Raw genomic sequence first — 327,073 nt, forward strand, 5'->3', positions numbered from 1 at the left:
GAGAAGAACTTATTTTCTGGATAGCTCGAATTTTTAGGCGTATTCAGTGGGGCTTATAGGTTTTTTTTGCTTATTTTCGAAAAGTTTCGGATGCTAGTGCCCGATTTTGAAATGTACGTTTATCGGAATGGAAACTTTTCGAAACGATCGCTGCCCAGCTGGATATCGGCAATAGAGGCTGGCCGTAATAGAAACCCTAATCCACCTTCCCAAAAGGCAGTGGCTAACTATCTAAACATTGATGTAACAGGCAATTCAGCCTCGGTGAAACTTGAGTTGATGCGTGGTGGTAAAAAACTATTCACAGACTACCTCCTGCTTTATCGAATTAATGGCGAGTGGAAAATTGTGAGCAAAGCATTTCATAGTCATTAGGCTTTAAGTGCCAGCAATAGTAATAAGCCCTGCAAAGGGCTTTTTTGCTGATTTAATGACTTTTATCAGCAATTTATGCTGAACAACCTAAAATATTGATAGCGTATTCTGCAACCTTTTGTCTATACTTGGGTAAATTTACAGCGTAAACTTGTTATAATATTTATCCTATAGAACATTACTATGAGCAGACATCTTAAAATAAGGGATTTAACCCTCCGCGATGGACAGCAATCGCTTTTTGCTACCCGAATGCAACAGGTTGAGGTTGATAAAGTGCTGCCGCTATTCAAGCAGGCCGGCTTTTATGCCATGGAGGTTTGGGGTGGTGCTGTACCCGACTCTATTATGCGCTTTCTGGGTGAAAATCCTTGGAACAGGTTGGAGTCTATCAAGAAAGAGGTGGGTAACGCATCACTTCTAACTGCTCTGTCGCGAGGGCGTAACCTTTTTGGCTATAGCCCCTACCCCGAAAAGGTGATTGAGGGTTTTAATAGCAATGCCGTTAAGTCGGGTATAAGCATCATGCGTATTTTCGATTGCCTTAATGATACCGAGAATATAAAATCGACAATTAAGTACGTGAAGGAAGCAGGTGGAATGGCCGACTGTGCCGTTTGCTACACCATCGACCCCAAGATGCCAGAGAAGGAGGATCTTCGATCTAAACTTATGATAAAGGATCTCCCCGAGAAAATTTTTGATGTCGATTACTTCGTATCCAAGGCCAAGGAGTTGGAGGCTATGGGCGCCGATATGATCACCATTAAGGATATGGCTGGCTTGGCTTCTCCGCTCGAGACTACCAAAATCATTTCGAGGCTTAAGGAAACCCTAACAATTCCTATCGATTTTCATACCCACTGTACTCCCGGCTATGGGTTAGCCTCAACCTTTATGGCTATTGTAAGCGGTGCCGATATTGTTGACACCAACCTTCTGTTTTTCTCCGGAGGAAGCGCAGGCCCTTCGTATGAACTAGTATATCTCTTCTGTAAAAAGTTGGGAATTACGGTTGATGGTAACGTGGAGATAATTGCACAGCTAAACCGAATGCTTAAGGAGATAAGGGTAAACAGTTTGGCCGAGGTCGATAGCTACAAGCAAATTCCAATAGACTTTGACATTGCTAACGACACCTTGCCCGAATCCGTGGATACACTGTTTGCCGACGCCGTTCGCTTTGCCCAGGAGGGCAATGAGGAGAAACTTCTTGAGGTATGCCACGCCATTGAGCATCACTTCAATTTCCCAGCACCCGACGAGAGGGTTAAGAATGCTGAGATCCCTGGGGGGATGTACACCAATATGCTATCGCAGCTAAAAACCCTAGGGCTCGACCATCTGCTAAACCGAGTACTCGAGGTGGTTCCTGTGGTACGCCTCGATGCGGGCTGTCCACCGCTGGTAACCCCATCGAGCCAAATAGTAGGTGCCCAAGCGGTAAACTGTGTGCTCGATGAGAACGCAGGTAAACCATTTTACTCCAATATTTCCAATCAGTTCTTCAATCTGGTTAAGGGCGAGTATGGACAAACTCCAATAGCCATTGCTCCAGAGTTTCGTAAAAAGATTTGCGGGTTTAGAGAGGAGTCGCCCTACGATTTAAATAAGTATAAGTCGCCAGAAAACCCTGTTCTAAAAGAGTTTGGAAGTGTTAAGTTAGCTAAGGATGAGAAGGAGTATCTGCTGCTAGAGCTCTTCCCTGCGGTGGCAAAGGATTTTCTTTACAAGCAGCGACAGGCCGAGCATGAACTCCGCAGACAAAAGCGTAGGGCTGAAAAAGCCGAGGCTCGTAGTAAGATGAAGTTCAATGGTAAGCTGTTGATTCGCGACCTTACCTTACGCGATGGGCAGCAATCTATGCTGGCCACCCGTATGACAATCGATCAGGTGGAGCGAACTCTTCCGTTTTACAAAATGGCCGGATTCTTCGCCATGGAGGTATGGGGAGGTGCAGTTCCCGACAGCGTTATGCGCTATCTCAACGAGGATCCGTGGTATAGGCTTAGGGTAATAAAGGATTCCATTGGAAGTTCCAGCAAGCTAACGGCCCTGTCGCGTGGACGGAACCTATTCGGTTACGATCCCTATCCCGAAACGGTGATAGAAGGGTTTAACCGCGTTTCGGTGAAGGGTGGCATAGACATTATGCGCATTTTCGATTGCCTTAACGACCTTACCAATATGGCGAGCACTATTCGGTACGTTAAGGAAAATGGTGGGATGGCCGATTGTGCCGTTTGCTACACCGTGAACCCCAAATTCACTGCTAAGCAGAAGGCTATTGCATTTATCAAGCGAAATAAATTGCCCACCGATGTTTTCAGCATCGATTACTTTGTGACCAAAGCAAAGGAGTTGGAAGCTATGGGCGCCGATATGATCACCATTAAAGATATGGCTGGACTAATTACACCCGACGAGTCGGGTGAACTAATCCGCAGGTTGAAGGCGGAAGTGAAGCTGCCCATCGATTTTCATACCCATTGCACTCCTGGTTACGGGTTGGCCTCAACGCTTATGGCCATTGTGAATGGGGTTGATATTGTCGATACATCTATTCTAAACCTTGCCGGAGGGCCAGCAGCACCAGCATTTGAGATTGTGCAGCTGTTTGCCGATAAGTTGGGTCTCGACACTGGGGTTAATCTCGATGCTGTGGTGAAAATTAATGAGGAGTTGAAAACCATACGCAAGGAACTCGTAGAGTTCGATTCGTACAAGCAGTTCCCCATCGATTTTGATATCACTGCCGATGATCTGCCAGCTGATGTTGAAAAGCTATTTGATGATGCCATCGTCTACGCCAAGGCAAACCGAACCGACGAGCTGCTTGAAACCACTCTGGCAATTGAGGCTTGGTTTAACCTTGTGGCTCCCGATAGCCGTGTACGCGATGCCGAAATTCCCGGTGGTATGTACACCAATATGCTAGCTCAGCTTAGGCAGATGAAGATGGACGAGCTGCTACCCAAGGTGCTCGAAACAGTTCCGCTTGTCCGCATCGATGCAGGATGCCCACCGTTGGTTACCCCAACTAGCCAAATTGTAGGTGCTCAAGCGGTGAATTGCGTAGTGTCGCAGAACAAGGGCGAGGATATGTACTCAAATCTTTCCACACAGTTTAAAAATCTTGTAAAGGGGCTTTACGGAAAAACGCCTATATCCATCGATCCTGAATTTAGGGAGAAGATTTGTGGGGTACAGAATGAACGCCCCTTTGACTCGAGCAGCTACAAACCACAGGATAATCCAGTAATCCTTGAGGATTTTGGAGGCATTAAGTTGGCGGCAACCGAAGAGGAGGAGCTGTTGTTGGAGCTGTTCCCCAACGTGGCGCGTAACTTCCTTACCAATCGTAAGGAGACTGAGGTGGCTGAGTTAAAGCGACAAATTGAATTCGAACTTAACGCACACTCGGAGGAGAAGCGTAAGGAGTTTCTCAACCTAAGCGACGAGGAGAAGGCTGCTCGAATTCTGGATGGGCTTATGCATAATAATCTCGATCTATAGTCTATAGTCTTAATAAATTTAGATAGACCCATCCATTTTAGGGTGGGTCTTTTTTTTATTTCGGCTAAACATAAACCTTTTGATATCAGCCAAATCAAAAATAATAATGTAAATTTATTGCGCTAAAAAGAATATATTATTATGAAAAAGGAAAATACAAAAAAAGGCTTCGGTCGTAGAGATTTTTTTAAGATGCTAACCGTGGGAGGTATAGGCGCAGCAATGCTCCCCACCGCATCGCGCTTAGGGTTTGCCAGCACTCCTAAATCATCGGAAAAACCTAAAACTAATGTTGATGAAGCTTTAGCCTATCCTAGAGTGGAAAGTTCAATGCCGGGAAAGTATCCTGCCAAGGTGGTAAAGGTTGTTGACGAAACTTCTTACACCGACAGAAAGGTAAATAAGGATGCTGCCTACAAGATGATAGCCGAAGGGATGGTTGCTCTTACAGGTGCAGCAACTCTCAGCGAGGCGTGGTTGCAATTTGTTCAACCCGGCGAACGAATAGGGTTAAAGCTTAATCCCATCGGCGGTACTCTGCTGTCCACTTCGCATGAGGTGGTTGAGTCCGTTATTGAGCAGTTAAAGGAAGCAGGTATTTCTTTCAACGATATTATTATTTGGGACAGAAGGGAGTTTCAGCTGCATGAAGCTGGTTTTACCCCCGAAAGATACCCGGGCATTAAGATAGCAGGCACCGAGTGTAAAGATGCTGAGGGCTCTTTCTACGATTCTGAAGGCAAGCTCTATAGCGAGTCCCGAATCGATAAGGATTGGTACTATTGGGCCGAGGCCGAGATGGAGTACGATGCCTACACATTGCCATACATGGTGAACTCTGGCGAGTATTCCTACTTCACCAAAATACTTACCCAGGAGGTGGACAAGGTGATCAACATACCAATTCTTAAAAATGCCGGTGCCACGGTAACCCTATGCCTAAAGAATTTGGGCTTTGGGGTTATATCGAACACATCGCGGTTGCATAAGGACTTGTGGAACGAGACCATTGCCCAGGTGTGTGCTTTCCCTCCCGTACGCGATAAGGTTGTGCTAAACATTGCCGATGGAATTCTTGGATGCTACCAGGGTGGCCCAGGAGCCAATCCTCAATTTATCCTGCCCTACCACACCATACTGCTTGGTACAGATGCAGTGGCGGTCGATAGGGTTGGCTACGATATCGTTATTGATAAGCGTATCGAAAAGGGAGTTCAGCAGCAGGATACCGAAGCTGGAAAAACTTTCATGCGGATGGCCAAAGGCTATGGGTTGGGTGAGAGTGAAATTGAAAAAATTGATTTACAAACCTTAAACTTGACTTAGCATGTTAAGACCTTTTATGCTGTGTGCCTTTTTATCTTTTTTTCAGATGTTGACTTCTGCTCAGGATGCAGAAAAGTTAAGGTTAACCAGCAACGATCTTGAGGGAATGGAGGAGACGAGGTTCTCAGTATTCTCCGAAAATTCCTTGTGGGGCTATATCAATGGAGGGGCCGATATCTACCTTGAGTATGGATTTAAAGAGTTGGTAGCCCAAAACCTCGAGTGGCAGTCGGAGCCGTTTAAGGTTGAGGTATATATTATGGATAGCCCAATGGCAGCCTTTGGTATTTTTACCGTTTCACGCTTCTCATGCGAGGCAACGGGTAGGGTGAGTGAGTGGGACTGCGTAAACCCCTATCAGGTTCAAGTGGCGCACGGGAATATCTACTTGTCAATTGTAGCTTATAGCGGCACGGAAAGAAGTATGCAGCTGGCAACTCAAATAGCCAAAATGTTGGTTGAGAAATCTTATGCTAAACCCATAGCACTTCCAGAATTCTTGCTTACCAGTGATGTCAATTTTGTGCTACCCAGTGTTAAGTATATTACCGGACCACTAGCAATACAAAATGCGTATGCTACATTGGAGTTGCCATTTCATGGGCATGAAGGCTACAAGCTGTGGTTAGCGCCATATTCTTATAATGGCAACAAGTACGATATGTTGGTGGCCTACTTTAAGAACAATGCAGAGTGTGATGCCGTAAATCAACAAATTGTTAAGAACGATGGTTTTTATACCATTGTAAGTGGCGAAAAGCTTCTGATTGCGGTTGGTGAAGGTGTCGAAGAGGATAAAGGCCACATTAAGATGCTTAAGGAATTGCAAAGCAAGCTGTAATAAAAAAGGAGGCCCAACCAAAGCCTCCTTTTCCCAAAAACACGAAAAATGTTCAACCAAAAAATGAAAAAACTATGCATTTTCGAAAGTAATTGAAAATGCAAATTGCGTTTGCAAGTTACACCTTTTTTTATAATCAGCCACTTTTTTAAGAAGTAAAAATCTTTTCTCAGTTTTGATTATGGGTAACTAGTGCATAGAATTGCTTATAACCTTTTTAGAGCACAACCGTATTATTACTACATTACAGTATTCCGGAAAGTTTTCCTATTTTTATCTATGGCTAAATTTTACGTAACGTTACTTGCCCTCCTACTTTTGAGTGTCCAATCGGCACTCACAATTGATCTGGGCAGGCAGCCGTATAAAAATTTTACACATCGCGATTATTTGGGGCATCATCAGAACTGGGCTGTTGTTCAGGACAACCGCGGGTTTATTTACGTGGCCAATAATAATGGTGTTCTAGAGTACGATGGAAACAGCTGGAGAGTTATCTCAATCAATGGCTTGGTTACAAGGTGTCTTGATGTTGACGCATTTGGTAGGATTTGGGTTGGCGCGCAGGACAATTTCGGATACCTTACCCCCGATTCATCTGGCACACTCACCTTTCATTCGCTCAAATATTTAGTTGAGGAAACGTGCGCTTCGTTTGGTTTGGTAAGACAGGTATATGCTACTTCGCAAGGCGTGTTCTTTAGTACACATTCATGCATTATAAAAGTGGTAGGGAATGAGGTGTCGATATTTTTCCCTAACACATTATTCCACAGAACATACAGCGTTTTTGATCGAGTTTTCTCGGTGCAACCCGAGGTGGGGCTAACCATGGTTAGAGGCGACACTATGGAGCTTGTGCCTGCCGGGGAGCATTTTGCTAACTCTCGAATTTATGCCATGGTTCCCTACGATGAGAGAAATATTCTGGTTGCAACCCAATCCGAGGGGATGTTTTTGTACGATGTAACCTATATCGACGATCCTCTGAAGCATGATGCATCAAACTTTCTAGTACCCTTCAAAACCACTAACGATAAGTTTTTTGTTGATAATTGGGTGTACTGGGGCGAGGCGCTGGACAATGGTCGATTTGCCTTTGCCACCTACAGGGGAGGTGCTGTAGTAATTGATGCAAAGGGAGAGATTATTCAGCGTATTGGGAAATCCGAAGGTATTCAAGATGAAACGGTGTGGCACTTGGCTGCCGACAATCAGGATAATATTTGGCTTGCGCTCAATAATGGGGTTTCATTCACGGCAGTTAAATCCCCAATTACATCGTGGAACGAAAGTAATGCTCCACAGGGAGTGCTCCAGTCGTTAAAGAGGGTTGGCAACCAACTTTATGCAACCTCAAATGCAGGCGTTTTTATTTTTGATCAAGGTGCCTTTCGTCGGGTTCAAGGTGTTTTGGACCTATCATGGGATATTGTCCCTGTGGTTTCATCCGACGGCAGACAGTCCACTCTGGTTGCAACTGGTAGTGGTGTGTACTCTGTGCAAGGCGATAGAGCTCAGCTAATCGATAATGGTGAAATTCCAACTTTCGCCATATACCAATCGAAGCACAGTAAGGATATTCTTTATCTTGGCCTTTACGATGGCCTTGGGGTAGCAGAGTACAGGCGAGGCCGGTGGGTGTATATTGGTAAGTTTGATGGCGTTACAGGTAGGATATGGAGAGTTGAAGAGGACGTTAAGGGGGATGTTTGGTTTGTACATAGGTATGAGGGTGTTGTGAGGGGTAGGATTGATAACCCTTTAACCCTTAAATTCAATGATTTTGAACTCTACAATAACATTCCTTACAACCCACCTTTTGATGAGGATACGCGTTTAATGAGTTTAGATGAAAAATTGTTGCTCTCTGCACCTACTGGTCTGTACAGTTTCGATGAGTTTGAAAACAACTTTAGACCCGATTCATTGCTCGGGGGCGAGTATGCCGCTGGAGGTAGAGGGGTTAAGCTATTCACCGCCGATAAGTTTGGATACATTTGGTTCGAGACGTACATTAATTCGCACGTGCGGAGTATTACCCGGGCAAAGATATTGGATGATGGAACAGCAATAATTCTATCAGCAGAGCTCAACGAAATCCCTCAGATGTTATTCTCCTCTGTTGATACCGATGACGATGGTATTACCTGGATAGCAGGTTCAGATGGATTATATCGATTCGACCCCTCAGCAAGCATGAGGGGCATTAGAGCACCACGAACATTCATTCGTAAAGTAATTCTGGGCAATAATACTCTGTATGGCGGAGCATTTCCAAAGTTATGCCCCGATGGCTTTTATAGCTGTATCGATGATTTACAAAGTGAAGATCAGATACCCCATATACCCTTTGACTCAAATAGCATCGCGCTCCACTTTTCGTCACCAATGTTTGGGCAAGAGGGGAAGATGCAATACTCGCACATGCTCGAGGGGTTCGATTCCCACTGGTCACCATGGAGTTCCATCGACTATAAGGAGTATACAAATTTGCCTCACGGGCAATATACTTTCAAGGTTAAATCGATGAGTTTGTATGAGGTTGAGAGCCCTGTGGTGTTGTATTCATTTGTTATTGCTCGCCCTTGGTACAAGCATCCTCTGATGTACCTGTTATATATCCTTTTGGTGATTTTAATCGTAGCCATTTCGGTGGGAATTAAAACCAAGATGCTAAAGCTGTCGAATCAACGACTACAGGCACTGGTAGACGAACGAACCCGAGAGATACTTCTGCAGCAGAAAGATATTGTTATGAAGAATGAGGAGCTAATACTTCAGAAGGAAGAGATTGAGTCGCAGCGAGACGAGCTTGATCACCGCAACAAGCAAACTAAAGCAAGCATAGAGTATGCACAAACAATTCAGCAAGCCATACTTCCAACATTAGATTTGTTAAGTTCTTATTTTCATTGCTTCGTATTGTTTAGGCCTAAGGATGTTGTGTCGGGCGATTTTTATTGGTTCACTCAAGTGACCAATCCCGACGGTACACAAAAACAATTTGTTGCAGTTGTTGATTGTACTGGCCACGGAGTGCCTGGTGCTTTTATGAGTATGATTGGTAACAGGATGCTTAGCGAAATTGTGAATGAGCGAAGGATTTATAATCCTGCCACAATTCTGACCACCTTAAGCGATATGCTCAATAAGGTTCTTAAGCAGAATGCGAATGATAGCTTTGATGGAATGGATGTGAGCCTTTGCTCCATTGAGCAAATAACCAAGGAACGTTACCTGGTTACTTTTGCAGGAGCCAATAGGCCGCTAGCCTACCATCGACAAGGGGCGGCTAGCATAAGTGTAATAAGGGGCAACAGGAAGTCAATTGGCGGTATACTACCTAATATCGATGCCTCTTTTGAGAACCACCTAGTTGACTTGGTGGCCGGTGATACCCTTTTCCTTTTCACCGATGGGTTTAGCGATCAGAATAACAAGTTTGGCAAAAAGTTTACAACGCCCAAGTTGTACAGCTTACTAATGGCTTACATCAACGAGCCAATGAGTAGCATTGGCGTTGCCTTGGAGTCTGCGCTTGACGCGCACCGTGGCTCAGTTTCGCAACGTGATGATATTACCGTGGTAGGGTTACGCTTAAAGTAAAGCGTTCTCGATAGTTGGTAAAACCAAAAACGCACAGCTTTTTAGCTGTGCGTTTTTGGTTTTCATCAGGTTATGTTTACGCCTGATACTCTTTCACTATTTCTAACCCACGCTTAATCGCCTCAATATTCATTGGGATTAGGTGATGGTGCCTTTCGGGTAGCGATTTCTCAAGACCCTTTTCAACATTCTCCATCTTTACAATGGGCTTAAGCTTAAGGAAAGCACCCAGAACAATCATGTTGAATGTTTTAGCGCTTTGCATTTTGGTAGCCTCTTCGGCAGCCTCAACCCTGTATATCTTGATGTCCTTGCGCTCAGGATGACGGGTTATCCCATTGGGATCGTAAATAAGTACTCCACCGGGCTTAACCGATTTCTCAAACTTATCGAGCGACTGCTGGTTTAGGATAATGGCAGTGTCGAACTCCTGTAGAATGGGCGAACTAATCCGATTGTCGCTTAGTATCACCGTTACGTTTGCTGTTCCTCCACGCATTTCAGGCCCGTACGAGGGCATCCATGAAACTTCTTGGTCTTGCATAATTCCAGAGTAAGCAAGGATTTTTCCCATCGATAGTACACCTTGTCCTCCAAAACCGGCTATTATTATTTCTTCAGTCATAGTTTCAAAATTTTTAGTTGCTTATTAACCTTTCAAATCGCCTAGAGGATAGTAGGGGAACATATTCTCAACCATCCACTCGTTTGATTTTACGGGGTTGAGTTTCCATCCCGAGCTACAGGTCGAAACCACCTCAACGAACTGAGTTCCTTTCTTTTCCCCAATGTTTTGGAAAGCCTTAAGGATTGCCTTTTTGCATTTGCGCACCGCTGCAGGTGTGTGAACCGCCTGGCGGGTTACGTACTCTGTGCCAGGTATCTGGGCAATAAGCTCGGTTATTCTTAAGGGCTGGCCTGTCATCTTCACATCGCGTCCATAGGGTGAGGTTGAAGTGGGCATCCCCTCAAGGGTTGTGGGAGCCATCTGGCCACCAGTCATACCGTAAATACCATTGTTGATAAATATAACCACGATATTTTCGCCACGGTTGCAGGCGTGAATAATTTCAGCTGTACCAATGGAGGCCAGGTCGCCGTCGCCCTGATAGGTGAAAACGTACTTCTCTGGTTTAAGCCTAGCAATGGCAGTGGCAACGGCAGGTGCTCTGCCGTGAGCGGCCTCGTGCCAATCAACACTTAGGTAGTTGTAGGCTAGCACGGAGCATCCTACAGGCGAAACCGCAATGGTTTGCTCCTGGATGTCCATCTCCTCAATAACCTCGGCAATCAATTTATGAACTACACCATGGCTGCAGCCAGGGCAGTAGTGCATAACCTTGTCGGTTAGTATACTCGACTTTTTGTATACCAGGTTTTCTGGCTTGATAATATCTTTTACGTCCATGACTACTTCGCTTTAATGATTTTTTCTTCAAGTGCAGTAACTACCTCGTTAGGAGTGGGGATCATTCCACCCAAACGGCCGTAGTGTTCAACGGGTACTTTGCCATTTACGGCAAGGCGAACGTCCTCAACCATTTGGCCAGCGCTCATCTCAACAGCAAGGAATCCCTTCACACGGTTTGCCATCTCCTGAATAACCTTGGTGGGGTAGGGGAATAGGGTGATAGGACGAAGTAGTCCAACCTTAATTCCTTTTTCACGAGCAATGGTTACCGCCTTTTGGCTAATTCGGCTCGACGATCCGTAGGCAACGATAATGTAATCAGCGTCGTCGCACTCAATGGCTTCGTAGCGTACCTCATTTTCCTTAATGGTATTGTACTTGGCAATAAGCTTATGGTTAAACTGCTCCTGGCGGCCGCTGTCTAGTTCTAACGATGTGATTACGTTGTAGTCACGATCGGCCGATTTACCTGTAGTTGCCCACGTACCATGCATTTTCTTAATCTCCTCGTCGGTCCAGCGGGGTTTGTAGTCGCTAAGCTTAACCTTCTCCATCATCTGGCCAATAACACCATCGGTCAGGATCATTACGGGGTTGCGGTATTTGAATCCAAGCTCAAACCCAAGCTCAACAAAGTCGTTCATTTCCTGAACCGATGCTGGAGCAAGCACAATTAGGTGATAATCGCCGTGTCCACCCCCTTTTACTGACTGGAAGTAGTCGCTCTGTGCAGGTTGTATAGTACCTAGCCCGGGGCCTCCCCTAACTACGTTTACAACCAAGCAGGGTAGCTCTGCCCCTGCAATGTAGGTTAAACCTTCCTGCTTTAGGCTGATACCGGGGCTCGACGATGAGGTCATAACCTTCTTGCCGCATCCTGCACCACCGTATACCATATTGATTGCTGCCACTTCGCTCTCGGCCTGTAGAACTACCATTCCGGTTTCTTCCCAGGGCTTACGGAGCATTAGGGTCTCCATAACTTCTGACTGAGGGGTAATGGGGTAGCCAAAGTATCCATCGCATCCGCAACGGATAGCTGCCTCGGCAATCACTTCATTCCCTTTCATTAGTCTGTATTCTGCCATCTTAAGAAATATTTTTAGTTATTAACACTGTTAGCAGGCTAGGCTTAGGCTTCAACCTTAACCTTGTAAACCTCAATAACGCTATCGGGACAAACAAGCCCACAATTTGCGCAACCTATGCAAGCATCGGGGTTGGCCATGTATGCATAGTTATATCCTTTCCCGTTTACCTCACGGGCTAGCGCCAGCACGCTGGTGGGACATGCCACAACGCAAAGGTTGCATCCCTTGCATTTCTCCACATCCACCTGAACTGCTCCTTTAATTTTTGCCATATTCTTATTGTGTTTAGGTATGATTACTTATGCGTAATTATGATGATTGTAGCTTTAAAAAGTTTATTCTACGATTATGCCGGGTGGTTCTCGCGAAACATCTTTAGCCTATGCTCCAGGTCGGCAAACTGGCTCTCGTGGGTTTGCGACACGCAAGCCCTTAGCCCCTCTGTGCGCTCGCTGCCGGTTATGGCCAGCGAAATGGCGCTAATGCCATAGTACACTAGCTCTTCAATAAGCTCTTCGCCCGTTAGGCCTGGGTACGAGATGGTGAAGTAAAAACCATCGGCAAGGGGCTTGTCTTCGTCCATATCGTATACAATCTTAAACCCATTATCGGTGAAAAGTTTCTTCATTGTTCGAGCTCTTTCACCATATGTTCGCACGGCCTCCACAAAGTTAAACTCACCATCGTTGGCAGCCTTAAGCATAGCCGCAAGGCCGTACTGGGCCGAGTGCGATGTTCCAGACGATAAGGAGTATACGGCGCCATAAATCATGGCGTAGCCAAACTCGTCGGACGAGAAGAATCGTTTCAAGTCGGGGTACCTGCGGCTAAAAAGTTTGTTGCTGATTACCATGCTTCCTATGCGTTGTCCGGCATAGCTAAATGCCTTAGAACTGGAGATAAGCATGAGCCAGTTGTCGGTGTAGTTGGCCACGGTATCTTGGTATGGTGGTACTCCTGGTTTCGATAGATCCTTGCGGAAATCCATAGCAAAGTATGCCAAATCCTCAATGACAACAGTGTCGTACTGAGTGGCCAATTTACCAATGGTTTCGAGTTCTTTCTCGGTAAAGCAAATCCACGAGGGGTTGTTTGGGTTTGAGTAAAGGATTGTGCTAATGTTGCCCTTTTTAAGGTAACTCTCGAGTTTCTCCTTAAGCTTGTCGCCTCTGTAGTTGTACACATCAAATGTTTCGTGCTTCATCCCAAGCACTTTGAGCTGCTGCTTTTGAACTGGGAATCCGGGATCGATGAATAGGACGGTATCCTTTTGGGCATTGCATCTATTCGCAATAAGGAATGCGGCCATTCCCCCTTGCATCGAACCCACGGTGGGGATGCAGCACTTCTCGTCAACATCAATGTTGATGAAGTTTTTTACAAATCGCGAGATCTCCTTCTTTAGCGCTGGTACTCCGTCAATCATTGGGTATAGCTGGGCAACACCATTGCGAAGCGCTTCAATCTCGGCCTCAACACCTACCTTGGCGGGCTCAAGACCTGGAACGCCCATCTCCATTCTGATGTATTTTTGGCCTGTGGCTTTTTCTATCTCATTTACCAGCTTTACAATCTCTCTTATGGTGGCTTTGCCAACGCTGGGCAGCCCAGACTCCTTAATCTTTTGCTTTACAATCTCGTATGGTATGGGTGTGTTCATTGCCTTTTGTATTTGTTATTCCGTTGTTAATCTTACTATTATGGTTGTGATAAGCCAAAATTATCGTTACGGTTTTCCTGCAATAATTCAAAAGACAATTTTATGAAAGATTTCTATAAATTAAAAGCATTTTAATGCTATTTAATAACAGATTGTTACCTTTTAGGTATATTTAGAATGATTTTAAGGAGAAATGACGGTATTTAGTAACAAATGGTATTTTTTCGGTGGGTCAAAATGGAGTTTAGTACAATGGTTTGACGAAAAAACAAAGGCTATTCATAGTTTGAATAGCCTTTGTTCTGAGGTGTTAAGCAAAAAGCCTTTTTAATTCCTCGGCCCAGCTTGCTATGCGCTGGTCGGTTAGGTCTGGCTCAAAATCTTCGTCAATGGGCAGCCCAATGAACTGATTGTCGATAACTGCCTCCGAATCGGTGAAGTTGTACTGCGAGGTGGGGACTTGTCCAACAATTTTGGCTCCCTTGGCAAGCATTATGTTAGCGATAACGCCCATAGCATCAACAAAGTTTGCTGCGTAGGTCACCGAGTCGCCCAACCCGAAAAGGGCAAAGGTTTTTCCTGCGTAGTTTATTTTCTCAATTTCTGGACGGAAAAGATCCCAGTCCTCCTTGGTGCGATCAGCATCCCATGTCTCTTTGCCAATGGTTGAGCAACCTAGGATAAGGTTTTCGTATTTGTCTAAATCGCTTGCCTTGCTACTTTTAATAGGTATAAGGTCGGCATTGTCTTGGCCAAAGGCCTGCTGAAGCCTTTGGGCTACATTCTCGGTTTTACCTCCTGTGGGGCCGTAAAAAATTCCAACTTTCTTTTTCATATTCAATGTTTTTATGTAGTTCGTTTATTTAGCTTACTTAATCCAGAGCCTTACAAATATACTAAATTTGGGAAGATTAAACATTGGTTTGCTTCAACATTGTGTGCTGGTATGGCTAACCGTCTAGCTCAAAGCGAGCTAGTTTTCTATAGGTCCAGTTCGGAACAATCGAGACAATGACTCCGATACTTCTTGGTGCACCCATTCCCAACGCATACAAATTAGGATGATGAGTATAATTACTGTTCCCAGCAGAAAGAGCTCCGTTGCTGTACGGTTTTTAAACCAGTTTACTAGCGTCTTCATCTATTTGATGTGTTTTAACTACTACCTATTTACTACGTAGTGCCGCTACCGAGAGCAGTACCCCAAGCACAATGCCTAGGAAAGCTGCAAACAGCACCCTAAAATCGGCAGGGAGGAGAAAGGTAACTGTATGGGCAGGTATCCAGAAGAATGGGATGGTTTTTTTGAAAACGAAATCCCACTGCACCCTCCAGTTTAGGCCGGCCATAATTTGTCCCATTTGTATTGGGCGGAACAGCCCAGCTACAGTTCCCCCGTTATTCGCAATGTGCGTGTCGGTAATTTTATGTAGCGTCATCATCACCGGAGCGTAAATAAGGTTAAGCGCCGAGCTGATGCAGAATGCAACAAGCACTTTGCCCATAGTAAAATCCCCATCAAGCAATGCCCTTGCGTTCTCAATACCCATGTAGTTGAGGAACGTCACGGTGCCGCTATTAAATATTATAAACGCCATATTGATGGTTAACCCTAAAAATCCCCAAACAATGGCTCTGGGAATTATGCCAAAACCGGGCTGGTTGTAGTTGCCGGTTCTTATCCGTAGCCCTATCATCTCGCCAAAAGTTGCTAGTATGGCAAACTTTATAAAGCTCATCACCATTCCGTGTGAGGCATTAAAATCGACATACGCATTGTAAACCGATGGGAATATAAAGAAAGGGGCAAGCACTATCGCAACGAGCGCTATTACCAGGATATCCTTTTTGTTCATCTTAGTACATTAAATGAGATCTTTACTACTACTTTTCAATCCTTATTCTTGCATCTACCGCAACCACTCTGTCCTTGCGGCCAAGTAGTGGGTTTAGATCCATCTCGAAAATCTCTGGAGCAATGGTTACCAGCGCCGATACTCGGGTTACGATCTCGGCCAGGTGCTGCTCGTTAACGGGCTCCTGCCCACGAACACCCTGTAAAATCTTGTAACTTTTTAGGCGATGAATTAGGTCGAGCGCCTCGCTCTGGGCAATAGGGGTAATTCCTGCATTTACATCCTTTAGCACCTCGATGAAAATGCCACCAAGCCCGCAAAGCACCATGTGCCCAAACTTATCCTCGCGCTTGGCGCCAACAAATAGTTCAACCCCGCTAAGCATTGGCTGTATAAGGATAGCTGTGGTGTCCTTAATCTTAATCATCCTTTCGAATTCGTTCGCAACAGCCTCGGGGGTTTTAACGTTAAGTACCACGCCACCCACATCGGACTTGTGCACGGGGCCAACCACCTTCATCACCACGGGGTAGCCAAGATCAGACGCAGCTTTTTTTGCATCTTCGGCCGATGTAACCACGGCCTCTCCAGCGCGGGTTATGCCTGCGGCATCGAGAAGCTGCTGTACCTTGTCGGGCATTAGGTAGCCGTTATCTGCACCATCAATAATGCTGCGAATGGTTTTCTCATCAACCTTTGGTGTTTCAATGTTTTCGGGCTGTGGGGCAGGGGTGTGGTATACCTTTGCCAGCGCATTGCCAAATACCACCTCGTCGGGGAAGTTTACCCGCCCCTTGGCAAGGAAATGCTCAATCTCGTCCTTTACGTTGATGATGGAGGGCAGTATGGGGTAGATGGGTTTCTTGCACTCGTTCATCTTCTCATGAAGCAAATCGTACACATCGTAAACGGGGAAAAGCCCAGGGCTGCCAAAGATAACTGCCATGGCATCAACATTGTCGAAATCGTTCTCGCAGGCATCAATTATATGTCCAAGCTGTTCGGCAGTTCCGGTTGCAAGGAAGTCGATGGGGTTGGCAACCGATGAGCCGGGGAATAACTTCTCGAGAAGAGCATCGGCTTTAGGGCCACTTATTGGGGGAACCTCAAGCTTGTTGTTCGATAGGGAGTCGGTGAGCATAACGGCTGGGCCACCAGCGTGAGTTATTATGGCAACCCTTTTCCCGGTGAGCTCGGGGTGCATAAATATGCCAGCTACAGTAGCCAGTTCTTCCCTGCCGTTGCAGCGAACAATACCCGCTTTGCGGAAAAGGGCATCAACAGCCACATCGTTGCTTGCCAATGCTCCTGTATGCGAGCTCGCTGCGCGGCTACCCGCCTCGGAGCCCCCACTCTTGATGGCCGCAATTTTGCACCCTTTGCTAATAAGCGACGAGGCGTGCTTTAGCAGCATTTGGGGTTTGTTAATACTCTCAACGTATAGCAGCTTTATGCGTGAGCTGGTGGCGGGGTCAAAGTTCTCGTCCATATCCTTAAGGATATCCTCAACGCCCATTTGAGCGCTATTGCCCACGCTGTACACCGATGCGAAGGTTAATCCTTTGGGCATACCTGCTTCCATTATGAACACAGCCGTTGCACCCGATCCTGAGATGAAATCGACACCCTTGGGGTCGAGTCTAGGTACTGGCGTGGTGAAAACGCCAGCGTAGTTCGAGTTCATTACGCCAATACAGTTAGGTCCAATTAGGCTCCCATTTACAGAGTTTATTGTGTCTACAATCTCCTGCTCTAGCTTGGCCCCCTCCTCGCTCTCCTCGTGGAATCCAGCCGATAGGATTATGAATGCGCGAGTTTCCTTCTCCTCGGCAAGAGTTTTCACGGTTTGGGGACAGAATTTTGCTGCGATGGCAATGATGGCAAGATCAACGCTAGGTAGGCTCTCCACGTTCTTGTTGCAGGTGATTCCTTGCACCACATCGGCCTTGGGGTTAACCACGTAAAGATTTCCTTTATAGTTATTATCTATAAGGTTTTTTAAAACTTTACCACCTGGTTTCTGGACATCATCCGATCCGCCAATAACCACTATGCTTTTGGGATCTGTAAGCTGCTTGGTAATCATATTGTAATGTATTTTAGCGTTTTATGTTTAGTTGTATTCGGCTTTTTTAATGTGGCTCAAAATCGGGAACAAACTTACGAAAAGTTTTTTCAAGCCTATACCTTCATTATAATGCTATAAAACTTCTTCGTTGGAAATTTGGTGTGAAACTATCGTTGTATATTTGCTGCAAATTTTTACTTATTTTTTAGAGGATGAACGTGATTGAGGGAATTCTGCAAAAGGATGGTTTAGCTCGCCAAGATATTATTCTGCTGCTGCAAGCTAATGCCGATGAAAGGAATAAGCTTTACGCAAAGGCCGCAGAGGTGAAAGAGAAGTATGTTGGCCGCAAGGTTTATTTCCGTGGCCTTATCGAGATGTCGAACATATGCAGTAAGAACTGTTTTTACTGTGGTATAAGGGCGGGGAATTTCAATACTCACCGATATAACCTTTCCGATGATGAGGTGGTTGAGGCGGCAAGATACGCATGGGATAATAAGTATGCTAGCTTGGCAATTCAAACGGGCGAAGTGTCGAACCGGGCTTTTACCGAACGGATATCGAACCTTTTAAATCGCATACATAGCGAGACCAATGGTGAGCTGGGCATAACCCTCTCTATGGGAGAGCAAACCGAGGAAACTTATAAGAAATGGTTCGAGTGTGGTGCATCAAGGTATTTGTTGCGTATCGAGTCGACCAATAGAGATTTGTATGCCAAGCTTCATCCAAACAACAAGGCTCACGATTTCGACAAAAGGGTTGAGTGCCTAAACGCCCTAAAGCGAGTTGGGTATCAGGTGGGAACAGGCGTTATGATTGGGCTACCGTTTCAAACCATCGAAAACCTTGCCGACGATTTGCTGTGGATACAGAAGATGGATATTGATATGGTGGGTATGGGGCCATACATTGAGCACCCCGATACTCCGCTATACAAGTTCAAGGACATGCTGCTGCCTATGGAGGAGCGTTTTAACCTTGCGCTTAAAATGATTGCTATTCTGAGAATACTGATGAAGGACATAAACATTGCAGCGCCCACTGCCCTTCAGGCCATCGATAAGCTGGGCCGCGAGAAGGGTATTAAGGTGGGCGCCAACGTGGTGATGCCCAACATAACCCCAGGGCTATATCGCAACGATTACAAGCTATACGACAATAAGCCATGCGTTGACGATGCCGTTGACGACTGTAAGAATTGCCTCGAAGCGCGTATTCAGCTAACTGGCGATACCATAGGCTATGGCGAACAGGGTAATTCCAAACATTACGCCAATAGGATGAGCAAAGGGTAGTGTTACCCCAGTTCACCGACCTATTTCCCAGTTTTACCGATTTTCTATTCCAAATACATTGTGGGTACGATATCTTTGTTCCGTAAACATTAAAAATTAATAGCTATGGAACGAATTGATCATCAAAAAAATCACTCACCCAATAATGTACGCGTAATTATTGGTATTGTATTCCTTACCCTTGGGGCTTTGCTCTTTGCCGATAGGCTCGATATTATTCCCTTTGCATGGAATAAGTATATTTTCACTTGGCAAAGTTTACTAATTGGCATAGGTCTAATTAGCTTGGCTAAGAATGAGTCTCGTGCCACTGGCATTGTGCTTATTTCCATTGGTGGCTTTTTCTTAACAGCTAAGATATTAGGTTTTCACTATCCCATTAGGTACTTCTTTTGGCCCACAGTATTTGTAGCCTTAGGTTTAATTATGATTTTCCAGAAGGGGGGGCATGTTCGCAACTCGAAGATGGGTTTCAGCAAGGGAACTACCGATATGGATATTATTGATGATGTAGCTATCTTTGGAGGTAGCGAGCAGAAGATCACCTCGAAGAATTTTAAGGGGGGTAAGGTTTCCAATATTTTTGGAGGAAGTACCTTCGATTTATCCGATGCCGAGCTAGCGCCAGGCCGTAATGTGCTCGATATGTTTTGCCTCTTTGGTGGGTCAAAAATTATTGTACCCGCAGGTTGGCGTGTAAAGATTGAAGTAACCGCCATATTTGGTGGGTACAACGATAAGCGCCGTATGCCCCCCAAAACCGACGAGGTGGTTGAGCGTGAGTTGGTTCTCCGAGGTGTTGTGATTTTTGGAGGAGGCGAGATAAAGTCGTACTAAGCATGATTCACCCCATACTAGGAAACAGATTTGGTAAAATTGCCTTTGCAGCATGGTGGATAGTTGTAGCAGCTATCCACTCTGCTGTTTTGTATCTTTTTTATGGTGTCTCGCTGCTAAGTGCTAATATCGATAGCTTTGTATGGGTAGTGTTGTACGCGCTGCTGTCGCTAGGCCTATGGTTTTGGGTTCGCCTCAGCGATATCGAAACGCAAAAGCCTTTTAGCGTTGCCCTTAACCATATAGGGGCTGCCGTTGTAAGTATTCTGCTCATCGTATCGTTGCATCGCTACATGTTAATCTTACTTTTCCCCGACGATAAGGATTACATCGCTTTCCTCGACTCGTCACTTCCGGGCAGGTCAATCGTGGGAATTTTCTTTTACATCCTTATAGCTCTTGTGTACTACCTTATTATTTACATCAGCAATTTTAGGGAAAAGGTAACGCGCGAAGCCGAGCTGCAGGCTCTGGTTAAAGATGCTGAGCTAAGCTGGCTTAAGCTGCAGATAAATCCCCACTTCTTATTCAATAGCTTAAATTCAATTAGCTCGTTAACCATGACCTCACCCGAAAAGGCACAGGATATGATAACAAGGCTGTCGGAGCTGCTGCGGTATTCGCTAAAACAGTCGCCTGGAAGTATGGTGAGCCTTAACGATGAGCTTGCGAATTGTAGGAAGTATTTAGAGATTGAGAAGGTGCGATTTGGTAGCCGGCTGAATTATAATATTGAATGTTGCGACGAGTGTTTTACCTTTCAGGTTCCCAGTATGATACTTCAGCCCCTTTTTGAGAACGCCATTAAGCATAGCGTAGCTCAATCGGCCGACGAGTCAATTGTTAATGCCAGCATTACTCGTAGCGAAGGCTACCTTTTTGTAGAGGTGTCGAACTCGCTACCCGAGCTTCCCACAAGCACTGCTGGAACAGGTGTGGGGCTCGAGAATATTCGTCGAAGGTTAAAACTTATATATGGCACCTCCGAGTTCCTTAAGGTAAGTAAACACTCAAGTCGTTTTGTTGTAGTAATAACTATCCCAGTAAATTAGTGCGATATGCGAGTAGTTATAGTAGAGGATGAGCAGCCAGCAAGAGATCTTTTGATGAAGTATCTCGAGGTGGAAAAAGATGTGGAAGTAGTTGACCAGTGCGCCGATGGTTTCTCGGCTGCAGTAGCAATAAATAGAGAAAAGCCCGATTTGGTGTTGCTCGATATACAGCTGCCCAAGCTAAATGGGTTCGAGATGCTTGAGGTGCTCGACCATTCACCGCTCATTATTTTCACCACGGCTTACGACGAGTACGCCATAAAAGCCTTTGAGCAGAATGCGGTTGATTATCTTTTAAAGCCTTTCTCAAGGGATCGTTTCCAAGCTGCCCTTTGCAAGGCCAGAGAGAAGCTCGCCTCTGTAGGTTACGTTGCAGCCCCTGTAGATTCAATGGCTGAGGATTTATCTGCTTCAATACCCATTGCGCGTATTGTGGTTAAGGATTCAAAGGGAATTCACATTGTTGCATCAAGCGATATCAGGTACTTTGAGGCCCAGGACGACTACGTAATGATTTACAGCCAGGATGGCAGGTTTATGAAGAAGCAAACCATGAAAAGCCTCGAACAGCGGTTGAACCCTAGGCAGTTCGTAAGGGTTCATCGTTCGTATATTGTAAATGTGAACGAGATAGTTAAGATTGAACCCTACGAGAAGGAGTCGTACTTGCTGCATCTAAAGGGAGGCGATAATGTAAAGGCAAGTGCCTCGGGATATCGATTGCTGAAGGAATGCCTGGAGTTTTAGGCTAGGCAGATATTTCACAGCCTCCTCGCTTCTAGGTAGTTTAAACTTTATCGGTTGGGAGTTGTTTTTACCACAAGGTTATTTTGGTGCGTTTCGCTATACCTCAATGATTTTAGCTTTTTTTCACAACCCCTTGTGGAATTTTGATCTAGAGATAAATCGGCGTGGTATTTTTTTTGTAAAAGATTCAAATTACTCTACCTTGGGCAAGTTTTTGTATTTAATACCGAAAGCTATGATGAGGGGTCTTTTAAAGGTGTTTAAATCATTAGTTATTAGTCTGCTTTTGTTAAGCGCTTTGCATTCGCATGCACAATATTTCGGGCGTAACAGGCCAATATATAAAACTTTCAACTTTAAGGTTTACGAGTCGCCAAATTTTGAGATATACCACTACTTCGAGAACGATTCAGTGGTGGAGCGCTTGGCTCAGGCATCGGAGCAATGGTATGCCATGCATGCACAGGTTTTTCGCGATACTATTGCCGATAGAAATCCCATAATATTTTATGCAAATCACCCCGATTTTCAACAGACCACAGCCATTTTTGGTACTGTAGGAGTTGGAACAGGAGGTGTTACCGAGGCGCTTAAGAATAGGGTGGTGATGCCTGTGACCGAAACCTGGGCGCAAACCGATCACGTGCTAGGCCATGAATTGGTGCACGCATTTCAGTTCAATGCAATTCTGTCGCGCGACTCCACAAGTCTTAACTCGCTTAACAATCTACCCCTTTGGATGGTAGAAGGGATGGCCGAGTACCTTTCCATTGGTAGTGTCGATCCGCATACCGCCATGTGGATGCGCGATGCCGTGCTAAACGACGACTTCCCCATGCTGGAGCAAATGTCGCGCGAATCGAAGTATTTTCCTTACCGTTATGGCCATGCATTTTGGGCTTTTGTTGGTCGTACCTTTGGCGATAGCCTTATTGCTCCCATCTTTATGGAAACAGCTAAGCGTGGCTACGACATTGCCCTGAAGCGTTACCTGGGGCTTAACGAAAAGGAGTTCTCGGAAATATGGCGAAGGACTACCATTGAGCACTTCAAGATGACCATGAAGGACACCGTGGACAGCCCTGCTGGCACTAAGATTATTCATGAGGAGAACGCTGGTCATATCAACATATCTCCTGCTATTAGCCCCAATGGTAAGTATGTTGCATTCTACTCAGAGAAAAGCCTGTTCTCAATAGACTTGTTTTTAGCCGAGACCGAGACGGGAAAGATAGTTCACAAACTCTCATCAACAGTGCATCGAAACGAGATTGATGCCTTGAATTTTATTGAGTCGGCAGGGGCTTGGTCGCCCGACAGCAAGCAGTTTGCCTTTGTGGCTTTTAGCAAGGGCCGAAATAGGCTGCTGGTGGTAGATGTTGAGCGACGGCGAATGGTCCGTGAGATTGAAATCCCCAATGTGCCCTCGTTTAACTATCCCGTTTGGTCGCCAAGTGGCGAAAGCATTGTTGTTTCGGGGCTGGTTGATGGTAGAAACGATTTACACGAATATAACCTGAACACAGGAGTAGTTACTCAGCTAACCAACGATATTTGGGCCAATGTGCACCCAAACTGGTCGCCCGATGGGAAAACTATCGTGTTTGTAACCGATAGGCCATCGCAGCAGGATCTATACGCTAAGCGTATGCCCGGTTACTACTTGGCTACCCTCGATTTGGAGACAAAAAATATTACAACCCACCACTTCTTTCCGGGCGCATCTAACTTAAACCCTGTGTTTGCACCCAATGGCGAGGATATCTATTTCCTTTCAAATAGGGACGGATTCCGCAATCTATACACGTACAACCTGAGAACTGGTGAAATTTTTCAGAAAACCAGAATTTTAACCGGAATTTCAGGGATGACCCAACTTGCACCCGCCTTTAGCGTTTCATCAGAGACAGGGCTTATTGCCTACTCATACTACTTTAAAAGTAACTACACAATTTTTACAGCAACGCCCGAGGATTTGTTAAGCATTGAGGTTTTTCCGCTGATGGTCGATCAGAGTGCAGCAACTCTGCCGCCATACAATCGGGCAGTATCGGGCATTATCGATAGGAACATTGCCAAACGAATGGGGCAACCCGAAACACCAATTGACTCTTTTAAAACAGTAGCATATAAGCCAAAGTTTAAGCTCGACTATATTGCCAACTCGGGTGTTGGGGTGTCAACTAGCCAAATGGGAACTGGAATGGCCGGAGGGGTTGAGATGATTTTTAGCGATATTGTGGGCGCTAACCTTTTGCACGTTGGCCTAGCCCTAAATGGTGAGATTTACGACTTTGGAGGACAGTTTACCTACATCAACCAAAAGAACAGGGTCACATGGGGCGCAACCGTGTCGCACATTCCCTACTCGTATGCATACTACGGACGAAGCGCTGGTTGGCTAACCGATGGCGACAACTCCTACTTCCTCGATACCATATCGTTATACCATTACCGGATATTTGAGACCATGATTGGGGGTATGGCCCAGCTACCCGTTTCGCGTACCCGTAGGATTGAGGCTGGTGGATTTCTTAACTGGTACAACTATAGGGTAGATGTACACTCACATCTATATGTCGATGGCTGGTACCAGGGGTACACCCGATATAAGGGCGAAGCCCCCGATGGTTACGCGTTGCAGAGGCTTAATGCTGCATACGTAGTCGATAACTCATCGTTTGGCATTGCCTCGCCTATGGATGGCTCCCGACAGCGATTCCAAATTGATAAGGTGTTTGGGTATGTAGATTACTGGGGTACGCTGGCCGATTTTAGGCAGTACTTTTTCCTCAAACCATTTAGCTTTGCGTTTAAAGGTTATTACTATGGACGCCATGGCAACGATTTGGATAGGATATACCCGTTGTACTTAGGGTACCCATGGATAATTAGGGGGTACGACAACTCAGCATTTAACAATCAGATTTTAAGTGGCTCGTCCATTGCAATGGGCCCCGATAAGCTCATGGGCGACCATTTGGCCACACTTAATTTCGAGATCCGAATGCCATTTACTGGGCCAGAAAGGCTCACTCCAATCAAATCGAAATTTTTGTACTCGGAGCTGGCGCTCTTTGCCGATGCCGGCTTGGCTTGGTTCGATAGAGAAACCGTTCACTTTAAATGGAAACCTGAAAATATCAATGAGCGGATACCCGTGGTGAGCGCAGGTGTTAGCCTTAGGGTAAATCTTTTTGGTATGATGATTTTAGAGCCTTTCTATGCAGTACCCTTCCAGTTAGGTGGGTTTAAGGCTGCAACCTTTGGCTTGAACTTTACTCCGGGATGGTAGGGGGTTAATGCTTAAATTAAATGATACAAAAAAGAGTAGCCAACCGGCTACTCTTTTATTTGTATGCGTTACATGCTTGTTTATAGCTCTTTGTAGTCAATGCAGTCCACAACGTATGCAATCTCTGGAACCTCGTTCCCTTCGTCAATTTCGCAATCGGCTACATGGGCACCCGATACTTTGCGAACAACCCCAACAACCTCAACCTTTTTCCCCTTGAGCGAAGATACAAAGTTGGGCGAATTTTCGGTTCCGTCAATCTTAAGGGTTTTACCCTCTACATTCCCAAATACAGTTAGCCTTTTCCCGCCGTGCATGCACGAGTGGTCAACTGTTGCCTCAAAGCGAACTGTCTGTCCAACAAGTGCCGACGCATCATTTATTAGGGAATCAACCGATACCTCAATTACCTTCTCACTTTGCGTAGAAGAACCACCCCCACACGATGTAGCTGCAGCAAAACCTACTGCAACAGCCAGTAGTAAAATAATCCTTTTCATAGTTTACAAATTTATAGTTATTTAAAAGTAGTAGCTAGTAATGTTGAATGCAGCGAAAAGCAGGCTTGCTAACCCGTTTAGTGTGGCATAAGCAAAGTTTACACTTTTTGCACTGGAGGGTTTTATTATTAGCTGCTGTGTTATTAAAAGTGAAATGAAAGCAATAGCGCCAGCCCAGTAAAAAATACCCGAGTCTAAAATGTATCCAACCTTAAGCACTAGCAGCAAAACGGCAATGTGAAGCACTATGGAAATTACTCTTGATTTTCTCTTGCCAAAAACAGCGGGTACTGTTTTAATTGACTCCTCCTTGTCAAATGCCTCATCCTGAATAGAGTAAAGGATGTCGAATCCGCCAACCCATAGGAATACGATTAAGCTGAAGAGTAACGGTACAACATGCCATTGGCCTGTTACGGCCAGGTAGGCACCAATGGGAGCCAACGACAATCCTAAGCCTAGCACAAAATGACATAGCACGGTGAATCGCTTGGTGTAGCTGTAACCCAGTAGAACTATCAGTACAATGGGCGAGAGGTAAAACACCATCTTGTTAATGAAAAATGTAGTTACAATAAAAAGCAACGCATTAATCATTGAGAAGATGAATGCATCGCGGGGATGTATCTTCCCCGATGGGATCTCTCTGTTCGAATTCCGCGGGTTTCGCTTATCGATAAACCGATCGGTTACCCTGTTGAAGCTTACCGCTGCGTTACGTGCAAAAATCATGCACAGGATCACTTTAACGAACACAACCCAGCTAAAGGTGTGGTCGGTTAGGTATATCGAAAGGAAGAAACCAATAATGGCAAAGGGAAGCGCAAAAATTGTATGGCTAAACTTTACTAGTGAAAGGTAATCCTTAAAGGCAACTTTTTTATGCTTATTCATTTTGTATGGGCAAAGGCCTATTAGGGTTTATGAGATACAAGTACTGGCAAAAATAGCAGAGTTACCCCATATAACCAAAATTTCTTCGGGTTATCAAAGCGTTTTCCTGCATTTTGTCTTTCCTTGTATTGCTATGGAATCCTCATGAACTTATGGGCCTGTAGTGAGACCTGCCACTTGGGGTTTGCCATTGCATAGTCAACAATGGTGGGGATTATGTCGGAGTATACACTCCATTCGGGCTGTAGGTACAGCTTGCATGTCGATTTTACCTTGCGTGCATTTTCCTCGGCCCACTCTATGTCCTTTTTGCTAGAAACGATAACCTTAAGTTCGTCGGCTTTCATGTGTATACCGTTAACAGGTGGTTGCTGTGGCTTTGGCGATAGGCAAATCCAGTCCCACTGTCCGCTAAGGTTGTGAGCACCTGATGTTTCTACGTGGGTCTGAAATCCTTTGTCCTTAAGCGTTTGGCAAAGGTAATCGAGAGGGTAAAGGCTGGGTTCTCCTCCGGTAACCACAACTACTTTAGCAGGGTTCTGCATGGCGTTTGCAACTATCTCTTCAACGGCAATGGGTGGGAATGTTTTGGCATTCCAAGTAAACTTGGCATCGCACCAGCTGCATCCCACATCGCACCCTCCAATTCTAATAAAGTATGCTGCTTTGCCAGTATGGTGGCCTTCGCCCTGTAATGTGTAAAATTCCTCCACTAGAGGAAGGAGTTTGCCGTTCTGCAGTATATTTAAATCAACTTGCACTTTTCAAATAAATTTTAATTCTGGTCGGAACCAAATAGTAATATCCTGTCTCTTTGGGCTGCCGCTTCAGTCCATATGGTTGGCGTAATCTTCCAGTTTCCTGGGTTTTCGGGGGTGATTCGCCCTGTACGTTCTATCCACTTCATGAGGTAATTCCGCATGTCGTGCGAGGAGATGTTTACAATGCGTTTCTGTATCTCATCATTGCTTAGCCCAACGCCATCGGTTAAATGACCTCCTCCGCCGGTTCCTCGGTACGAGTTAATGGCCACTCTGTAGGTATTGCTCAGGTCGAAAAGGCTACCGTCTTCCATTGATATGATTGTTATCCTTTGGCCAACAGGCTTGGTAACATCTACCTCGTAGTTAATACCAGCTGCTGAGTCGAAATTGTAGAAACTCGATTTAAGTAGAGCTCTGTCGTTCTGAAGTATTGGTTTGTTCGACCCATTGGTTCTGAACAGAAGTAGGTGGTCGTCGGCTGAAGCCATTGTGTTGAGCCATAAACCGTAGGAATACTCTAGGTAGTCCTTTACCTCTTGCCCAGTAAGGTTCATTATGTAAAGAAGATTTTCGTAGCTGTATAGTTTAAACAGATCGCGCACAAATACATTGCCTTGCTCAATGGTGGTGTTGAATGATAGTGGTGCCGCAAATGAGATTTGGCTGTTGGATATTCCCAGCTGGGCAGCGTGTATAAGGTTAACAAAGGCCGATGGGCCAAAATACGCATCGCGCGAGGTAACCGGTGCGGTGAAGATACCAATTCGTCTATCAACAAATTCCTCTACGTTACGTGTAAACGCTGAAAAAGTGCTTACAAAGTTTGGGTCGGGCATTAAGCCGTGCATAGGCACTAGCTTGCCGCTGGTCTTTTTGCTTACCACGTTGTCCTCTGCATCGAGCTTTACATTTACCGTAACATCTGCAACTAACCGAGCCCTGGCGCTGGGGTCGACAATTAGCACAGAGTCGCCCTTCACATTGGCCACCTTGGTAACCAGTCTGTCGTGGTCATGCCCCACCATCACTACATCGAAACCTGGAACATGCTGGGCAACTAGTGTCGATGCATTATCATTCATCGGTTTTTCGGGATCACCACCTTCGTAGGTTGCATCGTGCCCCGAGTGGAATACCCCAATAACCAAGTGCGGATTTTCCTTAGTCTGTATAGTGTCCATCCACATGGTAGCTGCCTCAACCATATCGGTAAACTCCATGTTGGCCCACAGGTTTGGCGATAGCCATTTGGTTATGCCCGGTGTGGTTAGCCCCATTATGGCAATCCGGAGTCCACCCTTTTCAATTATGGTGTAGGGTTTAAAGTATGGCTTGCCAGTTCGTGTATCAATAATGTTGGCCGATAGCCATGGGAAGTCAAAGTCGTTAATAAGCTTATCGTAAACCCTGTGACCTGCCTCAATATCGTGGTTGCCTACCGTGGCTGCATCGTAATTCATAAAATTCATTACTTGCGACACCAAATGCTGCCCCGCAGTGTCAACATAGTTTGCATAGTAAACCGTGGGCTGTCCCTGCAAAATATCACCATTATCGAGTAAGATTACGTGCTGCTCATCGTTATCTCTCTGCTTCTTCACGTAGGTGTATACATGGGCTAGGCCGTAATCTATAGCAGTGTTGTTAATGTAATCAAAGGGGAAAAGCACTCCGTGCACATCCGAAGTTTGGATAATCTTTACATTCACTTCCCTTTGTGCCAGTGATGAGAAAGCAATGGTAAGTAGAATAATGCTTTGAAGAATTACTCGATGAATCATAGGTGGAATTTGTTTCAAATATATTTTATAGTTGTTTGATGCTTCACGTTTTGAAAAGCTACATGTGGCAAAGCAAAAAATATGCCGTTGCCTCCATTCCGTTCATGCTCCGCAATGTTAACAATATTTGCTGATATTGGTTTGTTAGCATATGCTAAATAAACGGTGAATATTTGTTAAATTTGTTGATGTTTCAGAATGCTGGGTATGACTAAAGATAGATATAAACAGTTAGTGCAATTTGTTTCTCGATATGTAGATATATCGGAAAGTGAATTTTACGTCATTGTTCCCTTAATTGAGATAGTCTCTCTGCGAAAGGGTGAGGTTTTTATTGCCGAAGGTGAAGTAGCCAGCAGAATAGCCTTTACCAATAGAGGGTACCTTAGGGTGTGCTATAACCATGATGGCGATGAGATTACCCGCGATATCACCCCATTACATTCCTTTGCCACTGCATTGCCCAGCTTTATAACGCAAACCCCTTCGTACGAGATTATTAGCGCCATAACCGATTGCGAACTATTCGTTGTAAGTAAATTCGACTTGGATAATCTTTACGATAATTATCCTAAATGGGAGCGTTTAGGCCGTAGAATTATTGAGGATATGTTTGTTGAGGCACAGCATAGGTTGTACCTATTTATCACCGAAACGGCCGAGGTGCGGTACAAGCAGCTGCTTGAGCAGCACCCCGATATGCTAAGGGAGGTTCCCTTAAAGTACATTGCCGACTTTTTGGGGATTAAAATCCAATCGTTAAGCCGACTGAGGCGAACGCTTGAGTGGTAGCCAGCCTTATGCTAAAGGCTTCCATCCGATTTTTTCAGCAGTACACTCGCACCAACTTTGCAGTATAGGCATTTACGCTTATCGCAGTACTGCGATTTAAGCTGTACCATAGCTTGGCTAAAGAGGGCACTATCGGCAGCTATTACTAGGTTTGCGAATCCTTGCACAGTACTGTTTTTCTCAGCGGGCATTTCGTCAAGTAAACCAAGCGCCTTATCCTTTAATGCTTGGTTTCCCCGTGCATCGCCATAGGCAAACATGAAGGGAACAACCGTGTTGAGCGTAACGGTGGCAATGGCCGATTTTCCTAGCAACTTACTTTTAGCAGCCGATTCTTTGCCGAAAGTGTAATGTGTATGCCAGTAGCTTGAGCATTCTGTTCTTAGCAAATCTGTTAGGTCAGTAATTTTTTCTATCTCGATGCATTTAGAGAAAAGCCCATAGGACTTATGGATTAAGCTGGCGAGCTGAGCAATTCTAATGGTTGGGAATGCCATGGGCCTTAGCCGCATAAATTTCCACAAATGGTGGGGTATGGGGGTTAGCGAATGTGCCTTGCGGAGGTATTCATATTCCTTTTGCAACGATTGGTAGTACGTGTCGTTTAGGTTGTCGGGTTCTTGTAGCATACCCGCCTGACCAAACAGTAGCGCCTCCAAGCTAAGCAAGTTGTTCCTAATCTTTGCCAATATTTTAAGAGGTATCGATTTGGCCAACAGTTCAAAGGGCAAGGCGTTTATTTTTAGCCCAAAGCTGCGCGCCATCGAAATGTAAAAAGCCTCCTCCCAACTTCCGTTAAGTTCGCTTACCCAGTTATTTACCTGCTCCGTTTTTTGCTCGAGCCTTTCGGCTGCCAATGCAGCAAGCCACATTCGTAAAGGTAATTCGCCATAGGAGCTGATGTTTTTGGCACACGGAATCCAACCCTCGTTGGCAACCAAGCGCTGTAACTCCCATTCAAGGTCGTTCGGATAATCAATAGTGGCGGTTTTCACCTTATTCCCTTTGCTGTTGAAAACAGCAACGTCGTTATTGGCCACAATGTGTAGAATTACTGAATCGTAGGCGGCATCGTTTTGATGCCCATGCTTATTCCAATCCGATGCGTTAATATGAATCTCCACATTCCCGGCCCAAAGGGTGTTGCCAATTCTAATTTTTGCGTTAAAAAAATCGGGACCCGAGTCGAAGTTGTGCTCACCGGGCGAAATCACCTCAAGCCTCTCATTATCGCTAAGCAATAGTTGCCGTGGAATGAAGTTAATATGTTTCCAAACGAAATGCAGAATATCCTCAGTCATAGATTTTTATTTCGAAATTATAGAAAAATGCATTGCAGGGAACAATAAGACCCGATAAATTTTAATTTTGCTTCCCTATTCAAGTGTATTCGGGGTGTAGCGCAGTCCGGTTAGCGCGCGTCGTTCGGGACGACGAGGTCGTGAGTTCGAATCTCACCACCCCGACAGAGTTAAACACATATCATTAGTGCCTCTAATCGGGTTGGTTTTTTATCACCTCAACGACTTCGTTATATCTTTTTGCAGCAAAATAATTTTTGTAAGAAATTATTTTCGACCGTTTTTTCAAATCGTTATGTTGTTTTCTGCAGAAATTGAAAATGGCTTGTTTAGTCAAACTCATCCTGGCAGCCTATGGCTAAAAGCTTTGGCTGTGCATATTGACACTTGATTCTTTCGTTCAAATTCTTTATATTTAGGAACTTTGTAAATAGGATTTATGTTTATTTTTTTAAAAAGTTGCATTTAATCTAACCCTAAAAATAGATGTTATGGACAATCCAAAGAAAGGTAAATGCCCGGTGATGCATGGGGCTAATACGGATACCAGTAAATCAGTAATGAGCTGGTGGCCCAATGCGCTTAACCTCGACATCTTACATCAGCACGATAAAAAAACCAATCCTTTTGGAAAAGGTTTTAAGTATCGTAAACGATTTAAGAAGCTAGACCTTGAGGCAGTGAAGGAAGACCTCAAGAAGCTCATGACCGATAGCCAGGACTGGTGGCCTGCCGACTGGGGGCACTACGGTGGCTTAATGATTCGTATGGCTTGGCATAGCGCAGGGACCTACCGAACTGCCGACGGGCGTGGCGGAAGTAATACCGGCAACCAGCGATTTGCTCCGCTCAATAGCTGGCCCGACAACGTGAACCTCGATAAGTCTCGACGCCTGCTTTGGCCAATAAAAAGGAAGTACGGAAATAAGTTGTCGTGGGCCGATCTGTTTATCCTTGCGGGTAATATGGCCTACGAGTCCATGGGGTTCAAAACCTTTGGTTTTGGTGGTGGTCGCGAAGATATTTGGCATCCCGAGAAGGATATATACTGGGGTGGAGAGAAGGAGTGGCTTGAACCTACAAAGAGTAGGTATTCTGATGATAAAGACCGAGAAACTCTTGAAAACCCATTGGCCGCTGTGCAAATGGGGCTTATATATGTTAATCCCGAAGGGGTAGATGGTAATCCTGATCCTTTACGCACTGCGCAGGACGTTCGCATGACCTTTAAGCGAATGGCTATGAACGATGAGGAAACCGTTGCCCTTACCGCCGGAGGCCACACCGTTGGCAAAACCCATGGCAACGGCGACGCGTCCCTTCTTGGGCCCAATCCCGAAAGCGCAGATTTTGAAGAGCAGGGATTTGGATGGAAAAATCCAAAAGGTAAGGGGAATGCCGAGGATACTGTAACCAGCGGGCTTGAGGGCGCATGGACTACCACTCCAGATAGGTGGAATCACACCTATTTTCATCTGCTGCTTAACTACGAGTGGGAGCTCACAAAAAGCCCTGCAGGAGCATGGCAGTGGGAACCTGTAAATCTTAAGGAGGAGGATAAACCCTTCGATGCCCACGTGCCGGGAGTTCGCCGTAACCCCATGATGACCGATGCCGATATGGCCCTGAAGATGGATCCGGAGTACTGAAAAATTTCGGAGCGCTTTTATAAAGACCCTGAATACTTTGCCGAGGTCTTTGCTCGGGCTTGGTTTAAGCTAACCCATCGCGACCTTGGTCCAAAGAGTCGCTACCTAGGTTCCGATGTACCCAAGGAGGATCTGATTTGGCAAGATCCTATTCCTGCTGTAGATTACACTCTTACCAAGGCCGAGATAGAGGATATAAAGAGCAAACTGCTTGGCTGTGGTTTAACTGCCAGTGAGCTAATCAATACAGCATGGGATAGCGCCAGAACCTTTAGAGGTTCCGATTTCAGAGGCGGTGCAAATGGTGCGCGAATTCGCTTGGCGCCTCAAAACGATTGGGTTGGAAATGAGCCCGAACGATTGAAAAAAGTTTTGAAAAAGCTTGAGGAGGTACAGCAATCTCTGGACAAAAAGGTGAGCATTGCTGATCTAATAGTTCTTGGTGGAAGCGCTGCCGTAGAAAAGGCTGCTCATGAAGCAGGCTTTGATATAAAGGTTCCCTTCAGTCCGGGTAGGGGTGATGCCACAGCCAAAATGACCGATGAGGAGTCGTTCGATGTGCTGGAGCCAATCCACGATGGATATCGAAACTGGTTGAAAAAGGATTACGTTGTTCAGCCCGAGGAGTTGATGCTCGACAGAACCCAACTTATGGGCTTAACCGCACCCGAAATGACAGTTCTGGTTGGTGGAATGCGTGTGCTTGGTACTAACTATGGAGGTGCAAAGCATGGCGTATTTACCGATAGGGTAGGGGTGCTTACCAACGATTTCTTTGTGAACCTTACCGATATGAGCTACAAATGGGAGCCGGTTTCCGATAACCTTTACAACATTATCGACCGGAAAACCGGCAAAATCAAGTGGACAGCAACAAGGGTAGATCTGGTTTTTGGCTCAAACTCAGTGCTGCGTTCCTATGCCGAGTTGTATGCGCAGGATGATAACAAGAAGAAGTTTGTGAAAGATTTTGTGAAAGCCTGGGTAAAGGTGATGGATGCCGATAGGTTTGATTTGAAGTAAACGTGAATATCATTGTTGAGCCGAGGCTATTGCTTCGGCTCTTTTTTTAAATTCCAATGCTTGTTTGCTTCCATTTTAGGGGGCGTTCCATATTGTACAAAAATACTAGTAGCAATCTTTCTACACAACAAATTGGGGATGGCCACGAAGTATTACCCTAGCTACATCTACTTATGTTTTGCCCCGGATATTAGGGTGATTAAACCATTATTCCAAGAATGGTCACATCGTCGGTTTGCTCAAAGCGCGATCCGCCAAAGCCTATCCATGTGTCAAAGTTGGCCTCAAGTTCCTCTCCCTGTTTCGGCATAGGGTAATCTGATGTTTGCGACATCAAGCGTTTAAAAGCGCTGTACATATTGAATTTTTTACCCTCGGGGCCTCCAAACTGGTCGGCGTAGCCATCGGAAAAGAGGAAAACCCTATCGCCAGGCTCCAGCGTAATGGTGTGGTTGGTGAAAGGTGCCATTTTAATATGAGCAGCCACGGGCATAAAATCAGGTTTAAACTCTTGGATGTTGGGGTACTCCCTATCCATGGGGATGTGTGGAGTATTATTCCGTGCAACCCATAAAGGGTTGTTTGCACCAGCCCATTTACACTCTTTGGTTTGGGTGTTGATTGCAATAAGGCTCATCTCCATTCCATCGCGGTGCGTGCCGGATTGGTTAGTTTGCTTTAGCGAACTTATCACATGTGTTCTTAGTTCGTTTAAAATGCTTGCAGGATCGATTACATTGTTTTTTACAACAATCTCGTTGAGGAACGAAACCCCAAGCATGCTCATGAGCGCCCCCGGAACGCCATGGCCGGTGCAGTCGGCCACGGTGGCAATAAGCCAGTTGTCTTTTAGTGTGGCCCAGTAAAAGTCGCCCGAAACAACATCCTTGGCCCGATACATAATAAAGTATGAGGTTTCACCCAAACCAGCCTTTTTAAATATGGCGTTAAGGTCTGGTAGTACGGCATTCTGAATAAACTGGGCGTATCGAATGGAGTCGTTTATGTTATCGCGTTGCTTCTCTAGAATGTTTCTGCGTTCTATAGCTATAAGGTATAGCTGTTCAATCTCCTTGCGCTGTGCATCAATCTCGTCTAGCTGTGCCTGTATCTCTTCCTTTTGTTGTAATATTTCCTCGTTCTGAATTGTGAGCCGTTGATTGTCCCTTTTCTTGCGCCGTAGGTATAGGAACAGTAGGATTCCGTAGCCAAGCAGAAGCGCAATTAAAATTGTGGACGAAATGATTGCAATTCTCTGGTTTTCAATTCGTCTTTGAAAAAGTAGGTTTTCCTTCTCTATGTTGTCAATCTGTAGCTGCTTCTTCTCAGCCTCGTATTTCGCAACGGTTTCTGCAATGGCATCTGCTTTATCCTTGCTAAAGATTTCTTTCTGAACCTCGCTGTAGCTGTTGGCGTAATCAAGAGCTTGCTTGTAGTTCCCCAGCTTAGAATAGGCGATGTTTAAGTAGCCAAGGGATTCAAGTTGATATGGGAGTGCGCCAATCGATTTGGCAATACTGTTCGACTCCTTTGCATAATCTACCGCTCGGTTAAGGTACATCCTAGCATTCGCTTTGTTCTCGGGTTTTTCTGCAAGCAAAATGTTTAGGTATGCGATATTCCCATTCACCATGGCCAGCCCATTCTGATCCTTTGTGCTGGTGTAAACCTCAAACGACTTTTGAAAGTATGCTATTGCTTCCTCAAATTCCTCATTGGTGGCGTACACAATGGCAATGTTGTTGTATGCTTGGGCAACACCATTGGGGTCGTTCAGATCCAGCTTAATGTCCAACGAGTTTTTGTAGTACCCAATAGACTTTTCGTTATCCTCCTTATGCCAATAAACAATACCGATATTGTTGTAGGCATACGATATGGCTCGCTTGATGTTATGCAAATCTATGCTGTCGGTTGTTTCGTTTAGTATAACTTTAAGTCTTTCAGCCGATTCCAAGTGAAAATCAAGCGCTTGGTCAAAATCCTCCAACTCCTTATACACACTGCCAATGTTATTGAAGCACTCGGCTACCCCCATGGGGTTGGTTATCTTTTCGTAAAGGCTAAGCGATTTGTAGTAAAACTCAAGCGAAGAGTCAAGGTTACCCATCCGGAAAAAGATGTTGCCTATGTTCATGTAGCATTGGGCAATTTTTACGGAGTCCCTTAGTGAGTTGTACATAGTACAAACCTCTTGTTGTGTCACAAGTGATTCCTCAAAACGACCAAGAAATCTATACGATTGGGCAATTCGATGGAGTCCATCGGCTCGTCGTTGATAAAAAATTACAGTATCCAGTTCCGATGATAGAGCCAACTTCCATCCCTTATTGAAAAGAATTGCTGATGAATCTGGATCTGAGCTAGCTAATGCCTCTCCCATTTCGAACATGATAATTGCTCGCATGGAGTTGGTAGTCGTTTTATCTAGCAACAGCTTTAACGAATCAACATTGGGCTGTGCATAGATGTATATCGACACCAAAAGGAATCCTGCTAAGGCTAAAATGTTTTTTACTCTCTTCAAGGTCTTGCTGTGTTAGTAATGAGCGGTCTGTTAGGAGTTTAATTCGTAATGCAATTCACAAATATAATTTTTTTAGTTGTTTAATTAGGATAATAACCTGTTTATTGATGTGGTTTTTTGTGAACAAGTTGCTCATTATGCTGTTTTTAAAGATGATATAGTTTATATTTGTTCAATTCTTTTGGGTTAAGTTTAAACCGCTTAAGCAGTCTGTTACCAATATCCTTAAACAAATACATTATGAGAAAGTTTATTGCTTTTGCATACCTTCTACTTCCTTTGTTTGCGTTGCCGCAGCAAGTGAAGACGCCAATTCCAGTGACTGAGGTTGCCCACAATGTTTATCGGCTATTTGTTAATAATGCCGTTGCTGTTGTTGCCTTTAAAGGTGACGAAGGATTGCTAATTGTTGATACGGGCTACGAGCGAACAGCTAACGATCTTAAGGAGAAGTTGTCGGAAGTATCAGAAAAACCCTTGCGTTACATAGTGAATACGCATATCCATGGCGACCATACCGGGGGGAATCAGGCTCTTGGCAATGGGGTTGATATCATTTCTCACCAAAATGTTAGAGACTACCTATCGAGGGATAAGGTTCAGGGCGAAAGGTCAATGCCTGCATTGCCAAAGTTTGCTCAACCCAATATCACCTTTACCGACAGGATGGAGTTGGAATTCAATGGTCAGCTAATCCAGCTTATCCATTTACCCTCGGGGCATACAAATGGCGATATCATTCTGTATTTCCCCGAGAGCAATGTGCTAGTTGTGGGTGATTTGCTCTTTGCCAATAACTTCCCCTATGTTGATGTGGGAAATGGAGGGAATCCATTTAAGTATTTTGAGAATGTGGGGTGGATTATCGACAACTTTCCCAATGATGCTGCCGTTGTTGGCGGGCATGGGCCAGTGTTTACCATCGAAGAGTATGGCAATTGGAAATCGAGTTTGGAGAAGACCTTCGATGTGCTTAGGGAGCATAAACTAAATGGGCTAACTGCTGAGCAGATGAAGCAGCAGCGAGTTCTAAAAGAATGGGAATCCTTCGGTAAGTTTTTTATTACCGAGGATCGATGGATAGATACACTTTTCCCTTTCTTGTAAGTTCTACAAGCAGTATTTGATAGCCGCAGCATCCGATGCTGTGGCTATTTTTTTGTATATTGCAGTGAATTGTGCTTTTTACTTGTTGCCCCTAACCTAAACCATAAAACACAGCTGTATGAAATTACCGAAACAAGTTCATGTTGTATTAGGTTCTCTCCTCATCTTTACTGCCCTTGGCTTTTATACCTGTAGCTCAATGGCGAAGATGGAAGAGGATTTAATTGAAGGATTACGCCAAAAAGGATTGGTGGCCGAAGTTATTTCGGCCGAGAATTTTTATAAGGGAGTTGCTCCGGGTATGTTCCATGAGGTTTCAGGTGCTCCCTATAAACCATCCTACAATGAGGAACCCGAAATCCCTGCCCAATGCTGGATTGAAACGGGGTACGGTACGCAGAATGCGTGTAAGTATTGCCATACCGATTATTTGGCCGAGATGAAGCATGGTAATAACTTTCCCATCTCCGACGATCAGGAGACCTACAGCTTTCCATCGGCAAACCTCAATCGGATTCTCTGGCAAAATATTATATACCCCCATAAAATTGAGGAACGCTTGTTGGCCGAGGGGATCGATATTCCCAGTGCCGATGATGTAGCCTATGTAAGGGTCGACAATTGGCAAAGTGCCTTTAACGCTGCACGTGGTAACGGAAGCAATAGTTGGTTAAATATTCATTTGCAAAATCCAAACTTTGTACTCTTCCCTGCGCTAAACCCCAACCATTTGTTTCCCTGCAACCCCCAAAACCCTACCAACTATGGAGCAAATGGCTACATCGATAGTCAAGGGTTTGTAAAGGATGAGAGCGACCGATACACAGGATGGCGTGCAGTGAACTTTTTTCCTTACGCCATATTCACCCCGTTAACAGGCAGCGTGAGTGGTATATACATTAGGCTTTCCGAGGAGTTTATGACCAATGGTGGCGTGTTTGATGTTGAGGTGTACAAGCAGAACCTGAACCTGCTCGAGAAGAATATCAAAAATCAGAAGCTTGACACGAAGAACTACGTGGGCGATGCATCAAAGGTGAAAATTAGCAAAGGATTTTATCCCATTGGAACCGAGTTTGCCCATCCTCTGCATTACGTCGATTTGCTCGCCGATGGCGAGGTGGGTAAAGAGGTGGATGGCGTTTTGGGCGACGGGGCAAAGGTTCAGTTCGAATTCCCCGGAACCCGGTCGAAGCGTGTGAAGGAGATTCGCTACATGTACAAATGGCGCGAGGTGGGTCTCGATGACATCGGTGAGGATGAGGAAGAGGAGGATGAAGGTGAAGGTGATGGTTTTGGCCAGTACATTGGTAAGGAGGGGCAAGGTTGGATCGATAACGAGGCGGGGTGGATATTGGCAGCCTTTATCGAGAATAGGCAAGGTGAGCTTCGTCCGCAAACCACCGAGGAGTTGGCTCAGTGCTTGGGTTGCCACTCAAAAGTGGGTAACACCATCGATGCTGTATGGTCGTTCCAACGCAAGCTGCCTGCTCTTGAGGGATGGGCCGATATGAATTACGGTAAGTATAGCTCCAGCAAACCCAACGAAACCAAGCTGCAGGATTATTTATATCAGGAGACCGGAATGGGCGAGCAGGGGTACTTTTACCACTCGGTTGTAGGTGCCGATTTATACGGGGTAATGCCCGCTGAAATTAGGTTGGAACTTGTAGCGTATGCCCAAACAGTAGATTTGCAGAAGGAGCTAGGAATATCATATGATGTGAATGAGATATTGAACGACGAGGCATTAAAACTAATGGAAAGATCGAAGCGAAAGCCCCTTTTGCTGGCTCGCCAAAAGCTTATGCGGCACTATAGCAAGAGTATGGAGTACCTTGCCTACTCTCAGGCAGATGATAACTACTACATTAAGGGCAATATCTTCTACCCATTGGAGGAAAACATGAAGGCTAATATTCAGGGCTATCGGAAAATTGTGCTCGACCAAAGCTACAATCTGGGCAAGGATGTGTTTGGCAGCGAGGCCGATCATATCCCCTTCACCTTCAGATCCGATGGTACCGTGCTCGACGAGAATAACCAGCTAATTCCTGTGGGCGAGGTTATCTACAGCCGACCCTACAACGCCGATGGCGAGGGCATTACCCCAACGGGTATTGTTGAGGGCGATGTTTACAATGCCGATGGCCAGCAGGTAAAGGATGTTTCCGAGGAGGATAGAATAGCAGGACGACTGCTTTATGGCGGTACGCTCGACAAGTACTACAATCCAATTCTTAGCGGAGTGTCGGTGCGAAAGCGCTAGGGAATTCTCATATTAGTGCCTAATAGCAAAGCCGTCCCAATGCTGGGGCGGCTTTCTTTCGCTATTGCGCTTATTGATGCGTTTTACTTCTTAATCTCTCGTTCAAATTCGCCGATTATTCCGTTTGCACGTCTTTTTGAAACTTTGGTTTCTATTGATTTTTCTGAGGTCCATGTAAAGGTGAATGGTGTACAAGCGTTAATCTCGTAGTCATCATCAGTCATATACCAAGTGTCATTTACATAATATTCGAAGTTTGCCCAACCATCACCAATATACACATCGTAGTAAGTGTATTCTGATCCATCAGCAATGTACTCCTCTCCAAGGTAGTACCCATCATCTGTATGCGTCTCGTCATAAATCCAAACATCGAAGTATAATCCATAACCAGTCTCGTTTTTAACAGTTATGTCTGTATACTGGAAAAGAGCACAGGTTTGAGATGGTGTTACGTAGCTAATGTTATCGCATTGTACAAGGCTTCTTGTGTCAACGAGTTGGAATTCATCGTTTAAACTAGTGAAAGAAGCCCAAATTTTAGCTGTACCTGCCGAAATGGTATATGTAGTATACTCACCAGATTTTAACATTCGGTTTTCTGTGGTCATACCATCGTCTCCAGTCACATCGAACCATAGGTCTGCGTTGGTGTTGTTTGTAACTGTTATGTCACCAGTCTTATTCTTCTCGCACTCCTCCAAGCAAGAAGTGAATGAAAATGCTAGAGCTGCGGTTACAACGAAAATCAGTAGTTTTTTCATAATTAAAATTGTTTAGGTTAGTCGTGTATTGTTAGCTGTAAATGTAAGTAATGCTTATGATATTTGAAACGTATTTGCTGTAGATGTATGCTCTGCTTTACTATTTGTTGACATATATTTATTATTTGAAAAAAAAAGTGAGCATAGAGCAGCTCAAATCATGCTTAGGTATGCTGCCACCCCTAGTGGTTCAACAACAATTATACCTTTTGGCACTACTCTCTCCTTGCACTTGTATGTTTCGTTGTTAATGGTCTGGGTGTAAAATACATATTCGGATATTTTAGAATTATTACAAATAACAGTCGTCTGCTGGCAGGGTGAATAGTTCCTTAGGGGATGGTTCTCCGTATGAGAATCTGCGGTAGCGCTGCCCCAATTCTTTAGTAATGCTTGGCCTATGGATCAAAAATTGAGAAATTTGTTTACCAACAAAAAAAATGACGTTATCTTTATGGCTCAATGATTAGTCTGTGTTGTAACTAGTTTTCTTTTGCAAAGCATTTGTGATTTATGAAGCCAAGGTTATTCTTTTTGCTAAAGGTTAGGGGTCTGGGCACCGATGCCGATTTTGTACAAATACGCAACGAGAACTTCGAGCTAATGGCAAACCTTAGGTGTTCTCCCCCATACGAAAGCCTGTCGAGGTTTTTTAGAAACCCAGATAAATTGGAAAAAGCTGTTGACACCATAAAGCAGCTCGGTTACGGCGAACTCAAAAAAATTGAACTATAATGGCGCTCGACACAATTATCGAATTCAAAAAGGCATCCATCTTTCAGAACGAAAATCTGATACTTGCCGAGGTAAATCTTAAGGTTGAGAAGGGTGAGTTTATTTACCTTATCGGTAAGGTGGGTAGTGGCAAAACAAGCCTTATAAAAACCATTACGGCCGAACTGCCTTTGCGTAAAGGCGAAGGCCGAGTGGTTGGTTACGGTCTGGCCAAGCTGCGCAGTAGCCAAATACCTCACCTTAGGCGTAAGATTGGAATTGTGTTTCAAGATTTTCAGCTGCTAACCGATCGAACCGTGCTCGACAACTTAATCTTTGTACTACGGGCAACGGGTTGGAAAAGCAAAAAGGAGATGAAGCAACGCATCGACGATGTGCTCGAGAAGGTAGGCCTTAAGCATAAGGAGTACAAAATGCCCCATCAGCTATCGGGCGGTGAGCAGCAAAGGGTGGTTATTGCCCGCGCGCTGCTTAACAACCCCGATATCATTCTGGCCGACGAGCCCACGGGCAACCTCGACCCTGAGACCTCCGACGAGATCATGCAGATTCTTTTCGATATTGCTGCATCGGGTAGGGCGGTTATCATGGCTACGCACAACTATAGTTTGCTCAAAAAGTTTCCATCTAAAACGCTCAAGTGCGATAAAACACGGTTGGAAGAAACCGAGCATACAACCGAGATCGATTTTGAAAGCCTGATGGAGGAGTAACTCTACTGCCTAGTAGAGTTCACAGCCGCAGTTCTTGCAAAAATGGGCATCCTTTTGGTGCTCCGACTCCTCGCAGTTGGGGCATATTCGGGTCTGTATTTTATTGCCTCTGCGCTTGGTTATCTCTGCCGACACAATTCCGGTGGGTATGGCAATAATGCTGTAACCCAATAGCATGATAAAGGTTGCTATAAACTTTCCCAAGTCGGTAATTGGCACAATATCGCCATACCCCACGGTGGTAAGGGTAATAACTGCCCAGTAAATGCTTAGCGGAATGCTGTTGAACCCGTTTTCGCTCCCCTCCACAACATACATAATGCTACCCAACAGCAGCACAAGTATTAGTATAAATACCATAAAGATGAAAATCTTACGGAAGCTATTCCGCAGAGCGATTAGTAGCACATTCCCCTCCTGAATAAAGTGGTAAAGCTTAAGAATACGGTAAATCCTAAGTAACCTAAGGGCTCTAATTACAATTAGGGGCTGCACGGCTGGTACTGCTATGGCGATAAAAGTAGGTAGGATGGCCAGCAAATCGACAACACCAAAAAAACTAAATATGTATTTTTGGGGCTTTGGACTGCAAACTATTCGAAGAATATACTCGGCGAGGAATAGGATGGTAAAAACCCACTCAGCTGTGAATAGGGTAGTTCCGTGGGTAAGCCTTACTTCGGGAATGCTCTCAAGCATTACAACCCCAACGCTAATAAGAATTACAACCAGCAGAACCTCATCGAATAGCTTGCCATGGAATGTGTCCGACTTGAATATAATGTCGTACATCTTTTTCTTCCATTCGCTCTGGCCTTTACCCTTCGCCATTGGTTTAATTTTGATCAGTTTTTGAAATTACACAAAAGCACAATCCCCATCTCCCTCGGCAAATGTAGCTCCTTTTTCAATTATGTTCACAACCTTTTGTGATGCATAAAAGTTGCGCTTCTGGCTTTTCGATAGTAGGCCAAGAGGGAAGATGCTACTCAGTGCATATGCAATGGGCTGGTTGAATGTAGTTAGCCTGTTACACCCCATGGCAAGAGCGTGCTTTGCAATTATTTTAGCGAATAATTTCTCTTCATTGATATTGCAAATCACGTATGGTGTAGTTGCAAAGCCATCCCTATTGTTAATCATAATAATTCCAAGTAGTTGGTTTTGCCTGTATACTTTGAGTAGCAGCTGCTCAAACTTTTTTGGCGAGGACGAGAAGTAGTACTTGTCGCCAATCCTATCGGCAAGTGGCGATGATACCAACCACGGATGGCGTAATATCCACTGCAGATCGTTGCCTGATCTTGCAGTTGGGGTAATGGTTAATGTGCTGGTAAAGATATCTCTGACCTCATTGTCGGGATAGGCGAGATACTCAATGCTAATCCCCTTGGTGCGAATTAGTTTTCCAAAAAGAGGGATCGGGTTTAGCAGCTCAAGGATAAAGTCTATTGAATGCCAAATGGGCTTTAGCGCTTTGTAAGTAGGCCCCTTAGCCGGAAGGATCTTGGCCAGGCAGGGCCTTAGGTAGAATCGTCGCCCTTTCAGCGTTTCTAGCAGCTGGAATCTGCTGGTTTTATCGTACACCGCCTTCGACTCCAAAGCGTAGTTAGTGAAAAGTAACTTCTCGCCCCAGTCAGAAAAGGCAGCGTTGAAAAGTGCGGTTGCTATTCCTTTTCTGCGCAGTTTGGGGTTTACCCAGTTGCCACTTAGCCATCCAACCTTTATGGCTTTGCCATTTTTAAAAATTGTATCGGAAAGGATGGTGCGATACCCCACAAGTTCATTATCAATATAGGCAAGGTAAAGTGCAATGTCGTTGTCCGAAGCTCGCGGATTGTTAATGTACGATATAGCCCTGTGGCGGCTAATGGGGATAACCTCCCAGCTTGGGTATTTTGGCGACGAGACCAACGCATTTAGCTCCGATAGCTTTACCCTTTTTATGTCAATCATAGCGGGATACTTACCTTGTGTTTGTTGATAATCCTTTTGGCCAAATAGTAATTCAATTCACCCTTAATAATCTGCCTTGCATTTCTACCAATCACCTCAAGGGGTATTCTGTTGATAAACTTGTGCGTATTTGTAGGTTTGTAGCCCGATGTGCCCATCAGCAGGTCACATATCTTAGGGTTATCCTTTAAAAAATATTTGTAAAATGCAGCGGAAACCCCATCGCTTGAGAATGGGAATGCAAAAATCCTTGGCTGGTTTGGGATATTGTCCTGCACCCACTGCAAGCTGCTCTCCACTTGTTCTATTTGCTCATCAAGCGTTATGTTTGCAAAGTTTGGATGGTCCATGCTGTGTGCCCCTATGGTAAATCCATCGTTGGCCAGCTTTAAGGTTTCCTCCCTGCTGAGGTAGGGCTTACTAACTCTAAGGTACTTTTCAAAATCGACTTTAAGCTCGCTGGTCAGCTTACGCAATAGCTCGCGCTGGGAGTAATCCAAATGGCCAATCCATTGAGCAAATTTTTTCGATGGAATTATTGGCCTATCGAAATAGGGCTTTGCCCCGTCGGGCAGCTCAATCATCGCCCCGTTGCTAAGGATTTTGTCAATTAGTAGGCTTGCCTTGCATCGGTACAGCATATCGTTATTGTCGATAAACGATGGGTTTACGAATACCGTTGCGGGTATTCCTTTGGCCGTTAGTATGGGTGCTGCCACGTGGGCAACCTCGCTAAACCCATCGTCGAAGCTAAGCAAAAGCTTAGGCTTAGCCTTATTCTTTGATGATACGTTTTGAAGATAATCTTTTACATCGGTTGGCTCGAAATGGCGTGCAAGAAAATCAAGATCCTTCTCAAACTGTTCGGGGCTTACGGTTGGGTACAAATGTTTTATGTGTGCTGGCGCATTGTGGCTTATGGTGTGGTAAAAAGCAGCAACAAGCCCAGGCTTTACAATTCGCACCGAAAGGCCAAAGGGTAGGGGTGAGGCTATGGTTTTAATCAGATCTCTGAGCATCACTTGAAGAGTTTCAACATCCAGGGCAACCTGTTGATTGTAATATGGCTGTACTCGCAAGGAGTAGCCCCAAAGCCTTTGTAGAATCGTGCAATGGACTCGATGTTAGAGCCCTCAAAGTCGAGCACAAGGTTTTGCTCAGCATTCTGATGGATGTAGTGATCAACTAGTGCGAACATGGCCCGTTGGGCTTTTCCCTCAGGGGTCGACGATGCCAACAGATAGATAACCTTTCCGTTCGATTTAAGGAATAATGCCCCCGCGCACAGCTCGTTGTGCGAGTTGTATGCGCCAAGCATCTCGCCCACTCCATTGCCAACGGCTTGGGTTACCAGCTGCTTTACCATATTGAAATGCTTGGGATGTAGTTTGGCCGCATTGTGCTTGCGCTTGAGTTCAACGAGTTCTATGGCAGTGATGCTGCGTGCAACAGATATGTTGTATGCAACGGCGCGCGAAACGTTCCGCATGGTGTTTGTGCCATATCGGTTCGATAGGATTGAGTATGGCTCAATTAAATCGAGATGGTGGGTAACCCTGGGTACTACCTTTGCCTTAGGGTAATGGGTTTTGTTGTAGGTGTTAAGGTTTATGGCTATGAACTTGTACCTATCGGGAATTGCGTTCAGAAAGCGGCTAATTAAATCTTGGCTTATGGCAGTGGTTGAAAATAAACCCAGCTGCTGAGTAAAAAAAGGTTGGTATATATAGTTTATGCCATATTTAGTGTTGCAGGGCAAAGGGAAAACCGCTTGGTAATCATCACCAACCAAACCGCACCAATCCTCCGATACAATATCGAGATACCATGAGTACCCATATACCATTCCATTTACCGAGCGGGCAATGCAGCTGTCCCACTTGGTAGTATCAATATCGTCTCGTTTTAAAAAATCAATTTTCAATGTGCTGCTTGTATAACTTAGGTATTACCAATCTGGTTAATCCCGTTTACTATTCTCTCAAAAACATCTTCCCAACCCTTCCACTCGTTTGCCCCCGATAGCGACTCGTTGTGCCAAGTGGTTACAAATGTACCGCCTACCTCACTAACCGTTCTGGCCAGCTTAAGGGTTGTGTCAACCGCTTGGTCGGGATCGAAGGCGCCAAGCAGTGCCCTGTCCATTACCTGAAATGGCACAACTCTCAAAGATAACTCTTTTTCGCTTTTCAAATCGTAAAAGTTAAAGGGCGTGCAGGTGCTAGCCCTAAAGCCTATGGCGTTTGGATACCCCATGGTGTAGTCTTCCTTAATGCCTACTTCAACAAGTGTTCGGTAGGTCTCGGGCAGTGATAGCTTGAGGAAATGCTGACGGCTCTTCAGTATATCTTGCTTACAGCAAGCTGTTAGTAGCGATATCTCCTCGCCTACGCTACTTGCATTGCTGTTGGAGGCATAGGACGGATGCACTCCAATTTCGAACCGGCTGGCAATTTCCTTTAGCAATAGCTGCATAGCTCCTTTTGTTACGTTGATATTTCTGTCGTATCGTGTTCTTTTACCCCCAAGAATGAACCAAACGGCATTCGGATTTAGCCTCAATACTCTAAAAATCTTTTGGTAGGTATCGTAAGGGTCGTAACTGTTAATGCCCAGCATAAACCTTAGCCGATTGGTAAAATCGCAAATCCGACCCTTGCGAATTGAGTTAGCAAGCGCCAGTACATTGTGCCCAATCCCCTTGTGTTTATAGGCGTATGCATTGTCGATATCGATGGTGGGAATAAACTCAAATTTCCGTTTTGCAATTAGAACGTAGGGAAATTTTTCTTCTATTGCCTTGGCCAGTTCACCTACCCAGATATCAACGAGTGGTATGTTTAGGACCCTATGCTTGTGAGCCAAACTGTTGTGCACCTCAAATCGGCCATGAATATCGGTTCCTTCTGTAATGTACTCCTCGTATCGGCTAATTAAAAAAAATGTTGCAGCAAATAAATCGAACGAAACATATTCTGTATCAGAACTTATTAGTTGTTTAGTTAGCGATTCATAGTTCGGAATAGCAAACGATTGTTTAATTATTTTGTTTTCGAAAAGAAGCTTGTGTGGAGTAATGTTGATACAATTACTAGCTTTGTTCTGGCTGTACGATAGTTTGGGACCCATATACTGGTTTAGCTCATCAAGCTGCTGGGTAATAGCTATGCTAAAACCCAGCATATTGCTGAGGATATGGTTAAAGGTGTACTGTATCCTTGGGGTAACTGTTGGTGCGTAAATCAGAAAATCCATACTATAGCCTATAGAGAAAGAGCTAATGTACCCAAAATATATGAAATAATTGTGGCTCATCTTCACATTTGAGTTTTCAAATCTTTCAGCTAAGAGATTAACTCATTATTAGTGTTTAATAAACTTTTATGGCGATGAAAAGAATTAATACTGTAATTACTGGAACGGGTAGCTATATCCCCAATAGGATTGTTAAAAACAGCGATTTTGTAAAGCAAGTTTTCTTTGAGAAAGATCAGACAGCCATTGAGGGAGATAGCGAGCTGATAGTGAATAAGTTTAGGGATATAACCGGTATCTCCGAACGCCGTTGGGCTACCCAAGAGCAAAACACCTCCGATATTGGCGCCATTGCTGCCGAAGAGGCAATAAAGCAGGCAGGGATTGATCGTGAGACTATCGACCAGATAATTGTGGCTCATAATTTTGGCGATGTATTCCCCGATACCATTCAAACCGATGTGTTGCCAAGCCTTGCCTCGCGGATAAAGAATAAGCTTAATATCCAAAATTCGTCATGCATACCCTACGACTTAATCTTCGGATGCCCAGGTTGGATACAAGGGGTAATTCAGGCCGATGCTTACATTAAATCGGGACTGGCCAAACGGTGCTTGGTAATTGGGTGCGATGCGCTGTCGCGGGTTATTGATGTGTACGACCGCGATTCGATGATTTTCTCCGATGGTGCTGGTGCTGCAATAGTTGAGGCAGCTGAGGGCGATGAGCCAACAGGAATACTGTCAACCGCTATGGTTTCGCATACCAACGAGGAGGCCTACTACTTATACCTAGGGCGATCGAATGCTCCCGATAGCAACCCTAGCATTAGGTATATCAAAATGCATGGACGAAAGATTTACGAGTACTCCCTGTCCAACGTGCCAGCGGCTATGAAAGTGGCGTTAGAAAAGTCGGGACTGCCTATTTCCGATGTGAAAAAGGTGCTTATTCATCAGGCCAACGAGAAGATGGACGAGGCCATAGTGCAACGATTTTACAAGCTGCACGGTATTCGCAGGGACGTTTCCCCTGTGATGCCCATGAATATTCACGAGCTCGGCAATAGCTCAGTGGCTACAGTGCCCACGCTTTACGATATGATTCTCAGAGGACAGGTACCCAATCATGCCATTGCCCAAGGAGATGTGCTGGTTTTTGCCTCCGTGGGCGCGGGGATGAATATTAACTCGTTTGTTTACAGGCAATAGTTCTGTTTATAAGGGTTTAAGGTTGCACCAAATCAATATAATGGGTGTCTAATCGTTTGTGCTTTACCAAGAAAAAATCATAATCTCAAGGATAAGTGAATAAATAACCTTACTTTTGCGCCCGTAACCAATATTTTAATCGATATGGACGAGGACCCTTATCCTAGTACAAAGTGTAATTCAAACTAGTCTGTAAGGGTCAAGTGCATCCTTGCAGACCAAAACTGTAAGGAGATTATGACAGAAATAGCAGTAAACTTCCAGGAGCTAATCGAAGAGAAGCAGTGGAAGAGGTTACGGGATGAGATCATCCAGCTAGAACCCTATTTAATTGCCGAAGTTATTGAGGAGCTGTCCGATGAGGATGATATCATCGTGTTTAGGCTTCTGCCCCGCGATTTGGCAAAGGATGCATTCCAGCACTTAAATCATGATAAACAGGAGGAGATAATTGAGGGCCTAGCCCAAAACGTTAGCAAGCTGTCGAGCCTGCTTAACGATTTGGATCCCGATGACCGTACAGCCTTTTTCGAGGAGCTGCCCGGGCAAATCACTATGCGTCTCATCCAGCTGCTGAGGCCCGAAGAGCGAACCGTGGCTACCAAGCTATTGGGTTTCCCCAAGGATAGTATTGGCCGATTGATGACCCCGGAGTACGTGGCGGTTAAGCCTCACTTCACGGTGGAGGAAGCCTTGGATCATATCCGCAGGTACGGCCGCGACTCCGAGACCCTAAACGTGGTTTACGTTGTTGATAACGATTGGCGTTTAATTGACGATATCCGCATTAGGGAAGTACTGCTGGCCACCCCCGATCAAAAGATCGAGGATCTTATGGACAATCGTTTCATGGCACTACATGCATTCGACGACCAGGAAGTGGCCATCAGGGTTTTTCAAGATCAGGATAGGGTAGCACTACCCGTTACTGACAACGATGGGCTACTGCTTGGTATTGTTACCTTCGACGATATGATGGACGTGGCCGAGGAGGAGAACACCGAGGACTTCCACAAGTTCGGTGCATTCCAGGATGCCATTGTAAACCCACTGAAGGCCAAAATCACTTTGCTGTATAAAATGCGGGTATTTTGGCTTACCGCATTGGTGTTTATGAATATTCCTTCGGGAAGCATTATTGAGAGCTTTGAAGCAACCCTTCAGCAGGTCGGTGGGCTTTTACTATTCCTTCCGCTAATTATTGCCAGCGGGGGTAACGCAGGAGCACAATCTGCAACATTAATGATCCGTTCACTGGCAACCGGTGATGTTGAAACCAAGGACTGGTTTTTACTTGTTGGGAAAGAGTTTTTTGTGTCGCTAATGCTAGGTGTTACCATGGCCCTTGGTGTAAGCCTTATCGCCAGTGTGCGTGCACCAGAAATTGTGATGGTGGTAGCCAGCTCCATGACCCTAACAGTTGTTACTGGTAGTATTTTGGGTCTTATGCTGCCCTTTGTTTTCACCAAGCTAAAACTCGACCCTGCCACAGCAAGCGCACCTCTTATTACCTCAATGGCCGACATTGCTGGGGTTTTAATTTATCTTTCCATTGCCACTTGGTATTTTGGACTATAGCTAGTGTTGGCCACACAAATTGATAAACTGCTGAATACCGATATGTACTCAGCAGTTTATTCGTTTCTGCTGGAGCATCGTTGCAGTTGCTTTTCAACTGTAACTTTAAATGTCGCAAATTACTACCTGTCAACCCAAACAAAATTTATATATTTACCCTCAAATATATGCGAACATCATTATTTGAACCATATAAACGCTCCGTATATGAATGCAAAAAATGGAAAAATACTAGTTGTTGACGATAACGAGGATATTCTTTTCGCCTTAAAGCTATTGCTCAAGCCACACGTTGAGCTGGTGCATACTACGGCAAATCCAAACGATATCCCCGATTTGCTAGGCAAAACAGAGTATGATGTAATTCTCCTTGATATGAACTTTACCAAGGATGCCATAAGTGGTCAGGAGGGGTTTAGCTGGCTGGAGCGTATTCTTGGAATTGAGCCATCGGCCATCGTAGTGTTTATAACTGCCTATGGCGATGCCGAAAAGGCTGTGAAAGCAATAAAGGCAGGTGCCACCGATTTTATCCTCAAGCCTTGGCATAACGAGAAGTTGATTGCAACCGTGTCCTCGGCCGTTAAGCTTAAGCAATCGCAAAAGCAAGTTTCCGATTTAAAGGAAAGGCAAAAGGAGATTAGCAATGTTATGGATAGTCCCTTCCATGACTTTATTGGCAAGTCGGAGGCCATGCTCAGCGTGTTCAACACCATTAAAAAGGTGGCAAAAACCGATGCCAATGTTCTTATCCTAGGCGAAAATGGAACAGGGAAAGAGTTGGTGGCTCGAGCCCTTCACCGCGACTCCCCCCGAAGCGAGGAGGTATTTATTAGCGTTGACCTTGGGTCGATTGCCGAAACGCTATTCGAAAGCGAACTCTTTGGCCATGAGCGGGGCGCCTTTACCGATGCCAAGAAGGATAAACCGGGAAGGTTCGAGATTGCCTCGGGAGGCACGCTCTTCCTTGACGAAATTGGAAACCTATCGCTGCCATTACAGGCCAAGCTGCTCACGGTAATTGAGCGCAGGGAGGTTGTGCGCGTTGGGTCAAATAAGCCAAAGTCAACCGATGTTAGGCTGATTTGCGCTACCAACAACAACATACACAGTATGGTTGGCGAGGGTGCTTTTCGTCAGGATTTGCTGTATCGTATCAATACTGTTGAGGTTCACTTGCCACCCCTTAGGGAGAGATACGGTGATATTCCTTTGCTGGCAAACCATTTTCTGTCTGTTTACACCAAAAAGTACAAGAAGAAAATCAAGAATATCTCCGCCGAAGCTATAAAAAAGTTGGAGACCTACGGATGGCCAGGAAATGTTCGCGAGCTGCAGCATGCCATTGAGCGAGCAATCATTATGAGTGACTCTAACGTGCTGCAACCCGACGATTTCTTCCTTTCGAGCCAAAAGTCATCCACCGGTTCGTCAATGGAATTTGAAACCTTCAATCTCGATGAGATTGAACGATTAATAATTACCAAAGTGCTAAAGCAAAGCCAAGGGAATATAACCCAGGCCGCCAATGAGCTTGGTATTACCCGAACATCGCTTTATCGAAGAATGGAGAAGTATGATTTATAAGAAGTTTAGGGTTAATGCCACCATTAGGCTGATCCTCCTCACCGCTACCATTTTTGTCTTCTTTTACACTTGGGTGAATTTTGAATTTTTTATTACTCCTGTGCTCATTGCTGTACTTGCTTTAATGCAAGTGTACGCATTGTACAAGTATGTCGATAAAACCAATCGAGACCTGGCCAGCTTTCTCGAATCCATTCGATTCTCGGAGTTTACCCGCACTTTTCAGGTTGAGGGGATGGGTAGCTCGTTCGACGAGCTTAGCCGTGCGTTTAATGATGTAATTAAAGACTTTCAGACGGTAAGGAGCGAGAAGGAGGAGCACTTTCAGTATTTGCAAAGTATTGTGCAGAACATTGATGTAAGTGTTATAGCGTATCAACGCGACGGAACAGTTGAGATGATTAACAAATCGGCTAAACGTCTTTTTCAAATTACTGGGTTAAAGAACATTAAACAGCTTTATACCATTAGCTCCGAGCTGGTAGATAGGCTCCTCACGCTAAATCCAGGCGAGAACATCCTGGTTAAGGTTCAGCAGGAGGATGATATTTTGCAGCTTGCAATATATGGGACCGAGATTAAAGTGCAGGCTAAGCATATTGTATTGGCTACCATCAAGAACATTCAGAGCGTATTGGAGGAGCAAGAAACCGAAGCCTGGCAAAAGCTAATAAGCGTGCTTACCCATGAGATTATGAACTCAATCACCCCAATTGCTTCGCTGTCATCCACTATCGACTCTATGATTAAGTCCATTAATCAGACCCGAGAGGAGAATCCCAATGCAACCTTCGATGAGGAGACTGTGGGGGAGATACAGCAAGGATTGCAAACCATACACAAGCGAAGCACTGGGCTTATGCATTTTGTAAATACCTACCGCAACTTAACGCGCATTCCCAAGCCTAACTTTCGCATTATTAAGGTTTCTGAACTATTCAGTAGCATTGCGCCACTCCTCGATGAGGAGTTCCGACGTGCAAATATCCACTTTACGTTTGATGTGGATCCCGAAAACATATCCTTCTCAGGTGATGATGAACTGTTAGAACAGGTTATAATTAATCTGCTAAAGAATGCGGTGCATGCACTTGACGGTTGTGCCCAACCCACAATTACCATGAAGGGATTTTTGAACAAGCGAGGAAGGGTAACCATTCAGGTATCCGACAATGGCGAGGGAATATTGCCTGAGGTGCTCGACAAAATTTTCATTCCATTCTTTACCACCAAGCCAAAGGGCTCTGGAATCGGGCTTAGCCTATCGAGACAGATTATGAGGCTTCATGGCGGGAGTATAACAGCTTTCTCGCTACCAGGGCAGGGGTCAACTTTTACACTAACATTTTAGTATGGGTATAAACTACATAGTAAGCATTGTAGGTAAATACTTTTTTGGTATGGTTGGTGTTTCGTCTGTTTCCTCAGCAGCCACTGATTATGGCTATAACTCGCTTGTTGGGTCTGTTAAACTCAACTGGTTGTCGGAGTGTTTTCAAACCTGCTCAATCTCGGCTCCATTGATAACCATTGCTGTGGTAACAGCAACTCTGGTATTTTTTATTGTGGGTTACTACCGAAGGAAGGACAAGCTGAGGATTGTAGAACTTGAGCAAAGGCTCCTACTTTCGCAGATGAATCCTCATTTTATTTTTAACTCGCTCACAGCTATACAAAGCTATATCTTCCGAAACGACCCATACTTGGCTGGGAAGTATTTGGCCAACTTTTCCAAGCTAGTTCGGCTGATTCTAGAAAACTCTAGGGTTCAACATATATCAATTGGTAAGGAGAAGGAGACCATTGAACATTACCTCGATTTGCAGCTCATGCGGTTCGATCATAAGTTTGAGTATACCATTAGCATATCGCCCGATATAAATTTGGAACACCACCTTATTCCGCCAATGCTAGCGCAACCCTTTATTGAGAATGCTATTGAGCACGGTATTATTCACCTTGAGGGTAAGGGGCACATCTGCATCAGGTTTTTATTTGAGGATAGCGGCCTGTTGCTTGAGGTTGAGGATAATGGGGTAGGCATAAAGCACTCTTCCGATATGGGCGATAGCAACAGGGAGAAACACCAGTCGTTAGCCACCCGTATAACGCGAGAAAGACTCAAAAACTTACGGAAAGTTTATGGCAGATTGGTGCGGATGGAGATAGTAAATTTGGCCAAAAGTACCGATGGCGAAGCACAAGGAACCTTGGTTCGGTTCCATATACCGCTAATTGTAAAATAGCGAAGCTATGATAACTGCAGTTATAGTAGATGATGAGGCCTTGGCTCGGGAGTCGTTGCTGAGCATGCTCAAGCTGTTTTGCCCAAACATCGAGGTTGTTGGGCAAGCGCACGATGTGCAATCGGGGGTGAAACTTATAACAGACCTAAGCCCCGATGTAGCCTTTCTCGACATCCAAATGCCCGATGGCTCAGGTTTCGATTTGCTTATGAACTTCAATCGAATCACCTTTAAGTTCGTGTTCATCACTGCATACCAGGAGTACGCCATCAAGGCATTTAAGTTTAGCGCCATCGACTACATTCTTAAACCTGTTGACCCCACCGATTTGATTAATGCCATTGAGAAACTGAGCGAGACCATTCGCGAGGAGGAGACAAACCACAAGTTCCAAACATTTGTCGATAACATTAAGACCAATAAGAATAACCCGCAGAAAATTCTTCTTAAAACCCTTGACGAGCTGGTTGTTGCCGAGGTTGGCAGTATTGTACGATGTGAGTCGCAAAGTAACTATACCATATTCTACTTTACCGATCGCCCCAAGATTATGGTATCGAAAACACTTAAGGATTTTGACGATCTTCTTTCCGACTCAGGCTTCTTTAGGGTACATCAGTCGCACCTTATAAATCTTAATTTTGTTAAAAAATACAATCGTTTTCCCGATAGTCACGTAGTACTAAATAATGATGAACACATTCCGGTGGCCGTAAGGAAACGTGATGTGCTAAAGGAGTTGCTTAAAAATCTGGATAAAAATAGGTTTGTTTTTTGATGCGTGAGTTATTCGTTGGATTTAACCCTAGGCTATGAGAATTAAATTAAATAGAGTTTTACTTGTTGCTTTCGTTGGGCTATGCACCTTCTTCGGTTACTCTGCACCAGTAGCCAACGATGTGGCTGGTTATCAGCAGGAGGTTATTACTTTAATCGATTCACTGAACGATTTGGCCTACAACAATCGTCGCAACAATCCTCGGCTGTCGTTGGAGTATGCCCTAAGGGCATTTCACCTGTGCGATAACGTAGATTACCCCAAGGGATTAGCAGGCGCCCTACACAGTATGGGTACGGCTAAAGTTGTTATGGGCCGGTATGACCAAGGGTTGACAGATCTTATGGAGGCAGTATCCATACGCGAGCAGATTGAAGATTATGTTGGCCTTATGTCGTCGTTAAATAACGTGGGGTACGCCTATTCCGAAATAAAGAATGATACAAGAGCCCTTGAGTTTTACCAAAAGGCCTTGTCGTACAGCAACCACACCAACGAGCCACGTGATGTGGGAATAATTATTAACAATATTGGACACGTAAGCCTAAGGCAGAACGATTTTGAAACAGCTCTGGAGTATTTCTATAGGGCGCTTGAGGTAAACGAGCAATACGCTGACAGCAGGGGAGTCGCGACCACCCTTAGTAACATTGGGCTGGTTTATCATAAAACCGGATCGTATGCCAAAGGGCTAGAGTATCATATGAGGGCCTATGAGCTAGGAAAGGATCAGGACGACAAGTTTGGAATGATAGCAACCCTGAGAAACATTTCCGAGGCCTACTTATTCCAAGGAAGCTATACCGATGCCACAAATTTTGCCCTAAGAAGCATGCTGCTGGCTCAGGAGCTTGGGTCATTAACTGAGGAGAAGAACACCGCAGCTATTCTTGCAAAAATATTTGAGAAAAGAGGACGATACAGAGATGCTGCAAGATATTTCAAGATTGAAAGCGAATTGAAAGACTCCCTATACAGTATTCAACAAACCGAGGCAATAGCCCAAATTCAAGCAGCTTTCGAGGTAGAGGGGCAAATAAAGGAAAATGAGTTTTTAAGAAAAGAGCAATCCATTAATGCTAAGGTGATAAAAACCCAAAAGTGGATGTTGTTCTTCACTGGCGTGTTTTTAGTTGTTGTACTCGTAATGCTGGTTATTATTCTAATGTCGAATAGAAGGGTGAAGTCAGTAAACCACGAACTTATCCAAAAGAATAGTGAGATTGTAACCCAAAAGGAGACTATTCAGCAAAAGGTTCAAGCCCTTGACGAGAAGAACAAAGAGCTCGAGGATATTAACACCATAAAGAACAAGCTCATTTCTGTTATTGCACATGATTTGAAAAATCCATTCAATAGCATTTCTGGCTACTCAGAGCTGCTCATTACCGATTTTGCTGGCTATTCACCCGAGGATGTGGCCACATTTCTGGGGATTATACATGACAATGCCCTAAAGGGCAATATGCTTCTCGATAACTTATTACAGTGGTCAAGGCTACAAACCCGAACAATTCAATACCTTCCTGTGGTGCACAATATGAGCAGGCTGGTTGAGGATGAGCTGTTTTTAATGCAGCATAAGGCCAAAGAGAAGGGGATTGAGATAAAAAACAAAGTGCCCAATGGGCTAGAGGTTTTTGCCGACTCCAATATGATTAAAACCGTTGTCCGTAATCTACTCTCCAACGCGCTTAAGTTTACCCCCAACGGAGGCGTTGTGTCCATCAAGGCAAAAGCTGAGGAGAAGTCGGTGCTGGTTTCTGTAACCGACTCTGGCGAGGGCATTGAACCTCACATAAAGGAGAAACTATTTACCGGCGAGGCTGGGGTAACAACCACCAGCGAGAGCGGCGAAAAAGGTACAGGGCTTGGGCTTATGCTATGTAAAGATTTTGTGCTTAAGCATAAAGGCGAGATTTGGGTAGAGAGCAAGCCGGGCGAAGGGGCTTCATTCTTCTTTCGTTTGCCCAACAAGCCCGCTAGTAGTGGTGATGAAGAGTAAAGGCTAGGCCCTGCTTACTTAATTCCAATTGCTATTTCATTAATCCCTTTCCTTTGCCGAGGAGCCAATGCTCTTTTCCTGTTGCTTTCGCTCAGGCTGTCGGTGTTCCCCGAAAATCCTATTGCAATTGCTGCTACTGGTTTTAAATCATCTGCAATCCCGAGCATTGCTTTAACCAGGTCCCTATCGAAACCGCCCATTGGGTGCGATGCAAGCCCAAGGGCATCGGCCTGAATCATTAGGTTTGCAGTGGCCATGCCTGTATCGTGTAGTGCATAACCATTGGGCTTGCCAGTTTTGGCCAGCACCGTGTTTGCAACGCTAAAAATCAGCATCGAAGCATTTATTGCCCACTCCTTGTTGCCTTCAGCTAGCGTGTTAAGGGCTTTGCTGTATTGCTCCCAGTTGTCTCGGCTAACGTAGTAGAACTGCCATGGCTGCTCGTTGTATGATGAGGCAGCCCATCGGGCAGCCTCAAAAAGCGAGTTAATTTGTTCCTGCGAAAGCAGCTTCGGCTCAAAAGCCAACTCACTTTTTCTGTTCACAATATGTTTTAGCACCTGATTGCTCATTCTGTTAACTTTTTTGTTTATACTATCACAACAAATGTAAGCAAATATTAGTTCACTATGTTTCTTAACATACAGGTTTCTAGGTGTTAAATATTTGAAAATTGGGAAACTTGCCTTATGATTGTGTAAAAATTAGAGTATCTTTGTAAAAGATGTAATTACTTGTATATTAATTTATTAAAATCGAAACAGTTATGATGACAGCAAAAGACTACATGGCCCGTGAGGATAAGTACGGTGCGCACAACTACCACCCGCTACCAGTTGTACTTGAGAAAGGCGAAGGTGTTTTCGTTTGGGATGTTGAAGGGAAGAAGTACTACGATTTCCTTTCGGCTTACTCTGCCGTAAACCAGGGCCATTGCCATCCAAAAATTGTTAACGCAATGGTTGAGCAAGCCAAAACGCTTACCCTAACCTCTAGGGCTTTCTATAATAACGTGTTAGGAGAATACGAAGAGTACATTACCAAGTACTTTGGTTACGACAAGGTTCTTCCTATGAACACAGGTGCCGAAGCCGACGAAACAGCCATTAAGCTCAGCCGTAAGTGGGGTTACCAAAAGAAAGGTGTTAAGGATGGTGAGGCCAAAATTATTGTTTGCGAAAACAACTTCCACGGTCGTACCACTACCATTATCTCTATGAGTACCGATCCCGATGCCAAAGCGGAGTACGGCCCATACACCCCCGGTTTTGTAGTTATTCCTTACAACGATATCCCTGCCCTTGAGAAAGCCTTGGAAGATAAGAGCGTGGTTGCTTTCCTTGTAGAGCCTATTCAGGGCGAGGCTGGAGTATTTGTGCCAGACGAAGGATACCTTACAAAAGTATCGGAGCTGTGTAAGAAAAACAACGTTCTTTTCATTGCCGATGAGGTGCAGACAGGTATTGCTCGTACTGGTAAAATGCTAGCTTGCGATCATGAAAACGTTCGTCCTGATATTCTAATCCTTGGTAAAGCGGTTTCGGGTGGTGTATTCCCTGTATCAGCTGTACTTGCCGACGATGATATCATGCTTTGCATTCAGCCCGGACAGCACGGTTCTACCTTTGGTGGCAACCCTATTGCTGGCAAGGTGGCCATAGCTGCCCTTGAGGTGATTAAGGAGGAGAAACTTGAGGAGAATGCCGAGCGTCTTGGCAAAATCTTCAGAGAAGAATTCCGCAGCATTAAGAGCGATATGATTGAACTTGTTAGGGGTAAAGGTTTGCTAAATGCTGTTGTAATCCGCAACCAGCCTGGCAAAACTGCTTGGGATGTTTGCGTTGCTATGGCAGAGGCAGGCGTATTGGCCAAGCCAACTCATGGTAACATTATCCGCTTTGCACCACCCCTTGTGATAACTGAGGAGCAGTTGCGCGAAGCTATGGATAAGATTAAAGCGGTATTCAAAAAATTTGAATAATTGCTAATTCAAAATCGAAAAAAGTGAGCCGTTGCTATTGTAGTAACGGCTTTCTTTGTAAATTGGCACTATAATTGGTTGGTGTATAAACACTTTAAAACATATTGGTATGGTTAAGATATCCCATTTGATGAGTTTTACGTGCCTCGTAACTATGCTGCTCTTCTCGTCAAGTATAAGCGCTCAAGAAATTATTCATGTGAAAGGGGCAACTGGTGAGGCCGAAATTGTGGGACGAATAAGCGAGGAGGAGGCTCGTAGGCAAGCATTGAACAACGCAAAGGTCGAGGCGCTGCGTCGGGCAGGGGTAGGTGAAAAGATTCAAACCTACGAGAACCTTTTTAGGAGTGAACTTAACAACGACTTCACCGAGTTCTTTAGTACCGACATTCATGCTGAGCTGCAAGGGGCAATACAAAACTACGAGATTGTAAGCCATCGTCGGAAAGTCGACGAGGTTACAAACCTATTTATGGTTGAGGTTACTATAGATGCATCGGTGATATTATACTCAACAAAGCCCGACCCAACTTTTAATGTAAAGGTCGATGGTATAAAAGGAATTTATGACGAAGGAGAATTTATTTCGTTCTCCCTATTCTCAACGCAGGATTGCTACCTGCATATTTTTAGCATAACCGATAACTATACTGGGTTGCTTTATCCTAATAAATTCGAAAAGTTTCAACTTATTAATGCTAATGTTGAAATGAAATTTCCGTTTGGATATTTAGACTACGAAGCGTTTAAAAGCGGCAAAGGAGTCGATACAAATCGAATGGTATTTGTATTTACCAAGGAGCCTGTTCAATTTTTAAACCACACTGGCACGGAGCAACTCACATCATCCGAAACCATTTTTTCATGGATATACAGCATAATGCCCAACGAGAGAGTGGTCGATTATCATGCCTTTACCGTTAGGTAACACCACTGTAGAATAAAAAAACCGCCCCTTAACGAGGCGGTTTTTTTATTGCAATTGAATCTGATTACTGCTCATTGATTGCTGCTTGTGCTGCTGCAAGGCGGGCAATTGGAACGCGGAATGGAGAGCAACTAACGTAGTTCATGCCCACGCGGTGGCAGAACTCAACTGAGCTAGGCTCACCTCCATGCTCACCGCAGATACCGACCTTAAGATCCTTACGGGTTGAGCGGCCACGGTCAACGCCTAGTTTAACCAGCTGGCCAACACCTTCCTGATCAAGTACCTCAAATGGATCGTTCTTTAGAATACCATTCATGGTATAGACTGGTAGGAACTTGCCAGCATCGTCGCGGCTATATCCAAAGGTCATCTGGGTAAGGTCGTTGGTGCCGAAGCTGAAGAACTCTGCCTCCTTGGCAATCTGATCGGCCATTAGGGTTGCACGAGGTATTTCAATCATGGTTCCAACCAAATACTCAACCTTGTCACCCTTCTCCTCAAATACTTTCTCGGCGGTTTTACGGATGATCTGCTCTTGGTTTCTGAACTCCTCAACGGTTCCGATAAGAGGAATCATAATCTCAGGAATGGCAACTACGCCTTTCTTCTTGAGGTTAACAGCAGCCTCTATGATAGCGCGAGCCTGCATCTCGGTAATCTCAGGGTAGGTAATGCCCAAACGGCAACCACGGTGTCCCATCATGGGGTTAAACTCGTGTAGGTCGTCAACGCGGCTCTTTACCTCAGTAGCTGAAATTCCGAGCTCAGCGGCCATATCCTTCTGGTTGGCCTCCTCGTGGGGAACAAACTCATGTAGAGGGGGATCGAGCAAACGCACGGTAACAGGTAGCCCGTCCATAGCCTCGAAAATGCCCTCGAAGTCCTCTCGCTGAATTGGAAGAAGATCTAATAGGGCCTTACGGCGGCCAGCCTCGTCGGTGGCAAGAATCATCTTACGCATAGCCTTAATACGGTCGCCTTCGAAGAACATATGCTCGGTACGGCAAAGGCCAATACCCTTGGCACCAAATTCACGGGCAATCTTGCTATCCTTAGGAGTGTCGGCATTGGTACGTACGCTCATGCGAGTGTATTTCTCGGCCAACTTCATAATATCGGCAAAGTCGCCGCTAAGCTCGGCAGCCATAGTCTTAATTTTACCTTCAAGCACTTGGCCAGTTGATCCGTTTAGCGAAATCCAATCGCCTTCCTTAAATACTTTACCATCGCAGGTCATGGTTTTGGCGCGATAGTCAATCTTTACAGTACCAGCACCCGAAACGCAGCACTTACCCATACCACGGGCAACAACGGCAGCGTGCGAGGTCATACCACCACGAGCGGTTAGGATACCCTTAGCTACGGCCATACCCTTAAGATCCTCTGGTGAGGTCTCAATACGAACAAGGATAGTTTCCTTGCCCTGTGCATGCCACGCCTCAGCATCCTCGGGGAAGAATACTATTTGACCAGTTGCAGCCCCTGGTGATGCGGGTAACCCTTTGGCAAGCACATTTGCTCCTGCAAGGGCAGCCTTATCGAATACTGGGTGAAGCAGCTCATCGAGTTTTTGAGGCTCCTGGCGGAGAACAGCAGTTTTCTCATCAATTACACCCTGGCGAAGCATATCCATGGCAATCTTCACCATTGCGAAACCGGTGCGCTTTCCGTTACGGGTTTGAAGCATCCAGAGTTTTCCATCCTGAATGGTAAACTCGATGTCCTGCATATCCTTGTAATGATCCTCAAGTTTTTGCTGGATGGTATTAAGTTCGTTGTATGCCTCGGGCATGGTTTCCTCAAGCGAGGGGAATTTAGCTTTGCGCTCTTCCTCAGTGATGTTCTGAAGTTTAGCCCAACGCCTTGAGCCCTCGAGAGTAACCTCCTGTGGTGTACGGATACCAGCAACCACATCCTCGCCCTGAGCGTTGATAAGGTACTCGCCATTGAAGATATCCTCGCCGGTAGCAGCATCGCGGGTAAAGGCAACCCCTGTGGCTGAGTTATCGCCCATATTGCCGAATACCATAGCCTGAACGTTCACAGCGGTACCCCAATCGTCGGGGAGTTTGTACATACGACGGTATGCAATGGCGCGGTCGTTGTTCCAGCTGTTGAATACGGCCATTACTGAACCCCATAGCTGCTCCCATGCGCAAGTTGGAAAGTCTTTGCCAGTCTTATCCTTAACCGCCTTTTTGAAACGCTTTACAAGCTCTTTAAGATCTTCGGGTGAGAATTGAGTATCCAGCTCTATACCGCGCTCCTCCTTCATATGGTCGATAATCTCTTCGAAAGGATCATGATCTTCTTTCGATTCGGGCTTCATACCCATTACCACATCGCCAAACATCTGAATAAAGCGACGGTAGCTGTCCCATGCAAAACGAGGGTTGCCGGTTTTGGCTGCTAGTCCTTCTACTACCTCGTCGTTTAGGCCCAGGTTAAGAACAGTGTCCATCATTCCGGGCATCGAGGCGCGTGACCCTGAGCGAACCGACATAAGCAGTGGGTTCTCTTTGCTGCCGAACTTTGTGCCCATGATGCCTTCAATCTTTTTCATGGCTGCTTCAACCTCAGGTTTAAGTAGCTCTATCACTTTATCCTCACCTAGCTGATAGTACTCAGTACACACCTCGGTGGTTATAGTAAAGCCTGGAGGTACTGGAATTCCGATTAGGTTCATTTCTGCTAGGTTGGCTCCTTTCCCGCCAAGCAACTCTTTCATTTTGCCATCACCATCGGCTTCCTTGTTCCCGAAGGTGTAAACACGTTTAGTAATCGACATTGTGATAAATTTTAGTTGTTGATTTATGATGAAATTATTGTTTGTTAAACAATTTTATCTGAGCTTACAAAATTATTAAAAATATTGGAATAGTAATTTGGTGATTATTAGCTAGGAGCTAATTTTTGCGCAAACGATACAGCACCAGTGCTATTGATGTGCTATTTCTTTTTCTGAACCTGCTGTTAAATGGCTTGTGCTGTATGTCTTCTTGTCGAGCAGTGCAAGTGTAAAAGGCTAGCTGTGCATAGGTCAGCTAGCTATTAAAATCTGTTGAATTGATTGTGGGTTTAGGTGAACAGCACGATGTAAAGGGGTAGGAATATTGCGATGAATACACCAATGGATGATTGACTGAAGAAGTTTTTTGCGTAAAGACCAGCTATCACTAGTGTGTCATCGGCAATGCTATACGTAATCGTTCCGCTTGTCATTGAGAAACTGTACTTAAACCTTTCGCCATTCTTCCCCCTCATACCCCACACCGAATTCAGGATGTTCTCCGACTTTAGCTCTGCCGTTGTGTTTTCTAACTCAATCAGAGCTTTTGTACGCCAGCTGTTATAGGTGATACGCCCAACTATTCTATTTATATCATAATCCACAATAAGAGTCGATTGGCTTAAAAAGCCTTTTGTCTTAAATGTGTAACGTTTAGCGTTTATTGTTGCGGTGGCATCATTGGACCACATTTTGCTATGTAAATTACCAATTGGGGTACCCAAGGTGAATAGCTGATAGGTTGAGCTGAAGACTCCCTTTTTCCAGTAGATAGTTTTCATAGTAATTATTTTTGCTAAGCTAAAGTTTAAATAATTTCTCTATTTAGATTGACTTATCAATCAAATGTTTAATGAGTATATGATTTTTGTGTTCGCTTTTGAACGCTGATGTATTGAATGCGAACAGTTATGGTAAGTATGGAGTTGTTTAAGGTAAAGAAAAACAATGAAATAACGATTGTGGTACGATATGTGAAAATGTTCGGTTGTTATGCCTTTATGTTGTTTTTAAAACTATGAGCCATGTTTATAGTAGGATTTTTTGCCGGGTTGTTGTTCTTGCTCATTTTCGATTTGATTGTAGGAGCATACATTAAGTATAGGACAAACAGGGACTATTCCGAAAAATTAGATTTTTAAATTGATATTCAAGAATACTAAAGGGAGTGGTCGCTAATAGTTTTAATATTCTATGCTGTTTATATTTTTTGACGAGTATCTTGAACAATTGGTCTACTTTTGCGTCATAGTGATGTAGATTTATCAAACCCTATGAGTAAGATTTTTTTCAGCCTAGTGTTAGGCATACTTAGTTTCAGCGGCCCAATAGTTGCCTTTGCAGAGATTGATGCCGCCCGACGGTACAGCATAAGTGGATATGTTCGTGATGCAGCCACTGGAGAGGAACTTATTGGAGCAACAATCCTTATAAAGGAGTTAACCCAAGGTTCTACCTCAAATAGCTACGGGTTCTATTCCATTTCGTTAACTCCGGGTACTTACACATTTGTATTTTCTTATCTAGGTTATACAAAGCAGGAGCATATTGTTCACCTGAACCGAAATGTAAGCCTAACCGTTGAGCTGGCAGAGGATCAAACCCAGCTGCAGGAGGTGGTCATATCGCGCGAGAGGCCCAACGCCAATATCACCCGGGGCGAGATGAGCGTGGCAAAGCTCGATATCAAAACCATTCAGCGAATGCCTGCTCTGCTAGGAGAGGTTGATGTTATTAAAGCTATCCAGCTGCTTCCAGGAGTGCAGAGCACATCCGAGGGTGCATCGGGGTTCAGCGTTAGGGGAGGGGCAATGGATCAGAATCTGATTCTCCTCGATGAGGCTACCGTTTACAACGCTTCGCATTTAATGGGGTTCTTCTCGGTATTTAACAACGATGCCATAAGGGATGTGAAATTATATAAGGGCGATATACCCGCATCCAGTGGAGGCCGACTATCATCGCTGCTGGATGTGCGGATGAAGGAGGGTAACTCTAAGGAGTTTGCCGCCGTGGGCGGCATTGGAACCATCTCGAGCCGGTTAACCGTGGAAGGGCCAATCCTTAGCGAGGCAACATCGTTTCTTGTGTCGGGCCGACGAACCTATGCCGATATATTTTTGCCATTTGCAGCCAACGAGAGCGTGAGGGATAACGAACTCTTTTTTTACGACTTGAAGCTAAAGGTTAACCATAGGCTCAACGATAACAATAGGTTCTTCTTGTCGGGTTACTTTGGTCGCGATATATTCCGCAACGACTTTGCAGGATTTGGCTTTGGCAACCAAACCCTAACCGCCCGATGGAATCACCTTTTTAGCCCCAAGCTATTCCTAAACACCTCGCTAATATATACTAGCTACGACTACTACTTGGGTGGTGGCTCGGGTGAAGTGAGTGGCTTCACGTGGTTGTCGGATATGCAGGATTATAGCGCCAAGTTCGACTTTAGCTACTTTTTGGGTAGCAGCAACACCATTCGCTTTGGAGCACAGAGTACATATCACGTTTTAAGTCCGGGTACAGCAAAGGGAGAGGGCGATGAGTCGATTTTTGGAGAGCTGCGTATTCCCAATGGGTACTCACTAGAGCACGGTGTTTATGCGCAGAATGAGCAAACCATTGGCTCCTTAATTTCTCTTAAGTATGGACTCCGGATGTCGGCTTTTCAGAATCTAGGGCCTGCAAAGGTTTTCAACTACAACCAGTTTTTTGAGGCCGAGGATTTTGTAGAGTATGGCGATAACGATTTTTACAATACATACGTCAACCTTGAACCCCGCCTTGGGTTTACCTTTGCTTTCAACGATAGGCAATCGGTAAAAGGGAGCTACTCCCGCACGGTACAGTACATCCAACAGGCATCCAACTCGGCGGCGGGTACTCCGCTCGACATTTGGTTCTCAGCATCACCCAATGTAAAGCCTCAACTTTCGGATCAATGGGCCGTTGGTTACTTTCAAAATTTCTTTAACAATGCTATTGAAACATCGGTTGAGGTGTACTATAAATCGATGAGAAATGTTGTCGATTTTAAGGAGTTTGCCAATTTGTTTCTTAATGAGAAGCTTGAGGGTGAACTTCGTATAGGTACTGCCGAATCCTATGGAGTGGAGGCGTTTGCTCAGTTCAATTTGGGACGATTCAATGGCTGGGTAAGCTACACCTACTCTAGGGCTTTCAGAACAATTGAGGATGTAAATCAAGGTAATCCATACCCGGCTCCCTACGATAAGCCCCACGATGTGTCCATAGTCACCAGCTACGATTTTAATGAGAAGCTAACCATTTCGGCCAATTGGATCTACGCAACGGGTGTTCCTGCAACCTTTCCTGCCGGACGATACGAGATCATGGGTACTGTTATTCCTCTGTACACATCGCGGAACTCATTTAGATACCCCGATTACCATAGGCTCGATTTTGCATTAAGCTATAGACCAAGGGCAAAAACCCAAAGGAAATGGCAGGGCGAGTGGAATCTGTCGGTTTATAATGTGTATAACAGAAAGAATGCGTGGGCAATAAATTTTGTGCAGGATAGGGCTAACCCAAGCGAAACCTATGCCGAGATGACCTACCTGTTCTCTATACTACCAGCCATAACCTATAACTTTAAGTTCTAGACTAGGAGTTACTATGAAAAACACTTCAAACATAATCAGATTATTACTCTTAACCCTTGTTGTTGGATTGAAGTGGAGCTCCTGCACCGAGGTGATAGACATTGAGCTCGATAGCACCTATACTCGGCCAGTAATATTTGGACAGATTACCACCGACACAACGGTTCATAGGGTTACCATAACCTCCACTGGCGACTATTTTAAGAACTCGCCTCCTCAGGGAATCTCTGGTGCAGATGTCGAAATTTTTGATGGTACTACCTACTATCCCCTCAACGAAAGTGAAACAGAGAAAGGGGTTTACCTTACCCAGCCCAATTTTTATGGCGAGGTGGGCAAAACCTACACGTTGCTCGTTAGTAATCTCGATCTGCTGGGCGATGGCGTTTTGACGAGCCATTCGGCTAGTAGCACCATTTTACCTTTGGGCGATGTGGACTCCATTAGGGTTGTATACCGCCAGCTGTGGCAAGGGTGGGAGGTGCAAGGTTTTGCCAAGGATCCTGCTGATACACGAGATTTTTATAAGTTCTTAATATACATCAATAACGAGTTGCAAACCGATTCGCTGAGCAATTACTCATTAGTCGACGATACCTTCTTCAATGGCGAGTATACCAATGGTGTTACCATCACTTTTTTTAGCGATAGAAGGGGGGCGGTGTCCGAAGGCGATACCATTACCGTTGGGTTTTGTGGTATAACCGAGGATTACTTTCGGTTTTTAAGCGAGGCGCAGGAGGCTTCGTGGCGCTCTGCTCCGCTGTTTAGTGGTCCGCCTGCTAATCCACGTACAAACCTTACCAATGGTGCAATTGGTTACTTTGCTGCATACTCCGTTAAAAGGGCAAGCGCATCGGTATTGCCACGGTAATAGCTTTACTTCTACTGCCTATTTCGTAGAAATACAATTAAATAGGGGGTTAATTGGGTAGGTGAGTCGAAAAGTCAATATAAACCAGGCACCGAGCGAATCTCCCTCCTCTCAGGCCATAACCTGCCAGGTAGGCTCTACGAGGGCACCTTCAAATTTTAAAAGGCAAAACTTAAACAGTTCCTAAGCGTTTGCGCTTTTGTGACTTTGCGTTTAATTCAAACACAACTACCACAGATATTGCAGCAGAACTACTACTATAAATACTTGGTCAGAATATCGGCAGTTTTCGATACCGCATTGTTGCATATCTTTGCAAGCAATCCGCTCTCGTTGGCAAGCTGCTTTAGCTCTGGGTTGTTTAAATCTACCTTGGTTAGCTCAAGGCATTGCGTAGCCCCCAGCTCCTTTCTGCACTCATTAACATACTGCCCAACCATTTCGGCCAGCCTATTTTTCGCCTCCAAATCATCGGGTGCGTAGTTTCCGTGGCGTAATCCTAGCACAATGGCGCCAGCATTAATGGCTCCGCAAATGTTTTGGGTTCGGCCAACCCCTCCTCCAAGCCCTGCGGCCATTCTAAAGGCCATTTCTTCCTCTATCCCTGCAATATCGGCAAAGGCAATAAGAATTGCTTGGGCACAGCTGTACCCGTTGTCGAAAAGGGCTAACGCCTTGTTTCTTCTTTCCATATTTTTAATCAGTTTGTACTCAAATTCATCTGTTTTTGTATATTTGGCAGTGTAACCTCTAACCCAACACCCTATGCGATTTCCAAAGTTAAAATTTTCTGGTTACCTATTCGCCTTCCTCGTACTGTTAGTTTTTACCCTTTTCCCCATCCTGGCCATTAAGCTAACCTCACCTCCCCAGCCCCAGAGCATTAATGCGCCTGCCGATGTGTTCTCGGCAGCTAGAGCATTTATTCATATCGAAAAAAATGCCCAATGGCCACATATGGTTGGTAGCCCTGAAAAGGAAGTGGTGTGCAATTACATAGTTGAGGAGTTGGAACGGATTGGCCTTGAGGTAGATGTTCAGTCCACCACAGTTGCCAGCTACGATGGATTCCCGGTTTTTGCAAACGTAACCAATGTTGCAGGTCGTATTAAAGGAACCAACCCTTCGCAAGCGCTACTGGTTGTTGGGCATTACGATACTCAGCCCCATACGCCTGGTGCTGCCGATGATGGCATAGCTATTGGCTCAATGCTTGAGGCTGCAGAGGTAATTAAAAATCACTTCGACCTCGAAAATGATATTGTATTCCTATTTACCGATGCGGAAGAGGTTGGGCTACTGGGTGCCGAGGCCTTTGTGCAGGATCATCCCTGGATGATGGATGTTGGCCTGGTGCTAAATATTGAGGCTAGGGGTAATATGGGGCCTGCACTGGCATTCGAGGTGAGTTCGCAAAACGGATGGATTATTAAGGAGTTTGCCAAGGGAATGGAAAGGCCTTTTGCTGGCTCGATGATGTACGAGGTTTACCAAATGATTCCTAACAACACTGACTTTACAGTGTTTAAGAATGCAGGCTTATCGGGTATTAACGTGGCCATTGTGGATGGATTTGTAAATTACCATAGCGCAACCGATACTCCCGAAAATCTTAACTTGGCAAGTTTGCAGCATATGGGCAGCTACATAATGAGCTTTGCTCATCATTTTGGTAATATCCCCATTGTCCAAACCAAAGCCCCCGACTTGGTGTACTTCAACTTCCTTGGTCATAAAATGCTGTATTTCCCTTCGGCTCTTAATGTATGGATCCTTGTATTCGTCGTTTTGCTATTCCTTTTCTTTCTGATGCTGGGGTTTGCACGAAAGCATATTAGATTTAGCCAGATTTTTTTTAGCCTATTATACTTAATGCTGGTTGCGGGCATTTCGGTTGGTTCGGTATGGGGTGTTAATGAGCTTGTGTTGAAGCTTTACCCTCATTACGCTGCTTTTTATATGAGCAACTTCTACAACGTAAAATACTACTATCTTGCCTACTCCCTAGTTGTGTTGTTTTTCTTCGGGCTGCTCTACCCGTTTTACCTAAAGCGAATTCATATATTCAATTCATTAGCAGCAGTGTTTTTACTGTTTATTCTCCTGTCGGGTGCAATAATTTGGAAGATGCCCACAGCATCGTACTTAACCCTTGTACCACTGCTCTTTGGTTTGTTATCAGCAATCGTACTGCTTTTTGTTGATATCGATAAGGATAAAAGACCCTGGAGTTATCATGTGGTGTTACTTGTTGGGCTGTTGCCTTTAGTTTTTATGATAAGTCCATACATTAGCTTGATATACATTGTGTTTGGCCTAAGCATGCCCTTTGTGGGAGCAGGACTCCTTATTGTGCTTCTGCTCTTTTCGTTGCCACTTCTTGAGTATCCAATGGCACATTTTCGAAGGTTACTACCCATTGGGTTATTCCTTGCAAGTGCAATAGTGCTTATTGTGGCCCATGTAAACTCCAAGCCAACCCCCGAACAACCTTTGCAAAGCAATGTTTTGTATGCAGCGCTCAGCGATACCGAGCAAGCCTACTGGTTCTCGTCGAACTTAAATACGGACGATTGGAATAAACAGTTTTTTTCTGACGATAGCATTGGCGACGCATCGGAGTTTTATCCTTGGAGGACAGGAGCGAGGCTCAAGGCAAAAGCCGAATATTTAGGGTTTGAGAAGCCCAGTATTGAAATGATTTACGATTCGGTGAAAACAGAAACACGAGCCGTTGAGTTTCTTCTCAAGTCGAAGATTAATCCAGTAATTACTGAGCTAATTTTACCCCTATCATCCAGCTTGCTATCTTTCTCGGTTAACGGAAAGGAGTTGACCGATTTGGATGTGCCCTACGTAAAGCGTATCGAGAGCTATCGGTTCCAAATTTTTGCCCCCACCTATGGTGGCGATAGGGTTAGGGTGGAGTACCAAGGTGTCGACTCATTATCGTTTGGTTTAATTGAAGTGGTACATGGAATACCTGATTTTGACAATGTTGAACCTATGCCTCCACATATAATCCCCGATACAGGTTTCGAAAGTATGGTTACTGTGGTTAAAACCACCCAAGTACTGCCAAGTAAATTAGCTAGGTAGGTATTTGTGTGCAACCAATATAGTTCTTTTATATTGGAGGCAATAGGCTTTATCAAAGAACTACGCTGGGTTTGAGGTGATTCGCAAATAGCGATTGTAAATTGAAACATCTACGAAAATTATCCGTTTTGTAACTGTGCATAAAACATCCGGTCGATTTATTTTATTAATAGTTTCAGAGCAATGCGTAATTATCTCATTCTTCTTGTTATCATTTTTGGTTTTTCCTTTTCACTTGTGGGCCAAGCCCAATCTATTCCCGATTCCGTTAATTTAAGCGTTGATACTGTTAGTGTTAGCCGCGATTCGCTTGTTGTGACGGCAGATTCGTTGGCTCTTGCCGTTGATACCATTCCTGAGCCAATTGTTTTTTCACCCGAATCGGCATCGGAATATCTTTCCAATTTGCTTGCCAAGAGTAATCTGTGGAGGGAGGGTGACGATACAATGCGGTTGTCAGTTGAGAGGCTGGTACATCATTTTGTTGAGCCATTCGATAGCGTTAGCAATAGGTTAAAACGATTCCAGTACGACTCGGTTAAGGTATCTAGGGGTAGAGTATACAAAAGCGATACACTGCCTCTTCGTTGGCTTGGGCCAACATCATTTATTGTTGATACCATTGGGCTAGATAAGGATCCGTTTGTAAAGGAAATTACTATTGTAAAGAGGATTAAGGATACCTCATCATACCCTCAAGCCGATTCCGTTGCCTTTATGCTATCCGATATCCAGTCGATGCTTCAGCCTTACGATACCATTGTTAGAACGTATGTTGACACATCGTACTTGGAGGCTAAAAGGGTGAGGATTCATCAACTCACCGATAGGGGGGTAGTCCCTTCAATTATTCAGCCGCGAAGTGGGAAAACCTATCGTTTTTCACCCGACTCATCAACAGTTATACTTACCGAGATTATCCCTGTGTACAAGGCTAACGAGGAGTCGCCGTTTAACATCGTGCCTAGCTTAGGAATGCCAGATTCACTTAGGTATGCTGTGGAAAAACTACTCGCATACACATATCAACGTGACTCGTTTCTTTTGCACATCAACGATTTGGCGGGTCGCAAAACATCGCTTTGGCTTAGCACTGGCAAGGATGATTTAGTTCGCTACTGGGTGAGGAATTCGAAAAATGATTCCATTACAATTTGGATTGGAAACCCATCAAAATCAAATATATCGCTAATCCTAGAGGAGGACGTTAATGTTGAGCGGCTCGAAAGAAAGATGATAGACGATATACCATTTACAACCACACGAGCAAAACGTACGTTAGCCGCGCTAAATCCGCTTAAAGAGATTCCCATTTACTGGAATAGCGATTTCAGCAGCTCCTTCTCTTTAAGCCAAAACTTCCTGTCGCCATACTGGGCTCGAGGGGGTGAAAGTTCGCTTAACAGTATGCTCGATATCAACGGAAAAACAGAGTACAACAACAAGGAGGCTAAAACTCGTTGGACCTCTACTGGTAGGCTCCGGTATGGAACAACTTGGACCGAAGAGCATGGGTTCCGAACCAATACCGATATTGTAGAAATAAACTCACAGTACAATAAGGTAATGCGCGAGAGGCTCGATTTCAGTTCAAGTATCTACGGAAAAACTCAGGTGGCCAAGGGGTTCAACTACCCGAACAATGAGGATATTGTTTCGAAGTTCTTGAATCCTGGCACTTTTACCATTGGTGTGGGTTTTGAGTATAAGCCCGAAAAGAATACTACGGTCAATATTTCCCCTTTATCCTACAGGAATACGTTTGTACTCGATACCGTTACCATCAATCAGGTTAACCATGGTATTGATCCCGACAAGCGGGTGCGCCATGAGATGGGGGGACAGCTGGTGTTCCGTAATAAGTTGAATATTCTCAAGGACATGAGCATTAACAATGCGGTAAGGCTCTTTACCAACTACTTGGATAAGCCCAAGAATGTTGATGTTGACTGGGAATTTAGCCTCGAGAAGCAGATAAGTATGTATTTTAAAATTCGATTAAATCTACACTTCATCTACGACGATGATATCCACTTTACTATTCTTGACAAGGCTGGTGAGCCAATTCTTTTGCCTGACGGGAGTGAGAAGAAAGGCCCTAGGGCACAATTTAATCAGCTCCTGGGCCTTACACTATCATTGAAGATATAATACTATTTCAGTTGGTCCTCTAGGTTGTCGGCCTTATCATTTATTCGTAACGCTTTGTATAGTTCGTAAGCTTTCGATAGCACCGTCCTGTCAGTTGTACCCATATTGTATATCTTGTCGAGCCAAAATGTGGCTGAGTCAAATGCTGCTTTTGACTTTGCCTTTTCCTCCTGTACCCTACTGTTGTTGGTAATTGTCCGAGTGCCCTCTTCGATGTTGACTCCTGTGTTGTAGTGGCAAATGGCAAGGTTTAGAAAAATCATTGGATCATCGGGGCTATGGCTAAGGGCCTGCGTGTAGGTGTTTATTGCCTCTTGGTATTGTTCGTTACGTTGATATACTAGCCCTTTGGTGTAACGAAAAGTTGCGTTTGTTGGATTGCGCGCAATTACCCTATCGAGATTCTTAAGCGCACCATCAATATCGCCTTCATTAAAGAGCAGGTCGGTAAGGAGTAGCACCAAGTCCTCGTGGTCGTTATGCCTTGTCATTCCCTCAACAATAACCTGTTTAGCAGCAAGGGTATCGCCCTTCTCGAGGTTGGCCTCATATAGTAAGTGGGTTGCATTTACGCCGAAATTTTTGTTGTGTAATCGCCTCAGGTGATGAATTGCTCTGTCCCAGTTCCTGTCCTCATAAGCTGCAATGGCGGCATTTTGCACTAAGTTCAGATCGAGTTCAACCGCCAGTATAGGGCTCGATATAACTTTTAGCGCAGCCTCAAACGCTTTAAGAGCATCTTTATACCTTCTGTTTTTAAAATGCAGATCACCAAGTGCTTGGTATTCGTTGGCGAGTAGCACATACTTTGGTGCAATATCCTTCTCAATCTTTCCTCCTTTATCGAGCGATAAGGCTTTCTCGTACGATTCCAGTGCAAAGAAAATCTGATCGGGGTAAAGATTCATCCAGTCGTTATTATTTTTGCTCTTCCCGTCATGGTAGGCAGTTTGGCTAAGCAGTCCACGCATGTACCATGTTCTGGGCCACTTGGCCGATTCTTCATCCTCAATTAGTGCATCTATGGATTCTTTTGCCTCGGTATACTTGGCCGATTCAATTAGATTAGATATGGTGATAAACCTGCTTTTTTGCAAGGGGGTTAGAATGGAACATCCCGACAGTAATACGATAGAGATTAGCAGTAGTCGCTTAAGCATGTTGATGGGTTTTTGGTATAGTGAAATTGTAGATTTTGCAAATTTAATCAGAAAATACATAGTCTGCGTTTAATAGTATAACACGATTTTGTTGCCTATTATATGCCGAATGGAAAAAAAGGTTACAGCATTTATAGCCCATTATAAAAGATTAGCTTATTTGATGACAATCTGCTTAGCACTAGTAAAATTTTCATGGCACAATTGTTGATTGGCACAACTGTGTGTATGTGAGTTGAACACCCCTAATTAATCAATAAAAACTAACTGTCTGAACTATGAAAAAGAGTTTTTTACTGCAGCTAATTGCTGTGTTTGTATTACTTGCGCTTGCATCATGTGGCGATCTGTATAATAATGTTGTTGTAGGCAAAGGTGAGCTTATAGTTGAAACAAGAAACCTTTCTGATTTCAGCATTATTAAGTCGCAGATTGGTGCAAATATAAATATTATCGATAGCGATGAATCAAAAATTGAGATTACTATTCAAGAGAATCTGCTTGAACACCTCAGCACAACTGTAAGTAAAGGAACGCTAACCATTACTTTCGACAACACTAATGTGCAAACCGACAAGGGCATAGTGATAGATATTTACACTTCAACAGTGGATGAGTTTGCGCTAACCGGTGCCGGTGATATTTACTCAGAGTTGCCCATATCCGATATACTGCTAACTGGTGCAGGCACAATAAAATGTGTGGGAGAGGTGAGCAATTTAAAGGCAACCATTTCTGGCGCTGGAACATTTAATTTTTACGATATGCCTGCACAGAATGCAACAATCCGCATAACAGGCACTGGCGATGTAAAGGTTAAGGCAATTGAAACGCTTGACGTAACCATCTCTGGTGTTGGTAATGTTTACTATAAGGGTAACCCAGCTGTTTCAACAACCATTACGGGAGTGGGGAATGTGGTAAACAGCAATTAGTTTTTTTTTGATGTAAAGAATTGTGTTATTATTAAATGTAAGGGGCTGGTTGTTTATCAGCCCCTTACTTGCATTTGATCTATAGCTTTTTGCCCACGTAAAACACGTACCCATAGTATTGCTTATACTTTGAGTATAGCATGGCTTCGCGGCGTTCATTAGCCACCAGCTCTTCGGCCATAGTATTGCCCGAGTGCTTGTCCAAAAAGATTTCTTGTGCGTAAACCTGTTTGTCGTAAAAATTTTCAGTCCAGCAGTTTTCAGGCAGTACAAACGATGCAATGGGAACATACCCCGCTTTTTGCAGCTGTGCCAGCTTGTTCGGGATGGTATCTATCTCAGGGTACGCATCCATCCAAAACTTTTCAATCTCATTGGGTCGGCTATCGGTGAACCACGATGCTTCGGTTACGGCAATGAATCCTCCGGCCTTAATGTACTTGCGCCACTCGTTAAGACCCCGTTCAAACCCAATGTTGTATATGGCCCCCTCGGACCAAATTAGGTCAAACTCCTCTTCGGCGAATGGGAGCTGATCCATTGAGCCAACAATGCCTTTTACCCTCTGGCTAAGCTCGTAGCGCTTGGCGTTCTGGTTAAAAATGTCGATAAATTTCGGAAATATGTCCATCCCAGTGAACTGTCCGGGTGCATGCTGTGCCAAAGTCATTGTTTGTCCGCCAGTACCACAGCCAAGGTCAGCTATTCGAGAATCGTTGGTAAGATTATCAATAAAGCTCAAAGCCTTTAGGGTTGCCTCGGGGCTTCCAGGGCCTTGCCTGTCGAGGGCTGAGAAGTATTCGCAGATTAAGTCGAAGTCGAACTCGTGAATTGATTTATTCTCGTTACTCATGATGTTTAATTTTAGTTGGAAATCCTATGCAAAGTATAGCGCATAGGAATAATTTATTGGTGAGATAATATGATAAAGCCCCCAGCTATTGCCTGCTGGAGGGTAGGAGGGGATAACCGAGGGCGAGTGCCCCGGGTTATTTACATCACCAGATCCGAATTAATCTTAAGCATCCAAAGTTTTTACAGTTACAAATGTACGGTATTTCCTTATTCGATGATTGTCTGTCGACAAAAAAAAATCCAGCATACTTTTTTAATGTAAACCTTTAACCAACTAATGAACCAATCAACCTCTCTCTACCTGTCAACTCCCTCCATCTACCGATAGAACTCTCAATGACCATAATTAATTAAGTTTTAGTTTACGTGCGGCTTATAGTACTATATTTGTAACCAAAATTTAATTAGATGATAACAGGTACCCTTATAAACGTGGCTGCGGTGATAGTTGGTGGAGTGCTTGGCTTGATGTTTCGCTCACGATTACCCGAACGCGTAACCCGAACGTTTTTTCAGGCCATTGGCCTTTTTACCCTATTCCTGGGGTTTTCGATGAGTTTGAAAACCAACAACCCCTTGCTTCTGGTTTTTAGCTTGATATTGGGAGCTTTAGTGGGCTCATTGCTGAGGTTGCAGGATAGAATGGAGAGCCTTGGCAATCAAATTCAAAAGCGGTTGAAACTTAAGGGTGGTCAGTTTAGCGAGGGAATGGTTACCGCCTTTCTGATGTTTTGCATGGGCTCTATGACTATACTGGGTGCCATTGAGGAGGGGCTGGGTAATGAGCCCAAGCTGCTGATGATTAAAAGCCTAATGGATGGCTTCTCATCCATTGCGCTGGTTGCTGCGCTTGGGGTGGGAGTAATCTTTTCGGTAGTTCCACTGCTAGTATACCAAGGGGGGCTAACCCTGCTGGCTGCATGGGTAGGCGAGGCTATGAGTAGCGTGATGATTGATGAGCTAACAGCTACGGGTGGAATTCTGCTCATTGGCTTGGGTATTACCATTTTGGGCATTAAGAAGATAGAGGTGCTGAACCTTATACCAGCCCTAATTTTTATTGTACCTTTGGTATACTTCTTTGGCTGATACTAAATCTTAAGCGATGCAGGAAATTAAAGAGAACCTCGAGAACCTTTTTGCTAGCCATTTTAGATGTAGTCCGCTGTCAATAACCCCGTTACCACAGGGCGGATCTGATAGGCGGTACTTTAGGCTAACTACTGATACCCAAAGCGCCATTGGCGCTTACAATCCCGATGTTGAGGAGAACAGAACTTTTATATACCTAACCCAGCATTTTAGTGGTAAAAACCTACCTGTGCCGCAGCTGTATGGTGTTTCGGAGGATGAGCGTTTTTACCTTTTAAGCGATTTAGGCAACCTCTCACTTTTCGGTTATGTCCTTGAAATCGATTGGGACAAAAACCCTCAATTGGAAGTGCTAAAAAGAACCTTGTCGCTACTCCTACGCTTTCAGGTTGAAGGTGCCGTTGGGCTCAATTTTATAAAATGTTACCCCAAATCGGAGTTCGATTTACAGAGTGTGATGTGGGACTTTAGCTACTTTAAGTATAGCTTCCTTAAACCGTCGGGAGTTCGGTTCAACGAGGCCAGGCTCGACGATGACTTTTTAACATTGGCCAATCTGCTGCTATCGCAGCCATCAAGCTACTTTCATTACCGCGACTTTCAGTCGCGCAACGTGATGCTGGTTGAGAACAAACCGTATTTTATCGATTATCAGGGTGGCCGACGCGGCCCTATGTTGTATGATTTGGCCTCATTTCTTTATCAGGCAAAGGCTAACTTTCCCGAAAGTATTAGAACGGAGATACTATCGTTTTACCTCGATGAGGCAGAAAAGTATATTGAAATTGATAGACAGCAAGCCCAACGCGTATTTCCTGCGTTTGCACTGTTTAGGGTATTGCAAACCCTTGGTGCTTATGGGTTCCGTGGTTTTTTCGAGCGCCGAAGCCACTTCTTGCAAAGCATACCAATGGCAGCTGCCAATCTGACAAATCTTGTAAGTAGAGTTACAGCGTGTGGCCTTGCCATTCCAACCCTAAAGCCTATACTTGAGTCGATTGCAGAAAAATATGGACAGCCCAACGAACAATCCCAACCATTCCATGGTTTAACTGTGGAGGTTAACAGCTTCTCGTACCGAAAGGGTTACCCCTTAGAGCATCCCGAGCATGGTGGAGGGTTTGTGTTCGACTGTAGGGCCTTGCCAAATCCTGGCAGGCTTGCCGAGTACAAGATGCAAACAGGTTCCGATAAACCCGTGATTGATTATCTAGAGCAGCATAAGGAGATTGATACTTTTTTTGATGAGGTTTACATCCTTGTTGCCAACTCCATTAAGGTTTATCAGGATAGAGGTTTTAAGCACCTTTCCGTATCGTTTGGCTGTACGGGCGGGCAGCATCGATCGGTATACATGGCCAATAGGTTGGCCAAAGAGCTGAAGCATATAGCTAACCTTGCAATTAATTTAAACCATAGGGAACAAAATGGATTGTAATGGGAAAAAAAGTTTGCGAGAAGAAGGATAAGATCAAAGGGGCAGAGGAGAAAAAATTTGTTTGCAAAAAGTGTGGCCTTTACTCCAATAAGGAGGGTCGACTTTGCAAACCCAAACAGCATTTATAGGGAGTTTATTATGAAAGCAATGGTGTTGGCAGCAGGATTGGGAACTCGGCTTGGTAAGCTAACCAGCCATAAGCCCAAAGCATTGGTAGAGGTTGCAGGACAACCTTTGCTTGCTCATATCATTGCAAAGCTGGTAAGGTCTGGGTTTACCAATATTACCGTTAATGTTCACCACTTTGCCCAGCAGGTAATAGACTTCTTGAGTCAAAACGATTTTGGCGCGTCAATTAATATCTCCAGCGAAACCGACCAGCTGCTCGATACTGGAGGGGGCATCCTAAAGGCTCAATCTTTCCTCGATGGCCAAGAACCATTCCTAGTGCACAACGTCGATATCATTTCAGATATCGATTTGTCTCAAATTATGAGTAATCATAAGCAAAGTGGCGCACTTGCAACGTTGGCGGTGAGCAGCAGAACCTCTACCCGAAAGTTGCTGTTCGATAGTGCGATGCAGCTGCGTGGATGGAAAAACCTAACATCAGGCGAAGTAATAATACCCAGCAACTCTAATGGTAATCTCAAGGAGTTTGCCTTTTCGGGTATTCACGTGCTAAGCCCGCAAATCTTTAGTGCAATTAATAGCTGCGGTAGATTCTCCATAATCGACACCTACCTTTCACTTTGTGCTGATAAGAATGTTTTGGGCTACGATGTATCGACTAGCCATGTGCTAGATGTAGGTAAGCCCGATAGTATTTCAAGGGCAGCCGATTTTCTTAAGCTAGTCTAAGCTTCACTTATCTTTGTTGGAGTCTTTCTCCGAAGGAGCATTCGTGCTAATTTTCCCTTTCTTGATAATGGGAGGCTTTTTTGACGATAGGTTTATGCTGAACCTCGTTTTACGGATTAAAAAGTAGGTCAATCCCAGGCTAAGTAGTATGGTCGAGAGCCCAAAAATCTCCAATGTACTTCCGTTGGAGAATTCCCAGATTATCACTTTGCGAGCCACTGCAATAATAGCCACAAGCACAACAATCTCAACCTGTATAGCCTCCTTCATGAGGAACGCCTTAACCGTTTCGAGCAGCTCAATACCAATAAGGATTACAAGGAATATGCTGAAAAGCTCCATGAGATTTTCTGCTGAGAGTTGAGTTAAGGGTTCCTGTATAATGTTCTTAACAATGAAGTATATTACATTGAAAGTTGCCAAAAGGAGGATCAACGACATGATGAAAAGTAGTACGATAATTATAACCCTTTGGAGCATTCTTAAATACTTAAAAGTGGGGGTGCTTTCGCATTGGGGTATTCTGTTCATGGCCTTATGGAATTTACTTACTGTTTGACTATCTCATGCTTTATTGATATAAAATTACGTAATTTTTAATAATCAAGGTGTGGTTTGCAAAAACAAGAGGCTTCTTCTATTCGATGTGCAAACAGAATGCTATATTTGCTAAGTTTTAATCAGTTTTTAACAATTTATATCCCCACTATATATGCGTCGTTTGCTTTTACTGTCCGTTTTTGTTGCTTTTATTCAGCCTGCTATTACATTAGGCAACCCTACTAAAATACAAGGCCTTGCCGAGTTGTCAACCCAGGAGGCTCAGCATTGGGTCGACTCGGTGATGAATAGTCTCACCCTAAGGGAGAAGATTGCGCAGCTATTCATGGTGGCCGCTTACTCCAATCGCGATCAGGAGCATATAGATGAGATCGCAAAGTTGGTTAAGGACGAACGTATTGGGGGGTTGTGCTTTTTTCAGGGCGGACCCGTTCGTCAGGTTAACCTCACCAACTACTACCAGGGATTGGCTAAGGTTCCGCTACTAATCTCTATGGATGCTGAGTGGGGCTTAGGAATGCGGCTCGACAGTACAATCTCCTATCCTAGGCAAATGATGCTGGGTGCTATGGACGACAATCGCCTGATATACCACATGGGTGCCGATATTGCCAGGCAGCTAAAGCGCATTGGGGTACACATAAATTTTGCTCCCGTTGTCGATATCAATAATAATCCACAAAACCCAGTAATAAATACCAGGGCCTTTGGCGAGGATCGTGAGGCGGTAACCCTAAAGGGGCTTGCCTACATGCTGGGGCTTCAGGATAACGGAATACTGGCCAGCGCTAAGCACTTCCCCGGTCATGGCGATACCGATACCGACTCGCATTACGATTTGCCCCTGCTCAACCACTCGCGTGAGCGTATCGATTCGCTTGAGGTGTACCCTTTCCGTAAGCTTATACAGAGCGGAGTGGCCAGCGTAATGGTAGGGCATATGGAGATTCCAGCGCTGGAATCAAAATCGAAGCTCGCCTCAAGCCTATCAACAAATGTGGTAACTAATATGCTTACCCACGATTTGCAGTATAATGGGCTAATAATTACCGACGCCGTGAACATGAAGGGGGTAAGCGATTATTACAAGCCTGTGGATCTGAACTATTTGGCCTTGCAGGCTGGTAATGATATTGTTCTTTTTCCCTCGGAGGTTAAGGAGTCAATCTCTAAAATTGAGAAAGAGGTGAAAAGGGGAAGGTTTCCCATCGAGGAGATTGAGCGTAGATGCCGTAAGGTGATTGAGGCCAAGTATAGGGTTGGGTTAGATCGGTTTCGCCCCATTGAAACAGCAAATCTGGTTGAAAAACTCAACCAAACCTCATCGGAACTTATTATAAGGCAAATTGCCGAGCAGGCTATTACCGTTACCAATAACAGGAACGATATAATTCCTCTGAAGGGTTTAGACACCCTCAGCATTGCCTATATTGAGGTTGGCCCTGACAGGGGCAAATCCTTTGCAGAGCAAATGGAACTATACGCACCCTTTACTACCATTTCGGTCGATCCAAACATATCGGAAGATGGTTTGCGAGATATATACTTCTCGCTATCGCCCTATAACCTAGTAATTATTGGGTATCACACCATTAGTTCTAGCCCGCAGCGCGACTTTGGCGTAACTCCCCAAATGGCTCAATTTATTGCCGACGTAAGCAAGAAGAAAAGAACACTGCTGGGCATTTTTGGCTCACCCTATGCGCTGGGGAAGCTAGTTGAGCCTGACGAGACCAATAGCATATTCGTTACCTACGATAATTCTTCAATAACCCAAAGCGTAGCTGCCCAGCTAATTTTTGGTGGGCTTAGCGTTGGAGGTAGGCTACCCGTAACGGCATCGCCAAGCTTTGCATATGGCGACGGGATGGATGCTGGAAAGCAAATAAGGCTAAAGTACTCCATACCCGAGGAGCTTAGCCTAAAGGCTCGTTACTTTTGCAAAATTGATTCCATTGCCCTTGATGCCATTGCACGTGAGGCTGCACCCGGTATGCAGATTTTAGTTGCCCAAAGAGGGACTGTTGTTTACAACAAAACATTCGGGCACCATACCTACAATGATTTGGATTTGCCGGTTACCAACCAATCGGTTTACGATATTGCTTCTGTAACAAAAATTGCTTCAACACTTCCGATGGTGATGGATCTATATTCGAAGGGCAAGTTGGACATAAGCGACACGCTGGGCAAGTATCTGTCTTTACCCGACACTTCTCACTACAGCAGCCTTCTTATTAGCGATATGCTTTTGCATCAGGCGGGTTTGGTTGCTTGGATTCCATTTTACCAGCGCACCCTATCATCGCTTTGGCCTAGGCAAGCAGTGGTGGAGTCAAAATTTTCCGAGAGCTATCCCTATCAACTGTCTCGAAACAGGTTTGTAAGCAGGCAGTCGTTCCCCTCACGAAAGTATTATCGCAATCATTACTCTTATGATTTCCCGCATGAAGTGGGTCGAAACCTTTACGCAGCTGAATCTATGCCCGACAGTATCTACAGCTGGATATTTAGAGCACCTGTGGCTCCAAGAGGGAACTACCGGTATAGTGATTTAGGCATAATGCTCATGTTTAGGGTTGCGGGGAACATAATTGGCGGATCACAGGAGGAGTATTTGTTCAATACTTTTTTCAAGAAGTTGGGCATGCATAATACGCTATACAACCCACTTGCCAAATTGAGCGTCGAAAGGATTGTGCCTACCGAAAACGATGTGGTTTTTCGTAAGCAGCTTGTTTGGGGGCATGTTCACGATCCCGGCGCTGCCATGCTGGGGGGTGTTGCTGGCCATGCTGGCCTGTTCTCCACTGCCAACGATTTGGCCAAGCTTATGCAGATGTACCTAAGTAAAGGGAATTATGGCGGCGAGACCTTTTTGCCCAGTAGCACCATCGACCTGTTTACCACCTGCTTAAATTGCCAAAATGGCGTTCGCCGTGGGTTGGGTTTCGATAAGCCCGAGCCCGATCCCCTGAAATCAACTCACGTAAGCACTAAGGCCACTTCGCTTAGCTTTGGCCATACAGGCTTTACGGGGGCAATGGCTTGGGTTGATCCGGCTTACGATTTGGTGTACATCTTCCTTTCCAATAGAGTTTTTCCCGAGGCCGAAAACTCACGACTGATGAATATGGATGTTCGCACCAAAATACAGGATATTATTTACGATGCCGTAAACGATGAGCTCTTTTAATTGTTATTGATGAAGCGCTAACTATACATAAAAACATACACCAATATGAATGAGCACAAAGATATACTCGTTTCGTTAAGAAACTTGGAGCTCAACGACTATATCCAGCTTAAGGAGGCAATGCAGAAAGCCTACTCCGATATTGGGGGGCTGCATTGGAAAGAGGATCAGATTAAAACGCTGCTCAATTTGTTTCCCCAAGGTCAACTTTGCGTTGAGGTTAATGGGGTGGTAGTGGCCTGTGCCTTATCAATTATTGTCGACTATGCCAAGTTTGGCGATACCCATACCTACGATCAGATTACGGGACACTACACTTTTAGCACCCACAACCCTAAGGGCGATGTGCTATACGGAATAGAGGTGTTTGTTCATCCCGATTACAGAGGGCTTAGGTTAGCCCGCAGGCTGTACGATGGAAGAAAAGATTTATGCGAAAACCTCAACCTTAGGGCAATTATGGCAGGGGGGCGTATGCCTATGTATAAAAAGTATGCCAAAGAGTTAACACCTCGTCAATATCTGAATAAGGTGGAGATTAAAGAGATATACGATCCTGTGCTCACCTTCCAGATGTCTAACGGTTTTCATGTTAAGAAGATACTCAAGAATTACTTGCCGGGCGATACCCAATCGCTCGAGTTTGCCACGCTGCTTCAGTGGCATAACATATACTACGAGAAGGAGGAGAGCCCTATCAAGCAGGCTAAAACAACCGTTCGTCTGGGGCTGGTGCAGTGGCAAATGCGCTCACATCCCAATTTCGAGTCGCTGGTTGAGCAGATAGAGTTTTTTGTTGATGCGGTTAGCGACTACTCATCGGACTTTGTACTTTTCCCAGAGCTGTTCAACGCACCCCTTATGGCCCCATACAACGACATGGGAACAGCCGAGGCCATGCGGGCTCTAGCTAAATATACTGAGCCTTTGCTCGAAAAATTTAAGTCCTTTGCCGTTAGCTATAACATCAATATCATTACAGGTTCAATGCCTCTTATAAACGATAAGGGTAGCCTGCAGAACGTTTCCTATCTGTGCCATCGCAACGGAAATGTTGATGAGTACCGTAAAATTCATATAACTCCTAGCGAGCGAGAGGCTTGGGGGATGGTTGGCGGAGACGATATCAGGGTGTTCGATACCGACTGTGGCAAGATTGGCGTGGTGGTTTGTTACGATGTAGAATTTCCGGAGCTGATCCGGTTACTAGCCGATCAGGGAATGAATATACTGTTTGTGCCATTCCTTACCGATACGCAGAACGGATACATGCGCGTGCGCAACTGCGCTATGGCCCGGGCGGTGGAGAACGAGTGCTACGTTGCCATTGCCGGATGTGTGGGCAACTTGCCCAAGGTAAACAACATGGATATACAGTACGCACAGTCGGCTGTGTTTACCCCATCCGATTTTGCGTTTCCCACCAACAGCATTAAGGCCGAAACCACGCCCAACACCGAGATGACACTAATTGTTGATGTGGACTTAGACTTGCTAAAGGAACTCCATAGCCACGGCAGCGTTCGCATTATGAAGGATAGGCGAAACGATCTTTATGAGCTTAGGTTGAAGAAGGAGTAGATATTCAAAAAAACACCCCAGTTCAACAAGAACTGGGGTGTTTTTTTCTGCTATAAACTCTTTAGCATCTCCTCAATGGCCTTATCCAGCTGAGGATCTTTATTCTCAATCCTATCCTTGAATGTGGTGTTAATATAAATATCGGGGGCAACCCCTTCCAACTCAAGGTTCTTTCCGTCTAGCGTGTAGCAGCCCCAGGCAGGAACCCTAACGAACGAGCCATCCACCAGACCCTTGCCCGATGTGAATATAATCCAGCGGTAGGTTTCGGTGCCAATTAGTTTGCCCAAACCCAGCTGGCGGAAGCCAGCAGCGGTCATCTCGGCATCGCTAAGGCTATGCTCGTTCATCACCAATACCATTGGCTTACCCGATGGCGCAAAGTTTGGCTGTGGCGACAGCTGACCCTCGCGGTATTTCCACTGTAAGTATGGTCGCTGCGAAAGGAACTGCAACACATCGTCGTGTACATTGCCTCCTCGGTTGTACCTTAGGTCGAGCACTAATGCTTCCGCTTTTTCAGCATAGGTGGTCATATCAATTAAAAACTGGTTTAGCGATCCCTGCCCCATATCCTTCATGTGAACATATGCAACACGCCCGTTACTCTTTTGGGCAACGTACTCCTTATTTGCATCAATCCACTCATCGTACAGCAAGTTTGATATCGCTCCCGATAGATGCGTTGGAATTACTACCTTTTGCTCCTTACCCTTGCGCAGCAGGGTGAGCTCAATTTCGGGTTTTCGTGTGGGGAGCGTGAAGTAGAACTCCCTATTCACCTTCTCATCAACTCTTACCCCATCAATGGCTACAATAATATCGCCGGGTTGGAGTGGGGGTTCTGTTATGTCGATGTTTGAGTTCTGTATAATACGCTCTACGCGGTATGGGTTTGCACTGTCGAAAATTGCCCCAATGGCAAGGGTGGTATGCGAATAGAACGATTTTTCCTCATCGCCCCTCGATCGGAATCCCATATGCGATGCGTTTAGCTCACCCAGCATATCGTTTAGCAAGATTCGCAGATTTTCTCGGGTTCTGATATGCGGCAGGAAGCTGGCGTAGTAATCGCGCTTCTTTTTCCAATCGATACCGTGGAACATCTCATCGTAGAAGTTCTCCTGAATAATGGTCCATGTTTCGGCAAACATCTGGTTAAACTCAGCGCGCAGGTTCTTGTTAAAAGCGTGCGATATGTCTATCTTATCAAGCTTGCCACTTTTTAGGTCAGCCTTATGGATGCTACCGTTGGCCAGGATGTAAAAGTCGTTCTTGCCTTGGGCAAGTTGGTAGCCATTGTAGCTAAGCGAAAACTGAGATATCCTTTCGGCCTTGGGACTTTCGAATGGCTTGTAGGTCATTTTCCAAAGGGCGTTTTCGCCCTTGTCGTGGTTCGATTCGAATAGCAGTATAGTCTCATCGCCCGATTTCACTAGCAGTGGGGAGTTCTGCTCGCCACCAGAAACTCTAACCCTTTCCCAACGGTTATGGATATTTGCGAGGTCAATTTTAACAGCAATGGTTGTGTCTTTCTTGGAGTCCTTCTCGAAAAGCTTATCAAACTCATCGGTTTTGAACTCAGCAAAAAACCGGTGAAGCGGTATGCGATATATGCTGCTAGAGTTCATCCCTTTGGGGTAGCTAGTGGAGAATCTGTCGGTGGTGAAGTAGATATACTTACCGTCGGGCGACCACGCTGGTTGCGACTCGCTTACTCCTGTGTTGGTAATGTTTATGGTTTTACCCGAACCTATTTCGTGGATAAAGATATCCTGCTCAAAGGCCTTAAATGCTGTAAAGGATACGTACTTGTCGTCGGGCGAAAAGCGTGGGGTTGAGCTTTGGAAACCCCATATTTCGTCTGATGCAATAGTGCTAACCTTTTTCGATTTAAAATCGAGGATGTTAACATCGTTCCTGCCGCTAAGGTAAACCCCCTGTGTCCGCTTGCTATTGAGGGTCATTTGCCTGTTTGTTTTCTCATCGGAGGTGAGTTGCTCGGCCTTCCCCCTTCCGTTGGCGGCAATGCTAAACCAGTTGGGCCATCCCTTGTGAGTTTGGCTGTATAATAGGGTTTGGTTATCGTCGGCCCAAAATACTTCGAATACACGCTCATTAGCGCCGGTAGGCATTTGCCTTACAAACTTACCCTTGATATCGGACACAAATAGCTGGCCACGCGATACAAAAGCAATCTTTTTGTTATCGGGAGAGATGTCGAAATTTGATATCTTACCCTCCACATTAAAGCTGTTCTCCAGCTCAAGGGTTGAGTTGCTGTAGAGCGATACATTTATCTTGCTGCTAACTTTTGAAGCCACATCGTAAATCCATAGCTGGTAGTCCTTTTCGAACACAACCTTCTCCCCATTGGCACTTACCTGCGGTCTTTTCATTGAAGCATCGAACTGGGTTAGCTGAATCTTATCGCCATTAACCAGCTGGTATAAGTTGTACTCATCGTTGTACTCGTCGGAAACAAAGTACACGTTACCATTCATGTCAATAGTTGGCCACATATCCTTACCCATATACTGGGTGTGCTGCACAAAATTCTTGGTGCTAGGGTTGTACGAGAGGATTTGGGGGCTATGATCGCCCTTGTATTTTTTCCTTTGGGTGAACATGAAGCTCTCCCAGGAGTCGGTAAAGTAGTAATCACTGGTGTTGGGATGCTGTACAGTGTGGTGCGGGTTGTTGAAGTAGTGCTCAAAGAGTTTCTCTGGCGTACCACCAGTAACAGATACACGGTAAGTAGAGTATAAGTTGTATCTATCCGATGAGAAGTAGATCCACTTCGAGTCCCATGACCAGCTGTCGACATGATCGTCGGCATCATGAAATGTTAGCTGGGTAATCTCGCCCCCGTTGGTAGGCATTACGTATACGTTCTGAGCCCCATTTTGGCTGCCTGTAAAGGCTATCCATTGCCCATCGGGCGAGAAGCGCGGCAGGGTTTCCAAGCCGTCCATAGCCGTTAGCCTAAATGCAATTCCTCCCTCGGACGACACTTTCCAGAGGTCGTTCTCGTAGCTGAAAACAACTAACGATCCATCGGGCGACAGGGTTGGTTCCGATATAAAGTAAGGTGGGGTTTTTGCTCCGTACGTAGTGAGCATAAGCAAAAGGTAAGCAGTTGCTACCAGTAGTATCCTTTTCATAAGCATTTTTAAATTTTTATAGTGTGAAATTAGCATAAAATAGTATCTGCTGAAAATAATATTTCAAATTTTATAAATGATGCACGTAGGCATTAGATGCGTTTTTAACCAAAAGTTAAATAAGCGTTTGAATTTGTGTTGAAAAACATCTACCTTTGCCCGGCTTGGACGACATCCAGATTCAATATCTTTGCAATTAAGTTAAACAATAACAATACAGTAGTGTTGTTTGTGTATAAACCAAAATATGTTTAGATGATAAATGTAAAGGACACTTCGAAAATTGCGCTAGTTACTAAGAGCAAGAGTTACAGCTATGGAGAGCTGCTTCAGATGATTGAGAGCTTTGCGCTGCTGTTTAGAGGGAAGGGATACCAAAAGATTGCAATTTATTCGGAGAATCGTGCTGAGTGGATTGCTGCCTTTTATGCTGGCTTACGCAACGAATGCGTTGTGGTACCTATCGATTTTATGGCTTCGCCCGATGATGCAAGCTACATTATAAACGACTGCCAACCCGAGATGCTGTTTACCAGTCCTTCGCTTAAAAGCCAGGTCGAGGAGATTATGAAAAGGGTTGAGAAGAGTCCACAGCTTCATATCTTTGGCGAAGACTCACTGGACGAGGTACATACTGCAATAGAGTGGGAGAAGCCCCATGATATTGAGAAAACAGCTGTAATTATATACACCTCGGGAACCACGGGAAGCCCCAAGGGTGTTATGCTTTCGTATAAGAATATTATCGCTAACCTCGATGGTGTTTCCAAGAAGGTTGAAATTTACAGGCACGACAGACAGGTTCTAATGCTTCTGCCACTTCACCATGTTTTTCCTTTGGCAGGATCGATGATGGCTCCCTTGTATGTTGGAGGAACCATTGTGATGTCGCCCTCTATGCAGTCGGCCGATTTGTTGGAAACCCTAAAGAACAATCAGGTGGCCATAATGATTGGTGTACCTCGTTTGTATGAGATTATCTATAAGGGAATTAAGTCGAAAATTGATGCTACGCTAATTGGCCGAATTTTTTACCGAATAGTAAAGCTGTCGGGAAGTCGTAAGCTGGCTCACAAAATTTTCAAAAAGGTACACGTTAACTTTGGTGGACACCTGCAATTCCTTGTAAGCGGTGGAGCCGCTTTGCCCAAGCATGTGGGTACCATGTTCCAAACGCTTGGGTTTGATGTGCTGGAAGGTTTTGGTATGACCGAGGCTGCACCTATGATTACTTTTACCCGTCCGGGTAAGGTGCGTATTGGCTCTCCGGGGCAAGCGCTTCCAGGTGTTGAGGTTGAGATTCGCGATGGTGAGATTGTTGCCAGAGGCCACAACGTGATGCAGGGCTACTACAACCGACCTGAGGAGACTGCCGATGTGCTTAAGGATGGATGGCTTTATACCGGTGACCTTGGGCGTCTCGACAGGGATGGATACCTATTCATAACAGGGCGTAAAAAGGATATCATCATACTTTCCAGTGGCAAAAATATTAACCCTGTTGAACTCGAGATATCGTTCGAGAAGAGTTTCGATGTGGTGAAAGAAGCCGGAGTTTTTCTGCACAACAATCATCTGCACATAGCTATTCTTCCTAATCTGGAGTTGCTTGCTGAGATGGGAGTACAGGATGTGAATGCATACTTTAAGAGTGAGGTTATCCCAGTTTTCAACGGAAAGCTATCGCCATACAAGCGAATTTTAAAGTTTGCCATTGTAGGCAATGAGTTACCCCGGACCCGTTTGGGCAAAATTCAACGCTTTAAGCTAGCCGATCATGCCATGAAATCGCAGGATAAGAAGGCAACAGCAGAGTCTTACGAAGCTACAGAATACTACAATGCTGTTAAGGGCTATATTGAATCGCAGATTGATTACGATATTCAGCCAAGCCATCACGTGGAGCTGGATCTTGGGCTCGATTCGTTGAATAAAATGGGGCTGATTGATTACATAGAGCGGAGCTTTGGTGTAAAGATGGATGAGAAGAAGCTAATTAGCTTCCCAACGCTAAGCCATATGGCTGACTATATTAAGGAGAAGAAACAATGGTTTAAGGATGGAACCCATAGCTGGGCCGAAACGCTAAAGGAGAAGGTAGATGTGAAGTTGCCCAAGTCATGGCCAACCCACAACATCTTTAAGAGCTTGGCCAAGTACATGTTCAAGGTTTACTTCCGCTTCCACGGCGAAGGGGTCGAGAATATCCCCGAAGGCCCGTGCATCATCACCCCCAACCACCAAAGTTTTATCGATGGGCTATTCGTAGCAGCATTCCTAAAACGTAAGGTGTTTAGGGAGACCTATTTCTACGCTAAAAAGAAACATGTTAAGAATGCATTCCTTCGTTTCTTGGCTCGAACCAATAATGTTATTGTGGTTGATATGGAAGGCAACATCAAGGAGTCTATTCATCAGATGGCTGCTGCGCTTAAGGAGGGACGTAAGGTGATTATCTTCCCCGAGGGAACGCGATCGAAAACGGGTGAACTGGGTGAGTTTAAAAAAACCTTTGCTATCCTTAGCACGGAGCTTAACGTTCCGGTTGTACCTGTAGCCATTGAGGGCGCCGATAAGGCACTGCCTGTGGGAGCAAAAATCCCTCGCCCATGGAAACGTGTAAACGTAACTTTCCTTGAGCCAATTCAACCCCAAGGCCATACTGCCGAAACACTAGTTGATGGCGTGTATGGGAAGATAGAAAAGGCACTTACAGGCCAAGCTAGCTAGATTTATAACAATATCTTGAATGGGAGAGGGGTGCCTCTCCCATTTTTTTTTGCATTCCCAACATGTTTAGGTTCCAATAAGGACGAATCCTGCCCAGTCAATTGGTAGATATCCCTTGCCAATGCAATCTAACTTTGCAAGGCGGAGAGCATCTGCATAAGAATTACCATTGAGCAAATGCTCGTAAAAGGCAATCATTAAATCTTTGGTTCTCTCATCATGCACCTTCCAGAGTGATGCGATTACATTGGGAACGCCTGCAAAAATAAAGCCTCTGGGCAGCGCCATGATACCCTCGCCTTCGGCTATGGTTCCTGTACCAGTATTGCATGCGCTAAGCACGGCAAGGTTCGCGTTTAGCTTTAGGTTTTGAAGCTTCGCAAGGCTTAGGAAGCCCTCCTCATAAAAGGTTTTATTGATATTGTGGTGCTGATTTGGGTAAAGGAATAGGCCTGAACGTTCTGGATTGTTCTTGTTTGTTAGGCCATGCGTTGCTAAATGCAAAATATCGAAATTGCCGAGCTGGTGCTCCACGTTTTTTTCAGTGGCTTGCTCACCAACAATAGATACCGAAACCGTATTGTGCTGTTTGTACAGCTCGTTTATCCTGTCTACCTCCTCTTTTGATGCGTATAGCGGAGGGAGTGGGATGGATCCCCGGTAATCGGATGCGAGCTGGGTGGTTTCCCATATATTATCCATTGTAAAGGGTGCCACGGTAAGTAGCGAAGGCGTTGTCAACTCCTGTGCATTGAGCTTGGAACGGTACCAAAGCGACGAGGAGTAGCTATAGGTAACTGTGTGGGTTTCTATAATCATCTTGCTTGATGATGGTGGTTTAAGCCATTCGAATGGTATTTGAACTAGCTCGTTGCTTGGTATTACAACTAAGCTATTTAGCTCATCAATCTCGGCCATGATGGAGTGGCAAAAAAGTACTTCTCCAAGACCAGATGTGCTCCCACCCGTCTTTACCTCATAAATCTCCCTGCTAATCATTTTGTTAAGTTCTTCAACCCTCTTTTGCCCAACCCTTAGGCTATTGTTAGTGATGAAAATCCAACTCAGGGTTGAGTCGCTATGGCAAAACTCTATCAGGCCCTGTTGGGGATTGAGTAAACTTTGCAGTTCTGCAACTGTTGGAATACTTATTGACTGTAGGTTTGTATCTAGCTTACGGCTAACCCTATGCTTGGTTATTAGCGATTCAATAAGGCTGAAGTTCAACGCTTTATTTAGCGAGTCCCTTTCGTTGCTGCTAAGGTTCTTGTTGGTTAGCTGAGTTTTAACCCTATTTACCTCGCTAACTGTATGCAAAAGTTCTGAAAACTGATGCGAGTTGCTCTCTAGCTGTCCCTGCAAAATGTTTTTACCCAAGTTGTTGTTTAGCTGAATGGCTTTGGACGAAAAAAATAGTTGAGCCACCAGCTCCTGGTCGGTACTGGGGTTGTAATTATTTAGAAGATAGGAGAGCGATTGGTTTACAAAGCGATTATATTCTGCAATTATGCTCGAAATCTCAAGACCAAACACTTCGTTCTGAACAATCCTTTTGTACAGCTCATTCTTTTTGAATACAATGTCAGAGATTAGCCCTTTATACAATGCTTTATTCTCCACCTTATCGAGCTTTAAATAGATTGTGTTGAGGATTTTGAAAAACTCAAGCTGTACGTTGGGGTCTAGCGAGTCGCTTAGCGATGGTAAGGCATGGTTACCAACCTGGTTGTGCTTGTCAAATTGTGCATTGATAATATCCACAGCCTGCGAGAACTGGTTTTGCCTGAGGTGTATTAGGGCTTGATTCCTACTAATACGTTCCTGAAAGAAATCGGCTGCCTTATGGTTTTCAAGGATATCAATCACTCTTTGTGCCGAGTCGGGTGCAATATTTATGGCCGCTTCTACCAGAGTGATATAGGCCAAACCCCTGTTGTAGTCAGACATGGGTTGGCTACTCGCCACATCTTTGGCAATATGGTAGTGATGCCAAAAGGCAACCGTGTCGTTCAAATCGGAATAGGCTTGCGCCAGCAGCGAGTGCGACGATGATTTCAGGTTCCACATGGGGTACTGGAGCGTATCAAGGCATTGGGTGGTTCTCAGGTTGTACTCAATCGATTTTTCAATATCCTTAATGTTCCAGTAGTATCTATTCCCCAGCATATAGTTGAAAAAGCTGGTGTATACAAGGGTTGGGATATTTCTTGGCGCTTTATTAAGTAACGAGAGGTCATTCTGTAAAACCTCAATAACTGTTTGTTCAAGGTCAATGCCATCGGTATTGCTTATTAGGCTCATATCGGCCACGGCAAGGCTCATGAGGTCGTTGTTGTGTAAAGCGGTATTTCTTGCTTGGTAAAGCATTTCAATAGCCTCATCGGTTTTACCCCTGCGGTTTAAGAACAGGCCATAGTCAACCAGCGTGTTGGTCATGGGTTCACCATCAACCCCAAGCGAATCGAGAATTGCAAGTTGTGACGCTAGCATTTCCTCTTCGCCTCTTGAGGTATGATTGGAGCGTGTAAACAATCCGCGCAGCAGTCGTAATGATACGGCGTACTCAATATCAATGGTGTCGGAATGAGCGGCAAAGGCTTGCATTGCATTGTACAAGTCAGAGTACCCCTCGCTGAATTGGTTGCCAAATTTGTAAAAATTCGACACCTCATTCTTTAGGAAGAGGAATTGCCGCAGGTCTCCTTGGTTTTGAGCCTGTATAGCTAGGCTGTCGATTTGTACTAGCGCTTCGCTAATATCTCTGTTGATGTTATACTTTTTCACAATCTCGATGTATGAGTTGTAGTATGAGTATGAGCGAAGTTCTCTGTCGACAGAGTAAAAAGGGCCGTATTGTGCGTAGGAAATAAAATTTATGGAAATGAATAGTAGCAGAAGGCTGAGCGTGGTAAGTAATGATCTCATAAGGAATATGTTTAAAAAGTTGCTTAGTTCTTGTTTGATAGTTGCTCAATATAGTGTTTATTTTTAAACCCATATAGGTTTAGCTGTTTACTCATAGGCATTATCACTTGTGTTCTCGATATCTTTTGCTGTTATCCTAAATTCTTGCTCTAGCTATCGGCCTATAAGTATAAAGCTAGCCCAGTCCGTGGGCAGAAAACCGTTGCTTATGCACTCCAGCTTGGCAAGTTGCAGCGCCTCGGCATAGGACATTCCGCTAAGTAGGTGCTGGTAAAACGCTACCATAAGCTGCTTAGTTTTCTCATCGTGCACCTTCCAAAGCGAGGCAATTACATTGGGAACGCCAGCGTACATAAATCCACGGGGTAAGGCCATTACGCCTTCGCCTTGCACCTTCTGACCAACGCTGGTTTGGCACGCGCTCAGCACAACAAGGTTTGCCTGGGTATTCAAATTGTATATTTCGTTTAGGTGAAGCGCATCGATGCTCTTTTCGCTTGAAAAGTAAATTCCTGAATTTCGAAAATTATGAATATCGGCAAAGCCGTGCGAGGCAATGTGAATGATATCGAAGTCGGCTATTTGCATAGCAAATTCCGATTTGCTAACCTTGTCAAAATTAACCAGCATTTGCCCCTCAGCCTTTGTGCCGAATAATTTACCCAGCATTAGCACTTCTTGTTTAGCCATGGGGAGCAGAGCCATTTGCTTAACATTATCCCTGTCGTTGGCATTGCTTTGGGTTGTTATGCTGATATTATCCGCAATGGCAGGGTTGCCGTTCAACGTTGAAAAATCTGGGGCAAAGGCAGCAAAACTTAGCCTATTCGCATCAGTAGCTTTGGAATGGCTCCTCGCCCATAGGCTAAGGGAATAATGGTAGCTGGTGGCCAACTTGCTACAAATGGTGTTGCCTGTATTATCAATAGGTAAACTCTCCAAGGGAATATCGGAGAAAAGTGGATCGGGAATTACAACAATCCTCTTCTTTGCTGAAAGAGGTTGCTCTATGTCTGCAAAGAGCAGTTTGTAAAGCGTCGTACCGTAAAGCCTATAGCCATCCAAGTCGCCTGTTTTTAGGCTTCTAAAATAAGCTGCAAATGCATCCACTTGTTGAGCGCTTAGCTGGGTTGTTGTATGCTCAATTGTATTGCTATCGATATAGAAGCGAATTAGCCTTCGGCTTTGCTTATCAATCCCAGTTACTATGTCCTCGCTGTCGTCGTTGTAGCTGTCGATATGATAAAATATTATTGCCATATCATTGGATATTTGGCCTTGAAGCGAGTCGAGATTTAGCTCAGGTATAATTGGGTTAAGCCTCTGCGGTGTTGTATTTATCTTAGGCTTAGCGTTCAGTACTGTGTTGGCTAGTTGTAGCTTTAGCGATAGGCTCTGATTGTGTAAATTATTGTATTCTGTGCTTACATTGTCTCCTATCTCTTGCAGCTTTAGGTCAATCTCCTCTATCTGGTTTCGTAGAGCAACTTCAGCAGAGTCCTCTACCTCGCTATGGCTATACCGAGAGCTGAGCAGGTACTTTAGGTAGTTTGCGTTGGCCTTCTCGCTATACATAACAGCTTGCCGTACTGTTTTATCATCTTGTTTGTGTTTGTTTTTCTCAAGGTTAAAGTAAATTCCGTAAGAGGCAATGGCCTTGGCTCGTCGTGAATTTTCTATACCCGATTGCTCGCCCAGGGCTTTATCGTTTATAATATCAATTAGTTTAAGCGCGTAGCTACAGTGGTTTATTCCATGGGTTAGGAGGGAGGTATCCTGAGCTTGCTGATATAGCCTTTTGTAAGCTTCAATTTTTGCGGCCAACGATCGGTAGTATCGAATAATGTACGAATCGCGAGGTGTTGGTGGTATATCGTGCAGATCAAAATCCTTGCCCCTGTGCTCGTACCCTAGCCGTTTTTGTGCAATGCCAAGTGCACTGTCGGGCTTGTTCCACTGAAGGTAGAGCCTGGCAAGTTCACCGTAAAGCGTAAACTCATGGGGGAATCGTCCTTTCCACCCGCTTTTCCCTGCACTATACACTTCGTTAAAGCATTGGCTGGCCTTGTCGTAGATTTTCATATTCCGGTAAAGCCTCCCAAGGTATAGGTTTGCAGTAATATATTCGAGTGATGTGGTGCCAAAAACCTCCGAGGTTATCTGCTTGGCATTTAGAAAGTAGGGGAGGGCCTTATCGTATTCATTGAAGTTCCTATACAAATCGCCCAGCGCAAAGTTTAGCCCATAAACCTTTGCTTGCGACATGCTGTTTGCCATGGCGTACTCTTCGGCCAATTTGCCATAGCGGGTTGCTTTGTCGTAATCTCTCTGGAAAGCATAGTACTGCTGCGAAAGCTTCATGAGCGTTGTGTAGTAGGTAAAATCTTGCCGTGCACCCGATTTCTCGAATGCCTTTGCAGCCGCCTCGAACAGCTCAACCTTTAGGTATAGCTGCGTTTTGTCGAGCCGTTCGGCTTGGATAAAGTAGAGAATTGCCTTGGCGTAATCCGACGATTGATTTTGTAAGATGCTTGTGGCTCTGGTAATGTTCGTGTTGGCCTTATCGGAATTCATCATCTTTGAGTGGAGTTGCCAAAGGGTGAAGTAGGTCATGGCCAGCACCTCAGGGTATGTACCGGACTCTTCGAGCAGCTTGGTGGCTTCGATAAAAAAAGACTCACTCATCTGGTAATCGTTTACCAGAGTGTACACCCTTGCCGTTAGTAGGTAGTTCTCAATCAATTCTATGCTTTGCAACGGATCAACCCTACCGCTCACCCTTTCCCTTGCTTGCTGGAGGGTTTCCAATGCTTCTTGAGGCCTGCTGTTCTCGCCCTGAAGCTGCGCTTTAAAACTGCTAATAAAGAGGTAGTGTTCCCATTGCTCCTCGTTGCGGTATTTATCCATAGCTACATCCGATTGTGCAATAGCTGTTGCCAGATGCTCCGAGGCGTAGCTCTTGCGTGCGCTTTGCCAGAACACACAATTGGTTGGTATAGATCGGTAGTGCACAAAACGATCGGGATACTGGGCCAGCGAGATGTTAATAGATGATGTTGCCAGGCAAAAGGCAGCTAGAAGTTTGAAAAGCCAGGCTTTTAAATACAGACGCATTGTTGCAGTTTTTAGTGCTATTTGGATATTGTAGGAGTCTCTTTGTCAGGGCGTATAAGCCTTGTGCCCGGAGTTCATGCTATCCTAAAAAATACTTTTTTTATCAAAATTATGTGACTTTTACGAATCCGTTTGGGGTTTACCTCGTACTACAATATAGGATTGTTGAAAATACCCATTAGTTTAATAGAAATTTGAATGATTGTGATTTTGATGCACAACGTAATAATGGCATAGCATTTGAAACCCAAACATTTCTATGGCAAATCTAAGGTTTGAACTGAAATTATAACCAACACATAAAGTTTTGTTTTCACTTTTGGATAAAATGCCCTATTATTTACACCAACAATCGGTTTCACTTGATATATAAATTCGCCAGCCAGGAAAAAATCTGTAAAAAAAAGGCAAATTTGTATCAAATATCTTTTCAATTATGAGGATACATAGCAACAATAGTATTGAGGCCATATCAATGGAAACAATTGTTGATATTGCCGGCAAGGTGGTATCAAAATATGTTTTTCGTTCGGTTATTCCCCATCGCGAGAAGGAAGATGTTGTGATGTCGATGGTGGAAAAGTTTATTCGAAGCCGATCGAAGATTGAAAGTTCGTTTGAGGGAAAAGCCAAGGCCACTACCTACATTGTTGCAATATTAAATAGAATGTGTTGCGAGGTGATTAGGAAAGAGAGCAGGCACTGGTACTCCATTGATGAGGAGGAGCTGTTTAAAAGTGAATCGAACCAGAGTACCCTTCCCATTGAGGCTGAGAAAAGTTACGCCATATCTAACGAAGTGAACCGTTTGAATACTGCTTTGTTGTTTTTTAATGAGGATTTGGCCAAGCTAAAGGTGTTTCTTAGGTGTTTGTTCGATTTGCCCTACAACCCAGAGGAAATTGCCGAGTATGCAGGTAGTAAGGCGCAGCAGGTGACCGTTTTACTAGATGTTGCCGATCAAGGATCAAAGGGCGATAAGTTTGAAGTTCTGTCAAAGGTTGTTAACTTTGTGGAGGGAAAGAACGTGAAGGGTGATGCCGTTCGGATGTGGCTTAACAAGCAAATTGATGCGATTTTGAATAGACTCAATAGGAATGGGATATCAAATCACAACAAAGAATCGTTAGCTATTCTGATGGAACTTCAGCAAGCCAAAAATTAGGACACCCTCAACTGCTTCAACCAAAAAATGTAAGATTTAAGTATCCGACAATTATGTCAATAGACAATCATTTGAGTGAAGAGCAAATTGCTCAATGTGCAGATGCTATTATTGGTGGTAGTTATGGTGAACTCGATTCGCAGCTTCGAAATCATTTGACCATTTGCGACGATTGTGCCGCTGAGGTGCTCAGCGTTACCGATATTGCAATCGACTTTAAGGCTGATGCTGCTCGTGGTCGGTTGGTGAGGTTTAAGCCATGGATTGTGGCTGCATCGGGGGTGGCCGCAGTGGGAGTAATTTTTCTGCTTGCCACAAGTATACTAAACCAACCTCAGGTGTATACCGAACCCGCTAGCCCAAGGGCTAGCTTGCCATTGGCTGAGCAGGTTGATACACCTATTGACACAGCAGGGCAAACTATTGACAAAGTGGTGATAGCTGCTGCTGAACCCAAGGCTAAGGTCAAGTCGGAAAAGAGCCACAATACGAAAGAAGAACAAAACATACCCAAAGAGCAATCAGCTTCTATTGCTGGCGGTGGAGCATATGTGCCAGATCAAACCCTTGAAATCCTTTTCGAAAACTTTACCCAAGCATATAGGGGAGAGGATGTGGTTATTAATACTAGGGGTGTGGTGAATGTGCCAGGTAGCGACTCACTCGTTTGGAGCAACCCCAGCAAGGAGGAACTTTACGTTGAGTTTTTCGACAATACAGGTAACCGTTTTCTTACCCTAACCGAGCGATCGTCGGGGGTTAAGCTACCCGAGTTAAGCAATGGGTTATACTACTGGAAACTTATAAACCAAGATTTTGATTTGCTGTTTGTTGGTAAAATTGTGGTTGAGTAAAACGGAGTTTAACCAATTAGCTATAGCACAAGGCAGCGTTAGGCGTTGCCTTTTTTTTATCCCCGAATAGTTATTAGTACACCAGCCGCGCTGCGGTATATTCAAAAATCTAACATCTCTTTAAATTTGAATGTCTTTCAAGAAAACTAAATGGTTTAAGTTTACAGCTGGATGTATATGTTGACGTTGCATCATATGTTAGATGAAAGAAAAGGATTCGCTAATGACAACCGGAGCGAAGCGTAGCTCAGCGTTAGCTAAATTTGGGTTTGTGCTTTGCACTTTGGTTATATTCATTCGATGGGGAGTTGCCTTTAGCCAAAATTAATGATGCCATAGGTCGGCATCAATTTGTTTAGAATCGTTGGCTTTGGATTATTCTCCTTCAGGATGTGTTGCGATGGGTAATTCTTTGCAAGTGCACACCCCCTACAAAACGATCCGCGATAACCTGGCAAGGCCATTCGACTCCTTATGGTGGAAAAGGTAGGGCCAGCTGTTGAGGTAAATAACGTTGAAGTTAGTCCATCCGGTGGACCAGGTAGTTTTGTATAGCGTTACAAGCTGCGTCATGTCTTCATTTGCTTGCAGTAACATAATTTCGCCACTCATGGCGCTGTAAAGCAGTAGGTATGCCATCTCATTAAAGGTAAAGATGGTGGACGATGTCCATTCGGTTGTAGTTTCGTATGTCAGCCTCAGGGTTGATTCGAATGGGTTGCTGCTTGCTGTATTATGCTTAACGCATTCCATAACAATGCTTTTTTTTGCAGTGGAGTGTTTTAGCACGTATATATACTCTTGACTTTGTGCAAATTCAATATGATCCCACTGCGGCTCAATGGTATGGCTAGTTGGTGTATCATCAATTAGGGCCGTTTGTGGGTGTATTCTGTTGAGTAAAACTTCACCCGTTGTGCCGATGTACCTAAAGAGGTATGGCTCCAAGTTAAGGTGCACTACGCTCGTTGTCGACCATTGGGTATTGTCAAATGTATTATTTATTGATATCTGATTTTTACTTGCAATATCCAGAATGTTTAGGGTGGTTTTTACCTCTCCGGTTTGCGAGTTGGCCAGCAGGTATAAAGGGCTACCCTGCGATGTTCTGATGGTGCTAAAAAAATTCCAGCTATTTCCTATTGAGAGGCTAGCCAGTGGCTTGTTGCCATACGACATCCTCCAGAATGCTGCCTTGCCTGTGTGCGTGTCGTAGCAGAACATATGGGGCTCGTTGCCAATTACGTAGGCGTAAGCAATGTCGAATCCCTTGTTAAGGGTAAGGTTTACTTTTGGGGTTTCGAAACCCGCTAGCTGAGCAAAGCTTAAGCTGTGAGCAATGGCCACAATGCAAAGGGCAAAAATCAATCTCATCTGATCCCATTTATCATTTAGTTATTAGTTGATAATTTGGGTAGAGATTGAAATATAAATGTACAAGTAAAATGGACTAGCTGGTTAGAATTTTGAACTATTCCTTCCCCGACATGCTGTATGCTTGCTGGCTATTGCTGGCGATATGCTCTTGTATTCTGTCCAGCTCTTCCTGTGCCCTCTCAAATGACGGATACTCTCCAAGGGTAATGCTATTGTCCGAGAAAAAGGCATTGCCAGCAAAGTGGCCAAATACGAAGCATCGTTTCTCTCCAATTGATTTTGAAATGGAGAATTTAATTACTTTAACCAATTCACGCTTATCCTGTGTTCTTATCCACATAGCAATTGTTTTTTGCAAAAATATATAACCTTGGAGTGCTTGTATTATGATAATTGGCATAAGCCAAAAAAAAAGATGGACTACCCCAAAGCAGCCCATCTTTAATGTCTATATCATTAGTTTCTAGCGACGTCCTCCCTTAATGGTTCCTTGCGCTTCATTCTTGGTTTGGCGCTGTGATGGGCGGCTTACAGCGTTTCCCTTTACAGAGTCATCCACGGTAAACTCCATCGCTGCACCACCATAAAAGGATAAGGTTTTGCCATCGTTTCTAATTTCTCCAGGGGTATAAATATCGGGCATATAAATATACTTCCCATTCTGGTATGTAATCTCGATTTTTCGATCGAAATTAGTTTCGGTAGGATGTCCTGGAGGCACATCGGAATTGTAGTTGGTTCCCACAATGCGAACGGTTATTCTGTTTCCGCTTATACCCTCAACCGTAGCAGTTCCTTCGGCGCGGGACACCATTGTGGTGGCGTTGTACTTAAAATTTTTATTGTTGATAAAGAAATCTGGGGTTCTGCTAACAGGCTGGGGGATAAATGCCTTTTTGGTGTCGGTGTCAATAAGGTACCACTCCATCCAGGCGCCGTTGTGATCGTCCCAAATATGCACGTTGGATCTATTGCTGCTGCTACGGCCTGCTAGGCAGATGGCTTTTCCGCTATTCTTATCGAAAATCTTGAATCGGCCATTGCCTAAATGGTGAAATAAGAATCGCTGGTGATCTTTACCGTTCCGGTCCCATGTTTTAACGCTGGTTCCATTACCCTTGCCTGCTCCTTGGATATCGATTCTGGACCTGGATGTGTTTCCTATTTGAATCTCGTAATATCCTTCGGGCGATGACCTGTGAAGAGTAAAAGTGCGGTCGTGTCCCTGATCAAGGTCGAATACCTGAATGTTGGAGCCTTTTTGTATCTCATCTGGATAGCCAGGAACATCCCAGTAGCCGCCATTATTCTTGCCGAAGTTCATGGCCGACTGAATGTAATACTTTTTGCCCGTTGGCATTTCGGTTGGGGTTTGGGCTTTAAGACATTGTGCGCCAAATAGCAGTAAAAGGCAGATGGTTAAAGAAGTACGTTTCATATGCATATGATTTAAGTTAGTTTATAGAACTTTTTAAATTATTAGTTGATGTTTTTTGAAGAATTGAAAGAGATAATTAGCTTTATTTTCGTTCAACCTGCAAATAAGGTGCACCCAACCTTTAGTGGGCTGAGGCACCGATAAACTCTTCGATTATTTGTAAGAATGATTATCTCATTTGACTGAGAAGTTAAAGGCTATTGAAGCACCCTTTACAGTTCTACCAACCGAATTGTATTGCCCTCCTGTTTCAGTGCCAAGAATTTTTGCTTCTTCTTGCTCCAAGCTGGTGCTCCAAAATTTCCGTCAACCGCTTTCCCGTCAATAATCAGTTCCCACTTCTCGTGCATTACGTTATTCTCCGGAATATACCCCATGAAATTTCTAGGGGTTTGGTTTGCTATTAGTGCAGACCTGTTTCCATCGCATGAGAGGCTAAAGCTTGCAATGTTTGTAAACGGCTCGGTGTATAATGGCTGGTTGTTTTTAAGAATTGTAATCCTTGTTACAGCCCTGTTGCCATTAAGGGGTTCCCTCCTAATTACGTAAATATCACTTTCTGTTGTTCTGTATATCTCATGCCAGATTGATGTTTGAGAATCGTAATCGAAATCCAAAACCTTATCGCCCATAATGAAACGGGTCTTTTTATCGTTTGCAGACCTTCTACCTGTGGTTATATCAACAATAGGCTTGGAGCTAACCTCGCAAAACTCTACTCTTCTTGGGCTATGCTCGGTGTAACCTACAGCATCAAATACTTTTCCGTTAAGCAGTACGTGTGCTCTTTCTTTTGTGTCTTTATATTCGGCTAGTATATCACCATTTTTGCTAACGGCAAAATTCACATAGTTTTCGCCTCGTTGAGCCTTAGTAACCCTTTGTATAATTTCGCCACCCTGCTTAAGCAGCACAGCATCGCCGTTGGAAGTAAAGGTTGAGTAGTATGGAGTTGATGAGCCTTTGGCAGTAATTATGCGTACATCGTCAAAAAATCCCTCGATATTTTTTAGCTCATCCGTTTTGTAATTGTACTCCATTATTATGTAGGTCTGTTTGGACAAATTATTATTGTCGCTAACCCGGGGGGCGATAATCATATAATCGCCAACAAACCAACGCCTACCATGAACTGGTCCGGGAAGGTCTAGGTTGCGTGAACCAACTACTAGCTTTTCAGCATTCAGGAAATAGTGAATATTTGTATTGGGAATAAAGCCTGCGGGGCCTACAGCTAACGAACCCGAAACTTTCTCATGATTAATAAATAATGATGCATGTTCGCCCTGCTTTTCGATTCCTACGTAAAGCAACCTGCTTCCGTCGGACGAGTAGCTTAAATCCCTTAGAGCATGCCACCCCCTAATCCGGAAGATATCGTTCTCCTTAAGGCGAACATCAGTTTCAGACCATCGGAGTATTCTTGTGTTTTTACCCGATTTAACATCGAAAACGGGAGATGCGTGAGGGCCACGAAAAGGATATGTATCTTCTACATTTGCAATAACGGGGAAATATTTATCTCCTTTTTGGAAAGCAAAGCTAACAAACTTGCCACAGGCCGAAATCCACTTATCGATATCGCTCTCCAGGTGGTGCATTTCCACAATCCTGTCGTATGGGCCAAATCGCTTGCCGTTAAAAATTACGAAGTAATCGTATAGGTCGTGCTCTGGTGGATTCTGATCAATATTCATAACCCCACCACCCGATAGCACATTGGATTGGTATGGCAAATTTCGTCTTCTATATACCTCTTTGCTACTATTTGCTTTGCGTACCACCGAGAAGGTGTATTTCACGTTGCCATTTTCAAAAAGTCCAATCTTTCCCAAAACCATTTGTTCGCCTGCACCTAATCTTACCTCATTGCTTGAGATTGACCCCTCTACTTCGCTCGGGGTATGGGTTGTGCCCGGGATAAATGGCCTTTTCGTTTGAACATCTATAAGGTACCACTCCATCCAAGCACCATTGTGGTTATCCCATATGTGTACATTGGTTCCGTTGGCGTTATTTCGGCTCGCAAGGCATAGGGCTTTTCCGCTATTGCGGTCGAAAACTTTAAATCGCCCATTACCTAAATGCTGAAACATGAATCGCTGGTTGGTTTGCCTGTTGCTATCCCATGTTTTTACGCTGGTTCCGTTGGCTGTTGCTCGTCCCTGAATATCGACCCTAGAGCTACTCGTATTGCCAATCTGTATTTCGTAATAACCCTTCTCTGGTGAACTATGAAGTGTGAACATCCTGTCATGGCCATCATCAAGCGCCCAAACCTGAATGTTTGAGCCTCGTTGAATTGCGCCTGGCTTACCTGGAATGTCCCAGTATCCGCCGTTATCTCTACCAAAATTCATTGCCGACTGAATGTGGAACTTTTTGCCCGTTGGCATTTCGGTTGGGGTTTGGGCAATAGTATGCATAACCAAACTAAGCATAACGCAAGCGGTGATAATAAGGCTTCTCATATTTTAGTGGAATTAAGTTTACTGACTTTTACTCTAAAAGTAATATAATAGTTGCTAGTTAAGTGGTGATTTGAATTGAATGATACGATTATTCGTAAAACGGTAAAACTTTTAATCAGCCATTAATTTTTTTGTAATAATAGCCTTTAGTTAGTACTAGCATATTTTTTAAAAATGTAGTATTCAGTTCAGTTATGGTGTTTTACAACCATTACACTAAATCGATAGTTATTAGGATGATGAGCTGAGTGCTCGGGTTGACTCTATTAGATTGTTAATCGATAGGTGGTAGATTAATGAGATTTATGTGTGTCATTAAGGAAGTAGAGAGTACATGGCTGTAGCATAATCTTTGTTAGCAATTCGTTTCTCATTTGTGGAAATACAAACTATTTAGGGGCATCCAGCAACCATTTGTAGCGTAACATTTTTTACAGCCAGATGGAAAGGAGGAGTTGCTTTGCTGTGAGGCTTGGGTTTAAATAATAATCTTGCGAAAAATCGTTTCAAGGGGAATACCCAACCTTTTATAATTCAGTCAGGCTTATGACTGAAATTATTATTTACACTAGAAATGTATGTTTACAACATTTTTAGAATTATAAAAATTCCTATATTTGTAACCATTGTGTAAGGTTTAATAATATGGTTATATGAAAGAGTATTTGTCATTGTCGGAGGCTGCTGAACTAATAGGTAAAAGCAAAGAAACGTTGCGTAGGTGGGATAAGGAGGGGATACTGAATGCCGTTCGTGAGCCTGTTTCCAATTACCGGGTGTATAAGGCATCGGACATTAAGGCCTTAATGGGAAGTTTGTTTCCTGAGAATGCCGACGATAATGTGTCTAACTTCGTTGAGGCTCAAGCAGAGTATTCTGTCGTTGAACTTTTTGCTGGTGCTGGAGGATTAGCATTAGGTCTTGAGAAGGCTGGCTTAAAGTGTGTTGTGCTAAATGAGATTGATAAGTGGGCTTGCCAAACATTAAAAGAGAACAGGCCCAACTGGAATGTTCTAGAGGGTGATGTTAAAAATTTTGACTTCTCTTTCTATAAAAATAAGGCAGATCTTGTTACTGGAGGTTTTCCTTGCCAGGCATTTAGCTATGCAGGGAAAAAACTTGGGTTGAAGGATGCTCGTGGTACCTTGTTTTACGAATTTGCCAGGGTTGTACAAGAGGTTAACCCACCAGTTTGCCTTGGCGAGAATGTGCGGGGTCTCCTTAGCCACGATAAGGGTAAAACTTTGCAAGGGATGATCTCAATTCTTGATGAGATTGGGTATAATGTTGTTCCTGTAAAGGTGCTTAGGGCAATTGATTATAGAGTGCCCCAAAAAAGAGAAAGATTAATTCTGATTGGAATACGAAAAGATATTGACATTAAGTTTGAGTACCCAAGCCCCCACAATAAAACTTACACATTGAAAGATGCCCTGAAAAAGGGCGACCTGTTCGATAGCGATGTGCCTCGCTCAGATGGCGCAAAGTATCCCAAGTACAAAAAGGAGGTGCTTGATTTGGTTCCTCCAAAGGGATATTGGCGCGACCTGCCTCTTGATATCCAAAAAGAGTATATGGGTGGAAGCTTCTACCTGGGGGGAGGCAAAACGGGGATGGCTCGAAGAATTGGTTGGGATGAGCCATCGTTGACATTGACATGTAACCCTGCTCAGAAGCAAACCGAGAGATGTCACCCCGATGAGACTCGCCCATTTACGGTTCGAGAATATGCTCGAATTCAAACTTTTCCCGATAGCTGGATGTTTGCTGGGCCAATGGCGCAGCAATACAAGCAGATTTGGAATGCGGTTCCTGTAAACCTGGGAGAAGAAATAGGGTATTCTCTCATAAAGTTTCTCAACGAGTATTACGCTACGAAAAGTCAAAAAGTGGTGAATTTCTAATCTCATCGGCTAGCTTGGTGCAACCCCTGTTAATGAGATCCTCAGTATCTACACTGTTTATACTTGTATGTAACGAGGCGACTAGCATACTGTAAAAGTCTTCATATCCTGTTAATCTATGCCAAAACTCTTTGCCAATTATTACTGGGTGGACCTTGTCTATTAATTTGTAGTGCATGCTGAACTCATGCTGCTTTCCGTAAAGAACACCAACTACAAAATCGGAATTGCTTATACCTTGTAAGGCTTTGTTTGTTCGTGCAAGGTTAATTGTTTTTGAGAATTTTTGAATCAAGGGTTTAACATCTTCAGAATTTATGGTGTTTGGTCCCGATTTGAGTTGACACCATTTTTTGCGGCCATCAATCTTATCAACAAATTCAATGTCCATCCCCTTTATTAGGGAACCGCTTGCTAAATCTAGCTCAACAAACATATTTTGTATCCTAGTTCCAAATGAGGTGTTTATTGAGGTGCCAAGCACACGAGGATAGTAAAGGGCTTTTGCAACGCCCTCAGGGCTATAGTTTCCCTCAAGGATTTTGGAAAGATACTTAACAACAATTGGGTTGATGTTGTATGATCGTAGGGTAGCGTTTTTGGTAAGAGAAATTGCGATGTGATTTTTGAAGATGTTGTTTTCAAAATAATCTACAATTCGTTTTAGCTACTCCTTTTCATTCATATGCAAACGATTTTGAATCAAAGGTAATAATTTTTCAATACTAGAATGGGCTTGGAGTAAACTAGTTGGGCTAGGAGAAAATTCCTAGCCCAAGTAGTATATCTGCGAATAAAGGAATTTCTACTCAGCCCATCTTCCACACCCCTCGTAAGTATTTCCCTTTAGCGTTAGGCTCACCTTGTATGGGTAGGTGTAATCTGACATGCCATCGTAGCATGTCCCCTCGCTAAATGTAAGTTCTGCTGTATCGTTAGAGTTGAGCCCTTCGGCAACAATTGTATAACCTCCATCAATATCGTAAATACTGATGAATTTGTACCAAATACCCTCGCTGGAGAGTTCAGAAAACACGAACTTGTCGGGGTGTAACCTTATACTCCAGAATGGCTCAACCCCAAACATAATAAGATTTTGATACTTTACTAGCTCGCTAAGCTGGTAAGCTCTTGGACTAGTGGTTGCATGGTGATTTTCCTGTTGAGCCTCCCAAGTTTCGAGCGCATTACGGAGCAATCGGTAGTCGGCCTTGTGAAATTCCTGGCTGATATTGGTTTCGCCCCCCATTGCGGGTATGCTAGCATCCAGATTTACCCTAGTCGAACCCTCGACAGTAAATTTTTTGCCGTTCTCCATGGTTACAAGCACTAGGCCATCAGGCGAGAGCTCGCTGCTACAGCCTGTGCGGTAAATAAATGTAACCTCCGAGGTGCCATTGTTGTCAGCATCAGTTACTCTAGTTTCGTTCTCCATGAATCTTGCCCTGTTCTCAAAATCGCAGTCGAGTTGTGAGTCGGTATGGGTACTAATAAGGTTGAAGCCATTACCAGAATTGGCATAATGGTAGGCATAAAGACTGATATTGGATGAAGGTGGTCCCCATGATGCCACTTCCTCAAACTTCTCCGAGAGAATCACAACATTTTCTCCATTCCTGTCGTTCCAGCGCTCAAAATTCACAATCGTTCCATCGTGGGGGAGGTGCGAAACCTCATGGCCGTAGGCCTCTGAATTGTCTGATTGGGTTTGAGAGTTATAAATTGCATCTATTTCGTTTAGGATTTTCAGCACCTCGTCCACGTTGCCCTCGTGGTTGCGTCGCATCCAGAACGAGAGCCAGGGCGAGTACATCATGTCGTTGTAGCGATCGAGTCCAAGATGGCTTGCAATAATCTGGTTAACCTCATCAACCGAAAAACCGTAGGCAGAGTTCTCGAACTTACGGAACGACTGGCTATTGCCCTCCCATGAGAAACTGCCGGTGGTGGTGTCAACCTGATTGAATGCATCTTGTAAAAGTTTTTCGAAGTTTGGGGTTTGCGAAATGCTCATGTAGCTACCAACTGCTTGGTGAACGTAAGCCTCGATTCCCAACTCCTTGTAAACGCTTGGCGAAACCAGCGTGGTGAGGGTTGGTTTAAAAAGCTCGAAAATCCGCCTTAGGTTCTTGGGGCTTCTATCTATTCTGTAGATGGCATAGGCCATAAGTTGCTCGCTAGCTGAGTATTCGCGTGTCCCTTGATTGTACCCTGTGTGTCGCTCCTTGGCGCTTACAAACGAGGGCAGGGCATTGTAGATATTCCAGAAGTAGTTACTCCGCATATTGATACCATATGGATTTGGCGTTTCCAGCACTTTTTGCAACAGATAATTGCCCAGAATGGTAGCACTTTGGGTGGGGAGCAGCTCAATATCGGTGGTTTGTAGCTGGGCTTTTAGCTCTTTTATCTTGCCAAAGGGCAGGTCGAAATAGTTAGTTTTAATAAACTTTCTTATGCTCTCGTTAGCATTGGTAAATGCCATAGTTAGCAAGGCTGCTATTACTATGGCATAGGGTGTGATTGCTTTTTTCATACTGGTATTTTTAAGGTTTTAATGATACAAAAAATGTTGGTGTTGTGCAAACCCTTTAGCACAACACCAACATCAGGTATTTAGTAATAATTTGCTATTTGGCGTTTATCATCTTGCTTTGAATATCTTGTAGCAAACTTTTTGCTTCCTGAGCAGGCTCTTTCGCAATAAGATTATTAAGACCAGCATTAAGGGTCATTTTAATAATTCCGCTTTGCTTTTTGTAGGTTGCTTTTGAGAGTTCGCTATACACGTGCTTACGTACCTTTAGATCATTATTACTGGCTACGCTACTAATCATTTGTACAACTAGTGTTGCCTGATCGTTAGCGATAAGCTTACTAACCTCAGTGGCAATGGTGTTGTTGTCATCGGCTTTTATGTCGGCATACGACACTTTTTTTAGATATGGATCAAGCGAGTAGTTGTCTGTCGCTTCAATCCATCCCTTTAGCTCCGATGGGGGACGAGCCACAGTAAAATCAACGTAGGCGTCGCCAGAGAAGGAAAGTGTTTTTCCATCGGCACTAATTTCGCCTGCGTCAAAAACATCGGGTATGTAGATGTATTTCCCTTTTTCATAGGTTATCTCCATTACATGGTTAAATGGTTTTTCAGTAGGCTCCCCGGGAGGTACATCGGAGTTGTAGTTAGTTCCTTCAACCCTAACAAATATTTTACTGCCTTCAATCTTCTCAACGCTGGCTTTACCCTCGGAGCGGCCAACCATTGTGCCCGAGGTGTGTTTAAAGTGCTTGTTCTTAATAAAGAAATCGGGGGTTGCGCTGGCTGTTTGGGGGATGAATGCTTGTTTTGTTTTTGTGTCTATTAAATACCACTCCATCCAAGCGCCATCATGATCGTCCCAAATGTGCACATTGGTACCATTGGCATTTTTTCTACCAGCTAGGCATATGGGTTTGCCGCTGTTAAAATCGTAAATTTTAAACTTACCATTGCCTAAGTGCTTGAAAAGGAACTTTTGATGACTTTTACCACTCTTTTCCCAAGTCTTTACACTTGTTCCATTCTCCTTTTTAGCTCCTTGGATATCAATTCTGGCGTTTGAGGTATTGCCAACCTGAAGTTCGTAGTAGTTCTTAACATTGGTGGCCAGTATGGTAAACTCACGATCGTGCCCGCTATCCAGATCCCACACCTGAATGTTCGACCCCTTTTCAATAGCCTTTGGGTAGCCGGGTACATCCCAGTAGCCACCATTGTTTTTGCCATAGTTCATGGCCGATTGGATGTAAAACTTTTTGCCCACTGGCATAGGCACAGTAGTTTGGGCTTTGGCAGTAAGTGCGTTGCACACCAAAAGCACGAGTAAAGCTAAGATTGATTTTCTCATATAGTTTGTTGTTAGATTAAGTTGACATATTGTTGCAATTGTGATGGTTTTTTGAAACTAAATTGTGATTATTTTTCAAGTAAGTGTATTGGTGTGGTTTACAGGCTAGTAAAACGTGGTTGAATTTAACGATTTGGCAATCAGATCCTAAAGCACTCATGGGCATTTCGCTAAGGTTGGTATTGATGGTTATCTCTGGGAATCGATTTTGGGATAGCCCGGAATGTACTAATATCCACCATTGTTCTTGCCCTAGTTCATCGCCGATTGGATGTGAAAACTTTTACACGTTTCCATATCAGCCACATTTTGAGCATAGCAATGCAAAGCACCACTTGCCAGCAGCACAGCAATAACCAGTTTAATTATTCTCATAAAATAGAATAAAAGGGTGAGTAAAAGAAGTGAATCTTGTTTATGTAACGATAATCTTCTTTTCTCAACAATTTTGTTGTGCCCTACTTTTTTTGTGATTAATGAATACTGATTAAAAAAGAACCACAGCTCGGTAGTCTGTGGCTCATAATTGTAATAGTTGAAAGGCTTATACCCTGAAAAATTATAACTCTACCAATCGGATTGAATTGCTCTCCTACTTTAATAATAAAAACTTGTTTTGGGTTTTGGACCATTTTGGTGCGCCAAAATTCCCTTCAACAATTTTACCATTTACCATTGTCCTCATTGCTTATCTTTATAGTTATCTTTTCAGCACTGTTATTCAAATTGTGTTGTCTTTCTGGTGGAGACCCAAATACTTTTTAGGTTTTTTCGGCTCACATAGGTGCACCAAAGTTTTTGCCAACATTGTGTCCTTCCACCACAAAGGTTTAACAGCTATTTTATTACCCCCTCTTCACCACAGTGTGGCACGTAATTAATGGTGCTCCCAGGCAAGGTGACTATTTCGAATGGAATATGGTACTCATAAATTGAATGTGTAGATGGAATAGATGTTAACCGCTCAAAACTTGGAAACGGAGTGTTTCTGCTACGTTGAGGATCGAACCAGTACCAAACGTTATTCATCTCAATAATCACCGCCCAGTGTTCCGAGGATAAGGGGGCATTGGTGTGCATACGTTGAACCGCCATCTTATTAGCTGGTATGCCTGCCACACGAAGAAATGCTGCAAAGGTTAGGGCATACGATGTGCAGTTACCTACAGGTATAAAGCCATACTTGTTGTAAATATCGACAAACTGCTCTACGGTTGTCCAAAACGTTACTGGGCCGTTAATCCGTTCTCTATTAAGACTCTCATCGAATGCTTTTTTTACATCATCGGGAGCATTTCCCATCACTGATCTATTCTTTTTACCAAAAAATTCCCAGGTTTGCTTGGCTATGTCGTATATCTCCTTATCGGTTTTGGCCTCAGTACCCGAAACGCCAATTAGCTCCCTTAGATTGCTTTTCTGTGGGGTTTCTCTGGTGAGGTTGCGGAAGAAAAAATCGTCACGATCACTAACAACTGTACCCTTAACATTTGTAAGATATTTTGAGTTTGAGGTAAACTCAAGATTTCCTAGGTGTTGGCTATATATTAGCGTTGAACCCTGTTTTGGGACTGTAAGTTTAAGCTCAATATTACCAGGGGCTATGGTTTTATGGTAGGCGTAATGATCCGACACCAAACCATCTGCAACGGCAACCACCAGACCATGCCAGTCGTTTTCGTCAATTTGGGCATTGGGAAAACTATAGTATCCACTAGCATTAGGTTTTGTGGTTATGGGGGTGTTTCTATATTTATCCAGAAAGAATCTCACCTCAACATCCTGCACGTTATAACCACTTGGTACAACTACTTTACCCTCAGGTAAAGGAATCATATTATTATGTTGTTGCTGCTGTTGCTGCTGTTGTGGTTTAGGTATAAATGGCTTTTTGGTTTGCACATCAATAAGATACCATTCCATCCAGGGGCCATTGTGGTCGCCCCAAATATGCACGTTGGATCTATTGCTGTTGCTACGGCCGGCTAGGCAGATGGCTTTTCCGCTATTCTTATCGAAAATTTTAAAGCGGCCATTGCCCAAGTGGTGAAATAGGAACCGCTGGTGATCTTTACCGTTCCGGTCCCATGTTTTAACGCTAGTTCCATTACCCTTGCCTGCTCCTTGGATATCGATTCTGGACCTGGATGTGTTTCCTATTTGAATCTCGTAATATCCTTCGGGCGATGACCTGTGAAGAGTAAAAGTGCGGTCGTGCCCCTCATCAAGATCGAAAACCTGAATATTGGAGCCTTTTTGTATTTCATTGGGATAGCCAGGAACATCCCAGTAGCCACCGTTGTTCTTACCATAGTTCATGGCCGATTGGATGTAGAATTTTTTGCCCGTGGGCATTTCGGTTGGGGTTTGTGAGTGTAGCTGCAAAGCAAAAAGCATTGCCATCCCTAGTACGATGAGTTTTGTGCGCTTCATATGAACTAAATATTTTATGTATACTTTATTGGTTGCAATTAAGATGAGTTTTGAATTTTTTTAGTAAACGGATTTATCTTTATTAGATAGTTTTTTTTTGTGTCAATGTAGGTGGAGCAATGAGATAGGGTAGATATAGGAGTGGGACAAGGGCTCCTGCCTTACTGCCGAAGGCAGATCGTAGAGCTGCCGGCAAGTCTGTTAATTTATAATGTAAAACTTTAACAGTTGCTAAGTAATTTTATTAAAACTGTTAGATGCAGGAATTGGGTTTTCATCTGGAAAACATCTACAGGTATTAACAGCAGGTTATGGACTTATGGCTTGTTGAAGTTACCCAAAGGGGTGGATGGGGTGAATAGCGAGTTAACAAGATTGATAAAGCCGTGATTGCTGTACAGGCTACTAAAACCAAATAGAAACGAACCTGAATATGATGGTAAGTATTTTGGGGTGTATAGAATCAGGATTGATTAGACGCTGCTTAAACTTTTGTTTTATAAAAGAGGGTGCCTAAAGCTCCTAGACACCCTCTTTTAATTAGGTTAACCTAACTTAGAAGTTTTTCAAGTATTCAATTCACAGAAACATAAAAAACTTTTTAAATGGCCTCTGCTTACTCAATGATCATCTTGCTATTGATTTCTTTATCGTCAATTCTAATTTTAAGAATGTACATTCCCTTTTGTAGGTTGCTAAAATCAACAGATGCTTTGTTCGCATCGTGTAGCGAGCGGGTATCAAGCAGTTTGCCTGTAATATCGTATACCGACAGGGTGATCTTCTCGAAAGGTCGGTCGTAATTTAAAGTTATGTGTCCATTGGATGGATTTGGGTAAACTGATAATCCGCTTGTAGTTACATTGTTAACGCTAGTAACGGTGTACATCGTTGACCATTCGTTAGAGGCGGTGTTGGAATTACCTGCAATATCGGTGGTTACATTAGCAGGTACGGAAACGCTTACAGTTCCCGATGCTATGGGGGCTATCTTAACACGGTATTTAGGTGCTGTAATGTCATCAAATTCAGTTATATCGGCATTTGTTACTTGCATATCCGATTGCTCAAATCCTTTAACGTTTTCGTTAAACTCAACGTAAACATTAAAACTTGATAGTTGGGTGTTATCTCCTGTACCACTGCTAATATTTACAGTTGGTTTTTCGTTATCTAGTACAATGCTAAAACTATTGCTTGGCTCACTTTCGTAAACAGGGTTTGAAGACACCAACTTAATTCTGTAGTCCGAGCCAGACTCCGTTCCTGCAGGGATCACAAAGTCAATAGTACCCCCTTCGTTCGTCTGTAAATCACCGATGGCTACTGCCGATGAAAAATCGCCATTTTTATCGGAAAGGTAAACTGTAAATGTATTTTCAGTAAACGTTTCGTTAATTGAGTAGCCAATGGAATGGTTTGCAGCCACTTCATTTGAAACGTAGAAAGGACCATCAACTTGATTCACCATTAATGCCGGAGACTTGAAGGGAGCCAATCCCGATTTCCAAAGCCCCCGACCATAGGTACTTGCGTATAGCACACTGTTTTCGGGCGTTTCCAAATCGTAATGAATCTCGAGTTCGGTAACCACTACCGATGGGAGGTTGTTGCTAAATAGTATCCATTCGTTATTGTCTTCCTTAAGGAAAACTCCAATATCGGTACCTAAGTATAGCTGCTGCTGGCCGCTCGAAAGCTTATTCTCAATAATAGTATTGGCTGGTACGTTAGGCAGATTTGTTCCAGAGATATTGTCCCAAGTGGTACCACCATCAAATGATTCGTAAACTTTTTGACCATTAATATATCCACCGCTGGTAATCCAGATATGTTTTGGGTCGATGTTATCAACAGTAATGTATGTGATAGAGTTGTAATTAGATGGTAATGAGCTGGTGATGTTTTCCCAAATTTCGCCTCCATTGTTTGTTCTATAGATGTTATAAAGGTCGGCAATGTAGATGTACTCGGGGTTAGACTCGGCAATTGCCATTGATCTGATTTTAGAGGTTATGTTCAGGTTCGATATTTTTTCCCAATTATCCCCTCTATCAGTAGTTTTCCAAACATCGGCATAGCCAACGTAAAGGGTTTTGTTGTCAATTGGGTCGATAAGATAGGGTGTAACCCATGCACCTTGAGCTCCGCCAGGAATGTTTGCAGTAATGTTACTCCTTGAATTCCATCGGTTAAGGGTTCGGTCTATTTGTCCGTTTACATAGGTAGCATACTGTACATTTACATCTTTGTAATCGATAATACACTCCATACCATCTCCACCCTTTACGTCCCACCAGTTGCCTGCTGAAGTAAGCTTGCTACCATTATCCTGTAGGCCTGTTATTACCTCGTCTTTTACTGTTTGCGAAACGCCTAGTCTGTACATTTGGCTAATAACCAGTCCGTTGGTTAGGTCGATCCATGTTTGTCCGCCATCGGTAGTTTTGTATATACCGCCATCATTGGCTTCAAAAAAGGTGTTCTCGTCTCTAAATGTCATGTAGTGCTTATCTGCATGAACGGCAGGGACGCTATATCCACCGTACCAGTGATTTGCAATACTCCAAGACTCCCCACCATTTGTCGATTTCCAAGTATTGACACCACCAACATACACTGTATTTTCATTTGTTGGTGAAACAGATAGGGTTAAGTCGAACCATCCCTGTCCGCCTGATGATGTGCTAACATCCCAGTTTAATAGGTTGTAGTCAGTCGATTGGTCCCCATAAATTTGGTTGAAGGTATCGCCTCCATCGATTGATTTATAAATACCATCCAACCCATACTGGGTGTCGCAGGCTAAAGCGTAAACCACATCGGGGTTTGCTGGGGTAACATCCAATTCTACTCGGTATGATGATGGCAAACTATGCACCTCCAACCAAGTATCGCCCGAGTTAGTCGATTTCAGTATTGTTTTGTTAGAAAAGTTTGCAGCATAAAGAACTTCCCCGTTTGAGTTGGGTTGGAGCTCTATATCGAAGAAAACCCCAGATGATACAACATTAAACGTTTCCCAAGCGTTGGTGGTTTTTATGAGCCCCCCGTTTGTTGATGCCCAAAACGTGTTAGGATCACTAGGATGAATAAGCATACGAGTAATTCTATACCTACTTGAAACTTCAAGGCTAAAACCAGTTTCTTGCCAGGTTTGTCCATCATCGGTGGTTTTTAGCACGCCTATGGAGTAGTTGTCGCCAGCATCGCGGTCGCCAGTGGCAATATACATGGTTTTGCTCGTTTCGTAGTCGTGAGCCAGCACAATTTCGCTAACGCCAATAACGGGTAGGTTGTCGGTTAGTATTTCCCAACTTTGTCCGCCATCAATGGTTTTCCATAATCCGCCTGATGGGGCTCCTACCCAAAAAACATTGGGGTTGGTTGGATGAAAAGCAACGCAGTTTATTCTACCCACACCCGCATATCCTCCCGCAGAACTGCTCGGGCCCATACTTTGCCAGTCAGCCAGATCCTCACCTTTAGCGTTCTTCACCTTTAAAAAATCTTGCTGTACTCTATAGGTGTTAACCGAAGGGAAGTTTCCTGTCTCTCGGTCTACTCTGGTTTCCCAAAACCATTCCCAACGCTTAAATTGTTTCCATCCGCCTGCTTTATGTTTTTTGCCGTCTATATAGTAATATCCATTTTTAACATCGTAATTGCTCCAGTAATCGTTAAACTCTTTCTGCATTTGCCAAAGGTTCTCGTTACTTTTTGATGTTTTGGGCGACTGGAATTGTTCAATCCAGTCTTGCGCATTAGCGGTGAAAACTGAAGCGCAAATAATCAGAAGTGTAGCGTAAAATTTGTTCATAGGTAATTATTGTTTTAGAGTAAATTCATTGTAAAAGGTGTTAATTTCTCGATTTGATATACCGTACAGTACCCCAATACGATAAATCCCTGGTTGAGCGGGTTTGGTAATAGTCTCGGGGATCGATGTATTAGTTGTATCGCCACACCAACTTTCATCTAAATTCCATTTTTTGTTGAGATTTTCACCTTGTTGTAGTACAATAAACTCAGCAGGTCTTGCGCAAGGGGCGCCGCATGGGCAATGCAAAATACGAAGTGGAATCCAATTATCACCATCTTGCTTTTCAATTGCTAGTTTATAGTGTTCAAAAATCTTGATTAAACTGTTGGATTGATTTGTAATAACAAATTCAGCAGATTTATCGGGATTGAAATTAACTTCAATCTTTATTGGGTCTAATTTCTGAGGTGTTGATGTTTTTGCAGCTTGTTGGCGGCTACAACTCCAAAACATAGTAATAGTGAGTAGAAGGACAATTTTGGTGTGCATAGTTATTGGGTTTGTTGTAGGGGTTAAAAGTAGAACTATTTTCTAATGTTGCCAATAACCTGTGGCCTGAATTGCATTTATCTGATTGCGAGTTAGTGTAGAAAGACCTCTAAACGGTCATTTTTTTGACAATACTTGTGTTCTTAATTCTTGAAAAGATCACCAAGAAATTATAAAAACGCAATGTTGTAACATATGATACATTTTTCCCTTACCCCATACCGTATGTTTGTAGTGCGAAACCGCAGAAAGGTTTCAAACAAAAAACGAAAAAATAAAACACTACAAATATGAAAAGGGATATTATTACAATCGACCGCGACCTGTGCAACGGATGTGGCTTATGCGTTACCGGATGCCATGAGGGCGCCCTACAAATGATTGACGGCAAGGCAGTACTTATTAGCGAGTTGATGTGCGATGGCCTTGGCGCCTGTATTGGCGATTGCCCCGTGGGCGCAATTACCATTGAGCATCGCGAGGCCGAGGCTTACGATGAGGTGCTTACCATTAGCAAAATGGTTGGCAATGGCAAAAACACCGTAATTGCCCACCTAAAGCATTTGAAAGATTATAACGAGAAGGAATACCTGCGTCAGGGCGTAGAGTGGCTCTTGGCAAATCAAGATAAGTTTGACTTTAAAGTTGAGGATGTGCTGCACGCTGTGCATGATCACCAAAAGGCCGATGCCTGTGGATGTGGCGATAACACTCCACAACCCAAACCCCAAGCACATCATCAACACGCTGGCGGAGGATGTCCCGGTTCGGCAGCACGTGCCTTTGGAGGTGGTGCTGCATCAGCAACAAACAATGGCAATGCGATGGTCTCGGGTCAATCGGAACTAACGCATTGGCCTGTTCAGCTACACCTAATCAACCCCAATTCGGGACACTTCAAGGGGGCGAACCTATTGTTAGCTGCCGACTGCGTGGCGTTCTCTATGGGGAACTTCCATAGCGATTATCTCAAGGGTAAAACCCTTGCCATTGCTTGCCCTAAGCTCGACTCCAATAAAGAAATGTACGTTGAAAAAATTACAGCCCTAATCGATAGCGCGCAGATTGATACCATTACCGTTATGAAGATGGAGGTTCCCTGCTGCGGCGGCCTACTTCAGCTAGCCAAAATGGCTATGGATAGAGCCCAACGCAAGGTACCCATCAAACTAATTACGGTTGGCATTCAGGGCGAGGTAGTGGAGAGCAGCTGGGTATAGAACGGTAGAACGGTAATCGGTAATCAGTAATCGGTAATCAGTAATCAGTAATCGGTAATCGGTAATCAGTAATCAGTTCTGGTGACAACCGATAACTGACAACTAACAACTAACAACTAACAACTAACAACTAACAACCAACCAATCAACCAATCAATCAATCAATCATTTTAACAAGCTAACTTAAAAACTTACAACTATGAGCATGTTCTGTTTTCAGTGCCAAGAGGCAGCAAAAGGTACCGGTTGCACCATAAAAGGTGTATGCGGAAAAACCGACGACCTAGCAAAAACTATGGATCTTCTAATGTTCACCCTTAAGGGGATGAGCGTTTACAGCTCCGCTTTACGTGAGCAGAAAAAGTATGAGAACCCCATTGTGAACAAGTTCATTTTCGATGGGCTATTCATGACCATTACCAACGCCAACTTCGACAAGAAGGTGATTGCCGATCGTGTTACCCGTGGTCTTGAGCTTCGCAACTCGCTTCGCGAGGAGTGCAAAAAGCAGGGCGTAACCGTTAACGATAGTTTTGAGGGTTGTACTTGGCAAGGAACTCCCGATCAGTACGAGGCAAAAGCCGAAACTGTAGGCGTACTTTCTGAAACTAATGAGGATATCCGCTCGCTTAAAGAGCTTATCATTTACGGTGTAAAGGGTATGGCGGCTTATACCGAGCACGCCTACAACCTTGGTCATGAGGATGTAACCATTTACGAGTTTATGCAGCGTGCCTTGGCATCAACTACCCAAAACCTTAGCGTTGATGAGCTGGTTGCCCTTACGCTCGAAACTGGTAAGTTTGGTGTTTCTGCAATGGCTCTTCTCGATAAGGCCAACACAACAAGCTACGGAAATCCTGAAATCACCAAGGTTAACATTGGCGTTAGCAATAAACCTGGTATCCTAATTAGCGGTCACGACCTTAAGGATATGGAGGAGTTGCTTGCTCAAACCGAGGGAACTGGTGTTGATGTGTACACTCACAGCGAGATGCTACCGGCCAACTACTACCCAGCATTTAAAAAGTACAAGCACTTTGTGGGTAACTACGGTAGCAGCTGGTGGAAGCAGAAGGAGGAATTCGAGACTTTCAATGGGCCAATCCTTTTCACTACCAACTGTATTGTACCACCAACCGAAAAATCTACATACAAAAACAGGGTATTCACAACTGGCGCAGCAGGTTACCCTGGTAGCAAGCACATTGCTAACCGTGAGCCCGGTAAGCAGAAAGATTTCTCAGAAATAATTGAGATGGCAAAAACTTGTCAACCCCCAGTTGAGATTGAGACAGGCGAGATTGTTGGTGGATTTGCTCACGCACAGGTGTTTGCTCTTGCCGATAAGGTTGTTGATGCTGTTAAGTCGGGCGCTATTCGCAAGTTTGTGGTTATGGCTGGTTGCGATGGCCGCATGAAGGACAGAAACTACTACACCGAGTTTGCCGAGAAGCTACCAAAAGACACTGTTATCCTAACCGCTGGTTGTGCCAAGTATCGCTACAACAAGTTGCCTTTAGGCGATATAGGAGGAATTCCTCGCGTGCTCGATGCTGGTCAGTGTAACGACTCGTACTCTCTTGCCGTTATCGCCATGAAGCTTAAGGAGGTGTTCGAGTTAAACGATATTAACGAGCTACCAATTGCTTACAACATTGCATGGTACGAGCAAAAGGCCGTAATCGTTCTTCTGGCACTGCTTTACCTAGGCGTTAAAAACATTCATTTAGGCCCAACGCTTCCCGCGTTCCTTTCGCCAAATGTTGCCAACGTGCTAGTGAACAATTTTGGTATTGGAGGTATTACTACAGTAGATGAGGATATCAAGATGATGATTGGGTAATAATTTAAACGCTAAAACACGAAGGCGCAAATAAATATTTATAGCGTCTTCGTGCCTTTGCGTTAAAAACAGAAAATATGTCAAATGAATTTGTAAAAGGCCAAAAGTTCAGCTTTGTAAACGAGGTTGAATACTCCAGCGGAGGAATTGTTAGCAAAAACGTGCTAAAACGCCCAACGGGCAATATATCACTATTTGCTTTCGATAAGGGTGAGAGCCTAAGCACCCACACCGCACCATTCGATGCCACCGTTCAGGTGCTCGAGGGTAAAGCCCGCATTGTGATTGGCGGCGAGGGTCACGATTTAGTTGCCGGCGAAACCATTATTATGCCTGCTGGCATTCCCCACAGCGTGGAGGCTACCGAGAAGTTTAAGATGTTACTAACGATGATTAAGGAGTAGGGGAAAGACGGAATTCAGAAGACGGAAGCCAGAAGACGGAAGACGGATGGATTATCCTTACTCTTCTGTCTTCCGTCTTCAAACTTTAAATTTCAAACAATGGACAACGAAATTATCTGCACCTGCATGGAGGTTACCCGTGGACAGATTGTAGCCGCCATCAACGAGAAGGGTTGCAAAACCCTTGAGGATATCCAGAACGAAACCGAGGCCTGCACAGTGTGCATGAGCTGCGAGGATGATATCCAGGACATACTCGACGAGGAATTGTCAAAATAAAAATATTTGATATGAATACCAGAAATCTATCGGATGCACCTTTTAAGGATACACCCCATAAGGTTGACGTTCGCGAAATGTACAACCACCCCGATGCGCAGGTTATTCACATCACGCTGCAGCCAGGCGAATCGTTAAAGCCACATAAAACGCCTGTTGATGTATTCTTCTATGTGCTGGAAGGCAATCCAACAATCCATGTTGGTGATGAGTCCATTGCATATCCAAAGGATACGATTATTGAAAGTCCCAAGGATATTGTGCATTACCTTAGCAATGAGAGTAAAGATGTGGTTCGAATACTTGTGGCCAAAACGCCAAATCCACAAACCAAAAGGACTTTGTAAAGCATAGGGGGAATCGTATTTCGGTTCCCTTTTTTAGTATTCTAATCCAATTTGTTGCCTAATGCTATCCAAGGTTTCGTGAAGTCGAAGGCTTTTGGCTAGCGGGAATTCTGTCGATTGCGAGTCGCCTCGAATCAGGCAGTTCATCACCTCTTCAATCTCGTACTGATAACCAAACCCTGACTCATCGAAAGCGTAATGATGGATATGACCATCAATTACTGCATCTAAGCTGGTTGGCTCATGCCATTTACTGTACATTCTGATGTATCCCTTTGTTCCAGCAATTAGAGCTTCGGAAGGAGTATTCACCTGAAACGAAGAGGATAGGCTGGCGGAAATACCTTTCTGCCTGTAGGTGAAAACAATATTGCAATTCTCATCAACACCAGTTTTTCCTATTACTGCCGATGCTAAAATTTCATCGGGCTTGCCAGCCAATTCCAAGGCAAAGAAAACTGGATAGATACCAATGTCGAGCAGCGAGCCACCACCCAACTCCTTATTGAATAGCCGTTTGCTAATATCGTATTCTGCCTTAAAGCAGAAGTTTGCCTGAATGTACTTTACCTCTCCAATATGACCCTCATGCACCAACTCGTAACATTTCCGAAACGAGGGAATAAACTTGGTCCACAGTGCTTCCATCAAAAAAAGATTGTTGTCTTTTGCAACTTTGCTAAGCTCTTCAACCTGCTGAGCATTCATTCCCATAGGCTTTTCGCATAGCACATGCTTATCGTTTTTTAGGCAGAGTAATGAGTGCTCGAAATGGAAAGGATGTGGGGATGCGATGTATACAATATCAACATTTGGATCCTCTGCCAACTCCTCATATGATCCATAGGCAATCTCAGCATCAAATTGGTTGGCAAAGGCTTGAGCTTTTCCAAGCGTTCGCGATGCAACAGCATATAGGTTTGCTCCATCAACCAGCTTTATATCCGATGCAAACTTTTCGGCTATTTTGCCGGGCGCAATTATGCCCCAATTCCATTGTTTTTCCATCACAACTATCTACATTTATGAGAACCTAAATGCAAATATAGGGTAGTATTTAGATATTATGGTGTTGTTGTGTTAAGTGTTGAATCGTTAGCCAGATTAAACCCCAACAGGGAATCGCTATCAAACATCAGTTAAAAAGAAAGCACTATACATTATATCAGTTAATCAAACCTAAAATTTTATGAGACGATTTCTTCTATCGGCCTTTCTAATTTCTTTTGCAACGCTCTTTTCGTTTTCGCAGAATGAGCCCGTTACGAAAGCAAACTACGAGTTGGCTTCGCGGTTTTCGCCAAACCGTATCAGAAAAATGGTTTACAGCACTTCGGTTGATGCCCATTGGCTAAAGAATAGCACCCGCTTTTGGTACACCTACGAGACCAGCGAGGGGCGAAATTATTACATTGTCGATCCGGCTCGAAAATCAAAAAGCCTAATGTTCGACAACGTGAAGATGGCTGCCGATATCTCCAGGCTTACGCTCGACCCATTCGATGCACAGAATATTCCCATCCGAAACCTAAAGTTTTTGGATAATGAGGATGTAATTCAGTTTGAGATAAAGAGCACCCTGGTTGATGAGGATAAGGAGGATGACGAGGAGGATGATATGACCGAAAAGCAAGGCCAGCGCAATAAAGGGAAAAATGGCAAACCCGATAAGAAGACCTGGTACTTCGAGTACAACATTAAAACGGGCAAGCTTACCATGCTCGACGATTATAAGAAGCCAAAGGATAGACCCGACTGGGCAAATATTTCGCCCGATGGCGAGAAGGTTGTTTTTGCCCGCAACCACAACCTATTCTGGATGGATAAGGAGAGCTACGAGAAAGCCATTAAGAATGAGAAGGACTCTACCATAGTTGAGCATCAGCTAACTTGGGATGGTGAAGAGGATTACAGCTACGGTTCGAGCTGGAGAGGAGAGGACAATGTGGAGAAGGAGAAGAACAAGGACAAGCGCAAGGGCGCTTGGGCTTTGTGGTCGCCCGACTCCAAAATGATTGCTCTTACCCGTTCCGATATGCGCAAGGTTAAGGATCTGTGGGTTATCAAATCCCTTTCGAACCCTCGTCCAACTCTCGAGTCGTACAAGTACCATATGCCCGGCGAGAAGAATGCACCTGTTGAGGAGATGCTGGTTTTCAACTTTATTGATTCGCTGCCAGTGCAGGTAAAAACAGATGCCTTCCCCGATCAAACGCTTTCCATTCAGGCGGCTCCTCGTTTGCGCAAGGAGCGCGACGACGATTACGTTGCCCGCAAGTGGTTGGCCGATTCCAATAAACACTTCTACTTCACCCGCACCTCGCGCGATTTGAAAAGAATCGATATTTGCCAAGTTGACCCTACAACCGGTGAGGTTAAAACTATAATAGAGGAACGCCTCAATACCTACGTTGAGACTCGCCCGCTGGGTGTAGTGAATAGCGGTAGGGAGCTAATCCACTGGTCAGAGCGCGATGGATGGGCGCATTTCTATCTGTACGATGGACAGGGTAACCTGAAGAACCAGATTACCTCCGGCCCATATCACACCGATAGAATTGTTAACATCGACGAGAAAAACAGAGTGCTATATTTTACTGCCAACGGGGTTCAACCCAATGAGGATCCATACTACGAGCATTTCTATAGCATAAACTTTGATGGCTCGGGTTTGAAGCTACTAAACCCAGGTAACTACAACCATAGCGTTTCTATGGATGATGACAATAAGTTCTTTGTTAACAATTACTCTAGGGTTAACACCATACCCAAGTCGGAGCTAAGGGATAGCAAGGGCACCAAGATAATGGACTTGGAGGAGGCCGATTTTAGCCAGCTATTTGCTGCTGGTTATCAGTTCCCCGAGCCATTCAAAGTTAAGGCCGATGATGGTAAAACCGATATCTATGGTGTGATGTACAAACCATTCGATTTTGACTCTACCAAGCTATATCCGCTAATTCAGTACGTTTATCCTGGGCCACAAACCGAAGCGGTTGACAAGTCGTTCTCGGCTCGTATGGACAGGACCGATCGTTTGGCGCAGATGGGATTTATTGTAATTACCGTGGGTAACCGCGGAGGACACCCCAACCGTTCCAAGTGGTACCACAACTACGGTTATGGAAACCTTCGCAACTATGGCTTAGCCGATAAGAAGGCGGCTGCCGAGCAGCTGGCCAACAGGCACAAGTTTATCGATATCAACAAGGTGGGTATTCATGGCCACTCGGGTGGAGGATTTATGTCAACTGCCGCCATGCTGGTTTACCCCGATTTCTTCAAGGTGGCTGTTTCCAATGCGGGTAACCATGAGAATAACATCTACAATCGTTGGTGGAGCGAGAAGCACCATGGCGTGAAGGAGGTGACTGATACCACGGGCAAAACCACCTTTGAGTACAACATCGACAAGAACTCGGAGCTGGCTAAGAACCTAAAGGGTAAACTTCTGCTAACTACTGGAGAGATTGATAACAACGTTCATCCAGGCCTTACCATCCGTATGGCTAATGCATTGATTAGGGCAAATAAGCGTTTCGATTTCTTCATGTACCCCGGTCAGCGGCACGGCTATGGCGATATGATGGAGTACCACTTCTGGCTTACAGCCGACTACTTTGCCAAGCACCTGCTGGGCGACTACTCTACCAATGTCGATATGCTTGAGATAAATAGGGATATTGAACTGAAACGATAGCTTAGTGTAATTGAAAAATAGAGGAGGCTGCTCGGATTAATGCTGGGCAGCCTCTTTTTTGTAAAATTATCACTAGTGACTGACAAATAAATATAGATTTCTCGCTTCGCTCGAAATGACAGTACTTTCAAGATGTCTAAGGGTGTGAGGGGGTGAAGGCGGCGTAGCCGCCTTCACCCCCTCACACCATACAGCGTAACAGCCTGTCATTTCGAGCGAAGCGAGAAATCTATTACATTATTATCATTTTAAAAAAGACTTAGTCGGACACTAGTGTAAAATTATCACTAGTGACTGACAAACACTTTGAAGATATTATAAGATTCTTCGCTTCACTTCGTTTTGCTCAGAATGACAGGTATATGCTTTTAAGTGGATATGGAGGGGAGGGTCAGTTGGCCTCGTTCTAGAACAACGAGGCCAACTGACCCTCCCCTCCACTAAATATAATATACACCTGTCATTCTGAACGAAGTGAAGAATCAAGTTTGCGAGGTCACTGAAAGTAATCTTATTATTTGAGTCGGTCACTATTGTAAAATTATATTGTTGTTATCGTGTCTATTGTATCAATCGCTGTTCTACAACACTTATTTATAATCAAACTAAATTGTAAACTTCCCTCCACTTCATTATTATCAAAAGTTAAAGAAAATTATTTTTGTAGTCGATTCTCAAACGATTACTGAATGGCTAAAAGGATTAAAACCGTTGATCATCTCGGTAGGGTTCAGGAAATTAATTCGGACAACATTGTTGTAAGCATCATAAGCCAATCGGCTTGTGCTGGCTGCCATGCTAAGGGCGCCTGCGGATTGTCCGATACTGCTGAAAAGCATGTTCACGTATGTAAGCCTAACCACAACCTTAAGGTAGGTGAGAGCGTTCGGGTTATCCTAAAGCAATCCCTAGGTTTTAAAGCGTTATTACTGGGCTATGTGTTGCCCTTTGTTGCCATACTTACGGTTTTGGTAACGCTTACTTCCCTCAATGTTAGTGAGGGAAAGGCTGGGTTGGCATCGCTTGCCATTCTAGTGCCATACTATTACATTCTGTATCTATTTAAAGATAAGATATCGAACCACTTCACTTTCGAAATTGAATCAACTTAATTATAGGATAGCATGAGTTATTCCATTATTCTTTACACCGTGTTAATGCTCAGCGCCCTTGGAGTGCTGGCAGCGGTAATTCTTTACTTTGTAGCCCAAAAGTTTAAGGTGTTCGAGGATCCTCGTATCGACGAGGTTGAGGCGGTGCTCCCCGGAGCCAACTGCGGAGGATGTGGCTACCCAGGGTGCAGAGGCTTTGCCGATGCCTTTGTTAAGGCAGATGATATTAGCGGCCTGTTTTGTCCTCCCGGAGGTAACGAAACCTATGCAGCAGCAGCCAAGGTGGTGGGCAAGGATGCCGTAGCCCAAACCCCAATGATTGCCGTGGTTCGCTGCTCGGGCTCGACCGAACATAGAGCCAAAACCAGTGCCTACAACGGAGCCGTATCGTGCAAGGTTGCAACAACCCTGTTTAGCGGCGATACGGGCTGCCAGTTCGGTTGCCTTGGTCTTGGCGATTGCGTAGAGGTGTGTACTTTCGATGCAATTTATATCGACGAGGCAACAGGCCTGCCTGTAGTAGATGAGGATAAATGTACTGCTTGTGGCGCATGTGCTAAGGCTTGTCCCAAGTTTATTATCGAGATGCGCAAAAAGGGCCCTAAGGGTAAGCGAATTTTTGTGTCCTGCATCAATAAAGATAAGGGTGGCGTAGCCAAGAAATCATGCTCCGTAGCTTGCATTGGTTGCAGCAAGTGCGTTAAGGTTTGCCCTCACGATGCCATTACGCTGGAGAATTTCCTTGCCTATATCGACTACGACAAGTGTAAACTTTGCCGCAAGTGCGTTGATGAGTGCCCAACGGGTGCCATTCTTGAGTTGAATTTCCCTCCCAAGAAAAAGAAGGTGGAGGAGGAAGTTAAAACAGAAAGTGTATAGTAAACATTTAGAATAATGAATATCGATTACGTTTTCTGATTTAAGATCACTTCATCATTCGTAAATCGATATTTATCATTCGATATTCAATACAAGTGAGTATGTTAAAGACCTTTCCTAAAGGCGGGGTACATCCCCCAGAGAATAAGTTTTCGGCCGATAAAACCATAGAGGCTTTACCTTTGCCTGAGCAGGTAGTTATCCCCATATCGCAGCATATTGGTGCCCCAGCAGCAGCTGTGGTGGCTAAAGGCGATAAGGTGGTGGTTGGTCAGGTTATTGCCAAAGCCGCAGGCTTCGTGTCGGCTAATATTCACTCTTCGGTATCGGGCACAGTAGCTTCGCTCGATCCCGTGCTCGACTCAACTGGCTACAAAAAGCCAGCAATAACCATTACCGTTGAGGGCGATGAGTGGTTGGCTGAGATTGACAGGAGTCCCGATCTTAAAAAGGATATCAATCTTAGCGCCGAGGAGATTGTTGCAAAGGTAAATGAGGCCGGTATTGTTGGCCTTGGTGGAGCAACCTTCCCGTCGCATGTTAAGCTATCGGTTCCCAAAGGGAAAAAGGCCGATGTGCTTATAATTAATGGAGTGGAGTGCGAGCCCTACCTTACATCGGATCACAGGCTTATGCTCGAGAAGGCCGATGAGCTAATGGTGGGAATCTCTATCCTTAAGAAAGCCCTTGGCGTTGAGCGTGCCCTTATAGGTGTTGAAAATAACAAACGCGATGCCATTGCACATCTTAAGCAGGTTTCTGCTGGATATGCAGGTATTGAGGTGCATGCCCTTAAGGTGAAGTATCCACAGGGAGGCGAAAAGCAGCTAATCAAAGCGCTTATCAACCGCGAGGTTCCATCGGGCAGTCTTCCCATTGAGGTAGGTACTGTGGTTCACAACGTGGGAACAGCCTTTGCGGTATACGAGGCTGTGCAGAAAAACAAGCCATTGGTTGAGCGTGTAGTTACCGTTACAGGTAAAAAGTTGGAAAACCCTGGCAACTTCATGGTGCGAATAGGTTCGCCAATATCAAAATTAATTGAGGCTGTGGGTGGACTACCCGATGATACAGCTAAGGTGGTTAATGGTGGCCCCATGATGGGTAAAGCGCTTAGCACAATTGAGGCGCCTGTTACCAAGGGAACTTCGGGAGTTATACTGTTTCCTGAAAACGAGTCATTGCGACCAGAGGTGCAACCATCGTGTATTCGCTGTGGTAAGTGCATCAGTGCTTGCGCCATGGGACTGGAGCCATACCTTCTTATCCGCCTATCGCAGCGCAAGATGACTGAGCGGATGGAGGAGGAGCGTATACTCGATTGTATGGAGTGCGGCTCATGTAGCTACGTTTGCCCCGCCAATCTGCCGTTGCTCGACTACATCCGCTTGGGCAAAGGCGATGTAAGCGCTATGGTTAGGGCACGCAAAAACTAAAAATAGATGATATAAACTCTAGAATAATGAACAAACTACTTGTTGTATCTCCATCACCACACGTTCACAGCGGCGACTCAACCCCAAGGTTGATGTACAACGTGGTGCTGGCGCTTATTCCAGCACTGGCCGTTACGCTGTTTTACTTTGGACTAGGGGCGCTTATTGTTACCGCAATCTCCATCGTGTCGTGCTTGGTGTTCGAATTCCTAATTCAGAAATACCTGCTTAAGGTTAAACCATCCATTTCCGATGGCTCGGCATTGGTTACTGGCTTAATCCTGGCCTTCAACCTGCCATCAAATCTGCCTTGGTGGATTGTGGTGATTGGTGCGCTGGTTGCCATTGGGGTTGGAAAGTTGAGCTTCGGTGGCTTGGGGCGTAACCCATTTAACCCGGCTTTGGTAGGCCGTGTATTTTTGCTAATATCTTTCCCAGTGCAGATGACCAGCTGGCCATTGCCCATTGAGTCGAGGATGAGCTATATTGATGCCGTAACAGGTGCAACCCCACTGGCTGTGGTTAAAGAAGGGCTTAGCAAGGGTGAGCTAATGAGCAGCATTGTCGACCAAATACCTAGCCATATGCAGCTGTTTATGGGCGCAATGGGTGGCTCGCTGGGCGAGATAGCCGCATTTGCATTGCTCATAGGTTTTGCGTGGATGCTTATTACCAAGGTTATCACATGGCATATTCCTGTTTCAATATTTGCAACCATTGGTATTTTCACAGGGATATTGTGGCTAATCAATCCAGAGGCAAATGCCGATCCAATTTTTCACCTGATTACCGGAGGGGTAATGCTAGGGGCAATATTTATGGCCACCGATTACGTTACCTCACCCATGCATCCCAAGGGGATGTGGATATTTGGAATTGGGATAGGTGTTATTACTGTGGTAATCCGTGTTTGGGGCGCTTACCCCGAGGGCATTTCATTCGCAATACTAATTATGAATGCCTTTGTTCCACTTATTAATCGATATTTAAAACCATCACGCTTTGGAGAGGAGGTGAAGAGAAATGGCTAAAGAATCAACTTTTAAAAATATGACCCTAACCCTTCTAACAGTTACCTTGTTAGCTTCAGCTAGTTTAGGGTTTGTATACAGTTTTACCAAAGGGCCAATAGAGGATGCACAAAATGCTAAGATTAATAATGCAATTAGCCTGGTTCTTCCCGAGTTCGACAATAGACCCTCGGCCGATAAGTTTACTCGAGAGGTTGATGGCGGGTTGCTAACATTCTATCCTGCTTCAATGGGGGACGACGCTGTGGGAATGGCAATCCAAACATTTACTAAGAATGGTTTTAGCGGCCAAATCGATTTAATGGTTGGTATACTGGCCGATGGGACAATACACGCCATAGAGGTGATTGCCCATAAGGAAACCCCGGGCCTTGGCGATAAGATGGAAAGCGGAAAATCCGACTTTAGCGTTCAGTTCCAAGGTAAGCATCCCGATGAGTTTAAACTAGCTGTAACAAAGGATGGTGGAAATGTCGATGCCATCACAGCTTCAACCATAAGTTCGCGCGCATACTGCGAAGCAGTTCAACGTGCATACGATGCATTTGTAAAGGAAGGAGGTGCTAAATGAATCAGGTAACGAATTTTACCAAGGGGTTTGTTAAGGAGAATCCTGTGTTTGTTTTACTGCTGGGTATGTGTCCCGCGTTGGGTACAACCACAAGCGCAATTAATGGTTTGGGTATGGGGCTAGCTACCACTTTTGTGCTGGTAATGGCCAACTTGGTGATATCACTGGTTAAGAACCAAATCCCTGCTAAGGTGCGTATCCCTTCGTTTATTGTGGTAATTGCATCGTTTGTTACCATGGTCGATTTAAGTATGGCCGGATTCCTACCCGCGCTGCATGAGCAGCTTGGACTGTTTATTCCTCTTATTGTTGTTAACTGCTTGGTTCTAGGTCGTGCCGAGGCCTTTGCGTCGAAGAATAATGTGGGCTCCTCGGTGATAGATGGATTGGGTATGGGCTTAGGCTTTTCGTTTGGACTAACCCTGCTAGGCGCCACTCGCGAGATATTGGGTAGCGGGCAGGTATTTGGGGTAACCCTATTCCCCGACACCTATGCAATGCTTGTGTTTGTGCTTGCTCCGGGAGCTTTTATCGCCTTGGGATACCTCACTGCAATTATGAACCGACTTGCCAAAAAAAGTAAATAGATTTAGCCATGGAATATATCATTATAATTATATCGGCTGTTTTTGTCAACAATATCGTGTTGGCTCAGTTCCTTGGGATATGTCCGTTCCTGGGGGTTTCGAGTAAAGTAGAAACAGCAATAGGTATGAGTGGTGCGGTTACTTTTGTTATGATTATTGCAGCCATTGTAACCTATCTGATTATGCACTACGTGCTTTTGCCTCTTGAGATAGGATATATGCAAACAGTGGCGTACATACTTGTTATTGCATCGCTTGTGCAGATGGTTGAGATTATACTAAAAAAGGTTAGCCCTGCGCTTTACCAAGCATTGGGGGTATTTCTGCCTCTAATCACAACCAACTGTGCCATTCTGGGGGTAGCCATTCTATTGGTGCAAAAGGAGTTCAACCTACTGGAGAGCGTGGTGTTTGCCATTGCCAACTCCGTTGGATTTGCCCTTGCACTTATTGTATTTGCCGGTATTCGTGAGTCGCTCGACCTTGTTGATTTGCCCAAGGGTATGAAGGGCGCTCCCATAGCACTTGTTGTTGCAGGTATTTTAGCTCTTGCATTCATGGGGTTTGCCGGAATAGTATAGTTTATAAAAATCCAGCCTAACAAAACGGGCCATCCATTTAGTCAGTATGATTATTCGGATGGCCTTTCTGTTTTTTCTCTAGAGTTCGCTTAGTATACCCCCAGTGTGCCAAAAAAGGATGTTCTTGCTCACATCTATTTTACCTTTTGCAATGTAGTCTAATACTCCTGCAGCAGCTTTGGCGGTGTAGGTGTTGTCCAGTAGTATGCCCTCGTGCTCAGAGAATAATTTTATGGCTTCAGCCGATTCCTTTGAAGCGATGCCATAACCAGGGCCAACAAAATTGGTGTCAACTGTTAGTTCCGATTTGTCAATCGCAAACGGATTCCCTAACCTTTGGAGCACTGGTTCTGCGCAGCTGCTAATGCTCTGGGCTAGCTGGTCGAAGCTATTGTCGGCGCTAACGCCGATAATTTTGATTTTATCCAGTCCATAAAGCCTTTTGCCAATCTCCAAACCTGCCTGCGTTCCGCCCGATGAGGTGGAGTGAATGATATAGTCGAACTCAATCCCCATCTCCGCCTGCTGCTGTTTCAATTCCCGAGCTGCATTAACAAACCCTAGACAACCCACGGCATTGGATGCTCCAAGAGGGATGAGGTATGGCTTTTTGCCACTCCGTATCAAGTTGTTGTACACATCGTTCATCTTGCTGTCACGCTCCTCCCTCGATGAAACGTAGTGGATTGGCACGTTAAGCATTAAATTTACCTTGTGGTTACCCGTTGCCACTTTTGGTTTCTCTCCATTTTGAACAAGAATGCAATCTAGCCCAATCCTTTTACAAACCTGTGCTGTAATTCGTGCATGGTTCGATTGCACTGCTCCGCAGGTTATAATGGTGTCGGCTCCTTGAGCTATGGCCTCAGCAATTGAATACTCCAACTTCCGAAGCTTATTGCCCCATACCAGCTGGCCAATAAAATCGTCGCGCTTAATGAAAAGCCGAGGGCTTTTGGGGTAATCTTTGGTAATCCTCTTGCACTGCTCAATGGGGGTGTTTAGATTGGAAAGGGAAAGCTTGCTGATGGATTCAAACACCTGAATTGCCTTATTCATCTTTTTACAGATTTTATGTTTGAGAGTACGTGTGAGGCTACAATGCCTTTCGAATAATCTTGTTCATAGCGCTTCCGGCAGCCTGATGCCCTGCTCCATTAATTTGATTAGTAGTTCCTGTGAAGTAAAGGTCTGTTTTCGGGTTGTAAAAGGCAAAGGAACCCGTTTGTCCCCAAAAGCCCAGCACCTCGCCAATGGGCTTGAAAGGTGATGCAATGCGGGGAACGAAGAGTTTCTCCAGTCCAACCCCAAAGTAGAATATTCCAGGGCCAAAAAGTAGGTTCCACTGCTTTAGCTCATTAATCCTCTCTTTCGGGAAAAAGGTTCCATTGAAAAATGCTTTGATTACGGCCATCACTTCTTTTGATGTTGAAACAATACCACCCTCAACCGTAACAGAGGCCATATACCTGGGAATCCACAGCTCCTTATTTCTGTAGTAGAATTTGGTTGGCGTATCGTCGGAAGTGTCGCTGTAGGCGTAGGTGTTTCTTAGACCCAATGGCTCAAATATATACTCCCTGAAAACCTCACCTATGGCTTTGCCAGTTACAATCTCTATTATCCTGCCTAAAATTTGGTAATTCGTGTCGGAATAATTTGCTTTTCCCTTTTTCCCAGGCATGAAGTTTGGCTTTAGGTTTTTTATTAGCCCAATGGTTTTGTCCAAATCCCATGCTTCGTCCTTTCCTGCCAGCAATTCATCGGCAGCAGTTTTTCCGCTTGGCTGCTTATGGAAGAAGTAATCGGGAATTCCCGATGTGTTGGATATAAGATGCCTTATGGTGATTTGGTTGGAGTAGTCAGTTCCTTTTAGAATATGCAACCCCTTTACCATTTCAGCAGGTAGATATTTAGCTATTTTATCGTCCAAACTTAGCTTTTGCTCGTCGATTAGGCGTTGCACAACAATGGTTACGTATAGTTTGGTAACGCTGGCAATAAAGTACGTATCGTCTTTGCCCATTTCGCCTGCCGCTCCGTGCCACGCAAAGGTCCCGCTGCCATCCTCAACGCAAAGGGCTGCGCTGAATACTTTTTTGCTTTTTACCATTTTCTCAACTGTTTGGTTGAGAAATGTTTCGTTGAGTTTTGTGTTCATGTTTAGAGTTGCTTAGTATTCTAATGATTTTTAACCTTAACCCAGTTTTGGAATAGGATATCGTAAACTTTATAGTAGGTCTCTCCATTTGGGGTTGTTTCCCTGTAAATCAGTTCATAGCCTAGGAGTGAATTAAGGGCTCGAATTACTGAGGCCGAAGCGGATAGGTTGTGAGAGCGAATAAATTCGCTTGCGGTTGGATGATAAACTATGCCCTCAGAGGCAATTGCCTTAAACAGCCTCCATTGTGCCGTAGTGAGCAGATTCCTGTAGTTAATGAAGAATGGCTCTTGCTCCATGAGCAATGCGTTGGCCTGTTGTTTCCAATGCTCCGTTTTTGCAACCTTATGGGTTGCTGCAAAGAGTTTGTTACAAAGCAATTGCACGTAGTAGGTGTGCGTGTCACACCAATTTAATACCTCCGCCGCTGTTTCTTTGGCAATGCTTTTTTTGTTGATTTCAAACTGTTTAACTATAAAATCGGCATAGGTATCTCTATCAATTTTCTGTAGCTTCAGAAGTTGGGTGCTTCTGTAGAATGGACGCTTGGGCGATGAGAATATTTCGCTCATTAAATGCTGCTGACTTCCGGAAAATATGAAAACCACATTGTTTAGCTGTTGCACGATTCCTCGCAGCCAAGCCTCTGAGTTTTTTTCGGGATAGCTGGCGATTTGCTGAAACTCGTCAATTGCTATCACTGTTGGGTAGGGCTGGCTGTTAATTAGTTGAAGAATGGAGGATATACTGTTTTCAGCCTCGCTAGGCTTAAGGTCGAAACTTACCTGGGGCTGTCCCGATAGTGAATCGAATGAAACCGTTGGACGAAATGATTTAATTACATTCCATATCTTTTGTCCAAATGAGGTGTTTTCATTGATTGACTGAATAAGTGAGGATGACAGTAAACCGAACAAATCGTTTAGCCTTTCTGTTGGGAGTATGTCAATGTATATACCTTTGTAGTTTTTGGGCAGCTTGCCTAGGGCATGATGGATTAAGCCTGTTTTTCCTAGCCTACGGATGGAGATGATGGTGGATGAGTTCCCGTTTACGATATTACTCAAGAGCCACTCAGTTTCCTTTTCTCGGTCGCAAAAGTATAACTCGCCATGATAGCCAGCAGTAGAAAAGGGGTTTATTATTGGTTTAATTTCCATTGCACAATTTTATAATAATGCAAATATAGCTAACATAATGTTACAAACATAATGTTAGTAACATAATGTTAGTTGAAGTGAATGCTTTACTATTAAGTATTCACCTTGCCCAACGGATTGCTAATGGTTAAGCCTTAAAGCAAACTTAGAACTTTTTAATGATTTCGGAAAATGCGCCTAGAAAGGAATCAACAATGCTCTTTTCAATAGTCAATGCAGGGTCCAACCTCAACACCTCAGTATTTGGACGCTTACAAAGAATGAAACCCCTAATGAATAGCTCCTCGTACATCTCCTGGGCATTGCTCTTAAACTCTATGGCAAGAATTAGTCCACGCCCCCTAATGCTTTTAATTAGTGGGTAATCATTCTTTATCTTTAGCAGTTCATTAAGCAGAAAATTACCTAATTCTTGCGATTTTTGTAGTAGATTATCATCCTCTATAATGCTTATTACTTCCTTGATAACAAATGCCCCAAGGGGGTCGTTCTGGTGCGATTGGGCGTATACGAATTTTACGTTTTCCAACCTTTGGGCAATTCCGCCTGAAATTGCCGTAACGCTTACTGGGTAGCCATTGCCAATGCCCTTGCCCATGGCTACAATATCGGGCTGAATGGGGTAGTGATGAAAGCCAAACCATTTACCTGTGCGACCAATACCAGTGGTAACCTCGTTGGACATTACGGTTCCTCCATTGGCGTGAACCTTTTCAGCTATCTTCTCAATTAGCGATTTTGAGGGGAACCGGACTAGTCCCGATGAGCTGCCGGGCTCTAGCATAAAGACACCTATTCTATCGAAAGGGATTTTCTCAAAATCGTCGCATTGGCCCGTACAACCATCTTCACCGTTATTGCATCCGCAGTTGAGCCTGTCGTAAAGGAACCAGCTGTCGGCTGATTTATGCGCTGCATCGCCGTAGGCTCCAAAGTACGATTCCTTGAAGGTGAGAGCCAGTGGCTTGTCGGATACGGCTCTGGCTATTCGCATGCCCAGTTCTACTGCTTCGCTGCCCGAGCAAAGGAATTCGCACTTGCCACCTTTCAATCCAACAATTTCAAGAATTTTCCCTGAGACCTCGCTTATAATTGGATGACAATACACAAAACCCGTATGGGTTATTCTACCAATCTGACTGGCAATTGCTTGGTTCACACGCTTGTTGTTGTGCCCAACGGAAGTACACCATACACCAGATTCTAGATCGATGTAACGATTTCCGTTATTGTCAATAATGTAGCAGTTGTTAGAGTCGACAATGTTGTCGAGTTTAAGCTGGTGGCCTGTTGTCCAGATAATGTTTTTCATCATAATAAAATTAATTTTCAATTGTATGATGGATCATCCATGTATGTTATTTTATCAATAGAGTGTTTGTGTTTTGCAAACAAGGATGTATCATATTAATCTAAAATTCTAAGCAAAACCTTGTTTTCATATTTATTCCCATCCATAACAAAATTGGTGGAGCCAATAGTTTTGAATTGATTTTTCTGGTAGAATTCCAATGCGCTAAAGTTTTTATGGTAAACGGTAAGCCATGCTGCTTTGTAATTTAGACTTTGCATATGCTCAAAAGATTTCTCAAGAAGCATTCTTCCAATGCCTTTCCCCTTAAACCTTTCCAGCACATAAAGAACCGCTATTTCGGGGCAATCAATCTCAATTTCAACAGGGCATTTCTCGTTCAAAGCAATTTCTATACACCCTAAGAGATGGCTTTCCGTTTCGGCAATTAGCATCACTCGGCTTTTATCCTCTAATGTTTTTTTAATGTTTTCATAGGTGAATTCACTCATCACGTATTTTGAGAATTCAGTTCTAATCCCCTCCTCGGCATAGGTGGCAATCCATACTTGCTGTTTAAGCACAGCTATGTTGTAAATATCTTTTGTGTTTGCCCTTCGAATCTGCATCGCTAGAGTTCCTCTGCTCGTTCAATTTTTCCTGATAAATCCTTAATAAATCTTACCATTGGGGCACCGTCAATCACATCATGATCGAGAAGAATAGTGGCATTCAAAACCTCTCGGATTTTTATTTCGTCGCCCACAACCATGGGTTTTTTTAGAACCGACCCTATACCAAAAGATATTGGATGCACTGCCCTATGGATAAACCAACCCTTTACCTGTCCCATCATTCCCACCGAGGTTACCGAAACGTTTCCCATTTTGCCATAGGCAAATCTAGGATTGCGTAGAATTACCTTCCAAACCAGCCGTCGTAGAACCCCAGGTAGATGGTAGTAAAACCTTTCGGTAAGGGATGGCCTTTTGTTTAGCACAATATCTGATGATGACGAGGATAGAGCTTTTGATTTCTCAATTTCGCTGGTTATCTCAGTAACACTTTTGGAGTTACATCTCTCAATAACAATGGGTAGGGGAACTCTTTTCCCGTCAATCAATTTCTCCACTAAGAAAGAGATGTTTATTTCGTTGAAAACAACCAGTTCCCTTTTACCCTTGAGGAACGCAGCAGCTTCGGGATGCTGCTCCAGCGTGGTGGCGATAACCTTTAAAACCCACGCATTGAAAGATACTTTAACCCCAGTCTTCCTAAGCTCTCTAATCTTCTTTCGGGCATTGGTAACATCGAACTCTAGTATTGCAGCCACATGATGCTTGGCAAGCCCTATCGAAAAAACATCGAAGGTGGCTACTCGTGAGGTTGGAATTTTTTGGGTACTGGCAACAGATTTCATAATAATACTACTTATCCGACTTCAGAATGCTCAAAGCTGCTTCCAAAATGGTATCAATGCCATTTGCCTCATCAACGGGACTTAGCTCAACAATGATATCAGCTGGTACGCCATTCTCTATATGTTCACCCTGTGGGTTTATGGTTTGGGTTGCTGAGAATCTGAAGATCCAACCATTGGGGAGTTCTCCATACGCTGGTATTCCACCACCACCGCCTGTATTGTCGCCCACTAGCATGGCGTTAGGTAGTGACTTCATCATTTGTGCGAAAAGGTTCGATGCACTGTATGAGTTCCTGTTGCACAGCAAAACCACCTGCCCTGTAAAACGCTTGCCGGAGCGCGGTGAGATACTCAACTTTCTCCATGGGGAGAAATTGTCCTTTCCGGAGCCATTTTTAACTCGGCTATAACCATAATCGAAATCTTGATCTGTTAAGGCCGATGCCAAAGCCACTGCGTTGTTTGATGAGCCTCCCCCGTTACTTCTTATATCAATAATTATCCCGTTCAGTCCTTGGGCACGATCTATCAACTCATCGATGTTCGCTTCTGAAATGGAGCTGCCAAACGAAGAGTAGTAAACGTAGAGAGCCTCGTCGATAATTTGGTTGTGAAGGGGGCCTGTAATCTTATAGTCTGAGCCTAAATAGTTTCTGTAGATGATGTTCTCGTTGAAGTTTGCCGGATAGTCGAGAAACCAGTTCCAGTTCCTACTGCGGTCGAAAGGGCTAGTAATATTTACATGCCCATCGTTTAGCTCGTATAGCATACTGGCCATCACATCAAATAGTTCCTTATCACTCATACCTTCGTAAACCATAGGGCGATAGGTACTATAGATCTCGTTCCAGTCAATCGATTTGTACTCAAAATACGAGTACTTATTGTTTAGCTCGTGCCAAAGATGCTCAAAGTTACTTAGGGGGTTGCTTTCAGGGTCATCAGCCAGGAAGTGTTTGGCGCAACCAGATATAACAATAGCCATTAGGGCTAAAATAAATATTCTTTTCATAGTAATGTGCTTATGCTTACGTGCCAAAATCCATTGCTTTGCGAAATGGGTTCGGGATTGTTGATTCTCAAAAATTCGTATTGGTAAGCTAACGAAACAGAGTTTCCCGATTTAAAGAAGAAGGAAATCCTAGGGTTTATGCTAAGGTTCCAGGAATGGTGCGGAAGAAATGCCTCAATGGATCTGTACCATCCTTCAAATCCTGAGTTCTCGGGGTTCAGGTAGCCCTCGGGCGAGTTCGACACGTAGGATGGACGGAGGTAGAAACCCAGTAGCTGAATGTCGGTTGGTATCTCCACAATAAAACCTCGGTTAAGTAGGGTGAATCGTTTGGCAAGGAGGGCCGCAAAACCAAATGTTGTGAAGTAGTTCGACCGTTCACTAAAATTACCATAGCCGTGGTTTTGGTAGTAGTTCAGGAAGTTGTTGTTGGACCAACCCAATGCCAAGTGGTAATTAGACTCTTTGGGGATAGCGTATAAGCTATAATTTTTAAAAGCAAAACTTGTGAATGAGCATGAATTGCCCGATGAGTTGCTAATCCCAAGGTTACTAAAGGAGAGTTGGAAAAACTTGGTTTTGCTATCGGTTTGCCTCTGGTACGAAAGCCCACCGGCCAGTCCATAACCCACGTATGCTAAAGGCGACATGCTTTGGTCGCGCAGTGCGGTTTGTCCTACTCCTAGGCTAGTGTTAATTTGATGCTGGGTTTGCCCGTAGGTTTGTGTAGCAAACAGTAACATTGGACAAATCAGAAATTGTAAAAATTGATATCTTTTCATTGATGGTAAAGGTAATTATTTTCCGTCAAGCCTAATACCAAAGAATATGCCACAATCAAGTTGGTTCATACATTTAGATAGTTATGTTGAACTTGCTTTACCTAGGGTGTTCACTATCGAACAGACACTGTCTGGAAATGGATCAATGGCTCAACCTAAGGGTGGGGTAGGAGTTGGATAGCACCCATAAAAAAGCTGAACAAAGTTTGTTCATATCTGTTGATTGTAGTGTGAACAAAATCTTCAGGTTTTAAATAGAGTAATTTTATGATACATAGAAATATGAACAGATTAGTGATTCTTTTACTTGTCTTATCAGCGCATTTTGTGGCAATGGCTCAATCGGGTTCAATAAAGGGTGTTGTTATCGATAGCGAGACATCAGATGGTGTTCCATTCGCTACAGTTGCGCTTTACCAAGGAACCAGCGATACCCCTGTTGCAGGGGTTACCACCAACTTGGATGGTGAGTTTTCCATTATCGGGGTTGCGGCGGGTAGCTATCGTATCTCCTTTTCGTTTATAGGTTACGTTTCGCAAGATATAGATAATATTGAGATTACACGTTCTAACCCTAATGTATCGTTAGCCCCAATCAGGCTTTCGCCCTCATCGGTAGATATCGATGGGGTAGAGGTTAGCGCAATGGCCCGAACGGTGGTGAATAGGTTGGACCGGCGTACGTATAGAGCCGAGGATTTTGAAACCGCCCGTGGCGGTTCGGCTACCGATGTGCTTAACCGTCTTCCTTCGGTTTCTGTATCGCCCGATGGGGAGGTGTCTGTTCGTGGTACCACCGATTTTATGGTGTACCTCAATGGTCGCCCCACCCAAATGGAACCATCGATGCTGCTGGGTCAAATCTCGGCCAACAATATCCAAAGTATCGATGTTATTACCGTTCCCTCAGCACAGTACGATGCGCAGGGTAAGGGTGGAATTATTAATATAACCACAAAATCAACAGGGATTGAAGGCTTTTCGCTTTCGGCAAATGGTTTGCTGGGGGGCGCTCCCTGGGGCAACCGAACCGATGATTTGTCGGGCTACAACCTCACGGATAATAGCTATGGCGGTGGATTAAACTTTACCTATGGCAATAATGGCTGGCTGTTGTTTGGTGGATTGAACTACAGTATGCGTGATGTAAATAGCGAACGGTCGGGTTCGGCACGAATCCTCAATAAAGAGAATGGTACCTACAAGCATATGATTGCCTCGGGTTTGAAACCAGAGTGGTACGAAAATCTATCGGCAAATTTGGGGTTCGAAGCAAACCTCTCGGAGCAATCCCAACTTTCGGCATCCTACTACTATGGAACCCGCACCGAGGGGCGTAAGGCTATGTATCTATACAATATTTTTACTGCCGATAGAGACCAAAATCCTGTTGAAGGGGTGCCAACCAACGAGCATTGGATTTTTAATCCCAACGAGGGCATTCGCGAGGGTACTTTCCATACCATTAATGCCGATTACACCTACCGATTTGATGAGTCTACAACGCTTACGCTATCGGGTTTGTACGAGCATTCGGTGCTTACCCACAGCGTTAACAACCCCAATATCGATTATAATCCGAGCACAGGTTTGCTAGGTAACCATTTGCTACACTACAACCAGATGGATAATACCCCTTTGGATGGTTTTAGGTTTTCTGCTGACTTTAGCAAGAAGTTCGATAATGGGCAAACCCTTAGCTTGGGGCTTCAGCCCCAGTTCTTTGCCATTGCTGGGGGGCTTGACTACGACACTCTAAATATTACAACCAACACCTGGGGGGCATACACAGAATTTGAGAATCAGATTGATTTAACCCGTGGTATTTATGCAGGGTATGTCGATTACAGCGGGAGCCTTGGCAACCTTAGCTACAAGGCAGGTCTGCGATTGGAGTACACCGATCAGGAGCTCAATATTGATAACCCCGACTACTTTAGCATTTTCGATAGGGCCACAACCGATAGGCATATCCAGCAAAAGCTCGACTGGTTCCCTAGCTTGCACATGGGATACTTAATTTCCGAGTCCGATAATGTTTCGTTGGCCGCTAGCCGAAGGATTAGTCGTGCACCCATTAAGAATATGGCACCTTTCCTTTTCCGCCGACACCTAGAGGTTTACCTAGTTGGCGACCCAGCTCTTAAGCCTGAGTACATCAATAATGTGGAATTGTCGTATAGCAAGGCTTTCGATAAGCAGCGATTTACCCTAATCGGTTTTTACCGTGGGGTCGACAATGCCGTTTTTAGGGTTAACACAGTTTACGACGATGATCTGATTCTAATTCGTAGCTTCACAAACTCGGGCAATACAACGGCTATGGGTGCTGAGCTAAATGCCAATATGGAGCTTGGGGACAAAACTAAACTTTTTGTTGGCGGCTCGCTATACGATTACCACGTACAGGCCGATATTTTTGGATATCAGGAGGATAATCGCTCTCTCTCGTGGAGCCTAAAGGGGAATCTAAATATAATAGTAAGTAGGGCGTTAAGCTTTAATGCCGATTTCGATATGCGTTCGGCGCAGGTTACAGCCCAGGGGCAAAACGAGATGCGCTATTTGGCCAATGCTGCGTTGAAATACTCTCCAGTAAAGTTCACCGGATGGAGCTTTACTCTACGTGCATTAAATATCTTAAATACCAATACTCGTGAGTTGAGCACTCGTGCTTACGATTCCAGCGGAACCCAAATATTTTATCAGGATACTGAATACTATTGGTATGGACCAATTGCCGAGTTGGCAATATCCTATGATCTGAACTGGAAAGGGCAAGCCAAGAAAACGGGTAGTGAGTTTGGTAGGGATGAGTTTTAGTGGGTGTTATATAGTGATAGATTTTCATAAATCATAAAAACAGTTGGTCATTTAGCAGGGCCTAACTGGAATTGAATATTATTAATGGAACAAATATTTACCCATTTTGTATACTTTTCAAAATTCCTAGATTTTAAGCAACAGAGACCATCCTGTGAGCAATTTATAATACCCCTATGCTTTTAATAGTTTTTTACTGACTTTTGCTAAGGATTATATCTTCTCTGTTTTATATGCCTTAGCCTTAGTATATTAATGAAGTACTGCTGTTTAGGTATTTGCAAGGTACAGCTTTGCGTAGCGATTGCGTAGATATCTTAAGCAACATCTATGGTAAAGGCTTTACCTCAATTGAGAATGACCATCAATGCGGTGTTCTCTGTCTTACTGCGTATGCAGGCATCTGCACCTTAAGAAATTAAACAATGAATCCTCTCCATAAGTCCCAAAATGCTGATTTTCATCCTTTTTAACCCTTTGCCCCTAAAGCCTGCCTGAATGCGGCGCAAGCGGCAGGCAGGGGAAAGTTTAAAAATCAGTATTTTAGCAAGTCCCCCCTTCCTGCAGCAGGCAGGTTTAGGGGATTTACGGGTAAAAGGACTTTTCGGAGTGGACTCAACAATAGACAGATTTATAAGTAAGTTGGTTTAATTCAAAATTCATAATCAAATAACTAATCCATAGGATTATAGGTGAGGTGTTGTTGTGTGCTGGTAGAATCTCTTACTATAGGGGATGTTGTATGGAAAACTAATTCCAAATCACACAATAATTTTCGTAATTTTGGCGAAATTTTAATTTCTTATACAAATTTAAATGCCAAATAAAATGGTTATTCTCTTTGGAGGCAAATCCCAACAGGTAATTGCAGTAGGTTCATCGGTTCAACTATCCAGCATCGAGATCGAAAAACTAGAATGGCTCTTTAGCGGAGCAAAATTGATTAATCAACCAAGGCTTGAGGGTTACTTTGTGGGACCAAGGCGTGAAATGATTACCCCATGGAGCACTAACGCCGTTGAGATTACCCAAAATATGGGCATTGAGGGCATACTCCGTATTGAAGAATTTTTTGCTGTTGATGGGGAAAACGCTGATTTCGACCCTATGCTCCAAGTACTTTACACGGAGTTGAATCAGAATATCTTCACCATTGAAAAACAGCCCGACCCCATAATTTACATTGACGATGTGGCTGCATACAATCAGCAGGAGGGGCTTGCCCTTAGCGACGATGAGGTGGAGTACCTCAACAGCCTTAGCCAAAAACTTGGTCGCAAGCTAACCGATAGCGAGGTATTTGGTTTCTCCCAAGTTAATTCGGAGCATTGTAGGCATAAAATATTCAACGGCACCTTTATTATTGATGGTCAGGAGAAGCCCAGCACCCTTTTCCAGCTAATCAAAAAAACATCCAAAGAGAATCCAAACTTTCTAGTTTCAGCTTATAAAGATAATGTGGCTTTTATCTCGGGACCATATGCAGTTCAATTTGCCCCTCTAACCCAGAATAAGCCCGATTTTTTCACCGAGAAGGAATTTCAATCCACCATATCGCTAAAGGCCGAAACGCACAATTTCCCCACCACAGTTGAGCCATTCAACGGTGCAGCAACGGGTACTGGTGGCGAAATTCGCGACCGATTGGCTGGTGGAAAGGGGTCGTTACCCCTAGCTGGAACAGCAGTTTATATGACTGCCTACCCTCGCCTAAAAGGGGGAAGAGAATGGGAGAAGAATATTGCCGAGCGTCCCTGGCTTTACCAAACACCAAGGCAAATTCTGGTTAAGGCATCAAATGGTGCAAGCGACTTTGGCAACAAGTTTGGCCAACCTCTAATCTGCGGTTCACTGCTTACCTTTGAGCATACCGAGAATGGCAAAACAATGGCGTTCGACAAGGTAATTATGCTTGCTGGAGGCATTGGCTTTGGCAAGAGCGAGCATAGCCAAAAGGACACCCCAGCCCAAGGCGACAAGGTGGTAGTACTAGGTGGCGATAACTACCGCATTGGAATGGGAGGCGGAGCAGTGTCGAGCGTTGCTACTGGAGAGTTTGCCAATGCCATTGAGCTGAATGCGGTGCAGCGGTCAAACCCAGAGATGCAAAAGCGTGCCATGAACGCCATCAGGGCAATGGTGGAGAGCGATAGCAACCCAATTATATCTGTCCACGACCACGGAGCAGGAGGGCACCTAAACTGCCTCTCAGAGCTGGTAGAGGCAAAGGGCGGAACCATTCACTTGGATAAATTACCCATTGGCGACCCCACCTTGTCGGCTAAGGAGATAGTGGGCAACGAGTCGCAGGAGCGTATGGGGCTGGTTTTAAGGGATGAGGATATTGAAGGCTTGAAGAAAGTGGCCGAGCGCGAACGCTCCCCCATATACGTGGTGGGCGAAACCACTGACGATATGCATCTGAGGTTTGAGGATAGTAAGGGCAATGCACCCATTGACCTACAGCTAGTTGATATGTTTGGCAACGCACCCCGTACCATAATGGAGGATAGCAATTTGAATGAGAAGTTCGAACCAGTAAAGTACGATACCAATAGAATACAGGAATACATTGAGCAGGTGCTTCAACTTGAGGCCGTGGCTTGCAAGGACTGGCTTACCAACAAGGTTGACCGCTCCGTTACTGGTCGCATTGCCAAGCAGCAGTGCGCTGGCGAAATTCAGCTACCGCTGAACAACTGCGGGGTAACGGCCATCGACTACCGAGGCAAGGAGGGAGTGGCAACTTCAATTGGTCACGCCCCAGCAGCTGCGCTAATTAACCCCGAGGCAGGCTCGGTGCTTGCGGTTGCCGAGGCGCTAACAAATTTGGTTTGGGCACCTCTTACCCACGGGCTTAAGGGTGTGAGCCTAAGCGCCAACTGGATGTGGCCCTGCAAAAATGCAGGAGAGGATGCTCGTTTATACGCTGCCGTTGAAGCACTTAGCAACTTCTGCTGTGCGCTGGGTGTTAACGTTCCCACTGGAAAAGACTCCCTGTCCATGACCCAAAAGTACAAGGATGGGCAAAAGGTTTTCTCACCGGGAACGGTTATAGTTAGCTCAGTTGCCGAAGTATCGGATGTGCGCAAGGTGGTTGAGCCAGTGATGGTTAAAAATGTGGCTTATCCAATCCTGTACATCAATCTATCAAAAGATGAGCATAAGTTGGGTGGCAGTAGCTTTGCCCAAACGCAGAATAATTTGGGCGACGATGCCCCAACCGTTACCGATGTTGAATACTTTGCCAAGGCATTCGGCGCAATTCAGGAGCTGATTGACAAGGGTTACATACTTGCAGGACACGATGTGTCTGCAGGTGGTTTAGCCACAGCCCTACTTGAGATGTGCTTTGCAAACAACTCGTGGGGAATTGAGGCCAACCTAACCGAGCTAACCAAAAAGGCCGACCTGGTGAAGGTTCTATTCAGCGAGAACCCCAGCGTTCTAATTCAGGTTGCTGTGGTTGATAAAGTAACCGCTATTCTTGCAAAGCACGGTATTGAATTTGCTCAAATTGCCAAACCCACACCAGAGCGGAAAGCAAGCATTATTGCCAACGGTGATACTGTATCACTAAGCATAGATGAGCTTCGCCATCTATGGTACAGAACATCGTATTTACTAGACCAAGACCAGAGCGGAAAGCAATTGGCTCAGGCACGTTACAGCAACTTTAGCCAGCAGGTGCTGAACTATAGCTTTAATAATGACTTTAAAGGCACGCTCGAATCGTATGGGTTAACAGCTACACCACCCGCAGGGAAGCGCAAGGCCAAGGGAGCCATTATACGCGAGAAGGGTGTTAATGGCGACCGCGAGATGGCATACTCCATGTTCCTTGCTGGGTTCGATGTGAAGGATGTGCATATGACCGACCTGATAAACGGCCGTGAAAACCTTGAGGAGATTGATTTTATTGTATTTGTGGGCGGGTTCTCAAACTCCGATGTGCTTGGCTCAGCCAAGGGATGGGCAGGCGCATTCCTATACAACGATAAGGCGCGCACAGCGCTAGATAACTTCTACAAACGTGACAATACGCTAAGCCTTGGGATTTGCAATGGATGCCAGCTAATGGTTGAGCTAAATCTGGTTTATCCCGAGCATAGCCAGCGGCCAAAAATGCTTCATAACGATAGCCATAAGTTCGAGTCGGGATTTGTGAATGTGGAGATACAGCCAAACCATTCGGTTATGCTCCAGTCGCTCCAAGGAACACGCCTTGGCGTGTGGATTGCCCACGGCGAGGGTAAATACCATCTACCCCTAAGTAAGGAGCAGTACCATATTGCGGGTGTTTATGGTTACGAGCACTATCCAGCCAACCCCAATGGCAGCGATTACAATGCGGCAGCAATATGCTCACACAATGGTCGCCACCTTGCCATGATGCCCCACCTCGAAAGGGCAATTTTTCCATGGCAGTGGGCGCACTACCCCGAAAATCGAAAGAGCGATGTGGTTACTCCTTGGCTCGAGGCATTTGTGAATGCAAGGAAATGGATTGAAGAGAGGAAGTGAGGGTGTTGATAAGTTTAAAAGTTGTTAAGTTTTATTCAATTAGTTTACAAACTCAAAGACAGTCCAAACAGAATCAACCCTCTACAGAAATAGCGTTAGGGCTTACTTGATATTGTTTGTAGCATGATGTTTCCGAAGAGTTACTTCGGTCTTCCGTCTTAGGAAACAACAGTATTATTGATGTCGAAAGTTCCATAATTAAACTATCAAACTAAATTTAAACAGTTTCTTAGTATATAGGTAAAAGTCTTTTTGTGTTATGCTCATTGGCATAAGTACATCTTGCTTGTAAATTTTTTCCTACCTTTGCCCACGTATGGGGGGTGCCCTTTTTTTGGGCTGAGATTATACCCTTTGAACCTGATGTAGTTAGTACTGCCGAAGGAACATATACCTGCCTCAACCCTACAGCATCTCCCTACAATTTTTTAATCTTTTAAAAGATAATGTATGGAGATACTAATCAATGACAAGCCTTATACCGTTAACGAGCACACCTCGCTCAGCTTAGCCCTTGAACTGATTGATATTAAGAATCAGTCGGGCATAGCCGTAGCCGTTAACAACCGGGTAATCCCCAAGGCTCACTGGCCTGGCCACACACTTAGCCCCAACGATAAGATCCTTGTAATTAGAGTTGCACAGGGGGGCTAGAGGGTGCTGACCATTAGAGAATGAGCAAACATACCGAGTAATCAAATCTTATAAATAGTAGATATCATGTCTAAAGCAATAACCCAGGAGCCCATACCTGGCTCAAAAAAGGTTTATATCCAAAGTCCAAATAACCCAACCGTTAGAGTGCCTATGCGCGAGGTGGCTATGTCGCCAACAAAAGGGAGCAATGGAGAGGTTACCCCCAATAGCCCAATTTATATTTACGACACATCGGGACCGTACACCGACTCCCAAATCCTGGTAGATGTACAAAAGGGTATTCCAAGAATTAGAGAGCAATGGATTGAGCAAAGGAACGATACCGTTAGGTTGTCCAAACCCACATCGGAATACGGAAATGAACGGTTTGCGAATAGGGAGTTGGATTCGCTCCGCTTTCCACACACCGTTGCAACTCCCCAAAGGGCTAAAGGGACTACGCCAATAACCCAGATGTACTACGCACGCAAGGGCATAATTACCCCCGAAATGGAGTACATAGCCATAAGGGAGACTCAGAACATTGAGGCAATGCACAGGGCTTATGCTGGAAGTAATGGGGCCGCTAACTCAATCCCACAACCCATAACAGCCGAGTTTGTGCGAAATGAGGTGGCAGAGGGCAGAGCCATTATCCCAGCCAACATAAACCACCCCGAGGTGGAACCGATGATTATTGGAAGAAATTTCCTTGTGAAGATTAACGCCAATATTGGCAACTCGCCCGTTACTTCGAGCATTAACGAGGAGGTGGAGAAGGCCGTGTGGGCTTTTCGCTGGGGTGCCGATACCATTATGGATTTATCGACAGGGCAAAATATTCATGAAACCCGTGAGTGGATTATCCGAAATTCTCCAGTACCAGTTGGCACCGTGCCAATATACCAAGCCCTTGAGAAGGTGAACGGAAACGTTGAGGAGCTTAGCTGGGAGGTGTTCAGGGATACTCTTATCGAGCAGGCTGAGCAAGGGGTTGACTATTTTACCATTCATGCAGGTTTGTTATGGGAGCATGTGCCTCTTACCGCAAAGCGCACCACGGGAATTGTGTCGCGTGGGGGTTCCATTCTGGCTAAATGGTGCATGCTGCACCATAAGCAGAATTTTCTATACACCCATTTCAACGAGATTTGCGATATTCTGGCTCAGTACGATGTGGCCGTATCGCTGGGCGATGGGCTTAGACCCGGCTCCATTGCCGATGCCAACGACCGCGCACAGTTTGCAGAGCTCGAAACCCTTGGCGAACTTACCAAAATGGCGTGGGATAAGCATGTGCAGGTAATAATTGAGGGCCCAGGTCATGTACCAATGCACAAGATAAAGGAGAATATGGAGCTGCAAGAAAAGCACTGCCATGGTGCTCCATTCTACACCCTTGGCCCATTGGTAACCGATATTGCCCCTGGGTACGACCACATAACATCGGCCATTGGGGGTGCAATGATTGGCTGGTTTGGCACCTCAATGCTTTGCTACGTAACCTCAAAGGAGCACCTTGGGCTTCCCAATAGGGACGATGTGAAGGAGGGCGTTATAACCTACAAGCTGGCAGCCCATGCTGCCGATATCGCTAAGGGGCATCCCGGTGCGCATTATCGTGACAATGCCATGAGCAAGGCTCGTTTCGAGTTCAGGTGGAGGGACCAGTTCCACATTAGCCTCGATCCCGAAAAATCGCTGGCCTTTCATGATGAAACCCTTCCCGACGAGGGTGCCAAGCTAAAGCATTTTTGTAGCATGTGTGGCGAGAAATTTTGCTCAATGCAAACCTCGCAGCAGGTAAACCAAATGGTGGAGGGGCTGGAAAAGAAAAAGGAGCAATTCGCCAAAGCGGGTGGCGATGTTTACGTAAAGCAGTAAGCTAATGAAGCTGGCGCTAATTACTCATCCCAACTCTTTTAGGTTCGAAGAGAAGATTGTTCAATCCCTTTTTGAAAATGGGTTGGAGTTGCTTCATATTCGCAAACCCGAGTGGGAGCCAGCAAAAATTGCAGAACTTGTACGTCAAATACCTGTACAGTTCAGGGAAAGGGTAACGTTGCATAGCCACTACTTTTTGGCCAACGATTTGGGTGTGGGTGGTATCCACATAACCAATACGGCAAAAGGGAAGAGGTACGAAGAAAGGTACAAGCATCTGAGAGTAAGCGTATCAACCCATAGCGTTGAGGAGGCAATTGGGCTAAGCTCAGCCTACGAGTATGCCTTTATTAGCCCAGTTTTTAGCAGTATATCAAAGAATGGGTATAATTCAGCTTTTGCCGATAACCAGCTTGCAGAGGCAAACAAATATTCGAAGGTGCCACTTTTTGCTCTTGGAGGTGTTGACATAGCTACAGCTCCAAATGCCAAAGGAATGAATTTTAAAGGTATTGCTGTACTTGGTGCGCTATGGAATAGAGAACCCCAGAATATTGTTAGTCATTTTATCAACCTAAAACAAATTGCCGATGACCTCCTTTAAACCCATAGTGCTCTGCATTTCGGGGTTCGACCCCTGCGGTGGGGCCGGAATACTCGCCGATTGCAAAACCATTGAGCAGCTAGGGGGTTACTGCATGGGTGTGGTTTCGGCCAATACCATACAAACCGAGAGCGCATTTATGGCAAACTGCTGGACAGATAGCCACTTTTTGCTAAGGCAGCTCGATGCTATTGTTGGAAGATATCCCATTTCTGCTTGCAAAATTGGGATTATTCAGTCGGTTGAGCTGCTTACCCTTATTGCTGAACGCCTTGCTGAGCAGGATTGTAACATCCCCATTGTATGGGACCCAGTGCTATCGGCAAGCGCAGGGTTTGCTCTTCACCAGCAAAGCAGGCTTAGGGCTACGGATATCCTTCCCAAAATTACCTGCATCACCCCCAATTTGCCAGAGGCACAGGCTCTTTTCGGCAATACCAGTTATGCAGATATTTCCGTTTCTACTGGCTGTGCTGTTCTGCTGAAGGGTGGGCATAGCAATGCCAGTGAGGTTACAGACACTTTATACTTTGGCAATGAGGTTCATCGGTTTACTCAACCCCGTTCCAAGTTCCAGAAGCACGGAACGGGCTGCGTGGTTTCGTCGGCCATTGCAGTGTCTTTGGCACTTGGCCAACCGCTGCCCAACGCCTGCAAGCAGGCGCAACAGTACGTAAGCGGCTATATCAACTCACACAATAGCCTTCTGGGCTTCCACAGTAACTATATCAGCAGAAATTTTAATTACGATTAGGTGCAATGAACAACATATCAAAACTACATTTTATAACAAATCAATGGAGCCAAACACCTATTTTTAATCAGGTTGAACGCTACATTAAGGGTGGTGGCAATTGGGTGCAGCTCAGGTTAAAGGGTTTTACTAAGGATGAGATGATTGAAGTAGGCAGACCAATATCATCCCTATGTAGGGAAAGCAACGTTAGGTTTATTGTGAACGACTGCGTTGAGGTAGCAGCCGAACTCAATGCTTGTGGGGTACATCTGGGCCGCGAGGATATGCTACCTGTTGAGGTCCGAAGAATACTTGGCCCTCACAAAATAATTGGTGCAACCGCCAACAATCTTGCTGAACTAGAGCATGCAATTGCTCAGCCCATCAACTACGTTGGGTATGGGCCATATCGATTTACAAAAACCAAGGAGAAACTTAGTGCTCCCATAGGGATTGATGGGTATAGAGAGGCCGTTAGCTTCATGGGTAGCAAGGATTGCCATATCCCAATAATTGCCATAGGTGGCATAGAGGTTAACGATATTGAGAGCATTTTAGGCATTGGGGTTTACGGAGTTGCCTTATCGGGCAACATATGTAATTCCGAGAATATAATTGAAGCAACAGAAAAATTACTACAAACCATTCAAAATATCCAATAGCTATGCTAACCATTGGAAACGTAACTTTTAAATCGAGACTATTCACCGGAACGGGGAAGTTCCCATCCAACGAAACCATGAGCTTGTCCATAAGGGAGTCGGGCTCGGAGCTGGTAACTCTTGCGCTTAAACGCATCGACACCAACAACCCCAACGACGACATGCTCAAGCATTTGAGGATTCCCGGTGTACACCTACTACCCAACACCTCAGGGGTTCGCAATGCCAAGGAGGCAGTTTTTGCTGCTCAGCTTGCCCGCGAGGCCCTGGAAACTAACTTTATTAAGGTTGAGATTCATCCAGATCCCCGCTACCTGCTGCCCGACGGGGAAGAGACTCTTAAGGCAACCTACGAGCTTGCAAAGCAAGGCTTTATTGTTTTGCCCTACATTGCTGCCGACCCCGTGCTTTGCAAAAAGTTGGAGGATGCTGGAACAGCAGCGGTTATGCCACTTGGTTCGCCCATAGGGAGCAACCGTGGGATACTTACCCGCGATTTTATAAAGATAATTGTTGAGCAAAGCAACGTGCCTGTGATTGTTGACGCTGGCATTGGTGCTCCCTCGCACGCTGCCGAGGCAATGGAGATGGGGGTTGATGCCGTGCTGGTTAACACCGCCATTGCCGTGGCGGGTAACCCTATTGAAATGGCGCGTGCCTTTAGGTTGGCCGTGGAGGCTGGACGTATGGCCTTTGAAGCAAAACTGGGAAGGCAATCGGTTGAGGCCCACGCCAGCAGCCCACTAACCAAATTCCTCGACGAGAAATTATAGCCAATTATGCCATTTATTGATACCATAGAGAAAGTGGATTGGGATAGCGTAACCCATGATATATATAGCCGTACACCCTCCGATGTAGAACGTGCCCTGTGCAATGCGGGGAGTGGAAACATTCAGGATTTTATGGCGCTTGTATCACCAGCAGCCGCTCCTTACCTTGAGCAAATGGCTCAGCTGAGCCACGGGCTTACCCAGAAACGATTCGGGAAAACTATGCAGCTATATATCCCCTTATATCTTTCCAATGCCTGCTGCAATAGTTGTGCTTACTGCGGTTTTAGCCATAAAAACCAACTTAAGCGACGCACCCTTTCGTTTGACCAGATACTGGAGGAGGCCCATGCCATTAAAAGAACTGGGTTTGAGCACTTGCTGCTGGTAACAGGCGAGTATCCCAAGGAGGCTGGCTTTGAGTATCTGCTAAAAGCGGTGGAGCTGCTGCGCCCACATTTTAGCCAAATATCCATTGAAGTGCAACCTATGGGAGCCCAAGAGTATGCTGCGCTATCGGCCAATGGGTTGAATACGGTTTACGTGTACCAGGAAACGTACAACAGAGAAACCTACCCAACCTATCATCCCACGGGGCCAAAGGGCGATTATGCCTACAGGCTCGAAACCCCCGAGAGAATTGGTAAAGCACAGGTACACAGGGTGGGGCTTGGCGTACTTCTTGGGCTGGAGGACTGGCGTGTTGATAGCACCTACCTTGCAATGCACCTTAGGTACTTACAAAAAAACTATTGGAAAACTAAATACTCGGTAGCTTTCCCGAGGTTGCGCCCGCATACTGGTAACTTTCAACCAAATTTTCCCGTGAGCGATAGGGAGCTAATTCAGCTAATTACCGCCTACCGCATTTTTGACGAGAATGTGGAGTTAGCCCTCTCTACCCGTGAATCGGTAAGGTTCAGGAATAATGCCTACAAGCTGGGCATAACCTCCATGAGCGCAGGCTCAAAAACCGAACCCGGTGGCTATGCCAATGAGCGAAAAGATTTGGAGCAGTTTCACATATCCGATGGCAGAACCCCACAAGAAGTGGCCGATTATCTGAGAAACGATGGCTACGAGCCTGTTTGGAAAGATTGGGATAAGGTTCTGCAATAGCCAAGTGTTTATATACAAAGACGCTAGGGCATTTTGCGTCCTAGCGTCTTTTGCGTTTAGGTGGGTTTACATCAAATCGAACCTCACATTCTGCAACCTGCCAAGCTCCGGCATTACAAATCCGTTTACCTTACCTTCCTTATTGCGGGTAAACTCAAGAATACCAAATATGCTGTTATGGAACCTATCGCCACTAACGTGCTTAAGCTCCATCCTATCAACTCTAAAGTATTTCATAAAAGTTGAAGGGGTTTGAACGTAAAGCGTTCCATTCTCAAAGGTTACAGGGTACTCTATGTTCAAATCGCTTTGGATGTAGTGTCCAGCAAATAGCATAATATCATCCTCTCCCAAAGCAATTCTTTCGCCAACTCTTGTGCCATTATGTGAGTTTTTCCGCTGATGCCAAACCATTTGGTTAACCTTATTGTCTTCGGTTTTTACAAAAGTGCATTGAGCATTAAATGCCTTTAGGAAAAAGTTGTAATCGTCCTCGGCAAATAGTTGAAATTTATCATCATCAGGCAAAACAAGCCAGAATGTATCCTGCTCAACCTTAAAGGTTAACTCCATACCATCGGCTAGCTCGTAGGTGCCTGCAAACTGCTTCGCCTTTTCAACGTTCAGGGCCACCTCAATTCGGGGTTTAGCTGGCTTTTCCTCGATTTTATTGGAAAGCACTATGTCGGCAATTCCATTAACAATGCCCCAAGCATTAATGTTCTCGTTGTTAAAATGTGCAGTAATTACCAGGTTGTCATTAGGGAAAATCATTAAGTAATTTCTGAAGCCAGGAACCCCTCCCTGATGCATAACGAGCTTAATGCCTTTGTGCTCTCTAACAAAGAAACCGTATGTGTATGATATACTGTCGCCGTTATCAAGCGTGTTGTATTTACTAAAGATTCGGTTAATCATCTCAGCATTCCCAACTTTTGGCGAAAGGAAGTTCTGTCCCCATTTAATCATATCGCTTAAGTTTGCCCAAACATTTCCGCTACCGTAGCTATAGTCGGTGGTGGAACTAACCTTTACGGGTTTCCCCTCAACTATCTCGTAGCCAATTGCATCGTTCACCAGCCTTAGATCTGGGCGGGCGTTTACCAATGCCGTTTCCATACCCAGCGGTTTAAATATCCGTTGATTCATAAAATCGGCAAAGGACATTCCGCTAACCTCTTCAACAATGCTGGCCAGAAATGAGTAGCCTCCATTGGAGTATACATGCTGCGTGTTTGGTTTGAAGTTTAGCTGCGAATACTGCTTAAGCAGCTTAATTTCATCGTTATGACTCCACACCTCGTCGAAGGAACTGCCAATCATTATTCTTAGCCAATCGGTTGAGGCTATGCCACTGGTATGCTGGAGCAAATGTCGTACGGTTATCCTATGCTCATAGTCGGGTAAATCTCCTAAGTACGTTCTTATATCCTCATCCAAATCAATTTTCCCTTCTTGCTCCAGCAGCATTATGGCGTAGGCGGTGAACTGCTTGGCAACCGATGCCAGATCGAACAGGGTGTTCTCATCGATTTTAAGGTTTTGCTCAACGTCCATTATTCCGAAGGAATTCTTATAAATAACTCCACTGCTCGAAAGTACGGCAATTGCGCCACCGGGAAGGTCTTCGCTTAGCTGAGTAATCATTAGCGAATCAATTTTGCTTTGCAGGTTTTCAACTTGAGCAACACCTGAGGTCGCTGAAAAGGCTAACATCATCTTTACTAGTGCGATAGTTAAAATTAGATTTTTCATTGTGTAAGGTTTAATGATTGACTAAAAAGTGTAATTGTTTATCATTCAATTAATAATATTCAGCTATACCAGCTCATTTTTGCTTGTTTGTAATTGCTGCCATTTTAGTGCACGGGGCCAAAGTATTCTGCAAAGTAAAGCGTGGCTAAGCAGAGGACTATACATAGAGCAGCACGCGACAGAACCATGGTCCAATAAGCTTTTCTATCTTTCTGAACGGTGCTTACTAATTTGGTTACTCCACTGCTAAATTTCTCGTAGAAAAAAACAATTCCGAATGCCTTTAGCGAACCTAAAGTGAAAACGCCTGTTAGAATCCATACCGATACCATCTGTAAACTAAATGCTTGAATCCATAAAGTAATTAGAATCGCTAATCCTATAATGCCTCCAATGAGATACCACGCTGGACGCTTCCCCTTTGTATTCGCTTCTTCTGCCTTAAAAAAGAGTTCGGGTTTAACAATTTGAATTACTGTCCAAGCTAGGCTTCCTAAGGCCAGTGATCCAAGTGTGATTATTATAAATTCCATAATGCATTTGTTTTTGATTGTTTTATTATGTGCTATTTGATTTAATTAAAGGAGTAAATGCTTATAAATCAATTTCTAATTCGGCTGTTTCCGTTTTTAAAATCCAGTTTCCTTCCTTTTGAATAATGTAAGCATCGGGGTATCCGTATTTAAACCCATCTACAAATAACATCTTATCATCAATTACCTTAGCCTCAACTTGAATCGGCCCACCAAACGAGAACGACTGATCGATATGCATCCCCATCATTCTACCTCTTTTGTTAAATGACAGGCGAAGTCCAATCTCCTTTTTCTCGTGTACCAATCGCACCCAGTAGCTCGATTTAATGGTTCCACCCGGGATTCTATAAAAGTTATACCCTAAAAAGTTTCCTTTTTCTCCCGTAATCTCATCCCATATCTGGTCGAGTTTTTTTGTTGATACTAAAATCTTTAGCATTAGCCCCGCTTTTTTTCTAACGTACCTAAAGTTTTCCTCACCAAAGGCAACGGCAATCTTCTCAGCCTTTTTAAACCGTTTGGTATCTTCTGTTAGATCTTGCCAAAAGGGTAGGTCAAGGATTGATGGGCCATTGTTCAGGGTAATTATGTTTGTATTTCCTGCTTCCTGAGAAATCTCATAATTATATGTACCTACATTGAAATTGCCCGATATGCTGATTGTTGAGTTCTTCTTCGGGATTGGAAGGGCCGTGAAAGGTTCGTCGAAAAGAATGTTTTGTAAGTTGCTAACTATCGCCTTGTTTAGACGTACCGATTTCCCAATCTCCATTAAATCATGGGTATGATTGGTAAGTACAACCATATATATATTGTGCTCGGGAAAATATCCAGCTTCGCAAACATAGCCAAGGGTACCTCCATCGTGAAAGCGGTATTCGTTCCCTTTCCGCATTCCAACTTGCCAACCATAGGCATAGCTATCGTTTCCAGTGCTGATTTGCTTTCGAAAGAGCCTGTTTGTGTTCAGCGAATCTAACACATTGCGGTTGGCAATGTTATACATCCAGGTATGTAAATCGTGAGCCGATGAGAAAGCACCCCCCGCTCCAAGTACCCATGAGTCGTGCCAGTAGTTGGGTGTTTTATGATGACTTGGCAATCCAATGTAGGGCTTTGCCAACAAGTTTTCCTGCACATTCTCGCTTCCAAATGTGGTTGAGTTCATCCCCAGTTTCTGCCAAAAGTTTTCCTTAAGAAATTCGCCATAATCCTGTCCGCTTACCTTTTCAACAATTGCTGCCAGTAGTATATAGTTCATGTTGCTGTAGTCGTAAGTTTTGCCTGGCTTGCTATCGGATGTTAGCTCGCCAAAGTAATGTACAAGCGCACTGGTTGATATGGGGTGAGGTTCAGGAAAAATTATACTCTCGATATCGTAGGTTTTACTGCGCGAGAAATCTTCGTAAATTCCCGAGCTCATGCTAAGCAGATGGTGGATTGTTATATGGGATACTGTTTCTCCAAGCGCAGGAAAGTAATCGGATATTTTATCTGTTAACTCTAACCTACCATCTTGCGCCAGCTTAAGTATTGCGGTGGCAGTGAATTGCTTGGTAACGCTCCCAATGCCATAAACCGATGAGTTGCTGTTTTCTGTTCCATTCTTTATATCGGCATGCCCAAAGCTATTTTGATACAGTATTCTATCGTCTTTTGCAATTAGAATGGTTCCCGAAAATCGACCGTGAAAAGCATATCCTTGCATAAGGTTTTCAATGTTAGCCTCAATTGCTTTAATATTTACCGAGGGCTCCTTTACTGGAATCCCATTTGTTGGATTGCTTTTGCTGCAATTGCTTAAGAGCAAGATGACTAAAAACAGAATGGTTATTGCTTTCATTGTTTTATTGGTTTTGTGGTTGCAATTCTAAATTATTTGAGAGCAAATATAGACGTCAAAAGTCCTTAAAATCAGTAACTATATGTATTGGGCGGATAAAGTGATAAATAGGGGAGGGCGCTATTCAAATTGAATTCATCAACCCAAATGGGTAGTTCAGATAATAAATTGGCAATTCATCAATTTGAAACATCTATATGCGAATTTTTGTCTTATTTTGCTGGAAAACCATTGTATGAAAAGATTTATCGAACCCATTATCCATATCGCCATTTGGTTAGGGCTATACATTTCTGCCATTGTATTTATCCGCACCATAGGACCATTCAACAAGATTGATGGAACACTAGTAGCCCCTATTACCGTTGGTAACATAATAAACGCTGCTATTTTCTATTCAATTACACTTTTTCTTATCCCCAGATATGCGAATAGAAATCAGCTGAAGCACTTCATTATAGGCTTTGTACTTGTTTTTGCTGGCTTTACCTTGCTCGAAACTATCGTTGACTTTTTCCTAATGGTCTCGTTATACTCCGACACTCCCGAGCCATTCTTTGGCGTGTTGATAACAAATGCAGTTGTACATCTATTATATGCATCGCTGGCATTGGGTTATGGGTTTACTCGGAGGTGGGTGGTGAGTGAGAATAAAAAACAGGAGCTTGTCCGCGAGAAGCTAACTGCTGAGCTGAACTTTCTGAAAACCCAGCTAAACCCGCATTTCCTGTTCAATGTACTAAATATGGCCTACTCTAGCGCTAGCCGCAAGGGCGACGACCAAACCGCCGATATTATTGAAAAGCTGTCGGTGCTAATGCGCTACATGATATACGATAGCAATGTTGATAAGATTGAGGTGGAGAAAGAGATTGATTTTATCCGCAATTACATCAATCTACAAAAGATGCGTTTTTCGAGCGACTTGCCTGTTACCGTAACCTTCACCGTTGATGGGCATTACACAGGCTATCGTATTGCACCGCTAATCCTTATCCCGTTCATTGAGAATGCTTTTAAGTATGGCGTTAAGCTTGAGCAACAATCGGATATACTGCTAGCTATGAATTTTCAGAATGGCGAGATGGAGTTCACCGCCCGCAACCCAATATTCAAAAATGGGCACCCAGTTGATAGCAAAAACTCTGGCATTGGGATAAAAAACACCCAGAAAAGGCTAAATATCCTCTACCCCGCAAAGCATAAACTTTCCATAGACAATAACGGTAAGGAATTTATGGTTAAATTGCTGCTTAATCTTGAATAGCTAAACCATGAGATGTGTAGTAATTGATGATGAGCCTTTTTCGCTCGACCTTATTAAGGATTACATTCAGCGCACTCCATTCCTTGAGTTAACCCAGTGCTTTAGCAATCCGTTTAAGGCGCTTGATTATCTTAATAGGGAGAAGGTGGATGTAATTTTTCTTGATATCAACATGCCCGAACTGTCGGGTATTCAGCTAATCAGAGCGCTTCAAACGCCTCCCATGGTGGTGTTTACCACAGCCTACCCCGAGTTTGCTGCCGAGAGCTATGAGTACAACGCTGTTGATTACCTCGTAAAACCCGTAAAATACGAGCGATTTCTTAAAGCGGTTAGCAAGGCTTCGGGGCAGATTGGCTCCACAAAACAGAATCATCAAAAAGAGACTGCAATAGTCCCGGGGGAATCAAAAGAACCGCTCTTTATCAAGAGCGGAAATCAGCTGGTTAAGGTATGGCCCAGTGAGATTCTGTACATTGAGGCAGCAGGTAACTATATGTGTTTCCACACCCGCGAGCGCAAGGTGATGTCGCTGCTTACCATGAAAGAAGTGTTGGAAATGCTTTCCAGCGACGAGTTTATTCGTATTCACAAGTCGTTCGTAATTTCATTAAAACATCTCGAGGCCATCGAACGTCACGATGTGGTGGTGGGTGGCAAGCAGATACCCATTGGAATAACCTATCGAGAGCAGTTTCTGACTAGAGTTAATAGGTAGTTCACATGGCGCTCACGTTTCAACAAGTGGTATCCGTGCACGATCTTGAGCAGATAAGAGAACTGTATGTAAACAGTTTTCCTGCATATGAGCGTCGTGAGTTTAACGAGTTGGTGACCCAATTGTCAAAGCCCAATTTCAAGATTTTTCGAGTACTTAACATCAACGTAAACGTTGGGTTTATCTCTATTTGGAACTTTATCGATTTTACATTTGTAGAGCATTTTGCTGTATCGCCCGAGCATAGGGGCAGGGGGGTAGGAAAGGAGGTGATGACCACACTGGTTCGGAATGAAGAAAAACCAATAGTTCTTGAGGTGGAACCACCTATTGATGATTTAAGTATCAGAAGGGTTAAGTTTTACAAAGAGCTAGGATTTGCTATTCTTCCTCAGGTGTATATGCAGCCCTCGTACGATGGCGTTAAACCTCAGGTGGAGCTCAGGCTTATGACAACTCACCCGGCGATAGCCAAAGAGAGAGTTGCCCAATGGGTTAAAACCATAGCAAGCAATGTGTACTGTTTGTAGTTAGGGCCTTTACGATTGGTAGTTTTTTAATCCATAGCGACTGTTGGCATTTTTCAACATCCAAGCGATGATAATCTCTATTATCAATATTTAAAGTAAGTATATCCCTATACCTGTTGAGTTGTAAAAAAATATCCCTAATTTAGTCTTCCATATGTTTTTCAACCTATACAGCTCATTCTTTATGCGGTATATAGTGCTATATGCGTTTGTTTTCATCTCCTTTTCACTTGGGGCACAGGAGCCTATTGCCGTTTTGGAGCAGCAAATGAACGAGCTGCAAGGGGTTGAACTGGTAAAATCAAAGATTGAACTTGGGAACCTTTACGTGGCAAGTAATCCAGAGCGCGCACTAGAGCTGGGGTTGGAGGCAGCGTTCCTCTCAAAGCGTATTGGTAACCACCTGTACGAGGGTCAAGCCCTTTTGCTAATGGGGCTATCGAGTTTCAATGCCAATCATACCGAAAACGCTCTTAGGTACTATAATAGAGCATTGAGCCATTTCGAAAATCACAATCTTGTTCGAGAACAAATCATAGCCCTTAAGGGTATCTCAGAGGTGTACCATGGTGCCCGAAATTTCGACATGGCTGCAAGCTTTATCACAAGGGCCATACGCTTAGCCCAACAGATTAACGACCGCGATTTGCAAGTGTCACTCCACAAGCATTTGGGCGAAATATACCTTAATCAGAACAGCTATGCCCGAGCATATCAGGAGTTTATTCGGGTTAGCGAACTAATAGGAGACGACACCAATTTAAGTGCCGATGATTTAATGGTTAAGGTTGATGCCTATCGTAAAATAGGATCGGTTTATAGGAATCTCGGGCAGTTTGAGCAAAGCCTACTTGCCTTTCGGAGAGCTGCTAGTTTAGGTGAAAGGTCCAATGCAACAGCCGAGGTGATGTCCGATTACAAACAGATTGCGTTCTCTCTTTTCCTGATGCAGGAACCCGATAGCGCTCTAGTATACTATAATAGGGCACTGGCTTACTATCAGCTACAAAACGATACCATTCCGATGGTTGATGTATTGCTTGAGATTGGTGATGTCTTTTTCGAGAAGGAGCAGTATAGGCAAGCTGTGGCAAGCTTTACCCGGGGGCTTCAGCTGGCGCAATCAGTTGGGCTACTTCAGGAACAGATTACTGCCCTTGTGAATATATCGCGATGTTATAGCGCCTTTGGCGATTACCCATCATCTACAGACTACCTTAACCAAGCTCTCGCGATTGCAACCCGCGAGAACCTTACCACCTCGGCAGCCGATGTGTATCGTTATCTTTCGCAGGTATACGAGAAGGAGGGGCGCTTTTTGCAAGCGCTCGATTACTACAAGCTCTGGGCTGAGCTGCGCGACTCCATATACAGTGAGGAGAGCGGTCAGAAGTTAGCCACAATGCAAATTCTTTACGAAATTACTCAAAAAGAAAGGGAGAACGAGATATTGCGGCAAAACAACGAGATTCAAGATCTACAGCTAACCAAAGCCCAGTACCAGCGTATGGTTTTTATAGCCTTAGCCCTTTTCCTATTTGCCCTGCTGGTGCTATTCATCTTTTTTTACAATGCAAAACAAAAAGAGTTTGCAAAGCAAAAGGAGACTGAGCTAAAAATTATGGAGATGAACAAAGGCCTTGAGAAGCGCATGATTCTCGAGATCAAAAAGCAGGAAAAGCAACAGCTATTGTTGGCTCAAAAATCAAAGCTCGAGTCGCTTGGAACACTTGCTGCAGGTATTGCGCATGAAATAAACCAACCCCTTGGGGGGCTTTCCATGGGGCTCGATAATATACTTATAAGGCTGGCCGACAATAACCTGTCCAACGAGTATTTAAAGGATAAGGTCAATCTTATGTTCGAAAATGTGGACAGAATTAAACGAATTATTGAGCATACCCGAACATTTTCGCGTTCGCATAAGCCCGCATCATTCGAGCGTATTTGTCTTAACGAGGTGGTAAACAACACGCTCCTTATGGTTGCAGCACAATTTGCTAACCATAATGTGGATTTGGAGGTAAATCTAGTTCCCGATATGGAAAAAGTTATTGCCGATAAGTTTAAGATGGAACAGGTGGTGCTAAATTTAATTAGTAATGCCAAGTTTGCGGTGGATGAAAAGGAGATTGTTGCCGACAAGTCCTATGTGAAGAGAATCGAAGTCTCAACCTGGCACGATAGCACCTTTGCTTGTATCTCCATACGCGATAACGGTGTGGGGATTAAGCCTAAAGATCTGGAAAAAATTTTCGATCCGTTTTACACCACCAAGAAGGTTGATAAAGGTACTGGCCTTGGACTTTCCATAGCTTATGGCTTTGTAAAGGATATCCTAGGTGAGATCACTGTCGATTCAAAGGAGGGGGAGTACACCCAATTCGATGTTAAAGTTCCAAAATCATAAATATGGAGTCATTAAGCATACTTATACTCGACGACGAAAAAGTATTTAGGGATGAGATCAGGGAGTTTCTCGAGAACGAATCCTTTGCAGTTAGTGCTGCCGATAAACCCTCGGAGGCATTCCTTATTCTGGAGAAAACCCACGTTGATGTTTTAATCCTCGATCTTCGTCTGCCCGAGATGGATGGTTTTGCTGTTCTCGAAAAGGTTAAGCAGCTCTACCCGCATATAGAGGTAATCATGATTACTGGCCATGGCGATATGGATGCCGTAATACAGGCCATGCGCTTAGGGGCAGTAGAGTTCTTCCCCAAGCCTTTTAGGCTATTAGACATGAAAGCAGCCATAAAACGTACCCGAAGGTTTATTGAGCTGGCTCACAAACTTAGCGAGGTTAACAAGTCCTACGAGTTGGTTTCCAAGGATCTTAGAGATAATTTTGGATATGAGATAATTGGAACAAGTAAGGCCATTCAGCAGGTGATGGATCTTATGCGAAAAGTGGCACAGGTTGATAACACATCGGTGCTTATTACCGGCGAGAGTGGAACGGGTAAGGAGTTAGTGGCCAGAGGTATTCATCACCTTAGTGCACGACGCGAGAGCTACTTTCATGCTGTGAACTGTTCGGCCATTCCCGAAACCCTTTTCGAGAGCGAATTCTTTGGTCATAGGAAAGGTGCCTTTACCGGTGCCAATGAGGATAAGGCAGGGTGGTTCGAGATTGCCAACGGAGGATCCCTTTTCCTTGATGAAATTGTTGATATGCACCCCAATATGCAAAGCAAGCTGCTGAGGGTGCTTGAGGATAGGAAGATACGGCGCCTTGGCGCCGTTAGCGATATATCCATTGACGTTCGCATTATCGCGGCAACAAATCAAAATATTGCCGATTTAATTGAAATGAATAAGTTCCGCAACGACCTGTACTTCAGGGTGAACTCCTTCGAGATATACATCCCTCCTTTACGTGAACGACCCGAGGATATACCGGCGCTTTTAAAGTACTACACCGATTCCATTAGTCGAAAACTCAATAAAAGGATCAATGGTATCGACTCTAAGGTGATTTCGGCTGCGATGAACTACCATTTTCCTGGTAATGTGCGCGAGCTGCGCAACATGGTGGAGCGTGCCATAATTCTTGCCGATGGCGATAGGCTTACCCTTAACGAGTTCTCATTTGTTGGATTAAACTCTGCAACCGATGAGTTAGTATTATCGGATGTTGAGGAGGTTTTCGATTTGGATGAGATTGAGAAAAGAACCATAATTAAAGCGCTAAAAAACTCTGGCTACATAAAGTCCGATGCCGCACAACTTCTAAATATAACAAGGCAGTCGCTCGATAGAAGGCTCGAAAAGTACGATATCCAGGTTTAGGTAAACGATATTCAATGCTGCTAATGTTACTAAGCTATATTGTGGCACAGTGAACACTCTTGTGTTGCGGAATAATAACACAAAATAGCTTTCAACGAATTATTTTTTCTTTACAGTTGCCCGATGATTGTTAACTTTGTCATCAAAAATTTATCAACTTATGGAACTAAGCCGTTTAACCGCCATCTCGCCTATTGATGGTAGGTACCGAAATAGCCTCGATAAACTTGACGCCTACTTTTCCGAATTAGCCCTAATCCGCTATCGGGTGATGGTTGAGGTGGAGTACTTCATTGCCCTGTGCGAACTTCCACTCCCACAGCTAAAAGGGATCGATAGTAAGGTTTATGCCGATTTACGAAAGCTGTATAAAAACTTCTCAGCAAAGGATGCCCAGGAGGTGAAGGATATTGAGAAGATAACAAACCACGATGTGAAGGCAGTGGAGTATTTTATAAAGGATAGATTCAAAACCCTCGGCCTAAGCGATTTTCTGGAATTTGTTCATTTTGGTTTAACCTCGCAGGACATTAATAATACTGCCTTTCCTAGCATGCTTCGCGATGCAGGACACGAAGTATACTACCCTATGCTCGACGAACTTTTAGAAAAGTTGGAACAGCTTGCGCAGGTATGGGCCGATGTGCCCATGCTGGCTCGTACCCACGGGCAGCCCGCTTCGCCAACTCGGTTGGGTAAGGAGATAAGCGTATTTGTAGAGCGTATCAATAAGCAGGTTAATCTGCTGCGCAAGGTGCCCGTTTCGGCCAAGTTTGGCGGAGCTACAGGCAATTTCAATGCACACCAAGTGGCCTATCCAAATATCGATTGGGTAGATTTTGCCAACACTTTCGTAAATGATATACTAGGGCTCGAACGCTCTCAAATTACCACCCAGATTGAGCATTACGACAACCTGGCTGCTACCTTCGATAATCTAAAGCGCATAAACGTAATTCTTATTGACCTGTGCCGCGATGTATGGACCTACATCTCAATGGAATACTTTAAGCAGAAGATTAAGGAAGGAGAAGTTGGATCATCGGCAATGCCGCACAAGGTAAACCCCATCGATTTTGAGAATGCTGAGGGTAATCTAGGGATAGCAAACGCCCTTTTTGAGCACCTGTCGGAGAAGCTTCCCATTTCGCGCCTTCAGCGCGACCTTACCGATAGCACCGTGATGCGTAACATTGGCGTGCCCTTTGCCCATACTGTACTATCTTTGAAAGCCATTGCAAAGGGGCTCGAAAAGCTGGTAATTAATCCGGCTGCTATAAATGCCGACCTCGAACGGAATTGGATAGTGGTTTCCGAAGCCATACAAACTATTCTTCGTCGCGAGGGGTATCCAAACCCATACGAGGCGCTAAAGGATTTGACCCGCACAAACAAAGCCATATCCAAGGAGAATCTGCATGAATTTATAGACAGGTTGGAGGTGTCAAATTCAGTCAAAGATGAGCTTAAGCGTATTACTCCATTCAACTATACAGGGGTTACCATATAGCATACGTGCTGCCTAAGGGCGCAACAAATACATTAACCGTAGAATGAAGAAGTTTTATAAGATATTCAAATTCATTTTTCCCTACAAATGGAAAGCTGCATCAAGCGTACTATCGAACCTGCTGGGTGCTTTCTTTGGGCTTTTCTCCATAGCAATGCTCATTCCATTCCTTGGGATACTTTTTGAGACCTCGCCATTGGTAGAGGTTCGGCCCCAGTTCGAGTCGCTCGACTTTTCATATATTAAGGAGTTTTTCAATTACTATGTAAGCCAACTTATTATCAACAACGGTAAATCTACAGCATTACTCTTTATAGTAGCTTTGGTTGCCGTTACTTCTCTTTTCAAAAATCTTTTTGCCTATCTAGCCCTTTGGTTCTTAGCGCCCATCCGCTTGGGTGTGGTGCGCGATATTCGTAATGCGCTATTTAAAAAGGTGCTCGAGTTACCCTTGGGCTACTACTCCGACGAGAAGAAGGGCGATATCATTAGCAAGATGACAACCGATGTGCATGAGATTGAGGTGTCGATAATTCGTTCACTAGAGATGTTCTTTAAAGAACCCATTATTATTGTTGTTTATCTTTCCTTCCTAATTGCTATAAGTCCCCAGCTTACCCTTTTTGTTCTCGTTTTGCTGCCGCTTGCTGGAGGTATGATTGGCAGAATTGGTAAGTCGCTTCGTAAAACCTCGTTCAAGGGGCAACGTAAAATGGGAGCGCTACTTTCAATAATTGAGGAAACCCTTGGAGGGTTGAGGATTATAAAAGCTTTCAATGCGGAGGCTAGAATGCGTCAACGCTTCGAGAGTATTAACTCTTTCTACTCGCGCCTCATGATAAAGATGTGGCGGCGGAGGGATTTGGCTAGCCCATTGAGCGAGTTCTTAGGAACCGTGGTTGTAGTCATGGTACTATGGTTTGGAGCAAGGCTAGTTTTTGAAGGTACTGGTAAGCTAAGCCCCGAGGCTTTAATTGCTTACATTGCGGGTTTTTATATGATTATTAATCCTGCCAAATCGTTCTCAAGCGCCTACTTCAACGTGCTTAAGGGAATGGCATCAGCCGACAGGATAGACACCCTCCTGCATGCTAATAACCCAATTGTTGATAGCGCTGGTGCTGTTAGTGTAGATGGTTTTAATGAGAGTATTGAATACAGAAACGTTAGCTTTAAGTACCAAAACGACTACGTGCTTAAAAATGTTAACCTAAAGGTAAAGAAAGGGACCACAGTTGCTCTGGTTGGGCAGTCGGGATCGGGCAAAAGCACCATGGTGGATTTGTTACCCCGTTTTTATGATGTGATGGAGGGTGAAGTGTTGATTGACGGAGTGAATATTAAGGAGTTTACCCTGTCGAGCCTACGAAACTTGATGGGGAATGTTAACCAGGAACCAATCCTCTTTAACGATACCTTTTATAATAACATCGCCTTTGGTATAGAAAACCCGCAGGACGACGAGGTGATTGCAGCAGCAAAAATTGCCAACGCCCATGAGTTTATTGAGGCTACCCCCAATGGGTACTACTCAAACATTGGCGACAGGGGCAGTAAACTCTCGGGTGGCCAGCGCCAGCGCCTGAGCATTGCTAGGGCAATCATGAAGAATCCTCCCATCATGATTCTCGATGAGGCCACATCTGCTCTCGATACCGAATCGGAAAGGTTGGTGCAAGATGCCATTGAGAACTTGATGAAGAACAGAACCTCGCTTGTTATTGCCCACAGGCTATCAACAGTGAAAAACGCCGATTTAATTTGTGTACTGCATGAGGGCGAGATTGTGGAGCGAGGAAAGCACGAGGAGTTGCTCGAAAAAGGAGGCATTTACACCAAGCTATACCAACTACAGCAGTAGTTTATCGTATTGTATTATTGCTAATAAAAAAGGTTCCAGCCCTAAAAGGGTGGAACCTTTTCGTTTGCGGAGAGACAGGGATTCGAACCCTGGGTCCGCGCAAAGCGGACAACGGTTTTCGAGACCGCCCCGTTCGACCACTCCGGCATCTCTCCAAGCAAAAAAGGAGATCCATAAGGATCTCCAAAACTTGGCGGAGAAAGAGGGATTCGAACCCCCGGTACCTTGCGGTACAACGGTTTTCAAGACCGCCGCATTCGACCACTCTGCCATTTCTCCGCTGCAAAGATACCCTCTTTTTGGTTTCTAAAAAATTTTTTGCGAAAAAAAACTTGAAAAAATATTGCTCAACCCCTTGGTTTTATCAAGTTTTTTTCAATAATTTAGCGTTTGAGTTTCCAAGCGTGGAAATTTTTCGTAAAAAACACTGAAAAACAACAGTTTTTTTACCTATTCATTTGGTAAAGCCAGTAAATACGCTATATTTGTACTATCAAGTTTAGGTAAACTAACTATTTCTAACCCTAAAAATTTAGTATTATGAACAAAGCTCAATTAATTGATGCAATTGCAGCAGAAGCTAAAGTCACTAAGGCTGACGCAAAAAAATCTTTAGATGCATTTGTTAAGGTAACAGGTGGTGCTCTTAAGGGCGGTGATCGTGTTGCTCTAGTTGGTTTCGGATCTTTCTCAGTTTCTGAGAGAAGTGCAAGAACAGGACGTAACCCTCAAACTGGCAAGCCTATCACTATCAAAGCTAAAAAGGTTGTTAAGTTTAAGCCAGGTAGCGATCTTAACGATTCAGTTCAGTAAGCTGCAATTAATGATAATGGGGGGGACATCAATAGTAATTGATGCCCCTTTATTATTTTATAGCCATTTAGGTATAATGGCTTCGTCCTAGTTCGTCTCCATATTTTTCGAAATGGTTTTATCGCTCAATCAAAAGTATGCGCTAATAAACCACTTTGGTGAGTTTATCTCAGAGAAGCGCTTGGAACTCCTTAAGCATGTGCTAAGCTACAGAACCCGATACGCCACCGTGGTGCTTGAGGATATTTATCAGTCGCAAAATGCAAGTGCTGTACTTCGTACATGCGATTGCTTTGGCCTGCAGGATGTGCATGTTATTGAGAATACCAATAGGTTTAGCGTTAACCCCAAGGTGGTTATGGGCGCCAGCAAGTGGCTTACTGTGAGTAAGTACTGCCAGGCGGAAAACAATACTGTTACAGCCATTAAAGCATTAAAAGAAAAGGGCTATCGGATTTTAGCCACATCACCCCATACCTATGTAACCACGCTCCAAGAATTCGATTTGGCCAAAGGGAAATTTGCATTGCTGTTTGGAACCGAGCTAACAGGGCTTTCGCAGGACGCTCTTGACCATGCCGATGAGCATATGGTTATTCCTACCTACGGTTTTTCAGAGAGTTTAAACATTTCGGTTTCAGCTGCATTATGCCTGCAAAACCTTACCGAAAGGTTGCACTCATCATCAATTGATTATAAACTAACTGGTGACGAGTATGCCGACTTACTTTTGGAATGGCTTCGAAAATCGATTAAAAGTTGGCGATCTATAGAGAAACGCTTTTTGAGCCAGGTGTAAGTGGTTGATATGTAGGTGTAAATAGTTTTCACCAACTTCACCCCCTGATTATTTGTCAGCAAAAATGTGCTACTCATCAATATATTTCGTAAATTCGTCATATAATTCTATACTACATATTTATGAAGTGCATAGTAATTGATGATGATGAGTTAACCTGCCGTGTGCTTGAAGATTACGTGAGCAGAACCAGCTTTTTGGAGCTCGAAGGCACCTTTAGCAACGCTGTTGATGCCATTAACTTTATAAATTCCGGTGGGAGTGTAAATCTCATCTTTTTAGATATTGAGATGCCCGAGATGACAGGGATAGAATTCCTCAATACAATCACCCAAAAACCCCAAATTATAATTGTATCATCGCGCGAGAAGTATGCTCTTGAGGCCTTTGAATACAGCGTAACCGATTATCTGCTCAAGCCTGTTACATATGCCCGTTTCTTTAAAGCAGCGAATAAAGCACTCGAACATTTCGATAAGGCCCAAAACCTAAGTGCTACCGATGAGATTTTTATTAAGAAGGGAAATTCGCTGGTAAAGATTAAGTTTAGCGATATACTTTGGGTTGAAGCGCTTGAGAATTATGTAGTTATTAACTCATTAACCGATAAGTATACTATTCACTTCACCATGAAGGCCATTGAGAATCAGTTGCCCAACGCATTTTTCAAGCGTGTGCACAGGTCGTTTATTGTGAACATTAAGGCAATTAATAGTATTGAGGATAATTCGGTGGTGATAAAAACCCATGACACCAAGAAGATAATTCCAATAGGTAAATCATATCGTGACCAGCTACTTAGTGATATTAACTTAATGAATAAATGATTCTGTAAATACAAATGTTAACACATCGAGAGCTATTCTTAAAACATATTGCGCAAACTTCCGATGCACCCCTAACGCTTGAAGTAGAAAGAGCCGAAGGGGTTTATCTTTACACATCCGATAATAGGAAGGTTTGCGATTTAATTTCTGGCGTTTCTGTTAGTAATGTGGGGCACTCGCACCCAGAGGTTGTTAAGGCCATCTCGCAGCAAGCTGCAAAGTATATGCACCTAATGGTTTACGGCGAGCTGGTGCAGGCACCCCAGGTAAAACTTGCGCAAGCTATTGTAGAGTTACTTCCCTCTAATTTTGAGAGCGTGTATTTTGTAAATTCGGGTAGCGAAGCCGTTGAGGGAGGAGTGAAGCTCGCTAAACGATATACAGGTAGACCCGAAATAATCTCGATGCGAAATGCATACCACGGAAGCACCCATGGGGCGTTAAGCCTTATGGGGAACGAGGGGCCTAAACGCTCCTATAGACCGCTTTTGCCAGACGTGCAGCATATTGATATAAATTGTTTTGAGGATCTGGAAAGGATTACTACTAAAACAGCTTGCGTAATTATTGAACCCATTCAAGGCGAAGCAGGAATAGTTGCTTCCAACATCGATTACCTTGTTGCGCTGCGGGAGAGGTGCACCAGCATGGGGGCTTTACTTGTTTTTGATGAGATACAAACAGGTATGGGGCGAACTGGAAAAATGTTTGCCTTCGAAAGGTATGGTGTGGTACCCGATATACTACTTCTTGCCAAGGCTTTTGGTGGGGGTATGCCCTTGGGGGCTTTTATCTCCTCAAAGGCGATTATGGAGTGCCTCACCAGTAACCCACCGCTGGGGCATATCACAACCTTTGGCGGGCATCCTGTGTCGTGTGCTGCCTCACTAGCATCTATAAATGTATTAATGGAGAATAGATTGCTCGACAGCATTGCCGCCAAGGCAAATCTTTTCCTCGAAATCCTGAGTAACCATCCCAAAATTTTGAGTATCCGTTCGTATGGCCTTTTTATGGCGGTTGAGTTAGGATCGTTTGATAAGGTTCAGCAAGTTATTAAGCAGGGGCTCGAGAAGGGCTTCCTAACCGATTGGTTTCTTTTCTGCGATACTGCCTTTAGAATAGCCCCTCCCTTAACCATAACCGATGATGAGATTAGGGCTGTGTGCAGGGTTATTCTTGAGGTTCTTGATTCTCTTTAGCTTTTTTCTTGGAGGTATCGAATAGTAGAATTCCACCAAATGCCATACCTATTAGCGTGCTGCGCCATGGGTCGGCCCACATTGGGCAGCTACCGCCCCTGCAACCAATGAAGTGATAATACGCATAACCTAAGGCACCACCTATTAATAGACCTAACAGTAGGCGAATTGAAAATATTTTCTTGAAAAAGTCGTTAAATTTCATAATAATTGCATTTGGTTTTGTATTGCATAAGATTCTAAACATACACATACCTCAATATGTTCAAAGTGAAAAGCATTGCATTAATAATTTTTTCGTTGTTCTGGGCGATATCATCTGCCTCTGAGTCGATTGACTCATTGGTTAGGTTGGAGATTGAGCTGCAGGATATGCTGGCTAGGGTAGTCCAGGAAACTAATCATACTCAAAAAAGTTTGGTTAACCAGCAGTTTGCCGATCTCTTTAGAACGGCTTTGCACTACGAGGGTGCATTTGACTACCCCTTCGATTCGTTAACAAATGTGGGAAAGCAAAAATCCGAAGATAATACCTTGCGTGTATTCACCTGGAATTTACCACAACCCCGAGGATTGCAGCAGTATTTTGGTTTTATGTTGGTAAACCTCGAGGGACAGGTGCAAGTGTATGATTTGGAGGACAAACGTGCTGATTTTGACTCACCACATTTAGGCGTGGGTTCACCCAGCAAGTGGTTTGGAGCGTTGTACTACGAGTTAATTACCCAGCAGTATGGGGGTAAAACATACTACACATTGTTGGGAGTTGATCTTAACAACATATTCTCGTCGAAACGAATTATTGAAGTTGTTACCCTTGAGAATGGTGCCCCTGTATTTGGTGTGCCCATTGTAAGGCTAAGGGATAGAATGATTAGCCGGGTAATATTTGAGTACTCGTCGCGTGCCACAATGATTCTCCGGTGGGATAAGGATAACAGAATGATTGTTAGTAGCCACCTAACCCCAATGCAGCCAACCTATGCTGGGAATTTTCAATACTACGTCCCCGATTTATCGTTCGATGGGTTTAGCTTTACAGATGGTTTTTGGGTTTATACCCCCGACATTGATGCACGTAACCCAAGGCGCGAGAGGGCTTCATTGCCCGTTCAACCTCCTTCGGAAAACTTTGACCCGGGGTTTCTATACCGATCGGGCAGAGGTAACTAATGACCAAATGTTGACCTACTCAATCCGCATCACGTAAATTTGGCCCGCTTCGTCCTTAGCAACCTTAACCTTTTCGTCCTTGTTTATAAACCCGTCCTCGGAGATAGCATCAAAGATTTCATCATCAATCTCCACCTTACCCGAGGGGCGTAACACGGTTACAGTTACGCCTACCTTGCCCAGCATATCCTTCTGGTGCTTGTCGATGCCCACATAGCCATCCTCTTGGCTCAAGCTTGAGCCAAGCATTAATGAAGGGAAAGCAGGCGACGTAATAAGCCTTTTGCTTAGAATGATGGACAGGATTAGCCCCGAAAGGAGTGAGAATCCTACGAGAGCCAAGGGTTTAAGAATCTCAACCCAAGCAAAGGGGCGAACATCCCTAAAAATATCGTTATCAATCATCGCCACGGTTAGCCCAATTATAACTAGAATAATCCCACTTATGCCGGCTACTCCAAACCCCGGTATGGCAAAAATTTCAACAGCAATAAGTATTATCCCAATTATAAATATAACCAATTCGTAGTTCTCGGCCAGCCCCTCGATGTATAGTGGAGCAAAGTATAGTATGGCTGCCAGAATGGATATGGCGATAGGAAATCCAACGCCAGGAGTCTGAAGTTCGAAATAAATACCCCCAACAATGAGCATGATTAGGAGTCCAGAAACAACTGGGCTAGTGAGCAGTCCAATTAGCTTGTCAATTGTGGTGGGTTGGAACTCAACCAGCCTATATTCGGTTATGCCCACATTGCTAATGAGTTCGCCTACCGACTCGGCTTTGCCCTCACAGAACCCCCATCGAATGGCCTCCTCGGTGGTGAATGTTAATATCTTGCCTGTGTCGACAACTCCCTCAATATAAATTGATTGGTCAACCATTGCTTCGGCAATTCTAGGATCTCGACGCCATTTGTACACGGTATCGCCATTCTCAACAACGGGAACCTTCCCTTTGGCCTCAGCCGTTGCACGCATAGTGCTCCGCATGAACGACTGGTACTTATCGGGCGCTGCTGCACCCGTTTGGTCAACCACAGTGGCCGCACCAATGCTGGCGCCCTGACGCATGTAGATACTATCGGCAGCAATGCTGATTAGGGCCCCCGCCGAAGCTGCCTGATTGTCGATAAACACCCAAACGGGCTTAGGGCTGTTTAGTATTTTGGTCCGAATGGAGTCGGCCATATTCACCAGTCCACCATAGGTGTTTAGGTGGATAAGGATAATCTCCGCGTTAAGCTCATCTGCTTCGGCAAAACCCCGTTGAATATAACGCCATGATGAGGGCATAATGTCCTCCATAATGTTTATCTTATATATTAGGGTGCTTTCCTCCCGCTGGGGGATGCTATCCAATTCTACTGCTAGCCCGAGTATGGGCGAGCAAAATAGAACTGCAAGGGCTATTAGGGTGATAATTCTTTTCATCTTTATGTAGTTAATCCTGTTTACTAATCTGTTTAAAGTTAAACCCTGTTGATGCATAGACTAATTGATTTGCTGTGCCCCATTATTGTACGATTTATCAAATGGCATTATCAATATACAAAACACTTTTGGCTATATATGCTAGTTTTGGATTGGGGCGAATAATGCTTCAAATGTAACCACTTTATCGCCATTGGCAAGCAGCGCTTATTGTTTTTTTACTACAGGGAGTAAAGTCTTTGAAGAGTGATTGTAAAATACTGGATAGGGCCGCTGCTCATTTAATTCGAAAATGCTAGTTTAAAAAATTGCATGAGACTCTCAAATCTTAATGGTTTGGAGAAGAATGTAGATTTAATCTACGCTTAAAAGGGTTCTGTACAGCGCGTAGTTCTCATCGTCAAAGCAAACAAACACAACCTCCTTTGGGTATTTATTATTCTTTAGGTAAGACTTTACGCTATCGACAGCAATTTGCGCAGCAAGCTGTTTTGGAAAACCATATACCCCAGTGCTTATGTTAGGGAATGCAATTGAGTTTAACTTATGTTCTTTGGCCAGCTTAAGGCTATTGATGTAAGCGTTCTGAAGCAACTCCTTTTCGCTATTGTGGCCCCCTTGCCATACTGGACCAACGGTATGTATAACATACGATGCAAGAAGATTGTACCCTTTGGTAATACGTGCTTCGCCCGTTGGGCACCCGCCAATGGTTTTGCACTCCTCGAGCAGCTCTGGGCCAGCAGCCCTATGGATTGCCCCATCAACCCCGCCGCCGCCAAGTAACGTTGTGTTGGCTGCATTCACAATGGCATCAACACCTAGGGTTGTAATATCGCCTTTAGCAAGAGTAATTTTTTCGCTAGGCATTAACTTATTTCTGAATGGTGTAAATAGTCCCATTTAGTTGGATTTTGAAAATCAAATTTACATTAAATGTGAATTATAACAATAACTCATCTGCTGTATTTATAAACAAGGAAAGCCAAAGAATATGCATATTCCTTGACTTTCTTTAGCATTCTTAATACGAATTATTCTACCTTATCTGTGCCCCCAAGTCTCTGCTAAATGCGTTAATCAGGTTTTGCATCACCTTGTCAATCTGCTTATCGGTAAGGGTTTTGCTCTCATCCTGCAGGGTGAACGATACGGCGTACGATTTTTTCCCTTCGCCCAAATTCTGCCCCTTGTAAACATCAAATAGGTTGATATCCCTAATGAGCTTTCGTTCAGACTTGTGAGCAATCTCCTTAATCTGTGTAAAAGTCACATTCTCGTCAACGAGCAGGGCGAGGTCGCGGCGTACCTCGGGATACTTGGATATCTCGGTAAACTGAACGCTATTCTTTTTGGCCATTTTAAATAGCGACTCCCAATCAAGCTCGGCAAAAAACACCTCCTGCTTAATATCAAAATCTTTGCAAATCCTCTTCGAAACCATTCCAAGGTAACCCAAGGTTTTGCCGTTGATAACAAGGCTTATACCGTACTCGAATAGATCGGTTGGAGCCTCGCTCGTGTTTAAATTGTTAGTGTCAATACCCAGCTTGTCGAGTATGTTAAATACGTTAGCCTTAAGATGATAGAAGGTGGTCTTCTCCTGCTTTTTTATCCAGCTCTCCTCGGTGTCGTCGCCAGTTAACCAAAGTGCCAAACGCATCTTCTCGTTGTATGCCTTTAGGGCTACCTCGTAGTTTTCTTTGGATTTGTCGAACGTGTAGCAGTTACCCCACTCGTAAAGCTTAAGGTTGCCTTTTTTTCTGTTGATATTGTAGATTACAGATTCTAACCCGCCAAACAGAAGGGTTTGCCTCAGGCCATTCAAGTCGGTACTCAGCGGGTTAATAATCTCAACAATGTTCTCGGCTGGGTATGTTTTCAGCTTGTCGTAATAGGCTTGCTTGGTTAGGGAGTTGCACATGATCTCGTGCATCCCAGTACCTGTTAGGGTGTCGGAAATAAGTTTGGTTACAATATGCTTGTTTGGGCGACTGCTATGCGCCAGGGTGCTGTTTACCTTTGTGGTAATATCGATATTGTTGTAGCCATAAATCCTCAGAATTTCCTCCACCACATCGGCAGGGCGTTGCACATCCACCCGATAGGGCGGAATGCTTAGGCTTAACGTATCGTCGTTATCGGCCTCAATGGAAATATCAAGCCCGGTAAGAATTTGCTTAATGGTTTCTTTGGGTATGTCTTTTCCAATTAGCTTGGTGGTGTAATCGATGCTTAGCTCCACTTTGAAATTATCCACAGGGCTTGGGTACACATCAATAATTTCCGATGATATCTCACCACCAGTAATTTCCTTTATCAGCATAGCCGCCCGCTTTAGCGCCCAAATGGTGATGTTGGGGTCGGCGCCACGCTCGTAGCGGAACGAGGCATCGGTGCTAAGGCCATGACGTTTTGCGGTTTTGCGAATCCACACGGGGTTAAAGTATGCGCTCTCGAGAAATATGTTTTTAGTGCTCTCGGTAACTCCCGATTTATTTCCGCCAAATACACCAGCAATACACATTCCCTCTGTAGTGTTGCAAATCATTAGGTCTTCGCTGCTTAGCTTTCGCTCAACATCATCGAGCGTGGTGAAGGGGCTTTCCTGTGGAAGCGTGCCAACAATCACTTTCTTACCATCAACCTTATCGGCATCGAAGGCATGCAGAGGCTGTCCCACTTCATGAAGCACAAAGTTGGTAACGTCCACCACATTGTTTATTGGGCTAAGCCCAATGGAGCGAAGGCGCTTCTGTAACCATTCGGGCGATGGCTCAACCTTAACGTTGCTAATGGTTATTCCGCTGTATCGAGGGCATGCATCGGGGTTTTTAACCTCAACGGGGATGTGTAGATTGGTGTTGTCTATCTTAAAATTATCAACAGAAGGCTTAGTTGCCTTGGTGACCTTAGCTAGATTTAGGTACGCAGCCAAATCGCGCGCTACGCCAAAGTGCGAGGCGGCATCTATACGGTTGGGAGTTAACCCAATTTCGAACAGATAATCATCTTCAAGATTAAAAAAATCGGAGGCAGGTGTTCCTATTGGGGCATTGGAGGGGAGCACCATTATGCCATCGTGCGAAGTTCCTAGCCCCAGCTCATCCTCGGCGCAAATCATTCCTTCCGATAGTTGACCTCTAATCTTGGTTTTTTTCAGAGTGAGTTCGTTGTCGTTAAGGTACAGCGTGGTGCCAACGGTTGCCACCATTACCTTTTGTCCTGCGGCCACGTTGGGCGCACCGCAAACAATGTTAAGGGGGTCTGGTTTGCCAATGTTTACGGTGGTTATACTTAGCTTATCGGCATCGGGGTGCTTTGCGCAGGTAAGTACCTCGCCAATTACAACCCCTTTTAAACCACCTTTTACCGCCTCGATTTTCTCAAGCGATTCAACCTCAAGGCCTATGGAGGTTAGGATACCTGACATCTCTTCGGGAGAGAGGTTTACATCAATATACTCCTTTAGCCAGCTGTACGAAATCTTCATTGAAACTGAAATTATTTGTGAATTAACAATCTTCTTATTGCAGCTCACAAATGTATGAAAAAAATGGCTTTATCGTTTATGGCTAGGCTATTTGTTTGATAGTGGATTGGGGTAAAGCAAATGTTCTAAATTATGGCCGGTGAAAACAGGTGCTAACGGAAACTTTTTCGTAACCTATATATTAGAATGCGCTTTTGAAAATTCTTCTCTCTTAAATCTTTAGAAGGATAGCTGGCAATCTTTGTTTAACTTTTGTAACTTGGGGTGGTGTGGCGAATTTAAACCCTTGCAAAGTATAATATGAGTTGCAATTCCATTGTCATTAAAAGTGTTTGCTATGAAAAAGACATTTACCGAATTCGAAAAGTTTTTTTACAGATATATTTTCCCAAAGCTAGAACCTGTTGAGGTTCTAAGAAGAAAAGTTGTTACAAGGGGGACTTTCGTATTTATTCTTTTTTCTCTACTGCTGCTCGCGAGTTATTTACTAGTATACCATACTGAGATGCTGGAAACCAATAAGCCAAACAAGGTGTTTCTGCTATCGGGGTTTGGTGTTTTGGTGGTTGGTTTCATTGTTGGAAGCTACGTGGTCGATTTTAAATCGTTTAGAAGTAGTTTTAAAAGTATCGTTGTTGAGCCAATTATAACATTCATTAATCCTGATTTAAACTACAACCCCGAAGGGTTTGTAAACCAGGATACATTTAACTTTTCACGCATATTTCTCCACTACCCCAACCGATACAAAGGCGAGGATTTAGTTTTAGGGAAGATTGGGAATGCAAACGTTAAGATGTCCGAAGTGGAGGCATTGTATGTAGTTAAGTCTGGGGGAAAGAAGAAATATGAAAGTATATACAATATCTTTTCGGGTCTTTTATTTGCAGCCGACTTTGGTGTAGAGTTCCATAAGTCAACCATTATAATTCCAAGGAGTGATATTCCAGATGTGTTCACCAAAAAAGCCCATCGCGAACGTTCCGAAGTGCTGATGGAAATTGATTGCCCCGACTTCAGTAGCCATTTTGCTGTTTACTCGGAGGATGCCAACGAAACTCAACGCCTACTTACCAAGCCGTTTCTGCAGCGTATTATTGATTTAAATCGTAAACATTCAGGTAAGGTTTATTTATCGTTTGTTGGATCGTATTTATTCATTGCCATATCCAAAACCGATAACCTTTTAGAACCTCCACTATTTAAAAACCTCACTCGGATAGAAAGTGTAAAGCCTTACTTCGAGCAGGTTCAGCAATTAACCTCCCTTCTTTTCGATCTCAATCCAAGCCAATGATGTAAGCTATATTAATCATTCTTACTGCAAACCTTTATCCCTCTGTTATGTTTATTTGATATTGCTCTTTGTAAGGCGGAGTTTAGCATTGGTGATTACATTACAATACCTATGTGTTAAGCTGTGATTTTTCAATGATTTAAGTAACTTTGCAACCAAATAAAAATTTATGTCAACTAGTTCAAACAAAAGAGAGCCACTGATTTTAATATCGAATGATGATGGCTATCGTGCCAAGGGGCTGGAGGCTCTAATACAAATGGCCAAGCCATTGGGCAGAGTGGTTGTGGTTGCTCCCAGCGAGGGGCACTCAGGAATGTCGCACGCCATTACCATAAAAGATCCACTACGAATTCGCAAGCAGAAACGTACCGACGATGTGGAGCTATACTCGGTGAATGGTACTCCTGTTGATTGCATAAAGCTGGCCATGAGCGAGGTGCTGAAAACTACTCCCGATATTATCCTGTCTGGGGTTAACCATGGATCCAACTCATCGGTTAGCGTTTTCTACTCTGGTACAATGGGAGCAGCTATTGAGGGATGTTTGTACGGTATCCCTTCCATTGGGTTTTCGCTACTCGATTTTATGCCCGATGCCGATTTTACAGGCGCTGTGGAGTATGGTAAGCCCATCATTGAGTCGGTGTTGGCCAATGGTCTTAAAAGAGGGGTGTGCTTAAATGTAAACTTTCCGGCTATCCCTGCCGACGAGATTAAAGGCGTTAGGGTGTGCCGACAGAATATGGGCACGTGGCGTGAGGAGTTCGATAAGCGAACCGACCCCCGTGGCATAGATTACTACTGGCTAACAGGTTACTTCCACAACGAGGAGCCCGAGGCCACCGATACCGATGAGTACGCCCTAGCGAATGGTTACGTTTCGGTTGTGCCCATAAGGGCCGACCTTACCGATATGTCCCAAGTGGCTACCCTGGCGCAAAGTTTAAATCTTAATGAATCTGACGCTGTAAAGGCAGAAAGATCAAAATCTCATTAAAAGGATCTCCTGGTGAAAAGAAAATTCGATAACCTTACCTTAGGGCTTATAGTGGGCGTAGTTGTCCCAATTATTTCCTACTTTTTTGTTCTCCGATTTATCTATCCATTTCAGTTTGCCGACAAATCGCTGCACTCCATTTGGATTCACCTAATGGCGCCCAAGATGATAAGCATTGGTGCCATACCAAACCTTGCCTTCTTCTTCCTTTTTATTTACACAAACAGGTTGAAGTCGGGTAGGGGAGTGCTTATGGCCACTGTTTTCTATGCCATTGCAGTGCTTATCATGAAGTTAATTTGGTAAGTGTTTATCCAATGAAGTACTACTTGATAGCAGGTGAGGCCTCGGGCGATTTGCACGCATCCAACCTAATGCAAGGCATTTTACAGCACGACCCCCAAGCCCAGTTTCGTTTCTTCGGTGGCGACCTAATGGCTTCCAAAGGGGGTGAGCTGGTTAAGCATTACCGTGAGATGTCGTTCATGGGCTTTTGGGAAGTGCTCGTTAACCTTCGTCAGATATCAAGAAATTTAAACTATTGCAAAAAAGATATTGCCCAGTATAAACCCGATGCCGTTATTCTTGTCGATTATCCTGGGTTTAACATGCGAATTGCCAGGTTTGCTAAGCAGGCCGGGTACAAGGTGTTTTACTACATTGCTCCAAAGGTTTGGGCGTGGAAAGAGTCGCGGGTTAAGGCTTTAAGGAAATATGTAGATAAGTTGCTAATCATCTTCCCCTTTGAGGTCGATTACTTTAAAAAGCACGGTATTGATGCTGTTTACTGCGGAAACCCCTTGGTCGATTCGCTGGTGGAGGCGGAGAGAGATGGGGCTTTTATCCAACGCAACGAGCTGGGCACAAAGCCTATAATTGCTCTGCTTGCGGGTAGCCGAGTACAGGAGGTAAAGCATAATCTCCCGGTTATGATCAGTTTGGCAGGAAAATTGTCTGCCTATCAGCTGGTAATTGCTGGCGCACCCTCGCTCGATTATAGTGTGTATGAGCCCTACGTAAAGGGTTCCGAGGTGAAGATTATTTTCAATCAAACACAAGAACTGCTTAAGCACTCAGTGGCTGCAGTGGTTACCTCGGGCACAGCAACGCTTGAGGCAGCGCTGCTAAATGTACCCGAGGTGGTTTGCTATCGCGGTAGTCTTGCGTCAATGCTTATTGCTGGCATGTTTATAAAGGTTAAGTACATATCTCTGGTAAACCTAATAATGAATGCCGAGGTGGTGAGGGAACTTATACAGTTTAAGCTCAATAGCCAAACCCTGTTCGACGAGCTAAGCAGTGTTCTGCCTGGGCAACCCGGCAGGGAAAAGATGCTTAATAATTTTGCCCAGCTTCGGGAAATTCTTGGCGATAAGGGAGCCTCCAACCGATTTGCCGAGGCAATTGTGGAGTCAACAAAAAGCTAATTGTGTTCGTTTTGAAACTGATGTATTCCATTGATGTAACATAAGTTTTGCACTAACTATTTTATATGAAGCGAATAGTACTTTTTCTGACAGTTTTAGTATTGGTTTCAGCCGCAGTGGCTCAAAAGATAAGCGTTAGCTTACATAATGAGCTCAATTTGCAAACCGTTTTAATAACCCCAGTAAGTGGGCATTACACAATTATAACCGAGGATGGCAACTTTGCCTTAAGCCCTAACCAAATTATCTACATTTCGCGAGTTGGCGATTCGGTAAGGGTTCGCGATATGGCGTCGCACTTTGGCACGTGGAAGCGTATCTCCATTGTGGGACATACCGATAACGATGTTATCCGCATAAACTCCATTGTTCCATCATTTCCTGCCCGCATATACGATGAGAATCTTGTTTTTTATGTTGATTTTAATCGCCTAATGGCCATCAATATTGTGGATATCGACAAGTACATTGCAGGGGTTGTTGAGGCAGAGTCGGGGCCATCGGCGCATATCGAGTTTTACAAGGCGCAGGCGCTCTTGGCTCGCACCTACGCGCTGGGCCATATCGATAGGCACAAAGGCGAAGGATTTAACCTTTGCGATCAGGTACATTGCCAGGTATATAAGGGGCGAGCCAGCCGTAACCCCGATATACTGAAGGCTACCAAGGAAACCAGCGGCCAGATTGTTGTTGATGGCAACAGGGATCTTATTGTAGCCGCATTCCATGCCAACTGTGGTGGACAAACCGCCAATGCTGGCGATGTGTGGGTTACCTCGCAGGATTACTTGGTTTCTGTCCCCGATAGCTACTGTCGTAATATGCCCGGTGCAAGCTGGGAGGTGCGAATCCCTATAGATAGGTGGCGACAGTTTTTAATTGATCGCGGAATTCCTGCACAGGATATGGAGCCTAGCCAGTTTGCATACTCCAGCAAGGAGAGGGAATACTACTATGTTGTAGCCGGGAAGAAAATACCAACCACCGATGTTCGCACGTTCTTTAACCTTCGCTCGGCATACTTCTCTGTTGATATTGTTAGCAATATGGTTAGGGTGCGTGGCCGGGGGTACGGTCATGGCGTTGGCCTTTGCCAGGAGGGCGCCATGCAGATGGCCCGGAGGGGCAGAACCTATCAGGAAATTATTCAGCATTACTTCCAAGGGGTATCCATTACCCACTACACCGATGTGAATGGCTTCGATGAGGATATCAACATAGTTGATATTGATTAAGGTTTAATTCATATCGCATGAGCTACTGCCGTAACAGGTATATTATTGTGTTATATTAATCTATATATTTCTAATGTTTATAATTGACAAACCCTATGTTTCTGATTTGTTCAGAGATACGATTATTAAGAATAGCTACAAGCTGCTAAAAAACGAATTTGCTATTAATGCCGGCCACTTCAACGGCAATTTAATGTGCGATACCCAGCAGATGGTTAAGGAGTTTGAGGCAAAAGAGCTGCTTTACTTAAACTCAGAGAATAGCATTGAGTGGATTGCAACCAATTTGGCCAATACCTCTTTGCCTCAGTACATCAACGTTTTCAAGAACAAGGCCCTGTTTAGGGATATGATTCGCAAGATGTACCCCGATTTTTACTACCAGCAGCTCGATTTAAGCGAGCTTAGAGATTTTGATATTAATAGCGTAAGGAAACCTTTTATTGTAAAACCAGCAGTGGGCTTTTTGAGCCTTGGGGTGTATACCATATATAGCAACGATGACTGGGCTAATGCTGTGATAGCCATTGAGAAGGAGATGGTTGAGGTGAAGAATATGTTTCCCAAGGAGGTGCTAAATACCAGCAAGTTTATTATTGAGGAGTATATTGAGGGAACCGAGTACGCCTTTGATGCCTACTACGATAGCGAAGGAAATCCTGTGATAGTAAATATCCTCAAGCACCTTTTTGCCTCTGCAGAGGATGTTAGCGATAGGCTCTACATCACATCAAAAAGCATTATCAACGAGTTTAAGGATAAGTTCCAAGCCTTTCTGGAGGAGATGGGGCAAATCCTTCAGATTAGGAATATCCCCATTCACGTTGAGGTACGGGTAAATGGCGATTCAATAGTGCCCATTGAGGTAAATCCAATGCGATTTGCTGGGCTGTGCACTACCGACATTGCATACTATGCCTATGGAATTAACCCATATGAGTACTTTATTGAGCGCAAGAAGCCCGATTGGGAAAATATTCTAAAGGGTAAGGAGGGTAAGACCTACAGCATTGTTATTCTCGATAAGCCAAAGGATATTGATGCCAATAGTATTAAGGAGTTCGATTTCGAAAGCGTTCTCAAGGGATTCGAAAAACCGCTGGAGGTTCGACAGATGGATATTAAACGATATCCCGTGTTTGGCTTTGTTTTTGCCGAAACCCGCGACGAGAATTTTGCTGAGCTAGAGAGTATCCTTGCAAATGATTTGAGGGAGTTTATAAAGATATAACCTATCTTCAGATTCAATACTGGTTTGATGAGGTGAAAAAAATGACCTAAAGCCTTTAAGCATAAAGCGCAACCAATATAGTTTTGGTTGCGCTTTATGCTTTTGTAAACTATTGTTTATCCAAGGTTTTTTACCTTTTTCAAACCAAGCATTCTAACCATCCAGCTGGGTAGCGGTTTCTCGTCGTCTCGTTTATCTAGGTTTAGCGAAATGCCATACTTCTTGGCAATGGGTACCCTGTGAGTTTCTACAAACTCAATGAGCGTACCATCCGGATCCTCGATGTACGAGAAATGTCCTGCTGCCTCACCCATATCGAAGCTGCCCTTCTGGTTGTGCTTAACATTGGAGTTTACAGTAAAGGGAAATCCCTTCTCGTTACACTCCTTCTCCAGCTCATCCATTCGGCGGATATCGAAGCACAGATGAATAAACCCTGGATCGCCCCAGAATCGTCCTTCGTACAGCTTGGAGGGGGTGCGGTCAAGTGCCTGAATGAGTTCAATTTGGGCATCGCCCAGCATCCTGCTGAAAGCACCCTTACGAGGTTTGCTATGGGATAGTACCACCCTACGGAACGATCCACCGCCACCGTTAAGCCCACTCAGCTCGTCGAAGCTACCTGTTGCATCGGCAAGTATCTCGTCAAACTCAAGGATTTCGCGGTAAACGGGTAGGGCTTTATCAATATCCGAAACGCCAATAACCGCACCGTAGGTTGCGCCGGTGGGCTTGGTTGGGTTCTTCTTAAACCACCCAATTCGGGTTTCAATCACCTCGAACGTGTTGCCCCGTGGGTCTTCAACATAAAAATGCTTTTGTCCACTTGGACTTGCAGTGATAGCGGTTATTGAGTTTTTCTCCAGGTTGCTAAGGTGGTTGTGCGCCTTTTGTATATCGTAGCACTTAATTTTGGCAGCAAAAATCCCTAGGTCACCAAGCAGCGGTTTCTCCTTGGGCTCTACCGGGGTGCGGCCAGAGTACTGCCAAATCTCAAATCCACCACCACCCTCGATGTTAAGTGCTAGGGCAGCGTGCCTTTTTTGAGGCTGATTGCCGGTGTAGGGCAGCATGAGTTCGGCCACGGTATCGTCCTCAAAAACCCGAACATCCACGCCAAATGCCTCCATATACCATTTCCACGCTGGGTAAAGATTGGTAACCCCAATCCCAATTTGTTGTATTCCACAAATAATTTTCGACATTGTACTTATGCTTTTAGTTGGGTTTAATCTTTTTTATCACCTTGTAAAAAATGCGGGGGAACAACCTTTTTATATGAACCATAAGTAGCTCCTTACCGCCAATTAGCTTCTCGGGTTTCTTTGCTTCAATGGCTTTGATGTACTGCCTAGCGCACTCCTCTGCCGATATTCCATTGGCTTGTCCCGGATCCATAACCCCGTGCGATTTGCCATCGTTGGTTATGGCGTTTATGGAGATGTTGGTGTTTACCCTGCCGGGGTAGGCAATGGTTACGCTTATGCCCAGGGGCTCTAGCTCCAGCCTAAGCGTTTCGTAGTATCCTTGTATTGCATGCTTTGCCGCGGCATAGGCAGAGCGGTATGGGAACCCAAACTTGCCCGATATGCTGCTGGTGGCAGCAATGTAACCCGCCTTTTGCGCTATCATTCCGGGCATCACGGCCTTGGTTAGTATTACGTACGAGAAGAAGTCTATCTCCATCACCCTGCGATCGATTTCCAGCGGGGTTTCGTGCGCAAGCGAGCGTTGGCTTATACCGCCATTGTTTATTAGCAGGTAGATATTACCAAATCGATTAACCGTTTCGATGGCGGTGGTTTGCACCACGTTGGGGTCGGAGAGGTCGAATGCCACAGCTTCGCAGAAGCTGGTTAGCTTTATGCAGTTGGTTTTTACACGTTCCAGCTCAGCCTCGTTGTTCGACGATATAATGAGCCTAGCACCCTGCTTGGCCAACTCGTAGGCAAGAGCCTCACCAATGCCCGATGAGGCGCCAGTTACCCAGCATAGCTTATCCTTAAATACCATAGTAAAGAGTTTTGCAAAAAAATGAGGTTGAAGGATTGCCTCAACCTCTGCAAATATGCAAAATATTTAGGACATGGCTGATTGAAACTAGGATATGTCTATGCAGTAGTCGATACACATTACATTATGAAAAATTTCATAATGCCTTAGCTTATCCTTTACAGGTCATTGGTTATGTTTGCTTAAGCTTGCAAAAAATTATAAACATGAAATTTAACCGTTTTTCAATTCGTAGGCTGTTACTGTTTACTGCTTTATTTTTAGGGCTGATGCTTATTATGATTGGGGTGGTAACCAATACTTATCTTCGTCAGTCTTTTACTCACTTTGAAATGCTCACAGAAATTGAAGAGGTATTTAGCCTAGGGCTTAAGGCTAGAAACTTGGAGAAAGATTTTAGGCTTACCGAAGTGGTATATGATGATTTTTTTAGAACAGGTGAAAGTGAACGTATTAATGAGTTTGAAATGCTTTCACAAGATATTGCCTCGGCTTTGGCACGGTTACAAAGTTCGGATATCATTCAGGATTTAGGGCTAGAGCAACAAGTAGACTCAGCTGTTTGGCTACACAAGCAGTATGTTGCAACCTTTAAAGGGACAGTTGTTTTAGTTAAGGAAAGAGGGTTTAAAAACTTTGGACTAATTGGAGATTTTCGACAGGCAATCCATACCGTTGAGGGCCAGTTTAATGAACTCAGCAACTTTTACTACACAAGCCAAATGCTTACTCTTCGGAGGCATGAAAAGGATTATTTGCTTAGGAAAGACTTAACTTACCATAGAAAGTTTGAGATTGAGCTCAAACAATTAGTAGAAAATGTTTCTAGAGACAATCACATAGCTAACTCAAAGGAGTTAGTCTCACTATTGCAAAACTATGGTGCTCTTTTTAATAAGTTAATCGAAGTAGACCGGAAAATTGGCTTTACCAGTGAAGAAGGTTTGGTTGGCCAACTGACCCTTTTGGGGGCTTCGGTTGATAATGCAATAATGAGTATTCAATCAAGAGTTTTCAACTACTCGAAGAGTAAAATTGATTCTGCTGTACTGTTGCTCTTCATATTTATTGGCTTGCTGTCGATGTTTATAGTGGTTGTTATTTTTCTTGTTTCACGACATATTGTAGGCTCTATAAAGCGTTTGCAGAGCTACATCACACGCCTAGGCAAAGGGGAATTGCCCGAGAGTATTGAGGTGCAAAGTAACGATGAAATTGCACAGATGGAGCGTTCCATAAATATCCTAACAGAAAATTTAAGGAATACTAGGGCCTTTGCGATTGAAGTGGGCAACGGCAATTTGGAGTCAGATGTTAATGTGTTTGGGAACAAAGGCGATTTGGGCGGCGCACTTATCGATATGCGAAAAAAATTGCTGCAGGTGGCTCAAGAACGCGAAGCCCAGAACCTAGAAACTAATAGGCGGATGTGGGCTAATGAGGGGATGGCTCTTTTTACAGATATTCTTAGGGGGCGTGACAAAAGTTTGGAAGACTTTGCCTTTGATATAGTAAAAACCTTGGTTAAATATACGAACTCAAGCTTGGCAAGTCTTTTTATGATGAGCACTGATGAAGATGATAAGCCCTGCTTAAACTTGCTGGCAACATATGCTTACGATAGGAGAAAGTTTGTTAATTCTCGGGTTTATCTAAATGAAGGGTTGGTAGGGGTATGTGCCTTGGAGGCAGAAACTACCTTGCTCACAGAAATCCCAAAAGATTACATTAAGATAAATTCTGGGTTAGGCTTTGCTGCACCTACCTGTATTATTCTAGTCCCTTTGAAGGTGGACCAAAAAGTAGTTGGAGTTATTGAAATGGCAACATTTAATGTGTACCAACCTTTTGAGGTGGAATTCATTGAGCGGGTTTTAGCTAGCACTGCATCTACCTTGCAGATGGTAACAATTAATAATCAAACTAAGCTGCTTTTGGAGCAAACCCAGCAACAGGCCGAAGAACTTCAGGCACAGGAGGAGGAAATGCGACAAAATATGGAAGAGATGCAAACTACCCAGGAGTGGATGAACGCCAGAGAGGAAGAACTTAAAAATGCCTTGGCAGCTAAAGACGAGGAGATTAAACGAGTAATAGATATTGCTGAGCAAAATAAATCGGTTAACAATGAGAGGGTCTCAACTCTCGAGTCGATGGTTGAATTCTATAGTCAGAACTTTCTGGTGGCTGAGCTGAGCCATAAGGGCGATATCAAAACACGTAACGAGAAGTTTGAAAAGGTACTGGGGCAGATGAATGATGTTGAGATATACAGCATTTTCGATAATAGCTTAGCGGGTTACGAACAGGCGAATAGAATGGAGTGGGAGCGGGTGGTAAATGGAGAGACCTACAAAGGGTTTATTCATAGACTTGATTCTGAGGGCAATCAGATTGCTATTTATGCCATATTCTCTCCTGTTTTTAACTGCTTTGGGCAGGTTGATAAGGTGCTTTTCGTTGGCCTTAAGGTTGGCAAGGTAGATGATAGTCAGCCAGGTGGTATCTGGTTTAAAGACGACGGAAGCGCATTAATGCCTCTAGATCTTGGACAGGTTTTGTTGTCCTAAATCCCGGTAATTTGCTGATCATATATGTTTTAGTTTGCATCCTTACACAATTGCTTCGTTGTAAATATTCAAAATATGGTAATACTAGTATTGTCGGATTTACACATCGATAACGGTGATAGATTTGGCACCTTCGGGTGGAATTCGAGAAAGTTTATCCAAACCCTTAAAAAATTGGTAGAGGCATACCAAATTGATCAGGTTATACTAAATGGCGATATTCTAGATCTATACAAGTATAATTTCAAGGAGGTATATCGCAAGAACTTCGGTCTTATTTCCTACTTTAACCGTAAGGGATATATTTACATCAGAGGGAACCACGATCTTTTTAACCCATTAGCAAAGGATTCCCATACAATTACTAACAGCAGTGGCCAAAGAATTTACATTGAGCATGGCCATAATGCCGATTTTTTGAACGGAACTCGCATTGGCCGATCGATAGGGATGTTAGGGTTTTATCTGCTCAAAAAGATTATCAAGTTTAAGCTAGTTGAGACGATATATTTTAAGGCCGTAGAGTGGGACGATCAGATTAACCGAATACCAAAGAAATACAATACCTTTAAATACCTAAACTACGCCCTAAGCCTACTTAAGCAGCATGATGTGGTTATACTTGGCCATACGCACAAGTTGGAGGCTCACAAAACATACTACCTCAACAGCAAAAAGATGTATCTAAATACAGGTACTTGCTCTATGGGGCGCTTACAAGGAATTATACTAAATACCGAGACTTTAAGGTATGAAACCATTAAACTTGGGCAAGATGAGAGCCTTAGGTCTATACTACCATCTATCCCTAAAGTAAAACTTTCGTCAATAGCATAGGGTTCTATACAAAGCCAGATGGTAAGGGTTATAGTTTAATGCCTACGATGCAAATATCATCAGTCTGAAAATGCCCGTCCATCCATTGGTGTAGCTCTTTTTCCAGCTCTTCTTTTTGGAGTTCTAGCGGAAGGTTGGAGATTTTGAGAATATGGTTATGTAGCCGACGTTTCTGATACTTCTTACTCCTTTCACCTCCAAGTTGATCCTGGAACCCATCGGTACCAAGGTAAATTATATCACCCTCTTTGTAATTGAAACAGGCCGATCTGAATGAACTATTAGCATTATACTGCCAGTCTCCAATAGGGTGCTTATTCCCCTTGTGCAAATAGTACTCAACCCCCGAGACCTGAAGTATTTCTCGTCGACAGCTCGTGTAAAATATGGTTTTACTGCTAGGTTCTATGCAGCATAATGTAATATCTACCCACTCGTTGTCAAAAGGTGTTAGGGTATCGTTAGAGCTGAAACTTTCGATAAAACGGTTATTTACTTCCTTTATTATTGTATGGGTTTTCTTCAGCTTTTTGTTTAGGATAGCGTAATCGAGCAGGCTATGCATTAGCACCGAAAGGATAGCCCCAGGAACACCGTGCCCAGCACAATCGCCCACGGCAATATATGTAAGCCCGTTGCGCTCGGTTAACCAAAAAAAATCGCCCGACACAAAATGCTTGGGTTTGAAAAGCACAAATGCATCTTTAAAAATCCTATCGAAGTGTCTCTGCTTTGGGAAAAGCGCTTTTTGTAAAAACTCTGCATACCTTAAGCTATCCTCATAGGATGTAGACATAGTAGTTTCCATGCAGATTCTTTGTTGTGAAGGAAATGTTGTTGAAATGAAACTTTAAACCAGATACATACTGTGGAATAAAAATCTAAATAAAAAGGGTGAAGAAATTCCTCACCCAATTTGAAGTAATGCCAATCACTTTATTTATAATATTCCTTTTCCGATAAAACCTCGCCTGCCTCATTGTAAATTATCCATATCCCCGAGCGCTCCCCGTGGGCGTAGGTCATATCATAGCGTAGCGTTCCGTTCTCGTCCCAAACGTACCACTTGCCATGCTTTTGACCGGTTTCAAAATTGGCTTCCGCAACTTTTACCCCATGCTCGTTAAATGTTTCCCACTTTCCATCTGTTTTACCCTTGGTGAATGATCGGATCTCGTTTATTTGTCCATTGGCAAAGTAAAGCTGTGTGATGCCATGCAGAAGCCCATTCTGAATACTCATTTCAACTTTTAGTGTACCGTCAGCATGGTATTCTTTATGATATCCGGTGAAATGATTACCCTTTGCATCGAAGTAAACACCATCCTTTTCAACAACTTGAGCCAAGCCAATGGTGCTTGCCATCAACATAAGTAAGGTTAATAAAGTTAATCTCATAAGTAGTTAAGATGATTTATTTTAGTAATTATAATGCCTGTAAATGAGTGGTTTAAGTTAGTCTTCTAATGCTGTTCTACCTATGCAAAGTTATTAATTATTTGATTCCAAGTGCTGCTGAAATCATTAAGGGTACGGTGCAAGTTCTTATTCATTGCCAGGTTAAGTTATTGTTAATTACATTGGTTGGCGATATTAAGATGCTGATATATATGAACTTATGCAAGTTTTGGAGCATTCAGCATTATGTTGAATGTAATTGTGGTGTTTTGTGAGAACTACTCAATATTGCTGGCATCATCCGTACTGTTCGGGTGTATGAATACTGTTGTAAGGTTAACATTTCGTTAATCTAACCATAACCATTTAATAAACCCATTGCTAATTATCGAAGGTAACTTTGCGCTGTTATTTATTGATAATCCTAACTAATTCAACCTTTTTAAATTTTATCTTGATGTTAATAAAAAGAGTTTGTTTCGTATTGCTATCTCTTAGCGGCATTTTCAGCCAGCATCTATTTGCTCAAACAGGAGCCATTAAAGGAACTGTAAAAGAGGTGGGGTCGGACGAGACCTTACCAGGCGCCAATGTTATAATTGAGGGAACGACCATAGGGGTTTCAACAGATTTTGATGGCCAGTTTGAGATTAAGGGGCTTAAGCCGGGCAGGTACAATGTCAAGGTTTCTTTCATCTCATACAGCGAGAAAATACTTCCAAATATCAATGTTGTTGCTGGAGAAGAAACGTATGTAGAGGTTGAACTAGAGGATGCTGCTCTTACTATTACCTCTGTTACCATTGAGGGGCGATTACGACGAGATCGCGAGAATGTAATTCTGCTTGAGCAACGTAAAGCAACCAATATAACCCAGAGCATAGGCGCTCAAGAATTATCCCGTAAAGGAGTAGGTGATGTTGCAGCAGCAGTTACCAAGGTTACTGGGGTGTCGAGGCAGGAGGGAAGCAATAATATTTTTGTGAGGGGGCTTGGCGACCGCTACAACTCTACCACCCTAAATGGGCTCCCCATACCCTCCAACAACCCCGAAGAGAAGAATATTACCCTTAGTATATTTTCTACGGATATTGTAGATTACATCTCTATGGATAAGGTTTATCATAACAAGGTGTATGGCGATTTTGCCGGAGGGAATGTGAATATTGTATCGAAGAGGCATACTGGTGACGATTTCGTGCAAGTTGAGGTCGGTTCAGGCACTAATATAAATGCCATTGATGAGCAAACCTTCCCTATGCAGCAAGGCCCCAACCATTTTGGGTTTTATACTATTGCTCCACCGTCTACGCTGGAAAGGTTTGATTTTCATAACTCATTACTCTCTGTTGAGAAAACTCCTGTTTTGACTGATGTAGCGTTATCGGCTGGTAAAGAGTTTACACTTAACGAACAATCCCTTTCGCTGTTTGCTACAGTTGGTTTTAACAATGGTTTCGCCAGTAAGGAGGGCATAGCAAAAAGTGTTAACAATACAGGGTATGCTAGCAAAGACCTGCGGTTAAAGTCTTACGACTACACCACTAACACAACGGGTATGCTAAATGCCGGATATCAATTTTCGGCAAGCAGTTCTTTGTACTACAACCTGCTATTTATCAACTCGACTAACCAGTTGAATGAGAATTACCAAGGAACCATTCTGGATATTGCCAACTACGACAACGGACTATTATCCCGAAAAACATTCGAAAAGAATACGCTTTTTATAAATCAGCTGCTTGGCGAACACAAGCTAAACCATAATTTGGATATCAATTGGGGAGTATCGCATAACTCCATAACCAGCGACCAGCCCGACCGAATACAGAATACTTTTAGAGGGGTTGACGAGGGGTATCTTTTTGGTCAGAATCAGATTACCGATAACCATAGATACTTTCACTACCTATTGGAAACGGAGTATGCCGCAAATGCTTCAGCAAGCTATGCTTTGGCTAAGGGGAACGATGGCAAGCAAAAGGGAACGATAACCCTTGGAGGGTTCGCTCGACTCAAGGAGCGCGAGTTCAATGCAACCCAGTTCAACTTTCGTATTAAGCAGAATATGATTGTCGACCCCAATAATTTGGATACATATTTTAATCAGCCAAACCTAGAGAACGATTATTTCACCATCGAAACATTTAGGGGCAACCAGTTTGTTCCAAATGTTTTAAAACCTCAGGAGTATGGTGGAACTCAAATTATCTCAGGCGGCTATTTAAACTTTGAGTACAATATATCTCCAAAGTTTACCGCACTGTTAGGTGTAAGAGCCGAAAGCATTTACCAAGATGTACGGTGGAATACTCAGCTCGATCCTCGTGACAGAAGCGATGCCATTGAAAAGTTTGGCCTGTTGCCTAGCATTACAACCCGATACGAGATATCTGAAAAGCAAAACCTTAGGCTTGCCGCTAGCAAAACATACACCTTACCCCAGTTTAAGGAGCGTGCCCTGTTTATTTACGAGGAGGTTACGCAGGTTAAGCTCGGAAACCCCGATCTGTACGCATCGGATAACTATAACCTGGATGTAAAGTGGGAGCTATTCCCTAGCAGTGGTGAGATTATCTCCATCACTGGTTACGGAAAATACATCTTGAACCCCATAAATGAGGTCACCATATCATCGGCTACTAGCGATATATCTTTCCTTAATACTGGCGACTGGGGCTATGTGGCTGGTGTGGAGTTCGAACTACGAAAAAGCATATACAGCGGTAATTCAACCAGGCTCAATGGTGGAGTTAATGCCTCGTATTTACACACCGACCAAATGCTCGATTCCGATAAAATTTCCAATGAAACCAATTACCGGGTTCGCTTTACCCACGAAAAGGCAAAGTTTTCTGGTGCATCAGACTGGCTTGTTAATGCAGACTTAACATTAATCAAAGATTTTAACGACTCCCAAAGCAATGTTATGGTAACCCTTGCATACAACTACACATCCGACAATATCTATGCAATAGGTACAAACGCCTCGGGGAATATAGTAAATAAAGCAATAAATTCTCTCGATTTGGTTGTGAAATCCAATATTAACCAACGTATTTCTATCAGCGCTAGCATAAAGAATATCTTGGATCCAAAAGTTGAAAGAGTGCAGGAGAACTTAAATGGGCCCGTCACGGTGATGTCGTACCAAAAGGGGATGCTTACGAGCGTTAAGTTAGGCTACCGATTTTAGCTCTTGCTTTATCCAATCTTAATGTTAACATAAGGTACAGTTAGCTAGCAAGAGGTTTGGCCGGGCTACTTTTGTCGTAAATAAATTTACTAACCTAAACAAACAAGACAAATGAAAAAGACACTTTTTGGATTAACAGCAATCCTTCTAACTTTTGCAGTTGCAACCACAAGTTGTAAAAAAGATCCAGTTCCAGAGCCAGACGTTAACCAAATGGATCCTAACGATTGGCAAGGAGATATCTCCGACAAGGTAACCCTAGATGCATCAAAAACTTACAAGCTAACAGGAATGATTGATGTGCTTGACGGTGCTGAGCTAACAATTCCAGCAGGAACCATAATTGAAGGCGTTGGTGGTACCTCAGCAGCAATTGTTGTTCACCAAGGCGGAAAAATATTCGTTAACGGAACCAAAGACCAGCCAGTTGTAATGACCTCGGGCTTGGCGCAAAAGAACCGTGGCGATTGGGGTGGACTAGTAATCTGCGGTAGGGCTACTTGTAACTCAGGCGGCGGTATGTCAGAGGTTGGCGATGTTCCCTACGGTGGTGATATCGATAATGACAACTCAGGCGTTATTCGTTACCTTAGGATTGAATACTCGGGTGCAGCATTCAATAGCGAGAAGGAGTACAATGGCCTTTCACTGTTTGGAGTGGGCAGCGGAACCAAAATTGAATATGTTCAAATTCACGAAAATGCCGATGATGGCATAGAGTTCTATGGTGGTACTGTAACTGCTGATTATATCGTAAGCTCGCATATCGAAGACGATATGTTCGATTGGACCGAAGGATGGTCTGGGGGCGGATCGAATTGGTATGGTAAAAACGACCAAGGGTATGGCAACAGGGGTATGGAGTGTGACAATTGGTCGAAAAACTTTGCTGCAACCCCAGTGGCTAACCCAACCATATCAAACGTAACGTTAATTGGAAGTGGCGATCAAGGCGACGAACCCCAGGCATTAATGTTAAGAGCTGGAACTGCTGGAAGCATAGACAATGTAGTGGTGAAGAATTGGAAAACCGGCATAGAGGTTCGTAGCGACGAATCCATTGCAAACATAGCAAACAGTACCCTAAAGGTAACCAACATTAAGTTTGTTGATGTTGCAGCTGAATTGGTGGTTAAAAATTCCGATAACGAAACAGTAACAGGCGAAGAGCACGCTGTTCTTTACACGGTTAACCAGAATGCAACCGGTGCTGGTGCAGGAACCGCAGTGCCCGAGTGGGCCAAAGGCTGGACAATAGGTTTAGAGTAACAAGTAGAGCAAGGAGTAAAAAAACCTGTCGTAAATGGCAGGTTTTTTTGTTTTTATACAATACCTTTACCTAAAGGTAATGTTTTCTTAACATTGAAAACGCTAGGTTTCATTAACATTGCCAGTAAATAGTTCTGTTTCTCATATTGCTCTTGTTAATTTCTGGAAAAAAGTTCCAATGAACAATTCAAACTATAGAATACTACTCGTCGACGACGAGCCCGATATCCTTGAATTTGTAGGCTATAACCTACGTAAGGAAGAGTTTCAAGTTTACACGGCAAGCAATGGACGCGATGCCATTGGAATGGCCGAGGAGATCCACCCTCACCTTATTCTCCTTGATGTGATGATGCCCGAAATGGATGGCGTTGAGACCTGTGAGGAAATTCGTCGGCACAAAACGCTAAAGGATACACTGGTGGCTTTTCTTACAGCCCGAGGTGAAGACTACTCCCAGATTGCAGGGTTCGACGCAGGTGGCGATGACTACATCACCAAACCAATTAAGCCCAAGGTTTTGGTTAGCAGGGTAAAGGCTTTGCTTAAGCGGGTTGATCTGAAAATTTTTGAGGATACCCCCACAGCGCTTTATGAGAAAGGAATCCTAATAGATAAGGAAAGGTACGTTGTGATGAAGGATGGGGAGGAGATTACCCTGCCCAAGAAAGAGTTTGAGCTACTAACCCTTCTGTATAGCAGGCCGCAAAAGGTGTTTACCCGCGACGAAATATTCTCATCGGTGTGGGGCGATAATATTATTGTGGGCGACCGAACCATAGATGTTCACATCAGAAAACTCCGCGAAAAGATTGGCGATGAGTTTATTCGTACCGTCAAGGGTGTGGGATACAAGTTTATGGACTAACTTTTTTAATTATTATTCGTTAACTTGCCAAGCAACCTATACGAATAATTTTCCCATGGAACTATTTAAGTGGAGCAACCGCTACAGCGTTTGCATCGATAGTATCGACGAGGAGCACAAGGGGCTTTTTAAGCTAATAAATTCCCTTTACTCGTCGCTTACCGAAGGCCAAGCACAAGATATTCTTTCCGAAGTTTTAGATAAGCTATTCGAGTACACCCAAAAGCACTTTAGGCGCGAGGAATCGTTGCTTAGGGCGGCCAACTACCCATATTTGGCTAACCACATCGCCCTGCATGAGTACTTTGAGCAGTCTATAGTGAAGTATAATCAGCAGCTACAGGACGATCCCTCGTCGCTTACCATCGAAATCCTTTCCTTTCTTCGCGATTGGCTAATCCAGCATATCCAAGGAGTAGATATGGATTACGTTCCCTACCTAAAGGACAAAAATTTAAGCTAGCCAATCGATACCAGTAATTCTTTAACCAATATTATGACGTTAGATCTGCATATCAGAAGCTATAAGCCTGAGGATTTCGATCAGGTAATGTCGCTTTGGATTGCAACAGGGTTAGGGAATCCTCAGCGAGGGGACAATCAACAGATTGTTGAGAATAGCATTTCGCTCGGCGGCGAGCTGCTGGTTGCCGTTACTCCCAGCAACGAGGTAGTGGGTACCTCGTGGATGACTTTTGATGGGCGAAGGCTGCATCTCCATCATTTTGGCGTGTTACCCAAATATCAGCGTCGTGGAATTGGCGATTTACTAACCCGCGAATCGCTTCGCTTTGCCAAGCGAAAAGGCTACCAAATTAAGCTAGAGGTGCACCAATCCAACGCAGCCGCCATTGAGCTATACAAAAAGCACGGCTTCCAATTCCTAGGCGATTATGATGTGTATATAGTAAGAGACCTAGAATTAATAAACCTTTAAACCTGTTTTTTTATCATCTCCGTTCTCTAGCCTCGGTCGTATTTATCTCTTCGGGTTTACCTGCTCTACCGGTTGGTAGACAGGCTCTGGTAGGCTCTACCCGGCAAATGTGGCTAAATCTTCAACTTTAGATTGGCATCCCGATGGGAGTAACTGTATGCGCAGCAAACCGTCTGCTGGAGAATTTGCAAAATTGCCCGACTCAATTGCACCCAGTTCGAATGGGGCCGAAACTAAAGAGTAAATATTTGGAGTGCTATTGTTTGTAGTGTGGGTGCAACCCCCAAGTATATTCCGACTGCGGTACAACCTCCGCCGAGCGAGGCGTAAAATTCGAGTCCTAAATGTTTATCATCCTTCCCACCGCATCGCTAAACCCCGATTCGTTATTCGATCGCACCACCTTAAACTGCCTTTTCAGCTCGTCTGGTGCATTATCTACCATGAAGCTATGCGGCGTGTGGTTTAGCATGTCCAGGTCGTTGTAGTCGTTGCCAATGGCCATTAGCTCGTTGGGCCTTACGGAAAGGTTCCGGCAAAGCCGTTCAATACCATAAGCCTTTGAAACATCGCGCCGAAAAATCTCCATCCAAATGGAGTGCCCATCCAGTGGCGATGTGGCTCGAATAACCTTAAGGTCGGGAAACTTGGTTTTTAAAGATTCAAACCACTTTACATCACAGGGGAGAATAACAATTATTTGAGTAGCATCGGATTCGTAAACCACACCAGGGATGTAGGGTTGACAGAACTGTGAGTATATTTTAACCCTACGGGTAAAGTCGGGGTTACTTTTGCTACTCTGGTGGTACAAAAATCGGTGGTTGGTAGGAATAGGTTCATGCACCATGAAATCTACTCCATGAGCCACTAGCTCATCCACAACACCTTGTACCTGGGTGCTGTTAATTTGGGTTGTGTAGAGTATTTGGTTATTGCTCCACCTAACAGCACCTGCCCCCGACGAGAAAACCAGATAGTCGATGGGGAAATCGCTTGCGATAACCTTACCAAAAGAGTATGGCGAGCGCCCTGTGGCAACCACTCTAACAATACCCATCTCGCCAAGCCGATGTAATGTATGCAAATCCTCTTCGCTAACCATCTCGGTTGAGGTTAGCAGTGTGCCGTCGAGGTCGGTTACTACCATTTTTATTGGTGTGTTGCTCATGCGTATGCTGTGTATTATGCTTGGCACACTTTAATCAAAAATCAATGGCCAAAACTAAACATTATGTATTGGTATTCGTTAAACCAATACGGACAAAGTAAGGTATGCTGACAAAGCACACAAATTTATCAAATCTTTTACGAAGCCCCAAAAGAGTTGCTTTTAGGGCAATGTAATTGTTTTGTAGTGTAGCCCTAGCTTTGTAAGTTAATATGAGTTAACAAGCATTAATACACACTTAATAATTTTTTAATTTGAAATGTATTCTTTATTTTTATAGCACATTATTACTTAACTAAACAGCAAAGCTATGTCGAAAACAATCACATTTAACGAGCTCAGGAGGGTTAAGGATCAGCTTCCTGATGGGACTATGCAGATTATTGCAGAGAAGTTGAACCTGAATGCGGAGACCGTTCGTAATTATTTTGGCGGCACCAATTGGGAGAATGGCGAGTCTGTAGGGTTTCATTACGAGCAAGGACCCGATGGCGGAATTGTGACACTTGACGACACCACTATACTTGAATTGGCTTACGAAATGATAGAAAACCAAGCTAAAGCCGAAGTGTAGTCGAGTAAACTTATTGGCGAGCAAAGGCAGAAATCAACTTTCTGCCTTTGTTCATTTATTGCCCTTTGTACTAACTTTGCACCGTGGATAATTTGGCAGAATACATAAAGCTGGCCGAGGATAAATGGATGCCATCCATTTACGCTTTTCTGCATTCATTGTATAATGGTATTCACTTGCCCTCGCACGACGTTAATCACCATGTGCGGGTGTGGAGTTATGCCAAGGAACTGCTTTCGCATATCTATACCAAGGCCCCAGCATCCTGCTCTTTTATAGAGCAAGCGCTGGTTGGCTGTATGTTTCATGATACAGGCCTAATTGTTGACCATAGCGAGCGCCATGGACACCATAGCAAGGTGCTTTTTGAGCAGTTCCTTAGCAAATACCCTCAGCTAGCCCTACCTAATGTTGAAGATACGCTTTATGCTATTGAGCACCATGACGATAAAAGTCTGAAGCAGTCGGCAGGCTTTGGCGTAGGAACTTCTCATTCGCTTGTCGATCTGGTTTCTTCTGCCGACGATCTAGATGCTTTTGGCCGTATAGGTGTATATAGGTATATCGAGATATATGCGCTAAGGGGTATCCCGGTTGAGAATATCCCCGCTATGGTTATCCCTAACCTCTCCAATAGATTTGAGAATTTCTGCTGCAGATTTTCGAACTTCTCAACCTTAGTTGAGACTCATAGAGATAGGTATTTGGAAACAAAAAGATTTTTTGAGGAAGCTGACAATCAGAGTGCGCAAGATTTTATATTTAGCACAGATGAATTTAAGATAGTCAACAATATGGTGGAAGTGCTGGTCAATAGGCAGATGGACATTAAATCGGCAATAGTTATGGGTATTATGTCTGGACTCTCAGCTGGTCAGGTGGGATACTACATGGGGCTAAAAGAGGAATTAGGGCTTTAGAAAGACTTCATGTGGTCTTTTCTGATGATAATAATCTTCTCTTTCAATTCAACCTTTTAGCTATTTTCGCGTCCTATTCACAAAACATATTTTCCTAGGCTATGAACAAGTTTTTTCGATACTTTTTGGTAACCACCGTGCTGGCTTTGGCCTTTATATGCGTGGCTAAGCATATCTATAAAAAAAACGTAACCAGCACACCGAAAGTTGAGCTGCGCTTTCATGAGAACTATAGCGTTACCTACGATGAGGCCATCGCCGCTTATCGAGCGCTCGACCTTGAGCATCGTGAGGCAAAGCTAATAAAGTATGGCCCCACCGATTTTGGTAAGCCTCTTCATCTTTTTGTTATCTCAAGGGCAAGGGTTTTCGATCCAGAGATATTACGAAGTAAGGGTTTTCGAGTGGTACTGGTGAATAATGGAATTCATCCCGGTGAACCCTGCGGCGTTGATGCCAGCATTCAGCTTGCCCGCGATATCCTTTCGAATAAAAACGAATTGTGGAGTCTTATGGATAGCACCGTGCTATGCATTGTGCCAGTTTATAATATTGGTGGTGCGCACAACCGTTCGCACTACAATAGGGCTAACCAAAATGGTCCCGAAATGCAGGGTTTTAGGGCTAATGCTCGAAATTTGGATTTGAATAGGGATTTTGCTCCCATGGAGAGTCGCAACGCCCAATCTTTCGCTCGCATTTTTCATCACTGGAAACCAAATTTGCTAATAGATACGCATACTACCAACGGGGCCGATTATCAGTATGTGATGACGCTTATATCATCGCATCCGCAGGAGATGCCCCCAATGCTAGGTAACTTTTACGATGAGGTTATGGAGCCCTTCCTATTTAACGCCATGGAGGAGAGTGGCTATCCAATGATCTACTACGTATCGCCCATGGGGCAAACCCCCGAAAGTGGTATACAGCAGTATCCAAACCCACCACGCTACACATCGGGGTATGGCCGTATGTTCAACGCCATATCATTCATGACCGAGGCACATATGTTCAAGCCATTTGCCGACAGGGTGCTTGCTACCTACGAATTTATAAATGCATCGATTGAATTTACACATCGTAATGGATACCAAATGGCCAAGCTAAAGCAGCAGGCCGATGAGTATACCGCCAACCAATCGGAGTTTGTTATACAGTGGGAGCTTGATAGAGATCAGGAGGGAACAATTCCATTCATGGGGTACGAGGCCGAGCTGATAGATAGTAAGATTACAGGAGGGAAACGCCTGCATTACGATCGTAATAGACCATTTACCAAGGATATACCATTCTTTAAATACTATAAGCCTGCTATTACCATTACTGCCCCAGAGTTTTACTATATCCCTCAGGCTTGGTACGATGTTATTCATCGTCTCGAGATAAATGATGTGAATATGCAACGGTTTGCAAACGACACCATTATGGAGGTTGAGGCATACTACATAACCAACTACAAGTCTAGCTTCAGTTGGAATTCAAATGGCCATCAGCTGCATAGCGATGTGGAGGTGCGTAAGGAGGTTCAGAAAATACAGTTTTACGAGGGCGATTTCATTGTGCCCATGAACCAGCCTGCAAATCAGTTTCTTGCCGAAATGTTGGAGCCACAAAGCACCGACTCTTACTTCGCTTGGAACTACTTCGATTCTATCCTTCAGCGTAAGGAGTATTTCTCACCCTATGTGTTCGAGGATTTTGCCCTAGAGATGCTCAACTCCAACCACGAACTTAAAGCCGAGTTTGAGGCCAAGAAAAGAAGCGACAGGGAGTTTGCTTCTAACGCGTACGCCCAGCTAAACTTTTTGTATGAACGCTCACCTTATTACGAAAAAGTTTACAATCGATACCCCATATTCAGATCAGTTACAACCAAGAAGTAGCGTGCGTATAAAGTGTAAGCCGATATAGATAATCTGTAATGTTGAAATAGTAAGGCAATGGATAGTGTTGATGTAGTGGTGATTGGAGGAGGGCCAGCGGGTTTGCTAGCCGCAGGCAAAGCGGCTGCTGATGGAGCCAGCGTTATTTTGCTTGAAAAAATGGAGAAACCTGCTCGTAAACTAAGGATTACTGGTAAGGGGCGGTGCAACATAACCAATACTAAGCCTTACGACGAGTTTATAAACGATATATTCCCAGAGCCCCGTTTCCTCCGCGATGCCTTTAACTCGTTTTTTAGCGATGATATAATTCGGTTGCTAAACCAGCAGGGTGTTGCAACGGTAGAGGAGCGAGGTATGCGAGTTTTTCCTACCAGCGGCAGGGCTTGGGATGTTGCCGAGGCACTTGTAAAATGGGCGCGGGCAAATGGAGTGAAGATTTATAACCATGCCCATGTGACAGATATTACGTCTACCCAAGGGGTAGTAACAGGAGTAAAGTACACCGATAAGGATAGCAATTCGAAGGGAGTTGAATGTAAATCGATTATTCTTGCCACGGGGGGCAAATCGTATGCCGCTACCGGCTCAACAGGCGATGGGTATAAGCTAGCCTCAAGCCTTGGTCACACCATAACCCCTTTGCTACCCGCCCTTGTTGGGGTTGAGACTAGACCCGCCATTAGCCTAAAGGATAACCTTTTGCTGCGTAATGTTAACCTGTCGCTTTTTATTGAGGGTAAAAAGGTCGATGAGGAGTTTGGTGAGCTGGAGGTTACATCCTATGGTTTCAATGGCCCCATCATGCTAAGGCTTAGCCGTAGAATAGTTTTTGCGCTGAGCAAGGGAAGTAGGGTAGACCTCGAACTAGATCTTAAACCAGCGCTAAGCCACGAAAAACTTGATGCTAGGATTCTTCGTGAGGTTGACGAAAACCCTCGGATAGCAGTGGCTAACCTGGCCAATCGTTTGCTTCCGCGCGATTTGGCCTCGGTGATGATTGACGAGATAGGACTTGCGGCTCAGAAAAACTTGGGTAGGTTAACTACTGGAGAGCGAAAATCAATTCGCCTTTGGCTTAAGGAGCAGCGTTTTGAGGTGTTGGCTCAACGCTCATGGCCCGAGGCCATTGTAACTGCAGGAGGCGTTTCGCTGAAGGAGGTGAACCCAAAGACCATGGAGTCTAAGTTGGTTAGAGGGCTGTTTTTTGCCGGCGAACTGCTCGATTTGGATGGCTCTACCGGTGGATATAATCTTCAAATAGCCTACTCAACCGGTTGGTTAGCAGGTAAAAGTGCAGCCCCTCCAATACAATAAATTGTAATCACTACCTCACAAAAAAATCAAGCATAAGCTCACCCCCAAGGTAGCCCTTAAGCCTATCGCCAATGGCAACCGAACCAACCCCTGCAGGGGTTCCAGTGTATATCAGATCGCCAATTTTTAGGGTAGTGTATTTGGATATGTGAGCAATTAGCTGGTCGAAGTTAAATGTCATATCGCCAGTATTTCCTCTCTGAACCACTTCTCCATTTTTCTCAAGCCAAAAATCCAAATTGCCGAGGTCGGGAAATATAACTTTACTTTTAAACTCGCTAATGGGTGCCGATCCGTCAAATGCTTTGGCTACTTCCCAGGGCAATCCCATCGCTTTGCAGTTTCTCTGCAAATCGCGGGCGGTAAAATCTACTCCCAAACCCACCTCATTGTAGTATCTATTTGCAAAGCGCTCGCTGATATTACGGCCAAGCCTACAGATTTTTAGAACAACCTCAAGCTCATAATGAATTTCGTTTGAAAAGTTAGGGTAGAAGAAAGGCTGATTCTTTCGAAGCAGGCAGGTGTCGGGTTTAAAAAAGAATATAGGTTCAATAGGTGTGCTGGAATTCATCTCCTTTACATGATCGGCAAAGTTTTGCCCAATGCAAATTATCTTCATATTTCCACTTATATAATATAAGGTATAGTACCAATGCTTTTCGACGCCAAAAGTATGCTATCTTCACATATTATGCAACAATCATTTTTTTGTAATCGGCATATCATCGTTTATAGAAAAAATGTACATTTGAGAAACTAAAATCATAAGCTATGAAGTTGATGCTCCAAACCACAGCAGTTTTGCTGTTCGCTCTAATCTCATTTACTGCTATTTCGCAGGATGCTAAGAACGAGCCCAAGGAAGAGAAGGTGAAAACCGGCTGGAACTTTGGTGGGTTGCCCGTAGTTTCGTTCGATTCCGACTTGGGCTTTCAGTACGGTGCGCTCCTAAATCTATTCAACTATGGTGATGGAAGTATGTATCCCGATTTTAAGCATAACCTGTATTTGGAATGGTCGAGGTTTACCAAGGGTAGCGGAATTAACCGCATCTTTTTCGATTCCAAGGCAATAATTCCCGGAATTCGCTTCACCACCGACCTTAGTTACCTAACAGATCGTATGTACGATTTCTTTGGATATAATGGGTACGAGTCGGTATACAACTCCCATTGGGCAAATAGTGACGACCCAGAGTACCTCTCTCGCGCCTTTTACAAGTACGACCGTAAACTGTTTCGTTTTGCCATCGACCTGCAGGGAAAACTTCCCTTCGAAAACTTTGGTTGGGCAGCAGGTGTTTGGCTGCTTAACTACAACGTGGGTACAGTGGATGTAGATAAGTTGAACGAGGGTAAAACCGACGATCTGCTACCCAATATACCAAGTCTTTACGAACACTATATGAACTGGGGATTGATAACGCCCGAAGAGGCTAATGGTAGCTTTGTGTCGTATGTAAAAGCAGGCGTTGTTTACGATACGCGTGACAATGAGCCCAATCCAAACAGCGGAATGTGGACCGAGGCGGTGTTTACCTACGCCCCTTCCTTTATGGGCATTGGTAGCAACTACCAGCATATGAAGTTTACCCTAACCCACAGGCAGTACTTCACCCTTTTCCCCGAGCGCCTTACATTTGCCTACCGCTTGGGATACCAAGGAACCGTTTTTGGCGATGTTCCTTTCTACCTACAGCCCAATATTACTACTCTTATTCTGCGGGGATCAACATCCGAGGGGTTAGGTGGTGGCAAATCCCTCCGCGGAGTTATTCGCAACCGTGTTATTGGCGATGGCGTTGCGTGGGGAAACTTGGAGTTGCGCTGGAAATTTGTGAAATTCCAGTTCATAGGGCAAAACTTTTACCTGTCGCTCAACGGTTTTGTCGATGGTGGGCAGGTTATTACACCTGTTAAGGTTAACACGAGCAATGTTGATTGGGCCAGCTACGATTGGCAAACTCCAGATCGCAACTTGTCGCGTGACGATATTTTTGGAACCGATAAGGAGTCGCTGCACCTAAGCTATGGAGCAGGCCTCAGGGTAGTAATGAACCGCAACTTTATCATCGCCATCGATCATGGCCGCCCATTCGATAAGCGCGATGGAGCTAGCGGCACGTATATTGGGCTGAATTTTTTGTTTTAACCCATTCTTTATTATTGCTTTTAAACGCCCTTCGGGGCGTTTTTTTTGCTCTTTTATTGCACGAATTTTCTAATTGAACTAAAATAGATAGAGCCTATATCACATTTATTTTTTTTTTCAACACAAAAATAATATTAACGATTGCTTTATGGACTTTAATACTAAAATGGAAATTCTTCCAAATATCAGAAAAGCAATGCTGTAACTTATTTTAAAGTATTATTATTAAACTGCACTATTTAAATTATGCAAATAAAATGCGGTGATATTACTCAGTTAAATAAGAGTTTGATATCATTTAAATGGTCGAAAGTTTGTGTTTTAAAGTATCATTTAATAAATTTCAGATGTTTTTAACCATTATTAGCTCTATTTATAAACCTAAAATTTGTTCTATGAAAAGACTATGCGTATTCCTTGCATCAGTTGTGTTTGTGGGTATGAACTTCCTACAGGCGCAAACTGTGCAAATTACTGGTACAGTAACCAGTGCCGATGATGGGATGCCTGTTCCTGGCGCATCCGTACAGGTTAAGGGAACTACCATTGGTGTAGCAACCAATGCCGATGGGCAGTACTCTTTAGCCGTACCCCAAACAGCAACTATCCTTAGCTATAGCTTCTTGGGCTATAGAACTCAGGAAGTAGCGATTGCTGGTCGTACGGTTATTAATGTTGTACTTGAGTCCGATGCCATGGCTCTAGAGGAAATTATTATCTCGGGGGTGGCTGGTGCAACGCCAAGAAGAAAAATGAGTGTATCTGTTGAACAAGTAAGCGCGGAAACACTTGAAGCGGTACCTGCAACCTCAGCTTCAAGTGCACTTCAAGGTAAGATTTCGGGTATTACTATCGTTCAACCATCTGGTAACCCAGGTCAGGGTGCATCCATTAGACTAAGGGGTGCTACTAGCCTTTTGGGCGATTCAAAGCCTCTAATTATAGTTGATGGGGTTATGATTGAGGGAGATCTTGCCGATATCAACGTAGACGACATTGCAAATATCGAGGTTGTAAAGGGTGCTGCTGCATCTGCCCTTTACGGATCACGTGCAGGCGCAGGGGTTGTTGTTGTGTCAACTAAAAGGGGTAGTTCAGCCAAAGAGGGGGCAACTACAGTACGTTTGAGGAATGAGTATGGTATTTCTCAACTACCACGCAAGATAGACCTAGCCCAACATCATGCCTACCAATTGGCAAGCGACTGGGAGAATTACTCAACTTTCACCAAGTATGCTGGTGTAACTTATCCTGCCGACTATGTTGAAGGAAGACACCCTGGCATTGCAGGAAACAGACTTGTTACTCATAGTAGGTACGCCGATCAACCGTATACTAGACTATACGATCAGCAGGATGTTCTATTTCAAGATGGTTCGTACTATACTAACTATGTAGGGGTAGCTCATAATGCTGGTAAAACCAGTGTTTTTAGTTCTTTTGAGAATACAGCGAACTCTGGTATTGTATGGAATACCGATGGATCGAAAAGACAAAACTTTAGGCTTAATGCCGACCACTGGATTGGCGACAAGATTTCTTTGCAAGCAAGTACCTTTGTTTCTCAAAACAAAATGGATGTTGCCGATGGTCGATTTACCGATGGTTGGGGTGGTGGACAAGGCTCTGCATTCTTCGATATCCTTTTCTTTGAGCCAGATATCAATTTGAATCAGGATGGATTGGCTAGCGCAGCACTTCCCTTATATGCAATTCACCCAAACCCATGGCAGATTGATAACGGGAATCCACTACATTCGCTATACTACAAAAGCCAACAGTTTGAGCGTAAAAACGTAATGCAAAGTTTTCAGGCAAACTGGCGTGCTCTAGAATGGTTGAATTTTAACGGTATGTATAGCATTGAGAGAACAAATACCCAAAGAACGACTTTTGAACCAAAAGGATTCTCAAGATCTCAGCAGCTAAATACTGATGGTATGCTCTACAAGTCAGCTTTCGAGGGTATCAGTCAGGTGTACTCGTTTACAGCCAATATGAATAAGATATTTGGAGAGTTTACCTTAAAAGGCAAGTTGAACTATCTCTTTGAGAATTATGAGAGTACAGATTTCGATGTAAATGCAGCCAACTTTGCCATTTCTGGAGTTCCACAACTCAATGCTATTAAGGGCGATGCCTATAATACAATTGGGTCGAGCAAGATTGTAACACGTGCACGTAACTTTTCAGCAATCGTCGATGGTGACTATAGAGATAGGTATATTTTCTCTGCTCTTTTCCGTTATGATGGTTCATCGTTGTTTGGTGAGAATAATAGATGGAATCCATACTATAGGGTGTCTGGAGCATATCGTATCTCGCAGGATATAGAAATTCCTGGCATTCAAGAGTTCAAGCTAAGAGCTGCCTACGGAACCTCTGGCCAGCGCCCAGGCTTTAACTATCAGTATGAAACCTACAACCTATACCAGGGTAATGTTTCAAAAGCAACCATTGGTAATAAGGATTTGAAGCCCAGTGAAACTGCAGAATTAGAGGTGGGTCTAAACCTCGAGTTTCTCAATATCTTCAATTTTGAGGCAACCTACGCCCTTGCAAACACCGAGGGTGCATTTTATAATGTACCTCTTGCTGCCGCAACCGGTTTTACCAATCAGTGGCAAAATGCTGCCGACATCGAGTCTAAAGCCATTGAATTCAGCCTGTCTATTACTCCAGTAAGATCTGCTGACTTTACATGGACCAGCAGGTTTAATTTCGATAAAATTACTCAGGAGATTACTAAGCTAAATGCTCCTCCTTTCCGTGTAGGCCCTACCGTAAACGATTTGCAGGTATTCTATGTGAAAGAGGGTGAGGTGTTTGGTATGATGTATGGTGGTGACTGGGTAAGAACATTGGAGGAGATGGCTGCTCAATTACCAAGTGACGAGAGTATCAACGACTATGTGGTTAATAGCGATGGCTACGTAATCCGTAAAGGAACTGAAGGCACAATTAATGAAGCTCCAATTCGATTGCTAGATGAGAATGGGGATGAATTCTTTGGCCGTATAGCCGATATGAACCCAGACTTCAACCTTTCTTGGTTAAACAATATTACCTACAAAGGTTTCAATTTCAATATGCTTTGGCACCTGAAGATGGGTGGCAATGTATATAACCAAACCAAGCAATGGCTATATCGCGATGAGCGCCATGGTGATTTTGATCAGTCTGCAAAGCCAGATAATCAGAAGAAAACCACAACCTACTATCAGACCTTCTATAGGGTTAATGAGATAAACTCTTACTTTGTTGAGGATGGTACCTACCTTAAGCTTAGAGAAGCGTCATTGTACTACAGTATGAATAAGCAAACTCTAGCAAACCTTGGTGTAGGCTTCCTAGGTGGAGTTAAGTTCGGCGTAATTGGTAGAAACCTTCTAACTTTCACCAAGTACTCTGGCTGGGATCCTGAGGTTTCGCAGTCAGATTATGCTACAGGTAATCCAAGCTTGTACTATATCGATATGTTTAACTATCCTAACTATAGGATGTTAACATTCTCGCTTGAACTTACTTTCTAGTAATTTTTAAAATTGAACAGACTATGAAAAGATACATAAGTAAATTCACATTACTAGTAGCGGTGTTGGTGCTTGGCGTTAATACCAGCTGCGAAAAGCTTGAGGTTGAAAATACCAACCTTCCCGATATGGAGAGAGTGTTGGCTTCACCTGAGGACGTTAAACTAGTGGTGATGGGACAGTTTCTATCCTATTTCCAAACTATAAAAACCTATAACGTGGGTATGACAGCTCACGTTGCGGCTGATCACTCAACCGTTAGTTGGGGTAACTTTGCATGGAGGGATATGTCATGGGAGCCTCGCAGAGCATGGAATAACGACCCCTCTTACACAGATGCAGATTTAACAGAGGTTATTTACTATGACCTTAATGGAGTGATCTCCTCAGTGAACGATGCGATAAACCTAATTAATGGAGGTATGGAGATTGGCCCCAACGGCGCAGATAACAATATGGTTCTCGCCTCAGCATTCTTAATCAGAGGGATGTCTATTGGCCAGTTAGGATTAACATTCGACAAGGCTATGGTTTCGAAAACTGATGAGGCTCCAGGTGGTGATGTTGGTGCTTATCTAGCTGAATTGGATTTTTTGCCTTGGAATGAGGTGCTTGAGGAGGCTATTGCTGACCTTGATAAAGCCATTGCAATTGCTAAGGCCAATAGTTTTGACATTCCAACAGGTACTCTTAATGGTATGACCATTAACAATGAGTATATTGCAAAACTTGCTAGTTCTTATGCTGCACGGTTCCTTGCTCTTGGGTCAAGAACAAAAGCACAAAATGAGGATTTATCATGGACTAGCAATTACTCTTGGTCTGATGTTTTAACTTATGCCAATAATGGTCTAACTGTTGACTTTGCTCCCGTGGGTAATGGCTTGCCTTGGGATGGAGGATCATGGTACGATCTTAATATTAAGTATTTACGTCAGTCTGGTTGGGGGCGTGTTGATATGCGTATTGTTAATATGATTGATCCTACTCAGCCCGTACGTTACCCAACCGATTCAGAGGGTTTAGCTACGCTGGGAACACCTCCAAATGGTGGGCTAGCAACCACAGTTGACGCCCGTTTTACCCAGGATTTTGAGTATCTGGCAGCCAATGATTTTCGTCCTGAAAGAGGTGGGTGGCACTTCTCGCATTACCGCCATAGCCGCTACGACCTGCCTGCTACAACAAGTTCCGAGGGATTGCATATGGGTGAATCCATTGGCCCAATTAGGGAATTGCGCGTGTGGGAGAACGAGCTAATGAAGGCTGAGGCAATGGCAAGAACTGGTAATGTAACTGGAGCAGCAGCTATACTTAACAGTGCTAATGGACCAAGAAAAGCTAGAGGAAATATGCCAGATGTTGCTGGTAACAAGGAGGATGTTCTAAAAGCAATATTTTATGAGCGTTTCACTGAGCTAATGCATAATGGTTACCTTATCTCCTTCTGCGATACTAGGAGAAATGATGACCTTCAGTACGGAACTCCGTTACATTTCCCCGTTCCAGGCAAAGAATTGTTAGCTCTAGGACTTGAGATGTATACTTTCGGTGGAGTGGCTAATGCAGATGGTGTCAATACATCGAATGGTGGTGCTTGGATTAAGCCTTATTATCATTTCACCCCAACCTGGTAGTAATCAACTTAAAAAATTAACAAACAATGAAGAATACGTTATCATATCTAATTGTACTATTACTGGGAGTAATAGCAATTACCTTCAGCTCTTGCGAGGAGAAGGATGATTATAACTATGATGGAATCGACCCAGTTGTGTCCGATATTATGGGCGCGGCAACTGTGCGTGGAGGTACTACCGTAACCTATCGTGCGGTAGGCAGGGCTGGCTCATCGTATGCATTTTCCTACACTGGAGCCATTGAAAGCACTGCAAGCAAGAGCGATGAGGTTTACGCTCTAGTGGTTGATTTTAAGGAGCACACCAATTTGGCCGATACTTTAGATGCCACAATATCTGTAGTTGAAACAACTATGGGTGGTAAGGTGTCGCCTGCTAAGACCGTTGCCTTAAAGGTTTTACCTTTAAACATTGCCCTTGTTGGAGAAGAAATTCTCTCAATTCAAGAAGGGAAAGTGGCTGAGGTTGTTTACACAGTTGACTTCTACTATCCTGGTGCAACTTATGCTTGGACTGTTGATGGCACAGGGTTTACTGTTGAGGAGGGCACTACTTCGAAAGATTTGAAACTTACGGTTGATTACCCCGATGACTTTTTCAACGAGATTGATATTAGCGTAGAGGTTACAACTCGTGGTGGCAACAAGCTTACCGATGCTATGAGCGTAACCGTATGGCAGTTCTGTCCACTTGAAATTGAGGAACTTTACCTAGTTGAATGGCAAGGTAATGCGTTCACCTCTGGTGGAGTTCAAATTGAGGCTGATCCTATACTAATTAAGGATCCTTTAGATTTGCCTGATGACATTCTTAACAACCCATTTATAACCGTTGGTCTTCCTCCTGCTTTTGCCGGAAAAGATAATGTTGTTCTAATTGATGGGCTTGCAAGTGCTTTCATTAACGATTACTGGGGAGAAGCATGGCAAGATCGCGGCTTCAGTTTGGCCATTCTTAATGAGCCTGCTGGCGAAATAGAGATACCGCTCCAATTCCTTGGCCAGTCTGACTATCCAGATAACTATTGGATTGTAGGTTATGGAACTTACAATTACTGTGTTCCATCGCTTACCATACATTACGCCTTTGGATACGACGGGCCAGATGCTGACGAAGATCCCGATGGCGTTGATATGGAGAATGATATTGCTTGGATCTTTGGGTGGAATGATGATGATGGTGAGCCGAACTGGGTAACAACCGAATTGGCTGTGAAGGATGCCAAGAGCTACTTCAAGTTAAACTTCTATACACCAAGAAACCTTAAGTAAGACTTAGTTTTTATTGAAGAGAGGTGGTTCAATTGAATCACCTCTCTTTTTATGTATTATGTATTATGTATATTGACTGTAGGGCTAGTTATAAAGGCTAATCTCCCAGTTTCCAGGCTCTACGATCTCAACCTCGAACCTTACTGGAATTCTTAGCCCTTGCCCCAACTTATCGGGGACGGTGTACCGAATCCTTATCTTTGTAGGGAATGATACTTCTTCGTAGCCAGTATTAAGCCCTTCGGTTACGCCAACCCCACTTAGCACCTTGAAATCGAAATCATTGGGGACATAGCCATGCCTTCCCATATATAGGAATCGCACCATGACCCTGTTCCCTTCGCCTAACCGCTTTATGCTATACTTCTCAAGGTTGGTTATTTGGCCAACGATAAAAGGCTTAACTGGGATATCTCTAACATATTCCCCTTTTCGCCAAATACCGTTCTTTACTTTATGTTCTCCATTTTCTTTGTATGTGTATACACCTTGACCATGTTGTATTCCCTTTTGCCAACTCCCGGTGTAAACATCTCCATTTGCCCAAGTGTAGATTCCCTTTCCGTGGGGAACCCCGTTTTTAAACCGACCTTCGTACTTGTTTTTTGCTTCTGCCGAACCATAACCATGAGCAAGCCCGTTGCGGCATTTACCAATATAAGTTCCATTAATACCGGGGTCGAGTACTTTGCATTTGGTTTGGGCTATGGATAAATTCGTCATAAAGAGTGAGATGCCCAAAATTATCAATATTTCAGTTCCGATATTTTTCATGATGTTAGTAGGGGATTTGCTATGACATAAGATTGTTTTCCTGATAATATAAGCCTTACAAGTTATTGTTTAAGAGTTGTAAAGTCAATATCTGATTTACTTTTCTTAAGTATTTTCTGTGTTGATTGTTATGAGTCTAATTTTGTTGAATATCAAAGCTTTCAACATTACTTTTGCAATCAAATAATCTCGTATTTCTGAGTGGTCTCAATTTGTGAATTTATTGGTAATTTTATTAGAAGTTTAAACTCAAAGTTGTAAATTTGACAATGATATTATGAGCAACATTAGTTTGGTAACATTGTTTTTTCATTTTTTTTAAATAGACATTGCTTTTTACCCCTTTGTATAATAAGAAGTTGTGGTTAAACCTGAATGATATATGCACTACTTACAGAGAAATGTTTTTTTTATAGCCCTCTTTTGTTTCACCGTTATGTCTTCTTGCGATTGGAAAACCGATACCGACGAGGAACCCCTAGAAGTACTTTCGGCATTGCTTTATAGCACGCAAAGCAACCTGATCTCATTAACTTACGCCGAACCTACATTGTTTGGCAGCATATTTTCACAGCAAATCTCTGGTGTTGATGGAACTATGCTCGATGTGGAGAATTATAGCCTGCAGCCCACACACTTCGACAGAAGTTGGCAGGCCTGTTACTTGGGAGTATTTTCCAATCTTCAATCAATTTCAGCTATTGCCAAAGAGCATGGATATGGGAAATACAGCGGTATAGCTAAAGTCTTAACAGCACAATCCTTGGGCCTTGCTACTTGCCTATGGGGAGATATACCCTACTCTGAGTCCTTTGACTCAGATGAACTAGTATTGGAACCCGCCTACGATAACCAGAAAGATATTTTCGTTCAAGTTTTCCAACTGCTTAATCAAGGGATTGCTGAGCTTGGTGAGTATGGAGAACAGTACCACCCAGTTGACGAGGATATTTTCTTTAAAGGGAATTCAGGCTACTGGATACGGTATGCACACTTCCTGAGAGTGAGGTTTTTACTACACCTTGCGAAAGTGAATGGCTTTGATGAACTTGCTGATGAATTCAATAATGAAATATTCATGGAGCCAGGTGATGCATTTATTATTGATTATGAAGAATTGCAAAGACCCAACCCTCGTGGGCAATACCTATCTGCTCATAAGAGTAACCTTAGGGCTTCAAATGTTTTACTTAAGATTTTAGAGGAATATGATGACCCTAGGTTGCCAAAGTATTTCAAGCAAGCTGGAGATTCCTATACCGGAAATATTCCCGGTGAGGATAACCCAAACGCATCTACACTGGCCGACTCGCAATTCTCAATAACATCCCATATTACTCTTGCTTCCTACACAGAATGGATGTTTATTAAATCCGAGTACCTCCTCAGAAAAGGAGACGTCAATGCTGCCGAGGAGGCTTTTGCTAATGCGGTAAAATCGTCGTTGATTGATTATGACGTGTATACCAAAGAGTGGTTAGAAACATACATTGCAAGCGTGGAGTTTTCTTTGGAAACTCTATTGGTTGCGAAGTATACTGCTATGTTCTTAACCCCTGAGGCATGGCTAGATTGGCGACGCACAGGATACCCCGCTATACAGCCAGTTGCTAGTAGTGCTGTGCCAAGGAGGTTTCTATACCCCCAAACAGAGTACCTTTACAATTCTAGCAATGTGCCTCAGAATATTTCCACTACCACAAGAATGTGGATTGACCCTGAGTCAAAGTTCAATCATTAATCAAAACATTATACTTTATATACTATGAAAAATATTATAAACTCCACAATTCTATTTTCTTTCATATTAATTTTATTTCTAGGTTGCAATCGTAAGTCAGATATTCTTATAGGAACCTGGGAAATGGATGTCTCCTATGTTAATGGAGTTAGAGAAAAGGAGAACTACCCTTTAACGCTATATCTATTCGATGACGCTACATTTAGGCAGGTAATTCAATACCCTTCCAATAAAGAGGATGTCAAAGGGGAGTGGGTTTATGATGATAAAAAAAACACATTGAATTTAAAATACATATATACAGGTAGTAATGTAATGTGGTCTGTCGTTAAACTTGAAAAGGAAAGATTGGAACTAAACCATAGGACACAAGGATTCTTTGTTGAAAGAACATTTGTTAAAAAAGAGTAATTATGAGTTTTAGAGTTCTGTCTGTCTATTGTTAAATATAGTACTAATTGGTATAGTAATAGTTAGCTGAGCTAATAGGGTTTTAATTATAGCAATATTTAATTTTAGCAATTTGGAACTATTGTGTATAGAAGATAACTACGCCTAGGATAAGCGTTTTAACCATTACAACAGTATTATTTATATGTTCTTTAGATACGATCCAAATGTTACACTATTACAAAATGTAATTCAAGAATTTATAAAATAAGTGTCAGTACTTGTATGAATTATAGAACTATACTTCTCATTGCATTCATAATTTCAATCTCTGTAACCAATAGCATTGCACAAAATAAATCAGAGAGATTCATTGATGCAGATGAACTTTTTAGTAGACTCGAATCCAACAGCGCTACCAAAATCTTTTATAACCCTACCTGGTTTACTGGCCATGAGTTCAGTGAAGGGTTGGTTGATAAGGGGCTTGAGTTAGCCATCGCTGCAGTTTCTAGCCGATTTAATTTAGCTGTTATTAATGTAGATGGCTATATTGTTTTGTTGCCCAGAGATTTTTTAAGAGATTTTCAAGCCGAACCTCTCCTAGGTGATCATCAAGCGGTGGTTGTTGGTAGCCCCTTGGATTATGGGCGTTACTCAAGTGCAAAAATACAGGGTTTCATTTTCGATGGCGCCACAGGAGAGCCGCTTATAGGTGCAATTGTATATGTTGAGCGTTTGGGCCTTGGGGTTTCATCGAATTCCGATGGGGCATACTCAATTACCCTTCCGGCAGGGGAGCATAAGCTTCGCTTATCTTACTTAGGCTATCAGGATAGCTACTATCTTATCAAGGTGAATGCTCCCGGCAATTTGAATTTTGATCTTTTCGAAAAGAGCGTTCAGCTTGAAGGGGCAACCATTACTGCCTTTCGAAAGGACGAAAACATAAGAAGTACTCAGATGAGTACCCTTCGAATTGACCCGTTGATGATGAAGGAACTTCCAGGGGCAATGGGTGAGAAGGATATTATTAAGAGTTTTACATATCTACCCGGCATTCAAAGCATGGGGGAGTTCGGAACGGGGTTTAATGTTAGGGGTGGCGATTCCGATCAGAATTTAATCCTTGTCGAGGATATGCCCCTTTTCAATTCGTCGCACCTTTTCGGTTTGGTATCAATAGTAAATCCCGATATGGTTACCGGGGTTACCCTTATAAAAGCGGGTATTCCTGCTCGCTATGGCGAGCGAGCATCATCGGTAGTGGATATTCGAAAGCGGGGAGGAAACCCACAGAGAGCAAAGCTAACCGGAGGGGTTGGGTTGCTTTATAGCCGCCTTCACCTTGAGACCCCACTGCTAAAGAAAAAGGTGTTTCTTTCTATCGGAGGCAGAACATCATACTCAAACTGGTTGCTAAACAGGATCCCAGATGTGGATTTGATGAATAGCTCAGCCAATTTCTATGACCTTAGCGGGGTACTAACCTTAAATCTAGGCCCTAAAAATTCATTGTCAATATTTGGATATCAGAGTAACGATGCATTCCTGTTGGCTGGTCAGGCTCAGCACGGATACCAAAGCCAGATAGCTTCGTTAAGGCTTAGCTCGGTATTTACACATAATTTAACCTCACGCTTCACCCTAGGTGTGAGCAACTATGCTAATCAGGTAAAACAACCCATTAATATACAGCCACGCGATGCGTTTGAGCTGAACAGTTCGATTCGCTATAATACTCTAAAATGGCATTTCGATTATCAACCTGCTCCTGGTTGGGCCTATAGCTTCGGATTGCAAGCTATCGATTATGATATTAACCCTGGTCGCATTGCCCCTCTTGGCGAGGAGTCCTATGTTAAATCGCTATCCCTCGCCAACGAAAATGCCATAGAAACAGCGCTTTATTTAAGCTCCGATTTTGATATAAGTTCGAGCATAAGTGCAGAGGTTGGTGTGAGGGGGACATGGTTCGGTTTGATGGGGCCAGCAAAACAGTTTGTATATGATGATGGCTTTCCAAGATTACCACAGCATATCATTGATACCACATTCTTTGCCAAATGGGAGCCAGCGTGGACCGATTTTGGCATCGAGCCAAGGGTTGGACTTCGTTATCTTCTAAATGATAATAGTTCTGTAAAGCTCAGCTACAATAGAAACCAGCAGTTTGTGACCCTTATTTCAAACTCGGCAGTTATGTCCCCAACCGATGTATGGAGGCTAAGCAATGAGCATACGGGTGCTATGAGGGGCGATCAGGTGGCCATTGGTTACTACAGGCTGTTCCCCCGTTACGATTTGGAACTAAATGTAGAGTCGTACTATAAATTTCTTAATAATATTGTGGAGTACCGCGACGGTGCTAGGGTGTTGCTTAATGAGCATATAAATAGCGATTTGGTTAGGGCTAAGGGGTATAGCTATGGGGCGGAGTTTTACTTGTCAAAGAAAACCGGAACGCTCACAGGATGGATTAGCTACACGTGGTCCAGAAGTTTGCGTCGAACCGATGAGGTACATGAGCACTTCAAAATTAACGATAATGTTTATTTCCCTTCAAGTTTCGATCGCCCTCACAATTTGGTGCTCAACACAACCTATAGGGTTACCCGTCGTTGGCGATTTAATGCAACTTTCACCTATAATACTGGGCGCCCGGTCACCTACCCTGAACAAATTTTCGAGTATCAGGATCAGCTTGCCATTAGCTATTCCGATAGGAATAAGTATCGATTGCCAAGTTACCACAGGCTGGATATTTCCATTTCGCGCGACGAAAACTTAAAACTTAATGCTCGGGGTAAAGGCAGTTGGAATTTTTCGATTCTTAATATCTATGGAAGAAAAAATGTGTACTCCGTGTTTTATAAAAAGGAGCAGCCAACCGTCGAGAGCCGATATCAAAAGTATGGGTTATACAAAATGTACATTATTGGCCAACCCCTACCAACCATAACTTATAACTTTACTTTTTAGCAATGAGGAACAGAATCATCATAATACTTTCTGCAACACTTTCTGTTTGTGTAAGTGCTTGCGTAGAACCTTTTGTTCCCGAGGTTGATAGTGGCAACGCAATGTTGGTTGTGGAGGGGCAGATCCTCTGTGGCTCCAATAATCATCAGGTTAAGCTTTCCACTTCTACCGATTATACCCAAGATTACCAGCGTATTCCAGTGTCGGCTGCTGAGGTTTATGTTAGCGATAACCAGAATAACCTTTATGAGTTTCAGGAGATTAGACCCGGGATTTACCAAAACAAAGTGCAACTTAATGCGCAGGTTGGTATTTCTTATGCACTTACAATTATAACACCCGACGGAGAGGAGTATCGATCCGATCCTCAGAGGATAATGCCCCCAATTGAAGTTGACGAGTTAGATGTGAAATGGGATGTGAAAGAGTTCCTTGAAACAAGTTATGAGGGCGAGCAAACGTTGACTCAAGTAGAGGGTGTTACCGTTATGGCAGATATACAATCGGAAACAGAAAAAGCACCAATGATGAGGTTTGAAACAGAATTGTTGACTCTCTATTGCCTTATGGATTATTTGGCTGATCCCACGTACTACTTTTGCCACGAGATGGTAACTACCGGCGATAAGCCAAATGTTCCCATCCCAGGCTTTAATATGGATGGATCATCGTCAATCTATCACAGCATAGGGTTTGTTACCCGTGGCGTAAAGGTTCTTATTCCTGACTCTCTACGGATGAATCATGTTTATAAGCGTATGCTTATTCTTAATCAATATACTCTGAACGAAAGATCGTATGAATACTATAAACAGCTTAAGCAGCAACTCGATGCAGAGGGTAGCCTTTTTGACCCTATGCCTTCTCAATTAAAAGGGAATATGCATTGTGTAACAACACCAACTAAAAGGGTGATGGGTTTTTTTGAGGCTTCATCAGTAGTAACCAAAACTTTTGCGTTTAATCCCGAACCACTGAGGCCTAATAATATTTTCATTGAGTTGGTTTCCGATTTGAGCTATTTACCCAGATTCGATATGTACCGCGAATCTCCTCCAGAATATTGGTTTACCCAAAAATAAGAGTTAATGATTACCCTTGTAAATTATACTTTCAGGCTTTTATTAGTGTTCACGTTGTGGCTTGTTCAGGTACAAAGTGCAACCTCTCAACCTTCGAATATTGAGACTAACGAGACCCTTTTTATTACTACCGATAGGGATATATATATTGCGGGAGAGGAGTTAGCCGTCTCATTAAGCATTGTGGGGTTTGATGACTCAAGTGAAACCAGTGGAGTAGGGTATATTCTGGTTCGCAATCAAAATCAAAAGGTTGTTCAGAGGGCAACAGTACGATTTCTGCACGGAAGGTCTACGTGTAGTATTGAATTGTCCGACACCCTTTCATCAGGTTATTATCAGATAGTTGGGTTTACCAACTATTTAAAAAATTTTGGATCTAATTCATTTCCCAGCAAGCAGCTCGTTGTGGTAAATAGGTTTGACCAGGAGTTTATATCAGCGTTGTCGAGTTCATCTAATAGTATAGGAATTCAGAATGAAGATGATTTAACTAGCAAGACTAATGCGCCTGAATATACCACTCGTCAAGGGGTTCAATTCCAAATTGAAACAGATAGTCTTCCCTTCAACGAGATAGTTAGCACCTCCATTGTGCCAAAGCATTTTTTACTGCCCCCTGTAAATAGACCTATGAAGGCTAGGGGCCTTTACTTTGAGCGTGATAATAATGGAATCTGCTATCCTAAAGAAAAAGAAGGAATTTATCTGTCTGGTTCGATTAGGGATTTGGATACTAATACACCCATTCGCGGTGCTACTATTTATCTGTCAACACCCGATTCATTAATAAATTTGCAGTATACACATTCCGACTCACTTGGAAACTTTTGTTTTCATCTCTCCTTTGCTTATATGGGCAAGAATGTACTGTTAATGCCAGACCCATCAAGTTATGTAGGACGAGTAGGGTTGACGCTACACCATAAGTTTGAACTTGACGATGAGTTTATTCCTAAAAGTGTAACCTTTAGTTCGGATCAAGCAAATTTTATTCGAACAGCCCAGAACGTAGTTCTTATTCAGAAACTTTTTGGCACCAAATATTTTATACCCAATTCTAACAACCGCTCTGTTACCCAGAAATTGCCAAGGGTCTACACCTCGCCTAGCTATACCTATCTTTTATCCGATTATCAAGAGCTCGATGATTTTAGAGAGATAGCCCGCGAAATAATTCCTCAACTAAGGGTAAGGATTCGAGATACGGAAGCCCTTGTGTCTGTTATGAATACTCAAGAATCATTCAATTTTTTTCAGAATAGGCCACTGATGATTATAAATGGAATGCCATTTTGGGATTTTAGTAAGGTTGTCAGATATGGTTCGAAAGAGATTGAAAGGATTGAATTGGTTACTTTACCTTGGCGCTTTGGTGAAAAATTGTTTCATGGTATAGTTGCCGTTTTCTTAAAACCTAATATTGATACTCAGCCCCTTTTACCAAGCACTAGGATTGAGCATTTTGTGGATTCTTTCTGCAAAGAGATTGAGTATAACCATGAGGTATCAGAAATGAAGTCAATTCCAGATTTTCGTTATGTGCTGCATTGGCAAACTAACTTAACCGTAGATCAGAATAAACCAATTGACGTTAGTTTTAATACTAGCCATATTAGGGGAGAGTATGTAATAGTGCTGAATGGTTATGATGAGAAGGGCAGAAAAGCCTCTACAACCGACAGGTTTTTTGTCAAATAAAATTAGAAAAGTGTTTTATGAGAATATTCCTATTGCAAATCTCGCTTTTATTGTTGTTCCCTCTGGGAGTAATGGCTCAGTGTGATTTAACTATATCTAAACCTACCTTAGCTGGCGAACAATTTATCGACAACCAAATATTTGCAGGAAGTAAATATTTTATGGATGAATGGGCAATTGGTACAGTTACTCTACAAAGTGGAGATATTGTTCAGAACCAGTTATTAAGATATAATGCTCTCGAAGACGAGTTGATATGGTTAGAGCAGAATTCTTCTAGCACTGTGCGTGTTGATAAAAGTCTGGTCTTAGGTTTTTCATTACAGCTACCCCAATCTGATAGCGCCTTAGTGTTCACCAAAGGAACTTTTTTTAAGAATCAAACAAGTAGCTTTCTTCAAGTTTTGAGGAAAGGTAAGGTAACACTCTATGCCAAGCGATGGGTTGAAAAAACTTCAAATGTTGAGATAATTCACATTGGGGGAAACGCCAAGCGTGCCATAGCCATATTCCCACGTACCAACTATTTTGTAGAGACTCAAGATGGAAATTTTAGGAGTGTTGCACTAAACCGAAGATCGTTTGTTAATGCATTTGCTGCTGACTCTACCCACTTGTCAAGAAAACTATTACGGCAAAACAGAATACGTATTAAGAATGAACACGATTTAGTTGCTGCTATAGGCTGGCTCGAGACAAACTTAGAACCCTAGATCTACTAGTGTTTTTTCTTTTACTCCCCCACGCAACCCCCAAAGTTTTTTTATCATCTATATGATATGTGACCAAATGGTGCTATATTAGCTGATGTATAACCCTAATACAGCATCACTTGGATATCAATAGGAGTATTCTGGAGCGGTGTCGTAGCAACGATCGCAAAGCGCAACAGGCCTTGTATGCAATCTATGCCCCTGCAATGTATGGTGTGTGCTTAAGGTATTACCCCAACGCCGAGGTGGCTCGCGATATTCTGCAGGATGGTTTTATCAAGGTGTTCGAGAAAATCCGTTCATTCCGGTTCGAGGGCTCTTTTGAAGGGTGGATACGCCGAATTATGGTGAATACAGCGTTGGAGTACCATAGGCGAAAAGGCGATGGGCGAGAGGTTGAGATAAACGAGGAGTCGATGGATGGCCAAGAGCTAGAAACCCTCGATGCAGATTATCAGCTCTTGCTTAGCGTGGTGGCTAGCCTACCACAGCAGTACAGGTTGGTATTTAACCTATACGCCATTGAGGGGTATTCACACGCCGAAATAGGAACGCTGCTAAATATATCTGAGTCTACCAGTAAATCAAACTATAGCAGGGCTAGGACGATCCTAAGGGAGAAGGTTAGCCAGATAGAAAAGCTTGAGGATTATGCCGTTTTACACGCCAGGACCATATGAGGAGTACGTTGGCAAGCTGTCATCCATTCGGGTTGTGCCTAAACCTGAGGTTTGGCGGGGTATAAACGAGCACCTCGACTTTCTGGCAAGTAAAAGGCGTAGGGTTTTTATTCGAAATGTTGCTGCCGTAGCCGCGAGTATCCTTCTGATGATATCAGTATCTTTAGGCACCTTCTACTTTCAACAGCACAAGGTTGATCAGTATGCATTTTCAGTGAGCACTAACAGAATTGTTCAAACTCCCATTGATCATAACATTTTACTTCCCGAAAGAAGTAATTTTTTGAGTCTACCTTTAAATGAGCAGCCCAGCGGTGAAGTGCAGCCCAGCGCGATTTCTGATACCAAAAATGTGCAGAGCCCAACTTTACCTATAGTGGGGCGTAAGGCCCAGCCTTTGTTGGTGAATTCAACATTTCCCTCTCCAAATCATATTGATAATCATAGGCCTAACCACAATGCAGAGAGCCCTAAAGTTGAGGTGTTCCGCTCCGAATCGCAAGTAAAGAATCCTTGGGGAATAACAGCATACCTCAACCCACTATACTCCAGCCACACTATGGCTGCTAGGGCTGAAAACAACACCGTGAGAGAGAGCGGTGTTTGGCTTTGGGGTGGAGAGATACAGGTAAAGCGTCAGCTAAACAAGTCGTTCTCGTTGGTTACAGGTGTTACCGTTAACCCAACGGGCCAAAATATTGATAACCTAATTCTGCTGTATGGCGGAAATGTTAAGCAAAACCTGTCATACCTGTATGCAAATACATCGTACGGGCAGGTTTCCCTTGAAAGTTCCATTGCCGGCATCTCTAACATTGCTACTCTAGCCAAGGCTCCCAAGGATGTGCTCAAATCATCGAACATAACTACAGCCAATTTAAAACAAAGGTTTCATCATGTCGAGTTGCCCCTATTACTCTCTGCTCGGCTAAGTGGAGGTGGAGTAGATTTCGATTTTAGGCTGGGAGCTGCGGTGGGTGTGCTGGTGAATAATCAGTTCGAGGTTGCCAGCTCGTTTGGTCAGTACGTTGGCCAAACCGATGGTGTGAAATGGTATAGTGCTGCTGCCATTGGTGCTGTTAGCATAGGTTTGCCATTAACAAAACATGTAAACTTTGTTGTGGAGCCCTATTTTAGGTTAGGTCTTTTAACGCTTGATCATTACGACCCCAACACATTCCCCTTCAATGCATCCGTACGCTTTGGCGTTGGTTACCGTTTCTAGGTTTCCCCATCATGTGTAGTTGATATTACGCAATGGTCAATGTTTGTTTGGCAGTTGTGGTTGGTATGCCATTCGGTTTAAACTAGCAAAATTTCTGGGTATGAACATTGATTCTTCTCGGCTTACAGATGTTTTGTGTTCGTACCTAATTGCTGCAGTTCTATTGCTTGGTTTGAAAATATTAATGCAACTCTTTAGGTAATTTGCAAATTACAACTATGTGAATAGCTTCGTTTTTACAAAGGTTGAATAAAAAAAAAAGCAGGAGTTTTTCTCCTGCTTTTTTGTTATGCTTTGTTAACCAACACCTATCCATTGGATGGTAACTCAAGGCCGTAACCTTGTTCTTTGTCGGCTTGCTTAAGTTTAAATGCAAGGAATATTGATATAATACCGCAAGCAACTAGCATAAGGATTGGCCAAGTGTAATCATAGTAAGGCAACTCTCCGCTAAGCTGCATAATCTTAATCTTATCGCTCACTTCGGCGCCTGTAAATCCTTGTGCTAAAAGATTCTTTCTAACATCTTCAATAGCCTTAAGCACAACTGGGTTTACTTTATTAAGTAAAGCACCTATACCCCAGAAGAATGCAAGAAGCCCCCAGTTTTGAACTGTAAACATCGATGCGTATGCGGTACCCAAACGGTTCTCGGCAACAATTTTAGCAACAGAAGGCCACATTGCGGCAGGTACAAGCGAGAAAGCCACACCTAAACTCAAAAGGCCAGCATAGGCCAATGTTACAGAATTGAAAACAGAAAGAGAGAGGTGAGCAAAGATGAGCAATAGCGAACCTAAAATCATTAGCGTAGCTGCTTTCCCTTTCTTGTCAACAATACTGCCAAAGATAGGAGTAAAAATAATAGTTCCAAGAGGAATAAGCGACGCCACTTTAGGACCATTTATCATCCACTGCCCAAGTACTTCTCTGTTTGCAAAAACCAAAGCAGCGAATGCAGAAACAATGATAATTCTAGCAAACATTTTAGACTGAGTACCCTTTAAGTTTGCAGGCACCAAAGTTATAGAAAGAGCAAAAGCAAAAAGAATAATATAAACAAAAGTGCTTCCTAAAGCTTCACTACCAAAAGCAATAAATGTTGCACCCTCGGGTAGTACATATGAGAATTCAAATTTGTTTACTAAAAGGTCGGGTGCATATTGCATAAAAGGGAAAACGGCTGAGTAAAAAGCAACGCAAAGTAAGGCTATGTAGATAAATGATTTGTTTGTAGCAAGTTTTACAAGGTCACTAAATTTGAAATCATCCTCGGGGTTATGTTCTTTCTTAACCCCATTGTTGGTCTGACCATCTAATCTCACATCGAAAATAATGTAAACCAAGAAGAATATTAGCGACATACCAATTAACGATGCGGCAAAAATTGCAGCAGGAGCAATAGCAACACCAGCAATATCGAGCGAAATTGCAATTGCTAACGCAGAACCCAAACGGCCAAAACCCATATTAATAGCCATTGCCAAAGCAAGTTCGTAGCCTTTAAACCATTTTACAATAGTTTTAGTAACAACCACGCAAACCACTTCAAGACCTGAGCCAAAAAGTACACGTCCAATAATCATCCAAGTAATTACTGTACCTTTGTCTTCGCCAAATACGCCTAAAGAGGCCAATGCTATAACAACACCTCCAAGCGTAGCAAGAGAGCCAAACGCTAAGCCAGCTAGACGAATTCCCCACTTGTCAAGAATTATCCCGCCAATAATAATCATACCAAACACGTTGGCAATAGTGGTTAGAGCGATAATTCGACCAAACTCCTCGCTGTTTATGCCAAATTCAGACTGCATTAAGTCTTTAAGGGGCGAAAAAAAATCTTGAAAGTAGTAAGTAGAAAACATTAAACTACTAATAAGAATAAGAACCAGCCAGCGCATACCAGCCGAATCACGTAATGTTTTTTTTAGTTTCTCCATTTTAGTTTGTTTTTATTTGATGTTTTGCCAGAATTAATAGACGGTGTCAGTTGTAATGATTTTTTAAACGAGCCAAAAATATAATAATAATCAATTACCGCAAATAACAATTGTTAGTTAACCCAAATTATTGTTAACATTTTTAAAATAAAAAAAGGGCATATGCCCTTTTTTTACCTATCTTAAAACTTCTCTTGGAGTAAGATCTATGTAATCTATTTACCAGCTTCATAAACCCACATCTCAATGGGCTCCTCCTTAGAACGGTTAATCCTAAGTATCTCGGTGGCTGCTTTCGAGTAGGTTTCGAATGCACCAACCGAAACCATCTTAAATCCATTGGGCGACTCCACAATTTTAGGATTCTGGAAACCGAACTTGGCAACCTGCTTCTGGTACTCATTGGCGTTTGAAGGTACTTTGAAACTACCAATTATAACATGGTAACGGTTACGGGCTTCCATTTCCCTAATTCGCATAAGCGAGTCCTGAATGGCTTTCTCCTTGGCACGACGGGCTTCCTCAAGTTTCCTAGCCTTTTGCATTTCGGCTTGCTTAATGCTGTCCTGCTTGGCCTGCCACACAACTAGGGTGTCTTCCCCTTTGTCGGATTTAAACCTTTCGAAAAAACGGCAACCTGAAAAGGTAAATGCCAGTAATAAAGTAAGGATGAGTACTTTTCTCATAGTTGCTTCTAGTTAAATTCTATACCAAATTTCTACATTTTTTTCTCACAAACAAAAAAAAATGTAATAATTATTTGGTAATCACTCATTTTTTGTAGCCTCGATTTTGTATGTTGTTGGAATACAGGTGTAAAAGATTAGTCGTTAAAAGGATTTTTCTTTTCGAAATTGGGTAGGTAATATGTGTTACTTCCCATATTCTGCACCCATCCCCTGTGGAAACCCATTCGTTTCAACTCAGAAACCACCACCTCGTACTCTCTTTTTGTCACCGATCTGCTAATGCAGTTTAAACTGTCATTAGAGGGCTGAAACTGGCTCATCAAGGAGATGGTTAGGTTATTCGAAATTTCGCTTATCTCCTGCAGTATTCTCATACTATCCGCAGAATGACCGGGCAAAACCAGATGCCGTACAATTACTCCCTGCTCAACTATGCCCTCATCGTCAAGCTGTAGGGATGTTCCCTTTTGCCAAATCATCTCTTTTAATACTTTGGTTGCAATAGAAAAGTAGCTGGGAGCATGGCTGTACTTTACTGCAAGTTCATCATCAAAATACTTAATGTCTGGGAGATAAATATCTACATAATCGTAAAGCATTCTTAGTACTTCCGGGGAGTCGTATCCATTGGAGTTATACACTACTCGCGGTTTGTATCCAATTTGGTTAAGCATTTCGATAATTGTAACCATCTGTGGTACCTGATGGGTTGGCGAAACAAACCCAAGGATCTTTATCCCTCGGTCAAGTATTTCGACAATCCGTTGTATAATAGTTTCGTAATCTCTTATCCATTGGCTCGAATGGTTCGAGTTTCGACTAATTTGATGGTTTTGGCAAAAGCAACAGCTTAGGTTGCAATGAGCAAAAAACACGTTGCAAACCCCAGTGCTTCCCGATAATGCAGGCTCCTCACCCTTGTGAATGGTGATGCTGGCAACTAGAGGTTCAGAGTCCGTACTGCAGTATCCTAATTCGCCCTTAGTACGATTTGCGCCACATTGCCGTGGGCAAAGTGTGCAGCTGGCCAAGGATTCTTTCATCTTTAGCATCAATATAACTTTTAAACGCAAAGGTAGTATCTAGCATTATTTCTATCTAATATCGTTGCTATTTAACAGTTTTTTGTAGTTTTGTTGGTGGTGTTAACTGTTTTTTAAACAGCTGTTTGGACATAAGAATCTGGTTTATAAACAAAATTTGAAAAGAATGACTACTATAATCGATCTGTTTGAGCAGAGTGTTGATAAGTACTCTGCCAATCCCTATTTGTGGGAGAAAAAGTTGGATAAGTTTACCTCCATTACATACAACGAAACTCGGAGTGAGGTATACCGTTTGGCCTCGGGGCTACTTAGCCTGGGTGTTAAGGATAACGATACCATAGCTCTGCTTTCCGAGGGAAGAAACCTGTGGGTTATTAGCGAGTTGGCCATTCTTTACACTGGAGCTATCAATGTTCCACTTTCGATAAAGCTCGAGGGCCCCGATCTGCTATTCAGATTGGAGCATTCCGAAACCTCCATAATTTTTGTGTCGGGTAGCCAAGCGCATAAGATAAAGGGCATTAAGAGCCAGCTACCGCTGGTTAAAAAGATTGTTTACCTCGATGAGCAGGATGTTTACGACGAGAACGAGATGTATGTTGCCCAACTTTTTTCGCTTGGCGATGAGTATCTTGCTGCTAATCCTAATGCATTGGCCGAATCGCGCAAGCAAATCGATCTCGATCATTATGCCACCATTAGCTACACATCGGGCACCACCGCCGACCCCAAGGGCGTAATTCTTTCGCATCGAAATTATACAGCCAATGTGGAGCAGGCACTAACACTGATGGATATCCCACCATCATACCGCACCTTAATTATCCTTCCGCTCGACCATTGCTTTGCTCACGTGGCCGGATTATATTCGTTCATGGCTTGTGGTGCCAGCATTGCCACCGTGCAGCAGGGTAAAACACCTATGGAAACTCTAAAGAATATACCTATTAATATAAAGGAGATAAAGCCCAACCTGCTGCTTAGTGTACCTGCTCTGGCCAAAAACTTTAAAAAGAATATCGAGTCGAACATTAAGGCAAAAGGGAAAGTTGTATCTAAACTTTTTGACTTCGCCATGATGTTATCCTACAAGTACAATAAGGAAGGATTCAATAAGGGGAGGGGTGGAACATTTATTTACAAGCCATTGATATGGCTATTCGATAAGATCTTATTTAAAAAGATTCGCGAGGGGTTTGGTGGTCAGCTCAGGTTCTTTATTGGAGGCGGTGCGCTGCTCGATATCGACCTTCAGAGGTTTTTCTATGCCGTGGGTATGCCTATGATGCAGGGGTACGGCCTCTCCGAGGCAACACCCATTATCAGTTCGAATTCGCTTAAGCGTCATAAGTTAGGCTCTTCGGGTTATTTGGTAACTCCTATGGAGTTGAGGATTTGCGACGATAAAGGAATAGAACTTCCTGTTGGCGAAAAGGGAGAGATTGTGATTAAGGGCGAGAATGTGATGAAGGGATATTGGAAGAACGAGAAGGCCTCTGCCGAAACTGTAAAGGATGGATGGCTTTACACCGGTGATATGGGGTATATGGATAAGGATGGGTTTCTTTACGTTTTGGGCCGGTTTAAAAGTTTGCTCATAGGGAACGATGGCGAAAAGTATAGCCCCGAGGGTATAGAGGAAACCTTAGTGGAACAGTCCAAACTAATCGATCAGGTTATTCTATACAACAACCAAAACGCCTATACCGTAGCATTGATCGTTCCTGCTAAAGAGCAGCTAAAGAGAACTGTAAGTGGATCGCACAGCGATTTATCATCCATCGAGGCGCATCAGTTTGCCATAAAGCTAGTTCAGGACGATATCGCTTTGTTCAAAATTGGCGGAGAATTCGAGGGGCAGTTCCCCGATCGATGGCTTCCAGCTACTTTTGCTCTACTGGAGGAGCCTTTTACTGAGCAGAATGGTATGGTGAATAGCACCATGAAGGTGGTTAGGGGCAAGGTAGAAAAGCACTATGCACACAGGCTGGAATATCTTTATACCCCAGCGGGGAAAGATGTATTTAGCGATCAGAATATTCAGGTGATATCTAAGCTAATGGGGTAGCCCAACCCACATATTTTACTTTTAAAAATCCTATGGCAATCTGGTCGTAGGATTTTTTTTTTAGAAAAGCTTGGGATGATCCTTTTCGAATTGCTGAAGCACTTTTGATATAACCGCTTCGCGAAGAAATCTTGAGCGATTCTTTATTCTATATCGCCTGCAGTAAATGTTAATGGCTTCAAGTTCAGAGGAGTTGAAGAGTATCTCCTTCCTGTGAACCCGTTTAAGCCTTTCGTTGTTAAAGCCCGGACGTTTGAGCATCGATTGTTAAGTAATAGTTTGGTATACAAAGTAAGGCATTACCCAAAATATGCTTGCGGTTTTGGGCTGTAAAGAATTTAACATTTTGTAAAAAGTTTTTAACATTTTTAGAAACTGTTTAAGTTTTACGTTTAAAAATTTGAAGAGCCCTCGTAGAGGGCATATAGCGATTGAAAATATGTGAAACTAAACTAAGCACCCCTGCCTTTGCCAGTCAGGCAGGCCAGAGTGGGTGCAATAATGAAAGCAACTTATTGCGCACTCTACGAGGCGCTATGGTTATATGAAATACTTTTTCAATCGTTATATGCCACCTACGGCAGCATCATAAAATGAATCGTTCAAAAAAAATTAAACAGTTTCTTAGATTTTTCTACCCGTGGCTCAAATTATACCAACCAGAAAATTACCTGTAGTTGTAGTAATTTTTGTAAATTGGCATTAGCGTTAAATAGATTAATAGCTTAACCTATGGATTCTAAAAGATATCATTTGCAGGAATCACTCAGTCCACAAAGCCGCTTTGGCGTATTCCCTAAGGGAATTTCCCCCAATTCAAATATACATAGTATACCTATAGGGATATGGGAGGAGCACCCCAACGCACACAGCAACACGTGGTCCAGCACACTATACACAATTTTAGGTGTTGACCAAAGCCCCGATTTTATTCCAAGCCTTTCAACGCTTACTAAAGGCATTAAGGCCAATGATAAGCAGAGGTTCAGCGATTTTTTAAATGCAATTACCCATGGGTCGGCTGTAAGGTCAATGGCCGTTGAGGTCACATATAGGTCGGGCAGGAACGAAACCAAAAACCTTATGATAACTGCCGAAAGGGTGGGTTCTAGTCAGCAGGAAAAGGGTTTTTGGCGCGGGGTAATTCAAGATATATCAGCGGTTCGATTGTGCGAAACAAATTTCAACTTGTACGCCCAAAGCGCGCTTAACTATTTCGAGAGGTTTCCACTGTTCATGCTTATACTTGATGGTAATGGTAAGCTAACATACTGGAACAGCGTTTGCGAGAGGATCACGGGTCATAAATCGAACGATTTGGCAGCGGGTAAAGATGTGTTTAAGCAGCTGTTCCCTTTGGTGAATGCCCGCAAGAGGCTTCGGACTGCAATGCAGAATGCAGATTTTGAACCTTACGATGAGGAGTTTGAGATTGAAACCAAACGCGGTCGCAAATTTCTGTCGAAGTGGACAATCTTTCCCTATCGAAGTGCCCATAATGATTTGAATGTTGCAGCAATAGGTCGCGACATATCAAAGCAGGTGGTTAAGGAGAGGGCGTTAGAGCAAAAATTGCATCAAGCCAAAATTATCTCAAAGGTTACAACATCTCTTTTTGCGCTATCGCCAACGGATAATTACTATCATCATCTAGGGAGCACGCTCGAGAACCAAATTAACGATATGCTATTCCTTGTGTCGTCGGCCGAACCTGACCAGCAGTTCTTTACCATAGAGGGAGGTTACGGATTTTCATCGTCGGAGTGGCAGCAGGTTGTTGAGTCAGTGGGATGGAATCCCATTGGTAGGCGGTACCAACTGCAGGCCGATTCGACTTCCCTGGTCAAAGCAGCAAAGGTGCAAGCTATAGAGCAGTCGCTTTACACATTTTCCGACGGGCTGGTGTCATCGGTTGCCTCAAGAAATTTGGAGCGCATCTTCTCTATCGAAAGGTTCTACTCGGTGGGTATACAAACCGACCAGAAGGTATTTGGGTGGATACTTATTGCGGCGCAAAGTTCCGAAGTGGAAGAGTCGTTACAGCTGGTTCTGCAGCTTGCAAGGCTCTACGCTCAAGCTATGCAGCGTCGCGAGGTGGAACAGGCGGTGCTCCAATCGCGCGATGCAGCCCAAGAGGCCAACAGGCTTAAGTCGGCGTACCTTGCCAATATTGGCCATGAGATAAGAACCCCTATGAATGCCATTATCGGGTTTACCCAGCTGCTAAACATTCCCAACCTTAGCAAGAATAAGCGAAAGGAGTATGTTGATATTATTAACCGCAAGGGGCAGATGTTGGTCAAGCTTATCAACGATATGGTTGATGTGACCCGCGTGGAATCGGGACAGCTTACTGTGGTTAAATCTTTATTCTCTCCCAGCCGATTGTTAAACAACCTAAGAGATTTTTATAGCAACGAAAGGTTATTTCAGCATCGTGAGGCTGTTGAAGTACGCTTGGTTGTACCACCCAATTCCGATGATTTTATGCTTTATAGCGACGAGGGACGCTTGGAGCAGGTGTTTACCAATCTCCTCGACAATGCACTAAAATTTACCGAGAAGGGGTTTGTTGAATTTGGTTATCGGGTTAAGGATTCAACCGTAGAGTTTTATGTGAAGGACTCAGGTATTGGAATAGACCCAGCAATGCATCGGGTGGTGTTCGATAGGTACAGGCAGCTCGACGAGCGTATTGAGCGAGCCAAAGAGGGTAAAGGTTTAGGCTTAACCATTTGCAAGGGCATTGTTGAGCTGTTGAATGGGAAGATTTGGGTAGAGTCTGAACCTGGAGAGGGAGCAGCCTTCCTGTTTGAAATACCATTAGGCACTGATATATCCAAGCCAATGGAGGCAGTACAGCAAGATGAAGATCAGGATGTGCCTGCAATGCCCGACTGGAAGAATAAGGTGCTGCTCATTGCCGAGGATGAGGAGATAAACTATCTGCTAATTAGTGAAATGCTGGAGGGCACTGGTGTAAATATACTTTGGGCTAAGGATGGCGTACAGGCTGTCGAACTGGTTGATACCATAAAGAATATTGATGCAATCCTTATGGATATTCGAATGCCCAACAAGGATGGTTATGCTGCTTCGCTGGAGATTCACCAAATAAACCCCGACATCCCCATAATAGCCCAAACAGCATACGCTTTTTCCGAGGACAGGGCAAAGGCTGAGGCTGCTGGATGTAACGATTACATAACCAAACCAATTAGTAGCCAGCAACTGTTAAGTATTCTCGATGGTTATCTTGGATAGGATAGGTGTTTATCTATTCCATGCAGAGTGCAGATATCCGCCACCTAGTAGTATTTCATCGCTGTATACCACGGTGGGCTGACCCTGCATTGGCGCCCATGCCGGGTCGTTAAGTTCAACAATGGCCTGGCCATTACCCCCCAGCTTAAGCGTGCACTCCAACTGCGGATTTTGGCCAAATCCTCTAATCATAACCTTTACGTTATTGTGTACACCAGCCTCGACCCCTGTCAGTATGCAGTTGGTTAGCTTAAGCGTATCGAAAAAAAGGCTATCCCATGGACCTATATGTAGCTGATTCTTCTCGGCATCGATTCGGACTACGCATTTGTTTTTGGGGATATTTGCAATCCCCCTTTTCTGCCCAATGGTGTACCGGTGAATCCCATCGTGAGTTCCAATGGTTACACCATTCTCATCAACAATATCTCCAGCAATCCCTTTGTTCAAAATGCTTTGTTCCTCAAGAAAAATCCGATAATCCTTTCCCCTGAGGAAGCAAACCCCCATGCTCTCGGGTTTTCTTGCAAGCTGCTCAAACCCCCATTGTGCAGCAATAGTTTTCACTTCTGATTTTGTTAGATTACCCAGGGGCATTATTGACTTGGCCAAATATTCCTGAGGAAGATTCCAAAGAAAGTACGATTGATCCTTGGCCGGATCAATTCCCCTTAAAATCCTAAAAAAACCATCAATGGCAGATATTCTTATGTAGTGACCTGTGGCAATTTGGTCAAATCCATTGTCGCTAGCATACTGGTACAGATACCTCCACTTAACATTGAGATTGCAATACGAGCAGGGGCAAGGGGTTCGGCCAGTAAGATATTCCGATCCATAGTATGGGAATACAGTTGCTTCAAACTCTTTGGATATATCCAGCTGAACCAATGGGATATTTAGCTGCTCGCAAATAGTAGAAATTCCAATCATGCTCTCTTCATGCACGTTGGACTTGTAAAATTCGAAGTGAATGGCCGTTATATCAAAACCCTGCTGCTTAAGCAGGATAGCTGCCGTGGTGCTGTCTACTCCTCCGCTTATGGCTAGCAGTACTTTGCGTTGTTTCTTCAAGGCTAACGATGATGGTTTGTGCAGGTAAAAGTAGGTATTATGATCAAATTCTGCATTTTCATTTGTATCTTTGATATCCAAAAAACATAAAACAGTGCAAAGATATTTTGTTGAGTTAGCCTACCTTGGCACCAATTACTGTGGATGGCAAATACAGCCAAATGCCAATACTGTGCAGGCCGAGCTGGAAAAAGCCCTCTCTACCATCCTACGCCATGAAGTTTCTACTCTTGGAGCAGGACGTACCGATACCGGGGTTCATGCCTCTTTTTTTGTGGCTCATTTCGATTCACAGATGATTAACCTTCAGTGGGATCAAAAGCTGCTGGTAAGCCTTAATGAGATATTGCCTAGGGATATAGCCATTAAGGAAATTGTGGCTGTTACTCCCGATGCGCATGCACGATTCTCAGCTCTATCTAGAACCTACGAGTACCATATTAGCAGGTATAAGAACCCTTTTAGCGTAGAAACTGCATGGCTGTACAAGGCTCCGCTTGATGTTGATGCTATGAAAAGAGCCGCCAGCAAGCTGCTTACCTATACCGATTTTACCAGCTTTAGCAAGCTGGGCTCCGATGTGAAGACCAATAACTGCAGGGTGTACACGGCCATGTGGGAGGTTCAGGAACAGGAGCTGGTTTTTACCATCCGAGCCGACAGGTTTTTAAGAAACATGGTGCGGGCCATAGTGGGAACCCTTGTGGATGTGGGTAGGGGTAAAATTGCTGAAGCTGATTTTGTTAAGATCATTGAGGCTAAGGATCGTTCGCTGGCAGGAACTTCGGCCCCTGCCGAGGGGTTGTTTCTCACCAGCATAGAGTACCCCGTAAATATCTTTATAGAATAAATAAGGCGCTGAAACCAGCGCCTTATACCAATTTGTTGAATGCAATTGCTAGTATGCCGATTTGAGTGTAAACCTTATATTCCCAGAGATTTCATCAACAGTAATTGATTCCTGCCTATAGCTGATGTACGATGCGTTAAGCTTTGCTTCAACCACGTTCACATTGGCAAACGAAAAATTTCCATCGAAATCGGTAAATGTTTCTTGCTGGGTTCCCTCAAGGACTACCTTTACGCCAGCTAGAGACTCTCCTGTGCTATGGTCAACCACCTTACCGCTTATGCTGCTAATAAATGCGGGTGCCGATGGAGCAATTTTCTCCTCAGATTTTGAGTTGTCGGTTTTTGAGGCCATTAAACTCATTGAGGCCATTAAGGTAATTATCAGAAGTGTGCTTAGCTTTTTCATAATCCTAGTTTTGTTTTGTTCTGCCACAAAAGTAGGGTCATGATGTTAACCTAGTATTAACTCTACCTAAGGCTTAGGTTAAGTTTAAGCTAAGAGGTCTTCTCTTTCTTCTTAATTCCAAATCGCTTTTCTTCGCCTTTGAGCAGTCGCTCAATATTTTTCTGATGGGTAAACAGCAGCAGTACTGCAATTACCATGGAAAAGATGATAAGCGAGGGGGTAGTGTTGGAGAAAGCAAAAATCAAGATAAAGGGGAACGTAAATGCAGCAATCATTGAGCTTAGCGAAACGTACTTAGTAAGTAGCAGGGTAACAATAAAAACACCAAGGGTTATAAGGGTAGCCCCTGGGTGTAAGGCTAAAACAACACCGGTGAGTGTTGCCACACCTTTACCCCCTCTAAAGTTTGCAAATATTGGGAAAATATGCCCAATCATGGCAGCCATGCCCAGCGCTAGCTGAAAGTTGATGAAGAACCCTGTTTCGGGGATGTAAAAATCGGTAAGGTAAAGCAACCTGACGGCAGCATACCCTTTAAGCCCATCAACAAAAAACACAAAGAAACCTGCCTTTGCCCCCATAACCCGAAAGGTATTGGTTGCACCAGCATTGCCGCTACCGTGTTCGCGAATATCGATGTTGTAAAAAATTTTACCAATCCAAATAGAAGTTGGAACACTTCCTAGGATGTAAGCAAAAGCTATTGTTAAGATCTTAAATAACCATTCCATTAATTCTCCAATTTGGCGGCAAATTAGCCATAATTTTTTTTCCTATGCAAATATTTGGGCATTCGTTTTACCCCGTGCCGCTTTGCTTTTTAGCAATAGAGATTGTAAAGTACATTTAATTAGCTATTTTGCATTCTCAATCAACTAGCCCAAATTTATATGCAAGTTACAAAGTTATTCCGTACCATTACCACAGTGGCGCTTGTTTGCTTCATTCTCATAGCTCCGCATGCTGGCAGAGCCGATGAGGGTATGTGGCTCATCTCCCTTGTAAAGCAAAATATGGAGCAGATGCAGCGAATGGGTTTGCAACTTTCGGCCGAGGACATTTATAGCATCAACAATAGCAGTGTTAAGGATGCCGTGGTGATGCTCGATGACGGTGGGTGCTCTGCCGAGATAATCTCGCCCAATGGGCTTGTGCTAACCAATCATCATTGTGCGGTAAGCGATATTCAGTACCATTCCACTGCAAGCAGCAACCTCCTGCATGATGGCTTTTGGGCCTCTAATCAATCCGAAGAGCTGCCTGTGCCGGGTAAAACTGCGCTAATTCTTCAGCGGGTTGAGGATGTAACACAGCGCATTATGAGTGAGGTCGATTTCAATGATCCCGATTATTTTTTTCGCGTGCAGAAGATGGGTGAAAGAATTAGTGGCGAGGTCGAAAAGATGGAGAAGGGTACTCATGCCATGGTGGTTCCTATGTATAGTTACAACAAATTTTATCTTTTTGTTTACCACAGATTCACCGACGTACGATTGGTGGGAGCACCACCATCGAGCATCGGTAATTTTGGTGGAGATGTGGATAACTGGCGCTGGCCAAGGCATACCGGCGATTTTGCGCTGTATCGTATTTACACGGCTCCCAATGGTAAGCCCGCCAGCTATGCAAGGCGTAACGTACCCTATAAGCCTAGGCATCATTTTCCCATTTCGCTAAATGGAGTGGGAGAGGGCGATTTTACCATGGTGGTTGGCTATCCCGGAACAACTTACCGCTACTCCACATCTTATCATGCGCTTAACGAGCGCGATCAGGTGGCACCCTGGGTTGATAAGGTATGGGGCGAATTCATTGCCACCATTAAGGAGGCTATGCAGGCTGACCCTGAGGCCAAGGTGTTACTTACCGATAAGCACGATATGTTGGTTAATTTTTGGCAGAAGGATACCTACCAGGCCCAATCCATGCATCGATTTGATGTTGTGCCTCGGCTTAAAGCTCGGGAGGACAGCCTTTTGGCCTGGGCCAAAAGTGCTACTTCTGATGTTGATTACACTTATGTGTTGAGCGATATTGAGGGTTACTACTCACAACTTCAACACAATGCTTACGAACCGGTATTCAGAAGCCTAGGGTCATTAGTCCATTGGCCTGTGGAGGTGGGCAGCGTAATATATGAGCTGTATGATTTAATTATGGAGCTGGTTGCCGATAAACCCTCGAAACGTAAGATCCGACGAGAGGTAAAAAGAGTTCGAAGGGAGCTGCCCGAACTATTCAAGACGTTTCACAAGGAGGTGGACATCGAGTTATACAGCTCTGCATTGATTAGCCTGCTAAAGCATTTGCCCGATGATTTCGATAGCCCAATTCTAAAGGAGTTGGTGAAGAATGATTACTCCGAGATGCTTATTCCAATCGTTGTCGATTATTTTTACGATAAATCGTACTTCTCCTCACCCGAAAACTTGAGCAAGTTTTTGGATAATCCTATTCCCGATAGTTTGTACTCCGATCCCATCTTTATGCTTCATATAAGCTACGAGTCACTGCTCGAAGATATGTATGATAAGTTGGGGGCGTCGTCGGATAATCTACAACTTGCAATGCGCGATTACACCAAGGGGCTGCTTAGCATGGAGCCTGAGGCTCCACACTACCCCGACGCCAACTCCACCATGCGCTTATCGTATGGAAAGGTTGTGGGCTACAGCCCGCGCGATGGTATGCGCTACAATACGCATACCTACCTAAAGGGTAAGTTTGAAAAGGAAAACCCCGAGGTGGATGTATTTAGGGTTAGTCCAGTGGAAAAGCGGCTCTGGGAAACATCAAACTTTGGGGCTTATGCCGATAGCGTTGGTGTTCCCATTTGTTTTATTACCGATAACGATATCACCAACGGCAACTCGGGTAGCCCTGTGCTTAATGCCCACGGGCACTTGGTGGGTGTTGCATTCGATGGAAATTACGAGGCAATGGCCTGCGACTTTGTATTCGAACCCCACATGCAGCGAACCATTGTTACCGATATCCGTTACGTACTTTTTGTTATCGATAAGTTTGCCAATGCCCAGTGGTTGATTGATGAGATGACGATTGTGGTGGAGTAGGGATGTCTGAGAGTCGAAAGTCGGAAAGTTGAAAGTCTTAAAGTCGGAAAGTCGGAAAGTCAAAAGTCAAAAGTCAAAAGTCAAAAGTTGAAAGTCTGAAAGTTGAAAGTCAGAGAGTCGCGTGCCCTGAGCAGTTCGACAGGTGTTATGCTGATCAGTTCGTCAGGTGGTCGGTGAGCCAGCCGAACCGCTCACTGGCCACTCGCAGAAGGGTCGGAAAGACAGAAAATGGAAATGTAGAATGTAGAATCCGCAACCCTCAACTCTCAAGCAACCAGGCTCGAGGAGATCAGTTAGTAGTTCTGCAATCAGATGGCTTGACTTACACGGATTTATCGTTGTCGTAGGGTTTAATCTCTATTGGCTCAACATGAATTGTGGTTTCCACATCAAGCTCCGTGGATAGCGTTTTTTCTATGGCATTGGTTATTCGGTGCGATTCCGCAATGGTCATTTCGTTGGGGAGGTAAATATGGATGGTTAGCTCCTTATGGTGAATGTAGTTGTGCAGATGGATGTGGTGCGAGTGAACCTCCTGCTCTGCAGCTTGGTTTGCCAGCCTCTTAACATCTTCCACTAGCTTTCTCGAGGGCTTCTCCCCAAGGATGGTATGTGACGAGCTGCGGATAATTTTGTAGGCTGTGTAAAGAATGAAGAGCGAAACAATTATTCCCATCACCCCATCTATCCACCAGAAGAAGCGACCAAGCGCAATACCAACCAGTATGGCAACCGACGATATGGCGTCGCTTCTGTGGTGCCATCCATCGGCCTTTACGGCCTGTGAGTTCGTTTTGCGACCTACGTAGAATGAGTATTGTGCTAGCCCCTCCTTAAGCAGAATGGAGACTACGGTTGCAACAATGGCAATAAGTCCGTACGTTGCCGACTCCTTGCTTTGGAGGCGCTCAATCGACTCAATAAAGAAATTATAGGCCACCATGGCCAACAGTCCGCCTATTAGAATTGATGTGATTAGCTCGTTGCGCCCATGCCCAAACGGATGATCCTTGTCGGCCGGCTTGCGCGACAGGTAAATCCCTAAGATTAGAAAGATTGAACTTAACGAATCGCTTAGGGTATGCCAAGCATCGGCAATAATGGCCACCGATCCGCTTACAATACCAGCCCAGTACTTTATGATGAACAGAAACACATTCACAGCAATTGATACCCAACCAGCTTTGATGGAAAGGTTACTATTATGCAAATGATGGGTGTTCATACTTTAGCCGGATGAGGTTTAGTATTGTATTACTGCTTCTTTTCGGTTTGTTTCAGGCTCATTAATATACCTTATGGGGCTTATAACCTGCAGCTTCTTGTTGGTTTCTTCGGCGCTAACAATCTCGTAGTTTTTTGTGTAGTGTATCATATGTACAGCGCTGTTCTCGAAACCCGTAAGCGAGTTTTGCTGATTAAAGTTAAATTTCGACTGCAATAGGTTTTGCTTATGATTTGAGATGCAGAACTGAAAATCAATCCCGTAATTTTTCATTGCGGTGAGAAAGTACAGCATCACATCGTACCCCTGGTAGGCATATTGCGTTGGTTCGGCTCTAAACGCATCGCGGTATTTTGTAATGAACGATTTAACGTGTGGATCGCTATAGCTTACAAAGAAAGGTGTAAAGAGGTGTAGCTGCAGCTGGTAGAAGTAGTCGACCTGAACATTTCGGAACCGCTGCCAGCTTGGAAAGCCGTAAGTGCTAATGGGGTATTTGTAAATTGTGGAAAGCGCCTGCAAATTCCCTAGCAAATCGCTTACAAAGGCCTCGTTGTTAGTAGGAACCAGAATAAGATTCTCTCTGTCGAGCGCCAAGCTGTGGCTAATGCGTTCCTGTACATCGGGTGCTGGGCTGCCGGGTCTATAGCTCACCTCCTTAAAGTGAATAAGTCTTGATGAGGGGCAGCTCCCTATCCTTTGGGTAATCATATCCTTAAAACTCTCTATCATCGCCCTGTTGGTAGTATCGGCCTCGTGCACCAGCACTATATTTTGCCCACCGCAAAAATCGATAATATTTACAAACTCTTGTAGCTGAGTCATGAACGATGGGTTAGCTTGGAAAAGGTAGGGGTTACGTTCCAAAAGGTAGTTGTTTCGCGAAAGTGGCGACACAATTGGGATACGATGTTCAAGAGCAAACTCTGCAATGGGTTGTAAACACTCTGTATATGCCGGGCCAATAATTAGGTGAGCATTCTGCATCCCCTTTTCTAGGGTTAGCTGTCGGGCTTTGTCTGCGCTTCTCTCGGTGTCGTAAACGTGCAGATTTATTGATATCCCCATATCCTTTAGCGTGTCGAGTGCAATGAGAACACCTTGGTAAAAGTTGAGGAAGTTAGCCGTTTGGGGCGATATTCGTTCTCGTCCACTCGAGCGTACCTGTTCAGTCAATGAGCCACCCAGGTCGCCATTCAGGGTATCGCTAGGCTGAATATCAGCCATTTGGGTAAAGGGTAGCAATAGGGCAACGTTGTATACATCGCGCCACCTGTTGTACTGGAACGTGTCGCATACCACTGTTGGAGTTACCGTGGCTGGGGCTTCATATTCAGCCATTTCATCAATAACCACAACCGTTTCGTGGTGTTTGGGCTCTGGCAGCGGCGATGTGTCGGACGGATCCTTGGGTATTCGAAGTATGGTTCCAAGCTTCAAACCATCCTCACCTAACTCAGGATTGAACTTTCTGATTACCTCCTCGCTAACACCATATTGTCGTCGGAGCGAAAAGAATCCTTCGCGTGGTTTTACCTCGTGGTAAATAAATCTATCTGAGTCTTTGTCGATTTGTCCAATGGTGCTAATACGCTTTTTGGGAATTAGTACTACCTGATTTACGTTAATGTCCTCTTCCATCCCGGGGTTTGCAGCGTAAATTTCATGCAGCTTAACATCGTATTTACGCGTAAGGCTCATCAGCGTTTCGCGGCGCCTTACCACATGGTATATGTAGTTTTCGTCCTCATCGCCAGGCATTACTTCTTGCCCTTTTACAGGGATTTTAAGCGCCTGATCAACCTGAAGCCCCAGGTATATATCGGGGTTCTCCATGGCTATCTCAATTTGGCTAACATTGTATGCTTTGCTGATGGAGAAAAGGGTCTCGCCTTGCTGCACAATATGGATATAGTATTGTTTTCCATCAATTCTTACTTTGTCGGTCGATATTTTAACCTTTGTGGTGGTTTCGGCCTCTTGGGCAATTGCATTCAATGTGCCCAAAGCCAGCAGAATGAATAGGATAAGGTTTCTCATCTGGAAAAAATATATGGTTTGCATAATCAAATGGCAAAGTTACTCAATCAAAATATAAAACAAGCATATTGACTAAAAATTGCCCCATTGGTATAGGGTAACCGATGTAATTGTGCTATATAATATCTGCTTTTTTTATCTCGAAATGAGCCTTTGAGCTAAGGCTTTTTTGGGATTCTAGTTTTTTTGATGTAATATCGTTACGCATACTATCGTTAACCCTAAATCTAATCACTACTCAAACCCTATGAAAAGCAATCTTTTACTAATATTTTTTGCACTTGCCGGCCCTGTTAGTGCCCAAAAATCGGTTAAAGCTCCTTCCAATTTTATATTTATCCCTATGGGAGAAGCAAAAGTAGAGAGCCAAATGGTTGCAGTTGACGCATTCTTTATGCAGAGCCATGAAGTTACCGTTGGCCAGTATAGCGAGTTTCTTAGCCAACTAAAGGAGCAAAACAAGAATTTGTATAAGGATTGTTATCCCGATACAGCCAAGTGGGTGTCGCTTTTTACCTATTCATACAATCAGCCCTTTGTAGAGCATTACCACAAGCACCCCTCGTATTATAGTTATCCTATGAATAATATTTCCCGCGAAGCTGCCCAGGAGTATTGCAGATGGTACACCCAGCATTACAACTCAAGCAAGGAGGCGATGAAAAGGGGCAAAGGTGTTTTTCGTTTGCCAACGCAAGCAGAGTGGGTTAGAGCAGCCCGTGGCGATAATCACAACTGGATTTTTGCGTGGGAAGGCCCTTACCTAAAGGATAAGGATTGCGTTAAGCTGGCCAACTTTTTATCGGTTAACGATGCTAACATATCACGCAATGCCGAGGGTGAGGTAATAGTGATAACACCTATGCAAAATACAGGTGCCAAACAATTCATTACATCGCCTGTAAAGCAGTTTAAATCCAACTTTTATAAACTTTTCGATATGTGTGGAAATGTTGCCGAAATGGTGAGCGATTGCGAGAGCGTGAGGGGAGGTAGCTGGTACGATACAGGATATGAATTGCGTGTCGATGCGCCAGGAGATCACTTGCCTGTGCCCTCACCCATGGTTGGGTTTAGAATGGTTTTTGTACCCTCGACTGGGGAGTAATTTCCTTTGTTGCCTAGCTATACTAAATATTATGGAAACCCATTATTTGGTTAAACCTTTACTATCTTAATAGTCAAAAATGTGGCAGTCGGATTTTCACGAGGCCGCATTTTTTTTGGTTTTATCCATTTGTTATATTTACACCCAATCAATCAATCAGCCAATCAGCCAATCAGCCAATCAGCCAATCAATCACTCAATCAACCTGTCCGCTCTACCTGCCGCCTGCCGGTAGGCAGGGTAGACAGGCCACTGGCGGATCAATCACTCAATAGAAAGTTAACCCCAATAAAAATTTGTACTATGAAAAAAAGTATTTTTCTGCTAGGTCTAATGCTTTCGCTCTCTGCTTTTGGTCAAAATATGCAGGAACTTGAACAGGAGATTAAGGCTCTGCGTCAGTACAATGTGAACTTAAACCACAGGATTGATGTGTTGCAAAAAACCATTGATGATGTGCTGTGGTTCAACCGAATGGACGACATTGCCTTTGTGGATAAGGTGTATATGTATGGCCCTCCCCCCGCCAATGTGCCTAGCCCAACCGCGCGAGGTGCTTATAACCACGTAAAGTTTTGGTCCTACATTTTTATCCCTAAGGATATCGACTTCTCAAAGAAGTACCCACTGCTTGTTTTGCCCCATGGTGGTGTTCATGGCGATTTTTCAACCTACTATTACCACATCGTTAGGGAGCTTATGGCACAGGGATACATTGTAGTTGCTCCAGAGTATAGGGGTAGCACAGGTTATGGCCGTAAACTTTGGGAACAAATCGATTATGGTGGGCTTGAAATTCAGGATGCGCACGCAAGCCGCAACTATATGCTCGAGAACTATGAGTTTGTCGATAAGAATAGGGTAGGTATCCTTGGCTGGAGCCATGGCGGGTTGATATCCCTTATGAACGTGTTTGAATATCCAAAGGATTACAAATGCGTATTTGCTGGAGTGCCTGTTTCCGACCTTATTGCTCGCATGGGCTACATGACCGATAGCTACCGTAAGCTGTTTTCCGATGATTATCACATTGGTAAAACGGTGTATGAGGATATACAGGAGTACAAGCGCCGTTCGCCCGCATGGAATGCCCACAAGCTGCAAACTCCTTTGCTTATCCATACCAATACCAACGACGATGATGTGGATGTGCTTGAAGTGGAGCATCTTATTAAGTCGCTAAAGGCAGAGGGTAAAAAGTTTGAATACGAGATTTTTCAGGATGTACCTGGCGGTCACTCCTTCGACAGGATGGATACCATGCATGCCAAGAAAACCCGTTTAAAGATATATGCATTTCTGGCAAATTACCTAAACCCTCCAAAAGTGCTTAAAACTGTTGAGGATATACACAGGGCTGCCTACAGGTAGTGCTTGTTGTACCTTAAAGTGTAAAACCTCGCTAGTAATGGCGAGGTTTTTTATTATATTCGTTTTTTGCTAGCGTTACGTATTGTGTTTTTCCATAATTTTATATCGATTAATAGGTTAGATAAAAAATTGAATAGCTATGCAATTATCTTTTAGTTTTATACATCAGTTTCTAGTGCAGGGAACTTATTCTATTGCTGCGCAAGTTAATCCTACCATTAGCTTGGTAGCCTCAGCCGAGGAGTCTTCGGGGGTGTCAATAAGTGAGCACACTGCCCATAGCAGTATGGCTCCGTTGCTGTTTATTATCATCGCGCTGCTAATTGGTACAGCAACACGTTACTGGTTAAGGAAATCGCCCATTCCCTACACCATATCGTTGCTAATTATTGGGTTGCTTCTAGGGTTGGCCTATCGCTTGGGATTTCTCTCGAGCTTTTGGGGAATTGGCGAGAATGATGGCCTGCATATCCTTGGCGAGTCAATTAATTGGGCTGGTCATATCGACCCCCATGTAATCTTCTACATCTTTTTGCCCACCCTCATATTCGAGGCGGCCTTTGCCATGCATGTGCATACCTTTAAAAAATCGTTTACCAATGCCTTTATTCTTGCCGTGCCGGGTATTATAGTAGCCATAGTGCTAACTGGTGCTTTTGTTATGCTGATTAATGTGCTTAACCTTGGCCTAGGGATGTGGACATGGCCAGTTGCCTTTATGTTTGGTACAATAATTAGCGCCACCGACCCAGTGGCCGTAGTTTCGATACTGAAAGAGGTGGGTGCCAGCAAAAAGTTGGCAACGCTTATCGAGGGCGAATCGTTACTTAACGATGGTACTGCAATCGTAATTTTCATGGTTTTTCTATCAGCCATAACTGGCTCTGCCGAGGGTAACCATGCCGTGGTTGAGTTTTTAAGGGTAGCACTGGGTGGAGTAGCCGTTGGGGTAATTATTGGTTGGCTGGTGGTGTCGTGGTTGCGCAGGGTTTTCAACGATGCCCTATTCGAAATTACGGTGGTGGTTAGCGCGGCGTATCTGGCCTTTTTTGTGGCCGAGCATTTCTTTCACATCTCGGGCGTTTTAGCCCTTGTTGCCTTTGGCATTATGATGGCTGGTATTGGCCGTACAAGGATAAGCCCACAGGTGGCGCACTTCCTGCATGAGTTCTGGGAACTTGCAGCCTTTATTGCCAACACCCTTATCTTTTTAATAGTGGGCGTGGTTATTGCCTTGCGCATTTCGTTCACCACTCGCGATTTTGTAATTCTCATTCTTATATACATCTCAATTCTTGTAATCCGAGGCCTAGTGATATTGCTGTTTTACCCGTTGATGAAGCGAATAGGGTATGGGCTAAACCCCAAGGATGGTGTTATTGCGTGGTGGGGTGGCCTAAGAGGTGCCATTGGGCTTGCGCTTGCGCTAATTGTGGCCAGTGAGGCATCAATTGATATGGAGATAAGAACTCAGATTCTTTCCCTTACCGCAGGTATAGTATTTCTTACCTCACTAATCAATGCAACTACAATCAAGCCACTCATAGATTGGTTAGGACTGACAAAGGTAGGCGATGCACGTTTGCAGCTATTGTCGCAAACCATAGCTATGCTGCGTAAAGGGGGTGAAAAGGAGATTACCAAGCTGAAAGAGAATAGGTTTATGGCTGGTGCCGATTGGGATATGGTGGCCAAGTACTTGCCCAAGTCCAAAGAGCGCGAATCGGGTGCAAAGAATGTCGATACCCTGTTCGAAACCCGCAAGCGAATGCTGCTTAAGGAGAAGGAGAGCTACTGGCGCCAGTTCAGCGAGGGGTTATTAAGCCCTGCTGCGGTTCAGAATATGTCGAGCGAAATTGACCACCTGCTCGATTTTAATGGCACCATCTCGCTGGCCAAACGCAAGGATTTGGAGCAGATGTGGCAAACCCCAAAAATTCTGGCCAAGCTTCAAACCCTTCCTGTCATGGGGCGCTTCTGGCGAAAAAGATTCTACAATAGGTTGGCGCTAAGTTACGACTGCGCCCGTGGATTTGTTGTGGCCAACGAGGAGAATTTGAAAAGTCTCTCGAGCCTAATCATTGGCCTTTCGGCTGGTGCCGAGGAAATATCGAATGAAGTGGAGAAGCTAACAGGGCTTGAGGATGAGATTAATGAGAACCGTATCATGGGGCTAACCTTCCTCCGTAACCTTAAGGATACATACCCCGAGGTGTATCATGCCATTGAGACCCAAATTGCCTCTCGCTCGCTGCTCAATCATCAAATGGCTACCATTCAAAAGCTCGAGAAGCAGGGTAGGTTAGAGCCTGCCGATGCAACTAACCTCGAAGGGCATATCCAAAGTATGATGAAGAAAATTAACGATACACCCCCTGAAATAAAGGCCACCGAGGCGTTGCGTTACCTGGCTGGTTTGACTTCGCTTGGTGGATTAGCTGAAGGCGACTTAGAGTATTTTGCCAATCTCTTTGCCGAGAAGGTTTTCCCAGCAGATGCAAAGATTGTGCAGGAAGATAACCCCACCGAGGGTTTCTATATTATTGTTAGGGGTACAGCTAAGGTTGAGCAGGAGGGCGAACTAATAACCGTTGCCCAGCCAGGGTCGGTGGTTGGCGCCTTCGAATGTCTTACCGGACGAGCCCTTTGGGCATCGTATATTGCCGAATCGCCAGTTACTGCATTAAAATTAAACATTGCTAATAACCATAAGAAGCTAACCAGAAAACCCAATATCCTTGAAAAAACATGGCTATTTGCTGGGCTCGATATGGCTGAGCGAATGCTTGTTAAACTAGAACCATGGTCGTCATGGCGAACCAAAAAGTTACGGGGGTTTATCAATCAAGGTCAACTGGTAAGCCTTAAGCTGAAGGAAACGATGGAGTTCGACCAGAGGGTGGTACTGCTGGTTAAAGGTGAGGTTACCGAGGATGGCCAAAAGGTGCTGTCGGCCCCAAGCCTAATAATGGGGGGTAGCATTAAGGCCAATATGGCTTCAATTCTTTTTGTGCTACCAGTAATTGATTAGTGAGACTGAACACATGTAAGCGAAAATATTGATGTTTGCCAAAAAAAAAGTCTAAGCTGCGCATAACCTAGGGCAGCTTAGACTTTTGCAATTTTTATCTACATGCTTAACCTTCGGTTGATAAACCAGAAAATGTAAGATACAAGAAAAAGTACAAGTCCGTAAAGAGGGGCAATAAGCGAAACTCTAAGTCCACCTGCAATTAACGCCATAGATATATCGCCGGCGGCTTTAATGGCATTGAGTGCTTGAACCATTCCGAGTGCCTGGTAAAAGATGCCGAATAGAAATGCAAAGCTGCCAACGAAAAGTATGCTTTCCGATAAGGCCTTACTGCTTTTTACACGGGACTCGGCTTTGTTCAACCAACGGTAAATGAGCATACCAATTAGTACAATGGCTGCTGTCCATAAACCGAAAATTACGGTCATCCCAAAGGGGCCACCTTCCATAAAGTGTGTTGTTAACATAGCAAATGTTTTTAGTGGTTTATACTAAGCCAAACCTACGCGATTAAAACCAGCCTCAAAAACTTATTAGGCGAATAGCATCGTTATGCCCCTTAATGGCAAAGTTCACAAAATATTTGTTCAAACTGTAGTTTAGGGTTAAAAACCCTTCGTTTGCCGAATAATTGAAGTTGTTATTCACTCATTAAGGCAAATCCAACTATCTTTGGATAGTATATGAAGAACTCGCATCAAAACATCATTATGCAGTCGAGCTGGCTTAGGCATATCCTTTACTGGGCATTTGCTGCCCTGCTGCTGCTCTTCATATTCAGCAATCGAAGCTACGATATAAGCATCCGTATAGTAACCGTTGCGGTGCTGGTGCTCATGAGCTTTGGGCTAACCCAGTTTATCAATCGATTTTTGGTTCCAAAATATCTATTTACAGGTCGATATTTTCTATTTGGATACTTGGTGCTGGCCACGTTCATAGTATCTATTTGGATAAATATGGTTTGCATAATTGCTATTCTTTGGGTAACGCTTACAAAACAATCTGGAATAGCCTTGCCAACAGTAAGTGACTTGGTGTTGTTGGTCTCGGGTAGCTACTTGGTGATACTATTTGCAACCTTTGTCCATTTCATTAGAGAAACTTTTGCTCGTCAGCAGGAGCGCGATAGAATAGTTCGATTAAAAGCCGAAACCGACCTGAAACTGCAGGAGGCTCGACTAAGGCTGCTACAGGGGCAACTTCACCCGCATTTCCTTTTCAATATGCTCAATAACCTTTATGGCCTGTGGATGGAGAAGTCAGGCGAAACGCCAGAGGTTGTTCTAAAGCTATCGGCACTACTCGATTATATGCTGTACGAGTGCAATCAGGATGTAGTTTTATTGAAAAATGAGGTTGATTTCATAAGGAATTACGTGGAGCTTGAGACCATTCGACACGACTCACGATTAAAGCTCGTTTTGGATTTCCCAACAATCCCCGAGGACGCAAAAATTGCCCCTCTTCTACTATTTGTGTTGGTGGAGAATGCCTTTAAGCATGGTGCACACAGAAATGTTGGTCAGAGTGATATATCGATAAGATTGACCTTTGATGCTATTGGAGTCGATTTTGTTGTTCAGAATAATTTCGATACCCAAAAATCATCAATACCTGGCATTGGATTAAAAAACCTGCAAGAGCGCTTAACCTTGATTTATCCCAACAGCCATAGGCTACAACTCCAAAACCAGCCCGATGTTTTTACTGCCTCGCTTCATATCGATTTTAAAAACTTGCTATGAGCCAATCCTACAAGTATAGGTGCCTACTGATTGACGATGAACCCATTGCCATTAAGGTAATTGAAAATTACCTTGCTAGAATAGATGGGTTTGAGGTTGTTGGTACTTTCACCAATGCTCTGCATGCACTGGGAATGTTACGAGATCAGCAGGTCGATTTGCTTTTTCTCGATATTCAAATGCCCGGCATTAATGGGCTAGAGTTTTTTAAAACCATCCAAAATCCGCCCAAACTTATTTTTACAACCGCCTTTCGCAATTTTGCTGCAGATGCCTTTGAGGTAGATGCCCTCGATTACCTTGTAAAGCCAATACCCTTTGAACGATTTCTAAAAGCCATTAACAGGTTTTTGGATGTTACCTCAACCACAGCTTCGGCTTTGCATGCTAGCGAGACAGACTTTATTATACTCAGATCCGACAAGAAAAACTATAAGGTTAAAATTTCAGATATTCTTTACATTGAGAGTTTGGACGATTACGTTAGGGTTCATACCCTACACCAAAAGTTAGTTTGCTACCAAAGGTTAACGGCTCTGGAGGAGCAACTTAAAGCATCGCCTCATATCATTAGGGTTCACCGATCGTATGTAGTTAACGCAGTACACGTAAAGGTTTTTACTAGCTACAACGTTGTGGTTGGCGATAAAACTATTCCCATTGGCCGTAATTATCGGGAGAAAGTCTGCATTATTTTGGCTAAATAACTTTCCTAAATTGTATTAAAAATTATAATGTTCAATAAGTTGTAAATCTTAATAGATTATATTCGCTTTGCGTATTCAAGATATTGAAAAACACCCATAAGCCAGTTGGCTAATCCGTTGGTGACAAAAAACCCAAAAAACATGAACGTTCGTATTTTATTCCTACTAATTATCTGTACTACATTAAGTACAGCTACTTTATCCCAGAATATCACTCAGGCTACCAAACTCTATCAGCAAAAGGATTTCGATGCGGCTTTTGATATATTTAATTCCGTAAAAAGTGGAAATTCTCAATATGCCGAAAGCCGATACTACATGGGTCAGATATCATTCCATAAGCAGGATTTTGGTAAAGCGGAGGATTACCTAAAGCAGGCAATTGCAGCAAATGGTAACGTGGCTAAGTACCATGTGGCCATGAGCAATGTAATTATGCGCTTGATTTCGAACGCCAGCATGATAAGGCAGGCATCGCTTGCCAGCAGGCTCCGCAACCATTTGGAGGAAGCCGTTAGGCTAAATCCAAACGATATGAACTCATCACTTATACTGATTGGGTTTTATAAACAAGCACCAGGCCTTATGGGAGGGAGTAACGACAAGGCAAATGCATTGGCGGCCGATATCATGAAGCGCAATAGGGCCGAGGGGCATATGGCCCAGGCATTAGTCTTTCAAATGGATAAGGAATATGCCAAATCGGAGGAGTACTACAAAAAATCTATATCGCTTGCCCCCGATAGCGTTCGCTACTACTACTCGCTGGCACAGTTTTACCACTCCCAGCAGCAACCGAAAAAAGCTGTTGCAGCTTACGAGCAAGCATTGGAGAAGTTTCCCGAGAACAAAAACCTAATGCTTCAGATAGGTAGAGTATTTGCTACAACCGAGCAGGATGATGTGTCAAAGGGGGTTGATTACCTCAATTCATATATCAAATCAACTAACGACAAGTCCGATATGAGCCTAGGCGATGCCTACTACTACCTTGGGCTGATAGAAAAGAATAGGAATAACAAGCATTTGGCCCTATCGCATTTTAACCAGGCCGTAAAGATAAACCCCAACCACCGCTGGGCAAAGCAAGCCATTGATGAGGTGCGGAATTGATTACCTGCTGGTGCTAATCTTTTTGTAACCCGTTAGCCTATGGTAGCGAGCACCAAGCGGCTTGTAGTAAACCAGCACGGTGTAGCTGTTCTCGGTGTCGAAGTAACTCCCCTCGAAATGGGTAGCATCCACCTCGCCAGTTTTATCGTTTACAACCAGATATCGATAGTTGTAAGCACCTTGCTTTAGCAGCAGTCTAGTTTCGTAAGCATTCCGTTCGGGGTTAAATACCATTCGGTTCGGTGGGCTAAGCTCCCATCCCGTAAGTTCGCCAAAAAGATAAACACTTTTACCCTCGTCCAGCTCCATTGGAGTTCTAAGCGTAAAGTAGGTCCATGCGTAGTCGGCCTCAATATGACTTTGTGTGCTGCGCTCTAAGTTAACCACAAACCTACCGTTCAGGTCGGGGTAAAAGGTGTAGCGAGTACTTCTGCGGCTGTGGTCTTCGTTTAGCTGAATGTGAAACTCACCACCATAGTAGCTTATCGATTGTATGCCCTGCCCGCTATAACGTATGCTCTTGCTATCGAATAGCCTATACTCGTTACCGCCTTCAAATATCAGCGCGTTTGGTTGCGAGTAGTCCAATATATCACCCCTAACAAATGCAGGTTTTACATCCTCATGGCAGCCCTGAAAAAGATGATTCTGACATACCACCGCTTTTATTTCGGCAAATGGGTCGGTAATCCTTAGGCGTGCCGTGTTGAGCTGCAGCTCAACTTGCTGTCCTGAAAAGCGAAATTCCCCAGCCGAAGGCTGACGGATGCTTACCGTTATGTTTATGAGGGGCTCGTAAACTAAAAATCTGCGTTGCAGTAATATTTCGTCAGGGTTGTACGTGTCGAATACCCTAATTAGGTAGTTCCCCGATATCCTCATCCTAACATCCCGGTTTGGAAGTTCGAGCCTAAAATGCGTGTAGCTGCTTGAAGTGCCAGTTGAGAAGCTGTAGTCTCGTATTTCATTCACCTCAAAGCCATCCATATAGTCATTAATAAAAAGGTTGGATGGGTTCCACTCCGAATCGCAATGTACAATGGAGTAGGAGTAGTTTCCTGGGGTGTTAGATATATCGTCAAAGGTTAATACTACCCTGTCGTTCCCATTCATTTCAATCACTGGGTCAGCAAGTTCCCAGCCGAGCTTATGGGTTTTTACGGTTTTTATAGATGGTGAATTTGTAAATTCTAGCGTGTTTTTATCATTGCTGTGAACAAATACGCTAGCCGTTGTGTTGTTTGTGAAATAACAAACAGACAAGGCTAATAATATAATTAGCCTGTATTTGCCCAGTTGTGTAGTTCTATCGATGCTTTGATGAAGAGCCATTTATGGAATTGTTTGTTTATAGATAAGTAACGAAAATAGGAATTATTAATTATTGTTGAGGGTAAATTGGCTAAATATCCATAATATTGCCGACTTTTAAGGTGCGCATATGGTTTTGATGATAAATCTCACTATTCCGGTTTTTAACATCTGAATAGGACTATTGCCCATTTATTAATACATGTTGATGGTTATATTTGTGCTCCCTTTTTTATTTCGCAACGTTGAATAATTTTATAAATTTGTTATCCAAATCCAAATAATTTTAAATCATGCCAAAAGTATTTAAAATACGCAAAGGTTTGAACATCCCGCTAAAAGGAGAGGCCGAGAAGGTTTTTACCAGAGCTGAATTGGCAGAGTTCTACGCGGTAAAACCCACCGACTTTCCTGGGCTTACGCCCAAGCTAAGTGTTGCCGAGGGCGATAAGGTTAAAGTTGGAACGCCTCTGTTTTACGACAAGTACCGTACCAGCATCTATTTTACCTCACCCGTAAGTGGTGTGGTACACCTCATCAGGCGTGGTGAGCGGCGCAAAATCTTAGAGGTTGTGGTAAAAACCGATAACTCTCAGGATTTTGAGGAGTTTGGTAGGTCTAACCCCAAGGAGCTATCGCGTGAGCAAGTGGTTGAAAGGATGCTGAAAGCAGGTCTTTGGCCTACCCTACGGCAAAGGCCTTACTCTATTATCGCTAACCCAGAAGATAAGCCAAAGGCTATTCATATCTCTGGTTTCGATACATCGCCCTTATCGCCCGATTTAGACTTTGCGGTTAAGGACGAGGGCGAGGCTTTCCAAGCTGGAATTGATGCCCTAAACCAACTTGCCGAAGGCAATGTGAACCTAAACCTAAATGCCGATTACCCCCCTAGCAGTGTTTACACCAAGGTTAAGGGGGTTAAGTTTAACTACTTTTCAGGGCCGCATCCTGCAGGTAACGTGGGGGTTCAAATACACCATGTTGCCCCCATTAATAAGGGTGATTTGATTTGGGTGGTAAACCCCCTTGATGTAATAATTATTGGACGTCTTTTCCTTCGAGGTATATACGATGCTACCAAGGTAATTGCATTGGCAGGTTCTGAGGTGCAAAAACCTCGTTACTTCATTGTGAAAACTGGTGCATCCATTGCCAATATTATTGCCGATAATGTTACCAAGAACCCCGAGGAACTTAGGTTTATCAGCGGTAATGTGCTTACCGGAGCAAAAATTGAACCCGATGGATTCTTAGGCTTTTACGATAATATGGTTACCGTAATCCCCGAAGGGAACTACTACGAATTCTTAGGGTGGGCGCAACCGGGCTTCAAAAAGTACAGCTTCACCTCGGCATTCTTGTCGTCGTTATTACCTGGTAGAAAGTACACATTGGATACGAACCTCCATGGTGGCGAAAGAGCCTACGTGGTTACCGGACAGTACGAGAAGGTGCTGCCGATGGACATTTACCCGGTTCACCTTATCAAGGCAATTCTGGCCAAGGATATCGATAAGATGGAGAACCTTGGAATATATGAGGTTGCCGAGGAGGACTTTGCTCTATGTGAGTACGTATGCACATCGAAAACTAATGTGCAAGAGATAATTCGCGAAGGGTTAGATTTGATGATCAAAGAGCTGGGGTAACCTTCGTAAGTACAACAGTATAAATAAATATTTTGCACACATAAATACCGTATAATGAAAGCACTACGAAGTTTAATTGATAAGATTAAGCCAAATTTCGAGAAGGGAGGGAAGCTGGAGGCATTTCACTCCACTTTCGATGCGTTCGAAACCCTACTCTTTGTGCCTAACCATGTTACCGTTAAGGGAAGCCACATCCGCGATCATATCGATATGAAGCGTACCATGATAATAGTGGTTATGGCCCTCATGCCAGCCTTACTTTTTGGAATATGGAACGTAGGTTACCAGAATGCGTTGGCCACCGGAAGCGAGATAGCATTTTGGCCAATGGTAATGTATGGCCTCATTAAAGTATTACCCATAATTGTTGTTTCCTATGTGGTGGGGCTTGCCATTGAGTTTATATTTGCCCAAGTTCGTAAGCATGAGGTAAACGAGGGTTTCCTTGTTACGGGTATGCTAATTCCGCTTATTGTACCTGTTGATATACCCCTGTGGATGGTTGCTTTAGCCACTGCCTTCTCAGTAATTATTGGCAAGGAAGTGTTTGGCGGAACAGGTATGAATATCTTTAACCCAGCCCTGTTGGCTCGTGCCTTCCTGTTTTTTGCCTACCCATCGCATATGAGTGGCGATTACGTTTGGGTATCGGGACTAACCAAAGGCGAAGGTATAATCGATGGGTTTTCAGGAGCAACCCCTCTGGCTAACGCAGCGGCCTATCAGTTCGATAAGATTCCGTCGGCTATGGATATGTTCCTAGGCATTATACCCGGTTCTATTGGCGAAACCTCAGCCCTTGCAATTCTTTTGGGTGCGCTGGTACTTATTATTTCGGGTATAGGAAGCTGGAAAATTATGCTGTCGACCGTAGTAGGTGGGCTGGCCATGGGATTTATATTTAACGCATTTGCGGTTAACCCATTCATGGAGATTCCTGCTTGGCATCACCTTATCATGGGCGGTTTCGCCTTTGGAGCAGTGTTCATGGCTACCGACCCAGTTTCAGCATCGCAAACCGAAAAGGGAAAGTGGATATATGGTTTTTTAATCGGCCTGTTCGCTGTGCTGGTTAGGGTGGTAAATCCTGCTTATCCCGAAGGAATGATGCTGTCGATACTCCTAATGAATGCATTTGCCCCATTGATAGATCACTATGTGATTGAGGCTAACATTAAGAAACGTAAGAAACGTGCAGCTGCCGCTGCCAAAATAAGCTAAAATGCCATAATCATGAAGAAACAGAGCAATCTATACATATTCATGTACTCCTCGGTAATGGTTATCATTGTGGCAGCGCTCCTCTCGCTTGCATCCACAGCATTACGACCATTCCAAGAGAAAAACGTTGAAACCGAGAAACGGTTAGATATTCTACGATCGGTTGGGAGAGCCAGCGATGTAGCCTCTGCCTCCAACAAGCACGATTACGTGGGCAATGAGTTTAACCAAGTGGTTGTTGAGCAGCTTGTGGTTAACAGAAAAGGTAATAGGGTAGAGGGTGTCGATCCCTTTACTGTGGACCTTAAGGTTGAGTTTGCCAAGCCAGAGGCTGAGCAGAACTTACCAGTTTATGTTGCCAAGCTCAACGATGGTTCCACCAAGTACATCCTGCCGTTGTTAGGCCGCGGGCTATGGGGGCCAATTTGGGGCTACATATCACTCAACGACGATTTTAACACGGTGTACGGAGCATCTTTTGCTCATAAATCCGAAACTCCTGGCCTTGGCGCCGAAATTGCAAATGCTGATTTTCAGCAGCAGTTTAAAGGGAAGCAAATTTTTCGCGATTCCAAATTCGTCTCCATCTCGGTGGTGAAGGGTGGGGCTAGCTCATCGGATCCTCACAGTGTCGATGCCGTTTCGGGTGGTACTATAACAAGCCAAGGGCTTGAGGATATGATCAAGGACTGCCTCATGGGCTACCAAGAATTTTTCAAAAAATCTAAAAACTAGATAGTAATGAGCGTAAAGATTGAAAGCGAACCATTATTCTCGGCTAAGAACCTTAAGCTGATTACGGATCCAATAAATAAGAACAACCCCATTACCGTTCTTGTGCTGGGTATTTGCTCAGCGTTGGCGGTAACGGTTAAGCTGGAACCCTCGGTGGTGATGGCCATATCGGTAATTGCCGTTATAACTTTGGCCAATGTAATAACCTCGTTGCTGCGCAATACAATCCCATCGCGAATTAGGATTATTGTCCAGCTGGTTATCATTGCCTCGCTGGTTATCCTTGTGGATGAGATACTAAAGGCGTTTGCCTACGATGTGAGCAAGCAACTTTCAGTATTTGTTGGGCTTATTATTACCAACTGTATTATCATGGGACGGCTCGAGGCGTTTGCCCTTGGCAACAAGCCTTGGCCTGCAGCACTCGACGGGCTGGGTAACGGTATAGGCTATGGTGTAATCCTTGTGATTGTAGGTTTCTTCCGCGAGCTACTTGGTTCGGGTACCCTTTGGGACTACAGGGTAATCCCCGAATCGTTCTACATCAGCAACGGAGGGTTTTACGAGAACAACGGCTTGTTCATCCTGCCTCCAATGGCGCTAATTATTGTGGGTATAATCATTTGGATTCAGCGCAGCCGCACCCGCGAACTAATTGAAAACGAATAATTCGAAATACTCTGGATATGGAAAACTTACTAAGTATATTCGTTAAGTCAATTTTTGTTGACAATATGATATTCGCATACTTTCTGGGTATGTGCTCGTACCTGGCAGTATCGAAAACCGTTAAAACATCAACAGGTTTGGGTTTAGCTGTAATATTTGTGCTGGGTATCACCGTGCCGGTGAACTACATCATAAATAATTACCTGCTTGGCCCAGGCGCGCTTGCATGGCTTAGCCCCTCGCTTGTCGATATGGATCTAAGCTTCCTCTCATTCATCATGTTTATTGCCGTAATCGCATCGATGGTGCAGCTGGTTGAGATGATCATTGAGAAGTTTTCGCCTGCGCTTTACAGCTCGTTGGGTATTTTCCTTCCTCTAATAGCTGTTAACTGTGCAATTCTTGGTGGTTCTCTCTTTATGCAGGAGCGCGAGTATGTAAATATTACCGAGGCAACAGTGTTCGGGTTAGGCTCTGGTGTAGGATGGTTCCTTGCCATTGTGGGTATTGCTGCTATTCGCGAGAAGCTTAAGTACTCCAACGTACCGGCACCTCTTAGAGGGTTAGGTATCACCTTTATTATTACTGGCCTTATGGGTATTGCATTCATGACCTTTATGGGGATTAAGTTATAAACTGAAATCTATTCATTATGATACTTTTAACATCAAACTTTGTCATAATTATATCGGCAATTGCAGTGTTCCTCCTGGTGGTTAGCCTGCTGGTGGCAGTCCTGCTATTTGCCAAGAAGAAGCTTACCCCACAGGGTGAGGTTACCCTAACCATCAACGACGATAAAGAGTTGACGGTTGAACCCGGAAGCACGGTGCTTTCAACCCTTAGCAACAATGGTATTTTTCTGCCCTCAGCATGTGGTGGGGGAGGAACCTGCGCCATGTGTAAATGCCAGGTTACCGAGGGCGGTGGAACAATCCTACCCACCGAGGTTGGTTTCTTTACTCGCCGACAGCAGATGGACAACTGGCGCTTGGGTTGCCAGGTGAAGATTCGTGAGGACATTAAGATTAATGTTCCCGAAGAGGTTATGGGCATTAAGAAGTGGGAGTGCGAGGTGGTTTCGAACAGAAACGTGGCAACATTTATCAAGGAGTTTGTGGTGAAGCTGCCCGAAGGCGAGAAGCTCGACTTCCGCTCCGGTGGGTATATCCAAATTGATGTACCAAAGCTTGAAGTCGATTTTGCCAAGGATATTGATGTGGAGCCTGAGTTCCGCGACGAGTGGGATAAGTTCAATATGTGGGATCTAAAGATGAAGAATACCGAGGAGACCTACAGAGCTTACTCCATGGCCAACCACCCTGCCGAGGACAATATCATCATGCTAAACATTAGGATTGCTACCCCACCATGGGATAGAGCCAAGAATGGTTTCATGAACGTGAACCCCGGAGTTTGTTCAAGCTTTATATTCTCTCGCAAGCCAGGCGATAAGGTAACCATTAGTGGCCCTTACGGCGAGTTCCATATAAAGGAAACCGAGAATGAGATGATGTTTATTGGTGGTGGTGCCGGTATGGCCCCAATGCGTTCGCACATCTTCCATTTGTTCAACACTGTGAAAAGCGGACGCAAGGCTACTTTCTGGTATGGAGCACGGTCGCGCCGCGAGATCTTTTATGAGGAGCACTTCCGCAAAATTGAGAAGGAGTTCCCTAACTTCACGTTCAACATCGCTCTGTCTGAACCCAAACCCGAGGACAATTGGGATGGGCACACCGGATTTATCCATCAGGTAATTCTCGATAACTACCTCTCGAAGCACGATGCCCCCGAGGATGTAGAGTACTACTTGTGTGGCCCCCCTATGATGAACGATGCCGTATTTAAAATGCTTTACGACTTGGGTGTTCCCGATGAGATGATTGCATTTGACGATTTTGGAGGCTAATCTTCCTACATAATATCTTGAAAAGCGTAGACCCTCTACGCTTTTTTTATTGACTTTACTGCACATGTTTCTATTGCATTTTGTAAATTGTGAGCCTTAACATTTTAAAACCAATGCTATGCGGATTCTTAGTAGTGCTTTTTACCTAAGCATCATATTTTTGATGCTTGTTGCTTGTGAGGCAACCGACAGTACATCAGTTAAATCGCCAGACAATAATATTGAGGTGAAATTTTTAATTGCTGATGAAGGGCAGGCTGCCTACATAATTTCTTATAAAGGGCAGCTGGTGATCGATACTTCTTATTTGGGTTTCGAGTTTACCAATATGCCATCGCTAGGTAGCAACCTTGAGTTGGTTCGATCCTCCAAAAAATCATTTTCCGAAACCTGGGAGATGCCCTGGGGCGAGCAGCGATTGGTAGATAATACCTTTAATGAGCTAGTAGTTACGCTCAAGGAATTGGCCGAACCAAAAAGAACATTTAGCTTAACATTTAGGGTCTTTGATGATGGTGTTGGGTTTCGATACTCATTCCCAGAGCAGGCTGGTATGAACGAGGTGCTAATTGCCGAGGAGAATACAGAGTTCAAACTAACCGGCAACCATACTTGCTGGTGGATTCCGGGCGACTGGGATATATACGAGCACCTTTTCACCAAATCTCCTTTTAGTGATATCGATGCGTTGAGCAAGCGTAATCATCCCAATTTGGCGCAAACTCATATACCCGTTAATGCTGTGAATACTCCGGTAACCATGAAAACCGATGACGGCCTATACCTAAGCTTTCATGAAGCAGCATTGGTCGATTACTCTGGGATAACTCTTAAGGTAGATGCTGAGAATAACTCGATGCGCAGCAACTTAGTTGGAAGCGATAATCAAAAGCATAAGGTAAAGGTTCAAACACCATTCAGCACCCCTTGGCGTACCATACAAATTGCCCAAAGGGCTGGTGACCTGATTGAGTCGAACATAATTGTAAACCTAAATGAACCCAATAAGCTGGGCGATGTGTCGTGGATTGAGCCAACCAAGTATGTAGGCATTTGGTGGGAGATGCACCTTGGTAAATCGACATGGGATTACGCCGCAACGCAGGATATGAGCACCTACATTGGGGCAAAGCCCCATGGCCGACACGGCGCAACAACCGAGAACACCAAAAGGTATATCGACTTTGCAGCAGCAAATGGTATTGGGGCAGTGCTGGTTGAGGGCTGGAATACAGGTTGGGAAAGCTGGATAGGCACTGATGATCGTGAGGGAATTTTTGATTTTGTAACGCCATATCCCGATTACGATATTGAGGAGGTGGTTCGATATGCCAAATCAAAAGATGTTAAGATTATTATGCACCATGAAACCTCGTCGGCAGTAACTACCTACGATCAACAGCTCGATACTGCCTACGCATTTATGCATCATCATGGTATGGATATGGTTAAAACTGGCTATGTTGGCACCATAATTCCCAAGGGCGAGTATCACCACGGCCAGTGGATGGTAAATCACTATATGCGTGTGTTGCAAACTGCTGCAAAGTACAAGGTGGCAGTAAATAGCCATGAGCCAATTATGGCAACTGGTTTACGCCGCACATACCCCAACGATGTTACTCGTGAAGGTTTGAGGGGACAGGAGTTTAATGCCTGGGCTACCGATGGAGGAAATCCACCAAACCATTTGCCTACGGTTGCCTTTACCCGAATGCTTGCTGGCCCAATCGATTTTACGCCAGGCATTTTTAATATAAAAATGGAGCCTTACCGAAACGATAATCAGGTGAACACTACGCTTGCACAGCAATTGGCTCTGTATGTTGTTATCTACAGCCCTTTGCAAATGGCTGCCGACTTACCCCAATATTACGAAGGACATCCCGCTTTCCAGTTTATTCGTGATGTTGGCGTCGATTGGGAACAATCCATAGTGCTAAATGGTGAGGTTGGCCAATTTGTTACCATTGCAAGGCAAGAGCGCGATACCGAGCGGTGGTTTGTGGGTAGCATAACCAATGAGGAATCGCGTAATATCATCATTAAAACGGATTTTCTCACTCCAAACGTTAAGTACAATGCCACCATTTATGCCGATGGTGAAAATGCCCATTGGGATTTGAACCCTACCAGCTTTAAAATTGAGCAAGTTGTAATCGATAGCAACAGTGAGATAAAACTAAGTCTTGCCTGTGGTGGGGGTGCGGCAATTAGCATAGAACCAGTGGAATAAATTATTATAATTTGAACAGCCCATTAAACTTTTTTTCGCAGCAACACTCATAAGGTAGGGAGTTTTTCCCTACCTTTCTTTTTTCCTAACCTAAACACCCTAACCTATGACTATTACCAATTGTAAGTCGTTTAAAGGGTTGCTGTTAACCCTAACCATTACCCTATTTTTTTCATCATCGTTGTTTTCGCAGGCACTAATCAAGCCAGTTGAGCATTTTGGTTTTGAACCGGGAGCCGACAGGATGCTCTTTGGATACGAGCAGATGATGGAGTACTTCAAACTACTCGAGAACCAAACCGGGAGGGTGAAAACCTTCGAGATTGGCAAAACCCCAATGGGCCGTCCATTGTACATGGTTTGCATATCGTCCGAGGAGAATATCAGAAATATTGAGGAGTTGAAGGAGATCAACCGAAGGTTAGCATTGGATTACAGTATAGCTAAGCATGAGGTAAGTGAGTTAAAGGCAAAAGGGCGTGTATTTGTGCTTGGAACCCTAAGCATGCACTCTACAGAGGTTGCACCGGCACAAGCTGCTCCCACCATTGCTTACCTGCTGGCCAAGGCCAAGGGGACAGATACACTCAGCTGGCTCGATAATACAGTTTACATGATGGTGCCAAGTCATAATCCCGACGGGATGAATATGGTGGTTGATAACTATATTGCGAATAAAGACACAAAGTATGAGGGCACTAGCCTACCGGGAGTTTACCACAAGTATGTAGGGCACAATATCAACAGAGATTTTGTGCTGCTAAGTCAACCCGAGAACAAGGCCATTTCTGCACTTACCAGCACGGAGTGGTTCCCCCAGGTTATGGTTGAGAAACACCAGATGGGAACCACTGGAGTTCGGTTCTTTGTGCCGCCAAACCACGACCCTATTGCCCAGAATATTGACGAAACGTTGTGGAGCTGGATTGGTATTTTTGGCGCCAATATGCTGAACGATATGACAGCCCTTGGCCAAACCGGCATTGCACAGCGTCATCAGTTCGATAACTATTGGCCCGGTTCCACCGAAACCTGCCTCTGGAAAAACGTAATTAGTTTCCTTACCGAATCGGCCTCGGTGAAAACGGCTTCGCCAGTTTACATTGAGATGAATGAGCTCAAGGTGAGGGGTAAAGGCTTGTCGGAATATAAGAAAGGGGCTAACCTAATTGCTCCATGGCCCGGTGGTTGGTGGCGTTTGTCCGATTTGGTGGCCTATGAGCTTAGCTCAACCTTCTCGATGCTAAAAACTGCCGCAATGAATAGGGAGTCCCTACTACAGTACCGAAATGATATCTGTAAGAAGGAGTACGCCAAGGGGCTTAATCAACCACCCTATTACTACATTTTGCCCTCGGTACAGAATAACCAGAGTGAGCTACATAGGTTGGCAGAGCTAATGCAAGAGCATGGCGTAGAGGTAAATCAACTAGCTACCGATATAACAATCAATAGTAAAATATATAGTAAGGACGATATGGTGATCTCGCTTGCCCAGCCCTTTAGGGCATTCATCAAGGAGGTGATGGAAAAGCAGGAGTACCCCGAGAGACGTTACACCCCTCGAGGAGAGATTATTAAGCCGTACGATATCACCACGTGGTCGCTTCCGCTTACCATGGGGCTGCAGTCGTTCGAGATTAACACCAAGTCGGCTTTGTTGGAGACAAATCTCAAGAGCTATCATAGTCCGGATTATACCGTTGCCGATACGCAAAATGCTGATTATACAGTGTTTTCGGCAGGAAGTAACGAGAGCTACCTAGCCGCATTTACCATGCTTGCCAAGGGTGGTGAGGTGTATCGATTAATAGATGATTTTCACTCGGGCGATGCTCTGCTTGATGCAGGTTGCTTTGTGATGAGATCGAAGGATATGGATAAGTTGGCAGGAGTAAGGCTAACCATATCGCCTGTCCAGGCAGTTGCCCTTGGACCCAATCAGCTTAAACCTGTGAAATTACCCAAAATAGCACTGGTTGAAACTTGGTTCCACGATATGGATGCCGGCTGGACCCGCTTTATCTTCGATAGCTATAGCATTCCATACACCGTGATTCGACCCGATAACCTAACCGATGCTAAAAGCTTGAGAAACGTTGACCTTATAATATTTCCCAACTCTAACGCCGACCTATTAATGTCGGGCAAACGGAAGCGGGGTGGTGATTATATGCCTATGAATATGCCTCCCGAGTACACCAAGGGGATGGGTAAGCAGGGTAAGCAGAACCTGCTAAAATTTATCGATAATGGTGGTATTGTGCTTTCCTGGGGGCAATCCACTGAGCTGTTCCTTGGAATGCAGGAGGTTGAGCAGGGAAAGGATAGCAAGGAGGAGTTTACCCTTCCGGTTATCGATGTTTCAGCATCTCTTGCCAAAGATGGTTTTGAGGCCATAGGTTGCCATGTAAAGGTAAATTCCATAAAGCATCCCTTAACCCTTGGTATGCCCAGCTCGTTCCCCATATTCTTCACCGGAAGTCCTGTTTTTGAAACGTCAGTTCCCTACTTCGATACCGACAGAAGGGTAGTGCTGTCGTTTCCCGAGGGCGATCCCAAGCTTAGCGGCTATATTAAGCACGGCGAGCTGCTCGAGCACAAGGCGGCGCTGGTTTGGGTGAAAAAGAATAAGGGTCAGCTAGTTCTCTTCGGATTTAATCCACAGTTCCGAGGGCAAACATCGGGTACATTTAAACTGCTTTTCAATAGTCTGTTGCTTTAATCTGCTGTCTCGAACATATTAAATTGGCAGAATGTTATCCTTTGCAGTGTGTTTTTTTTTGATTTACTTCAAGGAAACTTTTGCATATAGTTTAAGATGTTCAGCAGAAAGCCATACACAAGCATAAGGGTCTCAATATCAGCTGCAATAATTACGGCGGCATTCTTTGTGTTTCTTTTCTTCTACCTCGGTATAAATCTTCGGGAGTATATATACGAGGACTCAAAGGAGATAGCAAAGGAGATGTCGAGAAGCGCAGCGGTGCAAACCGAAAGGTACTTTAACTCTGCGTTGTGGGTTGCCAAATCTATGGCCAGTAAAGCAATGCTAATTAGGAAACTCGGAGGGGAGAGGCAAGAGGTTAGAGACATCTTAATAGCCGAACTTCGCGAGAATCAAAATTTTTTAGGGGCATGGACCCTTTGGGAGTCCAATGCTTTTGATGGGAAGGATCAACTTTACGCCGGAAAGCATCTGCACAACCGTATGGGTACGTTGGGTAATGGTTATTTCTATTACAACGATAGCATCCATATGGAGATTATGGGCAAAAGCGATTACACGGGATTGTACTACGTGTTGGCAAAAGAGAAACGGTCTGAATCTATTCTCGAACCCTATAGGTGGACCTATGGTAACGTTAAGAAGAGTTTTTATGGAACATCCATAAGTATACCACTAATAGATGAAGGTGAGTTTTTAGGGGCGATTGGAATAGATATTGACATCGATGAACTGCAAATAGAACTTAGTAAAACCAGACCATACAAATCGGGTTACCTTACGCTTATTACTAGCAAATGTAAAATTGTTAACCACCCCGACAGTTCTTTCGTTACTCAAAACTTCTTCAGCGTAATTTCAAAGGCCGATTCATTAAGCTACGCAACCTTTTTGCAGGGCAAAGAGCTTACCCTCGAAACCGTATCGGAATTTACCGGAGAAAAGGTTTTCCGGTTTTTCTATCCTATAAACATCGGAGGGAGTAAGCCTTGGAGTATAATGGTGGAATTGCCCATAAGTGATACCACAGCCCGATCGAACCAACTAATAGTGGTTGCCCTAATAATACTCCTAGTTGGGCTGGGGCTAATCATATTCTTAATATTCAACATACTCGATCGTCGTCGTTACGAAAGAACCATTCTGGGGGCAATGGACGAACTTGAGAAAAAGGGAAAGATTGCTGCCGATAATGCCCGTAATTACCGCGAAATATTCAACTCCACCAGCGAGGCCATTATTGTTTACGACCCCGATGGTAAGGTGATACTCGATGTGAACGATATCGTTCTAAGCATGTTTGGTTATAGTACCAAGGATGAGATTATTGGCAAAAGACTTCGTATGCTAAGCTACGAGCAGCCACCCTATAAAGTTGATGATGCGGAGGTGTTTGTATCGAAAGCACTTCAAGAAGATGCCCAAGTATTTGAATGGATGGCCAAGCGAAGCAATGGCGAAAGCTTTTGGGCCGAGGTGTCGTTGCGCAGTGCAATAATAAATGGGCATAGACGAATACTTACTGTTGTAAGAGATATATCAGAGAAAAAGAAGTCGGCTACGGAGCTTGAGCAGTACAGAAATCATTTGGAGCTGTTGGTGAAAGAGCGGACCGAGGAGTTGGAGGCTGCTAACGAGGAACTGACGGCCATTAATGATGAGCTTTACGATCAGAAATCCAAGCTGCAGGAGGCTATGGTCGATCTTAAAAACGCGCAGCATCAACTTATTCAGTCAGAAAAATTGGCCTCACTAGGGGTATTGGCCTCGGGCATTGCCCATGAAATAAATAATCCGCTAAACTTTATCCAAGGCGGAATTCTAGGAATTGAGAACTATTTCGATAGGCACTTCCCGGATCATAAGGTAAATATCGAGCCGCTGGTTAGCGCCATTAGGGAGGGAATTCATCGTTCGGTGGTTATTGTAAGCAGCCTAAACCATTACACACGCAAGGACGACCAAACCAAGGCTATATGCGATATCCATACCATAATCAGCAATAGCCTAATTATGATTCAGGGACAGATTGGCAATGGTATAACATTGCATTGTAGTTACCATGATGGGCCATTACACGTTTTATGTAACGAAGGTCAACTTCATCAAGCGTTTCTTAACATTCTGCTCAACTCAGTACAAGCAATTGAGGGTAGCGGGATAATTGATCTTACAACAATAGCCACACCCAAAAAAGTGCGAATTGTTATTAGAGATAATGGGAAAGGGATAAGCCCCGAGAACCTAAACAAAATAACTGATCCTTTCTTTACAACAAAAGAACCAGGGCAGGGTACTGGCCTGGGGTTATCAATAGTACAGACAATAATTCACGAACATAAAGGAAAGGTCGATTTTGAATCGATTGAAGGTGAGGGAACCTCAGTAACCATAACCCTACCCCTAAAAAATTAATGTGATGAGTAACCGGTTAAAACTTCTGTTTGTTGATGATGAGCCAATTAACCTGATGCTTTTTCAAACATGCTTTGGGGAGAGCTACCATGTAATTACTGCCGAATCGGGAGCTGAGGCTTTGAAGATACTTGCCGAAAATAGCGATATATCAGTTGTTTTTACCGATATGAAGATGCCTTGGATGAGCGGCGTTGAGTTTGCCCGTAAGGCAAAGCCTTTGTATCCTCGTATAGCGTTCTATATTCTTACGGGGTATGGGTTGTCCGAACTTATTCAGCAAGCAATAGACGATGGAGTGTTGAATGGGTGCTTATTCAAGCCTTTTGATATCGATGAGGTGGAGCAGGCTATTGTTGATGTTGTTAATGCCAACATTCGCAGCTAGTAGTACACTGCATTACCATAGAAACTACTAAACAAGAGACCCCATTGAAATGCTCAATGGGGTCTCTCTAACTCAACTCTAAACCATTGTTCTAGTACCTTCCGCGTCCACCACCACCCATGGTGCCTTTTCCGCGGCTCATTCTATTCGCCTTGCGTGCGTTAAACGCAACCCTTTGTTCGTCGGTTAGTAGTGATGCTACCTCGGCTCTATGGGCTGCACCTTTTTTCTGGATACTGGTGCGAAGCGCTCCCATCTCGTCGATAGTTTTGTTTATAGCATTCAAGTCTTGCTTATCGGCCGATTGAAGCGTACGAAGACGAGCGCGTTTCTCGTTTAACTCGTTGCGCAAGGGCGTTACCTCCTTCAGGTGCTGTGTGCGAAGATTGGTAATTTTGGCATCCTGCTCTTCGGTTAAATTCAATATGCACTGACCTGTACCTCTGTAGGGGCGATTGCCATAATTCATCATACCTTGCCCTTGAGCATTGTACATCATGCCTTGGCCATCGGCATTGCCACCTATTCTTTGTCCTTGTCCACGCTGAGCAATCGCATCGGTGTTGGTGAACATTAATCCAGCCATAAAGGCTACTGCTGCAATAAGACTAATCCTTTTCATAACTATTGTGTGTTTTGGTTTTACAAATTATTTGGTAATTATTAAGTTACATTAGCGCTAATGTTGAACCTATTCGTTGGTAGTTGTGCTTCGTCTGTGTTCCATTGGCTGCCTCCGTTCTCTGTGCAGCATTCGTTGGTTTTGTGGCATTGCTCTCCTAAATATCTTTTGTAAATTCTGATATTGTTCTGGCGAGCACACCTCGCGAAGCGTTACAAAGTGCTCAATGGTTGCCAGCTGCTGCTGCTCATGCAGATGGCCAATTTCTGCTGCCAAACTATCGAGTTTTACCCTGTTGGGGTTTTCGGCATCTAGCTCCTGCATAATCATTCTGTGGTGTGCCTGTATTGCTCTTCTAATTTCTAGGTTCTCTTCAAAATAACTTCTTCTTAGCTCTTCAAATACCGTTTCCTGTTCGGGCGTTAATCCTAGTTCTGTTGATATGCTCCTACCCAGGTTTGGCCTTTGCCTACTGAATCCCTCTCTTGCGCTAGAGTCTTGTGGCTTTGGTTGTTTGAGTGCTATGGTGCCAATGGTTGCAATGTTTAGTGCCACAAGCAGTATTACCGCTCCAACTAGCATCCTATTTTTTGTGAAAATATTCATGGCTCTCGCTTTAGTTGTTATCGTCTAAAATTTCGTAGGGCGAAAATACATCGCTAGGAAAATACTCGTCGGCAAGCTGTGTCCACTGATCTTGATTGTTGCCATTTGTGTCGGCCACTGAAGCATTGAATAGCGTGCCAATTGCAATGCCAAAGGCTATGCCTGCAGCTGCTAGGGTGGCTATTGCAGATCTTCGCATTGGGATCACGGGCACTTTTACCGATTGGTTGCTGGTCTGTAGCCTGTTCCATACTTTAGTAGCCAGATAAGGGTTAGGTTGATACTGCTCCTTTTCACCCTTTATGTCAATGTATATCTGCTTAAGGTTTTCAAGAGCAACTTGGCACTGCTCGCAGCTGGCTAGATGTTGCTCAACTCTGCTTTGCTGCTCTGTGTTGAGTTCTCCATCTAGGTAGCTTAGTAAGTTTATATTTGCCTCTTTGCACTTCATCTCGTTTTGCTCTTTAATGGTTTAGACACTGTTTATGGTTATAACTTGCGGTTAGGGGTGTATTATTTTTGCATTGCGCTTAAAATATGCTTCTGCAGATTTGCTTTGGCTCTAAAGAGCAACGACTCTACCGACGATAGGCTAACCTCCATAACATCTGCAATCTCTTTGTACGATAGGTCTTGGTACTTACTTAGAATAAATGCGATTCGCTGATTCTCGGGCAGCTTGTTTATCGACTCCTTAAGCATCATCTTGTTCTCACTGCGCTCAATATTGCTGTCGGGTCTTGTTCTGCTCTCATCTTCAATTTGAATGGGCTCTTCGTCGCTACTGCCCGATGTGAAAAAACTTTCGATGCTGCGGAATAGCCTCTCGCGTTTCTGTTTGCGTACAAAGTTCAGCGATTTGTTTACAGCAATTCTGTATATCCATGTCGATAGCTTGGCCTCCCTCCTGAAATCATTCAGCGACTCATAAACCTCAATAAACACCTCTTGGGCTATATCTTCGGCATCGGCGTACGAGTTTACAAACCCTTTGCACGTTTTTACTACAAGCTCTTGATATCTATCCACAAGCATAGCAAAAGCCTGTTGGCTATTGCGCTGTAGGATTTCCTCTATAAGCTCTTTGTCGGTCATTAAATCGATTTGATAAGAAAATTTACTACCTTTCTTATGCGTTTGACACACGCAATTTACAAAACTTGCGCCAGCATTCACATTCATTTTTTTTGATGCTTTAGGATATAATCATGCTTTACTTTATACATTTGTAGCTCAAAATTGTAAGCGTTATGGGTATTCGTACAAAGATTATGCTTGGGTTTATCATCCTGGGGTCGATGCTTTTCATCTCAGGTGCCATCTCCATTTTCGAGCTTACCAAGCTTGGCCGTTCCTTTAAGGGGCTTATATACGACAACTATCGGAGTATTGATTACTCTCGGAATATGCTCGATGCCCTGGAGAAGCAAGAGAGCGCATTACTGCTTTATGCCAATGGCGATTCAGCTGTGGCTGCCGAAAAGTTCTACAGAGCCCATAGCATAATTGTAGCCAATTTGGATAGCGCCTACTTGAACTTAAATCTAAAGGAAGAGGAAGCGTATGTCGACTCAGTTAGGGTTCACTACGCAGCTTTTATGTCGCTGGCCGAAAAATCATTCCAAAACCCCTGCTTTAACCTTAACGATTATCTCTCCAACGTGAGTGGCTATACTATGGCTGCCAGTGAGCATGTAAAAAATCTTATTACCATAAATCAGCAGGGGCTGTTTAATTCCGCAGCATTTCTCGAGACCAGTGCTCAAAGAGCATCTATGCCAGGATTAATAGTAATTATTACCAGCATTATTTTCACCTTGGTATTTACATTTTTGGTGCATCACTACTTTGTTGAACCTATAATAAAACTTACCAAGGGTATTAACGATTACGTTAAGTTTAGGAAACCTTTTGATGTTGTTCTCGAGACCAAGGATGAGTTTCATAGCCTGAAAGAGTCAATATTAAGCTTAATCGCATTGCAAAAGGCTGGAGCAAAAAAGTTGGAGTAGTACTATATGCGTCCACAAATTATTATACGATACATTGGTTTGGTACTACTGCTTAGCGCAGGGTTAATGTTTGTGTCTTTCCTGATCTCTGCATTTAATGGAGATTCTGGACAAATCCCTCTGCTACTTAGCGGTATACTTACTTCTTTAATGGGGGTATTCCCCATGATATTTGTTCCGCCATCAAACCAAATTACCCACAAGGAGGGGTATGTTATTGTGGTGCTTAGCTGGGTTCTCATTTGCTTCTTTGGTATGCTGCCCTATGCACTTTGGGGTGGCGAATTCTCGTTTGTTAACGCTTGGTTCGAGAGTGTGGCGGGCTTTACCACTACGGGTTCTACCATTTTAAATGATATTGAAGTGCTGCCCAAAGGACTTCTGTTCTGGCGATCGGCAACCCACTGGTTGGGCGGTATAGGTATTATCCTGTTTATGCTAATTATTGTACCTGCCCTAGGTAAAGCTCGTATGTCGCTATCGCGACTTGAGATGTCGCCATTGGCCAAGTCGAACTTTCATTACAAAACCAATAAAACATTAAGAGTTGTAATATTTGTATACCTTGGTTTAACCCTGGCCGAGACTATACTTTTGTATGTTTTTGGAATGGATTTGTTCGATGCGATAACCCACGCCTTTGGAACCGTTGCAACAGGAGGCTTTTCACCTAAGAATGCAAGTATTGGCTATTACAACAGCGTAGCCATTGAGGTTATCGTAATCGTCTTTATGTTTCTTGCCGGTATGCACTTTGGCCTGCTGTACGCTCTGTTCACATTTAAAGGGAACAAGTGGTACAAATCATCGGTCTTAAGGTTTTATGCTTTATCAATCATAATCGGGATTGTTTTCGTTTCCCTCAACACTTGGGGAAGTACTTACGAAACCTTTCCTGAGGCACTTCGGTTTGCTGCGTTTCAGGTGGTGTCAATTAGCACCACAACGGGTTATGGTACGTACGATACAACTCTATGGCCGCCCTTCTCCATCATGATTCTAATTTACTTCACCTTCCAATGTGCTTGTGCTGGCTCCACGGCAGGCGGTATTAAGGTCGACAGGGTAGTGATATTTTTGCAAACCCTTAAGCGACAAGTGCTGAAGCTACAGCATCCGCAGGCCGTTATACCTGTACGGGTCGATGGACAACCTGTTGATGATGAAACCGTAGACTCGGTTCTACTATTCATCGTATTGTACATTTTGATCCTTTTTCTGAATGGCTTGGCTCTTACAGCTATGGGTGTTGATATTACCACAGCCTTCTCTGCATCGGCTGCTACCATTAGTACGGTGGGGCCTGGTTTTGGCGAGGTTGGCTCGGCTTCAAACTATTCCTTTATTCCCGACTTGGGCAAGGTACTCCTAACCATAAATATGCTACTAGGGCGTTTGGAGATTTTTGGACTAATGCTGATTTTCTTCATGAAGTCATGGCGATAGAAAAATGTGCTACTGCGAGTCTTATGGTAATTTGCTAAGGGTCGAAAGTCTGAAAGTATGCCCTGAGTGGTACGCTGAGCTTGCCGAAGTGCTTGCCGAAGGGTCAAAAGTCTAAAAGTCGTATGTCGAAAGACTAAATTTACCGAAAACCGATTACCAACTACCGATCACCGACCACCGACCACCGATCACTAACTACCGATCACCGACAACCGATAACTGACAACTGATCTCGTCATCCAGCCAAATAACGGTTGACTTACGAGACAGGCAACTTCCAACTTCAACCCCCAACCTAACCAACCAGTATCTTCCACCAATAATGCAGTAGTGCCAAAAAACAACATTACTACTCAATTTTATCGCCTTGTGGTAGCGCAATTTAATGCTACTTTTGCATAAAAATATTTTTGTATGATTCCCTACCTTCAGGTCGAAGATATTAGCAAGTCGTTTGGCGATTTAGTTCTATTTCAAGATATTCGTTTTGCCGTAGGCAAAGATCAGCGCGTTGGCTTAATAGCCCGTAATGGCGCCGGCAAAACCACCTTGCTGAAAATAATCGCTGGTATAGAATCAAAAGACTCGGGAAGCATTGTTTGGCAGAACGATTTGCGGGTCGGCTACCTCGATCAGAATCCCATACTCGACACATCAAGGTCTATCATCGAGAACGTATTTGCCTCAGGCGACGAGAAAGGCGAAGCAATTTTTGCCTACCAACATGCCATGGCGTCACATTCAAAAAGTGAGATGCAGCATGCCCTTGAGTTGATGGATAAGCATAGCGCCTGGGATTTAGACGTGAAGGCAAGGCAAATTCTAACTCAGCTCAAAATTTCCAATCTCGAGCAGTCGGTTGGTACGCTTTCGGGAGGGCAGCAAAAGCGAGTAGCCCTTGCCGCTGCGCTAATCAACGAGCCCGATTTTCTAATTCTCGACGAGCCAACCAACCACCTCGATCTCGATATGGTGGAGTGGCTCGAGGATTTCCTCAAGAACAGCCGCATAACCCTGCTAATGGTTACTCACGACAGGTTTTTCCTTAATCGGGTTTGCACCGATATCATCGAACTCGATCAGAAGGAACTATTCTGGTACAAGGGTAACTATGCATACTACATTGAGAAACGACAGGAACGAATTGAAGCTCGTAGCGCCCAGGTAGAGAAAGCATCGAACCTATACCGCCGCGAGCTCGACTGGATGCGCCGATCACCCCCAGCCCGCACAACAAAAGCAAAGTATCGTATCGATGCCTTTTACGATTTGCGCTCAAAGGCTACCCAGCGATTTAGCAACAGCAATGTGCGCATAAATGTTGGAGCGGCTCGTTTGGGTAAAAAAATACTGGAGGCCAAAGGGCTAGAGAAATCGTTTGGCGATCTGGTTATTCTTAAAGATTTCTCCTACACCTTCAACCGCTTTGAGCGGTTGGGCATTGTGGGCGATAATGGTACGGGTAAGTCTACATTCCTGAATGTAATCACCCAGGCTATCCCAGCCGATAAGGGTGTTATAGAGGTGGGCGAAACCGTTGTGTTTGGATACTACCGCCAGGAGGGGATGAAAATCCGTGAGGATATGAAGGTAATAGATGTGGCGCGTGAGGTGGCCGAGGTGGTAACGCTGGGCGATGGCAAAACCCTGTCGGTGTCGCAATTTCTAAATATGTTTTTGTTTGCACCCGAGGTGCAGAATGCCTATGTGCATAAGCTTAGCGGGGGCGAAAAGCGTAGGCTCTATCTGCTTACCATCCTTATGCGTAGCCCCAACTTCCTAATTCTCGATGAGCCAACCAACGACCTAGATATTGAAACGCTTAACGTTTTGGAAACCTATCTGGAGAGTTTTCCCGGTGTTGTGCTGGCCGTATCGCATGATAGGCACTTCCTCGAGAAGGTGGTGGATGGGTTGCTTATCTTCGAGGGTAATGGTGATATTAGTGGATTCCCGGGCTCGTATACCGATTACTACGATTGGAAGAAGGAACAGCAGAAGCTGGAGCAGCAGGCGCAAAAGGCTGCTGAACCAAAGGCGAAACCAAAAGCAAAATCATCATCCGACTCAAAACCGCGCAAGCTTACCTATGCCGAGCGTAAGGAGATGGAAAAACTATCGGATGAGATTGAGAGCCTTGAGAATGAGAAGGCCGAGATAGAATCAGCAATAAATAGCGGGACGCTACCACACGATGAGTTGATAGGCCAGTCGAACCGTATTGCAGAATTAATCCATCTACTCGATACCAAGGGCGAGCGCTGGCTCGAGCTAATGGAGATAGATGAGAATGGGGGATAGGGGGGCTAGAGTTTAAAGTTCATAAAGTTTAAAGTCTGAAAGCCTGCCCTGAGTGGTACGCTGAGCTTGCCGAAGGGTCGAAAGTCAAAAGTCTAAAAGTCGTATGTCGAAAGACTAAATTTACCGAAAACCGATTACCAACTACCGATTACCAACTACCGATCACCAACCATCTCGTCATCGTGGCAAAAAACGCCACTCTTACGAGACAGGCCGATAACTGACAACTGACAACTGATTACTGTCCACCGATCACTAACTACCGATCACCGACAACCGATAACTGACAACTTACAACCCCTGCCTGAATGCCTGCCCGACTACCGTGGTCAGGCGGGCCTTCAAGGCAGGAAGGGACAATTAACATCTCTCGTCAAGCTTGCGATAGACGAGACAGGCGTCTTCCGACTTCCCCCTATCTCCTCCTAAACATCAACCCCAAGTAAACGCTAAACACAAGGGTTGTAGCTACCTGAATGGTAAGTGAGGTGGCGATAATGCTTTCGCCAGTTTTCAGGATTAAGGCCACTGCAATAAGCTTTGCCATATAGTAAATGGCCTTGCTGGCAACAATAGAACTGAGGATTGATACAAAAGCATTTTTGGTTCTGCCCAGGATAAAGTAGAAAAGCCATACATTCAGCACCAGCTCGCCCGAAATAAGCAGCATCTTGTAAAATACGGGGTGTGCCGAAACTAGGTAGCTGAATATGGGGAGGGTAAGGGCAATGATGTAGGCATTCCGCTTGGTGGTGTGCACCAGCGCAAGGATAAGCGCAATACGCATAGGTTCTATAAGGTACAGCGGAAAGCTGAGCATATGCGAGATGGTTGGCACAAGGTAAATGAATGCCAACGCCAGAATATCGAATACAATGTAGCCAATTGTTCTTTTGGAGGTTAACTGTAGTGTTGCCATAGCATTATAATTTTAATGGTTATATTTTTTGATGATGATATCAATGTTCAGCTTAATGTAGTATAATGCAAATATATGCTATTTGTGTGTTTTTCGTATCTTTAATGCCAAATATCGGTTAAGCTATAATTCAAAATTACTATCAAAACTATATAAATCAACAAAACACCAGAGGAGTATGAAGCGTAGAGATTTTTTGAAGAAAGGATTAGGTGCTGGGCTAATGGCTGGTGCCTTTCTAAAGGTGAATGGCGCGGGAACTTTGGCAGGAGCCAACAAGCCAAATCCTGCTAAACCCTACGATTTGGTCGCAGTTATGGGCGGCGAACCCGCTCAAATGTTCGATAAGGCCATAGCTGCTATGGGCGGAATAGGTAAGTTTGTTAAGGCTGGGCAAACGGTAGTGGTGAAACCAAATATTGGTTGGGATACCCCCGAGGAGCTAGGAGCCAACACAAATCCAGGTTTGGTAGCACGTATTGTTGAGCAATGCCTTAAGGCCGGTGCAAAGGATGTGTTCGTATTCGACAATACTTGCGATACTTGGAATAGGTGCTATGCCAACAGTGGTATTGAGGATGCTGTCAAGAATGCTGGAGGAAAAATGGTGCCGGGCAATACCGAGAACTACTACAAATTGGTGTCAATCCCCAATGGCAAAAGGCTTAAGGAAGCAAAGGTGCATGAGCTTATTTTAAATTCCGATGTATTTATCAATGTGCCCGTGCTAAAGCATCATAGCTCTGCAAAAGTCACCATAGCCCTAAAGAATCTAATGGGCATTGTATGGGATAGGCGCTTTTGGCACAGGAACGATTTGCACCAGTGCATTGCCGACTTTGGCACCTGGCGTAAACCCGACCTTAACATTGTTGATGCCTACCGTGTAATGACTCGTAATGGCCCCCGAGGGGTAAGCCAAGCCGATTTGGTTATGAAAAGGTCTCTTATCATCTCCACCGATATGGTTGCCGCCGATGCTGCCGCTTCACGAATATTTGGAGAGGAGCCTTCCGAGATTGGCCATATTAAGATAGCCCATGAAATGGGAGTGGGCAATATGAATCTCGACGAGCTAAATATTGAACGTTTAAGAGTTTAACACCCTTTGTAATATGCTTAAAACAGTTTCGCTTCGTTGGGTACGCAGAATTGTTGCCCTGACCTACTTTATTGTATTTGCATTTGCTTTTATCGATTTTTCCAACACCCTTTCGCCAGGTTTTATAAACTGGTTCTTGTACCCTCAGTTCACCCCCTCGTTGCTAAAGTTTATAAAGGTTGGAGGCATTGTAGCAACTGGGTTTGTTGCAGTTATACTTTTAACTCTCCTTTTTGGGCGGGTGTACTGTTCGGCCATTTGTCCCCTTGGGATTTTTCAGGATATTGTTGCACGTATCAGGCTAAAGAGGGTTCGATACAAGTTTCTGAAGCCATGGAATATAATTCGCTATACAACCCTTGCATTGGTGGTGATTCTTGCCTTAGCAGGTTCATTGTTCCTGCTGAATATGCTCGACCCGTATAGCTTTACAGGTCGCATCTTTTCCGATTTGGTTCGCCCAATATACTATGGTGCAAATAATTTGCTGGTGCGTTTTTTAGGCACTTTCAATAGCTACGCTTTGCATCATGTCGAGTATAGAGGGATGCCATGGCAAGGATTGCTGGTAACCGCTTCGCTTACTCTAATCCTTGTGGTTGCCGCTTGGCGCTGGGGACGTATCAATTGCAACTCTTTTTGTCCCGTAGGTGCATTGCTTAGCTTGTTGTCACGATTCTCAATCTTCAAACTTGCTATCGATGAGAACGCTTGTACTGCGTGTGGTAGGTGTTCGCGCGAGTGCAAGGCCAGCTGTATCGATATTAAGAGCCGATCGCTCGATTTTTCACGATGCGTTGCCTGCTACAACTGTATCGATAGCTGCAAGGAGGGAGGCATTGGGTATAAGTATGCCTATGCAAAGAAGACCGTGGATCCTATCCAGCAGGTAGATTCATCGCGCCGTGGCTTTATTGCTACTTTCACAGGTATGATGGTGGGGGCAACCCTTTTGGGAAAATCTCTAACAGCATTGGCGCAAGGAAAAGGGAAAGGAGGGGGCCGCGGAAGAGGTAGAGGTAATCAAGCCGACAGTAACGATGTCTCCCAAGAGTCAACAGCAGGTCACAGGCCCAATAGCCGCTTGGCACCGGTAACACCTCCAGGTTCATATAGCCAAAAAGATTTCCTGAATGCCTGCACTGCCTGTCACTTATGCGTTACCGTTTGCCCAACCCATGTAATTCAACCATCAATAAAGGAGTACGGTTTCTTTGGCTTGCTGCAACCTCATATGGACTACCATTCGGGTTTTTGCAATTTCGAGTGTACTTTATGTGGTGATGTTTGCCCCACTGGGGCAATTCGCCCGTTGGAGTTGGAGACCAAGAAGCGTGCGCAAATAGGTAAGGTTAAGTTTCACTTAGGCAATTGTATTGTTCGGGTCGATAGAACCGATTGCGGTGCGTGCTCGGAGCACTGTCCTACCAAGGCGGTTTACATGGTTCCATGGCAGGGATTGCTTCTGCCCGAGGTGAATGAGGATATTTGCATAGGATGTGGTGCTTGCGAGTACGCCTGCCCAACTACACCCTACAAAGCTATATACGTTAACGGAAATGTTGAGCATCAGGTAGCCGATTTGCCCGAGGATATGGATGATGGGCCACGAGAGTGGGATGCCGATGACTTTCCTTTTTAAACACAGCCATTTATAAACCTTTTAAATCATATTTAAAAAAGTAATTATGAAGGCTAAACAACTATTCTATACCCTTGCGTTGGGTGTGTTCCTCTTTTCAGCATGCAATCCTGCGTCAGATAAGAAAGTAAACGAATGGGCAATCGCTCTGCATGGAGGGGCAGGAGCCATGAGTCCGGAGAACTATACTCCAGAGCAAATTCAACAGTACGAGGCAGAACTAACAGCTGCCATTGAACTTGGAGCAGAAATTTTAAAGCAGGGTGGAACAAGCCTCGATGCCGTTGAGCAGGTTGTGCGTTATTTAGAAGATTGCCCACTATTCAATGCCGGTCGAGGTGCTGTGTTTACCAACGATGGAAAGAACGAGCTGGATGCCGCCATCATGAACGGAGCCGATCTGCAGGCTGGTGCAGTGGCGGGCGTTGGCGATATTAAAAATCCCATAACGGCTGCCCGAATGGTGATGGAGAAATCGGAGCATGTACTCATGGTTGGTAAGGGAGCATCGCTTTTTGCTTCGCAAAATGGTGCCGAGGTGATTGATAGTTCCTACTTTTATACCGAAAGGAGTTACCGTGCCTTACAGCGTGCCCTTGAGCGCGACAAGAAGATGGGAACCGTAGGATGTGTTGCCCTCGATAAGCATGGGAATCTTGCCGCAGCAACATCAACCGGTGGAATGACCAATAAGCGCTATGGCAGGGTGGGCGATGTACCCATTATTGGCGCCGGCACCTATGCCAACAACAACACTTGCGCTGTGTCGGCCACAGGCCATGGCGAGTACTTTATTCGCTACACCGTGGCGCATGATATATCTGCACTGATGGAGTACAAAGGATTATCGTTGGCTAAAGCGGCCGATGAGGTGATACACAAAAAACTCGAAGAGGTTGATGGCCGTGGCGGAATTATTTCTGTCGACAAGTGGGGCAATGTGCACCTCTCATTCAATACATCTGGTATGTTTAGAGCGTTTGCAACCTCTGGTGGCGATAGGGGGGTTAATATTTTCAATTAAATATAATTACGTTTAAGCATTTTTTCGTATATTAGCATAACATAAACCCTTTAATTCTTAAAGTTATGAAAAAACTTGATTTTGCTGAAACGTTAAAAGATGCTTTTGCCATTGGCATTAAAAACTTTTTTTCCTTACTCGGTTGTGTTGTGTTGTGGCTGTTAACTATTTGGATACCCTATGTTAACGTGGGAACAACTATTGCAATTTCAACATTGCCAGCAGCCTTAAGTAAGGGAACTATTCTTTCTCCTCTTGAAATATTTAACAAGAAGTATTTCAAATTTATGGGTGAGTATTTCTTAGTTACAGGCCTTCGGTTTCTTATCATTTTACCTGCTAGTATTTTTTTATTCATTCCAGCTATTGTATTGTCGTTATCGTATATCCTATCAACATTGTTAGTTGTTGATAAGGGTAAAGGAGCATCAGAGGCTTTAAGGCTTAGTAATTCATTAACATATGGTAATAAATGGGCGATCTTCTTTGCTCAACTTGTTCTTGGGTTGATATTTGCCTTGCTTTTCTTCATTGGATTTAAAGTATCTATGATTTTGGTTATTATTTTTGCGCTAATTGCTATGCCCATTTCATTAGGGCTGCTTGCTAGTATATATAAGCAATTAGCTGTAGATGTTCAAGAGGAGTAAATTTAAAAAAAGGGGCAGAGCCCCTTTTTTTTTGCACTAAATTAACCATACGGTTAAAATAATTGGTTAAAAATTTGGAAAACCCTATTCCTGTGTATTATATTTGTCCAAATAATTAAACCAAACGGTTAAAATGTAAAAATTGTTTAAATGACAGATGATAAGGTAGATACGGAAAAGGCTATTCTCAACGCAGCTAGGCAGGTATTTGTTCGCAAAGGGCTTGATGGTGCTCGTATGCAGGAGATAGCCGATGAGGCGGGTATGAATAAGGCCCTGCTGCATTACTATTTTAGGAGTAAGGAGAAGCTTTTTAAGATGGTTTTTCGTGAGGCGATGTCAAAATTCTTTCCTGGAATGGTAGTAATACTAGGCTCCTCAGAAATTCCTATCGAGAAAAAAGTGGAGGCCTTTATTGAAAACTACATTAAAATTATTCAGGAGAATCCATTTATTCCCAGCTTTATTATTGGAGAGCTGAATAAGAATCCAGAGCAGCTTACAGAATTCTTTGTAGAATCGGGTATTGACACATCAAAGGTTGCTTTCATTCTAAAAGAGGTTATTGCTAAAGAGCTAGGCATTACTATTCAACAGGCTAGGCATTTGGTGGTGAATATTATTGCGCTTTGTGTATTCCCTTTTGTTGGTCGCCCATTGCTTGAGAAGATTATCTTTCAGTCAAATCAGGATGAATTCGACCAGTTTATCTCGGAGCGAAAAGCAGTTATATTGAATTTGATAAGAACTTCAATTAATCGATCCGTATGAGAAGAGCATTAGTTTTAGTTGCTATAGCCGTTCTGTCTATACTCTCTATAAAAGGACAGGAGACAAGAACCATCACTCTGCAAATGCTCTATGATGCTGTTGAGCAGAACCACCCAATTTCTGGGATCAATCCACTTTTAGATTCGTTAAAAAATCTGCAAATCAAAAATGCTAATGCTTCTTACCTTCCAAAGGTCGATGTTAATGCTTCAGCATCTTGGCAATCGGATGTTACGGAAGTTAACATTCCTTTTCCTGGGGTTACAATTCCCACGCCCGATCGCGATCAGTACCGCTTGTCGCTGGATGTAGGTCAAATTATTTGGGATGGTGGGGTTACTTCCGCACGCAAGGAGATTGCTATTGCTCAGGCAGAAGCGGAAAAAAGCAGCGTAAGGACTGAGCTGTATAGCTTGAAGGATAGGGTTAACGAAGTCTATTTCTCAATTATTCTAATTGATGTTACCCAGAAGCAGCTAGAATTGATGAGAACGGAATTAGCATCAAGGCTAGAATCATTGGAAGCGGGTGTTAACAATGGAGTAGTTTTGCCCTCGGCAATTGCAGGTATAAAGGCCGAAATCATTCGTCTGGAACAGAAAATGATGGAGTTACCCTCACGCAAAAAATCGATGATAAGCCTTCTCGAATCGCTCACCCAGCTGGATTTTTATGCAACCGACAACTTTGTGCCTCCCATTGTTAATGAGGCTAATAGTTCGAAGCTTAATCGTCCTGAACTGTTAACTTTTACATCGCAAAAAAGTTTGTTTGATGCTCGTTCAAGCCTTGTGTCAAAAAAGCGAATGCCCATTATCTCTGCTTTTGTATCATCGGGTTATGGTAAGCCAGGGTTAAATATGCTTAGCAATGAGTGGAATCCATACCTTATGGCAGGTGCAAGGCTAACCTGGAATATCTGGGACTGGAACACAACCAACCGCGAGCGCGAGCAGCTATCCATTCAAAAAAGGGTAATTGACCAAAGGCTGCAAGCATTTGAGCAGGGAATTGAAAGTGCGGTGAAGTCATCAGACAATCAGATTGAAACGTTAACTAAACAGCTGGAACTTGATAGTGAAATAATTGAACTGTTGTACGATGTAAAGCGCAAAAGCGAATCGCAGCTTGCCAACGGAGTTATTTCGTCAACGGAATACCTTGCCGATTTCAATGCGGCGGCTAGAGCAAAACTCGATATGGAGTATCGCAAAATATTATTGAATAAAGAAAAGGTGAAGCTATACTACATATTAGGGATAGATTTTTAAATGATAATCAAAAGGTATGAAAACAAAACTAGTTTTTCTAACAGCACTTGCAGTCATTGTTTCTGCCTGTTCCTCTGGTAATGGAGATTTCGATGCCTCGGGAACCTTCGAAACAACCGAGGTAATCGTATCGTCCGAAGGGTCTGGAACAATTTTACAGCTTGATATTGTAGAGGGGCAAAAACTCAATGCAAATCAGGTGGTGGGCTATATCGATAGCACTCAGCTATACTTGAAGCGAGAGCAGCTAAAAGCTTCACAGCGCGCGTTACAGAATCGGCGTCCCGATATTGCAAAGCAGCTGGCCACAATTGAGCAGCAGCTAGTTACTGCAAAGTATGAGCGGAACCGTATTGAGAATCTTGTTGCTGATAATGCCGCAACTACTAAGCAACTCGATGATGTGAATGCTCTTGTGCTTAACCTCGAGAAACAGCTTGTAGCTACCAAATCGACCCTAGAAAAAACGGATAGAGGTGTAGTGGCAGAGCATGAGGCTATTGAAATTCAAATTGCACAGCTTGATCATCAGCTTGCCAAATGCCGAATTACTAGCCCAATTGAAGGACAGGTGCTTGTAAAGTATGCTCAGGCAGGTGAGTTGGCCATTGCCGGAAAACCTCTGTATAAAATTGGCGATACCGACAATATGGTTCTACGGGCCTACATCACCGGCGACCAGATTAGCCAGCTAAAAATTGGGCAAGCCGTTAAGGTTTTTGCCGATTTTGGAAAGGATAATGAACGTGAGTACGAAGGTACTGTTAGCTGGATATCCTCAAAGTCGGAGTTCACCCCCAAAACCATTCAAACCCGCAACGAGAGGGCAAACCTGGTGTATGCAGTAAAAATCAACGTTAAAAACGATGGATACCTAAAGATTGGGATGTATGGGGGGGTGAGGTTAGGAAGTTGAGAACTTGCCTGCCTATGGCCTATGGCCAGGTTTAGGATTTAAAGTTGATGCCCGACAACTCTTGCCCTGAGCGAAGTCGAAGGGGACAACCGATAACCGATAACTGATCTCGTCAACCTCCAAAAAGCGTCGGTTTAAGAGACAGGCAACCGATAACTGATAACCGATAACCGATAACTGATAACTGATAACCGATAACCGATAACCGATAACCGTTAACTGATAACAAATGATCTCCTGCAACAACATTTCAAAGCACTACGGAAAAATTCTGGCTCTTAAGGATGTTAGTTTTACTGCTAACGAGGGCGAGATATTCGGTATTATTGGTCCCGACGGGGCGGGGAAAACTACCCTTTTTCGTATTCTTACAACGCTAATTCTTCCCGATGATGGAAGCGCAACGGTTGATGGTTTTGATGTGGTGAAGGATTATAAAGAGATTCGTAAGCGGGTGGGATATATGCCTAGCCGATTCTCGCTTTACCAAGATTTAACGGTTGAGGAGAACCTAAACTTCTTTGCAACGGTTTTTAATACAACAATTGAAGAGAATTACCATCTAATAAAGGATATATACATCCAAATTGAACCCTTTAAGACTCGCAAAGCAGGCAAACTTTCGGGCGGGATGAAGCAGAAGTTGGCGCTTAGCTGCGCCCTTATCCATAAGCCAACAGTCCTTTTTCTCGACGAGCCCACTACGGGGGTTGATGCAGTATCGCGAAAAGAGTTTTGGGAGATGTTACAAAAGTTGAAGCAACAGGGTATAACCATAATTGTATCTACACCCTATATGGACGAGGCCAGCCTATGCGATAGGATTGCCCTTATCCAGAATGGAAGTTTTCTGAAAATCGATACCCCAGATAGTATAGTTAGGCAGTTTGAAAAAACGTTGTGGACTGTTAAAAGCAATAATATGCCGAAGCTGCTAAGGGATTTGCGCAGCATCGATGGGGTTGAGAGCTGTTTTGCCTTTGGCGATAGCCATCACACCATTGTAAACGAAACCAAAATATCAATAGAGGATATCAAGGCGTTGCTGGAGCAAAAATCGCATAGTAAGGTTGAAGTTAGTAGAACCACACCAACCGTTGAGGATTGTTTTATGGAGCTAAGCCGCACAGCAATAAATGGTAAAGAGTAACGATGCAAAAGGAAAAGGTTATTATTGTTGAAAATCTAACCAAAAGGTTTGGGCAATTCGTCGCTGTGGACAACATCTCTTTTGAGGTGGAACGTGGCGAAATATTCGGTTTTCTTGGTGCCAATGGTGCGGGAAAAACTACGGCCATGCGAATGCTGTGTGGGTTAAGCATTCCTACTTCGGGTAAAGGGTTAGTTGCTGGTTACGACATCCATCGTCAGGCGGAAATGGTAAAGCGGAGCATTGGCTATATGAGCCAGAAGTTTGCGCTGTATGAAGATTTAACTGTTGCTGAGAACATATGGGTTTACGGAGGGATTTACGGTGTGCCGCAAAAAGAAATAGCAAAACGAACCGATGAACTTCTCCAAAAGTTAGGCTTTGAGTCGAAGCGAAACGCATTGGTTAAATCGCTTCCATTGGGCTGGAAGCAGAAGTTGGCCTTTTCAGTGGCCATTTTTCACAGGCCAAAGATTGTGTTTTTAGATGAACCCACAGGAGGTGTTGACCCCGTTACACGCCGTCAGTTTTGGGAGATGATATACGATGCGGCAGATCAGGGTATCACTGCTTTTGTAACCACTCACTATATGGACGAGGCCGAGTATTGTAACCGCGTTTCCATTATGGTTGATGGGCGAATTGATGCATTGGACTCGCCGCAAAACCTCAAGAAGCAATTCAATGCACAGGATATGGATGGTGTGTTTCAGCAGCTGGCGCGCAAGGCAAATAGTAATGGATATTGATATGAAGCAGCTCCTCTCATTCGTTCGCAAAGAGTTTCATCATATATTCAGAGATAGAACCACAATGGCTATACTTCTGCTGCTGCCAATCCTTATGCTTATCCTATTTGGCTACGCCATAAATACCGAGATTAGGAATACCCGCATTGCCATTTACGACCCATCGAATGACGAGGCCACCAGGGCCATTGCAGAAAAGTTGGATGCAAGCGAGTATTTCACGGTGATAAAATATCTTAATCATCCCGCTGATGTTGAATTGGAATTTCTAAAGGGCTCGGTGCAGATGGTTGTGTCGTTTAGTCAGAATTTCTATGAGAATATGACCCGAGCTGGCGATGCGCAGATTGCGCTTATTACCGATGGTACTGATCCCAACTCTGCAAAAACCATAGCAACCTATGCCACCAGCATTTTGGGACAGTATCAGCAGGAAAAATTTAGGGTTGAAACCATTCCTTACCATATCGATACTCATTTAAAGTTGCTGTACAATCCACAGATGAAAGGGGCTTACAATTTTGTGCCAGGCGTTATGGGAATGATCCTTATGCTAATTTGTGCCATGATGACCTCCATTTCCATTGCCCGCGAAAAGGAGATGGGCACCATGGAGGTTCTACTGGTTTCGCCGGTAAAACCGTTGGTTATGATTATTGCCAAAACCATTCCGTACTTTTTCCTTTCCCTTGTCAATCTGGCAACCATCCTTTTGCTTTCGGTATTCTTGCTGGGTGTTCCCATTGCAGGGAGTTTCTTTTGGCTTATCGTCCTTTCGCTTATCTATCTTTTCGTGAATCTATCGCTTGGGCTAGTAATCTCATCGTTTGCCCAATCGCAACTTGTGGCATTGCTTATGTCGGGTATGGTGCTTATGATTCCCGTAATCATGCTGTCGGGATTAATGTTTCCTGTAGAGAATATGCCCAAATTCTTTCAGGTGCTTTCCCAAATCATTCCGGCTAAGTGGTACATAGTTGGGGTGAAAAAGATAATGATAAAAGGGCTTAGCTTATCAGCAATTACATTAGAATTGGGCATACTACTGGGAATGGCTGTGATGTTAATTGGTATTAGCTTGAAAAAATTTAAGCACCGATTGGAATAGAAAGATGAATACATTTTCTAAAAATAATCGTTTCGGATTTAGCAGCATAAAATTTCTGCTAAAGAAAGAATTTCTGCAGATGAAGCGCAACAAGTTTATTCCTAAGGTTGCCATTGTGTTGCCATTTGTTGCGCTAACCCTTTTCCCCATGGTAGCCAATTTCGATATAAAGGATATTAAGTTGGCAGTTGTAGATAATAATCGGAGTACCTACTCGGATCGCTTAATCAATAAAATTACATCATCGGGGTATTTCCATTTGGTTGATATTGTCGAAAGCTACAATCGAGCGTTATGGCTGGTTGAGCAAGATATTGCTGATATTGTCCTTGAAATCCCCCCTCGATTCGAAAAGGATTTAGTTACTGCGAATGCAGCAAGCGTTCAAATCTCAACAAATACGGTAAACGGAATGAGGGGCGGTCTTAGCAGTGCATACCTTATGGGCATTGTTAACGATTTTTCCTCTGAAGTTCAGCACGAGTGGATTCAAACTGGCTCAGGGCATATTTCCCCATCGTTCGAAATAGTTCCCCGATACAATTTTAACCCTATGCTTGACTACAAATACACAATGATACCCGCCATAATGATGATGATGCTTGCTGTTATCACAGGGTTTTTACCTGCCCTTAATATTGTTGGTGAGAAGGAGAAGGGTACCATTGAGCAGATGAACGTTACTCCGGTTAGTAGAATTGCGCTAATACTTGCCAAGCTAATTCCCTACTGGATTATTGGCTTTGTGGTGCTAACCATCTGCTTTTTTGTGGCTTGGCTCTTTTATGGAATGATTTCGGTTGGTAGTTACGGTCTAATTTACCTTTTTGCAGCGGTTTTCACCTTAGCATTTTCGGGTTTTGGACTAATGATCTCCAACTACGCATCAACCATACAGCAGGGGATGTTCATAATGTTCTTCTTTGTAATCACCTTTATATTCTTAAGTGGTTTATATACTCCTGTTAGCAGTATGCCCCTGTGGACACAGGCCGTTAGCCGCATTAGCCCGCTAAGGTATATGGTTGAAGTGTTGCGTTTTATTTTCCTAAAAGGGAGCGATTTTTCTGCCCTAAAATGGCATTTTGCAGCTCTTTGTGGCTTTGCCGTCTTCTTCAATGGCTGGGCTGTGTTAAGTTACCGTAAAATTCATTAAGAACATATCTGCTCCAAAGCAAATATTCTTGAACGGTAGCTTGATTTTGGCCAATATATTCACATTTATTTGTGTGGTTTTAAACTTAGTTGTCAGTTGTGAATCAAAGTTAGGTTAATGGTTATCTGCTGATTTTAGTTGATGATCTGCATTCCGATTTAATGATGTTGTGATGATTTACCTTGTTTTATAAGCTTATCATGCATAACTTTATGCCATATTAGCTCTACTAATTACATTCTAAACCTAAAAACAAGAAAAATGAGAAAAACCAAAAATTTGCTATTTATGCTTCTTTTGCTTCCCGTTATGGCGCTAATTATATCGTCGTGCGGATCGAAGTATAGCTACGAAACGGTTCCCGGTGACCCAATGAATACTAGGATTTATACTTTGGATAATGGCCTTAAGGTTTACCTTAGCGTTTACGAAGATGAACCCCGCATTCAGGCTTACGTGTCAGTTAAGGTGGGTAGCAAGAACGACCCTGCCGAAACAACCGGTCTGGCTCACTACTTTGAGCACCTAATGTTTAAGGGTACCTCGCAGTTTGGTACTCTCGACTGGGAAAAGGAAAAGCCCATGCTCGACGAGATTGAGTCTCTTTTTGAGAAGTATCGCAATGAGACCGACTCTGAGAAAAGAGCTGCCATTTACAAGGTGATCGACAGCGTATCGTACGAGGCCTCTAAAATTGCCATTCCTAACGAGTACGACAAACTTATGAGCGCTATCGGTTCAAGGGGGACTAATGCTGGAACCTCAAACGATTTTACCGTTTACATGGAGAACGTTCCCAGCAACCAGCTAGAGAACTGGGCGATTATTCAAGCCGATAGGTTTGCCGATGCAACTATTAGGCTTTTCCATACTGAGCTTGAAACCGTATACGAAGAGAAGAATATGTCTCTCACACAGGATGCTCGTAAGGTTAGCGAGGTGATGTATCAACTGCTTTATCCTAACCATCCCTACGGACAGCAAACTACCCTTGGCGAGGCTGAGCATCTAAAGAATCCTTCAATCATCAACATAAAGAATTTTTACGATACTTACTACGTACCTAACAATATGGCCGTTATCCTATCGGGCGATTTTAACCCCGATGAGGCCATTAAGATTATTGATAAGTATTTTGGAAAGTTGGAAAAGAAAGAGGTACCCGAATTTACATTCGAACCCGAAGAGCCAATTGCTGAGCCTAAAGTAGCTGAGGTTGTTGGTCTCGAGGCAGAGCGTCTAAGCATTGGCTTCCGTTTCCCAGGCGCAGCAAGTCGCGAAGCCATGATGGCCGATATGGTGGGTATGATGCTTTCCAACCGTTCCACTGGTCTTATCGACCTAAATGTTAACCTGCAGCAGAAAACCTTACGTTCAGGTGCATACGTGTCCAAACTTACCGACTACTCTATGCTTAACCTGTACGGAATGAATAAGTCAGGACAAACGTTAGAGGAGGTTAAGGATATTCTGCTGGAGCAAGTTGAACTGCTAAAAAAAGGTGAGTTCCCCGATTGGATGATTGAGGCTACAATTAATAACCTCAAGCTAAACGAGATGCGTAGGCTCGAGAGCAACTCAGGCAGGGTTTGGATGATGTCAAGTAGCTTTATTAATGGAATAGATTGGAAGGATGCCGTTTCGTATATCGATGAGCTGGGTAAAATAACTAAGGAAGATCTGATTGCCTTTGCCAATGAGCACCTGGGCAACAACTATGCAGTGGTATACAAGCGCCAAGGACAGCCCGATGTTGAGCTTGTTGAGAAACCATCGATTACCCCAATTCATATCAATCGAGATGTGGAGTCGGAGTATTTAGCCGCTTTCAAGGAGCGTAAGGTGGTAGAGATTGAGCCCGTATTCCTCGATTTCGATAAGGAAATTAACAGGGTTACCACCTCAAACAACCTCGAAATTTTACATAAGGAGAATGTTGAGAACGAAACCTTTACCCTGTACTACTACTTCCCATTTGGTAGCGATAGCGATAGAATGATGAATATCGCCTCCGGATATCTAGAGTATTTAGGTACTTCGGAGTTCACAGCCGAACAAATCAAGCAGGAGTTTTACAAGCTCGCTTGCTCTTTCAATGTGTTCTCATCGCGCGACGAGACCTATGTGTACGTGAGCGGCCTAAGCGAGAACCAAGAGGCAGCCGTGAAACTACTCGAATTGCTAATAACCGATTGCCAGCCCAATGAGCAAGCCTTAGGTCTATATATCAACAATGTTTTACGCTCAAGAGAAAATGCTAAGCAAAACCAACGCTCGGTATTCTCTGGTTTGGTTGATTATGCCACCTATGGAGCTAAATCGCCATTCACAAACCAGCTGCCAGCTAAGGATCTACGTGCTCTAAAGGCCGAAACGCTTATTGCCAAAATTCAGGAGTTGCCAACATATCCTCATAAAATCCTTTACTATGGCCCATCGTCGCCAGCTGAGCTGAAGGAAATGGTTGAAGAAATACACTCTGTTCCTGAAACATTCGCCGAGGTGCCGGCAGCTTTCAACTTCGAGGAGTTAGCCACCACTAAAAACCGCGTAGTATTCTCTCATTACGATGCTAACCAATCGTACCTACAGCTTATTAGCCGTGGAGTTGATTACGATTACGACCTGTTGCCAAATGCGATGATGTTCAACAACTACTTTGGTTCGGGTATGAGCGCGATCGTATTCCAGGAACTGCGCGAGAAGCGTGGATTGGCATACACAGCATGGTCGCGTTACACTTTCCCAAGTAATCCTGCCAACCCCTTTATGAACAATGGGTTTATAGCAACGCAGAACGATAAGGTAATTGAAGCATTTACAGCTTTTGATGACCTTTACAATAATATGCCAGTATCAGAGAACTCCTTTAACCTAGCCAAAGATCTGTTGCTTACAAGCATAAGAAACGAAAGGGTTACCAAAATGAGCGTAATCTGGCACTATTTGCGTACTCAGAAAATGGGTTACGAGGGTGATATTCGCAAAACATACTGGGATGTAGTGCCATCGCTAACTATTGATGATGTGGTGTCGTTCAACGAGAAGTATGTAAAAGAGCAACCCAAAACATACGTAATTCTTGGTAACGAGAAAGTGGTTGATTTTAAAGAGATATCTACAAAGTTTGGACCGGTTGAAAAGGTAAGCCGCGACAAAATTTTCCAGTACTAGTATTTCTTTTAGATTTAAAGATAAGCGGGGGCTATATGCTCCCGCTTTTTTTATGCGACCTACTGCCATTTTCACCAATCCTTATAAATGCTATCTTTGCACTACCAAACCATAAATTCTAATGAGTAAAGCCCTAACCATTTGGTTTACCGGATTGCCTTCGGCAGGGAAAACTACACTTGCCAACGCTTTGCATCAGAAGCTTTGGGATCGAGAAATTGCCTCGATTATGATTGATGGCGACGATTTTCGAAAGTCATTCTGCAGCGACTTAGGTTTCTCTCTCGAAGCTAGGCGCGAGAATATTCGCCGAGCCGCTTCTATGGCACGAATGGTGAACGATTCTGGTGTAACCTCCATTTGTTCCTTTGTGTCACCAACCCAAGCCATTAGGCAGCTGGCTCGAAGTATTATTGGTAACGATAGGTTTATTGAGGTATACGTAAACACTCCGCTGGAGGTATGTATGCAGCGCGATGTTAAAGGGTTATACCATCAGGCCAACTTGGGCAACATTAAAGATTTAACCGGTGTGTCGTCGCCTTACGAGGCACCCGAAAACCCAGCCATACAGGTAGATACTTCGCAGGGTACATTGCCCGATAACATTGACTACCTTGTTAATTTCATACTTAAAAAGTTTTGTTAGCTTTGTTTTCTAGTTTGTTAAGCAAGGTTTTTATTAATTTATCGATAACAGCATGAAACAGTTTTCAATCAATCATTTGCGCGAGTTAGAGTCGGAGTCCATTTTTGTGATACGTGAGGTATGCGCACAGTTTGAGAACCCGGTAATGCTTTTTAGCGGAGGGAAGGACTCCATCGTGATGTTTCACCTTGCCCGCAAGGCCTTTTATCCCGCACGGGTGCCATTCCCTTTAATGCATATCGATACAGGGCATAACTTCCCCGAAACCCTTGAGTTTCGCGATTGGCTTGCCAAGGAATCAGGCGCTTCGGTAATCGTTGCATCGGTTCAAGAGTCAATCGATCAGGGTAAGGTTGTAGAGGAGAAGGGCTATAGCGCCAGCCGTAATAGGCTGCAAACCGTTACCCTGCTCGATGCCATAGAGAAGCATAAGTTCGATTGCGCCATGGGAGGCGGTAGGCGCGATGAGGAGAAAGCCCGTGCCAAGGAGCGGTTCTTCTCGCATCGCGATGAGTTTGGCCAGTGGGATCCCAAGAATCAGCGGCCCGAGCTGTGGAATATTTTCAACGGTCGTAAGGGTATGGGCGAGCACTTCAGAGTTTTCCCCATTAGCAACTGGACCGAAATGGATATCTGGCAGTACATCCTGCTTGAGGATATTGCCATCCCGAACCTATACTATTCGCATGAGCGCGAGGTGTTCGAGCGCGACGGAGTGCTCTACGCCAAAACTCCATTCATGATGGTGAAAGATACCGAGAAGGTGGAGACCCGTGTGGTTCGGTTCCGAACCATTGGCGATGCCACCTGTACCGGCGCCGTGGAGTCGGAGGCACATTCATTAACCGATATTATTAGAGAGGTGGCTGCCATAAGAACCACCGAGAGGGGTACGCGTGCCGACGATAAGCGAAGCGAAGCTGCCATGGAGGATAGAAAGATTGAGGGATACTTCTAATATCCTAAACATCTCACATCAACAATAATTAATAAGGATATTTTTTACTATGGATAAGACTTTTAATGATTCCGCATACCTAGATATGGAGCTGCTAAGGTTTACCACTGCAGGCAGTGTTGATGATGGCAAGAGCACTCTGATTGGTAGACTACTGTACGATTCCAAAGCAATTTTTCAGGATCAGCTCGAGGAGGTTGAGCGTGCCAGCGTTAAGAAGGGCGATGAGCATATGAACCTAGCCTTGCTTACCGACGGATTAAGGGCCGAGCGAGAGCAGGGTATTACCATTGATGTGGCGTATCGTTACTTCCATACCCCCAAGCGTAAGTTCATTATTGCCGACACCCCCGGTCATATTCAGTACACCCGCAATATGGTTACAGGAGCATCCACAGCAAATGCTGCGGTTATACTAATTGATGCTCGCCATGGTGTGATTGAGCAAACCATACGCCACGCTTACATTGCTTCGCTACTGTGCATTCCGCACATCATTGTGTGTGTTAATAAGATGGATTTGGTGGACTTTAGCGAGGATATATTCAACGCTATTCAGAAACGATTCCTTGAGTTCTCTACCAACCTTAATCTGAACGATGTGAGGTTTATTCCCATCTCAGCTTTGCACGGCGATAATGTGGTGGAACGCTCCAAGCGAACTCAGTGGTACGATGGCCCAACCCTAATGTTCTTGCTGGAGAACCTATACATCAGCAACGATTACAATCAGGTTGATGCCCGATTCCCTGTGCAGTATGTTGTTAGGCCTCAGTCCGATGATTTTCACGATTTTAGAGGGTATGCAGGCCGAATGGCCAGCGGAACATTTAGCATTGGCGATAGGGTTAAGGTATTGCCCTCGGGTTTTACATCAACCATCGAGTCAATAGTTTTTCATAAAGAAAAGCTCCAGAGCGCCAGCGCACCACAATCGGTAACCATAACCCTTGCCGACGATTTGGATGTAAGCAGGGGTTGTATGCTAGTTCCGTTCGAGAACGGGGTAAACGTGGAGCAGGATGTAAACCTAATGGTTTGCTGGCTAAGCGATAAACCGCTTAACCCAGCTGCTAAGTATGCGGTTAAGCATACCTCTAGCGATGTGCGCTGTATGGTTAAGGAGGTGAAGTACAAGGTAAATATAAATACTCTCGAGAAGGATTTCGACGATAGGAACATTGGGCTAAACGATATTGCTTGCATCAATATTAGGACAACAAAACCCTTGTTTTTCGATTCGTACAGAAAGAATCGTATTACTGGGAGTTTAATTATAATTGATGAAGCTACGAATGTAACCGTGGGAGCGGGGATGATTTTATAGCTTTACAGCCCAAGTTGGGCAAGTGCATATTCAATTACCTCCTTGTGGTCGAAAGCCAAAGGAGGTAATTCGTTTATGGGGAACCACTCAGCCTCAGCGGCATCGTCGCCAGCCAAAAGCTTGCAATTACTTGGGCTGGTAAATCCGTAGTGTACCACAGCAATGTTGCGTCCGCGCGGGTCGCGTCCAATGGTATCGAAGGTGGCAAGTTGCTTCAGGTCAATGGCATTTAGCCCGGTTTCTTCAAGGAGTTCGCGTTTGGCTGCATCAGCAAGTAGTTCATCCATTTCGGGAAATCCACCGGGAAGTGCGTATGCATCCTTGTATGGCTCGTTACCGCGTTTTACAAGTAGTAATTTGAGAGGGGACTCTTTGTCTTTTAGGAAGACTACCGAGTCCACCGTAACGAGCATTCTCGGGTAATCGTAGGTGTATGGCATCGTTTAAAGGTTGTTCTGTGGATTGAAATTGTCATCCTCATTGTTGGCCTTACCATCCCTTTTCCTAAATGCAATCCAAAGTGCAAAGGCAATTATGGCTACTACAATTACGATTTGAGGTTTCATACATTCAGGTTTTAGGCAATCTATCTAATCATTCAGTACCCTTTTTATTACTCTTAGCTTATGTGAATACCGTTTGTGCTGTAAATTGTATATGCCCTGTTGATCAAGAAGATCGATCTTAACATACCCCGAGCTGTGAATAATCTTATTCTCATTAAGAATTATGCCCACATGGATTATGTTTCCCTCCTCGTCATCAAAATAGGCAAGGTCGCCAACGCGGGTTAGATTAATAAAATCGACCGTACTGCCCAAACTAACCTGCTGGCTTGCATCGCGGGGTAGGCTAATGCCAATCATTTTGAAAATCACCTGGGTTAGGCCTGAACAGTCAATTCCGTAGGGCGACCGTCCACCCCAAAGGTAGGGCGAGTTTACGTAGCTCTCGGAGAAGTTAATAATATCTTGCTCTGTGCTTTTTACTGATTCCACAGGAATGTTAAAGGTTTTGTATGTTTCGTTAAGCAGGCCAAACGTTCCATTTTCGGCGTTAAAATTGTAAAGTGTTGAGCCTGGGCATAGCCTAATGGGGAAATCGTTAGTGTTTGCTTTGGCGGTAAATAGTCGAGTGGCTACGGATGAAACCCCGTCGAGGGTTAGTAGCCCCATCTGCTCATCATCGAACTGCTGGCAGTGCTTACTGTCAATCCATCCCTCGTATTGGTCGAGCGACTGCCTAACCCGGAACCACTCACGATGCTCCTCTAGTATCTCAAAGGTTTCGCCAAAAAGCGGTTGGCTAATCATCTCGCTTCGCTTAAAGGGCTCTTTGCGTAGGGCAGCCAAGCATTGGTTTACAACTCCAAACATAGCAAACGTTCTTTTTTTGTAAATGTATCACTTTTACGCCTATTGGTAAAGAAATGAACATTAAAAAATGGTCTTATTTCCCTCAACCCTTGCAACGGTGGGGGAAATTGGTTTCTCAAGCCTTTTGTTAAGTATGTAGACACAAGCTGCAGCAACCACCGCAGCCCCTGCAATTATTATAATATACTTGATGTCGGTCATGATAAGTTCTCTGAGCTCCATATCCTCATATTTCGATACATCAATTCCAATAATATCAGGTAAAGTAGCCGTAAAATTGTTAAAGGCGTGGATGATTATTGCAAGCGAAGTGCTTCGTGTTCGGTAGTAAATCCACCCTATGAAGATTCCTAGGATCAGGGCCGAGATGAATTGCCAAGGATTTAAATGAACCACCCCAAACAGAACGCTTGATGCAACTATGGCAGTAGCGGGAGAGTAGCGCTTTAGTAAACCTTTTAGCATGATTCCTCTAAATATTAGTTCCTCAAGCACAGGCGCTAGCACCACAATGGTTGTGAATGTGAAAATATTCCTTGGGTTACCCATACTTTGCCTGAAAAGTTCTGCAAACTCATCGGACATGGGGATAAGCGATGAGAGTGGAATGGTTAACGATAGCTGAATACTTAAAGTACCCAGTAGGATTACAGGAATTATCATCCCATTTGGAATCTTGTAGTTGAAAGTGTAATCATCACTTTTGTTTCTCCAGATGGAGAAAAGTATCCAAAACGATAACCCCATGGTAACTAGGTAGAACAAAAAGGTGGTGGCTTCTGTACCAATTATACCTCTTAGAAACATAATTGGCGACAGGAAGAGTGTTACGGCTAGGGTTATTGCCAATAAACCAATGCTTTGCCCAATGCTGAGGTAGTTTTTAGAAATCTGGTCGGTCATATATGGTTGCGTTAACTTTAAGAATCCTTACTATTTTCAATCGAATCAATTACTTTGGCCGATACGGAGTGAAGCAGGTTTATATCCTCATCGGATATTTGGCCAAGGCGCTCCAATACTCTTCCGTGAACCAACGATGCTTCGGTTATTCCAATTGTATTTAGAATTTGAATTATTCTATCCTTAAGGGGTTTGTATCCAGCATTTTCTTTTGCAACGCTAGGAGTTGCCAAGCTGCTAACCGCAATGCTGGAAAGTGAATAGGCAAAAACCATAACTGCCTGAGCCAGATTAAGCGAAGGGTAGGGCTGGGGGAGTGGGATAGAGGCAACAGCATCGCAAAGAGCCATATCGCTGTTCGATAGCCCCGACTCCTCGCCTCCAAACACAATGGCTACCGATTGTATGGAACTCTTCTTTTTTTCGATGAACGATTTCAATTCATGGCTCGAAACAATATCCTGCTTTACCCAGCGCTGCTTTGCCGATGTGGCAACCGAAAAGTCAATATCATCAAGTGCTTTGGAGAGGGAACTGAAAACCATGGCGTTATCCAGTATATCATGCGAACCATGGGCTAACATCAGCGCCTTGTCGCACTTATAATCGCAGGGGTTTACTAACCTTAACTCTTGAAATCCCATGGTTTTAATAGCTCGGGCAGCAGCTCCCACGTTTTCGGGTACTGCAGGCTCAACAAGTATAAATTTGATTTGCATGTTTATCTGCTTTGTAATAAGCAAATTGAGCTGGCTAGGTTAACTTAGCCAGCTCAATCCTTATTTGTGTAAGGTTTCTGAGAACTTCATCTCACGGTTATTTTTTCACTACCGAGATAGCCTTTTCGGCTGCATTTAGTGTGGGCTCAATGGATAGTGGCGACCCAACTGCTCCTTTCATCCAAAGTTGAGGAATGATGCTTCCCTGCTCAAATATTCGCTGAATCTCGTTGGCAAAATGTTTACCTGCGATGTGCTGCTCGAGTTGGAAATCGATTAGTAGCCCCATGGGGTATGCCGACAGGTAAAGCGGATTGCTAATCATATGGCTATACACTGCCAGTATGGGCTCGTCGGTGCTGCCAAAAACATCGGCGTAGTACTTATTCCAAATATCCTTAGCTATGCTAATGGTTGCCTCCTTAAGCTGTGCTGGGGTGGCGTGGGGATTTTCGTATAGCCATCTCCAAAGGTTTATATCTACTAGCGACACGCCCATAATCTCGTAACACTGCCAAAGGTTGTCGAGGGCCTGCAGATGTACTTTCTCAGGATTGTTATCCTTTATGCCCAGTACATCTAGGTCGCGTTTTTGGAAGATAAAGGCAAGGGCCTCGGTGAAGGCAGTGTTGGGTACTCCTGTAAGCGTGTAGTAATCCACGTCGTGCAGCGTGATGGTTTGCTCAACGGTGTGGCCAAACTCATGCATTGCAATGTTAAACCCTTTGTAGTCCATACCGTTTGCCCCAATGCGGGTGCGGAGTAGGGCAATGTCTTCGCGCATGGCTGCGCCCCATGCATGGCCAGCACCTCGGCTTCCCTCAACGGCAATTTTCGATTGAAAAAACTTGGCCTTATCCTTACTCCATCCCAGGGAGGTTAATATGTTGGGGATCTCGTTTTGGTATGCCTCAGCCGACGAGAATCGTTTGGCAACGGCGTTGTCAAGCACTTCGGCTGGTATGCTGCTTCGCGATTTGAAACCATCGTACCAAATATCGAAGGGTTGCAGTGGGCGTCCAAGCCTCTCGCTAATTAGTTTGCCAGCCTCTCGCACCTGCTTTGATGATACAAAGTCGATGAAAAGCTTCTCAACATCATCAACAGGAATCTCGTAGGTCGATTCGAAACGACGTTGGATAAAGCTAGGCATATTGGGGTAGAAAGCATCCATATCCTCAATGGCCTTGAAAAGGTTGAGCAGATGCTTATACCTAGTGTTGGGCTCGGCTGAAGCATCAACCGTTTTGTCATCCTTAGCCACCTCGTTGCTAATGGGGTTCCAGATGTACTCATCGTTAGATATAACCTTTTGTGGAATGGATTGATCGATGATGCGTTGCATTACTTGGTAAATCATCTGTTGCCTCTCGAGACCACCCTCGGTATTGGCGTACTGCGACTTTAGCTCGTCGCGAAGCCCCCAGTGGGTGATGAGCTTCATGCCCTCGGGGAAAAGTTGCTCCCCATGCTCGTTCCGAAGGTTCGCCATGTAGATATTGTAATCATCAATGTAGGCGTCGGCATCGGTGCTGATGCGCGAGTAGTTTTGCTGTAGCTCGGCAGGTACACGCGAGGTGAACCTATCGCCCATTCGGGCGTATGCCCACTGCTGGCGTGTCCAGCTAGGGCCTAACTCCGTCTTCTCATTTAGGCTGTAGAACGGAAAGTTAAGCGCAGTAACAAAGGCAATTTTGCTGGTGTACAAGTCTTCGGAAAGGTGAGCCGAGGCGCTAAATCCACCAAACATCATATCGATTGGGGTAACGGGGCCCATGTCGAGGTGCAATGGGCGCATCAGATCCTTGCTAATCTTCAAAAAGTTTCCGCTTAGCACTTCAAATCCGAAGGAAAGCTTGTTGAACAGGGTCTCCAACTCTGCTTCATCGGCAACAAACCGCTCCTCGCAGAAAGTTTTGAACTCTTCGAATGAACCGTCTGACTGTCGCCAAAGGTTGGCCACTTGGCTAACGCCACGCTCAATGCGGAACTTTTGGCCTTCGCCAAATTCTTTTAACAGTTCGTTTTGGGTTTGTTCAACCTGAGTCTGAGTGATGGGGCTTCCCTCAATGCCCTTCTCTTTCGGGGCGCAATGTGTCATGGTAAGGAGAATGGGGATGGTTAGTAATAGAACAATACGTTTCATAATGTTTTATTTTAAGGGTTTTGTTTGGAGTGTATGTGACAAAGATATTGAATTACTTACCTTTTTTATATGTCGGATGTCAGCGATTTAACCATTAGCTCATCGTAAAGCTTCATCATTATTTTTGTGGAATCTGGGATTGTCGCAAATGTATGATCTGCAATTTTGGCTATTGGTAACACTTTTGATGAAGTTCCGGTTATAAAGGCACCATCCATTGCCATAATTTCTGATGTGTGAATGGGTCTCTCCTCCAGCATGATACTATTCTCATGAGCGAGTTTAATCACCATTGTACGTGTAATGCCCTCTAATACTTGCTGTGAGGGAGGGGTTACTAGCTTGTTGCCAAATACTGCAAAAAAATTGGAACGGCTGCCCTCGGTTATGAATCCCTGAGAATTCACCAGCAGCATTTCATGGGTCTGCGATAGACATATGGCCTTATCGGCTGAGCCTCTAAGGTGAGGGTTTTCCAACTTCACATTGGGGTTGTGGCGCTCAATGGGGAGCAGTTCAACTCTAACGCCATTCTCGTACACCTCGTTACTTGGGTAGTTGCTCTCAACAAAACATGCGTAAAGTTCTTGATGCTCGTTTTGACAATAGAAGTTTAGCTTAAGATTCTTTTCCTTTACGTAATTGGCCTTTAGTAGCTTGATTACATTGGTTTTGATGCAGCTAATGTCAATGCAATTTAGCTGCGAAAGCATCACCGACTGGTATAGCCTTTCAAGGTGTTCAGCAAGGAAAAGGCCTTTTCCGTCAATAACTCTAATCACCTCATAGAATACCTTGGTGGTATCGGGGAGTTCGATGATAAGGTTTTCTGTTGGCTCAATGCTTTGGTTGTGAAGGTAGAGTTTCTCGGTATTGCTAATGCTGATTTTCATAGCTGATGTTATTTGTAATCAATAAAGCATAGAAGAACAATCTATGCTTTATATTTTTTGAGGCCGATAGCATTGGGTTTACTCTGCTATATCAGTATGCTCTGCATACTCTTTGAGTATGTTTTTTATAAGTGGATGGTAGTAATGCTTGAAAAATTTTGCTCGGTTGGTTGTGCTAAATCGAGTTAAGAAATGGTTTATGGTTTTGCCCCCAGCAATTTTCGATGTCCACATATGGGCTGGATTTTCAGCAAAGTTGGCACAAAAGTAGAACATCTTACCATTGTTTTTGCCTTCAATAATAGCTGGGAATGTATTGGAGATGCCAATTCGTTTTAGCTTCTCCTCCCCTTCGGGTGTAAGGTGCAGCTTGAAGTGCGAGAGGACCTTGTTGCCTCCTGGCTCAATAACCTCGAACCAGTTTTCGTATACAATTTGGTTGGCAACCTCAAATCGTTGCACAGCCTCGTCGCTCGATATTATGACTGGAAAGCCTTGGGTGAGATGCTCATCAATGGCAAGCACCTCAATAAGCCCGTCGTTATTTAAAAAAACAATTCCCTGTTTGCTGTTTGGCCAAACTCCTAGATGTTGCGACTCGTAAAGGTTTTTCATCCAATGGGGTGGGCCATCGGGTGCATTCACGTTGAGCGAGCTGAAATACTTGCCCGACCAGCCCTTCCAGTTTATATCAAGTAACTCCTCGGTTTTAATTCGAACTAGCGCATTGGTGGGCGTGCTAAACATGTTGTACTCTCCAATTACAAGCTTATCCTTTTCCAACATACTTTTTAGCAGGAGGTAATCGTTTTGATTGAGTCCCCCGTATACCTTTTGTGAGCGTACGGGTTTTGTTTTGCCCTTGTACCATTCGAACGATTGAACCCCATAGCAATCGGCATAGTATGCCACATCGTATTTCTCAGCATACTCCTCCACCTCATTTATGCGTATGCTTTTAAAGTCAAAGGCTTCGGTTGCTATGTCGATGGGAAAAAAGCCGTAGTAGTCGCTGTTGTTTGAGTATGCTTTGCCGTTAGGTTTTACAAACCTATTGTAGTTCAAAGCCCAAACTAGCGACTTGTGCTCTGGCCTGTCGAGCTGCGTAACAGTTTTGTCCAGTATGTAAACGTTTAGGGTCTGGCGGTCTTTAAATCTCCATCCTATGTGTAGTATCATAAATACTAGCAGGATAGAGGCTAGGGCAAAGAGTGTAATCTTAATGTATTTTTTCATCGAATCGATCTTTTCAACGGGATCTACGTGCATTAAATGTACCCAAATTTACAAAATTTTATTGTATAATCTGCAAGGGTATTGTAGATGAGGGGGTTCATATATGCATTTGTTGTGGTTGCATTGGCTACATATTGTTTATAGAGTTGGGGTTTTGCTGTTCACTATTTCCACAGATTGGGGATAAAGTCTTGTGTTTTTCGTGGCAAATGAGTGTTGTTGCAATTAGGCTAACCTGCTTTAGGTTGTGTATGTGCTTGTTATGGAATGAGAGCAATTTTTGGCACAATTTTTATACTTTACCTTGATAGTGTTCCCCAACAACACGATTTATATAAAAAGGCTGCAAACACCAGCAGTCGGGTTGCCCAGGTTCGCCAATGTCAGCCAAGCATGTTTGTCCAACCTATTTTAGTCCCAGATTCACTTCGGATCTGGGCAACCTTTTTTTTGGGGGGGGCGTTGTTATTGCTTCTGAATAATACTGCGGTAAAACGATACGATGGCTCGTCTTTCGCTAAAGGTGGGGATAATGTCAATGGCCTGATTTCCGATGTATTGCCTAAAGGTTAGTTTTCTTGCACTTGCCAATGATTCAAAAAGTTCAACCGGGATTTCATATACCTGCTTGGTCCTTTCCAAAGTGTTCAGGGTAGTGGTTGAGGTGCGTATTAGTTCACTTCCGTTTTCCTCACCCTCAAGGTCAAGGGTTGACTCATTATTACTTAATTTATCTACTAGCATTGTTTCGGCACTAACAACTTGTCTTGTGCTCTGCGAGTGAGCGGTTAGCTTGGTATGGTTGTCGTCAATATCAATAAAAAGTATGGAGCCTGGTGGATCGGTAGCCTCATCGTATTCGTGTGTTATGGTTAGGTAAACGGTTTTTTGGCCACTATCCGAAACTTTGCCGAAATGCTCAAGCCCTAGCGAGTTGTATAGCGAGTAACTTTTAAGTAGCGATTTTTGGTGGATGTAAGCATTGGGCTTAAGTTCAATTTTTAGGGTATGCTCCTGCAGGTACTTATCGTAGGTAAACCTGTTTAACGACGAGCATGAACACAAAAATATAATTGCTATGATGACTGTAACGGTTCTCATATCCTATCATTTATCCCCCAGAAATTATTAAAAAAAAAACTGTGCTACTTAAAAGAGTTTAGGCACTCATCCATATTTGTTCTGATGTCGAAAACCGTTTGCAGCTGCAGTAGATGCACCAAGGCCATAACCTCAGGGGCAATGTTGCATAGCTTAAGCTGAGCATTGCTTCCTTTTGATGATCGTAGTACCGATAGCAATGATCCAAACCCAGAGCTGTCGATGTATTCAATTCCACCCAAATCTATTACCATCTTCATGCTGGGTTGGTCAAAAAGCTTAGCAACCTCAATTTTGAAGTTTTGCGATATTGCTGCATTCAGCTTGTTCTCGTTTGCAATGGAAACAACAAGCACATCATTTATCTTTTCTACATTTATCATGGCTACAAAATTTTATTGTCTGCTTAGTATATTGTTAAGTTCATCGATGCCCTCTTTGCTGGCAACCTTAAAGTGATCGATTATATCCTGCGCTTCTCCCGAATTGTCGCTTGCATTGGCAAGCTCCTCGAGCTGTTTCATTTTTACGGCTAGGTTGTTCATGCCCAGGGTCGATACGCTACCCTTAACCTTATGGGCAAGCTTTGCCAATAGGTTATAGTCCTTACTCTTGAGCAGCAAGTCGAAACGTTGGTTAAAATCATCAACCTGATTGGTAAACATTTGAACCAAGTCTTGAATCAACTCCTTACTTCCAGCCGATATCTCCTCTAGCTTTGCAACATCAATGTGCTTGTACATGGGTTTGGCGAATTGATTACACAAATATAGTTAAAATCGTTTTATAGTGCGTTATGCTATTAATAAGAAAAAATGAAAAATGCCTGCTGCATAACAACTCACTAGCACCAACTTTTGTACTTACTCAAATTGGCAATTATCAAAATTTGCCTTAGGTTTGTACAATAATATAAACTATACAGCTAATAGATATATAGCAATGAAAACAACACCATTTACAAAGTTTCACATTGAGTTGGGTGCTAAAATGGTACCCTTTGCCGGTTACAATATGCCCATTGAGTACTTTGGCATAACCGATGAGCATGTTACCGTTCGCGAGAAGATTGGGGTTTTTGACGTTTCGCACATGGGCGAGGTTTGGGTAAAAGGCCCCAATGCGCTAAGTTTCATTCAGTACGTTACCTCCAATGATGTTGCAGCGCTTTCCGATGGTAAGGTTCAGTACTCATGCTTTCCTAACGGAAAGGGGGGTATAGTTGACGACCTACTTGTTTATCGTGTCGATGCAGAAACATACCTGCTTGTTATAAATGCTGCTAATATCGATAAGGACTGGAAATGGCTATGTAGCCATGCACCCAAGTTCAACCTAACTCCCGGCGAGGAGCTTTACAATGCCTCCGACGAGATTGCACAGCTTGCAGTTCAAGGGCCTTTGGCGCTTAAGGCGATGCAAAAGCTAACCAGCGAATCTGTTGAGGATATGGAGTATTACACCTTCAAAAAGCTCGAGTTTGCAGGGGTTAAGGATGTTATCTTCTCAACAACAGGATACACTGGCGCTGGTGGATGCGAGATATACTGTGCCAACGACGTTGCCGAAAAGATTTGGAAGGCTGTGTTCGAAGCTGGTGAGGAGTTTGGCATTAAGCCCATTGGCCTAGGTGCTCGCGATACCCTTCGCCTTGAGATGGGCTTCTGTTTATACGGGAATGATATTAGCGATAGCACTTCGCCCCTCGAGGCTGGTTTAGGTTGGATTACCAAGTTTGTTGATCATAAAGATTTTATCGACAAGCAGTATATGCTCGACCTTAAAGCCAACGGCTTAAAGCGCAGGCTAGTTGGTTTCGAGATGGTTGACAGAGGCATTCCTCGTCAGCATTACGAGATTGTTGATGCACAGGGTGAGGTGATTGGTGAGGTAACATCTGGGACCATGTCGCCCATGATGAAGGTTGGAATCGGAATGGGTTATGTGTTAACCCCCTTTGCTAAGGCCGATACAGAAATCTTCATTAGGGTCCGCAACAAGGATCTTAAAGCTAAGGTTGTTAAGATGCCTATCTACAAGAAGTAATTTATTAGCACAATTTTTAAGGTGTAGAGGTAAATGCAATGTTTATCTTTACACCATAATTTTTATAATCATATGGAGAAGCGAAAGGTTGAGGTGTGCTTTACACCCGAGAATATTCAGTACTTCGATATTAGTAATTCACATATTGTTGTGGTAGATGTGCTTAGGGCAACATCGGCCATTTGCGCTGCCTTTGCCAATGGAGCCAAGGCTGTTATCCCAGTGCCAAGCATCGACGAGGCCAGAAAGGCCAAGGAAAACGGCTACATTGTGGCCGCCGAGCGCGATGGCGTAACCCTCAGCTTTGCCGACTTTGGGAACTCCCCCTTCAACTTTACCGCCGAACGCATAGGGGGACGCGAGGTGGCGTATAGCACCACCAACGGTACCCGTGCAATTATTGAAGCGTCAAAGGGACTATCGGTAGTGGTAGCTTCATTCATCAATATTTCTGCTGTTGCCAACTGGGAAATGGCTACTGGCCATGGTGATGTGCTTGTTCTATGTGCGGGTTGGAAGGGTAAATTTTGCCTCGAGGACACTCTTTTTGCTGGCGCTTTAGCCGAGCAGCTGCTGGCTAATGAAATTTTCGAAACGCAATGCGACGGCACTCAAGCTGCATTGCAACTTTGGGGTAATGCCAAAGGCAATATTAAATCGTACCTCGAGCTGGTTGCCCAAAGGCATAGGCTCAAAAGGTTAGGCCTTGATGATGTTCTCGATTACTGCTTTACCCCCGACAGCTCATCGGTGGTTCCCGTTCTTCGCGAGGGTAAGTTGGTTGCAGCAAAGCCCCAGTTGTAGATACTGATTTGATCCTTACTCTTAGGGAGATGTAATGTGCCTGTTAATGAGCCAACTTGTAGGGGTTTTAACCTATCTTCAAAACTTGCAGCGCAATCCTTTTAAACCTATACTTTCCTGCTTTATATCATTAGCAATTCATTAGGAAAAGTAAAAAATAAGTTAGAAATTTGACGGAAAATTACTTGTTTACATAACAGATTAAAACTTGGATACTATGAAGAAACATAATTTTAATGCGGGCCCTTGCGTTCTTCCTAAGCAGGCCATCGAGTCGACCATTGAGGCAATTCGCGATTTCGACAATACCGGAATTGGGATTCTTGAAATTTCTCACCGTACACCAGGTTGGGAGCGTATTATGGCCGAAACTGAGCAACTTTGGCGCGATTTGCTAAATATTCCCGAAAACTACGCTGTTCTATTCCTTGGTGGTGGCGCTTCAACCCAGTTCTACTCGTTAGCTGCAAACTTCCTAAATAAGAAGGGAGCTTACCTTGAAACTGGTGTATGGGCAAAGAAAGCCATTAAAGAGGCAAAACTTTATGGCGAGGTTAGCGTAGTTGCTTCATCAGCCGATAAGAACTACTCATACGTTCCTAAAGGATACACAATCCCTGCCGATGCCGATTACTTCCATATCACTACAAACAATACAATTTACGGTACCGAGATCAAAACTGATATCGATAGCCCCGTAAACCTTATTGCTGATATGAGCTCTGACATCATGAGCCGTCCTGTTGATATTTCGAAGTACGCCATGATTTATGGTGGAGCGCAGAAAAACGTTGGCCCTGCTGGTGTAACCTTCGTAATTATTCGCAAAGATTTCTTGGATACCGTTCAAAGGCAGCTGCCCAGCATGGTGAAGTATTCGACCCACATTGGCGATGAGCCTAAGAACAACTCAATGTTCAACACACCTCCTGTGCTACCCATTTTCGTAATGCATGAAACCCTTAAGTGGGTTAAAGAGATGGGCGGAGTTGGCGAAATGAATAAGATTAACCAGAAAAAAGCCGACTTGCTATATGGCGAGATTGACCGCAACAAGATGTTTGTAGGAACAGCAGCCAAAGAGGATCGTTCGATCATGAACGTATGCTTTGTTATGGCAGAGGAGTACAAGGATAAGGAGGCTGCATTCATGGATTTTGCCAAGAAGGCTGGCATGGTGGGCATTAAGGGCCACCGTTCGGTTGGCGGATTCCGTGCATCCATCTACAATGCTTGCCCAACTGAGAGCGTAGAGGCTTTGGTTGAGTGCATGAAGGAGTTTGAGAAGCAGAATGCTTAAAAATTAGTATAGCTTAGGGCTGGATGGTAAACCTGTTCAGCCCTTGGTTTATTGTATCTTCAGTATTAATTAAACATAAATACCCAAATATTATGGCTAAAGTACTTGTAGCAACCGATAAGCCTTTTGCAAAAGTGGCTGTTGATGGTATCCGCAAAATTGTTGAGGGTGCTGGGTTTGAACTTGCTCTACTTGAGAAGTATACCGACAAGGCCGATTTACTTAAAGCTGTTGCCGATGTAGATGCTATTATCGTGCGTAGTGATATTATCTCTGCCGATGTGGTGGAGGCTGCAAAAAACCTAAAAGTTGTGGTTCGCGCTGGTGCCGGATACGATAACCTCGACCTTGCGGCTTGCACCGCAAAAGGCGTTGTGGCCATGAATACCCCAGGTCAAAACTCAAACGCCGTAGCTGAGCTGGCTCTTGGTATGATGATCTATATGGCTCGTAACCAGTTTACCCCTGTTGCTGGTACCGAGATTAAAGGGAAACGCCTTGGTATTCATGCGTATGGCAATGTGGGCAAGTTGGTTGCTTCGCATGCAAAAGGTTTTGGTATGGAGATTTACGCATTCGATCCATTCGTTAAGAAGGAGGATATGGAGAAGGACGGCGTTAATGTGGTTGCTTCTGTTGAGGAGCTATACGCAGTTAGCGATTACCTTTCGTTACACATCCCTGCAAACGATAAGACCAAGAAGTCGATAGGTTACGATTTGCTAACCAAGATGCCTAAGGGTGCTACTCTAATCAACACTGCCCGCAAAGAGGTTATCGACGAGGAGGGAATGATGAAAGCCCTTGAAGAGCGTACAGACCTGAAGTATGCATCGGACATAGCCGCTGATACCCATGCTGCGCTGGTTGATAAATTTGGAGTTAGGGTTTTTGCTACACCCAAGAAGATGGGAGCACAGACTTCAGAGGCTAACGTTAATGCAGGTCTTGCTGCTGCAAACCAAATCGTGAACTTCATCAAGAATGGCGATCGAACATTCCAGGTAAATAAGTAGAAATAAGAATAAAGAATATCAAATGGTTAAAATTAAACCTTTCAAAGGGATTCGCCCACCACAGGAGCTGGCTCAAGAGGTCGCTTCGCGTCCTTACGATGTGCTAAACTCTGTTGAGGCGCAAGCTGAGGCTGGTGAAAAATCGTTGTTACACATTATTAAGCCCGAGATCGATTTCGATCCTATTATCGACGAGCACTCGCAGGAGGCTTACGATAAGGCCATTGAGAACTTCAAGAAATGGCAAAAGGAGGGCTGGCTAGTACAGGATCAGAAGGAGATGTACTATGTTTATGCTCAAACCATGGAGGGTAGAACCCAGTATGGCCTTGCTGTTGCTTGCCATTTCGAGGATTATATGGAGGGCAAGATTAAGAAGCACGAGCTTACTCGTCACGACAAGGAGGAGGACAGGATGATTCATGTTCGCAACCAGAATGCCAACATCGAGCCTGTATTCTTTGCATACCCCGCCATTAAGGAGGTAGATGATATCGTGGCAAAAGTGGTAAGTAGCAAGGATCCCGATTACGACTTTGTGGCTGAGGATGGTTTCGGTCATCACCTTTGGGTAATTGAGGATGATGCTGTTAATGCTAGGATTACTGAGATTTTTGCTCAGCAACCAGCCCTTTACGTGGCCGATGGTCACCACCGTACCGCTGCTGCTGCAAGGGTAGGGCAGGAGAAAAAGGCAAACAACCCCAACCATACTGGCAACGAGGAGTACAACTACTTCCTTGCCGTTATCTTCCCCGATAACCAGCTTAACATAATCGATTATAACCGTGTTGTTAAGGATTTGAATGGATTAACTCCTGCGCAGCTGGTTGAAAAGCTTCAGGAGAATTTTGATATTGAGGAGGTTGGTGCTGAGATATACAAGCCTAAGGCTCTACATAACTTCAGCATGTACCTTGAGGGTAAGTGGTATTCGCTTACTGCTAAGCCAGGCACATACAACGATAACGACCCCATTGGAGTGCTTGATGTAACCGTTCTGTCGGATCTAGTTCTTGACAAAATCCTAGGTATTTCAGATTTAAGAACCTCTAAGCGTATCGATTTTGTAGGTGGTATTCGTGGCTTAGGTGAGCTTAAAAAACGAGTTGATAGCGGCGATATGGCTGTGGCTTTCGCTCTATACCCCGTTTCGATGAAGCAGCTTATTGATATTGCCGATACAGGAAATATTATGCCTCCAAAAACCACTTGGTTTGAGCCAAAGCTCCGAAGTGGTTTGGTAATTCATAGCTTGGACTAAGAAAAAAATGCTTAAATTGTTTAATCGGGTAGCTGATGCTACCCGATTTTCTTTTTTTTTTCACTAGTGTCCGACTAAGTCTTTTTTTAAATGATAATAATGTAATAGATTTCTCGCTTCGCTCGAAATGACAGGCTGTTACGCTGTATGGGGTAAGGGGGTGAAGGCGGCGTAGCCGCCTTCACCTCCTCACCCCCTTAGGCCTCTTGAAAGTACTGTCATTTCGAGCGAAGCGAGAAATCTATATTTATTAGTCGGTCAGTAGTGTTTTTTTATGAAATCTTTTTAATTAGCTAGGTGTTTAGCTAACTTTGCAAAAACCTTACATTATGAGCGTTGCAGAAAATTTTGAGAGCATTAAAAGTAGCATACCAGCCCATGTAACCCTGGTGGCCGTTTCCAAAACTCATCCCCCTGAGGTTATTATGGAGGCCTACAATGCTGGTCAACGAATTTTTGGCGAGAATAAGGTGCAAGAGATGATATCGAAGCAGGAGGTTATGCCAAAGGATATTCAATGGCATTTGGTTGGGCACTTGCAAACCAATAAGGTGAAGTATATTGCTCCTTTCGTTAGCTTAGTTCATTCCGTTGATAGTGCCAAGCTGCTTAAGGAGCTAAACAAAGGCGGAGCTAAAAATAATAGGATAATCGACTGCCTGATTCAGGTTCATATAGCCGAGGAGGATACTAAGTTTGGCCTTTCGGCGCAAGAACTCGACACCATACTGTCCAACCCCGCGGTAGCAGAATATACCAATGTTCGTATAGTGGGGTTAATGGGTATGGCTACGTTTACCGACAATATGGAGCAAGTTAGACGAGAGTTTAAGGGACTAGCCGATATCTATAAAAACATTAAGCAGAAATACTTTGCGGATCAGCCCAGCTTTAACACCCTATCGATGGGTATGTCAGGCGATTTTGAAGTTGCCATCGATGAAGGATCAACAATGATTAGGGTGGGCAGCAGCATTTTTGGCACAAGGAATTATGGTGAAAACTAAAAAAATTGCTATTTTTCAACCAAATTTCCACTCCAAAACATAATCCAATGGCAAACCTACAAACAACCTATCTAGGGCTTAGCTTAAAAAACCCAATAATTGTCAGCAGTTCAGGTCTAACATCCAATGTTGAGTCAATAAAAAAGCTTGAGGCAAATGGTGCAGCAGCAGTTGTGCTCAAGTCACTTTTTGAGGAGCAAATACTCCACGAGGCAGGATCGCTCTCGGTGCATAGCGATTACCCCGAGGCCGAGGATTACCTCAAATCGTACGTTACCAGCAACAACGTGGAGAAATACCTCGATCTGATAACGGATGCCAAAAAAGCTGTAGATATTCCTGTGATAGCAAGCATAAACTGTATATCGGCCTCAAAGTGGATTGATTTTGCTGCAAGAATACAGGAGGCGGGCGCCGATGCGCTGGAGATAAACGTGTTTGTGTTGCCAACCGATAGCCGCAAAACGGCCGAGGATTACGAGGCTGTATACTATACGCTAGCCGAGAAGCTGCGCAAGCTAATTTCAATCCCCATATCATTCAAATTGGGCGATCACTTCACCAACCCGCTCCGTATTATTGAGCAGCTTTGGTACCGTAACATCCAAGGAGTAGTTCTTTTCAACCGTTTCTTTGCACCCGATTTGGATGTAAAGAGCATGAAGGTTACCTCAGCAGAAGTGTTTAGCAATCCGGGCGATATTCGCGATACGCTACGCTGGGTTGCATTAGCAAATCACGCTGTTCCCAAAATCGATATTTCAGCCTCTACGGGCATACATTCTGGCGAAGCCGTGGTGAAAATGTTGCTTGCTGGTGCAAACTCTACTCAGGTTTGCTCGGCTCTTTATAAAAACGGAACCGCACACCTTAAAGCTTTTGTAGAGTATGTTGACAAATGGATGAATGATAAAGGTTATGCCAGCATTGCCGACTTTAAAGGCAATATGAACTATGGGAAGATTGGCGACCCCAGCGTGTATGAGCGTAGCCAATTCATGAAGTACTACTCAAGCCACGACTAAAGTCTAATTGTTATAATAAAAGTAAGAGCGGCTATTGGGCCGCTCTTCGTGTTTTGTCAAGTACACCTATCATTTCCAGCAGTAATAGTTTCTTGTCATGGCTCGATGCTTCCAGGGCACCCTTTACCATAGCAATGTGCTCGTCAATTTGGTTTGTGGTTAGCCAATCGATATTGTTTTCTATCACTGTAAAGGCTTCAAAAGCGTTCTGGTAGCTGGAGCCAATGAGAATTCCGAAGAAAATGTTAAGATGTTCAGTGAAATCGAGGCGGCTTTGCCAACTTGCTGTAAGTACCTCGGTTAATTCTGGCGTGTTCGAATGCTGGCCTATAAAGTTTGCAATTATTGGAGCGGCTTCCTGCTGCTTAATGTCTGAAAAGAACTCAAGCAGATTCTTTTTTAATACATCGCTTCGTTTGCTTATCATCATCTTGAGCAATGGCTCAAGGTAAAAAAGTTTACCATGCTCTTTCAGGTCAATTAGCATCGAAATAACCTTATCGTCGCTGCTTTTCTCAAGCGCTTCAATCAGTATCTTTTGATTTTTTTCGTTTGTCATCGTAATTACTGCTAGCGGGTTGCAATTTTTTTGCAAAAGTACAAATGATATCGATTCTTTGCTAAGGATTCTGTCTGCATATCGATTTTAAACCAGGAGTGAATTTGGGTGATGATTATGATTGCCTCCATATTATGTGTTTGCAATATAGATTGTTGGCTAGTTGTGTTTAGGAATCTAGTGCTAAATGTAGATATAATGGGGCTAAATTATTTTGGTTAAAAAAAAAATGTTACTTTTACTATTCGTAAATACAATTTAAGCGTAAACATCAAAAGTTACGGGTTATGAACATCAGGGGACTAAATTTTAAGTATACCGCCTTTCTACTTATCCTTATTGCAGGCCTAATGCTGAGTTGTGCCTCCGATTCATCAAAGCAGGATAGGGTTAAGGTTGAGGTTGAAGATCCAGCCAGCGACAATGTGGTTAAGTCTGGGGTGCAAACTGCTCGGCAGATCTTCTACTCATTACCTTCGCCCCTCGAAACGGCAATGATTCTTAAACGCTCTGGTGCCCAGTATAACCCCGAGATATTAAATCCGGTTGAGAACATTTCGCGCTATAGCACAACCAAAAGTATGGCGTTGAATTTAGGGATATATAGCACCGATTTAAGCTACGCCAGTCTTTTCGATCAAACACCAGCCTCCATAAGGTATATGACTGCTTCGAAAAAGCTTGCAGAGGGCTTGGGCATTATGAATGCTATTGACGATAAGGTGATTCAGCGATTGGAGGAGAACGTGAACAATCGCGATGCCATTATGGACATCATCTCCGAAACGTTTCTTAATACCAACTCCATACTCGAAGAGAATGACCGCGTGGCCATAGGTTCAATAATCCTTGTGGGTGGTTGGGTCGAAGGGTTATACATTGCAACGGCACTGGTTGATGAGATTGGAACAAGCGACAATGAACTTGTTGAAAGGATAATTGACCAGAAGCTATCGCTCTCAAGCGTTCTTAACCTTCTTGGTCAGCACGGCCATCTGCCAGACATACAAGCGGTGTTGAGCGATATGAAGGAGTTGGAGCACATCTACAATAAGGTTCAAATATCTGTGTCTCGAATTGAGGTGGTTAGCGATTCCACATCAACCACGCTGCATAGCAAAAATGTTTTCTCTGTTAGCCCCGAGGTTTTTCAGGAGCTAAAGGATAAGGTTACAGAAATTCGATCCAAGTACATAATGTAAAAATTTTCGCCCGATATGAGATCATTGATAATAATTCTTCTGACAGGTGTATTTTTTTTCAGCTCGTTCTCCGGGTCTGCTCAATGTAAAAATTATGCAAAAAGAGTTTGCCGGCTCGAGCTAGCACCCTACATCCATGATGGTAACTACAATGCTGCAATTCTTACCGAAGGCGAAGATGCAGAGCTTTTTAAAACATTTTACGCTGGACAGGAGTACCGTATTGCCGTTTGTGGCTCCGAGCCCCTATCGAAGGTAGAGTTTCAGGTTTTGGATGTGGAAAGAACCATCCTATACACTAATGCTAACCACAATTTTAAGCTTACATGGGACTTCAAGGTTGAGTCAACTCAGCAGCTTATTATTTTGGTGAAAGTTCATGATATTCCGGGCGAGGGCGAAATTGTGAGCAGTGGCTGCGTGGCCATTATGTTTGGCCTCAAAACCGATTAGGATACATTTATCACTCCCAAAAGCCGCATTGCAATGCGGCTTTTTTTATGGCTGTAGGGCATCGGCCACAGTGAAGGTACTGCCCCCAACAAAAATCAAATCATTTGCCTTAGCCCTAAGTGTTGCTGCTTCTAGTGCCGATTTAACGTTCGGGAACTTTTCCCCTTTCAACCCAAGTGGTTCGGCCTTTGCAGCAAGTATATCCTCAGCCATTGCCCGGGGTATCGAAGGGCGGGTGAAGTAGTAGGTTGCATCTTTAGGTAATAATTTAAGCACGGCATCTATATCTTTATCACCCACCATTCCAAAAACCATATGCAATTTACTATGTGGGGTGTGGCTTATTTGGTTTACAATATAGGTTATGCCATCTACGTTATGCCCAGTATCGCAAATGGTTAGTGGCTTTCTGCTTAAGGTTTGCCACCGGCCCATAATGCCGGTATTGCTTATTACATTCATCAGCCCTTGCTCAATATGGTTTTGACAAATGCGGTAACCCTTCAGCACCAGCTGATCTGTTGCAGCCAGGACTCCCATAATATTTTTACTTTGGTAGCCTCCGTGTAGGTCTAGTTTATAGCATTGTTCCAAACCGTTGTCAGCTTTGAGTAAGCATACGCTTTGGTAAACCATACTATTTTCCAACTTGCTCACTTTGTACAAACTTTCGGCAAAAACAATAGGTGCGTTGCTGCTCTTGGCCTTGTGTGTAAATATGTTTTCAACCTCTGGTTGCAACTCACTTACAACAATAGGTGTGTTTGGCTTGATTATACCCGCTTTTTCGATGGCAATTTTTTGGAGCGTATCACCAAGCAAGTCGGTGTGGTCGAGCCCTATGTTTGTAATGATTGATAGATCTGGTTCAATAATATTTGTGGAGTCGAGCCTGCCACCCAATCCAACCTCAATAACAGCAACATCTACCTTTTGATCTGCAAAAAACTTAAAAGCTAGCGCCACGGTCATCTCAAAAAACGATGGCTTAATCCTTTCGAAAACCTCCATATTTTCCTCTACGAAATCAACCACTTCCTGCTCGCCAATGTTTTGGCCGTTAACTTTTATTCTCTCTCTAAAATCGATTAGATGAGGCGATGTGTATAGGCCAACCCTATAGCCTGCCTCCATAAGGATGGAGCATAGCATATGCGACGTGCTACCCTTGCCGTTGGTTCCCGCAACGTGTATGGTTTTAAAATGTTTGTGTGGGTGCGAAAAGTACTCGTCGAGGGCGAGGGTATTATTGAGGTTTGCTTTGTATGCCGCTTTTCCCACGCGCTGGTACATGGGAAGCTGCGAGAAAAGGTGTTGTAGCGTTTCCTGGTAGTTCATTGAGGTGAAATTTTGGGCAAAAGTATCAAAAAAATCAACCACCGCATCAATCTGCATTGCATCAATAACCTCTACCCAAAGTTTGAACAATTGGTGTCGAAAAATCTGAAATGATTCAAAGAATTAACAGAAAATTCACCCTAAACTTTAAGTTAATTTGTAGATTTAACATTGAATACAAAACAAAAATACTGCGTTGTATGGCAACTAAAAAGAAAAAGGTTTTTGTGTTAGATACTAACGTATTGCTTCATGATTATACCTGTATCTATAATTTTCAGGAGAACGACATTGTAATTCCCATAGTAGCGCTGGAGGAGCTCGACCACTTTAAGAAGGGTAACGAGATGATTAATTTTCATGCCAGGGAGTTTTCGCGCGAGCTCGACAAGATAGCTGGCGACAACCTGTTCAATGGAGGCATATCGCTTGGCAAAGGCCACGGAAAGCTTAGAATAGAAACGGGGAAGCCCTTCTCACCCGAAATGGAGCAGTCGTTTGCCGACAAGAATCCAGATCATCGGATTTTAGCCATTGCAAACCACCTTCAGCAGGAGAACCTAAAGCTCTCCATTATATTGGTATCAAAGGATATTAACCTGCGGATGAAGGCCAAGTCGCTTGGTTTAATTGCTCAGGATTATCTGTCGGACAAGATTAAAGACTTAGATACCCTAAAGCGAGAAATTGCGGTTATTGAGGGTGTAGAGGACTCCAAGGTGCAGGGGTTGTACGATAGCTTCGACGGGATAAGCCCCAGCGAGCTTGGCATTAAGCCCTACTCAAATCAGTACTTTATTATTAAAGGGGCGAAGTCGAGCGCACTTGGTCATTATAGCCAAGCAACACAAACTATTGGTAGGGTTGAGAAGATAAGAGCCTATGGGATTGAACCCCGAAATTCCGAACAAACATTTTCCCTCGATGCGCTAATGCGGCCCGAAATTCAGCTGGTGTCGCTTACCGGAAAGGCTGGTACAGGCAAAACTTTGCTCGCCCTTGCTGCGGCCCTGCAGCAAGAGAAGCATTTTAACCAAATACTTTTGGCTCGGCCAATTGTCCCCCTTGCTAACCGTGATATAGGCTTTCTTCCCGGCGACGTGAACGAGAAGATAGGGCCTTACATGCAGCCATTGTTTGACAACTTAACCGTGATAAAAAATAAGTTTAAATCGGCAAGCAAAGAGTACCAGTACATTGATGAGCTGCAACGAACAGACAAGCTCATCATTACGCCCTTGGCATACATCAGGGGGCGAAGCTTATCCAATGTTTTCTTTATTGTAGATGAGGCTCAAAACCTAACCCCGCATGAGGTTAAAACCATCATAACTCGAGCAGGCGAGGGCACAAAATTCGTGTTTACTGGCGATATTCAGCAGATTGACCATCCGTACCTCGACATGAAATCCAATGGGTTAACCTACTTGTCCGATAAAATGCACGGACAAGATATTTTTGCTCACATTAACTTGGTGAAAGGAGAGCGTAGCTACCTTGCCGATTTGGCCAGCACCCTACTGTAGGAGTGTGGTCAAGTATCAAAACAACACCATTAGCCATGAGCGTTAACAAAACACTTTTCATTCTTCGGCATGCAAAATCGTCATGGGACGATATTAGCGTGTCTGACTTTGACCGGCCCCTTACCAAAAGGGGAATTTCCGATGCGAACCTATTGGCATCTTGCTTAAAAGATGAGCTCAGCTGTATCGAATTGGTTGTATCCAGCTCAGCGGCAAGGGCTGCTCATACTGCAAATATTTTTTGCGATACAGTAGGAATTCCTCACGATAAGTTGGTGCTGAAAAAAAATATTTACGAATCGTCGGTGGGAGAATTGATGCGAGTAGTGGCCGCACTTCCCCCCGAACTACATTGCGTTATGCTGGTTGGGCATAATCCCACTTTTACTAGCTTTGTCAACGAGTTTTTATCGCAAGGAATTGCTAACTTGCCTACTGCTGGTTTGGTTCGATTGGATTTTGATGTGGATAGCTGGAGCAATATTAGTAAAAAGCGGCTAAGGGCTAGCTGGTTCGATTTTCCCAAAAATCATTAACTCGATAAATGCCAAGAGGTATGGCCAAGGAAAAGGATTACATTAACAGGGAGATAAGCTGGTTGTCGTTTAATGAACGTGTTCTGCAGGAGGCAGAAAACCCTAGCGTGCCATTGCTCGAAAGGCTAAAGTTTTTAGGGATATTTAGTAATAACCTCGACGAATTTTTTAGGGTACGGGTGGCAACGCAGCTACGTTTAATGCAACTCGATAAAGGTATAAGGCAGCTGGTTGCAGAAAAACCTAAGAAGGTTGTGCAGAAGCTCAAGAAAATCGTTCAGGATTTTCAGCTACGTTTCGATGGGGTTTTTGCCCAAATACTCGAGGAACTAAAGGAAAAGAACATCAATATTGTGAACGAAACACAGCTGTCCGATGAGCATAAGGTGTATGTAGCAGAGTACTTTAAGCAGCAAATAGCTCCATCCATAGCTCCCATAATGATTAGCCAACTTGATGAGTTCCCGGAGATAAGGGATAGATGTATTTATCTAGCCGTTAAGCTATCAAAGTCTACTAACCCAGAAGTTCTTGAGTATTCTCTGGTTGAGATACCAACCAGTGATCACTCAAGGTTTGTGCACCTCCCCAATTACGATGGTAAGATTTTTATTATCCTTCTGGATGATGTCATTCGGTTCTGTCTCAATCAGGTGTTTAGCATTCTGCCCTACGATACGTATGAGGCATACACTATTAAAATTACTCGCGATGCGGAGCTGGATGTGGATAACGATATTGCCGAAAGCCTGTTGGAGAAAATTTCCAAAGGGCTTAAGAACAGAACCAAGGGTCAACCCGTTCGCTTTGTTTACGATTCGGCAATTGCACCCGACTTGCTCCAGTTCATTACTCAAAAAATGAATTTAGATGAGGATGATAACCTGCTGGCCGGTTCGCGATATCATAATTTCAAAGATTTTATTTCATTCCCAAGAGTTGGAGCCGACGACCTTGTGAACAAAACGTTGCACCCCATTCCCATTCCAAGGCTCGAAAACTCAACCTGCATACTCGATGAGATTGCCAAAAAGGATATATCGCTCCACTATCCGTACCATAGCTTCTCCTACTACATCAGAATGCTGCGCGAAGCTGCCATCGATCCTAATGTTACCAGCATTAAAATAACCCTTTATCGAGTTGCCACCGAGTCGAAGGTGGTGCGAGCTCTAATGAATGCTGCACAGAACGGAAAATCAGTTACGGTGGTTATTGAACTTTTGGCTCGATTCGACGAGGGCGCAAACATATACTGGAGCAAACGGATGGAGGAGGTGGGCATAAAGGTTATTTTTGGTATTTACGGCCTAAAGGTTCACAACAAGCAAACCCTTATAACCCGCGAGGAGAAAGGAAAACTAATGCATTATGCAACCATCAGTACCGGAAATTTTCATGAGGGAAATGCCAACCTTTACACCGATATCAACATTTTTACGGCTGATAAGCGAATAACCAACGAGGTGGAGAAGGTATTCACCTTTCTGGAGTTTAACTATAAAACATTTAACTACCGCTATCTTTGGGTTTCGCCAGTAAGTATGCGCCGTAAACTCTACATGCATATCGATACCGAGATTGCCAACGCTCGCAAGAAACTTCCTGCCTATATCCACTGTAAAATTAATAACATTGTTGATTTGGATGTAATTCGAAAGCTCTATCAGGCCAGCAATGCAGGGGTAAAAATTAAGCTAATGGTTAGAGGGATATGCTCGCTAGTGCCGGGAGTGCCTGGCCAGAGTGAAAATATTGAGGCTGTTAGCGTTGTGGATAGGTACTTGGAGCACTCACGCTTTTTCATCTTTTGCAACAATAATAATCCCAAGTACTACATCTCATCGGCCGACTGGATGACCAGAAACCTCGATTACCGTGTGGAGGTTGCTGCTCCAGTTCTCGATCCCGATATTCAGAAGGAGCTCAGGCAGATTTTTGATGCAGGATTTAAGGATAATGTGAAAGCACGGATTGTTGATGGAACACTCAGTAATACCTATAAGCGAAAGGAAAAGCAAAAGGATTACCAGTCGCAAATTGAACTATATAAATACTACCAAAGGCAACATAAAAAAGATGCAGACCAGTGAATGTACTAAAGTTTGCTGCCATTGATATTGGGTCAAATGCCATCCGATTACTTTTTATGAACGTAATTGAAGGGGGTCGAGTACCTATCTTCCGGAAATCATCGTTGGTGCGTGTACCCGTCCGTCTTGGCAACGATGCATTTACACAGGGTGTAATCTCGTCGGCAAAGGTTGAAAAGATTAAGAAGACCATGCTCGCATTTCGAAATTTGATGGAGGTGCATGAAGTGGTAGCCTACCGAGCATGTGCCACATCGGCCATGCGAGAGGCTTCCAATGGCGAGAGCGTCGTTCACCAGGTGAAAGAGTATGCCAATGTCGATATCGAGATTATTGATGGAAGTCAAGAGGCCGAAATTATCTACTCGAACCAGATAGTTGAGATGATTAACGATGATAGCCACTACCTCTACGTTGATGTGGGGGGCGGTAGCACTGAGGTAACCCTATTCAGCAATAGGCAATTGGTTAATTCCCAATCATTCAATGTTGGTACTATAAGGCTTTTGAGCGGCAATGATGTAAGTGATGTGTTCAAAGAGATTAAGAAATGGCTTAAGCAGCTTAAGGTCGACTCGCGAGATGTGGTGCTTATTGGCTCCGGTGGTAATATCAATAAAATCATCAAGCTGTCGGGGAAAAAGGATAAGCAGCAGCTGCTTTACGATGAACTTGTTGCAATGAACAAGCTGCTTCGCAAGCACACTATGGATGAGCGAATAAGTATTCTGAGCCTTAATACCGATAGGGCCGATGTGATTGTACCCGCATCCGATATCTTTATCAAGATAATGAAATGGTCCGGAGCTAAGCGAATAGTCATACCCACCATAGGCGTTTCCGATGGTATTGTGCACCAGCTTTACGAGAAGTATCGACAGGGCAATTAGTAGTGGTATTAACCCATTATCGCTTTGTAAAAGCTTAGCAAATGCATGCTGTACGACCGGAAAAGTTCCGCTAGGGTCTCATCCATTCGTTCCACTGCCTCCTCGCCTTTTTCGGCTTTGGCCAAAGTGATAACTTGCTGCAGTTCGTCCGAGCCGGGGGTTTCGAAGTTAGGATCGGAAACCAATAGCTTGGGCATCCATTCTTTCAAGGTTTTGTCAACCCTTTTTGCCCTTTCGGCAGACTCCTTGGATGCAACACCCCGAACAAAATATTTGTCGTATTCAACTATGTCTATTGGGCTCCGCAGCGCTTTGAGTAAGGGATGATCCATATCGTTACCTTCGTAAGCGGCCCTTAACACTTGCCACTGGTACTCCTCTAGCACCGAGTGCCTATTGCTTACAATCTGCACTGCATTATCTCTACTCTTTGGAAATCCCAGCATGGCCTTAATGTTTGTCCAAATCATTTTAAGTGGGCTTACACCGGGTAGCGCAACCGAGTGGTAAGGCATTGATAGGTCGCCTAGGTAGTGCATTCCCCAGCCCATAAATCGGTATCCCCAGTATGGATTGCCCGATGCAAAGGCAAACTCAGCAAGTGCTCGGAATTGATTGATTCGCATTTCTGGAAGTGTTTTCTTTAGAAAGGGCCCGAAAAAGAAAACTATTTTTGCCTCGTGGTAGAATCCCATATGGAATGGGGCTTGGCTACCGTACTCAAGATTAGGATCGCCAAATGGCTGCTCACCAAAACCGTACTCGTTACCTTGGGGTGTGTTATTATCAACAAATAGCCCAAGGTCAAAGCCATAGTCAGGCTCGTCGTTAGCGCTATACAGCACGGCCAATGGCGATACCATATCGCCCTCGAATAGCTCAACATAGTTGGTGTTCTCCAGCGATGATACATCATTTACCGTAGTAAGCAGCTGAGGAGCAACCCTAACCCTATCCCCAACCTCTTCAAGGGGGAGTAGGTGTTGGTACAGCTTCATTTTAACATCGGGGTTAAGCCTAATAGCTCTGAAGAACCTGATAAGTATATCGTCGGGGTTGCCCGTTGCCTTAAAACGCAGATGCTCGGGTAGGGCAGGGTAGTACGTTAGGTTTTGGGTAAGCCATAGCTCCTGCTCGGCAAAAAACTTTTCCAACTCTTTTTCCTGCTCAAGGAGGAAGGTTTTAAGCTCCTTCACGGCAATTGGATCCTGGTTGGCAAGGTCAGGAATGGTCGATAAAACCTGATATGCCATTAATGGATGTTCCGACCAGGCTTTTGCGGTTGTGTTAAGTAGAATTGCTGCTAATGCAACCAGAGTAAAGCGAAGAGCCAACTTTTTCATAGCGCTTTTGTTTTAAATTGTATATGCAATAGTAACAAAAATCGGTAACAAATTGAAGGTTTTACCCAAAAATTAACGTAAGGATAGCTTGTGCACTGCTTGTTTCTGCAAGGGTTGTTCATATTGCATCTTACATTTTTTTACAGTAGGTTTGTATTAGATTTTTTTTGACTAATAGATTCAGTTATGGTCGCTAACCAATACCGCTTTACAAATGCGAATAGCTAAGTTATACTCCATACTGCTTGTGCTAGGTATAGCCTATGCCTGTACACCCAAACCAAAGGTAAACACAGATATCACCAAGGAGGAGCTATACGCTCACATCGATTTTTTAGCATCAGACTCGCTAATGGGGCGACTGCCAGGCACACCCTACGATAGGGTTGCAGCTAAGTATATTAAGGATGTGATGAGCGAGAGTGGCTTAGAGCTGCTTAGCCGAAATGGATATCAGTTCATCGAGTTTATCGATCATCAGGATATTGGATACAACAACTTCTTTTCGGTAAATGGAAAGTACTTAGACCTGAGGAAGGACTTTATGGTTCTCCCTTTTTCATCATCCGACACGCTGGTATCAACAGCTGTTTTTGCAGGGTATGGCATTAGCTTTATTTCCGACACACTTATTTGGGACGATTACGCCAACGTGAGTGTTGCCGATAAATGGGTAGTGCTCCTCAGGGGTAACCCTTTGGGCGACGATTTGTCGAGCCCTTTGGCCAACTACGAAAACGACAGGTATAAGGCTATGGTGGCTAAGGATCAAGGTGCTGCAGGAGTAATACTTGTTTCTGGTGCCAAGTTCGACAAGCAGGATCAGCTAGTAGTCTCAAAGCAGAAAAATTTTAGTATCGAGATCCCCGTAGTGCAGGTTAAGCGCTCGGTGGGGAACTATATGCTGCAGTCAACTGGTCGTACAATTGATGAGTTAGAAAAAAGAATCCTCCATACAAAGCAGCCCCTTTCGTTTGTTGTGGCAGCTAATGTTTGTGCTCGCACTAATATTATAACCAATAAAAAGAGCACTCAGAATGTTATTGCTCAGATAGAAGGTGCCTACCCTCTGCTTAAGAATCAGTATGTGGTTATTGGTGCACATTACGACCATATTGGTATGGGCGGTAAAAACTCGTCTAGCAGAATGCCCGACACCCTTGCGGTTCATAATGGTGCCGATGATAACGCTTCGGGTGTTGCAGCAATTCTCGAGATTGCACAAAAGATTGCTCAGGCCAAGCCCCAAAGGAGTGTGCTTGTGATTGCCTTTGCTGCCGAGGAGCAGGGGTTGCTTGGTTCACGCTTTTTTGTGGAGAACCCAATAGTTCCCCTCGACTCTATTGTAGCTATGGTTAATATCGATATGTTGGGTAGGCTAAACCAGGAAATGGAACTTCAGGTGGGTGGTGTAAAAACATCAATTGAAGCCGAAGAAATACTTACCCAGTCAAATGAGCGGTACAATTTTAGCTTGGCCTTATCGCCACAGGGCTATGGCCCATCGGATCACGCTAGTTTCTATGCGTACAATATCCCCGTGCTATTCTTCAGTACTGGGCCACATACCGATTACCATACGCCAAACGATGATATTGATGGAATTAACTTTGATGGGTTGGCTTTGGCTACAGAGTATATTTTTGACGTGGTTTACGAAATTGCCAACGCCCCGTTGCGCTTAACTTTTCAGGAGTCTGGTCCTGCTCAACCCTCTTCGCGTCACGGTCAGGAACTAAAGGTTAGGCTGGGGATTATGCCCGACGTGAGTGGTGCTACCAACAATGGTTTAAAGGTATTGGCTGTAACCGAGAATCAGCCAGCCCATACAGCCGGAATACAGAAGAATGATGTGATTACAGCAATTAATGGAAAACCTGTGAAAAATATTCAGGATTACATGTACAGGTTACAGGAACTTAGCCCCGGTGCAACCATATCGCTTGAGTTAGTGCGAAATGGACAGACAAAGGTTGTGCTTGTACTACTTTAACAAAGTTAATCAATAGCAATATATACCATAATCAATTTTAATATGAAGAGAACTATCTGGTTTTGGTTAGCAGCTGTGGTGTTAACGCTGGCTGCAGCCTTCTTTCAGCGACAAACGGGACCTACCTACCCTAAAACGGTAAGTGCCCAAATTGGAGACACAACAACAATCAACGTAACCTTTAAGCGAAGCTATAATATCGATAAGGAGCTTAGGATAGAGCTACCTCCCTTGTCGTGGGATTGGACCGCTAGGTTATACCATAGGCCATACCCTGTGGATACCGCTTGGACACTTAACCCTCCATTTTGGCCCGAGGAGGGCGCTTTCGTATCGTATCTGCCCCCAGTATCGCAAAAAGCGGCTAAACTTGAGTACTATGTTGAGTTGGAGAACTCGTTCGATGGAAAAAAACTGATCCTACCCGAGGATAATCCCATTGTTATTCGTTACAAAGGTTCTGTTCCTGCTTGGGCACTAATCCCTCACATTATTCTCATGTTTGTGGCGCTGATATTTAGTAATTTGGCTGGATTCATGGCTTTTTTCAACCATAATCGTTTCAAGTTTTGGGGGCTAATGGCCATTATCTTTATTTTCTTTGGCGGATTGGTTTTCGGTCCCATTGTTCAGAAGTTTGCATTCGATCATTACTGGACTGGTTTCCCCATGGGGTACGACCTTACCGACAATAAAACCCTAATAATGTTTGTTGTGTGGGCGGTGGCTGTAATTGCCAATTGGAAAAAGGAATACCGTTGGGTAACCCTAGCAGCCTCTGTAGTTACAATTGTGGTGTACCTAATTCCTCACAGCATGAGGGGCTCGGAGTTTAACTACGAAACGGGTGAGATTGGTACCGGTTTCATCAGCTTTATTTCTACACTTCTATAATTGCCAATAATAACACCAATAAAAAAGCCGCAGCTCAAGCTGCGGCTTTTTGGTAATAAGTACTGCTGAACTACTCTTCGCCTTTCTCATGGTCGTGATCGCAGTCCTCTGCTTTCTCAGCATGGGCAGTAGCGCAACTGTCTTTAGCTGCATGCTGGCAGGTATCTTTTACCGCCTGCTCACATTCAACCTCTGCTTTTTCAGTTTTTGCTTTTTCACCAGCCGATCCGCATGAAGCGAAAGCAAACGCAAATGCCAGTAGAAGGCTTACCATAAGTAAATTACTCTTTTTCATCGTTTTTTGGTTTTTTGGTTGTACAATTTTCGACTTGTAAAATTATTATTCTTTGTGTTAATTGGATGCAATATGAGGCTGTTTTTTTTAATTTTTTGATAAATATCATAATACGCCTGAGTTTATCGTTGCGATGCATCCATTGAGTACCTTAATCCAATCGATATCCAACGCCCCGGTTGCTCAATATTTCCAATGTCTACATACCTTTCGTTACTTAGGTTGTGTATATCAATAAAGGTCATAATTCTCATGAAATCAGCGTAAAGCCTTAGGTTGATTAGTGCGAATGGAGTATAGGCTTTCTCTATATTCTCGGGGTAAGCGGTGTACTTGCCTGTGCGGCTATTCCACTGCAGGGTCCATGAGGCTCCAAGCTGTTTATACACTTTATGGTTTAGGCTTATGGCAAGCTTATGCTTTAAGTAGTCTAATGCATAGTACGATTGCAAGTGGTAGCTCTCTTTATCCGAGTAAAGGAATGTGTAGCTTGCCGCAATGCTTTTTACCAAAGGGAACGCCTTTATGTTTAGTGCTTTAGCCTGAACATCAAAGCCCGTAGTGTTTATGTGAGTGTGATTCATGGTGCGCCACTTCTCTTCATCAGCTGCTTTTACCCAATCGATAACATCGGTAGCACGCCGATGAAAACCTGCAATACTGGAAGTAAGCTTAGCACCGTTTAGCTTCAACCCAAGCTCATAGCTAGTGGCATACTCGGGATTTAGGTTGATATTGCCTTGGTTGGTTGGGCCGCTGTAGTATAAATCTGTAAATGTTGGAAACCTTACGGCGTTACTAATCGATGCATACATGCTCAGTTTCCTCATAATCCTATAGCTAAGGTCAAAACCGTAGTTCCAGTTTACCCCGTAGCGATTGCTATGGGTTACAATTCCACCACCCGATACAACAAGTCTACTGAGGTAAATGGTGTGGTCGACAAAAAGGTTAACCAGCGATCTGTTATGGCCACGGGTGTATAACGTATCGGCAAATCCTTTGATGGCTCTGGGAGTGCTGAGAGGATCGCCTAGCACGTTACTTAAAATTTGCTCATCACGGAATTCTATTCCCATGCGTGTTCTCCCGTGCTTATGCAAGGCTGCTGCAGCAATTTTTCCACCCCAGCTTATTGTGCTATGGTAGTTGTGCCCTTGATACCACTCAGGACTTTGGTTGCGAAATAGTTCGAACCTGTCGTTATGACTTCGGATATAGATAGTGGGGGTAATTGCAATACCCTTCGTCTTGCCATTCAGGCTTACGGAAGAGAAGAATGTGCCTGTTTGCTCGAATTGATCGGGGTATTTGGGGGTGTAAAAACTCTGGGCACCAAAGGCTTTGTCCTGATAACCAGCCTGAACATCAACACTCCCAATGCTAGTTGCGAGCTGACCAAGTGCAAAAAGGTTATGGAGGCTAAAGTCTGTGTTGTTAATGTACCCATTCGATTTGGCTGACGAAGCTGCCACAAAAAAGTTGGAGGAGCCTTGCCTAAATGCTGCTGATGCATTGGTTCTGAGCAGTCCGTGTTCACCTGCAACGGCTTGTACTCGGGCATATTCCTTGCCCTTTGCTGTGGTAATAATGTTAATGGCTCCGCTGAAACTCCCCGGCCCATATACCCTGGCGCCTGGGCCTTGCAGCAGCTCAATACGCTCAACTGATTCTAAATCGATAGGGATGTTTAGGTTGTGATGTCCCGTTTGGGGGTCGGTGATGTTAACACCATTGAGAAGGATAAGGGTTTGGTCGAAGGATCCGCCCCTGACCATAAGGTCGGCCTGAATCTGATGCCCGCCTCGCTGACGGATATCTACACTGGCTATATTCCTTAAAAGATCGTGTAGATTCGCTACGGGTAGCTGCGAAAACTCATCGTTGGTGACTACTGTCACCGCCCGCATTAGCTCGGAGTATGTGCTGGCCGCTTGGGGGGTGCTAATCACCACCTCATCGATATCAACGTTTGTGCGTAGGCTTATGGTATCAGGCTGTGCATAAACCTCAACTGGCATAGCCAGGAGGCTGTACGATGCCGATAGCACGCTAACTTTCACCAGTAGCTTTAGGCTGGCAAAAACGCTGAACGACTTGTTCCCCCAACGACGGAAGCATACCCTGCGGGTTTTGCTAGAAAAAATGCTTCGGTTCATTTGGATTGATTTTGTTAAATTAACTATGTGAAATATTTGAGCTCGCAAAGATAATGGGTTGTTATTCCATAGTTGAAAAAATGACAATAAATATTTCTCCAAATTCTTATCCATCTAAAAATCACTAAACATCAATTGCTCTAAAGATATTTTTATGCTACTTTGCAAAAAAAATAGTGAGTGTTAATGCAGCATAAGATTTATGGCCTCGTCATTATTCCAGCAGTATGAGTAGCAAAGGTAGTTATCCCAATGTTCATCAGGTTCTTGTAAACCGTTGTAGAAGGGGCGATAGCAGCGCCCAGTTCGAGATTTACAGGTTGTACCATAGGGCTATGTACAATACAAGTATTCGGATTGTGGGCGATGCAACAGAGGCTGAGGATATTATGCAAGATGCGTTCTTTAAGGCTTTCGATAAGATAAACACCTACAGAAACGAGGTTAGCTTTGGAGCTTGGCTTAAACGAATTGTGGTTAATACGGCCCTCGATTTTGTGAAAAAGCGAAAGTTGCCTCAGGTTTCCATCGACGAAGCCTACGGGTTAAGTGATGAAGCCAATGAAGAGGATTACAACTATTCGCCCGAGTCGGTTGAGCAGCTTATGAACGCTATTAAGGAACTACCTGAGGGGTATCGGTTGGTGGTTACCCTGTTCTACATTGAGGGGTATAGCCACGATGAGATTGCCGATATGCTGGGGATAACATCCTCCACATCCCGATCGCAGCTGGTAAGAGCCAAAAAACGTTTGGGAGAGTTGTTAAAATTGAAAGAGTAATGCTATTTGCCATGGACAGATTACAAACCTTTATCGAACAGAACCGAGCGCAGCTCGATGTTGTTGATCCCCCCAAGGGGCATTACGATAGGTTTAGCCGGAGGTTGGCTTCCGCTAACAGGGCAAAGAGGCCTAACCTCTGGTTGGTTGCCAGCGCTGCTGCCATTGCAGGAGTAATTCTAACGGCAAGCCTTAGCCTGCTGCTCAATACTGCCGGAGTGCTTAGTATGAGTGAGCCGGGATTAGCAACAGTAAAGCTTTCGCCCGAAATTATTCAGATTGATCAGTACTACCAATCGCAGGTAAACCAGAAGCAGGTTCTTATCAATAAGATGCTAACCGGTGAGCTAAAACCTTTTGAGGACGAGATAGCCCAAGCCTTTGATGATATGAGCGCCAGCTACAAAGGTATAATTAACGACCTAGCCCAAAGCCCCCGTCCCGAGAGAGCCGCGTTTGTACTCACACGGTACTACCAAGCACAGCTCGATGTCTTGGATGGGATAATTCTGAGAATGCAAAGTGTATATTTGTTTAACAAGTAAAAATTATATCAAAATGAAATCGAATAGATTATATGTAATTTTAGCAATGGTGGCTTTAGTTGGCCTTGCAGCCCCCCCTAAAGCCCTGTTTGGCAAGGAGCTGAGCAAAACCTATAGCCAGGAGTTTAAAGTAGATAAAAAAACGGAGCTTTACATCAGTAATCGTTTTGGCCAGGTGGTGGTAGAGAACTGGGACAAAAACAGTATTGCCATAGATGTGGTGGTTAAGGTTGAGCATCCTAGCGCCGATAGGGCAGAACGTATGCTCTCAGCCATTAATGTTTCCCTCGAGCAGGTTGGAAATCAGGTGAGGGGCGTTACCGAAATTGATGAACGGCTGATGCGTTCCGTTAGTAATTTCAACTTTGGAACATCAACCAAAGAGCTCAGCATCGACTATAAAATAAGAATGCCTAAGCATGTAAATGCGGATTTAAGGAACAAGTATGGCGACATGTTTATCGATGAGCTTACCGGTTTGTCGATGATAGATATTAAGTACGGAAACCTAAAGGCCAACCGAATTGTATACGGCACTAACGATCCGCTGAGCCAGATAACTCTAGGCTATGGGAACGCATCAATCGATGAGGTGAGCTGGATGAGGCTGGATGTAAAGTACGCAAATCTCGATATTGTGAAAGCTCAAGCACTGGTAGTGCTAAGTAAATACTCAAAAATTACCCTTGATCAACTTAGCTCACTCGTACTGGAATCAAAGTACGACACCTATACCATTGGTTCGGTTTCTAACCTGGTGGGGGAGAGTGGTTACACTAACTATCGCATAAAAAATCTTGGCAAAAAACTTCAAGTAAAGAGCCGTTATGGCGATGTTCGCATTGAGACGGTGGCCAATGATTTCGAAAGCATATCGTTTGATGGAAACTACGGAAGTATTTATGCGCCTATTCCTGAGTCCGTTTCCTACAATATCGAAGGAGAAGCTTCGTACGGAGGAGTTAGCTACAACAGCCCTGCACGGGTCAGCCGAATTGAGAGTAACAACCGGTTAACGGTTAGTGGATATGTAGGCAAAAACGATAAGCCCAAAGCATCTGTTAAGGTTAAAGTTCGTTACGGAAGTGCAAGGCTAAAGTAAAGAGGATTAGCCGCATTTCGAATATTTACCGCCACATAGCTGTGGCGGTTTTTTTTGTTTTTGCTGGGGATTGGGCTATTCTTTAATTATATTTGTTTAACTGCGAATCAAAACCCAAACCCGATGATGAAAATTCTGAATCTGCTTCTGTTTGCCCTTATGCTAGCTATGAACTACCTGGCAAATGCATTGCCCCTTGGGGGTAAGACCACTGGCGAACTGTCCGATGCCTATCCTAACCTTTTTGTGCCTGCTGGCATAACCTTTTCCATTTGGGGAGTAATTTACCTGATGCTGCTTCTTTTTGTTTTGTTACAGTTCCGTGAGTCGAATAAGGAGATTGTACAGCAGCTTGGTTGGCTCTTTGCCACTAGTTGCATACTCAATAGCCTGTGGATTGTTGCTTGGCACTACAAGTGGCTCCCTTTATCGCTGATTATTATGCTAGGACTACTGGTTACTCTTGTTGTTATTAATATTAGCCTAAAGGAACAACCACTCAGCATAACCAAGGCATCGTTTGGTATTTATCTGGGTTGGATTTGCATTGCAACCATTGCCAATGTTACAGCCCTTTTGGTTAGTTATGGCTGGGGCGGTTGGGGCTTGTCTCCTCAGGTTTGGACTATACTAATGATTGCCATAGGCGCATCCATAGTGCTGATAACCCAGGTGCAACTATCCAATCCATTTATTGGTCTAGCCGTGGTTTGGGCCTTTCTGGGGATAGCCATTAAGCGACAGCCCGATTTCCAATCCATATTTTACATGGCCATAGCAGGTATGGTGGTGGTGGGTCTCTTTACAGTGTTTCAATTTGTGAGGGGGAGAGTGTATTAGGCTGCCTATAAAATCAGGTAAAAATTTGCATTGAATTATAAACCTGTTATTAGCATTTTTTGCCGTTATGATATTCAATTTAACATTGAGGTTCCCTTATAAATCTGGAATAGCTGGTTCATAACGCAATGTTTTCACTTTTAAGTATCAATTAAATCGCCATGCCCAACCTTCGCTTATTTCTATTGTCAATATTTGTATAGTAAGTTGTTAGGCAGTCAAGGTCATAATCTTGTTTGGGAGTTGGGTTAATACAGGCAGGCAGGAGTTAGGACAAAGAAAAAGGCCACCCATGGGGATGGCCTAATCAAAAGGTTGTTTATATGTTTTGCTAGTTACTTCATTACATTGTTCGAACTTTTTATACGAATTGTTTTCGAATGTGAGTATTTCTAGTTAACAAATGTAATTGCTTTTCCAGTGTTTCCGGCTCTGCCGGTACGACCAATCCTGTGGATATAGCTATCCATATTTTTTGGTTGTTGATAGTTTATTACGTGTGAAACTTGGGATATGTCGAGCCCCCTAGCCGCCACATCGGTGGCTACCAAAACCTGAATGCTTTTATCCTTAAAAGAGTTCAGGGCCTTAATCCTGTAGTTCTGGGATTTATTCCCGTGAATTTCATCAGCTCTAATGCCGGAGCGGCGCAGATCCTTGCAAATTCGGCTAACCCATCGCTTGGTCTCGGCAAAAATTAGTACCTTCTCAAACGATTCGTCTCTAATCATTCCTAGCAGCAGATCCATCTTATTCTCACCGTTCCTAACGGTTACAATATCCTGATCAACCGTGTCGGCTGATGTATTCCCGTTGTTCACTCTAATCTCTACCGGATTTGCAATTAATTTGCTGATTAGCTGTTTTTGCCCCTTCTCTTCAGTTGCTGAGAAAAGAATGGTTTGTTTCCTGTTTGTCATGCCTCCAACTAAGCGCTCAATTTCCTTAGCAAAGCCCATATCCAGAAGCCTGTCAAACTCATCGAGGATAACCGTATTGAAATGAGTCAGGTTAAGAGCGCCCTGCCTTACCATATCGGCCAAACGACCTGGCGTTCCTATTACAAAGTGACAAGGTTTGCGAAGTTTTTGAATATCGGCATAAACACTGGTTCCACCAATAAAGCAGTTGCTGTGCATACCAAGCCCTTTGGCAATGCTCCTAAATTCGGTGTCTGTTTGCACAGCAAGCTCCCGTGTTGGTGCAATAATAAGCACCTGAAAAGCTGCTGCAGTGTTAATAAGGTTGTGGACAAGCGGTACAAGAAATGCGGCAGTTTTACCTGTGCCCGTTTGGGCAATTCCTAACACGTTTCTCCCCTCCAGAATTGATGAGAGGGTTTTGTCCTGTATCTCAGTGGGTACTTCGTAGCCCTTCTGAAGTAAATTGTTAACTATTCTTTTATTTACGGGTAGGTTGGCAATTTCGGAGGACGCCTCGTACTTTACCTGCTCACTCGAAGTGGCTTTTTTAACAAAGTGTTTTGGGTCTATTTCGCTTGCCGAATTCTTTGTTCTGTTTGTTTTTTTGCGATTGAAAGATTTTCTGTAGGTAATACTACCTTGATCCCTTTTACTTAGCGATCGGGTTCTGTTCATAAAATATTGTTGGTTAATGCCCTGTTGTTATCATTAATCACCTATCTGTTCAAGGGGAAATAATGCTTCCTTGGCGTAAATTATTTTAGCTTAAACTAGTGATTTAGAAAGGTGTCGTCAAAGGAAATTTCACAGAGAGGAGAGCTTCTATACAGATCTATCTTATGCTAATATATGCCACAAAGGTAACTGTTTATTTGAGATATCCAAGCAACGCTATGCCATTCCGCAGGTCTCCAAAGTACAGGAGCATTACAGTTACTGCTTTGGCATTGTTAGCCCCAATGCCGATACACTTCAGGGGTAGTGCTATCATTTTCTGCATATCAGGTATATACACCAAATCGTTACCCTTGCACCATAACCAGCAGATTCTGGTGGATAGCAAAGAGATGCTGCATGTGAAGTTAGAGGTATTTATCACCGAGGATTTTGTGATGGAGAGGATCTCACACGGCGTGCGTGCGAGGGTACTGGAACCTCAATCGCAGGTCAATCAAATCAGAAGCATTCATGATGAGGCAGTGGAGGGGTATGGGTAGAAGATTGTTTTTGTTTTATGAGGAAACATTATAAAGAATCAACTCCAGATAACCTTAATTTTGTAGTTTTAAGGTTTACTAAATGAGTAACTAAGAAATGACCAAAGACCAACTTGTAAATCGTATAAACGATCTCGAATGGGAAGATTTTGAGGTAAAGCAGGCAAAATCGGATCTTCCCAAAAATATTTGGGAAACGGTTAGTGCCTTCTCAAACACCAATGGCGGATGGATTCTTCTTGGGGTTAAGCAGGTGGGCAAAATTTTTACCATAACTGGAATTGACAACCTTGAGAAACTAGAGCAGGATATTAACAATACTCTTTCGGGACAACAGAAATTCAACTCTTTAATTCGGCCTACGCTAGAACGATACGATTTTGATGGATTAAAGGTGCTGGGGTGTTACATACCGCTATCAAACAGGAAACCTATTTACTTCAATAGCCCCGAAAACACTTTTATTCGTGTTGGAAGTGCCGATATCAGAGCCACTAAAGCCGAGGTCGATGGAATGTTTCGCGATCAAACTTTTGGCACCAAAACATCTGAGATTGTCCCAAATAGTTCAATTGATGACCTTAACCAAAACTCGGTGGAACGCTATCGCGATTATATGGCTCGGTTCAACAAAAGCCTGTCCTACAACAAGCTCCTTACCGCTGAGTTTCTCACCAAAATTGGGATAATAGTGAATGAAAATCTTACCTACGGCGGATTGCTCTTCCTGGGTAAGCAGGAAAAGATTTCCCAGCATTTCCCAGATTTTCGAGTTGATCTGTTCGAAATCCCCGGAACCTCATATACCGATGCATCGGTTCGATATACATACCGCCTAGCCGAACAGGAGAATATTTGGGAGTACTACTTTAGTGTTTTCGAAAGGGTTAACCAAAAGATTGATAAGCCTTTCACCCTAACCAAAGAGGGTTTTGCATCGGAGGAATACCCCTACATCGAATCGCTCCGCGAAGCAACGGTGAATATGCTGATGCATGCCGATTACTTTAGCCCTGCAAAGCCAAGGGTGCGGATTTTCACAAACCATATAGAGTTCTTCAATCCGGGTGGACTGCCCAAACCGCTTAAGGAGTTGCTTAAAACCGATATTTCGCTACCCAGAAACCAGATAATAGCCAAACTTTTCCGTTTGGTTAAGCTTGCTGAGAATGCCGGGTTTGGTTTCGATAAGATTATTAATGGCTGGAAAACCTTTGGTAAGGGTTCGGTTGAGTTTGAACCGGGTACCGATTATACCATCGTGAAGTTTTATTTAACATCGGAGACCACCGAAAAAGGCGATTCGGAGAAAACTAGGGAGAAAACTAGGGAGAAAACTAGGGAGAAAACTAGGGAGAAAATCATTAGGGCTATTATTGAGAATAAGTTCATTACAACTTCTGAGTTAGCACATCTGATTGGTATAACTGAAAAAGGTGTTGAGTATCAAATCCAAAAGCTTAAATCAGAAGAAGTAATTAAACGCATTGGCCCAGATAAGGGTGGCCACTGGGAAGTAATTGAAAGTTAATTTCGGGATAAATTTCGGGATAAATGTCGGGATATAGTTCGGGATAAAGTTCGGAGAAAAGTTTTTTATCAGGGAAAAGGTTCACTGAAAACATCAAACAAATTCACAGCCAATGCCCCCATTCATCCAGTATATCCAAAACGAGCAGCACTTCACCAAAGTGCTTCAGCAAGCCCTTCTGGTAAGAAGTGAGCTGTGGATTGGCACTGCCGATATTAAGGATTTGTTCATCAAGGATGGCAGCAACTCCATTCCATTTCTAGGTTTACTTTCCAAGCTGGTTGCCCGAAAGGTTATCGTTAGGCTACTCCACGCAAAGGAACCTGGCCCATTATTCCGTAAAGATTTCGACAAGTATCCCAACCTAGCCACGGGGCTTGAGCGTGCGATCTGCCCCAGGGTGCATTTCAAGATATTTATCTTCGATATGGAAACAGCCTATGTTGGCTCTGCCAATCTCACCGGTGCTGGCATTGGAATGAAAAGCCCCAGCCGCCGAAACTTCGAGGCAGGAATACTAACCAACGACCCCGAAATAGTTGAAAGTGCCATCAACCAATTCGATACGGTTTGGCGAGGCGAGCATTGCAAAAAGTGCGATAGGAAGGAGTATTGTGGGGATCGGTTGGATGGGTAAACAAGATCAGGAAATCTTAAAAAAGATCGTTTTAAACAGTTCAGTTTTAAGCTGAATTTATCAAGATTTTTGGTAGTTTTAAAGTTTAATAATCATTAGAACCTCTTTTAAATAATGCAAGGTAAAGAACTACGTAATGGTTTAGCCCCCTATCAATCGGACTTTTGTATAGATGGTTAAACAAACATAAACATTCTTTTCTAACTTTGCAACGGCAAGGAACAACCGACGGCGATTATCATACCGATGGTTGGTGAAATGTTACGGCGCCGTGCATTTCTATTTCATTCTCATCCTCAACCC

262 protein-coding genes, 3 tRNA genes and 1 riboswitch are annotated in these 327,073 nt (G+C 44.0%); of the genes, 165 read left to right on the plus strand and 100 right to left on the minus strand.

Annotated elements, in window-relative coordinates:
• Positions 1–66 precede the first annotated feature (66 nt).
• The 5 genes from G8O23_RS00005 (at position 67) to G8O23_RS00030 (ending at position 9,667) form a co-directional block, all read left to right on the plus strand.
• Complete coding sequence (locus tag G8O23_RS00005; RefSeq protein ID WP_166360429.1) at positions 67–375, plus strand: nuclear transport factor 2 family protein; 309 nt, start codon at positions 67–69, stop codon at positions 373–375.
• A gap of 183 nt (positions 376–558) precedes the next feature.
• Positions 559–3,891 (plus strand): hypothetical protein, encoded by a 3,333-nt coding sequence (locus G8O23_RS17350; RefSeq protein WP_235942224.1) that lies wholly within the window; start codon positions 559–561, stop codon positions 3,889–3,891.
• A 141-nt stretch (positions 3,892–4,032) separates the two neighbouring features.
• The gene (locus G8O23_RS00020; RefSeq protein ID WP_166360431.1) at positions 4,033–5,217 is read left to right on the plus strand and encodes a DUF362 domain-containing protein; all 1,185 of its coding nucleotides are present in this window, start codon (positions 4,033–4,035) and stop codon (positions 5,215–5,217) included.
• Between the two features lies 1 nt (position 5,218).
• Positions 5,219–6,058: a DUF6599 family protein gene (locus G8O23_RS00025; protein WP_166360433.1), complete on the plus strand. Its 840-nt coding sequence runs from the start codon at positions 5,219–5,221 to the stop codon at positions 6,056–6,058.
• Between the two features lie 279 nt (positions 6,059–6,337).
• Positions 6,338–9,667, plus strand: a complete 3,330-nt coding sequence (locus G8O23_RS00030) for a SpoIIE family protein phosphatase (RefSeq protein ID WP_166360435.1) — start codon at positions 6,338–6,340, stop codon at positions 9,665–9,667.
• A gap of 76 nt (positions 9,668–9,743) precedes the next feature.
• Here the strand turns inward: G8O23_RS00030 and G8O23_RS00035 are convergent, their stop codons facing one another.
• The 9 genes from G8O23_RS00035 to G8O23_RS00075 form a co-directional block, all read right to left on the minus strand.
• Positions 9,744–10,292: a 2-oxoacid:acceptor oxidoreductase family protein gene (locus G8O23_RS00035; protein ID WP_166360437.1), complete on the minus strand. Its 549-nt coding sequence runs from the start codon at positions 10,290–10,292 to the stop codon at positions 9,744–9,746.
• A gap of 24 nt (positions 10,293–10,316) precedes the next feature.
• Positions 10,317–11,075, minus strand: a complete 759-nt coding sequence (locus G8O23_RS00040; protein ID WP_166360439.1) for a thiamine pyrophosphate-dependent enzyme — start codon at positions 11,073–11,075, stop codon at positions 10,317–10,319.
• Between the two features lie 2 nt (positions 11,076–11,077).
• Complete coding sequence (locus G8O23_RS00045; protein ID WP_166360441.1) at positions 11,078–12,166, minus strand: 3-methyl-2-oxobutanoate dehydrogenase subunit VorB; 1,089 nt, start codon at positions 12,164–12,166, stop codon at positions 11,078–11,080.
• 44 nt (positions 12,167–12,210) lie between these two features.
• Positions 12,211–12,441, minus strand: coding sequence for a 4Fe-4S binding protein (locus tag G8O23_RS00050; protein WP_166360443.1), 231 nt, complete (start codon positions 12,439–12,441; stop codon positions 12,211–12,213).
• 74 nt (positions 12,442–12,515) lie between these two features.
• Positions 12,516–13,829, minus strand: coding sequence for an aminotransferase class I/II-fold pyridoxal phosphate-dependent enzyme (locus tag G8O23_RS00055; RefSeq protein WP_166360445.1), 1,314 nt, complete (start codon positions 13,827–13,829; stop codon positions 12,516–12,518).
• A 310-nt stretch (positions 13,830–14,139) separates the two neighbouring features.
• Positions 14,140–14,664: a flavodoxin gene (locus tag G8O23_RS00060; RefSeq protein WP_166360447.1), complete on the minus strand. Its 525-nt coding sequence runs from the start codon at positions 14,662–14,664 to the stop codon at positions 14,140–14,142.
• A gap of 138 nt (positions 14,665–14,802) precedes the next feature.
• Positions 14,803–14,970 (minus strand): hypothetical protein, encoded by a 168-nt coding sequence (locus tag G8O23_RS00065; RefSeq protein ID WP_166360449.1) that lies wholly within the window; start codon positions 14,968–14,970, stop codon positions 14,803–14,805.
• 25 nt (positions 14,971–14,995) lie between these two features.
• Entirely contained in the window at positions 14,996–15,685 is a 690-nt protein-coding gene (locus G8O23_RS00070) for an Mpv17/PMP22 family protein (RefSeq protein WP_166360451.1), read from the minus strand.
• Between the two features lie 28 nt (positions 15,686–15,713).
• Positions 15,714–17,771: an acetate--CoA ligase family protein gene (locus G8O23_RS00075; protein ID WP_166360453.1), complete on the minus strand. Its 2,058-nt coding sequence runs from the start codon at positions 17,769–17,771 to the stop codon at positions 15,714–15,716.
• Positions 17,772–17,965: 194 nt separating this feature from the next.
• On the opposite strand from G8O23_RS00075, the gene hydE reads away from it, so the two are divergent.
• From hydE to G8O23_RS00100, 5 genes are all read left to right on the plus strand, one after another.
• Entirely contained in the window at positions 17,966–19,054 is a 1,089-nt protein-coding gene (gene hydE, locus G8O23_RS00080) for a [FeFe] hydrogenase H-cluster radical SAM maturase HydE (RefSeq protein WP_166360455.1), read from the plus strand.
• 105 nt (positions 19,055–19,159) lie between these two features.
• On the plus strand, positions 19,160–19,891 hold the full coding sequence (locus tag G8O23_RS00085) for a LiaF transmembrane domain-containing protein (protein ID WP_166360457.1): 732 nt from the start codon (positions 19,160–19,162) through the stop codon (positions 19,889–19,891).
• Between the two features lie 2 nt (positions 19,892–19,893).
• Positions 19,894–20,943 carry a sensor histidine kinase gene (locus tag G8O23_RS00090; RefSeq protein WP_166360459.1) on the plus strand — a complete coding sequence of 350 codons (1,050 nt, stop codon included), beginning with the start codon at positions 19,894–19,896 and terminating at the stop codon, positions 20,941–20,943.
• 6 nt (positions 20,944–20,949) lie between these two features.
• Positions 20,950–21,690 (plus strand): LytR/AlgR family response regulator transcription factor, encoded by a 741-nt coding sequence (locus G8O23_RS00095; RefSeq protein ID WP_166360461.1) that lies wholly within the window; start codon positions 20,950–20,952, stop codon positions 21,688–21,690.
• Positions 21,691–21,925: 235 nt separating this feature from the next.
• Positions 21,926–24,985 (plus strand): DPP IV N-terminal domain-containing protein, encoded by a 3,060-nt coding sequence (locus G8O23_RS00100; RefSeq protein ID WP_166360463.1) that lies wholly within the window; start codon positions 21,926–21,928, stop codon positions 24,983–24,985.
• Positions 24,986–25,065: 80 nt separating this feature from the next.
• On the opposite strand, the gene G8O23_RS00105 is transcribed toward G8O23_RS00100, so the two are convergent.
• The 4 genes from G8O23_RS00105 to G8O23_RS00120 all read right to left on the minus strand — a co-directional run bounded on the left by G8O23_RS00105 (position 25,066) and on the right by G8O23_RS00120 (position 28,924).
• Complete coding sequence (locus G8O23_RS00105; RefSeq protein WP_166360465.1) at positions 25,066–25,485, minus strand: hypothetical protein; 420 nt, start codon at positions 25,483–25,485, stop codon at positions 25,066–25,068.
• A gap of 21 nt (positions 25,486–25,506) precedes the next feature.
• On the minus strand, positions 25,507–26,379 hold the full coding sequence (locus tag G8O23_RS00110; protein WP_166360467.1) for a UbiA-like polyprenyltransferase: 873 nt from the start codon (positions 26,377–26,379) through the stop codon (positions 25,507–25,509).
• Between the two features lie 131 nt (positions 26,380–26,510).
• Positions 26,511–27,140: a 7-carboxy-7-deazaguanine synthase QueE gene (locus tag G8O23_RS00115; protein ID WP_166360469.1), complete on the minus strand. Its 630-nt coding sequence runs from the start codon at positions 27,138–27,140 to the stop codon at positions 26,511–26,513.
• A gap of 14 nt (positions 27,141–27,154) precedes the next feature.
• Positions 27,155–28,924: a bifunctional metallophosphatase/5'-nucleotidase gene (locus G8O23_RS00120; RefSeq protein ID WP_166360471.1), complete on the minus strand. Its 1,770-nt coding sequence runs from the start codon at positions 28,922–28,924 to the stop codon at positions 27,155–27,157.
• Positions 28,925–29,131: 207 nt separating this feature from the next.
• Here G8O23_RS00120 and G8O23_RS00125 point away from each other — a divergent pair, with 207 nt between their 5' ends.
• On the plus strand, positions 29,132–29,716 hold the full coding sequence (locus G8O23_RS00125) for a Crp/Fnr family transcriptional regulator (RefSeq protein ID WP_166360473.1): 585 nt from the start codon (positions 29,132–29,134) through the stop codon (positions 29,714–29,716).
• An 11-nt stretch (positions 29,717–29,727) separates the two neighbouring features.
• On the opposite strand, the gene G8O23_RS00130 is transcribed toward G8O23_RS00125, so the two are convergent.
• A complete protein-coding gene (locus G8O23_RS00130; RefSeq protein WP_166360475.1) occupies positions 29,728–31,017 on the minus strand; it encodes a DUF2851 family protein in 1,290 nt (429 codons plus the stop codon).
• Between the two features lie 90 nt (positions 31,018–31,107).
• On the opposite strand from G8O23_RS00130, the gene G8O23_RS00135 reads away from it, so the two are divergent.
• The 3 genes from G8O23_RS00135 (at position 31,108) to G8O23_RS17260 (ending at position 33,689) form a co-directional block, all read left to right on the plus strand.
• A tRNA-Pro gene (locus G8O23_RS00135) sits at positions 31,108–31,182 on the plus strand.
• 326 nt (positions 31,183–31,508) lie between these two features.
• Positions 31,509–32,666 carry a peroxidase family protein gene (locus tag G8O23_RS17255; protein ID WP_219932334.1) on the plus strand — a complete coding sequence of 386 codons (1,158 nt, stop codon included), beginning with the start codon at positions 31,509–31,511 and terminating at the stop codon, positions 32,664–32,666.
• A gap of 3 nt (positions 32,667–32,669) precedes the next feature.
• A complete protein-coding gene (locus tag G8O23_RS17260) occupies positions 32,670–33,689 on the plus strand; it encodes a peroxidase family protein (protein ID WP_317168977.1) in 1,020 nt (339 codons plus the stop codon).
• Positions 33,690–33,888: 199 nt separating this feature from the next.
• On the opposite strand, the gene G8O23_RS00145 is transcribed toward G8O23_RS17260, so the two are convergent.
• On the minus strand, positions 33,889–36,216 hold the full coding sequence (locus G8O23_RS00145) for a tetratricopeptide repeat protein (RefSeq protein WP_166360477.1): 2,328 nt from the start codon (positions 36,214–36,216) through the stop codon (positions 33,889–33,891).
• Between the two features lie 240 nt (positions 36,217–36,456).
• Between G8O23_RS00145 and G8O23_RS00150 the strand changes: the two genes are divergently transcribed.
• The gene (locus G8O23_RS00150; RefSeq protein ID WP_166360479.1) at positions 36,457–37,323 is read left to right on the plus strand and encodes an MBL fold metallo-hydrolase; all 867 of its coding nucleotides are present in this window, start codon (positions 36,457–36,459) and stop codon (positions 37,321–37,323) included.
• 118 nt (positions 37,324–37,441) lie between these two features.
• On the plus strand, positions 37,442–39,592 hold the full coding sequence (locus G8O23_RS00155) for a hypothetical protein (protein ID WP_166360481.1): 2,151 nt from the start codon (positions 37,442–37,444) through the stop codon (positions 39,590–39,592).
• A gap of 83 nt (positions 39,593–39,675) precedes the next feature.
• Here G8O23_RS00155 and G8O23_RS00160 read toward each other — a convergent pair whose 3' ends face one another.
• Positions 39,676–40,356 (minus strand): hypothetical protein, encoded by a 681-nt coding sequence (locus G8O23_RS00160; protein WP_166360483.1) that lies wholly within the window; start codon positions 40,354–40,356, stop codon positions 39,676–39,678.
• 513 nt (positions 40,357–40,869) lie between these two features.
• Between G8O23_RS00160 and G8O23_RS00165 the strand changes: the two genes are divergently transcribed.
• Both G8O23_RS00165 and G8O23_RS00170 read left to right on the plus strand, forming a co-directional pair.
• Positions 40,870–41,091 (plus strand): hypothetical protein, encoded by a 222-nt coding sequence (locus tag G8O23_RS00165; RefSeq protein ID WP_166360485.1) that lies wholly within the window; start codon positions 40,870–40,872, stop codon positions 41,089–41,091.
• Positions 41,091–41,804 carry a cell division ATP-binding protein FtsE gene (locus G8O23_RS00170; RefSeq protein ID WP_166360487.1) on the plus strand — a complete coding sequence of 238 codons (714 nt, stop codon included), beginning with the start codon at positions 41,091–41,093 and terminating at the stop codon, positions 41,802–41,804. The genes G8O23_RS00165 and G8O23_RS00170 overlap by 1 nt, the downstream gene beginning before the upstream one ends.
• Before the next feature lie 9 nt (positions 41,805–41,813).
• Here the strand turns inward: G8O23_RS00170 and G8O23_RS00175 are convergent, their stop codons facing one another.
• The 5 genes from G8O23_RS00175 to G8O23_RS00195 are packed head-to-tail and all read right to left on the minus strand — an operon-like array spanning position 41,814 to position 47,015.
• The gene (locus G8O23_RS00175; RefSeq protein ID WP_166360489.1) at positions 41,814–42,635 is read right to left on the minus strand and encodes an ion transporter; all 822 of its coding nucleotides are present in this window, start codon (positions 42,633–42,635) and stop codon (positions 41,814–41,816) included.
• Between the two features lie 27 nt (positions 42,636–42,662).
• Positions 42,663–43,760: a GNAT family N-acetyltransferase gene (locus G8O23_RS00180; protein ID WP_166360491.1), complete on the minus strand. Its 1,098-nt coding sequence runs from the start codon at positions 43,758–43,760 to the stop codon at positions 42,663–42,665.
• Positions 43,757–44,779 (minus strand): polysaccharide deacetylase family protein, encoded by a 1,023-nt coding sequence (locus tag G8O23_RS00185; RefSeq protein ID WP_166360493.1) that lies wholly within the window; start codon positions 44,777–44,779, stop codon positions 43,757–43,759. Before G8O23_RS00185 ends, G8O23_RS00180 begins: the two co-directional genes overlap by 4 nt.
• Positions 44,779–45,684 carry a hypothetical protein gene (locus G8O23_RS00190; RefSeq protein ID WP_166360495.1) on the minus strand — a complete coding sequence of 302 codons (906 nt, stop codon included), beginning with the start codon at positions 45,682–45,684 and terminating at the stop codon, positions 44,779–44,781. The genes G8O23_RS00185 and G8O23_RS00190 overlap by 1 nt, the downstream gene beginning before the upstream one ends.
• A gap of 17 nt (positions 45,685–45,701) precedes the next feature.
• Positions 45,702–47,015 (minus strand): polysaccharide deacetylase family protein, encoded by a 1,314-nt coding sequence (locus G8O23_RS00195; RefSeq protein WP_166360497.1) that lies wholly within the window; start codon positions 47,013–47,015, stop codon positions 45,702–45,704.
• 134 nt (positions 47,016–47,149) lie between these two features.
• Between G8O23_RS00195 and G8O23_RS00200 the strand changes: the two genes are divergently transcribed.
• From G8O23_RS00200 to G8O23_RS00230, 7 genes are all read left to right on the plus strand, one after another.
• Positions 47,150–48,226: a 3-oxoacyl-ACP synthase III family protein gene (locus G8O23_RS00200; protein WP_219932336.1), complete on the plus strand. Its 1,077-nt coding sequence runs from the start codon at positions 47,150–47,152 to the stop codon at positions 48,224–48,226.
• Between the two features lie 237 nt (positions 48,227–48,463).
• Positions 48,464–49,804, plus strand: a complete 1,341-nt coding sequence (gene mgtE, locus G8O23_RS00205; protein ID WP_166360499.1) for a magnesium transporter — start codon at positions 48,464–48,466, stop codon at positions 49,802–49,804.
• 207 nt (positions 49,805–50,011) lie between these two features.
• Complete coding sequence (locus G8O23_RS00210; protein WP_166360501.1) at positions 50,012–51,391, plus strand: sigma-54-dependent transcriptional regulator; 1,380 nt, start codon at positions 50,012–50,014, stop codon at positions 51,389–51,391.
• A complete protein-coding gene (locus G8O23_RS00215; protein WP_219932337.1) occupies positions 51,333–52,742 on the plus strand; it encodes a sensor histidine kinase in 1,410 nt (469 codons plus the stop codon). Before G8O23_RS00210 ends, G8O23_RS00215 begins: the two co-directional genes overlap by 59 nt.
• Before the next feature lies 1 nt (position 52,743).
• A complete protein-coding gene (locus tag G8O23_RS00220; protein ID WP_166360503.1) occupies positions 52,744–53,637 on the plus strand; it encodes a sensor histidine kinase in 894 nt (297 codons plus the stop codon).
• 7 nt (positions 53,638–53,644) lie between these two features.
• The gene (locus G8O23_RS00225) at positions 53,645–54,415 is read left to right on the plus strand and encodes a LytR/AlgR family response regulator transcription factor (protein ID WP_166360505.1); all 771 of its coding nucleotides are present in this window, start codon (positions 53,645–53,647) and stop codon (positions 54,413–54,415) included.
• A 34-nt stretch (positions 54,416–54,449) separates the two neighbouring features.
• A complete protein-coding gene (locus G8O23_RS00230) occupies positions 54,450–56,420 on the plus strand; it encodes an ATP-binding protein (protein WP_166360507.1) in 1,971 nt (656 codons plus the stop codon).
• Positions 56,421–56,434: 14 nt separating this feature from the next.
• Here the strand turns inward: G8O23_RS00230 and G8O23_RS00235 are convergent, their stop codons facing one another.
• Positions 56,435–56,992: a nitroreductase family protein gene (locus tag G8O23_RS00235; RefSeq protein ID WP_166360509.1), complete on the minus strand. Its 558-nt coding sequence runs from the start codon at positions 56,990–56,992 to the stop codon at positions 56,435–56,437.
• Between the two features lie 197 nt (positions 56,993–57,189).
• Between G8O23_RS00235 and rocD the strand changes: the two genes are divergently transcribed.
• On the plus strand, positions 57,190–58,401 hold the full coding sequence (gene rocD / locus G8O23_RS00240) for an ornithine--oxo-acid transaminase (protein WP_317168978.1): 1,212 nt from the start codon (positions 57,190–57,192) through the stop codon (positions 58,399–58,401).
• Positions 58,402–58,510: 109 nt separating this feature from the next.
• Complete coding sequence (locus G8O23_RS00245; RefSeq protein ID WP_166360513.1) at positions 58,511–59,329, plus strand: DUF4384 domain-containing protein; 819 nt, start codon at positions 58,511–58,513, stop codon at positions 59,327–59,329.
• Positions 59,330–59,393: 64 nt separating this feature from the next.
• Here the strand turns inward: G8O23_RS00245 and ppdK are convergent, their stop codons facing one another.
• Together ppdK and G8O23_RS00255 are read right to left on the minus strand one after the other, a co-directional pair.
• Positions 59,394–62,120 carry a pyruvate, phosphate dikinase gene (ppdK, locus tag G8O23_RS00250; RefSeq protein ID WP_166360515.1) on the minus strand — a complete coding sequence of 909 codons (2,727 nt, stop codon included), beginning with the start codon at positions 62,118–62,120 and terminating at the stop codon, positions 59,394–59,396.
• 290 nt (positions 62,121–62,410) lie between these two features.
• Positions 62,411–62,902: a hypothetical protein gene (locus G8O23_RS00255; RefSeq protein WP_166360517.1), complete on the minus strand. Its 492-nt coding sequence runs from the start codon at positions 62,900–62,902 to the stop codon at positions 62,411–62,413.
• A 492-nt stretch (positions 62,903–63,394) separates the two neighbouring features.
• Here G8O23_RS00255 and G8O23_RS00260 point away from each other — a divergent pair, with 492 nt between their 5' ends.
• Both G8O23_RS00260 and G8O23_RS00265 read left to right on the plus strand, forming a co-directional pair.
• On the plus strand, positions 63,395–65,746 hold the full coding sequence (locus G8O23_RS00260) for a TonB-dependent receptor (RefSeq protein WP_166360519.1): 2,352 nt from the start codon (positions 63,395–63,397) through the stop codon (positions 65,744–65,746).
• A 13-nt stretch (positions 65,747–65,759) separates the two neighbouring features.
• Positions 65,760–66,620, plus strand: a complete 861-nt coding sequence (locus tag G8O23_RS00265; RefSeq protein ID WP_166360521.1) for a DUF4249 domain-containing protein — start codon at positions 65,760–65,762, stop codon at positions 66,618–66,620.
• Positions 66,621–66,877: 257 nt separating this feature from the next.
• On the opposite strand, the gene G8O23_RS00270 is transcribed toward G8O23_RS00265, so the two are convergent.
• A complete protein-coding gene (locus tag G8O23_RS00270) occupies positions 66,878–67,312 on the minus strand; it encodes a C-GCAxxG-C-C family protein (protein ID WP_166360523.1) in 435 nt (144 codons plus the stop codon).
• 73 nt (positions 67,313–67,385) lie between these two features.
• Between G8O23_RS00270 and G8O23_RS00275 the strand changes: the two genes are divergently transcribed.
• Positions 67,386–69,719: a M20/M25/M40 family metallo-hydrolase gene (locus tag G8O23_RS00275; protein WP_166360525.1), complete on the plus strand. Its 2,334-nt coding sequence runs from the start codon at positions 67,386–67,388 to the stop codon at positions 69,717–69,719.
• A gap of 183 nt (positions 69,720–69,902) precedes the next feature.
• Positions 69,903–71,870 carry a DUF3078 domain-containing protein gene (locus tag G8O23_RS00280; RefSeq protein WP_166360527.1) on the plus strand — a complete coding sequence of 656 codons (1,968 nt, stop codon included), beginning with the start codon at positions 69,903–69,905 and terminating at the stop codon, positions 71,868–71,870.
• A gap of 2 nt (positions 71,871–71,872) precedes the next feature.
• Here the strand turns inward: G8O23_RS00280 and G8O23_RS00285 are convergent, their stop codons facing one another.
• Positions 71,873–73,030: a tetratricopeptide repeat protein gene (locus tag G8O23_RS00285; RefSeq protein ID WP_166360529.1), complete on the minus strand. Its 1,158-nt coding sequence runs from the start codon at positions 73,028–73,030 to the stop codon at positions 71,873–71,875.
• A gap of 278 nt (positions 73,031–73,308) precedes the next feature.
• Here G8O23_RS00285 and G8O23_RS00290 point away from each other — a divergent pair, with 278 nt between their 5' ends.
• A complete protein-coding gene (locus G8O23_RS00290; protein ID WP_166360531.1) occupies positions 73,309–73,965 on the plus strand; it encodes a head GIN domain-containing protein in 657 nt (218 codons plus the stop codon).
• Between the two features lie 79 nt (positions 73,966–74,044).
• On the opposite strand, the gene G8O23_RS00295 is transcribed toward G8O23_RS00290, so the two are convergent.
• Positions 74,045–74,818 (minus strand): class I SAM-dependent methyltransferase, encoded by a 774-nt coding sequence (locus G8O23_RS00295; RefSeq protein WP_166360533.1) that lies wholly within the window; start codon positions 74,816–74,818, stop codon positions 74,045–74,047.
• A gap of 410 nt (positions 74,819–75,228) precedes the next feature.
• Here G8O23_RS00295 and G8O23_RS00300 point away from each other — a divergent pair, with 410 nt between their 5' ends.
• Genes G8O23_RS00300 through G8O23_RS00310 form a run of 4 tightly spaced genes read left to right on the plus strand, consistent with a single transcriptional unit; the run spans position 75,229 to position 78,211 of the window.
• The gene (locus G8O23_RS00300; RefSeq protein ID WP_219932339.1) at positions 75,229–75,909 is read left to right on the plus strand and encodes a DUF554 domain-containing protein; all 681 of its coding nucleotides are present in this window, start codon (positions 75,229–75,231) and stop codon (positions 75,907–75,909) included.
• A 16-nt stretch (positions 75,910–75,925) separates the two neighbouring features.
• Positions 75,926–77,350 carry a RapZ C-terminal domain-containing protein gene (locus G8O23_RS00305; RefSeq protein ID WP_166360535.1) on the plus strand — a complete coding sequence of 475 codons (1,425 nt, stop codon included), beginning with the start codon at positions 75,926–75,928 and terminating at the stop codon, positions 77,348–77,350.
• Positions 77,350–77,478 carry a hypothetical protein gene (locus G8O23_RS17495; RefSeq protein WP_262888046.1) on the plus strand — a complete coding sequence of 43 codons (129 nt, stop codon included), beginning with the start codon at positions 77,350–77,352 and terminating at the stop codon, positions 77,476–77,478. Before G8O23_RS00305 ends, G8O23_RS17495 begins: the two co-directional genes overlap by 1 nt.
• A 10-nt stretch (positions 77,479–77,488) precedes the next feature.
• On the plus strand, positions 77,489–78,211 hold the full coding sequence (locus G8O23_RS00310) for a nucleotidyltransferase family protein (RefSeq protein ID WP_166360537.1): 723 nt from the start codon (positions 77,489–77,491) through the stop codon (positions 78,209–78,211).
• 3 nt (positions 78,212–78,214) lie between these two features.
• Here the strand turns inward: G8O23_RS00310 and G8O23_RS00315 are convergent, their stop codons facing one another.
• Positions 78,215–78,742: a phosphate-starvation-inducible PsiE family protein gene (locus G8O23_RS00315; RefSeq protein ID WP_166360539.1), complete on the minus strand. Its 528-nt coding sequence runs from the start codon at positions 78,740–78,742 to the stop codon at positions 78,215–78,217.
• A gap of 181 nt (positions 78,743–78,923) precedes the next feature.
• Here G8O23_RS00315 and G8O23_RS00320 point away from each other — a divergent pair, with 181 nt between their 5' ends.
• Together G8O23_RS00320 and G8O23_RS00325 are read left to right on the plus strand one after the other, a co-directional pair.
• Positions 78,924–81,968, plus strand: coding sequence for a glycoside hydrolase family 3 N-terminal domain-containing protein (locus tag G8O23_RS00320; protein WP_166360541.1), 3,045 nt, complete (start codon positions 78,924–78,926; stop codon positions 81,966–81,968).
• Positions 81,969–82,013: 45 nt separating this feature from the next.
• Complete coding sequence (locus G8O23_RS00325) at positions 82,014–83,549, plus strand: carbon-nitrogen hydrolase family protein (RefSeq protein WP_166360543.1); 1,536 nt, start codon at positions 82,014–82,016, stop codon at positions 83,547–83,549.
• 50 nt (positions 83,550–83,599) lie between these two features.
• On the opposite strand, the gene G8O23_RS00330 is transcribed toward G8O23_RS00325, so the two are convergent.
• Positions 83,600–86,713 (minus strand): S41 family peptidase, encoded by a 3,114-nt coding sequence (locus tag G8O23_RS00330; protein ID WP_219932341.1) that lies wholly within the window; start codon positions 86,711–86,713, stop codon positions 83,600–83,602.
• A 255-nt stretch (positions 86,714–86,968) separates the two neighbouring features.
• Here G8O23_RS00330 and G8O23_RS00335 point away from each other — a divergent pair, with 255 nt between their 5' ends.
• A complete protein-coding gene (locus G8O23_RS00335; protein WP_219932343.1) occupies positions 86,969–89,443 on the plus strand; it encodes an AMP-binding protein in 2,475 nt (824 codons plus the stop codon).
• A 66-nt stretch (positions 89,444–89,509) separates the two neighbouring features.
• Here the strand turns inward: G8O23_RS00335 and G8O23_RS00340 are convergent, their stop codons facing one another.
• Together G8O23_RS00340 and G8O23_RS00345 are read right to left on the minus strand one after the other, a co-directional pair.
• Positions 89,510–92,368 carry a CHAT domain-containing protein gene (locus tag G8O23_RS00340; protein ID WP_166360547.1) on the minus strand — a complete coding sequence of 953 codons (2,859 nt, stop codon included), beginning with the start codon at positions 92,366–92,368 and terminating at the stop codon, positions 89,510–89,512.
• A gap of 153 nt (positions 92,369–92,521) precedes the next feature.
• On the minus strand, positions 92,522–95,482 hold the full coding sequence (locus G8O23_RS00345) for a CHAT domain-containing protein (protein ID WP_166360549.1): 2,961 nt from the start codon (positions 95,480–95,482) through the stop codon (positions 92,522–92,524).
• Positions 95,483–95,918: 436 nt separating this feature from the next.
• Here G8O23_RS00345 and G8O23_RS00350 point away from each other — a divergent pair, with 436 nt between their 5' ends.
• Entirely contained in the window at positions 95,919–96,647 is a 729-nt protein-coding gene (locus tag G8O23_RS00350) for a sigma-70 family RNA polymerase sigma factor (protein ID WP_166360551.1), read from the plus strand.
• Between the two features lie 53 nt (positions 96,648–96,700).
• Positions 96,701–97,501 (plus strand): hypothetical protein, encoded by an 801-nt coding sequence (locus tag G8O23_RS00355; RefSeq protein WP_166360553.1) that lies wholly within the window; start codon positions 96,701–96,703, stop codon positions 97,499–97,501.
• A 429-nt stretch (positions 97,502–97,930) separates the two neighbouring features.
• On the opposite strand, the gene G8O23_RS00360 is transcribed toward G8O23_RS00355, so the two are convergent.
• From G8O23_RS00360 to G8O23_RS00375, 4 genes are all read right to left on the minus strand, one after another.
• Positions 97,931–98,875, minus strand: a complete 945-nt coding sequence (locus tag G8O23_RS00360) for a hypothetical protein (protein WP_166360555.1) — start codon at positions 98,873–98,875, stop codon at positions 97,931–97,933.
• A gap of 97 nt (positions 98,876–98,972) precedes the next feature.
• Positions 98,973–99,218, minus strand: a complete 246-nt coding sequence (locus G8O23_RS00365; protein WP_166360557.1) for a hypothetical protein — start codon at positions 99,216–99,218, stop codon at positions 98,973–98,975.
• A gap of 123 nt (positions 99,219–99,341) precedes the next feature.
• Positions 99,342–100,316: an RICIN domain-containing protein gene (locus G8O23_RS00370; protein WP_166360559.1), complete on the minus strand. Its 975-nt coding sequence runs from the start codon at positions 100,314–100,316 to the stop codon at positions 99,342–99,344.
• 212 nt (positions 100,317–100,528) lie between these two features.
• Positions 100,529–102,787 (minus strand): RICIN domain-containing protein, encoded by a 2,259-nt coding sequence (locus G8O23_RS00375; RefSeq protein ID WP_166360561.1) that lies wholly within the window; start codon positions 102,785–102,787, stop codon positions 100,529–100,531.
• 653 nt (positions 102,788–103,440) lie between these two features.
• Here G8O23_RS00375 and dcm point away from each other — a divergent pair.
• Complete coding sequence (dcm, locus tag G8O23_RS00380; RefSeq protein WP_166360563.1) at positions 103,441–104,691, plus strand: DNA (cytosine-5-)-methyltransferase; 1,251 nt, start codon at positions 103,441–103,443, stop codon at positions 104,689–104,691.
• Here dcm and G8O23_RS00385 read toward each other — a convergent pair.
• The 7 genes from G8O23_RS00385 to G8O23_RS00410 form a co-directional block, all read right to left on the minus strand.
• Complete coding sequence (locus G8O23_RS00385) at positions 104,660–105,349, minus strand: PmeII family type II restriction endonuclease (protein WP_166360955.1); 690 nt, start codon at positions 105,347–105,349, stop codon at positions 104,660–104,662. The genes dcm and G8O23_RS00385 overlap by 32 nt on opposite strands.
• Before the next feature lie 147 nt (positions 105,350–105,496).
• A complete protein-coding gene (locus G8O23_RS00390) occupies positions 105,497–107,227 on the minus strand; it encodes a COG3650 family protein (RefSeq protein WP_166360565.1) in 1,731 nt (576 codons plus the stop codon).
• Between the two features lie 94 nt (positions 107,228–107,321).
• A complete protein-coding gene (locus tag G8O23_RS00395; RefSeq protein WP_166360567.1) occupies positions 107,322–108,581 on the minus strand; it encodes an RICIN domain-containing protein in 1,260 nt (419 codons plus the stop codon).
• A gap of 252 nt (positions 108,582–108,833) precedes the next feature.
• Complete coding sequence (locus G8O23_RS17500; RefSeq protein WP_262888047.1) at positions 108,834–108,956, minus strand: hypothetical protein; 123 nt, start codon at positions 108,954–108,956, stop codon at positions 108,834–108,836.
• Between the two features lie 462 nt (positions 108,957–109,418).
• Positions 109,419–111,014, minus strand: coding sequence for an RICIN domain-containing protein (locus G8O23_RS00400; RefSeq protein ID WP_166360569.1), 1,596 nt, complete (start codon positions 111,012–111,014; stop codon positions 109,419–109,421).
• A 616-nt stretch (positions 111,015–111,630) separates the two neighbouring features.
• A complete protein-coding gene (locus G8O23_RS00405) occupies positions 111,631–114,834 on the minus strand; it encodes a T9SS type A sorting domain-containing protein (RefSeq protein WP_166360571.1) in 3,204 nt (1,067 codons plus the stop codon).
• Positions 114,835–114,840: 6 nt separating this feature from the next.
• Complete coding sequence (locus G8O23_RS00410; RefSeq protein ID WP_166360573.1) at positions 114,841–115,326, minus strand: hypothetical protein; 486 nt, start codon at positions 115,324–115,326, stop codon at positions 114,841–114,843.
• 290 nt (positions 115,327–115,616) lie between these two features.
• Here G8O23_RS00410 and G8O23_RS00415 point away from each other — a divergent pair, with 290 nt between their 5' ends.
• From G8O23_RS00415 to G8O23_RS00435, 5 genes are all read left to right on the plus strand, one after another.
• On the plus strand, positions 115,617–116,546 hold the full coding sequence (locus G8O23_RS00415; protein WP_166360575.1) for an ATP-binding protein: 930 nt from the start codon (positions 115,617–115,619) through the stop codon (positions 116,544–116,546).
• A gap of 199 nt (positions 116,547–116,745) precedes the next feature.
• The gene (gene hcp, locus G8O23_RS00420) at positions 116,746–118,392 is read left to right on the plus strand and encodes a hydroxylamine reductase (RefSeq protein WP_166360577.1); all 1,647 of its coding nucleotides are present in this window, start codon (positions 116,746–116,748) and stop codon (positions 118,390–118,392) included.
• Between the two features lie 77 nt (positions 118,393–118,469).
• Positions 118,470–118,796 (plus strand): cupin domain-containing protein, encoded by a 327-nt coding sequence (locus tag G8O23_RS00425; protein ID WP_166360579.1) that lies wholly within the window; start codon positions 118,470–118,472, stop codon positions 118,794–118,796.
• A 99-nt stretch (positions 118,797–118,895) separates the two neighbouring features.
• Positions 118,896–119,075, plus strand: coding sequence for a (2Fe-2S)-binding protein (locus tag G8O23_RS00430; RefSeq protein WP_166360581.1), 180 nt, complete (start codon positions 118,896–118,898; stop codon positions 119,073–119,075).
• A gap of 11 nt (positions 119,076–119,086) precedes the next feature.
• The gene (locus tag G8O23_RS00435) at positions 119,087–119,422 is read left to right on the plus strand and encodes a cupin domain-containing protein (RefSeq protein WP_166360583.1); all 336 of its coding nucleotides are present in this window, start codon (positions 119,087–119,089) and stop codon (positions 119,420–119,422) included.
• A gap of 33 nt (positions 119,423–119,455) precedes the next feature.
• Here the strand turns inward: G8O23_RS00435 and G8O23_RS00440 are convergent, their stop codons facing one another.
• Entirely contained in the window at positions 119,456–120,430 is a 975-nt protein-coding gene (locus G8O23_RS00440) for a Gfo/Idh/MocA family protein (RefSeq protein ID WP_166360585.1), read from the minus strand.
• A gap of 181 nt (positions 120,431–120,611) precedes the next feature.
• On the opposite strand from G8O23_RS00440, the gene G8O23_RS00445 reads away from it, so the two are divergent.
• From G8O23_RS00445 to rsxA, 8 genes are all read left to right on the plus strand, one after another.
• Complete coding sequence (locus tag G8O23_RS00445; protein ID WP_166360587.1) at positions 120,612–123,122, plus strand: S9 family peptidase; 2,511 nt, start codon at positions 120,612–120,614, stop codon at positions 123,120–123,122.
• Between the two features lie 689 nt (positions 123,123–123,811).
• On the plus strand, positions 123,812–124,234 hold the full coding sequence (locus G8O23_RS00450; RefSeq protein WP_166360589.1) for a SoxR reducing system RseC family protein: 423 nt from the start codon (positions 123,812–123,814) through the stop codon (positions 124,232–124,234).
• Positions 124,235–124,246: 12 nt separating this feature from the next.
• The gene (locus G8O23_RS00455) at positions 124,247–125,113 is read left to right on the plus strand and encodes a Fe-S cluster domain-containing protein (protein WP_166360591.1); all 867 of its coding nucleotides are present in this window, start codon (positions 124,247–124,249) and stop codon (positions 125,111–125,113) included.
• Between the two features lie 101 nt (positions 125,114–125,214).
• Positions 125,215–126,549, plus strand: coding sequence for an electron transport complex subunit RsxC (gene rsxC / locus G8O23_RS00460; protein WP_166360593.1), 1,335 nt, complete (start codon positions 125,215–125,217; stop codon positions 126,547–126,549).
• A 26-nt stretch (positions 126,550–126,575) separates the two neighbouring features.
• Positions 126,576–127,580: an RnfABCDGE type electron transport complex subunit D gene (locus G8O23_RS00465; protein ID WP_166360595.1), complete on the plus strand. Its 1,005-nt coding sequence runs from the start codon at positions 126,576–126,578 to the stop codon at positions 127,578–127,580.
• Positions 127,573–128,151, plus strand: a complete 579-nt coding sequence (locus tag G8O23_RS00470) for an RnfABCDGE type electron transport complex subunit G (RefSeq protein ID WP_166360597.1) — start codon at positions 127,573–127,575, stop codon at positions 128,149–128,151. The genes G8O23_RS00465 and G8O23_RS00470 overlap by 8 nt, the downstream gene beginning before the upstream one ends.
• The gene (rsxE, locus tag G8O23_RS00475) at positions 128,148–128,738 is read left to right on the plus strand and encodes an electron transport complex subunit RsxE (RefSeq protein WP_166360599.1); all 591 of its coding nucleotides are present in this window, start codon (positions 128,148–128,150) and stop codon (positions 128,736–128,738) included. Before G8O23_RS00470 ends, rsxE begins: the two co-directional genes overlap by 4 nt.
• 8 nt (positions 128,739–128,746) lie before the next feature.
• Positions 128,747–129,319 (plus strand): electron transport complex subunit RsxA, encoded by a 573-nt coding sequence (rsxA, locus tag G8O23_RS00480; protein WP_166360601.1) that lies wholly within the window; start codon positions 128,747–128,749, stop codon positions 129,317–129,319.
• A gap of 78 nt (positions 129,320–129,397) precedes the next feature.
• Here rsxA and G8O23_RS00485 read toward each other — a convergent pair whose 3' ends face one another.
• From G8O23_RS00485 to G8O23_RS00520, 8 genes are all read right to left on the minus strand, one after another.
• Positions 129,398–130,378 (minus strand): 1-aminocyclopropane-1-carboxylate deaminase/D-cysteine desulfhydrase, encoded by a 981-nt coding sequence (locus G8O23_RS00485; RefSeq protein WP_166360603.1) that lies wholly within the window; start codon positions 130,376–130,378, stop codon positions 129,398–129,400.
• Between the two features lie 37 nt (positions 130,379–130,415).
• The gene (locus G8O23_RS00490; protein WP_166360605.1) at positions 130,416–131,480 is read right to left on the minus strand and encodes a serine hydrolase domain-containing protein; all 1,065 of its coding nucleotides are present in this window, start codon (positions 131,478–131,480) and stop codon (positions 130,416–130,418) included.
• Positions 131,481–131,500: 20 nt separating this feature from the next.
• A complete protein-coding gene (locus tag G8O23_RS00495) occupies positions 131,501–132,640 on the minus strand; it encodes an AAA family ATPase (protein ID WP_166360607.1) in 1,140 nt (379 codons plus the stop codon).
• Between the two features lie 145 nt (positions 132,641–132,785).
• Positions 132,786–133,955, minus strand: a complete 1,170-nt coding sequence (locus G8O23_RS00500) for a class-III pyridoxal-phosphate-dependent aminotransferase (protein WP_166360609.1) — start codon at positions 133,953–133,955, stop codon at positions 132,786–132,788.
• Positions 133,956–134,047: 92 nt separating this feature from the next.
• Positions 134,048–134,560 carry a GNAT family N-acetyltransferase gene (locus G8O23_RS00505; protein WP_166360611.1) on the minus strand — a complete coding sequence of 171 codons (513 nt, stop codon included), beginning with the start codon at positions 134,558–134,560 and terminating at the stop codon, positions 134,048–134,050.
• Between the two features lie 2 nt (positions 134,561–134,562).
• Positions 134,563–135,351 (minus strand): 2-oxo acid dehydrogenase subunit E2, encoded by a 789-nt coding sequence (locus tag G8O23_RS00510; RefSeq protein ID WP_166360613.1) that lies wholly within the window; start codon positions 135,349–135,351, stop codon positions 134,563–134,565.
• Positions 135,352–135,358: 7 nt separating this feature from the next.
• Positions 135,359–136,366 (minus strand): S41 family peptidase, encoded by a 1,008-nt coding sequence (locus G8O23_RS00515; protein WP_166360615.1) that lies wholly within the window; start codon positions 136,364–136,366, stop codon positions 135,359–135,361.
• The gene (locus G8O23_RS00520; protein ID WP_166360617.1) at positions 136,363–137,148 is read right to left on the minus strand and encodes a hypothetical protein; all 786 of its coding nucleotides are present in this window, start codon (positions 137,146–137,148) and stop codon (positions 136,363–136,365) included. Before G8O23_RS00520 ends, G8O23_RS00515 begins: the two co-directional genes overlap by 4 nt.
• A gap of 282 nt (positions 137,149–137,430) precedes the next feature.
• On the opposite strand from G8O23_RS00520, the gene G8O23_RS00525 reads away from it, so the two are divergent.
• The 9 genes from G8O23_RS00525 (at position 137,431) to thiH (ending at position 150,909) form a co-directional block, all read left to right on the plus strand.
• Positions 137,431–139,971, plus strand: coding sequence for an outer membrane beta-barrel protein (locus tag G8O23_RS00525; protein WP_166360619.1), 2,541 nt, complete (start codon positions 137,431–137,433; stop codon positions 139,969–139,971).
• Positions 139,972–140,799: 828 nt separating this feature from the next.
• The gene (gene purL, locus G8O23_RS00530; protein WP_166360621.1) at positions 140,800–144,495 is read left to right on the plus strand and encodes a phosphoribosylformylglycinamidine synthase; all 3,696 of its coding nucleotides are present in this window, start codon (positions 140,800–140,802) and stop codon (positions 144,493–144,495) included.
• A gap of 309 nt (positions 144,496–144,804) precedes the next feature.
• Positions 144,805–144,899, plus strand: a riboswitch (TPP riboswitch).
• Between the two features lie 46 nt (positions 144,900–144,945).
• The gene (gene thiS, locus G8O23_RS00535) at positions 144,946–145,149 is read left to right on the plus strand and encodes a sulfur carrier protein ThiS (protein ID WP_166360622.1); all 204 of its coding nucleotides are present in this window, start codon (positions 144,946–144,948) and stop codon (positions 145,147–145,149) included.
• A 66-nt stretch (positions 145,150–145,215) separates the two neighbouring features.
• Complete coding sequence (gene thiC / locus G8O23_RS00540; RefSeq protein ID WP_166360624.1) at positions 145,216–147,015, plus strand: phosphomethylpyrimidine synthase ThiC; 1,800 nt, start codon at positions 145,216–145,218, stop codon at positions 147,013–147,015.
• Positions 147,016–147,019: 4 nt separating this feature from the next.
• Positions 147,020–147,619, plus strand: coding sequence for a thiamine phosphate synthase (locus G8O23_RS00545; protein WP_166360626.1), 600 nt, complete (start codon positions 147,020–147,022; stop codon positions 147,617–147,619).
• Positions 147,606–148,373 (plus strand): hydroxymethylpyrimidine/phosphomethylpyrimidine kinase, encoded by a 768-nt coding sequence (locus G8O23_RS00550; protein ID WP_166360628.1) that lies wholly within the window; start codon positions 147,606–147,608, stop codon positions 148,371–148,373. The genes G8O23_RS00545 and G8O23_RS00550 overlap by 14 nt, the downstream gene beginning before the upstream one ends.
• Before the next feature lie 5 nt (positions 148,374–148,378).
• Complete coding sequence (gene thiE, locus G8O23_RS00555) at positions 148,379–149,017, plus strand: thiamine phosphate synthase (RefSeq protein WP_166360630.1); 639 nt, start codon at positions 148,379–148,381, stop codon at positions 149,015–149,017.
• A 2-nt stretch (positions 149,018–149,019) separates the two neighbouring features.
• Positions 149,020–149,790 (plus strand): thiazole synthase, encoded by a 771-nt coding sequence (locus G8O23_RS00560; RefSeq protein WP_166360632.1) that lies wholly within the window; start codon positions 149,020–149,022, stop codon positions 149,788–149,790.
• A gap of 6 nt (positions 149,791–149,796) precedes the next feature.
• Entirely contained in the window at positions 149,797–150,909 is a 1,113-nt protein-coding gene (gene thiH / locus G8O23_RS00565; protein WP_166360634.1) for a 2-iminoacetate synthase ThiH, read from the plus strand.
• Positions 150,910–150,975: 66 nt separating this feature from the next.
• On the opposite strand, the gene G8O23_RS00570 is transcribed toward thiH, so the two are convergent.
• The 3 genes from G8O23_RS00570 to G8O23_RS00580 all read right to left on the minus strand — a co-directional run bounded on the left by G8O23_RS00570 (position 150,976) and on the right by G8O23_RS00580 (position 155,043).
• Positions 150,976–152,664 carry a serine hydrolase gene (locus G8O23_RS00570; RefSeq protein ID WP_166360636.1) on the minus strand — a complete coding sequence of 563 codons (1,689 nt, stop codon included), beginning with the start codon at positions 152,662–152,664 and terminating at the stop codon, positions 150,976–150,978.
• A gap of 104 nt (positions 152,665–152,768) precedes the next feature.
• The gene (locus G8O23_RS00575) at positions 152,769–153,197 is read right to left on the minus strand and encodes a hypothetical protein (RefSeq protein ID WP_166360638.1); all 429 of its coding nucleotides are present in this window, start codon (positions 153,195–153,197) and stop codon (positions 152,769–152,771) included.
• 61 nt (positions 153,198–153,258) lie between these two features.
• Positions 153,259–155,043 carry a serine hydrolase domain-containing protein gene (locus tag G8O23_RS00580; RefSeq protein WP_166360640.1) on the minus strand — a complete coding sequence of 595 codons (1,785 nt, stop codon included), beginning with the start codon at positions 155,041–155,043 and terminating at the stop codon, positions 153,259–153,261.
• 235 nt (positions 155,044–155,278) lie between these two features.
• On the opposite strand from G8O23_RS00580, the gene G8O23_RS00585 reads away from it, so the two are divergent.
• From G8O23_RS00585 to G8O23_RS00615, 7 genes are all read left to right on the plus strand, one after another.
• On the plus strand, positions 155,279–156,310 hold the full coding sequence (locus tag G8O23_RS00585; protein WP_166360642.1) for a sensor histidine kinase: 1,032 nt from the start codon (positions 155,279–155,281) through the stop codon (positions 156,308–156,310).
• Positions 156,311–156,317: 7 nt separating this feature from the next.
• Entirely contained in the window at positions 156,318–157,028 is a 711-nt protein-coding gene (locus G8O23_RS00590) for a LytR/AlgR family response regulator transcription factor (protein ID WP_166360644.1), read from the plus strand.
• A 5-nt stretch (positions 157,029–157,033) separates the two neighbouring features.
• The gene (locus G8O23_RS00595) at positions 157,034–157,558 is read left to right on the plus strand and encodes a GNAT family N-acetyltransferase (protein WP_166360646.1); all 525 of its coding nucleotides are present in this window, start codon (positions 157,034–157,036) and stop codon (positions 157,556–157,558) included.
• A 154-nt stretch (positions 157,559–157,712) separates the two neighbouring features.
• A complete protein-coding gene (locus G8O23_RS00600) occupies positions 157,713–159,968 on the plus strand; it encodes a tetratricopeptide repeat protein (RefSeq protein ID WP_166360648.1) in 2,256 nt (751 codons plus the stop codon).
• A gap of 2 nt (positions 159,969–159,970) precedes the next feature.
• Positions 159,971–161,350 (plus strand): sigma-54-dependent transcriptional regulator, encoded by a 1,380-nt coding sequence (locus G8O23_RS00605; protein WP_166360650.1) that lies wholly within the window; start codon positions 159,971–159,973, stop codon positions 161,348–161,350.
• A 160-nt stretch (positions 161,351–161,510) separates the two neighbouring features.
• A complete protein-coding gene (gene purB, locus G8O23_RS00610) occupies positions 161,511–162,860 on the plus strand; it encodes an adenylosuccinate lyase (RefSeq protein WP_166360652.1) in 1,350 nt (449 codons plus the stop codon).
• A gap of 43 nt (positions 162,861–162,903) precedes the next feature.
• A complete protein-coding gene (locus G8O23_RS00615) occupies positions 162,904–164,721 on the plus strand; it encodes an ABC transporter ATP-binding protein (RefSeq protein WP_166360654.1) in 1,818 nt (605 codons plus the stop codon).
• Positions 164,722–164,788: 67 nt separating this feature from the next.
• Here the strand turns inward: G8O23_RS00615 and G8O23_RS00620 are convergent.
• A tRNA-Ser gene (locus G8O23_RS00620) sits at positions 164,789–164,876 on the minus strand.
• 36 nt (positions 164,877–164,912) lie between these two features.
• Positions 164,913–165,000 (minus strand) — tRNA-Ser (locus tag G8O23_RS00625).
• A 261-nt stretch (positions 165,001–165,261) separates the two neighbouring features.
• Between G8O23_RS00625 and G8O23_RS00630 the strand changes: the two genes are divergently transcribed.
• From G8O23_RS00630 to G8O23_RS00645, 4 genes are all read left to right on the plus strand, one after another.
• Positions 165,262–165,534 (plus strand): HU family DNA-binding protein, encoded by a 273-nt coding sequence (locus G8O23_RS00630; protein WP_166360656.1) that lies wholly within the window; start codon positions 165,262–165,264, stop codon positions 165,532–165,534.
• A 112-nt stretch (positions 165,535–165,646) separates the two neighbouring features.
• Positions 165,647–166,333 (plus strand): TrmH family RNA methyltransferase, encoded by a 687-nt coding sequence (locus tag G8O23_RS00635; protein WP_166360658.1) that lies wholly within the window; start codon positions 165,647–165,649, stop codon positions 166,331–166,333.
• 122 nt (positions 166,334–166,455) lie between these two features.
• Entirely contained in the window at positions 166,456–167,160 is a 705-nt protein-coding gene (locus G8O23_RS00640; protein WP_166360660.1) for a LytR/AlgR family response regulator transcription factor, read from the plus strand.
• Positions 167,161–167,174: 14 nt separating this feature from the next.
• Positions 167,175–168,362 (plus strand): aspartate aminotransferase family protein, encoded by a 1,188-nt coding sequence (locus G8O23_RS00645; protein WP_166360662.1) that lies wholly within the window; start codon positions 167,175–167,177, stop codon positions 168,360–168,362.
• On the opposite strand, the gene G8O23_RS00650 is transcribed toward G8O23_RS00645, so the two are convergent.
• Entirely contained in the window at positions 168,334–168,567 is a 234-nt protein-coding gene (locus G8O23_RS00650; RefSeq protein WP_166360664.1) for a DUF6132 family protein, read from the minus strand. The two genes, G8O23_RS00645 and G8O23_RS00650, sit on opposite strands and share 29 nt — an antisense overlap.
• A gap of 56 nt (positions 168,568–168,623) precedes the next feature.
• Between G8O23_RS00650 and G8O23_RS00655 the strand changes: the two genes are divergently transcribed.
• Positions 168,624–169,535 carry a hypothetical protein gene (locus G8O23_RS00655; RefSeq protein ID WP_166360666.1) on the plus strand — a complete coding sequence of 304 codons (912 nt, stop codon included), beginning with the start codon at positions 168,624–168,626 and terminating at the stop codon, positions 169,533–169,535.
• A 15-nt stretch (positions 169,536–169,550) separates the two neighbouring features.
• Here G8O23_RS00655 and G8O23_RS00660 read toward each other — a convergent pair whose 3' ends face one another.
• The 3 genes from G8O23_RS00660 to pheT all read right to left on the minus strand — a co-directional run bounded on the left by G8O23_RS00660 (position 169,551) and on the right by pheT (position 174,510).
• Positions 169,551–170,969, minus strand: a complete 1,419-nt coding sequence (locus G8O23_RS00660; protein ID WP_166360668.1) for an NfeD family protein — start codon at positions 170,967–170,969, stop codon at positions 169,551–169,553.
• Between the two features lie 354 nt (positions 170,970–171,323).
• Positions 171,324–171,839 (minus strand): O-acetyl-ADP-ribose deacetylase, encoded by a 516-nt coding sequence (locus G8O23_RS00665; protein WP_166360957.1) that lies wholly within the window; start codon positions 171,837–171,839, stop codon positions 171,324–171,326.
• Positions 171,840–172,008: 169 nt separating this feature from the next.
• A complete protein-coding gene (gene pheT / locus G8O23_RS00670; RefSeq protein WP_394351915.1) occupies positions 172,009–174,510 on the minus strand; it encodes a phenylalanine--tRNA ligase subunit beta in 2,502 nt (833 codons plus the stop codon).
• Between the two features lie 289 nt (positions 174,511–174,799).
• Here pheT and G8O23_RS00675 point away from each other — a divergent pair, with 289 nt between their 5' ends.
• The 6 genes from G8O23_RS00675 (at position 174,800) to G8O23_RS00700 (ending at position 180,652) form a co-directional block, all read left to right on the plus strand.
• On the plus strand, positions 174,800–175,759 hold the full coding sequence (locus G8O23_RS00675; protein ID WP_166360672.1) for a DUF3137 domain-containing protein: 960 nt from the start codon (positions 174,800–174,802) through the stop codon (positions 175,757–175,759).
• 169 nt (positions 175,760–175,928) lie between these two features.
• Positions 175,929–176,759: a 5'/3'-nucleotidase SurE gene (gene surE, locus G8O23_RS00680; RefSeq protein WP_166360674.1), complete on the plus strand. Its 831-nt coding sequence runs from the start codon at positions 175,929–175,931 to the stop codon at positions 176,757–176,759.
• Between the two features lie 12 nt (positions 176,760–176,771).
• Positions 176,772–177,065 carry a hypothetical protein gene (locus G8O23_RS00685; protein ID WP_166360676.1) on the plus strand — a complete coding sequence of 98 codons (294 nt, stop codon included), beginning with the start codon at positions 176,772–176,774 and terminating at the stop codon, positions 177,063–177,065.
• An 11-nt stretch (positions 177,066–177,076) separates the two neighbouring features.
• Positions 177,077–178,186: a lipid-A-disaccharide synthase gene (gene lpxB / locus G8O23_RS00690; RefSeq protein WP_166360678.1), complete on the plus strand. Its 1,110-nt coding sequence runs from the start codon at positions 177,077–177,079 to the stop codon at positions 178,184–178,186.
• Between the two features lie 65 nt (positions 178,187–178,251).
• Positions 178,252–179,421, plus strand: coding sequence for a SpoIID/LytB domain-containing protein (locus G8O23_RS00695; protein WP_166360680.1), 1,170 nt, complete (start codon positions 178,252–178,254; stop codon positions 179,419–179,421).
• Between the two features lie 106 nt (positions 179,422–179,527).
• Positions 179,528–180,652 (plus strand): ATP-grasp domain-containing protein, encoded by a 1,125-nt coding sequence (locus G8O23_RS00700; protein WP_166360682.1) that lies wholly within the window; start codon positions 179,528–179,530, stop codon positions 180,650–180,652.
• Between the two features lie 116 nt (positions 180,653–180,768).
• On the opposite strand, the gene G8O23_RS00705 is transcribed toward G8O23_RS00700, so the two are convergent.
• Together G8O23_RS00705 and G8O23_RS00710 are read right to left on the minus strand one after the other, a co-directional pair.
• Positions 180,769–181,857 carry a VOC family protein gene (locus G8O23_RS00705; protein WP_166360684.1) on the minus strand — a complete coding sequence of 363 codons (1,089 nt, stop codon included), beginning with the start codon at positions 181,855–181,857 and terminating at the stop codon, positions 180,769–180,771.
• 13 nt (positions 181,858–181,870) lie between these two features.
• Positions 181,871–182,665: an SDR family oxidoreductase gene (locus tag G8O23_RS00710; RefSeq protein ID WP_166360686.1), complete on the minus strand. Its 795-nt coding sequence runs from the start codon at positions 182,663–182,665 to the stop codon at positions 181,871–181,873.
• A 206-nt stretch (positions 182,666–182,871) separates the two neighbouring features.
• Here G8O23_RS00710 and G8O23_RS00715 point away from each other — a divergent pair, with 206 nt between their 5' ends.
• Together G8O23_RS00715 and G8O23_RS00720 are read left to right on the plus strand one after the other, a co-directional pair.
• Positions 182,872–185,235: a GAF domain-containing protein gene (locus G8O23_RS00715; RefSeq protein ID WP_166360688.1), complete on the plus strand. Its 2,364-nt coding sequence runs from the start codon at positions 182,872–182,874 to the stop codon at positions 185,233–185,235.
• Between the two features lie 75 nt (positions 185,236–185,310).
• On the plus strand, positions 185,311–186,072 hold the full coding sequence (locus G8O23_RS00720) for a metallophosphoesterase family protein (protein ID WP_166360690.1): 762 nt from the start codon (positions 185,311–185,313) through the stop codon (positions 186,070–186,072).
• 28 nt (positions 186,073–186,100) lie between these two features.
• Here G8O23_RS00720 and G8O23_RS00725 read toward each other — a convergent pair whose 3' ends face one another.
• Both G8O23_RS00725 and G8O23_RS00730 read right to left on the minus strand, forming a co-directional pair.
• Positions 186,101–186,880, minus strand: a complete 780-nt coding sequence (locus G8O23_RS00725) for a PP2C family protein-serine/threonine phosphatase (RefSeq protein WP_166360692.1) — start codon at positions 186,878–186,880, stop codon at positions 186,101–186,103.
• Positions 186,881–187,008: 128 nt separating this feature from the next.
• Positions 187,009–187,470: a toxin-antitoxin system YwqK family antitoxin gene (locus G8O23_RS00730; RefSeq protein ID WP_166360694.1), complete on the minus strand. Its 462-nt coding sequence runs from the start codon at positions 187,468–187,470 to the stop codon at positions 187,009–187,011.
• Between the two features lie 457 nt (positions 187,471–187,927).
• Here G8O23_RS00730 and G8O23_RS00735 point away from each other — a divergent pair, with 457 nt between their 5' ends.
• The 5 genes from G8O23_RS00735 to G8O23_RS00755 all read left to right on the plus strand — a co-directional run bounded on the left by G8O23_RS00735 (position 187,928) and on the right by G8O23_RS00755 (position 193,740).
• Positions 187,928–190,666 (plus strand): TonB-dependent receptor, encoded by a 2,739-nt coding sequence (locus G8O23_RS00735; protein WP_166360696.1) that lies wholly within the window; start codon positions 187,928–187,930, stop codon positions 190,664–190,666.
• A 111-nt stretch (positions 190,667–190,777) separates the two neighbouring features.
• A complete protein-coding gene (locus G8O23_RS00740; RefSeq protein WP_166360698.1) occupies positions 190,778–191,935 on the plus strand; it encodes a hypothetical protein in 1,158 nt (385 codons plus the stop codon).
• Positions 191,936–192,113: 178 nt separating this feature from the next.
• Positions 192,114–192,803, plus strand: a complete 690-nt coding sequence (locus G8O23_RS00745) for a response regulator transcription factor (RefSeq protein ID WP_166360700.1) — start codon at positions 192,114–192,116, stop codon at positions 192,801–192,803.
• 55 nt (positions 192,804–192,858) lie between these two features.
• The gene (locus tag G8O23_RS00750; protein ID WP_166360702.1) at positions 192,859–193,266 is read left to right on the plus strand and encodes a bacteriohemerythrin; all 408 of its coding nucleotides are present in this window, start codon (positions 192,859–192,861) and stop codon (positions 193,264–193,266) included.
• A 33-nt stretch (positions 193,267–193,299) separates the two neighbouring features.
• The gene (locus tag G8O23_RS00755) at positions 193,300–193,740 is read left to right on the plus strand and encodes a GNAT family N-acetyltransferase (RefSeq protein ID WP_166360704.1); all 441 of its coding nucleotides are present in this window, start codon (positions 193,300–193,302) and stop codon (positions 193,738–193,740) included.
• Between the two features lie 340 nt (positions 193,741–194,080).
• Here the strand turns inward: G8O23_RS00755 and G8O23_RS00760 are convergent, their stop codons facing one another.
• Positions 194,081–194,911: an HAD-IIB family hydrolase gene (locus G8O23_RS00760; RefSeq protein WP_166360706.1), complete on the minus strand. Its 831-nt coding sequence runs from the start codon at positions 194,909–194,911 to the stop codon at positions 194,081–194,083.
• A 310-nt stretch (positions 194,912–195,221) separates the two neighbouring features.
• On the opposite strand from G8O23_RS00760, the gene G8O23_RS00765 reads away from it, so the two are divergent.
• The 4 genes from G8O23_RS00765 (at position 195,222) to G8O23_RS00780 (ending at position 199,608) form a co-directional block, all read left to right on the plus strand.
• Positions 195,222–195,485 (plus strand): DNA-binding protein, encoded by a 264-nt coding sequence (locus G8O23_RS00765; RefSeq protein ID WP_166360708.1) that lies wholly within the window; start codon positions 195,222–195,224, stop codon positions 195,483–195,485.
• A 92-nt stretch (positions 195,486–195,577) separates the two neighbouring features.
• Positions 195,578–196,405 (plus strand): HD domain-containing protein, encoded by an 828-nt coding sequence (locus tag G8O23_RS00770; RefSeq protein WP_166360710.1) that lies wholly within the window; start codon positions 195,578–195,580, stop codon positions 196,403–196,405.
• A 101-nt stretch (positions 196,406–196,506) separates the two neighbouring features.
• Positions 196,507–198,291: a M14 family zinc carboxypeptidase gene (locus G8O23_RS00775; protein WP_166360712.1), complete on the plus strand. Its 1,785-nt coding sequence runs from the start codon at positions 196,507–196,509 to the stop codon at positions 198,289–198,291.
• Between the two features lie 57 nt (positions 198,292–198,348).
• On the plus strand, positions 198,349–199,608 hold the full coding sequence (locus tag G8O23_RS00780) for a BaiN/RdsA family NAD(P)/FAD-dependent oxidoreductase (RefSeq protein WP_166360714.1): 1,260 nt from the start codon (positions 198,349–198,351) through the stop codon (positions 199,606–199,608).
• Positions 199,609–199,618: 10 nt separating this feature from the next.
• Here the strand turns inward: G8O23_RS00780 and G8O23_RS00785 are convergent, their stop codons facing one another.
• A complete protein-coding gene (locus G8O23_RS00785; protein ID WP_166360716.1) occupies positions 199,619–200,230 on the minus strand; it encodes a fumarylacetoacetate hydrolase family protein in 612 nt (203 codons plus the stop codon).
• A gap of 152 nt (positions 200,231–200,382) precedes the next feature.
• On the opposite strand from G8O23_RS00785, the gene omp85 reads away from it, so the two are divergent.
• The 4 genes from omp85 (at position 200,383) to G8O23_RS00805 (ending at position 208,206) form a co-directional block, all read left to right on the plus strand.
• Complete coding sequence (gene omp85 / locus G8O23_RS00790; RefSeq protein WP_166360718.1) at positions 200,383–201,762, plus strand: Omp85 family outer membrane protein; 1,380 nt, start codon at positions 200,383–200,385, stop codon at positions 201,760–201,762.
• 395 nt (positions 201,763–202,157) lie between these two features.
• Positions 202,158–205,295: a SusC/RagA family TonB-linked outer membrane protein gene (locus tag G8O23_RS00795; protein WP_166360720.1), complete on the plus strand. Its 3,138-nt coding sequence runs from the start codon at positions 202,158–202,160 to the stop codon at positions 205,293–205,295.
• Between the two features lie 23 nt (positions 205,296–205,318).
• The gene (locus G8O23_RS00800; RefSeq protein WP_166360722.1) at positions 205,319–206,932 is read left to right on the plus strand and encodes a RagB/SusD family nutrient uptake outer membrane protein; all 1,614 of its coding nucleotides are present in this window, start codon (positions 205,319–205,321) and stop codon (positions 206,930–206,932) included.
• A 26-nt stretch (positions 206,933–206,958) separates the two neighbouring features.
• The gene (locus G8O23_RS00805) at positions 206,959–208,206 is read left to right on the plus strand and encodes a hypothetical protein (RefSeq protein ID WP_166360724.1); all 1,248 of its coding nucleotides are present in this window, start codon (positions 206,959–206,961) and stop codon (positions 208,204–208,206) included.
• 84 nt (positions 208,207–208,290) lie between these two features.
• Here G8O23_RS00805 and G8O23_RS00810 read toward each other — a convergent pair whose 3' ends face one another.
• The gene (locus G8O23_RS00810) at positions 208,291–208,980 is read right to left on the minus strand and encodes an MORN repeat-containing protein (RefSeq protein ID WP_166360725.1); all 690 of its coding nucleotides are present in this window, start codon (positions 208,978–208,980) and stop codon (positions 208,291–208,293) included.
• A 382-nt stretch (positions 208,981–209,362) separates the two neighbouring features.
• Between G8O23_RS00810 and G8O23_RS00815 the strand changes: the two genes are divergently transcribed.
• From G8O23_RS00815 to G8O23_RS00850, 8 genes are all read left to right on the plus strand, one after another.
• A complete protein-coding gene (locus G8O23_RS00815; protein WP_166360727.1) occupies positions 209,363–210,721 on the plus strand; it encodes a SusD/RagB family nutrient-binding outer membrane lipoprotein in 1,359 nt (452 codons plus the stop codon).
• Positions 210,722–210,745: 24 nt separating this feature from the next.
• On the plus strand, positions 210,746–211,132 hold the full coding sequence (locus G8O23_RS00820; RefSeq protein WP_166360729.1) for a hypothetical protein: 387 nt from the start codon (positions 210,746–210,748) through the stop codon (positions 211,130–211,132).
• Positions 211,133–211,396: 264 nt separating this feature from the next.
• On the plus strand, positions 211,397–214,093 hold the full coding sequence (locus G8O23_RS00825) for a TonB-dependent receptor (RefSeq protein ID WP_166360731.1): 2,697 nt from the start codon (positions 211,397–211,399) through the stop codon (positions 214,091–214,093).
• A 2-nt stretch (positions 214,094–214,095) separates the two neighbouring features.
• Positions 214,096–215,175, plus strand: a complete 1,080-nt coding sequence (locus tag G8O23_RS00830) for a DUF4249 domain-containing protein (RefSeq protein WP_166360733.1) — start codon at positions 214,096–214,098, stop codon at positions 215,173–215,175.
• Between the two features lie 6 nt (positions 215,176–215,181).
• Positions 215,182–216,876: a hypothetical protein gene (locus G8O23_RS00835; protein WP_166360735.1), complete on the plus strand. Its 1,695-nt coding sequence runs from the start codon at positions 215,182–215,184 to the stop codon at positions 216,874–216,876.
• A 17-nt stretch (positions 216,877–216,893) separates the two neighbouring features.
• On the plus strand, positions 216,894–217,589 hold the full coding sequence (locus G8O23_RS00840) for a hypothetical protein (RefSeq protein ID WP_166360737.1): 696 nt from the start codon (positions 216,894–216,896) through the stop codon (positions 217,587–217,589).
• A gap of 119 nt (positions 217,590–217,708) precedes the next feature.
• The gene (locus G8O23_RS00845; protein ID WP_235942225.1) at positions 217,709–218,269 is read left to right on the plus strand and encodes an RNA polymerase sigma factor; all 561 of its coding nucleotides are present in this window, start codon (positions 217,709–217,711) and stop codon (positions 218,267–218,269) included.
• Entirely contained in the window at positions 218,241–219,494 is a 1,254-nt protein-coding gene (locus G8O23_RS00850; protein WP_166360739.1) for a hypothetical protein, read from the plus strand. Before G8O23_RS00845 ends, G8O23_RS00850 begins: the two co-directional genes overlap by 29 nt.
• A gap of 308 nt (positions 219,495–219,802) precedes the next feature.
• Here the strand turns inward: G8O23_RS00850 and G8O23_RS00855 are convergent, their stop codons facing one another.
• From G8O23_RS00855 to G8O23_RS00865, 3 genes are all read right to left on the minus strand, one after another.
• Positions 219,803–221,434, minus strand: coding sequence for an MFS transporter (locus tag G8O23_RS00855; RefSeq protein ID WP_166360741.1), 1,632 nt, complete (start codon positions 221,432–221,434; stop codon positions 219,803–219,805).
• Between the two features lie 215 nt (positions 221,435–221,649).
• Positions 221,650–222,120: an SPOR domain-containing protein gene (locus G8O23_RS00860; protein ID WP_166360743.1), complete on the minus strand. Its 471-nt coding sequence runs from the start codon at positions 222,118–222,120 to the stop codon at positions 221,650–221,652.
• A gap of 137 nt (positions 222,121–222,257) precedes the next feature.
• Positions 222,258–223,175, minus strand: coding sequence for a radical SAM protein (locus tag G8O23_RS00865; RefSeq protein ID WP_219932345.1), 918 nt, complete (start codon positions 223,173–223,175; stop codon positions 222,258–222,260).
• A 157-nt stretch (positions 223,176–223,332) separates the two neighbouring features.
• Between G8O23_RS00865 and G8O23_RS00870 the strand changes: the two genes are divergently transcribed.
• Complete coding sequence (locus G8O23_RS00870; RefSeq protein ID WP_166360745.1) at positions 223,333–225,237, plus strand: AMP-dependent synthetase/ligase; 1,905 nt, start codon at positions 223,333–223,335, stop codon at positions 225,235–225,237.
• A 60-nt stretch (positions 225,238–225,297) separates the two neighbouring features.
• Here G8O23_RS00870 and G8O23_RS00875 read toward each other — a convergent pair whose 3' ends face one another.
• Positions 225,298–225,498, minus strand: a complete 201-nt coding sequence (locus tag G8O23_RS00875) for a hypothetical protein (protein WP_166360747.1) — start codon at positions 225,496–225,498, stop codon at positions 225,298–225,300.
• 471 nt (positions 225,499–225,969) lie between these two features.
• Here G8O23_RS00875 and G8O23_RS00880 point away from each other — a divergent pair, with 471 nt between their 5' ends.
• A complete protein-coding gene (locus G8O23_RS00880) occupies positions 225,970–228,501 on the plus strand; it encodes an ATP-binding protein (protein WP_166360749.1) in 2,532 nt (843 codons plus the stop codon).
• Between the two features lie 9 nt (positions 228,502–228,510).
• On the opposite strand, the gene mnmA is transcribed toward G8O23_RS00880, so the two are convergent.
• Positions 228,511–229,575, minus strand: a complete 1,065-nt coding sequence (gene mnmA / locus G8O23_RS00885) for a tRNA 2-thiouridine(34) synthase MnmA (protein WP_166360751.1) — start codon at positions 229,573–229,575, stop codon at positions 228,511–228,513.
• A gap of 94 nt (positions 229,576–229,669) precedes the next feature.
• On the opposite strand from mnmA, the gene truA reads away from it, so the two are divergent.
• Positions 229,670–230,425 carry a tRNA pseudouridine(38-40) synthase TruA gene (gene truA, locus G8O23_RS00890; protein ID WP_166360753.1) on the plus strand — a complete coding sequence of 252 codons (756 nt, stop codon included), beginning with the start codon at positions 229,670–229,672 and terminating at the stop codon, positions 230,423–230,425.
• A 48-nt stretch (positions 230,426–230,473) separates the two neighbouring features.
• Here truA and G8O23_RS00895 read toward each other — a convergent pair whose 3' ends face one another.
• Positions 230,474–230,833 (minus strand): carboxypeptidase-like regulatory domain-containing protein, encoded by a 360-nt coding sequence (locus G8O23_RS00895; RefSeq protein ID WP_166360755.1) that lies wholly within the window; start codon positions 230,831–230,833, stop codon positions 230,474–230,476.
• Positions 230,834–230,922: 89 nt separating this feature from the next.
• Positions 230,923–231,564, minus strand: a complete 642-nt coding sequence (gene plsY / locus G8O23_RS00900) for a glycerol-3-phosphate 1-O-acyltransferase PlsY (RefSeq protein WP_166360757.1) — start codon at positions 231,562–231,564, stop codon at positions 230,923–230,925.
• A gap of 159 nt (positions 231,565–231,723) precedes the next feature.
• On the opposite strand from plsY, the gene G8O23_RS00905 reads away from it, so the two are divergent.
• On the plus strand, positions 231,724–233,907 hold the full coding sequence (locus G8O23_RS00905; RefSeq protein ID WP_166360759.1) for a S46 family peptidase: 2,184 nt from the start codon (positions 231,724–231,726) through the stop codon (positions 233,905–233,907).
• A gap of 322 nt (positions 233,908–234,229) precedes the next feature.
• On the opposite strand, the gene G8O23_RS00910 is transcribed toward G8O23_RS00905, so the two are convergent.
• A complete protein-coding gene (locus G8O23_RS00910) occupies positions 234,230–235,132 on the minus strand; it encodes a cation diffusion facilitator family transporter (protein ID WP_166360761.1) in 903 nt (300 codons plus the stop codon).
• 18 nt (positions 235,133–235,150) lie between these two features.
• Complete coding sequence (locus G8O23_RS00915; RefSeq protein ID WP_166360763.1) at positions 235,151–237,172, minus strand: LysM peptidoglycan-binding domain-containing protein; 2,022 nt, start codon at positions 237,170–237,172, stop codon at positions 235,151–235,153.
• Between the two features lie 247 nt (positions 237,173–237,419).
• On the opposite strand from G8O23_RS00915, the gene G8O23_RS00920 reads away from it, so the two are divergent.
• The 3 genes from G8O23_RS00920 (at position 237,420) to G8O23_RS00930 (ending at position 242,682) form a co-directional block, all read left to right on the plus strand.
• Positions 237,420–238,280: a formylglycine-generating enzyme family protein gene (locus G8O23_RS00920; protein WP_166360771.1), complete on the plus strand. Its 861-nt coding sequence runs from the start codon at positions 237,420–237,422 to the stop codon at positions 238,278–238,280.
• A 363-nt stretch (positions 238,281–238,643) separates the two neighbouring features.
• Positions 238,644–239,651 (plus strand): alpha/beta hydrolase family protein, encoded by a 1,008-nt coding sequence (locus tag G8O23_RS00925; protein ID WP_235942226.1) that lies wholly within the window; start codon positions 238,644–238,646, stop codon positions 239,649–239,651.
• Positions 239,652–239,790: 139 nt separating this feature from the next.
• The gene (locus tag G8O23_RS00930; protein ID WP_166360775.1) at positions 239,791–242,682 is read left to right on the plus strand and encodes a cation:proton antiporter; all 2,892 of its coding nucleotides are present in this window, start codon (positions 239,791–239,793) and stop codon (positions 242,680–242,682) included.
• A gap of 98 nt (positions 242,683–242,780) precedes the next feature.
• Here G8O23_RS00930 and G8O23_RS00935 read toward each other — a convergent pair whose 3' ends face one another.
• On the minus strand, positions 242,781–243,152 hold the full coding sequence (locus tag G8O23_RS00935) for a MotA/TolQ/ExbB proton channel family protein (RefSeq protein ID WP_166360777.1): 372 nt from the start codon (positions 243,150–243,152) through the stop codon (positions 242,781–242,783).
• Between the two features lie 216 nt (positions 243,153–243,368).
• On the opposite strand from G8O23_RS00935, the gene G8O23_RS00940 reads away from it, so the two are divergent.
• The 3 genes from G8O23_RS00940 (at position 243,369) to G8O23_RS00950 (ending at position 246,253) form a co-directional block, all read left to right on the plus strand.
• Positions 243,369–244,433: a sensor histidine kinase gene (locus G8O23_RS00940; RefSeq protein ID WP_166360779.1), complete on the plus strand. Its 1,065-nt coding sequence runs from the start codon at positions 243,369–243,371 to the stop codon at positions 244,431–244,433.
• Entirely contained in the window at positions 244,430–245,140 is a 711-nt protein-coding gene (locus G8O23_RS00945) for a LytR/AlgR family response regulator transcription factor (RefSeq protein WP_166360781.1), read from the plus strand. Before G8O23_RS00940 ends, G8O23_RS00945 begins: the two co-directional genes overlap by 4 nt.
• Before the next feature lie 141 nt (positions 245,141–245,281).
• Entirely contained in the window at positions 245,282–246,253 is a 972-nt protein-coding gene (locus G8O23_RS00950) for a tetratricopeptide repeat protein (protein WP_166360783.1), read from the plus strand.
• On the opposite strand, the gene G8O23_RS00955 is transcribed toward G8O23_RS00950, so the two are convergent.
• Positions 246,254–247,585 (minus strand): type IX secretion system plug protein, encoded by a 1,332-nt coding sequence (locus tag G8O23_RS00955; protein ID WP_166360785.1) that lies wholly within the window; start codon positions 247,583–247,585, stop codon positions 246,254–246,256. It lies immediately after the preceding gene.
• Positions 247,586–247,857: 272 nt separating this feature from the next.
• Here G8O23_RS00955 and G8O23_RS00960 point away from each other — a divergent pair, with 272 nt between their 5' ends.
• The 10 genes from G8O23_RS00960 (at position 247,858) to G8O23_RS01005 (ending at position 261,523) form a co-directional block, all read left to right on the plus strand.
• Positions 247,858–249,216 (plus strand): Na(+)-translocating NADH-quinone reductase subunit A, encoded by a 1,359-nt coding sequence (locus tag G8O23_RS00960; RefSeq protein ID WP_166360787.1) that lies wholly within the window; start codon positions 247,858–247,860, stop codon positions 249,214–249,216.
• A 54-nt stretch (positions 249,217–249,270) separates the two neighbouring features.
• Positions 249,271–250,440, plus strand: a complete 1,170-nt coding sequence (locus G8O23_RS00965) for an NADH:ubiquinone reductase (Na(+)-transporting) subunit B (RefSeq protein ID WP_166360789.1) — start codon at positions 249,271–249,273, stop codon at positions 250,438–250,440.
• A 12-nt stretch (positions 250,441–250,452) separates the two neighbouring features.
• Positions 250,453–251,175: an NADH:ubiquinone reductase (Na(+)-transporting) subunit C gene (nqrC, locus tag G8O23_RS00970; RefSeq protein ID WP_166360791.1), complete on the plus strand. Its 723-nt coding sequence runs from the start codon at positions 250,453–250,455 to the stop codon at positions 251,173–251,175.
• Between the two features lie 6 nt (positions 251,176–251,181).
• Positions 251,182–251,844, plus strand: coding sequence for an NADH:ubiquinone reductase (Na(+)-transporting) subunit D (locus G8O23_RS00975; protein ID WP_166360793.1), 663 nt, complete (start codon positions 251,182–251,184; stop codon positions 251,842–251,844).
• Positions 251,845–251,861: 17 nt separating this feature from the next.
• Complete coding sequence (nqrE, locus tag G8O23_RS00980) at positions 251,862–252,479, plus strand: NADH:ubiquinone reductase (Na(+)-transporting) subunit E (protein WP_166360795.1); 618 nt, start codon at positions 251,862–251,864, stop codon at positions 252,477–252,479.
• A gap of 17 nt (positions 252,480–252,496) precedes the next feature.
• Positions 252,497–253,756 (plus strand): NADH:ubiquinone reductase (Na(+)-transporting) subunit F, encoded by a 1,260-nt coding sequence (gene nqrF, locus G8O23_RS00985; protein WP_166360797.1) that lies wholly within the window; start codon positions 252,497–252,499, stop codon positions 253,754–253,756.
• A gap of 118 nt (positions 253,757–253,874) precedes the next feature.
• Positions 253,875–255,992 carry a glycoside hydrolase family 97 protein gene (locus tag G8O23_RS00990; RefSeq protein ID WP_166360799.1) on the plus strand — a complete coding sequence of 706 codons (2,118 nt, stop codon included), beginning with the start codon at positions 253,875–253,877 and terminating at the stop codon, positions 255,990–255,992.
• A gap of 106 nt (positions 255,993–256,098) precedes the next feature.
• Complete coding sequence (locus G8O23_RS00995) at positions 256,099–258,717, plus strand: M14 family zinc carboxypeptidase (RefSeq protein WP_166360801.1); 2,619 nt, start codon at positions 256,099–256,101, stop codon at positions 258,715–258,717.
• Between the two features lie 96 nt (positions 258,718–258,813).
• Positions 258,814–261,135, plus strand: coding sequence for an ATP-binding protein (locus G8O23_RS01000; protein WP_166360803.1), 2,322 nt, complete (start codon positions 258,814–258,816; stop codon positions 261,133–261,135).
• A 4-nt stretch (positions 261,136–261,139) separates the two neighbouring features.
• Positions 261,140–261,523 (plus strand): response regulator, encoded by a 384-nt coding sequence (locus G8O23_RS01005; RefSeq protein ID WP_166360805.1) that lies wholly within the window; start codon positions 261,140–261,142, stop codon positions 261,521–261,523.
• Positions 261,524–261,614: 91 nt separating this feature from the next.
• On the opposite strand, the gene G8O23_RS01010 is transcribed toward G8O23_RS01005, so the two are convergent.
• From G8O23_RS01010 to G8O23_RS01025, 4 genes are all read right to left on the minus strand, one after another.
• Positions 261,615–262,145, minus strand: a complete 531-nt coding sequence (locus tag G8O23_RS01010; protein WP_166360807.1) for a Spy/CpxP family protein refolding chaperone — start codon at positions 262,143–262,145, stop codon at positions 261,615–261,617.
• Positions 262,146–262,214: 69 nt separating this feature from the next.
• Positions 262,215–262,751, minus strand: coding sequence for a Spy/CpxP family protein refolding chaperone (locus tag G8O23_RS01015; RefSeq protein ID WP_166360809.1), 537 nt, complete (start codon positions 262,749–262,751; stop codon positions 262,215–262,217).
• Positions 262,752–262,761: 10 nt separating this feature from the next.
• Positions 262,762–263,202: an anti-sigma factor family protein gene (locus tag G8O23_RS01020; RefSeq protein ID WP_166360811.1), complete on the minus strand. Its 441-nt coding sequence runs from the start codon at positions 263,200–263,202 to the stop codon at positions 262,762–262,764.
• A 62-nt stretch (positions 263,203–263,264) separates the two neighbouring features.
• A complete protein-coding gene (locus tag G8O23_RS01025) occupies positions 263,265–263,846 on the minus strand; it encodes an RNA polymerase sigma factor (RefSeq protein ID WP_166360813.1) in 582 nt (193 codons plus the stop codon).
• A gap of 155 nt (positions 263,847–264,001) precedes the next feature.
• Here G8O23_RS01025 and G8O23_RS01030 point away from each other — a divergent pair, with 155 nt between their 5' ends.
• The 3 genes from G8O23_RS01030 to G8O23_RS01040 all read left to right on the plus strand — a co-directional run bounded on the left by G8O23_RS01030 (position 264,002) and on the right by G8O23_RS01040 (position 268,510).
• Positions 264,002–264,763: a CHASE3 domain-containing protein gene (locus G8O23_RS01030; RefSeq protein WP_166360815.1), complete on the plus strand. Its 762-nt coding sequence runs from the start codon at positions 264,002–264,004 to the stop codon at positions 264,761–264,763.
• 6 nt (positions 264,764–264,769) lie between these two features.
• Positions 264,770–266,209 carry a TrkH family potassium uptake protein gene (locus G8O23_RS01035; RefSeq protein ID WP_166360817.1) on the plus strand — a complete coding sequence of 480 codons (1,440 nt, stop codon included), beginning with the start codon at positions 264,770–264,772 and terminating at the stop codon, positions 266,207–266,209.
• Between the two features lie 414 nt (positions 266,210–266,623).
• Positions 266,624–268,510 carry an ABC-F family ATP-binding cassette domain-containing protein gene (locus G8O23_RS01040; protein ID WP_166360819.1) on the plus strand — a complete coding sequence of 629 codons (1,887 nt, stop codon included), beginning with the start codon at positions 266,624–266,626 and terminating at the stop codon, positions 268,508–268,510.
• Between the two features lie 415 nt (positions 268,511–268,925).
• Here G8O23_RS01040 and G8O23_RS01045 read toward each other — a convergent pair whose 3' ends face one another.
• Positions 268,926–269,429, minus strand: a complete 504-nt coding sequence (locus tag G8O23_RS01045) for a hypothetical protein (protein WP_166360821.1) — start codon at positions 269,427–269,429, stop codon at positions 268,926–268,928.
• Between the two features lie 178 nt (positions 269,430–269,607).
• Between G8O23_RS01045 and G8O23_RS01050 the strand changes: the two genes are divergently transcribed.
• The 15 genes from G8O23_RS01050 to G8O23_RS01120 all read left to right on the plus strand — a co-directional run bounded on the left by G8O23_RS01050 (position 269,608) and on the right by G8O23_RS01120 (position 287,076).
• The gene (locus tag G8O23_RS01050; RefSeq protein WP_166360823.1) at positions 269,608–270,531 is read left to right on the plus strand and encodes a DUF362 domain-containing protein; all 924 of its coding nucleotides are present in this window, start codon (positions 269,608–269,610) and stop codon (positions 270,529–270,531) included.
• Positions 270,532–270,544: 13 nt separating this feature from the next.
• Positions 270,545–272,173: a 4Fe-4S binding protein gene (locus G8O23_RS01055; protein WP_166360825.1), complete on the plus strand. Its 1,629-nt coding sequence runs from the start codon at positions 270,545–270,547 to the stop codon at positions 272,171–272,173.
• A gap of 46 nt (positions 272,174–272,219) precedes the next feature.
• Positions 272,220–273,197: an isoaspartyl peptidase/L-asparaginase family protein gene (locus G8O23_RS01060; RefSeq protein WP_166360827.1), complete on the plus strand. Its 978-nt coding sequence runs from the start codon at positions 272,220–272,222 to the stop codon at positions 273,195–273,197.
• 65 nt (positions 273,198–273,262) lie between these two features.
• Positions 273,263–273,847, plus strand: coding sequence for a hypothetical protein (locus G8O23_RS01065; protein ID WP_166360828.1), 585 nt, complete (start codon positions 273,263–273,265; stop codon positions 273,845–273,847).
• 150 nt (positions 273,848–273,997) lie between these two features.
• The gene (locus G8O23_RS01070) at positions 273,998–274,618 is read left to right on the plus strand and encodes a TetR/AcrR family transcriptional regulator (protein ID WP_166360830.1); all 621 of its coding nucleotides are present in this window, start codon (positions 273,998–274,000) and stop codon (positions 274,616–274,618) included.
• On the plus strand, positions 274,615–275,889 hold the full coding sequence (locus G8O23_RS01075) for a TolC family protein (RefSeq protein ID WP_166360832.1): 1,275 nt from the start codon (positions 274,615–274,617) through the stop codon (positions 275,887–275,889). The genes G8O23_RS01070 and G8O23_RS01075 overlap by 4 nt, the downstream gene beginning before the upstream one ends.
• 16 nt (positions 275,890–275,905) lie before the next feature.
• Entirely contained in the window at positions 275,906–276,805 is a 900-nt protein-coding gene (locus G8O23_RS01080; RefSeq protein WP_166360834.1) for an HlyD family secretion protein, read from the plus strand.
• 229 nt (positions 276,806–277,034) lie between these two features.
• The gene (locus G8O23_RS01085; RefSeq protein WP_166360836.1) at positions 277,035–277,955 is read left to right on the plus strand and encodes an ABC transporter ATP-binding protein; all 921 of its coding nucleotides are present in this window, start codon (positions 277,035–277,037) and stop codon (positions 277,953–277,955) included.
• Between the two features lie 2 nt (positions 277,956–277,957).
• Positions 277,958–278,704: an ABC transporter ATP-binding protein gene (locus G8O23_RS01090; RefSeq protein ID WP_166360838.1), complete on the plus strand. Its 747-nt coding sequence runs from the start codon at positions 277,958–277,960 to the stop codon at positions 278,702–278,704.
• A gap of 1 nt (position 278,705) precedes the next feature.
• Positions 278,706–279,812: an ABC transporter permease gene (locus tag G8O23_RS01095; protein ID WP_166360963.1), complete on the plus strand. Its 1,107-nt coding sequence runs from the start codon at positions 278,706–278,708 to the stop codon at positions 279,810–279,812.
• 4 nt (positions 279,813–279,816) lie between these two features.
• Positions 279,817–280,968, plus strand: coding sequence for an ABC transporter permease (locus tag G8O23_RS01100; protein WP_166360840.1), 1,152 nt, complete (start codon positions 279,817–279,819; stop codon positions 280,966–280,968).
• Positions 280,969–281,229: 261 nt separating this feature from the next.
• A complete protein-coding gene (locus G8O23_RS01105) occupies positions 281,230–284,142 on the plus strand; it encodes a M16 family metallopeptidase (protein ID WP_166360842.1) in 2,913 nt (970 codons plus the stop codon).
• Positions 284,143–284,263: 121 nt separating this feature from the next.
• Positions 284,264–284,791, plus strand: coding sequence for an adenylyl-sulfate kinase (cysC, locus tag G8O23_RS01110; RefSeq protein WP_166360844.1), 528 nt, complete (start codon positions 284,264–284,266; stop codon positions 284,789–284,791).
• A 52-nt stretch (positions 284,792–284,843) separates the two neighbouring features.
• Positions 284,844–285,749, plus strand: coding sequence for a sulfate adenylyltransferase subunit CysD (gene cysD / locus G8O23_RS01115; protein ID WP_166360846.1), 906 nt, complete (start codon positions 284,844–284,846; stop codon positions 285,747–285,749).
• A 49-nt stretch (positions 285,750–285,798) separates the two neighbouring features.
• Entirely contained in the window at positions 285,799–287,076 is a 1,278-nt protein-coding gene (locus tag G8O23_RS01120) for a sulfate adenylyltransferase subunit 1 (protein WP_219932351.1), read from the plus strand.
• 2 nt (positions 287,077–287,078) lie between these two features.
• Here G8O23_RS01120 and G8O23_RS01125 read toward each other — a convergent pair whose 3' ends face one another.
• From G8O23_RS01125 to G8O23_RS01170, 11 genes are all read right to left on the minus strand, one after another.
• On the minus strand, positions 287,079–287,516 hold the full coding sequence (locus G8O23_RS01125; protein WP_166360848.1) for an NUDIX domain-containing protein: 438 nt from the start codon (positions 287,514–287,516) through the stop codon (positions 287,079–287,081).
• 3 nt (positions 287,517–287,519) lie between these two features.
• The gene (locus G8O23_RS17505) at positions 287,520–287,642 is read right to left on the minus strand and encodes a hypothetical protein (protein WP_262888048.1); all 123 of its coding nucleotides are present in this window, start codon (positions 287,640–287,642) and stop codon (positions 287,520–287,522) included.
• A 24-nt stretch (positions 287,643–287,666) separates the two neighbouring features.
• Complete coding sequence (locus G8O23_RS01130; protein ID WP_166360850.1) at positions 287,667–288,452, minus strand: C40 family peptidase; 786 nt, start codon at positions 288,450–288,452, stop codon at positions 287,667–287,669.
• A 60-nt stretch (positions 288,453–288,512) separates the two neighbouring features.
• Positions 288,513–289,355 (minus strand): CPBP family intramembrane glutamic endopeptidase, encoded by an 843-nt coding sequence (locus G8O23_RS01135; RefSeq protein WP_166360852.1) that lies wholly within the window; start codon positions 289,353–289,355, stop codon positions 288,513–288,515.
• 17 nt (positions 289,356–289,372) lie between these two features.
• Complete coding sequence (locus G8O23_RS01140; protein WP_166360854.1) at positions 289,373–290,074, minus strand: tRNA/rRNA methyltransferase; 702 nt, start codon at positions 290,072–290,074, stop codon at positions 289,373–289,375.
• A gap of 97 nt (positions 290,075–290,171) precedes the next feature.
• Complete coding sequence (locus G8O23_RS01145; RefSeq protein ID WP_166360856.1) at positions 290,172–292,220, minus strand: gluzincin family metallopeptidase; 2,049 nt, start codon at positions 292,218–292,220, stop codon at positions 290,172–290,174.
• A gap of 65 nt (positions 292,221–292,285) precedes the next feature.
• Entirely contained in the window at positions 292,286–293,113 is an 828-nt protein-coding gene (locus G8O23_RS01150; protein ID WP_166360858.1) for an aminotransferase class IV, read from the minus strand.
• Positions 293,114–293,191: 78 nt separating this feature from the next.
• Positions 293,192–294,349: a hypothetical protein gene (locus tag G8O23_RS01155; RefSeq protein ID WP_166360860.1), complete on the minus strand. Its 1,158-nt coding sequence runs from the start codon at positions 294,347–294,349 to the stop codon at positions 293,192–293,194.
• A gap of 465 nt (positions 294,350–294,814) precedes the next feature.
• Positions 294,815–295,450: a hypothetical protein gene (locus tag G8O23_RS01160; protein WP_166360885.1), complete on the minus strand. Its 636-nt coding sequence runs from the start codon at positions 295,448–295,450 to the stop codon at positions 294,815–294,817.
• Between the two features lie 44 nt (positions 295,451–295,494).
• On the minus strand, positions 295,495–295,833 hold the full coding sequence (locus G8O23_RS01165; protein WP_166360887.1) for an STAS domain-containing protein: 339 nt from the start codon (positions 295,831–295,833) through the stop codon (positions 295,495–295,497).
• Positions 295,834–295,845: 12 nt separating this feature from the next.
• Positions 295,846–296,193 carry an Hpt domain-containing protein gene (locus tag G8O23_RS01170; RefSeq protein WP_166360889.1) on the minus strand — a complete coding sequence of 116 codons (348 nt, stop codon included), beginning with the start codon at positions 296,191–296,193 and terminating at the stop codon, positions 295,846–295,848.
• A 199-nt stretch (positions 296,194–296,392) separates the two neighbouring features.
• Between G8O23_RS01170 and gcvT the strand changes: the two genes are divergently transcribed.
• The 7 genes from gcvT to G8O23_RS01205 all read left to right on the plus strand — a co-directional run bounded on the left by gcvT (position 296,393) and on the right by G8O23_RS01205 (position 303,912).
• Positions 296,393–297,496, plus strand: coding sequence for a glycine cleavage system aminomethyltransferase GcvT (gcvT, locus tag G8O23_RS01175; protein WP_166360891.1), 1,104 nt, complete (start codon positions 296,393–296,395; stop codon positions 297,494–297,496).
• A gap of 72 nt (positions 297,497–297,568) precedes the next feature.
• Positions 297,569–298,300 carry a 2-phosphosulfolactate phosphatase gene (locus G8O23_RS01180; RefSeq protein WP_166360893.1) on the plus strand — a complete coding sequence of 244 codons (732 nt, stop codon included), beginning with the start codon at positions 297,569–297,571 and terminating at the stop codon, positions 298,298–298,300.
• A 217-nt stretch (positions 298,301–298,517) separates the two neighbouring features.
• On the plus strand, positions 298,518–299,600 hold the full coding sequence (gene serC / locus G8O23_RS01185; RefSeq protein WP_166360895.1) for a 3-phosphoserine/phosphohydroxythreonine transaminase: 1,083 nt from the start codon (positions 298,518–298,520) through the stop codon (positions 299,598–299,600).
• Positions 299,601–299,692: 92 nt separating this feature from the next.
• Complete coding sequence (locus G8O23_RS01190; protein ID WP_166360897.1) at positions 299,693–300,616, plus strand: 3-phosphoglycerate dehydrogenase; 924 nt, start codon at positions 299,693–299,695, stop codon at positions 300,614–300,616.
• Positions 300,617–300,638: 22 nt separating this feature from the next.
• Positions 300,639–301,880, plus strand: coding sequence for a DUF1015 domain-containing protein (locus G8O23_RS01195; protein ID WP_166360899.1), 1,242 nt, complete (start codon positions 300,639–300,641; stop codon positions 301,878–301,880).
• 329 nt (positions 301,881–302,209) lie between these two features.
• Positions 302,210–302,887, plus strand: a complete 678-nt coding sequence (locus G8O23_RS01200) for a YggS family pyridoxal phosphate-dependent enzyme (RefSeq protein WP_166360901.1) — start codon at positions 302,210–302,212, stop codon at positions 302,885–302,887.
• A 47-nt stretch (positions 302,888–302,934) separates the two neighbouring features.
• On the plus strand, positions 302,935–303,912 hold the full coding sequence (locus tag G8O23_RS01205; protein WP_166360903.1) for a dihydroorotate dehydrogenase-like protein: 978 nt from the start codon (positions 302,935–302,937) through the stop codon (positions 303,910–303,912).
• 31 nt (positions 303,913–303,943) lie between these two features.
• Here G8O23_RS01205 and G8O23_RS01210 read toward each other — a convergent pair whose 3' ends face one another.
• A complete protein-coding gene (locus tag G8O23_RS01210) occupies positions 303,944–304,471 on the minus strand; it encodes a hypothetical protein (protein ID WP_166360905.1) in 528 nt (175 codons plus the stop codon).
• A gap of 287 nt (positions 304,472–304,758) precedes the next feature.
• Between G8O23_RS01210 and G8O23_RS01215 the strand changes: the two genes are divergently transcribed.
• A complete protein-coding gene (locus G8O23_RS01215) occupies positions 304,759–305,673 on the plus strand; it encodes a hypothetical protein (RefSeq protein WP_166360907.1) in 915 nt (304 codons plus the stop codon).
• A gap of 15 nt (positions 305,674–305,688) precedes the next feature.
• Entirely contained in the window at positions 305,689–306,126 is a 438-nt protein-coding gene (locus tag G8O23_RS01220) for a hypothetical protein (protein ID WP_166360909.1), read from the plus strand.
• 45 nt (positions 306,127–306,171) lie between these two features.
• On the opposite strand, the gene G8O23_RS01225 is transcribed toward G8O23_RS01220, so the two are convergent.
• Positions 306,172–307,464 carry a bifunctional folylpolyglutamate synthase/dihydrofolate synthase gene (locus G8O23_RS01225; RefSeq protein WP_166360911.1) on the minus strand — a complete coding sequence of 431 codons (1,293 nt, stop codon included), beginning with the start codon at positions 307,462–307,464 and terminating at the stop codon, positions 306,172–306,174.
• A 200-nt stretch (positions 307,465–307,664) separates the two neighbouring features.
• On the opposite strand from G8O23_RS01225, the gene G8O23_RS01230 reads away from it, so the two are divergent.
• Genes G8O23_RS01230 through G8O23_RS01245 form a run of 4 tightly spaced genes read left to right on the plus strand, consistent with a single transcriptional unit; the run spans position 307,665 to position 312,509 of the window.
• Positions 307,665–308,990 (plus strand): PhoH family protein, encoded by a 1,326-nt coding sequence (locus G8O23_RS01230; RefSeq protein WP_166360913.1) that lies wholly within the window; start codon positions 307,665–307,667, stop codon positions 308,988–308,990.
• Positions 308,991–309,025: 35 nt separating this feature from the next.
• Entirely contained in the window at positions 309,026–309,526 is a 501-nt protein-coding gene (locus G8O23_RS01235; protein WP_166360915.1) for a SixA phosphatase family protein, read from the plus strand.
• Positions 309,527–309,546: 20 nt separating this feature from the next.
• Complete coding sequence (locus G8O23_RS01240) at positions 309,547–311,619, plus strand: RNA degradosome polyphosphate kinase (protein WP_166360917.1); 2,073 nt, start codon at positions 309,547–309,549, stop codon at positions 311,617–311,619.
• Positions 311,616–312,509 carry a Ppx/GppA phosphatase family protein gene (locus G8O23_RS01245; RefSeq protein WP_219932356.1) on the plus strand — a complete coding sequence of 298 codons (894 nt, stop codon included), beginning with the start codon at positions 311,616–311,618 and terminating at the stop codon, positions 312,507–312,509. Before G8O23_RS01240 ends, G8O23_RS01245 begins: the two co-directional genes overlap by 4 nt.
• Positions 312,510–312,517: 8 nt before the next feature.
• Here the strand turns inward: G8O23_RS01245 and G8O23_RS01250 are convergent, their stop codons facing one another.
• Entirely contained in the window at positions 312,518–313,852 is a 1,335-nt protein-coding gene (locus G8O23_RS01250; protein WP_166360919.1) for a hypothetical protein, read from the minus strand.
• 214 nt (positions 313,853–314,066) lie between these two features.
• Between G8O23_RS01250 and G8O23_RS01255 the strand changes: the two genes are divergently transcribed.
• Positions 314,067–315,845: a M20/M25/M40 family metallo-hydrolase gene (locus tag G8O23_RS01255; RefSeq protein WP_166360921.1), complete on the plus strand. Its 1,779-nt coding sequence runs from the start codon at positions 314,067–314,069 to the stop codon at positions 315,843–315,845.
• A gap of 42 nt (positions 315,846–315,887) precedes the next feature.
• Positions 315,888–316,739: a hypothetical protein gene (locus tag G8O23_RS01260; RefSeq protein ID WP_166360923.1), complete on the plus strand. Its 852-nt coding sequence runs from the start codon at positions 315,888–315,890 to the stop codon at positions 316,737–316,739.
• 70 nt (positions 316,740–316,809) lie between these two features.
• Here the strand turns inward: G8O23_RS01260 and G8O23_RS01265 are convergent, their stop codons facing one another.
• Complete coding sequence (locus G8O23_RS01265) at positions 316,810–317,034, minus strand: hypothetical protein (RefSeq protein WP_166360925.1); 225 nt, start codon at positions 317,032–317,034, stop codon at positions 316,810–316,812.
• 122 nt (positions 317,035–317,156) lie between these two features.
• Positions 317,157–319,193, minus strand: a complete 2,037-nt coding sequence (locus G8O23_RS01270; RefSeq protein ID WP_166360927.1) for a TonB-dependent receptor — start codon at positions 319,191–319,193, stop codon at positions 317,157–317,159.
• Positions 319,194–319,420: 227 nt separating this feature from the next.
• Between G8O23_RS01270 and G8O23_RS01275 the strand changes: the two genes are divergently transcribed.
• From G8O23_RS01275 to G8O23_RS01290, 4 genes are all read left to right on the plus strand, one after another.
• Complete coding sequence (locus G8O23_RS01275; RefSeq protein ID WP_166360929.1) at positions 319,421–319,975, plus strand: RNA polymerase sigma factor; 555 nt, start codon at positions 319,421–319,423, stop codon at positions 319,973–319,975.
• A gap of 11 nt (positions 319,976–319,986) precedes the next feature.
• Entirely contained in the window at positions 319,987–320,520 is a 534-nt protein-coding gene (locus tag G8O23_RS01280) for a hypothetical protein (protein ID WP_166360931.1), read from the plus strand.
• A 13-nt stretch (positions 320,521–320,533) separates the two neighbouring features.
• Positions 320,534–321,622: a DUF4097 family beta strand repeat-containing protein gene (locus G8O23_RS01285; RefSeq protein ID WP_166360933.1), complete on the plus strand. Its 1,089-nt coding sequence runs from the start codon at positions 320,534–320,536 to the stop codon at positions 321,620–321,622.
• Between the two features lie 123 nt (positions 321,623–321,745).
• Positions 321,746–322,462, plus strand: a complete 717-nt coding sequence (locus tag G8O23_RS01290) for a tryptophan-rich sensory protein (protein WP_166360935.1) — start codon at positions 321,746–321,748, stop codon at positions 322,460–322,462.
• Positions 322,463–322,854: 392 nt separating this feature from the next.
• Here the strand turns inward: G8O23_RS01290 and G8O23_RS01295 are convergent, their stop codons facing one another.
• Complete coding sequence (locus tag G8O23_RS01295) at positions 322,855–324,060, minus strand: DEAD/DEAH box helicase (protein ID WP_166360937.1); 1,206 nt, start codon at positions 324,058–324,060, stop codon at positions 322,855–322,857.
• Between the two features lie 164 nt (positions 324,061–324,224).
• Between G8O23_RS01295 and G8O23_RS01300 the strand changes: the two genes are divergently transcribed.
• The 3 genes from G8O23_RS01300 to G8O23_RS01310 all read left to right on the plus strand — a co-directional run bounded on the left by G8O23_RS01300 (position 324,225) and on the right by G8O23_RS01310 (position 326,770).
• Positions 324,225–324,602: a hypothetical protein gene (locus G8O23_RS01300; protein WP_166360939.1), complete on the plus strand. Its 378-nt coding sequence runs from the start codon at positions 324,225–324,227 to the stop codon at positions 324,600–324,602.
• A 97-nt stretch (positions 324,603–324,699) separates the two neighbouring features.
• The gene (locus G8O23_RS01305) at positions 324,700–326,133 is read left to right on the plus strand and encodes an RNA-binding domain-containing protein (protein ID WP_166360941.1); all 1,434 of its coding nucleotides are present in this window, start codon (positions 324,700–324,702) and stop codon (positions 326,131–326,133) included.
• Between the two features lie 112 nt (positions 326,134–326,245).
• The gene (locus G8O23_RS01310; RefSeq protein WP_166360943.1) at positions 326,246–326,770 is read left to right on the plus strand and encodes a phospholipase D-like domain-containing protein; all 525 of its coding nucleotides are present in this window, start codon (positions 326,246–326,248) and stop codon (positions 326,768–326,770) included.
• Positions 326,771–327,073 lie beyond the last annotated feature (303 nt).

Origin of the sequence: Perlabentimonas gracilis (assembly GCF_011174675.1) — a bacterium.
Taxonomy (GTDB): domain Bacteria; phylum Bacteroidota; class Bacteroidia; order Bacteroidales; family Tenuifilaceae; genus Perlabentimonas; species Perlabentimonas gracilis.

Excerpts from the sequence above, each read along its gene's own strand:
- G8O23_RS17350 (WP_235942224.1), top strand. The coding sequence starts at position 559 with ATGAGCAGACATCTTAAAATAAGGGATTTAACCCTCCGCGATGGACAG.
- G8O23_RS00020 (WP_166360431.1), top strand. The coding sequence starts at position 4,033 with ATGAAAAAGGAAAATACAAAAAAAGGCTTCGGTCGTAGAGATTTTTTT.
- G8O23_RS00025 (WP_166360433.1), top strand. The coding sequence starts at position 5,219 with ATGTTAAGACCTTTTATGCTGTGTGCCTTTTTATCTTTTTTTCAGATG.
- G8O23_RS00030 (WP_166360435.1), top strand. The coding sequence starts at position 6,338 with ATGGCTAAATTTTACGTAACGTTACTTGCCCTCCTACTTTTGAGTGTC.
- G8O23_RS00035 (WP_166360437.1), bottom strand. The coding sequence starts at position 10,292 with ATGACTGAAGAAATAATAATAGCCGGTTTTGGAGGACAAGGTGTACTA.
- G8O23_RS00040 (WP_166360439.1), bottom strand. The coding sequence starts at position 11,075 with ATGGACGTAAAAGATATTATCAAGCCAGAAAACCTGGTATACAAAAAG.
- G8O23_RS00045 (WP_166360441.1), bottom strand. The coding sequence starts at position 12,166 with ATGGCAGAATACAGACTAATGAAAGGGAATGAAGTGATTGCCGAGGCA.
- G8O23_RS00050 (WP_166360443.1), bottom strand. The coding sequence starts at position 12,441 with ATGGCAAAAATTAAAGGAGCAGTTCAGGTGGATGTGGAGAAATGCAAG.
- G8O23_RS00055 (WP_166360445.1), bottom strand. The coding sequence starts at position 13,829 with ATGAACACACCCATACCATACGAGATTGTAAAGCAAAAGATTAAGGAG.
- G8O23_RS00060 (WP_166360447.1), bottom strand. The coding sequence starts at position 14,664 with ATGAAAAAGAAAGTTGGAATTTTTTACGGCCCCACAGGAGGTAAAACC.
- G8O23_RS00065 (WP_166360449.1), bottom strand. The coding sequence starts at position 14,970 with ATGAAGACGCTAGTAAACTGGTTTAAAAACCGTACAGCAACGGAGCTC.
- G8O23_RS00070 (WP_166360451.1), bottom strand. The coding sequence starts at position 15,685 with ATGAACAAAAAGGATATCCTGGTAATAGCGCTCGTTGCGATAGTGCTT.
- G8O23_RS00075 (WP_166360453.1), bottom strand. The coding sequence starts at position 17,771 with ATGATTACCAAGCAGCTTACAGATCCCAAAAGCATAGTGGTTATTGGC.
- hydE (WP_166360455.1), top strand. The coding sequence starts at position 17,966 with ATGAACGTGATTGAGGGAATTCTGCAAAAGGATGGTTTAGCTCGCCAA.
- G8O23_RS00085 (WP_166360457.1), top strand. The coding sequence starts at position 19,160 with ATGGAACGAATTGATCATCAAAAAAATCACTCACCCAATAATGTACGC.
- G8O23_RS00090 (WP_166360459.1), top strand. The coding sequence starts at position 19,894 with ATGATTCACCCCATACTAGGAAACAGATTTGGTAAAATTGCCTTTGCA.
- G8O23_RS00095 (WP_166360461.1), top strand. The coding sequence starts at position 20,950 with ATGCGAGTAGTTATAGTAGAGGATGAGCAGCCAGCAAGAGATCTTTTG.
- G8O23_RS00100 (WP_166360463.1), top strand. The coding sequence starts at position 21,926 with ATGATGAGGGGTCTTTTAAAGGTGTTTAAATCATTAGTTATTAGTCTG.
- G8O23_RS00105 (WP_166360465.1), bottom strand. The coding sequence starts at position 25,485 with ATGAAAAGGATTATTTTACTACTGGCTGTTGCAGTAGGTTTTGCTGCA.
- G8O23_RS00110 (WP_166360467.1), bottom strand. The coding sequence starts at position 26,379 with ATGAATAAGCATAAAAAAGTTGCCTTTAAGGATTACCTTTCACTAGTA.
- G8O23_RS00120 (WP_166360471.1), bottom strand. The coding sequence starts at position 28,924 with ATGATTCATCGAGTAATTCTTCAAAGCATTATTCTACTTACCATTGCT.
- G8O23_RS00125 (WP_166360473.1), top strand. The coding sequence starts at position 29,132 with ATGACTAAAGATAGATATAAACAGTTAGTGCAATTTGTTTCTCGATAT.
- G8O23_RS00130 (WP_166360475.1), bottom strand. The coding sequence starts at position 31,017 with ATGACTGAGGATATTCTGCATTTCGTTTGGAAACATATTAACTTCATT.
- G8O23_RS17255 (WP_219932334.1), top strand. The coding sequence starts at position 31,509 with ATGGACAATCCAAAGAAAGGTAAATGCCCGGTGATGCATGGGGCTAAT.
- G8O23_RS00150 (WP_166360479.1), top strand. The coding sequence starts at position 36,457 with ATGAGAAAGTTTATTGCTTTTGCATACCTTCTACTTCCTTTGTTTGCG.
- G8O23_RS00155 (WP_166360481.1), top strand. The coding sequence starts at position 37,442 with ATGAAATTACCGAAACAAGTTCATGTTGTATTAGGTTCTCTCCTCATC.
- G8O23_RS00160 (WP_166360483.1), bottom strand. The coding sequence starts at position 40,356 with ATGAAAAAACTACTGATTTTCGTTGTAACCGCAGCTCTAGCATTTTCA.
- G8O23_RS00165 (WP_166360485.1), top strand. The coding sequence starts at position 40,870 with ATGAAGCCAAGGTTATTCTTTTTGCTAAAGGTTAGGGGTCTGGGCACC.
- G8O23_RS00170 (WP_166360487.1), top strand. The coding sequence starts at position 41,091 with ATGGCGCTCGACACAATTATCGAATTCAAAAAGGCATCCATCTTTCAG.
- G8O23_RS00175 (WP_166360489.1), bottom strand. The coding sequence starts at position 42,635 with ATGGCGAAGGGTAAAGGCCAGAGCGAATGGAAGAAAAAGATGTACGAC.
- G8O23_RS00180 (WP_166360491.1), bottom strand. The coding sequence starts at position 43,760 with ATGATTGACATAAAAAGGGTAAAGCTATCGGAGCTAAATGCGTTGGTC.
- G8O23_RS00185 (WP_166360493.1), bottom strand. The coding sequence starts at position 44,779 with ATGCTCAGAGATCTGATTAAAACCATAGCCTCACCCCTACCCTTTGGC.
- G8O23_RS00195 (WP_166360497.1), bottom strand. The coding sequence starts at position 47,015 with ATGGATTTTCTGATTTACGCACCAACAGTTACCCCAAGGATACAGTAC.
- G8O23_RS00200 (WP_219932336.1), top strand. The coding sequence starts at position 47,150 with ATGAAAAGAATTAATACTGTAATTACTGGAACGGGTAGCTATATCCCC.
- mgtE (WP_166360499.1), top strand. The coding sequence starts at position 48,464 with ATGACAGAAATAGCAGTAAACTTCCAGGAGCTAATCGAAGAGAAGCAG.
- G8O23_RS00210 (WP_166360501.1), top strand. The coding sequence starts at position 50,012 with ATGAATGCAAAAAATGGAAAAATACTAGTTGTTGACGATAACGAGGAT.
- G8O23_RS00215 (WP_219932337.1), top strand. The coding sequence starts at position 51,333 with ATGAGCTTGGTATTACCCGAACATCGCTTTATCGAAGAATGGAGAAGT.
- G8O23_RS00220 (WP_166360503.1), top strand. The coding sequence starts at position 52,744 with ATGGGTATAAACTACATAGTAAGCATTGTAGGTAAATACTTTTTTGGT.
- G8O23_RS00225 (WP_166360505.1), top strand. The coding sequence starts at position 53,645 with ATGATAACTGCAGTTATAGTAGATGATGAGGCCTTGGCTCGGGAGTCG.
- G8O23_RS00230 (WP_166360507.1), top strand. The coding sequence starts at position 54,450 with ATGAGAATTAAATTAAATAGAGTTTTACTTGTTGCTTTCGTTGGGCTA.
- G8O23_RS00235 (WP_166360509.1), bottom strand. The coding sequence starts at position 56,992 with ATGAGCAATCAGGTGCTAAAACATATTGTGAACAGAAAAAGTGAGTTG.
- rocD (WP_317168978.1), top strand. The coding sequence starts at position 57,190 with ATGACAGCAAAAGACTACATGGCCCGTGAGGATAAGTACGGTGCGCAC.
- G8O23_RS00245 (WP_166360513.1), top strand. The coding sequence starts at position 58,511 with ATGGTTAAGATATCCCATTTGATGAGTTTTACGTGCCTCGTAACTATG.
- ppdK (WP_166360515.1), bottom strand. The coding sequence starts at position 62,120 with ATGTCGATTACTAAACGTGTTTACACCTTCGGGAACAAGGAAGCCGAT.
- G8O23_RS00255 (WP_166360517.1), bottom strand. The coding sequence starts at position 62,902 with ATGAAAACTATCTACTGGAAAAAGGGAGTCTTCAGCTCAACCTATCAG.
- G8O23_RS00260 (WP_166360519.1), top strand. The coding sequence starts at position 63,395 with ATGAGTAAGATTTTTTTCAGCCTAGTGTTAGGCATACTTAGTTTCAGC.
- G8O23_RS00265 (WP_166360521.1), top strand. The coding sequence starts at position 65,760 with ATGAAAAACACTTCAAACATAATCAGATTATTACTCTTAACCCTTGTT.
- G8O23_RS00270 (WP_166360523.1), bottom strand. The coding sequence starts at position 67,312 with ATGGAAAGAAGAAACAAGGCGTTAGCCCTTTTCGACAACGGGTACAGC.
- G8O23_RS00275 (WP_166360525.1), top strand. The coding sequence starts at position 67,386 with ATGCGATTTCCAAAGTTAAAATTTTCTGGTTACCTATTCGCCTTCCTC.
- G8O23_RS00280 (WP_166360527.1), top strand. The coding sequence starts at position 69,903 with ATGCGTAATTATCTCATTCTTCTTGTTATCATTTTTGGTTTTTCCTTT.
- G8O23_RS00285 (WP_166360529.1), bottom strand. The coding sequence starts at position 73,030 with ATGCTTAAGCGACTACTGCTAATCTCTATCGTATTACTGTCGGGATGT.
- G8O23_RS00290 (WP_166360531.1), top strand. The coding sequence starts at position 73,309 with ATGAAAAAGAGTTTTTTACTGCAGCTAATTGCTGTGTTTGTATTACTT.
- G8O23_RS00295 (WP_166360533.1), bottom strand. The coding sequence starts at position 74,818 with ATGAGTAACGAGAATAAATCAATTCACGAGTTCGACTTCGACTTAATC.
- G8O23_RS00300 (WP_219932339.1), top strand. The coding sequence starts at position 75,229 with ATGATAACAGGTACCCTTATAAACGTGGCTGCGGTGATAGTTGGTGGA.
- G8O23_RS00305 (WP_166360535.1), top strand. The coding sequence starts at position 75,926 with ATGCAGGAAATTAAAGAGAACCTCGAGAACCTTTTTGCTAGCCATTTT.
- G8O23_RS17495 (WP_262888046.1), top strand. The coding sequence starts at position 77,350 with ATGGGAAAAAAAGTTTGCGAGAAGAAGGATAAGATCAAAGGGGCAGAG.
- G8O23_RS00310 (WP_166360537.1), top strand. The coding sequence starts at position 77,489 with ATGAAAGCAATGGTGTTGGCAGCAGGATTGGGAACTCGGCTTGGTAAG.
- G8O23_RS00315 (WP_166360539.1), bottom strand. The coding sequence starts at position 78,742 with ATGAACAGAATACCCCAATGCGAAAGCACCCCCACTTTTAAGTATTTA.
- G8O23_RS00320 (WP_166360541.1), top strand. The coding sequence starts at position 78,924 with ATGCGTCGTTTGCTTTTACTGTCCGTTTTTGTTGCTTTTATTCAGCCT.
- G8O23_RS00325 (WP_166360543.1), top strand. The coding sequence starts at position 82,014 with ATGAATGAGCACAAAGATATACTCGTTTCGTTAAGAAACTTGGAGCTC.
- G8O23_RS00330 (WP_219932341.1), bottom strand. The coding sequence starts at position 86,713 with ATGAAAAGGATACTACTGGTAGCAACTGCTTACCTTTTGCTTATGCTC.
- G8O23_RS00335 (WP_219932343.1), top strand. The coding sequence starts at position 86,969 with ATGATAAATGTAAAGGACACTTCGAAAATTGCGCTAGTTACTAAGAGC.
- G8O23_RS00340 (WP_166360547.1), bottom strand. The coding sequence starts at position 92,368 with ATGAGATCATTACTTACCACGCTCAGCCTTCTGCTACTATTCATTTCC.
- G8O23_RS00345 (WP_166360549.1), bottom strand. The coding sequence starts at position 95,482 with ATGCGTCTGTATTTAAAAGCCTGGCTTTTCAAACTTCTAGCTGCCTTT.
- G8O23_RS00350 (WP_166360551.1), top strand. The coding sequence starts at position 95,919 with ATGAGGATACATAGCAACAATAGTATTGAGGCCATATCAATGGAAACA.
- G8O23_RS00355 (WP_166360553.1), top strand. The coding sequence starts at position 96,701 with ATGTCAATAGACAATCATTTGAGTGAAGAGCAAATTGCTCAATGTGCA.
- G8O23_RS00360 (WP_166360555.1), bottom strand. The coding sequence starts at position 98,875 with ATGAGATTGATTTTTGCCCTTTGCATTGTGGCCATTGCTCACAGCTTA.
- G8O23_RS00365 (WP_166360557.1), bottom strand. The coding sequence starts at position 99,218 with ATGTGGATAAGAACACAGGATAAGCGTGAATTGGTTAAAGTAATTAAA.
- G8O23_RS00370 (WP_166360559.1), bottom strand. The coding sequence starts at position 100,316 with ATGAAACGTACTTCTTTAACCATCTGCCTTTTACTGCTATTTGGCGCA.
- G8O23_RS00375 (WP_166360561.1), bottom strand. The coding sequence starts at position 102,787 with ATGAGAAGCCTTATTATCACCGCTTGCGTTATGCTTAGTTTGGTTATG.
- dcm (WP_166360563.1), top strand. The coding sequence starts at position 103,441 with ATGAAAGAGTATTTGTCATTGTCGGAGGCTGCTGAACTAATAGGTAAA.
- G8O23_RS00390 (WP_166360565.1), bottom strand. The coding sequence starts at position 107,227 with ATGAAAAAAGCAATCACACCCTATGCCATAGTAATAGCAGCCTTGCTA.
- G8O23_RS00395 (WP_166360567.1), bottom strand. The coding sequence starts at position 108,581 with ATGAGAAAATCAATCTTAGCTTTACTCGTGCTTTTGGTGTGCAACGCA.
- G8O23_RS17500 (WP_262888047.1), bottom strand. The coding sequence starts at position 108,956 with ATGAGAATAATTAAACTGGTTATTGCTGTGCTGCTGGCAAGTGGTGCT.
- G8O23_RS00400 (WP_166360569.1), bottom strand. The coding sequence starts at position 111,014 with ATGAAGCGCACAAAACTCATCGTACTAGGGATGGCAATGCTTTTTGCT.
- G8O23_RS00405 (WP_166360571.1), bottom strand. The coding sequence starts at position 114,834 with ATGAACAAATTTTACGCTACACTTCTGATTATTTGCGCTTCAGTTTTC.
- G8O23_RS00410 (WP_166360573.1), bottom strand. The coding sequence starts at position 115,326 with ATGCACACCAAAATTGTCCTTCTACTCACTATTACTATGTTTTGGAGT.
- G8O23_RS00415 (WP_166360575.1), top strand. The coding sequence starts at position 115,617 with ATGAAAAGGGATATTATTACAATCGACCGCGACCTGTGCAACGGATGT.
- hcp (WP_166360577.1), top strand. The coding sequence starts at position 116,746 with ATGAGCATGTTCTGTTTTCAGTGCCAAGAGGCAGCAAAAGGTACCGGT.
- G8O23_RS00425 (WP_166360579.1), top strand. The coding sequence starts at position 118,470 with ATGTCAAATGAATTTGTAAAAGGCCAAAAGTTCAGCTTTGTAAACGAG.
- G8O23_RS00430 (WP_166360581.1), top strand. The coding sequence starts at position 118,896 with ATGGACAACGAAATTATCTGCACCTGCATGGAGGTTACCCGTGGACAG.
- G8O23_RS00435 (WP_166360583.1), top strand. The coding sequence starts at position 119,087 with ATGAATACCAGAAATCTATCGGATGCACCTTTTAAGGATACACCCCAT.
- G8O23_RS00440 (WP_166360585.1), bottom strand. The coding sequence starts at position 120,430 with ATGGAAAAACAATGGAATTGGGGCATAATTGCGCCCGGCAAAATAGCC.
- G8O23_RS00445 (WP_166360587.1), top strand. The coding sequence starts at position 120,612 with ATGAGACGATTTCTTCTATCGGCCTTTCTAATTTCTTTTGCAACGCTC.
- G8O23_RS00450 (WP_166360589.1), top strand. The coding sequence starts at position 123,812 with ATGGCTAAAAGGATTAAAACCGTTGATCATCTCGGTAGGGTTCAGGAA.
- G8O23_RS00455 (WP_166360591.1), top strand. The coding sequence starts at position 124,247 with ATGAGTTATTCCATTATTCTTTACACCGTGTTAATGCTCAGCGCCCTT.
- rsxC (WP_166360593.1), top strand. The coding sequence starts at position 125,215 with ATGTTAAAGACCTTTCCTAAAGGCGGGGTACATCCCCCAGAGAATAAG.
- G8O23_RS00465 (WP_166360595.1), top strand. The coding sequence starts at position 126,576 with ATGAACAAACTACTTGTTGTATCTCCATCACCACACGTTCACAGCGGC.
- G8O23_RS00470 (WP_166360597.1), top strand. The coding sequence starts at position 127,573 with ATGGCTAAAGAATCAACTTTTAAAAATATGACCCTAACCCTTCTAACA.
- rsxE (WP_166360599.1), top strand. The coding sequence starts at position 128,148 with ATGAATCAGGTAACGAATTTTACCAAGGGGTTTGTTAAGGAGAATCCT.
- rsxA (WP_166360601.1), top strand. The coding sequence starts at position 128,747 with ATGGAATATATCATTATAATTATATCGGCTGTTTTTGTCAACAATATC.
- G8O23_RS00485 (WP_166360603.1), bottom strand. The coding sequence starts at position 130,378 with ATGAATAAGGCAATTCAGGTGTTTGAATCCATCAGCAAGCTTTCCCTT.
- G8O23_RS00490 (WP_166360605.1), bottom strand. The coding sequence starts at position 131,480 with ATGAACACAAAACTCAACGAAACATTTCTCAACCAAACAGTTGAGAAA.
- G8O23_RS00495 (WP_166360607.1), bottom strand. The coding sequence starts at position 132,640 with ATGGAAATTAAACCAATAATAAACCCCTTTTCTACTGCTGGCTATCAT.
- G8O23_RS00500 (WP_166360609.1), bottom strand. The coding sequence starts at position 133,955 with ATGATGAAAAACATTATCTGGACAACAGGCCACCAGCTTAAACTCGAC.
- G8O23_RS00505 (WP_166360611.1), bottom strand. The coding sequence starts at position 134,560 with ATGCAGATTCGAAGGGCAAACACAAAAGATATTTACAACATAGCTGTG.
- G8O23_RS00510 (WP_166360613.1), bottom strand. The coding sequence starts at position 135,351 with ATGAAATCTGTTGCCAGTACCCAAAAAATTCCAACCTCACGAGTAGCC.
- G8O23_RS00515 (WP_166360615.1), bottom strand. The coding sequence starts at position 136,366 with ATGAAAAGAATATTTATTTTAGCCCTAATGGCTATTGTTATATCTGGT.
- G8O23_RS00520 (WP_166360617.1), bottom strand. The coding sequence starts at position 137,148 with ATGAAAAGATATCAATTTTTACAATTTCTGATTTGTCCAATGTTACTG.
- G8O23_RS00525 (WP_166360619.1), top strand. The coding sequence starts at position 137,431 with ATGAACAGATTAGTGATTCTTTTACTTGTCTTATCAGCGCATTTTGTG.
- purL (WP_166360621.1), top strand. The coding sequence starts at position 140,800 with ATGGTTATTCTCTTTGGAGGCAAATCCCAACAGGTAATTGCAGTAGGT.
- thiS (WP_166360622.1), top strand. The coding sequence starts at position 144,946 with ATGGAGATACTAATCAATGACAAGCCTTATACCGTTAACGAGCACACC.
- thiC (WP_166360624.1), top strand. The coding sequence starts at position 145,216 with ATGTCTAAAGCAATAACCCAGGAGCCCATACCTGGCTCAAAAAAGGTT.
- G8O23_RS00545 (WP_166360626.1), top strand. The coding sequence starts at position 147,020 with ATGAAGCTGGCGCTAATTACTCATCCCAACTCTTTTAGGTTCGAAGAG.
- G8O23_RS00550 (WP_166360628.1), top strand. The coding sequence starts at position 147,606 with ATGACCTCCTTTAAACCCATAGTGCTCTGCATTTCGGGGTTCGACCCC.
- thiE (WP_166360630.1), top strand. The coding sequence starts at position 148,379 with ATGAACAACATATCAAAACTACATTTTATAACAAATCAATGGAGCCAA.
- G8O23_RS00560 (WP_166360632.1), top strand. The coding sequence starts at position 149,020 with ATGCTAACCATTGGAAACGTAACTTTTAAATCGAGACTATTCACCGGA.
- thiH (WP_166360634.1), top strand. The coding sequence starts at position 149,797 with ATGCCATTTATTGATACCATAGAGAAAGTGGATTGGGATAGCGTAACC.
- G8O23_RS00570 (WP_166360636.1), bottom strand. The coding sequence starts at position 152,664 with ATGAAAAATCTAATTTTAACTATCGCACTAGTAAAGATGATGTTAGCC.
- G8O23_RS00575 (WP_166360638.1), bottom strand. The coding sequence starts at position 153,197 with ATGGAATTTATAATAATCACACTTGGATCACTGGCCTTAGGAAGCCTA.
- G8O23_RS00580 (WP_166360640.1), bottom strand. The coding sequence starts at position 155,043 with ATGAAAGCAATAACCATTCTGTTTTTAGTCATCTTGCTCTTAAGCAAT.
- G8O23_RS00585 (WP_166360642.1), top strand. The coding sequence starts at position 155,279 with ATGAAAAGATTTATCGAACCCATTATCCATATCGCCATTTGGTTAGGG.
- G8O23_RS00590 (WP_166360644.1), top strand. The coding sequence starts at position 156,318 with ATGAGATGTGTAGTAATTGATGATGAGCCTTTTTCGCTCGACCTTATT.
- G8O23_RS00595 (WP_166360646.1), top strand. The coding sequence starts at position 157,034 with ATGGCGCTCACGTTTCAACAAGTGGTATCCGTGCACGATCTTGAGCAG.
- G8O23_RS00600 (WP_166360648.1), top strand. The coding sequence starts at position 157,713 with ATGTTTTTCAACCTATACAGCTCATTCTTTATGCGGTATATAGTGCTA.
- G8O23_RS00605 (WP_166360650.1), top strand. The coding sequence starts at position 159,971 with ATGGAGTCATTAAGCATACTTATACTCGACGACGAAAAAGTATTTAGG.
- purB (WP_166360652.1), top strand. The coding sequence starts at position 161,511 with ATGGAACTAAGCCGTTTAACCGCCATCTCGCCTATTGATGGTAGGTAC.
- G8O23_RS00615 (WP_166360654.1), top strand. The coding sequence starts at position 162,904 with ATGAAGAAGTTTTATAAGATATTCAAATTCATTTTTCCCTACAAATGG.
- G8O23_RS00630 (WP_166360656.1), top strand. The coding sequence starts at position 165,262 with ATGAACAAAGCTCAATTAATTGATGCAATTGCAGCAGAAGCTAAAGTC.
- G8O23_RS00635 (WP_166360658.1), top strand. The coding sequence starts at position 165,647 with ATGGTTTTATCGCTCAATCAAAAGTATGCGCTAATAAACCACTTTGGT.
- G8O23_RS00640 (WP_166360660.1), top strand. The coding sequence starts at position 166,456 with ATGAAGTGCATAGTAATTGATGATGATGAGTTAACCTGCCGTGTGCTT.
- G8O23_RS00645 (WP_166360662.1), top strand. The coding sequence starts at position 167,175 with ATGTTAACACATCGAGAGCTATTCTTAAAACATATTGCGCAAACTTCC.
- G8O23_RS00650 (WP_166360664.1), bottom strand. The coding sequence starts at position 168,567 with ATGAAATTTAACGACTTTTTCAAGAAAATATTTTCAATTCGCCTACTG.
- G8O23_RS00655 (WP_166360666.1), top strand. The coding sequence starts at position 168,624 with ATGTTCAAAGTGAAAAGCATTGCATTAATAATTTTTTCGTTGTTCTGG.
- G8O23_RS00660 (WP_166360668.1), bottom strand. The coding sequence starts at position 170,969 with ATGAAAAGAATTATCACCCTAATAGCCCTTGCAGTTCTATTTTGCTCG.
- G8O23_RS00665 (WP_166360957.1), bottom strand. The coding sequence starts at position 171,839 with ATGCCTAGCGAAAAAATTACTCTTGCTAAAGGCGATATTACAACCCTA.
- G8O23_RS00675 (WP_166360672.1), top strand. The coding sequence starts at position 174,800 with ATGAAAAAGACATTTACCGAATTCGAAAAGTTTTTTTACAGATATATT.
- surE (WP_166360674.1), top strand. The coding sequence starts at position 175,929 with ATGTCAACTAGTTCAAACAAAAGAGAGCCACTGATTTTAATATCGAAT.
- lpxB (WP_166360678.1), top strand. The coding sequence starts at position 177,077 with ATGAAGTACTACTTGATAGCAGGTGAGGCCTCGGGCGATTTGCACGCA.
- G8O23_RS00695 (WP_166360680.1), top strand. The coding sequence starts at position 178,252 with ATGAAGCGAATAGTACTTTTTCTGACAGTTTTAGTATTGGTTTCAGCC.
- G8O23_RS00705 (WP_166360684.1), bottom strand. The coding sequence starts at position 181,857 with ATGTCGAAAATTATTTGTGGAATACAACAAATTGGGATTGGGGTTACC.
- G8O23_RS00710 (WP_166360686.1), bottom strand. The coding sequence starts at position 182,665 with ATGGTATTTAAGGATAAGCTATGCTGGGTAACTGGCGCCTCATCGGGC.
- G8O23_RS00715 (WP_166360688.1), top strand. The coding sequence starts at position 182,872 with ATGAAATTTAACCGTTTTTCAATTCGTAGGCTGTTACTGTTTACTGCT.
- G8O23_RS00720 (WP_166360690.1), top strand. The coding sequence starts at position 185,311 with ATGGTAATACTAGTATTGTCGGATTTACACATCGATAACGGTGATAGA.
- G8O23_RS00725 (WP_166360692.1), bottom strand. The coding sequence starts at position 186,880 with ATGGAAACTACTATGTCTACATCCTATGAGGATAGCTTAAGGTATGCA.
- G8O23_RS00730 (WP_166360694.1), bottom strand. The coding sequence starts at position 187,470 with ATGAGATTAACTTTATTAACCTTACTTATGTTGATGGCAAGCACCATT.
- G8O23_RS00735 (WP_166360696.1), top strand. The coding sequence starts at position 187,928 with ATGTTAATAAAAAGAGTTTGTTTCGTATTGCTATCTCTTAGCGGCATT.
- G8O23_RS00740 (WP_166360698.1), top strand. The coding sequence starts at position 190,778 with ATGAAAAAGACACTTTTTGGATTAACAGCAATCCTTCTAACTTTTGCA.
- G8O23_RS00745 (WP_166360700.1), top strand. The coding sequence starts at position 192,114 with ATGAACAATTCAAACTATAGAATACTACTCGTCGACGACGAGCCCGAT.
- G8O23_RS00750 (WP_166360702.1), top strand. The coding sequence starts at position 192,859 with ATGGAACTATTTAAGTGGAGCAACCGCTACAGCGTTTGCATCGATAGT.
- G8O23_RS00755 (WP_166360704.1), top strand. The coding sequence starts at position 193,300 with ATGACGTTAGATCTGCATATCAGAAGCTATAAGCCTGAGGATTTCGAT.
- G8O23_RS00760 (WP_166360706.1), bottom strand. The coding sequence starts at position 194,911 with ATGAGCAACACACCAATAAAAATGGTAGTAACCGACCTCGACGGCACA.
- G8O23_RS00765 (WP_166360708.1), top strand. The coding sequence starts at position 195,222 with ATGTCGAAAACAATCACATTTAACGAGCTCAGGAGGGTTAAGGATCAG.
- G8O23_RS00775 (WP_166360712.1), top strand. The coding sequence starts at position 196,507 with ATGAACAAGTTTTTTCGATACTTTTTGGTAACCACCGTGCTGGCTTTG.
- G8O23_RS00780 (WP_166360714.1), top strand. The coding sequence starts at position 198,349 with ATGGATAGTGTTGATGTAGTGGTGATTGGAGGAGGGCCAGCGGGTTTG.
- G8O23_RS00785 (WP_166360716.1), bottom strand. The coding sequence starts at position 200,230 with ATGAAGATAATTTGCATTGGGCAAAACTTTGCCGATCATGTAAAGGAG.
- omp85 (WP_166360718.1), top strand. The coding sequence starts at position 200,383 with ATGAAGTTGATGCTCCAAACCACAGCAGTTTTGCTGTTCGCTCTAATC.
- G8O23_RS00795 (WP_166360720.1), top strand. The coding sequence starts at position 202,158 with ATGAAAAGACTATGCGTATTCCTTGCATCAGTTGTGTTTGTGGGTATG.
- G8O23_RS00800 (WP_166360722.1), top strand. The coding sequence starts at position 205,319 with ATGAAAAGATACATAAGTAAATTCACATTACTAGTAGCGGTGTTGGTG.
- G8O23_RS00805 (WP_166360724.1), top strand. The coding sequence starts at position 206,959 with ATGAAGAATACGTTATCATATCTAATTGTACTATTACTGGGAGTAATA.
- G8O23_RS00810 (WP_166360725.1), bottom strand. The coding sequence starts at position 208,980 with ATGAAAAATATCGGAACTGAAATATTGATAATTTTGGGCATCTCACTC.
- G8O23_RS00815 (WP_166360727.1), top strand. The coding sequence starts at position 209,363 with ATGCACTACTTACAGAGAAATGTTTTTTTTATAGCCCTCTTTTGTTTC.
- G8O23_RS00820 (WP_166360729.1), top strand. The coding sequence starts at position 210,746 with ATGAAAAATATTATAAACTCCACAATTCTATTTTCTTTCATATTAATT.
- G8O23_RS00825 (WP_166360731.1), top strand. The coding sequence starts at position 211,397 with ATGAATTATAGAACTATACTTCTCATTGCATTCATAATTTCAATCTCT.
- G8O23_RS00830 (WP_166360733.1), top strand. The coding sequence starts at position 214,096 with ATGAGGAACAGAATCATCATAATACTTTCTGCAACACTTTCTGTTTGT.
- G8O23_RS00835 (WP_166360735.1), top strand. The coding sequence starts at position 215,182 with ATGATTACCCTTGTAAATTATACTTTCAGGCTTTTATTAGTGTTCACG.
- G8O23_RS00840 (WP_166360737.1), top strand. The coding sequence starts at position 216,894 with ATGAGAATATTCCTATTGCAAATCTCGCTTTTATTGTTGTTCCCTCTG.
- G8O23_RS00850 (WP_166360739.1), top strand. The coding sequence starts at position 218,241 with ATGCCGTTTTACACGCCAGGACCATATGAGGAGTACGTTGGCAAGCTG.
- G8O23_RS00855 (WP_166360741.1), bottom strand. The coding sequence starts at position 221,434 with ATGGAGAAACTAAAAAAAACATTACGTGATTCGGCTGGTATGCGCTGG.
- G8O23_RS00860 (WP_166360743.1), bottom strand. The coding sequence starts at position 222,120 with ATGAGAAAAGTACTCATCCTTACTTTATTACTGGCATTTACCTTTTCA.
- G8O23_RS00865 (WP_219932345.1), bottom strand. The coding sequence starts at position 223,175 with ATGCTAAAGATGAAAGAATCCTTGGCCAGCTGCACACTTTGCCCACGG.
- G8O23_RS00870 (WP_166360745.1), top strand. The coding sequence starts at position 223,333 with ATGACTACTATAATCGATCTGTTTGAGCAGAGTGTTGATAAGTACTCT.
- G8O23_RS00875 (WP_166360747.1), bottom strand. The coding sequence starts at position 225,498 with ATGCTCAAACGTCCGGGCTTTAACAACGAAAGGCTTAAACGGGTTCAC.
- G8O23_RS00880 (WP_166360749.1), top strand. The coding sequence starts at position 225,970 with ATGGATTCTAAAAGATATCATTTGCAGGAATCACTCAGTCCACAAAGC.
- G8O23_RS00895 (WP_166360755.1), bottom strand. The coding sequence starts at position 230,833 with ATGAAAAAGCTAAGCACACTTCTGATAATTACCTTAATGGCCTCAATG.
- plsY (WP_166360757.1), bottom strand. The coding sequence starts at position 231,564 with ATGGAATGGTTATTTAAGATCTTAACAATAGCTTTTGCTTACATCCTA.
- G8O23_RS00905 (WP_166360759.1), top strand. The coding sequence starts at position 231,724 with ATGCAAGTTACAAAGTTATTCCGTACCATTACCACAGTGGCGCTTGTT.
- G8O23_RS00910 (WP_166360761.1), bottom strand. The coding sequence starts at position 235,132 with ATGAACACCCATCATTTGCATAATAGTAACCTTTCCATCAAAGCTGGT.
- G8O23_RS00915 (WP_166360763.1), bottom strand. The coding sequence starts at position 237,172 with ATGAGAAACCTTATCCTATTCATTCTGCTGGCTTTGGGCACATTGAAT.
- G8O23_RS00920 (WP_166360771.1), top strand. The coding sequence starts at position 237,420 with ATGAAAAGCAATCTTTTACTAATATTTTTTGCACTTGCCGGCCCTGTT.
- G8O23_RS00925 (WP_235942226.1), top strand. The coding sequence starts at position 238,644 with ATGCAGGAACTTGAACAGGAGATTAAGGCTCTGCGTCAGTACAATGTG.
- G8O23_RS00930 (WP_166360775.1), top strand. The coding sequence starts at position 239,791 with ATGCAATTATCTTTTAGTTTTATACATCAGTTTCTAGTGCAGGGAACT.
- G8O23_RS00935 (WP_166360777.1), bottom strand. The coding sequence starts at position 243,152 with ATGTTAACAACACACTTTATGGAAGGTGGCCCCTTTGGGATGACCGTA.
- G8O23_RS00940 (WP_166360779.1), top strand. The coding sequence starts at position 243,369 with ATGAAGAACTCGCATCAAAACATCATTATGCAGTCGAGCTGGCTTAGG.
- G8O23_RS00945 (WP_166360781.1), top strand. The coding sequence starts at position 244,430 with ATGAGCCAATCCTACAAGTATAGGTGCCTACTGATTGACGATGAACCC.
- G8O23_RS00950 (WP_166360783.1), top strand. The coding sequence starts at position 245,282 with ATGAACGTTCGTATTTTATTCCTACTAATTATCTGTACTACATTAAGT.
- G8O23_RS00955 (WP_166360785.1), bottom strand. The coding sequence starts at position 247,585 with ATGGCTCTTCATCAAAGCATCGATAGAACTACACAACTGGGCAAATAC.
- G8O23_RS00960 (WP_166360787.1), top strand. The coding sequence starts at position 247,858 with ATGCCAAAAGTATTTAAAATACGCAAAGGTTTGAACATCCCGCTAAAA.
- G8O23_RS00965 (WP_166360789.1), top strand. The coding sequence starts at position 249,271 with ATGAAAGCACTACGAAGTTTAATTGATAAGATTAAGCCAAATTTCGAG.
- nqrC (WP_166360791.1), top strand. The coding sequence starts at position 250,453 with ATGAAGAAACAGAGCAATCTATACATATTCATGTACTCCTCGGTAATG.
- G8O23_RS00975 (WP_166360793.1), top strand. The coding sequence starts at position 251,182 with ATGAGCGTAAAGATTGAAAGCGAACCATTATTCTCGGCTAAGAACCTT.
- nqrE (WP_166360795.1), top strand. The coding sequence starts at position 251,862 with ATGGAAAACTTACTAAGTATATTCGTTAAGTCAATTTTTGTTGACAAT.
- nqrF (WP_166360797.1), top strand. The coding sequence starts at position 252,497 with ATGATACTTTTAACATCAAACTTTGTCATAATTATATCGGCAATTGCA.
- G8O23_RS00990 (WP_166360799.1), top strand. The coding sequence starts at position 253,875 with ATGCGGATTCTTAGTAGTGCTTTTTACCTAAGCATCATATTTTTGATG.
- G8O23_RS00995 (WP_166360801.1), top strand. The coding sequence starts at position 256,099 with ATGACTATTACCAATTGTAAGTCGTTTAAAGGGTTGCTGTTAACCCTA.
- G8O23_RS01000 (WP_166360803.1), top strand. The coding sequence starts at position 258,814 with ATGTTCAGCAGAAAGCCATACACAAGCATAAGGGTCTCAATATCAGCT.
- G8O23_RS01005 (WP_166360805.1), top strand. The coding sequence starts at position 261,140 with ATGAGTAACCGGTTAAAACTTCTGTTTGTTGATGATGAGCCAATTAAC.
- G8O23_RS01010 (WP_166360807.1), bottom strand. The coding sequence starts at position 262,145 with ATGAAAAGGATTAGTCTTATTGCAGCAGTAGCCTTTATGGCTGGATTA.
- G8O23_RS01015 (WP_166360809.1), bottom strand. The coding sequence starts at position 262,751 with ATGAATATTTTCACAAAAAATAGGATGCTAGTTGGAGCGGTAATACTG.
- G8O23_RS01020 (WP_166360811.1), bottom strand. The coding sequence starts at position 263,202 with ATGAAGTGCAAAGAGGCAAATATAAACTTACTAAGCTACCTAGATGGA.
- G8O23_RS01025 (WP_166360813.1), bottom strand. The coding sequence starts at position 263,846 with ATGACCGACAAAGAGCTTATAGAGGAAATCCTACAGCGCAATAGCCAA.
- G8O23_RS01030 (WP_166360815.1), top strand. The coding sequence starts at position 264,002 with ATGGGTATTCGTACAAAGATTATGCTTGGGTTTATCATCCTGGGGTCG.
- G8O23_RS01035 (WP_166360817.1), top strand. The coding sequence starts at position 264,770 with ATGCGTCCACAAATTATTATACGATACATTGGTTTGGTACTACTGCTT.
- G8O23_RS01040 (WP_166360819.1), top strand. The coding sequence starts at position 266,624 with ATGATTCCCTACCTTCAGGTCGAAGATATTAGCAAGTCGTTTGGCGAT.
- G8O23_RS01045 (WP_166360821.1), bottom strand. The coding sequence starts at position 269,429 with ATGGCAACACTACAGTTAACCTCCAAAAGAACAATTGGCTACATTGTA.
- G8O23_RS01050 (WP_166360823.1), top strand. The coding sequence starts at position 269,608 with ATGAAGCGTAGAGATTTTTTGAAGAAAGGATTAGGTGCTGGGCTAATG.
- G8O23_RS01055 (WP_166360825.1), top strand. The coding sequence starts at position 270,545 with ATGCTTAAAACAGTTTCGCTTCGTTGGGTACGCAGAATTGTTGCCCTG.
- G8O23_RS01060 (WP_166360827.1), top strand. The coding sequence starts at position 272,220 with ATGAAGGCTAAACAACTATTCTATACCCTTGCGTTGGGTGTGTTCCTC.
- G8O23_RS01065 (WP_166360828.1), top strand. The coding sequence starts at position 273,263 with ATGAAAAAACTTGATTTTGCTGAAACGTTAAAAGATGCTTTTGCCATT.
- G8O23_RS01070 (WP_166360830.1), top strand. The coding sequence starts at position 273,998 with ATGACAGATGATAAGGTAGATACGGAAAAGGCTATTCTCAACGCAGCT.
- G8O23_RS01075 (WP_166360832.1), top strand. The coding sequence starts at position 274,615 with ATGAGAAGAGCATTAGTTTTAGTTGCTATAGCCGTTCTGTCTATACTC.
- G8O23_RS01080 (WP_166360834.1), top strand. The coding sequence starts at position 275,906 with ATGAAAACAAAACTAGTTTTTCTAACAGCACTTGCAGTCATTGTTTCT.
- G8O23_RS01085 (WP_166360836.1), top strand. The coding sequence starts at position 277,035 with ATGATCTCCTGCAACAACATTTCAAAGCACTACGGAAAAATTCTGGCT.
- G8O23_RS01090 (WP_166360838.1), top strand. The coding sequence starts at position 277,958 with ATGCAAAAGGAAAAGGTTATTATTGTTGAAAATCTAACCAAAAGGTTT.
- G8O23_RS01095 (WP_166360963.1), top strand. The coding sequence starts at position 278,706 with ATGAAGCAGCTCCTCTCATTCGTTCGCAAAGAGTTTCATCATATATTC.
- G8O23_RS01100 (WP_166360840.1), top strand. The coding sequence starts at position 279,817 with ATGAATACATTTTCTAAAAATAATCGTTTCGGATTTAGCAGCATAAAA.
- G8O23_RS01105 (WP_166360842.1), top strand. The coding sequence starts at position 281,230 with ATGAGAAAAACCAAAAATTTGCTATTTATGCTTCTTTTGCTTCCCGTT.
- cysC (WP_166360844.1), top strand. The coding sequence starts at position 284,264 with ATGAGTAAAGCCCTAACCATTTGGTTTACCGGATTGCCTTCGGCAGGG.
- cysD (WP_166360846.1), top strand. The coding sequence starts at position 284,844 with ATGAAACAGTTTTCAATCAATCATTTGCGCGAGTTAGAGTCGGAGTCC.
- G8O23_RS01120 (WP_219932351.1), top strand. The coding sequence starts at position 285,799 with ATGGATAAGACTTTTAATGATTCCGCATACCTAGATATGGAGCTGCTA.
- G8O23_RS01125 (WP_166360848.1), bottom strand. The coding sequence starts at position 287,516 with ATGCCATACACCTACGATTACCCGAGAATGCTCGTTACGGTGGACTCG.
- G8O23_RS17505 (WP_262888048.1), bottom strand. The coding sequence starts at position 287,642 with ATGAAACCTCAAATCGTAATTGTAGTAGCCATAATTGCCTTTGCACTT.
- G8O23_RS01130 (WP_166360850.1), bottom strand. The coding sequence starts at position 288,452 with ATGTTTGGAGTTGTAAACCAATGCTTGGCTGCCCTACGCAAAGAGCCC.
- G8O23_RS01135 (WP_166360852.1), bottom strand. The coding sequence starts at position 289,355 with ATGACCGACCAGATTTCTAAAAACTACCTCAGCATTGGGCAAAGCATT.
- G8O23_RS01140 (WP_166360854.1), bottom strand. The coding sequence starts at position 290,074 with ATGCAAATCAAATTTATACTTGTTGAGCCTGCAGTACCCGAAAACGTG.
- G8O23_RS01145 (WP_166360856.1), bottom strand. The coding sequence starts at position 292,220 with ATGAAACGTATTGTTCTATTACTAACCATCCCCATTCTCCTTACCATG.
- G8O23_RS01150 (WP_166360858.1), bottom strand. The coding sequence starts at position 293,113 with ATGAAAATCAGCATTAGCAATACCGAGAAACTCTACCTTCACAACCAA.
- G8O23_RS01155 (WP_166360860.1), bottom strand. The coding sequence starts at position 294,349 with ATGAAAAAATACATTAAGATTACACTCTTTGCCCTAGCCTCTATCCTG.
- G8O23_RS01160 (WP_166360885.1), bottom strand. The coding sequence starts at position 295,450 with ATGAGAACCGTTACAGTCATCATAGCAATTATATTTTTGTGTTCATGC.
- G8O23_RS01165 (WP_166360887.1), bottom strand. The coding sequence starts at position 295,833 with ATGATAAATGTAGAAAAGATAAATGATGTGCTTGTTGTTTCCATTGCA.
- G8O23_RS01170 (WP_166360889.1), bottom strand. The coding sequence starts at position 296,193 with ATGTACAAGCACATTGATGTTGCAAAGCTAGAGGAGATATCGGCTGGA.
- gcvT (WP_166360891.1), top strand. The coding sequence starts at position 296,393 with ATGAAAACAACACCATTTACAAAGTTTCACATTGAGTTGGGTGCTAAA.
- G8O23_RS01180 (WP_166360893.1), top strand. The coding sequence starts at position 297,569 with ATGGAGAAGCGAAAGGTTGAGGTGTGCTTTACACCCGAGAATATTCAG.
- serC (WP_166360895.1), top strand. The coding sequence starts at position 298,518 with ATGAAGAAACATAATTTTAATGCGGGCCCTTGCGTTCTTCCTAAGCAG.
- G8O23_RS01190 (WP_166360897.1), top strand. The coding sequence starts at position 299,693 with ATGGCTAAAGTACTTGTAGCAACCGATAAGCCTTTTGCAAAAGTGGCT.
- G8O23_RS01195 (WP_166360899.1), top strand. The coding sequence starts at position 300,639 with ATGGTTAAAATTAAACCTTTCAAAGGGATTCGCCCACCACAGGAGCTG.
- G8O23_RS01200 (WP_166360901.1), top strand. The coding sequence starts at position 302,210 with ATGAGCGTTGCAGAAAATTTTGAGAGCATTAAAAGTAGCATACCAGCC.
- G8O23_RS01205 (WP_166360903.1), top strand. The coding sequence starts at position 302,935 with ATGGCAAACCTACAAACAACCTATCTAGGGCTTAGCTTAAAAAACCCA.
- G8O23_RS01210 (WP_166360905.1), bottom strand. The coding sequence starts at position 304,471 with ATGACAAACGAAAAAAATCAAAAGATACTGATTGAAGCGCTTGAGAAA.
- G8O23_RS01215 (WP_166360907.1), top strand. The coding sequence starts at position 304,759 with ATGAACATCAGGGGACTAAATTTTAAGTATACCGCCTTTCTACTTATC.
- G8O23_RS01220 (WP_166360909.1), top strand. The coding sequence starts at position 305,689 with ATGAGATCATTGATAATAATTCTTCTGACAGGTGTATTTTTTTTCAGC.
- G8O23_RS01225 (WP_166360911.1), bottom strand. The coding sequence starts at position 307,464 with ATGAACTACCAGGAAACGCTACAACACCTTTTCTCGCAGCTTCCCATG.
- G8O23_RS01230 (WP_166360913.1), top strand. The coding sequence starts at position 307,665 with ATGGCAACTAAAAAGAAAAAGGTTTTTGTGTTAGATACTAACGTATTG.
- G8O23_RS01235 (WP_166360915.1), top strand. The coding sequence starts at position 309,026 with ATGAGCGTTAACAAAACACTTTTCATTCTTCGGCATGCAAAATCGTCA.
- G8O23_RS01240 (WP_166360917.1), top strand. The coding sequence starts at position 309,547 with ATGGCCAAGGAAAAGGATTACATTAACAGGGAGATAAGCTGGTTGTCG.
- G8O23_RS01250 (WP_166360919.1), bottom strand. The coding sequence starts at position 313,852 with ATGAAAAAGTTGGCTCTTCGCTTTACTCTGGTTGCATTAGCAGCAATT.
- G8O23_RS01255 (WP_166360921.1), top strand. The coding sequence starts at position 314,067 with ATGCGAATAGCTAAGTTATACTCCATACTGCTTGTGCTAGGTATAGCC.
- G8O23_RS01260 (WP_166360923.1), top strand. The coding sequence starts at position 315,888 with ATGAAGAGAACTATCTGGTTTTGGTTAGCAGCTGTGGTGTTAACGCTG.
- G8O23_RS01265 (WP_166360925.1), bottom strand. The coding sequence starts at position 317,034 with ATGAAAAAGAGTAATTTACTTATGGTAAGCCTTCTACTGGCATTTGCG.
- G8O23_RS01270 (WP_166360927.1), bottom strand. The coding sequence starts at position 319,193 with ATGAACCGAAGCATTTTTTCTAGCAAAACCCGCAGGGTATGCTTCCGT.
- G8O23_RS01275 (WP_166360929.1), top strand. The coding sequence starts at position 319,421 with ATGAGTAGCAAAGGTAGTTATCCCAATGTTCATCAGGTTCTTGTAAAC.
- G8O23_RS01280 (WP_166360931.1), top strand. The coding sequence starts at position 319,987 with ATGGACAGATTACAAACCTTTATCGAACAGAACCGAGCGCAGCTCGAT.
- G8O23_RS01285 (WP_166360933.1), top strand. The coding sequence starts at position 320,534 with ATGAAATCGAATAGATTATATGTAATTTTAGCAATGGTGGCTTTAGTT.
- G8O23_RS01290 (WP_166360935.1), top strand. The coding sequence starts at position 321,746 with ATGATGAAAATTCTGAATCTGCTTCTGTTTGCCCTTATGCTAGCTATG.
- G8O23_RS01295 (WP_166360937.1), bottom strand. The coding sequence starts at position 324,060 with ATGAACAGAACCCGATCGCTAAGTAAAAGGGATCAAGGTAGTATTACC.
- G8O23_RS01300 (WP_166360939.1), top strand. The coding sequence starts at position 324,225 with ATGCTAATATATGCCACAAAGGTAACTGTTTATTTGAGATATCCAAGC.
- G8O23_RS01305 (WP_166360941.1), top strand. The coding sequence starts at position 324,700 with ATGACCAAAGACCAACTTGTAAATCGTATAAACGATCTCGAATGGGAA.
- G8O23_RS01310 (WP_166360943.1), top strand. The coding sequence starts at position 326,246 with ATGCCCCCATTCATCCAGTATATCCAAAACGAGCAGCACTTCACCAAA.